Annotated in this window: 423 protein-coding genes, 3 pseudogenes and 3 riboswitches (1 of these 429 running past the window's edge); of the genes and pseudogenes, 201 read left to right on the top strand and 225 right to left on the bottom strand. The window is 62.8% G+C overall.

Annotation, left to right across the window (positions count from 1 at the left end; genetic code table 11):
- Window positions 1–108 precede the first annotated feature (108 nt).
- From QEN71_RS10615 to QEN71_RS10590, 6 genes are all read left to right on the top strand, one after another.
- Window positions 109–1392: a patatin-like phospholipase family protein gene (locus QEN71_RS10615; RefSeq protein ID WP_201649085.1), complete on the top strand. Its 1284-nt coding sequence runs from the start codon at window positions 109–111 to the stop codon at window positions 1390–1392.
- 169 nt (window positions 1393–1561) lie between these two features.
- Window positions 1562–2035 carry a nuclear transport factor 2 family protein gene (locus QEN71_RS10610; protein ID WP_201649086.1) on the top strand — a complete coding sequence of 158 codons (474 nt, stop codon included), beginning with the start codon at window positions 1562–1564 and terminating at the stop codon, window positions 2033–2035.
- Window positions 2036–2115: 80 nt separating this feature from the next.
- On the top strand, window positions 2116–3000 hold the full coding sequence (locus QEN71_RS10605; RefSeq protein ID WP_201649087.1) for a 2OG-Fe(II) oxygenase: 885 nt from the start codon (window positions 2116–2118) through the stop codon (window positions 2998–3000).
- Window positions 3001–3160: 160 nt separating this feature from the next.
- Window positions 3161–3370, top strand: coding sequence for a hypothetical protein (locus QEN71_RS10600; protein WP_201649088.1), 210 nt, complete (start codon window positions 3161–3163; stop codon window positions 3368–3370).
- A gap of 117 nt (window positions 3371–3487) precedes the next feature.
- Window positions 3488–3688 (top strand): CsbD family protein, encoded by a 201-nt coding sequence (locus tag QEN71_RS10595; RefSeq protein ID WP_201649089.1) that lies wholly within the window; start codon window positions 3488–3490, stop codon window positions 3686–3688.
- Between the two features lie 205 nt (window positions 3689–3893).
- Entirely contained in the window at window positions 3894–4553 is a 660-nt protein-coding gene (locus QEN71_RS10590; RefSeq protein ID WP_233471723.1) for a biliverdin-producing heme oxygenase, read from the top strand.
- Between the two features lie 15 nt (window positions 4554–4568).
- On the opposite strand, the gene QEN71_RS10585 is transcribed toward QEN71_RS10590, so the two are convergent.
- Window positions 4569–5000 carry a response regulator gene (locus QEN71_RS10585; protein WP_201649090.1) on the bottom strand — a complete coding sequence of 144 codons (432 nt, stop codon included), beginning with the start codon at window positions 4998–5000 and terminating at the stop codon, window positions 4569–4571.
- Window positions 5001–5133: 133 nt separating this feature from the next.
- Here QEN71_RS10585 and QEN71_RS10580 point away from each other — a divergent pair, with 133 nt between their 5' ends.
- Together QEN71_RS10580 and QEN71_RS10575 are read left to right on the top strand one after the other, a co-directional pair.
- Window positions 5134–5307, top strand: coding sequence for a hypothetical protein (locus QEN71_RS10580; RefSeq protein ID WP_201649091.1), 174 nt, complete (start codon window positions 5134–5136; stop codon window positions 5305–5307).
- A 101-nt stretch (window positions 5308–5408) separates the two neighbouring features.
- Window positions 5409–7043 (top strand): sensor histidine kinase, encoded by a 1635-nt coding sequence (locus tag QEN71_RS10575; protein ID WP_201649092.1) that lies wholly within the window; start codon window positions 5409–5411, stop codon window positions 7041–7043.
- 597 nt (window positions 7044–7640) lie between these two features.
- Here QEN71_RS10575 and QEN71_RS10570 read toward each other — a convergent pair.
- Complete coding sequence (locus tag QEN71_RS10570; RefSeq protein WP_201649093.1) at window positions 7641–8075, bottom strand: response regulator; 435 nt, start codon at window positions 8073–8075, stop codon at window positions 7641–7643.
- Window positions 8076–8102: 27 nt separating this feature from the next.
- Window positions 8103–10550 (bottom strand): ATP-binding protein, encoded by a 2448-nt coding sequence (locus QEN71_RS10565; RefSeq protein ID WP_201649094.1) that lies wholly within the window; start codon window positions 10548–10550, stop codon window positions 8103–8105.
- 205 nt (window positions 10551–10755) lie between these two features.
- Here QEN71_RS10565 and glgX point away from each other — a divergent pair, with 205 nt between their 5' ends.
- The gene (glgX, locus tag QEN71_RS10560) at window positions 10756–12927 is read left to right on the top strand and encodes a glycogen debranching protein GlgX (protein WP_201649095.1); all 2172 of its coding nucleotides are present in this window, start codon (window positions 10756–10758) and stop codon (window positions 12925–12927) included.
- A gap of 121 nt (window positions 12928–13048) precedes the next feature.
- On the opposite strand, the gene glgA is transcribed toward glgX, so the two are convergent.
- From glgA to QEN71_RS10545, 3 genes are all read right to left on the bottom strand, one after another.
- Window positions 13049–14671: a glycogen synthase GlgA gene (glgA, locus tag QEN71_RS10555; protein ID WP_201649096.1), complete on the bottom strand. Its 1623-nt coding sequence runs from the start codon at window positions 14669–14671 to the stop codon at window positions 13049–13051.
- Between the two features lie 436 nt (window positions 14672–15107).
- The gene (locus QEN71_RS10550; protein ID WP_201649351.1) at window positions 15108–15695 is read right to left on the bottom strand and encodes a BPSL1445 family SYLF domain-containing lipoprotein; all 588 of its coding nucleotides are present in this window, start codon (window positions 15693–15695) and stop codon (window positions 15108–15110) included.
- A gap of 247 nt (window positions 15696–15942) precedes the next feature.
- Window positions 15943–16386 (bottom strand): response regulator, encoded by a 444-nt coding sequence (locus QEN71_RS10545; protein WP_201649097.1) that lies wholly within the window; start codon window positions 16384–16386, stop codon window positions 15943–15945.
- A 373-nt stretch (window positions 16387–16759) separates the two neighbouring features.
- On the opposite strand from QEN71_RS10545, the gene cuyB reads away from it, so the two are divergent.
- From cuyB to QEN71_RS10530, 3 genes are all read left to right on the top strand, one after another.
- Window positions 16760–18265, top strand: coding sequence for a cysteate racemase (gene cuyB / locus QEN71_RS10540; protein ID WP_201649098.1), 1506 nt, complete (start codon window positions 16760–16762; stop codon window positions 18263–18265).
- 193 nt (window positions 18266–18458) lie between these two features.
- Window positions 18459–18836, top strand: a complete 378-nt coding sequence (locus QEN71_RS10535) for a hypothetical protein (protein ID WP_201649099.1) — start codon at window positions 18459–18461, stop codon at window positions 18834–18836.
- Window positions 18837–18938: 102 nt separating this feature from the next.
- Window positions 18939–21095, top strand: coding sequence for a phosphocholine-specific phospholipase C (locus QEN71_RS10530; protein ID WP_201649100.1), 2157 nt, complete (start codon window positions 18939–18941; stop codon window positions 21093–21095).
- A gap of 69 nt (window positions 21096–21164) precedes the next feature.
- Here the strand turns inward: QEN71_RS10530 and QEN71_RS10525 are convergent, their stop codons facing one another.
- The 5 genes from QEN71_RS10525 to QEN71_RS10505 form a co-directional block, all read right to left on the bottom strand.
- Complete coding sequence (locus tag QEN71_RS10525) at window positions 21165–22361, bottom strand: amidohydrolase family protein (RefSeq protein ID WP_201649101.1); 1197 nt, start codon at window positions 22359–22361, stop codon at window positions 21165–21167.
- Window positions 22358–22993: a VC0807 family protein gene (locus QEN71_RS10520; protein WP_201649102.1), complete on the bottom strand. Its 636-nt coding sequence runs from the start codon at window positions 22991–22993 to the stop codon at window positions 22358–22360. Before QEN71_RS10520 ends, QEN71_RS10525 begins: the two co-directional genes overlap by 4 nt.
- Window positions 22994–23139: 146 nt before the next feature.
- A complete protein-coding gene (locus QEN71_RS10515) occupies window positions 23140–24108 on the bottom strand; it encodes a hypothetical protein (RefSeq protein ID WP_201649103.1) in 969 nt (322 codons plus the stop codon).
- 305 nt (window positions 24109–24413) lie between these two features.
- Complete coding sequence (locus QEN71_RS10510) at window positions 24414–25499, bottom strand: alpha/beta fold hydrolase (RefSeq protein WP_201649104.1); 1086 nt, start codon at window positions 25497–25499, stop codon at window positions 24414–24416.
- Between the two features lie 198 nt (window positions 25500–25697).
- Window positions 25698–27599 (bottom strand): AI-2E family transporter, encoded by a 1902-nt coding sequence (locus tag QEN71_RS10505; RefSeq protein WP_201649105.1) that lies wholly within the window; start codon window positions 27597–27599, stop codon window positions 25698–25700.
- A 229-nt stretch (window positions 27600–27828) separates the two neighbouring features.
- Between QEN71_RS10505 and pdxR the strand changes: the two genes are divergently transcribed.
- A complete protein-coding gene (gene pdxR, locus QEN71_RS10500) occupies window positions 27829–29367 on the top strand; it encodes a MocR-like pyridoxine biosynthesis transcription factor PdxR (RefSeq protein ID WP_201649106.1) in 1539 nt (512 codons plus the stop codon).
- A 30-nt stretch (window positions 29368–29397) separates the two neighbouring features.
- Here the strand turns inward: pdxR and QEN71_RS10495 are convergent, their stop codons facing one another.
- From QEN71_RS10495 to QEN71_RS10485, 3 genes are all read right to left on the bottom strand, one after another.
- Window positions 29398–29916 carry a cupin domain-containing protein gene (locus QEN71_RS10495; RefSeq protein ID WP_201649107.1) on the bottom strand — a complete coding sequence of 173 codons (519 nt, stop codon included), beginning with the start codon at window positions 29914–29916 and terminating at the stop codon, window positions 29398–29400.
- Complete coding sequence (locus tag QEN71_RS10490; RefSeq protein WP_201649108.1) at window positions 29913–30665, bottom strand: NAD-dependent epimerase/dehydratase family protein; 753 nt, start codon at window positions 30663–30665, stop codon at window positions 29913–29915. The genes QEN71_RS10495 and QEN71_RS10490 overlap by 4 nt, the downstream gene beginning before the upstream one ends.
- 221 nt (window positions 30666–30886) lie before the next feature.
- Window positions 30887–32053 carry a porin gene (locus QEN71_RS10485; RefSeq protein WP_201649109.1) on the bottom strand — a complete coding sequence of 389 codons (1167 nt, stop codon included), beginning with the start codon at window positions 32051–32053 and terminating at the stop codon, window positions 30887–30889.
- Window positions 32054–32085: 32 nt separating this feature from the next.
- On the opposite strand from QEN71_RS10485, the gene QEN71_RS10480 reads away from it, so the two are divergent.
- On the top strand, window positions 32086–32475 hold the full coding sequence (locus QEN71_RS10480; protein WP_201649110.1) for a hypothetical protein: 390 nt from the start codon (window positions 32086–32088) through the stop codon (window positions 32473–32475).
- A gap of 24 nt (window positions 32476–32499) precedes the next feature.
- On the opposite strand, the gene QEN71_RS10475 is transcribed toward QEN71_RS10480, so the two are convergent.
- Genes QEN71_RS10475 through benA form a run of 4 tightly spaced genes read right to left on the bottom strand, consistent with a single transcriptional unit; the run spans window position 32500 to window position 36203 of the window.
- Window positions 32500–33279: a 1,6-dihydroxycyclohexa-2,4-diene-1-carboxylate dehydrogenase gene (locus QEN71_RS10475; RefSeq protein WP_201649111.1), complete on the bottom strand. Its 780-nt coding sequence runs from the start codon at window positions 33277–33279 to the stop codon at window positions 32500–32502.
- A gap of 5 nt (window positions 33280–33284) precedes the next feature.
- Entirely contained in the window at window positions 33285–34307 is a 1023-nt protein-coding gene (benC, locus tag QEN71_RS10470; protein WP_201649112.1) for a benzoate 1,2-dioxygenase electron transfer component BenC, read from the bottom strand.
- A 28-nt stretch (window positions 34308–34335) separates the two neighbouring features.
- Window positions 34336–34839 (bottom strand): benzoate 1,2-dioxygenase small subunit, encoded by a 504-nt coding sequence (gene benB / locus QEN71_RS10465; protein WP_201649113.1) that lies wholly within the window; start codon window positions 34837–34839, stop codon window positions 34336–34338.
- Window positions 34836–36203 (bottom strand): benzoate 1,2-dioxygenase large subunit, encoded by a 1368-nt coding sequence (benA, locus tag QEN71_RS10460; RefSeq protein WP_201649114.1) that lies wholly within the window; start codon window positions 36201–36203, stop codon window positions 34836–34838. Before benA ends, benB begins: the two co-directional genes overlap by 4 nt.
- A gap of 158 nt (window positions 36204–36361) precedes the next feature.
- Between benA and QEN71_RS10455 the strand changes: the two genes are divergently transcribed.
- Window positions 36362–37285: a LysR family transcriptional regulator gene (locus QEN71_RS10455; RefSeq protein ID WP_201649115.1), complete on the top strand. Its 924-nt coding sequence runs from the start codon at window positions 36362–36364 to the stop codon at window positions 37283–37285.
- Window positions 37286–37315: 30 nt separating this feature from the next.
- Here QEN71_RS10455 and QEN71_RS10450 read toward each other — a convergent pair whose 3' ends face one another.
- The 7 genes from QEN71_RS10450 to QEN71_RS10420 form a co-directional block, all read right to left on the bottom strand.
- Window positions 37316–38578, bottom strand: coding sequence for an MFS transporter (locus QEN71_RS10450; RefSeq protein WP_201649116.1), 1263 nt, complete (start codon window positions 38576–38578; stop codon window positions 37316–37318).
- Between the two features lie 14 nt (window positions 38579–38592).
- Complete coding sequence (locus tag QEN71_RS10445; protein WP_201649117.1) at window positions 38593–39372, bottom strand: peptidylprolyl isomerase; 780 nt, start codon at window positions 39370–39372, stop codon at window positions 38593–38595.
- A 4-nt stretch (window positions 39373–39376) separates the two neighbouring features.
- The gene (gene narI, locus QEN71_RS10440; protein WP_201649118.1) at window positions 39377–40060 is read right to left on the bottom strand and encodes a respiratory nitrate reductase subunit gamma; all 684 of its coding nucleotides are present in this window, start codon (window positions 40058–40060) and stop codon (window positions 39377–39379) included.
- Window positions 40057–40785, bottom strand: coding sequence for a nitrate reductase molybdenum cofactor assembly chaperone (narJ, locus tag QEN71_RS10435; protein ID WP_201649119.1), 729 nt, complete (start codon window positions 40783–40785; stop codon window positions 40057–40059). Before narJ ends, narI begins: the two co-directional genes overlap by 4 nt.
- 1 nt (window position 40786) lies before the next feature.
- Window positions 40787–42313, bottom strand: coding sequence for a nitrate reductase subunit beta (gene narH / locus QEN71_RS10430; protein WP_201649120.1), 1527 nt, complete (start codon window positions 42311–42313; stop codon window positions 40787–40789).
- Window positions 42310–46107 (bottom strand): nitrate reductase subunit alpha, encoded by a 3798-nt coding sequence (locus QEN71_RS10425; protein WP_201649121.1) that lies wholly within the window; start codon window positions 46105–46107, stop codon window positions 42310–42312. The genes narH and QEN71_RS10425 overlap by 4 nt, the downstream gene beginning before the upstream one ends.
- Before the next feature lie 405 nt (window positions 46108–46512).
- The gene (locus QEN71_RS10420; RefSeq protein ID WP_201649122.1) at window positions 46513–47919 is read right to left on the bottom strand and encodes a dihydrolipoyl dehydrogenase; all 1407 of its coding nucleotides are present in this window, start codon (window positions 47917–47919) and stop codon (window positions 46513–46515) included.
- A 165-nt stretch (window positions 47920–48084) separates the two neighbouring features.
- Between QEN71_RS10420 and QEN71_RS10415 the strand changes: the two genes are divergently transcribed.
- From QEN71_RS10415 to grxC, 3 genes are all read left to right on the top strand, one after another.
- Entirely contained in the window at window positions 48085–49134 is a 1050-nt protein-coding gene (locus QEN71_RS10415) for an AraC family transcriptional regulator (RefSeq protein ID WP_201649123.1), read from the top strand.
- Between the two features lie 253 nt (window positions 49135–49387).
- On the top strand, window positions 49388–49726 hold the full coding sequence (locus QEN71_RS10410) for a DUF4148 domain-containing protein (protein WP_201649124.1): 339 nt from the start codon (window positions 49388–49390) through the stop codon (window positions 49724–49726).
- Between the two features lie 32 nt (window positions 49727–49758).
- The gene (grxC, locus tag QEN71_RS10405) at window positions 49759–50031 is read left to right on the top strand and encodes a glutaredoxin 3 (RefSeq protein WP_201649125.1); all 273 of its coding nucleotides are present in this window, start codon (window positions 49759–49761) and stop codon (window positions 50029–50031) included.
- A 73-nt stretch (window positions 50032–50104) separates the two neighbouring features.
- On the opposite strand, the gene QEN71_RS10400 is transcribed toward grxC, so the two are convergent.
- The 5 genes from QEN71_RS10400 to QEN71_RS10380 form a co-directional block, all read right to left on the bottom strand.
- Window positions 50105–50932 carry a M23 family metallopeptidase gene (locus QEN71_RS10400; protein WP_201649126.1) on the bottom strand — a complete coding sequence of 276 codons (828 nt, stop codon included), beginning with the start codon at window positions 50930–50932 and terminating at the stop codon, window positions 50105–50107.
- Window positions 50933–51118: 186 nt separating this feature from the next.
- Window positions 51119–51358, bottom strand: coding sequence for a hypothetical protein (locus QEN71_RS10395; protein WP_201649127.1), 240 nt, complete (start codon window positions 51356–51358; stop codon window positions 51119–51121).
- 32 nt (window positions 51359–51390) lie between these two features.
- Window positions 51391–53088: an acid phosphatase gene (locus QEN71_RS10390; protein ID WP_201649128.1), complete on the bottom strand. Its 1698-nt coding sequence runs from the start codon at window positions 53086–53088 to the stop codon at window positions 51391–51393.
- 150 nt (window positions 53089–53238) lie between these two features.
- Complete coding sequence (locus tag QEN71_RS10385) at window positions 53239–53943, bottom strand: YceH family protein (RefSeq protein WP_201649129.1); 705 nt, start codon at window positions 53941–53943, stop codon at window positions 53239–53241.
- 130 nt (window positions 53944–54073) lie between these two features.
- Window positions 54074–54463 carry a DUF3022 domain-containing protein gene (locus tag QEN71_RS10380; RefSeq protein WP_201649130.1) on the bottom strand — a complete coding sequence of 130 codons (390 nt, stop codon included), beginning with the start codon at window positions 54461–54463 and terminating at the stop codon, window positions 54074–54076.
- 216 nt (window positions 54464–54679) lie between these two features.
- Between QEN71_RS10380 and QEN71_RS10375 the strand changes: the two genes are divergently transcribed.
- Window positions 54680–55105, top strand: a complete 426-nt coding sequence (locus QEN71_RS10375) for a TOBE domain-containing protein (protein ID WP_201649131.1) — start codon at window positions 54680–54682, stop codon at window positions 55103–55105.
- Window positions 55106–55381: 276 nt separating this feature from the next.
- Complete coding sequence (locus tag QEN71_RS10370) at window positions 55382–55957, top strand: hypothetical protein (protein WP_201649132.1); 576 nt, start codon at window positions 55382–55384, stop codon at window positions 55955–55957.
- Window positions 55958–56010: 53 nt separating this feature from the next.
- Here QEN71_RS10370 and QEN71_RS10365 read toward each other — a convergent pair whose 3' ends face one another.
- Complete coding sequence (locus QEN71_RS10365; protein WP_201649133.1) at window positions 56011–56190, bottom strand: hypothetical protein; 180 nt, start codon at window positions 56188–56190, stop codon at window positions 56011–56013.
- A 301-nt stretch (window positions 56191–56491) separates the two neighbouring features.
- Between QEN71_RS10365 and QEN71_RS10360 the strand changes: the two genes are divergently transcribed.
- The 19 genes from QEN71_RS10360 to QEN71_RS10270 all read left to right on the top strand — a co-directional run bounded on the left by QEN71_RS10360 (window position 56492) and on the right by QEN71_RS10270 (window position 69115).
- On the top strand, window positions 56492–56668 hold the full coding sequence (locus tag QEN71_RS10360; protein ID WP_201649134.1) for a hypothetical protein: 177 nt from the start codon (window positions 56492–56494) through the stop codon (window positions 56666–56668).
- 146 nt (window positions 56669–56814) lie between these two features.
- On the top strand, window positions 56815–57930 hold the full coding sequence (locus QEN71_RS10355; RefSeq protein ID WP_201649135.1) for a hypothetical protein: 1116 nt from the start codon (window positions 56815–56817) through the stop codon (window positions 57928–57930).
- Window positions 57931–58197: 267 nt separating this feature from the next.
- Window positions 58198–58431 (top strand): terminase small subunit-like protein, encoded by a 234-nt coding sequence (locus QEN71_RS10350; protein ID WP_201649136.1) that lies wholly within the window; start codon window positions 58198–58200, stop codon window positions 58429–58431.
- A gap of 239 nt (window positions 58432–58670) precedes the next feature.
- Complete coding sequence (locus tag QEN71_RS10345) at window positions 58671–58949, top strand: hypothetical protein (protein WP_201649137.1); 279 nt, start codon at window positions 58671–58673, stop codon at window positions 58947–58949.
- Entirely contained in the window at window positions 58946–59317 is a 372-nt protein-coding gene (locus QEN71_RS10340) for a hypothetical protein (RefSeq protein WP_201649138.1), read from the top strand. The genes QEN71_RS10345 and QEN71_RS10340 overlap by 4 nt, the downstream gene beginning before the upstream one ends.
- Window positions 59314–59892 (top strand): hypothetical protein, encoded by a 579-nt coding sequence (locus QEN71_RS10335; RefSeq protein ID WP_201649139.1) that lies wholly within the window; start codon window positions 59314–59316, stop codon window positions 59890–59892. The genes QEN71_RS10340 and QEN71_RS10335 overlap by 4 nt, the downstream gene beginning before the upstream one ends.
- 10 nt (window positions 59893–59902) lie before the next feature.
- Entirely contained in the window at window positions 59903–60073 is a 171-nt protein-coding gene (locus QEN71_RS10330) for a hypothetical protein (protein WP_201649140.1), read from the top strand.
- Window positions 60070–60597: a hypothetical protein gene (locus QEN71_RS10325; protein WP_201649141.1), complete on the top strand. Its 528-nt coding sequence runs from the start codon at window positions 60070–60072 to the stop codon at window positions 60595–60597. The genes QEN71_RS10330 and QEN71_RS10325 overlap by 4 nt, the downstream gene beginning before the upstream one ends.
- Window positions 60598–60600: 3 nt before the next feature.
- Entirely contained in the window at window positions 60601–60897 is a 297-nt protein-coding gene (locus QEN71_RS10320) for a hypothetical protein (RefSeq protein ID WP_201649142.1), read from the top strand.
- Window positions 60898–60958: 61 nt separating this feature from the next.
- Complete coding sequence (locus tag QEN71_RS10315; RefSeq protein ID WP_201649143.1) at window positions 60959–62971, top strand: transglycosylase SLT domain-containing protein; 2013 nt, start codon at window positions 60959–60961, stop codon at window positions 62969–62971.
- Between the two features lie 4 nt (window positions 62972–62975).
- The gene (locus tag QEN71_RS10310; protein WP_201649144.1) at window positions 62976–64202 is read left to right on the top strand and encodes a hypothetical protein; all 1227 of its coding nucleotides are present in this window, start codon (window positions 62976–62978) and stop codon (window positions 64200–64202) included.
- A 39-nt stretch (window positions 64203–64241) separates the two neighbouring features.
- A complete protein-coding gene (locus tag QEN71_RS10305; protein ID WP_201649145.1) occupies window positions 64242–64529 on the top strand; it encodes a hypothetical protein in 288 nt (95 codons plus the stop codon).
- A gap of 80 nt (window positions 64530–64609) precedes the next feature.
- Window positions 64610–65116, top strand: a complete 507-nt coding sequence (locus tag QEN71_RS10300) for a terminase small subunit-like protein (protein ID WP_201649146.1) — start codon at window positions 64610–64612, stop codon at window positions 65114–65116.
- Window positions 65109–66389: a hypothetical protein gene (locus tag QEN71_RS10295; RefSeq protein ID WP_201649147.1), complete on the top strand. Its 1281-nt coding sequence runs from the start codon at window positions 65109–65111 to the stop codon at window positions 66387–66389. Before QEN71_RS10300 ends, QEN71_RS10295 begins: the two co-directional genes overlap by 8 nt.
- Before the next feature lie 39 nt (window positions 66390–66428).
- Window positions 66429–66578, top strand: a complete 150-nt coding sequence (locus QEN71_RS10290) for a hypothetical protein (protein ID WP_201649148.1) — start codon at window positions 66429–66431, stop codon at window positions 66576–66578.
- Window positions 66579–66809: 231 nt separating this feature from the next.
- Window positions 66810–66989: a hypothetical protein gene (locus QEN71_RS10285; protein WP_201649149.1), complete on the top strand. Its 180-nt coding sequence runs from the start codon at window positions 66810–66812 to the stop codon at window positions 66987–66989.
- A gap of 131 nt (window positions 66990–67120) precedes the next feature.
- Window positions 67121–67669 carry a hypothetical protein gene (locus QEN71_RS10280; RefSeq protein ID WP_201649150.1) on the top strand — a complete coding sequence of 183 codons (549 nt, stop codon included), beginning with the start codon at window positions 67121–67123 and terminating at the stop codon, window positions 67667–67669.
- A 977-nt stretch (window positions 67670–68646) separates the two neighbouring features.
- Window positions 68647–68844 carry a hypothetical protein gene (locus QEN71_RS10275; RefSeq protein WP_201649151.1) on the top strand — a complete coding sequence of 66 codons (198 nt, stop codon included), beginning with the start codon at window positions 68647–68649 and terminating at the stop codon, window positions 68842–68844.
- Between the two features lie 34 nt (window positions 68845–68878).
- Window positions 68879–69115 carry a hypothetical protein gene (locus QEN71_RS10270; protein WP_201649152.1) on the top strand — a complete coding sequence of 79 codons (237 nt, stop codon included), beginning with the start codon at window positions 68879–68881 and terminating at the stop codon, window positions 69113–69115.
- 498 nt (window positions 69116–69613) lie between these two features.
- Here the strand turns inward: QEN71_RS10270 and QEN71_RS10265 are convergent, their stop codons facing one another.
- The 6 genes from QEN71_RS10265 to QEN71_RS10240 form a co-directional block, all read right to left on the bottom strand.
- Complete coding sequence (locus tag QEN71_RS10265; protein WP_201649153.1) at window positions 69614–69970, bottom strand: hypothetical protein; 357 nt, start codon at window positions 69968–69970, stop codon at window positions 69614–69616.
- 260 nt (window positions 69971–70230) lie between these two features.
- Window positions 70231–70599, bottom strand: a complete 369-nt coding sequence (locus QEN71_RS10260) for a hypothetical protein (protein ID WP_201649154.1) — start codon at window positions 70597–70599, stop codon at window positions 70231–70233.
- 108 nt (window positions 70600–70707) lie between these two features.
- A complete protein-coding gene (locus tag QEN71_RS10255; protein WP_201649155.1) occupies window positions 70708–70971 on the bottom strand; it encodes a hypothetical protein in 264 nt (87 codons plus the stop codon).
- Window positions 70972–71049: 78 nt separating this feature from the next.
- Window positions 71050–71244, bottom strand: coding sequence for a hypothetical protein (locus tag QEN71_RS10250; RefSeq protein ID WP_201649156.1), 195 nt, complete (start codon window positions 71242–71244; stop codon window positions 71050–71052).
- An 11-nt stretch (window positions 71245–71255) separates the two neighbouring features.
- Entirely contained in the window at window positions 71256–71747 is a 492-nt protein-coding gene (locus tag QEN71_RS10245; RefSeq protein ID WP_201649157.1) for a hypothetical protein, read from the bottom strand.
- 217 nt (window positions 71748–71964) lie between these two features.
- On the bottom strand, window positions 71965–73206 hold the full coding sequence (locus QEN71_RS10240; RefSeq protein ID WP_201649158.1) for a tyrosine-type recombinase/integrase: 1242 nt from the start codon (window positions 73204–73206) through the stop codon (window positions 71965–71967).
- A gap of 402 nt (window positions 73207–73608) precedes the next feature.
- Here QEN71_RS10240 and QEN71_RS10235 point away from each other — a divergent pair, with 402 nt between their 5' ends.
- Together QEN71_RS10235 and QEN71_RS10230 are read left to right on the top strand one after the other, a co-directional pair.
- Window positions 73609–74100 carry a molybdopterin-dependent oxidoreductase gene (locus QEN71_RS10235; RefSeq protein WP_201649159.1) on the top strand — a complete coding sequence of 164 codons (492 nt, stop codon included), beginning with the start codon at window positions 73609–73611 and terminating at the stop codon, window positions 74098–74100.
- 167 nt (window positions 74101–74267) lie between these two features.
- Complete coding sequence (locus QEN71_RS10230; RefSeq protein ID WP_201649352.1) at window positions 74268–74591, top strand: winged helix-turn-helix domain-containing protein; 324 nt, start codon at window positions 74268–74270, stop codon at window positions 74589–74591.
- A gap of 30 nt (window positions 74592–74621) precedes the next feature.
- Here the strand turns inward: QEN71_RS10230 and QEN71_RS10225 are convergent, their stop codons facing one another.
- The 4 genes from QEN71_RS10225 to QEN71_RS10210 all read right to left on the bottom strand — a co-directional run bounded on the left by QEN71_RS10225 (window position 74622) and on the right by QEN71_RS10210 (window position 79011).
- Window positions 74622–75962, bottom strand: coding sequence for a DUF2325 domain-containing protein (locus QEN71_RS10225; protein WP_201649160.1), 1341 nt, complete (start codon window positions 75960–75962; stop codon window positions 74622–74624).
- Window positions 75963–76058: 96 nt separating this feature from the next.
- Window positions 76059–76583, bottom strand: a complete 525-nt coding sequence (locus tag QEN71_RS10220) for a hypothetical protein (protein ID WP_201649161.1) — start codon at window positions 76581–76583, stop codon at window positions 76059–76061.
- 90 nt (window positions 76584–76673) lie between these two features.
- On the bottom strand, window positions 76674–77507 hold the full coding sequence (locus tag QEN71_RS10215; RefSeq protein ID WP_201649353.1) for a DMT family transporter: 834 nt from the start codon (window positions 77505–77507) through the stop codon (window positions 76674–76676).
- A 109-nt stretch (window positions 77508–77616) separates the two neighbouring features.
- Window positions 77617–79011 carry an FAD-binding oxidoreductase gene (locus QEN71_RS10210; RefSeq protein WP_201649162.1) on the bottom strand — a complete coding sequence of 465 codons (1395 nt, stop codon included), beginning with the start codon at window positions 79009–79011 and terminating at the stop codon, window positions 77617–77619.
- Window positions 79012–79887: 876 nt separating this feature from the next.
- Here QEN71_RS10210 and QEN71_RS10205 point away from each other — a divergent pair.
- The 8 genes from QEN71_RS10205 to QEN71_RS10170 all read left to right on the top strand — a co-directional run bounded on the left by QEN71_RS10205 (window position 79888) and on the right by QEN71_RS10170 (window position 89264).
- Complete coding sequence (locus QEN71_RS10205) at window positions 79888–81000, top strand: ABC transporter ATP-binding protein (RefSeq protein ID WP_201649163.1); 1113 nt, start codon at window positions 79888–79890, stop codon at window positions 80998–81000.
- Window positions 80987–82096, top strand: a complete 1110-nt coding sequence (locus tag QEN71_RS10200) for an ABC transporter ATP-binding protein (protein ID WP_201649164.1) — start codon at window positions 80987–80989, stop codon at window positions 82094–82096. Before QEN71_RS10205 ends, QEN71_RS10200 begins: the two co-directional genes overlap by 14 nt.
- Window positions 82096–82989 carry a carbohydrate ABC transporter permease gene (locus QEN71_RS10195; protein WP_201649165.1) on the top strand — a complete coding sequence of 298 codons (894 nt, stop codon included), beginning with the start codon at window positions 82096–82098 and terminating at the stop codon, window positions 82987–82989. The genes QEN71_RS10200 and QEN71_RS10195 overlap by 1 nt, the downstream gene beginning before the upstream one ends.
- Window positions 82982–83794 carry a carbohydrate ABC transporter permease gene (locus tag QEN71_RS10190; protein WP_028365391.1) on the top strand — a complete coding sequence of 271 codons (813 nt, stop codon included), beginning with the start codon at window positions 82982–82984 and terminating at the stop codon, window positions 83792–83794. Before QEN71_RS10195 ends, QEN71_RS10190 begins: the two co-directional genes overlap by 8 nt.
- Window positions 83794–84075, top strand: a complete 282-nt coding sequence (locus QEN71_RS10185; protein WP_201649166.1) for a DUF2160 domain-containing protein — start codon at window positions 83794–83796, stop codon at window positions 84073–84075. The genes QEN71_RS10190 and QEN71_RS10185 overlap by 1 nt, the downstream gene beginning before the upstream one ends.
- Before the next feature lie 85 nt (window positions 84076–84160).
- A complete protein-coding gene (locus QEN71_RS10180) occupies window positions 84161–85903 on the top strand; it encodes an ABC transporter substrate-binding protein (protein ID WP_201649167.1) in 1743 nt (580 codons plus the stop codon).
- 339 nt (window positions 85904–86242) lie between these two features.
- Entirely contained in the window at window positions 86243–88480 is a 2238-nt protein-coding gene (locus tag QEN71_RS10175) for a TonB-dependent receptor (RefSeq protein ID WP_201649168.1), read from the top strand.
- A 100-nt stretch (window positions 88481–88580) separates the two neighbouring features.
- The gene (locus tag QEN71_RS10170) at window positions 88581–89264 is read left to right on the top strand and encodes a Fe2+-dependent dioxygenase (protein ID WP_201649169.1); all 684 of its coding nucleotides are present in this window, start codon (window positions 88581–88583) and stop codon (window positions 89262–89264) included.
- Window positions 89265–89268: 4 nt separating this feature from the next.
- Here QEN71_RS10170 and QEN71_RS10165 read toward each other — a convergent pair whose 3' ends face one another.
- Window positions 89269–90189 (bottom strand): DMT family transporter, encoded by a 921-nt coding sequence (locus QEN71_RS10165; RefSeq protein ID WP_201649170.1) that lies wholly within the window; start codon window positions 90187–90189, stop codon window positions 89269–89271.
- 101 nt (window positions 90190–90290) lie between these two features.
- On the opposite strand from QEN71_RS10165, the gene QEN71_RS10160 reads away from it, so the two are divergent.
- Window positions 90291–91169 carry a LysR substrate-binding domain-containing protein gene (locus QEN71_RS10160; RefSeq protein ID WP_201649171.1) on the top strand — a complete coding sequence of 293 codons (879 nt, stop codon included), beginning with the start codon at window positions 90291–90293 and terminating at the stop codon, window positions 91167–91169.
- A 50-nt stretch (window positions 91170–91219) separates the two neighbouring features.
- Here QEN71_RS10160 and QEN71_RS10155 read toward each other — a convergent pair whose 3' ends face one another.
- The 4 genes from QEN71_RS10155 to QEN71_RS10140 all read right to left on the bottom strand — a co-directional run bounded on the left by QEN71_RS10155 (window position 91220) and on the right by QEN71_RS10140 (window position 96012).
- Window positions 91220–92947 (bottom strand): lactate permease LctP family transporter, encoded by a 1728-nt coding sequence (locus tag QEN71_RS10155; RefSeq protein WP_201649172.1) that lies wholly within the window; start codon window positions 92945–92947, stop codon window positions 91220–91222.
- A gap of 115 nt (window positions 92948–93062) precedes the next feature.
- A complete protein-coding gene (locus QEN71_RS10150; RefSeq protein WP_201649173.1) occupies window positions 93063–94508 on the bottom strand; it encodes a LutB/LldF family L-lactate oxidation iron-sulfur protein in 1446 nt (481 codons plus the stop codon).
- A complete protein-coding gene (locus QEN71_RS10145) occupies window positions 94505–95221 on the bottom strand; it encodes a LutC/YkgG family protein (RefSeq protein WP_201649174.1) in 717 nt (238 codons plus the stop codon). Before QEN71_RS10145 ends, QEN71_RS10150 begins: the two co-directional genes overlap by 4 nt.
- On the bottom strand, window positions 95218–96012 hold the full coding sequence (locus QEN71_RS10140; protein WP_201649175.1) for a (Fe-S)-binding protein: 795 nt from the start codon (window positions 96010–96012) through the stop codon (window positions 95218–95220). The genes QEN71_RS10145 and QEN71_RS10140 overlap by 4 nt, the downstream gene beginning before the upstream one ends.
- A gap of 134 nt (window positions 96013–96146) precedes the next feature.
- Here QEN71_RS10140 and QEN71_RS10135 point away from each other — a divergent pair, with 134 nt between their 5' ends.
- Window positions 96147–96851 carry a FadR/GntR family transcriptional regulator gene (locus QEN71_RS10135; protein WP_201649176.1) on the top strand — a complete coding sequence of 235 codons (705 nt, stop codon included), beginning with the start codon at window positions 96147–96149 and terminating at the stop codon, window positions 96849–96851.
- Between the two features lie 36 nt (window positions 96852–96887).
- Here the strand turns inward: QEN71_RS10135 and QEN71_RS10130 are convergent, their stop codons facing one another.
- Together QEN71_RS10130 and QEN71_RS10125 are read right to left on the bottom strand one after the other, a co-directional pair.
- Entirely contained in the window at window positions 96888–98462 is a 1575-nt protein-coding gene (locus QEN71_RS10130; protein ID WP_201649177.1) for a methyl-accepting chemotaxis protein, read from the bottom strand.
- A 169-nt stretch (window positions 98463–98631) separates the two neighbouring features.
- A complete protein-coding gene (locus QEN71_RS10125) occupies window positions 98632–99555 on the bottom strand; it encodes a LysR family transcriptional regulator (protein WP_201649178.1) in 924 nt (307 codons plus the stop codon).
- A 124-nt stretch (window positions 99556–99679) separates the two neighbouring features.
- On the opposite strand from QEN71_RS10125, the gene QEN71_RS10120 reads away from it, so the two are divergent.
- The 9 genes from QEN71_RS10120 (at window position 99680) to QEN71_RS10080 (ending at window position 109294) form a co-directional block, all read left to right on the top strand.
- A complete protein-coding gene (locus QEN71_RS10120; protein ID WP_201649179.1) occupies window positions 99680–100429 on the top strand; it encodes an SDR family oxidoreductase in 750 nt (249 codons plus the stop codon).
- Window positions 100430–100592: 163 nt separating this feature from the next.
- A complete protein-coding gene (locus QEN71_RS10115; protein ID WP_377790688.1) occupies window positions 100593–101678 on the top strand; it encodes a transporter in 1086 nt (361 codons plus the stop codon).
- A 166-nt stretch (window positions 101679–101844) separates the two neighbouring features.
- Window positions 101845–102153: an EthD family reductase gene (locus QEN71_RS10110; protein ID WP_201649181.1), complete on the top strand. Its 309-nt coding sequence runs from the start codon at window positions 101845–101847 to the stop codon at window positions 102151–102153.
- Between the two features lie 209 nt (window positions 102154–102362).
- Window positions 102363–104111: an L-arabinonate dehydratase gene (araD, locus tag QEN71_RS10105; RefSeq protein ID WP_201649182.1), complete on the top strand. Its 1749-nt coding sequence runs from the start codon at window positions 102363–102365 to the stop codon at window positions 104109–104111.
- Between the two features lie 27 nt (window positions 104112–104138).
- Window positions 104139–104885 (top strand): ribonuclease activity regulator RraA, encoded by a 747-nt coding sequence (locus QEN71_RS10100; RefSeq protein ID WP_201649183.1) that lies wholly within the window; start codon window positions 104139–104141, stop codon window positions 104883–104885.
- A gap of 84 nt (window positions 104886–104969) precedes the next feature.
- Window positions 104970–106295 carry an MFS transporter gene (locus tag QEN71_RS10095; protein ID WP_201649184.1) on the top strand — a complete coding sequence of 442 codons (1326 nt, stop codon included), beginning with the start codon at window positions 104970–104972 and terminating at the stop codon, window positions 106293–106295.
- A 69-nt stretch (window positions 106296–106364) separates the two neighbouring features.
- Entirely contained in the window at window positions 106365–107432 is a 1068-nt protein-coding gene (locus QEN71_RS10090; protein ID WP_201649185.1) for a LacI family DNA-binding transcriptional regulator, read from the top strand.
- Between the two features lie 194 nt (window positions 107433–107626).
- Window positions 107627–108013, top strand: a complete 387-nt coding sequence (locus QEN71_RS10085; protein WP_233471726.1) for a hemerythrin domain-containing protein — start codon at window positions 107627–107629, stop codon at window positions 108011–108013.
- Between the two features lie 63 nt (window positions 108014–108076).
- Window positions 108077–109294: an NnrS family protein gene (locus QEN71_RS10080; RefSeq protein ID WP_201649187.1), complete on the top strand. Its 1218-nt coding sequence runs from the start codon at window positions 108077–108079 to the stop codon at window positions 109292–109294.
- Window positions 109295–109337: 43 nt separating this feature from the next.
- Here QEN71_RS10080 and QEN71_RS10075 read toward each other — a convergent pair whose 3' ends face one another.
- From QEN71_RS10075 to QEN71_RS10045, 7 genes are all read right to left on the bottom strand, one after another.
- A complete protein-coding gene (locus QEN71_RS10075) occupies window positions 109338–110456 on the bottom strand; it encodes a GGDEF domain-containing response regulator (protein ID WP_290468243.1) in 1119 nt (372 codons plus the stop codon).
- Between the two features lie 116 nt (window positions 110457–110572).
- The gene (gene cheB / locus QEN71_RS10070; protein WP_201649188.1) at window positions 110573–111577 is read right to left on the bottom strand and encodes a chemotaxis response regulator protein-glutamate methylesterase; all 1005 of its coding nucleotides are present in this window, start codon (window positions 111575–111577) and stop codon (window positions 110573–110575) included.
- Entirely contained in the window at window positions 111574–113844 is a 2271-nt protein-coding gene (locus QEN71_RS10065) for a hybrid sensor histidine kinase/response regulator (protein ID WP_201649189.1), read from the bottom strand. The genes cheB and QEN71_RS10065 overlap by 4 nt, the downstream gene beginning before the upstream one ends.
- Window positions 113841–114530: a chemotaxis protein CheW gene (locus QEN71_RS10060; protein WP_201649190.1), complete on the bottom strand. Its 690-nt coding sequence runs from the start codon at window positions 114528–114530 to the stop codon at window positions 113841–113843. The genes QEN71_RS10065 and QEN71_RS10060 overlap by 4 nt, the downstream gene beginning before the upstream one ends.
- Window positions 114511–115935 carry a CheR family methyltransferase gene (locus tag QEN71_RS10055; protein WP_201649191.1) on the bottom strand — a complete coding sequence of 475 codons (1425 nt, stop codon included), beginning with the start codon at window positions 115933–115935 and terminating at the stop codon, window positions 114511–114513. The genes QEN71_RS10060 and QEN71_RS10055 overlap by 20 nt, the downstream gene beginning before the upstream one ends.
- Window positions 115932–116411 (bottom strand): chemotaxis protein CheW, encoded by a 480-nt coding sequence (locus QEN71_RS10050; protein ID WP_201649192.1) that lies wholly within the window; start codon window positions 116409–116411, stop codon window positions 115932–115934. The genes QEN71_RS10055 and QEN71_RS10050 overlap by 4 nt, the downstream gene beginning before the upstream one ends.
- Window positions 116412–116459: 48 nt before the next feature.
- Window positions 116460–118136 carry a methyl-accepting chemotaxis protein gene (locus QEN71_RS10045; protein WP_201649193.1) on the bottom strand — a complete coding sequence of 559 codons (1677 nt, stop codon included), beginning with the start codon at window positions 118134–118136 and terminating at the stop codon, window positions 116460–116462.
- 365 nt (window positions 118137–118501) lie between these two features.
- Here QEN71_RS10045 and QEN71_RS10040 point away from each other — a divergent pair, with 365 nt between their 5' ends.
- Entirely contained in the window at window positions 118502–119800 is a 1299-nt protein-coding gene (locus QEN71_RS10040; RefSeq protein ID WP_201649194.1) for an MFS transporter, read from the top strand.
- A gap of 54 nt (window positions 119801–119854) precedes the next feature.
- Window positions 119855–121615, top strand: a complete 1761-nt coding sequence (locus QEN71_RS10035) for a winged helix-turn-helix domain-containing protein (protein WP_201649195.1) — start codon at window positions 119855–119857, stop codon at window positions 121613–121615.
- A 35-nt stretch (window positions 121616–121650) separates the two neighbouring features.
- Here QEN71_RS10035 and QEN71_RS10030 read toward each other — a convergent pair whose 3' ends face one another.
- Both QEN71_RS10030 and QEN71_RS10025 read right to left on the bottom strand, forming a co-directional pair.
- On the bottom strand, window positions 121651–121917 hold the full coding sequence (locus QEN71_RS10030) for a hypothetical protein (RefSeq protein ID WP_201649196.1): 267 nt from the start codon (window positions 121915–121917) through the stop codon (window positions 121651–121653).
- Between the two features lie 178 nt (window positions 121918–122095).
- A complete protein-coding gene (locus QEN71_RS10025; protein WP_201649197.1) occupies window positions 122096–123010 on the bottom strand; it encodes a LysR family transcriptional regulator in 915 nt (304 codons plus the stop codon).
- Between the two features lie 109 nt (window positions 123011–123119).
- On the opposite strand from QEN71_RS10025, the gene QEN71_RS10020 reads away from it, so the two are divergent.
- Window positions 123120–123695, top strand: coding sequence for an ester cyclase (locus QEN71_RS10020; protein WP_201649198.1), 576 nt, complete (start codon window positions 123120–123122; stop codon window positions 123693–123695).
- A 36-nt stretch (window positions 123696–123731) separates the two neighbouring features.
- Window positions 123732–124445 (top strand): SDR family oxidoreductase, encoded by a 714-nt coding sequence (locus QEN71_RS10015; RefSeq protein WP_201649199.1) that lies wholly within the window; start codon window positions 123732–123734, stop codon window positions 124443–124445.
- 18 nt (window positions 124446–124463) lie between these two features.
- Here QEN71_RS10015 and QEN71_RS10010 read toward each other — a convergent pair whose 3' ends face one another.
- Together QEN71_RS10010 and QEN71_RS10005 are read right to left on the bottom strand one after the other, a co-directional pair.
- Window positions 124464–124850 (bottom strand): DUF488 domain-containing protein, encoded by a 387-nt coding sequence (locus QEN71_RS10010; protein ID WP_201649200.1) that lies wholly within the window; start codon window positions 124848–124850, stop codon window positions 124464–124466.
- A gap of 43 nt (window positions 124851–124893) precedes the next feature.
- Window positions 124894–125199 carry a putative quinol monooxygenase gene (locus QEN71_RS10005; protein WP_201649355.1) on the bottom strand — a complete coding sequence of 102 codons (306 nt, stop codon included), beginning with the start codon at window positions 125197–125199 and terminating at the stop codon, window positions 124894–124896.
- Window positions 125200–125404: 205 nt separating this feature from the next.
- On the opposite strand from QEN71_RS10005, the gene QEN71_RS10000 reads away from it, so the two are divergent.
- The 4 genes from QEN71_RS10000 to QEN71_RS09985 all read left to right on the top strand — a co-directional run bounded on the left by QEN71_RS10000 (window position 125405) and on the right by QEN71_RS09985 (window position 128734).
- The gene (locus tag QEN71_RS10000) at window positions 125405–126340 is read left to right on the top strand and encodes a dihydrodipicolinate synthase family protein (RefSeq protein WP_201649201.1); all 936 of its coding nucleotides are present in this window, start codon (window positions 125405–125407) and stop codon (window positions 126338–126340) included.
- A gap of 133 nt (window positions 126341–126473) precedes the next feature.
- Entirely contained in the window at window positions 126474–127709 is a 1236-nt protein-coding gene (locus tag QEN71_RS09995; protein WP_201649202.1) for a porin, read from the top strand.
- Between the two features lie 153 nt (window positions 127710–127862).
- A complete protein-coding gene (locus QEN71_RS09990; protein ID WP_233471727.1) occupies window positions 127863–128231 on the top strand; it encodes a type II toxin-antitoxin system PrlF family antitoxin in 369 nt (122 codons plus the stop codon).
- Window positions 128228–128734 (top strand): type II toxin-antitoxin system YhaV family toxin, encoded by a 507-nt coding sequence (locus QEN71_RS09985; protein WP_201649203.1) that lies wholly within the window; start codon window positions 128228–128230, stop codon window positions 128732–128734. The genes QEN71_RS09990 and QEN71_RS09985 overlap by 4 nt, the downstream gene beginning before the upstream one ends.
- 69 nt (window positions 128735–128803) lie before the next feature.
- Here QEN71_RS09985 and QEN71_RS09980 read toward each other — a convergent pair whose 3' ends face one another.
- On the bottom strand, window positions 128804–129619 hold the full coding sequence (locus tag QEN71_RS09980; RefSeq protein ID WP_201649204.1) for an NAD-dependent epimerase/dehydratase family protein: 816 nt from the start codon (window positions 129617–129619) through the stop codon (window positions 128804–128806).
- Window positions 129620–130013: 394 nt separating this feature from the next.
- Here QEN71_RS09980 and QEN71_RS09975 point away from each other — a divergent pair, with 394 nt between their 5' ends.
- On the top strand, window positions 130014–135602 hold the full coding sequence (locus tag QEN71_RS09975; protein ID WP_233471728.1) for a trifunctional serine/threonine-protein kinase/ATP-binding protein/sensor histidine kinase: 5589 nt from the start codon (window positions 130014–130016) through the stop codon (window positions 135600–135602).
- A 22-nt stretch (window positions 135603–135624) separates the two neighbouring features.
- Here the strand turns inward: QEN71_RS09975 and QEN71_RS09970 are convergent, their stop codons facing one another.
- Together QEN71_RS09970 and QEN71_RS09965 are read right to left on the bottom strand one after the other, a co-directional pair.
- Window positions 135625–136773, bottom strand: a complete 1149-nt coding sequence (locus QEN71_RS09970) for a branched-chain amino acid ABC transporter substrate-binding protein (protein ID WP_201649206.1) — start codon at window positions 136771–136773, stop codon at window positions 135625–135627.
- Window positions 136774–136915: 142 nt separating this feature from the next.
- Window positions 136916–137245 carry a hypothetical protein gene (locus tag QEN71_RS09965; protein ID WP_201649207.1) on the bottom strand — a complete coding sequence of 110 codons (330 nt, stop codon included), beginning with the start codon at window positions 137243–137245 and terminating at the stop codon, window positions 136916–136918.
- A 140-nt stretch (window positions 137246–137385) separates the two neighbouring features.
- On the opposite strand from QEN71_RS09965, the gene QEN71_RS09960 reads away from it, so the two are divergent.
- Window positions 137386–138153: a DUF4410 domain-containing protein gene (locus QEN71_RS09960; protein ID WP_201649208.1), complete on the top strand. Its 768-nt coding sequence runs from the start codon at window positions 137386–137388 to the stop codon at window positions 138151–138153.
- Between the two features lie 109 nt (window positions 138154–138262).
- Here QEN71_RS09960 and QEN71_RS09955 read toward each other — a convergent pair whose 3' ends face one another.
- Entirely contained in the window at window positions 138263–139279 is a 1017-nt protein-coding gene (locus tag QEN71_RS09955) for a 1-aminocyclopropane-1-carboxylate deaminase (RefSeq protein ID WP_201649209.1), read from the bottom strand.
- A 194-nt stretch (window positions 139280–139473) separates the two neighbouring features.
- Between QEN71_RS09955 and QEN71_RS09950 the strand changes: the two genes are divergently transcribed.
- Both QEN71_RS09950 and QEN71_RS09945 read left to right on the top strand, forming a co-directional pair.
- Window positions 139474–139983: an Lrp/AsnC family transcriptional regulator gene (locus QEN71_RS09950; RefSeq protein ID WP_201649210.1), complete on the top strand. Its 510-nt coding sequence runs from the start codon at window positions 139474–139476 to the stop codon at window positions 139981–139983.
- Window positions 139984–140078: 95 nt separating this feature from the next.
- Complete coding sequence (locus tag QEN71_RS09945; RefSeq protein ID WP_201649211.1) at window positions 140079–142523, top strand: hybrid sensor histidine kinase/response regulator; 2445 nt, start codon at window positions 140079–140081, stop codon at window positions 142521–142523.
- Between the two features lie 18 nt (window positions 142524–142541).
- Here the strand turns inward: QEN71_RS09945 and QEN71_RS09940 are convergent, their stop codons facing one another.
- Window positions 142542–143231, bottom strand: a complete 690-nt coding sequence (locus QEN71_RS09940) for a UdgX family uracil-DNA binding protein (protein WP_201649212.1) — start codon at window positions 143229–143231, stop codon at window positions 142542–142544.
- 156 nt (window positions 143232–143387) lie between these two features.
- Between QEN71_RS09940 and QEN71_RS09935 the strand changes: the two genes are divergently transcribed.
- Window positions 143388–143798, top strand: coding sequence for a chemotaxis protein (locus tag QEN71_RS09935; protein WP_233471729.1), 411 nt, complete (start codon window positions 143388–143390; stop codon window positions 143796–143798).
- Between the two features lie 129 nt (window positions 143799–143927).
- Window positions 143928–144530, top strand: coding sequence for a hypothetical protein (locus QEN71_RS09930; protein WP_201649213.1), 603 nt, complete (start codon window positions 143928–143930; stop codon window positions 144528–144530).
- Between the two features lie 103 nt (window positions 144531–144633).
- Here the strand turns inward: QEN71_RS09930 and QEN71_RS09925 are convergent, their stop codons facing one another.
- The 3 genes from QEN71_RS09925 to QEN71_RS09915 all read right to left on the bottom strand — a co-directional run bounded on the left by QEN71_RS09925 (window position 144634) and on the right by QEN71_RS09915 (window position 147826).
- Window positions 144634–144795, bottom strand: a complete 162-nt coding sequence (locus QEN71_RS09925; protein ID WP_155995741.1) for a hypothetical protein — start codon at window positions 144793–144795, stop codon at window positions 144634–144636.
- Between the two features lie 74 nt (window positions 144796–144869).
- Window positions 144870–145622, bottom strand: a complete 753-nt coding sequence (locus QEN71_RS09920; protein WP_201649214.1) for an endonuclease/exonuclease/phosphatase family protein — start codon at window positions 145620–145622, stop codon at window positions 144870–144872.
- Window positions 145619–147826, bottom strand: coding sequence for a VTT domain-containing protein (locus tag QEN71_RS09915; RefSeq protein ID WP_201649215.1), 2208 nt, complete (start codon window positions 147824–147826; stop codon window positions 145619–145621). The genes QEN71_RS09920 and QEN71_RS09915 overlap by 4 nt, the downstream gene beginning before the upstream one ends.
- Before the next feature lie 202 nt (window positions 147827–148028).
- Here QEN71_RS09915 and QEN71_RS09910 point away from each other — a divergent pair, with 202 nt between their 5' ends.
- From QEN71_RS09910 to QEN71_RS09900, 3 genes are all read left to right on the top strand, one after another.
- Entirely contained in the window at window positions 148029–148175 is a 147-nt protein-coding gene (locus QEN71_RS09910) for a hypothetical protein (RefSeq protein WP_201649216.1), read from the top strand.
- 145 nt (window positions 148176–148320) lie between these two features.
- Window positions 148321–148632, top strand: coding sequence for a hypothetical protein (locus tag QEN71_RS09905; RefSeq protein ID WP_201649217.1), 312 nt, complete (start codon window positions 148321–148323; stop codon window positions 148630–148632).
- 36 nt (window positions 148633–148668) lie between these two features.
- Window positions 148669–148875 carry a hypothetical protein gene (locus QEN71_RS09900; RefSeq protein ID WP_201649218.1) on the top strand — a complete coding sequence of 69 codons (207 nt, stop codon included), beginning with the start codon at window positions 148669–148671 and terminating at the stop codon, window positions 148873–148875.
- 64 nt (window positions 148876–148939) lie between these two features.
- Here QEN71_RS09900 and QEN71_RS09895 read toward each other — a convergent pair whose 3' ends face one another.
- The gene (locus QEN71_RS09895) at window positions 148940–150523 is read right to left on the bottom strand and encodes an FAD-dependent oxidoreductase (RefSeq protein WP_201649219.1); all 1584 of its coding nucleotides are present in this window, start codon (window positions 150521–150523) and stop codon (window positions 148940–148942) included.
- A gap of 231 nt (window positions 150524–150754) precedes the next feature.
- On the opposite strand from QEN71_RS09895, the gene QEN71_RS09890 reads away from it, so the two are divergent.
- From QEN71_RS09890 to QEN71_RS09880, 3 genes are read left to right on the top strand one after another with little or no spacing between them, the layout of a single operon-like run.
- Complete coding sequence (locus QEN71_RS09890) at window positions 150755–151903, top strand: acyl-CoA dehydrogenase family protein (protein WP_201649220.1); 1149 nt, start codon at window positions 150755–150757, stop codon at window positions 151901–151903.
- Window positions 151904–151915: 12 nt separating this feature from the next.
- On the top strand, window positions 151916–152524 hold the full coding sequence (locus QEN71_RS09885) for a class I SAM-dependent methyltransferase (RefSeq protein WP_233471730.1): 609 nt from the start codon (window positions 151916–151918) through the stop codon (window positions 152522–152524).
- The gene (locus tag QEN71_RS09880; protein WP_201649221.1) at window positions 152521–153183 is read left to right on the top strand and encodes a glycosyltransferase; all 663 of its coding nucleotides are present in this window, start codon (window positions 152521–152523) and stop codon (window positions 153181–153183) included. The genes QEN71_RS09885 and QEN71_RS09880 overlap by 4 nt, the downstream gene beginning before the upstream one ends.
- Before the next feature lie 15 nt (window positions 153184–153198).
- Here the strand turns inward: QEN71_RS09880 and QEN71_RS09875 are convergent, their stop codons facing one another.
- Entirely contained in the window at window positions 153199–153834 is a 636-nt protein-coding gene (locus tag QEN71_RS09875; RefSeq protein WP_201649222.1) for a TetR/AcrR family transcriptional regulator, read from the bottom strand.
- A gap of 95 nt (window positions 153835–153929) precedes the next feature.
- On the opposite strand from QEN71_RS09875, the gene QEN71_RS09870 reads away from it, so the two are divergent.
- From QEN71_RS09870 to QEN71_RS09860, 3 genes are all read left to right on the top strand, one after another.
- Window positions 153930–155057 carry an MBL fold metallo-hydrolase gene (locus QEN71_RS09870; RefSeq protein WP_201649223.1) on the top strand — a complete coding sequence of 376 codons (1128 nt, stop codon included), beginning with the start codon at window positions 153930–153932 and terminating at the stop codon, window positions 155055–155057.
- Between the two features lie 232 nt (window positions 155058–155289).
- Window positions 155290–155691, top strand: a complete 402-nt coding sequence (locus QEN71_RS09865; protein ID WP_201649224.1) for a RidA family protein — start codon at window positions 155290–155292, stop codon at window positions 155689–155691.
- A 68-nt stretch (window positions 155692–155759) separates the two neighbouring features.
- Window positions 155760–156644, top strand: a complete 885-nt coding sequence (locus QEN71_RS09860) for an aldo/keto reductase (protein ID WP_377790663.1) — start codon at window positions 155760–155762, stop codon at window positions 156642–156644.
- Between the two features lie 9 nt (window positions 156645–156653).
- Here the strand turns inward: QEN71_RS09860 and msrA are convergent, their stop codons facing one another.
- Genes msrA through msrB form a run of 3 tightly spaced genes read right to left on the bottom strand, consistent with a single transcriptional unit; the run spans window position 156654 to window position 159820 of the window.
- Window positions 156654–157391 (bottom strand): peptide-methionine (S)-S-oxide reductase MsrA, encoded by a 738-nt coding sequence (gene msrA, locus QEN71_RS09855; RefSeq protein WP_201649226.1) that lies wholly within the window; start codon window positions 157389–157391, stop codon window positions 156654–156656.
- Between the two features lie 32 nt (window positions 157392–157423).
- A complete protein-coding gene (locus QEN71_RS09850) occupies window positions 157424–159241 on the bottom strand; it encodes a cytochrome c biogenesis protein DipZ (RefSeq protein WP_201649227.1) in 1818 nt (605 codons plus the stop codon).
- Window positions 159242–159277: 36 nt separating this feature from the next.
- Window positions 159278–159820: a peptide-methionine (R)-S-oxide reductase MsrB gene (gene msrB / locus QEN71_RS09845; RefSeq protein ID WP_201649228.1), complete on the bottom strand. Its 543-nt coding sequence runs from the start codon at window positions 159818–159820 to the stop codon at window positions 159278–159280.
- A gap of 191 nt (window positions 159821–160011) precedes the next feature.
- Here msrB and QEN71_RS09840 point away from each other — a divergent pair, with 191 nt between their 5' ends.
- A complete protein-coding gene (locus tag QEN71_RS09840; RefSeq protein WP_201649229.1) occupies window positions 160012–160743 on the top strand; it encodes a response regulator transcription factor in 732 nt (243 codons plus the stop codon).
- Window positions 160740–162251 carry a sensor histidine kinase gene (locus tag QEN71_RS09835; RefSeq protein ID WP_201649230.1) on the top strand — a complete coding sequence of 504 codons (1512 nt, stop codon included), beginning with the start codon at window positions 160740–160742 and terminating at the stop codon, window positions 162249–162251. The genes QEN71_RS09840 and QEN71_RS09835 overlap by 4 nt, the downstream gene beginning before the upstream one ends.
- Window positions 162252–162313: 62 nt before the next feature.
- Here the strand turns inward: QEN71_RS09835 and QEN71_RS09830 are convergent, their stop codons facing one another.
- Window positions 162314–162547 (bottom strand): hypothetical protein, encoded by a 234-nt coding sequence (locus QEN71_RS09830; protein WP_201649231.1) that lies wholly within the window; start codon window positions 162545–162547, stop codon window positions 162314–162316.
- Between the two features lie 106 nt (window positions 162548–162653).
- On the opposite strand from QEN71_RS09830, the gene QEN71_RS09825 reads away from it, so the two are divergent.
- The 4 genes from QEN71_RS09825 (at window position 162654) to QEN71_RS09810 (ending at window position 167088) form a co-directional block, all read left to right on the top strand.
- On the top strand, window positions 162654–163766 hold the full coding sequence (locus QEN71_RS09825; RefSeq protein WP_201649232.1) for an extracellular solute-binding protein: 1113 nt from the start codon (window positions 162654–162656) through the stop codon (window positions 163764–163766).
- Window positions 163766–165595, top strand: a complete 1830-nt coding sequence (locus QEN71_RS09820) for a diguanylate cyclase domain-containing protein (RefSeq protein ID WP_201649233.1) — start codon at window positions 163766–163768, stop codon at window positions 165593–165595. The genes QEN71_RS09825 and QEN71_RS09820 overlap by 1 nt, the downstream gene beginning before the upstream one ends.
- Window positions 165596–165687: 92 nt before the next feature.
- Window positions 165688–165861: a hypothetical protein gene (locus QEN71_RS09815; protein ID WP_012404672.1), complete on the top strand. Its 174-nt coding sequence runs from the start codon at window positions 165688–165690 to the stop codon at window positions 165859–165861.
- Window positions 165862–166023: 162 nt separating this feature from the next.
- Entirely contained in the window at window positions 166024–167088 is a 1065-nt protein-coding gene (locus QEN71_RS09810) for a hypothetical protein (RefSeq protein ID WP_201649234.1), read from the top strand.
- Window positions 167089–167160: 72 nt separating this feature from the next.
- Here the strand turns inward: QEN71_RS09810 and QEN71_RS09805 are convergent, their stop codons facing one another.
- Complete coding sequence (locus tag QEN71_RS09805) at window positions 167161–168348, bottom strand: acyltransferase family protein (protein ID WP_201649235.1); 1188 nt, start codon at window positions 168346–168348, stop codon at window positions 167161–167163.
- A 385-nt stretch (window positions 168349–168733) separates the two neighbouring features.
- Between QEN71_RS09805 and QEN71_RS09800 the strand changes: the two genes are divergently transcribed.
- From QEN71_RS09800 to QEN71_RS09750, 11 genes are all read left to right on the top strand, one after another.
- Window positions 168734–170125, top strand: a complete 1392-nt coding sequence (locus QEN71_RS09800) for a GH1 family beta-glucosidase (protein WP_201649236.1) — start codon at window positions 168734–168736, stop codon at window positions 170123–170125.
- Between the two features lie 68 nt (window positions 170126–170193).
- Window positions 170194–171438, top strand: a complete 1245-nt coding sequence (locus tag QEN71_RS09795) for an ABC transporter substrate-binding protein (protein ID WP_201649237.1) — start codon at window positions 170194–170196, stop codon at window positions 171436–171438.
- A 6-nt stretch (window positions 171439–171444) separates the two neighbouring features.
- Window positions 171445–172401 (top strand): carbohydrate ABC transporter permease, encoded by a 957-nt coding sequence (locus tag QEN71_RS09790; protein ID WP_201649238.1) that lies wholly within the window; start codon window positions 171445–171447, stop codon window positions 172399–172401.
- Window positions 172401–173315, top strand: coding sequence for a carbohydrate ABC transporter permease (locus tag QEN71_RS09785; RefSeq protein ID WP_201649239.1), 915 nt, complete (start codon window positions 172401–172403; stop codon window positions 173313–173315). The genes QEN71_RS09790 and QEN71_RS09785 overlap by 1 nt, the downstream gene beginning before the upstream one ends.
- Before the next feature lie 9 nt (window positions 173316–173324).
- Window positions 173325–174416 carry an ABC transporter ATP-binding protein gene (locus QEN71_RS09780; RefSeq protein WP_201649240.1) on the top strand — a complete coding sequence of 364 codons (1092 nt, stop codon included), beginning with the start codon at window positions 173325–173327 and terminating at the stop codon, window positions 174414–174416.
- Between the two features lie 36 nt (window positions 174417–174452).
- The gene (locus QEN71_RS09775) at window positions 174453–175466 is read left to right on the top strand and encodes a LacI family DNA-binding transcriptional regulator (RefSeq protein WP_201649241.1); all 1014 of its coding nucleotides are present in this window, start codon (window positions 174453–174455) and stop codon (window positions 175464–175466) included.
- A 12-nt stretch (window positions 175467–175478) separates the two neighbouring features.
- Window positions 175479–175859 carry a PaaI family thioesterase gene (locus QEN71_RS09770; RefSeq protein WP_201649242.1) on the top strand — a complete coding sequence of 127 codons (381 nt, stop codon included), beginning with the start codon at window positions 175479–175481 and terminating at the stop codon, window positions 175857–175859.
- 245 nt (window positions 175860–176104) lie between these two features.
- Window positions 176105–177553, top strand: coding sequence for an NAD-dependent succinate-semialdehyde dehydrogenase (locus QEN71_RS09765; protein WP_201649243.1), 1449 nt, complete (start codon window positions 176105–176107; stop codon window positions 177551–177553).
- A 378-nt stretch (window positions 177554–177931) separates the two neighbouring features.
- Complete coding sequence (locus QEN71_RS09760) at window positions 177932–178423, top strand: hypothetical protein (protein WP_201649244.1); 492 nt, start codon at window positions 177932–177934, stop codon at window positions 178421–178423.
- Window positions 178424–178458: 35 nt separating this feature from the next.
- Window positions 178459–178875: a DUF302 domain-containing protein gene (locus tag QEN71_RS09755; protein WP_201649245.1), complete on the top strand. Its 417-nt coding sequence runs from the start codon at window positions 178459–178461 to the stop codon at window positions 178873–178875.
- 88 nt (window positions 178876–178963) lie between these two features.
- Entirely contained in the window at window positions 178964–179920 is a 957-nt protein-coding gene (locus tag QEN71_RS09750) for a glycerophosphodiester phosphodiesterase family protein (RefSeq protein ID WP_201649246.1), read from the top strand.
- Between the two features lie 10 nt (window positions 179921–179930).
- Here QEN71_RS09750 and QEN71_RS09745 read toward each other — a convergent pair whose 3' ends face one another.
- The gene (locus QEN71_RS09745) at window positions 179931–180464 is read right to left on the bottom strand and encodes a TlpA family protein disulfide reductase (RefSeq protein ID WP_201649247.1); all 534 of its coding nucleotides are present in this window, start codon (window positions 180462–180464) and stop codon (window positions 179931–179933) included.
- Between QEN71_RS09745 and QEN71_RS09740 the strand changes: the two genes are divergently transcribed.
- Together QEN71_RS09740 and tehA are read left to right on the top strand one after the other, a co-directional pair.
- Entirely contained in the window at window positions 180463–180648 is a 186-nt protein-coding gene (locus QEN71_RS09740; protein WP_201649248.1) for a hypothetical protein, read from the top strand. The genes QEN71_RS09745 and QEN71_RS09740 overlap by 2 nt on opposite strands.
- 77 nt (window positions 180649–180725) lie before the next feature.
- Window positions 180726–181808, top strand: coding sequence for a dicarboxylate transporter/tellurite-resistance protein TehA (gene tehA, locus QEN71_RS09735; RefSeq protein WP_201649249.1), 1083 nt, complete (start codon window positions 180726–180728; stop codon window positions 181806–181808).
- A gap of 52 nt (window positions 181809–181860) precedes the next feature.
- Here the strand turns inward: tehA and QEN71_RS09730 are convergent, their stop codons facing one another.
- Entirely contained in the window at window positions 181861–182796 is a 936-nt protein-coding gene (locus QEN71_RS09730) for a LysR family transcriptional regulator (protein ID WP_201649250.1), read from the bottom strand.
- A 154-nt stretch (window positions 182797–182950) separates the two neighbouring features.
- Here QEN71_RS09730 and QEN71_RS09725 point away from each other — a divergent pair, with 154 nt between their 5' ends.
- The 4 genes from QEN71_RS09725 to QEN71_RS09710 are packed head-to-tail and all read left to right on the top strand — an operon-like array spanning window position 182951 to window position 187206.
- Window positions 182951–184159, top strand: a complete 1209-nt coding sequence (locus QEN71_RS09725) for an amino acid aminotransferase (RefSeq protein ID WP_201649251.1) — start codon at window positions 182951–182953, stop codon at window positions 184157–184159.
- 22 nt (window positions 184160–184181) lie between these two features.
- Complete coding sequence (locus tag QEN71_RS09720; protein WP_201649252.1) at window positions 184182–184985, top strand: class II aldolase/adducin family protein; 804 nt, start codon at window positions 184182–184184, stop codon at window positions 184983–184985.
- Window positions 184982–185965: a 2-dehydropantoate 2-reductase gene (locus QEN71_RS09715; protein ID WP_201649253.1), complete on the top strand. Its 984-nt coding sequence runs from the start codon at window positions 184982–184984 to the stop codon at window positions 185963–185965. The genes QEN71_RS09720 and QEN71_RS09715 overlap by 4 nt, the downstream gene beginning before the upstream one ends.
- A 41-nt stretch (window positions 185966–186006) precedes the next feature.
- Entirely contained in the window at window positions 186007–187206 is a 1200-nt protein-coding gene (locus QEN71_RS09710) for a cytochrome P450 (protein ID WP_201649254.1), read from the top strand.
- 38 nt (window positions 187207–187244) lie between these two features.
- On the opposite strand, the gene QEN71_RS09705 is transcribed toward QEN71_RS09710, so the two are convergent.
- Window positions 187245–188165: a serine/threonine dehydratase family protein gene (locus tag QEN71_RS09705; RefSeq protein ID WP_201649255.1), complete on the bottom strand. Its 921-nt coding sequence runs from the start codon at window positions 188163–188165 to the stop codon at window positions 187245–187247.
- A gap of 139 nt (window positions 188166–188304) precedes the next feature.
- Complete coding sequence (locus QEN71_RS09700) at window positions 188305–190173, bottom strand: ABC transporter ATP-binding protein (RefSeq protein ID WP_201649256.1); 1869 nt, start codon at window positions 190171–190173, stop codon at window positions 188305–188307.
- Window positions 190174–190677: 504 nt separating this feature from the next.
- Between QEN71_RS09700 and QEN71_RS09695 the strand changes: the two genes are divergently transcribed.
- From QEN71_RS09695 to QEN71_RS09675, 5 genes are all read left to right on the top strand, one after another.
- A complete protein-coding gene (locus QEN71_RS09695) occupies window positions 190678–191733 on the top strand; it encodes a phytoene/squalene synthase family protein (protein WP_201649257.1) in 1056 nt (351 codons plus the stop codon).
- Window positions 191734–191823: 90 nt separating this feature from the next.
- Entirely contained in the window at window positions 191824–192162 is a 339-nt protein-coding gene (locus tag QEN71_RS09690) for a DOPA 4,5-dioxygenase family protein (protein ID WP_201649258.1), read from the top strand.
- A gap of 54 nt (window positions 192163–192216) precedes the next feature.
- A complete protein-coding gene (locus tag QEN71_RS09685) occupies window positions 192217–192948 on the top strand; it encodes an FprA family A-type flavoprotein (protein WP_201649259.1) in 732 nt (243 codons plus the stop codon).
- Window positions 192949–193072: 124 nt separating this feature from the next.
- On the top strand, window positions 193073–193726 hold the full coding sequence (locus QEN71_RS09680; RefSeq protein ID WP_201649260.1) for a glutathione S-transferase family protein: 654 nt from the start codon (window positions 193073–193075) through the stop codon (window positions 193724–193726).
- Between the two features lie 31 nt (window positions 193727–193757).
- Complete coding sequence (locus QEN71_RS09675) at window positions 193758–194468, top strand: DUF899 domain-containing protein (protein WP_201649261.1); 711 nt, start codon at window positions 193758–193760, stop codon at window positions 194466–194468.
- Window positions 194469–194500: 32 nt separating this feature from the next.
- Here the strand turns inward: QEN71_RS09675 and QEN71_RS09670 are convergent, their stop codons facing one another.
- Window positions 194501–194866, bottom strand: coding sequence for a hypothetical protein (locus QEN71_RS09670; RefSeq protein ID WP_012404696.1), 366 nt, complete (start codon window positions 194864–194866; stop codon window positions 194501–194503).
- A 221-nt stretch (window positions 194867–195087) separates the two neighbouring features.
- Window positions 195088–196224, bottom strand: a complete 1137-nt coding sequence (locus QEN71_RS09665) for an MBL fold metallo-hydrolase (RefSeq protein WP_201649262.1) — start codon at window positions 196222–196224, stop codon at window positions 195088–195090.
- A 400-nt stretch (window positions 196225–196624) separates the two neighbouring features.
- On the opposite strand from QEN71_RS09665, the gene QEN71_RS09660 reads away from it, so the two are divergent.
- Entirely contained in the window at window positions 196625–198868 is a 2244-nt protein-coding gene (locus tag QEN71_RS09660; RefSeq protein ID WP_201649263.1) for an NADP-dependent isocitrate dehydrogenase, read from the top strand.
- A 462-nt stretch (window positions 198869–199330) separates the two neighbouring features.
- Here QEN71_RS09660 and QEN71_RS09655 read toward each other — a convergent pair whose 3' ends face one another.
- Window positions 199331–199570: a hypothetical protein gene (locus tag QEN71_RS09655; RefSeq protein WP_201649264.1), complete on the bottom strand. Its 240-nt coding sequence runs from the start codon at window positions 199568–199570 to the stop codon at window positions 199331–199333.
- Here QEN71_RS09655 and QEN71_RS09650 point away from each other — a divergent pair.
- Both QEN71_RS09650 and QEN71_RS09645 read left to right on the top strand, forming a co-directional pair.
- Window positions 199549–200790 (top strand): MFS transporter, encoded by a 1242-nt coding sequence (locus tag QEN71_RS09650; RefSeq protein WP_201649265.1) that lies wholly within the window; start codon window positions 199549–199551, stop codon window positions 200788–200790. The two genes, QEN71_RS09655 and QEN71_RS09650, sit on opposite strands and share 22 nt — an antisense overlap.
- Before the next feature lie 60 nt (window positions 200791–200850).
- A complete protein-coding gene (locus tag QEN71_RS09645; protein ID WP_201649266.1) occupies window positions 200851–201663 on the top strand; it encodes an alpha/beta fold hydrolase in 813 nt (270 codons plus the stop codon).
- A gap of 6 nt (window positions 201664–201669) precedes the next feature.
- Here QEN71_RS09645 and QEN71_RS09640 read toward each other — a convergent pair whose 3' ends face one another.
- The 10 genes from QEN71_RS09640 to QEN71_RS09595 form a co-directional block, all read right to left on the bottom strand.
- Window positions 201670–203130 (bottom strand): efflux transporter outer membrane subunit, encoded by a 1461-nt coding sequence (locus QEN71_RS09640; protein WP_201649267.1) that lies wholly within the window; start codon window positions 203128–203130, stop codon window positions 201670–201672.
- Entirely contained in the window at window positions 203127–204134 is a 1008-nt protein-coding gene (locus tag QEN71_RS09635) for an efflux RND transporter periplasmic adaptor subunit (RefSeq protein WP_201649268.1), read from the bottom strand. Before QEN71_RS09635 ends, QEN71_RS09640 begins: the two co-directional genes overlap by 4 nt.
- Entirely contained in the window at window positions 204131–204340 is a 210-nt protein-coding gene (locus QEN71_RS09630; protein ID WP_201649269.1) for a DUF1656 domain-containing protein, read from the bottom strand. Before QEN71_RS09630 ends, QEN71_RS09635 begins: the two co-directional genes overlap by 4 nt.
- 34 nt (window positions 204341–204374) lie before the next feature.
- Window positions 204375–206519 carry an FUSC family protein gene (locus QEN71_RS09625; protein WP_201649270.1) on the bottom strand — a complete coding sequence of 715 codons (2145 nt, stop codon included), beginning with the start codon at window positions 206517–206519 and terminating at the stop codon, window positions 204375–204377.
- A gap of 5 nt (window positions 206520–206524) precedes the next feature.
- The gene (locus QEN71_RS09620; RefSeq protein WP_201649271.1) at window positions 206525–207046 is read right to left on the bottom strand and encodes a MarR family winged helix-turn-helix transcriptional regulator; all 522 of its coding nucleotides are present in this window, start codon (window positions 207044–207046) and stop codon (window positions 206525–206527) included.
- A gap of 123 nt (window positions 207047–207169) precedes the next feature.
- Window positions 207170–207751, bottom strand: a complete 582-nt coding sequence (locus QEN71_RS09615) for a YdeI/OmpD-associated family protein (RefSeq protein WP_201649272.1) — start codon at window positions 207749–207751, stop codon at window positions 207170–207172.
- 63 nt (window positions 207752–207814) lie between these two features.
- Window positions 207815–209047 carry an NAD(P)/FAD-dependent oxidoreductase gene (locus QEN71_RS09610; RefSeq protein ID WP_201649273.1) on the bottom strand — a complete coding sequence of 411 codons (1233 nt, stop codon included), beginning with the start codon at window positions 209045–209047 and terminating at the stop codon, window positions 207815–207817.
- A gap of 25 nt (window positions 209048–209072) precedes the next feature.
- A complete protein-coding gene (locus tag QEN71_RS09605) occupies window positions 209073–209426 on the bottom strand; it encodes a RidA family protein (protein WP_201649274.1) in 354 nt (117 codons plus the stop codon).
- Window positions 209427–209444: 18 nt separating this feature from the next.
- On the bottom strand, window positions 209445–210971 hold the full coding sequence (locus QEN71_RS09600; RefSeq protein WP_201649275.1) for an amidase: 1527 nt from the start codon (window positions 210969–210971) through the stop codon (window positions 209445–209447).
- A gap of 28 nt (window positions 210972–210999) precedes the next feature.
- On the bottom strand, window positions 211000–212286 hold the full coding sequence (locus QEN71_RS09595; protein WP_201649276.1) for an MFS transporter: 1287 nt from the start codon (window positions 212284–212286) through the stop codon (window positions 211000–211002).
- A gap of 122 nt (window positions 212287–212408) precedes the next feature.
- Here QEN71_RS09595 and QEN71_RS09590 point away from each other — a divergent pair, with 122 nt between their 5' ends.
- The 4 genes from QEN71_RS09590 to QEN71_RS09575 all read left to right on the top strand — a co-directional run bounded on the left by QEN71_RS09590 (window position 212409) and on the right by QEN71_RS09575 (window position 215190).
- Window positions 212409–213053: a helix-turn-helix domain-containing protein gene (locus QEN71_RS09590; protein WP_201649277.1), complete on the top strand. Its 645-nt coding sequence runs from the start codon at window positions 212409–212411 to the stop codon at window positions 213051–213053.
- Between the two features lie 60 nt (window positions 213054–213113).
- Window positions 213114–213509 carry an ester cyclase gene (locus tag QEN71_RS09585; RefSeq protein WP_201649278.1) on the top strand — a complete coding sequence of 132 codons (396 nt, stop codon included), beginning with the start codon at window positions 213114–213116 and terminating at the stop codon, window positions 213507–213509.
- A 100-nt stretch (window positions 213510–213609) separates the two neighbouring features.
- Window positions 213610–214269 (top strand): M24 family metallopeptidase, encoded by a 660-nt coding sequence (locus QEN71_RS09580; RefSeq protein ID WP_201649279.1) that lies wholly within the window; start codon window positions 213610–213612, stop codon window positions 214267–214269.
- A gap of 6 nt (window positions 214270–214275) precedes the next feature.
- Window positions 214276–215190, top strand: a complete 915-nt coding sequence (locus QEN71_RS09575) for a LysR family transcriptional regulator (protein ID WP_201649280.1) — start codon at window positions 214276–214278, stop codon at window positions 215188–215190.
- Window positions 215191–215279: 89 nt separating this feature from the next.
- Here QEN71_RS09575 and QEN71_RS09570 read toward each other — a convergent pair whose 3' ends face one another.
- The 3 genes from QEN71_RS09570 to QEN71_RS09560 form a co-directional block, all read right to left on the bottom strand.
- The gene (locus QEN71_RS09570; protein WP_201649281.1) at window positions 215280–215777 is read right to left on the bottom strand and encodes a VOC family protein; all 498 of its coding nucleotides are present in this window, start codon (window positions 215775–215777) and stop codon (window positions 215280–215282) included.
- Window positions 215774–216637, bottom strand: a complete 864-nt coding sequence (locus tag QEN71_RS09565) for an alpha/beta fold hydrolase (protein WP_201649282.1) — start codon at window positions 216635–216637, stop codon at window positions 215774–215776. Before QEN71_RS09565 ends, QEN71_RS09570 begins: the two co-directional genes overlap by 4 nt.
- Before the next feature lie 291 nt (window positions 216638–216928).
- Complete coding sequence (locus tag QEN71_RS09560; RefSeq protein WP_201649283.1) at window positions 216929–217279, bottom strand: putative quinol monooxygenase; 351 nt, start codon at window positions 217277–217279, stop codon at window positions 216929–216931.
- Window positions 217280–217531: 252 nt separating this feature from the next.
- On the opposite strand from QEN71_RS09560, the gene QEN71_RS09555 reads away from it, so the two are divergent.
- Complete coding sequence (locus tag QEN71_RS09555; protein ID WP_201649284.1) at window positions 217532–218113, top strand: TetR/AcrR family transcriptional regulator; 582 nt, start codon at window positions 217532–217534, stop codon at window positions 218111–218113.
- Window positions 218114–218139: 26 nt separating this feature from the next.
- On the opposite strand, the gene QEN71_RS09550 is transcribed toward QEN71_RS09555, so the two are convergent.
- The 5 genes from QEN71_RS09550 to QEN71_RS09530 all read right to left on the bottom strand — a co-directional run bounded on the left by QEN71_RS09550 (window position 218140) and on the right by QEN71_RS09530 (window position 223154).
- On the bottom strand, window positions 218140–218943 hold the full coding sequence (locus QEN71_RS09550; protein WP_201649285.1) for a family 1 encapsulin nanocompartment shell protein: 804 nt from the start codon (window positions 218941–218943) through the stop codon (window positions 218140–218142).
- Entirely contained in the window at window positions 218936–220003 is a 1068-nt protein-coding gene (locus QEN71_RS09545) for a Dyp-type peroxidase (RefSeq protein WP_201649286.1), read from the bottom strand. The genes QEN71_RS09550 and QEN71_RS09545 overlap by 8 nt, the downstream gene beginning before the upstream one ends.
- Window positions 220004–220285: 282 nt before the next feature.
- On the bottom strand, window positions 220286–220819 hold the full coding sequence (fae, locus tag QEN71_RS09540; protein WP_201649287.1) for a formaldehyde-activating enzyme: 534 nt from the start codon (window positions 220817–220819) through the stop codon (window positions 220286–220288).
- A gap of 270 nt (window positions 220820–221089) precedes the next feature.
- The gene (locus QEN71_RS09535; protein WP_201649288.1) at window positions 221090–222220 is read right to left on the bottom strand and encodes a porin; all 1131 of its coding nucleotides are present in this window, start codon (window positions 222218–222220) and stop codon (window positions 221090–221092) included.
- Window positions 222221–222545: 325 nt separating this feature from the next.
- Window positions 222546–223154 (bottom strand): methyltransferase family protein, encoded by a 609-nt coding sequence (locus QEN71_RS09530; RefSeq protein ID WP_201649289.1) that lies wholly within the window; start codon window positions 223152–223154, stop codon window positions 222546–222548.
- A 247-nt stretch (window positions 223155–223401) separates the two neighbouring features.
- On the opposite strand from QEN71_RS09530, the gene QEN71_RS09525 reads away from it, so the two are divergent.
- Entirely contained in the window at window positions 223402–223953 is a 552-nt protein-coding gene (locus QEN71_RS09525) for a 4-hydroxylaminobenzoate lyase (protein ID WP_201649290.1), read from the top strand.
- A 65-nt stretch (window positions 223954–224018) separates the two neighbouring features.
- Here QEN71_RS09525 and QEN71_RS09520 read toward each other — a convergent pair whose 3' ends face one another.
- The 7 genes from QEN71_RS09520 to QEN71_RS09490 form a co-directional block, all read right to left on the bottom strand.
- On the bottom strand, window positions 224019–225380 hold the full coding sequence (locus QEN71_RS09520; RefSeq protein ID WP_201649291.1) for an MFS transporter: 1362 nt from the start codon (window positions 225378–225380) through the stop codon (window positions 224019–224021).
- Window positions 225381–225668: 288 nt separating this feature from the next.
- On the bottom strand, window positions 225669–226643 hold the full coding sequence (locus tag QEN71_RS09515; RefSeq protein WP_201649292.1) for a LysR substrate-binding domain-containing protein: 975 nt from the start codon (window positions 226641–226643) through the stop codon (window positions 225669–225671).
- 4 nt (window positions 226644–226647) lie between these two features.
- A complete protein-coding gene (locus tag QEN71_RS09510) occupies window positions 226648–227415 on the bottom strand; it encodes a gamma-glutamyl-gamma-aminobutyrate hydrolase family protein (protein ID WP_233471731.1) in 768 nt (255 codons plus the stop codon).
- Window positions 227412–228668 carry an NAD(P)/FAD-dependent oxidoreductase gene (locus QEN71_RS09505; RefSeq protein ID WP_201649293.1) on the bottom strand — a complete coding sequence of 419 codons (1257 nt, stop codon included), beginning with the start codon at window positions 228666–228668 and terminating at the stop codon, window positions 227412–227414. The genes QEN71_RS09510 and QEN71_RS09505 overlap by 4 nt, the downstream gene beginning before the upstream one ends.
- A 13-nt stretch (window positions 228669–228681) precedes the next feature.
- Complete coding sequence (locus QEN71_RS09500) at window positions 228682–229005, bottom strand: 2Fe-2S iron-sulfur cluster-binding protein (protein WP_201649294.1); 324 nt, start codon at window positions 229003–229005, stop codon at window positions 228682–228684.
- Between the two features lie 25 nt (window positions 229006–229030).
- Complete coding sequence (locus QEN71_RS09495) at window positions 229031–230467, bottom strand: glutamine synthetase family protein (protein ID WP_201649295.1); 1437 nt, start codon at window positions 230465–230467, stop codon at window positions 229031–229033.
- Window positions 230468–230525: 58 nt separating this feature from the next.
- Entirely contained in the window at window positions 230526–231842 is a 1317-nt protein-coding gene (locus QEN71_RS09490; protein WP_201649296.1) for an aromatic ring-hydroxylating dioxygenase subunit alpha, read from the bottom strand.
- A 387-nt stretch (window positions 231843–232229) separates the two neighbouring features.
- On the opposite strand from QEN71_RS09490, the gene QEN71_RS09485 reads away from it, so the two are divergent.
- A complete protein-coding gene (locus QEN71_RS09485) occupies window positions 232230–232961 on the top strand; it encodes a GntR family transcriptional regulator (RefSeq protein ID WP_201649297.1) in 732 nt (243 codons plus the stop codon).
- Between the two features lie 127 nt (window positions 232962–233088).
- On the top strand, window positions 233089–233772 hold the full coding sequence (locus QEN71_RS09480) for a nitroreductase (protein WP_201649298.1): 684 nt from the start codon (window positions 233089–233091) through the stop codon (window positions 233770–233772).
- Between the two features lie 126 nt (window positions 233773–233898).
- On the opposite strand, the gene QEN71_RS09475 is transcribed toward QEN71_RS09480, so the two are convergent.
- From QEN71_RS09475 to QEN71_RS09450, 6 genes are all read right to left on the bottom strand, one after another.
- Window positions 233899–234219: a hypothetical protein gene (locus QEN71_RS09475; protein WP_201649299.1), complete on the bottom strand. Its 321-nt coding sequence runs from the start codon at window positions 234217–234219 to the stop codon at window positions 233899–233901.
- Between the two features lie 141 nt (window positions 234220–234360).
- Window positions 234361–234645 (bottom strand): hypothetical protein, encoded by a 285-nt coding sequence (locus tag QEN71_RS09470; protein WP_201649300.1) that lies wholly within the window; start codon window positions 234643–234645, stop codon window positions 234361–234363.
- Window positions 234646–234684: 39 nt separating this feature from the next.
- Window positions 234685–239397, bottom strand: a complete 4713-nt coding sequence (locus tag QEN71_RS09465; RefSeq protein WP_233471732.1) for an RHS repeat-associated core domain-containing protein — start codon at window positions 239395–239397, stop codon at window positions 234685–234687.
- A 31-nt stretch (window positions 239398–239428) separates the two neighbouring features.
- Window positions 239429–239983: a hypothetical protein gene (locus QEN71_RS09460; protein ID WP_201649302.1), complete on the bottom strand. Its 555-nt coding sequence runs from the start codon at window positions 239981–239983 to the stop codon at window positions 239429–239431.
- Window positions 239984–239987: 4 nt separating this feature from the next.
- Complete coding sequence (locus QEN71_RS09455) at window positions 239988–240362, bottom strand: hypothetical protein (protein ID WP_201649303.1); 375 nt, start codon at window positions 240360–240362, stop codon at window positions 239988–239990.
- A gap of 43 nt (window positions 240363–240405) precedes the next feature.
- Window positions 240406–243540: a type VI secretion system Vgr family protein gene (locus tag QEN71_RS09450; RefSeq protein WP_201649304.1), complete on the bottom strand. Its 3135-nt coding sequence runs from the start codon at window positions 243538–243540 to the stop codon at window positions 240406–240408.
- Between the two features lie 451 nt (window positions 243541–243991).
- Between QEN71_RS09450 and QEN71_RS09445 the strand changes: the two genes are divergently transcribed.
- The gene (locus QEN71_RS09445) at window positions 243992–244474 is read left to right on the top strand and encodes a ribonuclease (RefSeq protein ID WP_201649305.1); all 483 of its coding nucleotides are present in this window, start codon (window positions 243992–243994) and stop codon (window positions 244472–244474) included.
- A gap of 61 nt (window positions 244475–244535) precedes the next feature.
- On the opposite strand, the gene dhaK is transcribed toward QEN71_RS09445, so the two are convergent.
- The 14 genes from dhaK to QEN71_RS09375 form a co-directional block, all read right to left on the bottom strand.
- A complete protein-coding gene (gene dhaK / locus QEN71_RS09440) occupies window positions 244536–245525 on the bottom strand; it encodes a dihydroxyacetone kinase subunit DhaK (protein WP_201649306.1) in 990 nt (329 codons plus the stop codon).
- Between the two features lie 14 nt (window positions 245526–245539).
- Window positions 245540–246175, bottom strand: coding sequence for a dihydroxyacetone kinase subunit DhaL (gene dhaL, locus QEN71_RS09435; RefSeq protein ID WP_201649307.1), 636 nt, complete (start codon window positions 246173–246175; stop codon window positions 245540–245542).
- Complete coding sequence (locus QEN71_RS09430) at window positions 246172–247191, bottom strand: ABC transporter ATP-binding protein (protein WP_201649308.1); 1020 nt, start codon at window positions 247189–247191, stop codon at window positions 246172–246174. Before QEN71_RS09430 ends, dhaL begins: the two co-directional genes overlap by 4 nt.
- A complete protein-coding gene (locus tag QEN71_RS09425) occupies window positions 247184–248299 on the bottom strand; it encodes an ABC transporter ATP-binding protein (RefSeq protein ID WP_201649309.1) in 1116 nt (371 codons plus the stop codon). The genes QEN71_RS09430 and QEN71_RS09425 overlap by 8 nt, the downstream gene beginning before the upstream one ends.
- Window positions 248300–248302: 3 nt before the next feature.
- Window positions 248303–248497: a hypothetical protein gene (locus QEN71_RS09420; protein WP_201649310.1), complete on the bottom strand. Its 195-nt coding sequence runs from the start codon at window positions 248495–248497 to the stop codon at window positions 248303–248305.
- Entirely contained in the window at window positions 248494–249447 is a 954-nt protein-coding gene (locus QEN71_RS09415; protein ID WP_201649311.1) for a carbohydrate ABC transporter permease, read from the bottom strand. Before QEN71_RS09415 ends, QEN71_RS09420 begins: the two co-directional genes overlap by 4 nt.
- Window positions 249444–250400: a carbohydrate ABC transporter permease gene (locus QEN71_RS09410; protein ID WP_201649312.1), complete on the bottom strand. Its 957-nt coding sequence runs from the start codon at window positions 250398–250400 to the stop codon at window positions 249444–249446. The genes QEN71_RS09415 and QEN71_RS09410 overlap by 4 nt, the downstream gene beginning before the upstream one ends.
- A gap of 74 nt (window positions 250401–250474) precedes the next feature.
- Window positions 250475–251806, bottom strand: a complete 1332-nt coding sequence (locus QEN71_RS09405) for an ABC transporter substrate-binding protein (RefSeq protein WP_201649313.1) — start codon at window positions 251804–251806, stop codon at window positions 250475–250477.
- Between the two features lie 113 nt (window positions 251807–251919).
- Window positions 251920–252939 (bottom strand): LacI family DNA-binding transcriptional regulator, encoded by a 1020-nt coding sequence (locus tag QEN71_RS09400; protein ID WP_201649314.1) that lies wholly within the window; start codon window positions 252937–252939, stop codon window positions 251920–251922.
- A 246-nt stretch (window positions 252940–253185) separates the two neighbouring features.
- Window positions 253186–254274, bottom strand: coding sequence for an ABC transporter ATP-binding protein (locus QEN71_RS09395; RefSeq protein ID WP_201649315.1), 1089 nt, complete (start codon window positions 254272–254274; stop codon window positions 253186–253188).
- Between the two features lie 22 nt (window positions 254275–254296).
- Window positions 254297–255166, bottom strand: a complete 870-nt coding sequence (locus QEN71_RS09390; protein ID WP_233471733.1) for an ABC transporter permease — start codon at window positions 255164–255166, stop codon at window positions 254297–254299.
- Entirely contained in the window at window positions 255163–256095 is a 933-nt protein-coding gene (locus tag QEN71_RS09385; RefSeq protein WP_201649316.1) for an ABC transporter permease, read from the bottom strand. Before QEN71_RS09385 ends, QEN71_RS09390 begins: the two co-directional genes overlap by 4 nt.
- Window positions 256092–257189: an ABC transporter substrate-binding protein gene (locus QEN71_RS09380; RefSeq protein WP_201649317.1), complete on the bottom strand. Its 1098-nt coding sequence runs from the start codon at window positions 257187–257189 to the stop codon at window positions 256092–256094. The genes QEN71_RS09385 and QEN71_RS09380 overlap by 4 nt, the downstream gene beginning before the upstream one ends.
- A gap of 204 nt (window positions 257190–257393) precedes the next feature.
- Complete coding sequence (locus tag QEN71_RS09375; protein ID WP_201649318.1) at window positions 257394–258092, bottom strand: hypothetical protein; 699 nt, start codon at window positions 258090–258092, stop codon at window positions 257394–257396.
- A gap of 325 nt (window positions 258093–258417) precedes the next feature.
- On the opposite strand from QEN71_RS09375, the gene QEN71_RS09370 reads away from it, so the two are divergent.
- From QEN71_RS09370 to QEN71_RS09360, 3 genes are all read left to right on the top strand, one after another.
- A complete protein-coding gene (locus QEN71_RS09370; RefSeq protein ID WP_233471734.1) occupies window positions 258418–259263 on the top strand; it encodes a CAP domain-containing protein in 846 nt (281 codons plus the stop codon).
- Window positions 259264–259352: 89 nt separating this feature from the next.
- On the top strand, window positions 259353–260414 hold the full coding sequence (locus QEN71_RS09365; protein ID WP_201649319.1) for a catalase family peroxidase: 1062 nt from the start codon (window positions 259353–259355) through the stop codon (window positions 260412–260414).
- Entirely contained in the window at window positions 260411–260944 is a 534-nt protein-coding gene (locus QEN71_RS09360) for a cytochrome b (protein ID WP_201649320.1), read from the top strand. The genes QEN71_RS09365 and QEN71_RS09360 overlap by 4 nt, the downstream gene beginning before the upstream one ends.
- Here QEN71_RS09360 and QEN71_RS09355 read toward each other — a convergent pair.
- The 11 genes from QEN71_RS09355 to QEN71_RS44675 all read right to left on the bottom strand — a co-directional run bounded on the left by QEN71_RS09355 (window position 260920) and on the right by QEN71_RS44675 (window position 272482).
- Entirely contained in the window at window positions 260920–261477 is a 558-nt protein-coding gene (locus QEN71_RS09355; protein WP_290468242.1) for an acyltransferase, read from the bottom strand. The genes QEN71_RS09360 and QEN71_RS09355 overlap by 25 nt on opposite strands.
- Window positions 261478–261666: 189 nt before the next feature.
- Complete coding sequence (locus QEN71_RS09350; RefSeq protein WP_201649321.1) at window positions 261667–263022, bottom strand: c-type cytochrome; 1356 nt, start codon at window positions 263020–263022, stop codon at window positions 261667–261669.
- A gap of 5 nt (window positions 263023–263027) precedes the next feature.
- Window positions 263028–263462: a hypothetical protein gene (locus tag QEN71_RS09345; protein WP_201649322.1), complete on the bottom strand. Its 435-nt coding sequence runs from the start codon at window positions 263460–263462 to the stop codon at window positions 263028–263030.
- Entirely contained in the window at window positions 263459–264085 is a 627-nt protein-coding gene (locus QEN71_RS09340) for a cytochrome c oxidase subunit 3 (RefSeq protein ID WP_201649323.1), read from the bottom strand. The genes QEN71_RS09345 and QEN71_RS09340 overlap by 4 nt, the downstream gene beginning before the upstream one ends.
- A gap of 1 nt (window position 264086) precedes the next feature.
- A complete protein-coding gene (gene ctaD, locus QEN71_RS09335) occupies window positions 264087–266090 on the bottom strand; it encodes a cytochrome c oxidase subunit I (protein ID WP_201649324.1) in 2004 nt (667 codons plus the stop codon).
- Between the two features lie 10 nt (window positions 266091–266100).
- Window positions 266101–267117 (bottom strand): cytochrome c oxidase subunit II, encoded by a 1017-nt coding sequence (coxB, locus tag QEN71_RS09330; RefSeq protein ID WP_377790592.1) that lies wholly within the window; start codon window positions 267115–267117, stop codon window positions 266101–266103.
- A 232-nt stretch (window positions 267118–267349) separates the two neighbouring features.
- The gene (locus QEN71_RS09325) at window positions 267350–269143 is read right to left on the bottom strand and encodes a thiamine pyrophosphate-requiring protein (RefSeq protein ID WP_201649326.1); all 1794 of its coding nucleotides are present in this window, start codon (window positions 269141–269143) and stop codon (window positions 267350–267352) included.
- Between the two features lie 139 nt (window positions 269144–269282).
- The gene (locus QEN71_RS09320) at window positions 269283–270494 is read right to left on the bottom strand and encodes an MFS transporter (protein WP_201649327.1); all 1212 of its coding nucleotides are present in this window, start codon (window positions 270492–270494) and stop codon (window positions 269283–269285) included.
- Between the two features lie 80 nt (window positions 270495–270574).
- Entirely contained in the window at window positions 270575–271096 is a 522-nt protein-coding gene (gene phaP, locus QEN71_RS09315; protein WP_201649328.1) for a TIGR01841 family phasin, read from the bottom strand.
- A gap of 21 nt (window positions 271097–271117) precedes the next feature.
- Window positions 271118–271873, bottom strand: coding sequence for a sensor histidine kinase (locus QEN71_RS09310; RefSeq protein ID WP_201649329.1), 756 nt, complete (start codon window positions 271871–271873; stop codon window positions 271118–271120).
- A 63-nt stretch (window positions 271874–271936) separates the two neighbouring features.
- A complete protein-coding gene (locus QEN71_RS44675) occupies window positions 271937–272482 on the bottom strand; it encodes a hypothetical protein (RefSeq protein WP_307790961.1) in 546 nt (181 codons plus the stop codon).
- 111 nt (window positions 272483–272593) lie between these two features.
- Between QEN71_RS44675 and QEN71_RS09300 the strand changes: the two genes are divergently transcribed.
- Window positions 272594–273646: an AI-2E family transporter gene (locus QEN71_RS09300; RefSeq protein ID WP_201649330.1), complete on the top strand. Its 1053-nt coding sequence runs from the start codon at window positions 272594–272596 to the stop codon at window positions 273644–273646.
- Between the two features lie 8 nt (window positions 273647–273654).
- On the opposite strand, the gene QEN71_RS09295 is transcribed toward QEN71_RS09300, so the two are convergent.
- Window positions 273655–275673 (bottom strand): protein-L-isoaspartate(D-aspartate) O-methyltransferase, encoded by a 2019-nt coding sequence (locus QEN71_RS09295; protein WP_201649331.1) that lies wholly within the window; start codon window positions 275671–275673, stop codon window positions 273655–273657.
- A gap of 270 nt (window positions 275674–275943) precedes the next feature.
- On the opposite strand from QEN71_RS09295, the gene QEN71_RS09290 reads away from it, so the two are divergent.
- From QEN71_RS09290 to QEN71_RS09280, 3 genes are read left to right on the top strand one after another with little or no spacing between them, the layout of a single operon-like run.
- Window positions 275944–277116 (top strand): HlyD family secretion protein, encoded by a 1173-nt coding sequence (locus tag QEN71_RS09290; protein ID WP_201649332.1) that lies wholly within the window; start codon window positions 275944–275946, stop codon window positions 277114–277116.
- Window positions 277113–278708, top strand: coding sequence for a DHA2 family efflux MFS transporter permease subunit (locus tag QEN71_RS09285; RefSeq protein WP_201649333.1), 1596 nt, complete (start codon window positions 277113–277115; stop codon window positions 278706–278708). Before QEN71_RS09290 ends, QEN71_RS09285 begins: the two co-directional genes overlap by 4 nt.
- A gap of 1 nt (window position 278709) precedes the next feature.
- The gene (locus QEN71_RS09280; RefSeq protein WP_201649334.1) at window positions 278710–280293 is read left to right on the top strand and encodes an efflux transporter outer membrane subunit; all 1584 of its coding nucleotides are present in this window, start codon (window positions 278710–278712) and stop codon (window positions 280291–280293) included.
- A 15-nt stretch (window positions 280294–280308) separates the two neighbouring features.
- On the opposite strand, the gene QEN71_RS09275 is transcribed toward QEN71_RS09280, so the two are convergent.
- Window positions 280309–280479 (bottom strand): hypothetical protein, encoded by a 171-nt coding sequence (locus tag QEN71_RS09275; RefSeq protein ID WP_201649335.1) that lies wholly within the window; start codon window positions 280477–280479, stop codon window positions 280309–280311.
- A gap of 156 nt (window positions 280480–280635) precedes the next feature.
- Here QEN71_RS09275 and QEN71_RS09270 point away from each other — a divergent pair, with 156 nt between their 5' ends.
- Window positions 280636–280929, top strand: coding sequence for a hypothetical protein (locus QEN71_RS09270; RefSeq protein WP_201649336.1), 294 nt, complete (start codon window positions 280636–280638; stop codon window positions 280927–280929).
- A 24-nt stretch (window positions 280930–280953) separates the two neighbouring features.
- Here the strand turns inward: QEN71_RS09270 and QEN71_RS09265 are convergent, their stop codons facing one another.
- Both QEN71_RS09265 and QEN71_RS09260 read right to left on the bottom strand, forming a co-directional pair.
- Window positions 280954–283665, bottom strand: a complete 2712-nt coding sequence (locus tag QEN71_RS09265; protein WP_201649337.1) for an ATP-dependent Clp protease ATP-binding subunit — start codon at window positions 283663–283665, stop codon at window positions 280954–280956.
- A gap of 111 nt (window positions 283666–283776) precedes the next feature.
- The gene (locus QEN71_RS09260) at window positions 283777–284331 is read right to left on the bottom strand and encodes a hemerythrin domain-containing protein (RefSeq protein WP_201649338.1); all 555 of its coding nucleotides are present in this window, start codon (window positions 284329–284331) and stop codon (window positions 283777–283779) included.
- A 137-nt stretch (window positions 284332–284468) separates the two neighbouring features.
- Here QEN71_RS09260 and QEN71_RS09255 point away from each other — a divergent pair, with 137 nt between their 5' ends.
- Window positions 284469–284654 carry a hypothetical protein gene (locus QEN71_RS09255; RefSeq protein WP_201649339.1) on the top strand — a complete coding sequence of 62 codons (186 nt, stop codon included), beginning with the start codon at window positions 284469–284471 and terminating at the stop codon, window positions 284652–284654.
- A 3-nt stretch (window positions 284655–284657) separates the two neighbouring features.
- Window positions 284658–284780 carry a hypothetical protein gene (locus QEN71_RS09250; protein WP_267909478.1) on the top strand — a complete coding sequence of 41 codons (123 nt, stop codon included), beginning with the start codon at window positions 284658–284660 and terminating at the stop codon, window positions 284778–284780.
- Between the two features lie 23 nt (window positions 284781–284803).
- Here the strand turns inward: QEN71_RS09250 and QEN71_RS09245 are convergent, their stop codons facing one another.
- Window positions 284804–287188 carry a phosphoketolase family protein gene (locus tag QEN71_RS09245; RefSeq protein WP_201649340.1) on the bottom strand — a complete coding sequence of 795 codons (2385 nt, stop codon included), beginning with the start codon at window positions 287186–287188 and terminating at the stop codon, window positions 284804–284806.
- 205 nt (window positions 287189–287393) lie between these two features.
- Here QEN71_RS09245 and QEN71_RS09240 point away from each other — a divergent pair, with 205 nt between their 5' ends.
- Window positions 287394–287945, top strand: coding sequence for a DUF421 domain-containing protein (locus tag QEN71_RS09240; protein ID WP_201649341.1), 552 nt, complete (start codon window positions 287394–287396; stop codon window positions 287943–287945).
- Window positions 287946–288056: 111 nt separating this feature from the next.
- On the opposite strand, the gene argG is transcribed toward QEN71_RS09240, so the two are convergent.
- Together argG and QEN71_RS09230 are read right to left on the bottom strand one after the other, a co-directional pair.
- Entirely contained in the window at window positions 288057–289391 is a 1335-nt protein-coding gene (gene argG / locus QEN71_RS09235; protein ID WP_201649342.1) for an argininosuccinate synthase, read from the bottom strand.
- Window positions 289392–289501: 110 nt separating this feature from the next.
- Window positions 289502–289957: an ATPase gene (locus QEN71_RS09230; RefSeq protein WP_201649343.1), complete on the bottom strand. Its 456-nt coding sequence runs from the start codon at window positions 289955–289957 to the stop codon at window positions 289502–289504.
- A 230-nt stretch (window positions 289958–290187) separates the two neighbouring features.
- Here QEN71_RS09230 and QEN71_RS09225 point away from each other — a divergent pair, with 230 nt between their 5' ends.
- A complete protein-coding gene (locus QEN71_RS09225) occupies window positions 290188–291912 on the top strand; it encodes a SulP family inorganic anion transporter (RefSeq protein ID WP_201649344.1) in 1725 nt (574 codons plus the stop codon).
- 23 nt (window positions 291913–291935) lie between these two features.
- On the opposite strand, the gene QEN71_RS09220 is transcribed toward QEN71_RS09225, so the two are convergent.
- The gene (locus tag QEN71_RS09220; protein ID WP_201649345.1) at window positions 291936–293276 is read right to left on the bottom strand and encodes a TAXI family TRAP transporter solute-binding subunit; all 1341 of its coding nucleotides are present in this window, start codon (window positions 293274–293276) and stop codon (window positions 291936–291938) included.
- Window positions 293277–293460: 184 nt separating this feature from the next.
- Between QEN71_RS09220 and QEN71_RS09215 the strand changes: the two genes are divergently transcribed.
- The 6 genes from QEN71_RS09215 (at window position 293461) to QEN71_RS09190 (ending at window position 302337) form a co-directional block, all read left to right on the top strand.
- Window positions 293461–293847, top strand: coding sequence for a response regulator transcription factor (locus tag QEN71_RS09215; protein ID WP_201649346.1), 387 nt, complete (start codon window positions 293461–293463; stop codon window positions 293845–293847).
- 134 nt (window positions 293848–293981) lie between these two features.
- Entirely contained in the window at window positions 293982–295262 is a 1281-nt protein-coding gene (locus QEN71_RS09210) for an efflux RND transporter periplasmic adaptor subunit (RefSeq protein ID WP_290468241.1), read from the top strand.
- Between the two features lie 63 nt (window positions 295263–295325).
- Complete coding sequence (locus QEN71_RS09205) at window positions 295326–298586, top strand: efflux RND transporter permease subunit (protein ID WP_290468240.1); 3261 nt, start codon at window positions 295326–295328, stop codon at window positions 298584–298586.
- A 1-nt stretch (window position 298587) separates the two neighbouring features.
- The gene (locus QEN71_RS09200; protein WP_290468239.1) at window positions 298588–300060 is read left to right on the top strand and encodes an efflux transporter outer membrane subunit; all 1473 of its coding nucleotides are present in this window, start codon (window positions 298588–298590) and stop codon (window positions 300058–300060) included.
- 73 nt (window positions 300061–300133) lie between these two features.
- Window positions 300134–301735 (top strand): PqiB family protein, encoded by a 1602-nt coding sequence (locus tag QEN71_RS09195; RefSeq protein WP_201654353.1) that lies wholly within the window; start codon window positions 300134–300136, stop codon window positions 301733–301735.
- Window positions 301732–302337, top strand: a complete 606-nt coding sequence (locus tag QEN71_RS09190; RefSeq protein WP_201654356.1) for a PqiC family protein — start codon at window positions 301732–301734, stop codon at window positions 302335–302337. The genes QEN71_RS09195 and QEN71_RS09190 overlap by 4 nt, the downstream gene beginning before the upstream one ends.
- A gap of 41 nt (window positions 302338–302378) precedes the next feature.
- Here QEN71_RS09190 and ppk2 read toward each other — a convergent pair whose 3' ends face one another.
- The 5 genes from ppk2 to QEN71_RS09165 all read right to left on the bottom strand — a co-directional run bounded on the left by ppk2 (window position 302379) and on the right by QEN71_RS09165 (window position 305345).
- A complete protein-coding gene (gene ppk2 / locus QEN71_RS09185; protein WP_201654359.1) occupies window positions 302379–303230 on the bottom strand; it encodes a polyphosphate kinase 2 in 852 nt (283 codons plus the stop codon).
- Window positions 303231–303298: 68 nt separating this feature from the next.
- Window positions 303299–303556, bottom strand: coding sequence for an RNA-binding protein (locus QEN71_RS09180; protein WP_201654362.1), 258 nt, complete (start codon window positions 303554–303556; stop codon window positions 303299–303301).
- A 115-nt stretch (window positions 303557–303671) separates the two neighbouring features.
- A complete protein-coding gene (locus QEN71_RS09175; protein ID WP_201654365.1) occupies window positions 303672–303884 on the bottom strand; it encodes a hypothetical protein in 213 nt (70 codons plus the stop codon).
- A gap of 175 nt (window positions 303885–304059) precedes the next feature.
- Complete coding sequence (locus tag QEN71_RS09170; RefSeq protein WP_201654368.1) at window positions 304060–304287, bottom strand: hypothetical protein; 228 nt, start codon at window positions 304285–304287, stop codon at window positions 304060–304062.
- 44 nt (window positions 304288–304331) lie between these two features.
- Entirely contained in the window at window positions 304332–305345 is a 1014-nt protein-coding gene (locus QEN71_RS09165) for a nucleoside/nucleotide kinase family protein (RefSeq protein WP_201654371.1), read from the bottom strand.
- 306 nt (window positions 305346–305651) lie between these two features.
- Between QEN71_RS09165 and pstS (QEN71_RS09160) the strand changes: the two genes are divergently transcribed.
- From pstS (QEN71_RS09160) to QEN71_RS09150, 3 genes are all read left to right on the top strand, one after another.
- On the top strand, window positions 305652–306674 hold the full coding sequence (gene pstS / locus QEN71_RS09160) for a phosphate ABC transporter substrate-binding protein PstS (RefSeq protein ID WP_201654790.1): 1023 nt from the start codon (window positions 305652–305654) through the stop codon (window positions 306672–306674).
- A gap of 283 nt (window positions 306675–306957) precedes the next feature.
- Window positions 306958–308013, top strand: a complete 1056-nt coding sequence (locus QEN71_RS09155) for an extracellular catalytic domain type 2 short-chain-length polyhydroxyalkanoate depolymerase (protein ID WP_201654374.1) — start codon at window positions 306958–306960, stop codon at window positions 308011–308013.
- Between the two features lie 26 nt (window positions 308014–308039).
- Window positions 308040–308591, top strand: coding sequence for a hypothetical protein (locus QEN71_RS09150; protein WP_201654377.1), 552 nt, complete (start codon window positions 308040–308042; stop codon window positions 308589–308591).
- Here QEN71_RS09150 and QEN71_RS09145 read toward each other — a convergent pair.
- Window positions 308522–309373, bottom strand: a complete 852-nt coding sequence (locus tag QEN71_RS09145) for a Rossmann-fold NAD(P)-binding domain-containing protein (RefSeq protein WP_201654380.1) — start codon at window positions 309371–309373, stop codon at window positions 308522–308524. The genes QEN71_RS09150 and QEN71_RS09145 overlap by 70 nt on opposite strands.
- 165 nt (window positions 309374–309538) lie before the next feature.
- Here QEN71_RS09145 and QEN71_RS09140 point away from each other — a divergent pair, with 165 nt between their 5' ends.
- The gene (locus QEN71_RS09140; RefSeq protein ID WP_201654383.1) at window positions 309539–310519 is read left to right on the top strand and encodes an AraC family transcriptional regulator; all 981 of its coding nucleotides are present in this window, start codon (window positions 309539–309541) and stop codon (window positions 310517–310519) included.
- A gap of 5 nt (window positions 310520–310524) precedes the next feature.
- Here QEN71_RS09140 and yjfF read toward each other — a convergent pair whose 3' ends face one another.
- The 6 genes from yjfF to QEN71_RS09110 all read right to left on the bottom strand — a co-directional run bounded on the left by yjfF (window position 310525) and on the right by QEN71_RS09110 (window position 316916).
- Window positions 310525–311622 carry a galactofuranose ABC transporter, permease protein YjfF gene (gene yjfF, locus QEN71_RS09135; RefSeq protein ID WP_201654386.1) on the bottom strand — a complete coding sequence of 366 codons (1098 nt, stop codon included), beginning with the start codon at window positions 311620–311622 and terminating at the stop codon, window positions 310525–310527.
- Window positions 311619–312656 carry an ABC transporter permease gene (locus QEN71_RS09130; protein ID WP_201654793.1) on the bottom strand — a complete coding sequence of 346 codons (1038 nt, stop codon included), beginning with the start codon at window positions 312654–312656 and terminating at the stop codon, window positions 311619–311621. The genes yjfF and QEN71_RS09130 overlap by 4 nt, the downstream gene beginning before the upstream one ends.
- A gap of 8 nt (window positions 312657–312664) precedes the next feature.
- A complete protein-coding gene (locus QEN71_RS09125; RefSeq protein WP_201654796.1) occupies window positions 312665–314179 on the bottom strand; it encodes a sugar ABC transporter ATP-binding protein in 1515 nt (504 codons plus the stop codon).
- A gap of 93 nt (window positions 314180–314272) precedes the next feature.
- On the bottom strand, window positions 314273–315211 hold the full coding sequence (locus QEN71_RS09120; RefSeq protein ID WP_223961227.1) for an ABC transporter substrate-binding protein: 939 nt from the start codon (window positions 315209–315211) through the stop codon (window positions 314273–314275).
- 529 nt (window positions 315212–315740) lie between these two features.
- On the bottom strand, window positions 315741–316049 hold the full coding sequence (locus QEN71_RS09115) for a TFIIB-type zinc ribbon-containing protein (RefSeq protein WP_201654391.1): 309 nt from the start codon (window positions 316047–316049) through the stop codon (window positions 315741–315743).
- A gap of 66 nt (window positions 316050–316115) precedes the next feature.
- Window positions 316116–316916 (bottom strand): TerC family protein, encoded by an 801-nt coding sequence (locus QEN71_RS09110; RefSeq protein ID WP_201654394.1) that lies wholly within the window; start codon window positions 316914–316916, stop codon window positions 316116–316118.
- Between the two features lie 142 nt (window positions 316917–317058).
- On the opposite strand from QEN71_RS09110, the gene QEN71_RS09105 reads away from it, so the two are divergent.
- Both QEN71_RS09105 and QEN71_RS09100 read left to right on the top strand, forming a co-directional pair.
- On the top strand, window positions 317059–317943 hold the full coding sequence (locus tag QEN71_RS09105; protein WP_201654397.1) for a LysR substrate-binding domain-containing protein: 885 nt from the start codon (window positions 317059–317061) through the stop codon (window positions 317941–317943).
- A gap of 114 nt (window positions 317944–318057) precedes the next feature.
- The gene (locus QEN71_RS09100) at window positions 318058–318414 is read left to right on the top strand and encodes an HPF/RaiA family ribosome-associated protein (protein ID WP_201654400.1); all 357 of its coding nucleotides are present in this window, start codon (window positions 318058–318060) and stop codon (window positions 318412–318414) included.
- 45 nt (window positions 318415–318459) lie between these two features.
- Here the strand turns inward: QEN71_RS09100 and QEN71_RS09095 are convergent, their stop codons facing one another.
- The gene (locus tag QEN71_RS09095; RefSeq protein WP_201654403.1) at window positions 318460–319281 is read right to left on the bottom strand and encodes an SIR2 family NAD-dependent protein deacylase; all 822 of its coding nucleotides are present in this window, start codon (window positions 319279–319281) and stop codon (window positions 318460–318462) included.
- A 155-nt stretch (window positions 319282–319436) separates the two neighbouring features.
- Here QEN71_RS09095 and QEN71_RS09090 point away from each other — a divergent pair, with 155 nt between their 5' ends.
- Entirely contained in the window at window positions 319437–320216 is a 780-nt protein-coding gene (locus QEN71_RS09090; RefSeq protein WP_201654406.1) for a bestrophin-like domain, read from the top strand.
- 118 nt (window positions 320217–320334) lie between these two features.
- Window positions 320335–320973 carry a LysE family translocator gene (locus QEN71_RS09085; protein ID WP_201654409.1) on the top strand — a complete coding sequence of 213 codons (639 nt, stop codon included), beginning with the start codon at window positions 320335–320337 and terminating at the stop codon, window positions 320971–320973.
- Between the two features lie 80 nt (window positions 320974–321053).
- Here QEN71_RS09085 and QEN71_RS09080 read toward each other — a convergent pair whose 3' ends face one another.
- Entirely contained in the window at window positions 321054–321182 is a 129-nt protein-coding gene (locus QEN71_RS09080; protein WP_007749609.1) for a hypothetical protein, read from the bottom strand.
- 459 nt (window positions 321183–321641) lie between these two features.
- On the opposite strand from QEN71_RS09080, the gene QEN71_RS09075 reads away from it, so the two are divergent.
- From QEN71_RS09075 to QEN71_RS09065, 3 genes are read left to right on the top strand one after another with little or no spacing between them, the layout of a single operon-like run.
- Window positions 321642–322451 (top strand): acetoacetate decarboxylase, encoded by an 810-nt coding sequence (locus QEN71_RS09075; protein WP_201654412.1) that lies wholly within the window; start codon window positions 321642–321644, stop codon window positions 322449–322451.
- Between the two features lie 40 nt (window positions 322452–322491).
- Window positions 322492–323274 carry a 3-hydroxybutyrate dehydrogenase gene (locus QEN71_RS09070; RefSeq protein WP_201654415.1) on the top strand — a complete coding sequence of 261 codons (783 nt, stop codon included), beginning with the start codon at window positions 322492–322494 and terminating at the stop codon, window positions 323272–323274.
- 10 nt (window positions 323275–323284) lie between these two features.
- The gene (locus tag QEN71_RS09065) at window positions 323285–324538 is read left to right on the top strand and encodes a DUF3734 domain-containing protein (RefSeq protein ID WP_201654417.1); all 1254 of its coding nucleotides are present in this window, start codon (window positions 323285–323287) and stop codon (window positions 324536–324538) included.
- Window positions 324539–324643: 105 nt separating this feature from the next.
- On the opposite strand, the gene QEN71_RS09060 is transcribed toward QEN71_RS09065, so the two are convergent.
- On the bottom strand, window positions 324644–326101 hold the full coding sequence (locus QEN71_RS09060) for an alkaline phosphatase family protein (RefSeq protein ID WP_201654420.1): 1458 nt from the start codon (window positions 326099–326101) through the stop codon (window positions 324644–324646).
- A gap of 353 nt (window positions 326102–326454) precedes the next feature.
- On the opposite strand from QEN71_RS09060, the gene QEN71_RS09055 reads away from it, so the two are divergent.
- Together QEN71_RS09055 and QEN71_RS09050 are read left to right on the top strand one after the other, a co-directional pair.
- Entirely contained in the window at window positions 326455–326889 is a 435-nt protein-coding gene (locus tag QEN71_RS09055) for a helix-turn-helix domain-containing protein (RefSeq protein ID WP_201654422.1), read from the top strand.
- Between the two features lie 2 nt (window positions 326890–326891).
- Window positions 326892–328223 (top strand): type II toxin-antitoxin system HipA family toxin, encoded by a 1332-nt coding sequence (locus tag QEN71_RS09050; protein WP_201654426.1) that lies wholly within the window; start codon window positions 326892–326894, stop codon window positions 328221–328223.
- A 29-nt stretch (window positions 328224–328252) separates the two neighbouring features.
- On the opposite strand, the gene QEN71_RS09045 is transcribed toward QEN71_RS09050, so the two are convergent.
- On the bottom strand, window positions 328253–330559 hold the full coding sequence (locus QEN71_RS09045; protein WP_201654429.1) for a phospholipase C/P1 nuclease family protein: 2307 nt from the start codon (window positions 330557–330559) through the stop codon (window positions 328253–328255).
- A 307-nt stretch (window positions 330560–330866) separates the two neighbouring features.
- Here QEN71_RS09045 and QEN71_RS09040 point away from each other — a divergent pair, with 307 nt between their 5' ends.
- A complete protein-coding gene (locus QEN71_RS09040; RefSeq protein WP_233471984.1) occupies window positions 330867–331340 on the top strand; it encodes an NUDIX hydrolase in 474 nt (157 codons plus the stop codon).
- A gap of 124 nt (window positions 331341–331464) precedes the next feature.
- Here QEN71_RS09040 and QEN71_RS09035 read toward each other — a convergent pair whose 3' ends face one another.
- Both QEN71_RS09035 and QEN71_RS09030 read right to left on the bottom strand, forming a co-directional pair.
- Window positions 331465–331773, bottom strand: coding sequence for a superinfection immunity protein (locus QEN71_RS09035; protein WP_201654432.1), 309 nt, complete (start codon window positions 331771–331773; stop codon window positions 331465–331467).
- A gap of 60 nt (window positions 331774–331833) precedes the next feature.
- Window positions 331834–332115 (bottom strand): hypothetical protein, encoded by a 282-nt coding sequence (locus QEN71_RS09030; RefSeq protein ID WP_201654435.1) that lies wholly within the window; start codon window positions 332113–332115, stop codon window positions 331834–331836.
- 296 nt (window positions 332116–332411) lie between these two features.
- On the opposite strand from QEN71_RS09030, the gene QEN71_RS09025 reads away from it, so the two are divergent.
- Window positions 332412–333353, top strand: coding sequence for an LLM class oxidoreductase (locus QEN71_RS09025; protein ID WP_201654438.1), 942 nt, complete (start codon window positions 332412–332414; stop codon window positions 333351–333353).
- 31 nt (window positions 333354–333384) lie between these two features.
- Here QEN71_RS09025 and xth read toward each other — a convergent pair whose 3' ends face one another.
- Together xth and QEN71_RS09015 are read right to left on the bottom strand one after the other, a co-directional pair.
- Window positions 333385–334284, bottom strand: coding sequence for an exodeoxyribonuclease III (xth, locus tag QEN71_RS09020; RefSeq protein WP_201654441.1), 900 nt, complete (start codon window positions 334282–334284; stop codon window positions 333385–333387).
- Between the two features lie 70 nt (window positions 334285–334354).
- Window positions 334355–334762: a DUF3597 domain-containing protein gene (locus tag QEN71_RS09015; RefSeq protein ID WP_201654444.1), complete on the bottom strand. Its 408-nt coding sequence runs from the start codon at window positions 334760–334762 to the stop codon at window positions 334355–334357.
- Window positions 334763–335117: 355 nt separating this feature from the next.
- Between QEN71_RS09015 and QEN71_RS09010 the strand changes: the two genes are divergently transcribed.
- From QEN71_RS09010 to QEN71_RS09000, 3 genes are read left to right on the top strand one after another with little or no spacing between them, the layout of a single operon-like run.
- Entirely contained in the window at window positions 335118–335720 is a 603-nt protein-coding gene (locus QEN71_RS09010) for a DUF2760 domain-containing protein (RefSeq protein WP_201654447.1), read from the top strand.
- On the top strand, window positions 335717–337573 hold the full coding sequence (locus QEN71_RS09005; RefSeq protein WP_201654449.1) for an Hsp70 family protein: 1857 nt from the start codon (window positions 335717–335719) through the stop codon (window positions 337571–337573). Before QEN71_RS09010 ends, QEN71_RS09005 begins: the two co-directional genes overlap by 4 nt.
- 14 nt (window positions 337574–337587) lie before the next feature.
- Window positions 337588–340413, top strand: coding sequence for an Hsp70 family protein (locus QEN71_RS09000; RefSeq protein ID WP_201654452.1), 2826 nt, complete (start codon window positions 337588–337590; stop codon window positions 340411–340413).
- Between the two features lie 14 nt (window positions 340414–340427).
- Here QEN71_RS09000 and QEN71_RS08995 read toward each other — a convergent pair whose 3' ends face one another.
- From QEN71_RS08995 to QEN71_RS08985, 3 genes are all read right to left on the bottom strand, one after another.
- Complete coding sequence (locus tag QEN71_RS08995) at window positions 340428–340955, bottom strand: universal stress protein (protein WP_201654455.1); 528 nt, start codon at window positions 340953–340955, stop codon at window positions 340428–340430.
- Window positions 340956–341045: 90 nt separating this feature from the next.
- Window positions 341046–341636: a BPSL1445 family SYLF domain-containing lipoprotein gene (locus tag QEN71_RS08990; protein ID WP_201654803.1), complete on the bottom strand. Its 591-nt coding sequence runs from the start codon at window positions 341634–341636 to the stop codon at window positions 341046–341048.
- Window positions 341637–341800: 164 nt separating this feature from the next.
- Window positions 341801–342493 carry a glutathione S-transferase C-terminal domain-containing protein gene (locus tag QEN71_RS08985; protein WP_201654458.1) on the bottom strand — a complete coding sequence of 231 codons (693 nt, stop codon included), beginning with the start codon at window positions 342491–342493 and terminating at the stop codon, window positions 341801–341803.
- Between the two features lie 209 nt (window positions 342494–342702).
- Here QEN71_RS08985 and QEN71_RS08980 point away from each other — a divergent pair, with 209 nt between their 5' ends.
- Entirely contained in the window at window positions 342703–343653 is a 951-nt protein-coding gene (locus tag QEN71_RS08980; RefSeq protein WP_201654461.1) for a PTS sugar transporter subunit IIA, read from the top strand.
- Window positions 343654–343687: 34 nt separating this feature from the next.
- Here the strand turns inward: QEN71_RS08980 and QEN71_RS08975 are convergent, their stop codons facing one another.
- The gene (locus tag QEN71_RS08975) at window positions 343688–344257 is read right to left on the bottom strand and encodes an SLATT domain-containing protein (RefSeq protein ID WP_233471989.1); all 570 of its coding nucleotides are present in this window, start codon (window positions 344255–344257) and stop codon (window positions 343688–343690) included.
- Window positions 344258–344454: 197 nt separating this feature from the next.
- On the opposite strand from QEN71_RS08975, the gene QEN71_RS08970 reads away from it, so the two are divergent.
- From QEN71_RS08970 to QEN71_RS08955, 4 genes are all read left to right on the top strand, one after another.
- Window positions 344455–344775, top strand: coding sequence for an HNH endonuclease (locus QEN71_RS08970; RefSeq protein ID WP_201654467.1), 321 nt, complete (start codon window positions 344455–344457; stop codon window positions 344773–344775).
- 37 nt (window positions 344776–344812) lie between these two features.
- Window positions 344813–345049, top strand: coding sequence for an FmdB family zinc ribbon protein (locus QEN71_RS08965; protein WP_201654470.1), 237 nt, complete (start codon window positions 344813–344815; stop codon window positions 345047–345049).
- Window positions 345050–345095: 46 nt separating this feature from the next.
- Window positions 345096–346034: a LysR substrate-binding domain-containing protein gene (locus QEN71_RS08960; RefSeq protein ID WP_201654473.1), complete on the top strand. Its 939-nt coding sequence runs from the start codon at window positions 345096–345098 to the stop codon at window positions 346032–346034.
- Window positions 346035–346116: 82 nt separating this feature from the next.
- Window positions 346117–347361 (top strand): MFS transporter, encoded by a 1245-nt coding sequence (locus QEN71_RS08955; RefSeq protein ID WP_201654476.1) that lies wholly within the window; start codon window positions 346117–346119, stop codon window positions 347359–347361.
- A gap of 32 nt (window positions 347362–347393) precedes the next feature.
- On the opposite strand, the gene QEN71_RS08950 is transcribed toward QEN71_RS08955, so the two are convergent.
- From QEN71_RS08950 to QEN71_RS08925, 6 genes are all read right to left on the bottom strand, one after another.
- On the bottom strand, window positions 347394–348386 hold the full coding sequence (locus QEN71_RS08950; protein ID WP_201654480.1) for an alpha/beta hydrolase: 993 nt from the start codon (window positions 348384–348386) through the stop codon (window positions 347394–347396).
- Window positions 348387–348743: 357 nt separating this feature from the next.
- The gene (locus tag QEN71_RS08945) at window positions 348744–349418 is read right to left on the bottom strand and encodes a response regulator transcription factor (RefSeq protein WP_201654484.1); all 675 of its coding nucleotides are present in this window, start codon (window positions 349416–349418) and stop codon (window positions 348744–348746) included.
- A gap of 223 nt (window positions 349419–349641) precedes the next feature.
- Window positions 349642–350970 (bottom strand): sensor histidine kinase, encoded by a 1329-nt coding sequence (locus QEN71_RS08940; protein ID WP_201654487.1) that lies wholly within the window; start codon window positions 350968–350970, stop codon window positions 349642–349644.
- Between the two features lie 209 nt (window positions 350971–351179).
- Window positions 351180–351488, bottom strand: coding sequence for a DUF4148 domain-containing protein (locus QEN71_RS08935; RefSeq protein WP_201654490.1), 309 nt, complete (start codon window positions 351486–351488; stop codon window positions 351180–351182).
- A gap of 107 nt (window positions 351489–351595) precedes the next feature.
- On the bottom strand, window positions 351596–351865 hold the full coding sequence (locus tag QEN71_RS08930) for a hypothetical protein (protein ID WP_201654493.1): 270 nt from the start codon (window positions 351863–351865) through the stop codon (window positions 351596–351598).
- A 51-nt stretch (window positions 351866–351916) separates the two neighbouring features.
- Window positions 351917–352192: a hypothetical protein gene (locus tag QEN71_RS08925; protein ID WP_201654496.1), complete on the bottom strand. Its 276-nt coding sequence runs from the start codon at window positions 352190–352192 to the stop codon at window positions 351917–351919.
- 95 nt (window positions 352193–352287) lie between these two features.
- Between QEN71_RS08925 and QEN71_RS08920 the strand changes: the two genes are divergently transcribed.
- The 3 genes from QEN71_RS08920 (at window position 352288) to QEN71_RS08910 (ending at window position 354357) form a co-directional block, all read left to right on the top strand.
- On the top strand, window positions 352288–352665 hold the full coding sequence (locus tag QEN71_RS08920) for a DUF3563 family protein (RefSeq protein WP_233471985.1): 378 nt from the start codon (window positions 352288–352290) through the stop codon (window positions 352663–352665).
- Between the two features lie 54 nt (window positions 352666–352719).
- Window positions 352720–353175: a tellurite resistance TerB family protein gene (locus QEN71_RS08915; RefSeq protein ID WP_201654499.1), complete on the top strand. Its 456-nt coding sequence runs from the start codon at window positions 352720–352722 to the stop codon at window positions 353173–353175.
- Between the two features lie 219 nt (window positions 353176–353394).
- On the top strand, window positions 353395–354357 hold the full coding sequence (locus QEN71_RS08910; protein ID WP_201654502.1) for a TauD/TfdA dioxygenase family protein: 963 nt from the start codon (window positions 353395–353397) through the stop codon (window positions 354355–354357).
- Between the two features lie 39 nt (window positions 354358–354396).
- Here the strand turns inward: QEN71_RS08910 and QEN71_RS08905 are convergent, their stop codons facing one another.
- The 6 genes from QEN71_RS08905 to QEN71_RS08880 form a co-directional block, all read right to left on the bottom strand.
- Window positions 354397–355545, bottom strand: a complete 1149-nt coding sequence (locus tag QEN71_RS08905; RefSeq protein ID WP_201654505.1) for a J domain-containing protein — start codon at window positions 355543–355545, stop codon at window positions 354397–354399.
- A 190-nt stretch (window positions 355546–355735) separates the two neighbouring features.
- Window positions 355736–356734 carry an O-fucosyltransferase family protein gene (locus tag QEN71_RS08900; RefSeq protein ID WP_201654509.1) on the bottom strand — a complete coding sequence of 333 codons (999 nt, stop codon included), beginning with the start codon at window positions 356732–356734 and terminating at the stop codon, window positions 355736–355738.
- A gap of 309 nt (window positions 356735–357043) precedes the next feature.
- Window positions 357044–358594: a methyl-accepting chemotaxis protein gene (locus QEN71_RS08895; protein ID WP_201654511.1), complete on the bottom strand. Its 1551-nt coding sequence runs from the start codon at window positions 358592–358594 to the stop codon at window positions 357044–357046.
- A 228-nt stretch (window positions 358595–358822) separates the two neighbouring features.
- Window positions 358823–359023 carry a hypothetical protein gene (locus QEN71_RS08890; RefSeq protein WP_223961196.1) on the bottom strand — a complete coding sequence of 67 codons (201 nt, stop codon included), beginning with the start codon at window positions 359021–359023 and terminating at the stop codon, window positions 358823–358825.
- Window positions 359024–359246: 223 nt separating this feature from the next.
- Window positions 359247–360278 carry a phosphate ABC transporter substrate-binding protein PstS gene (pstS, locus tag QEN71_RS08885; protein ID WP_201654518.1) on the bottom strand — a complete coding sequence of 344 codons (1032 nt, stop codon included), beginning with the start codon at window positions 360276–360278 and terminating at the stop codon, window positions 359247–359249.
- Between the two features lie 176 nt (window positions 360279–360454).
- Window positions 360455–361951: an aminotransferase-like domain-containing protein gene (locus tag QEN71_RS08880; RefSeq protein WP_201654521.1), complete on the bottom strand. Its 1497-nt coding sequence runs from the start codon at window positions 361949–361951 to the stop codon at window positions 360455–360457.
- Between the two features lie 208 nt (window positions 361952–362159).
- Here QEN71_RS08880 and QEN71_RS08875 point away from each other — a divergent pair, with 208 nt between their 5' ends.
- Complete coding sequence (locus QEN71_RS08875) at window positions 362160–362501, top strand: hypothetical protein (protein WP_201654524.1); 342 nt, start codon at window positions 362160–362162, stop codon at window positions 362499–362501.
- A 28-nt stretch (window positions 362502–362529) separates the two neighbouring features.
- On the opposite strand, the gene dinB is transcribed toward QEN71_RS08875, so the two are convergent.
- From dinB to QEN71_RS08855, 4 genes and pseudogenes are all read right to left on the bottom strand, one after another.
- A complete protein-coding gene (gene dinB / locus QEN71_RS08870) occupies window positions 362530–363684 on the bottom strand; it encodes a DNA polymerase IV (RefSeq protein WP_201654536.1) in 1155 nt (384 codons plus the stop codon).
- A 140-nt stretch (window positions 363685–363824) separates the two neighbouring features.
- On the bottom strand, window positions 363825–364130 hold the full coding sequence (locus QEN71_RS08865; RefSeq protein WP_201654538.1) for a hypothetical protein: 306 nt from the start codon (window positions 364128–364130) through the stop codon (window positions 363825–363827).
- Window positions 364131–364150: 20 nt separating this feature from the next.
- Window positions 364151–364345, bottom strand: a pseudogene (locus QEN71_RS08860) (hypothetical protein); the annotation flags it as partial.
- Window positions 364346–364463: 118 nt separating this feature from the next.
- Window positions 364464–365390, bottom strand: a complete 927-nt coding sequence (locus tag QEN71_RS08855; RefSeq protein WP_201654543.1) for a LysR family transcriptional regulator — start codon at window positions 365388–365390, stop codon at window positions 364464–364466.
- Window positions 365391–365501: 111 nt separating this feature from the next.
- On the opposite strand from QEN71_RS08855, the gene QEN71_RS08850 reads away from it, so the two are divergent.
- Window positions 365502–366434, top strand: coding sequence for a DMT family transporter (locus QEN71_RS08850; protein ID WP_201654545.1), 933 nt, complete (start codon window positions 365502–365504; stop codon window positions 366432–366434).
- Window positions 366435–366515: 81 nt separating this feature from the next.
- Entirely contained in the window at window positions 366516–366908 is a 393-nt protein-coding gene (locus QEN71_RS08845) for a VOC family protein (protein ID WP_201654548.1), read from the top strand.
- 98 nt (window positions 366909–367006) lie between these two features.
- Here the strand turns inward: QEN71_RS08845 and QEN71_RS08840 are convergent, their stop codons facing one another.
- The 4 genes from QEN71_RS08840 to QEN71_RS08825 form a co-directional block, all read right to left on the bottom strand.
- Window positions 367007–368194 (bottom strand): porin, encoded by a 1188-nt coding sequence (locus QEN71_RS08840; RefSeq protein ID WP_201654551.1) that lies wholly within the window; start codon window positions 368192–368194, stop codon window positions 367007–367009.
- A gap of 67 nt (window positions 368195–368261) precedes the next feature.
- Window positions 368262–370703 (bottom strand): glycoside hydrolase family 31 protein, encoded by a 2442-nt coding sequence (locus tag QEN71_RS08835; protein WP_201654555.1) that lies wholly within the window; start codon window positions 370701–370703, stop codon window positions 368262–368264.
- A gap of 23 nt (window positions 370704–370726) precedes the next feature.
- Window positions 370727–372022, bottom strand: coding sequence for an MFS transporter (locus tag QEN71_RS08830; protein WP_201654558.1), 1296 nt, complete (start codon window positions 372020–372022; stop codon window positions 370727–370729).
- 794 nt (window positions 372023–372816) lie between these two features.
- Entirely contained in the window at window positions 372817–372987 is a 171-nt protein-coding gene (locus QEN71_RS08825; protein WP_201654561.1) for a hypothetical protein, read from the bottom strand.
- 255 nt (window positions 372988–373242) lie between these two features.
- Between QEN71_RS08825 and QEN71_RS08820 the strand changes: the two genes are divergently transcribed.
- The gene (locus QEN71_RS08820; protein WP_201654564.1) at window positions 373243–374001 is read left to right on the top strand and encodes a glutathione S-transferase family protein; all 759 of its coding nucleotides are present in this window, start codon (window positions 373243–373245) and stop codon (window positions 373999–374001) included.
- 127 nt (window positions 374002–374128) lie between these two features.
- Complete coding sequence (locus QEN71_RS08815; RefSeq protein WP_201654567.1) at window positions 374129–374767, top strand: LysE family translocator; 639 nt, start codon at window positions 374129–374131, stop codon at window positions 374765–374767.
- 22 nt (window positions 374768–374789) lie between these two features.
- Here QEN71_RS08815 and QEN71_RS08810 read toward each other — a convergent pair whose 3' ends face one another.
- From QEN71_RS08810 to QEN71_RS08795, 4 genes are all read right to left on the bottom strand, one after another.
- Window positions 374790–375728: an endo alpha-1,4 polygalactosaminidase gene (locus QEN71_RS08810; protein ID WP_201654570.1), complete on the bottom strand. Its 939-nt coding sequence runs from the start codon at window positions 375726–375728 to the stop codon at window positions 374790–374792.
- A 103-nt stretch (window positions 375729–375831) separates the two neighbouring features.
- Window positions 375832–378147 (bottom strand): putative bifunctional diguanylate cyclase/phosphodiesterase, encoded by a 2316-nt coding sequence (locus tag QEN71_RS08805; protein WP_201654573.1) that lies wholly within the window; start codon window positions 378145–378147, stop codon window positions 375832–375834.
- A gap of 91 nt (window positions 378148–378238) precedes the next feature.
- Entirely contained in the window at window positions 378239–379072 is an 834-nt protein-coding gene (locus QEN71_RS08800; RefSeq protein WP_201654576.1) for a class II glutamine amidotransferase, read from the bottom strand.
- A gap of 72 nt (window positions 379073–379144) precedes the next feature.
- Window positions 379145–379816: a MarC family protein gene (locus QEN71_RS08795; RefSeq protein ID WP_201654579.1), complete on the bottom strand. Its 672-nt coding sequence runs from the start codon at window positions 379814–379816 to the stop codon at window positions 379145–379147.
- A 315-nt stretch (window positions 379817–380131) separates the two neighbouring features.
- Between QEN71_RS08795 and QEN71_RS08790 the strand changes: the two genes are divergently transcribed.
- Both QEN71_RS08790 and QEN71_RS08785 read left to right on the top strand, forming a co-directional pair.
- On the top strand, window positions 380132–380344 hold the full coding sequence (locus QEN71_RS08790) for a DUF3311 domain-containing protein (protein WP_201654582.1): 213 nt from the start codon (window positions 380132–380134) through the stop codon (window positions 380342–380344).
- The gene (locus QEN71_RS08785; protein ID WP_201654585.1) at window positions 380341–381819 is read left to right on the top strand and encodes a sodium:solute symporter family protein; all 1479 of its coding nucleotides are present in this window, start codon (window positions 380341–380343) and stop codon (window positions 381817–381819) included. Before QEN71_RS08790 ends, QEN71_RS08785 begins: the two co-directional genes overlap by 4 nt.
- Before the next feature lie 240 nt (window positions 381820–382059).
- On the opposite strand, the gene cobM is transcribed toward QEN71_RS08785, so the two are convergent.
- From cobM to cbiE, 4 genes are read right to left on the bottom strand one after another with little or no spacing between them, the layout of a single operon-like run.
- The gene (cobM, locus tag QEN71_RS08780; RefSeq protein WP_201654588.1) at window positions 382060–382791 is read right to left on the bottom strand and encodes a precorrin-4 C(11)-methyltransferase; all 732 of its coding nucleotides are present in this window, start codon (window positions 382789–382791) and stop codon (window positions 382060–382062) included.
- 1 nt (window position 382792) lies between these two features.
- Window positions 382793–383524 (bottom strand): cobalt-precorrin-6A reductase, encoded by a 732-nt coding sequence (locus QEN71_RS08775; RefSeq protein WP_201654590.1) that lies wholly within the window; start codon window positions 383522–383524, stop codon window positions 382793–382795.
- The gene (locus QEN71_RS08770) at window positions 383521–384621 is read right to left on the bottom strand and encodes a cobalt-precorrin-5B (C(1))-methyltransferase (protein ID WP_201654593.1); all 1101 of its coding nucleotides are present in this window, start codon (window positions 384619–384621) and stop codon (window positions 383521–383523) included. The genes QEN71_RS08775 and QEN71_RS08770 overlap by 4 nt, the downstream gene beginning before the upstream one ends.
- Complete coding sequence (cbiE, locus tag QEN71_RS08765) at window positions 384621–385826, bottom strand: precorrin-6y C5,15-methyltransferase (decarboxylating) subunit CbiE (RefSeq protein ID WP_201654595.1); 1206 nt, start codon at window positions 385824–385826, stop codon at window positions 384621–384623. Before cbiE ends, QEN71_RS08770 begins: the two co-directional genes overlap by 1 nt.
- A gap of 88 nt (window positions 385827–385914) precedes the next feature.
- A riboswitch (cobalamin riboswitch) is annotated at window positions 385915–386101 on the top strand.
- Between the two features lie 122 nt (window positions 386102–386223).
- Between cbiE and cobG the strand changes: the two genes are divergently transcribed.
- The 5 genes from cobG to QEN71_RS08740 all read left to right on the top strand — a co-directional run bounded on the left by cobG (window position 386224) and on the right by QEN71_RS08740 (window position 391791).
- Window positions 386224–387585: a precorrin-3B synthase gene (gene cobG, locus QEN71_RS08760; protein WP_201654810.1), complete on the top strand. Its 1362-nt coding sequence runs from the start codon at window positions 386224–386226 to the stop codon at window positions 387583–387585.
- Entirely contained in the window at window positions 387578–388204 is a 627-nt protein-coding gene (locus QEN71_RS08755) for a precorrin-8X methylmutase (RefSeq protein WP_201654598.1), read from the top strand. Before cobG ends, QEN71_RS08755 begins: the two co-directional genes overlap by 8 nt.
- Complete coding sequence (locus tag QEN71_RS08750) at window positions 388205–388960, top strand: precorrin-2 C(20)-methyltransferase (RefSeq protein ID WP_201654601.1); 756 nt, start codon at window positions 388205–388207, stop codon at window positions 388958–388960.
- Window positions 388948–390675 (top strand): precorrin-3B C(17)-methyltransferase, encoded by a 1728-nt coding sequence (cobJ, locus tag QEN71_RS08745; protein ID WP_201654603.1) that lies wholly within the window; start codon window positions 388948–388950, stop codon window positions 390673–390675. The genes QEN71_RS08750 and cobJ overlap by 13 nt, the downstream gene beginning before the upstream one ends.
- A 165-nt stretch (window positions 390676–390840) precedes the next feature.
- On the top strand, window positions 390841–391791 hold the full coding sequence (locus QEN71_RS08740) for a flagellar brake protein (protein ID WP_201654606.1): 951 nt from the start codon (window positions 390841–390843) through the stop codon (window positions 391789–391791).
- Window positions 391792–391903: 112 nt separating this feature from the next.
- On the opposite strand, the gene QEN71_RS08735 is transcribed toward QEN71_RS08740, so the two are convergent.
- From QEN71_RS08735 to cobW, 7 genes and pseudogenes are all read right to left on the bottom strand, one after another.
- Window positions 391904–393043 carry an OmpA family protein gene (locus QEN71_RS08735; RefSeq protein WP_201654609.1) on the bottom strand — a complete coding sequence of 380 codons (1140 nt, stop codon included), beginning with the start codon at window positions 393041–393043 and terminating at the stop codon, window positions 391904–391906.
- A 51-nt stretch (window positions 393044–393094) separates the two neighbouring features.
- A pseudogene (locus QEN71_RS08730) lies at window positions 393095–400558 on the bottom strand (YadA-like family protein); the annotation flags it as partial.
- A gap of 375 nt (window positions 400559–400933) precedes the next feature.
- Window positions 400934–401005 (bottom strand): annotated as a pseudogene (locus tag QEN71_RS44975) (ESPR domain-containing protein); the annotation flags it as partial.
- 452 nt (window positions 401006–401457) lie between these two features.
- Window positions 401458–402102 carry a vWA domain-containing protein gene (locus QEN71_RS08725; protein WP_201654615.1) on the bottom strand — a complete coding sequence of 215 codons (645 nt, stop codon included), beginning with the start codon at window positions 402100–402102 and terminating at the stop codon, window positions 401458–401460.
- Between the two features lie 29 nt (window positions 402103–402131).
- The gene (locus tag QEN71_RS08720; protein ID WP_201654618.1) at window positions 402132–403163 is read right to left on the bottom strand and encodes an ATP-binding protein; all 1032 of its coding nucleotides are present in this window, start codon (window positions 403161–403163) and stop codon (window positions 402132–402134) included.
- Window positions 403160–406942, bottom strand: coding sequence for a cobaltochelatase subunit CobN (cobN, locus tag QEN71_RS08715; RefSeq protein WP_201654622.1), 3783 nt, complete (start codon window positions 406940–406942; stop codon window positions 403160–403162). The genes QEN71_RS08720 and cobN overlap by 4 nt, the downstream gene beginning before the upstream one ends.
- Before the next feature lie 9 nt (window positions 406943–406951).
- Window positions 406952–408049 carry a cobalamin biosynthesis protein CobW gene (gene cobW / locus QEN71_RS08710; RefSeq protein WP_201654625.1) on the bottom strand — a complete coding sequence of 366 codons (1098 nt, stop codon included), beginning with the start codon at window positions 408047–408049 and terminating at the stop codon, window positions 406952–406954.
- 161 nt (window positions 408050–408210) lie between these two features.
- Window positions 408211–408485: riboswitch (cobalamin riboswitch) on the bottom strand.
- 69 nt (window positions 408486–408554) lie between these two features.
- Window positions 408555–408812: riboswitch (cobalamin riboswitch) on the top strand.
- Between the two features lie 153 nt (window positions 408813–408965).
- Between cobW and cobA the strand changes: the two genes are divergently transcribed.
- Genes cobA through bluB form a run of 5 tightly spaced genes read left to right on the top strand, consistent with a single transcriptional unit; the run spans window position 408966 to window position 412693 of the window.
- Complete coding sequence (gene cobA, locus QEN71_RS08705; protein ID WP_201654628.1) at window positions 408966–409682, top strand: uroporphyrinogen-III C-methyltransferase; 717 nt, start codon at window positions 408966–408968, stop codon at window positions 409680–409682.
- Window positions 409679–410098 carry a cobalamin biosynthesis protein gene (locus QEN71_RS08700; RefSeq protein WP_201654631.1) on the top strand — a complete coding sequence of 140 codons (420 nt, stop codon included), beginning with the start codon at window positions 409679–409681 and terminating at the stop codon, window positions 410096–410098. Before cobA ends, QEN71_RS08700 begins: the two co-directional genes overlap by 4 nt.
- A complete protein-coding gene (gene cobO, locus QEN71_RS08695) occupies window positions 410095–410697 on the top strand; it encodes a cob(I)yrinic acid a,c-diamide adenosyltransferase (protein WP_201654634.1) in 603 nt (200 codons plus the stop codon). The genes QEN71_RS08700 and cobO overlap by 4 nt, the downstream gene beginning before the upstream one ends.
- A gap of 3 nt (window positions 410698–410700) precedes the next feature.
- Complete coding sequence (locus tag QEN71_RS08690; protein WP_201654637.1) at window positions 410701–412005, top strand: cobyrinate a,c-diamide synthase; 1305 nt, start codon at window positions 410701–410703, stop codon at window positions 412003–412005.
- Window positions 411989–412693 (top strand): 5,6-dimethylbenzimidazole synthase, encoded by a 705-nt coding sequence (gene bluB / locus QEN71_RS08685; protein ID WP_201654640.1) that lies wholly within the window; start codon window positions 411989–411991, stop codon window positions 412691–412693. Before QEN71_RS08690 ends, bluB begins: the two co-directional genes overlap by 17 nt.
- Before the next feature lie 20 nt (window positions 412694–412713).
- On the opposite strand, the gene QEN71_RS08680 is transcribed toward bluB, so the two are convergent.
- From QEN71_RS08680 to QEN71_RS08675, 3 genes are all read right to left on the bottom strand, one after another.
- Window positions 412714–413400, bottom strand: a complete 687-nt coding sequence (locus QEN71_RS08680) for a response regulator transcription factor (RefSeq protein ID WP_201654643.1) — start codon at window positions 413398–413400, stop codon at window positions 412714–412716.
- Between the two features lie 329 nt (window positions 413401–413729).
- Window positions 413730–413858, bottom strand: coding sequence for a hypothetical protein (locus QEN71_RS44770; protein ID WP_407675471.1), 129 nt, complete (start codon window positions 413856–413858; stop codon window positions 413730–413732).
- A gap of 397 nt (window positions 413859–414255) precedes the next feature.
- Window positions 414256–415050, bottom strand: coding sequence for a DeoR/GlpR family DNA-binding transcription regulator (locus QEN71_RS08675; RefSeq protein ID WP_201654649.1), 795 nt, complete (start codon window positions 415048–415050; stop codon window positions 414256–414258).
- A 222-nt stretch (window positions 415051–415272) separates the two neighbouring features.
- On the opposite strand from QEN71_RS08675, the gene QEN71_RS08670 reads away from it, so the two are divergent.
- A complete protein-coding gene (locus QEN71_RS08670) occupies window positions 415273–417756 on the top strand; it encodes a GcvT family protein (RefSeq protein ID WP_201654652.1) in 2484 nt (827 codons plus the stop codon).
- Between the two features lie 8 nt (window positions 417757–417764).
- Here QEN71_RS08670 and QEN71_RS08665 read toward each other — a convergent pair whose 3' ends face one another.
- The gene (locus tag QEN71_RS08665; RefSeq protein ID WP_201654655.1) at window positions 417765–418655 is read right to left on the bottom strand and encodes a helix-turn-helix domain-containing protein; all 891 of its coding nucleotides are present in this window, start codon (window positions 418653–418655) and stop codon (window positions 417765–417767) included.
- Between the two features lie 192 nt (window positions 418656–418847).
- Between QEN71_RS08665 and QEN71_RS08660 the strand changes: the two genes are divergently transcribed.
- From QEN71_RS08660 to QEN71_RS08650, 3 genes are all read left to right on the top strand, one after another.
- Window positions 418848–419729, top strand: coding sequence for an NmrA family NAD(P)-binding protein (locus QEN71_RS08660; protein WP_201654658.1), 882 nt, complete (start codon window positions 418848–418850; stop codon window positions 419727–419729).
- A 257-nt stretch (window positions 419730–419986) separates the two neighbouring features.
- On the top strand, window positions 419987–420274 hold the full coding sequence (locus QEN71_RS08655; protein ID WP_201654661.1) for a hypothetical protein: 288 nt from the start codon (window positions 419987–419989) through the stop codon (window positions 420272–420274).
- 151 nt (window positions 420275–420425) lie between these two features.
- A complete protein-coding gene (locus QEN71_RS08650) occupies window positions 420426–420971 on the top strand; it encodes a cysteine hydrolase family protein (RefSeq protein WP_201654664.1) in 546 nt (181 codons plus the stop codon).
- Window positions 420972–421071: 100 nt separating this feature from the next.
- Here QEN71_RS08650 and ribA read toward each other — a convergent pair whose 3' ends face one another.
- Window positions 421072–421719 (bottom strand): GTP cyclohydrolase II, encoded by a 648-nt coding sequence (gene ribA / locus QEN71_RS08645; RefSeq protein WP_377791430.1) that lies wholly within the window; start codon window positions 421717–421719, stop codon window positions 421072–421074.
- A gap of 340 nt (window positions 421720–422059) precedes the next feature.
- Between ribA and QEN71_RS08640 the strand changes: the two genes are divergently transcribed.
- Entirely contained in the window at window positions 422060–422494 is a 435-nt protein-coding gene (locus QEN71_RS08640) for a CBS domain-containing protein (RefSeq protein WP_201654671.1), read from the top strand.
- Window positions 422495–422757: 263 nt separating this feature from the next.
- Here the strand turns inward: QEN71_RS08640 and QEN71_RS08635 are convergent, their stop codons facing one another.
- Complete coding sequence (locus tag QEN71_RS08635; RefSeq protein WP_201654674.1) at window positions 422758–423084, bottom strand: DUF4148 domain-containing protein; 327 nt, start codon at window positions 423082–423084, stop codon at window positions 422758–422760.
- Between the two features lie 210 nt (window positions 423085–423294).
- Window positions 423295–423927, bottom strand: coding sequence for a DNA-3-methyladenine glycosylase (locus QEN71_RS08630; protein WP_201654677.1), 633 nt, complete (start codon window positions 423925–423927; stop codon window positions 423295–423297).
- Between the two features lie 366 nt (window positions 423928–424293).
- On the opposite strand from QEN71_RS08630, the gene QEN71_RS08625 reads away from it, so the two are divergent.
- The gene (locus tag QEN71_RS08625; RefSeq protein WP_201654706.1) at window positions 424294–424650 is read left to right on the top strand and encodes a BON domain-containing protein; all 357 of its coding nucleotides are present in this window, start codon (window positions 424294–424296) and stop codon (window positions 424648–424650) included.
- Window positions 424651–424825: 175 nt separating this feature from the next.
- Window positions 424826–425914 carry a calcium:proton antiporter gene (locus tag QEN71_RS08620; protein ID WP_201654709.1) on the top strand — a complete coding sequence of 363 codons (1089 nt, stop codon included), beginning with the start codon at window positions 424826–424828 and terminating at the stop codon, window positions 425912–425914.
- A gap of 19 nt (window positions 425915–425933) precedes the next feature.
- Here the strand turns inward: QEN71_RS08620 and QEN71_RS08615 are convergent, their stop codons facing one another.
- Window positions 425934–426809, bottom strand: coding sequence for a LysR substrate-binding domain-containing protein (locus tag QEN71_RS08615; protein WP_201654712.1), 876 nt, complete (start codon window positions 426807–426809; stop codon window positions 425934–425936).
- Window positions 426810–427078: 269 nt separating this feature from the next.
- On the opposite strand from QEN71_RS08615, the gene QEN71_RS08610 reads away from it, so the two are divergent.
- From QEN71_RS08610 to QEN71_RS08600, 3 genes are read left to right on the top strand one after another with little or no spacing between them, the layout of a single operon-like run.
- Entirely contained in the window at window positions 427079–427888 is an 810-nt protein-coding gene (locus QEN71_RS08610) for a transporter substrate-binding domain-containing protein (protein WP_201654715.1), read from the top strand.
- 42 nt (window positions 427889–427930) lie between these two features.
- Window positions 427931–428680 (top strand): amino acid ABC transporter permease, encoded by a 750-nt coding sequence (locus tag QEN71_RS08605; RefSeq protein ID WP_201654719.1) that lies wholly within the window; start codon window positions 427931–427933, stop codon window positions 428678–428680.
- Window positions 428677–429333 carry an amino acid ABC transporter permease gene (locus tag QEN71_RS08600; protein WP_201654722.1) on the top strand — a complete coding sequence of 219 codons (657 nt, stop codon included), beginning with the start codon at window positions 428677–428679 and terminating at the stop codon, window positions 429331–429333. Before QEN71_RS08605 ends, QEN71_RS08600 begins: the two co-directional genes overlap by 4 nt.
- A gap of 637 nt (window positions 429334–429970) precedes the next feature.
- Here QEN71_RS08600 and QEN71_RS08595 read toward each other — a convergent pair.
- From QEN71_RS08595 to bcsD, 10 genes are all read right to left on the bottom strand, one after another.
- Window positions 429971–431233 (bottom strand): c-type cytochrome, encoded by a 1263-nt coding sequence (locus QEN71_RS08595; protein WP_201654725.1) that lies wholly within the window; start codon window positions 431231–431233, stop codon window positions 429971–429973.
- Between the two features lie 11 nt (window positions 431234–431244).
- The gene (locus QEN71_RS08590) at window positions 431245–433482 is read right to left on the bottom strand and encodes a xanthine dehydrogenase family protein molybdopterin-binding subunit (protein WP_201654728.1); all 2238 of its coding nucleotides are present in this window, start codon (window positions 433480–433482) and stop codon (window positions 431245–431247) included.
- 1 nt (window position 433483) lies between these two features.
- Window positions 433484–433939 (bottom strand): (2Fe-2S)-binding protein, encoded by a 456-nt coding sequence (locus tag QEN71_RS08585; protein ID WP_201654731.1) that lies wholly within the window; start codon window positions 433937–433939, stop codon window positions 433484–433486.
- Window positions 433940–434217: 278 nt separating this feature from the next.
- The gene (locus QEN71_RS08580; protein WP_201654734.1) at window positions 434218–438912 is read right to left on the bottom strand and encodes a cellulose synthase subunit BcsC-related outer membrane protein; all 4695 of its coding nucleotides are present in this window, start codon (window positions 438910–438912) and stop codon (window positions 434218–434220) included.
- On the bottom strand, window positions 438885–440102 hold the full coding sequence (gene bcsZ / locus QEN71_RS08575) for a cellulose synthase complex periplasmic endoglucanase BcsZ (RefSeq protein WP_201654737.1): 1218 nt from the start codon (window positions 440100–440102) through the stop codon (window positions 438885–438887). The genes QEN71_RS08580 and bcsZ overlap by 28 nt, the downstream gene beginning before the upstream one ends.
- A gap of 1 nt (window position 440103) precedes the next feature.
- Window positions 440104–442668: a cellulose biosynthesis cyclic di-GMP-binding regulatory protein BcsB gene (gene bcsB, locus QEN71_RS08570; protein ID WP_201654740.1), complete on the bottom strand. Its 2565-nt coding sequence runs from the start codon at window positions 442666–442668 to the stop codon at window positions 440104–440106.
- Window positions 442669–442671: 3 nt separating this feature from the next.
- Window positions 442672–444903 carry a UDP-forming cellulose synthase catalytic subunit gene (gene bcsA, locus QEN71_RS08565; protein ID WP_201654743.1) on the bottom strand — a complete coding sequence of 744 codons (2232 nt, stop codon included), beginning with the start codon at window positions 444901–444903 and terminating at the stop codon, window positions 442672–442674.
- Window positions 444900–445688, bottom strand: a complete 789-nt coding sequence (gene bcsQ, locus QEN71_RS08560) for a cellulose biosynthesis protein BcsQ (protein WP_201654746.1) — start codon at window positions 445686–445688, stop codon at window positions 444900–444902. The genes bcsA and bcsQ overlap by 4 nt, the downstream gene beginning before the upstream one ends.
- On the bottom strand, window positions 445685–446497 hold the full coding sequence (bcsP, locus tag QEN71_RS08555) for a cellulose biosynthesis protein BcsP (protein WP_201654749.1): 813 nt from the start codon (window positions 446495–446497) through the stop codon (window positions 445685–445687). The genes bcsQ and bcsP overlap by 4 nt, the downstream gene beginning before the upstream one ends.
- A gap of 116 nt (window positions 446498–446613) precedes the next feature.
- Window positions 446614–447078 carry a cellulose biosynthesis protein BcsD gene (gene bcsD, locus QEN71_RS08550; protein WP_201654752.1) on the bottom strand — a complete coding sequence of 155 codons (465 nt, stop codon included), beginning with the start codon at window positions 447076–447078 and terminating at the stop codon, window positions 446614–446616.
- Between the two features lie 340 nt (window positions 447079–447418).
- Between bcsD and QEN71_RS08545 the strand changes: the two genes are divergently transcribed.
- Window positions 447419–447826 (top strand): hypothetical protein, encoded by a 408-nt coding sequence (locus QEN71_RS08545; protein ID WP_201654755.1) that lies wholly within the window; start codon window positions 447419–447421, stop codon window positions 447824–447826.
- 67 nt (window positions 447827–447893) lie between these two features.
- Complete coding sequence (locus QEN71_RS08540; protein ID WP_201654757.1) at window positions 447894–448724, top strand: alpha/beta fold hydrolase; 831 nt, start codon at window positions 447894–447896, stop codon at window positions 448722–448724.
- A gap of 73 nt (window positions 448725–448797) precedes the next feature.
- On the opposite strand, the gene QEN71_RS08535 is transcribed toward QEN71_RS08540, so the two are convergent.
- Window positions 448798–449784 (bottom strand): peptidoglycan DD-metalloendopeptidase family protein, encoded by a 987-nt coding sequence (locus QEN71_RS08535; protein WP_201654760.1) that lies wholly within the window; start codon window positions 449782–449784, stop codon window positions 448798–448800.
- Window positions 449785–450191: 407 nt separating this feature from the next.
- Between QEN71_RS08535 and QEN71_RS08530 the strand changes: the two genes are divergently transcribed.
- The gene (locus tag QEN71_RS08530; protein WP_201654763.1) at window positions 450192–450599 is read left to right on the top strand and encodes an SRPBCC family protein; all 408 of its coding nucleotides are present in this window, start codon (window positions 450192–450194) and stop codon (window positions 450597–450599) included.
- Window positions 450600–450616: 17 nt separating this feature from the next.
- On the opposite strand, the gene QEN71_RS08525 is transcribed toward QEN71_RS08530, so the two are convergent.
- The gene (locus QEN71_RS08525; protein ID WP_201654766.1) at window positions 450617–451372 is read right to left on the bottom strand and encodes a DeoR/GlpR family DNA-binding transcription regulator; all 756 of its coding nucleotides are present in this window, start codon (window positions 451370–451372) and stop codon (window positions 450617–450619) included.
- A gap of 160 nt (window positions 451373–451532) precedes the next feature.
- Here QEN71_RS08525 and QEN71_RS08520 point away from each other — a divergent pair, with 160 nt between their 5' ends.
- Window positions 451533–452120, top strand: coding sequence for an NUDIX domain-containing protein (locus QEN71_RS08520; RefSeq protein ID WP_201654769.1), 588 nt, complete (start codon window positions 451533–451535; stop codon window positions 452118–452120).
- A 108-nt stretch (window positions 452121–452228) separates the two neighbouring features.
- Here QEN71_RS08520 and QEN71_RS08515 read toward each other — a convergent pair whose 3' ends face one another.
- Window positions 452229–453380 (bottom strand): porin, encoded by a 1152-nt coding sequence (locus QEN71_RS08515; RefSeq protein WP_201654772.1) that lies wholly within the window; start codon window positions 453378–453380, stop codon window positions 452229–452231.
- Between the two features lie 480 nt (window positions 453381–453860).
- Between QEN71_RS08515 and QEN71_RS08510 the strand changes: the two genes are divergently transcribed.
- The 3 genes from QEN71_RS08510 to QEN71_RS08500 form a co-directional block, all read left to right on the top strand.
- Window positions 453861–454862 (top strand): helix-turn-helix domain-containing protein, encoded by a 1002-nt coding sequence (locus QEN71_RS08510; protein WP_201654775.1) that lies wholly within the window; start codon window positions 453861–453863, stop codon window positions 454860–454862.
- A 3-nt stretch (window positions 454863–454865) separates the two neighbouring features.
- Window positions 454866–456236, top strand: a complete 1371-nt coding sequence (locus QEN71_RS08505) for an undecaprenyl-phosphate glucose phosphotransferase (RefSeq protein ID WP_201654778.1) — start codon at window positions 454866–454868, stop codon at window positions 456234–456236.
- A gap of 869 nt (window positions 456237–457105) precedes the next feature.
- Window positions 457106–457825 (top strand): IS5 family transposase gene (locus QEN71_RS08500; protein WP_233471987.1). Its coding sequence is split into 2 segments (ribosomal slippage): window positions 457106–457454 and window positions 457454–457825, totalling 813 coding nucleotides; it runs 92 nt beyond the window's last position; the frame shifts between segments, so codons are not numbered across the junction.

Here is a 457825-nt window from a genome sequence, read left to right as displayed (position 1 = left end):
GTGCGCTATCGTGTGACTGCTTGCGGCCGTGGATTTGCCTGAGGTTTTGGCTCAGGCACGCGCCGCAAGTCTCCAGTCGAACGCTTCGTTGCTCAACGGAGAAGCACGATGGTCAAGAAAACTGCGGTCCATGCGGTTGCGCATTCCGCGCAGGCCTCGCGCGGATCCACGCGGCCTCGCAAGGCAGAAGACGCGCGCGCTGCCGCGCATCCTGATATCGATGCGCAGGTCGTCCTCGTGCTGCAAGGCGGCGGCGCGCTGGGCGCGTATCAGGCGGGCGTGTTCGAAGCGCTGCACGACGCCGGGATCGAGCCGGACTGGGTGATCGGCACGTCGATCGGCGCGATCAACGGTGCGATCATCGCGGGCAATCCGCCCGCCGATCGGATGGAGCGCCTGCGCATGTTCTGGGATCGCGTGACATGGACGGGCCATCAAACGCCGAACTGGCTCGCCGCCTGTGGGCCAGCCTGCGCTGCGCTCGGACTGCCCGCGCATCTGTCGACTGCGCTCGCGACGGCCTGGGCCGCATGGATTCCCGGCTACGAGCAATGGCTGCGCAACCTGTCGATCATGTCGCAAGGCTTGCCCGCGTTCTTCACGCCGCGCGCCGATGCATGGCTCGCGCTGCAAACGCCCGTCGGCATCGAGCAGGCCGCGTTCTATCACACCGAGCCGCTGCGCGAGACGCTTGCCGCGCTGATCGACTTCAACTATCTGAACGGCAAGGAAACGCGCCTCACGGTCGGCACGGTCGGCGTGGGCAGCGGACAGATGCGCTATTTCACCAATCGCGACGAGCCGCTCGACGTCGGCCATGTGATGGCGTCGGCGGCGTTTCCACCGGGCTTTCCGTCCGTGCGGATAGACGGCGAAGCGTACTGGGACGGCGGCATCTATTCGAATACGCCGCTCGAAGCCGTGCTCGACGACCGGCCGCGCCATAGCTCCGTGATCTTCACCGTGCAACTGTGGCCCGCGCATGGCGCCGAGCCGGCGTCGATCCACGAGGCGATGAGCCGTCAGCGCGACATCCAGTATTCGAGTCGCGCCGAGAGCCATCTCGAACGACAGCGGCAGATTCACCGGCTGCGACATGTGATCCGCGAACTCGGCAAACATCTGCCCGACGACGAGCGCGAGTCGGCGGCCGTCAAGGAACTGCTGAACTGGGGCTGCGGCACGACGATGCAGGTGATCGAACTCGATGCGCCGAGCTTCGGACGCGACGATCTTCACAAGGACATCGACTTTTCGACGGACGGCATCCGGCGTCGCTGGGACGCCGGTTACGCCGACGCGCAGCGGATGATCGAACGTGCGCCGTGGCACGCCGAGCCCGATCCGATGGAAGGCATCGCGATCCATCGCTCGGATCCCGATGCCGCGTAAGACGGCGACATAACTGAACGATTGCGCGATCGCGCGAGCGTGTTGTACCTTGCCTTCATGACTCTGACGTTGCGCCGACGCAATGGATCGCGCGGCGCGGTTGAACGTTTATCGGACGTTATTACGGCGGCGGTCGCGGGCAGGTAAAAACGGGGCATACAAGACCAACATGACTCATCCCAATGCAGCATTGATCGAGCGATTCTACGAAGCGTTCCAGCGGCGCGATGTCGAGACGATGGCCGCGTGCTACGCGCCCGACGTCACGTTCAGCGACCCCGTGTTCACGGAACTGCACGGCGACGAAGTGAGCGACATGTGGCGCATGCTGGTATCGCGCGCGCAGGAGTTCACGCTCGCGTTCAGCCATGTCACGGCCGACGACGACCACGGCAGCGCGCATTGGGTCGCAAGTTACGTGTTCAGCCAGACGGGCAGGACGGTCGTGAATCAGATCGACGCGCGCTTCGTGTTTCGCGACGGTTTGATCGTCGAGCATCGCGACCGTTTCGACCTGTGGCGGTGGGCGAGTCAGGCGTTGGGTGCGAAGGGCGCGCTGCTCGGCTGGACGCCGTTCGTGCAGGGCGCGATTCGCGAGCAGGCGAAACGCGGGCTCTCGGCGTGGCGTGCACGAACGGCATAAGCGCGACATAAGCGCGGCATAAGCGCGGCACGGGCGGGACGTAAGGGAAGCGGACACGACAACGAAGCAGCGAGGGTGTGATGCGCGAAGTGGATACGGCATGGCAGGAATGGCTCACGACGAACGTGGGCCGCGGGTGCACGCCCGAATCGATGGTCGAGGCGATGGTGCAGGCGGGTTTCGATGCCGACGCGGCGGGCGAGATCGTGCGCCGCGCGTCATCCGCTCAACTCGCGGAAAAACGCGCGGAAACAGGCACCGAAGCGGCCGTCATCGACAAGCCGACGGAAGAAGAAACGCGTGCCTATGACTACGATGCCTGTCCCGTCGCGGTGGGCAACACGGTGCGCGCGCACGACCGCGATATCGCGGTTCGCGTGCGCTTCGAGCGTCCGCAGGTCATCGCGTTCGACGACGTGCTCTCGCGCGACGAATGCGACGAACTCATCGAGCGCGCGCGGCATCGGCTGAAACGCTCCACGACGGTCAATCCCGAGAGCGGCCGCGAAGACGTGATCCAGCTGCGCACCAGCGAAGGCTTCTGGTTCCAGCGCTGCGAGGACGCGTTCATCGAGCGGCTGGACCGCCGCATCTCGGCGTTGATGAACTGGCCGCTCGAACATGGCGAAGGATTGCAGATCCTGCATTACACGAAGGGGGGCGAATACCGTCCGCACTTCGATTACTTCCCGCCCGGCCAGGGCGGCAGCCTGCTGCATACGTCGCGCGGCGGCCAGCGAGTGGCAACGCTGATCGTCTATCTGAGCGACGTCGACGGCGGCGGGGAAACGGTGTTTCCGGATGCGGGGCTCGCGGTGATGGCGCGGCAAGGCGGCGCGATCTACTTCCGCTACATGAACGGGCGCCGCCAGCTCGATCCGCTGACGCTGCACGGCGGCGCACCCGTCACGAGCGGCGAGAAATGGATCATGACGAAATGGATGCGCGAGCGTCCTTACGTCTAGCGTGACCCCGGACGGCGTGTCGGCCGTCGGGCGATGCAATCTGGATTGCAGGTATGGCAAGTGCTGCTAGACGGCCAGCGTATCGATGGCCTGTTTCAAACGCTGCCTGCGCCGATGCATCGACCTCCCGACGGGAACAAGACACAAAAGGGGACCAACAATGGACAACTATCAACTGGAAAGCGAACTCCAGCATCTGGAGCGCGTGCTCAAAAACATCTCCGCGGAACACCGCTTTCCGCTTTCATACTGGCGCACCCGGCTCAACGCGGTGATGGCGGCGCGGCTCGTGCCGTCGCAACAGGTGCGGGCGCGCAAGCTCGACGGGCAGCTGCGGGCGCTCGAAACGCGTGCGCCAGAGGTCGGCTGACAGTGTGATCCACCACGCGATTGATGGCGCGATCGACTCCATGAGCCAGGCACAACGGATGCTCAAATCTGATCGACTGACGCAACCGTGCGTCGGCGTAACCAGACGGAGTCAGCCATGAACAAGGATCAAGTGAAGGGCACCGCCGAGAAGATGAAAGGCAAGGTCAATGAGGCCGTCGGCAAGGCAACGGGCAACCGCAGCCAGGAGTTGAAGGGCGATGTGCAGCAGGGCGCCGGCGAAATGCAGAAGTCCTACGGTGACGCGAAGGAAGCCGCCAAGGACGTCGCTCGCGAAGACCGCAAGCATCATCACTGATCAGGCGGCGCACAGAGTAGAGCCGCCCGGCGGTTCGATCACAGGGAGCGTATAAGCTAGACGGGCAAAGCCCGCAGGGCCGCGTTGCGACGCGGCCCGTTTTACGTTGTATTTCATTTTGTTTCGATGTCTGCGCCCGATGTATGTGGTTGCACGCGCAGCCATTAGAATGACCGGTCCATTTATCTCGCACTGGAAACCTCGCGTGTCTTCTCCGCTTTCCACGTCTGAACCCGATGTGCTCGCCGCGCTGCGTGTCGCGACGGGCAGCCGTCACGCGCTGATCGATTCGACGATGCCGCTTTCGGCGGATATGCCGACGCTGCATGACTATCGCTTGCATCTGCAACTGATCGGGGCGTGGCTCGCGCCGCTCGAACGATGGCTCGCTCGCTTCGACGACGGCCCGCAGCGCGCCGTGCCGTTTATCGCGCGGATGCCGCTGATCGAACGGGATCTCGCTGATCCATCGCTGCGCGTTCCGAGCGATACGATCGACACGACTGGCGACGAAGCCGCGCCGCCCGATGCCGACGATGCCGCTTACCGGTGGGGCGTGTGTTACGTGATCGAAGGATCGCAACTGGGCGGGACCGTGCTCTACCGGCGCTTGCACGAAACGTTGGCGCCGCATCCGTTGCGCTATCTGAGCGGCGACGGCGTGCCGCCGGGGCCGCGCTGGAAAGACTTCCTCGACGCGATGCGCCGCGAAGTCCATACGCCGCACGATATCGCGCGTGCATGCGACGGCGCGCGCGACGCGTTCGATCGACTGCTGGAACGGATTCCGGGAACGCAGGCCGTCGACATCGACGCCCTCATCGACGTCGACACGCAGAAAGCGCTCGGCGAGTTGAGCAGCTAGCGCGCGGTTGCAGGCTCAGTTCAATGGCGCGTCACCCGCACCGTTGAGCGTGCTGGGGCCGGGATGCGGCCGGCGAAGCAGCAGATCGACTTGACCGAGCAGAGTCTCACGCGCAACAGGCTTGTGCAGCGTGCATTCGCAATCGAGATCGCTCGGAATGTCGGGTGAGGCGCTCCAAAGGATCACAGGCATGCCGTCGAGGCCGGGATCGCTCTTGAGTCTGCGGCACACTTCGGCGCCATCCATGCCGGGCATCATCAGGTCCGTGATGACGAGCGCGGGATGCACGCGATGCGCCAGTTCGACGCCCTTGCGGGGCTCGAAGGCAGTGAGCACGTGGAAGCCCTCAAGTTCGAGAAGGAGGGCCCACGCAATCAGAAGATCCGGCTCGTCGTCGATGAGCAGGATGGTGGGGAGGCGGCTGTCCGATAGAGCGTTCGAATCCATGTGTACAGGCGTTACTTCTGCTCGCGCAGCCGACTAACGGTGCAGAGTGTGCAGGCGGGTTACTGACGAATCGTCATCATGAAACAGTGTCCCCGCACGCATGACCCGTGCCAATCGCATCGGAAATGTGCAGATGATGCGTTCGTGCGAGCCTGCCGACGTGCCGCGACGCTCGGGCGCACGCGTTGACGCCGTGCGTGGCGGGGCTTCGCGCGAGATGGCGCGCGTCGTGCATTCGGGTTTGACGCTCATGGCCGGACTGCGTGGAATCGATCGAACGTCGCTGCGCACTGGCGAGCCGTTGTAAGTTTAGGCGCGCTGCGCTGTCGATTTTTCCAGTCGCGTGGCATGAGCGTGAGGGGCGGATTGTCCGATGGTTTGACTTCCTTTCGGGTAGACTGCAAGTCTATGGACAGACTAACCAGCCAACCGCGCGCCGCGTTGCCGGTCGACACCACGCAAGTGTTCGAACTGCTGCCGGACGCCTGGCTGATCCTCGACGAGCGATTCGAAGTCGTGCTCGCCAACGCGCGTTATCGTGAGATGACGGGCGTCATACTGGCCGACATTCAGGGCCGTTCCATCTACGACATCAACCAGTTCGGCTCGCAATCGCAACGTGAATTGCGGCGCAGCTGGCTCGACTCGATGCTGCCGGGACTCGTGCCCGGAGAAAACCGTCTGTCTCCGCTGATCCGTTATGACACACCTACGCCCAACGCGAGCGACGGTGCGCTGACGCCGCGATTCTGGCAGGTACGCACGTCGATGATCGACGGCGGCGCAGAGCGTGCGCCGATGATCGGCATGTGCGTGATGGACGTGAGCGATTCGATTGCCGTGACCGAGCGCGATCAGCGCGAACGCGCGAAGCTGCGTTCGCAGGCGCGTTTGCGTCAGGTGCTGGTCGATGAGGCGAATGCGGAACTGCGCGTGCATCGCGAGCAGTTGCGCCAGGCGCTCGAGTTCGCGCATATCGGCGCATGGGAACTGGATCCCGCGACGGGTGCGATCGAAGGCACCGAGCAGTGCAAGGTGAACCTCGGTCTCGCGCCGACTGATGTTTTGACGCAGACGCTGCTATTCGACGAACTCGTCGATGAAGCCGATCGCGTGCGTGTGAACGAGGCGATGAATCGCGCGCTCGCCGAGCGCGATCATTTCGAAGTCGAGTTTCGCGTCACCTGGCCCGACCGATCGGTGCACTGGATTCTGCTGCGTGGCCTTGGACGTTATCAACCGGGCGATACGCTGAAGGCGATCATCGGCTTTACGCTCGATATCACGTCGCGCAAGGAGGCCGAACTCGAGCAGCGCGCGATCGCCGAATCCGAGAAACGCGCGCGCGAGCATAGCGACGAAGTGGCGCGCGCGATGGATCATTTCGTCACGGCTGTGAGTCACGAGTTGCGTTCGCCGCTCGGCGCGATCCTGTCGTGGACGACGCTGTTGCAGCGTGCCGCAGACCCATCGCATGTCGCGCGCGCGGCGGGGGTGATCGAACGCAATGCGCATCAGTTGTCGCATATGGTCGATGATCTGCTCGATAGCGGTGCTATTGCGACGGGGAAGCTGTCGGTGAATCTGGCACCTGTCGATCTCGGTGCGCTGGCCGGCAATGTGGCCGAGGACATTCGCATGACGGCCGAGACCAAGGGATTACGGCTGGTGGTCGGTGAACTGGCGCCTTGCGTGGTGATGGCCGATCAGAGCCGGATGAAACAGGTTGCGTGGAATCTTTTATCGAATGCTGTGAAGTTCTGCGCGCAGGGCGAAGTCGAGGTTAGTGTGACCGTTAAAGGTCAGCAGGTTGAGTTGATGGTGCGGGATACCGGTTGTGGGATTGAGCCGGATGCTTTGGCTCGTATCTTCGAGCGGTTTCGGCAGATTAATCCTGAGAGTGGCGGGCGTGTTGCCGGGCTTGGGCTCGGGCTTTGGCTTGTTAAGCATCTTGTTGATTTGCATCAAGGGAGTGTGCGGGCTGAAAGCCCTGGGCGTGGGTGCGGTTCTCGGTTTGTTGTCACCTTGCCGGTTTATCGGTGATTTTTTTGGTTTTTGTTGCGCTGGCATCCGCGATTTCGTATCGGTACTTCATGCGTTGCCCCTGTGCGGGGCGGCACCTACTTTTCTTTGCAGCGGCAAAGAAAAGTAGGCAAAAGAAAGCCGCTTCAAACCTCCAGTGCCCGCCAGGATACCGCCACGGCACACGGTCTTTGAGCTGTCGCGCAGCGACGCAAACACTCCGTAGAAAGCCCGCAGTCAGGCGCGCGCAGCGCGAAAGATGACATCCCCCTGGGACACATTCGGTCGGCTGTTTTTGTGTGTTTGCCGTCGGTCTGATTGCGGCGGTATGTGCTCCAGACTGTGTGCGGGTTTCGCGCCGTGCGCGGTTGACTGCGGGCTTTCTACAGAGTGTGGACGTTGCTGCGCAATGGCTCAACTGCGGCATGCCGAAGCGGTATCCGGGCAGGCACCGGAGGTACAAAAGCGGCTTTCTTTTGCCTACTTTTCTTTGCCGCTGCAAAGAAAAGTAGGTGCCGCCCCGCACAGGGGCAACGCATGAAGTACCGATACGAAACCGCGGATGCCAGCGCAGCAAAAAAAACAAAAAATGGCGACTAGCGTCGCAGACAAAAAAACTCACCTATAAGGCGGCGGTTCATTCAAAACCGCCCAGAACATCCCGAGATCATTAATAGCCCCCATAAAATCATCAAACTCAACGGGCTTTACGACATAAGCATTAACCCCAAGATCATAACTCCGCAACAAATCCTTCTCCTCACGAGAAGAAGTGAGCATAACAACAGGAATGCGCTTGAGCTTATCGTCGGCCCGTACGGCCTTGAGTACCTCATGCCCATCGATCTTCGGCAACTTCTTGTCGAGCAGAATCACCGCAGGATTCTCATCCTTGCGCTCCGCATACTGACCTTCGCGCCGCAGATAATCGAGCGCCTCCGCGCCGTCGCGTATCGACACGACAGGGTTCGCAAGCCGTGTCTTCTCCAGCGCGATAAGCGTCAACTCGATATCGTTGACATTGTCTTCCACCAGCAAGATTGGTCTAAGCACGCGTAGTTCCTCGTTGGCATAAGCGCGTCATTCGCGCCTGGCGTCGTTCGCGCCATCTGATGTTCGGGTCTCCGCGCCCGAATCCGCACTGGATTCCTTCGGCACAGGCCTGAACGGCTGTCCCGGCGATAACGCGGCAAGCCGCGCCACAGCGGCCGTCGGGCTTTCGTCACGGGCGTTCGCGTCGGGCGTGAAAGTGAGCGGCAGCGAGAAGAAAATCGTCGCGCCTTTGCCCAGTTCGCCTTCGGCCCACGTCCTGCCGCCATGTCGTTCGACGATACGTCGCACGCTCGCAAGTCCGATACCCGTCCCCTCGAATTCTTCCGCACGATGCAGCCGCTGAAACACGCCGAACAGCTTGTCGACATAGCGCATGTCGAAACCGACGCCGTTGTCGCGCACGAACACCACGCGCTGTCCCGCAAGATCGTCTTCGCCGGGCCGGCTCGAAATCTCGATCACGGCAGGTGCATTCGGATCGTCATGAAGGCGGCTAAATTTTACTGCATTCTCAATCAGGTTCCGCAGCACGACATGGAGAAGCACAGGGTCGGCCGTGACCTGCGGCAGATCGCCGATGCGCCAGTCGATTGGCCGCTCGCCCGCGTTGCGTTGCTCGTCCGCGATCAGCGTCTGCGTGAGCGCGCGCAAGTCCACGCCCTGCGGACGCAATGCGGCGCGGCCCATCTGCGAGAACGCAAGCAGATCGTCGACGAGCTTGCCGCCGAAACGCGCCGCGCCCATGATCCGTTCGACGAAGTGCTGGCCGCGCTCGGAAAGCTTCGCGCTTTCCATTTCGCGAAGCAGATCCGCGAAGCCAACGATATGCCGCAACGGCGCGCGCAGATCGTGCGATACCGTGTACGAGAAGCCTTCGAGTTCTTCGTTCGCGCGCCCCAGTTCGAGCGCGAGTTGCGCGAGTTCTTCCGCGCGCCGCAGCACGATGCCGAGCAACGCGGTGCGAAACTCGACGGCGATTTCGAGTTCGGCCTGCCGCCACGGCGACGAACGTCCGCGCACGGTTTCCGTCCACGTGTCGAAGCTCTCGCGCGGCGACAGCGACGCCGATAGCGACGACAGCTTCGCGCGCGGATCGCCCGCCCATTTCAACGTGCGCACGACTTCCGCGCGAAACCAGATCACGTAGTTGCGGAACAGCTTCGAAATGGAAAGTGCGAGCATGCCGGCATGCTCGGGATTCGCCGCGCGTCCCCATGCTTGCGCGAGATCGTCGGTCGAATAGATGTCGTCGCTCTGCGTGTCGAGCCACGCGACAAGCTCCTCGATCGTGTCGCGATCGGGCGCGTTGCCGATCGGCACGATGCGTCCGTCGAACACGATCGCCGCGCCAGTCGAATTGGTCAGCGCGAGCAGTTCGCGCGGATCGTTCGCGAGTGCGTCGATGAAGTGATCGGTGTTCGCCATCGTCGCGAGCAGATGCGACTGTCGGCGGCGCAATTCGAGCCGGTGTTCGGCTTCCGCGTGATCTTCTTTTGCTTCGACCTGTAGCGACAGCACCTGCGCAATGTGCTCGCATGCGGTGCGCACTTCGAAAGGCGGCACGCGCGCGCTCGCGTGATGACACGAAATCAGCCCCCACAGCTTGCCGCGCACGACGATCGACATCGACATCGACGACCACGTTCCCATGTTCTTCATGTACTGCACGTGCACGGGCGACACGCTGCGCAACGACGCATACGTCAGATCGGTTGGCGCGTGCGTGACGGGATTCAGTGCGGGCACGAGCGGCGCGGGCGCGTAGTCCGCGTCGGCGATCAGGCGGATGCGGTTGCGCACATACAGCGCGCGTGCCTGAGGCGGAATGTCGGAACCAGGGAAGCGCTGGTCCATGTACGACTGATAACCTTCATCGAGTGCTTCCGCGATCACATGGCCATTGCCTTCGTCGTCGAAGTCGTAGACCAGCGTGCGTCCATAGCCGGTAATGCGCTGCACTTCCTGCGCGGCGAGCGCCGCGAGATCGGCGACGCTCTGCACTTCCTGCAAGCGGTTGATGAAGGTGCGCACGAGCGGATACATCGACGAGAACACATCGGCCGTACCACGCGCCGGTTCGAGTTCGACGAAAGCGATGCGCTGATAACGGTGCACGACGATCGCGAGCGGAGAAAGGCGCGTTTCGCGTTGCACGGCGCCGCGCGGGTCGTCGATCGAACCGACATAGAGCGGCACGCCTTCCGTATCGAGCGAAGCAAGCGCCGAAATGGCGGGTGCAGCCGCGTCGCCGAGAACACTCGACAACGGTTTGCCGAGTACTTCATCGAGCGGCTTTTGTGCGAGCAATGCGACGTTTTCGCTAGCCTGCATGACGATGCCGTCGTCCGTCACGCAGAAGAGAAAGCCATGTGGCTGGATGCCGCCGGGAATATGGATCGGTTCACGCGCGCAATCGACCATCGCACGCGCCATGTCTTCTGAGTGCTGTTCGCTAACGCTCGAAACGTTCGACATGCTTTCTCCATAGGGCGGTCACGCCATTCTCGCATACGCATTGCGGGTTCTGCGCAGCGGGGTTCAAATGTGCTTCATGACGATGGCGTGCGCATGGTATGCGCCTCTCAGGCACATGGATTGCTACTTCAACACGCCGATGCATCGCACATCCAGCAGCGCTGCGCTGCTGCGAGCCCTGTCTATTCGCTGAGGAACTTCAAACATGCCAACCGATTCCCGCATTTCCGAGGGCTTGCCGTTTCCGCTCGGTGCGACCTGGGACGGCCGAGGCGTCAACTTTGCGCTGTTTTCCGCGCATGCAACGAAGGTCGAATTGTGTCTGTTCGACGAGAAAGGCGAGAAGGAACTCGAGCGCATCGAGTTGCCCGAGTACACCGATGAAGTGTGGCACGTGCACATGGCGGGTCTGAAACCGGGCACCGTATACGGCTATCGCGTGCATGGTCCGTATGAACCCGAGGCGGGTCATCGCTTCAATCCGAACAAGCTGCTGCTCGATCCGTATGCGAAGGCGCATGTGGGATCGTTGCGCTGGGACCCGTCGCTGTTCGGCTACACGCTAGAGAAGGAAGACGATCTCACGTTCGACGAACGCGACAGTGCCGCTTTCATGCCGAAGTGTCAGGTGGTCGATCAGACTTTCAACTGGACGCATCCCACACGCATCCGCGTGCCATGGGATCGCACGATCGTCTACGAGACGCACGTGCGCGGTTATACGAAGCTGCATCCCGACGTGCCCGAAGAAATGCGCGGCACTTTTGATGGCCTCGCGCAAAAGGCGGTGATCGATCATATCCGCCGTATCGGCGTGACGACGATCGAACTGCTGCCCGTGCATTCGTTCGTCAATGATCAGACGCTGCTCGACAAGGGTCTGACGAACTACTGGGGGTACAACACGATTGGCTTCTTTGCCGCCGATCCGCGTTATTTCGCACGCGGCCCCGGTGCGATCGACGAGTTCAAGGAAATGATCGACCGGCTGCACGATGCCGGTCTCGAACTGATACTCGACGTCGTGTACAACCACACGGCGGAAGGCAATGAGCGTGGCCCGACGCTGTCGTTTCGCGGCATCGACAACGCGTCGTACTATCGCCTGATGCCCGACGAGCCGCGCTATTACATCAACGACACGGGCACGGGCAACACGCTGAACCTGTCGCATCCGCGCGTGCTGCAGATGGTCACGGACAGCCTGCGTTACTGGGTGACGGAGATGAACGTCGACGGCTTCCGCTTCGATCTCGCAACCATTCTTGGACGCGAGCCGTACGGCTTCGACGAAGGTGGCGGCTTTCTCGACAGTTGCCGGCAGGACCCCATCATTTCCAGCGTGAAGCTGATCGCGGAGCCGTGGGATTGCGGGCCGGGCGGTTATCAGGTGGGCGGCTTTCCGCCGGGCTGGGCCGAATGGAACGACCGCTTCCGCGACACTGTGCGCTCCTTCTGGAAAGGCGATGAAGCCTCAGCCGCCGATCTCGCGACGCGCCTCACGGCATCGGGCGACTTCTTCAACCGGCGCGGCAGACGGCCATGGGCGAGCGTCAATTTCATCACCGCGCACGACGGCTTCACGCTGAACGATCTCGTGTCGTACAACGAGCGTCACAACGAGGCAAACGGCGAAGACAACAACGACGGCCATAGCGATAACCGCTCGTGGAATTGCGACGTCGAAGGACCGACCGACGATGCCGACGTCATCGCGTTGCGCGAACGCCAGAAGCGCAATCTGCTCGCGACGCTGCTGTTTTCGCAAGGTACGCCGATGGTTCTCGCCGGCGACGAATTCGGCCGCACGCAGAAGGGCAACAACAACGCGTATTGCCAGGACAACGAGATCAGTTGGGTCGACTGGAAGGGCATCGACGACAACGGCCGCGCGCTGTCGGAGTTCGTACGGAAGCTGACAACGTTAAGACACGCGCTGCCTGTCTTGCGACGCAACCGCTTTCTCACGGGCGAAATGCGCGAGGACATCGGCGTGAAGGACGTGAAGTGGCTGAGTCCGGCGGGCGTCGAACTGAATGACGAGCAATGGGCCGATACCGCGATGCGCTGCTTCGGCCTCGTGATCGATGGACGCGCACAGGCGAGCGGCATCCGCCGTCCGGCTTCGGATGCGACGCTGCTGCTCGTCGTGAATGCGTATCACGATGTCGTCGATTTCACGCTGCCCGAGATTCCCGGCAGCGATCAATGGAGTTGCATGATCGACACGAATGCGCCCGAGCGTGACGAGTTGCCCGAGTTCGAATCGGGCGATGTGTATCAGGTGACGGGGCGTTCGATGTTGCTGTTCGCGCTGCACGCGAAGGGCGAGACGAAGCGGATCTTTCAACGGCTTGAAGAGCGTCTGACGGAGTGAGCTGGATGATGTTGAAGGCGTAGTGGCGGACCTGAGAGGAAGTAGCAGCAGTAAAAAGAACAACGGGCCTCTTCTGATGAAGAGGCCCGTTTCCATTTGGGTCGCAGTGCGTGCCTGTTCGCTATGCGCTACGCGCCACGGTCTCCTGCGATGCCGCAGCGCTGTCCCAGGCGACGTGCGCGCTCGCTGTGCCCGTCGCATTCGCGCGGCGCTGCGCCGAATTGGCCGCGACGCGTTCGACATCGACGCGCGGTTGCGTCGGACGTGCATCCGTCAATGCGCTATACAACTTGAGGTACGCCTGCACCGGCTTGCGCCAGCTGAAGTCGCACTGCATCGCGTTGCGCTGCAACGAGTGCCACGACGAAGGCCGCATGAAGGCATCGAGTGCGCGTTGCACGGCGGACGCGATGTCTTCGGCCGTTTCGCCGTCGAACAGAAAACCCGTTGCACCGTCTTCGGGCCGGCCGAGTTCGGGCGAACGCTCCGGCGTGTAGTCGACGATCGTATCGCGCAGTCCGCCGACCCGCGACGCGACGGGAATCGTGCCGTAACGCAGCGCATACAACTGCGTGAGACCGCACGGCTCGAAGCGGCTAGCATGCAGCAGCAGATCGGCGCCGGCATGCAGCATGTGTGCGCGCTGCTCGTCATAACCGATATGCACGCCGACACGCTGCGGCCAGGAAGCCGCGAGATCGCGCATTGCGGTTTCCAGATACGCGTCGCCCTTGCCGAGAATCGCCACCTGAAGCCGCGGATGACGCGCGAGCATCACGGGCAGCGCTTCGGCGACGACGTCGGCGAGTTTCTGCGACGTCAGGCGGCTGCCGATCGCAATGACTGGCGCGAACGGATCGACGGTCAGGCCGAAGGTCTGCTGCAGTTCGCGCTTGCAGGTCTGCTTGCCGCGCACGTCGTCGGCGGAATAGGCGCGCGCGATCAGCGGATCGGTAGCGGGATTCCACGTGTCGATGTCGATGCCGTTGGTGATGCCCGACAGCTTGTTCGCGGATGCCTGCAGCACACCTTCCATCAGATGCCCGAAATGCGGCGTGAGGATTTCGCGCGCGTAGTTTTCGCTGACCGTCACGACCTGATGCGCGTGGACGATGCCCGCCTTCATCATGCTCAGCGCACCGTAGAACTCGATGCTGCGCGCGTCCGTCAGCGCGGGCGCGAGCAGTTCAGGCGGCACGCCCATCCAGCTGCCGAGCGCGAGCGGATAGTTGCCCTGGAACGCGAGGTTGTGGACGGTGAACACGCTCTTCGCCGCGACGCCCGCGACCTTCATCAACAGCGGCGTGAGGCCCGTGTGCCAGTCGTGCGCATGGACGATGTCGGGCTTCTGCACGCCGCGCACGCCGCGTGCGATGCGCGTGGCCGCGGCCGACAGCGACGCGAAGCGGATCGCGTTGTCGAGATAGTCGCGGCCCTGTTCGTCCTGATAGAGATTGTCCCGCTTGAACAGATGATCCATTTGCAGCAGCAGAACGGGCACGCCCGTGTCGGGCATGTGCGCGCGCAACAGGCGCGCGTCGCCGCCCGGCAATCCGCTGATACGGCAAATGGGCGTCACGCCGACAGCGCGCTCCAGCGCCGAAGGGTACGCAGGCAACAGAATGGTCGAATCGACGCCAGCATCGCGCAACGCGGCGGCGTACGCACTCACCATATCGCCCAAACCGCCGGACTTCGCCAGCGGCATCGCCTCGGAGGCGACGAGAAGGACGTTCAGCGTCAAGGTTATGACTCCCGGTGAAAGAGTAGATCGAGAAAGACGCTTGAAAAGCCGCCGCAAATGGCTGGCGCGATCCGTGAAGTGGATCGTGTCGGCGAGAGGCGAGGGACGGACGGCTTCGATGAACAGCAAGCGGTGTGCCAAATGCACGCGTTACCGCCAGGCCGCTGTGATGCGGCATGCGGTTTTCTTCAGATCTTTACGCTGTGGCTTTGCTGCTGTGCATGAAGCACTGTAGAGGATGAAATGCGTCAACTTGGTGAATGCTTGCACGCCGAATGAGGTCTCGCACGCAAATGTAAAACGCGGCGGGAAAAACAGCGTGTTTTACATGGGCGCTTTCATTCGCACTTTAATTCCGAACATACGTTCGCGATGTCGTTGCGCGTTCAAGCTGTGAGGCGCGGCATGCGCGCCTCACGTTCGACTTCATTAAAGCTTAGATATCGAGCCGCGAAATCTTCGCGCCTTCCAGCGACACGCCCGCCATCAGCCCTGCGTTGGTCAGCACGAATGCCTGAACCGGCTTCGTGGCCGTCGTCGTATCGATGTTGCCGTTCGCGCCAACCTTCACGAGCGCAACGGTCGCATCGCCGCCCACCGACCAGCCCTTGCTGTTGCGGAACTGGTCGAGTGCGTCCTGCGTCATGAACAGGAAGACCACACCCTTCGACTGTGCACCGATCTGCAGGCCGAACGAGCCCGCTGCCGTGCTGTAGTAACCCACCGTTTGCCCGCCGACGCGCAGCGACCCCTGGCCATATTGCCCGCCGATCCAGAAACCCGCCTGCACGACCGACGGGAACACCAGCACGCCACGCGCTTTCGAGACCAGTTCGCGCGAACCGTGAGCGGTCGTATAGAGCCGCGAGAGCGTTTCGTCGACACTCGAATCGATGGCGCGGCGCTTGTCCGCGTTGCTGGCGCTGTTCGTCGAGTGCGAACCCGTCATCGTGCAACCCGAAAGGGCAAGGCCGCCCGCGGCGAGCGCGGCACTGGTGCTGAGTATGAATTTTCTTCTATGCATCATCGTTCTCCTGTCTGTCAACGCGAGGCCCTTCGGCGAGCCCCTCCCTTTGGCGCTTCGCCGTTGCCGCTCATACGGTTGAACCGGGGTTAAACCCTTGAGCGGCAAGGACTGACGATGTGACAGCAGTTCGCGTGCCTGCCCCTCTTTCGGACCTTCTCCACGACACGCAAAGCCACGCGTTCAGTCCTTCACGGTATGAACGGGCTCGCGCGGCGCGGCATCGTATGTACGAATTACACTCGCATCAGGCGTCGTCGGAGGTAGCGCGCTTCAGCAGTTCGAGCAGGCGTTGTGGCGTGAGCGGTTTCGCGCAGTGCGCGTCGAAGCCGGCTTCGCGCGCACGTTCCCGGTCGAGTTGCGACGCGTAGCCCGTACATGCGATCAGCAGCATGTGCGAGGTGGATTGGTTCGCGCGCAAACGGCGCGCGAGTTCGAGTCCGTCGACGCCCGGCATCGCAATGTCGAGCACGACGGCGAACGGTTGCCATTCGGACGCGAGTTCGCAGACGTCTTCGGCGCCATGCATCGCGCGGCATTCAAAGCCGTTCGCGAAGAGCAGCAATTGCAACGCGTCGGCAGCATCGGCGTAATCGTCGACGACCAGCACGCGCCGGTTATCGGTCATGTGCGTGCCGATGGACCGCCATTGCAACTCGTCTTCACTATCGTGCGGGTTTCTGGTTGCCATCGTTGCGGGTCTCCTTGTGGACTGGTCCCAGGCAGTCCCTGTTGTAATACGTGCGTTCCCAAGGCTGCGAGTCCAGCAAGGGGTGGACCCGAAACGGCCAGGCTGGACCCTGACGTGAATACTGTTCTCAATCGCATCGATCGTCGTTAATTAACAATTTATGCGTCTCTCAGGGTTAACCAGCGAAAGGGCGCATCGACAAAGCGGCAATTGGCGCGCTAAAGAATTTGAATAAACGCGACGCTGTTGTTTATCGGGCGACTCGCTGTTTTATTCACGTCACATAAATCGGCATTCGGATTTATATTCTGATCGGCGCCGCCGGTATCCGCGCTTTCCAATAAGACTCGAACACGACTGCAAGCGAGGGACTATGAATACATCGTCTGTGTTGGGACGGCGTGCGCTCGGCATGGTCGGCGGCACGGCGCGTCTCGCGTGCGTCGATGTGCTACGCAAAATGCATGACGCGAATGCCGCGGCCCGAACGTTTCAACCACTGGATATTGCCGTCGAGCGCGCTTTAACCGGCGAGCATCGTGAAGCGGATTTCATTTCTGCCGGTTCCGCAGAACACCAGCTGCGTATTTTCGATGCGATCCGCGAGTTCGAGCGGCGCGGTGTGCCGGCCGTCGCGTTACCGTGCTTCGAGAGTCATCTCTTCATCGAAGAATTGCAGCAGAACACGCATGTTGTAGTCGTCGATATGATCGCCGCGTTGTTCGCGCATATCCGGCAACGCTTTCCGCTTTCGCGTCGGGTTGGCGTGCTGACTTCGCCGGTCTTGTGCGAACGGCGTCTCTTCGAGCGTTATGGCGAGCGCGCGGGTATCGACGTCGTGAGCGTGGGTTTGAAGAACGTCGGCGCGCTGCGTGCCGCATGCGAATCGCTGATCGAACAAGGCGCGGATGTGCTGCTGCCGGGCAGTACGGATAGCTCGCTGTCGCTGCGGCGCATTGGCGAGCTTGCTGTGCCCGTTATCGATTCCTTTTCGGTGTACGCGCAGCGTCTGCTCGATACGCATGCACATAAGGCGTCGCAGCCGATCAAGCTAGGCGTGGTAGGCGGCGTCGGGCCTGCCGCGACTGTCGACTTCATGCACAAGGTCGTGCGCAATACGCCTGCTGTGCGCGATCAGGATCACATCAAGATCATCGTCGAACAGAATCCGCAGATTCCCGACCGCACCGACTGTCTGACGGGGAAGGGCGCGGACCCGACGCTCGCGTTGTACGCGACATGCAAGAAGCTCGAAGACAGCGGCGCCGATTTCATCGCGATTCCCTGCAACACCGCGCATGCGTTCATCGCGCCCATCGAAGCGCGCTTGCGCATTCCTGTCGTCAACATGATGAACGTGACGGCCGATTATCTGCGCGCGACGTTTCCCGCCGTGGATCGCATCGGCGTGCTGGCCACCGACGGCACGATTGCAAGCGGCGTGTATCGCAAGGCACTCGAAGCGCGCGGCATGACGGAGATCTTGCCGCCGCCAGCGATGCAGGCGCGTGTGACGAACGCGATCTACGGCGTATGCGGTGTGAAAGCAGGCTTCACGAATGGCGAATGCGTCGACGACATCATCGCGGCCGTCGAAAGTCTTCTATTCCAGCAAGTTGAAGTGATCCTGCTCGCCTGCACCGAGTTGCCGCTGCTGTTTCCGCAAGCGGCCACGGTGACGCGCAACGGGCGCACCGCGCATCTCGTCGATCCGACGGATGTGCTGGCGAAGCGTTGCGTCGAGTTCGTGCTCGGCAAGCCAATCGATACGGCTGCGCATTGCGAAGAGCCACCGGTCGAATATGCCGCCCTGGCGCAACATAGCGAGAGAAAGGCGGCACTTAATGCCGACATCCTTTTAAGCGCAATTGCACGATGACTTTCGTGTTTCTTTTCGCTTTCTGATGGCTTTCCGTTAAAGGATATTTCAAGGTATTTCTTTTCCTTTGCAAACGTTTCACAATAAGTTCTTCATTCGACTTCAGACTGCGTTTCCAGCGACGGCCAGGCTTCTTTAAGCGAACCGTTATCGATCGATAGATCATGTATGGCGCTGGAATCAGGATGCTCGAATGAACGGACTTCCTCTCTCTTCTTTGCGCGTGAGCGCAGTCGTTGCGCTCGCATCGTTCGCGCTCGCGGCCTGCGGGCCGGACGACGCCGCGACTGTCGGCAACCCGCCGCCGGCAGCGTCGCAGGCCAGTAACGGCGCGCCTTCCGCACTGAGTGCATCCGTTTCGATACCTGCATCGCCGCTGCCTTCACACATGACAGGCAGCACGGCCAACGCGTTCAACACGCAGGCAGCGAACGGCATGAACACGGCCCAAAACGCAAAGGACGACGCTCAGGATGGCGCCGCGATTCTCAGCGCGCAAGCAAGCCTTGCCGCCGATAACCAGCAGGTCGCGCCCGTTCTCCGCTATGCGCCGGGCGACGACGCTCATTGAATCGACGTTCACGCAATAACGAAAGAAACAAAGAACGCGCGTGAATGCGCGCGGTTATTCCGTTGTTAATTCCTTTCCCCCCGAGAAGAAGGCAATAACATCATGACATCCGATAGCCGTCGCCGTTTTCTGAAAACCGCTGCAACGTCCGCAGGCGCCGCCGCCGCTGTGACGATGCTGCCGGAATCGATCCGCAATGCGCTCGCCGTGCCCGCGAATTCGCGTACGGGTTCGATCCGTGACGTCGAACACATTGTCGTGTTCATGCAGGAGAACCGTTCTTTCGATCACTACTTCGGCCATATGCGCGGCGTGCGCGGCTACAACGACCGCTTCCCGATTCCGTTGCCGAACGGCAAGCCCGTCTGGTATCAGCCGTCGAAAGCGGACGCGACCAAGCCCGTCCTGCCGTTTCACCTCGACACGCAGACGACGAGCGCGCAGTGCGTCGGCGATCTGGATCACTCGTGGTACAAGACGCATGGCGCGATCGACGCCGGCCGCTACGATCAGTGGCCCGCGAACAAGACGGACATGACGATGGGCTATCACCTGCGTTCGGACATTCCGTTCCATTACGCACTGGCCGATGCGTTCACCGTTTGCGACGCATACTTCTGCTCGCTGCCGGGACCGACGCACCCGAACCGCTCGTATCTGATGACGGGCACGGTCGATCCCACGGGCACGAAGGGCGGCCCGCTGCTCGACAACAACGATTTCGTCGACGGCGATGTGCCGCCGAAGTATCAGCTGCTGTCGTGGACGACGTATCCGGAACGCCTCGAATCGGCCGGCATTTCGTGGCAGATCTATCAGCAGGGCACGGACGGCTCGGACCCGCTGAACGGCAACTACGGCACGAACATCCTGCAGAACTTCGAGAACTTCATCAACGCGCAGCCGGGTTCGTCGCTGTTCCAGCGCGCGCAGACTGTGCGCACGATCGACGATCTGAAGGCCGACGTGCAAGCCAACCGCTTGCCGCAAGTGTCGTGGCTGTGCCCGCCCGCCGCGTACTCGGAGCACCCGAAGTACACGCCCGCTTATGGCGCGGAATACACGTCGCAGATTCTCGATGCGTTGACGTCGAACCCCGAGATGTGGAGCAAGACCGTGCTCTTCATCATGTACGACGAGAACGACGGTTTCTTCGATCACATCGTGCCGCCGCAACCGGCTACGTCGCGCGCGCAGGGTTTGTCGACGGTGACGACGGACGGCGAGATTCATAACATCGTCAATCCGGCGCGCGGCGGCAGCTATACGGCCGACAACCTGCCGTACGGTCTCGGACCGCGCGTGCCGATGACGATCGTGTCGCCGTGGACGAAGGGCGGCTTCGTGTGCTCGCAGGTGTTCGATCACACGTCGGTGATCCGCTTCATCGAATCGCGCTTCGGCGTGCATGAGCCGAACATCACGGCATGGCGCCGTGCCGTGTGCGGCGATCTCACGACGGCCTTCGACTTCCGCACGCCCGACGCGAAAATGCCGTCGCTGCCGGACACGAGCAACTACAAGAGCATGGCCGACAACCAGTGCGCGACGCAGCCCGCGCCGACCGTGCCCGCCGTGCCGGGTCCGTTCGATCCGCAGGAATCGGGCATCCGTTTCGCGCGCGCGTTGCCGTATGAATTGCATGTGAACGGCAAGGTCGACCAGAAAGCGAATTCGCTGACGATCGAAATCGGCAATACGGGCGATCAGGGCGCGCACTTCTACGTGTACTCGACCAATCGCACGGACGGCCCGTGGCGCTATACGGTCGAAGCGGGCAAGACGCTGAAGGACGTGTTCAACCTGTCGTCGACGAATGGCGTGTATCAGTTCACCGTGTACGGTCCGAATGGTTTCGTGCGCAATTTCGCGGGCAACGCGCAGGGTCAATCGTCGGGCAATCAGGTCAACGCGGCTCAGTCAGGTCACAACCGCAAGCCCGCACTGCCCGAAGTGAAGACGCATTACGACGTGGGCAACGGCAACGTGTATCTGAAGTTCACGAATCATGGCGACAGCCTTGCGCGGCTGTCGGTGGTGGACAACGCGTATGGCGCGCATCCGCGTCCTGTGATCGTGCCGCCGGGCGCATCGATCGAGGAAGCGTGGGTGCTGTCGGCGAGCCATCACTGGTACGACCTGACGGTCAGCGACAACGACGATGCGTCGTTCCAGCGTCGCCTCGCTGGTCACGTTGAAACGGGCAAGACGAGCATCAGCGATCCCGCTGCCGTGACGCCTGTGATGGCGGCATCGTGAAGGGCTGATCGATAAGGGAAGTACCAGCGCAAACTTTGGCCCCGGCATGGTTCACGTGCCGGGGCTTTTTTATAGTTGTGCCGCGAGTACGCCGTCACGTGTAACGACGCGTCCATTGGCGACGACCAGCTTGCGTACGGGCCGCGCTGCAACGGCATGTGCGACGGTTTCCGCATCGACGAGCACGAGGTCCGCGCGTGCGCCCACCTGCAGCCCGTAATCCGCAAATGCGCAGCCGCGCGCGGCTGCATGGCTCACGCAATCGAAGGCCATTGCGATAGCGTCGTCGCGACGCAGGTCGTAGCGCATCGCGATCTGTGCGGCGCGCTCCAGCATGTCGGGCGAGCCGAACGGATTCCACGTATCGCGGATGCCATCGTTGCCGCCGAACAGCGTCACGCCTTTTTCGATGCACGCGGCAAGCGGCGGCACGGGCACGGAAGCGGGCGCTGTGGTGAGCAGTGAGACGTTCAGCAACGCGAGCCGTTCCAGCAGCGGATCGCGTTCGCGCGGTCCCAGCGCGCCGAGACAGAATGCATGGCTGATCACGACGCGCCCCTGCATGCCGAGCGCTTCGACACGATCGAGCAGCAGCTTCATCGTGAACGCGCCGATCTCCGCGGGTTCGTGCAGATGGATATCGATTGGTTTCTGATGGCGAGTCGCGAGATCGAAGGTTGCGTTCAGCGACGCAACGGGATCGCCGTCGATCAACGCGGGGTCGAGCGCGCCGAGCACGTCGGCGCCTGCGTGCAGCGCGTCGTCGAGCAAGCTGACGGTGCCTTCGCGTTTGAGCATCCCCGACTGCGGAAACGCAACGGTCTGCATGTCGAGCACGTCGCGCAACGTGTCGCGCGTTTTCAGCACGCCTTCGAGGTGCTTGAGTCCGGCAACCGTGTCGACATCGACGTGCGTGCGCAAACGCGTCGTGCCCATTTGCAGAAACGCGCGGCTCAGTGCGAGCGAGGCGGCAGCCGCATCGTGTCCGCTCTCCGCGCGAAAGCGCCGCTCGTTTTCGATGCGGTCCGTGAGCTTCGGTCCCACTTCGTTGCGATACCAGCGCATGCCCCACATCGTCTTGTCGAGATGCGTGTGGCCTTCGACGAAACCGGGCAGCAGCAACGCGCCATTGCCGTGTTCGCGCGCAACCTCGTTTTCGACCTGTAAATCAGGGCCGATCGCATCGATACGACCGTCGACGATCGACACGTCCACGCGCGTCCCGTCCGGCATCCGTACATCGGCGATCAACAGCGGTTCTTTCATGCAGACTCCATTTTTCTTGTAGCGTCGATGCGTTTCAATCGGCGGCGCGTCCAGATCGTCCACAGCGTGAGCGAGCCATAGACCAGCCAGCGCAATGCTGTCGATATATGCACAGCCAGTTCCGCATCGCTCAAGGTCGACACCACCCAGTAACGCGCGACATTTTCAGCCGTGAGGCCGATGCCCCAGACCACCGTCATCCGGCGAATCATCGTGACGAGTTCGGGGCGGTCGCGATAGTGAAGCTCGAACTGTTCGAGGCTTTCGTGCGATTCACGCGATGTCGTCGAGCGCGCGAGGTAGTAGACCATCGGCTTGCGCAACAGCAGCGACAACAGAAACGCGACGCCGATCACGCCCGACACCATGGGGTCTTCGAACGCACGCCGGTTCTCGCCGCGATCGATCAGCGCCCACGCGAGCAGCGGCAGAATGCCCGCGAGCACGATCGCGCTCAGCGCGTCGAAGTGCCGCGAGTGATACAGATCCCACATGATCCACGCAACGAGCGGTGCCGCCGATGCCGCGAGCGCGCCCGTCGTGCCCCAATGCGGCAGCGCGAGCCGGTATGCGAGCCACGGCAGCGCGAGATTGACGACCATTGCGGACAGGTATCGGTAGGGAACCTTCATATGCCCTTCGCGGCAGCGCTGCCATTGTCGTGCGTAGTGTCGCACATCGGCTGCGGCGGGCAAATCGCGGCGGTGCTTCTGGCGTCGTCGAATGAAAAACGGCGAGCGCGTAGTAGCGCCCGCCGTTTGCATGTCGCCAGGTATGTTCAGACGAGAGGCAGCGTCGGCTGGTCCAGCGTCGGCTTCATGATCGGCGTGAGCGCGGCGAAGATGCGCTCGCCTTGCTCGTCGTTGATCATGTCGGAGAGCAACGTGCGGAAGCGCGGCTCTTCGACGCCGGAAACAATGTACTGCCAGCGGTACGCGTCGAGCATCGCGGCCTGTACGTCGGCGATTTCAGAGTGCAGCAGCGTGCGCTCCATGTGCTCGCAGAAGTAAGCAGCGTCTTCCTTCGCCTGCATCTGCACCACGCCGTCGACGCCCGCCACCAGCGCGATCAGATCGTCGACAGCGGCATCGCGCTCGCGCTCGCCGAGCTTCGCGTCCTCGCGCATCCATTCGAGTTCATCGATGATCGCGTGCTGCGACTCTTCTTTCCAGTGGTACATAAACACGTCCTTGAAAAGCGGCGAGAGCGTGTCGTCCGCCTCGATGCTCTGACGGTAATGCACCTGCGAAAAGATCTCGATGAAACACGTCAGCGCGAGAATGCCCCACGTCGATTTGCCGAGCACGAACATCGCGATGTCGTCGGCGTCAGGCAGGAAGCGATAACCGGCCGGCATGTCCGCACCCGCAAGCAGTTCGATGCGGCGGAATAGCTCCTGATGCTTCAGTTCTTCGTCGGTGAGCCGCACGACGGCTTCGAGCGCGATCTGATCACCCAGTGCATGATCGCGGCCGAGTTCGAGCATCTTCGCACCGATGAAGCGTTCGACGAGCTTGAACATGTTCGCGTACGTGCGCCCCTGAACCTGCGAATAGAAGCGGCGTTCGGCATCGTTCAAGAACGGCAGGCGGTAGACCTGAGAAAGACCGTCGGGCAGGAACTTCTGTTTGATGTCGAAGGTGCGGCCGCGGATCACGTCGTTGTCGATATCCCAGCGGATCCGCTTGGACACTTCGACGCATTTGGCGTAGCGATGGGAAGGCAGTTGGTACTCTACAGCTTGCATCTCTGAACTCCTGTGAACTTCGTGGCCCCGGCGCTAGAAACTGAAACGGGCTGTGCTTGCGATGAGGCAATGGGGGATGGCAGTGGGGTAGCGCCGAAAAGAAGAACGAGCAGAGACGGCGCCGACTCAAAGCGCTGCGCCGTGACGTATTGCATGCCGAAGCGAAACGCTGATGCACAGTGTGCGTATCGGCACTTGCCAGAACATGAGACGCGAGTCCCGATCCACGCGAAGCGCGCTGCACAAAGTCGGGAAAAGCCGGGACATGTGCCCCGTCTCGAGCGAATGCTCTATATCAGACAGCGTCAGACAGCGGGCGCGTCGAAGCCCGCCTTGCGCGCCATCACGATCGCCTGCGCGCGGCTTTCCACTTCGAGCTTCGCGAAGATGTTGGTGATGTGATTGCGCACGGTCTTCTCCGACAAGCCGAGACGCGCGGCAATCTGCGCGTTGTCGCGGCCGCTCGCGATCAGCTCGACGATCTCGCGTTCGCGTCGAGTAAGCGCTGAAAACACAGGGTCGACGTGCCGTATCGGCGGAAGGAACGCGCGCACTTCATCGCGCCAGCGCTGCCATGCGCTCTCGCATTCGAGCGTCAGATGATTGTCGCTTTCGAGCGGCACGAAGCGCGCATTCGGAATCAGACTGGCAAGCAGGCGGCTTTCTTCGAACGGCACGCGTGCGTCGCGCACCGCGTGCATCACGAGCGTCGGACATTGCACGTGCGGCAGCAGATCGACCACGTCGATGCTGTTGAAAACACGCATGATGCGTGCAGCGTTGTGCGGCGTCGTCGAGATGCGTTCGAGTTCGTTGAACCAGTGATGCTGTTGCGGTGTGCCGCCCGGAATGAACTGCGTCGTGAAGAACTGACGGAACGCGGGATTGTGCTGGCCCCAGCCGATTTCGGCGAGCTTGGCGAGCGTCTCCGCTTCGTCGCGTGCCTGCTCGGTGCGTGAGCGCACCAGCCGTCCGCGCGCGTAGCCGCCGTGCAGGATCAGATGCGAGACGCGCTCCGGAAACGCGACGGCATACGTAATGGCAATCGACGCGCCCTGCGAAATGCCGAGCAGCGCAAAGCGGTCGACTCCGCTTGCATCGATCACGGCGATCAGATCGTGCTTCCACGCATCGAACGAAATGTCGGCGACGTCGTGATCCGACAGCCCGCAGCCGCGCTGATCGTAGCGGATCAACGTGTGTTCGCGGCACAACTCCGCGAGCATGTGGCTCCAGACGGGGCTGGCGAGATCGAACTCGAGATGACTCAGCCAGTTCGCGGCCTTGACGATGGGCGGCCCGCTTCCGTACGTTGCATACGCGATACGCGCGCCGTCGTGCGCGGTGCACAGCCGGATCTGCTGCCTGCACTTCGGGGCGATCGAGGACATGAGCCTCCCCGCAGCAATAGAAGGAAGCGGAACAAAGCGGAACGCGCGCGCGACCTTGCATGCGGCGTCGCACGCGCTTTCATTCAGCTTATCACTGCATGGGCGCTTTGCCGTGAGAAGGTGCAGACAAATCGTGCTTGACGAACGCCTCCGCGCAGAACGTATGAAGCGCGTGATGCATCCGCAGTGAAAGCGGGCTTACGCGTCGACGCCGCGCGGCGTCGGCTCGACAGCAGCTTGCGCCGACCGCGCGCTCGCCGCCTGCATGCACTGGCTGACGAGATCGCTGAAGCCGTTCGCGTTGTGCGTGCCGCTCAATGCGCCGACTTCGTCGACGCGCTCCGATTGTCCGCCAATCCCGACGATAAGATGCGCGCCCGGTGCACGTTCGCGGATACGGCGCAGCAGATTGCGCAGATACGGCGGCGCTTCAGGTGCATCGAGCGTGATCACGCAGACGATCGCCGCGCCATCCGCACCGAGCGCCTCGGCCTGACCGCGTCTGAACTGCGCGTAGTTCGCCGTGACGGGCGCGAAGCCGCGCCGCGTGAGCAATTGCACGGCAATGGCCGTGGTCACTTCGTCGAACGCGCCGCGGCCCGCGACGCACACGACGTGCTGCTGCGCGGCGTCTTCGGGCGACAGGGCGGGGAGTGCGTCGGGCGCGTGCGCGTCGGCCTTGTCCTCGGGCATGCCTTCGACCTGTTCGAGGTTTTCGACGATATCGAGCAGCGTCTCGTTCATGCGCGCCATCTGCTCGGGCGCGAACACGCCGCGCAGCGTGTCGTTGCGCGCAAGCCGCAAGCCTTCGCGCGCGACATCGTCGTAATAGCGGGTCAGCGGCATTTCCCTGAGAAAACGGTCGGCCTGCACGATGGCCTCGTGCGGATCGTCGGCGAGTAAGCGTTGATAGAAGTTTTGCGCGGGCGTGAGCGCGGGCTGATCGCCTAGCAGCACGGTCAGGAACTTCAGGCGCTCGCCGTATCGGCCCAGGGTGACGAGGCACAGCGTAAGCGGCGTCGACAGCACGAGGCCGATGGGCCCCCACAGCCAGCTCCAGAAAATCGCCGCGACGACGACGGCGAGCGGCGACAGCCCCGAACTATGTCCATACAACAGCGGCTCGACGACCTGGCCCGCGACGACGTCGATCGTCACGAACAGCACGATCGTCCACACGGCCATCGTCCATTGCGGCTGGATGGCGGCCGCGAGTATCACGGCGAGCAGCCCCGCGATCCATGTGCCGATGTACGGCACGAAGCGCAGCAGCGCGGTCAGCACGCCGAACAGCAGCGCGCCCGGCACGCCGATGATCGCGAGGCCGATCGCGATCGTCGCGCCCGCGCCGAGGTTCACGCCGAGTTGCGCGACGAAGTAGCGCGACAGACGGCTTGCGGCGTCGTTGATGGCGGTAGTCGTGCGATGCAGGTCGCGCGCGCCGAACAGACGGATCAGGCGGTCGCGCAGGTCCTCACGCTGCAGCAGGATGAAGATTGTCACGACGAGCACGATGAACATCGTTTCGAGCGGGCCGACGACGGGCGAGAAGACGCGCTGCGCGACCTCCAGCGGCGACGGAATCGGCTCGTGCACTTCGACGGGCAACGGCGCGGCGACCGTCGGCTTCTGCGAGCGGCCGGCTTCGTGCGGCGGCGTTTCGCGTTCGGGTGCGACGCGCGCGAGCGCGGCAGCGGCGCGCGACAGCAGCGCATCGGCGCGTCCGACCGTTTTCTCCTGCACGGTCTCGACCTTGCGCTCGATGGCCGCCTGGTACTGCGGCAGCGAACCGGCGAGTTGCGCGACCTGCGCGCCGATCAGCGTGCTGACGGCGAGCAGCGTGACGACGGCGGTGAGCACGGCGACGAAGATCGACGGCAACTGGCCGAAATGCAGACGCCGCAGCAGGCTGACGAGCGGCGCGAGCAGGAAGCTCAGCAGCACCGCGAGCGTGATCGGAATGAGTACTTCGCGCGCGAAGTACAGTCCGCAAACTACAACGACGAACGTGATCACCGACGTCAGGCCGTGCAGTCCCGGTGTCCCCGGCGGGTACACGCGGTTGGGCGAAGGGCGTTGCGGGGTGAGGGGCAGTTTCATGACGTCGTATGCCGCGGTGGGGCGTGCCATCGATAGAAGAGGCAGCCATTGTAAGCAAGACGCAGGCCCAACTGCATGAACGACAGGCTGCGCGCGTGGCGGCCACTTCAGTTTAGCAACTGCGGCGGGCAGCGTCGGCGCGGCGGGCGAGCGGGCATAATCGCGGGATTGGCCTGGTCGGGTGCGCAAGTTCTCTGCCCGGCACTGAGCCATTTACGGAGCGACAACCATGCGGCGTGCGACTGAAATCGACCTTCCACTGAACGAGCGCCCCGACGGCATGCCGCTGCAACGCTGGCTCTATGGCGAATTACGCGCGGCGATCCTGCAGGGACGGCTCGGTCCGGGCGCACGCCTGCCCGCGACGCGCGATCTCGCCGCGCGTCATGGCGTCTCGCGCGGCACGGTGCTGGGCGTGTTCGCGCAGCTCGCGGCGGAAGGTTATCTGTCGGGCGCGGTCGGACGCGGCAGCTTCGTCGCGAGCGAGTTGCCGGACGGGCGCTTCGAGGCGGCGCCCGCGTCCGCTGCGCTGCCGCACACGCGCAGGAAAGCGGGGACGCGCGCTGCTGCCGCTAACGCCAATGCAGCGAACCCAGGCATCGCGCTGTCCGCGCGCGGACGCTTGCTGGCGCGCAGTGCGTTTGCCATCGAAGGCCGTTCGTTTCCATCGCGCGCGTTCCGGCCGAGTCAGCCCGATCTCCAATCGTTTCCCTTCGCGCTGTGGGCGCGTGTCGCGGCGCGCCGTTCGCGGCTGTTGAACCGTTCGATGCTCGCCGACGGCGAGGCGCAAGGTTATCGTCCGTTGCGCGAGGTCATCGCGGAGCACGTGCGCGTGACGCGCGGCATCGCCTGCACAGCGGATCACATTGCCATCGTCGGCAGCGTGCAGCAGGTGATCGATCTCGCGGCGCGTCTGTGGCTCGATCCCGGCGACGCTGCGTGGATGGAAGATCCCGGCTATCACGGCGCGCGGCTCGTGCTCGAAGCGGCGGGCGCGCGCATCGCGGCCGTTCCCGTCGACATGTATGGCATCGACGTCGCCGAAGGCCGCCGGCTCGCGCCCCATGCGCGGCTCGCGTATGTGACGGCGGGGCGTCAGGCGCCACTGGGTCCGGCGCTTTCGCTGGAGCGGCGGCTCGCGCTGCTCGACTGGGCGCACGCGCAAGGCGCGCTCGTGATCGAGGACGACTACGACAGCGAGTATCGCTTCGAGGGACGGCCGCTCGCGGCGCTGAAAAGTCTCGACAAGGCAGACCACGTGATCTATTGCGGCACGTTCAGCAAGCTGCTGTTTCCGGCGCTGCGGATCGCGTATGCGGTGCTGCCCGAGCGACTCGTCGACCCGTTTGTCTCTGCGTGGTCGCTGACGGCCCGGCACGTGCCGCTCGATCAGCAGGCGACGCTGCACGCGTTCATCGCGGAAGGGCATGCGGGCCGTCACGTGCGGCGCATGCGCGAGCTGTATGGCGAGCGCGCCGAAGCGCTGCGTGAAGCGGCGCGACGGCACTGGACGGGACTGCTCGCGCTGCCGCCCATCGTCGCGGGGCTGGATGCGCCCGCGTTCCTGCCCGCAGGTGCCGACGATGCGCTTGCTGCGCGTCTTGCCGCCGAAGCGGGGATCGAGACGCGCCCGTTGTCGTCGTATGCGATCGAGCGTGCTGCGCCCGCGGGGCTGGTGCTGGGATTCGCCGGCGTCGGTGCGGACGAGATCGATGCGGGCGCGCGGACGTTGGCGCGCGTGTTGCAGAGGATGCTCTACAGGACGTGAACGATGTTCGCGGGCGGGTCAGGGCGACATTCAGGGCGGCAGCACGAGCGGCCCGCAGTTCGAATCGGTGACGAACACGGCGAGCAGTTTCGCTGGCCGCGCGGGGTCCGTGTTTTCGACGAAATCGTGCAGCGTGCCGGGCGGCTCGAACCACGTCTGACCGCTGCGATAGTCGACGGCGGGGCCGCTGTTCAATTGCGAGCGCAGCGTGCCCGAGATCACATACGCCGTGACCGCGCCCGGATGCCGATGCGCGCCCGTAAAACCGAGCGGCGGAAAATCGACGACGACGGTCGTCACAGATTTGCCGGGCACGTTTGCAAGCGGCTCGCACGAGAGCACGTGCGATGTCGTCACCGGGCGTTGCGCTGCTGCACCCGACGACGATGACGCGTCGCTGAACAACGGCGTGCTGCAGATCGCGTCGAGCCAATCGATGGCAGGGCGCGTCGGCAGCATTGCGAGCGGTGCGAGCGCGAGCACCGCGACGGTCGCGAAGGTGCGCGCATGCCGTGCATTGTGGCTCGCGAACAGAGGCGCCGTGTTCATCTCTCCATGCTCCTTTCGAGTGCCGCAGCATGCCGCCAGCCAGGCGACCAGCCTAGTTCGCGCTTCGCCTTGTCCGTCGATACGACGGGGTTGTCCTCGGCGATATTGAACGCGCCTGCTCGCGCATGCCTGAGTGCGAGCACGACGGCGTGCGCGGCCGCATCGACGTGAAGCGGGCTTGCGCCTTTTGCCTGATCCGAGCCCGTGCCGGGGCCATACAACTGTCCATAACGCAGCACCGTGCCGATCAGCGGCGCGGTGAGCACCTGCGTTTCGAGCGACGCGACACCGCGCACCGTGACCAACCGGTTGCCCTGCGCATCGGTGTCGAGCGGCCGGGTTTCGTCGTACGGTTGCGCGCCCTCGCGATAGGCCCACGCGATGCTTTGCGCGACGAAACGCTTGCTGCCCGCCGCAAGCGCCGCGGCGAGCAGATTGCGCGTGCCTTCGTCGCGAATCCGAGCATTGCCTGTGATGGCTTGCGCCATTTTCGCCGGATCGAGCGCGGGCGGGAGGTCGGTCAGCTGATGGATCACGGCGGCAGGCGAAATATGTAGCAGCGCGTTCTTGAGAGCCTGTGCGTCGAATACGTCGACGATGACGGGCGTCGCGCCCGCCCGTTCGATTTGTGCCGCGCGCTCGGCGCGCCGCGTGCTGCCGTAGACGGTGTAGCCCGCATCGACCAGCAGCGGGACGAGCGCGCTGCCGATCGCGCCCGTTGCGCCTGCCAGAAAGATTGAGGTGTTCATCGATGATCTCCGTAAATGCCGGGCATTTCAGCCCACACCCGAAGACTACGATCGAAAATGGCACGTAGAAAGATCCATTATCGACAGATTGATTGAGCCAATATCGAAACGGTCGCGCAAATAGAAACGGCGGATTCGAACCGTCACGCGTGCGCGCCGGACGAAACCGCCGTATAGATCGAAGCCCGGCGACGCATCGCACCGCCGAGGCACTTACGTTTTTAGAACTTGTGACGAATGCCCAGGTTGACCATCTCCTGATGGCTCGTGCCTGCATAGCCGTACGAGCCGATCGATGCCTGCGCGTCGGTGATCGTGTTGGTCGTTGCGTCGCGCGTCTGGCCGCTTGCGTGCTGGTAGGCGGCCGTCATGTACAGGTCGGTGCGCTTCGACAGCGTATAGTCCGCGCCGAGCGACACCTGATGGTACGTCGCCGACGTGTCGCCGTTCGAATGCGTATAGCTGTAGCCGACGCCGAGCAGGATCGAGGGCGCTGCCTGATAGTTCACGAAGCCCTGGCCCGTGTTGTAGCGTTCGTTCGAACCGAACACCGAGCTGTCGTCACGACGATACTGCGCGTTGCTGTAGCCGAGGCCGAAAGTGAACGGACCGGCCGTGTACTGGCCAGCGACGCGCGCGATGCCGATCGAGTGCGCCGTCTGATAGCCGAGGTTGACGGGGCCGTCGAACGTGCCGTCGGACGTGCTGTTCCACGTCGTGCGAATGCCTTCCGAGGCCGGGCTGTTGGTCGTGTAGTAGTAGCCTGCCGCGAGCCCGATGGGACCGTTGTTGTACGCGACGGCGCCCGAATACGACTGCTCGGAACCCGTGCTGCCCGCCACGCCGCCGAACGAATACATCGCTTCGAACTGCAGGCCCGCGAATACGGGCGACGTGTATTTGACCGCATTGTTCACACGGAAGCTGTTGTCGTAGTTGTCGACGTCGCCGGTTGTCGCGAATGCGCTGCCGAAGTAGTTGTCGGCCGTGATGCCTTGCACGAGATCGATCAGCGGATCGTATTGACGGCCGAGCGTCACGGAACCGTACTGATCTTGCGTCAGGCCGACGAATGCCTGACGGCCGAACAGCCGGCCGCCCTGATTCAATTTGCCATTGCTCGGATCAAAGCCGTTTTCGAGCTGGAAAATAGCCTTCAGTCCGCCGCCCAGATCTTCGCTGCCCTTGAGGCCCCAGCGCGTGCCTGACAGATTGCCTGCGCTTGTATTGCCGAGCGACCACAGGCTGTTGTTGCCCGAGGCGTTGTGAACGTAGGTGATCCCCGTGTCGATCGTGCCGTACAGCGTGACACTGTTTTGTGCATGTGCGGCACTGGTGGCCGTGGCCAGAGCGGCCAGTGACATCATCGAGAGGGCAGTGCGCTTCATTCTTCTCTTCTCCTGCGTGTGGTAATGCATGAATGAACGAGAGACTAAAGGTGCACGCAGGAAATGTAAAAAAGCCAAAATGCTGCATTAGTGAAATTCACAACACGCGATGTTGCGATTATTGCGGCTTCATACAAACAGTATTTCCATCGCGCTTATTCTGCTCGCTTAAGGCCGTCGATTGTCTTTGGTGCACGAACATTGAAGGGCTTTATCGCAATGATTCAACAGTATCGTCGTTCGATCGCGAATATTGCGGAAACAACGATAATGAATTGCATCTTGCAGGGTTTATCGTTTCGCGCAATGCTTTAGAATTTGTTCCGTTTCATCCTGTCTGCACGCAGCAGACGACACGCTTGAACGCGGCTCTTTCAGCCGCGTTTTTTTTCGTCTGCGCCTATATGAATGACCGCGTGTGAATGAAAGCGAAAGCGGCCAGACACTCAGCCCTGATCGCCGCCGCCCACGGGCAATACTGTGCCCGTGATGTACGAGGCTTCGTCCGAAGCGAGAAAGAGAATGGCGCTGACCTGTTCGTCGATCGTGCCGTAGCGATGCATCAGGCTCGTCGCTTTGGTCTGATCGACGATGCCCTGATACCAGAGCGCTTCCTGTTCGGTCTCCTGTTGTGCATTGCGCGGCACGCGCCGCGGCGGCGCTTCCGTGCCACCCGTTGCAACCGCATTCACGCGAATGCCGTCGGCGGCGTGTTCGAACGCGAGGCTCGCCGTCAATGCATTCACGCCGCCTTTCGACGCCGCATACGGCACGCGATAGATGCTGCGCGTCGCAATCGACGACACGTTGACGATCGCGCCCGCCTGACGTTCGATCATCGACGGCAGCACGGCGCGGCAGCACCAGAGCGTCGGAAAGAGCGAGCGGCGCACTTCGGCTTCGATCTGCGCTTCGTCGTATTCCTGATACGGTTTGGCCCAGATCGTGCCGCCCACGTTGTTGATCAGCACGTCGATGCGGCCGAATGCACCGAGCGCGGTTTCCGTCAGCTTGCACGCGCCCGCATAGGTTTCCAGATCGGCGATCACGGCGATGCAGCGCGCGCCCGGCGCGGAGATTTCAGCGGCGACTTCGTGCACGAAATCCGAACGGTCGCACAGCACGACGGTCGCGCCTTGACGTGCGGCCGCAATCGCGACACCGCGTCCAATCCCTTGCGCCGCGCCTGTGACGACGACTACTTTTCCTTCAAAACGTCGATTCATGATGGTCAGGCCGCGTTAGTGGCAGAGAACTTTTCGTAGTGAAAGCTGGCGGGCGTCACGCCGATATCGCCGAGCCAGCTGCGCACTGCATCGACCATCGCAACAGGGCCGCACAGATATACGTCGACATCGCCATCGTTCAGCCACGCGGGATCGACATGCGCCGTCACGTAGCCCTTGAGCGCATGTTCGCTCGCGGGATCGGCCACACAGGTGCGATATTCGAAGTCGGGCAGTTTGCCTTGCGCGGCATCGAGTTGCGGCAGCGCGACGAGATCGATGTCGTTCGTCACGCCGTACACCATGCGTACGGGCTGCTTTGCGCCTTCTTTTGCGCCGAGCACGTCGAGCATCGACAGGAACGGTGCGATGCCCGTGCCGCCTGCGAGAAAGAGCACAGGGCGCGCGGCGTCGCGCAGATAGAACGCACCGTATGGCCCGGAAAACGCCACACGTTGACCCGCTTGCGCGTGGTCGCTCAGATACGTGCTCATCTTGCCTTCGGGCACGTTGCGCACGACGAACGACACACGCGACTCGCCCGGCGCAGAGCTGAACGAATACGAGCGCGACAGTTCGCTGCCTGGGACTTCGACGTTCACGTACTGACCCGCAAGGAACGTGAGCTGATCGGGCGCGTCGACGTCGATCGAAAATTCGATTGTCGAGTCGGACAGCTTTTGCACATTGGCGAGCGTGCCTTCATGTCGCGCGACGCCCGTCTTGCATGCCGCCGACGAAGCAGGCACACGGATCACGCAATCCGAGCGCGGTCGCGTCTGGCAAGCGAGCACATAGCCTTGCGCGGCGTCTTCGGGCGTCAACGCGTCTTCGATATAGCTCTCTTCGGGCAAATCGTAGCTGCCCGATTCGCAGAAACCGCGACATGTACCGCATGCGCCGTCGCGGCAATCGAGCGGAATGTTGATCTTCTGACGGTACGCTGCGTCCGACAGCGTTTCGTTGTCACGGCACGTGATGAAGCGCGTGACGCCGTCTTCGAACTGAAGTGCGATGCGATGTTCCATGGACTGCTCCTGACTGCGGCTTGCGCGCTCAGATGTGATAGATGTCGATGACCTGATTGATGTAGTCGTTCTTCAACACGACATACTTGTTCAGGATGCGCGGCGACTCGCTGTTGAAATCGATCACGTAGCGCGACATGCCGAAGTAGCTGTAATTGGTCTTGTAGCGATGGCTGAGCGTGTGCCAGTTGAAGCGCACCGTGCAGACGCCATCGTCGTGGCTCTCAAGTTCTACGTTGCTGATGTTGTGGCACGTGCGCGTATCGGGAATCGTCGCGCTCGACCGCTCCGTCTTGATGCGGAAAATGCGGTCTTCGAGGCCCTGGCGGCTCGGGTAATAGATCAGCGAAATCTCGCGCTGAGGGTCCGTGATCAGCTTGTCCGTGTCGTCCCATGAGGGCATCCAGAAGACGGCGTCCGGGTGATACAGATCGAGCCATTCGTCCCATTGCTCGTCGTCGAGCAAGCGTGCTTCGCGGTAGAGATAGGCCTGAAGCTCCGCGAGCGTCGGCGTCGTCGCAATCGTGCTCATGCTGCGCTCCTTTCCTTCACGAGGGCATCGCGGATCGTTTCGACCCAGTAGCGGTGCTGGATCGTGTAAAGCCCTTCGTCTTCCGTTTTCACGCCGGAGAGCAGCGGCTTGAGACCGATCTTCTGCGCACCTTCGTCCGCACCTTCGATCCAGTGCGTCGAGCCGCGGCACATGTCGTTCCATTCGACCGAACGCGCCGCATAGCCTTGCTGGCACGCGCGGAATTCTTCGAGGTCGTCGGGCGTCGCCATGCCGCTCACGTTGAAGAAGTCTTCGTACTGGCGGATGCGGCGTGCGCGCGCTTCATCGGATTCGCCTTTGGGGGCGATGCAGTAGATCGTCACTTCCGTCTTGTTGACGGACAGCGGCTTGAGCACGCGAATCTGCGAGCCGAACTGATCCATCAGATACACGTTCGGATAGAGGCACAGATTGCGCGAGTTCTGGATCATCCAGTCAGCCGTTTCGCCACCGCAGCGTGCGGCGAATTCGTCGCGTCGATTGAAATTGGGGCGGTCTTCCGGGTTCGCCCAGCGCGACCACAGCAGCATGTGGCCGTGCTCGAACGCGTAGAAGCCGCCGCCCTGACGACCCCAGCCGCCTGCATCCATTGCGCGGATCTTGTCTTCGGCGGCGTTCTTTTCCTTGCGCTGATTCGTGGTCGCCGCGTAATTCCAGTGCACGGCCGACACGTGATAACCGTCCGCGCCGTTTTCCGCCGTCAGCTTCCAGTTGCCTTCATACGTGTACGTCGATGAACCGCGCAGTACTTCGAGGCCTTGTTCCGACTGGTCGACGATCATGTCGATGATGCGCGCGGCCTCGCCGAGATATTCGGTAAGCGGCTTCACATCGGGATTCAGGCTGCCGAACAGAAAGCCGCGATAGCTTTCGAAACGCGCCACTTTCTTCAGATCATGCGAGCCTTCGTGATTGAAGCACTCGGGATAACCCGCATCGGCAGGGTCTTTCACTTTCAGCAGCTTGCCGCTGTTATTGAAGGTCCAGCCGTGGAACGGGCAAGTGAAGGTCGCCTTGTTGCCGCTTTTGTGGCGGCACAGCATGGCGCCGCGATGCGTGCACGAATTGACGAGCGCGCTCAGTTCGCCCTGGCGATTCCGCGTGATGACGACGGGCTGACGGCCCATCGTCGTCGTGAAGTAATCGTTGTTCGAAGGAATCTGGCTTTCGTGCGCGAGATAGATCCAGTTGCCTTCGAAAATGTGCTGCATTTCCAGCTCGAACAGCGCTTCGTCGGTGAATGCACTGCGATGCAGGCGATAGTCGCCGCGTGCCGCGTCTTCCACCAGATAGTCGTCGATGTGCTTGAGCTTCGGACTGCGGTCCGGGTAGATGGGGATCATCGGATGTCTCCTTTCGATGTCTTCGCTCGCCCGTCGTCTGGTTGCTACCCGAAAGGTATAATTTTTGAGGGCGCTGCGTGTGAGTGAAGAGTAGTTGGCGCACATACGGTGCGTCCAACACTGATTTAGTATCAGTTCAATATCCAAGGGGTATCGTCATGGAGCTGCGCCATCTCCGCTATTTCGTCGCCGTCGCCGAAGAGCGCAACTTCACGCGCGCCGCGCAAAGGCTGCATATCGCGCAGCCGCCGCTTAGTCGCCAGATGCAACAACTCGAAGAACTGCTCGGCGTGCAACTGTTCGTGCGCAATTCGCGGCCTGTCGAATTGACGGACACGGGGCGCTTCTTTTATTCGCACGCAGTGCAATTGCTCGCGCAAACGGCCGAACTGGAGTCGATGACGCGACGCGTCGGCAAGATCGAGCGCAGTCTTTCGGTGGGATTCGTCGGTTCGACGCTGTATGGCATGCTGCCGAAAATCATCCGGCGCTTTCGCACCGAACATCACGCCGTCGAACTGACGTTGCTCGAAATGTCGACGATGGACCAGATCAAGGCGCTAAAAGAAGGCACGATCGACGTGGGCTTCGGGCGCATCCGTCACGAAGACCCGAGCATCAGACGTATCGTGCTGCGCGAGGAGCGGATGATCGTCGCGCTGCCGTTGGGGCATCCGTTAGCGGATCTGAAGCCGGTGTTGTCGCTGCACGATCTGATCAACGAAACGCTGATCATCTTTCCGAAGGCGCCGCGTCCGAGTTACGCGGATCAGGTGCTGGCCGCGTTCCGCGATCGCGGGCTCGAACCGTCGCATATCTACGAGACGCGTGAATTGCAGATTGCGCTGGGACTGGTGGCGGCGGGCGAGGGCATTTCCGTCGTGCCGAGCAGTGTGTATGGACTCAAGCGCGACGATGTCAGCTACAAGGAACTCGACGATTCGAACCTGGTGTCGCCCATCATCATGAGCATGCGCATGCTCGACGAATCGGAAGATCTCACGAAAATGCTCGAACTGATCTATCAGCTTTATGAAGAAGCGAACATGGAGTATCTGCCGCCGCATGCGGACGATGCTTGACGTGCACCGTCGTGCGGCGGCATTTGCAAACTACCCTGTCACAGGCGTGCGTTTCACTTCCGACAGATAGATCAGGATCAGCGAGACCCACACGATCCCGTAGAGAAACATGAAGCACGTCGAGCGGATCTTGAAGAAGTCGAGCAGGACGCCGAACAGGATCGGCAGCAGAAAACCGCCTAATCCGCCTGCCAGGCCGACGATGCCCGTTACGACGCCCATGTTGTTGGGGAAATCGTCGGCGACGTATTTGAATGTCGACGCCATGCCGAACGCGAACACCGCGCCGAGCAGGAACGTCAGCAGCACGAACACGATAAGCGTGATTTCGATGTGCAACGTACGCGTGCCGTCTATCGTGTGAATCACCAGATCCGTCGACGGATATGACAGCAGGAACAGGCAGATCCACGCGACCCACAATCCCCACCATGTGACGCTATGTGCGCCGAAGCGATCGGCGAGTCCGCCGCCCACCGCGCGCAGCACCGAGCCCGGCAACGAGAAACCCGCGGCGAACGCGGACGCCATCACGAGCGACATGCCGTATTCGGCCTTCAGATACTGCGGTATCCACAACGACAGTGCCGTAAAGCCGCCGAACGTGATCGAGTAGTACTGGCACAGACGCCACACATTCGGATTGCGCAGCACCTTGAACGAATCGAGCAACGAGCCTTGTGTCTTGCCTGCGCCCGGATCGCGTGCCGACGCGAACCAGAAGATCAGCGCGGTGACGAGCAATGCGACGGCATAGACGCGCGGCACGAAGCGCCATCCATACGCGGCCTGCAAGGACGGTGTGACGAACAGATTCACGGCCGCGCCCGCCGTGCCCGCGCCGAAGAAACCCATCGCGAAGCCGCGCCGTTCGGGCGGAAAGAAACGCGCCACGTAAGGCGTGCCGACTGCGAACGAAGCGCCAACACAACCCAGAAAGAGCCCGATCAGCAGAAACTGCCAGAAGGCCGTCGCATAGCTGACGATATACACAGGGATCGCGCAGACGACCAGCAGCACTGTCATCACGATGCGTCCGCCGAAGCGGTCGGTCCATGCGCCGAGCGGCAGACGCATCAGGGCACCCGTCAGCACGGGCGTCGACGTCAGCAGGCCGAATTGCGTGCTGTTGAGATGCAGGTCTTCTCGCAACTGCACGCCGAGCACGCCGAACATCATCCAGACGACGAAGCAGACCAGAAACGCCAGCGTGCTCGACAGCAATACGGACCACGCCTGCAAGCTGACGGCGGGAGTGCCGCCGATTTTGTTCGCACCGCTGTGTGTGCTCATAGGTGTTACCTCTCTTATTGAAGCAGCGGCCCATTGGCCTCGCCGAGTTGCGGGCCTTCGATCTGCGCGCGCGATGCGAGCACCGTCACGTATTGCTGAATCGCCTTGTGGCGCACGCGTTCGCCGAGAAAACGGGCGATATCGGCTTCGACGCTTTCGAACGCGAGGCGCTCGCCGTCGACTCGTCGCTCGATACGAACGATATGAAAGCCGAACCGCGTATTCACGAGCCTTGGCAGCACGCCCGTGTCCTGCGTATCGAACACGGCGCGCTCGAATTCAGGCACGCTGTCGCCGCGCAACAACTGGCCAAGACTGCCGCCGACGCCAGCAGAAGGGCAGTTCGATACTTCGTGCGCGGTGTTTTCGAAGGATTCGGGTGAAGTGAGAATGGCGTGCAACGTTGCTTCGGCCTTCTGCCGGATCAGCGCGAGAGGCGCATGCTCTGTGATGGCGAACAGAATATGGCTAGCGAAAACGATGTCGTTGCGACGGAAGCTCGCCGGGTGACTTGCGTAATAACGCTCGCAGTCCGCGCGCGTCGCTGTCGGCACGCTCAGTTCTTTTTCGAGCAATTGATCCAGCGATGCATCATCCAGCGAATCGCCTTCCGGAATCAGCTTCAATTCAACGGCACGCTGCCGCAGCAATTCACGGATCACCAAAGCACGGCGCGCGGCTTCGAGTGGATCCGGTGCATCCGTTTGATGTTCGAGTTCGGCGTCGATGGAAGCTGCATCGATGTCGATGCCGTTCACGCGCAGTGCAGACTGTTCGATCGTGCTCATCGTCATCTCCTCAGCGCTTGCGCACGAGCTGATACGGACGGATCAGATACGCAATCGATGCGAAGCCGCTCCAGATGTGCACCATCCGCGTAAATGGCGTGATCAGGAAGATCGTGAAGCCGAGCGCGATATGCACCTGATACGTGAGCGGCACGCCCACCAGCAGGCTCGCGATGTTCGGCTGGAACGTCACGACGCCTTTCACGTAGTCGGTAAGCTGCTCGAACATCGCGCCGTCCATATGACGCATCGACAGCAGGACAGTGCCGAGACCGAGCGCAAGCTGCACCCACAAAATCAGCACGATCACGATGTCGGAGATGCGGCTGTTGCGACGGATGCGCACATCGGAAAGCCGCCGATGTATCAGGATGCTCAGGCCGATGATCGCGACGACGCCCGCTGCGCCGCCCGCGACCATCGCGAGCAACTGGTGCATCGACGCCGACAGGAACGGCGAGACGAGCCAATGCGGCGCCAGGAAGCCGACGAAATGCCCGCCCACCACGACGAGAATGCCGAAGTGAAACAGATTGCTGCCGAGTCGCAGCGAGCCATGCCGCAGCATTTGCGACGAATCGCTCTTCCACGTGTATTGCTCGCGATCGAAACGCACGAGGCTGCCGAGCAGCAGCACGGCAAAACAGATGTACGGATAGATGCCGAACACGAACTGATGAAAATAGTCGCTCATGACCTGTTCTCCCGTTTGCCCGGATTGCGTGATGTGCGGCTGTCGTAGAAGTGAATGGGCGCTTGCGCAGGGATTTCCGCGCCGACGAAGCGCACGGGCTCGTCGGCCCAGGCGGCGTCGAGCGCGCGATAGTCGGCGGACGTCGGCGCCTGTTGCGCATCGTCGTCGTGTAGTGCGTCGGGCTTCTCGCCCTTGCCGACGCCCGCGAGCGACAGCAGCGCGCCCACCACGAAGCTGTACGGGCTGCCGCGCTTGGCAAGCTGCGCGGTGATCGATTGCAGGATCTCACCCGTTTCCGCGAGGAGCGAACGCGCTTCCGCAGCGGGAAGACGCGACAGATATTCGAGGAACACGGGCAGATAGTCAGGCAGTTCGCCCGCTGCGAGATGCAGTCCATGTGTCTCGTACATGCGCAGCAGATCGACCATCGCTTGCCCGCGATCGCGCGATTCGCCATGAACGTGCTCGAACAGATAGAGCGATGTCGAGCGGCCGCGATCGAACAGCGCGACGTAGTTCTCCTGCAGCGTGAAGAGATCGCGCTGTGCGCAATAGTCGATGAACTGATCGAGGCCTGCACGCGCGTCGCGGCTCAGGCCGCGTTCGGCACGCAGCAGTTCGCGTGCTTCGGGAAGCGCATCGAGCAGCGGCGCGTCCGGATAGCTCAGCAGTGCGCCCAGCACCGCATAGGCCGCGCCGGGCGAAATTGCATCACGTGAACCCATGTCAGAACTCCTGGCGAATCGGGATCTTGCGGTTGCTCTTTTTCGTCGTGAAGAGGCTCGCTTCGGAGCGGCCATCCGAGCAGCCGTTGCCGAACGAGAAGCCACACGACGAGCGCAGATCGAAGGCGTCTTCCGCATACTCGCGATGCGAGGTCGGAATCACGAAGCGATCTTCGAAGTTCGCGATAGCCAGATAGCGATACATGTCCTCGACTTGCGCGACGCTCAGCCCCGCCTGCTTGAGCACGCCGGGCGCTTCCACCTGATCGACGTGACGCGCACGCATGAATGCGCGCATCGCGAGCAGCCGTTCGAGCGCGAGCTTGACGGGCGCTTCCTTGCCCGCCGTCAGCAGGTTCGCGAGATAGCGCAGCGGAATGCGCAGCGAGTCGATGTCGGGCAAATAGCCGTTCATGCCGAGTTCGCCGCTGTTGGCGGCCGCGTTGATCGGCGAAAGGGGCGGCACGTACCAGACCATCGGCAGCGTGCGGTATTCCGGATGCAGCGGAAACGCGATCTTCCAGTCGATCGCCATCTTGTAGACGGGCGAACGCCGCGCGCCTTCGAGCCATGCAGCCGGCACGCCATCGCGTTCGGCTTGCGCGATCACTTCCGGATCGTTCGGATCGAGAAACACAGAGAGTTGCGCTTCGTACAGATCGGCTTCGTTCTCGACGCTCGCTGCTTCGCTGATGCGGTCCGCGTCGTACAGCATCACGCCGAGATAACGGATGCGACCCACGCAGGTTTCCGAACAGACAGTAGGTTGCCCCGCCTCGATACGCGGATAGCAGAAGATGCATTTCTCCGCCTTGCCGCTGTGCCAGTTGAAATAGATCTTCTTGTACGGGCAACCCGACACGCACATGCGCCAGCCACGGCACTTGTCCTGATCGATCAGCACGATGCCGTCTTCCTCGCGCTTGTAGATCGAGCCTGACGGACACGACGCGACGCACGCGGGGTTCAGGCAGTGTTCGCACAGCCGCGGCAGATACATCATGAAGGTGTTCTCGAACTGCCCATAGATGTCCTTCTGCACGTTCTCGAAGTTGTAGTCCTTCGAGCGCTTTTCGAATTCGCCGCCGAGTATCTCTTCCCAGTTCGGACCCCACTCGATCTTTTCGAGCCGTTCGCCGCTGATCAGCGAGCGTGGCCGTGCAACCGGCATTGCCTTCGTGTCACCCGCATCCTGCAGATGCGCGTAGTCGAACGTGAAGGGCTCGTAGTAGTCGTCGATCTCGGGCAGATGCGGATTCGCGAAGATCTGCGCGAGCAATCGCCACTTGCTGCCGAGACGCGGTTCGATCTTGCCGTCGGCCTTGCGTTTCCATCCGCCATGCCAGCGGTCCTGATTCTCCCAGTCCTTCGGATAGCCGATACCCGGCTTCGTCTCGACGTTGTTGAACCACGCGTACTCCATGCCTTCGCGGCTCGTCCACACGTTCTTGCACGTCACCGAGCACGTATGACAGCCGATGCATTTGTCGAGGTTAAGCACCATCGCAATCTGCGCGCGAACCTTCATGAGGTTTCTCCTTGACGCTGCTTGTGTTCGGTGGCGGGATTGACGGGATCGGCGGGGGCGTCGTCGAGCCAGTCGACATGCTTCATCTTGCGCACGATCAGGAATTCGTCGCGATTCGAGCCGACCGTGCCGTAGTAGTTGAAGCCATACGAGAGTTGCGCATAGCCGCCGATCATGTGCGTCGGTTTCAGCGCGACGCGCGTGACTGAGTTGTGAATGCCGCCGCGCGTGCCCGTGATTTCAGAGCCCGGCGTGTTCACGATCTTTTCCTGCGCGTGATACATCATCACCATGCCGTGCGGAATGCGCTGACTGACGACGGCGCGTGCGCACAGCGCGCCGTTCGCGTTGTAACACTCGATCCAGTCGTTGTCCGTCACGCCGATGCTCTGCGCGTCGTGTTCCGACAGCCACACGATCGGCCCGCCGCGCGACAGCGTGAGCATCAGCAGATTGTCGGTGTACGTGCTGTGAATGCCCCATTTCTGATGCGGCGTGATGAAGTTCAGCACGATCTCGGGGTTGCCGTTCGAGCGCGCGCCGAGCATCTTCTCGTAGTTGCCCGTTTCGATGGGCGGCTTGTACACGCACAGCGATTCGCCGAACGCGCGCATCCACACGTGGTCCTGATAGAGCTGCTGTCGACCGCTGAGCGTGCGCCAGGGAATCAGTTCGTGCACGTTGGTGTAGCCCGCGTTGTACGACACGTGTTCGGACTCGATGCCGCTCCACGTCGGCGATGAAATGATCTTGCGCGGCTGTGCCTGGATATCGCGAAAGCGGATCTTTTCATCGGCGCGTGCGTCGGCGAGATGCGCGTGTTCGATGCCCGTCAGCGACGACACCGCTTGCCATGCTTTCACCGCGACTGCACCGTTGGTTTCCGGCGCGAGCGACAGGATCACTTCGGCGGCATCGAGCGCGGTGTCGATGCGCGGGCGGCCTTCCGTGCCATTGGGCTTCGAATGATCGTGGCCATTCGCCACGCGATAGTTGAGATCGCCGAGCAGCGCGACTTCTTCTTTCGTATCCCACGCAATGCCTTTGCCGCCGTTGCCGAGCTTGTCCATCAACGGGCCCAGCGACGTGAAGCGGTCATACGTCGCCGGGTAATCGCGTTCGACGACGATCACGGAAGGCATCGTCTTGCCCGGAACAGGCTCGCATTCGCCCTGTTTCCAGTCGCGTACGTCGAACGGCTGCGCGAGTTCGGCGGGGCTGTCGTGCGCGATCGGCGCGAGCACGACGTCGCGTTCTACGCCCAGATGTCCGACGCTCAGTTCGGAAAAACGCTTCGCAATGCCCTTGAAGATTTCCCAGTCGCTCTTCGACTGCCACGCGGGATCGACGGCTGCCGACAGCGGATGAATGAACGGATGCATGTCCGACGTGTTCATGTCGTCCTTCTCGTACCATGTCGCCGTGGGCAGCACGACATCGGAGTACATGCAGGTAGTCGACATCCGGAAATCGAGCGTGACGAGCAGATCCAGCTTGCCGCGCGGCGCTTCGTCGTGCCACGTGATCTCCTCGGGACGCGGATGCCCCGACTTGACCACTTCTTCGCCTTGCACGCCGTTGGTCGTGCCGAGCAGATGCCTGAGAAAGTACTCGTGGCCTTTGCCCGACGAGCCGAGCAGATTGGAGCGCCACACGAACAGATTGCGCGGGAAGTTCGTCGGGCTGTCGGGGTCTTCGCAAGCCATGCGCAGCGTGCCTGCTTTCAGATCGCGTGCGATCGTTGCGCCCGCTTGCGAGGGATCGTTCAGCGCGCGGCCGATATCGAGCGGATTGGCGTGGAGTTGTGGCGCGGACGGCAGCCAGCCCATGCGTTCGGCGCGCACGTTGTAGTCGATGGGCGCGCCGTGGAATTGTGCCTTGTCTGCGAGCGGAGACAGCAGGGCGGTCGGATCCATCGGGTCGTAACGCCATTGGTCCGTATGCGCGTAGAAGAACGATGTCGAATTCATCTGGCGCGGCGGCCGGTTCCAGTCGAGTGCGAACGCAAGCGCGGTCCAGCCTGTCTGCGGGCGCAGTTTTTCCTGTCCCACGTAATGCGACCATCCGCCGCCCGACTTGCCGATGCAGCCGCACATGATCAGCATGTTGATGATCGCGCGGTACGACATGTCCATATGGAACCAGTGGTTGATGCCCGCGCCGATGATCACCATCGACTTGCCCTGCGTCTTGTGCGCGTTCTCCGCGAATTGCCGCGCGACGTTGATCACATCGGCGCGCTTGACGCCCGTGATCGCTTCCTGCCATGCAGGCGTGTAGGGCAGATCGTCGTCGTAGCTCGCGGCGATATGCTCGCCGCCAAGGCCCTGATCGAGCCCATAGTTCGCGACGTACAGGTCATAGACGGTGGCGACCAGCATGTCGCCGTTGCGTGTCGCGATCCGCCTCACGCCGATCTTGCGCGACAGTTCGGAAGCATGCGACGTGTGATTGAAATGCGGATGCTGGATGTTGCCGAAGTAGGGGAACAGCACATCGACGACGTCGTCGTGCGCATCGACGAGAGAAAGGCGAGGCTCGATGGGATCGCCCGAAGCCGCTTGCTGCTTCAGGTTCCATTTGCCCTTGTCCTCGCCTTCCTTTTGTCCCCAGCGGAAGCCCGCCGAACCCACGGGCACGGCGGCTGCGTTGCTGGCCGTGTCGATCACGACCGTCTTCCAGTCGGGGTTGTTGGCCTGGCCGAGCGCGTCGTCGAAATCCGATGCACGCACAAGACGCTCGGGCACGTAGCGGTCGCCGCGCGCAACAAGGCGCACGAGACAGGGCATGTCGGTGAAACGGCGGCAATAGTCGATGAAGTAATCGCTCTTGCCCGCGAGGTGAAACTCCTTGAGGATCACATGACCCATTGCCAGCGCGAGCGCTGCATCGGTGCCTTGCTTCGGATGCAACCAGATGTCGCCGAACTTCGCGCCTTCCGCATAGTCGGGAAAGATCGAGACGATCTTCGTGCCCTTGTAGCGCACCTCGGTCATGAAATGCGCGTCGGGCGTGCGGGTCTGCGGCACATTGGAGCCCCACATCATGATGAACGTGGAGTTGTACCAGTCGGCGGATTCGGGCACGTCGGTCTGCTCGCCCCACGTTTGCGGCGACGCGGGCGGAAGATCGCAGTACCAGTCATAGAAGCTCAGACACACGCCGCCGATCAGCGACAGATAACGCGAGCCCGCTGCATACGACACCATCGACATCGCGGGAATCGGCGAGAAACCTACTACGCGATCCGGACCATGACGCTTGACGGTATGAACGTTCGCAGCGGCGACGATCTCGTTGACCTCGTCCCATGTCGAGCGGATAAAGCCGCCGAGTCCACGCCGGCTCTGATAGCTGCGGCGTGCGTCGTCGTCTTCCACGATCGACTGCCAGGCCTGCACGGGTTCCATCGAGCGACGCCTGTCGCGCCACAGTTTGATGAGCGCGCTGCGCACGAGCGGGTACTTGAGGCGATTCGCGCTATACAAGTACCACGAATACGATGCGCCGCGCGAACAGCCGCGCGGCTCGTGATTGGGCATGTCGGGACGCGTGCGCGGATAGTCGGTCTGCTGCGTCTCCCACGTGACGATGCCGCCCTTGACGTAGATCTTCCACGAGCATGAGCCCGTGCAATTCACACCATGTGTCGAACGCACGATCTTGTCGTGCTGCCATCGTTGCCGGTATGCGTCTTCCCACTTTCTATCTTCGTCTGTGACGGCTCCGTGTCCATCGGAGAACTGCGGCCGGGCCGTTGTGAAATAGCGCAACCTGTCCAGAAAGTGGCTCATGGAAATCCTGTAATCGGGGGACGGTTTAAAGCATTAAAGTAGGTGCACCTGAAGAAGTAAAGTTGACATATCTTTGCGTTTCTTCGATTGATCCTGGTCAATCGTTGCCAAAGACGTGTTCGTTCCTTTGCGCGATTCGCAGCGCAAGGCAGAGAAAAGAAGACTATGTGGGATGAGTACTTCGGCAACCAATATCACATGTTGTGATATATCGGTGAAATGTTTGTGTCGCGTGTGCCGGGTGTACGGCGCGATGAACGTCTGGATAGTCGAAATAGAAAAGCGCTGCTCCCGGGTCGCGAATGCGTTGAAGTGTGCATTCCAGGAACAGCGCTTCAGTAACACCAACAATCAACAACAACAGCTTGAACAATCGATAACAGCATTCACTAAATCAATGCTTTATCAGGCCTTCGGCAATTGCGCTGCCGCATCGCGCAAAGCCGTCCGCAACCCTTCTTCGATGACGGGATGATAGAAGGGCATCGCGAGCATCGCATCGACGGTGAGGTTCATCTGCAGCGCCCATGCAAGCAGATGCGCGATATGCTCGGCGTCCGGCCCGATCCATTCGGCTCCCACGAAGCGGCGCGTGGCCTTGTCGACATACACGTGCATCAGTCCGCGATTGCGCAACATCACGCGGCTGCGGCCCTGGTTTTCGAAGCTCACTTCGCCTGTCGCGAACGAACCGGCTGCGAGATCCGCATGCCGCGCACCGACCATTGCGATGCCGGGTTCGGAGAACACGACCGAGATCGCCGCGCGACGGACCAGCGGCTTCACGTCGGGCTCACCCGTAGCCAACCGCGCTGCGTTGTCGCCGGCCGAACGACCTTCGTCGGCGGCTTCGTGCAACAGCGGCAGCACGTCGTTCGCATCGCCTGCGACGAACACGGGGTGCTTGCCTGCTTGCAGCGTCAACGGATCGAACACAGGCACACCGCGCGCGTCGACTTCGAGCGACGTGTTGTGCAGCGCGAGCTTGTCCATGTTCGGACGACGGCCTGCCGTGACGAGCACATAGTCGAACGTGTCTTCGCGCAGTTCGCCTGCACTGTCGCGATAGCGCAGATGCACGCTGTCGCCTTCGCGCGTCGCGGCTTCGACTTGCGCATGCGGCTCGAAGTGGAACACGTCGCTGAACACGTTGCGCGCATAGTCCTTGATCGCGGGATCGCTCAACGGACCAACACGGCCACGCGCGCCGAGCATCGTTACATCGACGCCGAGCCATGCGAGCGCCTGGCCCAGTTCCAGCCCGATCACGCCCGCGCCGACCACGGCGACCTTGCGCGGCAGATCGTCCCATGCGAACACGTCGTCGTTGACGATCGCGCGGTCACCGAGCGCCTGATACATCGCTGGCACATACGGCGACGAACCCGTCGCGATCACGACGCTCTTTGCATAGACGCGCGTATGGTCGCCGACCTGCAGCACGTTGTCGTCGATGAACTGCGCGTAGCCGATCAGCCGTTCTTCGTCGGGAATGCTCTCCGTCGATTCGACCACGAAGCCGACGAAGCGGTCGCGTTCGCCCTTGACGCGCGCCATCACTTCGCGTCCGTCGATCCGCACGTCACCGTCGACATGCACGCCGAAGGGCGCGGTGCTGCGTGCGGCGTGCGCGGCTTCGGCGGCGGCGATCAGCAGCTTCGACGGCATACAACCGACACGCGCACAGGTCGTCCCGTACGCGCCGCCTTCGATCAGCACCACACTCGCACCCGCAGCCTTTGCCGCGCGGAAGGCGGGCAGACCGGCGCTGCCCGCGCCAATCACTGCGACATCGATATGAAGCGTCTTCATGATGTTCCTCGCTCGGACGGTCGGGTGGCGGAATCAGGATCACCTGTGCCGCGCGCGCCGCTGCCGTCCAGTAGAATCGGTTTGCATTGCACGGTGTTCACTGTACGGTTTCAGGTCCGCCGTGCTAATCCTCGAACGATTCAAAAACATGCTTATTCGGCTCATATGGATTTGCTAAGCCGCTTCCTGTCGCTGATGCCCGTGAGCGGGCGCGTGGATGTCCGCTGCCATTTCGGCGCGCCTTGGGCGATCGAAGAAGGGCCGGCCGGCGTGCGCGAGATTCCGTATCACGTGCTGCTGGCGGGGCGCGCGGTGCTCGAAGACGGCAACGGGCCGCCCGAGCACCTCGTGGCGGGCGACATCATCGTGTTTCCGACGGGCAGCCCGCATCGCATTCACGACGGCAGCGGCGCGCAGCCCGGGCCTGTCGCGGAGCGGCGCAACATCCTGCTGACAGTTGCGGAGAACAGCGGCACGGGCGAAACGGCCGACATCCTGTGCGGTCGCTTTCTGCTCGGCGCGGTGCCCGACCGGCTGCTGCGCGACCATCTGCCGTCGCGGCTGGTGGTGCGAAGCGGCGCGCGGACGACGGCGAGCGACGAGGTGATCGTCGAAGTGAGCGGCTCGGCTGCGGCCAACGGCGAAGGCGACGTCACGCAGAAGAGCGTCGCGGGCTCGCGGCTCGCGCGGCTGATCCAGTTGATGCGCGAAGAGGCCGCAGACGAAGCGCCCGGCAGCGAGACGCTCGTCAATCATCTGTCGGCGGCGCTGTTCGCATTGACGCTGCGCTTTGCCAGCGAAGCCGCGCAGGCGCCGCACGGTTTGCTTGCGCTGGCGGGGCGTCCGCGTTTGCAGGCGGCCGTGTCGGCGATGTTCGAGTCGCCCGGCAAGCCGTGGACGCTCGACCAGTTCGCCGCGCTCTGCAACATGTCGCGCGCCACGTTCGTGCGGCAGTTCCAGGAGGCGATCGGCCGCTCGGCCACCGACGTGCTCACGGAAGTCCGCATGACCATCGCGGGCCGCATGCTGCTCGAATCGACGACGCCCGTCGGCGATATCGGCGAAACGGTTGGCTATCAGTCGGAAGCGGCGTTCCAGCGCGTGTTCAAGAAGCAGATCGGCGTGACGCCCGCACGCTGGCGTGCGTCGGGCGGCCATGTGCAGGCCGCGCAGGATGCCGCCGACGACGAGCCTTCGCCCGCCGAGGCGGAATAGACAATTTCAGAAATCGCGCAGCACGCGGGCGAGGCTTCCGGCCTGAACGCGTGCGTCGGCGCGAAACCCCCGCTGCGTAAGGCGCCCAGCGATCCCGCGCGCGCCGCACGCCATGCCTCGATGAGCCTTTTTCGGCGACCGGTGAGCCGATCGAGCATCTTCATGAGACGCGCCGACATTAACGGCGCCGCGATGCGCACCTAAAGTTAAGCCATCCCGTCGACGACGGCAACTCTTCCCGAAGGTGCTCATCATGAATCGCGTTTATCAAGCTCTCGTTCTCGCGGCTGCACTTGGTCTGCCGCTCGCCAGCCACGCGCAATCGCAATCGACGGCGACACGCGCACAAGTTCGCGCCGAACTGGTCGCCGCGCAACAATCCGGTCAGTACGCGTCGAGCGACACGAGCTATCCGGAGCCCGCGAACTATTCCGCCGCTGCGCCGCATGTGTTCCATCACTCGCGTGATGTGATCGCTGCGTCATATGGTCCTTCGACGAATGGCAGCGCCGACTCGGGCTTCCGCGCGACGCGTGCGCATTCGCTCGCCAACGCGCCCGCCGCTTTCGACGACATCTATCGCGGCCAATAAGCCGCGCCCTCGCTACACACACGGAGAACACCATGTCCGCAATCACGATCTATACGACACCGACCTGCCCGTATTGCCACGCGGCGAAAGCGCTGCTGACGAACAAAGGCGTGTCGTACAGGGAAATCAACGTGCAGAACGATCGCGCGACGGCCGTCGCGCTGATGGAACGCACGGGACGCCGCACGGTGCCGCAGATTTTCATCGGCGAAACGCATGTGGGCGGATTCGACGATCTGAATGCGCTCGAAACGGCGGGGCGTCTCGATCCGCTCATCGAAGCGAACGAGGCGCGCCAGGTCTGACGCGCGCCTGGCATGCAAGCATGAGCCGCGAACGGTGTGGGCCGTTCGCGGCTTTTTTGTTGCTGTTGATTTCCTATGAACCGATGCGCGGCAGATACGGCGCTGGATCGACGGGCTTGCCGTCCTTGCGGACTTCGAACTGCATCGAGCCTTCGTCGCGATCCGTGTTCGCCATTTCCGCGATCGTTTCGCCGCGCTTCACGTTCGTACCTTCTTTCACGAGCAGTTTACGGTTGTGGCCGTAAGCGGTGACGAGCGTGTCGTCGTGCTTGATGACGATCAGCTTGCCGTACGGCTTGCCGCCATCGCCCGCAAATACGACGCGGCCGGGAGCTGCCGCTCTTACCTGGTCGCCGGCTTTGGCGGCGATCACCATGCCCTTCGATTTGCCTTGTCCATATACCGCGCTCAAGGTGCCGCGCGCGGGCCAGCTGAAGCGCGACGGATTGTTGTCGAGCTTCTGACTGGCGTCAACGGTGTCGCGTTTCGTGGGCGCTTTGGCAGACGCTTGCGGCGCGGCGGCAGTACGTTCGACGGATGCATCGGGCGGCGGCGCGATACGCAGCACGCTGCCCGGTTCGATGTGGCCGGCGTCGGCGAGGTTGTTCCATTTGACGATGTCGTCGCTACGCTGGCCGTGATTCGCGGCGATGCGGTAGAGCGTGTCGCCCGGCTTCACGCGGTAATAGCCGCCCGACACCGGTTTGTCCGTGCCGGAAGGCGCGCGCTGCGCGGGGCGGTTGACGGCGGCAAGGGGCTGCGTCGGCGGCTGGATCGAGCGGTCTTCGGGCGTCATCTGCCAAGGCGCCGTCGTGCAGCCGCCGACGGCCAATAGCACGAGCACGCTGAGGCCCACGCGTTGCACTCCATGCGCGCGGCGAATCGGTTGCATCTGTGTCATGTCGGTCTTCCTCTTGTCGTTCGACGATGCAGCCGCATCGGTTCGTATCCGCCGGGCGGCGTAGAACGAGAATCTGACAGGGAGTGGCGACGAATGGTTATGGAATCCTGAATGTTTTACAGCGCTTCGCGTTTATGCATTTTTACCGTGCGCTTATGTTGCGAAGTGTCGTGCCGACGCGCCCCTCTACGGACGGCGCTTTTTCCACGCGTAATCGGAGGGCGGATCGGACGCGCCCGCCTTGCCGACGGAGCGCGGATTCTCGCTGCACAGCGTGACGAAGCTCACGTCTTCGCCAGCCGCCTGCTTCTTGCGCAGCGTTTCCGTGAACGCGAGCGCCTGGGTCATCTGATCGTCGGGGAACCGCTCGAAGCGAGCGGTTCCCGTCGGCGTGCTGCCTTCTTCCAGCCAGTACACGACGAACATGCGTCTCCTTTATTGCAGCGTCGGCAGCGGCATCACGCGAGATCGAGTGCGCCCGACAGATCGCCGATCAGCGGCAGTCCGTTCTGCGCCATGGCCCGGTCGCGCACGACGATGCCGTCGAGCGGCGCGAGCCCGTGCACGCGGCTGATCAGACGCAGGATCGAGTTGGTGTCGTACACGGAGTGATCGACATAACCCTTCTTCGCGAGCGGCGAGATGACGAGCGCGGGGATGCGCGAGCCCGGTCCCCAGCGGTCGCCCTTCGGCGGCGCGACGTGATCCCACCAGCCGCCGTTCTCGTCGTGCGTGACGACGATCACCGTGTTCTGCCATTGCGGCCCGCGCTGGATATGCTCGATCACGTTCGCGATGTGACGGTCGCCCGATTCGACATCCGCGTAACCCGCATGCATGTTCAGATTGCCCTGCGGCTTGTAGAAAGTGACGGCAGGCAGGCGGCCCGCGTCGATATCGGCGATGAAGCGGTTGGTCGACGCATCGTCGCCGACGCCGCCGTCCCGCAGATGCCGCGTGCGCGCCGACGTGCCCGGTGCGAAGTTGGCAAAGTAGTTGAACGGCTGATGGTGATACTGGAAGTCGGGCACGGCGCCCGTATCGCGATGATCGAGCGCGTACTGCCACGCGCCGCTATACCACGCCCAGTCGACGCCCTTGTCGGAGAGCCGGTCGCCGATCGTCGCGTAGCGCTGCGGCGGCAGCACCTTCGGGTCCGCCGGATTCGCGAGCGCGGGGTCGCCGCCCTCGGCTGGGCGCACCATGCTCGGCTGATACGGCGGAGCCATCGTGTTGACGGCGTAGCCGTCGGGCGTGAACAGTCCGTCGTTGACGAATACGGGCGGCCCTTCGAGCGCCGACTTCGGCGCGTTGGGCGCGAGTTTGAGACGCGTGCCGAGCGGATCGTCGCCCTCGACCACGGACACCAGCTTCTTGCCCGGCCCGTTGCCGATGTCCGGCACGAGCGGCGCCTGCGCCGAAATCAGGAAGATGTGATTGAGCCACGAGCCGCCGAAAGCGGCCATGAAGAAGTTGTCGCACAGCGTGTATTGCTGCGCGAGCGCCCATAGTTTCAGCGATTCGCCGGAACTGCGGTAATGCCCCATCACGAGGCCGCCCGAATCGCCCCATGCGGCGAACTGGTCGTTGCGGCCCGCGTTGATCTGCATCTGGTTCTGATAGAAGCGATGTACGAGATCGCGCGTGATCACGCTGTTCGGCAGCGGCGCGCCGTGCGCGTCGGTGAGATGGAACGGCTGGTTGCGCAGGCCGGCGATGTCGCGTTCGCCAATCATGTAGCGTTTGCCGTCGATTTCCTGCGCCTGCGGCACGAGACCGCCCCAGATTTTCGGCAGCGTGGCGAGCTGCGTCTTGCCGTCGCGGTCAAACTGCAGATAACGTTCCGGCGCGACTGCCGACAGCGGATATTGCACGCCGGGGAAATTGCCGTACAGGTTCGCGAAGCTGCGATTCTCCGCGTAAATCACGACGATCCGCTTGACCTGATCGTGCAGGGCGGCGTCGAGGCGCGCGTCTGCAGCGCTGCGCGGCGCGCCGTTCGCGGTGCTGTCCATCGACTGGCAGCCCGCCAGCGCCAGGCCGAGGCCGGCTGCCGCGATTCCCGTGAGGACGCGGCGGCGTTCGGGATCGTCGGGACGGTCGGTGTCGGGGAGCGGGGCGGCCGCGGGCGGTTTGGGATCGTCGTGCTCGTTCATCGGTCAGTCTCCTGGCACAGTGAAGCGCAGTTTTGAGGCACAGCAGGCGGGGCGGAAGTCGGCGCGCGATGGCCGGTGGCGCCGTGGCGCGCCACCCGCATCGTCGCACCGGTTGCGCGCGGTTCGCAACAACCGTGTTTGCAACAACCGTTATAGCCGTCCTTTCAGGTCGTCGAGCGATACGCCGAGTTCGCCGGCGAGATGCGCGACGAGCGCTTCGAGCCGCTCGACGCGCTCGCTCAGTTCGCGCTGCTGCGCGCGCAGGCCTTCGAGCTCGCCGGGCGGCAGCGGTTCGTCGGACAGCGCCGCGCCGCGCAGCAGTTCGGCGGACGGCTCGCCGCACAGCAGATGCGTCCAGCGGCTCTCGCGCTCGCCCGGCGTGCGCGCGAGCTTGACGACGCGCGGCGGATCGTTGTCCGCGAGTTCTTCGAGAAACGCTTCGACGGACGAGGTATCGGCGAAACTGTGCAGGCGCGACGTCGCGAGCCGAAGTTCGGCCGCCGTCTGCGGGCCGCGCAGCAGCAGCGCCGTCAGCAGCGCCGCCGACTGGCGCGGCAGCCCGAGCACGCGCTCCAGATTGTGTTCGTAGCGCGGCACGCGGCTGCTGCTGCCTTCCAGCACGAGGGAAAGACGCTTGAGACTGTTGATCGCGTCGAGAATCTCGGTTTCGCTGACGTTCATCACGGGCGAGCGCGAGGTCTTCTGGTTGCAGCCCGCCGCGAGCGAATTGAGCGACAGCGGGTAGGTATCGGGGACGGTGTGCTGCTTCTCGAACAGCACGCCCAGCACGCGGGCTTCGAGCGGCGTGAGCGCGCGCAGGGCGGGGCGCGGGGTATCGTCGGTGGTCGAATTCATGGCAATAGACTCAAATGGATGGCCGCGTCTGCGATAGCGCGAGCACACGGGCTCGCGCGATAGCATAGTCTATTGCCCCGGCGGCGGGACCGGAAGCGCCGCGGCGCGCGCGGCTTTTCGGCTTCAGGCGTTACAGCATGCTGTACGGCTCGTCGGGTACGTCGAACACGGCGTCGTCGACCTCGAGTTCGACCGAACAGTCGTCCGACGATGCCGGCTTCGCCCGCGATGCGTCGACATGCCGGCGCACGAGATCCTTCAGCCGATCCTGCACGATTCGCCGTTTGGCCGTTTCCAGCAACGCATAGCGGTCGATCTGGGCATCGACGAGCTTGAGCGTCGCGATGCAGCGCGCATCCAGCGTCGTGTCCCGACCCGTTTCGACGACCCACGAGAGCGTCAGATAAGTGGTCGATCCTTCCTGATACGCGCTCACGGTCGGCGCTTTCGGCGATTCGAACATGCCTGCGAGAGCCAGTTCGATTTCCTCGATGCGCTGCGACAATCCAATCGTGTTCATGGCAGCTCCTTTTCCTTCGGTTTTTCCTTTTGGGCGTCCCTCCTTGCGGAGTGGAGCAACCGGGATGCCACCATGGCGCACCGCATCGACGTGCATCGCGTCCGCCGCCGCACGCACGAGCGCCGATGGCGTGCTGTCACAGGCGCGGGGTACACTGTCCGATCGCTTTCGTCCACACTTCAACAACAAACAAGGGGCAACCCGAAGGAGAGTCACATGCGTACCAGCGCCCGTAATCATTTCGCCGGCCAGGTGTCGGCCGTCAAGAACGGCGCCGTCAACGACGAAGTCACGCTCCGCACGCAGGACGGACTCGAGATCGTCGCGGTCATCACGCACGGCAGCGCGACGTCGCTCGGACTCGCGGCTGGCAAGGACGCGTTCGCGCTCGTCAAGGCGTCGTCGGTGATCGTGATGGTCGATGCGGACAGCAGCAAGGTGTCGGCGCGCAATTGCGTCGCGGGCACGGTCGCGTCGGTCACGAAGGGCGCCGTTAACAGCGAGGTCATCATCTCGGCGGCAGGCGGCGCGCAGATCGCGGCCATCGTCACGAATGACAGCGTCGACCGTCTCGGCCTCGCGAGCGGCAAGGCGGCTGCGGCGATCTTCAAGGCGTCGAGTGTGATCGTCGGCGTTGAGTGAGTTTTGAACCCTCAAAGCCTTGCTGCATAAGGCTTTACAGCCTCTGAGTGGGTAACCTTACCTAACGGTTACCTTGTTTTTCGAAGGATGCAGGTAAGGCGTCGCGTTTCTGCAACTGATTTGTCCCGTACCCCGCCGTTGAATCACGCCCAAGCTACAGCCAGCTTTCCCGGCCCGCCACACAACAACTCAAGACCTCTGTTTTATTCGCAGAACCGGGGCGCGTCTCACGTTGTGGCAGACTTTCGTCCATCAAAACCACATGAGGGGCTACGCATGCACGGTACAGAGGGCATATCAGACAAGATCATTAGCGCGATCATCACGGGGATTGTGGGACTTGTCTTTTTGGGTATCCAGCGCCTGTTTTCACCGGGGGCGAAAGTGGCGTACTGGATACCTCACGACTTCACCTTTCGCGTGCCTTTGCCTAATCAGCCCCAACCGCTTCTAGTGCAAACGGCAACCTTGACCGTGCAGAACCTTGGGCGCAAGGCCGCCGAAGACGTTGAGATTACGCACCGAACCAAGCCAGATCATTTTCAATTGCATCCGCCGCGCACCTACGAGGAAACGACAGGCGCTGATGGAACCTACAAAATCAGTATTGGTTCGCTTGGGCCGAAAGAGTATTTCCAGATGCAGGTGTTCAGCCACATGACACCGCCTGTACTGGCGGGCGTGCGCTCGAAAGATGGTCCCGCCAAGTCCATCCGCTTTCAGGTCAACCGCCAGCTTTCCAAGCCAGCATTACATGCGGTGCGGGCTTGCATCATTGTGGGAGCCGCGACGATTGTCTACTGGATTGTGTGGCCCGCCATTCTACTGATGCGAGCTACGGGCGTACTGTAGGCGCTGCAACCAATTTCAAAAAAGGGCGCTACCTGACAAGCGCCCCTGTTGCGTTATAGCCAGCGCTCGACAATCGACGGCAGCACCCCTGCCTGAGTACCGAACGCCGCCCCCAGATCGATGCCAAGCTGGCGAGCCAGATCTACCGTCAGACCTATTCCAAGCATCGCGCACGCATCCACCAGCGCCCCGGCATCGGGCCGCGCCTCTACGCCTTTAAACCCCGTATCCATAGCCGACTCCATTCGAAAGAATTTGAAAAGCGAATAAACGCCACTTGCGGCTTTTCAGCGCAATTTCAGAGAAAAACAAGGGAACAGAAATGAGAGAGGGGATTGAGTAACCAAACCGAAAACCCAATCCCCTTTTACTACGCAGGTCCATCACTCCCCAAGGGGGCCAATCAAACCCCCTCAGTGATTCCAGTATAGGACAATGGCAAGCGTCCGAATTGTTTTCTTTTTATTTGACCATGTTGACTTTCAAATAAGACACGTTAAGGTGGGGAGTGACCATTAACGAACGGAGTTCATCATGCCCGCGACCGGCGACAACGTACAAACTACCCTTTTAATTCCGCGTGCGATGCGCGATGAAATCCAGCAATTGCGCAAGGATACGGGCATGCCCATGTCCTTTATTGCTCGCACTGCCCTTCGGGATTTTCTCGACAAGCAAAAGGCAAGCAAGCCAGCGGAAACAACGGTATGAAAGAAAAAGCCCGATTCTGGAAAAATCGGGCTTTTTAAGATTCGTTTGATTGGTGCTGGAGAGGCACAACGAATCACCGCTTGGAGTCGGTAATATGATTTTAATCGACTCCATGTGATTGTCAAATATTATTTGGAGTCTGAAAAATGGACCTTTCAGAACAGGCTAGTCTGGAAACTGTTGGCTTTGACAAACCGGATAATGGTGAGATGTTCGCGGCGGCGGTAATGGATGGCAACGCAGAATCCCGCCTTAAAACCGAACGCGGCAAAGTCCAGACGGTAGACGCCTATAAAAAAGAGGAAAAGACGGGCGTATTTATCGAACCCTCCCCGGAATACATCGCATTTTGCGGCGGCAATTACGCCCGCGCCAAGGTGTTGGCCTATGTCGTATTCCGGTATCAGACCAACAACGGAAAAGCGCGCCTCACGACCTACAAGCGGGATTCGTATTGGTGGGTAGAGAGCCGCAAGGACATAGCCAATACTCTGAATATCACAGAGGATCAGGTTAGATATGCGCTCGACAAACTGGACAACGTAATCGAGTCCAAGCGCATGCGCTATTTCGGCACGATCAGGGATTACAACAACACGACAACGCTACATATCCGCCTGTTGTGTGCGGAGGGGAAAGCATCGATTGATGCATGGCCGTCCGTTAATGCCTTAATGAGAATAATTCTTGATGGGGAAAATTCCCCACCACACTACGGGGAATATTCCCCGCAGCATTATTTAAAGACTAAGCAACAACCAAAGACTAAGGAACAACACATACAACAAGCGCCAGCTAACGCGGCGCAGGGCAAGCCTGAAACCCCAACGGCAACCCCAACCCCTGAAACCCCGGTTCCCCCTGTAGGGGAACAATCAAGCTCTCCCCCTGCTACGCAGGGAAGCGAGAAAAACCCCGGCAAGGTGAAAAAGCCGACACAAGGCAATCACTACATCGAACTGAGCATGCGGCACGACATGAGCGAACTATTGCGTGTCTGCATCGATGCCGGATTCGTCCCGGCCTCTGAAACGATGCTTTCCGATGAGGTGTGCCGGGTTCTCTATCCGTTGTCGTTGCAACTAGCCAAGTCACCGCTTGAGGATACGCTGGAAACGCTGATAGAGACGATGGGGCAACAGTGGCACGCGTACTGTGATTTTGTGGACTCGGAAGACTCCAAGGCATGCCACCCACCCGCACCTACGTTGCTGCATCTAAAAAAGCACTTCGCCAAGTTCATTAACTCGGCAAACGATTGACGGTGTGGTGCCGCCACGCCGCTGGCGACACCTTGCCAATGCCAACGGATGGACGAGAGGCGCGGCCCGCTGGCGGGGCTCTAAACGCGGCGGCGGCGGATGGATTTGACGAACGCGTTGCGTGCACTATAGGTAGGACTACTGGCAATTAATTGCAGTGGGCCAAAACGATTTGACAACGCAAAAAATAGTGCGATGCGCTATTCCAAGTTAGCGAGTCAAAATTCTATGCTGTCTGTAACACGTGTTCCAACGCACAGAGACAGGATGATGGATCAAATCGAATCGCCCACCCGCAAACATTGGCCCGCCGCAACGATTGACGACATTATCAATGCGGTAGCGGAGGGCGGGTATCTGGAGGTAATTCTGGCATCGCGGCCCGAGTATCCATCACGCACGACGTTCTATCGATGGCTTGGCAGCGACGATGAGCTAAAGGACCGATTCAATGCGGCGGTAGCAGAGGCAGTAGGCAAGAAAACATACCGGACGCGCTAGCCAGACTCCTAAAGCACCTGTATCCAAGGCCCATACACTGGAAACGATGATGAGCGATACGAGAATAGCTACTCACCGCGTTTTAGTAGAGACATATGAGGCGGTATATGAGCTAACCAAGCATCGGGAAGCAGTACAAGGGCATTTGAACCCCAAACACCCGGTAATGCTCGCGTATCAAAGTAGTATCGCCAAACTGGAATCCGCTGCAATGAAGTATCGCGATGAGGTAGCACACCGTGACCCTACCGCCTGATTTGGCCGAATTGCTGGCATCGCATCCCGAACTGATGGCGCGTGCAGATTCGTTGCTGGCGGCGCAAGAAAAGCCCCTAAGCGATGAAGTACAACGCTTTATTAACATGACCCGCACAGAACGCGCCGTGTGGCGTTTGCAGCACGCGGTGCGGGACCGGGTATCTGAAATTGCAATTGAACACGCTGACACCACGCCCCCGGTTGAAATCGTTGATGACGATGATTGGGTCAAGAGTCCGTGGGATGGGAGAAAAGCATGAGCGACTACCTAGACCGCCTTAACGCGATGAGTCCCGCAGAGGTGGAGCGCGAACGGTTGCGGGCGCGAATGGAAACAACCCGGCTTGAGATTCAGGTGTACGGCAAGGCAGTTACTTATCCCGAACTGGCAGTAACGGCGCGGGCCGATTCCGTAGAGAGGCCAACAATGAAAGCAATCGTGACGAAAGACCGCACCGGGCGCGAGATCATCACATACGAAGGCACGGACATGGGCGTATGGATGAATCAGTTCAAATCGGCCGCCTATCTGCAAACCGCCCTTGGTCCGGACCTCGCACTTAACCGCAAGCGCCATGATGAAGCCATGACGCGGATTGAGGCATCAATGCAAGGGGGCAAGCAATGAGCCGTGGATACGACCTCAAGCAGGATGAAGTAGAGGAAATCAGGAAGCGCCCCGTAGAACACCACAAGATCACACGTGACTACATGGGAAACAATCCTCAAGACTTCATGGGAAAAGATCGTAAACCCTTTGAACAGGTGCGCGACGAGTTGGACCGCGTGCTACAGGCAAATCGTGTCGTTGCGATCTATCCGCAAGCGGATGAAACACCGGCAACGTATGAACGCCGCCTATTGCAAAAGCTGATGCCGCACGGCACGACATGGCCCGTTATGGCGTCGCTCAAGAAAACGCCCGATGACGTCTATTTCGATCACATAGACGAGAAAACAAAAAAGCCGGTTGACGGCATGCGCACCACGGTTTTGCGTGAAGCCATGCAAGCCCCGGAACGGCGCGGCGAACTGGTTGAGATTCACCTTAAAGACCGTGCGGGCCGCGATATTGTCGAATTTGAAGGCGACATGAGCGCATGGATGAATCAGTTCAAAGGACCAATTCAGGTAGGTCCGTTTATTGACGAAAACAAACGGCGTATGCGAATCCCGACCATTGTGCCGGGGGCCGTTACCTAGTGAGGCAATCATGACCGAACGCGACGAAGAGAATCACGGCTATCGAAAGAGAGTCAAGCCGCGCACGTACAACCGGCAAACCCCGGTAGTAGCGGAGCCGTCGCGTTCGGTTGTCATGACAGGCGAGCAATACCGCGAACATATCCGCCGTCTTTTAAAAGACAGGGAAGGGAAGCGATGAGTAAGGAAACCCCCGCCGAAGTATTGGCGAATCTCAAACAGATGCAGGAATGCATTGCTTCGCTGACAGAGTGCAACGCATCGCTAAAGGATGCTGACGACAGCACGCCGCCGAATCTCCGCGAAACGTGGGAATTGCGTAAGGGGTCGTGCCTAACGCGCCTCAAAGAACTGGAGGGCGAAATGGTCGGGATTCTGATGGCGCACTTTTCGGATGATGATGAAGTCATGGCGAAGTATGACGCGTTCATTGCGGATGGTGGCAACGCCCAGCACGTTAGCGAGGGCATGAAGCTGGTAGCGAGAAATCAAAAGATGCGGGACAAGGCTACGGGTGAATGGGACCGCCAGATTCAGGAAAGCCAAGAGGCATGGGATGCACTATCTACCTCTGAGCAACGGGAACGACTCGACAACCAGCGCCGCATCCGTGAGGGAATGGGCGAATCGCAACACCACGGCGAAAAACGGGCGTTTGGTCCGATTGGTCAAAGACCGGGGAGCCGCGAACACAAAGCGGGGTAAATCATGGAAACAGGAACATATCCGGTTGACTACCGGGAGATCATTTTGGAAAACGCGGCGGAGTATTTGCAGGATGCGCGCGAGATTCTCAGTAATGAGGATGCAACATTGGAGAACGTGCGGAACATTGGCGCTTTGTTGCATAGCGTTGGTTGCGAATTGGCGAAGCTGGCAGTTCGCTTGCCTGATGACAAGGTGGTTGACGCGGTAGGGCAGTTGGTAGCAGAGGCACATATTGCTGCATTCGAGACCGCCCAGCGGATGGCGAAGGTGGTACAGGGTAACGAAACCCGGCACTAGCGCGGCCTCGTGAAAGAGATTGCAATTGCACTTGATTGCAAAGTCAGATATCAGTACTACTATGGGCGGCAAGATGGCAGAGAACACACACGGCGTGCTTTTAATCCCAGTGGACGATTCGCAGTTCGCCGAATTTTTGCGGAAGTTCGAGAAATACCGGGAGGAAGCAAAGGAAGGTGCAGACCCTTGGGCGGGTAGTGCACAGAATGCCCGCGAAGCCGCAGACAGCGCCGCCGCACTTGACGCCCATATGGCCCATACCGCGCAAATCGTCAACTCAAGCAAGATGACGGGCACGCAGAGCTACAGCTTTCTGTTCGCTCAAAACATTCACTTTGCGGCGCGGGACTCGGAAAAGATTCTCAAGAATACCGACAAGACAAACCGCAGTCTGGTTGCGACGATTCGAAGCTGGACCAACCTTAGCGGACTGCGCAAAGACTTTCTGAAAGTGGGCGGCACGGCGCTGGCGGCGGGCGGCGCAATCGTGAATGCTACCAATGACCTCTCGAAAAAGAACCTTGAGGCACGGCAGCTTAATCTACCGATTGGTACGGCGGATGCATTCGAATCCGACTATCAGCCTTTGGGCCTGAAACGTTCGGACATCTCAAACTTTGCCAATGCGAAAGAGGATTCAAGGCTTTGGAAACCTCTGATTGCAGCGGGCCTGAGTGTCGATCAAATCAAAGGCTTGGACCCCGATGAACTGGCAATTGCATTCGCGCGCGCAGCGGGGCAGCAATACAAGGGGTGGGAGAGCCAAGGATTACCCGCTGCACAGATTGCCAACGCAAGAGGCTTTAATGACCTGCTAGGCAATGAGACGTTGCGGGCGGCGGGGAGCTGGACCGACCAGCAATGGAACGACACCCACGCCAAGTATCTGACCGATCAGCAATCCATGCGCATCGATCAGAAAACGGCCGATCAATCGACCGCGTTTATGCAGAAGCTACGTGCGGACATGACGACATTCGGCAACGCGTTCAATAGCGAGCTTGCCAAAGCCGCGCCGCAACTCGGACACCTTGCGGATGCCGCCACGGTTGCAGGGCAGAGCCTGATTAAATGGCTTGCGCCAAAGCTGGCGACAGTAGCAGAGGGGGCCGCCGATGTTACCGATACTCTCAACAACGGCACGACCTACACAAGCCCTGAGAACGGCGGGCCGCAGTACAAGCCCAATGATGCGGTGTCGGGTTTTCGTATGGTCGGAGACACCATCCGCAAATGGTTTCCCGGCATCCCCGATGCCACGCAACCCGTAGTCAATGCACCGGGATTCAAGGCAGACCCCAAGCGGGATGAAATGCTAAAGCGTTGGGAATCCCTCTATCGCTTGCGTCCCGGCGTGCTGGATAACTTTGAGCGGCAGGAATCATCGCGCGGAAAGAACATCGGCCCCAACACGAACGATAGTTCCGGCCCCGCTGGTCCTTTCCAGCTAACCAAGGACACCGGTAACGCGTTCGGGGTTTCGAATCGCTTGGATGAAAACGAGAGTGCCGGGGGCGCGGCGCGGTATATCGCGTTTCTCTTGCGTAAGTACCGGGGGGACTATGCAAAGGTGGGGGCCGCATACGATGGTTTCAGCGGGCTTGATAAAGCCATTGCGAAGTATGGTGATGACTGGCGGCATCACCTTAGCGAGTTCGGCACCGGCAAGGCAGTTAATGAGACCCGCAAGTATCTGAGCGATTTGGAGGCCAATGGTTTGGACCTTTCGAAACGCGATGATGCATTCGCCAACGCACGCAACGATGCCAATTTGAAACTTGACCCGCGCACGCTTGGCGCTGGTGAGTCGTTCGATGTGTCGGCGGGGCCAAAGGCACTCACGCAGCAACAGACCAGCAACGCCGTTGAAATGGGCGTTGTGTCGGGTATGGACAAGTTTCTCACCCGCCTTGCTGATGTATTCCGGGAGGGCGGCGGGGCGCAATTCCGTGGACCGGATGCGCGGCGCGAAAAACCCTCAGACGGCGCACGCGCCCCTGTGCGAGTAGACGTACGTGTCAACACGCCACCGGGAGCCAGCACGAACGTAACGATGGGTTCATCGCCTCAATAAAGCCATGTCACGCTATTTCGCAATTAGGGTTACAGACCCGAAGACAAACCAGATTCTGGTACCGAATCTCAACGGTAAGCCGGGCTTTTCTCGTGTGCCGTTTAGCCCGCTGGTGTTCTCCTATTCGAGCCTCTATCAGGGCGGTAGCCCCACGCGTCTGGCGTCCAACAACGCGAACGCGTTGCGAGTCACGTTTGATATTCCAACGGGGTTTCTTGACGCACCATTGGCAAACGCCTATTTCCGCATCTATGGTGTGTCGTTGCAGGAGATCAGCCAAGGCGCGAATCTTAACGGAATGAACGTTGCAATCTATGGCGGCATGGCGAAGGGTCTGCCACTCGCTAACCCGGCACAGATTGGGCCGCTTTGCCAAGGGCAGATTTTGCAGTGCTTTGGTAACTGGGTCGGTACATCGCAAACGCTCGATATGTACATTCAGGCGGGGGGCAGTAGTCCGGCCTCGAATCAGGTAACGGGTAGTGTGGTGACGTCCAGCACGCTCCCCGCACCGACAACGAATCAGAACCCTGCCGGTATCGTTTTTCAATGGCAACCGGGACAGCACCTAACGGATGCGCTTGTGCCCTGTATACAGAATGTTTATCCGCAATATTCCGTCCTTGGAACCTTGCATCAGGGGCTGGTGTGGACGGGCACAGCGGTAACCGCCGTGTTTGGGAAGCTATCGCAACTCGCGGGTTACGTGCGAAGGGCAAGTATCAATCTCATTGGAGGCTACGCCCCTGATACCGCCGCGTATATGGGCGTGAGGATGAGCCTTTGGAATAACAGCATCGTTTTGCAGGATGGCACGACACCGACCACGGCTAAGACCATCTACGCCGTGGATTTGATCGGGCAACCGACCTATTCGGAACCCCTTGAGATTCAAGTTACGTGCACGCTTAGAGGCGATATCAAGGTAGGCGCCTATGTGACGATCCCGCAAGGGCAATTGACCATCGGGACGGGAGCGCAGGTTGGATATGTTCCACCGCCGCCGGTTGAATCGATCAACACGGCGAAGAACAACATAGCGTTTCAGGGTTCTTATCTGGTAACGGCGGTGCGCCACGTAGGCGATAGCCGCAACCCCAGCGGTTTGGCGTGGGTCACGACAATTGATGTTCTCACTACGCAACCCTATGACGCCAACGCAGCGGTATATGCACAGAAAGTACTGGCGGGGCAGAACAAGAGCGCCTATCAGTTTTTCATCCCGTCATGAAAGAGATTGCAATTGCATTTAATTGCAGGAGAACGAAGCATGTACACCCCGACGATTCACGACAAGTTAGCAATGCTGCACCGCTTGCTGGACGCCACAGAGAACAGTCTGGTAGTGCCCGAAAGCGCGGAGAACGACGCTATGCAGCTTTGGCGGCATCGGGTCGCGTTGATGAATCTCCAACAGCTTACCGACCTCTCGCGCGAGGTAGAGCGCGATTTGGCGGCAGCGCTGATTAACGATGCAACGGCATCCAGCATCGATATCCAGTTCGAAACGCCTATTGGTCTGGATGGCAATCCGAACACCGGTATCCACCGCGCCTAAGCGGGGAGCAAAACAAAGCACACTCACCTGAACACCAACCCCCTAACCGTCATGGAGGACGCCAACGCATAGAGGTAGCAATGGGTATCACTGTAAAGAAAGAGGGCGGCAAGGTAGTACAGCTTCCCAAGAAAAAGGCGAAAACCGGCCCAGCGCCGATGCCCGCCGACAAGTTCGCGGCGATGCTGGAATGGATCAAGCGGGGCGAATCCGTTGCGCAAGCGAGCAAGCGCCCCGGCATGCCCGCCGAATCGACATTCCACGCGTGGCGCAAAAAGAGCGATGCAAACGACCACGCCTATAGAGAGGCATTGTCCTTTCAGGTAGATGGCATGGTTGATAGCGTCTTTCCGATGCTCGATAACCTGTTCAACGGGCAAAAGACCGTCAGTGAGACCGCGAAGCTACGCCGTGCCGCCATGCGCATACAGCACACACAGTGGCTGGCATCGCGTCGTGACCCCGCACACTACGGCGGACAGATCGCGGGCGATGACAGCACGGTTAAATTCGTGTACTCACCGGACGATCATAAGCCCGATACACCGCCCCCAAGCCCCCCGAAAGAAGGCACGCACGATGCCTAAAACTATCAAGTTGGACCCTTTGCATCCCGGCCAGATCGGCATATATCACCAGCTTGGCCGGCGCAATGTCATTCGATGCGGGCGGCGCTGGGGCAAGTCCACCATGCTTGAGACGATGGCCTCGAACTGGACCATGCGGTATGGCTGGAGAGTAGGAATATTTGGGCCGGATTATGACAAGATTGATCCGATGTTTGACAATCTTGTTGAAAATCTAGACCCGGCAATCAAGAAATCGTCAAAGACTGACAGAAAGATTTTTTTACGGAATGATGCAGTTATTGATTTCTTCAGCCTTACTCAAGAAAACGCGGGGCGTTCGCGCAAGTTTCATCGTGTGCTGATCGATGAGGCATCTTTAGCGAAAGATGCGACGATGAAACGTCAATGGGAAACCGCGATTGAGCCGACCCTTACCGACTATGAAGGGTGCGCGATTGTCGCGGGTACGCCTCTAGGGGTGAATCCCGAAAACTGGTTTTGGCAAATCAATCATAATCAGAATGTCTCAGAACCTTGGCAAGTTTTTCATGCTCCCTCTAGCAGCAATCCCCATTTACCGGCCAGAGAGTTAGAGCGAAAAAAAGAAACAACGCACCCGCTGGTGTTTCGTCAAGAGTACCTAGCGGAGTTTGTAGACTTCACAGGGGTAACGTTCTTTGACCTCTCGTATCTCACGCAGGACGGCATAGGGGTGGCGTATCCCGCGCATTGCGATTATGTTGGTGCGTGCATCGATACAGCCGTTAAGGATGGAATAGAACACGATGGAACCGCCGTTGTTTACTTCGCGCGTTCGCAATTTGCTGGAACCCCGCTTGTGATTCTGGATTGGGATATCACGCAGGTTAAGGGCAACACGTTGACGGCGTGGTTACCCTCTGTCCTGAGTCATGTTAATGAATTGGCAGAGCAATGCGGGGCCAGGTATGGGGGGGCGGGGGTATGGGTAGAGGACAAGGCATCCGGCAGTATCTTGATTCAAGAGGGGCAAGACAGAGGATGGCCCGTCAATCCAATCCCCGGCGAACTAACAGCCTTGGGTAAGAACGATAGGGCAATCAAATGTAGTAGCCCTGTCTATAGCAATCTGGTGCGCCTCTCAGAGTACGCACGGCAGAAAGAACAAACGTACAAGAATGTAACGCTCAACCACCTGATATCGCAGTTTTGCGGATTCGTCATCAACGACCCCAAGGCATACAAGCGGGCCGATGATTTGGCGGATGCAATGATGTACAGCATTCTAGTAACACTCAACCCAGAAATTTGACCCGAAGATTTAGTAGTCCTATTCTCAACGGAGAAAACCATGAGCACGAAAGAGAACAACGTCCCGGCAGTTCGAGACAACCCGCCGCCCCGCACGACCGGCACGCAACCGCCGCAACACCGGAATATGAACACCATGCGTCACAACACGGCAACGCCCGCCAACCCGAACAGCGTTATCAAGCGCTAACGGATCACGCCCGCACATAAGCGGGCTATCGCCGCGCGCTAAGGGGTGAATGATGGTCAAGCACATTTGCAAGCAGTGTCGCGAACTACTCCCGCATAGTTTCTTTGGATCGGGGCGGGAAAAGTTCGTGTGTTACAGGTGTGCGATGGATGAGGCGGCGCGATGGCGCTGTGTTACGAGTGGATACTCAAGCCGGTATCAGATTGCAGCTTGCAAGGGAGTGAAACATCGATGAGCCTGTTAGATGAACTGGAGGCCCGCGCGATGGAGGCAGGGCAGACCGTTGGCATGGAGTTTCACGGCCATTTGCTCGCGTATGTCCTAACCGAGGTGGGCGCGTGTTGGGTTATTGATGGTGAGCTAATCGACCGTGAGACAGCACAGGCGATTCTGGAGGCCGCAACGACATGAACAGACAGCAGAGACGCGCGAACGAACGCGCGCAAGCCAAAGCCAAGGTAATCAATCCCTCTCCAATGCAGCTTTGTATAGCGGCGGCGCTGCATCCCACTCTATGGCGTCCACCATCGCGGCCCGCGTCAGTGAAAGAGATTGCAATTGCACATGATTGCAGTACTAACGAAGGACAACAACCCGATTCGTCAAATTCGGTGGCGGGGTTTGCCGGGGCAACAGAAACAAGGCAATGCACAAAATGCAAAGACACAAAGCCTATAGACGACTTCATAAGTAAGGCAGCAACCAACACCGCATCACCTTACTACAGCCGCCTATGTAAACCCTGTATCCAACAGGCGCGGGAGCAAGAGAAAGAGAACGAACGCAATAGGGAAGCGGACAGGCAGATGCGGCGGCGGCAAAGAGAAGCACAAAGCGAACAAATAAAGAAACACCTAGACCAGATAGACAAAGAGAGAAGGGCAAAGATAGAAAACATGCTCAGGGCAGAGGAAGTGCGGCGGGCAAAAGACAAGATAGAGGAACTAAGAGAGAACCCACCCCCACAACACCCACGACACCCCAGCGGATTCCCCTGTAACCCATTTACAGGCATACACAACGCCTCTAACCGCAGAGCAACCATAGAGCGCACGGCACAGACGGATGATGAAACAGAGCTAGCGGTTTAGGCCCACGTTTCCCACGTTAAACACCGCGTCCATACGGGACGCCGACATTCATTCCCCATGCTAGGCACCCGCGTGCGCGGAGAGGGCGCTGGAAACGCGAACCATTGTGCGCCAGACGAACGCGTGAAATAGAGTTGGGCGATATTTAATCGTTTGCGATGCATTAGTGGGCATCCGGCGCTGTTCGGTAGGCGAATTTTTCCATGGCGGGTCGGAGTAGTGAGCGATGCTCTATATCATGCGGGTATCGGCCCAAAACCCTGCATCTCTCTTTTCGTGTGCATTCCGCCTCCAGCGCCACCATTGGTGATAACGCGATGGAGGAGCGCGAAAAGTGCACAGTTTCCCTTATGTCAAATTGCGATGCGGCGCAATAAATGCGCAAAATCAATGGTTTATCGCATGACTGAAAGTTGGCCGTAGGTTATGGGGCGATGCTGCACCGCTCCTGCCTTTCAGTTGTGGCGGAATGTGGCAAAAACCGAAAGGGTGTAGCCTGAAGTTACAGTCACTAGGCGTGGCGATAAGCGTAGCGCTCATCGATAGGCGTAGCGCCTAGTCTCTGCCCCGCCCCGATAGTCGCCACGACTACTATACCCAGAAGGTTGCAATCAATTGCAGCGGCGGCGGGCCGGGTGAATCACCCCTATGTGTACCCGCTCCCGGAGAACCGTCCACCTGATGGGGATTCGGACTTGCGAAAACCCGAACGATTCACCGGGGAAAGGTTGCGAAAACCCGAAGTCCGCACCCAAGCCCATAGACGCCTCCATAGGCCCGCCATGCCAATGCCCCCTCCCCATATGCCCGCGCATGGATGAGAGAGCGGGAGGCCGATGGTAGCGCCCCCATGCAGCGCCAGACCCCTTGCCGGACCAAAAGCGAAACGCCTTGCGGGGGTCGCGGGCCGCCCCCTAACCATTGGCAGAAATTTTTATAGAATCTCAAACGTCTAGTGCAACGGGAGCGTTTGTCAAATGAAAACCTACATCAAGCCACATGAGCCAGACCCCGCGCGAGAGGGAGACATGGCAACGATACGGTTTGCGGTGGACTCAGTACTCAAGGCGATCCACGATGCTGAACTGTTGATAAAGGCAAGCACGGTTCCGTCAGATGACTACGCGGCAGCGCTCGACAGACTGGAGGCAGCGCGGCGTGCATTGTCCGGTTGAACACCTATACTGCCCTCACCGACATGGAGGGCGTATGGATGAACACCAGCACCTCGCGCTGGCGGATCGGCATATCCACGAAGGCATTCAACGTATCCGCGATCAACAGGCCCGCGTGCGTTCCGGCAAGGGCAACGTGGTGGTAGGCATGAGCCTGCTAAACACCATGTATGAGACCTTGCGGGCCGGACTGGCGCACCGCCGCATCATCCGCCGCAGGATCAGGGCGGAAGAAATCCCGCCGCCCGCTGAAGCCCCCCCGTCTGTCTAGCCCTTGTCCTGCAACGCTCCGGGTGACTTTGCTAATATCGATTGGTAAATGTGAAGACCGCATGTGAGGGACCATGCCTTACGATCATCAACCAATTTTCGTGCCGCATCGGCTTGGCGCATCCGCCTACTTCGTGCGGGTCACATGGCCGGACGGATTTGAAACCGAGGTACATGGGTTCGCTAGCGAAGCTGACGCCCGTACGTGGATTCTCGACCATGGGCCGCGTTGGCAGGAATGGGCACCGCACCGGGTGAAGGCCAGCTTGCAACTGACGCGTGCATCAATCGAGCCAGACGACCGGACGTGACCTATTGGCATGGCTACTTCATTGCCAGAATCGGTTTGCTATCTGTCCTGCAGCGTCTAGCCTTACAAGCCGGGGTTGCTGGCGAGTGGCCCCGAAGTACGGGCATATCTCGCGGACCCCGCCAATCGCTGAACAATGGCAGCCTTTTTGGATTGGCGGGGCTTTTGTCTCCATCGTCGCGCCGTCAGTCACTTGAGACGGTCCACCTGACTCTGTATCTTTCCTTCATCGTCCTTATAGACGTGTGCGTCTCCCCCGGCCCGCCCCCACGTGGCATTTGCATTGAGGCATTGGGGGCTATCCAGCAGGTGTTTTACAAAGGCTTCATCGCGGGGGGCGTTGTTGACATACCAGTCATAGGTAGCGTGTTCGGGCTTGCCGGATGCCGATGGCGTGTAGAGGCACATAACCGTTGCGTTGGCGTAGGGCAAATGAACCTCTGTACCTCTCGTCTGTTTGCCGATGTTGCCGCCGTACAGGATGCCGCCGCCACGAATGGTGATTGTGCCTTTGCTTGCCGCCGCCTTGATATCGTCTAGTGTCATCGCTCGCTCCCTGTGCCGTTCGCTGCCTTGCGTTTGCGCCACTCCCGCAAGTATTGATTGGCGCGTTCCCGGTTGTGGTCCCGCCATAGCTTGGAGGCGGCGCTGGCACTCTCGCGGTTGATTCCCTCCCGCATGCATTGCTTGCAGGTCTTCCGGTAGCCTGTCTTGCATCGGGCCGCTTTTGAGAATGCAGTCTCCAGCGGTTTGGATTCCCCGCACCGCTTGCACTTCTGCATCTTTGTGATTGCGATAGCCATAGGTCACCCCTTTTTGGCCCCGCCGCTTGGGCCGCCAGCATTTGACGAAGCGGATGATTGTGTGTCGTTAGGAGTGCAATCAAGTGCAATTGCAATCTCTTTCTTCACACGCGACCGCCGCTGATACTCGTTCAGCTTGCCGGGGTTCGCTGCGCTCCATTCCCGATGATAGTCGGGATTTTGCTTCCGCCATGCCTTTTGATACGCCTTGGTCTTTTCGGGGTTCGCTGCGCGGTTGCGGGCGTTGTTAGCGCTGTAACAGGTTTTGCAGATCGAACGGTAACGGCCTCCCTGCATATAGAAATCCTGTTCCGCTATCTTCACCAGCAAACACCGCTTGCACTTTTTTCGAGTCGTGAGCGTGATAGCCATAGCGCCCCCTAGATGCCATGCACGCCCAAGGCGATGGCGAGCAACAACACCAGCGCCGCCTGTGCTGCCAGCGTGCAGACAAACGCGATGATTGTGTTCTTCGTGTTGTCACTCATGATGGCCTCCAGCTAGGTAGTCGCGAATGGTGGCAGTGTTCCAGTAGGGGCGTGGATCACGGCCCGATGGCGCGGGGATGGCCCCGGCCTTGAGCTTGCGATAGAACGAATCATGGGAGACGGACAGCAGCGTTAGCAGATGCCCCACGCGCAAGCGCCCCGGTTGGTTAAGATCGATCGTTACCGGCTTTGGTCTGGCGGGCCGACCTTGCGGGAGCTTTTTTCCTAGCGTCTGGCCGTTTTGTTCGATGGTCATATACAGCACTCCTAAATCTCATGTCGCACTCCATTGCAGGTTTAAGGGAAGCGCCCCGGAGGGCGCGAGGTACTACGGCTACGATTCTTTCTTGTTCGCCAGCATCGCTGGTGCGATGGTTGAAAATCTCCAGTACGGCCTCCCGTCGTTTCCATCGCTAGGCGGGAAATTACGGTCCTTCATGAAGTCGATCAGTTCGGACATGGAGATACTCATTTCATAGGCGACATGTTCGGGGCGGATGCGTAGCTCGACCCCGAACGCCATTTCCATCGGGTCTAACTTCATTCGGTCGTGATCAATTGAAGTTTTGGTTTGCGCGCAGTCTTGCTAGGTTCTTCAGGTTGTGCGTGTTTGCCGTAGAGCCAAGTTTCTGGCAGCGGACGCAACGCGCATCCTTCTAATGCGGCGCTGAATTTTTCCGCCGACGAATAAAACTCTTTGTTCATGGCGTCTATCTGGTTGCTAATTCTGTGCGCGTGTTTTTGAAACATAGAGCGTTCTTCGTCAGTGAGCTTTTCCCCCTCGCAAACTGCAAGGAGATCGTCTCGATACTGACTCAGTGCGTTAAGTTCAATACAGTAGAGTCGATAGTCGAGCGAGGCGGCTGGTTCAGCTTGATAACGCTCCCTTTCGAAACTAGACAAATAGCCGTTCGACTTTTTCAGCACTGACAGTAATTTGGACTTGATACGGCTGACGCGAGCAATGCGCGCCTTCACTTCCTTTTCGTCGCGAGCAGGAAGTAGAGAGAGGACAGACAATTGTTTGGACATGAAAAACTCCAGTTACCTTGGTGTAAGTAATCGGAGCCGACCAAACCGCCATGCAGGGGAAGCGGAAATAAAAAAGAGTCCGCGCCCACAGCCTGCAAAGGCTGATTTGGCCGGACTCCATTCCGGGTACTTCGTCAAAGCAGCGACTCAAGTTCGCTCGACATACATAGTATAGGATATGACGCTATCAGACGCAATAAGACATTGATGAATTTTATCAATGTCCAATCGTCTGAAGAAAATCGGCCCACGTTTGCATCATTTTCTGGCGTTCGGGTAGTAGCTGCGCTTTGGAATAGGCGCGGCGCACCTGATTTTTCTCGACATGCGCCAAGGCTCTATCCACGGCTTTGACGGTAAAGTTATTTTCATCGGCCCATGTCGCAAACGTGCCCCGGAAACCGTGCGCGCGGAACCAGTTTTCTCCTTCCCCAAACCCGGCCCGGATAATCAGTTTATTGATTACTGCGTGACTGAGCGGACGGGAGGGGTCGCGTTCATTCGGAAACACAAAATCATCCGGTTTGTCCCGTTTGGTTAATTCCTTGACCTGTTTAAGTACGGTTATGGCCTGATGACTGAGCGGGACAATATGCGATTTTTTCATTTTCATGCGTCCACCGGGCACGGTCCATTGCGCGTGCTTGAAATCAAACTCTTGCCAGCGGGCCTCACGCACTTCTACCGTGCGGGTAGCCGTCAATAACAGAAGCCGCAATGCCAGCTTGGTAAGGGGCTTGGCGGGCGTCACGCCAATGGAGGCAATCAGGCGTTTCAGGTTGATATCGTCAAGCGCCGTGTTATTGCGGGTTTCAGGCAGCTTGGCAACGTCGGAGAAACGCAGGGCAGAGACGGGGTTATGCTCGACTATCTCTTGCGTAATGGCCCGCCTGAATCCGCCGTCTAAATAGCTGCGCACCCGCACTGCGACATGCGGCGCACCGGTTTTCTTTCTCTCGTCCCCGCTGGTCCCGTTTCTCACTGCGATTGATTGTAAAAACTTGGACACCTGAGCCGGTTTGACGTCGCGGGCGGGTAGATTGCCGAACGCGGTATCGTTCAGATAGCGTTCGATATAGCGGGAGGCCGAATCCCGGTAGCTGTCAGAAAAGCGGATTTTTTCTGCATCGAACCAGCTTTTGACAATCGAATAAACCGTGTTTTCTGCCGCTTTTATGTTGTCTTGCTTTAATTGCTCTTTTCGCAGAAGCGGATTTATCCCGTCCTTTACCAATTCGCGGGCCGCATCGCGTTTCGTGCGAGCCTCTTTCAACGTCATGGCGGGAAAATCCCCAAGCGTAATCGTTGAGGTTTTGCCGCCGATCCGGAAATCGAATTTCCATTTACGTTTGCCGGATACCGGCACGTACAGATACAGCGAATGGTCATCAACGACTTTGTAAGGCTTGTCCTTGGGCTTGGCGGCAAGCAGATGCGCGTGCGTGAGGGTGGCTGTCATGGCGTACTCCAGAGGTGGAACTACGCCACAATCTTACCTTGTTTTTACCTCGAAATTGCCTTGATGCAGACGGACGCAATCGGACGCAAGATGACACATTAGTCGATTGTGATTGGCTTGAAACGCTTACCAGATAAGGCTTTTAGCGTGATTGAGTCTTGTCTGGCAAGGATGGGCGGGAGAGTACGAAATTGTGGGCGTGATCGTCGGCGTCGATCAGTAAGGGTTTTACCTCGATGCCGGGCGCGCGCGGCAGCTGCGCGTCCGGCATGTCCGATATGTCATAAGCCGTCCAGTATGCCCTCTATGTCGCGTCTGCCTTGGGCAGTTGCCGCATGAGAAGCGTAATATAGCCATCGATACATCGCGGCCAAATGCGCCGCAACGGAACGGAGACGGACGATGGCACAGACGGGCACCGCGGCGCTGCCGCTGCAGGACACGACGACAGGCGTCGTCACGCTGGCGGGCGCGTTTCTGCGTCCGATGCGGGTGACGCTCGACGATCTGCGGCAGCACGCGAGCGTCACGGCCGATCCGTTCGATCTGCGCTGCTACACGACCAACCGCTTCATCCGCAAGGTCGATCAATATCGCGGCGTGCTGCTGAAAGATCTGATCGAGCTGGCCGGCCTGCGCAACGACAATCCCGGCGACTTCAAGCGCACCGTTTTCATTGCGCACGCTCACGACGGCTACGCGGTCACCTTCTCCTGGCATGAACTGTTCAATACGCCGATCGGCGAGCGCGTGCTGGTTGCGTTCGAACGCGGCGACGAGCCGCTTTCCGCCGACGACGGCGCGCCCATCCTCTTCTCAGCCGCCGATATCCTGCCTGCGCCGCGCCATGTGAAACGGCTGTCGGGTGTCGTCGCGCGCGTGCTCGAATTGTGATGCGTTGAGCTCCGCACCCGTTGCCGCGCGACGGCTGCGCGCGGCCGCACTGGTGCAAGTGCCGATTGATTGGCCGCATATGGCATCGTGTATGCTTGCGCGCATGAGGCAACCGGCAGACAAACATGAAAACATCGGCACATCCGAAGCCCGAGGTGCGCTTCAGAATGCGTATCCAGCAGGCGGGCACGATCGCGCTCGGACCGGGAAAAGTCGCGCTGCTCGAAGCGGTGCGCGAGCATGGTTCGATTTCGGCGGCCGCGCGCAGCCTCAGCATGTCGTATCGACGCGCGTGGCTGTTGATGGATGAGTTGAACCGGTCGCTGAAATCGCCCGCGACGGTGTCCGAGCATGGCGGGCAGAGCGGCGGCGGCAGCGTGCTGACGCCTGTCGGTGAGGAGATCATCCGGCTGTATCGCGGCATCGAGGCGCAAGCGTATGCCGCGTGCGCCGACAACATCGCCGCGCTCACGAAGATGGTGCGGCGCTAGTTCACTAGCGCCGACGCGGTGTGACGTTTTTTAGCCGTGCCGCAGACAAAAGCGCGGCGAGCCGCCTGGCTGCGTGTTGGTTCGCGCATCGGCATTGAGCCGGCCCATCAGTTCGACGAAACTCGCGACGCTCGCAGTTCGCAGCGGATACCACGCGACGTGGCTACGTTCGCACACGCGCTTGAGCATGTTCATCGAGTCGTGATCGATGCAGTCGACGGGAAACACGACCATGTCCGCGCCCGGCAGCGCAGCCGCCAGCAGCCCCTTGCGATCTTCGATGCCGCCGTCATGCACGGTAATCTCACCGCCCGCCGATTCGACGATCCGTCTGATGGCCGCATTCGATCCCGGCCGTCCGCCGACATACACGATACGCATGCGGTCCAGAATCGGCAGCGAAGCTGTCGAACCTTGTGACGCGTCGTCTTCGCTCGCCGCAATATGAAGCGTGCGTTCGAGCGCGCTCGCTTCGGCTTGCAGCGTCTTCACGAGCGCGTCCATTTCATCGAGCCTCTCACGCAATGCGCGTGCGCTTTCGTGTTCGGCGGCGGCGCGTTGTTCGGCTGCCTCGCGGCGGTTTGTATGAAGCGCGAGCCGTTCGTCGCGTGCCGTCAGCGCTTCGCGCAGCGTGAGGACTTCGGCGCGCAGCGCGTCGTCGCTATCGGCATCCTGCGCTTTGGCATGCGCGGCGCGCGCTTCGAGTTCGTGCGCGGCCGTGTCGCGCTGCAAGCTCATCTCCTGCAAGCGGCTCTGCTGCCGATCGATCTTCGCGCGCAACGACGCGTTCTCTTCCTCCAGCGCAACGAGCCGCCGGATGTCCGCGCGATTCGCGGCACCGACCAGATGCGACAGCATGTGCAGATCGCCGAAGGCCGTTTGCCGCACGCTCATCGTCGTTTGCGAATGCGTCATCAGCGCCCAGTAGGCGGGCGGGATGTCGCCGTTCTTCAGCGCTTCCTTCCATAGCGCGAGCACGGCATCGGGATCTTTCGCCTTGTCGAACAGCCGGATCGCGCCGGCATAGCGTTCGTCGAGCGCTTTCTGCAGCGCCTTGCCGCCTGCGCCGCCTTCGATCGCGAGTTCGACGGCTGTGTGATGAATTTCGAGGTCGCTCGCACGCTGACGGTCGAGGCTCGTGTACTTCGGCACGAGCTTGCGCAATTCATGCGTGCTCAGGCACGTGCCGATGATCGAACAATGCAGATGCGAGTCCAGTTCGGCGAGGCGAGTGCGTCGTTTCAGGTCCGCGAGCTGTGCTTTCGAAGGCGCGCAACAGGGATCGGCGCGCCCTTCAACAGTGCGATGGGCGGCATTTACAGGCGTATCGAGGCTGGTCGTACGGGCAAGACGAAAGGGCGGTGCGTGCATGGTGACCTCTATCCGGACAGTTGAGCGGACCGGGGTGGATGCGCGAGCAGATGACCGAAATATACCACTGAATATATCGAATGCGATTCCGCGCGATCAGTGCACGGGTTCCGGCTGGCGTCGGCGCGTGGGCAGCGGCGGGCGCTTGAGAGCGACCGTACGCGGCGGCGCCGGTTTGTGCCGTTCGAGCACGTGTTCGACGCACAGTCCCACGAGAATCGCATCGACGCGCTCCAGCGCCGTGACCGTCTCGCGCATCGCGGTTGGGTCCGTACTGAACGACTCGGAAAACACGGCGTCGCGCGTGCGTTCGAGCACACGTGCCTGACGGATTGCGATTTTCAGTTCACGCAGCCGCGCAAAGCGCGCCGCTTGTGCTTCGCTCGCGAGCATTCCCAGCAACTCGCGTAAGGACGCGGAAGACAGGCCGTCGGCGGCGAGCGCCGAGTTGCGCGTGGCGGCGAACATCTGCACGAAACGCGTGACGCTGCTGCGCAAACGCCTGAATCCATCGACGACGTCGCGGATCTGCTGCGCCCGCACATCGCCCGATAAAGGCTTGAGCGTGCTGATCTTCGTGGATAGCGCATCCGTTTGTGCCTTGCGACGAGTGCTGTCCACCCCGTTTCTCCCGAGCTTCGAACTATCGATGTATTCTACCGGATATATCGGTGCGCAGGATATTCCGCAGTTTTATCGGTCAATTCGAAGTCAGCGGCGCACGACGACGAGCGCGATGCCGCCCAGTATCGCGAGCGCGCTCAGCGCGAGGCGCGCCGTCAGCGGTTCGGCGAGCAGCGCGATGCCGCCTGCCGCGGCGATCAGCGGCACGCTCAGTTGCACGGTTGCAGCCGTAGCGGACGGGATGTGCTTGAGCGCGGCATACCAGATCACATAGCCGACGCCCGACGTCAACGCGCCCGAAATCGCCGCGAAAAGCAGGCCGGTTTTATCGATCGACGCATGGGTGAACATGGCGGCGCTGATCGCTATCGCGAAGGGGATTGCGCGAATGAAATTGCCGGCCGTGGTGACAGTGGGATCGGCGGCGCGTTTGCCGCGTAGCGAATAGATGCCCCATGCGATGCCCGCGCACAGCATCAGCAGCGACGCGAGCGGAGGCGGCGCGCTGACGCCCGGCAGCACGAGAGCGACGAGTCCCGCGAGCGCGCATATCAGGCCGATCCATTGCAACGCGCGCAGACGTTCACCGCGCGCAAGCGCGTAGCCGATCATCGTTGCCTGCACCGCGCCGAACAGCAGCAGCGCACCCGTGCCTGCCGCCAGCGAGACATACGCAAACGAAAACGCCGCTGCGTACGCAAACAGCGCGAACGCAGACAGCCAGTTGCCCCCGATGCGCTGCGATTCGCCGCGCGTGCGCAGAACGATCCACAACGCGATCGCCGCCGACACGATGCGCACCGACGTGAATGTTGCGGGATCGATCGACGTGCCTTTCAGTGCCACGCGGCATAGCAGCGAATTGCCCGCGAAGGCGAACATCGCGACGATCGTCAGCAAGACGATGCGCATGCGCGGCATGGAACGGTTTGCGGCAATCTGCATCGGTGAAAGAAGGGCGTTGAAAAAACGATGCCGGATGGCAAGCATGTCGCCATCCGGCACGTTGGATACATCGTGCGAAAGGCACTCAGGCCATTGCTGACGGCTTGATGTTCTGATTATGCCGGAACAGGTTCTGAGGATCGTAACGGTCTTTCACTGCAACGAGGCGTTCGTAGTTCGGACCATACGCAGCCCCCACGCGGCCCGATTCTTCTTCCGTCATGAAGTTCACGTAGACGCTGCCCAGCGCAAACGGCGCCGATGCATCGAAGAATGCACGCGACCACGCGATGCAGCGTTCGTCGTCGTCGGCCTCTGTCCAGCGGCCGTGCACGTTCATCACGTACTTCGCATCGCGATTCGAGTAAGCCGTCGCATCCGGTGCGACGCGCATCGTTTGTCCGCCGATCGCGCCAAAGAAGATCTCGCACTGCGGCGATGGCAGATTGCCGATTGCATCGACGAATGCGTCGATCAGGCCGTCGTCGAGCGTCGCCAGATTGTGTGACTTCCAGTAGTTGCGCGCGCCGGGCGTGAGCAGCGGATCGAATGCCTGCTGCCATGCGGTAAACGGCATCGGCCCGAGATGTTCGCCGTACGGCGTGCCGAACTTGCGCACTTCGTCGACCACGCTGGGACCGTTCGCGACGGGCCCCGTATAGCAGACGGCGAACGCGATGATCGGCTTGCCGTGCACGTCGGCGGGCAGGAAAGGCAGCGGCGGCGCGAAGCGCGCGACAGCCCAGACGGTCAATTCGTCGGGCCATGTTTCGAACGCCGCGCGGTATTTGACGAGCGCGTCGCGCGCCTGATCCATCGGCAACACGACGAGGCCGCCATACACTTCCGGACCGACTTCATGCAGCCGGAACTCGAACATCGTGACGACGCCGAAGTTGCCGCCGCCGCCGCGAATGGCCCAGAACAGATCTTCGTGCGAATCGGCGCTGCAGTGGATCATTTCGCCGTCGGCGGTGACGACGTCGGCTGAAATCAGGTTGTCGACGGTCATGCCGAAGCGCCGGCTGATCCAGCCGAAGCCGCCGCCGAGCGTCAGGCCGGCGACGCCCGTTGTCGAATTGATACCGAGCGGCGTGGCGAGGCCGAACGCTTGTGCTTCGTGATCGAAGTCGCGCAACAGGCAACCGGGCTCGACATACGCGCGCCGCGCAATGGGATCGATGCGAGCGGATTTCATCAGCGAAAGATCGAGCAGCATGCCGTCTTCGCACACGCCGCTGCCAGCAATGTTGTGGCCGCCGCCGCGCACGGCAAGCAGCAGCTTGTTGTCGCGCGTGAAATTGACAGCGCGACGCACGTCGGCTGTGCCCGCGCAGCGAACGATGATCGCGGGGCGACGATCGATCATGCCATTCCAGATGCTGCGCGCTTCGTCGAACGATGGATCGCCGGGCAATACGACCTGGCCTCGCGTGAGAGCTTTGAATTCGTCGATTGCACTGCTGGACAGATTCGCCATGCTACACCTCCGGTACGAACAAACAACGTCCGAACCCCTCGATCATGTCTGATCAAAGTAGTTCGGACGACCTGGCTTTCATTGCAGTAAACGGGGCTGACCGGCGTGTACAAATTAACGTATACCCGCATTCGTCATTTCGCTTCGCAAAACGCCTTTAGAGGTGGACCGGCAAGCAGGAAAACCCCTTGAAACAAGGCATTTTTTGCATTCCGTCACGGATGGAGTACTTCGTAAATAGCGTCTTTAGCGACGTGTGATGATTTCGATTGAATGCGTAATTGCTGCATGTATTGCGCGGCGGGTCTTGAGTCGCTGGACGCGTTCATTTCAGCGCCGCCGATGACGCCCGTGCCGCGAACCAGGCGCGTTGCCGGAGAGTGTGCATTCGCGCATGCAAACCGAACTCATCGTCAAACGATGGCGGCGTTTCTTCTGTTACGCTGACCGCCAACTTGCTCTCCGTAAGTAAACAGGCGTCAATGCGTAATAGATTGTTCTACTGTCCGTAAGTACAGTAGATGGTGGTTGTTCGTGTTTTGTATGGTTAACCCCGATTTAAACGTAAACGAACAAAAGAGAACATTGTTACTGTTGTTTTGATTTCCTTTTTGAACATCGGCCTTAGGGTCTGTTTTTGAAGTACCCGAATAAAAAAACCATCGGGACAATGGATCGACAACAGCTTCTCCGGCGCCTGTCTGGCGCTATCCCTTGCCCTGCCTCTCGTATGCAAACCGGGCCGCGCACTCGCGTCGCCCGGTGATTTCGAACGTCGTAAGCCAACGCCGTAAGCGAATCACTGTTGTAGCCGTACCCAAGAAAAAGCAGAAGAAAGCGAAGCTGCCTCAGAAGCATCGAACAAAGGAGAGCAATTTGGTTTTGGAACTGGAGCGGGTCACCGTCGTTTCGGGCGGGCTGACGCATCTGTATGGCGTCGATCTGCGGCTCGTCCCGGGGGCGATCAATGTACTGCTGGGGCCGACCCAGGCAGGCAAGACCACGCTGATGCGCGTGATGGCAGGACTCGATAAACCCGCGTCCGGTCGCGTCCTCGCTGACGGCCAGGATGTGACGGGGGTGAGCGTGCGTCAGCGCAACCTCGCGATGGTCTATCAGCAGTTCATCAACTATCCCGCGATGACGGTGTTCGACAACATCGCGTCGCCGCTCAAGCTGCAAAAGACGGATGCCGCCGACATTCGCCGCCGCGTGAACGAGGTTGCGTCGAAGCTGCATATCGAGCATCTGCTCGATCGACGTCCCGGCGAGCTGTCAGGCGGGCAGCAGCAGCGTTGCGCGCTGGCGCGCGCGCTCGTCAAGCGCACGTCGCTCGTGCTGCTCGACGAGCCGCTGGTGAACCTCGATTACAAGCTGCGCGAAGAACTTCGCGCGGAACTCACGACGCTCTTTGCCGACGGCAAGACGACTGTCGTCTATGCGACGACGGAGCCGCTTGAAGCGCTGTTGCTCGGCGGCTACACGGCCGTTGTCGACAAGGGACGCGTGCTGCAGTTCGGACCGACGCTCGACGTCTACAACGCGCCCGCGAACGTCGACGTGGCCGCCGTCTTTAACGATCCGCCCATGAACATGCTGACGAGCGAACTGCTCGAGAACGGCGACGCGCGACTGCCCATCGGCGTCGACGTGCCTGTGCGACGCGCAGCCGCGACGGCGGTCGGTACGGGCACCTGTCGCATCGGCATACGGCCAGGCCATCTGCGTCTCGCGCCGCGCAATGCGCATTCGATCGCGGTGCCGTGCCTGCTCGAACTCGCCGAACTGAGCGGCTCGGAAACCTATCTGCACCTGCACACGCGTCATGGCGGCATCGACCTCGTCGCGCAGCTGCAAGGCGTGCATCAGATCGAGATCGGCACGCAGCTGGACGTGTACATCGACCCCGACGAACTGTTCGTGTTCGGCGCGGACGCCAATCTCGTCGCGCGTCCCAAGGTGCAGGAGGTGGCATATGGCGCGCATTGAGTTTCAGAACTTGGGGCACGCATACCGCCCGAATCCCGCATCGCTCGACGACTACGCCTTGCAGCCGATGAGCATGGTCTGGGAAGACGGCGGCGCCTATGCGCTGCTCGGACCTTCGGGTTGCGGGAAATCGACCTTGCTGAACATTGTGTCGGGTCTCGTGAAGCCTTCGGAAGGCAAGGTGCTTTTCAATGGGCGCGACGTCACCACATTGGGCGCGCGCGAACGCAACATCGCGCAGGTGTTCCAGTTCCCAGTCATCTACGACACGATGACCGTGTTCGACAATCTGGCGTTTCCATTGCGCAATCGCGGGCTGCCCACGGCAGAAGTTCGCACGCGCGTGCACGAAGTGGCCGACATTCTTGATATGGCGCGCGAGTTGCCGCGCAAGGCGAGCAATCTGTCGGCGGACGCGAAGCAGAAGATTTCGCTTGGACGCGGACTCGTGCGCAAGGACGTCGCGGCGATTCTGTTCGACGAGCCGCTGACCGTCATCGATCCGCACATGAAGTGGATGCTGCGGCGTCAACTGAAGAAGATCCATCAGCAACTGAAGCTCACGCTGATCTACGTGACGCACGATCAGGTCGAGGCGCTGACTTTTGCCGATGAAGTGGTCGTCATGACCAATGGACGCGTCGTGCAAAAGGGCGGCCCAGAAGCGCTATTTCTGAGGCCCGATCATTCGTTTGTCGGCTATTTCATCGGCAGTCCGGGGATGAATCTGTGCCCCGTGAGTCTGGATGAAAGTGCGATCAAGCTCGGTTCGCAGCGCATTGCTGTCGACCCGAATACGCTTGCGACGCTCAAGAACACGAACGGCGATCTGAAGCTGGGCATTCGCCCTGAATTCGTGCGCCTTGCCAATGACGGCGAAAGCGGTGCCGTCAAGGCGCAAGTCACGCGTGCACAGCAGCTCGGTAATTATCAGCTCGTGACGGCGAATTGCGAAGGTCACGTTTTCAACGCCAAGATGGAGCCTAATTTGCGCGTCGTGGATGGCCCTGTGTGGTTGCGCGTCGCCGCACCCGAAACCGTTTATTTCAGCAACGACGAACGCATCGCGGTACGTGCCGCAGCAGGAGGCGCGTGATGAACAAGCCGCTCAATCAGAAAGCGTGGCTGCTTGTCGTGCCCGTATTCATTTGCGTCGCGTTCTCCGCGATATTGCCGTTGATGACGGTCGTCAACTATTCGGTGCAGGACATCATCAGCCCGACACAGCATGTGTTCGTCGGTACGGAATGGTTTCGCAACATCATGACCGATCCCGATCTGCGCGGCGCATTGGGGCGGCAGATCATTTTCTCGGCGTGCGTGCTGCTGTTCGAAATACCGCTTGGCGTCGCGCTCGCTCTTGCAATGCCGGCGTCGGGCTGGCGTGCATCGGCTGCTCTCGTCGTGCTCGCAATGCCGCTGCTGATTCCATGGAACGTAGTCGGCACGATCTGGCAGATCTTTGGGCGGCCCGACATCGGCCTGCTTGGTTATGCATTGAATCGCATCGGCGTCGAGTACAACTACACGGCAAGTCCGACCGATGCATGGGTAACCGTGCTCGTGATGGACATCTGGCACTGGACCCCGCTCGTCGCATTGCTCTGCTATGCAGGCTTGCGCGCAATTCCCGATGCCTTCTATCAGGCTGCGGAAATCGACGGCGCCAGCCGCTTTGCGGTGTTCCGCTATATCCAGTTGCCCAAGATGCGCGGCGTGCTCATGATCGCGGTGCTGTTGCGCTTCATGGACAGTTTCATGATCTACACGGAACCTTTCGTATTGACGGGCGGCGGCCCGGGTGACTCGACGACATTCCTTAGCCAGTACCTCACGCAAAAAGCCGTCGGCCAATTCGATCTTGGTCCTGCGGCAGCGTTTTCGCTGATCTACTTCCTGATCATTCTTTTGCTCTGCTTCATTCTTTATAACTGGATGGAGCGCGTAGGCAAGGGCGGTCCTGCAACGACGGGAGAAGACAATGCGTGACAATCGCCGCTGGATACGCGCGCTCGTATTGCTCGTCTATATTGCATTCGCGCTGATTCCTTTGTACTGGATGTTGTCGATTTCGCTACGCACGAACGAAGAAACGATGTCGGCGTTTTCGATCTGGCCGCATCACGTGACCTTCGACAACTTCAAGATCATTTTCACCGACCCGTCGTGGTACTGGGGCTACATCAACTCGATCGTCTATGTGTTGATGAATACGGTGATGTCGGTGCTCGTCGCATTGCCGGCTGCGTACGCGTTCTCGCGTTATCGCTTTCTCGGCGACAAGCACATGTTCTTCTGGCTGCTCACCAACCGGATGACGCCGCCCGCTGTGTTTCTTTTGCCGTTCTTTCAGCTCTATTCGAGCGTCGGTTTGATGGACACGTATGTCGCCGTTGCACTCGCGCATATGTTGTTCAACGTGCCGCTCGCCGTGTGGATTCTCGAAGGCTTCATGTCGGGTGTGTCGCGTGAAATCGACGAGACCGCATATATCGACGGTTATTCGTTTCCCGCTTTCTTCATCAAGATCTTCTTGCCGCTCATCAAGGCGGGTGTCGGCGTGACGGCGTTCTTCTGCTTCATGTTCAGCTGGGTCGAATTGCTGCTCGCGCGCACGCTGACTACGGTGAACGCGAAGCCGATCGCAGCCGTGATGACGCGCACGGTATCGGCAGCGGGTATGGATTGGGGCGTGCTGTCGGCCGCCGGCGTGCTGACGATCATTCCCGGCGCCCTCGTTATCTATTTCGTGCGCAACTACATCGCGAAGGGCTTTGCGATGGGGAGAGTGTGATGTTCAAGTGGATGTACTGGACACCGGAAGTCGCGATCTTCTTTGGCTGCGTCGTCGTGATGCTTGCGGGAATGACGCTTTGGGAACTGCGCGCACCGACTATCGAACGCAAAGGCTTTTTGCCGATTGCCACGACGCGCGGCGACCGGCTCTTTATCGGCCTGTTGACAGCGGCGTATGTGAATCTCGCATGGATCGCCATCAGCGGCGAGGGCGCAAGCGCATGGCCGGGCTTTGCGGCATCCGTTGTCGTGCTGCTCGCGATCATGTGGCGAGGATAGAAGAGTAAGAACAAACCGGTTCCGTTGATGCCCCGGGCGGCAATCGGCTGATGATCCATAAGGGGTGTGGAGACAGGAGAAGACCATGCAACACAGGAGACGGATCGTCGCGCTTGCAGTGGCAGGAGTGGTCGCGGGGGCATGTGCGAATCACGCTGCGCTTGCGGGCACGCCCGAAGCGCAGAAATGGGTCGACAGCGAATTCCAGCCGAGCACGCTGTCCAAGCAGCAGCAGATGGACGAAATGAAGTGGTTCATCGACACGGCTGCGAAACTCAAGGCGGCAGGCGTCAAGGAAGTACACGTGGTGTCGGAAACGATCGACACGCACATGTATGAATCGAAGACGCTTGCAAAGGCATTTACGGAAATCACCGGGATTCCCGTCAAGCACGACATCATTCAGGAAGGCGATGTCGTCGAAAAGTTGCAGACGTCGATGCAGTCGGGTCAAAGCATTTACGACGGCTGGATTTCGGACTCGGACCTGATTGGCACGCACTATCGCTATGGTGTGATCGTGCCGCTCTCCGATTACATGACAGGCGAGGGCAAGGAGTATACGAATCCGGGCCTCGATCTGAAGGACTTTATCGGCACGAGCTTTACGACTGCGCCGGACAAGAAGCTCTATCAATTGCCGGACCAGCAGTTCGCAAATCTCTACTGGTTCCGCGCGGACTGGTTCGCGCGCAAGGACTTGCAGGACAAGTTCAAGGCGAAGTATGGCTATGACCTCGGTGTGCCGGTTAACTGGTCGGCGTATGAAGATATCGCAGACTTCTTCACGAACGATGTGAAGACCATCGACGGCGAAAAGGTCTTTGGTCACATGGATTACGGCAAGAAAGATCCGTCGCTGGGATGGCGCTTCACCGACGCATGGCTTTCGATGGCCGGTGAAGCCGATAAAGGTATTCCGAACGGCATTCCCGTCGACGAATGGGGCATTCGCGTGACACCGGATGGATGTCACCCCGTCGGTGCATCCGTGTCGCGCGGCGGTGGTACGAATAGTCCCGCAGCCGTGTTCGCCACGACGAAATACGTCGATTGGCTGAAGAAGTATGCGCCGCCCGAAGCGTCGGGTATGACGTTCAGCGAGGCGGGCCCGGTGCCGGCGCAAGGCAAGATCGCCCAGCAGATCTTCTGGTACACGGCATTCACTGCCTCGATGCTGAAACCCGGTAACGTCACGAACGCGGACGGTACGCCGAAGTGGCGGATGGCGCCGTCGCCGCATGGCCCCTACTGGAAGGACGGCATGCAAAACGGCTATCAGGACGTTGGTTCGTGGACTTTCTTCAAGTCGACGCCTGCGAACCAGCGCGCGGCTGCGTGGCTCTACGCGCAGTTCGTCACGTCGAAGACGGTGTCGCTGAAGAAGTCGATCGTTGGTCTTACGTTCATTCGCGATTCCGACATTCATAGCGACTACTTCACCAAGAATGCGGACAAATACGGCGGCCTGATCGAGTTCTATCGCAGTCCGGCGCGCGTTGCATGGACGCCGACGGGCAATAACGTCCCCGACTATCCGAAGATGGCGCAATTGTGGTGGAAGAACGTCGCAACGGCTGCTGCCGGCGAGAAGACACCGCAAGCCGCAATGGACAACCTCGCGAAGGAAATGGACCAGGTGCTGGGCCGTTTGCAGCGCGCAGGGATGAAAGTCTGTGCGCCGGAGTTGAATGCGGAAAGCGATCCGTCGAAGTGGCTCTCCGATCAGCACGCGCCGTGGAAGAAGCTCGCGAATGAAAAGCCGAAGGGCGAAACGGTCAAGTACGACCAGTTGCTCGCAGCATGGAAGGCAGGCAAGGTGCGCTAAGCGTCTTAAGCAAATAAGCGAGAAGGTTTAAAGGCGGCGTCGAAAGACGCCGCTTTTTTTATTGGACCTTTAATCGCAATTAAAAGCAGTGGCAATTGAGCATGATTTGTGCGTTAGTCGAAAGCTAATCGTCATTTGAAAGAATGACGCGCAATGACCACACATGCCGTGTGCATGATTGCGAACCATTACCGTTCATGTAATGATACCGATTCTCATTTAAGAGGGGCCAGCCGAGGCTTTCGGCTCGGCGGGGCGGTTTGCGCGAACGCGCGAACCGGACGGGCAGGCAGCGCCCGTAGCACCAAAAAAAATCAGTGACAACGACAGGGAATCGCGATGCATCGAACTACGCCACTCGCAGCGGCCGTCATGGCCGTCTTTGCGACGCCGCTCTACGCACAAACGACGACGCCGGCCACACCGGCAGCACAGGTAGCCCAGGCCGCATCGTCCACTTCTCCCGCCAGCCAGCCCTCCGCCAGCCAGCCTTCCGACAACGCCACCCTGCCCACCGTCAAGGTGACGAGCCAGGCCGACAACGCCACCGATTTCCAGGCCGACACGTCGAGCGTCGGCGCCAAGGTGCCGACCGCGCTGCGTGACATTCCGCAAGCCGCGACCGTCGTGCCCAAGGCAGTGCTGCAATCGCAGGCCGTCAGCTCGTTCTCCGACGCGTTGCGCAACGTGCCCGGCATCACGATCGGCGCGGCGGAAGGCGGTCAGATCGGCAACAACATCAACCTGCGCGGCTTCTCGGCGCGCACCGACATTTACCTCGACGGCTTCCGCGATCGCGGCCAGTACTATCGCGACACGTTCAACCTCGAGTCGATCGACGTGCTGTATGGGCCGTCGTCGCTGTATTTCGGCCGCGGATCGACGGGCGGCGTGATCAACCAGGTCAGCAAGGAGCCGACGCTGAAGAAGCGCGCCGACGTCTCCGTGCAGGCCGGCACCCATGACCGTTACCGCACGACCGTCGACCTCGACACGCCGATTACTGACACGTCAGCGTTCCGCATCAACGCGTTCGGCCAGAGCCTCGGTTCGTCGCGCGATGTGATGAAGAACAAGGACTACGGCGTTGCGCCTGAAGTAAAGTTCGGCATCGGCACGCCGACGGAAATCACGTTGTCCGCGCTGATCCAGCACAATCGCGATCAGCCCGACTACGGCATTCCGCCGCTGAACGGTCACCCCGCGCCTGTGAATCGCGGCACGTTCTACGGCTACACCGACGACCGCACGATTCAGGACGTGCAGACGCTCAGCGCGCGCATCAAGCATCGCTTCAACGACGACCTGACCCTGCGCAACCAGACGCAGTTCAGCCACTACAGCACGGAAGCGCGCGCGACTAACGCGGCATCGGTGCTGACTGGGCCGCTCGGGACATCGACGGCGCTCACGAACGGCAACTTCACGACGATCGATCCGTCGAAACTGTTCGTGAAGCTGCAGGGCAAGGACCGCAACATTAACGACCACTCGGTCTATAACTCGACCGATCTCGAAGCGAAGTTCAACACGGGTCCGCTCAAGCACGACGTGATCACAGGTCTCGACCTGAGCCACGAAACGTATAGCAACCAGAGTTTCACGGCTACCTCGCCGGGTCTGCCGTCGAACACCATCGGCATCGTGCCGCTGATCGATCCCGCTTATACGCCGCGTCCGTCGAACGTGAAGGAAGTGGCGACCAATCTCGCTGAATCGAGCGCGAATGGCGTGGGCGCGTATGTGAACGACACGGTGTCGATCGGTCAGCACTGGAAGGTCGTGGGCGGCGTGCGCTGGGATCGCTACGAAGCGTCGATCCACAACTCGATCAACGTGCCCGGCTATGCAACGCAGACGAACTACTTCACCAGCGTGCGCGGCGGCATCATCTATCAGCCGGCCGACTGGCAGTCGTATTACGTGTCATATGGCACGTCGTTCGATCCTTCGCTCGAAGCGCTGACGTTGACCAATGGGCAGCAGAATCTGCCGCCCGAGCATAACAAGTCGTATGAAGTGGGCGCGAAGCTGGATCTGCTCGGCGGCGGGCTGTCCGTCACGCAATCGCTTTTCAACATCGAAAAGACGAATGCGCGCACGGCGAACCCGGACGGCAGCTACACGCTCGACGGCGATATCCGCGTGCGCGGCTATCAGATGGGTCTTGCCGGTCACATCACGAACAACTGGCAGGTGTTCGGCGGCTATACGTACATGGACGGCGAGATCCTGAAGGCCTTCGACGGCACGCAGGGCAAGGTGCCCGCCAACACGCCGAAACATACGCTGACGCTGTGGACGACGTATCTCTTCACGCCGCATTGGGAAATCGGCGGCGGTCCGACGTACATGTCGTCGCGTTATGCGGCCAACAACAACTTCGTGCAGGTTGGCGGCTACACGCGTTGGGACGCGATGGCGGCGTATCACGCGAAGCGTTACGACGTCCAGCTCAACGTGCTGAACCTGACCGACAAGAACTACTACGACGCGCTGATTCCGTCCGACGGCGGACGCGCAGTGCCGGGTTATGGGCGCACGTTCCTCGCGACGGTAAACTATCGCTTTTTCTGATCGCATGAAGCGATAGCCCACGACAGGCCGCGCGCTTTCCCGCATGAAGCGATTCATGCGGAAGGCGCGCGGCGCTGTCCGTTATGCAGGAAACTGAACGATGATTGTCACGATCCCGGACGTACTGAGTCCCGCCGAAGCCGCCGCGATGCGTGCGCAACTCGAAGCGAGCGATGCATGGGTCGATGGCCGCGCGACAGCCGGCTATCAGGGCGCGCCCGTCAAGCGTAACCAGCAGATCGAACAGACGGCGCCGATCGCGCTGGAAATGGGCGACCGGATCGTTGCATCGCTGGAACGTCATCCGCTTTTCATCAGCGCCGCGTTGCCGAACAAGGTGTACCCGCCGCTCTTCAACCGCTACGAAGGCGGCATGCACTTCGGCAGTCACGTCGACGGTGCAATCCGTCTCGTGCCGGGCAGCGGTGTGCGTGTGCGCACCGACATCTCGATCACGCTTTTTCTCACACCGCCCGACGAATACGATGGCGGCGAACTGCTAATCGAAGATACGTATGGCGTGCAGGAAGTGAAGCTGCCCGCCGGACACGCAATCGTCTATCCAGGCACGAGCCTGCATCAGGTGAGGCCCGTGACGCGCGGCGCGCGCGTGTCGAGTTTCTTTTGGGCGCAAAGCCTGGTGCGCGACGACACGCAGCGTGCGATGCTGTTCGATCTCGACGGCGCGATCCAGCGGCTCAATGCATCGAATGGCGATGAAGCGGCTCGCCGCACGCTGGTGGGCTGTTATCACAACCTGCTGCGCATGTGGAGCGAGACGTAAAGCACTACGCGGTGCGTCGCGCTGAAGATGAAGCGGCCGCATTCTTCTGCGGATTCCGCCCGCTTTGCAGCAGAAACACGCCGCCGAGAATGCAGACCATCGCGAGCAGATCGAGCGAGTGGATCGGCTCGTGTGCGAACAGCACGCCGATCGCCAGTGCGACGACAGGCGGAATATACGTGACGCTCGACGCCGCCAGCGCACCGAGCCGCTGCACGATGAAGTAATAGAGGATGTACGCGACGCCCGTGCCGAGCAGCCCAAGTCCGAGCACGATGCCGACGGCTGCGCGCGTGTCGTGCGCGATGTGCGTCATGCCGTCGAACGGCGTGACGCAGGCAATCGTCAGGAGCGCAAAGCCGATCTGCCATGTGGACAGCGCGACGGGCGACATGTCGAGCTTCGACAGAAAGCGCCGCGCATAGACGAACGAACAGCCCACGCTCAACGAACCCGCCGCCATATACGCGACGCCACTCAGATTCACGCTTGTGACGGCGCCGTTCCACGGGCGCGCGATCATCAGCACGCCAACGAAGCCGCACACCACGCCGACGATCATGCGCATGGTCGGCCGCTCGGCACGCAACAGCGCCCACGCACAGACGAACGAGAACAGCGGAATCGCGCCGCTCAACATGCCGGCGACGCTCGATAGCAACAGCGTCGCGCCTTTTGCAAACGCGTAGTAGTAGACGCTCGTTGCCAGCAGCGACATCACGATGAAGTGATGCGCATGGCGCAACTGCTTCCATGACAGCGCCTTCGTCGCAAGCGCATAGACGAGCAGCGGCAGAAAACCGAACAGCACGCGCAGAAAGACGATTTGAGCGGGCGTGATCAACACGCTGGCCCACTTCATAAAAAGAAAATTGCTGCCCCAGATGAAGCCGAGCAGCGCGAACGCGAGATAAGCGGGGTTCATGGCAAACACCATCGGATGCATGGACGATGGGCCGATTGTGCTGCGCGCACAGATGCGGTACAAACGATTTGTTCTCGTCGATAGCGCAGAAAAACTATCCTATGTCCGCCATGCCACCTTTAAAAGCGCTGGTTTCGTTCGAAGCGGCGATGCGCCTGACCAGTTTTTCTCTAGCTGCCGATGAGCTGAGCGTGACGCCCGGCGCAGTCGGCCAGCAGATCCAGAAACTCGAAGCGTGGCTCGGCGTCGCGTTGTTTGCGCGTCAGGTCAGACAGATCGTGCCGACGGACGAAGCGCGCGCCTACTACGCGCAGATTCAGCCCGCGCTCGCGCAGATCATGCACGCGAGCCGTCGCGTGCGAGAGAACCAGAACAAGGGAGTTCGCGTGTCGATGCCGCCGAGCTTCGCCGCCAAATGGTTTGCGCCCAGGATGACGGAGTTTCTGATCGCGCATCCGGGCATCGCCCTGGAACTGAATACGACGACCGCGATGGTCGATTTCGAACTGCAGTCGATCGATCTCGCTGTGCGCTATTTCGACGGCAATGCGCCTGAGTTGAACGTGCAATTGCTGCATTCCGACGAAGCCCGCGTCTATTGCAGTCCGTCGTACGCAAGAAAGCTGAAGCTGAAAACGCCCGACGATCTGCAACGCGCGACACTGCTACACAACACGCTGCATCCGCATTGGACTACGTGGTTGAAAAAATTCGGCAAATTGTCCGCGAGGCAGATCGACGGCATCGCGGGGATTCATTTCGACCAGTCACTGATGGCGATCGAAGCGGCCGTGCGCGGGCAGGGCGTCGTGCTGACGAGCGCGGTGTTGACGGAAGCGGAGCAGGCGGCGAAGTCGTTGATCGATCCGTTTGGTTTGAGCCTGCCGTTGAAGACCGCGTATTACCTCGTGTATCCCAAGTCAATTGAACTCAAGCCGGGTGCGGCGACATTGAAAGCGTGGTTCATCGGCGATCAATAAAAAACGCCCGCAAAATGCGAGCGTTTTTCAAACACGAAGCAAGCGGAAGATCAACCCGGCAGCATGCCAGGCAACACATAAGCCTGCAACAGCGTGATCAACCCGACGATCACTGCGAACAGCAGGCTATGCCGCACAGTGAAGCGGAACAGTTCCGACTCGCGTCCGACGAGACCCGTCGCCGCGCAAGCAACCGCGATCGACTGCGGCGAAATCATCTTGCCCGTTACACCGCCCGTCGTGTTGGCAGCCACGAGCAACGTGTCCGACACGCCGATCTGATGCGCCGTCGTATGTTGAAGCGAGCAGAAGAGCGCATTCGACGACGTATCCGAGCCTGTCAGGAACACGCCGAGCCAGCCGAGTATCGGCGAGAAAAACGGGAATGCGGCGCCCGTGCCCGCGAGCAGCAGTGCCAGCGTCGACGACATGCCCGAGTAGTTCGCGACGAACGCGAACGACAGCACGAGACCGATCGACAGCACAGGACGACGCAATTCCTTCAGCGTTTCGACGAACGTCGTGATCGCATCGCGCGGCTTCACGCGCAGCAAAACCATCGAGATCAGCGCAGTCAGCAGAATCGCCGTGCCGACTGCGGAGAGCAGGTCGATCTTGAGCACGGCTTCGTACGCTTTGGGCGTCGCGACGATAGGCGCGGTTTTCATCACGAGTTGATCGAGCGCGGGCACCTTGAACTTGATGATGCTCCAGGCCAGCGCGCCTTTCGCGCCGAACAGCGCCTTGAACGATTGCAGGCTCCACACAGTCACGACCGCGGTGAGAATGCCGAACGGCGCCCACGCGCGAATCGTCTGCGTGAGTGTGTACGGCGACGCGCGACGGCTCGTGCCAATCGATCCATCACCACCGAAGCCGCCGAAACCACCGACGCCCGACAGCGCCGCCGCGCCGCCGCTCATCGTGCTACTTCCCGTGCCGCGCGCCGTATCGTGTGCACGGCGCGGCTGCCACACCTTCAGGAACGAAGCGAGCGCGACGAGGCTCACGAGCGCCGACGTGATATCCGGCAGTTCGGGTCCGATGTGATTCGACGTGAAATACTGCGTGACGGCGAAGCTGCCGCCCGCGACGAGCGCGGCCGGCCACGTTTCCTTGATGCCGCGCTTGCCGTCCATCATGAACACGAGCCAGAACGGCACAGCCAGCGACAGCAGCGGCAACTGACGGCCCGCCGTCGCGCCGATCAGGAACGGATCGATGCCTGTCACCTGGCCCGCGACGATGATGGGAATGCCCATCGCGCCGAACGCGACGGGCGCCGTGTTCGCGATCAGGCACATGCCCGCCGCCTTCAGCGGATCGAAACCGAGACCGACGAGCAGCGCCGCCGTGATCGCAACGGGCGCGCCGAAGCCTGCCGCGCCTTCCAGAAACGCGCCAAACGAAAAGCCGATCAGCAGCAGTTGCAGGCGCTGATCGTCCGTCAACGCGAGCACGGATGCGCGGATGATGTCGAACTGGCCCGTCTTCACGACCAGTTTGTAGAGGAACACGGCCGTGATGATGATCCATGCGATCGGCCACAAGCCATATGCAAAGCCGAAGCCTGCGGCTGCGAACGCCTGCGGCGCGGGCATGTCGTACGCGAAGATCGCGACGGCCAGCGACAGGATCAGCGTGCCTGCTGCTGCAACATGTCCCTTCAGACGCAACGCCGCCAGCGCGACGAAGAAAAAGATGATCGGGATGCTGGCCGCGAGCGCGGAAAGCCAGAGGCTGCCGAGCGGCAAATAGGTCTGATACCACGGGTGCATGTCGGTCTCCTCCGAAGATGCGTTTAATGAATTCTTTTTTGCGGCACGCAGCCGCTCACCGTGCATCGCCTGATAAGCGATGCACGCGTGTCGAGGTTCGTGGAAAAAGAAAAAGCTATTCGGGCTGGCCGCGCTCGCGCAACAGATCGTGCAGACTGCGCGCAGCGGGCTTCAGCGGCTCGCGATGACGCGTCCAGCCCATCTGGTTCTTCGGCGCGAATCCGCGCAGCCGCGTCGCGGCCCAGCGCAGCATCCGGTAGGCGCGCGGATGCGCGAACGCACCGCTCCAGAAACGCCACACGAACTGTTCTTCGCGGCTGAACTTCGCGCCCTGGCCGCGCAGCGGATGCGCGACCACTTCGTTGGGATCGCGATTCGCTTCCGTGCGCAGACGCACCAGCAGTTCGGGAATCGGAATGCGCACGGGGCACACTTCGCCGCATGCGCCGCACAGGCTCGATGCCGTCGGCAGATCGGCGGTTTCTTCGAGTCCGAGCAGATGCGGCGAAATGATCTTGCCGATCGGACCCGGATACGTCGTGCCGTATGCGTGTCCGCCGATACGCGTGTACACGGGGCAATGATTCATACACGCACCGCAACGGATGCATTGCAGCGTCGCGCGCAACTGTTCGTCCGCATAAGCCTGCGTGCGGCCATTGTCGAGCAGCACGACGTGCATTTCACGCGGGCCATCGCGTTCACCTTCGCGTCGCGGGCCGGTGATCAGGTTGAAGTACGTCGTGATCGCCTGGCCCGTTGCGGAGCGCGTCAGAAGGCTCGAAAGCGGCACGACGTGCGACAGCTTCGCGACCACTTTCTCCATGCCCATGATCGCGATATGCACGTCGGGCACGGTGGTCGACAGGCGTCCGTTGCCTTCGTTTTCGACCAGCCAGAGCGTGCCCGTATCGGCGGCCGCGAAGTTGACGCCGGACAACCCGACGTCGGCATCGACGAATGCGCGGCGCAATGCGCGGCGACCCGTCTGGATCAACTCGTCGACATCTTCCGTATAGCGCGTATCGGGAATGTGCTGCTCGAACAGTTCGGCGATATCCGCTTTCGTCTTGTGAATCGCGGGCATCACGATATGCGAAGGCTTTTCGTGCGCGAGCTGCACGATGTACTCGCCCATATCCGATTCGATGCAGTCGATGCCGCGCGCTTCGAGATAATGGTTAAGCTCGATCTCCTCGCTCGCCATCGACTTGCCCTTGATCACGCGCTTCGCGTCGTGCGATTGCGCGATACCGTGAATGATCGCGGTGGCGTCGGCGGCTGTTTCGGCCCAGTGCACATGAACGCCGCGCGCCATGAGCTTTTCTTCGAGTTGCACGAGCAGATCGGGCAGGCGCGACAACGCGTGCTGGCGCAGGCTTTCGCCGAGATCGCGCAGATGCTGGAGTTCGTCGTCGTCGGGGAATTGCGTGCGGCGCTTGGTTTGCAGGAAGTCCATGGCGCCGCGAAAACTGCTGCGCAGTTTCGGGTCGTCGAGCGCGGCGCGGGCGCGTGCCTTGAAGTCTTGCGAGGGCACGAAGTGCATCGGTGTTGCGTTCATGCTGCGTCTCCGTGCTCAAGCGCTGCGTTATCGGCGTGATGTTCGACGATCACGACCCACAGTTCGCGCGGACCGTGTGCGCCATACGCGAGCGTTTGCTGAATGTCGGATGTCTTCGATGGTCCTGAGATCATCACGAGATTGGTCGGCATGCCCGCTTGCCATCGCTCGGCGCGCATCGCAGCGTGCAGGTCCGCGTGCAGCGTATGCGCGTAGACGAGCGCGATGTGCAGCGGCGGCACGAGCGACATCGTGCGTGGCGAACCCGAATCCGGTGCGACGATCAGCGTGCCCGTCGCTGCAAGACCCGAGCGCGCGACCGTGAAACCGGCGTCGATCGTGTCGAAGAGTTCTGCTTTCCAGTGTTCGATCGGCTGATCGTAGTTGCGTGTCGCGACATCGGGAGGCAGTGCCTGTTGCAACGCCGCGCCTTCCGCACGCGATGTATCGAGCAGCAGGCGCTTTATGTTTGCCTGCTGCAAGTGCTGCGCGATCAACGCGGGCCACGTGCGCTCTGTCGCGCGGAATACTTCGGCGTGTGAGGCAGTCAGCGCAGCCTGCATCGATTCAACGAGCGTCTGCGTGGGCAATGCAACGCGTCGATTGTCGTAGTGCAGATCGATACTGTCGTCGAGGCGTTTCAGATCGTCGTCCGAAACCCGAGCGGGCGCGGCGGCGCGCAGTCGACCGAGCATGCGTTCGCGCGCGTTCATGCTTTACGCCCCTTGTTTTGAGCATCGGCGCGTTGCGTGCGTCGCCACAGGAAGCTCGCGATATGTTCGACTTGAACGGGCGCGCCCTGATGCCGCGCCGCATGTCCGATGTTCAGCAGGCAACCGCAGTCCGCGGATACGATGCGCTCGCAGCCCGTCGCACACGCGGACGCTACCTTGTCGCGCACCATCGCGCCGGAAATGTCGGGATGCTTGAGCGAGAAAGTGCCGCCGAAACCGCAGCATTCCGATTCGCGCTCGTGCTCGATGCGAGTCACGCCCGGCAATGCATCGACGAGTTCGACGCCATGCACGCGCGTGCCCATTTCGCGGCGTGCCGCGCACGAGGTGTGCAGCACGACACGTTCGTCGGCGGCATCGCTCGTAGTGGGCAATTCGATGTGCAGCACGCGCAGCAGGAATTCGCTGAGTTCGTAGACGCGCTCGCTGAGTTCTTCTGCCTTTTGCGCCATCGCCGGATCGTCGGCGAACAGCTTCGGCCAGTGATGACGCATCATGCCCGCGCACGATCCCGACGGCACGATGACAGGCCAAGGCTTCGAGAAGAGATCGAACTGGGCGCGCGCAACGTCGCGTGCCTGTTCGGGATTGCCGCTGCTGTATGCGGGCTGGCCGCAGCAGCTTTGCTCCTGAGGAAAGTGCACGACGAGCCCTTCGCGTTCGAGCAGCTTCACGGCGTCGAGCCCGGCTTCGGGCACGAACAGGTCGACGAGGCAGGTGGCGAACAGATAGACATCGCGTGGGGCCGACGGGTATTGCCTTTCCTTCATATCTCGCTCCAGAATGCGTCCGCTTTTTGCGCCGCTTTAATCGCAAGTGGCTGCGCGGATCGCTTGAATCGTTGACGCATGATTCCCAAATGTGCGCGACAATACAAATTGGTTGGACCACTGGAGGCGCGGACATGGCGACGCAGACAAGAGAGCGGGGCAGGGTGGAGCGCATCATGCGCGAGATGGAAACCGCGCTGCTGGACGGCACATGGCCGCCGGGTTCGCGCTTGCCCGCCGAGCGCACGCTGGCGGAACAGTACGACGTGTCGCGCAATACGGTGCGCGAGGCGATCCAGCGGCTGGCGGCGCGCGGTCTGCTGCAAAGCCGGCGCGGCGCGGGTGTGTATGCAACGGATCAGTTGAGGGCGGGCATCGCGTCGCCGTGGGGACAACTGGTCGCCGATCACCCGGTATTGCGCAACGACATTCTGGAATTTCGCCGTGTGCTGGAAGGCGCGACCGCCTATTTCGCGGCGATGCGTGCGACGGCTGCGGACGTCAAGCGCATCCGTTCATTGATGCGCGAGCTGGAACGCTCGCACGATTGCGACGACAAGGAAAGCGAAGCCACGGCTGACACGCAGCTTCACGACGCGATTGCAAAAGCTTCGCACAATACGATGTTCCTGCATCTGCACACGAGCATTCTCGGCATGCTGCGCGAGCACATCACGATCAGCGGCACAGACTTGCGGCAGCTTGGTGCGAAGGAATCGGCGCAACTGCTGGTGCAGCATCGCGCCGTGTGCGACGCGATCTGCATGCGGCTTCCGGAAGAGGCGCGCACGGCGATGCACACGCATATCGACTACGTGCGCACCAACCTCAGCGAATGACGTGAAACTGGTCCAACCACTAGCGTCATCGAAACATCAGGCGGTTTCGGCAACCTGAAACGCGTCGACGGAAGTCTTCAGCCGCCCGGCCTGCTCGGTCAACGAATGCGCGGCGGCAGCAGCCTGTTCGACGAGCGCCGCGTTTTCCTGCGTGAGACTGTCCATCTGCGTGACGGCGAGATTCACCTGATCGATACCCGCGCTCTGTTCAGCAGCCGCCGCGGCGATTTCCTGCATGACGCCTGTCACGCTCGCAATCGCGTCGCGCGCCTGCTGGATCGTCGAGCCCGTGCGTTCGACAAGACCCGCGCCGTTGCCAACTTTATCGACGGCGCGGCTGATCAGTTGCCGCACTTCCTTCGCGGCGCCCGCGCTGCGATGCGCAAGCGTGCGCACTTCGCCCGCGACGACCGCGAAGCCGCGTCCCTGTTCGCCCGCGCGCGCCGCTTCGACGGCAGCGTTCAACGCAAGAATGTTGGTCTGGAACGCGATGCTCTCGATCACCGCGATCACCTCGACCATCTTCTGCGATTCCGTCGAGATATCGCGCATCGTCGAAACAGCCTCGCCGACCATCACGCTCCCCTGGTTCGCGATCTGCGCGGCGCTTTCGGCGAGTTCGCTGGCGGTGCGCGCGTTCTCTGCGGTCTGCCGGACCATCGACGTCATCTGTTCCATGCTCGCCGCCGTTTCCTGCAACGAAGCGGCCTGATTTTCAGTGCGCGACGAAAGATCGGCATTGCCGCTCGCGATTTCGCCCGCACCCGTCGCGACGTTATCGGCGGCGTGCTTGATCGCGCGGATCGTGTCCGTCAGCGTGTCGCGCATGCGGCGCATCTCGCGTAGAAGGCTGGCTTCATCGTTCTGGCGCGTATCGATCGACACAGTCAGATCGCCGATTGCAATCGCGTTCGCGACGTCCGCCGCGTAGCCGGGATCGCCGCCGATGGTGCGCTGGATGCTGCGGTTGGTCAGCGCGACGAGCGTGGCCAGCAGTACGGCGATGCCGATGAACACGCCGCCGATCAGATACAGCGAACGCATGAATGCCGCGTCGATATCGTCGACATACGCACCCGTCGCGATGATCCAGTCCCACGGCGCGTAGCGCACGACGTAGCCGATCTTGTCGACGGCTTCGGCGGGCTCCGACGCGGACGCGGGGCGCGAATGCGGAAACACGTAATCGACGAAGCCGCCTTCGGGCGACTGCGCGACCTTCGCGAACGATACGTAGTGGTGGCGGCCATCGGCGTCAGCTGCGCCCGCGAGATCCTTGCCATTGCTCGCGGGCTTGATCGGATGCATGACCATGCGCGGCGTCGAGTCGATCACGAGGAAATAACCGTCTTCGCCGTAGCGGATGTCGCGCAGGCGCGCGAGCGCTTCCTTGCGCGCGTCCGCATCGCTGAGCTTGCCGCTCTGCGCGAGCGCCGCGTACTCCTGAACCAGCGACAAGCCGACATGCGCGACATTGACGAGGTCGTTCTTGCGCTCCTCGATGCGCGTCTCGCGCGACAGATAGGCCGCCGACACCGAGACCAGCAACAACGCGAAAAGACTGATGACGAGCGGCAACCACAGCTTCTGGGTAAAACTCAGCTTCACCATTCGGACGCCTCGCAACGTGGGCGATATTTGAAATGTGGGCGCGCTGCGTCGAATGCGGCGCGCATGTCTCCACCTGATATATCGACCGATGTGGCGGCGCCTTGCGTACAGAGAAACCCTGTCATGGATTGTTCTTATAAGCGGTCCCGGCGTGCCTTGAATGGCGAGGTCAACGTGCATCGAAGCGCGCCGCGAGCCGCCGTTCGCGGAACGCCTCGACGACGAAGTCGATGAATACGCGCGTCTTGGCGGGCAGCAGCTTGCGGTTCGGGTAATAGAGCGTAAGGGGGCTGATTTCGGCATGCCAGCCGGGCAGGAGCCGCATCAACTGGCCGCTTTCGAGCCACGGCGCGGCGTGCGGCGTCGGCAGGAAGGCGATGCCGAGACCTTGCATCGCGGCGTGCGCCATCGCCTCGGGGTCGTCGAAGATCATCCGGATCCGGCATTCGGCGAGCGCTTCTTCGCCGACCTGGTTGCGCATGGTCCATGCGCGCAGACGGCCCGTGCTGCTGGAGCGGCGCGCGATGCCGTCCAGTTCTGCGAGATCGGACGGATGCGCGGGCAGCGGTCGATCCTTCATATAGGCAGGCGACGCCGCGACGATCGTGCAGGGCCGCGCGATCTCGCGCGCGACGATGCCCTGCGTCAACTCGATACCCGCACCGATAGCGACGTCGAAGCCGCCCGCGATCAGGTCGACGGCGTGATTGTCGAAGTGCCAGTCGGGCACGATGTCCGGATAGCGTTCGAGAAACTCGCCAAGCAGCGGCACCAGATACTCGCGCCCGAATGCGACAGCCATGCCGACCTTCAGCACGCCCGACGGCTTGCCGCCGTGCTGCGACGCGCGCGAAAAGGCGTCCTGAAGACTCGCGAACGGCACGCCCGCGTCGCCCCATAGCTGCTCGCCGCCGGGCGTCATCGTAAGCTTGCGGGTGCTGCGGTGAAAGAGCCGCACGCCCAGATGCGCCTCCAGCCGCGCAACGTTCTTGCTGACGGCGGCAGGCGTGAGGCCGAGTCTGCGCGCGGCGGCCGAGAAACTGCCCGTTTCGGCCGTCTGGATGAACGATTCGATCAGATTGAGGGCTTCCATCGCGTTATCGGCTTATACCTGTAGTTGAAACTGTTGATCGCAATTCGATACTACCGGCAACGTAATCGGCCGACCATACTTGCATCACCTGATCACCACTTCACCACTTCATCTGGAGCACGACATGAACTCGAATTCGAATCTGCAAGGCAAGGTTGCTTTCGTCACGGGCGGCGCGCGCGGCATCGGCGCTGCTGTGGTCCGCCGGCTCGCCAGCGAAGGCGCGACGGTCGCTTTCACGTACAACAGCTCGGCGGCCTCGGCGAACGATCTGATCGCGAGCATCGAAAAGGCGGGCGGCCGCGCCGTCGCCGTCAAGGCTGACGTCGCGGACCCGGCGGCGCTGACCAACGCGATCAACGAAACGGCGCGCGAATTCGGCAAGGTCGACATCCTCGTGAACAACGCGGGCGTGCTGCGTCTCGGCACACTCGACGTCTTCTCGCTCGAAGACTTCGACGCGACCGTGGATGTGAACGTGCGCGCCGTGTTCGTCGCGTCGAAGGCGGTGCTGGCGCACATGGGCGAGGGCGGCCGGATCATCAACATCGGCAGCACGAACGCGGACCGCATGCCGTTCGCGGGCGGCGCGGTCTACGCGATGAGCAAGTCGGCACTGCAAGGTTTCGTGCAAGGTCTCGCACGCGATCTCGGTCCGAAGGGCATCACCGTCAATAACGTGCAGCCCGGTCCCGTCAATACGGACATGAACCCGGAATCGAGCGATTTCGCGACGTCGCTGCACGGTCTGATGGCGATTCCGCGTCACGGCACGGCCGACGAAATCGCGGGCATGGTCGCGTATGTCGCAAGCCCCGAAGCGCGCTTCGTGACGGGCGCGAACCTGATGATCGACGGCGGTTTCGCGGCGTAAGCATCGAGTGCGGTCGCCTGCCTTCATGCGGGCGGCCGCGCTTTGCCGATGCAACCAGCGCGGCCTGATTCGACATTGCGGCCGCATAAGATTTCAAATGCCTGTCAACGTGTCGACAAATAAACGTCAAGTAGCTGACACGTAACGCTACTGCCGCGTGCTCATGTCAGAATGGCGCTTTCGTGGACCCCACCCCGAAACGCTTATGACTTTGAACCTGGCGCCCACCACTTACGGAGCCGACCGCTCCGGTCTCGTTTGCGGATTCCGTTTTGCACCCGACAAGCCCGGCCTCGCCGTCGATACCGACACGGCCGCCGAATGGCTTGCCGAATGCCGCAATGAGACGAAGGCGTCGAGCGCCCATCAGAGCGAATTTCTCTGGCTGCATTTCAACCTCGCGCATGTGTCGAGCGAACGCTGGATGCGTACGCATCTCGATCTGCCCGACACGTTCTTCGAGGCGCTGCGCGAAGGCTCGCATTCCACGCGCATCGAGCATCAGCACGGCGCGCTGCTCGCCGTCGTCAACGACGTGATGTACGACTTCGAGCAGACGCCTTCCGAAATCGCGACGCTGTGGGTCTACACGCACAAGCGGATCATGGTGACGGCGCGTCTCAAACAACTGCGCTCCGTCGACCGGTTGCGCGCGTCGGTACGCAACGGCGAGAGCTTCGACACGTCGTCGGAACTGCTGATTCATCTGCTGCGCGATCAGGCCGATCTGCTTGTCGAAATCGTGCGGCGCACGAGCATCGAAGTCGACCGTATCGAAGATCATTTTCTGTCGCAGCGCGTTTATCAGAGCCGCCGCGATCTCGGCGCGATGCGTCGCGTGCTGGTGCGTCTGCAGCGGCTGCTCGCGCCGGAACCCGGCTCGATCTTCCGGCTGCTGGTGCGTCCGCCCGCATGGCTCTTGCCCGCGGACGTGCAAAGCCTGCGCGATTCGACGGAAGAATTTTCGCTGGTGCTCGGCGACCTGTCGGGTCTCGCGGAACGCATCAAGCTGCTGCAGGAAGAGATCGCCGCGCGGCTGAACGAGCAGACCAACCGCACGCTGTACACGCTGACCATCGTGACGGTGCTCGCGCTGCCGATCAACATCATCGCGGGTCTGTTCGGGATGAACGTCGGCGGCGTGCCGCTCGCGGAGAACAAGCACGGCTTCTGGATGATGGTGCTGCTCGTCGTGAGTTTTACCGTGCTCGCGGGCTGGTGGGCGTTGCGCCGGCGTCCGTCCGGCTGACGCGCGTCGGCCTCGCCGTTTGCGGCGCTCTTGAAACGCGTCCCTTCACACGGCCATCGCATGCGTCGGGCGTAGAATCCATGAGCCGTTCGAGCGGCATCGATCCGTATCCGCCAGCTTCTAATCGCACAGCACTGCACTGAACGTCAGTTTCAGGAGGCATGACATGGCAAAGCTCGTCGCGCTCTACAAGACTCCCGCCGACCGCAACGCATTCGACGCCCATTACTTCGACAAACACGTGCCGCTCGCGAAATCGATCCCCGGTCTGAGCCGCTACGAAGTGAGCGTCGGGCCGGTGGCGAGCGCAAAGGGCGAGTCGCCGTATGCGCTTGCGGCCATTCTCAGCTTCGACAGCATCGAGTCGCTGCAACAGGCGATGGGCACGCCCGAAGCGGCCGCCACCACCGCCGACTTGCAGAATTTCGCGCAGGCGGGCGTCGAACTGCTCGTGTTCGACACGAAAGAAGTCTGACACGGGCGTACCGCTCGCCGCCGCGCCGCCCGGCGCGTTTCAGTCCGATTTGCCACGACGTCTCCGTACTATCCCTGGCGGACGATACGGAATGATAACGCTACCATCGCGTCATTCCATCATCCATTCGCTCACGCGAAAAGTCCATCCGCCGCGTCCCACCGCGCTCGTTTGCGGCCGGAAATGATAGCGTTACCAAGGAGACAGATTTGTCCTCGAATCGCAAGAAGCCCGAAGAACTGCGCAGCTACCGCTGGTATGGCGTCAACGATCTCCGTTCGTTCGGTCACCGCTCGCGCACCGCGCAGATGGGTTACCACTCGTCGGATTACATGGGCAAGCCGGTGATCGCCGTCGTCAATACGTGGAGCGAGATCAACTCGTGCCACACGCACTTCAAGCAGCGCGTCGAGGAAGTGAAGCGCGGCATCTGGCAGGCGGGCGGCTTTCCCGTCGAAATGCCCGTGATGACGCTCGCCGAGCCGTTCCAGAAGCCGACCACGATGCTCTACCGCAACTTCCTCGCGATGGAGACGGAGGAACTGCTGAAGTCCTATCCGTTCGACGGCTGCGTGCTGATGGGCGGCTGCGACAAGACCACGCCGGGTCTGCTGATGGGCGCGATCAGCATGGACCTTCCCGCGATCTATCTGCCCGCCGGCCCGATGCTGCGCGGCAACTGGAACGGCCGCACGCTCGGCAGCGGTTCGGACACCTGGAAATACTGGGCGGAACTGCGCGCGGGCAAGATCACGGAAGACGAGTGGAAGGGCATCGAGAGCGGCATCGCGCGTTCGCCGGGTCATTGCATGACGATGGGCACGGCGTCGACGATGACGAGCGCGACGGAAGCGCTCGGCCTCACGCTGCCCGGCTTCTCGTCGATTCCCGCCGCCGATTCGCGTCACGCGCAATACGCTTCGCTGACGGGTCAGCGGATCGTCGAGATGGTGTGGACCGATCAGAAGCCGTCGGACATTCTCACCGCGAAATCCTTCGACAACGCCGTCACGACGGTGCTCGCGATGTCGGGTTCGACGAATGCGATCGTGCATCTCGTGGCCGTCGCGCGTCGCGCGGGCATCGATCTGACGACGGCGCGCTTCGACGAACTGGCGCGCGTGACGCCCGTGCTCGGCAACATCCGTCCGGCGGGCCAGTATCTGATGGAGGACTTCTATTACGCGGGCGGTTTGCGCGCGCTGCTGGTCGAACTGGGCGATCTGGTCGACGGCACGCAGATGACCGTGAATGGTTCGACGCTCGGCGAGAACATCGCGGGCGCGGAGATTTTCAACGACGACGTGATCCGCAAGCGCGGCAATCCGCTCGTCGAACGCGACGGTCTCGCGGTGCTGACGGGCAATCTCGCACCGGACGGCGCCGTCATCAAGCCCGCCGCGATGGAATCGCATCTGCTCAAGCATCGCGGTCCCGCCGTCGTGTTCAAGGACTACAACGACATGGCCGCGCGCATCGACAGCGAAGACCTCGACGTGACGGCCGAATCCGTGATCGTGCTGCAACACGCCGGTCCTGTCGGCGCGCCGGGCATGCCCGAGTGGGGCCAACTGCCGATTCCGCAAAAGCTGCTGAAGCAGGGCGTGCGCGACATGCTGCGCATCTCCGACGCACGCATGAGCGGCACGAGCTACGGCGCGTGCGTGCTGCACGTCGCGCCCGAATCGTTCGTCGGCGGGCCGCTCGCGCTCGTGAAGGACGGCGACATCGTCGAACTGGACGTGGCCGCGCGTCGCCTTCATCTCGATGTCAGCGATCAGGAACTGGCTGCGCGCAAGGAAGCGTGGCAGCCGCCGAAGCGTCCGTTCGAACGCGGCTTCGGCGTGATGCATCAGCTGCACGTGACCCAGGCGAACAAGGGTTGCGATTTCGATTTCCTCGAAGAAAAACTGACCGTCTCGTCGGAAGCGAACCGCGATGAGCCGGAAATCCATTAACGCCTATAGAGCCACAGCAAACCGAACATGACTGCCAACGAAACGACCAGCGAAACGACCATCAGCGCCGAAACGCTCGAACAACTCCGCCACGTCAGTACCGCGACGCTCACGACGCAACTCTTCAAGCGCGGCCTGCGCAATGTGTTTCTGCAAGGTGTCGCGCCGCTCGTGAAGCCGGCGCCCGGCGCACCGAACCTCGTCGGTCCCGCGTTCACGCTGCGCAATATCCCGGCGCGCGAAGACCTCGATCACGTCGGCGTGTTCCAGAACCCGGATCATCCGCAACGCAAGGCCGTCGAAACCGCGCCGCCCGGCAGCGTGCTCGTGCAGGATTGCCGCGGCGATCGCACGGTCGCGTCGGTCGGCTCGATTCTCGCGCTGCGTCTCGCGAAGCGCGGCGTCGCGGGCATGGTGTCGGACGGCGCGGTGCGCGACAGCGGCACGATCTCCGAACTCGGTCTGCCGATCTGGTGCGCGGGCGCGAGCGCACCGCTCAATCTCGCGAAGCATCACGCCGTCGACATGAACGTGCCGATCGCGTGCGGCGGCGTGCCCGTCTATCCGGGCGATATCGTCGTCGCGGATGTGGACGGCGTCGTGATCGTGCCGCGCGAAATGGCCGCAGACGTCGCACGCGATGCGACCGAGCAGGAGCAGCTCGAAGTGTTCATCCAGCAGCGCGTCGCCGATGGCAGTCCGCTGCGCGGCACGTATCCGCCGAACGAGGAAACGCTGGCCGCTTACAAGGCGTGGCGCGAGCAGCAGAAGTAACGCCTGGCTTACGCAAACGCAGCGTCACGACGAGACAACCAGCACAACGAGGCCCGCGCCCACGCAGCGGGCCCAGGAGACACCGTGAACACCGTCACTTCCGCGATCGACGAATCGCGCCTCATCAATCGCCTGGGCTTGCGGCTCATGCCGCTGCTCGGCGTGCTGTATCTGGTCGCGTATATCGACCGCTCGAACATCAGCTTCGCGAAACTGCAGATGCTCGGCAGTCTCGGGTTGTCGGAAGTGGCGTATGGGCTGGGCGCGTCGCTGTTCTTTATCGGCTATCTGATTTTCGAGGTGCCGAGCAACGTGATGCTTCACAAGTACGGCGCGCCGAAGTGGATGGCGCGCATCATGTTGACGTGGGGCATCGTGACGATCCTGCTCGCGTTCACGCAGAACGCGACGATGTTCTACGTGCTGCGTTTCCTGCTCGGTGCGTCGGAAGCGGGCCTGTATCCGGGCGTGATCTACTACCTGACGCTGTGGTTTCCGCAGCGGCATCGCGTGCGGATGCTCGGCTACTTCACGGTCGGCAGCAGCCTCGGCAACATGATCGGCGCACCGATCTGCGGCTGGCTGCTCGACAAGGGCGGTTTTCTCGGCCTGCAAGGCTGGCAGCTCGTGTTCGTCGTGACGGGCATTCCTTCCGTGCTGCTGACGCTCGTCGTGCTGTTCTGCCTGCCCGCGTCGCCGCGCGAAGCGAAGTTCCTGTCGAACGAAGAGAAGGGCTGGCTCGCGCGCACGCTCGAAAGCGAAAGCGCGCAGGCCCGCAAGAACGCCGCGAGTCACACGACGCTGCTCTCCGTGCTCACGGAACCGCGCGTGATCGGCATGGCGCTCTACTACATGATGCTGTCGATCTCCGTGTACGGCGTTAGCTACTGGCTGCCGACGCTCGTCAAAGGCTTCGGCGTCAGCAATACGACCAACGGTTTCCTCAACATCATTCCGTGGCTGATGGCGACGATCGTGCTCGCGTGGCTGCCGTCGAAACTCCGCGCGGGCAATCGCGCGATCATCGCGATGCTCGCGTCGGCGCTGCTCGGCATGGTGTTCTTTCTGTCGTCGGTCTTCATGCCGACCAATACGCTGCGCTTTATCGCGCTGTGCTTCGGCGCGCCGTGCATGTATCTGCTGATCCCGTGCTTCTGGACGCTGCCGCCGAAGTTCCTGTTCGGCGCGCGCGCCGCGGCGGGCATCGCGGCGATCAACTCGCTCGGCAATATCGGCGGTTTTATCGCGCAGAACCTCGTGCCGTTCGTCAAGCAGACGACGGGCAGCAACCAGGCGCCGATGCTGATTCCCGCTGCGTGCATGCTGATCTTTGCGATCGTCACGAGCTTCGTTTTGCGACGCAGCGGTCGTGCGGCGCAGACGGTGAACGGCACACCCGTTACCGAATGAAGCCGCGCATGACGCATTGGCTACCGCGTTGGCTACAATAGCCGCGCAACTTTTCTCGATTCACTTTTTATGCCGACCGCCAAGCCAACCGACGACGCATCGATCGATCTCAAGGGCAGCGCCACGCCCGCGCGTCGCACGCGCGGCGGCCCGAAGGGCTTGCGCATCACGGACGTCGCGGCGCAGGCAGGCGTGTCGCCTATTACGGTGTCGCGCGTGTTCAACAGCCCGGAATCCGTCGCGCCCGAAACGCTCGAACGCGTGCGCCAGGTCGTGCAGAAACTCGGCTATGTACCGAATAGGCTCGCGGGCGGTTTGTCGTCGGCGCGTTCGCGGCTGATCGCGGCCATCGTGCCGACCATCGCGCACTCGCTGTTCTCCGAGACGATTCAGGTGTTCAGCGAGACCATGTCGCGCGCGGGCTACGAAGTGCTGCTCGCGTTGAGCGGCTACAGCGACACCAACGAAGAAAGCCTGCTCGATACCGTCCTGAGCCGACGTCCCGAAGGCGTGCTGCTGACGGGCGTCGCGCATACGGCGTCGTTGCGCGAGCGCTTGCGCAACGTCGGCATTCCCGTGGTCGAAACATGGGACATGACCGAGTCGCCGATCGACATGCTGGTCGGCTTCTCGCATTACCAGATCGGCGAGGCGGTGGCGGAGCGCTTTCTTGCTCGCGGCGCAAAGCGACCCGCGCTCATTTCGGCGAGCGACGTGCGCGCACTCGCGCGCCGCGCGGGTTTTCGTGATCGGCTCGCGAAGGCCGGCTTGAAGGAAGTGGCCGAACTGATCGTCGCGCCGCCCAGTTCGCTCGCAACCGGCAAGACCGCGTTGCCGCAACTGTTGCAAAGCGCGCCCGATGTCGATGCCGTGTTTTGCGGCTCGGATCTGCTGGCGATCGGCGCGCTCGGCGCGGCGCGAAACATGGGACTGGAAGTGCCATCGCGTCTCTCCATCTGCGGTTTCGGCGATCTCGACTTCGCGGCGGAAACGACGCCGCAACTGACGACGGTGCGCGTCGACGGCACGCGTATCGGCGTGAGCGCGGCGCGCGCGTTGCTCGACCGGCTGGAGGGCGCGACCGGGCGCGCGTTCGTCGATGTTGGCTTCAGCATCGTCGAACGCGAATCGGCTTGACGCGCCTTATGCGATAGCAGTCGATTGGACTCGATCACTAGTCGTAACGACTCGGGTGCCAGTGACTAGTGCTTTTCGCAAGTGACTGTTTTTCTGCACATTCCTGTTTGGCACGAAACGTGTGTAAGGGTTAACGCGGCCCACGAGGCCGCGCATCCAGTCAACACAACACAAGAATGTGCAGGCCTAACACCATGTCACTGATCACCACGCTCAAGCACGACCACGAAGAAATTTTCCGTTTGCTCGATGAATGCCGCGCGCTCGGCGTCGCCAGCGAAGAAGGCCGCCGCAAGCTCAAGCGGTTGCGCGGCGTCGTCGTCGCGCATCTCGCGCGCGAAGACCAGAAGCTTTATCCCGCGATGCAGAAGCACGACGCGACGCGCGCGCTCGGCGATATGTACGCGCAGGAGATGCGCGCGATGTCGGCGGAAATTCTCGGCTTCTTCGATTCGCTCGACACAGGACGCTCGGGACTCGAATCCGCGCGCGAAATCGGCCGCGTGATTTCGCATCTGCGGCAACGGATGACGCGCGACGAAGTGCGTCTCTATCCCGCGTTCGAAGCGCACTGCGCGTAACGCATCCGATCCCGGCCGAAGAGCGGCGTCGCCGCTTTTCCGCTGCAAGCAAGCGAGCGAATCATGCAACCCGTCGAACCCCGTGCCACCTTCGTGCCGCCGCCCGGACGCTATCGTCCCGCGCACCGTTTCGCGCTGCTCAACCTCGGCTTTCGACCGTTCTATCTCGCGGGCGCGGGCTTCGCCGCGCTGGCGCTGACCGTGTGGCTGCTGGTGCTCGCGGGCGTGCCGGCAATGGGCCACTATCTGCTGAAACTCGATCCCATCGGCTGGCATGCACACGAAATGGTGTTCGGCTTCGCGGCGTCGATCGTCGCGGGCTTTCTGCTGACTGCCGTGCGCGCCTGGACAGGCATGCAGACAACGAGCGCGCGCGTGCTCGCCGCGCTTGCGCTGCTGTGGCTCTGCGCACGCGTGCTCGTGTGGAGCGGCCCGGCCGTGCCTGCAGCGCTCGTCGACAGTGCGTTTCTGCCTTGCGTCGCGTTCGTGTTGCTGCGCGTGTTGATGAAGGCGGGCAACCGTCGCAACTATTTTCTCGTGCCCGTACTGCTGACGTTCGCCGCGCTGAACGTCGCGTTCCATGTGCTGACGCAAATGGGACACGCCGATCTCGCGCTGCGCTGCATTTACGCGTCGGCGGGCATCGTCGTGCTGCTGGTCAGCGTGATCGGCGCGCGCGTGATTCCGATGTTCACGTCGAATGCGATTCCCGGTTTCGTCACGCGACGCTGGACGTGGGTCGAACGGATTGCCGCGCCGTTGACGCTGATCGCATTGTTCTCGGATGCGGCTGCGTTGCCGTCAATGGCCATTGCGACGCTCGCGTTTGCCGCGTGTGTGGTTCACTGCGCGCGGATGATCGGCTGGCGCTCATACAAGGTGCGCGGCCCGGCGATTCTGCTGATCCTGCACGTCGCCTACGCGTGGATGCCGATCGGCTTCGCACTGCTGGGTCTGAGCGCGTTGGGATTCGTGGCGCATTCCGTTGCGCTGCATGCGTTCACGGCGGGTGTGATCGGCGGCGCGATCATCGCGATGATCACGCGCACGGCGCGCGGCCACACGGGCAGGCCGCTTGCCGCCGATACGCGCGATATCGCGAGCTATGCGCTCGTCACGCTCGGTTCGGCGTTGCGGATCGTTGGTCCGCTCGTTGCGCCGGCGCACTATCAGCTGTGGATCTGGAGCGCGGGCGTGTGCTGGATCGCGGCGTTCGCGATTTATGTCGGCGCATATGTGCGGCCGTTGATGCGTCCGCGCAAGGATGGGAAGCCGGGTTAGGGCGCGTGCCGTTCGTCGACGGCAACGCAATGAAAAAGCCGAGTCACTCCGCCGACGCGCGCGCATCGCTCCTGCCGCTGTCCATCGCCGCGACGCGGTTTTTCCCATCCCGTTTCGCACGATAAAGCGCGAGATCGGCGGCTTCGATCAGCGTCGTCATCGGCGCGTCGTGCGCGGGCACGAGCGTCGCGCAACCGACGCTCACCGTCACATACTGTCCCGACGACGAACCCGCGTGCGGAATGCGCAGCGCCTCGACTTCGAGGCGGATCTTCTCGGCGAGCAGGCGCGTGCCGCCCGCCGACGTGCCCGGCAGCACGACCGCGAACTCTTCGCCGCCGAAGCGCGCGGCGAGATCGCCGGGCCGCCCGAGGCAGCCTTCCACCGTCGACGCAATCTGCTTGAGCACTTCGTCGCCCGCGACATGTCCGTAGGTGTCGTTGTACGGCTTGAAGTTGTCGACGTCGAGCATCAGCATCGACACTTCCGATTGCGTGCGCATGCCGCGCCGCCATTCGGCGTTCAGATATTCGTCCAGATAGCGTCGGTTCGACAGCCCCGTCAATCCGTCCGATTGCGTGAGCTTGCGCAGTTCGAGATTCGCTTCGAGCAGTTGCTGCTGCGATTCGCGCAGCGCGCGATACGCCTCGTCGCGTTGCAGCAGATTCACGTACGAGCGCGAGTGATAGCGGATACGTGCGACGAGTTCGATGCGGTCGGGCAGCTTGACGAGGTAATCGTTCGCGCCCGCCGCAAAGGCCGCACTCTTGATGGTCGGCTCTTCCTTCGTCGACAGCACGATGATGGGCACGTCGCGCAGCTTCGTGTTCGCGCGGTACGCCTTGACGAGCGTGAGACCGTCGATGCCCGGCATCACCAGATCCTGAAGAATCACCGTGGGGCGCGTGTGCGTGGCCGCGCGGATCGCTTCGTCGGCGCTCGCGCAGTAGTGCAGGTCGATGCCGTCCTCGCTCGCGAGCGCGCGCTTCACGGCTTCCGCGACGATCGCCTGGTCATCGACGAGCAGCACCATGATCGGCATGTCCGACAGCGCCGCGGTTTCCAGCGCGGCGCGCGCGGCTTCGAGCGCGGCATTCGCGCGGTCGACCGACGTCGATGTGGAACCCCCCTGGTCCCGTGCCCCGATTTGATCGAAGTCCATTTGCGTACCCCTGTCGGAATTGCTGCTCATGCTCTGTGTTGTGCCTTGCTGCGCCTGCCGTTGAAGTCTGTTGCCGAACCCGTTTTGCCGCTTAGCCCGTTTTGCCCTGTCGGCGCTCAGCGGCGCGCAAAGGCCGCGAGCCGATCCGCGATCCCGCCGAGCGGCAAAATCCGGCTCGCCGCGCCGAGCGCCGCTGCCGCTTTCGGCATGCCGTAGACGGCGCTGGTCGCCTGGTCCTGCGCGATCGTCTCGTAGCCTTTCGCACGCATCGCCTTGAGGCCGATCGCGCCGTCGCGGCCCATGCCCGTCAACAGTACGCCGAGTGCGTCGCCGGGCCAATGCTCGACGACACTATGAAAGAACACGTCGACGGAAGGGCGGTACGGCATGTCGGCCGGTTCGCGAGTGTAGTGCAGTGCGCCGTTTTGTGTCATCAACAGGTGATCGTTGGTGGCGGCCAGCAGCGCGACGCCCGCGGATGGCAACTCGCCTTCGCGGACGGTGCGTACGGTGAGCGGCGTCTGCCCGTCGAGCCACTGCGCCATGCCGTCGGCGAACACCTTGTCGACGTGCTGCACGATCACGATGGGCGCCGCGAAGTTCGCGGGCAGGCCGCCCAGCACAGTCGCGAGCGCCGCCGGTCCGCCCGCCGATGCGCCGATCGCCACCAGCTTCTGCGCGTCGGGCCTGAGCGGCGCGACGGCCGTCTGCCGCAGCGTCGACGGCCGTTCCATCAGGCGGCCGATCTGGTCGATCTTCTGCAGCATCAGCTGCGCGGACTCGCCGATGCCGCGTCCGCCGAGCGTCGGCGTATCGACGGCGTCGAGCGCGCCCGCACCCATCGCCTCGTAGACGCGCCACGTGTTCGCGCCGACGCTGCTCGTCACGATCAGGATCGGGCAGGGCGTGCGCGCCATGATGCGGCGCGTCGCTTCGACGCCGTCGAGCTTCGGCATGATCAGATCCATCAGCACGACGTCGGGCGTCTGCGCCGCGCAGAAATCGACGGCCTCTTCGCCGTTCGCGGCGACCCACAGCACGCGATGCTCGGGGCGCAGCGCGATCACGCGGCGCAGCGCTTCGACGGCGAGGGGCAGGTCGTTGGCGATGCCGATGTTCATTCCGTCGCTTCTCCGATCAGATCGCGTACGGCATCGAGCAGCGCTTCGTCGTGGAAGCTGCCCTTCGCGAGATAGTAGTCTGCGCCCGCTTCGAGCCCGCGCCGGCGGTCCTCGTCGCGGTCCTTGTACGACACGATCATCACGGGCACCGGCTTGAACACCGGGTCGCGCTTGATCAGCGTGACCAGTTCGATGCCGTCCATGCGCGGCATGTCGATATCGGTGACGACGAGATCGAAGCGTCCGCTGCGCAGCGCGTTCCAGCCGTCCATGCCATCGACGGCAACCGTGACGGCGTAGCCGCGTTTCTCCAGCAGCTTGCGTTCGAGTTCGCGCACGGTCAGCGAATCTTCGACGACGAGCACATGCTTGCGCTGCCGCGCGGTCACATCGTGCGCGCGGCCGATCTTGTCGAGCTGGCCGCCGCGCACGAGCTTGTCGACGGAGCGCAGCAGGTCGTCCACGTCGACGATCAGCACGGCGTCGCCGTTTTCCATCAGCGCGCCCGCCGCGATGTCCTTGATCTTGCCGAGGCGCGCATCGAGCGGCTGCACGACGAGCATCCGCTCGCCGAGAAAGCGGTCGACGGCGATCCCGTACGTCTCGCGCTCGTCGCCGATCACGACGACGGACACCGATTCGCGCGCAGCCGCGCTCACCTGTTGGGCGCCGAGCAGTTGATGCGCGGAGACGAGACCGACGGGCTTGCCGTCGAACGAGAAATGCTGCTGGCCTTCGAGCATGTCGATATCGGCGCGCGCGAGTTCGAGCGTGCGACGCACGTGCGCGAGCGGAAACGCGTACGCCTCGCCGCCGACGTCGACGAGCAGGCTGCGAACCACGGACAGCGTCAGCGGCAACTGCATCACGAAGCGCGAGCCCTTGCCGGGATCGTTGAAGATGCGCACGGTGCCGCGCACGGCCTTGACCATCTCGTGCACGGCGTCGAGTCCCACGCCCCGGCCCGAGACGTCCGTCACCTGGTCGCGCATCGAAAAGCCCGGCAGCAGCAGGAAATCGAGCAGTTCCTGTTCGGACAGGCGCGCGGCCGTGTCGGCATCGGCGAGCTTGCGCCGGATCACCGACGCGCGCACGTTGTCGAGATCGATGCCCGCGCCGTCGTCGCTGACGCTGATCAGCAGCTTGCCCGCGCTATGACGCGCTTCGAGCGTCACGTGCGCGTCGGCGGGCTTGCCGCGTGAGATGCGCTGTTCCGGCGTCTCGATGCCGTGATCGATCGCGTTGCGCAGCAGATGGCCGAGCGGCGCGTCGAGCATGTCGAGAATGTCGCGATCCACCTGCGTCGACGTACCGACGATCTCGAACGTCACGCGCTTACCGAGCGAGCGCGCGAGATCGCGCACGACGCGCGGATACGCATGCGTCGCGTCGCCGAAAGGACGCATCCGGCATTGCAGCGCTTCGTCGTACAGCAGTTGCGCGAGATTGGCGCTGCTGCGCTCGTAGTGATCGAGTTCGTCGATGCGCGCGCCGAGCGTCTGCTGCATGCCGTTGAGCGCGGTGCGCACGTCGGCGAGCGCGGACAGCGCGACTTCGTCGAGATGCCCGGCGAGCGTGTCGTAGAGCGCGTCGAGTGCGAGCGAGGTCTCGCGCTGCGTGCGTTTCATGCGCAGCATCGACGTCGCGAAAGGCTTGAGCCAGCGCGATTCGACCAGCGCTTCGCCCGACAGACTCAGGACGCGGTCGAGATTCGCGGCGCGCACGCGCAGCATGCGGTCGGCGTGACGTGCCGTGTCCGCTTTTTCGGTTGCGTCGGTCGGTGCAGCTTCGTGACGTTGCGCGAGCGCTTCCGCCTGTAATTGCGCTTGCAGTTGCGCGTACACGTCGACGTCGTTGCCTACGGTTTGCTGAGCCGCCGGTTCGGGCGTCGACAGCCGCCGCACGAATTCATCGATATCCGCGCGCGTGACGGGCGCATCCGGCTTCGCTTCGCCCACGCGTAACAGCAGATCGACGCCGCGCAGCAGCACGTCGATATGCGCGGGCGTCAGCCGCAGTTCGCCACGTTGCGCGCCGACGAAACACTCTTCCATCAGATGCGCAATATCGACGCCGTCCTGCAAACCGATGATCCTCGCCGCGCCTTTGAGCGAGTGCGCGGCGCGCATGCACGCTTCGAGCGCGGCGGCATCGGCGGGGCGCTGTTCGAGCGAAAGCAGGCCGTCCGACAAGACGCGCGTTTGCGCGCTGGCTTCCTCGCGGAACAGTTCGAGCAGTGACTGGCGGCTCAGATCGTCATCGGTCATCGCAGGCTCCGGGCGATCGAGTCGAACAGACGCGCGGGATCGAGCAGGCCGATCGTGCCGTCGCGCCACGCGAGCACGCCGCGCGCGTGCGACGCGGTTGCATGCGCGAGCGTCGCGGGCACGGGCAACAGCGCGGTGTCGGCGTAACGGATCACGCCTTCCACTTCATCGACGGGAAACGCGACGGGCTCGCTGTCGTGCGCGGCGACCAGCATGCGCGGATAGCCGTTACGTGCCGATGGTGGTGTGTCGGCGGCACGCTCCATGTTCAGCAGTTCGCCGAGCGAGACCGCGATGGTCAGCGCGCCGCGCACGTTGACCACGCCGAGCACCGCACGCGAACGCTGATGCGGCAGCGAATGAATCGCGCGGATATCGTCGACTTCGCGCAGCACGCGGGTCGGCAGCGCGAGCCATTCGCCTGCGATGCGAAAGGCGAGGGCAGACTGGCTTTCTGCGTTTTCGCGCGCTGCGTCTGCGTCCGCGTTCCGTTGCGGCGTGAGGTCTTCGTCGCTCAAAGGTCGGTCGAGCAGCCGCGCAGCGCCTTGCGCGAACACAGGGCAATTCAGGCAGCGCGAGTAGTCGGCGAGACGCGGGCACGAGTTGTCGCCGCGCGTGCCGATGCGGTTCCAGCAGTCGTCGACGCGTACCGTCGCGGTCGCGAGATCAGGAGCGTCGTGAAGCATGGAATCCTCGTGATCGTTGTGCTTCGTCCGCTGATGTGCCCGGCGCTTGCGCCGCTCGCGCCGCCGAGCGTTGCGCGCGCTGCATCAGATTCTGCGCGCCCGCGCGGTCGCCGCCGATGTCGAGCAACGCGGCCAGATGCGTGAGCGCCTCGTAATGCGAAGGGTCGAGATACAGCGCCTTGCGATAGAAATCGGCGGCGTCCGCGCCACGGCCGCGCGCATCGGCGATCAGACCCAGCAGATAGAACGCATCGACGTTCGGGCCGTGCACGATCGCATGCTGATGCGCGAGTCGTTCGGCGGCGTCGAACTCGCCGGCATCGGCGAGACGGCGCGCGGCATCGAGCGATTGTTCGGCGGCGGGTTGCGGCGCTTCCTGTGCTTGCGGCGGCCTTGCTTTGGCCGTTTGCGGCGCGCGCCACGGCGTGCGCGTGAGGGCGACGCTGGCGGGCCTGGCCGTCTCGCGCGTGTTCTTTGTTGTGAATGGAGCCGCATGCGTCGTCGCCTTCGATTCAACAGGCTTCGCTACAGGCCGCGCCGCGCTCACTTCCTCCGGCGTGCTGCGACGGAACGCAAACGCGAGCGGAATGCGCGCCGACGTCATCGCGTGACGCATCATCAGGCCCGTTTCGGCGGGGCCGACGAAGATCGTGCCGCCGTCGACGAGATTCGCGTCGAGCATCCGGATCGCGCGATCCTGCGCTTCGCGATCGAAATAGATCAGCACGTTGCGGCAGAAAATGAAGTCATAGGGCGCCTGCGCGTTCGGCTGCAGATCGAACAGATTGGCCTGCGAAAAGCGCACGGTTTGCCGCACGCGTTCACTTAGTTGCCAGCTGTCCCTGACGTCCTCGATCGCCGCAAAATGCCGGTCGCGAAACGTAAGCGGATGGCCGCGAAACGAATTGCGCCCGTAGATGCCCGTTCGCGCATGCTCGATCACGCGTGCGCTGATATCGAAAGCATCGACAGTAAAGCGGTTTTCGCCGATGCCGTCGTCGAGCAGCGTCATCGCGATCGTGTACGGCTCCTCGCCTGTCGAGCACGGCAGGCTCAGCACGCGCAGCACGTGAGTTGGGTCGCGCACGAGCCGCTCGTTCGCGAGACGCGCCAGCGCCACGTACGCTTCGCGGTCGCGATAGAACCACGTTTCGGGCACGACGAGCGCTTCGATCAGCGCCTGACGTTCGTCGCGCGACATCGTGAGTTGCTGCCAGTACGCTTCGATGTCGGCGGCATCGACGGACACGTTCGTATCGTGCGCATCGGCACCGAGGCGAACGACGCGCACGCGTTCGAGCACCGCCCGCTCGAGCGCGTTGGTGCCGAGCGACGACGCATCGATCCCCGTCTCCCGCAGGAGCCAGGTTTCGAAGCGCGGCACGAAGGCGTTCGCGGCGTTCATGTCGTGTGAGATTCGGGTTGCGGGAAGAGCAGCGTTTTCACGTCGTCGTCGAGCATCTGCTGCACGTCGATCCACTGGATCATGCCGAACTCGTCGCTCACGACAGGTCCGAGCCAGCGCGCATGCGGCGTCGCGATGCCGCTGTCGGCGAAGCGCTCGCGTTCGATGCGGCGCGTCTGCGTCGCGCGTTCGACGATCAGGCCGATCACGCGTTCCGGCGCGTCGCGTCCATCGTGCGTATCGCCGTAACGGACGAACACGAGCCGCGTCGAACGCCACTGCTGCGACGGCCGGCCGAGCGCGAGTTGCGCGAGATCGATCACGGGCACGGGCTCGCCGTGCCGCTCCATCAAACCCGCGACCCACGCGGGCGCGCCCGGAATCGCCTTGGCAGCCGTCAGCGCCTGCACTTCGACGATGTCGGCGGCATCGAGCGCATAGCGGTCGCCGTCGAGTTCGAAGAGAAGAAAGAGCATCGCCATCACCGTGTCAGGCGTGCGATGTGCATGCGTACAAGATCGCGCTCAGGCATCGATCTTGAAGCGCGACACGCCCGTGCGCAGCTGGTTCGCGACGAGCGTCAGATCGTCGATAGCCTGCGACGACTGGCGCAGCGACTCCGCCGTCTGCTGCGCGGCCTCCGACAACTGCGACAGCGCCTGCGTGATCTGCTCGGCGCTCGTCGCCTGAGTCTGCATGCCTTCGTTGACGAGCAGGAAACGCGGCGCGAGCGTCTGCACTTCGTGAATGATCTCCGACAGTTGTCCGCCGACCTGCTGCACGTCACGCATGCCGCGCCGCACTTCTTCGGAGAACTTGTCCATGCCCATCACGCCCGCCGACACGGCCGACTGGATCTCCTTCACGGTCTGTTCGATGTCGTAAGTAGCCACGGCCGTCTGGTCCGCGAGACGGCGGATTTCCGTCGCGACGACGGCGAAGCCGCGGCCGTATTCGCCCGCCTTCTCGGCTTCGATCGCTGCGTTCAGCGACAGCAGATTGGTCTGGTCGGCGACCTTCGTGATCGTCGCGACGACCTGGTTGATGTTGACGGCCTTCTCGTTGAGGATCGCGAGCTTCGCGTTCACGGAGCCCGCCGCTTCCATCACACTGCGCATCGTGTCTTCCATGCGCGTGAGGCCGCTCTGGCTCGCGCCCGCGAGCGTCGCGGACTGTTCGGCGACGCTCGATACTTCGTTCATCGTGCGTAGCAGATCGCGCGAGGTCGCGAAAATTTCGCGCGACGTCGCGCCGATTTCCGTCGTGGTCGCAGCCGTTTCCGTCGCCGTTGCCTGCTGTTCCTTCGACGTCGCGGCGATCTCGGCCACCGACGTCGTCACCTGCAGCGACGACTTTTGCGCCTGTGCGACGAGGCTGTTGAGTTCTTCCGCCATCCGGTTGAAGCCGTCTTCGAGCGTGCCGAACTCGTCGCGCCGGCCGAGCTTCAGGCGCTGCGTCAGATTGCCCGTGCGCATCACGTTGTGCACGTCGACGAGATTCGCCATCGGCACCGTGATCGCGCGATACAGCGAAAAGCCCGTGAACAGCGCGACCAGCAGCGTGACGCCGAGCGCCGTCGCGAGCGTGATTTCGGTGCTGGTGACGGAATCGCGAATGGCTTTGGCCGATTCGTCGGCCTGCATGCGGTTTTCGGTGACGAGTTCGTTGGCCGCGCGGATCACGTTGTCCCAGGCGGGCGCGAGCTTGACGAAAATGGCCTGCGCGTCCGCCTTCGACGAAGGCGCGGCGCGGATCGCTTCGTTCAGTTGCGGCAGGTATTGATCCCACGCGGCGCGGAACGCGCGGAAATGCTCGCGGTCCGCATCGCGATACAGCGTGGCCTGGTATTGCGCCGACACCTGATCGAAATTACGCAGCAACTGCGGCATGCGGTCGAGATCCTGCTTCGTCGCGCCATCGCCGTTTTCGACGAACAGCGCGCGCTGCAGCGTTCCGTAGCCTTCGTTGGCCGTGGCGCGCAGCGTCGTCGCGAGATAGAGGCCGGGCACGGAATCGCGGCCCATGCTGAGCGCTTCGTCGTCCATCGCGCGCAGGCGTGTCCACGAAATCGCGGCCATCACCAGCATCAGCACGAACAGCGCGCCGAAGCTCAGCATGATCCGGTTGCCGAGCGTAAAGCGGCCCGCGTGCTTCGGATCGAGCAGGGTGGTGTCGCTGGTGCGGGGCGTCGCAGTGGCCATTGTCGATGACTCTTCCTGTGTTGATGAGGTGAGGCGGCGCTTGGGATGAGAAACATCCGGACGGTCCACGCCGACACTAACGAGAAACTACACGATCGTTAGACGAATCATTATCGCAAAAAGGCTGGCAAATTCACGCCAGATCGGCCGTTTGAAAGGTTGCAAAACGCGTGTTGCAAAACGCATCACAAAGGCTTTGCGGGCGCGCTTTTGTCGCCCAGAATATTCGATAAGAACAGCATGCGCTGTCGGAACGCACTCTGGCCGGGTGTCGACCGCGAAATGCCTTCCCGTCGACTTGCGCTTTCGCGTACGCGTTCACGAGACGGGCATGGCCGATGTGCCTGGCGATATCTGGAGTTGTCATGCTCGACGATACGCTTGCCCTGCCGTCGGCGTCGCTGGGCGCGCGTCAGCGCTGGACGATCTTCGTCGCCAGCACGGGCGGCGCGCTCGAAGTATTCGACTTCGTCATCTACGGATTCTTCGCGCAGCACATCGGGCGCGCGTTCTTCCCGCCCGGTCTCGGGCTCGCGCCCGCCACGCTGTCGTTCGCGGTGCTCGCGATCGGCCATCTGTCGCGGCCGCTCGGCGGGCTGTTCCTCGGGCGGCTCGGCGACAAGATCGGCCGGCGTGTCGTCTTCATGTCGTCGGCGCTCGTCGCCGCGCTCGCGACGCTCGCCATTGGAATGCTTCCTTCATATGCGACGCTCGGCATCGCTGCGTCGGTTGCACTGCTCTCGTTGCGGCTGGTGCAGGGCCTGTGCCTCGGCGGCGAACTGCCGGGCGCGCTCGTCTATGCAATCGAAACCGGTTCCGCGCATCCCGGCTTGCGCTGCGGCTTCGTGTTCGTTGCCGTGAATCTGTCGCTGCTGGTGGCGTCGTGCGTGAACCTCGGCGTGCATCTGCTGCTCGATGCGGCGCAGGCCGACGCATTCGGATGGCGGATTGCGTTTTTGCTAGGCGGAATCTGCGGCCTCGCAATCTTCGCGCTGCGCCGCACGCTCGACGAATCCGAAGAGTACGCACGTGCGCCGGGCAGGCGTCATCGCGAGCCGCTGGCCGTGCTGTTCCGCGATCATCTGAAGCCGCTCGCGACGGGAATCGGCGCGGGCATGCTGACGGGCGTCACGGGCGGGCTCTTCATCGCCTTCATGCCGAGCTGGCTGCAGACGCTCGGCTATAGCGCACGCTGCGTCGCGTGGGCGCAGACGCTGTATGTGATCGTGATCGCCGTGTGCATTCCGCTCACAGCGCAAGCGGGCGACCGGTTCTCGCGCCGCCGCGTGTATCGAACGGGCGCGGTGCTGTCCCTGCTGCTCGCGCCGGCGCTGTTCATGGCGATCGTTGATTTGCACGCGAATCTCGCGACGCTGCTCTTCATCGCAGGCGCAGTCGCCTCGTTTACCAATGGGACGTATGGCTGCGCGATCGCCGAATTGTTTCCCGTCGACGTGCGCTTCAGCGGCGTCGCGGCGGCGATGAATCTCGGTCTCGCGGTGACGATGGGCCTGACGCCGCTTGCCGCGAGCTTCCTGTCCGCCGATCTGCACTGGACGCCCGCGCCCGCGCTGGTGATGATGGCGGGCGCGCTGGTCGCGTTCGCGGCGTCGTTCGGAATGGCGCGCGGGAAGCCGCTCGATGAAATGGCTTCACAACGGTAGCGGAGGGTTTGCACGGCGCGGCGGCGCAGCAGGCCGCGCGTGGCAGGAACGGACATGGACCCGATACAGCCCGTATGGATCGCGGACGTCGAACTCGACATCCGGCGCTATGAACTGCGCCGCGATGGCGAACAGATCCGGCTCGAACGTCTGCCGATGGAACTGCTGATCCTGATGGCATCGCGCGACGGGCAACTGGTCACGCGCGCCGATATCGTGCGCGCGCTGTGGGGCGGCAATGCCTGGCGGCAAACGGACAACAGCATCAACACGGCCGTGCGCAAGATACGCGTCGCGCTCGGCGAAAACCCGGATGCGCCGCGTTATCTGCTGACCGTCAAGGGCAAGGGTTATCGGCTCGAAGGCGTGCGCACGGTTGCCGAGGAGACGCCGTCCGCGCCTTGCGCGGCGGCCCGTCTGCTGGTGCTGCCGTTCGAGAACCAGACGGACGACGCCATGCCCGACAGCTTCTGCGACGCGCTCGCCGACGAAACCTCGGCGAATCTCGGCATGCTCGACGCGCAACGGATACTCGTCGTCGCGCGCACGACGGCGGCGCGCTATCGCGGCGCGAAAAAGAGCATCGCGGAGATCGCGTTCGAGCTATCCGTCGATTACGTGCTCGAAGGCTCGCTTGCACGCGACGGCGGGCGTCTGCGCATTCTCGTGCAACTGATCCGCTGCTTCGATCAGGTGCAGGTCTGGCGCCGTGCCTACGAGCCCGTCGCGAAGGGTGCGCTCGATGTGCAGATGGAGGTGGGCGCGGCGCTCGCGCGCGAACTGGCGCCCGTGCTCGGCGAGCAGTTGCAGCTGCGGCTCGCGCGCCGCTTGCCCGTCGATCCGCGCGCACACGACGCGTATCTGCGTGGCCGCTATTACTGGACGCGGCGCGTCCACTTCGATGCGGGCTTTGCCGCGCATCATGCGCTGAGCGACGAAGACTTCATCCGCGCACGCAGCTATTTCGAAGAGGCCGTCGAGCACGATCCGAGCTATGCGCTCGGCTATGTCGGTTTGTCGAACGTGTTCGGCAGCACGGCGGCGCACGGCTTTTATCCGTCGTCGCAAGGCTATCCGCGCGCGAGAGAGACGGCGCTGCGCGCGCTCGAACTCGACAGCAGTCTGCCCGAAGCGCATCAGGCGCTCGCGGGCGTGCATTACTTCTACGACTGGGACTGGCGGCGCGCGGAAGAAGAGTTTCTCGAAGCGCTGCGCCTGAACCCCGAGCACGCGGAAACGAGCCGTCTGTATGCGCGGCTGTTGCTCGTGCTCGGACGCGAAGCGGAAGGGCGCGCGCAATTCGAACGCGCCGAGCGGGCCGATCCGCTCGCGTTCGAAGGCTCGCGCATTTTCGGGCTCGTGCAGTCGGGACGCTACGACGAAGTGATCCGCGATTATCTGAGCGCGGGACATGGCAACCGGTCGCCGCTCGTGTATCAGCTGCTCGCCATTGCGTTCGAGGTGCGCGGCGACTATGCGCGTGCCGTCGAAGCGACCGTCGATGCACTCACGCGCTGCAATGCGTTCACGCGTGCCGAAAGCGTGCGCGCCGCGTGGGATGCGGGCGGCTATGACCGCGTGCTGCAATGGTATCTGCAGGATCTGCACGCGCGCCGGCAGACGCGCTACACGTCGCCGTTCCTGTTCGCCGAACTGTACGCGCGGCTGGGTCAGCCCGACGAGATGTGCCGCTGGCTCGATGCGTCGCTGGCCGAGCGATCGCCGCGCCTTTGCGAACTGCGCACGAATCCGTGGTTCAACCGTTATCGGTCGCTTGGCAAATTCAGGAACGTGGAAAAGCGCATCGGCTATTGAAGGCGATGCGCTTCTCCTTGCCGCTTATTTGCGGCTTATTTGCCACGATACAGACCGCCGTTCAGCCGATGCTGTTCGCCCGACTGTTCGAAGCGCACCAGATCCTGATACACGTCGCCGCGCGACGTGCCCATCGCGTGGCCGGACTGACCGATCGACGCGTCCGGCATGCCGCCGACGTCCTGTGCCTGCGCGGCCTGCGCAGCTTGCGTCGGCGCTGGCTGATCCTGCGCCCATGCATGTCCGAGATAACCGGTTGACAGAGCGACCGCGCAGGTCGCCGCGATGCGAAGCGTCTTCATGATGTGACTCCTTCGAAACGGGCCGGTGACGGTCAGCGATGACTGGCCGGAACGCGAAGCCGGCTTGCGTCGAAGGACGCAGCGGGCTTCGCATGCACACATGGTGCGAGCGGCGCGCGCATTGCGCTATCGACGGATCATGAAGAAATCATCAAGCCGCGGGACGAACGGCGGCTCGTCAGAGCGTGTCCCAACGCCACGCCTGCGCGAGCCGTTCGCGCAGATAGTCGACGAACGCGCGTACGCGCGGCGCGAGATGCTGGCTGTGCGGATAGATCGCGTGCAGCGGCGCGGCGGACATCGAATGTTGCGGCAGCACGCGGCGCAGCTTGCCCGCGAGGATATCGTCGCCGACGTCCCAGATCGACTTCACCGCGATGCCCGCATCGGCGAGCGCGAACAGATGCGCGGCCTCGCCGTCGTTCGTGACGATCGCGGCATCGACGCGTACGGCAATGCTCTCGTCGCCTTCGAAGCGCCATTCCGCGCGCCGCTGGTCGCCGATCAGGATGCAGCGATGCGACATCAGATCGTGCAGATGCTTCGGCGTGCCGTGCTGCTTCAGATAAGCCGGCGACGCGCACAGCACGCGGAAATTCGGCGCGAGCGGGCGCGCGATCAGCGACGAATCCGCGAGACTGCCGAAGCGGATCGCGAGATCGAGCCCGCCTTCGACGAGATCGACGACGGCGTCCGTCAGTTCCAGTTGCACGGTGAGTTGCGGATGCAGCCGCTGGAAATCGGCGATCAGCGGCGCGATCTTCTGACGGCCGAGCTGGCCGGGCGCCGTCACGCGCAGCAGACCGCTGACTTCCTGGCGGCGCTGCGACAGCAGTTCTTCCGCCTGCTCGATTTCATCAAGGATGCGAACCACGCGCGCGTGAAACAGCGCGCCTTCCTCTGTCAGCGTCTGACGGCGCGTGGTGCGCTGGATCAGCCGCACGCCGACGCTTTTCTCCAGTTGCGCGAGCCGCTTGCTGATCACCGACAGCGGCAGATCCATGTCGCGCGCGGCCGCCGACAGACTGCCCGCCGCGACGACGCGGGAAAAGGCAATCAGTGCGGGCAGGCTATCGATCCGTGTGTCGCTCATTCTTCTCAAAAAAGAAAGGATTCATCAGTCGGAGAACGGTATTTCTTCCGTATCGCGAAGACTAGCATACGACTCAACGAATGCTTTGTTTTTCTTCAAGGAGCCCATCATGTCGATTCGTCTTGCTTCTTCGCTGCGTCGCGCGGTGTCTGCTGTGCTGGCTGTCGCGTCGCTGGGTGTTGCACCTGCGTTTGCACCTGCATATGCCGCTGCGCCGGCTGCTTCGCTCGTCGAACCGCAGCATCTGACCGTCGATCCGAGCTTGCCGAAGGCGCAGCGCGACGCGCAGATTCTCGCCGCGCGCCGCTACGACACGTTCTGGAGCACAGGCGACGAAGCGCTCGCCCGCGCCGCGCTCGCGCCTGGCTTCACCGATCGCACGCTGCCGCCGGGACGCGCGCAAGGCATCGAAGGGCCGCTCGCCGCGTCGAAGTTCGTGCGTGCTGCCGTGCCCGATCTGCAGGCGGAGATCGAGCAGATGGTCGTGGCAGGCGATCGCGTGGTCGTGCATCTGCGCTTTCATGGCCACTTCACCGGGCAGTTCAAGGGCGCGCAGGGCGAAGGACAGAACATCGATTTCATCGCGACGGACATCTACCGGATCGCCGATGGCCGTATCGCGGAAAACTGGCATCTCGAAGACAACCTCACCTTTTTGCAGCAACTTGGCGTCGTCGCGAAGTAACCGAACTTTTTCATTTACTGGCAAGGAGAAAACATCATGAATTCGCTTCAATCGAAACGTGTGCTGATCGTCGGCGGCAGTTCTGGAATTGGCGCGGCGGCGGCGAAAGCATTCGCGGCGCTCGGCGCGCAGGTGACGATCGCGTCGCGCAATGCGCAGAAGCTGTCGGCGGCGGCGCAGGAGATCGGGCAAGGCGTGCAGACGGCGGAACTCGACACGACGGATGCCGCTGCGATCGACGGCTTTTTCGCCGCGCAGCAGCCGTTCGATCACGTCGTCATTTCGGCTGCGCAGACGCCGTCCGGTCCCGCGCGCCAGTTGCCGCTCGACGACGCCTACCGGGCGATGGACAGCAAGTTCTGGGGCGCTTATCGCGTAGCGCGGGCCGCGAAGATCGCCGAAGGCGGCTCGCTCACGTTCGTGTCGGGCTTTCTTTCCGTGCGTCCGAGCAAAACCTCCGTGCTGCAAGGCGCGATCAACGCGGCGCTCGAAGCGCTCGCACGCGGGCTTGCGCTGGAGCTGTCGCCCGTGCGTGTGAACACGGTGTCGCCGGGACTGATCGCGACGCCGCTGTGGTCGAAGCTCTCCGACGAAGCCCGCGACAGCATGTTCGAAGGCGCCGCGAACCGTCTGCCCGCGCGGCGCGTCGGCCAGCCCGAAGACGTTGCGAATGCGATCGTCTATCTGGCGAGCACGCCTTACGCGACGGGCTCGACGGTGCTCGTCGACGGCGGCGGCGCGATTGCCTGAACGAGCACCGCGCAAGTCCTAAACAACTTGCGCGCCCCGCTCGGCGAGCAACTGACGCAGCACGCTTCGATGACAGCGGTTCTCGTCCTCGCAATAGCAGCCGACCGAAAAGTTGCTCGTGGCCGACAGCGCGGCGAGCGTGTCGAGCACCTTCGACGCGTCGCCGTGATTCATCTCCGCGCGAAACTTGCGCACGAAGGCTTTCCATTCGGCATCGGTGGTGGACGCCAGCGCCTCGCTGACGAGTTCCGGCGTCGGCGAGAGCGTCGGCAGCCAGACATCGTAGTAATTGCGGCGGCTGAACTCGGCCTTCGGCACGCCGCGCGGCGGGCGCCGCACGGTGCCGATGCGCACGCCTTCGTCGGCGGCGCGCTCCGAGCCGAGTCGAACGATGCGAATGGTCATGGGGCGAGGTCTCCTGTCATTGTGGTTTTGATGCAGCGGCCGTTCAGCCGAGCGTGTTCTTCATGCCCAGCACGTCGATGCGGCCGATCTGCGGCGGCCCCGTGAAGAGGTCGTTTGCGACGCCCATCAGCGCCTTCGCGATCGGCCCGTCGAGATGCGCCTGGCGACCGGCCTCGTCGGGGAACGCGTCGAACACGCCGTAGGTGTGCTCGGCGATCTTCAGGGCGAACCAGATCGGCGTGGTGGTCTCCTGATTCGCCAGTTCCAGTCCTTTCTGCAAAAACGCCTCGACCTCCGCTTCCTTGCCTGGCTTTGCCTCGAAACGCGCGAACAATGCGTACTTGATCATCATCAGTCTCCTGTCGAAGGGGCTTGCTGCGATCCTTCCAATGTAAACGCATGTCGCCGTTCATGGCGAACGCCTCCGCGTCCACTCAAACTGTTGTCAAACGATTACATGGAAAACACCTAGTCGTCCACTGGTTGTTTGACAACATTGCAACGCCGATGCTACTTTCTGGCTCGTCCGCTACCCAATCGAACCACGAGACCTTATGAACGAGTCCCAGATCGATGAGCGCGAGTTCGCGTCTACCGTGATGGCAGTTCCGCCGCTCGCGCGTCGCGCCGATCTGTCGGTCGACATCGACGCCAATGCGGCGCTGATCCGGCATATCGAGGCGGGTGGGGTGCGGACGCTGCTGTACGGCGGCAATGCGAATTTCTATCACGTGGCCGCCAGCGAATACCGCGAACTGCTCGACATGCTGGCCGACAACACGGCGCCCGCGACGCGCGTGATCCCGGCCATCGGTCCGGACTTCGGCAAGATGCTCGACCAGGCGCGCATCCTCTCGCAGACCTCGTACCGCACCGCGATGGTGTTGCCCCTGTCCGGCTTCACGACACCGGCGGGCGTCGAGGCGGGGCTCAAGCGCGTCGTCGATACGGCAGGCATCCCGCTCACGCTGTACATCAAAAGCGAAGACTACGTCGATGTCGACACGCTCGCGCGTCTCGTCGATAGCGGCACGTTGATCGCGGTCAAGTATGCGATCGTCCGTCCGAACCCGGCTCACGATCCTTATCTGCGGCGTCTGCTCGAAAGCGTGAATCCATCGCGCGTGATTTCCGGCATGGGCGAGCGTCCGGCGCTCACGCACGTGCGCGACTTCGGCCTCGCGGCGTGGACGACAGGCAGCGGCTGCATCGCGTCGCATGCCGTGATGGGTCTGCTCGCGGCCGCGAAGGAAGGGCGCGACGCGGAAGCGCAGCGCCTCTACGACGCCTTCATGCCGCTCGAAACACTGCGCGACGACATCTCGCTGATCCGCGTGCTGCACGACGCCGTCACGTTGTCGGGTATCGCCGATATGGGCTCGATACTGCCGCTGCTGAGCGCGACGCCCGCCGAACATCATGCCGCCGTCGCGCAGGCGGTGGGCGATCTGCTGGCGTTCGAACGCAAATACGCGGCGGGTGCGGATTAAATCGAGCTGGAAAGCCACTGAATTCGAAGAATAAAGCAGAGCAACAAGAACTCTCGCGCTGCGCGATTCATGACGACGCAGCACGACGACACAAGGCAACAACATCAATACCAAGCCCGAGGAGGGGATACGGATGGAGAAGAAGCAATTTTCAGGGGCCAAGGCGGCACTGGTGATCGGCGCGTCGCTGGCTACGGCAGCGCCCGCCTTCGCACAGAACAGCGTGACGCTGTACGGCATCGTCGATAACGGTATCGGTTATCAGTCGAGTTCGACGACGCTCGGTTCGACCGCGAACGGCCACTCGGCAGTCAAGATGGTCACGGGCGTATGGGCGGGCAGCCGCTTCGGCCTGAAGGGCGCGGAAGACCTCGGTGGCGGCACCAAGGCGATCTTCACGCTGGAAGAAGGCTTCAGCGCGAACAACGGCGCGATGTCGACGACCAACCTGATGTTCAGCCGCCAGGCGTTCGTCGGCGTGACGAACGATGCGTACGGCTCGCTGACGGCCGGCCGCCAGTATGCGTCGTACTACCAGCTGCTGTCGCCGTACAGCCCGACGACATGGCTCACGGGTTTCTACGGCGCGCACGCGGGTGACGTCGACGGTCTCGATACGATTTATCGCGCGAACAACACGCTGCTGTACATGTCGCCGAAACTCTACGGCTTCAAGTTCAGCGGCTCGTATTCGTTCGCGGGCGTGCCGGGCAGCGCGTACCAGGGTTCGACGTGGAGCACGGCTGTGCAATACGCGCAGGGCCCGATCGGCATCGCGGTCGGCTTCTCGAAGATCAACAACTCGAACGTCAACGGCGGCACCTTCGGCACCGACACGGCCACGTCGAACAACGGCTCGCAGGCAGGTATTTCGGCTGTGACCAACGGCTACCAGTCGGCACGTTCGCAGCAGCGTTTCGCGGTGGGCGCGGGCTACACGTTCAACAGCCAGTTCGACATCACGGCGACGTACTCGAACGTGCAGTACATTGCGGGCATCGGTTCGGGCTTCCGCGATCTGTCGATCTGGAACTCGGGCGGCATCGTGCTGCACTGGAAGCCGACGGCGGCCTGGGACTTCGCGACGGGCTACGCGTACACGCGCGCGACGAAGGCCAACGGCATCTCGAGCAGCGCGTCGTACTCGCAGGTCAACCTGTCCGAGTACTACTCGCTGTCGAAGCGCACTGGCATTTACGCGCTGCAGGCGTACCAGCGCGCGAATGGCCAGACGCTGGCGCCGAATGCGACGGGCGGCGGCACGCACATCATCAACGCAACGGCTACGATCGGCGATGGCTTCAACTCGACGCCTTCTTCGTCGCGCAGCATGGTCGGCGTCGGTGCGGGCATTATTCACCGCTTCTGATGCGGGTTTGATGGTTCGGAAGCAAGAAAAAAGCGCCGCGATTGCGGCGCTTTTTTTTGTAAGCGGCTCGGCCGTTCCAAGCGCCGTCAGGCAATGCGTTTGCATTGACATTACAATGCGAGTGCATTACCATATCCGCCGTAGTCTACCGGAATGGAGTCCGCGATGTCTTACTCTCTGTTTGCAGCCGAGGATGAGTTCGTCATTGAAGCCGAGTCGTCGCTGACGGATCGGTATCAAACGACGGTGCCTGAAACGGTTCGCCGTGCGCTCAAGCTGACCAAGCGCGACAGGATCCACTACAAGGTCAAGTCGACGGGCGAAGTGGTCATGGAGCGCGCGGTGCCCGATAGCGAAGAGGATCCGGCATTCGGCCCGTTTTTGGACTTCCTCGCTCGCGATATCGAACAGCATCCGCGGGACATCCGCTCGTTCTCACCCGATTTCTTGCAGCGCGTGCAGTCGCTGACCAAAGATGTCGAGATCGATCTCGATGCAGAACTTTCTCCGGATGACGAATGACCATCAGGGATGTGTTGAAAGTAAACGGGTGGACGATTTACGCCCACCCGTGTTTTCTTGATCAGTTCGAGTCACTCGTCAAGCAGGTCGAAGCATTGCGAAGGAAGCTTCCAAACGACTTCCACAAAAAGAACGACGCAAAACGGCTTGCTGCGATTGCAAAGCTTGCGTGGGAGGTCATTCCCGACAATCCTGAGAAAGAGGAGTACAGGCAAGGCGAGACGTTGGGCGATGACCGCAAGCACTGGTTTCGCGCGAAGTTTTTTCAGCAATACCGGTTGTTCTTCCGATATCACAAAGCGTCCCGAATCATCATCCTTGCGTGGGTCAATGACGAAACGACGCGACGCGCCTATGGCTGTACGACGGATGCCTACAAGGTTTTTGCCCGGATGCTGAACAAGGGACGGCCGCCGGATGACTGGAATACGCTACTTGCCGAGGCTTCGTCGTCCGACGCTCATGAGGTTTTGCTCAGCGTGCACAAAGCCACCGGCAACTAGCCAAAAGGCCGCCAACACGCGCCGCCGCTAACCAGTCACCTTAGCGGTCTGCGCCCGACGGCGCTCCCCTCAACTCCGCCCGTTCCGCTTCTCAGGCGGCGTGTAATCGATCGTCACGAACCCGCCGCCCTGAAACCGCTGCGCGACAGGATCGAGCGGATTGGTTTGCTTCAGGATTTCGTCGGCATAGTCTTCCGAATTCTGCTTCGGCTGATAACCGAGCGGCGCCGCCGCGGAATTGTCCCAGTAGCTGCGCGTGTTGTTCGACACGCCCCAGACCGCCTGAAAGCCCAGGTCGGGTACATTGATGCAGCGGTCGATCAGATGCAGGAAGTCGTCGTGACCGAGCCACGTGCTCAGATGGCGGAACTCGGTCGGCTTTTCGATGCAGCTTCCGATGCGGATGCACACGCTCTCGATGCCATGCTTGTCCCAGTACATGTGGGCCAGAGACTCGCCCCACGCCTTGCTGAGACCGTAGAAACCATCGGGCCGGAACGCGCAATCGAGCGTGAGCTTGTCTTCGACGGGATACATGCCGATCGCGTGATTCGAACTCGCGAAGATAATGCGGCGCACGCTATGCCGCCGCGCGCCTTCATATACCTCGACAAGACCGCGCAGATTGTTCTCGATGATTTCGGGCAGCGGCCGTTCGACGCTCGTCCCTGCCATATGGATCAGCACGTCGACGCCTTGCATCAGCCGATCGACCACGGCGGGATCGCGCAGGTCGCCGTGCATGACGTCTTCGCCATCGAACATCGGTTCCAGCGCGCGGGAGCCCGCCGCGGAACGCAAATTCACGCCGCGCCCGTTCAACGCGGCACGCAGGAAGCGGCCAAGCTGACCGCCCGCACCACTCAACGCTATCTTTTTTGTCATGGTCAAAACCTTGTCTGATCGACGCCAGTGTCCAGGTGAGACATCGTCGCGGCGGGTGCTGAACTTGTCAAGCAAATAGCCTGACGTCCTGGGGCGATCCCTGGTTTCATCGACAACGCGACGCCGCTTGTAATCTCAATGTCTGCGGGCGGGTCGCCCCGTTCGAGACGCACAAAGCCAGGCGATTCCCGCTCGACCGATAACAAGTTGTTTTACAACGCGTGCCCTGCCCAGCGGTGTCTCACATCTGTATGAGAAACTTAAGAACGTTTGACAACCGATAACAGCTTTTCGTGATCGCGCTATTTTCAGGAGCCCCTTTCTCTTCGTGGGAGAGCCGCGGCTTTTCTTCCTGACAACACGGGTCTTCTCAATGACGGAGAATTCCGAGTACATGTTGGAGCCGCTTCGCGAGGGAGCGGACTGCATGCTCTATCGCGGCATCGATCCCGTCAGCCAGTTGCCGATTCTGGCGCTGTCGGTCGCTGCCGAACAACTGTCTCCTCAGAGCCTCAGACGGCTCGAACACGAGTGCTCGCTGGCGGACGAACTCGATCCGGCGTGGGCCGCCCAGCCGCTCGCTCTCGTGCGTCAGCAGGCAAGGGTGCTGCTGATTCTCAGGGATCCTGGCGGCGAACCTCTCGACCAGGTCATCAAACGGCACAAGGGGCAGCCGCTCAATCTGCCGCGCTTTCTGCGAATCGCCATCGGCCTCACGTCGGCGCTCTGTTACGCACATCAGAAAGGGCTCATCCATAAGGACGTGAAGCCTGCCAATGCACTCGTCGACGACGACGGTCACGCGTGGCTCACCGGCTTCGGTATTGCGTCGCGGCTGCCGCGCGAGCGTCAGTCGCCCGAGGCGCCCGAGTTCATCGCGGGATCGCTGCCTTACATGGCGCCCGAACAGACGGGGCGCATGAACCGTTCGCTCGATTCTCGCAGCGATCTCTATTCGCTCGGTGTCACGCTGTACGAAATGTCGACGGGCGAACTGCCGTTCGCCGCTTCCGATCCGATGGAATGGGTGCACTGCCAGATCGCACGACAGCCGGCGTCGCCGCGCGAACGCACGCCGGAGCTTCCCGCTCCCGTCGCGTCGATCATCATGAAGCTGCTCGCGAAGACAGCGGAAGAGCGCTATCAGACGGCAGTGGGTCTGGAGCGCGATCTTCAGCGATGTCAGCGCGAATGGGAACAGCATGGACGCATCGATTCGTTCCCGCTCGGCGAGCACGACAGGCCGGACCGGCTGCTGATTCCCGAAAAGCTGTACGGACGCGCAGTCGAAATCGATACCTTGCTGGCGTCGTTCGATCGCGTCATGCACGGAGGCAGGCCCGAACTCGTGCTGGTTTCGGGTTACTCGGGAGTCGGCAAGTCGTCGCTGGTCTACGAGCTGCACAAGCCGCTCGTGCCGCCGCGCGGTTTTTTCGCGTCGGGCAAGTTCGACCAGTACAAGCGCGACATTCCCTATGCGACGCTGGCGCAAGCGTTCCAGAGTCTCATTCGTCCCATCCTCGCGAAGGATGAAGCAGAGCTGGCCCGCTGGCGCGACGCGATTCATGAGGCGCTGGGTCCGAACGGTCAGCTGATGATCGATCTCGTCCCTGAGTTGAAGCTCATCATCGGAGAACAGCCGCCCGTTCCCGAGCTTCCGCAACAGGATGCGCAAAGCCGCTTTCAACTGGTGTTTCGCCGGTTCATCGGCGTGTTCACGCGGGAGCATCCGCTTGCGCTGTTCCTCGACGACCTGCAGTGGCTCGATGCAGCCACGCTGGATCTGATGGCAGATCTGCTCACGCATCCGGATGTGAATCATCTGCTGCTGATCGGCGCCTATCGCGACAACGAAGTGGTGCCCACCCATCCGCTGACGCGCAAGCTCGAAGCGATTCGCGAGAGCGGTGCGGCCGTGCACGACATCGTGCTGGCGCCGCTGACCCGTCACGATCTCGAAGAATTGATCGAAGATTCGCTGCTCTGCGAGCGGGCACGCGCCGAACCGTTGGCGGAACTGATCGCGGAAAAAACGGCGGGCAATCCATTCTTCGCGATCCAGTTTTTTTCCGGGCTGGCAGAAGAGTCCTTGCTCGCCTTCGACTACGGCAAAGGGCAATGGTCGTGGGATCTCAATCGCATCCACGCAAGGCGCTATACCGACAACGTCGTCGATCTGATGGTCGGCAAGCTGCATCGCCTTCCCGTCGATACGCAGAACGCGCTGCAACAGCTTGCATGCCTCGGTAATAGCGCTGACTTCGCGATGCTGCGCATGGTCTATCAGGAATCGGCCGACGCGATGCATGGACAGCTTTGGGAAGCGGTCCGAAGCGGTCTCGTGTACCGGTCCGACGATGCGTACAGCTTCCTCCACGACCGTGTACAGGAAGCCGCGTACTCGCTGATTCCTCGTGAATTGCGGGCGCAAACGCATCTGCGGATCGGCATGTTGATGGCGGCGAATACCGCCGGCGACAAGCTCGATGAAGGAATCTTCGAGATCGTCAATCAGCTCAATCGCGGCGCGCATCTGATCGCGTCGGTCGAAGAACGCGAGCGGGTTGCCGGACTGAATCTGATCGCGGGTCGACGCGCGAAGGCTTCGACGGCCTACGCATCGGCGCTCAAGTACCTGCATGCCGGCCGCGAATTGCTGACGGACGAGACGTGGACTCGCCGCTGCGATCTGATCTTCGCGATCGAGCATCTGCAGGCCGCATGCGAGATGCTGACGGCCGACACAGCCGCCGCCGAAAGCCGGCTGTCGATGCTGGCCGAACGCGCGACGAGCGCCCACGATATCGCGCTCGTCACCTGTTTGCGTCTGATGCTCTACAACCTTCTGGGCCGCAGCGACCGCGGCGTGGACGTGTTCATCGAATACCGGCGAGGGCATGGCGAAGCCTGGTCGCCGCGTCCCACCGATGCGGACGTCTCGCGTGAATACGAGCGCATCTGGTCGTTGATGCAAGGCCGGACGATCGCGCAACTCGTCGACCTGCCGTTGATCGCCGATCCCGATGTGCTCGATGTTCTCGACGTGTTCACCGAGGCGGTGATCTCCGCGATGATCACCGACGAAAACCTGCTTGCCCTCGTGCTGTGCCGGATGGTCAGCATCAGCCTTGCGCATGGCAATAGCGATGCATCGTGCTTCGCCTACGTGTCGCTGGGCATGCTTGCGGGGCCGCATTTCGGCAACTACGAGGCGGGGTTTCAGCTTGGCAAACTGGGCTACGACCTGGTCGAAAAGCACGGCCTGCATCGCTATCAGGCGCGCGTCTATTTGCGTTTCGGCAACTGCATCACGCCATGGCGGCGGCACGTCAGGACAGGGCGCGAACTCGTGCAGCGCGCTTTCGATGCCGCCAACGATATCGGCGATCTCACGTTCGCTGCGTACAGCTGTCATCACCTGTACACGAATCGTCTTGCCACGGGCGACCCGTTGGCCGACGTGCAGCGCGGCGCCGAGATCGGCCTCGAGTTCGCGGAGAAAGCGCGCTTCGGCCGTGTCATCGATCTGATCGCGACGCAACTCGCGCTGGTCCGCACACTGCGCGGCCTCACGACGACATTCGGTTCGCTCAATGACGGGTTCATCGACGAACCGCAGTTCGAAGAGCAGTTGTCACGCGATCCTATTCTGGCGTTGCCGGAGTGCTGGTACTGGACCCGCAAGTTGCAGGCGCGCTATTTCGCGGGCGATTACGCTTGCGCAATCGACGCATCGCGGCATGCAGCGCGGCTGCTATGGACCTCGCATTCGTTCTTCGAAGTGGCGGAGTATCACTTCTATTGCGCGCTCGCCCGCGCTGCGGCCTACGATTCCGCGAAAGAAGACGAGCGACAGGAACACGTCGAAGCGCTGGCCCGTCATGAACGGCAGCTCGCGATATGGGCGGAAAGTTGCGCCGATAACTTCGAAAACCGTGCGGCGCTCGTCGGCGCGGAGATCGCGCGAATCGAAGGGCGCATTCTGGACGCCGAGCAGTTATACGAAAAGGCGATCCGCTCGGCGCACGCGAATGGCTTCGTCCACAATGAAGCGGTCGCGAACGAAGTCGCAGCGCGCTTCTATGCGGCGCGAGGCTTCGACAAGATTGCCCGTACCTATCTGCGCGATGCCAGATACGGCTACCTCAGTTGGGGCGCGGACGGAAAGGTCAGGCAGCTTGACCAGCTGTATCCGCATATCAAGGACGAACAGCCGGATCCGGGTTCCACGAGCACATTTGTCGCGCCGAACGAGTTGCTGGATCTGGCCACCGTCATCAAGATTTCGCAGGTGCTGTCGAGCGAGATCGTGCTTCCCAGACTGATCGAAACGCTGATACGGATCGCAGTGGAGAACGCCGGCGCCGAACGTGGGCTGCTGATTCTTCTTCGAGGCGGCGCGCGCGGCGGCGAACCGCGCATCGAAGCCGAGGCGACGAGCGGCGCGGGCAGGATCGACGTCGCGGTGTGGCAAGCGGCCGTCACGCCTTCCGATCTTCCGCTGTCGGCACTGCACTATGTGATGCGAACGCGCAAGCTCGTGCTTCTCGACGACGCACGCGCCGACGACGTCTACGCCGCCGACGAATACGTGCAGCGCAAACGGTCGCGGTCCGTGTTGTGTCTGCCCATCGTCAGGCAGGCGGAACTGGTCGGCGCACTCTATCTGGAGAACAATCTCGCGCCGTGCGTGTTCACCTCGGACCGCGTCTCGTTGCTGCAACTGCTGGCTTCGCAAGCCGCCATTTCACTCGATAACGCCGCGCTCTATACCGATCTTCAACGCAGCGAACATCGCTACCGGCAACTCTTCAGCGAAACGCCCGTGGGCCTGTGGCAAACGGAAGCGCAGGTACTGGTCGCGATGCTCGCGGATTTGCGTCAACAGGGCGTGCAGGATCTCTCGCAATACATCGACGCCCATCCCGACTGGCTCTCCGACGCGTACGATGGTCTCGTGCTGGAAGACGTCAACAATCACGCGATGCAGATGTTCGGCGCGCGCGATCGGCGCGATCTGCTCGGCCCGTTGTCGTGGGTGTGGCGAGCGAACCCCGGCACGTTCCGGCGCGCAGTGACGAGCCGGTACAACGGCGAAGAACTGTTCCAGGAAACGACGAAGCTGCCGACGCTCGACGGCCGCATCATCGACGTGCTGTTCACGGTGGCGCGTCCTCGCAAGAACGACGACCAGGGCATTGCCGTCATCAGTCTTGTCGATCTGACCGAGCGTGTTCGCGCGCAGGAAATGCTTCAGCGGGTGCAGGCGGACTTTGCGCATGCAGCGCGTATCTCGATGCTCGGCGAACTGGCCGCGTCGATCGCGCACGAACTGAAGCAGCCGCTTGCCGCGATCAATATGAGCGGCCAGGCGGTGCTGCGCTGGCTCAACCGGCCGGTGCCCAATCTCGACGAAGCGCGCGCGACGAGCGAGCGGATCATGATCGACGCGCAGCGCGCGGTCAACATCATTCAGCGTATTCGGGGGATGGCGGTTCGCGACGCGCCGGAACACACGCTGGTGTCGCTGGCAGAGTTGATCGATGAGGCGCTCGGCTTCCTCGGTCACGAACTTCAGTCGCAGAGCATTGCGGTGACGCGAGATTACGCGGCAGGTGCGCAGCACGTGTTCGCCGACCGCGTCCAGTTGCAGCAGGTGATCGTCAATCTCACCGTCAATGCGATGCAGGCGATGACGCAAGCGCGCTGCGAGCGGCGCGAGATCACGATACGCGTCGACATGCAGGACGCGGGCACGTTGTGCTGCGCGGTCGAGGATAGTGGTCCGGGTATCGCGCCCGAACATCTCGACAGCCTGTTCGAAAGCTTCTTCACGACCAAGGAAAACGGCATGGGCATGGGTTTGCCGATCTGCCGTTCGATCATCGAGGCGCACGGCGGGCGCATCTCGGCGGATAACCGGTCAGTGCATGGCGGCGCAAGGTTCGGCCTCACGCTGCCGATGGCCAGCGGTATCCGATGATCCGCTGGCCTGCGTCACCCGCTTAGAGTCCGCTCACCGTCTTGACGGTCACCCACTGGCCGTTCTTCACCTGATAGACCGTCGACGAGCCGTTCTTCAGCGAGCCGTTCGCGTTGAACTCGATATGGCCCGTGATGCCGTCGAAGCTGATGCTTTGCAGCTTCGCGCGGTAGTCGTCGGGTTTGGTCGAGTTGGCCGCCTGCATCGCCTTGATGGCCGTCCATGCCGCGTCATAGCCGAACGGCGCGTATGACAGCACGTCCTCGCCGAACTTCTGCTTGAAGCGTTCTGCGAATTTCGCGCCGACGGGCGTGCTGTCGAGCGGGCGGCCATATTCCCAGGCCATCGCGCCTTCGGACACGTCGCCTGCGAGCTTGATGAAGTCGATGTCCTTCACGCCGCCGCCGCCCACGTACTGCGCCTTGATGCCGAGCTGGTTCATCTGCTTCATGATGCCGGCCGCCTGCGGATTGAGCGCGCCCACGAAAATCAGATCGGGGTTCTTGGCCTTGAGATTGGTCAGCTGCGTCTTGAAGTCCGACGCCTGGTTGGTCGTGTATTCACGGTCGATGATGTCGCCGCCGTGCGCCTTGACGGCCTTCACGAACTCGTCGGCTTCGCCCTGGCCGAAGGCCGTCCGGTCGTCGATGACGGCGATGCGCTTGGCCTTCGTCGTCGTGACCGCGTAGGCGCCTGCCGTGCCCGCGTTTTGCGCGTCGGACGAGATCACCATGAACATGTTCTTGAAGCCGCGACTGCTGATGATCGGGTTCGTTGCGGCGGGATCGATGTCGGGCAGGCCTGCCTTTTCGTAGAGATCGGAAGCGGGGATCGTCGTGCCCGAGTTGAAGTGGCCGACGACGACCGACACGCCCTGGTCGATGAGCTTCTGCGCGACCTGCACGCCGACGCGCGGGTCGGCCTGATCGTCCTGCGAAAGAAGTTCGAACGAGACGGGCTGGCCGTTGATCTTGACGCCTTGCGCCTTCGCGTCTTCGAGCGCCAGCTTGACGCCGTTCTGGAGGTCTTTGCCGTAGTTGGCGTTAGGGCCCGTGAGCGGCGCGGCAAAACCGATTTTTACGACCGTATCCGCGCGAGAGGCGAACGGTGCAACAGCGAGGAGTGCTCCAACTGCAACCGCGACCGGGGTGAGAGTCTTTGCAAAACGCATGTTGTTTCCTTTGTCGGCAAGCATGAAATCGTTGTTATGGCGTATAGGCCGGCTTTGCTTCGCCTGCTTCCCGCGCGTCGCGTGGTGGAGCGGGCGGCCGGTGCACGGCTCTTGTCCGTATCGACTGCGTGTGAATACCTCCTCAATAGGCATTGACGTCGGCAAACCGCTGCGAATCCGATGCTTCGGGGCGATCGCTGGAAAGGACTATAGAAAGCCAATATCGCCCGGTCTTGATCTTTCGCGACGATTCCAATGCGCATTTCGGCACAACACGGCGGTTCCGGGCAATCAGGGAAACTACGCGCGCACGAACGTGCGGTAACCGCCCGACGGCGTGGTTTTTCACCGTGTCGAGGGCGACCGGCCGGCTTGCTTGAATCGCCCGGAAAGCCGCGCCGGACAAGGCGCTACGGGCTGTGACATGAGTCGACATAATTCGTCGATAGCCATCGTCAGGACGCGCGGCCATACTGCGTTCCGCGTGCTGAGCTTTAACAACAAAACGAACCGGCGATTCACGCAACCGTGACATCGCCGATGCCGCCTCAAGTGAAGCAAATCATCGGACGATCCGCTCAAATCAACTGATCGATGACAGGACTTCACATCATGTTTGCAGCTCTCAACTCCGTTCGTGGCAAGACCATCCGCAGCGCTTCCGCCGCTCTCGCATTCAGCGCGATGCTGCTCAGCGGTTGCGCCGCAGCCAGCGTCACGAACACGGCCCAATACTCGACGCTCACGCAGGCCAATCCGCAAAACGTCTACGTGTACACGTTCGCGAGCAACCCGGAGTCGGTGAAGCTCGACAACAGCGGCATCGTTCACAAGCTGAGCGCGAGCTTCTCGGGTTCGTCGCAGGCCACGCAACAGACGCAGGAAGCCGCCGAAGCGAGCAACGAGCTGACGGACGAGGTGGTGGCGAAACTGCAGTCGATGGGCATGCACGCGATCCGCACCGATGCGCCGCCGCCTGCCGATAAGAACGTGCTGATCGTCGAAGGCGCAGTGGCTTCGATCGACGCGGGCAACCATCGCCGCCGCACGCTGATCGGCCTCGGCGCAGGCAAGAGCGAAGTGACGGCGCACGTGCAGGTGCTGTACAAGCCGGCGGGCGGCATGCCGCAACTGGTGCAGACGTTCGACGCCGATGCGAACAGTGGTCATATGCCAGGCGTCGCGGAAACGGCGGGCGTCGGCGCGGCGGTCGGACATGTCGCGACATCGGCGGCTGTCGGCGGCGCGCTGCATGTCGGCTCGGAGCACAAGAACGACACCGTGACGAGCGACTCGAAGAAACTGGCGGACTCAGTGGCGAAACAGGTTGCGCAGATCGGTGTCGCGCAAGGATGGGTGTCGGGCGACCTGGTGAAGTAACTTAGAAAAAACGGGGGAAGGCGAGGCCGCAGATCGACGGCCGTGTGGCGGGGAGGCGAATGGCGATGCCGAAGGGCATCGCCATTTGTCTTTGTGGCGCCGGTAGTGTTTAGCCTTCGCGGAACAGGAAACTGTAGGCGTTCAGCGCAGGCACGCCGCCCAGGTGCGCATACAGCACTTTCGATCCCTCCGGAAATTCGCCGAGCCGCACCTTGTCGATCATGCCGTGCATCGACTTGCCTTCGTAGACGGGATCGGTCAACACGCCTTCGAAGCGCGCGCACAGGCGGATCGCTTCGAGCGTGCCTTCGTTCGGCAGGCCGTATTCGGGCCCGCCGTAACGCGTATCGAGCACGACGTCCTGCGCGGTGATGTCGCGACCCAGATCGACCAGTTCCGCCGTGTGTTTCGCGATGCGCGTAATCTGCTCGCGCGTCTGCTCCGGTTTCGCCGAAGCGTCGATGCCGATCACGCGATCCGCGCGTCCGTCCGCCGCGAAGCCGACGATCATGCCCGCCTGCGTGCTGCCCGTCACCGAGCACACGACGATGTAGTCGAACTTGAAGCCGAGTTCGGCTTCCTGCTGCCGCACTTCTTCCGCGAAGCCGACGAAGCCCAGCCCGCCGAGCGGGTGCTCGGAACAGCCGGCGGGAATCGGGAACGGCTTGCCGCCCGTCGCGCGCACGCTTTCCATCGCGTCTTCCCAGCTCTTGCGAATGCCGATATCGAAGCCGTCGGCCACGAGCCGCACGTCCGCCCCCATGATGCGCGACATCTGGATATTGCCGACGCGGTCATACACGGCGTCGTGATAGTTGACCCAGTTCTCCTGCACGAGCACGCACTTCATGCCGAGATGCGCGGCGACGGCCGCGACCTGGCGTGTCTGGTTCGACTGGATGCCGCCGATCGACACGAGCGTATCGCAGCCTTGCGCGAGCGCTTCGGGAATCAGGTACTCGAGCTTGCGCGTCTTGTTGCCGCCGAACGCGAGACCGCTGTTGCAGTCCTCGCGCTTCGCGTAAAGCTGAACCTTGCCGCCGAGGTGATCGGAGAGGCGCTTGAGCGGCTGGATCGGCGTCGGCCCGAAAGTGAGGGGATAACGGGGAAAGCGTTGCAGGTTCATGGTCGAGGTCCGTTGGTCTGGGAAGGGCTTGCATCGCGCGTCGGCCACTTGCGCCGGACGCCGCGCGAACGATGCCGCGCTGGGAAACATGATAGAAAAGTCCCGGCGAAATGAGCTTGCGAAATAAATGGCTTACGGCTACTTTGAAAGCGAAATTTTCATCCGTGACTTTCTTTCGTTTCTTCGGATAGACCATGTGCGCAACAAAATTACGCCGTCAGGCATCAACGGAAGCCGCGCCGCTCGCGCAACTCGACCGCATCGATCGCGCGATCCTCAAGCAGCTTCAGCAGGACGCGTCGATCTCGAACGTTGCGCTTGCAGCCAAAGTGAAGCTCAGCGCGCCCGCCTGCTTGCGGCGGGTCGAAAGGCTCAAGGAAATGGGCATGATCCGCGCGACGGTTGCGCTGCTCGATCCGAAAGCGGTCGGCGCGGGGATGCTGGTGGTGATCGGCGTGGTGCTCGACCGCTCGACACCCGACACCTTCGCCGCCTTCGAAAAGGCCGCGCAAAAAGTCTCGGGCTGCATGGAGTGTCACGTGGTCACGGGCGAATTCGATTACTTCATGCTCGTGCGCACGCGCGACAGCGAGAGCTTCAACCGGCTGCACGCGGAGCAATTGCTGTACCTGCCAGGCGTGCGGCAGATCCGCAGCTTCATGGTGCTAAAGGAAATCCTCTCGACGACGAAGTTTCCGCTGTGAAGCACAGCCAACCAGTTTGCTCAGGGTTAAATAGGCATTCCGGCGGCACGTTCATGCTTATACAATAGCCTTGCAGAGAGGCCATATTCAGGGCAATGAGCGACGACGATAAAGACATTGGCAGCGTAGTGAGGCGAGAAGCGGGACAGGATACGCAACCGCCTCATCCGCGCAAGGAACAGGATGCTGCTGCAAGCGGCATGGACACGCACGTCGGAGACTTCAGCAGCGAATGGCTGCGCCTGTGGGCCGAATCCACCACCGATTATTCAATCTACGCACTCGCGCCCGACGGCACGATCATCAGCTGGAACCGCGGCGGCGAGACCATCCAGGGCTATACGTCCGACGAGATTCTCGGCCAGCACGTGCGCGTGACGTATCCCGACGAAGACCAGCGTTCGGGTCACCCCGAGGCAGCGCTGCAACGCGCGCACGAAAGCGGGCGCGACGAAACGGAAGGCTGGCGCGTGCGCAAGGACGGCACGCTCTTCTGGGCCAACGTCATTGTCACGGCGCTCTATTCGCCGGGCGGGGAACTGCTCGGCTACGGGCGCGTCGAGCGTGACATCAGCGACAAGAAGAACGCCACGGACGCCGCGCTCGAAAGCGACCGGCGCTTCCGCTTGCTCGTCCAGGGCGTGAACGATTACGCGATCTTCATGCTGTCGCCGGAAGGCTGCGTGACGAACTGGAATCCGGGCGCCCGCCGCATCAAGGGCTATACGGACGAGCAGATCATCGGCTCGCATTTTTCGTGCTTCTATACGCCCGAAGACGCGGCGGCGGGCGTGCCGAAGCGCGGCCTCGAAACGGCTGCGCGCGAAGGCCGCTGGGAAGCCGAAGGCTGGCGCGTGCGGCGCGACGGCAGCCGGTTCTGGGCGCACGTCGTGATCGATGCGATCCGCGACGAAAGCGGCACGCTGATCGGCTTCGCGAAGATCACGCGCGACATCACCGAGCGCCGTCAGGCCGCCGAACTGCTCGACCAGACGCGCAACGCGCTGTTTCAATCCCAGAAAATGGAAGCGCTCGGCAAGCTGACGGGCGGCGTCGCACACGACTTCAACAACGTGCTGCAAGTGCTGCGCGGCAATCTGGAACTGCTGGGCGCGAGGCACGACGATGCCTGGAGCCGCTCGCGTATCGGCCGCGCGATCGAGGCCGTCGAGCGAGGCTCGAAGCTCGCGTCGCAACTGCTCGCGTTCGGACGCCGTCAGGCGCTGCAACCTGTCCCGAGCAGTCTCGGCGACGTGCTGCACAACATGGAAGACCTGTTGCGCCGCGCGCTCGGCGAGCGTGTGCGCGTGCGCATCCACGAGGCGCGCGGCGGCGAGCTGTGGAACGTGCTGGTCGATACGCATCAGCTGGAAAACGTGCTGCTCAATCTCGCCATCAATTCGCGCGACGCGATGCCGGAAGGCGGCATGCTGACGTTCGGTCTGTCGAATGCGGTGCTCGATGCGCAGACGGCCGTGACCGCGCAGATCGATCCTGGCGAATACGTGAAGATGACGGTCACCGACACGGGCACGGGCATGAGCGCCGATGTCGCCGAGCGCGCCTTCGATCCGTTCTTCACGACCAAGCCCGAGGGGCAGGGCACGGGGCTCGGCCTGAGCATGGCGTATGGCTTCGTGCTGCAAAGCGGCGGCCATATCGAACTGGCGAGCACACCGGGCGTCGGCACGACGGTGACGATCTATCTGCCGCGCTCGACAGATACGCCCGTCGCGCGAGCCGCCAGTCCCGCGGAACCGCAAACCGGCGACGACCTGCGCGGCGACGAAACCGTGCTCGTCGTCGAAGACGACCGGCGCGTGCAGCTGACGGTAGTCGATCTGCTCTCGCAGCTCGGCTACGGCGTGCTGACCGCGAACGACGCGACGGAAGCGCTGACCGTGCTGCGCAGCGGCGCGAAGGTCGATCTGCTGTTCAGCGACGTCGTGATGCCGGGCCCGTTGCTGAGCCCGGAAATGGCGCGCCAGGCGCTATTGATGCGGCCGTCGTTGAAAGTGCTGTTCACGTCGGGTCATACGCGCGACACGATGGGTCTCGACGCGCAGTTGCGGCGCGGCGCCGATCTGCTGCAAAAGCCGTATAGCCGCATGCAGCTCGCGCGCAAGATACGCGAAGTATTCGACGGCACGCGGCACGCGACGCAAAACGAAGCGCTGCGCGGCGCGTCGCCTGTTCTGCAGATTCTCATTGTGGAAGACGATCGCGATGCGCGCGACGCGCTGTGCGAACTGCTCGCGATGCTCGGTCATACGTTCGAAGCCGTGGGTAACGCAGAGGAAGCATTGCAGCGCCTGCAACTGCATCCGTTCGATGTGCTGCTCACCGATCTCACGTTGCCGGGCATGTCCGGCTTCGATCTCGCGCGTGCTGCAATCGCGTTGCGCGCGGCGCAACGTGTCGTGTTTTCATCGGGGCTGGATGCGCAGACGTCCGACACAACGCTGCCGTTCGAATGGACCGCGTTGCGCAAACCCTATTCGCTCGATCAACTGAAGGCTGCGCTCGACGCACAGGCCTGAGCTACATACCGCGCATCGTCACTTGTTGGTCTCGCGTGCCGCTTCGCGCTGCGCGAGCTTGCCCGCTTCCCGCAGCGCCGCGACGATCGCCGCATACGCGCGATCGCGCGTCGCTTCATCGGGCGCACGCAGCGCGAACGACGGATGATAAGTCGGCACGACATGCAGGCCGCCATGTTCGAGCACCTTGCCGACGACCGCCTGCAGCCGGGCGTCGCGATCTTCGAGTATCGCCTTGAGGGCAGTCGCGCCGAGCGCGACGAGCACGCGCGGACCCACGGAAGCCAGTTCGCGTTCCAGCCAGTAATGACATGCATCGATCTCGCGCTGTGCGGGCGTCTTGTGCATGCGCCGCTTGCCGCGCGGTTCCCACTTGAAATGCTTGACGGCGTTCGTCACGTACACGTCGCGACGGTCGACGCCCGCGTCCTTCAACGCGTCGTCGAGTAACTGGCCCGCGGGCCCGACGAACGGCATGCCTTGCAGGTCTTCCTTGTCGCCCGGCTGCTCGCCGACCATCATGATGGGCGCATGTTTCGGCCCGACACCGCCTACCGCCTGCGTCGCGCGCGACCAGAGCGCGCAGCGCCGGCAATCTTCGAGTCGTCTGGGTTGCTGGTCCGGTTCGACAGGTGACGCGGCCTGCGAGGCTTGCTTCGTCTCGCCGGTTTCATCCGTCGAAGGGGGCGCGGGTTTGCGGGTGCTCATGATGTCTGAATCGCCATGCATGTGCGGGCAGGTGAGCAATACGCGTTCCCTTCAGTTGCACGAAAGAATTCGGAAGCGGAATTGAGTGGAGCAGCGGAATGTTTTTTGCGCCCATGTAGCAAGGCAGTTTCCGAATCAACCACTCTGGAGGCCAGCATGAGCACACTCAATCCCGACGACGAACAACGCCCCGTGGTCAAGCAGACGGGACACGACAACGCATCGCTGGGTCCGAGCGATTCGTCGGATAGCGGCAGCGACATGGCGGGCGCGAAGCGTCATGAGTTCGACGTCGACGACGAACTCGACAACCACGCGCTCGAAACGGGCGAAGCCGAACTCGCCAGCGACAGCGATCGCGCCGGCACGGGCGAACGCGCGTCGGCCGATGGCGATTCGACGCTCGAACAGAACGAGGACATCGACGTCGACCGGGTGATCAGCGCGACGGGCGAAGAAACGTCCGAAGGCATCGCGGGCGAGATGATCGAAGGCTCGGATGAAGGCGCGGAAGACGAAGCCGCAGCCGCAGCGGAAGACGAAGCGCGGCAGAAACGCCGCAAATAGTTGTGCGCGAACGCAGCGCGGGCGCATGCCTTGCTCAAGTCATGACATTGGCGGGCGGCGTCCGCGAACGAGGATTTGCGACGCGCCGCCGCCCATTTATCGAACGAAGTCTGGAACAAGGGAGGCATCATGTCGCTCATCGTTGCCGCACGATTCACCACATTCCCCGCAGCCGAATCCGCCGCCGAACGTCTGTTCAGCGCGGGATTCGTCGAAGAAGATGTATCGCTGTTCTTCGTCAATCCGCGCGGCCAGCATGCGCGATTTCCGATTGGCGGCGATGAAAACAAGGACGCCGCCGCCATCGATACGCCGAAGGGCGCGGGCATGGGCGTGACGATCGGGGCCGTCGCGGGCGCCGTGATCGGCGTCGGCATTTTTACGGCGTTCTCCGCACCTGTACTGGTGTCGGCGATTGCCGCCGGGGTCGGCGCATACATTGGCTCACTGATCGGCGCGATGTACCGCACGCGCGGCGGCGGTAAGGGCGCGCATCGCGAAGCCGTGCATCATCATGAAGAGCGCGACTCGGGCGTGCTGCTCGCCGTGCATGTCACGCCGGAAACGCAGCATACGGCCACGCATGTGCTGCGCGAGGCGGGCGGCGCGTCGATCGAACGTGCGACGGGGCGCTGGCAGCAGGGTCGCTGGGCCGACTTCGATCCGCTGCGGCCGCCGCAGCCGGTGCAGGCCGAACGCGGCATGGAAGGGCGCACGGAACGGCACGCCTGATTTTCATCGACGTAAAACAAAAGCAGCGCACGGCATCGTGCCGCGCGCTGCGTTCTTTCATCACGCTTTCGCTAGTCTCAGTCACTAGCCATCAACGTAGCCATCAACGGGCGCCTTCTGCATCGTCCTCTTCTTCATCGTCCAGGTCGTCCTCGAGATCGTCATCGTCGTCGAGGGTGATCCGGCCCATGCCGACGCCCGCGTCCTTGTCCGCGTAGGGTTGGCGAGGGGCGTTTTCGTCCGGGGCGTAATTCTTTCTAACCATTGGCAGCTCCATGAAGAAAGTTGAACGAACCCGCAGAGCGCGCAAGCGTCGCACCTGCACTTCACTGCGAACTACTAATAATGCTCTCGTGCGATCCGCGCAACCAGTGGCAAATGATCCGATGCGACACGCGCGGCCATGCTGCGGTGCACCTGCACGTCGAGCAGGCGGTCGGCGGGGTGCATCCAGATGCGGTCGAGCGCGAAGACGGGCAGCCGCGACGGAAAGGTGCGCGGCGCCGGCGCCGCCCGAAAATGGGTGACGAGCATGCGCAGCGCGTGACCCCACACGAACCATTCGTTGATGTCGCCCATCAGCAGAACAGGCATGCGCGGTGTATCGAAAGCGGAAATCAGTGCGCGGATCTGCGCGCGCCGCTCGCGCGCCGACAGTCCCAGGTGCGTCGCAACCACGCGCAGTGCCGTGCCCGGACCATCCGTTTCCACGTCGACATCCAGCGCGCCGCGCGCTTCTCGTTTGCCGAACGAAAGATCGAGCGCGCGCGTCGCGCAGATCGGCAGACGGCTCAGGATCGCGTTGCCATAGCGGCGTTCGGGCGTATCGAGCGTCGGTCCCGCGACGGCATCCATGCCTGTCATCTCGCGCAAGACGGGCAGCGCGCCTGGCGCAAAACTGCCGCCCAATGGCACTTCCTGCAATGCAACGATATCGGCGTCGAGTTCGCGGATCACATGCGCGATCCGCTCGGGCGACGCGCGCCCGTCTGTGCCGATCGTGCCGTGAATGTTGTATGTCGCGATGCGCAATGCACGGACATCGACGGTCGCGGTCTGCTCTTGCAAGGTAGAGAAGTCGGTCTCGTTCATGAGCGGCGCGCAAAGAAGCGTTGCAACGCGACGGACAGCCCGACGAGCGTGGCGCCGATCAGCGCGACGAGCGCCAGCCCTGTCATCGACGGATGACGCACGGCGGCGACGAGCTGATGCGCGAACGTCGTCGCGAGCACGATGCCGGGCGTCATGCCGAGCACGGTGCCCGCCAGATAATCGCGCAGGCTGATATGTGACGCGCCCGCCGCGAGATTGATGATCGTGAACGGCGCTACGGGCACGACGCGCAGGATAACGACCGTCACGAAGCCCTTTTTGCCGAGCTTTTCGCTGATCCGGTTGATGCGGCTGCCCGCGAGTTTGCGCACGGCGTCGTGACCGAGCGCGGCGCCCGCATAGTACGTGATGCACGCCGAGATCATCGTGCCCGCAAACGCATACGCGCTGCCCCACAACGCGCCGAACACGAAACCGCTCGCGGCGATCAGCAGCGTGACGGGCACTGACACGCTCGCCGCAATCGCGTACAGCGCAACGATCGCGAATGGTCCGAGCGGCGATGCATGCACGCGCTGTGCGCCGTGCACGAGCGTCGCAAAGCTGACGGCGTCGCGCAACGGCGTGAAGCGCCACAGCACGGCGAGTGCGACGACGATCAGCGCGAGCGTGCCGAGCGCGAGCAGCTTGCCCGTCAGCGGGCGGCTGCGCTCTTCGGGCAGAAAGTGGCGCACGAGTTCGTGCGGCGCGACGGGCGCTTCGGCATCGAGCACCGACATGCGCGACGCCAGATCTTCGAGGTCGCCGGACACGACGGGATCGAGCGGCATCAGCGTGCGTTCGCCGTGACGCAGTTGCGCGATCGCTGCGTTCAGACGCTGCGTGCCGAGCGCGCTTTGCACGTCGGCGGGCGAGACGTCGAGATGTTCGGCGAGCAGCCGGTTGCGCACCGACGCGATCACTCGCTGCACGCGCGAATCGCCGCGCGCTTCGAGCGTGATATTGCATTCGGTGTCGAGCACCATCGAGCGATTGTTGAGATTCGCGCTGCCGACGATCAGCACGTCGTCGTCGACGGTCATCAGTTTGCTGTGCACGTTAATGAACTGGCCGCCCGTGGTCGGCGCATACATCGCGTAACGTCCGCGTTCGTCTGCCTGTTTCAGGAGGCCATGCAGCCGCGCGCGCAGCACGCCCATCGTCGCTTCCTGCAGCCAGCCGCTGGTCCGTTCGGGACCGACGACGGCGATATCGGGACTGTCGGCATCGGCGAGACGCGCGGCGAGCGCGGCACCCACACGGCTTGCCGTGAAGTACTGGTTTTCGATGTAGATCGTGCGCTTCGCGGAGGCGATCGCGTCGACATACAGTTGCTGGATCTGCTCGACGAGCGGCCGTCCTTCGAAGGCCGGCTGCGTCAGCGAAATGCCGAGTTCGACCTCTTCGATGTCGGCGGCGATATCGGCCGGCCAGATGCTGGCGGCATCGTACGCGAGCGAAGTGGAGTCGGGCGTGGCGTCGATTGCCTTGGTCGTCGCGCGCAGCCATCGTTCGCGCACGAGCAGACTCACGGCATGCGCGGCGGGGCCGTCGAACATCGCCTGCACGTCGTGCATCGGCTGATAGGGCGTGGCGCCTCCATTGCGTCGCAACGGCGCGTGCGGATGATGCTCGGGCGTGTCCCAGCGCGAACGTGTCAGATCGATGCCGCCGACGAACGCGAGCCCGTCGTCGATCACGACGATCTTCTGATGATGCGACGCGCCGAGGGGATGCCGTCCGTCCTGCCGGAAGCGGATGCGCCGATGCGTGCGCCAGCCGAGCTTGTACACGGGCAGCCATTCGCGTTCGAACGCGTACAGCATCGCGAAGTCCCACGCGAGCACGTAGATCCGCAGATGTCGGTTCGCTTCGGCCAGAGCGCAGAGAAAATCGGCAAGCGGTGCGGGCAGGCCGTCGGGCGCACCGCCCGGCACGAGTTCCAGACGGCTGTCGATATCCCAGCCGACGATGTAGATGCTATGGCGCGCGCGGATCATCGCTGCGCGCAGCGTCTCGAAGTATTCAGCGGCGTCGATCAGGACGCGGAAATGATGCGCGTGCTCCTTGCGCTCGCAGGTGTGACGCGGGCGCAGCAGGCTCGGCGCGATGCTCGTGTGACGGCTCGCTGTGCGGGTGTCGATCGTCGGTGGCTCGGTGGCGGTTTCGGTGGCTGTGCGGGTCAGGTTTTGCGTCATCGGCATGGTGTGCTTCTCGTTGCGGATGCAAGAAAGAAGCCATCGCGAACATACGATGAAACGGGCAGCAAACGATGTTCCTCGCCGATGTTCCTCGCGACAGGAACACCGCTTGCCGCAATCATCGGTGCAGGCGTGTCGCGCAATGCGCGGCGCGCGAACCCGTGTTCAACCCTGAAGCGTTCAACCCCAAAAGAGGACATTGATCATGAAGCAATCGATGAGCACGCAAATGGCGCAACCGAAGGCTCAACCGAATCATCCCGCCACCCCGCGTCAACCGAATCGCGACGGCGGACAGCAACAGCAAAACCAGAAGCCGCCGCCGCATCAGGGCGGACAACGCCAACCTTGACGCGATCCGGATCGAAACCGGCATGCCGATGCGCACAGCGTCACGATGCGAGCCTGCAAACCTTCCAGGCCCACATGTAGATGTTTCAGCGCGTGTCGCATGCAATGCACGGATGTTTTCAGCGATGTTTCCAGCAGGAATGCCCATGACGATCGCGGTGCTGCCCGGCGACCGGCGCGATATCGCCGAGACGCTCGGCCGCTATTTCGAGGCGCGGCATGTTCCGTTTCGCATCGAGGAACTGAGCAACGGCATGCTCTATATCGGCTTCGATGCGGAAGGACAACGCGCGTCGGTGACAGTGTCGTTCGACGACGAAGCGCTCGATGCATATACACAATGGGACATCGTGCAGAAGCGCCGGTCGCTGGCGCGCATCGCGGTGGAGTTCGAAAAGCTGATGCAGCGACGTCATGGCACGGCGCTCGCTGGCGACTTCAGGATCAACCGGTTCTGAACAGCACTGAACGAAGCACTGAACGGGAGCAACGAGATGGAACAGAAACAACCCGACAAGCAGGATGATCGAAAGAAAACAGGTACGACCACTGAGCCTGGCGAGCCGACGGAAACGATGAAGGCGACGAATCCGCCTCGTTCGAATCCGCATCCGAAGCAAACGGCCGAAGTGCCGCTAGGCAGCGGCGACCGGCCGGAGCCGCCGGGTGCAGGCGGGAGTCCGTCGCACAACAGCGAATAGCGAATCAGTACACCGCGCATCGCACGACATCGTGCGATGCGCGGTGCGCTTCAACCCAATGCTTTTAAGCCGACTCGGCGATCTTCGTCGCGTCGTCGAGAGTCAACGGCTTGCGCAGCGCTTCCACCAGCATCCCCGTCTGTTTCTCGCGATTGCATCCGACAGCCGCGACCAGCTTCCCTTTATCTCCCAGCAGCGCGATGAATTCGAACGTATCGGGCGTGCCCGTGAAGCGCGTTTCGTCCCAGTGCTTCGCGTGGCCGAGATATTCGAACGTCTTGCCGAAGTGATAGGTCCAGAAAAACGGCACCAGCGGTTCCTTCGGCGGCATGCCGAGCATCGCGTGCGCGGCGATGCGCGCTTGCTGCTGCGCGACGCGCCAGTGCTCGATCCGCACGCGCTCGCTAACGGGCGCCTGCAATTCGAAGCGCGCGATATCGCCCGCCGCGTAGAGGCCATCCGGGCCATCCTTCACGCGCATCGACGAATCGACGTTGAGGCTCTTGTCTTCGTTGCGCGTCACGCCGTCGAGAAAATCCGTCGCAGGCGTCACGCCGATACCCGCAACGATGAAGTCGCATGACACGGTGTCGCCGTTGTCGAGTGTCACGCGCAGCGCGCCGTCGCCATCGGCATCGCCAGGCTCGACGGAACGCGCTTGACGTCCCATACGCACCTTCACGCCATGCGCCTCGTGCAGCCGCATGAACAGTCTGCCGAGTTCGGGACCGAACTGCTTTTCGAACGGCACATTGCCCGGCGACACGACCGTTACACGCAGCTTGCGCTCACGCAGCGCCGACGCCACTTCCAGTCCGACGAAACTCGCGCCGAGCACGAGCGCGTGTTCGCCTTGCTGCGCGGTTTCAACGAGACGGCGCGCGTCGTCACGATTGCGCAGCAGACGGATGCGCGGCTTGACGCTGTCCGCCTCGCTGCCTTGCAGCGTTAGCCGCTTCGGAATGCCGCCCGTCGCGACCAGCGCGGCGTCGTAGCGGATCGACGGTGCGCTGCCGATATCGATGCGGCGCGCTTTCGCATCCAGCGTCGTGACTTCGGCCTGGATCCGGTCGACGCCGTGCTTCGCGAAAAAGTCGTCGGGCAGCAGGGGCGGAATGTCGTCGACGGGCATCTCGCCGGACGGCACGAATTTACTCAACACGGTGCGGTCGTACGGCGTGCGCGGCTCGCGATCGATCAGCGCGATACGGCCCGCGAAACCCGCTTCGCGCAGCGCGGCGCAAGCGGCCGCACCCGCCGCGCCTGCGCCGACGATCGCGAAGGTGCGCTGGTCTGCAGCCGTTGCCGGTTTCGTTTCCGACGGCTCCGGCGTGCTGCCGACGAGCACATCGTCGTGTTCGATCCGCACGGGATAACGCGTCAACGGCAGCAGCGCGGGCGGCTCGACGAGCGCGCCTGTGGCGATGTCGAACGTCCCCTTGTGCCACGGACAGATCAGCCGCCCATCGCAGAGCGCGCCCTGTTCGAGCGGCGCGCCCGCATGCGGACAATCCGCGCTGTAGGCATGCACCGTATGGCCGCGACGGATCAGCAGGATCGGCGTGCCGTCCGCCTCGATGCGCTTCATGCCGTTGTCAGCGAGATCGGAGAGCCGGGCAGCTTTTTGCATTGTCGTGTTGGTGGTCATCGTTGTCCTCGTCGGAATCGGCAGCGCAGCGAAGGTGGTGCGCCGTATGCGGGAGGCGCGTTCGCCGCATGTCTTTGCTGGTCCGCAATCGCCATGCCGTCTACGAGACACGCGGCGGATCATGGGCACGTCGCTTGCATAGTGGCTCGCAAGCGCCTGCGAAGCGACCGCACTGTCGGCGGCGCAGCAACGAATCCGATGCCTTCGCAGGCCTTCATCAAGGAGCAACGCATGAACGATATCGGCCACGATCCCCTGCGGCGCGCCGCGCCCGCTGCGTGGTACATCAACAGCGGACTGCGTCTGAACGACGAGGAGCCGGACGCCGACATCGAGCCGCGACGCTATGCGCTCGTTCCGGCACTCGAGCAATATCTGGCGAGCGTGCGTTATGGCGACGAGCAGTCGGCGAGCCGCGCGGCCACGCTCGATGCGCTGCGTGCGCGCGGCATGGACTGGCTGCCGCTGCCGGGCCGCGGCGAAACGGCGACGCGGTGGCGCGGCCTCGCGGCTGTCGCGGCGTGCGATCTGTCGCTGGTGAAGCTCTACGAAGCGCACACCGATGCGCTCGCGATTCTCGCGGAACTGGATCGCGCCGAACTCGCCGACGACGGCAACTGGGCCGTCTGGGCTGCCGAGCCGCCGAACGCGAAGCTGATCGCGCGCGCATCGGGAGGTGGCGACGCGTTGACGCTCGAAGGCGAGAAGCCGTGGTGTTCGGGCGCGCCGCACGTCTCGCATGCGTTGGTGACGGCGTGGCGCGACGACGAGCCAGTGTTGGCTGCCGTCGAACTGTCGCAGCCTTCCATCTCGATCGATTCCGCTGGCTGGCAGGCCGTCGGCATGCGCGCGACGGGCACGAGCAGCGTGCGCTTCGACGGCGCGCGCGCCGTGCAGATCGGCGACGTGGGCGCGTATCTGTCGCGTCCGGGCTTCTGGCATGGCGGCGCGGGTATCGCCGCGTGCTGGTACGGCTGCGCCGCCGCACTCGCGTCGATTCTGCGCGACAGCGTGAAGCGTCACGCGAACCCGCATGCGTGCGCGCATCTCGGTGCCGCCGATGCCGAACTGTCCGCTGTCGCTGCGCTACTGCGCGAATCGGCGGCATGGATCGACGCGCATCCACGCGACGATGCGCAGCAATGCGCGCTGCGCGTGCGCGTCGCCGTCGAACAGGCGGCCGGGCAGGTGATGGAGCATGTGTCGCGCGCGCTCGGCGCGGTGCCGTTCTGCACCGATGCGTGGTTCGCTCACGCGATCGCCGATCTACCCGTGTTCCTGCGTCAAAGCCATGCGGAACGCGACGAATGTGCGCTCGGACAGACTTTGCTCGAAGACAGCGACGGCGCGGATCACCCCTGGAATCTGGGCCAGCCTTGAGGTTCCGCGCACATGTCGAACATGCCATTCCCCGCCGCCTATTTCGACGATCTGTATCGCCAGGACGACGACCCCTGGGACTATCGCGAAAGCTGGTACGAACGCCGCAAGCGTCAGCTGACGGTGGCGGCGCTGCCGCGCGAGTGCTATCGCGCCGGCTTCGAACCGGCGTGCTCGAACGGCGAATTGTCGGCGCTGCTCGCACAGCGTTGCGATCGTCTGCACGTGTGCGATATCAGCGAGCACGCCGTGCATCTGGCGCGCGAACGTCTCGCCGACAGGCATAACGTCACCTTCGAGCAACGCGCGATTCCCGAGCAATGGCCCGACGCGAGCTTCGATCTGATCGTGATCGGCGAGTTGTGCTATTACCTGTCGCGCGAAGCGACGGCGGAGCTTGCGCAGCGCGCATGCGCGTCGTTAACCCAAGACGGCACGCTCGTCGCGTGTCACTGGCGGCATCCGTTCGAAGGCAAGCTGCAAACGGCCGACGATGTGCACGCGACCTTCGACGCGCTGCCCGCGCTGAACCGCATCGTCCAGCATGCGGAGCACGATCTGCTGCTCGACGTGTGGTCGAAGGATGGGCAATCGGTTGCGCAATGTGAGGGGCTCGCATGATCGGCATCGTGATCCCCGCGCACGACGAAGAAGAACTGCTCGCCGATTGCCTGCAGGCGGCACGCATCGCGGCTTCGCATCCGGAACTGCGCGGCGAATTCGTGAGAATCGTTGTGGCGCTCGATAGCTGCACGGACCGTTCGGCATCGATCGCGCGCTGTTTCGATGCGCACGCGCTGACGCTCGACGTGCGCAACGTTGGGATGGCGCGCGCGGCAGGCGCGGCGGCGTTACTGGAGCAGGGCGTGCGCTGGCTCGCGTTCACCGATGCCGACAGCCGCGTTGCGCCCGACTGGCTCGTCGCGCAACTCGCGCTCGATGCAGAAGCGGTGTGCGGCCCGGTGATCGTCGAAGACTGGCGCGAGCACGACGAACTGACCCGCGACGCGTTCTATCGCGCGTACATGAACGCCGATGGGCATCGGCATATTCACGGCGCGAATCTCGGCGTGTCGGCGCGCGCGTATTGCCGTGTCGGCGGATTTCCGCCGCTTGCGTGCAGTGAGGATGTCGCGCTGGTCGGGCTGCTGGTCGAGACGGGCGCGCGGATCGCGTGGAGCGCGGCGCCGCGCGTGGTGACGAGCGCGCGGATTACGTCGAGGGTGCGGGGCGGGTTCGGCGATACGCTGGCGGGGCTGGTTGCGGACGAGTGCGAATGACGCGCCGTGCGTCGCTCAGGCAGGGTTTTTCGTATCGACTTCGTAGCGCGCCAGAAACATATCCGCCGACGTTTCCGCGATCTTCGTCTGTTCATCCGCTGAGAGAGGCGGCTGGCCCATCGTCACCTGCGGCCAGAACGCAAATCCCTTCACCAGACCATGCAGCTGCTGCGCGGCGAAAGCCGGGTCGGGCCTGTTCAGCCGGCCATCGGCGGCTGCGGCACGGATCCACACAGTCAAACCTTCTTCGCGCTCGCCGATGCGCGCCACCATGTCGCGCGCGCGCTCGGGCGAATGAATGCCCGCCGCGATCGCCACGCGCGCGAGCGACATGAAGGCGTCGTCGTTCAGCAGGCGCAGCTTCTGCGCGAGCAGGTCGATCAACTGCGGACGCAGCGGCTTATCCGCGCGATAGCCGGGCGCATCGCCCGCCTTGCTCGCGTCCCATAGCTGCTCGAGGATCGCCGCGAACAGCGCTTCCTTGCTCGGAAAGTGGTTGTAGACCGTGCGCTTCGACACGCTCGCGCGCGCCGCGATGCGGTCCATGCTGGTGGCGTCGAAACCGGCCGCGCGAAATTCGTCGATGGCCGCTTCGATCACGGCCGCGCGCTTGCGATCGGTCAGACGGGAAAGTGTGGTGCTGTCGTCCATCTTTTAATTTTACACCGCCGGGTTTACTTTTTGAGATAATAAACTACACTGTGCAGTCTACCTTCTGTTCACTTTCCGTTCGGGCGACGCTTCGCATGAAATCGATCATCGGCAACATCAGTCAGATTCTGGGATTCGCCGCGGCGCAACGCGGTCGCGAACTGTCCAGCGCGTCGCCGCAGCATGACGGCGAGCGCTTTCGCAATGTGAAGCCGCGGCCAGTCGAGGGTTTCGGCAAGACACTGCGCATCGCGTGGAACGTGCTGTTCAACAAGCCCGACGGCACGATGCCGTCTGCCGCGCTGCCCGTCGAATCGCTGACACGCGCCGATCTCGACGCGGCGCCCGACGGCAGCCTGTTCCGGCTTGGTCATTCGACGATGCTGCTCAAGCTGCGCGGCCAGTTCTGGCTGACGGACCCGGTTTTCGCGGAGCGCGCGTCGCCGTTCAAACGGATGGGGCCGAAGCGCTTTCATGCGCCGCCCATCGCGCGTGAAGACTTGCCGCCGTTGCGCGGCGTGATCCTGTCGCACGATCACTACGATCACCTGGATCGCGAGACGGTGCTCGCGCTGGCCGCGACGACGGGCGTGTTCCTGACGCCGCTCGGCGTCGGCGACCGGCTGATCGAGTGGGGCGTCGATGCCGCGAAGGTGCGTCAGTTCGACTGGTGGCAGGGCGTCGAGGTCGAAGGCGTGCAGTTCACGGCGACGCCCGCACAGCATTTTTCGGGGCGTAGCCTGTTCGACGGTAACAGCACGCTGTGGGCGTCGTGGGTGATCGTCGACGGCGATCTGCGCGTATTCTTCAGCGGCGACACGGGCTACCACGACGGCTTCAAGACGATCGGCGAGCGGTTCGGTCCGTTCGACGTCACCTTGATGGAAACGGGCGCGTACGACGCGCAATGGCCGTACGTCCACATGCAGCCCGACCACACCGTGCAGGCGCATATCGATCTGCGCGGGCGCTGGCTCGTGCCGATCCATAACGGCACGTTCGATCTGGCGATGCATCGCTGGCAGGAGCCGTTCGAGCGTGTGGTCGGACTGGCCGCCGCGCACGGTATCGCGCTCGCGACGCCGCGCATGGGCGAGCGGCTCGATCTCAATGCGCCGCATCGCGGTGAGCGCTGGTGGCGCGAAGTGCTCGATGTCGTCGATGCACCCAAACCGGCGCGCCGTCGTGCGTCGTGCCGTCCGGCGGGACAGAGCAACGCCTGATAGCGTTTCGCACCGGCATTGCCGCGAATAAGCGCGCTTCGTGAAGGAGCGCGCTTTTTTTGCGCGTGTGATTTTGGCCTGCGACGATGGCGCGCTGTGACTTGCTGCTGACGCAGCAGGTTCATGCAAGGCTGCACGAAGCGCGCTAAGGTATGCCTTCACGTATGCCTTCACGCGTGCATTCGAAGCAAGTCTTCAACCGATCGATGCGAAGTCCACGGAGTTCCAACTGATGAGCGAAACCACGCAGTTCTGGATGGTCGAGGGCGCGCCGACCCCTGTCGGCCCGTTTTCACACGCGACGGAATCGGGCGGCTGGGTGTTCGTCACGGGCCAGATGCCGACGCTGCCCGACGACGACGCAGCGCCCTTGCCCGAAGGCGTCGCCGCGCAGACCAAGCGCGTGATGGACAACCTCGTGCTGGTGCTCAAGGGCATCGGTCTCGGGCTCGAACATGTCGTGTCGGCGCGTATTTTCCTGACCGAGTTCAAGCGCGACTACGCGACGATGAACGCCGTCTACGCCGCGCATTTCCCGCCGGGACGTTTGCCTGCGCGGACCTGCGTGGGCGTGACGGGGCTCGCCCGCGATGCGCTCGTCGAGATCGATTTCATCGTGCGGCGTCCGGGCTGACGTGGTTCCGGGCGATGCCTCGTTCCTTTGAATCTCCGTCACGCCGCGGCTTCTTGAGAAGCGCGCTGATGATGCCGCTCGCGTTGTCGGCTGCGTCGCTCGTGGAGGCACAGGACAAGGCTTCGCCACGCATGGAAACCCGCAAGATTCCGTCGACGGGCGAGCCGTTGCCTGTCGTCGGTTGCGGTACGTGGCGCACGTTCGATGTCGGCGACGATCCGCAAGGCCAGGCGAGGCTCGCGGAAGTGCTGAAGGTGCTGTTCGCGGCAGGCGGCTCGGCGATCGATTCGTCGCCGATGTACGGTTCGTCCGAAGCCGTCGCGGGCACGTTGCTCACGCGGCTCGACGCGCATGGCAAGGCGTTCGTCGCCACCAAGGTCTGGACGCAGGGACGCGAAGCGGGCATCGCGCAGATGGAGCAGTCGATGCGCCGCCTGCAACAGCCGCGCATCGATCTGATGCAGGTGCACAACCTCGTCGACTGGCGCACGCAACTCACCACGTTGCGCGACTGGAAAGCGCGCGGGCGCGTCCGCTATATCGGCATCACGCATTACACGTCGAGTGCGTTCGACGAGGTAGCGAGCGTGATGCGCAGCGAGAAGCCCGACTTCGTGCAGATCAACTACGCCGCTGACGATCGCGATGCTGAACAGCGTATCCTGCCGCTCGCGCACGAGCTGGGGATCGGCGTCGTGATCAACCAGCCGTTCGGCGGCGGCGGGCTGCTGTCGCGTGTCAGCAGGACGCCGCTGCCCGCGTGGGCCGCGGATATCGGCTGCACGACGTGGGCGCAGATCCTGCTGAAATTCGTGCTCGCGCAGCCCGCCGTGACCGTCGTGATTCCGGGCACCGGCCGCCCGGAATACATGGCCGACAACGTGCGCGCGGGCGTCGGCCCGTATCCGGACAAGGCGCTGTGCAAGCGCATCGTCGAGGCCGTCGGCGGTTGACGTCGTGCGTTACGAAGCCGACGTCTTCAGCAACACGGGATCGTTGCGATAGATCTCCGGGAACATCTGCTTCAGGTAGGTGATCTTCGGCAGATCGTTGATCGCGATGTACGGCGAATCGGGATGCAGCACCAGGTAGTTCTGGTGATACTGCTCGGCGGGATAGAAGCCCTTGAAGTCCTCGACCTTCGTCACGATCGGCGCATTGAACACCTTCGCCTTGCCCAACTGCGCGATGTACGCCTGCGCGATCGCGCGCTGCTCGGCGTTCTGCGGAAACACGGCCGAGCGATATTGCGTGCCGTGATCGGGGCCCTGGTAGTTCAGCTGCGTCGGATTGTGTGCGACCGAGAAGAAGATCTGCAGCAGACGGCCATAGGTGATCTGCGTCGGGTCATACGTGATTCGCACCGATTCCGCGTGGCCCGTTTCGCCATCGCTGACGGTCTCGTATTGCGCAGTGTTCGCTGCGCCGCCCGTGTAGCCGGAGGCAACCTGCTGCACGCCTTTCACGTGCTCGTACACGCCCTGAACGCCCCAGAAGCAGCCGCCCGCGAAGACGGCTGTTTCCGTATGCGTGGCGCCCACTTTTTCGTCCTGCGTGGGCGCGGGAATCCGCACCGCCTGTTCCGCCGACGCGACGTGTTGCCAGGCAATCGCGCCCGCGCCGATCGCGACGCACGCCGCGATGCGTCCCGCCGATGTGCGCGTCCAGCCGAATGCGTTTGCGATGAGTTTCTTGTTCATCTTGAGTCGTCCTCGAATAACTAAATCAACAATTAACCGAACGTGAATGCGTAAGCCTCGACACCCGGATCGAGAAACTCGATCGAAAAGGTGTGGTCGGTCACGTTGCCCGTTTGCCGCACGAGCTGATACAGACGCTGTTCCGTGACGACGCCCGTGCCGTCGGCATTCACATCCGTGCCGCGTGCATCGCCAGGTGCGTTGCCGTCGATCGTCACGCGGAAGTGCACCGGCTTGCCGTTTGCGCCCGGCCCGAGCACGAGATGCAGATCGCGCGCATGGAAGCGATAGACGATGCGTCCGTCCGGCGCGTCGAGCGTCGCGTGCTCGGCGCCCACTTTCCAAGTGCCCGCGAGTCCCCAGTCGTTGACGTCGAGGCTCGACGGCGCGGCGTAGGCGCGTGCGTGGTTCGGCGCTTCGCCGCCCGGCGACATGAAGTTCTCGGCGCGCGTGTAGCCGATGTACGTTTCCGGCGACATCATGTCGTTGCCGTCGGCGGCGGCTTCGACGCCTTTCGCGTGCTGTTCGAGTCCCGTCGCCACCTGAGCCGCTTCGGAATGACCCGCTTCCGCGAGCAGTTGCTGGATGATCTTTTCCGACTGCTCGTACTCGCCTTCGCCGAAGTGGTGATGGCGGATGCGGCCCTGCGCATCGACGAAATAGTGCGCCGGCCAATACTGGTTGCCGAACGCGCGCCAGATCGCGTAGTTGTTGTCGATCGCGATCGGATAATCGACGCCGAGATCGTGCGAAGCCTTCTTCACGTTGTCGATATTGCGCTCGAATGCGAACTCGGGTGCATGCACGCCGATCACGACGAGTCCCATGTCGCGATACTTCTGCGACCACGCTTTCACATACGGCAGCGTGCGCAGGCAGTTGATGCACGAGTACGTCCAGAAGTCGACGAGCACGACCTGGCCTTTCAACTGGTCAGCCGTGAGCGGCGGCGAATTGAGCCACTGGACGGCGCCCGTCAGCGGCGGCAGCGTGCCTTCCACAGGCAGCGGCGCAGCATCCGTCGACGCGCGCATCATCGTGCCCGCGGGCTGGGTCTGGGTATTGGCCGTCGCTTTCATCGCAGGCGCGTTCGCGGACATCATCGAATCGTTGCTAGTGGGCTTCGGCGGCGAGAACTTGTCGACGAGATGCTGTTCGATGCCGCCCGTCGCGACCGTCGAGATCTTCGTCAGCACGCCCGTATCGAAGCCGAGTGCGATTGCCACGACGCCGCACAGCATCGCCGCGCCGATCCCGCGCCGCACCCATTCGCCCGCGCCGAGCGAGCGCTTCATTGCCGCAAACACCCGGCCGCCGATCAGCAGCGCGATCGCCAGCGAGGTCGCCGCGCCCGCCGCATACGCGAGCAGCAACAACGTCGTGCCGACGCTCGCGCCGCGCAGCGCGGCGCCCGTCAGCACGAGGCCGAGGATCGGGCCCGCGCACGGCGCCCACAGCAAACCCGTCGCGATGCCGAGCAGGAACGACGAGCCGATGCGCGGCTTGTCGCCGTCCTTCTGTGCGAGCGCGGTGAGCCGGTTGCCCGCGCTGACGAGCGGGTGCATCAAACGATCGGCGAGACGCGGCAGCAGCAGCGTCAGGCCGAACACACCGAGCAGCACGATCGCGATCCAGCGGCCGTACTGGTTAGCCTGCGTGACCCAACCGCCACCGACGGCCGCCAGCGTCGCGACGAAGGCAAAGGTGAGCGCCATGCCGCCGAGCAACGGCAGGCCGGAGCGCACGAACGGCTGGTCAGCGCGCGCGAAGACGAAGGGCAGCACGGGCAGAATGCACGGACTCAGGATCGTGAGCGCGCCGCCGAGGTAAGCGAGGACGATGAGTAACATGATCGTTGGATGGTTGATCGTGCGAAGTTAGATAAGTCAGGCGGCGCGCGGCGTGAAAGTCATCGCGAGTCCGTTCATGCAGTAGCGCAGTCCCGTCGGTTTCGGGCCGTCGTCGAACACGTGACCCAGATGGCCGCCGCAGCGCCGGCAATGCACTTCCGTGCGCACCATGCCCCACGAGCCGTCCTCGCGCGTCGCAATGGCGTGATCGAGCGGCGCCCAGAAGCTCGGCCAGCCCGTGTGGCTGTCGAACTTCGTGCTCGACGCAAAGAGGTCGAGGCGGCATCCCGCGCAGGCGAACACGCCGCTGCGGTGCTCGTCGTTCAGCGGGCTGCTGAACGGGCGCTCGGTGCCTTCCTCGCGCAGCACGTGGTATTGCGCGGGCGTGAGCTGCTGGCGCCACTGCGAATCGGAATGCATGACTTCGAAGCGCGCGGCGGCACCGCCAGCCGCACCGCCAGCCGCACCGCTGCTGGATGCATCCGGCGCGCCCGCGGCGAGCGCGCGCCAGTTCGTAAGGGCTGCCAGCGCCGCCAGCGCGCTGCCACCCGTCAACAGGAACTGCCTGCGGCTTTTCATCGTGTGCTCCTTCGTGCGACTCGATTGAACGTGGCCGTAGCGTAAGTCCGCCGTGATCTCAGGGTCCTCACGGAAACTTAAATTAATTGTGATAACCCGGCGGCCGAATTTTCTGCACAATGTCAGGGCAGTAAACGTTGTATGACGACGTTTCATCCCACTTATCTGGTCAATTCTTTTCAAGCGAGCCGATGGACCACCCGAAGCGCGTACTGATCGTCGAAGACGACGTCGACATTGCGAATGTGCTGAGCCTGCATCTGCGGGACGAGCGCTACGAAGTCGTGCACAGCGCCGACGGCAACGAAGGGCTGCGGCTGCTGGAGCAGGGCAACTGGGACGCGCTGATCCTCGACCTGATGCTGCCGGGCGTCGACGGTCTGGAGATCTGCCGCCGCGCCCGCGCGATGGCGCGCTATACGCCCATCATCATCACCAGCGCGCGGTCGAGCGAAGTGCACCGGATACTCGGCCTCGAACTCGGTGCGGACGACTATCTCGCGAAGCCGTTTTCCGTACTCGAACTGGTCGCGCGCGTGAAGGCGCTGCTGCGGCGCGCCGACGCGATGGCGAAAGACGCGCGCATGGAAGCGGGCAGCCTGAATCTCGCGGGGCTGTTCATCGACCCGCTCACGCGCGAAGCGACCGTGAAAGGCAAACGGATCGAACTGACGCCGCGCGAATTCGATCTGCTGTACTTCTTCGCGAGCCGTCCGGGCAAGGTGTTTTCGCGGATGGATCTGCTCAACGCCGTGTGGGGCTATCAGCACGAAGGCTACGAGCACACCGTCAACACGCACATCAACCGGCTGCGCGCGAAGATCGAAGACGACCCCGCGCAGCCGACGCGCATCCTGACGGTCTGGGGACGCGGCTACAAGTTCGTCGCCGACCCGGCCGCGCACGAGGGAGAAGCGCCGTGAACCTGTCATTGACCCAGCGGCTGTCGCTGGTGTTTTCGGTGTTGCTGCTCGCGTGCTGCGGCGCGTCGGCGTGGCTGCAGATCCGTTCGAGCGATCTGCACGAGAAGGAAGTCATTCAGAGCCTGTCGCGCGATCTGGCGTCGCATATCGCGCGCAATCCGGCCTTGTCGGACGACAGCGGCGACGGCACGCGCAAGGCAGCCATGCGGGAGATTTTCGGGCAGTTGATGGTCGTCAATCCGAGCGTCGAGGTGTATCTGCTCGATCAGAACGGCCATATCGAAGGCGACGACGCGCCCGCCGGGCATCTGAAGCGGATGCAGGTCGATGTAAAGCCCGTGAGGCAGTTCATCGCCGGTGACGCGCTGCCGATTCTCGGCGACGACCCGCGCAGCATCGACGGCCGCAAGGTCTTCAGCGCTGCGCTGCTGCCGCACACAGGAAACCGTCCGCCCGAATACCTGTACGTCGTGCTCCAGGGCGAAGCGCACGACGAACTCGCGGCGCGCGTCGCGGCGAGTTCGGTGTTGCGCACCACGTTATGGTCGATGGCGCTTGTCGCGTTGCTGGGTCTGGTTGCCGGTCTGATGGCGTTCGGTCTGATCACGCGGCCGCTGCGCCGTCTCACCGACGCGATGCGCCAGTTCGACGCGAACGGCGAACCCGGCACGCCGCCCACGCTGCAGCATGCGGCACGCGTCGCGCCACCCAACTCACGAGACGAAATCGCGACGCTCGAATCGACCTTCGCGCAGATGGCCGAACGCATCGGCCAGCAATGGCGCGAACTGACGCGGCAGGACCAGGAGCGGCGCGAACTGGTGGCGAACATTTCACACGATCTGCGCACGCCGCTGACGTCGCTGCACGGCTACCTCGAAACGCTGTCGATGAAAGCGGATTCGCTGACGGACGCCGAGCGCAAGCGCTATCTCGCGATCGCGCTTGCACAGAGCGTGAAGGTTGGACGGCTCGCGCAGTCGCTGTTCGAACTCGCGCGACTCGAACACGGCAACGTGCAGCTCGCGCTCGAAGATTTCTCGCTCGTCGATCTGCTGCAGGACGTGTTCCAGAAATTCGAGTTGTCGGCGGAAGCGCGGCATATCCACTTGCGCGCGGGCATCGCACCGCGTCTGCCGAACGTGACGGCCGATCTCGGCATGATCGAGCGTGTGCTGACTAACCTGCTCGACAACGCAATCCGTCACACGCCCGACGACGGCGCCGTCGATGTCGATCTCGCCGTGCGCGACGGCAAGGTGTCGGTGACGGTCAGCGACACAGGGCCGGGCATGTCGGCCGAAGTGCGCGCGCGGCTGTTCCAGCGCGCGTTCACGTCGGGCGGCGCGCATCGCGGCGGGCTGGGGCTGCTGATCGTGCAGCGCATGCTGCAGTTGCACGACAGCCAGATACGGCTCGTCGAACGCGAAGGCACGACCTTCTGCTTCGAACTGCATCCCGTTGGCAGCGTGCAGAAGGGCGGCCGCGCGGTGGCATCCGTCCAGTAACGCGTTCACGCATCGGCCGTTTGAAAACACGCAGAAAAACACGGCCGTGCGAACGGCTGTCATCAACGGTCCCTAAGATAACGCTGCAAAAACAGGCGATAAAACAAACGCGGGTTTGAAACACGCGATGGTTTGTCGTGCCGGCCGTACATCTTATCGAGGCGTTTTTTCTGAAGCGCTGCTTGAAAAGATGTTGCCTTCCAATCGTTAAAGAAGCGGCCATCTAAGCCGTTATCAGCGTGAAGACCATACGAGATATATTTTGGCGCACGCGATTCGGCTAGACTGCTGTTCATTCTCCTGAAGAAAAACGCCGCGCGTATTTCGCAAGCGGCGAACATCGTTTTCCCTCGCGTGCGCGTTGAAGTGCATTGATGTCGGATCGCAACAAGGACAGACGAAATGCGGTGGTGCAACTCATATGCATGTGTCTGGCGGCGGGGCAATGTTGCCCGCATTGCGCGAGCGGTTGTTCGTCCGAAACGCTTACTTGACTCAGTCATCCTTTTTCTCGGCTGCTGCATGCTGGTTGCACATGCGACGGCGGCGGAGAACGTGCTGCGCGTGCTGGCATGGCCAGGCTATGCCGATGCCGATGTCGTGAAGGGATTCGAGAGCCGCTATCACGCGAAGGTCGAAGTCACGCTGATCGATTCCGACGAAGCGCTGTGGGACAAGATGCATCAGGGCTCGCAGCCGCAGTTCGACGTGCTCGCCGCGAACACTGCGGAAATCCAGCGCTACGCACACGACAATCTGCTCGCGCCGCTCGACCTCGCGAGTCTGCCGAACACGAAGCGCCAGTTGCCGCGCTTTCGCGCGCTGTCGTCGATCGACGGCCTCACGAAACACGGCACCGTCTACGCGATTCCGTTCACCTATTCGACGATGGGCCTGATCTACGACCGCAAGCAGGTCAGCGTCGCGCCGCATTCGATGAACGAACTGTGGAATCCGCGCTATCGCGGCAAGGTGCTCGACTACAACAGCGCGCAGCACAACTTCTCGTTCACGGCGCTCGCGCTCGGTTATCCCGATCCGTTCCAGCTGAACAACGCGCAGGTCCAGACGATCACGCGCAAGCTGATCGATCTGCGCCGCAATCTGCTGACCTACTACAACCTGCCCGAAGAAGCCGCCGCGTTTTTCGTGCAGCACAAGGTCGCGCTGATGTTCGGCAACTACGGCACGCAGCAACTCGAACTGCTGCGCCGCGCGGGTGCCGACGTCGGCTATGTGATTCCCGACGAAGGCGTGCTCGCGTGGCTCGACTGCTGGTCGATGACGAGCGCGGCGGCGAACCGTCCGCTCGCGCTCGCGTGGATCAACTACATGCTCGAGCCCGATGTGAGCCGTCTGCTGACGCAACGTCAGGGGCTCGCGAACACGCTGACGGAAGCGCCTGAAAACACCGGCAAGAGCCACATTCGCTGGCTCGAACCCGTCGAGAATATCCAAAAGCGCGAGGCGCTGTGGAGCCGTATCGTGTCGGGCGACCGTCCGGAGCGATTCTGATGATGCGTCCCGGACTCACGTTCAAGCTCTCTGTGCTGCTCGCGCTGATCGGCGTGCTGGCGTCGGGCACGACGGGCTTTTACGCGTATCGCGCGAACCGGACCATGCTCGTGCACGAAGCGGAGCGCAGCCTGCTCACGTCGACGGAACTGCTCGGGCAGCGCTTCACGGTCGCGATCAACGATATCGCCGCCGATGCGCTCGTGCTGTCGACGATGCCATCAGCGGCAAACATCGCGATGAGCGACGACGGCACGTCGCTCGAAAACCCGGCGCGCGACCGCCTTGCGCAGGTGTTCGCGAGCTTCATCGTGCAGCATCCCGAGTATCTGCAGGTGCGGCTCATCGCGCGTAATCACTACGGGCTGGAACTGATCCGTCTCGATCGCGAATCGGGCGGCGCGGTGCGTGTGCAGGAAAGCGCGCTGCAGGAGAAAGGCCAGTTCGCGTATGTGTTCGAGACGCTCGCACTGCAGCCGGGGCGCGTGTATATCTCGCCCATCGCCGTCAATCACGAACATGGCGCGCACGCGGCCGAAGGCAAGCCGACGCTGCGAGTCGGCACGCCCGTCGCGAACGCGCGCGGCGAAGTGGTCGGCGCAGTCGTGATCGACGTCGATCTGGCGAGCCTGCTGCGCCTTTCGCAAGCCGATCTGCCGACCGACTATCAGGTCTATCTCGCGAACGAGTGGGGCGATTTTCTCGTGCATCCCGATCCGTCGCAGACCTTCGGTTTCGACAAGGGCCGGCGCGTGTTCATGCAGGACAGTTTCGCGGCGACGAAGCATTTGTTCGAGCAGTCGACGCAGCCCGTGCTGCTCAACGGCCTGACGCAACCGAACGTGGCGCAGGGCCATGTGCTCGCCTTCGTGCGCCGGCCGTTCGGCGAATCGCAGGGCAACCGCTTTCTTGTGATCGGTCTCGCGAAACCGCTGCACGATGTGCTCGTCGGCGCAAACATGCTCGGCAACAGCATCGTGCGGATGGTGCTGATTTTCAGCGCATTCGCGATCCTGCTGGCCATCCTGTTTGCGCGCGCGTTGACGCGTCCGCTGCATACGCTCGCCGACGCCGCCACGCACTTTTTCTCCGAGCACACGATGGACGCGCTGCCCGTGCGGCGCACGGATGAAATCGGCGTGCTTGCGCGCGGCTTCGAGCGCATGCGCCGTGAGATCCGCGTGCAGATGGACGAGTTGCGCAGCAAGCAGCATGAACTGACGCATCTCGCGAGTCACGACGGCCTGACGGGGCTGCCGAACCGCATGCTGTTCATGCAGAAGCTGGAGGAAGCGATCGACCGCGCGCGCGTGAACGGATCGCGGCTCGCGGTGCTGTTCATCGACCTGAACCGCTTCAAGCAGATCAACGATCAATACGGCCACTCCGTCGGCGACGATGTGCTCGCGATCGTCGCGCGTCGCTTGCAACAGGTGTTGCATCCGGGCGATGTCGTCGCTCGGCTCGGCGGCGACGAATTCATCGTGCTCGTGAAGGGCGAGCGTTCCGCCGAAGCCGCGCCTGCGATCGCCGCGCGCATCGTGCGAACGATCGACGACGAACTGCTGATCGGCGATCAGCCGATGGCCGTCGGCGCGAGCATCGGCATCAGCCAGTTCCCCTCCGACGGCGATTCCGCTGAAGCGCTGCTGCTCAACGCGGATGCCGCGATGTATGCGGCGAAGTCGGGCGGCTCGGGCGCTTGGCTGTCGTATCGCGAACTGATCGACCTGCAGCGCACGCGGGCCACGCGCGAACCGCAGCGGCAGATCGAACGCGAAGCCGAAAAGGTCGAACCCGCCGGCGATGGCGCGGACGTGATCGTCTAGGCGCTGAACAAAACGGTCGTATAAGGCGAGGCTTTTCCGCGCGGCACGGTTCTTGCAAAAACCTTGCACGTCAAAGCGGAAAGGAGAATCCGATGACCTTGGCCATTTATCTGATCGGCTGGCTGATTTTCATTGGCGGCGTGTCGTGGGCCCTCGTCAGCATGCACGTCGCACAGCACTATGTCGCGATCGTCGCCGTCATCCTGCTTGGCATCGGCGTGGTCACGGGCGCGACCCGCGCACGCGGCCGCGACCGTTCTTCATAGCTTTCCCGGCACGTAATCCGATCGCGGCGGCAGGCAGTTTTTGCCTGCCGCCGTGACATTTTTCGACATAGTTTTTGAACTGACCTCGCGGGCCGTTTCTTCTACGATTCATTCCGTCGCCACGCTGCATCAGCAAGTGGCCCGAACCGTGAAGGAACTGCCGTGAAAACCCGCTCGCAACTCTTCTCTTCGATTTCTGGTCTGCTGAATCGTACGTCGGCGTCCGCCGCGCGCGGCGTCTCGCGTCGCCTCGCGCTGGCTGCGGCAGCCACGGTGATCGGCGCAAGCGCGTCGCTCGTCAGCGTGCCCGCATGGGCCGGCTGGTACGGCCACGGCACGGCGTACACGTCGCGCGGCGAATACAACGGCGCACACGGCGGCTACTGCAGCGGCGGCACCTGCAATCACGCGGGCGGCGTCGCCGGCCCCGACGGCCGCGTCGCGACCAACTCCGGCAGCGTCACGCGCACGTCGCCCGGCCAGTTCTCGAACTCGGGCACGGCGTACGGTCCGAACGGCCGCTCGGTCCAGCATTCGGGCGACACCAGCTGCGCAAGCGGCACCTGCTCGCACACGGGATCGATGACGGGCTCGGACGGCAAGACGGCGTCGACATCGGGCGAAGTGACGCGTAACGGCGCGGGCCAGTACTCGTCGTCGGGCACGGTGACGGGCGGCAACGGTACCACCTACAACCACTCGGCATCGACGAACTGCGGCGGCTATACGTGCTCGCGCTCGGGCACGGTGTCGGGCAGCAACGGCGGCACGGTCACGCATTCGGGCAGTGCGACGAGCGTCGCACCGGGCGTCGTCGTTACGTCGGGCAGTGCGACGGGCACGCACGGCAACACGGTCACGACGAGCGGCACGGTCGTCCACGGCGGCGCAGTGACGACGGGTGGAACGACCGTCGTGGCCGGCAGCACGACGACGGTCGGCGCGGCCGTCATCGTCCCGCCGCCGGTTGTGGTGCCGCCGCCGACGTCGACGGTGGTCGTCGCTGCACCCGCACCGGTTCCGGCTCCCGTTGTGGTTGCGCCGCCTCCGCCCGCCGCTGTCGTCGTCGCGCCGGCACCCGTCGTCGTGCCGCCGCCCCCGGCGCATGTCGTGGTCGTCGCTCCGCCGCCCCCGCATGTCGTGTATGTCGCGCCGAAGCCGCGTCCCCTGGTGCTGATTCCGGGACACTGGGTGGGCCGCGTGTGGATTCCGGCGCACTGGGTCTGAAACCGAAGGAGGATCGGGCAGCAAAAACAAACGGCGCGTGAAGCGCCGTTTGTTTTTTGGGGGATCGGAGATTCAACCCGGCTTCATACCGGGCCCGACGGTGACGGAAGGATCGACGGCATCCGCGACAACCGCTGCGGGTACGAGCGGCTTGCTGCGAAAACGCGAACGGATGCGGCGGCGCATCGGCTCTTCGAAGTAGGTGAAGACGACGACGCTGAACAGCAGCGTGAAGACGAGCGGAATCCATCCGTTGTTGACGCGAAAACCCGCGAGCCACGCGAGATACGCAAGCGGCACGTGAATCAGGAACAGCGCATAACTCGCTTCGCCGAAACGCACGAGCCAGCGCTGATTCAGCACGCCGAGCACGGGGCGTTCGAGCAGCGCGAGGCCGAGAATCAGCGTCGCGAAGAACGGGCTTTGCGGATAGAACACGGGCGACACCGGCTGCCACAGCGCGAGGATGATCAGCACGACGACGGAGCCCGACACGAGCGCGATGCCACGCTTGTGCATCGACACGCCGCGCGCACGCAACGCCTGAAACGCGAGCGCCGCGCCGATGCCCAGCATGAATTCGGCGATCCGGCACAACGGCAGCGCGCCCGCCAGAAAGTGACTGCGCGACGCCGGAAACACGACCATGAAGAACACGATCATCAGACCCTGCGCAATCCAGACGCCGACCAGCGTGGCGGCGAGCGTCGACGCGCGCATCTTCACGAAGCGCGCGAGGATCAACGGAAAGAGCGCGTAGAAAAACGCCTCGCACGATACGCTCGATGCCGGGCCGTTCCACGGCTGGTTGATGGCGGCGAACGGGAACCACGCGGTGATCAGCAGCACCTGCGCGATGAAGCTCACCACCAGCGACAGATTGATCGACGACTTCAGCGCGAACCACTTGAGCAGCAGCACGTCGTTGTGCGAGATCACGAGATACGCCGTGGTGATCGACGCAATGGCCAGCGCGAGCAGGATGTTCGGATAGATGCGCGCGACACGCGCCACGTAGAAGTTGTGCGGACTCTGCGTCGCGAGTTCGTCGCGATACGTGTAGGTGAGAATGAAGCCCGACAGCACGAAGAACAGCGACACGGCCGAGCGCCCGCCATCGACGAAATCGAAGAAGGGAAGGGGTGTGTTGAGCAGGTCGAGTTCGCGGTAATGCGAGAGAACAACTGTCAGCGCCGCGAGAAAACGGATGCTCGTCAGCGCGGGAACGATGCCGTTCGCCTGGGTGGTCGTCGCTCGCATTGGGCTCTCATTCTGAATGAAAAGGATGCGCCAAAGTTTCTGCATCGATGATGCAGTTTAGCGGTCCGACAACACCTTCTTTCCGGTCGAACCCTGACTCGTCGGAAAAAAACGAGACATTGGCCGAGCGGCCCCCGGTGCGCGTTGTGTCGCCGCACCGGTTGCATCGCGGGATGCTTCGCCGAGCCGGTTTCAAGCGCGTTTCATGCGCCTTGCATGGCCGCTTTCGACAGCCTTTGTCCGATCCAGACAAACCCTGATTGCTGCCGCAAAAGCGCCACTGCTATCGTGCGCAGGTCATGTGGAAGCGCTTCCACTCTGGACTTCGATTCCGTCCGACGAATGCGCTTCCATGCGTATCACAACAACATTGAGAGGAGGTTCCGTGGCATACGATGCAGTGGCACCCGGCAGCAGTCAGCAGAGCGATCCGTTCACGCCTTCCGCCGATTCGGTGCTGTGGCGCAAGGACTTCCTGCTCGGCGCGGCGACGGCTTCGTATCAGATCGAAGGCGCCGTGAATGAAGATGGCCGCCTGCCGTCGATCTGGGACACGTTCTCGGCGACACCGGGCAAAGTGCTCGCGGGCGATACGGGCGAAGTCGCCTGCGATCACTATCACCGCTGGGAAAGCGATCTCGATCTGCTGACGCGTCTGAATTTCGAGGCGTACCGTCTTTCCGTCGCATGGCCGCGCGTGATGGACGAAGCAGGGCGACCGAACCAGAAGGGCCTCGACTTCTACAAGCGGCTGCTCGGCCGGTTGAAAGAAAAAGGCTTGCAGACCTTCGTCACGCTGTATCACTGGGACATGCCGCAGCATCTGGAAGATCGCGGCGGCTGGCTGAATCGCGAGACGGTCTATCGCTTCGCCGATTACGCCGATCTGATGAGCCGCGAGCTGGCTGGTCACGTCGATGCATGGATGACGCTCAACGAGCCGTGGTGCTCGGCGTTCCTCGGCTACGGCAACGGGCATCACGCGCCGGGCCTCGCGAACGTGCGCTACGCGACGCAGGCGATGCATCATCTTCTGCTCGCGCACGGCGAGGCGACCAAGGTGTTGCGCGCTAACGATCCGGCGTCGATGAAAGGCATCGTCGCGAACGTGGGACGCGGCACATCGGCGTCGTCGAGCGAGGCGGATCAGCGCGCCGCGCATCTGTTCGAAGTGCAGCACAACGCATGGATTCTCGATCCGCTGCTCAAGGGCGAATATCCTGCCGATCTGTGGGAACTGTGGCCCGGTGCCGAGCCGCTCGTGCTCGAAGGCGACATGCAGACGATCGCCGCGCCGCTCGACTTCCTCGGCATCAATTATTATTTCCGCACCAATGTGAAGAGCGACGGCGCGCATGGTTTCGTCGACGTGCCGCTGCCCGATGTCGAACGCACGCAGATGGGCTGGGAAGTGCATCCGGACGGCTTGCGCGATCTGCTGACGGGTTTTCACGGCACGTATCCGAATTTGCCGCCGATCTACATTACGGAGAACGGCATGGCATCGGACGACAACGTGCAGGATGGCCACGTCGACGATCCGCAGCGCATTTCGTTTCTGAAGCGGCATCTGGCCGCCGTCGATCAGGCCGTCAAGCAGGGCGTCGATATTCGCGGGTACTTCGTGTGGTCGCTGCTCGATAACTTCGAGTGGGCGTTCGGGTATGAGCGGCGCTTCGGCGTCGTGCACGTCGATTACGGCACGCAGCAGCGCACGGTCAAGCGCAGCGGCGAGCTGATCGCGAAGTTCATCGAGGCGCGCAGCAAGAAGAACTGACACGCAGACAACATAAGCTGGAATGCAGTCGAGCCGATAAATCGGGCACCGAGCCCGAAGGAGACGGAATGAACAGCAGAAAACAGTGGGCGTTGAAAAGCGGTATCGCACTGGCATTGGCCATCACGGGCATCGTCGCGCATGCCGAGCCGTTGAAAGCCAATGTGATTCACTGGTGGACGTCGGGCGGGGAATCGGCGGCCATCCGGCAGTTCGCCGACGCGTACAACCAGGCGGGCGGCCAGTGGGTCGACAACGCCGTGGCGGGCGCGGACCAGGCGCGTGCGACCGCGATCAACCGCATTGTCGGCGGCGATCCGCCCACGGCTGCGCAGTTCAACACGTCGAAGCAGTTTCACGACCTGATCGATCAGGGCCTGCTCAACAACGTCGACACGGTCGCCACGAAAGAAAACTGGGCGGGCATCTTCCCGCAATCGATACTCGACAGCATCAAGGTCAACGGCCATTACTACGCGGCGCCCGTCGATATCCACATGCCTGCGTGGTTCTTCTATTCGAAGCCGGTGTTCGCGAAGGCGGGCATCGCGGGCGACCCGAAGAGCTTCGACGAATTTGTCGCCGATCTCGACAAGCTGAAGAAGGCGGGCGTGATCCCGCTCGCGCTCGGCGGGCAGCCGTGGCAGGAGAAGATCACGTTCGACGCCGTATTCGCCGACGTCGGCGGGCCCGATCTCTATCTGAAGGTGTATCGCGACCGCGATGCGAACGCAGTGAAATCCGATGCGTTCAAGAAGGTGCTCGCGTCGTTCAAGAAACTGCACGACTATGTCGATCCCGGCTCGCCTGGCCGCAACTGGAACGACGCGACGGCGCTCGTGATTTCCGGCAAGGCCGGCGTGCAGATCATGGGCGACTGGGCGAAGGGCGAGTTCTCGGCGGCGAAGCAGACGCCCGGCAAGGACTTCGGCTGCTTCCCCGGCTTCGGTCCGCATTCGCCGTATCTCGTCGCGGGCGACGTGTTCGTGTTCCCGAAGACCGACAACGCGAACGCGATCAAGGCGCAGAATCTGCTGGCCACTGTGATGACGTCGCCGCAGGCGCAGGTCGCGTTCAGCGCGAAGAAGGGCTCGATTCCGATCCGGCCGGACATCGACGCGAACCAGCTCGACATCTGCGCGAAGGAGGGCATCGCGATCATGAAGGACAAGTCGCGTCAGTTGCCGAACCCGGAAATGCTGTTGTCGCCCGACATGCAGGGTGCGTTGACGGACGTCATCACGAACTTCTGGAACAAGAACCAGTCGGTCGACGATGCACAGAAAGCCTTTGCCAGCGCGCTAAAAGGCTGACGCACGATGGGGACGCTCAAGTCGCACGCGTTGCCTGACATGACGACGAAATCGCGGCCGGCTGCGAAGGCGCACGGGCGGCCATTGCGCAAGCGCTGGTCGCTCGCCGCATGGATCGCGCTGATCCCGATGATACTGACGGTGATCTTCGCGTATCTCGGCACGATGCTGTGGACGGCGCGCGTGTCGCTCAGCAACTCGCGCACGTTTCCTTCGAACGATTTCGTCGGCTTCACGCAATACGTGCGGCTCTTTCATAACGACCGCTGGCTCGTGTCGTTGCAGCACATTGCAATCTACGGCGTGTGCTTCATCGTCGCGTGTCTCGCGATCGGCATGCTGCTCGCAATCTTCATCGATCAGCGCGTGATGGCGGAAGGCGTGCTGCGCACGGTGTTCCTGTATCCATACGCGATGTCGTTCGTCGCGACGGGACTGGTGTGGCAATGGATCCTCAATCCCGAACTCGGCGCGCAGTCGCTGCTGCACAAGATGGGCTTCACGCATGCGCGCTTCGACTGGATCGTCGATCAGGACTGGGTGATCTATACGATCGTGATCGCGACCGTGTGGCAGGCGTCGGGGCTCGTGATGGCGGTGATGCTCGCGGGCCTGCGCGGCATCGACGACGAGTTGTGGAAAGCCGCGCGCATCGACGGCATTCCGCGTTGGCGCGTGTATGCGAGCATCGTCATTCCGATGCTCGGGCCTTCGATCTCGACGGCCTTCGTGCTGCTGTTCGTCGCCGTGGTCAAACTATTCGACGCCGTCGTCGCGATGACGCAAGGCGGTCCCGGCACCGCGAGCGAAGTGCCCGCGAAGTTCATCATGGATTATCTGTTCGGGCGCGCGAATATCGGGCTGGCGTCGGCGGCTTCGATCGTGCTGCTCGCTACGGTTCTCGCGATACTCGCGCCGTTTCTCTATGCACGCAGCCGCAACGCGTCGCGCAAGGAGGTGTGATGAGCACGACGCTGCAACCTTCCGCTCATACGCCGAACCCGCGTCAACGTCACGTGCGCAGGAAGCGTTTTTCGCCGTCGCGTCTCGGCATTTACGGCTTTCTGATCATCGCCGCGCTGTTCTTCCTGTTGCCGCTTTACGTGATGCTCGTCACCTCCGTGAAGCCGATGAGCGAGATACGTCTGGGCAATCTGCTCGCACTGCCGATCCACTTCACGCTCGCGCCATGGGCCGATGCGTGGCAGTCGGCGTGCACGGGACTCGATTGCAACGGCATCCGCGTGGGCTTCTGGAACTCGGTGCGCATCGTCGTACCGAGCACGGTGTTCTCCATCGTGATCGGCGCGATCAACGGCTATGCGCTGTCGTTCTGGCGGCCGCGCGGTGCAGGCGTGTTCTTCGGCGTGCTGCTGCTCGGCGCGTTCATTCCGTATCAGGTGATGATCTATCCGATGGTGCGCGTGCTCGCGAGCGTGCATCTGTTCAGCTCGCTGCCCGGCATCGTGATCATTCATACGATATTCGGCATGCCCGTGATGACGCTGCTGTTCCGCAATTACTACGCGGGCATACCGCTCGAGCTGTTCAAGGCGGCACGTATCGACGGCGGCGGTTTCTGGCGCATCTTCTTTCAACTGATGCTGCCGATGTCGCTGCCTATCATCGTCGTCGCGATGATTTTGCAGGTGACGAACATCTGGAACGACTACCTGCTCGGCCTCGTGTTCGCAGGCACGCGCAATCTGCCGATGACGGTGCAACTCAACAACATCATCAACACGACGACGGGCGAGAAGATCTACAACGTCAACATGGCGGCGACGATACTGACGTCCGTCGTGCCGCTCGCCGTGTATTTCATTTCGGGCCGCTGGTTCGTGCGCGGCATCGCGTCGGGCGCGGTGAAGGGCTGAGGGAACGACATGGCAACGAACATGGCAAACGTCGCGGTCCGCGACCTGAAAATCCAGCTTGGCGCGAACACGGTGATCGACGCGCTCGATCTCGACGTGCGCGCAGGCGAATTCGTCGTGCTGCTCGGGCCGTCGGGTTGCGGCAAGTCGACATTGCTGCACAGCATCGCGGGCTTGATCGACGTGACGGAAGGCAGCATCGAGATCGGCGGCGAGGACATGACGTGGGCCGATCCGAAAGACCGGCGCATCGCGCTCGTGTTCCAGTCGTACGCGTTGTATCCGACGATGAGCGTCGAGCGGAATCTGTCTTTTGCGCTGCGCATCAGCGGCACGCCGAAGGCGGAGATCGAGCGGCGCGTCGCGCGTGCGTCCGACATGCTGCAACTCGGACCGCTGCTCAAGCGCAAGCCGGCACAACTGTCGGGCGGGCAGCGGCAGCGCGTGGCGATCGGACGCGCGATCGTGCGCGAAGCCGATGTGTTTCTGTTCGACGAGCCGCTATCGAATCTCGATGCGAAGCTGCGCACGGAACTGCGCCGCGAACTCAAGCAGTTGCATCAGCAACTCGGCGCGACGATGATCTACGTGACGCACGATCAGGTCGAAGCGATGACGCTTGCCACGCGGATGGCCGTGATGAAGAACGGCGTGATCCAGCAGTTCGGCACGCCCGCCGAAGTGTATGCGCGGCCCGCGAATCTGTTCGTCGCGACCTTCCTCGGCTCGCCGGCGATGAACCTGCTGAACGGCACGCTGCTTGCGCAGGACGATGGCGTGCGCTTTACGGGCGCAAAGCTCGATCTCGATGTTTCGTCGTATCCGTTTGCTGCGCCGCCGGAAAACGGCAAGCCGTGCGTGCTCGGCGTGCGGCCCGAAGACGTGCGCGTGCGCATCGGTGCGGACTCGAATCAGCGCGGGCAAGTGTCGCTTATCGAACCAATGGGCAACCACCGGGTTATCTGGCTCGATTATCATGGCACACAGATCGCGTCGATCGATCAGGAGAAGACGCCCGTCGCTGTCGGCGATTCAGTGGCGTTCGCGATCGACGGCGCACATGTATCGCTGTTCGACGAGGCGGGCGGGGCGCGCCTCTGAACGGCAGGCGCAACACTACAAGCGGACGGAGACACCGTGGCGACCCTCAAAGATGTGGCGGAGCTGGCGGGCGTGGGGCTCTCGACAGCCTCGCGCGCCATTTCGGGCAAAGGACCCGTATCGGCGGAAGCTGCTGCGCGCGTGAAGGCCGCGATCGCCGAACTCAACTTCCGGCCGTCGTCGATCGGCCGCGCGATGGCCACGCAGCAACTCGGCATCATCGGCCTGTTCGTGCCGACGTTCTTCGGCTCGTACTACGGCACGATACTCAAGCAGACGGACCTCGAACTGCGCTCGGTGCATCGGCATGTCGTCGTCGCGACCGGCTGCGGCGAGTCGACGCCGCGCGAGCAGGCGCTCGAAGCGGTGCGTTTTCTGATCGGACGGGACTGCGACGGCGTCGTCGTGATCAGCCACGATCTGCATGACGAGGATCTCGACGAGTTGCATCGGCTGCACCCGAAGATGGTGTTCCTCAACCGCGCGTTCGATGCGTTGCCGGATGCGTCGTTCTGCCCCGACCATCGGCGCGGCGGCGAACTGGCGGCGGCGACACTGCTCGAACATGGGCATCGGCGGGTGGCTGTGATTTCGGGGCCGTACACGGCGTCGGACAACGTGGAGCGTCTCGATGGCTTCTTCGAAGAACTCGCGCGCCACGGCATTGCACGCGAGACGGTGCCGTTGATCGAATCGGACTTCTCGCCTGAAGGCGGCTACGCGGCGACGTGCCGGCTGCTCGAATCGAAGGTGCCGTTTACGGGGCTCTTTTGTGCCAACGATACGATGGCTGTCAGTGCGTTGGCCCGTTTCCAGCAGCTTGGCATTTCGGTGCCGGGCGATGTGTCCGTGATCGGCTACGACGACGATTACTCGGCGGCGTACTCGGCGCCTGCGTTGACGTCGGTGCATATTCCGACTGCGGAGTTGACGCAGAACGCAGTGCGTTGGCTCATCAATCAGTGTTATGGAACGAAGTGGGAGATCTTTCGCGAGTTTCCGGTGACTGTGTCGATGCGGGCGTCCGTGGGGCGGCCCAAAGTGAATTAGGACGGAGTCCACATGCAACCGCCGCCGCTTGACAACCCCTTTCTCGAATCGCTCGCGGTTGAATTGACTGAGTGGCGCAGTGGCTATGCCGAGTTCACTATGCCTATCCGGCCGGAGACGTTGAATCGGCAGCGGGTTTTGCAAGGTGGTGCTATTGCTACTTTGCTTGACGCTGCCGCGGGCTATTCCGGGCTTTATAGCGAGGGCGATCCTGTTCATGCTTTTACCCTCTCGTTGACGATTAGTTATCTCGACAAAGGGCTTGGGGAGAAGGTCATCAGTAAAGGGTTTCTTGAGCGCAAAGGGCGGTCGGTGTTTTTTGCTCGTGCTGAGGCTTGGGTTGATGGGAGGGTTTTGATTGCTAGCGCGCAAGGCGTATTCAAATACGCGTGAAGTTTTTTTGTTGGCATCCGCGAATTCGTTTCTGTACTTCATGCGTTGCCCCTGTGGGGGCAACGCCTGAAGCACAGACAGCAAAACGCGGATGCCAGCGAAAACGACCCCAAGCCGCCCAGGCGCAAAAACCCGCTCTGCGGGAAAGAATCCCAGCAATCAGCTAAGATCAACGTCTCCCGGCCACCCCGGGGCGCGCGCAGCGGAAAACCGCAGAACAGAACCTTCCAGAGGAACGCATAGCAATGGTCACATCCAGCAGCTACACCGACACCCGTCTGTTGATCAACAACGAATGGTGCGACGCCGCCAGCGGCAAGACCCTCGACGTCGTGAATCCCGCGACGGGCAAGCCGATCGGCAAGGTCGCGCACGCGGGCAAGGCCGATCTGGACCGCGCGCTGGAAGCCGCGCAGAAGGGTTTCGAAGCATGGCGCAAGGTGCCGGCCAACGAACGCGCCACGACGATGCGCAAAGCCGCCGCCTTCGTGCGCGAACGCGCCGACAACATCGCGCGCCTGATGACGCAGGAGCAGGGCAAGCCGTTCGCCGAAGCGCGTATCGAAGTGCTGTCGGCCGCCGACATCATCGAATGGTTCGCCGACGAAGGCCGTCGCGTGTACGGTCGTGTCGTGCCGTCGCGTAACCTCAACGCGCAATCGACCGTGCTCAAGGAGCCGATCGGCCCCGTCGCCGCCTTCACGCCGTGGAATTTCCCGGTGAATCAGGTGGTCCGCAAGCTGAGCGCCGCGCTCGCGAGCGGTTGTTCGTTCCTCGTCAAGGCACCGGAAGAAACGCCCGCGTCGCCGGCACAACTGCTGCAGGCTTTCGTCGATGCAGGCGTGCCCGCCGGTACGGTCGGCCTCGTGTTCGGCGATCCCGCCGAGATCTCGAGCTACCTGATCCCGCATCCCGTCATCCGCAAAGTCACGTTCACCGGCTCGACGCCCGTCGGCAAGCAACTCGCCGCGCTCGCGGGCCAGCACATGAAGCGCGCGACGATGGAACTCGGCGGCCACGCGCCCGTGATCGTCGCGGAAGACGCCGACGTCGCGCTCGCCGTCAAGGCAGCAGGCGGCGCGAAGTTCCGTAACGCGGGCCAGGTGTGCATCTCGCCGACCCGCTTCCTCGTCCACAACAGCATCCGCGAAGAATTTGCCGCGGCGCTCGTCAAGCATGCGGAAGGCCTGAAAATCGGCGACGGTCTCGCCGAAGGCACGCAGCTCGGGCCGCTCGCGAACGCGCGCCGTCTGACGGCCATGGCGAGCATCATCGAGAACGCCCGCACGTCGGGCGCGAAGGTCGCGACGGGCGGCGAGCGCATCGGCTCGGAAGGCAACTTCTTCGCGCCGACCGTGCTGACGGACGTGCCGCTCGAAGCCGACGTGTTCAACAACGAGCCGTTCGGCCCGATCGCGGCAATCCGCGGCTTCGACAAGATCGAAGACGCGATCGCCGAAGCGAACCGTCTGCCGTTCGGCCTCGCGGGCTACGCGTTCACGAAGTCGTTCCGCAACGTGCACCTGCTGTCGCAGAACCTCGAAGTCGGCATGCTGTGGATCAACCAGCCCGCCACGCCGACGCCGGAAATGCCGTTCGGCGGCGTGAAGGATTCGGGCTACGGCTCGGAAGGCGGACCGGAAGCGATGGAAGCCTATCTCGTGACGAAGGCTGTTACGGTGATGGCGGTTTAACGCCCGCACACGCGTCTGCGATTTAATCTGTAGACAAACCGCCCGCCACAATGGCGAGCGGTTTTTTTTCATCTTGTTGCAAGCACGCGAAGAAGCGGTTCGTCGGACGAAACGAAAGCTGTCGGTAAAACTCCCGATTGGTAGCGCTGCTCAGCGCTCCTAGCATGGCGATCGATGCGTGAGCCGCGCATCCCTTTGCTCATATCGTTGCCGTGATTTCAAACACGGCGAATCGATCCCGTTCTACTACTCATTGTGCTGCTGCCGGCAGCTACCCCCGGCGTTCGCCATGCCGCGCGCGTGACAAGAACAACGAGAACGCACTGCGCCCGGGCATCGCGCATCGTCCGTCACGTCACACGTCACTGGAGAGTTTCGATGATTTTTCATGCGTCCATTCCCACGCAAAACCCCGAGCGCGTTGCGCGCGCTCTTGCCGAAGTGTGGGGCGGTTTCGCCGCGCCGTTTTCGCCATTCGAGGGCGCCTGGATGGCGGTAGCCGGCGACGATCGCGGCACGATCATCGAGACCTATCCGAGCAACCTGACGCTCACGCCCGGCGACACGCGCGAGCCGACCGGATCGATGGCGGCCTCGCGTGCGCAATACAGCGGCTTCCATATGGCCGTCGCGTCGCCGCTGTCGGCGGAACAGGTGATCGCGATCGGCGAACGCGAAGGCTGGCGCGCGGTACGCTGCACGCGCGGCAATCATTTCTTCGACGTGATCGAGCTGTGGATCGAAAACAGCACGCTGATCGAAGTGCTGACGCCCGAGATGCAGGCGCAGTATCTGGCTTTCGCGACGCCGGAAAATTTCCGCGCGCTTGCCGAACAGGCAGCTTCTGCTTCTGTTGTTGCGGCGCAATGACTACACTGCGGTGAATGCGTTCACCGGAGTTTGCGATGACTGTCGCTGCACAATTCCCCGCGTCGGTTGCGACGTTCAGAAGCGAGCATGGCTTTTCGATCACGGTGGCGCGCCTGCGCGGCCTGCTCGCCGACAAGGGCATGACGATCTTCGTCGATATCGATCAGGCCGACGCCGCCGCGCAGGTGGGCATGACGCTGCGTCCGATGCGTCTGATCGTGTTCGGCAACCCGAAGGGCGGCACGCCCGTGATGCAGGCGAATCCGTGCGCCGGGTTGCTGCTGCCGCTGAAGGCGCTCGTGTGGGAAGACGACGCGCACGTCACGTGGCTCGCGATTGAGGACGTGACGGGCGCGCTCGTCGACGGCTACGGGCTGGAGACATCGCTCGTCGAGCCGCTCGCGAAAGCGAAAGCCCTCGTGCAGATGGCGGCCGCGCGCGATCTTGCGTGAGTTGTCGTCGTTCCATCCGCAAGTGTCATGAAGCCTTGCACATAATGCGCAGGGCGCGACTCTTCACGACATGACACTGATGCACAGGATGCGGATATCCGGACTGGCCTTTGCGTTGTTCCTTCTTGCGGCGCTGCCCGCATCCACGACGGCGCCATTTGAAGCGGGGCGTGCTGCCACGCTGCCCGCGCTGATCGCGCATCGCGGCGGAACAGCCGACTATCCCGAGAACACGTTGATCGCCATCGAAGGCGCGCTCGCGCATCACGCCGACGTGATCTGGCTCACCGTGCAATTGAGCCGCGATGGCGTGCCCGTGCTGTATCGTCCGAAGGATCTGTCCGCGTTAACGGATGCGAGCGGTCCCGTCGCGAGCCGAACGGCGTCGGAACTCGCGCGTGTCGACGCGGGCTGGCAGTTTGAATCGTCTAAGGCGCCTGGCGTCAAACCGTATCGTTCGAAGCCGGTCGGCATTCCGACGCTCGAAGACGCGCTGCGGATCATTCCGAGCAACATGCCCGTCGTGCTCGACATGAAGGCATTGCCTGCCGCGCCGCAGGCGGCCGCCGTCGCGCGCGTACTCGATGCGCTGAACGCGTGGCCGCGCGTCACGCTCTATTCGACGGAAGCCGATTACCAGAGCGCGTTCGCGCAGTATCCGCAGGCACGCGTATTCGAATCGCGTGATGCGACGCGCCAACGGCTTTTCGGCGTCGCGTTGACGGGGCAGTGCGAGGCGCCGCAAGCAGGCACGCGCGCAGGCTTCGAACTGGGCCGCAAGGTCGAACTGATCGAGCGCTTCACGCTGGGCGAAGGCCGCTCGATCTTTACGGCGCGCACATGGACGCCTGCATCCGTGCAGTGCTTCCGCCGCGCAGCGGACACATGGCTCGTGGCATTCGCTGTCAACGACGAAGCCGCCTATCGCGAAGCCGCGTGTCTGCACATGGACGCCGTGCTCGTCGATTCGCCTGAAACGATGTCGCGTGTGCGCGCGAAGCTGCAATCGGCACCGCTCGACTGCTCCGCGGAGACGGGCGATTGAGCACGCGTTCTTAGTGGTCGGAGGACGTTGCCGCGATGGCCGCCGCGAGCAACGCTTCGAGTTTCGAAGGATCCGCGAGCCCTGTGATCGTCCCCACCTTGCGACCGTTGCCGTCGTAGACGACGGTGAACGGCACCGCGCCGCGCGTATCGCCTTCGCGCAACATCGTCGCAATGCCGCCCATCCCCGCGAGATAGAGCGGGTAATTCATCCCGTAGTCATGCGCAAACGCGCGCACGGCAGGCGCTTCATCGAGCGCGACGCCAACGAACTGCGCCTTGCCGCGATACGCATTCTGCAACGCGATGAACGCGGGCACTTCCGTGCGGCACGGTCCGCACCACGGCGCCCAGAAGTTGACGACGAGCGGACGTCCGCGATAACGCTCGAGCGATTCGAGCTTGCCGTCGAGCGGCTGCAATTGCGTCTGATAGATCGTGGACGGCGCAGAGGGGGCAGCGGCGAGGGCTGATGTGGTCGTGCAAGCAAGCGCGATGGCAAAGCACGCAGCGCTTTTGCCGAGCATCGCTGAAACGGGGTTCATGTCTGACGAAACCTTCATGGACGAAATCGAAAAGCGCCGAGCTTACGAATCGCAGCGCTCGCGGCAAATGCTCGCGCGGCTCGAATTCCTGCTCGAACGGCTCATCGCGTTTAGACCATTCGGCGAGAACGGCGCGATGATCCGTTCGAGCATCTTGTCGAGTCTTTGCGGCATTCGCGCGTAGAAACGTCTTCCTTAAAGTGCTCTTCATCGGCGCAGCGCAGGCAACACGGACCGCGATGCGCACCACAGGAGATTGAGATGCAAGCGAAGACAAACGAGACGGTGATGCCCGCTTCATTCTTCGGTATTGCCGTGGGTCCACTGGCGCTCGCGAACGCCTGGCGCGTCGCGGCGCGTATCTGGCACGTCCCGGCGGGCGTCGTCGACACGCTGACGTTCGTCGCACTGGCCGTCTGGGTCGTCGTGCTCGCGGCTTATGCGCGCAAGTGGTACGTGCAACGTTCGCACGCCCGGGCGGAATGGCAGCATCCGCTGCATTCGTCGTTCATCGCGCTCGGCCCGGTGTCGAGCCTGCTCGCCGCGCCCGCGCTGCTCAACTACTCGCATACGGCGGCGATCGTCGTGTTCGCGATTGCCGTCGTAGCGCAACTCGCGATCGGCATCCATCTGCAAGGGCGTCTCTGGCAAGGCGGTCGCAACCCCGAACTGACGACGCCCGCCATCTATCTGCCCGCCGTCGCGCCGAGTTTCGTCGCGGCGACGGCGTCGGCATCGTTCGGCTGGCATCAGGTTGGGATGCTGTTTCTCGGTGCGGGCATGCTGTCGTGGCTCGCGATCGAATCGCTGATCCTGCATCGGGCCGCCGTGCATAACCCGCTGCCCGAAGCGCAACGTCCGCTGCTCGGCATCCAGATCGCACCGCCCGTGGTGGGCGGCGTGGCCTACATGAGCGTCACGCATGGCGCGCCCGATGTGTTCGCCTTCGCGCTGCTCGGCTATGGCATCTATCAGGCGCTGTTGACGCTGCGTCTGCTGCCGTGGATCCGCCGTCAGCCGTTTGCGCCGTCGTACTGGGCCTTCACGTTCGGCGCCGCCGCGCTGCCGACGTTCGCGATGCGGATGGTCGAGCGCGGCGCGACGGGCGAGATCGAATGGCTTGCCGTGGCGCTGTTCGTTGCTGCGAATGTCGTGATCGGACTGATTGCGGTGAAGACAGTGCGGGCGTGGATCGGTGGGCGGTTGCTGCCGAAGGTTGAGGCGGCGCAAAGCGTGCCTGTTCAAGCGGTTCAAGCGCCTGCTCAAGCGCCGCGTATCGCTCGCGTCGTCCGGCTCGTGAAGCAGGCAGCGAGCGCGAACGAAGCAGGTCGCCGCATCGCCTGACACCGTTCACACGACGACGCGCTGCGCCTCCAAACAGGGGCGCAGCGCGTTTTCATTTCTGGCCCGCCGCCCCTTGCGTCTCACGATCCCACGCTTTCAGACTCACGCCGAGAAACTCCGCGAAGCCATCGGCGGGCGGCGACAGCGAGCGATCGACGGGCCGATAGATGCACACTTCGCGTATCGTTTCCGGCTCGACCACGCGCCGCATCGCGAGTCCGAAGGTCTGCGCGAGCGGCTTCACATACGCGGGCGCGAGCGTGACGGCGAGACCCTGCGCGGCGAGACCGAACGCCGTCGTCACGTTGTCGACGACTTCGACGGGCGCGATGCGCGCATCCGATGGCTGGTCGGTCAGCATCTGCGCGACGCTTGCTTCGTGATCGCGGCCCGTCGCGATGATGGGCGTGCCGCGCAAGTCCTGCCAGCGAAGGCGTCGACGGCGCGCGAGCGGATGATCTTCCGCGCACCACAACACCCACGGGCTTTTGAAAATCGCTGTGCGCTGCACGCGGTCGCCCGTCGCGCGATCGGGACCGACGGCGAGATCGACGTCGCCGCTCGCTACGCGCTCGACCAGTTGCTCGACATCCGTATCGACGACGCGTACGACGACTTTCGGCTTCTCCTGCGCATAGCCCGCGATCGCGTACGGAATGGCCGTGCTCGCGAGCACGAGCGGCGCGCCGACTCGCACGATGCCTGCCGCGCGGTTGCGGATGTCGCTGGCTGTCTGCTCGGCCGCGCGCAGGTGCCGCAGCACGGATTCCGCCGACGGGAGAAAATCGCGGCCTGCCGTGGACAGACTGACGCGCCGCGTCGTGCGATCGAACAGACGGAAGCCCAGTTCGCGCTCCAGTTCGGCGAGCAACTGGCTCACAGCGGACGACGTCAGACCCAGCCGTTCCGCCGCCGCGGCAATGCCGTTCTGATCGACAATCGCGAGAAACGCCTCGAATTGGCGTATGGTGATGCGTGTGAGAGCCATCGGCCGATTCTAAAGCTAAACTTACGAATCATCCAAAATCGATTGATTGTGACGACGCGCGCTTTTCGACACACTGTTTCGCACGCGCAGGCTCATGGCTTCACGACCTCTCGCAAAGTTCAGCAGCATCCAGCACACACTAGAGACAACCACCATGTTCGAACACATCCCCGCCTATCCCGGCGACCCGATCCTGAGCCTCAACGAAGACTTCCAGCGCGATCCGCGCACGAACAAGGTCAATCTGAGCATCGGCATTTACTTCGACGAAAACGGCACGCTGCCCGTGATGTCGTCGGTGCGCGAAGCCGAGGCCGCGATCGTCGCGCAGGGCACGCCGCGCTCGTATCTGCCGATGTCGGGCCTGCCTGCCTATCGCGACGCCGCGCAGGCGCTCGTGTTCGGCACGGACAGCGCAGCGCGCGCCGCGGGCCGTATCGCGACGGTGCAGACGGTGGGCGGCTCGGGCGCGTTGAAGGTCGGCGCGGATTTTCTCAAGCGTCACTTCGCGGGCTCGCAGGTGTGGCTCTCCGATCCGAGCTGGGAAAACCACCGCGTCGTGTTCGAAGCGGCGGGTCATACGGTCAACACGTATCCGTACTACGACGATGCAACGGGCGGCCTGCGCTTCGACGCGATGCGCGACACGATCGACGCGTTGCCCGAGCGCAGCATCGTGCTGCTGCATGCGTGCTGTCACAACCCGACAGGCGTCGATCTGACGGCGGAACAATGGCGTGAACTCGTGCCCGTGCTGCAACGTCGCAAGCTCATCGCATTCGTCGACATGGCGTATCAGGGCTTCGGCGACGGCCTCGAAGAAGATGCCGCATGCGTGCGCCTGCTCGCCGACGCCGACGTGCCGATGATCGTCGCGAACTCGTTCTCGAAGAACTTCTCGCTGTACGGCGAGCGCTGCGGCGCATTGAGCGTCGTGTGCAAGGACGCCGCGGAAGCGCAGCGCGTGCTCGGCCAGCTGACCTTCACGATCCGCGCGAACTACAGCAATCCGCCGATGCACGGCGCGCGGCTGGTGGCGGGCGTACTCGGCGACGCGAAGCTGCGCGCGTCGTGGGACGACGAACTGCGCGTGATGCGCGATCGCATTCATGAAATGCGCCATGCGATTCACGAAGGCCTCGCCGGACGCGTCGACGAAGTGATGCGCGCGCGTTACACGGCGCAGGTCGGCATGTTCACGTACACCGGTTTGTCGGCGGATCAGGTCGAAACGCTGCGCGTCGAGCACGGCATCTATCTGCTGCGTTCGGGCCGCATGTGCGTCGCGGGCCTGAATCGCACCAACGTCGCGTATGTCGCTTCGGCGATCGCGTCCGTTGCCGGAAACAGCGCGCGCGCATAACGACGCTCACAGGAGAATCGCCATGGAGATCATGGAGCGAGACACACAGAACGCGCCGTCGATGCATCCCGACGAATGGCAGGCGCGCGTTCAATTGGCCGCCTGCTATCGCGTCTTCGATATGCTGGGCTGGACGGAACTGATCTACAACCACATCACGGTGCGCTTGCCCGAAAGCGTGACGGGCGGAGCGAAGCAATTCCTGATCAACCCATTCGGCCTGCATTACAGTGAGGTCACGGCGCGCAATCTGGTGAAGATCGATGCGCAAGGGCGCATCCTCGACGGCTCGACGTATCCGGTGAATCCCGCCGGTTTCACCGTGCACGCGGCGCTGCACGAAGGCATCGCCGATGCGCATTGCGTGATGCATACGCATACGACGGCGGGCGTCGCCGTCGCGTGCTACGAAGGCGGGCTGGAGCAGACCAACTTCTACAGCGCGCAGTTGCACGAGCGCATTGCGTATCACGATTTCGAAGGCATCACGATCCACGCCGAAGAGGGGCCGCGACTCGTCGAGCATATCGGCGACCGGCAAGCGGTGATTCTGCGCAATCATGGTCTGCTCGCGTGGGGCACGACGCTGCCGCAAGCGTTCGCGTATCTGTGGACGCTGAATCGCGCGTGCGAGATCCAGGTCGCGACGTTCGCGATGGGCCGCGCGCGTCCGGTGACGGAAGCGATTGCCGCGCAGTGTTCGCGCGATGCGTTGCAATTCGACGTGCGCTACGGCGCGGGTCAGGACGTGTTCGCTGCGCTGGTGCGCAAGGTCGACCGGATCGACGCGAGCTATAAAGACCGAAGCGAGGAAGAACAACGATGAAGGTATGCATTTACGGCGCGGGTGCGATCGGCGGATGGATGGGCGTGAAGCTCGCGCAGGCGGGCTGCGACGTGAGCGTGGTCGCGCGCGGCGCGACGCTCGATGCGTTGCATGAACACGGTCTGCGTCTCGTCGAAAGCGGCGAAACGCACACGGTCGCGGTTAAGGCGAGCGACGATCCCGCGGCGCTCGGCGCGCAGGATCTCGTGATCGTCGCGGTGAAGGCGCCGGGCATGGCGAACGTCGCGCAACACATCGGACCGCTGCTGGGCGCAAACACTATCGTGCTGACGGCGATGAACGGCGTGCCCTGGTGGTTCTGCGCCGGCCTGCACGGCGAGTTCGCGGGCGCGCGCCTCGCTTCCGTCGATCCCGACGGTTCGATCGCCGCCGCGATTCCCGCTGAACGCACGCTCGGCTGCGTCGTGCATGCGAGTTGTCGTGTGGATGCGCCGGGTGTCATCGCGCATCATCAGGGGCGAGGGCTGATCGTCGGCGAAGCGACGGGGCAAGCGAGCGAGCGCGTGGCGTCGCTGGTCGAACTGCTGCGCAAGGCGGGTTTCGACGCGACGGCGTCCGCGCAGATTCAGCGCGACGTCTGGTACAAGCTGTGGGGCAACATGACGATGAACCCGATGAGCGCGATCACGGGTGCCACCACGGACAAGATCCTGAACGATCCGCTCGCGCGAGATTTCGTCACGCGCGTCATGCTGGAAGCGAAAGCGATCGGCGCGCGCTTCGGCATTCCGATCGAGCAGGCGCCCGAAGATCGCCACGCCGTCACGCTCAAGCTCGGCGCGATGCGCACGTCGATGCTGCAGGACGTCGAAGCGGGCAAGGCCGTCGAACTCGATGCGCTGGTCGGCGCGGTATGCGAGCTTGGCAAGCTGACGGGCGTCGACACGCCGTATGCGAACGCGCTGTTTGGGCTGGCTCGCCTGCACGCCCAGGTGCGTGGGTTGTATCCTCTCGGCTGACGCATCACGACCCACTATTTTTCAGCCCCACGCAACAAGCAATGAAATTCACCGATCTCTCGTCCCCGGCTTATTTCGACGATCCTTATCCGTTCTATGAAGGCATCCGCAGCGCGGGCGCCTTCGTTCCGCTCGCGCCCAGCATCCTGCTGACGGGCCGCCACGCCGTGATCGATGCGCTCTTGCCCGATCGACGTATGGGCAAGACGTACATGCCCAGCGTAGTCGCGCGTTATGGCGAGACGGCGCGCGAACAGCCGGTGTTTCAGGCGCTCGAACGCACGTTCCTGATGATGAATCCGCCCGCGCACACGCGTCTGCGCGCGTTGCTGATGAAGGCGTTCAATGTGCGGCAGATCGAAACGCTGCGCACGATCGCGGAAGAAACCACGGACAGCCTGATCGACGCAATGCAGGGCAAGCCCGAAGTCGATCTCGTCAGCGAGTTCGCGATGCCGCTGCCGTTGCAGATCATTTGCCGTCTGCTCGATGTGCCCGTCGAGGAAGGCGAGCGTTTCGGCGATGCGGCGAGCCTGCTGGTGTCGGCATTCGATCTCGCGCCGATGTCGCCCGAAGCGCTCGCTAAAGCGAATCAGGCGGCGCTCGATCTCGAACAGTATTTCCGCGCGGTGATCGCAGAGCGGCGCGCGGCGCCGGGTCACGACATCATTTCGTCGCTGATTCAGGCGGAAGAGGGCGGCGAGCGGCTGTCGGAAGACGAGATCGTGTCGAACGTGATTCTGCTGTTCGTCGCGGGACACGAGACCACGTCGAACATGCTCGGCAACGCGCTGATCGCGCTGCATCGGCATCCGGCGCAACTGGAACGATTGAAGAGCGATCCTGCGCTGGTATCGAAGGCGGTGGCCGAATGCGCGCGCTACGACACGGCTGTGCAAATGGTCGTGCGCACCGCATTCGACGATATCGACGTAGACGGGCAGACGCTGCCGCGCGGTTCGATCGTGTTCATGCTGCTCGGCTCGGCGAATCGCGATCCGGAGCGCTTCGAAGCTGCCGACAAGCTGGATATCGACCGCGAGCCGTCAGGGCATCTGCTGACGTTCGGCGCGGGCATTCACTATTGCCTCGGCGCGCGACTCGCGATGATGGAACTCGAAATCGCGCTGCACAAGCTGTTGACGCGCCTGCCGCAACTGCGGCTTACGAACCTCGATGCATTGCAGTGGCGCAGGCGGAATAATCTGCGCGGCGTCGAGAAGCTGACTGCCGCGATATGAGTGGATGCTTTCGCGAGATACGTGTGAGTTCGTAAAGCTCACACCATCTCGCGATGCCAGCGCTCCAGTTGCTCGATCGTCGTACCGGCGCCGCCGCACACGATCACGAGCACGCTGTCGAAACGCTGCAGCGCTTCCGTGCGCCGATACACGAGCGCGAGACTAGCGCCGCAAGCCGGTTCGACCAGCACGCGGTGATCGTCGACGAAACGGCGTGACGCGTTCACCGCTTCCGCATCCGACACCACCACACATTCGACGGGATGCGTCTGCGTCAGCGTGAACGCCTGCTCGCAGACCTGCTTCGCGCCGAGCGATGTCGCGACGCTCGTGATGCCCGGCAATTCGACGCGCTCGCCCGCACGCACCGACTGCGCCAGCGACGACGCGCCTTCCGTTTCGACGGCGATCACGGGAATGTTGCCGAGACCGTTGCGCCGCAAACCTTCGATCGCGCCCGCCATCAAGCCGCCGCCACCCACCGACAGCACGACGGCGTCGAACTTCGCGCCCGCGCGCGCAACCTCGTCGATCATCGACGCATGGCCGTGCCACAAGAGGGGATCGTCGAACGGATGGATGAACGCGTCGTCGGGACCGGCCGCTTCGAGCGCGAACGCGTTCGCTTCCTGCCAGGTCGCGCCGTGCACGATCACGTCCGCGCCTTGCAGACGGATCAGGTCTTTCGCTCGCTCGCCCGTGCTTTGCGGCACGACGACGGTGACGGGAATCGACAGCGCACGGCCCGCATACGCGACCGCAATGCCCGCATTGCCGCCCGACGACGACACGAAGCGCCGCTTGCCCTGATTCGCATGCTGTTCGCATGCGTAACCGATGCCGCGAATCTTGAACGAGCCGGGCGGCTGCAGCGCGTCCATTTTCAGCAGCACGCGGCGGCCGAGCGTATGACTGAGCGGTTGGGATTCGAGAAGCGGCGTGTCGATGTGCAATGTCATGGCGGTGTTGCCTCGATGCGGCGCGAGATGAGCTTCGCTGAGTCGTTGAATCGCTGATGATAGCAAGCGGCAGGCGCCTGAGTTTGCTTCATCTGCGCATGAAAAAAGAGCGGTTCGCGTGTACGAACCGCTCTTTGGTCTACTTCCCGGCGATCAGGCTCGGATCGCCAGTAAAACGCTCGCTGGTACGCACAGGGCCATCGTCGAGCAGACCCTTGGTCAACTCCAGCGCCTGACGCTCGAAAAGCCGCCGGTACACGCCGTTGTCGATTCGGATCAGTTGCTCGTGGCTGCCTTCTTCGACCACGCGACCCTTGTCGAGCACGAGCAGACGGTCGAGCGCGCGCACGGTCGACAGCCGGTGCGCGACGACCAGAGTAGTGCGTCCGACCATCAGCCGCTCCATCGCCTGCTGGATCAGCACCTCGCTTTCGCTGTCGAGGCTCGACGTGGCCTCGTCGAAGATCAGAATCGGCGCATCCGCAAGGAAGGCCCGCGCGATCGCAACCCGCTGGCGCTCGCCGCCCGACAGCTTGACGCCGCGCTCGCCGACGAGCGTGTCGTAACCGTGCGGCAGCGCAGTGATGAAGTCATGCGCGCTGGCGAGCTTCGCGGCCTGCACGATGTCGTCGAACGAGGCGCCCGGCCGCGCGTACGCGATGTTCTCCGCGAGCGAGCGGTGGAACAGCACGGGCTCCTGCTGCACGATCGCGATGCGGCGGCGCAGCGACGCCTGTTGCACATCGGCGATGTTCTGCCCGTCGATCGTGATGCTGCCCTCGTCGATGTCGTACAGACGCTGGATCAGCTTGATGAACGTCGTCTTGCCCGAACCCGAATGCCCGACCAGACCGATCCGCTCGCCCGGCGCGATGCGCAGCGAGAAGTCGTTGTACAGCGCCGTGCGCTGCGCGCCGTAGCGGAACGTTACGTGATCGAAGCGGATTTCGCCTTGACCGATCTCGATGGCGCGTGCGCCCGGCTTGTCTTCGATGCCGAGCGGTTCACGTTCCAGCGCGACGAGTTCTTCCATGTCGTTGACCGAGCGCTGCAGATTGCGCACGTGCATGCCGACATCGCGCAGATAGCCTTGCAGCACGAAGAACGTGGTCAGTGCATACGTGATGTCGCCGACGCTCGCTTCGTCGCGCAGCCACAGCAGCAGCGCCGCGCCGAGGATCGCCGCCTGCATCGCCGCGAGCATCGCGCCCTGCACGCCGCCGTTGGTCGTTCCACGCTGCCACGTGCGGCGCGTGCGCTGCCGCCATTTATCGATCACGCGTTCGAGCCGCGCTTCCTCGCGCTCTTCCGCGCCGAACGCCTTGACGACGGCGTTGCAGCTCACGGCATCCGCGAGCGAGCCGCCCATACGCGTGTCCCACAGGTTGCCGAGACGCGCGGCAGGCGCGACATAGCCGAGCGACAGCGCGACCGTTACGACCACATACAGCAGCGAGCCGACGCCGACCACGAGGCCCATCACGGGCCAGTGAATGCCGAGCAGCACGGTGGATCCGGCGAGCATCACCAGCGACGGCAGCAGCGCGATCAGCAGCGTGTCGTTGAGCAGATCGAGCGCCCAGATGCCGCGCGTGATCTTGCGCACCGTCGAGCCCGCGAAGCTGTTCGCGTGCCAGTCGGTCGAAAAGCGCTGCACGCGATGAAACGCGTTCGCGCAGATCGCGCTCATCATCTTCAGCGTCATCACGATGATGCTGCGATACACCAGCTGCCGCAGCAGCGTGCCGCCGATGCCGAGCGCGATCAGCACGCCGAACGCGCTCAGCGCCGGATGCGAGGCGACGTCCTTGCCGAGCGTGGTGCCCGAGGCGAGCGCATCGACGAGACGGCCCGCGAAGAGCGGTGTCAGCACGTCGGCGAATGCGGCCAGCAGCGCGAACGCCGCGATGCCCGCGACGCGCACCGGCTGCCTGCGCCAGTGGATAAAAGTGAAGCCGAGAACGCTTCTGAACGCTTGCGCGCCAAAGTCGAGTTTTTTGCTAGCCATGTGTCGCAGCGTGCGGCGCGAAGCGGCGCAGCGCTATCCAGTCAGGAGATTCGGAAACGGACGACCGATGCCCGCCAACGCGCGGCGGCGACAAAGAAAACCGGTAGTCTGATAAAGGCGCGGGCTGTTGTTGCTTGCCAGCGCGGACGGCAACCTAGCTCGGAGAGCTGACGAAGCGTCGTGGCATCCCGAGAGAGACTGCGATGTACGTTGCGTGCATTGAACGCCTCCCTAGGGTGAATGAGTGGATGAAGAACGACTGCTTGAGGCTTTGGATTGTAGCAGGAAAGCTTGCAAAACGTGGTCGCAATCTGCCCGCATTGTGCCTGGCCCCGCTGCGTATTGCTGGTTTTATGCGCGCTTCATCGAAGCATCGCAGTTCGCATTTGAGCGCCGTCCCGCCGGTGAAGCACGCATGCCGGATACAATGCGGCAGCGCTGAACAGTCCAGCTTCGCGTGCCGCGCACAAGCCGACATCGATCAACAATCTTCGACCTCATCTCATGTCCAGTTCCACTCGGGCCTTTCTGCTGGGCCCGTTGCTCAAAGGGGTGTCCCGTTCGTTTTACCTGACGCTGCGCATTCTGCCCGCCGGCATGCGCGATCCTATCGGGCTCGCGTATCTGCTCGCGCGCGCCGCCGACACGATCGCCGATACCGCACTGATTCCGCCCGAACAGCGGCTCAAGCTGCTGCTCGCGCTACGTGAACAAGTGAACGGCGCGACCGACGACGGCGAACTCGCGCGGCGTCTCGCAAGCGAAGTGGCGGGGCAGCAGACGCAGTCGGATGAAAAGGTGCTGCTCGAATCGATCGAACCCGCGCTCGGCGTGCTGCAGCAACTCGACGCCGACGATCGAGCCGCCGTGCGGGAGATCGTCACGACGCTGACGACGGGCATGGAATTCGACTTGCGCACCTTCCCCGACGAACGCTCGGGCCAGATCGTCGCGCTGCGCGAATGGGACGAACTGGACCGCTATACGTATCTGGTGGCCGGTTGTGTCGGCGAGTTCTGGACGAAGATGACGTATGCGCATCTGCCCGGCACGCTGAAAGCCGATTCCGCGACGATGCTCGATCGCGGCGTCCGCTTCGGCAAAGCGCTGCAGATGACCAACGTGTTACGCGACTGCGGCAAGGATCTGCGGATCGGACGCTGCTATCTGCCGTCCGTGATGCTCGATCGCTTCGGCCTCACGCCGCCGATGATGCTGCAGCCGCAGGCATCGGAGCGCGCGCAGCCGCTGATGCACGAACTCGTGCGCAAGTCGCTCGATCACTTTCGCGCGGCGCTCGACTACACGCTGGCCATTCCGCGTTTTTCGCTGCGTCTGCGGCTCGCCTGCGTGTGGCCGATCGTGATCGGGCTCGAAACGCTGCTGCTGCTCGTCGATAACGCGCATTGGCTGGAACCCGCGAAAGTGTCGAAGATCCAGCGCAAGCAGGTGTACGGAATCATCGCGCGCTCGCTGCCCGTGTCGATGTCGGATGCGCGGCTGCGCGGCTGGGTCGAAGGGCTGATCGGCGCGATCGAAGTGCGCATCAAAGCCCGATAAGCGCCCGATGATTTGTTCATACGTCGACTGACAGCCTATGATGAACGTCGCACAACCCGAAGCGAAGGGCGGCATCGGCCGCAACGAACCATGACGGCAGTGGTCAACTGGCACGCACACATCTATTTCGATCAGGCGACGCGCGACATCGCGTGGGCGCTGCGCGACACCATCGAGGCGCGCTTCGGCGAGCGGCTCGAAATCGGGCGCTTTCACGAGCGCCCCGTCGGTCCGCATCCGATGTGGTCGTATCAGCTCAAGTTCGACACCGCGCTTTTCGCCGAACTGTTCGAATGGCTCGCGCTGAATCACGGCACGCTCGATGTATTCCTGCATCCGAATACGGGCGACGCGCTGCGCGATCATCGCGATTGCGCGGCGTGGATCGGGCGTTCGTATCAACTGAAGCTCGCCGCGCTGGGCGGATAGCGCACGCACGGTCCGGCGCAGCGTCGTGCGCACTACGCGCATGGAGGTCTGGTCATGACGGTCACCAACGCGGTGTCGGGCACCAACGTCCATCAAGTCGCGGACGGGATCTACCGGATCAACACGCCCATCGTCTTCGAAGGCGGCCCGGGCGGCTTCTCGTTCAACCAGTATCTGATCGTCGACGACGAGCCGCTGCTCTTTCATACGGGCCCGCGCAAAATGTTCCCGCTCGTGCGCGAAGCGGTGGCGTCCGTGTTGCCGCCCGAACGGCTGCGGCACATAGCGTTCTCGCATGTCGAAGCGGACGAGTGCGGCTCGCTGAACGAGTGGCTCGCAGTCTCGCCCAATGCGCAGCCGCTGTGCAGTGCAATCGCGAAGATGGTGTCGATCGACGATCTCGCCGAGCGGCCCGCGCGGGGGCTCGACGATGGCGAAGCGGTCGATCTCGGCCGTCACCGGCTGCGCTGGCTCGCGACGCCGCATCTGCCGCACGCATGGGAATGCGGCATGCTGGTCGACGACACCACGCAGACGCTGTTTTGCGGCGACCTTTTCACGCAAGGCGGCGCGGATCTGCCCGTCATGACGAGCGCGGACATTCTCAGCTCGAGCGAGGCGTTCCGGCGCAGCATGGATTACTACTCGCACACGAAACACGGCGACGCGATGCTCGAGCGGCTTGCCGCGCTCGCGCCACGCACGCTCGCGTGCATGCACGGCAGTGCGTGGCAGGGCGACGGCGCGGCGCTGCTGCGCGCGCTGGCGGTATCGCTGCGTGAATAAAGGCGCATCGACGCCGCAGCGCAGCAAAAGTTTTTTCGCACCACCTGTCGATTTCAATCGAGGCCGTTCGTCGTCCCAGTAAGCGGACAATTTCGTCCGCACTCTGCCTGCAAGGACGACGACGATGACCTTGACGCTCTACGCCCATCCGTTTTCTTCGTATTGCCAGAAGGCGCTCACCGCGCTCTACGAGAACGGTACGCCGTTCGAATACCGCCGCCTCGACGAACCCGGCGCGATGGATGAACTCACCGCGCGCTGGCCGATCCGGCGCTTTCCGATGCTCGTCGACGAGGGCCGCACGATTGCCGAGGCGACCGTGATCATCGAGCATCTCGCGCTGTTTCATCCTGGTTCGGTCAAGCTGCTGCCCGACGATCCGCGCGCGGCGCTCGACGTGCGTTTCATGGACCGTTTCTTCGACAACTACATGGCGACGCCGCAGCAGAAGATCGTGTTCGACGGGATGCGCGATGAAAACGAGCGCGATCCACGCGGCGTCGCCGATGCGCGGGCGCTGCTCGACAGGGCGTACGCGTGGCTCGACGACGTGATGAAAGACCGCGAATGGGCGACGGGCGATCGCTTCAGTCTCGCGGACTGCGGCGCCGCGCCGTTTCTCTTCTATGCCGACTGGACGCATCGCATCGACCCGAAGTTCGAGCACGTGCTCGCGTATCGCAAGCGTCTGCTGAAACGGCCATCGTTCGCGCGCGCCGTCGATGAGGCGCGGCCTTACCGGCATCTGTTTCCGCTCGGCGCGCCGGATCGCGACTGAGCCTTCGCCGGACATATTCACTGGAGGCACCATGTCTGATGCATCTTCTCTCGTGCCCGCCGTCGAGCTTGCGAAGCGCAACGGCAGGCACTTCCCGAACGAAAGCGTCGAGTATCGTCGTGCGCGCGACGCGCTGCTCGCGGAAGAAATCAAATTGCGCCGGCATATCGAACGCGTCGCCGCACAACGTCGCGCGCTGCCGCAGGGCGGCGAAGTGACGGGCAATTATCGGTTCGTCGGCGAAGCGGGGCCTGTCGATATCGCGGGCCTGTTCGGCGACAAGGACACGCTCGTGATCTACAGCTTCATGTTCGGGCCGCAGCGCGAGCGGCCATGTCCGATGTGCACGTCGCTGCTCGGCGCGTGGGACGGCGAGGCGCGCGATATCACGCAGCGCATCGCGCTCGCCGTGGTCGCGCGTTCGCCGCTCGAGCGGCTGGCGGCGTTCAAAGAGGAGCGCGGCTGGCGCGATCTGAAGCTGTATTCCGATGCGAACGGCGTGTACAGCCGCGACTTCGGTGCGATCGACGATGACGGCGGCGACGCTCCCGCATTCCACGTTTTCACGCGCCGCGACGGCACGATCAGGCATTTTTACGCGTCGGAGATGGGTTTTCCGACGGCCGATCCCGGTCAGGATCCGCGTGGCGCGCCGGATTTGATGCCGATGTGGACGATCTTCGACATGACGCCCGAGGGGCGTGATCCGAACTGGTATCCGAAGCTCGATTACGCGCGCTGAATCAGGTCTGCTGAACCAGGCGCGCCGTGCCGTCAGTCCGCGACGCGCTTGTCGGCAAGCGCGCGTTCGCAGTCGCCAAGCACCGTCAGGACGAGGCGTGCCTGCGCGTCGAGTTCGTCGGTGTCGAGAATTTCTTCGACGGCGTCGCGCGCCCAGTCGGCTTCGACAAACGATGCATGCCGTTGCGCGATATCGAGCGCGATGGCCGACAACCGCGCGATGCACAGCCAGTCGGCCGTGCGCCCGTGCCGGTCGAGCCACTTGTGCGCGGCTTCTACGTGAAAGGACGGTGAGGGCCAGGTTTCGTTCAGATACCAGGCGCCGAGGCTTCCGCATGTGAGCCAGCACAGCAGCTCCACGCGGTCGCGTTGGCTCAGAAGATGGCGTACATCACTCATGGCGACGCTCGCGAAGGTAACGGATATGACGTGAGTTCCGCGTAGCAAAGCTCGAACCCGTGTGTGTACGACAATAACACGCACGTTGTGCCGTGCAGGACAGGGTTTAACCGGATGCCGGGTACCTCGCGTGATGCCGAATGTGGGCTGGCCGACAAAGGCGTGCCGCGCGACCGTCGACACTGCACATGTGCAGTGCAATCACGCCGTGGAATGCCCTGTCAGCGGGCACATGCGGCGCTTGTATCGTTTGGTTCGTCGAGCCGGATCATCTGTCCGTGATGGAGGACCGTGAATGCATCGTCGGGCAGACCGGCTTCGCGGGTCGCTTCGGCGAGCTTTTTGGGTGGCTCGTCGAGCGGCTCGTCGGTGAGTTCGAACGTGCCCCAGTGAATGCCGATGGCTTTTTTCGCGTGTATGTCCTGGAAAATCTGCACGGCCTGCTGTGGATCGACGTGTTGAGGGCCCATGAACCAGCGCGGCGCGTAGGCGCCGATCGGAATCAGCGCGAGATCGAAGCAGCCGAACGCCGCGCCGAGGCGTTCGGAATCGTTCGAATAGCCGGTGTCGCCCGCGAAGTACAGCGAATACGGATGCGCGGCGCCCGCCGGCGTTTTCACGACCCAGCCGCCCCACAGCGTTTCGTTGCGATCGGTGAGGGTGCGCGCGGACCAGTGCGTCGCGGGCACGAACCAGAAGTCGAGGCCCGCCGCGTTCACGTGATCGCTCCAGTCGAGTTCCTGTGCGTTCGTGATGCCTTTTTTCGCGAGCCAGTCCTTGATGCCGAGCGGCACCAGAAAGAGCGGCGGCCCGCCCGGCTGCGCGTTCAACGCCTCGACGCTCGCCGTGTCGAGATGATCGTAGTGGCTGTGCGAAATCAGCACGACGTCGATATGCGGCAGTTCGTCGAGCGCAAGACCGGGCGGCACGCGCCGCTTCGGTCCGGCGAACGACAGCGGCGACGCGCGCTCTGAAAACATCGGATCCGTCAGCACATTGACGCCGCCGATCTGCAGCAGGGCGGTCGCGTGGCCGATCCACGTCATCGTGTTGTCGCTGCGGTTCGCCTTGATCCATGCGACGTCCGGGTGATCGACGGGAAACGCGTAGCCGTTTTCGGGCGGTGGCGGCAAACCGTGCGTCCAGCGGTTCCAGCGCCATTTCCAGACTGAGCCGCGCGCGAGCGGCCCGTCGTTGTTCTCATAGCCGTCTTCGGTGCGTGGCGCGTGATGGATGCCGCTCGCGGCCAGTTTCTCAGGCGTCGGATCGGGCTGCTGCGCGCACGCGGAATAATTCGCCGCCGCCGCGACGAAAGCAAGGGCGGCGCAGACCGTGCGCAAGCGGAACGGGAATGGCATCGTATAGTGGAAGTCGCGGGCCGGCGATGAAATGGCGTCGTGCGACAGTGTAGACCGGTCGCCATTTGTCTATCGCTGGACGGATCGCAAGATGACCGGCGCGGCGGTCACGCCCACGCCACGCTCGACGCGCAATGTCGATCTGCACGCCGCGCACTCCAACGCGTCGCAGTCGGAACAATTGTGCTTGTGCAGAATCTGTAAAATGAATTGAAGTGCCGTTCGCGGCGTGGAAAACGCACCGCATCAGCGTAAATCGTGCATTTTTTTGCGTTGAAGGGCATTCAATCGGCCCGATTCAAACCGTCAAAATCCAAAATAAGGCAAAATTCGGGGCATTCGCGTCGGCCGTGGCGTCGCCGGCGGCATTTCCCAACCTTTCTCGACCAAGAGCAAAGCGATGAGTAACAAGCAACCTACGATCATCTACACCCTGACCGACGAAGCCCCGCTGCTCGCGACGAGTGCCTTTCTGCCGATCATCCGTACGTTTACCTCGCCGGCTGGCGTCAATGTCGAGACCAGCGACATTTCCGTGGCAGGCCGTATCCTCGGCGAATTCCCGGAATTCCTGACGGAAGAACAGCGCGTGCCGGACAACCTGGCCGAACTGGGCAAGCTCACGCAGAACCCGGACACGAACATCATCAAGCTGCCGAACATTTCGGCTTCGGTGTTCCAGCTGGTCAGCGCGATCAAGGAACTGCAGTCGAAGGGCTACAAGGTGCCGGATTATCCGGAAGACCCGAAGAACGACGAAGAAAAGTCGATCCAGAAGCGTTACTCGAAGTGCCTCGGCTCGGCTGTGAACCCGGTTCTGCGCGAAGGCAACTCGGACCGCCGCGCGCCCGCCGCCGTCAAGAACTACGCGAAGAAGCACCCGCACAGCATGGGCGAGTGGAGCATGGCGTCGCGCACGCACGTCGCGCACATGAAGCATGGCGACTTCTACCACGGCGAAAAGTCGATCACTTCCGACCGCGCGCGTGAAGTCCGCATGGAACTCGTCACGAAGCGCGGCGAGACGATCGTGCTGAAGCCGAAGGTTTCGCTGCAGGCAGGCGAGATCGTCGACAGCATGTTCATGAGCAAGAAGGCGCTGGTCGAGTTCTACGAAGACCAGATGGAAGACGCGCACAAGACGGGCGTGATGCTGTCGCTGCACGTCAAGGCGACGATGATGAAGGTCTCGCACCCGATCGTCTTCGGCCATGCTGTGAAGGTGTTCTACAAGGACGCGTTCGCGAAGCATCAGAAGCTGTTCGACGAACTCGGCGTGAACGTGAACAACGGTCTCGTCGACCTGTACACGAAGATCGAAGCGCTGCCGGAATCGCAGCGTGAAGAAGTGATCCGCGACATGCACGCATGCCACGAGCACCGTCCCGCGCTGGCGATGGTCGATTCGGCGAAGGGCATCTCGAACCTGCACGCACCGAACGACGTGATCGTCGACGCATCGATGCCCGCGATGATCCGCGCAGGCGGCAAGATGTGGGGCGCCGATGGCCGTCCCGCCGACACGAAGTGCCTGATCCCGGAAAGCACGTTCGCGCGCATCTACCAGGAAATCATCAACTTCTGCAAGACCAACGGCCGCTTCGACCCGAAGACGATGGGCACGGTGCCGAACGTCGGCCTGATGGCGCAGAAGGCGGAAGAGTACGGTTCGCACGACAAGACGTTCGAGATCAAGGAAGACGGCGAAGCGCGCATCGTCGACAACGCGACGGGCGAAGTGCTGACGGCGCTCACGCAGCAGGTCGAGCAGGGCGACATCTGGCGCATGTGCCTCGTGAAGGACGCGCCGATCCGCGACTGGGTCAAGCTCGCCGTCACGCGCGCGCGCAACTCGGGCATGCCGGCCGTGTTCTGGCTCGACCCGTACCGTCCGCATGAGAACGAGCTGATCAAGAAGGTCGAAACGTACCTGAAGGATTACGACACGAACGGCCTCGACATCCAGATCATGTCGCAGGTTCGCGCAATGCGTTACTCGCTGGAGCGCGTGATGCGCGGTCTGGACACGATCTCGGTGACGGGCAACATCCTGCGCGACTATCTGACCGACCTGTTCCCGATCATGGAACTGGGCACGTCGGCGAAGATGCTGTCGATCGTTCCGCTGATGGCGGGCGGCGGCATGTACGAAACGGGCGCGGGCGGTTCGGCGCCGAAGCACGTCAAGCAGCTGGTCGAAGAAAACCACCTGCGCTGGGATTCGCTGGGCGAGTTCCTCGCGCTGGCCGTGTCGCTCGAAGAGCTGGGCATCAAAACGGACAACGCGAAGGCGAAGGTGCTGGCGAAGACGCTCGACGCGGCAACTGGCAAGCTGCTCGACAACAACAAGAGCCCCTCGCCGAAGACGGGCGAACTCGACAACCGCGGCAGCCAGTTCTACCTCGCGATGTACTGGGCGCAGGAACTGGCCGCGCAGACGGACGACGCGGAACTCGCCGCGAAGTTCGGCCCGCTCGCCAAGGTGCTGACGGAGAACGAGAAGACGATCGTTGGTGAGCTGAGTGACGTGCAGGGCAAGGAAGTGGATATCGGCGGCTATTACAAGCCGGATTTTGCCAAGCTGGAAACGGCTATGCGGCCGAGTAAGACGCTGAACGCTGCGTTGGGTGCTGTCACTGCGTAAGCGTTTTTGGTTTTAGTGATGTAAGCGGGCCCGCACGTTTTTATTAATGTGCGGGCTTTCTTGTTTTTGGTTTTTTGCTGTTGTTTCGCTGGCATCCGCGAATTCGTATCGGTGCTTCAGGCGTTGCCCCTGTGCGGGGCGGCACCTACTTTTCTTTGCAGCGGCAAAGAAAAGTAGGCAAAAGAAAGCCGCTTCAAACCTCCGGTGCCCGCCAGAATACCGCTTCGGCATGCCGTAGTTGAGCTATCGCGCAGCGACGTCCGCACTCTGTAGAAAGCTCGCAGTCAATCGCGCACAGCGCGAAAACCCAGACACAGTCTGGAGCACATGCCGCCGTAATCAACCGACGGCAAACGCACAAAAACAAGCCGACCGAATGTGCCCCAAGTGGGTTTAATTTTTCACGGCGCGCGTGCCTGACTGCGGGCTTTCTACGGAGTGTTGGCGTCGCTGCGCGACAGTTCAAAGACCGTCTGCCGTGGCGTTATTCTGGCCGGCACCGGAGGTTTGAAGCGGCTTTCTTTTGCCTACTTTTCTTTGCCGCTGCAAAGAAAAGTAGGTGCCGCCCCGCACAGGGGCAACGCATGAAGAACAGATACGAATTCGCGGATGCCAGCGAAACAACAGCAAAAAACCAAAAGCAAAACCAAAACCAAAAGCGAAACCAAAAGCGAAACCACATGCGCACACAACATCAAGCATTCTTCGCATCGCTGTTCTTCTCACGGCTCGCAGACCAGATCCTGCTCTTTCTGGTACCGCTCGTCGTCTTCCAGACGACCCAACAACCGACATGGTCGGGCATCGCATTCTTCATCGAGGCGTTGCCGCGCTACATCGTCTTCCCCGTATGCGGCGCGTTGTGCGATCGCATGTCGCCCATCACGGTGCTGCGCGCGAGCCAGCGTTTTCGCGCGATTGCATGCGCGGCGGGCATCGCGGGCTTTGTCACCGTGGGCGGAATCGGATGGCTGATCGCGCTGTCAGCAGTGTGCGGCACGTTGACGAGCCAGGGCCTCGTCGCGCGCGAAGTGCTGCTGCCTCAAGTGTTCACGTCGGAACGCTTCGAGAAGGTGCTGTCGTATGCGCAGATTGCCGATCAGGTCGGCGTCGTGCTCGGCCCGATGCTCGCGGGTCTGCTGCTCGGCTGGTGGCGCTGGGAATATGTCGTGTGCGTAGCGGCCGTGCTGTTCGTCGCCGCCGATGGCGCGACGCTGCTCTGGCAGCGCATCAGCGCGTTCGAATGGACGGCGCATGAGCACGCCGTCGCAGTCGAATGGCTCGCGCCCGTGAAAACGGCGCTCGCGCATGTCGTGCGACTGCCGGGTCTTGCACGGCTCGTCGCGCTTGCCGCCGCCGAAAATCTCGTGATCGGCGTGACGCTCGCCACTTCTGCCGCGATGGTGACGGGTGCGCATCGGCGGCCGGATGCGTTCTATACCTTCGTGCAAACGGCAGGCGCGGTGGCGACGATCGTGATTCTGCTGCTGATCGCGCGCGTGCAGATTCCTCGCAAGGCGCTCGGGCTCGTCTCGTTTCTCGCTATTTTCGCGGGCGGATTGATGGCGGGCCTCAGTCCTTCCGCGTGGGGTTACGTCGCAGGCTTTCTGCTGATCGTCGGCTTCGACAAGATGTTCAGCATCTACATCCGCAGCGTGCGCCAGGCGATCATTCCCGCGAAGGATTACGGCAAGACGCTCGGCGTCGTCATCATGCTCAACAACCTCACGCAGCCGCTTGCGGGTTTGCTGGTCGGCACGTTCGCAGGGAATGGGCGCATGAGCGCGGTGGTCGTCGCGATCGCGCTGGCGATGGGCGCGATGGGGCTGGTGGTCACGCTCGTCAGCATGGGCGTCGGGCGTCGGCGGACGAGCGCGACAGTTGCATCTTCGCGTGAGCGGCCAATGGATCGAACCGATTGAACTCGCGTCAAGCAATGTCACAATGCCACGTTCGCCTTTACGCCTGAGGAGCGCCTCGCCATGCAAACGGACGACGAGCTGAAACACTTCGAAGCGCACGGCGCTGCGCCGCTGCCCGAAGCCGACGAACAAGGCTTCGTGGACAACGCGGGTGCGCGCATTGCATGGTCGACGTATGGGACAGGCCAGCCGGTCGTGCTGCTGCACGGCGGCCTTGGAAATCGCGGCAACTGGGGTTATCAGGTGCCCGCGCTCGTCGAGGCGGGTTATCGCGCGATTCTGATCGACAGCCGCGGACATGGCCGCAGCACACGCGACTCGCAACCGTACAGCTACGAACTGATGGCCTCCGACGTGCTCGCCGTGCTCGACGCGTTGCACATACAAAGCGCAGCGTTCGTCGGCTGGAGCGACGGCGCCTGCACGGCGCTGATTCTCGGACGCAAAGCGCCGCAGCGCGTCGCGGGCGTGTTCTTCTTTGCGTGCAACATGGACCCGTCAGGCGCGAAGGAATTCGTGCTGACGCCTGTGATCGAGCGCTGCTTCAACCGGCACCGCGCGGACTATCAGGCGCTGTCTGCGACTCCCGATGACTTCGACGCGTTCGTCGCCGCCGTCAGCGAGATGCAGCGCACGCAGCCCAACTACTGCGCCGACGATCTCGCGCAGATCGGCGTGCGCGTCACCGTCGCGATCGGCGAGCACGACGAGTTCATCCGTCAGGAACACGCCATCTATCTCGCGGAAAACATCCCCGAAGCCGAACTGATTGTGCTCCCGAACGTCAGTCATTTCGCGCCGCTGCAACGGCCGGCGCTGTTCAATGGCGTGATCGAGCGCTTTGCCGGAACCGTCTTCGAAAGCACGGACTAAACGCGCTTATTCGGACTTCGTGCCGACCTTCGCGTCCTGCTTGTCCTCTTCCCATCCGCCGCCGAGTGCGAGGAACAGATTCACCTGATCGAGCGCGACCTGGCCTTCGGCCGCCGACACCTGCGCGGCGACGCTCGTGAGCGTGCGCGTCGCGTCGAGATCGGAGAGGAACGATTCGCGCCCAGCCGCATACAGGCGATGTGTTTCGTCGGCGGACTGTACGGCCGATTTGTACGCGGTGCGCAACGCATCGGCGCGTGTCGTATCGGATGCGTAAGTCGAGAGACTCGTCTGCGTTTCGCGCAGCGCGTTCAGCACGACGCCGTCGAAGTGTGCGAGCGCGCCGCTCGATGCCGCCTCGGCTTCATGAACGCGCGCACGCTGACCGTTGATCGGAAACGTCCAGCTGATCAGCGGACCGAACGCCCAGCGGTTCGTCGTCGGGCCGAACAGGTCTTCGGCGATGCCGATCGAACCCGCCGACGCGCCGATGCTGACGGACGGATACAGCGCCGCCGTCGCAACGCCGATACGTGCCGTCGATGCCGCCAGCAGCCGTTCGGCCTGACGCACATCGGGACGCCGCTTGAGCAGCGCGGTCCCATCGCCAACGGGAATCGGCTGCTGCAGATGCGGCAGCTTGCTGCAGGCGAGGGCGGCGGGCGGCAACGACGACGGCGCGCGCGCGAGCAGCATCGCGAGCCGGTATTGTGCCGCGCGACGGCGTGCGACGAAGCGCGGGATATCGGCGGCGAGCGTGTCGGCCTGGGTCTGGCCGCGCGTGACGTCGGGCTGGTTGCCGCGGCCCGCATCGCGCAGCCGCTGCGTGAGCTTGACGCGCTGCCGCTGCAACGACAGCGACTGCTGCGCGATCTCCAGTTCTTCGGCCGCCGAGCACGACTCGACATAGGCGCGCACGACGTCCGCGACCACGGTGATGCGCGCGAGATCGAGCGCGGCTTCGACGGCTTCGTCGTCGGCTTTGGCGGCTTCGACGCCGCGGCGCAGCTTGCCGAACAGATCGACTTCGTAGGAAATGCTCAGATCGAGCGCACCTTCGTTGACGACGGGCAGCTTCTCGGTCAGCAGATATTGCTCCGCCGATTCCTGCGCGCGCTGGAAGGCCGCCGACGTCTTGCCGGAGAATCCGCCCTGTTCGTTCGCGAAGTCGAGTTGCGCGCGCGAACGGGCGAGATTCGACGCGGCGACGCGCAGATCGGTATTCGACGACAGCGCTTCCGTGACCAGCTGATCGAGCACCGGGTCATCGTAAAGGCGCCACCATTTCGAAGGCACAGCTTGTTGCGTGACGGGCGCCTTGTCCGCGCCGTCGATCGTCGTGTTCGCGTAGGGCGCGTTGACGGCGGCGTTGTCGGGCAGCTTGTAGTTCGGGCCGACGGTCGTGCAGGCGCTCAACGCGAGCGCGACAGGCAACAGCGCAGTCTTCAGTGCAGGAAAGCGTTTCATTGCGACGCGCCCGATGCAGGATGCGTCGCGCTCGACGGCGCCGTGCCGACGATCGAAGCACCCGTAACCGATGCAGCCGCAGCGCCCGACGCAGCAGGCGCCGATGCATCCGAAGCCGCGCGCCGTGCCTTCACCGGCTCGATGCCGCGCACCGACACCGTCGCCGTGCGGCCCGCGATCATGCGGAAGTCGGCGGGAATCTCGTCGAGCGCGACGCGCACGGGAATGCGCTGCGCGAGGCGCACCCAGCTGAACGCCGGGTTCACGTTCGGCAGCAGATTCGGGCTTTGCTGGCGGTCGCGGTCCTCGATCGCGGCGACGATGCTCTGCACGTGGCCGCGCAACGTGTTCGGCTCGCCCATCACCTTGATGTCGACCTGCTGGCCGATGTCGATGCCGTGCAGTTTGGTTTCCTCGAAGTAACCGTCGACGCGGAACGAATGCATGTCGACCACGGACAGCACCGCGCGTCCCGACGACACGAACTCACCGACGCGCGGCGCGCGATCGTTCAGATAGCCGTCGACGGGACTCACGATCACGGTGCGTTGCAGGTTCAGGCGTGCCGTATCGATTGCGACTTCGGCGTCGGCGAGCGCGGCGGCCGCCTGTTCGACGCGCGAGTGCGTTTCTTCGACGGCTTCGCGCGCGACGAGATTGCCGAGCGTGCGGTTGCGGGCGTCTTCGCGGCGCGCCTGGTCGAGCGTCGCGCGGCGCTGCTGCGCAGCCGCCTGCGCGTTGCGCAGCGCCAGCGTGTAGCGCGCCTGATCGATCACGAACAGCACGTCGCCGCGCTTGACCTGCTGGTTGTCGACGACCTTGACCTCGGTGATGAGACCCGACACGTCGGGCGCAACCTGGATGACGTCAGCGCGCACGTGGCCGTCGCGCGTCCAGGGCGCGAACATGTAGTAGTCGACCAGCTTCCACAGCACCACAGCTGCAATCACGACGACGACAAGAGTGAGCAGGATCTGCCCGATTGAGAACCAGGTTTTTTTCACGTTATGAACCGGTGCGAAACGATGACGACAAGCCCCAGCACCAGAACATAAATGCCGAGATCGAAAATGGAGCGGTGCCAGACGAGGCGATAGAAGCCCACGCGCGCGAGCACGGTGCGGATCGCCAGATTGATCAGATAGGCGATGAACATCAGCACCAGCACGGCGGGCACGAATACGCCGAGAACGTCGATTTCGCCGATCATGTGCGTCGACAGAATGAAAGAGTGAGGTTTCGCATCAGGCTGCGGTCTCCGGTTTGGGCGGCGCATTGCTGCCGGGTGCGGGATGCGGCGGGAACAGCGACAGGCGCATGCCGACCAGCGCGTTGAGCGTGTCGCGCAGCCAGCGTTCGCCCGATGGCGCGGCGGGCGCGGCGGCTTGCGGCGGCTGTCCCTCTTGCGGCTGTTCGGGGCCGGTCTGTCCTTGCGCGATGCTGCGCGTCGCCACGCGCGCGACGGCGGCATCGATGGCGTCGATCAGTTCGACGGGCACCGGCTGTCGTGCGCGGTGCGCGAGACATTGCTCGAAATATTGACGCACGCCGACCAGCACGTCATCGATGGCGGCTTGCAAGTCGTTCGTCAGCTTGCGGCGCGTGCGGCGCAGATCGAGCGCGTTCAGCGCGACGCGGAAGTCGCGGAAACTTTCGATGGACGGATGACGGTTCGAATCGCTCGCGGCATGGCGCGGCAGCAGTTGCATCAGCCGGTCGAGCATGCGCGAGTACAGATTGCGCTGATCTTCGATCGCGGCCGTCGATGCGCTCACCACGACGTCGGCCCACGCGGAACGCGTCAGGCGCTCGGCGGCGAGTTCCGCGCCGAACGGACGCGTGACGCGCGTCCAGAGGAACGCGAACAGCAAGCCGCCGACACCCGCCAGATTGCTGTTGAGGAACACGAAGAAGTCGGCTTCGTAAGCGCTCTGAATGCTGATGAACGTCGCCGTGTTGACGGCCGTCAGCAGCGTCACGAGCGTGAATTGCGGGCGCGGAATCAGCGTGCCGATGATCAGGAACGGCCCGGAGAAGATCAGGACCAGCATCGCAAAGTCATGCACCTTCGGCAGCACGACGAACACGTAGAGCCCGGCCAGCACGACGCTCGCACAGGTCGCGAGGAAGAACTTGAAGACGGCGGGTGCGGGCTCGTCGAGCGCGGCGAAGAAGCAGATCGACACGGCCGCGAGCGCCACGGCCGACGCGCCGTCGTTCCAGCCCGACGTGATCCACAGTCCGCACGCGACGACGATCGCGCAGACGGCCGACGCCGTCGAGAACAGCATCATCCCGTAGTCGAAATAGCGCTCGGTGCCGCCCAGCCGCCAGTGGCGAAAATGCGGCCGCCACATCACGGTTTCATGGACGATCGACGCGCGCAGGCAGCGGATGTCGCGCCAGACGTCGATCACCTGACCAAGACGCCACAACGCGTTCGACAGCAGTGCGCCTTCCCAGCTCGCGAGCGCCTGCGCGGACGGCTTCTGCGCATCGACGCGGGCGCGCAGCGCTTCCGCTTCGTGATCGGGCTCGTCGGCGTGCTTCGCTTCGAGAGCGGGCGACTTGATCCACTTCGCGACATCCGCCAGCAGCGTTTCCAGTTCGGGCGAATGCGCGCCGCGTTCGCGAACCAGTTCGATCAGAGGATCGGCCATCGACGAAATCAGCGGCAGGAAGATCTGCATGCGCCCTTGCAGTGCACGCGAGCGGCGCACGATGTCGGGACGCGTGTGGTCGTAGGTCAGCTGGCTCAGCAGGAATTCGAGCGCGTTGACGGTGGCCGCGAGCCGCTGGCGCGCGGCCGAAATCGTGGCGCCCGCGATGTGGCCCGACAGCGTCTCGCTCGCGTAGAACGCGGCGTCGCGGAACCAGGCGTCGGTGCGCTCGATCAGCGTCGGCGCAAGACGGCTCGGAAACACGACACTGCCGACGATGCTCGCCACCACGATGCCGAGCAGAATTTCTTCCGTACGCGTGATGGCGAGATCGAACACGGTCGTCGGATTGGTGACGGCGGGCAGGGCGATCAGCGGCAGCGTGTAGCCCGCGAGCAGGAACACATAGCTGCGCGCAGTGCGGTCGTTCAGCGACAGATACAGCAGCGTGCCCGTCCACAACGCGACGATCACGCTGAACAGAAACGGCGACTCGACGAACGGCGGCACGATCACCACAGCGCCCGCCGCGCCCAGCGCCGTGCCGAGCGCGCGATACAGCGCCTTCGAGCGCGTCGCGCCGACGAACGGATTCGAAACGATATAGACGGTCGCCATCGCCCAGTACGGGCGGGGCAGTTCGAGCGCAAGGCCGATATACAGCGCAATCATCGCCGCCGCGAACGTCTTGGCGGAAAACAGCCAGTCGCGGACTGAGGGATAGACCATGACGGTTATGCCTTGCCGGTTGTGCGTGGTTTGCTGCCGGATCGGACGGGAACGCCTGGCTCGCCGGATGTGTCTCTGTCGGCTATGACTGTAGCATCCAGCGACGCATTGAATGCATTGAGCACCCGCAACGTCGTCTCAAGGTCCTCGCGGCTCACGCCTTTCAGCACGCGCGCGCGCAAGTCCATCAGGCGCTCTTCCATGCGCGCGGTGACGGCGCGGCCTTCGTCGGTGAGGGAAATGGTCTTGGCGCGTTTGTCGTCGGGATCTTCGTCGCGGCGCACGAGGCCCGCAGCACATAACTGATCGAGCAGCCGGACCAGCGACGGACCTTCGATGCCCACATGTTCCGCCAGCGTCACCTGACGCACCGCCTCGCCGAGCCGGTTGGCCGTGAGCAGCGGACCCGCGCACGCTTCCGACACGTTGTAGGCCGACAACACGCTATGGCTCGTGCGCCGCCAGCGGCGCGCGGCGACGACCAGCGTGCTGCTGACGGAGCGGCGCAGAAGGTGGAGATTGATCATGGGCCGGGATTGTATGTCGATTTTTATTCGTTAGCATCCTATCGACCCATAATTTTTAAGGGAATGCTACAAAGTTCACTTACGGTATGTTTCGGCGGCGGTTTCAGCGGCGCCACGACGGCGTCATTCGTCGTTCAAACCCTTGCCTTCGAGAATCAGCGGCGTGCATCTGTCGATCCGCGCTTCGCGGGTTTTCGATTGTTTGGCTGAAGAAAAATGCAGCAGATAGGCACGTTGACGGCCCGGTGTCAGTGCTTCGAAAGCCTTTTTCAAGGACGGCTGCGCGTCGAGCCGGTTCTGGAATTCTTCGGCGACGTCGAATTCGGCGGTCGTCTTGCGTTCCACTTTCAGTCCGGCCTGTTCGACTTCGATCGCCTGGCGGATATACGTCTTCAGCGTCGCTTCGAGCTTGACGATGTCCTTGAGGCCAGTGAAGCGAATCTGGCGCGCGGACTGCACGTTTTCCGTCTGCTGGATCAGGATGCCTTTCGGGTCCTTCATCAGCGCGCCCTTGACGAACAGCAGCGCGCAATAGTCCTTGAAGCCGTGAATGATGACGACGTTGGCGTTATCGACCGTGTAACACGGCACGCCCCATTTCAGGTCTTCCGTCAGCGGACAGGCCAGCGCGATCGCTCTGAGCTTCTCCGTTTCTTCGCGCCACTTTTCGAGTTTGCCGATATAGGCGTCGACTTTTGGATTCATCGTTGTCCCTCGTGAACAAGGCGAGCCTATGGTACAGGCCGCCACATCACGCGGCAAACGCGGCTAGAAGCGGTCGGCGCGGAACGGATGCGGATCGGTGACGGTCGCCGTGCCCGTCATCATTTCCGCAAGCAGGCGTCCCGTGACGGGCCCGAGCGTCAGCCCATGATGCGCATGGCCGAACGCGAACCACAGATCCTTATGCCGCTTCGCCGGGCCGATGATGGGCATCATGTCCGGCGTGCACGGCCGTCGTCCGAGCCACGGACGCTCGTCGAGCCGCGCGCCGAGCGGAAAGGTCTCGCGCGCGATGGGTTCGATCGCATCGAGTTGCACGGGCGTCGGCGGCGCGTCGCAGGCGGCGAGTTCCGCGCCCGTCGTCAGGCGGATGCCGCGCGCCATCGGCGTGATCATGTAGCCGATCTCGGTATCGAGCACGGGTTGATTCAGTTGCGCGCCGTCCTGCGCCGCGTAATGCATGTGGTAGCCGCGCTTGACCGCGAGCGGCAGCCGGTAGCCGAAACGCGTGCTGACGATATCCGACCATGGCCCGAGTGAGATCACGGCGGATTGCGCGTCGATGCGGCCTGCATCGGTTTGAACGCTCCAGTGCGGTTCGAGCGTCGCCGCATCGCCGATAAAAATGCGTCCGCCCAGTTGCTCGAAGTAACGCGCGTAGGCCATCACGAGCGCGTTCGGATCGCTGGTGGAATCGGCGTCCGTATAGCGCAGCGCACCGAGCAATGCGTGACTCAGCGAAGGTTCGGCGCGTCTGAGTTGCGCGGCATCGAGCGCTTCGTACGCGACGCCGTACTCCGCGTTCCAGCGCTGCACGTTCCGTAGTTCCGCGTCCTGCTTGCGCGCGCTGCGGAACACTTTCAGCCAGCCGCCTTTGCGCAGCAGCGCCTGCGCGCCCGATGCGTCGATCAGCGCGCGATGTTCATCCACACAATGTTCGATCAACGTCGAGTACGCGCGCGCAATGGCCGCGTGACGGTCCGCGCGCGAGTTGTGCCAATAGCGGTAGAGAAACGGCAGCAGCTTCGGCATTGCATCGGCGTGATAGCGGACGTCGAGCGAGCGGTTGCGCGCGTAGCGCAGCAACGTGCCGGCATCGCGCGGAAACGCATACGGATACACGCCTTCGCGCTGGATCAAGCCCGCGTTGCCGAACGACGTCTCGTTGCCGGGCGCCTTGCGATCGACGAGCGCGACGGACAGCCCGCGCCGTTGCAGATGCACGGCGACCGACACGCCCACCATGCCCGCGCCCAGTACGACGGTATCGAACTTCATTGCTGCGTTTCCTTACCCTTGAAGATCACGCGAGCGCCGTCACGGCGATTTCGACGTCGAGGCCGGGCTTCATCAGCAGAGCCTGCACGCAGGCGCGCGTCGGCGCGTGACCCGACGGCACCCACGCGTCCCACACGGCGTTGAATTCGTCGAAATGCTTCGGGTCGCTCAGCCACACGTTCGCGGTGAGCACGCGCGTCTTGTCGATATTCGCCGATGCGAGCAGCGCGTCGATGCGATGCAGGATTTCCGTCGCCTGCACGGCGATCGGCGCGCTCGGCGTATCGGGCACTTGCCCTGACAGATAGACGATGCCGTTCGCGATGACCACCTGGCTCATGCGGGCGTTGGTTTGCAGTCGTTGGATGTCGTTGGACATGGTGATGTTCTCAGTGAGTTAGACGGATGACATGCCGGCCTGCGCTTCGCCCGTCGATTCGAAAATGGGCGGCGCGGTGACGATCGACTTCAATGCCGGGTTCGGTTGTGTGAGCTTCGACAGATCGGGACGCGGACGGCGCAACGCCGGGTCTTTATCGAAAGCCTGTTCCATCGCGCGCGCGACGGCCAGCGTTTTCAGATCGCCATGAAACGGCCCGACGATCTGCAAGCCGAACGGCATGCCTGCGTGATCGACACCACACGGCAACGACAATGCGGGATGCGTCGTCAGCGTGACCACGTAAGTCAGCGCGAGCCATCGATAGTAATTCTCCTGCGCGCGTCCGTTGATCTGCGCGGCATACAGTTCGCGCCACGGGAACGGAGAAACAGGCGTGGTCGGCGAAAGGATCACGTCGTAATTCTCGAACGCGGCCTGGAAGCGTCGGAAAATCCGCGTCTGCTCAGACTGCGCCCATGCGCTGTCGGCAAGCGACATCGCGGCGCCCATTTCGTAGTTCGTGCGCGTGTTCGGGCCGAGCGCGCCGGGGTCGCGCGCATAGGCATCGCGCAGACCCGCGACGAAGCTCTCCGCGCGGATCACATCGAAAGAGCGGTGCGCATCGCCGAGATCGAACGCGATGGGCTCGCACGTATGGACGAGCGGCGCGAGCGCGGCCATGCGCGAGCGGAAGAGGGCGCGGATATCGTCGTCGACGTCGCAGCAGCCGAAGTCTTCCGTGTAGCCGATGCGCAGCGTCGACAGATCGAACGCGGGCAAGGTCGCGAAGCTCAACGGGTCGACTTCATAGCTGAGCGGATCGCCCGTCGACAGACCTGCCGTTGCAGCAAGTTGCAGCGCGGTTTCGTCGACGTCGCGGCCCATCGGACCGACGACGGAAATCGGCGTCCAGCCGAGCAGCCGGCGCGAATTCGGCACGAGTCCCGCCGAAGGCCGGAAGCCGACCACACCGCATTTCGATGCCGGAATGCGCAGCGAGCCGCCCGTGTCCGAGCCGGTGCAGACGGGCAGCATGTCGCAAGCCAGCGCAGCCGCTGAGCCGCCCGACGAACCGCCCGCGTTCAGTTCGGTATCGAAGGGATTGCCCGTCGCGCCCCACACCGGGTTGCGCGTATTCGCGCCCGCGCCGAGTTCGGGCACATTGGTCTTGCCGACGAGAATTGCGCCCGCCGCGCGCAGCCGCTCGACCAGCACGACATCGCGCGACGGCACATGGCCTCGCGACATCGGCGAGCCGTACGTGGTGAGAAGGCCCGCCGTGTCCTCAAGATCCTTTACGCCAAGCGGCAGACCGTGCAGCAAACCGAGCGGCGCGCCGTCGAGCACCTTGCGCTCGGCCGCTTTCGCGGCCTCGCGCGCGGCGTCGTAGCAGGTGGCCGTGATCGCATTGACGGCGGGATTGATGGCTTCGATCCGCTCGATGCAGGCGTCGAGCAGTTCGACGGGCGAAATCTCTTTCGCGCCGATCATGCGGCGCAATTCGACGGCGTTTTTGCTGACGAGGTCGTCGTGACTAGACATGGTTGAAGTCCCTGAATCCGTTTGAAGGTCAGTTGAGCGCCTCGCCCGTGCGGTCGCGCAGCCAGATCACGGGCACGAGCGACACCGCGCAGGCCGCCGCGACATACCACGCGGGCGCAAGCGGGTTTCCCGTCAGCGCGACCAGCCAACTCGCGACGAACGGCGAAAAGCCGCCGAAGAACGACGCGCTCACCACATAGGTTAGCGCGATGCCCGTCGCGCGCACATGTTTCGGGAACAGCTCGGGGATCATCACGAGCACGGGCACGATCTGTCCGGCGACGAACACTGCGAGAAAAGCAGACACAGCGCACAGCATGAACGCAGACGGTTGCGCCGACAACCACGCGAACGCGGGATAGACCGTCAGCAGCAGAATGACACGCGACGTGACCAGCACGCGCTTGCGGCTGAAGCGGTCGGCGAGCTTGCCCGCGATCGGCGCCGCGACGAACAGCACGAGCGAACTGATCACGCCCGACGCGACAGATGCCGTCGACGACAGATGCAGTGTGCGCACCGCATGACTCGGCAGAAAGAACGCGGTGATGTAGACGGACACCGAGCCGCCGAGTTCGGCGAACGTGCCGAGAATCGTCAGCTTGAGGTGCGTGGTGAGCGCCGCTTTCAACGCGCCACGGCGATGCGTGCCGGCGGACGACGCATCGCTGAGCGTCTCTTCGAGGCGTCGGCGGATCAGCATGCCGACGGGCGCCGCGACGATGCCGAGCACGAACGGAATGCGCCAGCCCCACGCGAGCACGGCGTCTTTCGGCAGCGTCACGTTGACGAGCGTCGCGACAGCCGCGCCGAGCGCGAGGCCGAGTGCGGTGGCCGCGAAGTTCCAGCTGGCGAAGAACGCGCGCGTCGAGTTCGACGCATATTCGACGAGCAATGTCGTGCCGGGTCCGAACTCGCCACCCGCCGCAAAGCCCTGAATCAGCCGCGCCGTGAGCACAATGAACGGCGCGGCCATGCCCACCATCGCGTAGGTCGGCGCGCAGGCGATCAGCGCGCAACTCAGCGCCATCAACATGATGGTCAGCACCATCGCTTTCTTGCGGCCCGCGCGATCCGCATAAGCGCCGATCACGATGCCGCCCAAAGGCCGCACGACGAAGCCGACGCCGAACACCCCGATCGATAGCAGGAACTGGTTCACAGGCGACGCAGACGGAAAGAACAGTTGCCCGATCTGGATCGCGAAGAAGCTGTAGATCGTGAAGTCGTAGAACTCCAGCGCCGTGCCGAGCGTCGTCGCGGCGATCACCTGGGTCTTCGACAAACCGGCTTTTTCCAATGCAAGCGTTGACACGGCGACCGCTCCTTGATGAACAGACGGGAACTAACGAGAGACTGGCTTCGATGCGAGTTATCATATACGAGAAAAAATAAATTCTCGTATACGACAAAACCCTCGTTATCCAGAGTTCCGACATGGCCAGATCCGCAGCGCGCAACGAGCCCGCGTCCACCGAAGCGTCGTCCCAGATCGATCATCAGGCGGTCGGCGCGCGGCTGCGCGATGCGCGCAAGGCGCGCGGGCTGACGCTGATGCAGTTGTCGGAGCAGTCGGGGATTGCCGTATCGACGATCTCGAAGGCCGAGCGCGGCGATATCGCGCTGACCTACGACAAGTTCGCCGCGCTCGCGCATGCGCTGCAAGTCGAATTCGACGCGATCTTCGGGCGCACGAAGCGGGCGGCCGCGAGTCCCATCGTGCCGACCTTCACGGCGTCGGGCGAGCAGATGATCTACGACACGCCCAACTACGAATACGGGATGCTCGCCAACGACCTGACGGGCAAACGCATGGTGCCGATGCGCGCGCATGTGCGGGCGCGCAAGCTCAGCGATTTTCCCGACTATATCCGTCATAGCGGCGAGGAGTTCGTGTTTCTGTTGAATGGCTCGCTGGAACTGCGCTTCGAGACAGGCGCGGTGTTTCAGCTGAAACCGGGCGACAGCCTGTACTTCGACAGCGCCGTGGGTCACGTGTACCTGAGCACGAGCAAGAATCCCGCCGAAGTGCTCGTGTGCTGCGTGGATAGCGACGCGCAGCGGCCCGCCGACGCGATCTGAACGCGCCACGCGACGCAGGTAACATGGCGGCTTGTGCCATCACACGCGAGGGCGTTCGTCATGAGCGGGATCGACCTTGCGGAGACGTATCGAGGCTACATCGACTGTCTGAACCGGCAGGACTGGGCGAACCTCGCGCAGTTCGTCGATGACGACGTCGTCTACAACGGTGTGCGGATCGGCTTGTCCGGCTATCGCGCGATGCTGGAGCGTGACTTTCGCGAGATTCCCGATCTTCATTTCGACATCGCGCTGCTCGTTGCAGAGCCGTCGTTGATTGCGAGCCGGCTGCAATTTCATTGCTCGCCTAAAGGGACTTTTCTTGGGCTCGCTGTCGACGGAAAGAAGGTTTCGTTTGCCGAGAACGTGTTTTATCAGTTTCGCGGCGGGAAGATTGGCGAGGTGTGGTCGGTGATTGATAAAGCGGCAATCGAGGCACAGCTTTCGTCGGCATGACCCGGATGACTACGACATCCGCTTCAAACGCGATATATTCGCGTATGCATATCGACTGCAAATTTGACATTTGCATGCAACGACGACAAGGACATACACGTTGAACACGACACGCAAGGAAGCCGTCGGCGAGCATTACTCGCTGGACGCGATGCAGCACGCCAGAACCATGACGTGGAAAGCCGTCGACGCCATCGCGGCCGAGGTGCGGCCGGGCATGGCCGAGTCGGAGGCGAACGCGCTGGCGCTGCGCATCCTCAAGGATCTCGGCATGGACCGTATCTGGCATCCCGTGCTGGTCCGTTTCGGCGAGAACACGCTGCGCACCTTCAAGGAGCGATCGAACGGCGATCCCGTGCTCGCGGACAACGACATTTTCTTCATCGATCTGGGCGCCGTGTGGGCAAAGCACGAAGGCGACGCGGGCGCCACGTTTGTCTGCGGCGACGATGAAGACATGCATGCGTGCGCCGAGGCCGCGCGCACGATCTATGACGAAGTCGAACAGCACTGGCGCACCACAGGCTGTGCGGGCATCGCGTTGTACGACTACGCGGCGCAGCGGGCCAATGCGCACGGCGTTCGTCTGAACGTCGACATCAAGGGCCATCGCGTGAGCGATTTTCCTCACGCCATCTACAGAGCAGGCGATCTCGGTGACTTCGATGGCAAACCCGCCGGCGGTCTGTGGATTCTGGAGATCCAGATCGCGCATCCGACGCGGCCATTCGGCGCGTTCTACGAAGATCTTCTGGTCTGAGCGCCGATGTTCATCCGCCAGCTCGATTACCTCGTCACGTTGGCGCGAGAAAAGCATTTCGCGCGTGCCGCCGATGCATGCCATGTCTCGCAGCCGGCCTTGTCGTCAGCGATTCGCGCGCTCGAATCGGAACTCGGGCTGACGATCGTCAATCGCGGACGGCGCTTCGTCGGCTTCACGGAAGACGGCGAGCGCGTGCTCGGCTGGGCGCGGCAGACGCTCGCGACGTTGCAGAACATGCGCCAGGATGCGTTCGCAGCGCAGGATCGCCTCGTCGGCAAGCTGCGCGTCGGCGCGATACCGACGGTGATTCCCGTCGCTTCGCGCGTGCTCGCGCCGTGTCTGCACGAACATCCGCATATTCGCTATGACGTGCAGTCGCTGAGTTCGGAGGCGATTCACCGGCAACTCGATGAACTCGAACTCGATATCGGCCTCACGTATCTGGACTCGGGTGTGCAGGCGGGCTTCACGGTGTTGCCGCTGTATCGCGAGCGCTCGATTCTGCTGTCACCGCCCGGCGACCACGCCGATCTCGTCGAAGGCGCGTGCAGCTGGCGCGAACTTTCCGGCTTGCCACTCGGCTTGCTGCCGCTCACGATGCAGAACCGTCAGGTGATCAACGCCGCGTTTCGCCGCGAACAGGTACAGGCGGAAGTGCGTATCGAATGCGACTCGCTGCTCGCGTTGTATGGGCAGGTGTTGCACGCGGGTATGTCGAGCATCTTTCCGCATAGCCTGCTAAGCGTGCTGCCCGCTGGCGACAACGTGCGGCGCGCGTTGCTGATGCCTGAACTGACGCGCGAAATCGGCCTTGTCGCGCGCAACCGCGAAGCGATGTCGCCGCTCGTCGCCGCGTTCTGGCGCTGCGCCGAAGGACTGCGGCTGCAGGATGAATTCGATGCGCTGCTGCCCGTCTGATCTCGCAACCGCGCTTCAAGGTCGCACAAGCGCTTCGTCTCCACGCGATGAAAAAGGCCACCTTCGCAGGTGGCCTTTTGTCGTTTCCTTCAGATCTCGCCGATAAGAACAGGCGGTTGCAAAAACTCCAGCGTCACGCCGTCCGGTCCGCGGACGTACACGAGTCTCAGGCCATCGCGTTCACCGCCCTCGACGCGTTGCGGCGCACCGACAGGATGCCATCCCGCTTCGCCGATCCGTTCGAGCAGCGCGTCGAGGTCGTCCACATACATGGCGATGTGGATGAAACCTGCGTCGCTGGCGCGTGCCTCGATGGTCTTGCGGTCGTCGGGCGAATGATATTGCAGCAGTTCGATCTGATGCCCATAACCTTCGACCATCGCGAGGCTCAGCGACGCGCCTTTCACGTCGACCAGATTCTCGATGAATGCGTCGTTGCCGAACTCCCATGTATAGAGATGGCGAAAGCCGAGCACATCCACCCAGAAATCCAGCGACTTTTGAAGCGATGACACGGTGATACCCGTGTGATCCACGCGAGACAGCGTGAACGCGCGCTTACGGCCGACGTCTGTCTGCGCGTTCATGCCCGCTCCCGACCCGTGCGTTTCCAGAACGCGAGCAGTTCTTGCGAAATGAACTCCGTTTTCTCCTCGAATACCCAGTGGCCGCTTGCTTCGATGACGCCACCGCTCACGTCGTTGGCAATCGCCTTCGCGCTATCGAACACGTGTGAGCCGAACGAATGGCTGCCGCCCCACGCGAGCATCGGCACAGTCAGCTTTTGCTTTGCAAGTTCTGCCGTCTGTTCGGCCATTTGCGGAATGTAGCCGTAGTGATTCAGGCTTGCGCGCAGGTTGCCCGGCTGCTTCATCTGCGTCACATAACGCTGCACTTCTTCTTCGGGAATCGCATCGGGGTTGTAGGCGAAATCGCGGAAAAAGTGACGCAGATATTGCTCTTCGCGACCTTCAACGAGAAAGCGCGTGATGTCCATATTCATGTGCATGCCGAGATGCCAGTAGGGGACGCGCGGATCGACATAACCGGGGACGTCGAGCCCAAAGAAGGGCGTTTCAATCGTCGATAGCGAAATGGCGCGCTTACCCGCCATGTAGGCCAGCGCCACCGACGGCGGCCCGCCGAGGTCATGACTCAGGATATGGAAGCGGTCGACGCCTTCGACGGCAAGCAGATCGAGCATGTCCTGCGCAATCGTCTTCGGCTCGTAGCCGGTGAACGGCTTGTCGCTATCCGCATAGCCGCGCAGATCGGGCACGATGAAACGGTACGCGCTGCCCGCTGCTTCGATGATGGGGAAAAATTCGCGGTGATTCTGCGGCCATCCGTGCATCGCGAGTACGACAGGGCCGGTGGGGTTGCCCGCCGTGATGTAGTGGAGCGTGATGCCATTCACTTTTGCGCGCTTGCTGGTCACTTGTTCCATGATCGTTCCTGTTGAATCAAAGTATCGAAGGAAATGTCGTGTACAGGTGTGGCCACGTGAGGCCGCGCTCAACACGACTCGACCCGACGCGATACCTGCTGTGCTCTGCGATGCCTGCATCGCGTCGTGTTGAAAACATTGTGGACCAATCGGTATCGAATGACATGCGTGAGTATCGATGAAAACGTTCGGGATCATCGAACGACTTTTTGCGGGGAATATCCGGACGGCAAAAACGAAGCGCGGTGGCAAGCCAAGGCTTGCCACCGCGCTCGTAACCCGCGGCGCGCCTCATGCGCCGCCGCTATCGCTCATCCGCCAGGCCGCTTTTCGTTCGTAGCCTTTGACCGGTTCCAGCCACTCGAAACGCCGCTCCGACTTCAACAGGCTCTTGAGCTTGCCTTCATATTCGACGCGATACGCTTTCTTCAGGTGATAGTCCTGAAAGTACTGCGCGCTGCACGCCCAGGTTTCATAGAGAACGAGCGTATCGGGATCCTCCGTCGAACGATGAAGGTAGGTGTTCACGAAATCCGGTTCATGCGACATTTCGTCGAGCACCTTCACGAGGCTCGAAAAGAGTTCATCGCGTGCTTCGGGCTTGCCGGGCAGATGAACGATGAAAGAAATAGCTTGAGACATGATGACACTCCGGGATGAGGGCGGGAAGTTGCAAAAACGACCGCTTCGGCGGCGCTCAACGCGATGCGCGTACCGATGGAGTAATTGTGGACCGGTTGGTGTCGAATGTCGTTCGAAGTTGTTGGCGATGACATTCGACCGGATCGAACGAAGATGAAGGGCATTTCCGGCAAACTTGCAGAACTGGATCGACACGGACCCGTTTTAGAGACCGGTTGGTCTACAATATCCTTTACACAGAGGAATCCGGAAATGGCACGTCCACGGGAGTTTGACGAAGAAGTCGTTCTCGAGCAGGCCTTGCATGTCTTCTGGGACAAAGGCTATGACTCGACGTCGCTAGCCGATCTCCAGGAAGCGACGGGGCTGACGAAATCCAGCCTCTACAAGGCATTCGAAAGCAAGGAAGGGCTGTTTCGGCGGGTGGTCGAGCGATACCATCGCGACCATCTCGGCTTTCGCGTCCAGGCGTTGGCGCAGCCGACGCCGAAGCGGATCGCCGAAGCGCTGCTCGACGGTATCGTCGATCTGCATACGGGAAAGAACACGCCGTCGGGTTGTCTGGTGACGTTGGCCGCGCTTGCGTGCAGCGCGGATGCGCGCGTGCTGGGCGACGAACTGTCCGAGAGCCGCAATGCTTTCGAGCGTCGGTTGCGTGCCCGCTTCGAATCTGTCAGGCAGGCAGGGCCGCTGCCGCCCGGCATGACGAGCAACGACGCGGCCGCTTTCGTCTCGACGTTGATTCAAGGGCTCGCTGTTCAGGCGCGCGGTGGCGCGACGCGTCGCCAGTTGCGGCTGCTGGTCGCCGCCGTGCTCAAAACCTGGCCGGACTAGCCGCGTCGCCCCGCTCGACGTTGAGCTTATTCCGTCGGGACCACCGACACCGACGCTTCGCTCGTCAGCATCAGGAAGGTCAGCGTCTCGCGCAGATAGAGACGCACCGTCGAGTCGGTATGGCTCTGGTAGCCAATCGACACGTCCTGGCCGAGATGCAGTTCGTAGTCGCCGCCGCGCATCGACACCACGCTGCCGCCTTCGAGCGCCGGCGCCCAGATGATCTCGCCATTCACGATCCGCTTGATGTGCTCGATCACGGGATAGCCCTGATCGCTTGCTTCGCCGAGCGCCGTGTACGCATCGGCGCCGAGCAGCACGGAGTAGGGACCGTCGACGCCCGCCAGCCGCAACTGTTGCAGTGCGCCGCCGATCGCGTTCGGATAGTCGGCGACGTCGGCGGGCAATGAGAGCGACGTGTTCGACGAGCCCTCGCGAATGCCGACGATGCCCGCCGCCTTGTAGCCGTCGAAAATCGCGCGGTCTTCGGCATACGCGAGTTCTTTCGCGGCGTCTTTTGCGGGCTGCCAGTCGGAATCGTTGGCGCCGCGTTCGACGGCGTCGATCGCATCGCGCGACAGTTCGAACGGCACCGTCAGCTGCACGAGCGCTTTCACTTCCGACAATTTCGCGCTCACGCCGTGATGCGGCGCGGCAATGTTCGACAGGTGTCCCGTGCCGACGCCGGACAGATCGGCGCCGCCGGGGCCCTTGACGTCGACCACGCGGCGGCCCGCGACGGAGCGCTTGAACGTGCGCGCCACTTCTTCTTCGATTTGCGACCAGGCTTCGCTGGAAATGGGGGCGAGCTCGCGATGCAGGTTATTCATATTGGGCTGTTCCTTTCAAAGAGCCGATATTCAGCGAGCCGCCAGCACGCGGCTCGGATGTAAGGGTGTCGGAAGGCGCGGCCGCGTTGGCGCTCTCGATCGAACTGTCGGGCTGCGGATCGCGCTCCGCGAGCGCTTCCAGCAGCGCCGCCGAGGGCACGAAAAACAGTCCGCCCGTCGCCGCACGGCTGTAGTCGAGCAGCCGGTCGTAGTTGCCCGGCGGGCGCCCGACGAACATGTTCTCCAGCATCTTCTCGATGGGATCGGGCGAGCGCGCATAGCCGATGAAATACGTGCCGAACTCGCCGGCACCCGGGCGGCCGAACGGCATGTTGTCGCGCAGGATCTTCACTTCCTGTCCGTTCTCGACGAGCGTCGTCAGCGAACTGTGCGAGCAGGTCGGCTTGACGGCATCGTCGAGTTCGATGTCCGACAGCTTCGTGCGGCCGATGATGCGTTCCTGCGTCTCCACCGACAGCGCGTTCCAGCCGTTCATGTCGTGGATGTACTTCTGCACGAGCACGTAGCTGCCTGCCGCGAATTCGGGGTCTTCGGCGCCGATCATCGTGAAGTCGACAACCTCGCGGCCCGTCGGATTCTCCGTGCCGTCGACGAAACCCACCATGCTGCGCAGATCGAAATAGCGGAAGCCTTGCACTTCGTCGACAACTGTCACCGCTTCACCGAGCCGGCCGACAAGCTGTGTCGCAAGTTCGAAGCACAGGTCCATCTGGTCCGCGCGGATGTGCAGCAGCATGTCGCCGGGCGTCGCGATCGCGCGGCGCTCGCTCGGGCCGAACTCGCGAAACGGATGAAGCTGCGCAGGGCGGGGCGCGCCGAAGAGCCTGTCCCATGCGTCGGAGGCGAAGCCGACCACACATGACAGGTTGCCGGACGGAACGCGCTTGCCGACCGAGCGTACGAGCGCGGCGACGTCTGCGCACCATGCGCGCACCGTGTCGGCGTGCGCGTCGCCGTCGACGAGCGTTGCGACGATGAAGATCGCGCTGCGCGTGATCGGCGCATCGACGGCTTGGGGTTCTGGAATGTCGTTGGGCATCGGACCGAGTCCTGTCGAAACCATTGCGGATACGTGAGTGCGGAAAAAGTGCCGGATAGGAGAGTACCGCGAACAGAAGGGTTTTGTCGTAGGAGGGGATCGCGAGCGCTTTGCGAAAGCGGCCTCACATCGGGCTGACATGAGCTTATGGTGCGCAATGCCGAGTTTTTATGCTTTTGCGGCGTGTGCGAGATGTCGGAAACGCACGATGCGGTATCGACAGCAAGCGGTGGCTCGTGCGGCTTGCTGTCGTTGTTGTGGGCCTGGGCAGCTGTACGCGGACTAGCTCCAGTCGTCCATATCGTGTTTGATCGTATGCCGGTTGGCGATGAGCGTTTCGACGCTCGGCTCGTTGTTCATCGCGCGCTGGATGGCGAGTTTGGTCGCCTCGTAATTCGTGCGGTACATGTCCTTCTTGTCGAGATTCGTGTCCGTCGCGCAGCGCGGATCGATCCACACCAGACTGACGATGCAAAGCTCGTTCGCCTGGTCTTTCGGCAAGATGCCTTCGGCCAGGCAATCGACGATCGCATCCGCCGTGGCCGATTGCACGACGCCGCCGAACAGCTCGATCGTGGTCATGTCCCGGAGCGTCACCTTGGGCACGATCATCGTCGCGGGCCGAACCATCTGGTTGCAGGCGCGGATGGCGAACATGGCCGTGTGTCCCTTGCTCTGCGCCATCATGTTCGCGAACGCATGGCCGACCGGGCCGTCGATGCGGCCGATCAGAATCTCGGGCATGGCGTCGGTCACCTGGCCGGGCGCGGCGAATACGGTCGCTTCGCCGGCGCGGAACGTCAAATCGTTACTCATCGTGAACCTCCTTTGATTGGGCGCGATGCCGGAAGGTCGATGAATGCAAGGGCGATGCCATTGCGCTGCGGACGCGGGCGGCGGGTTGAGATGCCGTTGACGCGTACGCAATGTGTCTCGGAGGCGTGACAGGTTGGATGCGTTTATTTGCGGATCGTATTTGACATAACATAAATTAGCGAGGTTTTAGATCTGGCTATTTTCAAATGTCGCGTTCCGTTGGCGCGCCGCCAGCGCCCGCCAACGATCCCGCAGCCGTGCCGCCAACCCTCAAAACATATGCCGAACCCCGACAATCGCGCCAAGCTGCCCAACGCCCGCGGCGGGCGTCGTTCCGCCGCCGCCAGCGCTGACCGAATAGCGGGCGTGCGCGCTGTTCCACAGATACGCGACGTTGCCGTACACGGCGGTTCGCTTCGACAGGAAGTACGTGGCGCGCAGGCTTGCCATCGTCGCACGAGCGTCCTGCTGTTCGACGATCACGCGATACGCTTCGCCATCGATGGCAAGCGTCGGCGTCACGTAATATTGCGCGCCCAGATAGAACAGATTGGAGCGCACGTCGCCGCCCGGTCCATTCGATTCCACGCGACGCCCGACCCATCCGCCGCCCAGTTTGACGCCCGCGAAGTTCACGTAGCCGTTCGCCTGAAGGCGCGCGTCCTTGTCGCCGGTGCCGGAAATCGGAAACGGCGCGACGCCGTCGAAGAAGTTCGCCGCGGCGTTGGTGCCGCCGCGTTGTTCGTCGTAGGCCGTCGCCACGCCAAAGTACGTGCTGTCGTACTTGAGCATCGCGCTCCATTCGCGGCATTGATTCACGTCGCCCGGCACCTGTCCGGCGCACGTCCCTTGTCCCGGCGAATTGCCCGTGCCCGTGCTGTCGCGTCCGAACGACCATGTCGCGCCGACCGTGAAGCCATAGAACTTGCCCTTGTAGGCAACCGTGTTGTCGCTTCTTGCGTTGGGCAGGAACGCGTCCAGCGCGCCGATACCGTAGATGTCCGGGCCGAGAATATCGGCGTCCGCCAACGCCCAATATGACATCGTGTACTGGCGACCAAACGTCAGTGCGCCCCACGGTCCTTCCAGACCGACGAGCGCCTGTCGTCCGAAGAGCCTCCCGCCTTGTCCCGAGTCGCCGCCTTTGAGATTGAAGCCGCTTTCGAGGATGAATACGGCCTTGAGTCGGCCGCCCAGGTCTTCCGCGCCGCGTATTCCCCAGCGCGAAGGCAGCTCGCCCGTGATGCCGGGCATCCGGATCACGTGATCGCCCGCCGCGTTTGCGTGGGAAACATATTCGATGCCCGTGTCCAGCACGCCATAGAGCGTGACGCTGCTTTGCGCAAATACCGTCGTGCTGAATAGCCCTGCCGTCAGCGCTGCCAACCTGCTGTATTTCATGGAGTCTCCTTAGCTTCGAATAATTAATTCGGACGACGAACAGATCGTCTCCGGATGAATGCATGTCGGGAGATTAGGGTTGGACGATAAAAGCAACAACGGGGAAAACCTCGACGCTGCGAAACCGGTCGATGCGACGATGCGAAGGCAGAAGGATGTTGCTACTCGGATTCGAGTGACAGCGTTGGAGAATCTTCTTTCGACAACGTATTACGCGGGACGAATCTACTGCGATCGAGCCAATACGTTCGCGTGAATGCACGGCAAACTCGAACTTGAAATGTATTCAAGCCCATATTGAACGACTCGAATTGCACGCAGCCGATCAGAGCCAACGTCGTACTCGCGCGCAGTATTCGGCGTAACGTTGCGCGTGCAAACGGAACATATGCTCTTCTTCGAACCTGACCTGAACCTGCACGAGCAACTCCGACATCGCCCAGATCGCAAACACGGGCCAGCTTCCCACGATAAGGAGTTGCCCGAGTATCGTCGCGCGAATGCCGAGATAAATCGGGTTGCGCGACAACGCGAACGGTCCCTTCGTGATCAGTTCAGTCGGCGTGCGGCTATCTACACCCATGCGCCACGCGCTGCCCATCGCGGCCTGCGAGCACACGACCCAGATCAACGCGATGGCCATGCAGGCGACGCCAATCCATCGAATGAACTCGTTATCGAGCAGGTTCGCGATCACAGATCCACGCTCACCTGTGAGCCCATAAAACGCGAGAAACAATCCGTCGATAACGGGAAGCCAGAAGTAGAAGCATCGAGCGACGAAATCGCGTGCCGACTGCTCGCGCGAAAACGACACGGCGTCGTGCCGGTTCGTTCGCGCGATCCATATGCGGCCCAATACAGCCGTTGCGCCGAACACGCCCGCATGAACGAGAGGAAGAAGTCGCCAGAAGATGGAATCGCCGAAATGCATAGCCTTGTCTAACCGCGTGATCTTTTGTGGTGCGCATGTTCTCACAAGAGACACGTTTCCGTACGGCTCGTCTCACGGCGTTCAAGGTGCACGATCGTAATGTGCATGACGTGCAGTATGGTGTTGCAGGAGTTTCGCTTTTTCGCGTGTCCTTGCTATGGCATCTTGAGATCGCCATGACGCACACCGAAACGCGTGCATGACGCAAGAACGCTGTGCAAGGCCATCACATCAAGGAGAAAGTGAAATGTCCGAAGCCCCTGTTGCGAGCACCAAAGATCAGCTTGTCGCACGTTGCCTGCCCTTCCTCAAGGAAGTGAAAGACATGACGACGGGCACCGACGTCGAACAATGGCTGAACACGAAGTACGGCGTCGATAGCGATCTGTACAAGGATCTCGCGCGCCTCATTACGCTCGGCGTCGAAGAAGGCTGGGCCGCCGATGTCGAAATCGCCGGCCCGAAGTATCGCCGCGCGCGGCTCGTCGCGCCTACAGCCGAAACGTTCTATTTCAGCATCACGGCCGTGTTGATCGACAGCACCGGCAACACGCAGAGCAACCCGGAAGATGCGTTTCGCGGCGACTATCACTCGCATCCGTATGGCGAGTTCAATATGGTCGTGCCGCTCAACGAAGGCGCAGCGCTCGCGGGTCCGAACGGCTGGTGCTATGGCGGCTGGACCGCGCCTGCGCCTGGAAGCCATCACTTTCCGGAGGCAAAAGGCGGTGCAGTGATCGCCCTGTTCTTCCTGCCGTCGGGACGTATTGCATACGACGTCAAGCCGCCCGTTCAATGAAACAAAAAAGTACTGCGAGCCTCAAACGAGGCTCGCAGCAATCGACGTTACCGCAACTGTTTTTCTTAGTGCGCCAGCGATTCGCCGTCCGGCACATCCGATACCGCTTCCTTTGAAGCCGTCGCCTGTTTGATCAGCAGCGCCACGCACGATACCGCACCCGCAATCGCCACGACCGTGAAAATGCCCGGCAAACTGACCTGCTGCCGCGACAACTCCGCGACCAGAAACGAGCCCGCGATACCTCCGAACCGCCCCACTCCGAGCATCCACGCGACGCCCGTGCCGCGTCCCGCTGTCGGATAAAACGCCGCGGCCAGCGCAGGCATCGATGCCTGTGCAGTATTCACCAGCACACCGGCGATAAACACCGCACACATCAGCAGACCGATATTGCCCATCGCCTGTCCGATCGCATACACGGCGATTGCACCGGACGCATACGCAACAGCCACCACGCGATTCGGATTGAAGCGGTCCATCAGCATGCCGCACAACACCGTACCCGCGCCGCCGAGCGGAAACAGCGCGGAAACGAGCGCGGCGCGCTGCGGCGTCAGCCCTGCATCCTTGAGCAGCACCGGCATCCAGTTCACGAGCCCATAGAAAATGACGAGGCCCATGAAATAGCACAGCCACAGCATCACGGAACCGAGAAGGAGCGAACGTGACAACACGATGCGCATGCCGCCCTCGCCCGCTGCATGCTTGACGTTTTCCTGCATGACGAAAGCATGTGCCGAACGCACTTCCGGACTGATGCGCGCCAGTACCTTGCGAATCTTGTCGGTCGGTTTATGCTTCGCCACCATGTAGCGGATCGACTCGGGCAAACGCAGCGCGAGCACGACGGCAAGCAGCAACGGCACCACGCCGCCGAGCAGCAGCACACTGCGCCAGCCGAACTGCGGAATCATCCACGCGGCGAGAAATCCGCCGAACGCCGCACCTAATGGAAAGCCGCAGAACATCAGGTTGACGATGGTCGCGCGCTTCCCGTCAGGGCTGAACTCGCTCATCAGCGTGACGGCATTCGGCATGGCCGCGCCGAGTCCGACGCCCGTCACGAAGCGCAGCGTGGTCAACTCGGCGAGGTTCTGTGAGAACGCAGAAGCGAAACACGATGCGCCGAACAGCAGCACCGACACGGTCAGCACCATACGACGCCCGCATCGGTCGGACAAAGGCCCCGACAGCAACGCGCCGCACGCGAGTCCGAACAACGCCGCGCTGAGCACGGGCGCGAGCGCCGCCTTGCCAATATGCCACTCCGACAGCAACGACGGCGCGATAAAACCGATCGCGGCCGTATCGAAGCCATCCATCAACACGATGACGAAGCACATCGCAAACACGAGCCACTGAAAGCGGGAAAAACGGTGCGCGTTGATGAGCGCCTGTACATCGACAGTCCTTGTCTCTTCCATTGCATCCTCACTGATGGGATTGAACTGTCGGCATCGCCACGACAGCGCGGGCTGCGTGCTCGCCGATCTATCGGGCGCAGATTAAGAGCGCCAAATACGGGCAACAACCCGGCGAATCACGCAAGCGGCGCGCGGATGCCTGTCGCGCGATGCCGAAGACATCGCGCGATGCTCGTGGGTTGAATCAAAAAGCCCTGTTTTTCAGGGTTATTTCGACGAAATTCACGCGGGCTTCAGCGAAGCGGACACGCTGTGAATTGTTTGCATACCGATCTTGAACGGCGTCGATCAGCAGCTTCGAACCTGCCGCGCGACATCGGCGAGTTGATGGCGCAGCCATTGCAGCGCGGGGTCGGCGTCGTTGCGCTCATGCCATACGGCACGCACGGCGACGTCGGGACACGCATAGGGCGTCGCACACATTTTCAGTTCGCCGTAACGCTCCAGTTCGCGTCCAAGCGACGACGGCACCAGCGCCAGCATGTCGCTGTGACGAAGCAGCGCGGGAAGCGCGAGCGAGTGCGCGACGGACATGCGCATACGCGGCGTCTCCGCGGGATCGGCGAACGCGCGGTTGAGCGCATCGCGATTGAACATCTCCGATTGCCGCGCGAGCCCTCTCTCGACGATAAAGCCGCTCACGGCGCCCTCCTCTTCGCCGCCCTGCGAGATCGCAATAAGCGGATGGGCCAGCAGGTCGTCGCGCGTGACCGCGTGCTCTGCGATGGGATGATCGCGATGATGCAGCACGACGTCAGTCTGTTCCCAGAGTGTCGTCCCGCGAAAACGCGTCGGGACGTCCGCGAAAATGCCGATCGCCATGTCGATCCGGCCGACGTCGATCTGGCCCGCGAGATCGAGGCGCGTCGAGGGCCGCACCACGAGATCCACGAGCGGCGCTTCCGCGTGCAGCCGTTGACTGAGACGCCCGAGCACCAGCGACGTGATGTAGTCGTTCGCCGCGACGACGAACTTGCGTTGCGCGATGCGCGGATCGAATGCATCGACGCCCAGCGCGGCGCGGATCTGCTGAAGCGCGCCGCGCACCTGCGCCGCCATGCCGAGCGCGCGCACGGTCGGCTCCATGCCTTTGCCCGTGCGCACGAACAGATCGTCGCCGAGCGCATCGCGCATCCGCGCGAGCGCGTGACTGATTGCGGACTGGCTCAGATGCAGGCGCTTGCCCGCGAGCGCGAGATTGCGGTCTTCGAAAACAGCGTCGAACACGCGCAACAGGTTCAGGTCGATACGGTCTGCTGCCATGGTTCTACGCCTCTTGATGAGCGGCTCGTTGTGTCGAGTAACGATAGCCGCGGCAACTCGCGCCGAATGCCTCGAACAGCGCAAGCGACAACGCATCGTGTTCCAGCATCACTTCCGGATGCCACTGCACGCCGAGCGCGAACGTATGCCCGTCGACGCGACAGGCTTCGATCAAACCATCCGGAGCGCGCGCTTCCACCACGAGTCGCGGCGCTAGCGCTGCCACGCCCTGTCGATGAAGCGAATTCACGCGCACGCGTGGCGCATTGGCGAGCGTCGACAGAATGCCTGCGGGCGAGATGTCGATTTCGTGGCGGTAGCGATAGCGTGTGGGCAGATCTTCCGCGAGGTCTTCGAGGTGATCGGCGGAATGTCCGCACGCATGGATATCCGTGTGCAGCTTGCCGCCGAACGCGACATTCAGTTCCTGAAACCCGCGGCAGATCGCAAGCATCGGCATGTCGCGCGCGGCAGCCTCGCGCATCAGTGTCAGCGCGACGTGATCGCGGTCGGGATCGACGAGCATGTCGGCGCTTCCTTGCCCGCCATAACGGTGCGCTTCCACGTTGGACGCGCCGCCCGGAAACAGCAACCCGCTTAAGGCGTCGAGATAGCTGTCGAACGTTTCGATGTCGCGCGTCGCGGGAATCAATACGGGGCTCACGTTCGCGCCCGTCATCAGCGCGCGGACATAGCTGTGCTTCGCGCTGTGCAGATCGTGTTCGCCGAGGAAAAAGCGGTCGCACACCACGCCGACGAGAGGACGCATCATGCGGCGCCCCGTAAAGCGTGCGCGTCGCCGTTGACGAGTGACTTCAGATCGAACGCTGGATCGCGTACCTCTTCCGCGCGAACATGCGCGCCGCTTGCGAGCAGCTTGCGGGCGAGCATGTGATCCTGCGGCCGGTTGATGCTGTCGACGGCGATCAGCGTGTTGTCGCGGAAGTAGAACAGCGAACACTTCCTCTCTTCGACAGACCCACGCACGGCAAAGTCGGTGAAGCCCGAATTCACGCCCGCCATCTGCAGCTTCAGGTCATATTGATCGGACCAGAACCACGGCACCGCGCGATACGGCTCGCAGCGGCCGAGAATCGACGCCGCTGCCGTCTTAGCCAGGTCGTTGGCGTTCTGCACGGATTCGATGCGGCACACGCGCCCGCCCGGCGGCGCCCAGTGCGGGACCAACGATGCGCAATCGCCCGCCGCGACGATCCGCGGATCGCCCGTGCGCGCGCAGGCATCGACGGTAATGCCACCTTCCACGTGCAGTCCGCAGTCCGCTGCGAGTTCCGTGTTCGGAATCACGCCGATACCGACTACAACGAGATCGCACAGCACACGCGTGCCGTTGTCCAGTTCGACGGAGACGACGCCGTATGCGTCGTGCAGCGCCACGACCTTGCGGCCGAGTTCGAACGCGACGCCGCGCTGCACGTGAGCGCGCAGCATGAAGTCCGATATCCAGGGCGACGCGACGCGCGCGAGCAGACGCGATTCGGTTTCCACGACGGTCACGTCGAGTCCCTGCTGGCGCAGCGACGCAGCCGCTTCCAGCCCGATATAACCACCACCGATCACAACTGCGCGCTTCGTCGAACGCGCCGTCTCCGCGAGCCGCTTTGCATCGCGCAGATCGCGAAGATAGTGAACGGCATCGAGCGACGCGCCCGGACAATCGAGCTTGCGTACGCGCGCGCCCGTCGTCAGTGCGAGATGATCGTATGCGATCCGCGAGCCGTCGTGCAGTTCGATTTCGCGTCGCTCGCGGTCGATGAAGGTTGCGCGCGTCGACGGCATCCACTCGATGTTTTCTTCGTCGAAGAAAGCCTGCGAACGCAGCGGCAAACGCTCTTCCGCAAAGCTCCCAGTCAGAAAACCCTTCGACAGCGGCGGCCGTTGATACGGCGCATCGGGCTCGTCGCCGAGCAGCACGATACGGTCGTCGAAGCCGAGTTCCCGCACCGACGCAGCGAGCTGAACGCCCGCATACGACGCGCCGACAATCACCAGCGTGCGTTTCATGATGTCACCCTTATCATCCCTGTTTAGGCGGAATCTGCACGACGAGTCCATCCGTCGCGGACATCACGACGAGCTGGCAACTCAGGCGGCTTTCGGGGCGGCGCTCGGCGGCCACGCCGTCCAGCAGTTCCAGTTCGGATTCATCGGGCAGCGGCAATTCCGCCGTCGACGATCCGTCGATATACACATGGCACGTCGCGCACGACAAACAGCCGCCGCATTCGGCATCGATGCCGCGCACGTTGTTGTGAATCGCGGCCTCCATCACGCTGGTGCCGGCGCTCACGTCGATTGCGCGGCGCTCGCCGTCGCGCAGAATGTAGGTGACGATAGGCATGAATCTCTCCTCGATGGGAACGCCATCAGAACGTTTCGAAGTACTCCCGGTGTTCCCACTCGGTCACTTCCAGATTGAAGCGGTCGATCTCCGCCTGCTTGAGCTTGCAGAAGTAATCGACGAACGCGCTGCCGAAGCCTTCGCGCAGACATTCGTCGGTACGCATCGCGGCAATGGCGTCGCTCAACGTGCGCGGCAGTGCATCGGCCTGCGTTTCGTAGGGCGTATCCGCCGACGCCGGCAGTTCGAGCTTGCGCCGCAATCCGTCGAGCCCCGAAAGCACTTGAGAGCCGAAATACAGATACGGATTCGCGGTCGGTTCGCCGACACGATTTTCGACGCGCGTCGCTGAGTCGTTCGGTCCGCCGAGCACGCGCAGCATCACACCGCGGTTGTCGCATCCCCAGTTCGCGCGATCGGGCGCATTCGAATACGGCCGGTAGCGCCGATAGCCGTTGATGGTCGGCGTCGACAAGGCCGTGGCGCCCTGCGCATGCGCGAGCAATCCCGCGAGATAGCGCTGGCCGGTCACGGAAAGCGGCACGCCTGGATCGGTCGGCATGAATGCGTTGGTTCCGTCGGCGACATGCACGAGCGACTGATGCAGATGCCATCCGCTCGATACGACATTCGGAATGCGCGGACGGCACATGAAGGTCGCGTGATAGCCGTTGCGCTGGCAAATCTGCTTTACGGCGCTGCGAAACAGGATCATGTCGTCGGCGCTCTTGATGCCTTTGGTCGGTGCAAACGTGAATTCGAACTGGCTCGGGCCGTATTCGACTTCGAGCGAACGCACGGGCAACGCGAGTCCGTCGATACCGCGCCTGAGCATCTCCATCACGCTATCGACGGCGTCGTAGCGCAACTCCGTCAGATACTGATAACCATGCGACAGCAGTTCGACATCGGGCGGAATGCCGGGCTGCCCAGAATGCTCGGGCTTCATGTTCGGATCGGTGACCTTGAAGACATGAAACTCGACTTCGAGGCCGGACATGAATTCGTAGCCGTGATTGCCGAGTTGTTCGAGCGCGCGCCGGAACAGATGACGCGTGGCGAACGGCACGGGCCGGCCATTTGCGAAGTACACGTCGCACAGTACCCAGCCTGTATGCGGCGCCCACGGCAGCACGCGAAAGGTTTCGGGATCGGCGACCATCAGCGTGTCGCAGGCGCCCTGCATCTCGGGCATATCGAAGCCGCCGCCCGCCGTGAACACGGGGAACACCGTGCGATGCGACGTATCTTTGGCGAGCAGCGTGCTCGTCAGCGTGACGCCGCTCTTGAACGCGCGGATCGCTTCGTCGACGACGAGCGTCTTGCCGCGCAGCAGTCCGTGCTGATCGGGAAACGAAAAACGCACCACCTGCACGTCGCTTTCTTTCAGCCGTTCGAGCAGCGCGGCATAAGCCGTGTGCTGGTCGTCCGTCCACAAGCCGTGGGTTTCGACAAATGACATGTTGCTTCGCGCAGCCGCTCGACGGCCGCGCGCTCCGTTGTGGTTGCGGGATTCGTCGTCAGGCTTTCGGTGCGGGCCACGGCGCGGCTTCGCGACGCTTCACGTCCGAGGCCTTCCAGTAGTCGTCCCAGCCGTCGGCGGGGCCGATGCCGTCTATCGACGCCGGTCCTGTCAGATGCGCGGCCTGCTGGTCGTCGATCATCATCAGGGTCTTCTCGCCCGCCTGCGTTTTTTCGATTGCATCGACGAGCAGACGGCGGTACGCGATGATCCCCTTGTCGGTCGTACCGAGATGCTCGCGCGTGCGGTCCTGGATCGCGCCCTGCGATTCGACGGCCCACTGGTCGTGAACGTTGATGTCGAAGCCCATCCCCGTGTAGGTCTGGCTCTGCTGCTCGTCCGCGTTGAAGCCGTAGTGATTGCGTTTGTTCTTGCGCGATGTGTAGTCGGGCAGTTCGTACAGTTCAAGCCGCTGCTCGCGCATCTGCGCCTTGTCGGTCGGCGCGCCGAAGCTCGTGAAAATCGCGTACCAGTAGCAGTTTTCGTCGTCGACGGGCACGTGCCATTGCGTGATCGTCATTTCCGCGCTCATCGGAATCACGAACGCCTGCGGGAACACGACGTTGGTCACGCGCACGTGTGTCTGCGCGTCGTTCAGCGGGCGCTTTGCGATCAGGCGAAGCCCGTAATCGGCGGGGCTGACGAGAATTTCCGGCGATTCGAATTCGCGCAGCACCTTGGTGATCGGCATATCCGAATCCGCCGACGCACCGCGAAACTGCTTGCCGTAGCTCTCGCTCACGTCTTCGTCTTCGAAGAAGCGATGCAGAAACGACGCGTGCGCCGGATCGATGCCGACTTCGAGCGCCTGCAGCCAGTTGCATTCGAAGAGGCCTTTGAACGCGAACGTGTACTCGCCCGGCGCGGCGAAGCAGTCGAAGTTCGGAAACGCGGGTGGCTCGCCGCCGCCGATGTACGCGAACAGGATGCCGCTGCGTTCGACCACGGGATACGCGCTCTGCCGCACCTTCTTGCAGAGCGTGCTGCCGACGGGTTCGCCCGGCGTCGACAGGCACTGTCCTTCGACGTCGAAGAGCCACCCGTGAAAGGCGCAACGCAGACCGCCCGCTTCGAGACGGCCCGCTGCCAGATCCGCGCCACGATGCGGGCAATCGCGATCCAGCATGCCGTAGCGGCCCTGCTCGTCCTTGAACACGACGAAATCCTGGCCCATCAACCGCACCGCGCGAACGGGACGCTGCGCGGGCAGTTCCTCGACGAGCGCGACGGGCTGCCAGTAATTGCGCAGAAGCTGCCCGGCTGGCGTGCCCTTGCCTACGCGCGTGATCGTGTCGTTTTGCTGCGAACTCATCATGGCCTGTCTCCGGTTGCTGTGAATGCACGGGGTTTGTTGCTGTATGCAGAACGCCCCCTGATGAGCACGAAGAATAGACTCAAGAATTCATTAAGGCAATGTTTGTATGCAGATCGTCTCCCGCGCAAGTGGGTCATAGAGTCTCAAAAAGAGCTTACAAATCAGATTATCTAATTGATTTATATACATTTAATCCGAACTCATCAGGATCTTCCCTGGAGGGTTTCATCAGACTACAAACACGAGTGATCACGCCATGTTGCATACATAGACAAACATCTAAACCAAAAAGCGGGCGACGAAACGCCCTCCATCGCAGTTCATGCTCTACAATCAGCCGAACCAGCAGCGCAGGCATCGCGCCCGCCGAAGCCACCGGAGAATGAAATGGAATCCCAGCAAGAACGTGTGTTGGTGTATCTGCGCGACCTGATCCTCAAGGGCGAATTCGCTCCTGGAGAACGCCTCGGCGAAGTTGCGCTCGCGGAGCGGCTACAGGCGTCGCGCACGCCCGTCCGGCTCGCGCTCACGACGCTCGAACAGGAAGGTCTCGTCGAGCCGTCGCCGGCGGGAGGCTACGTGATGCGCCGTATCACGGCCGCTGAAATCGCCGATGCCATCGCCGTGCGCGGGCATCTCGAAGGCATGGCTGCGCGCCTCGTCGCCGAGCACGGCGTGCCGCGTCAGTTGTCGAACGGTCTGAACGAATGTCTGCGCGCCGGCGACCGCCTGCTCGCGAAGTCCGAACTCGATCTCGACGATTACGCTGCCTACACGGATATGAACAGCCGTTTTCACAAGCTGATCGTCGAAGGTTCGGGCAACGCGGCGCTGATCCGCGCGATCGACATGAACAACCGTCTGCCGTTTGCCGCAGCCAGCGCGATGCTGCCGATGCAATCCGCCATCGAGGAAGGCCGTCAGTGGCTTTTCATGGCGCATCAGCAGCATCACAGCCTCGTGCAGGCGATGGAACGCGGCGAAGGCGCGCGGGCGCAATCGCTTGCAACGGAACACGTGCAGATCGCGCAACGCAATCTGACTTACGCGCTCGAGCGGCCGGATGTGTATCTGAAGCTTGCGCCCGCGTTGCAACTGGTCGCCGAAGCGGTGTTGTAGACGCGCCTGCATTCGCGTATCCACATCCCGTTTGCTGCAAGATCATGATGCAGGTTTTTCACCGGGTATCCGGCGAGACGTGTGGCATCATCGGCCGCACATGTTGAAACCGTGGAGACCGGTGCAAATGAATTCGGATACCTACATTGTCGATTCCGTGATCCGCTCGCGAAAAGCCGTTCGGATGTTTCGTCCGGATGCCGTTTCGAAGCAGGACGTGATCGATATTCTCGATGTCGCGCGTACTGCGCCCAGCAACGGGAACACGCAGCCGTGGCGTGTGCATGTGCTGGCAGGCAGCGTCAAACAGCGACTCAGTGACGCGCTCGCGCGTGCTCACTCGGATGGAACGCATCCGCAACTGCAGTACATGCCGGATCCTTTGCCGGACTCGTATCGGCTAAGACAGGAGGATTTCGGCTCGCGCTATTACGGCGCACTCGGTATCGACAAGGCGGACGTCGACGGACGCAATCGGGCAACGGGCCGGAATTTCGATTTTTTCGGCGCACCGATCGGCATGATCTTCACTATCGATGCGCGACTGAGAAAGTACAGCTGGCTCGACTACGGGCTGTTCATCCAGAACATCATGATCGCAGCCCGCTCGCGCGGCCTGGATACGTGCCCGCAAGTATCGTTCGCGCGTTACCAGGAAGTCATTGCGCAGCAGCTCGAAGTCGAAGCGGGCCACGAAGTGGTTTGCGGAATGTCGCTCGGCTATGCGGATGAGGAAGCCGTCGTGAATCGGCTCGAGCTTCCGCGCGAGCCGCTCGTTCACTTCGCGCGATTTGCCGGGCTCGATGCGTAGATTGATGGGAAAACGGTCCGCCGCGGATCGCGGGACTTTGATCAGGACGCAAGCAATAGCGGACGCAGGGCGCAATCACATCTACGCCCTGCGCCACATACAGCCTTAAATAGCCTTAAATCAGCATCAGTTGCTGTCAGCCGGCGACTTGACGGAAGGCGTCGCCAACGTGTTGTTGGTCTTCGGCGCAGGCGTCGACGTATTGTTCGGGGTCTGTTGCATGTTCGGGTTCATCTGCCCGCTCATACCGGCACCCGAGTTGGTGCTGCCAGGTGTGCCATATCCGCCGTTCGTGTCGTTCATCTGGTTCGTTGCGGGGCTCGATGTGCTGCCGTGGCTCGACTGGCCGCCGCCTGCGGCCGTGCCGCCCGTCGACTGTGCAAAAGCGCCGCCCGACAGGGCGAGCGCGGCCAGTGCCGCGACGACTGCGCTGGTTGCCTTCTTCATGATCGGATCCTCCTTGATCGGATTGGATATCGACACAGACGATGGTCGTCTGCCCTGACCATGAATCGAGCAAGCGCCGTACCGCGCACCCTGCCCGCACCCTGCCCGTAGCGTTAGCAAGGAGCTTGCCTCGCGAACCCATCAAGGATGATGCGTTTCTCCCGCGACCAGCAGATGACGGTGAATCGTGCAATAACACTCGTCATGCCAGCCGTAATGCAGATCGCGGCAGATCGAGTGCCTTACGGACTCCGGAAAGCTCGACGGATCGCTACGCAGATCGAATTCGAGCGCCGCGAATATGGAGCCGGGTTCGGGCCAGTCGGCCTTGTTGGGCCCATCTTTCAGCCGGTTCCCCTGCGCGAGTTCGTTCGCGAGAATGGCCGCCAGTTCCGGGCACAAGGCCGCCGTGTTTTTCTTCGTCATCGTGTCGATCCCGTGTGTCTGCCCTAGCCGGCCTCTGCGTCAAATGTTCCTGATGATACCAGGCGTCAGATGCACTTTCTCGGATGGCGGAATGAAATACTGCAGGCCGCCGCCCGGATACACGTGATCGTCCTTGACGCCGTCGAACGTAGGATTGGCCATCGCGCGTCCCTTTGCGACGCAGATATCCTTCGTCACGAAGTACGCGCGAACCTGCGTGCGGCGTGCGCGCGGATTACCGTCGCCGTCGACACCCGGCGTCACCTGAACCAGATCGTGAAACTTCTCCGAGCTGCCCGCTGCCTGCCGCAACGATCCGATCGTCACCGCATAGCCCGGCGCACCGCCCGGATACAGCGAGTACAGCACGGTGCCGCGCTTGAGCACGGTGTTCTGATACGAGTCCACACCCTTGTACGGCGCCGTGCCCTGCCAGCCGCGTGCTTCCTTCGCGGGGTCCTTTCCTTCGCACGGGTTCGGGCTGCAACAGGCCTGTCCCGATGCCTGCGCCTTCTTGCCCTTGAGTCCGCGCGGATCGATCCAGTCGGTCGGGTTCGGCGCGTACTGATACGGATTGGTGTTGCCGAGCAAGCCGATCGGCTCTTGTGAAATGTACCGACCGGTGCGCGGATCGTAGTATCGATAGCGGTTGTAGGCGAGACCTGTTTCGTCGTCGAACTGCTGTCCCTGGAAACGGATCGGATTCTGCGGGGGCACGTGCGTGATATGCGACGCGCGCGCATCGACGGCGATCGTCTCGCCCCACGCCTTGTAGCGTGCTTCCCAGACGATATCGCCGCGCTCGTCCGTCATCATCAACGGCGTGCCGATCTGATCGCAGTGGTAAAACAGCGCGGACGCAGGCGCGTTGGCAGCAGGCGGTTGCATCAACGGATCGTCTTCGGGCGCGTAGCGATCGGTGGACTTCCATTGCGGCGTCTCGATGCCTTCGACGGCTGTTCCCGCATATTGTGCGAGCGGCGTGAACGACCCCGCTTCGTAGACGAAGTGAATGCTGTGCGCGCCGCTGCTTTCGAAGGCGAGCGTGTCGCCGTCCCAGCCGAAAATCGTTTGCACGCGATCGACCTGCCGCGCAATGCGCCGGCCGAACGGATCGTAGAAATAGCGCGCCTCGCGCGACGCAGCCGGTTCATCGACACGCGCGCCGATCAGCCGGTTGAAACCATCCCACTCATAACGCTGCGCGCTGCCGGGCGAACGCCGTCCGATCAGATTGCCGCGCGCATCGTAGTCGAAATGCGTGCCCGCGTAGTCCTGTAGCAGATTACCGAGCGTCTTCGGAATCTGCGTGGAAAGTGTGCTCGACGCGCTCGACGTTGTTGTACCCGCATGGGGATAGCCGATGTTGCTGGCGGGATCGAACGCGAACTGTTCTTTCGCCATCGGGCTCAGCGCTTCGAGCAGCCTGCCGACGGGATCGTAGCGATACGTCGTCGGCCCCTGACGGCTGTCGTCGATGTGCGTGAGTTGTCCTGCCGGATCGTAACCATAGCGGCGTTCGGCGACATGGCCCGGCGCGCTCGCGCGCGCAAGTCTTTGTTCGACGATGCGCCCCGCGGCATCGTATTTCGTGCGCTGTTCAAGCTGGCTCGCGAAATTGCGCTGAATCTCGCGATGCAGATCGTCGCGTTCGAACTGCACCAGTTCGCGGCCATCGAGCATCATGCCGTGCACGTGACCCGCGCCATACGTCAGCCAGTCGACGGTGTGGCCGTCGGGCCGCTGCGTGCGGACGCGCGCATCGATCTCGTCGTACTCGTGACGCCATACATAGCTGCGTTTCGCGCCGAACAGCTCATACGCGTGATGCTCGCGAATCAGATTGCCGACGGCATCGTAGAAGTGCTGCACGCGGCAGTGCGCGTTGCGCGCTTCGGCAAGCCGGCCGCCCGCGTCGTATGCAAACGACTCTTCATCGCCGCCCGCCACACGGCGCGCCAGGCGTCCCGCGCGATCGTATTCGAGGTGCGTCACTGCGCCCGCTTCATCAATTGCAATCAGCTTGCTGCTCGCCGCATCGTATTCGTAGCGCGTTTCCTTGCCGTCGAAACCGATCTCGGCCGTGAGTCGGCTCACGGGATCGTAGAACAGCCGATACGTCGCGTGATTCGCGTCTTCGAGTGTGCTCAGGCGACCGAGGCGATCGTAGCGATACGCGAGCGTCTGGCCGAGCGCGTCGGTGCGATACGCGATACGGCCAGCCGCATCGTATCCGTAACGCGTGGTCGCTCTCGACGGATCGGCGTGCTCCGTCAAACGGCCTTCGCCATCGTGCTCCATAAGCTCGATGCCGGACGGTTTGACCACGGCGCTCAACTGGCCGTTCGCGCCATAGCGGTAAACGGTGCTATGTCCCGCGGCATCGGTTGCTTCGAGCAGGCGGCCGTGCGCGTCGTACGTCCATTGCGTGGTTTTGCCCGAGCAATCCGTGTAGCTCGTCAGCTGACCATTCGCGTCGTAGGCCAGCGTCTTCGCGCCGCCTTTTGCGTCGGTGATCTGCGTCGGCAGACCTGCGCCGTTGTACGTGTACTTTGTCTCGCGTCCGAGCGGATCGATCTGCGCAACGACATTGCCCTTGTCGTCGTATTCGCGTTCCCAGCGAAAGCCTTGCGGATCGACGATCGTCGTCATCTGATCCTTCGCGTCGTACTCCATGCGTACGACGCTGCCGTCAGGACGAACCTGTTCGACGAGATTGCCGCGTGCGTCATACGCGAAGCGCGCGACCGTGCCATCGGGATAGATGCGTTGCGTCACATGATGATTCGCATCGCGATAGAACCACTCTTCGCGCGCATCGGGATGAACGATCCGATACGTGTAGCCGTCGATGTCGTAATAGTGGCGCGTCATGCTGCCAAGACCGTCCGTCACGTAGACGAGGCGAATCTCGGGATGCCACGCGAGGCGCGTTTCGTTCGTACCGTCGTCGGCATACTCGTGCACGCAGCGCGCTTTCGGCCCCGTGCCGTCCCATTCGAGATTCATGCCGCGACCGGTGCGATCGGTATAGCGCGTCACGAGATGATGCGCGTACGCATATTCGCGGCGATTGCCGTAACGATCGGCGGCCGCGACGAGATCGCCTTCGCGATCGTATGTGTACGTAGCGAGCGTGCCGACGCGCTCGCCTTCGTTATCGTAGTGCGCGGCCTCGACGATGCGCCCTGCGCTGTCGTGCGAAAACGCGATCACGCCTTGCGCCGCGATCAGGCGCGACAGGTGGTGATCCTTCGTATAGTCGAACGTGATCTGATTGCCGCTGCGGTCCTTGATGAAACCGAGCCGGAATGCGTCGCCGTGTTTCTCGTACGCTTCCATCAGCTCATGGCCGCGCGTGACGGTCAGCCATTGTTCGTCGAGTTGCGCGAGCGTCACGCCTTCGCCCAGGTCGTCGTGCGTATCGCCTGCCTTGAGCAACGGATAGTCGATGCTGCGGCCGCTCGGATCGTGATACACCAGTTTGGCCGCGTGAATATCGAAGCGCGTCGTGTACGGCGTGATCCAGCGCGCGCCGAGTTCGCCGTGATCGTAGGCATCGAGAAACGAGCGGTAGGTGCGCTGCCAGATAATGGGCATCGCGCCGGGCAACATGAAATCTTCATGCTCGAAGCGTTCGTCGCCAAGCGCATAGCCGATCGACCCTGCGCTGCGGCCCGCCGAACAACTCTTGCAGTTCGGTCCGGGATGCTTCGCCTTCGCCTGCTTGCCGATGGTCTCCAGTTCGCCTTCCGTCTTCTTCAGTTCCGCTTCGACCTTGCCCGCTTCCTTGATGCCGACCGTCTGCGCGCCCTTGCCGCCGTGCTTCTCGCGCCACTTCGCCACGGCTTGCAGCAGCGCGTCGATCAGCCACAGCATGCCGCCGACGTCCGAGCTGTTGAGCCCCTTGATCTTCTGCGTGACCATGGGAATCGCGTGACGCGCCTGCGTCGCCATGTGCATCAACTGCTGGTTCGTCGACGGCGAAATTTCGTTGACGGCGCGCGTGGCGAGATTCGCCGCGTCTTTCACGAACACTTTCGTGCCGTCCTTCAGATACGACCACACGCTGTCGGCGATCTTGCCCGCGTCGTGCGCGGCGAACGCTTCGCCGGCTTCGTGCAGATGCTTGTCGGCCGCGCGATAGTTGCCCGACGTGTCGAACAGACGCCCTGACGCCGCGCCCTCGAAAATCTGCGCGAGCCCTTCGAGCAGCTTCTGCGCGTGATTCGCGCAATCGTCGAGCAGTTGCGCGACGCGCGCCTTGATCTCCTTGACGAAGCTGTCGATCTCGCCCGCGAACTTCGCGCTGATGTGCGCGACGAGCACGGAGATGATCGTGTCGGCGATCATCTGCCCGCCCGCTTCGGCAACGGCCTTGCCGCTGCGGATCAGTTCTTCGCGCGCGAGCTTCAGCAGCGGCCGCGCACCCATGCGGAATTCGCCCATCACAGGCGGAATCGGAATGACGCCGATCAGGTCGATGCCGAGATTCAGGTAATCGAACAGATCGCGGACCTCGGCTTCGATCAGCCGCTTGATGTCCATCACGACATCGATCGCCGACAGAATGTTCGACACGACAGGCACCGCGTTCGCGAGATCCTTCACGCGTTCGAGCGTGATATAGCCGTCGCTGACGCTGCGCAGCCACGCGTCGAATTCTTCGAGCGCGGAGCCGACGTCTTCTTTGGTGAACGTGACGAGCGGCGCGATGGCCACTTCGGTTGCAATAGCGGATTGGGATGTCACGGCAGCGGCGCACATACGAAGTCAGTCCGGTTCAAAAATTGACGACAGAAGCGTCGTTGTACTTGCAGCCCAGCAGAATCCAGCCTGGCGTTTCCTTTTGATCGACGAGCAGGCGGATTTCCCGGCCGCCGCCCGCCTTGCGATAGTCGACGCCGCGCCAGTTCATGTGCTCCCGCATCGACACCGTCCCCGCACTTTCGTGCATGCCGCCGATGCGTTCTGCCCACTGCTTGCCCGCGTCGATTTCGCCGCCCTTCGGCGCGGGAATCGCGATCAGCATCTGGCGCGGCGACAGCAGCGCGACGACTTTCGACTGCACGCCCCACGCTTCGATCGGCTTCTGTGTTTGCCAGCCGAGATCGATTGCATCGGGTTGCCCGAGCTGGTTCGCGAGGCCAGGCACCGCGTTCGTATCGACGCGCGCGATGAAGCGCGGAATCTGTTGCGGGTCGAGCTTGCATTCGATGAAATCGGCCATCGTGCGCAGATCGGCAGCCGATTGCGCGTGGGCGGGCATCGGTGCCGTGATGGCCGTGATTGCGCCGAGCACGGCGGCGCCACGCATGGCGCGTCGGATAGAGATCATGGCGTCAGTCGGGCCTGCAGGCGGTGGCGGTCGCAAAGCCGGTCGAAAACGCGCCGACGCAATGCAGGGTCACGGTCTGTCCGACGCGCTTTCGTATCTTCGCGACGGCCGCCGGATTGGCGAACGCGACGCGCACCGCCTGGTCCGGATCGTCGCCGAGCTTGCCGACGACATCGCCCGTGAAGCCCTCGTCGAGCGAGAGCAGCGTGCCCGTCAGCGCGACGCGCCGATCCACGTAGTTCGATGCGATGTCCGAGGTCGACGACGCGCCGCTGCTGAACTGTTCGGCGAGTTGCGCGGCGTTGACCTTGATTTCGCTCGCGGCGTGGACGTCGAAGGCGACGACGGCTGTGACGAGCAGTGCAGCAGCATTTCTCATGGTTCTTGTCAGTGATGCGCAGAATGAAAAGGTCGATGCGAACTCAGACGATGCTCTTGATGGCGGGCGCTGCGCTGCGGCCCGCGTCGGCGATCGAGCTGACCTGCTTCGCCGCGCTGGCTACCTGGCTGGCTTGCGACAGCGCGGTGCTCGCGCTCGACGGCAACGCTTTCGCGATCGCGCCTTGTGCGAGGCCCGACGCCTGCGATGTCGCCAGTGAGGCGAGACCGCCGTCTTGTGTCGCGGTCTGCGCCATTTTTGCCATTTGTGCGGCCTGGCTTGCTGTGCTTGCCATGCCGGCGAGTTGCGATGCACCTGTGCTTGCGGCAGAACTTGCGGCACTGCTCGCGGCACCCGCACCACCCGCAGCCGGCAGGAACGACGCCATCTGAGACGCTGCCGCCGATCCATCGCCCGACGCCGTCGTATCAGCCGGCCATTTCAGGCTCTTGAAGTAGTTCGCCGGTTGCGACGGGTCGCGCGGATCGATGCCGAACTTCACCTGCGCGACGCCCGGCGGCAAACCGCTGACGGTCGTGCGCCCGCTCGCATCGAGTGCGCCCTGACGCAGCACGCCGCCGTTCGCGTCCAGCACGGAGAACTGCCCGCCCTTAACGGCTTCGCCGTTCGCATACTGATGCAGCAGTTCGAGCTGCCCCGGCTGATCCGGACGAGCCGACGGCAGCGGATAACCCTGGCTCGCGGGTCCGTTGAAGCTGTGCTGCGCGCCCTTGATATCGATCGCTCCGGGCGCATGGATTTCGATGTTGCCGCCCGAAATGCGGATATACGCGCCGCCGCTCGTGAGCAGGATCTGCTGATCGGCGGCGGCTTCGATCGTTTCGGTGGCGGAGAGCAGGCGCAGCGTCTTTTGCGCGGTGAGTTCGACGTTGTCGGACTGTGCCTTGATCTCGACCTTGCCCTTCGCGGCGAACAGCTTCATCCCCGCGTTCTGCACGAAGAGGCTGATCTTTTCGCTGACGCTCGCGAGCAGCGATTTGCCCGTGGCGATATGCGTGCTCTGGCCGCTCACCAGATTGATGTGCTCGTTGGCCGTCAGATGCGCGGTGTCTTGCGTCGACAGCGCGATGCCCGCAGGCGACGCCATCAACATGACGGGTTCCTTGAACGCGTTCGCGCTGCCTGTGCCGCCGCCCGCCGTGTTACCGCCCGCTGCACTGTCGCCGTTCGCTGCGGCGCCCGTTACGCTGTTTTGCGTGGCGTCGGTGAACGACTTCAGACTCGCGTGGCCATCCTGCAGATTCTCGGCCTGATGCGCGCTCGCGGCCTCCGACAGCGCGTCGATTACGCTTTGCGCGTTGTTGAGTTGCGTACTCGCGTCGCGCACGTCGAGCGGCTGGCTCGATACGCCTGTCGACGGATGCGTCGACAGGTACATGCCCTGCGCGGCGCGCACTGCGCCATACGCATCCGAACTGAGAGCAAAGCCGCTGCCGAGATACGCGCCGCGGCTGTTGCCGTTCTGCGCGATCAGATAGCCGAGATGCAACTGCGCGTTCGTGCTCGAGCTGTAGAGCTGGGCGCGGTTCTGGCCGGTCGCGTCGTCCATCACGAGCTGGTTGTAGCCGCTGCCCTGATACTCCTTCGACCGGTAGCCCGACAGGATGCCGTTCGAATGCCACTGCGGCGTTTTCGAGCCGTTGTAGACGCGGCCGGTGACGATCGGCCGATCGCAATCGCCATCGAGAAACGATACGATCACTTCTTCGCCGATACGCGGCACATGCACGGAGCCGTAACCGCCGCCCGTATCCGATTGCGCGACGCGCATCCAGCACGACGCGTTTTCGTCGCCGGGATTCAGCCGGTCCCAGTGCATGCGCACCTTGATGCGGTTCAGTTCGTCGGTGTAGACCTCTTCGTTTTCCGGGCCGACGACCGTCGCAGTCTGCAGATGCATGCGCGGCTTGTGATGTTCGGCCGGGCTGCGGAACTGGACGCTCTTGCGCTGCGCTTCGACACGCGTCAGGAAAAAGCCCTCGCTGCCGTCGCTGGCCTTCACGGCGATGGGCGCCTGCGCACCATGTTCGGCGCGCGCGGCCGCGAGCGTCGCGTTCAGGCTATGCGGAAAATCCGTCGTACCCGCCGACACGGGCAGATTGTTCTCGATCGCCCATTCGACTTCGATGACCGCGAACTGGCGCTCCTGCGCGCCGCCCGCGCTGTGCTCCGGATGATTCGTCAGTTCGAACCAGCGCCCCGTATCGACGCCGCGCACGGCGCCCGCACCATGAAAACGCTTCGCGCGCGATTCCCATTCCTCAACGCGTACGGTCGACTGATGGTCGCCGAGATCCTGCTTGCCGTACGTGTAGGCGCCCGTGTATTCGTACACTTCGGCCTGCACGGGCAGATCACCTTGCGTGGCCATGGTCGGGACGGACGTGCCCTTCGGATTCGCCGACGTTCCCGGAGACTTGTAGTCGAACGTGCGCGTGGTCAGCGACGTGCTTTGCAGCGTGCGCGTGCCGCTCCATTGCGTGAACGCGTTGGTCTCGCTGGCCGTGCCCGCGCGATAGAAACCGATTTGCTGCGGCGCCGCCGGTTGCAGCGTGGCGATGTCGTCGGTGATAACGAGGGTGTGCGACTTGCCGTCGGCCGCCTGCTCGAAATAGCTGAACAGGCCTTCGCGCTCCATGAGCCGCTGACAGAAATTCCAGTCGTCTTCGTATTGAACGCAGAATGAATGCGCCGACAACGGCTTACTCAACGCGAAGCGAAATGCGCCTTGCGCCTGGTTATGCGCATTAAATACGTCGGTGAGAATCTCATCGACGGTTTTATCCTGCCAGATCCTGGCATCTTTGCGGAAGCGCAGAAAATGCATCCACGAAGTAAAGCCGATCTGATAGCTGGTCAATGCGCTATCGGAACCGAGCCGGCGCGCAGTATGGATATAACCGTGATGCGGCGAATAGGACTGGTCGGCCTGCTGCATCCACAGCGTGACGGACTGCGCAATCAGCGATTTGAGTTCGATGCCGTCATTAACGGAAACGACATCGACGGTAAATGTGAAGTCGCGCCCGAGACGGCTATGTCCGACAAGCCTTTGCGGCACGAGCATGTCGGCGCCGAGCGGCGTATCCAGTTTTAGCAGCCGATTATCCTGCGCGAGTCCGCCTGTAATCGCCGCAATCGTATCTTGCGCCCCCATAATGCCTCTTTTTTACTCAATTGCGCCCCGCGCCACCGCGCGATAATACAGAAGTTCAGACGATTGCAGCAATCGTATTTTTAATAGGTTTTTGCAGGCGGGCGTAGTTACTTGTCGATTTAATGATTTAAAGGAAATCGGTAAGAAGCGCCGTTGCTTCTACTGACGATATTTAACATTCGCGTATGACGCCGAGCGTCACGGATTTGACTTATAGAATTAAAGCTATGCGGAATGGCTATTCGATCCGATAGCCGAAACGATGAGGGCTTAGAGAATTCAGGCAATGGTTTTAAAGCGGGTTTCGTCTGCAACGGTCCCGCTGCATGGCGGCGTGGCCGGCGTGTAAAAACTGCCGTCTCCGGCTCCACGTTGATTCGATCCGCCAATAGCGATACCTTTACAGCTATCCTGGTCGTCGAATGCTGGTCAACGAAGGGAGAACCGTTTCGTGAAGAGAGCGCTGGCTTTCTCCTGCGCCGTGGCCATGTCCGTGGCCTTCTGTGCAGCCCTCGTCGGATGCAACAAGGGAGGATCGGGAAACGTCACGGAGGCATCGGGCGCATCCGCGAGCTCGGCACCCGTTGCATCAGGCGTGGGCGCAAGCGACACCCTCGCCGCCTCGGGCGCGCAAACGCCGGGCACGCTTGGCACCATCACCAAAACCCAGTTGCCAGGAGAAGCCGCCGAAACGCTGCGCCTCATCAAGGCAGGCGGCCCTTACCCTTTCGGCGAGGACGGCGTGCTGTTCCGCAACAGCGCCGGATTGCTGCCGCAGCATCCGCGCGGCTACTACCACACGTACACGGTGCGCACGCCTGGCGCGACGGATCGTGGGCTGCGCCGCGTCGTCTGCGGTGGACCGCGCAAGCAGACGGGCGACTGCTATTACACCGACAATTACTACGTCAGTTTCAAGCGCATTGCTGAGTAAAGCCTCGGAACGGACCGCGAACGCATGAGTCGCACACGCAACCCAACAGTCCGTCCAGCCGCTACACGCCCCACCTCAGCGACGGCGTATGCACCGGGCTATCCCAATGCCGTGTCATGTCGTCGTCGAGCACACACAAGGTGATCGACGCACCCGCCATTTCCAGCGAAGTCGTTAGCGAGCCGACCTGCACGCGCGCGATCTTCAGATCGCGCTGCTGCAACCATGAGCGGGCGGAATTGAACAACAGGTACAGTTCGCCGAGCGGCGTACCACCCAGCCCGTTGATCAGGACCAGCAGGTTCGAATCGCTTGCCGGTTTCAGGTCGGCGACGATCGCCGTCAGCAGTTCGCCAGCGATCGCGTCGGCCGCGGCAAAACTCGCGCGTCGCCGTCCAGGCTCGCCGTGGATGCCGACGCCGACTTCGATTTCATCGTCGCCGATCTTGAACGTCAGCGTGCCCGCCGCGGGCACCGTGCAACTCGAAAAAGCAACGCCCATCGACGCCGTATGCTTGTTGATCCGGTCGCCGAACGCTTTGCATTGTTCGAGATTGGCGCCGCTTTCCGCGAGGCTGCCGACCATCTTCTCGACGATCACGGCACCCGCTACGCCGCGTCGTCCCGTCGTGTAGCTGGAATTCTCGACGGCGACGTCGTCGTTGATCAGCACCATCGCATTCGGCAGTTCCGACATCTCGGACGCCATTTCAAAGTTCATCAGATCGCCGGAATAGTTCTTCACGATGAAGAGCGTGCCCGCGCCCGTATCGACGGCTTTGGCGGCCGCCATCATCTGATCGGGCGTCGGCGACGTGAACACCTGCCCCGGGCAGGCCGCATCCAGCATCCCGTAGCCCACGAAGCCGCTGTGCAAAGGCTCGTGTCCCGAGCCGCCGCCCGAAATCAGCGCAACCTTGCCGGCCTTCAGCGTCTTGCGCCGCACGAATACGGGTTCGTGATTGAGTACGACGAGGTCACTGTGCGCGGCGGCGAATCCGGCGAGACTCTCAGTCAGGAAGTCGTCGACATTGTTGATGAATTTTTTCATGGCCTGCGCTCCTTTCATTCCCTGTCCTGCGCGAGCCGCGCGCACACCGCACCGATCATCAACTGGCTCGAGCGCGCGCCGGGATCGATGTGGCCACGCGAGCGCTCGCCGAGAAACGATGCGCGTCCTTTGGTCGCCAGCATGTCGCGCGTGGCGAGCATGCCGGTTTCGGCGACCTGCGGCAATGCATCGAGTACCGTTTCAGGCGCCGCGTCTTCGTCGGCCAGTTCCGCAAAACGCGACGCGACAGGAATCAGCACGTCCATCATCGTCTTGCTGCCGATACCTGCCTTACCGCGCTGCGTGACGGCATCGACGCCGGCCGCGAACATCCGCGCCGCCGCCTCGACGTTCGCCGGGCCCACGTCGTCCGAGGCCTTCGCCATGCCGTGCAGCAGCGAGAAGAACAGCGGCCCCGACGAACCTCCGACCGTCGACAGCAGTTTGGATGCGGCGAGATCCAGTGCGGGCGCAAACGCCTCGGCCTCGATCTCGGCGCGCATGGCGTGGAGCGCATCGGCGCCCCGTAGCAGGTTGAAGATATGATCGCCGTCGCCGATCTGCTGGTCGAGCGCCGCGATTTCGTCGGTATGTTCTTTCAGCGCCGCATGCGCGGCCTCGATGCACGCCATGACCGTTTTCCCGTTCATGCCGGAATCCTCCTGCCGTCGGAGCGGAAATAGAGAAGGCTGCGCGGGGGCAGCGACACGCCGACCATTTGCCCCGGCACGAAATTGCGTTCGGTCATCGTCGTTGCGGCAATCGCGGTGCCGTCGCGATCCAGAATCAGCAGATGCCGAAGCGGTGAATATTCGAGCACGCGAAGGTTGAGCGCGTCGCAGGTGTCGGGAGCGTGCAGCACGATATCCTCAGGACGGATCGCGACCGTGGACGTGCCCTCGGGCATCGCAGCCGGATCGAACAGAACAGCGGGCAGCAGGTTGATCGGCGGCGAGCCGAGCCGTTGCGCCGCGCTCAGCGAAGCCGGGTCGCCGTACACTTCGCGCGGCGCACCCATCTGCACGATGCGGCCATGTTCGAGTATCCCGATGCGATCCGCGAGCGTCGTGGCCTCAACCTGATCGTGCGTCACGTAGATGATCGTCGCGCCGATCGTGCGATGCAGCCGCTTCAGTTCGATCCGCAATTCCTCGCGCAGCTTCGCATCGAGCGACGACAGCGGCTCGTCCATCAGGAAGACTTTCGGCTGCCGCACGAGCGCCCGCCCGATGGCGACGCGCTGCATCTCGCCGCCCGACAGATGCGTCGCCAGGTTGCCGAGCTTCGACTCGATATGCAGCATTTGCGCGACGGCCTGCACGCGCGCCGTGACTTCCGCCTCGCTCACGCGTCGACGTGGAGAACGCAGTGGAAAAGCCAGGTTGCCGAACACCGTCAGATGCGGATACAGCGAATACTGCTGAAAGACGAAAGCAACGTCGCGGTCGGCAGGATGCATTGTCGTGGCGGCTTCTCCATCAATGAATATGTCGCCATCGTCGGGACGTTCGAGACCGGCGATGAGCCGCAACGTGGTGGTCTTGCCCGCGCCGCTCGGTCCGAGCAGCACGACGAACTCGCCCTCTTTCACGTCGATCGACACATCGTTCACCGCGACGATATCGCCGAATCGCTTCGTCACGCCGTGCAAGCGAATCTCAGACATAAGCGCCTCCATTGCCGCTCCCATTGATGGCCGTCTGCCGCGCCGCACAGGGCAGCAGCTTGCCGCTCGATGCGTCGTACAGCAGCGTGCGCTCCTTGCGAAACGACAGACCGACCTGCGATCCCGCGGCCCGACCTGCGTCCTTGCCGACTCTGACGCGCACGACGCCAAGCGCAGTCTCGACGACCAGAATCTGATGCGAGCCGAGATACTCGTCGGCGATCACACGACCACGCAATGCGCCTTGCTCGTCGATCACGACATGCTCGGGACGCACGCCGAGCAGCGCGTGCGCAGCAGACGCGTCGGTGCGCGGCACGGCGACGGCCACGCCACCGAGCATGACCGATTCCGTTCCCGCATCGACGTCGCCGTCGACGGCCAGAAAGTTCATCGGCGGGCTGCCGATGAAGCTGCCGACGAACACAGTCGCGGGGAAGTGATAGATCTCATGCGGCGACGCGGATTGCAGCACTTCGCCACCATTCATCACGACGATGTCGTCGGCCATCGCCATCGCTTCCCGCTGATCGTGCGTGACGTACACCGTCGTCGCATTGAGCGTGTTGTGCAGCTTGCGCAGCTCCAGACACATCAGTTCGCGGAAGTCCGCGTCCAGCGTGCCGAGCGGTTCGTCCATCAGAAAGGCCTTGGGATGTCGTACGATCGCGCGCCCCAATGCCACGCGCTGCCGGTCGCCGCCCGACAATCCACCCGTCTTGCGATCCAGCAGCGTGTCGATGCGCAGCATGCGCGCGGCCGCATCGACGCGCTCCGCGATTTCGCGGCGCGTAATGCCCTCGTTCTTCAGCGGAAATGCGATGTTGTTGCGCACCGTCATATGCGGATAAAGCGCGAACATCTGGAACACGAACGCGATGTCGCGTTGACGCGCCCGCAACGCCGTCACGTCTTCGCCATCGATCAGAATCTGGCCCGACGTCGGCAGTTCAAGCCCGGCGATCATGCGCAACGTCGTGGTTTTGCCGCAGCCGGAAGGTCCTAGCAGCACCACGAAACGGCCGTTGCCGACGGTGAGATTCGTATCGCGCACGGCGGTGAAATCGCCGAAGCGTTTATGCAGCCGGGAAAGTACGATCGTCGACATGGCTCACTCCGGAAAGTGGCTGGTCACGACGAAGGCCAGCGCACCCACCAGAATCACAGGAAACGACCAGGTGTAGAGATCGACGGTGAACGGCTGGACCAGCATCGCGATGCCGACGCCGATGAGCACCGTCGATGCGCCCTCGCAATAGCGCCGGCGGAAAAGACGGCGGCGCGGCATGGTGGATTGGACTTTCATTTGCGCACCGCTCCGAAGGTGATGCCGCGCAACAGGTGCTTGCGCAGCACGACGGTGAAGATCAGGATGGGCAGCACGAACAGCGTCGTGGCGGCCGCGACGGCCGGCCAGTCCTGCCCGCCTTCGCCGATGATGAACGGAATGAACGGCGGCATGGTTTGCGCGTCGCCGCTCGTCAGCAGCAACGCGAATGCGTACTCGTTCCACGCGAAGATCAGGCAGAAAATGGCCGTCGCCGCGATGCCGGTAATCGCCTGCGGCAGCACGACCTTGACGAATGCCTGCAGGCGCGTGTATCCGTCGACGAGCGCGGCTTCTTCATACTCGCGCGGAATTTCGTCGATGAAGCCCTTGAGCAGCCATACCGCCAACGACACATTCACGGCCGTGTAGAGCACGATCATGCCCAGATAGCTGTCCGAGAGACCGAGCGCTCGATACATCAGATAGATGGGTATCGCGACGGCAATGGGCGGCATCATCCGCGTGGACAGAATGAAGAACAGCAGATCGTCGGCAAGCGGAACCTTGAAACGCGAGAAGGCATACGCTGCGAGCGTGCCGAGAAAGACGGCGAGAAACGTCGAACCGAAGCCGATCACGAGTGAGTTGACGAAGCGCGGCAATACTTTCGACGGTCCCGCAATCACCATATTGCGCTTTCGCACGTCGCGGTCGTACCACGTCTGCGCGGGCGGCAAGCTCGCGATGAACTCCGGCGTCTGCCGCGAGCGGATCGTGAAGAGATTGACGTAACCTTCCATCGACGGATGAAACACCACGACGGGCGGATACGCAATCGCGTCCTCCTGCGTCTTGAAGCTCGTCAGGATGATCCACAGGATCGGCAGCGTTGCAATCAGCGCATAGGCGATCACGACGACGGCAGCAAATCTCTTGCTGCGCGGCGACGCGGCCACCACTGACTGCTGAAGCGCGAGGTCTGTCATCGCTGTTTCACCCGGTTGAGTGCTTTCACATAGATGTTCGCGGCGCCGAACACGACCACGAACAGAATGATCGCGAGCGCGGACGAATAGCCCGTCTGCCACTTTTCGAAGGCGGCGCGCTTGAGCGTGATGGAGACGGTTTCCGTGACCGAGCCGGGACCACCCGAAGTCAGCAGGTTCACCATGTCGAACATCTTGAAGTTCTCGATACCGCGAAACAGGATCGCGAGCATCAGGAACGGCAACGTCATCGGCAGCGTAATCGACCAGAACTGGCGCCACGGCGAAGCACGGTCTACTTCGGCGGCCTCGTAGATGTAGTCCGGGATCGAACGCAAACCCGCGAGACAGATCAGCATCACGTACGGCGTCCACATCCATGTATCGACCATGACGATGGTCCACGGCGCAAGCGGCACGTCGCCGATCATCTGAAACGAGTTCGGCGGAATGCCCGTGAAGAAACTGACGATGTCGTTGAACAGACCCGTCTGCGGCTGCAACAGAAAGGTCCAGAAGTTGCCGACCACGGCGGGCGACAGCATCATCGGCAGCAGGATCAGCGTGGTCCAGAAACTATGGCCGCGAAACTGCCGGTTGATCAGCAGCGCCAGCCCGAAGCCGAGCAGCACTTCCAGCCCGACGGACCAGAACACGAAGCGTGCCGTCACCTGCATCGCGTACCAGATGTCTTCGTCGGTGAGGATGTCCGTGTAGTTGTCGATGCCAACCGGACGCGCGGGCACGCTCGGCATGTTCGACTTGAAATTCGTGAACGACAGCCGCAATGCCCAGATCAACGGAAAGATGTTGATGGCGAGCAGCAGCACGATGGTCGGAAGAATGAACAGCCACGCGATAGTCCGGTCGGACAGTCCGCGCAGGCGCGTGCTCGCGCGCGTCTGCACTTTCGTCTGCAATCCTTCCGGTGGAAAAGGCTTGTTCGCCAACATGCCCGACTCCTTTCCATCGCGGACGGTCGGGTTCGGTCGCCCCGCCCGTCCGCGCGTTCATGGACCCTGATCTTCTAGTTCTTTCCTTCTGCCTTGAAGACCTTGTTCCAGTCCTTCACCAGCAGATCGAGCGCTTCTTTCGCGGTACCTTTGTCGGCGACCACGTAGTCATGCACGCGCTTTTGCATGTCGAGCAGCAGTTCGGCGTACGCGGGCTCGGCCCAGAAGTCCTTGACGATCGACATCGACTTCAGGAACGCGGGCGCGAACGGCGCGCTTTTCGGAAAATCGGGCGCGTCCACGACCGACTTCGCCGCCGAATAGCCGCCGAGTTGCCACCACTTCTTCTGGACATCCGGCTGCGCAAACCACTTGATATATTCGAGTGCGTCCGCCTTGTGATCCGAGTACGACACGACGGAAATGCCTTGTCCGCCGAGTTGCGTGAACTGCTTCGTTTCCTTCGGATTGACGAAGAAGCCGATCTTGTCGCCGCCGACATTCGGATCCTTGTACAGACCCGGGAAGAAGGCAAACCAGTTCATCTGCATCGCGACCTGCCCCGACTTGAACGCATCGAGTCCTTCCTGCATGTAGGCGTTCGTCATGCCGGGCGCAGTGCAGCATTTGTAAAGCGCCTTATAGAACTCCAGTCCTTTTATCGCACCGGGCGAATTCACGTAGCCGTCGAGGTGATACGGTTTCTTCGGATCCTGATATTCGAAGCCGAAGTTGTAAAGCATGTTGGTCACGCCCATCGTGATCCCTTCCGAACCGCGCTCCGTGAAGATATACACGCCATACACGGTCTTTCCGTCGATCTTGCGGCCCTGGAAGAACTCCGCTGTCTGCTTGAGTTCGTCCATCGTGGTCGGCGGTTCGAGTTCGCGCTTGTACTTCTGCTTGAACTCCGCGCGCAGTTCGGGCCTTGCAAACCAGTCTTTGCGGTAGGTCCACCCGACGGCATCCGCCATCGCGGGCAGCGCCCAGTAGTTCGGCGTGTTCTTCGGCCATTCTGCGTAGCCCACCACGGTTGCAGGCACGAAGTCGTTCATCGATATCTTGTTCTTGTCGAAGAAGTCGTTCAGCTTCACGTAGTGTCCGTTCACAGCCGCCCCGCCGATCCACTGACTGTCGCCGATGATGAGATCGCACAGCTTTCCATGCGAATTCAGTTCGTTGAGGAAGCGATCCGCGTAACTCGTCCACGGCACGAATTCGAACTTCATCGCGATTCCCGTTTTCGCCGTAAAGTCTTTCGACAATTCGACGAGCGCATTGGCGGGATCCCACGCAGCCCAACACAGCGTCAACTGCTTGCCTTGCGCATGCGCCGCCGATCCGAAGCCTATTCCCAGCGACGCCAGGACGGCCGCGATTACCCTTGCTGACGTAAGACGTAACATATGCCTTCTCCTTGTCTCTGTCGGGTCTCCAACCTGATCACAGACAGCGTCCATGCGCCGGACGCTGCATTCGGCTCTGGCGGACCTGGCAGATCGTCCGCGTGTCGCGAGCTTCAGGCATGCGCATTCTCACGAAGATAAATACGGGTTTCGGGCGTCGGGATCGCGGGCACGCCGCGCACGTCGTTCAGAAAATTGAGGGCGGCGAGTCCCGCCAGATGGACGATGCCGCGCACGTCCTGATCGAGGATCACGTCGATCGCCCGCTCCGACAGTTGGGCGCGCGTGTCGGCCGTGCATTCGTGGCCGATCAGTACGACGCGCGCCTTGTCGCCCGATTCCTGCAACGTTGCCGCGATGCCCGAAATACCGCCGCCCGTCACGTAGACGCCGACCAGATCCGGGTGTCCGGCCAATAAGCCCTGCACGGCGAGACCCGCGCTGCCGTCGTCCTCGGCGAAATCGGGCTCGGTCAGCCAGCGCAGGTTGCGAAAATCCTCTTCGAGAACCTGAGCGAAACCGATGCGGCGTTCGAGCTGATCGTGCAGACGCGACGACGCCGACAGCACGGCGACCGTGCCGATGCGGGAGCCGACGAAGCGCCCCATCAGCAGCCCCGCCGTTCGTCCCGCGATGCGGTTATCGACGCCGACATATGCGGCGCGCGCGCTCGACGGCAAATCGGAAAAGACCGTGACGACAGGCACGTTCGCATCGGTCATGTCCTGAATCATCCGTTCGATCCACGGGTAATCGAGCGGCACGAGCACGAGCGCGTCGTAATCGATCAGCTGCTGCGCGAGCGATGTTGCGTCGCGCTGACTGGACAGGTCGCAACGATAGAACGACGAGACGAGACGATGCTCGCGAAAATAACTCGCCGACAGCGCGATGTCGCGCTCGACCTGATCGAGAAAGCGGGAATTGATCTGCGGTAAGACGAACGCGACTCTGAACGACGTGGTCTTCGACGGACGTCCACGGCTCGCGCGCTCGTCGCGCAGTGTCGCGAGCGCGAGATGGACGCGTTCAGCCGTTTCGGGACGAACACCCTGATCATCGCGAAGCACACGATCGACCGTGGCGACACTGACGCCCGCACGACGCGCGATCATCATCCGTGTAGCCGGCATGGGTCTCCTCCGGTGCCAGGCGAAGAGTCGTTTTGTTAACTCAAGATAGTTTTCCGCACGTGGAATGCAAGCTTTTTTATCGCTTTAAATGCATCATCTTTGAGAGCAGTGCGTCATACGCTTTCTCTGTATGCGCTTACTGACGCGACTGGATTCGAGTCGCAGGAGTTGCGGATGTGGGTTTTGCTTTATTAGCAATCCGATCCAATAGAAAATGTATGGAACGGCTAAGAATAAACAACCGCCTCAATGCACGGCAGTCCGTGCAGCAATGAGCTTGCACGCATGCGCCGGCAATTCCGCCATGACAGGCATGCCCAGTTCGAGTCCGGGCGTCTCGCGCGGCGTAGTTGCAGCTGTGAGCGTGAACCCGGCGCAATCGATGGTCGCTTCCAGCGACGCGCCCACATCGCGAATGAACGTCACGGTTCCCGGCAGACAGTTCGCACGCGGCGTCTGCGGGACGGCGTCGTTGGCCGTACGGACGTGCACGTCTTCCGGACGGATCAGCAGACGGAGATCGCCACGCGCATCGAGACCCCGCGCCGGACTCGCGACGGTAATCTGCGTGCCGCCGGGCAGACTCGCACCGCCTCGCCCGTCGAAGGTCACGGGAAGGATGTTGCCCAGACCGATGAAATCCGCCACGAACTCGCTGACGGGATCGCGGTAGATATCGAGCGGCTTGCCGACCTGCGCAATACGCCCTTTTTCCATCACGACGATCAGGTCGGCCATCGTCATCGCTTCGCGCTGATCATGCGTGACCATGATCGTCGTGATGCCCAGCCGCTGCTGCAGCAAACGAATCTCGACCTGCATCGCTTCGCGCAGCTTCGCATCGAGGGCGGAGAGCGGCTCGTCGAGCAACAGCAGTTTCGGCGACGACGCGATCGCGCGCGCAATGGCAACCCGCTGCCGCTGACCGCCGGACAACTGTGTGACGGGGCGTGCCGCCATATGCGGCAACTGGATCAGATCGAGCAGTTCGGCGACGCGTCGCGTCTGTTCCGTCTTCCCCGTCTTGCGCAGCTTCAGCGGATACGCAATGTTCTCCGCGACCGTCATATGCGGGAACAGCGCGAGCGACTGAAACACCATGCCGAAGTCCCGCTGGTTCGCGGGCACGCGTGTGATGTCGTTTCCGGCGAACGTGATGCTGCCCGCGCTCGGCATTTCCAGCCCGGCGATCATCCGCAACAACGTCGTCTTGCCGCAGCCCGAAGGACCGAGAAAGCACACGAGCTTGCCGTCGGGGACGGTCAGGTCGACGCTGTCGACTGCACGTGCTGCGCCGAATTGTTTCGTGACGGCTTGCAAAGTCAGATGAGTCATGGCGAGTCCAGGTGAGCGGACATCAGAGCGCGACGCCGTTGTCGCCGATCAGCTTTTCCAGCAGCCAGATCAGCGCGAAGTCGATCGCGACGATGAACACGGCAAACGAAAACACAGTCGGATCGAGCGACGAAACCGTGCGGCTATACAGCCATACGGGCAACGTCATCGTGTCGATGTTGTAGAGAAAGAACGTGACCGTGAATTCGTTGAACGAGATGATGAACGCGAACAGCATGCCGGCGAGAATGCCCGGGCGCATCAACGGCAACACCACGTCGATCATCGCGCGTTGCGGGCTTGCGCCCATCACGCAGGCGGCTTCCTCGAACTCGGGGCCGATCGACGCGACGGACGCCGCGCAGTTCTTCACCGTGAACGGCAGCGCAAGAATCACATGCGCGATGATCAGCCGGAACATGCCGAGTTCGACGGGCAGCACGTTGAATACGAGCAGCAGGGAAAGCCCCAGCATCACGAGCGGATAAACGAGCGGCAGCGCGACCAACTGCTCGACGGCAGGCTTGCCTCGAAAGCGATAGCGGCTCAATGCATACGTAGCGGGCACGGACACGAGCGTCGCAATGATCATCGTCGATGCCGCGACGATGAGACTCGTGGCCAGCGCCGTGCCCATCGAGAGCGCGCTGTTGGCATCCGGCGAAACAAAGGTGTGCCAGGCCGCCCGATACCACTGCAGGCTGTACGCATGCGGCGGAAATTCGAGCGTATCCGATGCGCTGAACGACATTGCGATCATCGTGAGAATCGGCAACGCTGCGAGAAACAGCACCACCGCGGCGAGCAATGTCGTGACCTTGCCGAGACGTCCGGGCAAAGTCGACGGCAGGCGCATCGGCAACATCGAGACGGATCCGCCTTGCGTACTCATGAGTCTGCATCCTCCAGACGTTGTGTGCGGCGCACCAGCCGTTGCGAGAGCGCCATCACCGACAGCGTCGCGACCATCAGCACGACGCCCGATGCCGACGCGGCAGGCCAGTTCAACAGCGGCGCAACCTGGTCGTGCACCAGCACCGCGAGCATCGGCACGCGGCGTCCACCCAGCAGCAGCGGTACGGCGAACGCGCTCGCGTTGTACGCGAACACCAGCAGCGCACCCGACACCACACCGGGCAGCGCGAGCGGCAGCATCACATCGCGCATCGTTTGCCAGCGCGTCGCGCCGAGCGTCGCGGCGGCTTCCTCATACGAAATCGACACCGCGCGCATGGCGCTGGACATCGGCAGCACGGCGAGCGGGAACGCGGTCTGGATCAGACCGAGCAGCACGCCATGCTCGCGATACAGCCACATCACCGGCCGGCTGACGAGACCGCTGCCGAGCAACGCGTGATTGAGCAGCCCCGCCGGTCCGAGAATTACGAGCCAGCCGTAGCCTTGCAACAGCAGATTGACGAGCAGCGGCAGCAGCACACCTGCGAGCAGCAGGCGGCGCATGAGCCGCGATTCCGTACGCGCCATGGCGAGCGCGACGGGAATCGCCAGCAGCACGGCGCAGATCATGCTCTGGAACGCGAGCCGCAATGTGAGCCAGAGCGACTTCAGGAAATAGCCGTCGGCGAGTTCGACGTAGTTTTGCAGCGTGAACGCATGCCACTCGTTTCCCTGCACGCCGAAGCTCATGCGCAGCACGACGAGCGCAGCCGCCGCGAGCACCGCCAGAAACACGAGGATCGGTGCGAGCAGCAGCCACGGATGCGCGCGCCGCAACGACGCATCGGGCGACGCGTCGACGGGCTGTGCGGCCGGCGCGGGTGCATTCCCGCGCCGCGAGAAGAGCGCGGGCATTCCGCTCATGCCGAGAAAATCTCGGTGTAGCGCTTGATCCACGCGGGCTGCACGGCGGCGAGCGCCTTGTCGTCGTGCAGCACGGCCTTCTCCGCGATCTGCTGCGGACTCGGCACGAACGCGCGGCTTTCGGCCGGAATCGCCGCTTTCGAATTGACGGGACCGTTCAGCACGTCGGCTGCCATCTGCCCTTGCACGCCGGCATCGAGCGAATGATTGATGAACGCGTGAATCAGATCGCTGTCCGCCACATGCGCTTTCGGAATCACCGTGAACATGAGTTGCGTGGCGAAGCCCTCTTTCATGCCATACGTCACGCCCATCTTGTAGTCGGGCTTGCGAATCTGGGTGGGGAAAAACGCCGGCGAATAAATGCCGCCGAGATCGAGCGAACCGGTACGGAACAGATCGGCGACCTGGTTCGGGTTTTCGCCGAGCGTCATGACGTGCTCTTTCAGTTGCGCGAGTTTCTTGAAGCCGGGATCGATGTTCTGCTGCGAACCGCCCGCGAGCTTCGCCGCGATGATCGCGAGGTCAACGGCTTCCGCCCATTCCGGCGGCGGCAGAAAGATGCGGCCGGCGTACTTCGGATCCCACAGCGCTTCATAGGTCGTGGGCGGCGTTTTCACGGTGGACGTGTTGTAGATCAGGCCGTCCGACCACAGCAGATAGCCGACGCCGAAGCCGTTCGCGCCCGTGCGGTATGGTGGCGCGACTTCCTTGAGATTGGGGAGCTTGTCGAGATCCGGCTTCATCAGAAGACCCGCGTCGCCGAGACCTGCCGCGCCGACACCTGCGAGCGTGATCACGTCGTACGTCGGACGATCGCCCGATGCCTTGAGCTTCGCGACCATGCCCGACGTGCCGTCCGCGCGATCCGCGATCACCTTGGCGCCCGTCTTCGCGGTGAACGTCTGGGCGATGTTGCGCAACGCGGCTGTTCCCGTATCGTCGGACCAGGTCAGAAGACGCAGCGTCTTGCCCGCGAAATTCTGCGACTGCTGTGCGCGGACGTTGATGAACGGCATCGGCAACGCAGACGCCGCGAGCGCCGCGCCAAGCGTCTTGATGGCCTGCCTTCTACCCCGTTTGATCTCTTGCATGCCCGTCTCCTGATGAACACAATCCGGTTTGCGCTGGCTGCCTCACGTCGACACGGCGGCGTGGCGTGAGGGGTGCGCGCAAACTGAATGTAGGTTCGTCAAAATCGGCCAACAAGCGAAATCTGCGCATGCGTTCTATGACTAAACGTCATGCGGGTCGGGAAAACGCGGAGTCCGGGATGACAGTCGATCGGACCACCCGCTTCACGCCTGCACGTCGATCAACGCGCCGAGCGGCCGCCACTTGATGCTCTTCGTCTCTTTCGACAACCCGTCGAGCACCGCGGCAAGCGACACGCTCGCTCCCGCATCCTGAGCGAGCGTTGCTACGTGATTCTGTAATGCCTGATTTAACTGGGCGATGGCCGATGTCATCGGATCGCTGTCGTCGGTTGAAGGAGCGGTGTTGGACTTATCGACGGAATCGGCGAATCCCCAGTCCCATTCGTCCGGTTCGGCAACGTGCTGCGTGAACTGACCGGCGATGTCGGCCAGATCGGCGATCTGCGCACTGAGATCGCGATAGCCGCTGTCGTTCGAGGTCGAATTCTGCGCACTCGTCGCGCCGGACAGCGCGCTCTCGTCGCCCTCGGGCGCAGGGCCGTTCGCCGACGCAATCGCCTGATGCAACTTGAGCGCCTGATACAGCGCCGCGATCAGCGATGTGCTCGACGCGCTCACGCGCTTGTGAAACAGCGCGCCTTCGTGCGTGCCGTCGCTGATCGCGAGGCCCGTCGACGCATCGATGCCGAGCTGGGTCAGCGTGCGCTTGAGCGCCACCATGAGTTCGTGATTGCCGCGCTCTGCGGCACTCGCCGCCTGCGAGCTTCCGTTCGATGAAGGCGGTTCAGGCGACGGCGATGAAGTGAGCGACAGGGACGTATTGATTGGATCGGGCGACATAGGCGGATGCTTCCTTCGTTCGGCGCTTCGATAAACGGTCGAAAGTGATTGCACAGTCGTGCGGTGCAGTCGGGTTATCGGGCCGCGGAATCGAGACTTGATGTTTTGTAATTGCGTGAAAGGCGAGCAGGCCTTCATGTAACATCGGCGAGATACCGAACCTCAATCCTCTTTTTCTTCTGTGTCCCTGCGCCTCCCAGCCCTCGCCGCATGCATTCTCGCGATCGCCGTCCTGAGCGGTTGTGCACACAAGGCCGCCACGATCGGCCAGTCGAATGAGCCCTATTACGGTCCGCTCGTCCGCTTGCGGCACGCGCCAGGACCTTTGCACACGATTCCGACCGGTCACGCAACGGCGCTCGACTATGTGAACGCGCGTCGCAAGGAAGCCGGTTTGCCGTTGATCGCCGTCGACGGCAAGCTGGCGGCCGCCGCAGCCGATCACGCGAAGTATCTCGATCTCAATCGCGTCGCGACGCATGACGAAGTGCCGGGCAAGCCGGGCTTCACGGGCAGCGGCATCGAGACGCGCGTGCGGCGTCATACATCGGCGGAAGGCGTCAGCGAGATTCTGGCGGTGTCGGGCGAACCTCGCCCTGTGGTGGCGTCGATCGAAGCGATTTTCGCGTCGCCCTATCATCGCGGCGCGATTCTGTTCGACTGGGCGCGTGCGGGGGAAGCATCGATTGTCGGATCACACGCGGTGACCGTCGTCGATTTCGCGGACATCGCGCCCGCGCTTGCCGATACGGAGTTAGTGGCCTGGCCATACGACGGCCAGCATCAGGTGCCCACGGCGTGGGTGAACAACGAACAGCCCGATCCGATGGGCGCCGGTTCGCGTTATCGCGGTCAGGTGCTCGGTTTTCCGCTCACGCTGTCGGGCGGACCGAATGCACATATCGAACTGGAGAGTGTCGATCTGCGCGATCAGCGGGGCAAGAAAGTCGCTTGCAGGATCGCGCCGCTCACGCCTGCCGATGCCGCGCGCAACACCGCCGTCTGTACGCCCTATGAACCGCTGCGCGCGGCCACGCGCTACACCGTGCATGCACTCGGCACGCTGTCGCAACTGGGCAAGGTCATGCCCGTCGATCTTGCGTGGTCATTCACGACGCGCGACGACGAGCGCATTGCGCCGCCCGTCGTCGCGAAATCCGAAGGTGAGTAGCCGTCTGGCTGGGCGGACGCGTCCCTTCCCGGCACGATTTTTCTGACGCTGCTAGATTCCGGCCAGCAGAACTCTGAAACGAGACTCTTATGGCCGACAGACCTGGTTCTCAACCGTCCGCAGTCCGCTCGCTGATCCTGATCGCGATCATCGTCGGTGTCGTGGCGATCGCGTTCGTCTACACGGCAGGCTGGCTGACGCCGTCGCGGCTGACGCCCGCCAAAGTCGTCAATGCACTGGCGCCGCCCGGCGGCCCCGCGCTGGGATTCCGGCGCAATCATGCAAAAGGCATCTGCTTCACGGGCACCTTCGAATCGAGCGGTGCGGCTGCCGCGCTGTCGAAAGCGCCGATGTTCGCGCAAGGTTCGTCTCGCGTGACGGGACGCTTCAATCTCGCCACGCCCGATCCGAAAGCGACCGATCCGTCGGTGCGCGTGCGTGGCCTGAGCCTGCGCGTCGTCGCGCCTGACGGCACCGAGTGGCGTTCGGCGATGATCGACGCGCCCTTCTTCCCCGTCGCGACTCCGCAGGCCTTTTATGCGCTGCTCGAAGCGTCGGCGCAAAAGGACGACCCGGACGCGATGAAGAAATTCATCGCCGCGCATCCCGAGTTCGCCGCGTTCGGCGCATGGGCGACTACCGCGCCGTGGACGGCCTCGTACGCGCAGGATCAGTACAACAGCCTCAACAGCTTCATCTTCACGAATGCGCAAGGCCAGGACCAGGCCGTGCGCTGGTCGTTCGTGCCCGCTGCGAAGCCCGAACCCGTCTCCGCCGACGAACTCAAACAGCGTCCCGCCGATTTCCTCGAAACCGACATCACGAAGCGCGTACAGAGCGCGCCGCAGCGCTGGACGATGGTCGTCACCGTCGCCAACCCTGGCGACCCGACAGCCGATCCGAGCAAAGCCTGGCCCGACGATCGCCGCAAGGTGGAAGCGGGCACGCTGGTCGTGAGCGCGATCGAGCCGGAACCCGACGGCCCGTGCCGCGACCTCAATTTCGATCCGACCGTGCTGCCGGCAGGCATCCACGTTTCCGACGATCCGTTCCCCGCTGCGCGCTCGGCCGCGTATTCGGTGTCGTTCAACCGCCGCACGGCCGAGGACAAAGACTATCCGCACACGCCTGCCGAAGGAGCGAAGCAATGATCCCGAACCGCGACCGCTTTACGCCGCTGCAGCGCGCATTGCACTGGATCATGGCGATATGCATTCTGTCGATGCTCTTCATTGGCGCCGGCATGGTGTCGACCATCCGTCCCGACTATCTGACGCTGGTATCGATCCACAAGCCGCTCGGCATCACGATACTCGTGCTCGCGCTAATCAGACTTGTGGTGAGGCTCGTACGCGGCGCACCGTCGCTGCCCGCCGACATGCCCGCGCCGATGAAGCTCGCGGCCTATCTGTCGCACCTCGCGTTCTATGCGCTGATGATCGCGCTGCCGCTGATCGGCTGGGGCATGCTGTCGGCGGCGAGATATCCCGTCGTGGTCGCGGGCATGCAATTGCCGTGGATCCTGCCGCATAGCAACGCGTTGCACTCGCTGCTCTGGAACGCGCACCGCTTTCTCGCGCTGTGCTTCTTTGCGTTGATCCTCGTGCATCTGGCCGCCGCGCTCTTTCACGCGCTCGTCAGACGCGACGGCGTCTTTCACGCCATGGCGCCCTGGCGCTGAGGCGTCGACACGATGTCCTTGATCTTGCGCGCGGGTACGCCGCCTACGAGCGTATAGGCGGGCACGTCCTTCACGACGACGGCGCCCGCGGCGACCACGGCGGCTTCGTGGATCGTCACGCCAGGCAGGATCGTCGCGCCCGCGCCGATCCACACCTTGTTGCCGACGCGAATCTCCTGATGGTCGATGCCCCGGCCGAGATCGGGTTCATAGACGATGCCGTGCGTCGCCGTTTCGAACGACACGCGCGGTCCGATCTGCACGTCGTCGCCGATCGAGATGCGGCTGTTGCGGCACGCGAGCCGCGTGCCCGCGTTCAGATACGCGTTATCGCCGATCGTGATGCCGCGGATCGTTTCCTCGTTCAGGCTCAGTTCGAGGTTCAGCGGCCCGATGATCGTCACGCCCGAGCCGACCGTCATGCCCGCCTTGCGGAACATCGACGCGCGTATGCGGTTGAACGGGCCGTACATCGGCAGCGTGTTGCCGAGGGTGATGAAAAGATGTCGTTTGAGTGCCGTCAATAGCTTCATTGTCCGCGTATCGGGAGACCGTTTGCGGTGCTCGCTACGCTATCGCCCGATCCGTCTATAAAGCGCCGATTCTAACGGCGTGAGACTTTCGTATGGTGATTGAGGCACCAATGTGGCGCGTTGTGCGGAAGTTTTGTCGCACATCCCGGCGCGCGTTGTACATGCATTCGCGTCGCTCATTTGCCTGGCTCATTTGCCGAGACTCTTTCGCACGCCCTCGACTTCCCTGCCCGTCACAGGCGATGCCTGATTGCCCCACGTATTGCGCACGAAGGTCAATACGCGCGCCATTTCCGTGTCCGTCAGCTTGCCCGCGAACGAAGGCATTTTCTTGGCCTCGATGCCCGTCTGCGTATGCGGCGCCTCGCCGCCTTCGATCATCAGCCGCACGAGCGAATCCACCTTCGCGCCGAGCACGGCGGGATTGCCCGCCAGTCGCGGATACTTGAGCGCTTCGCCCATGCCGTCCGCCTTGTGACAGCGCGCGCAAAAGCTCTGATAGATGCCCGCGCCCGGCAGTTCGACATCGCCCGTATTCATCGCGCGCACGGTCTGCACTGCGGCATGCGAGCGGTCGTCGAAATGTCCGTACGGCTCGCGCGCGGGCAAGCTCTTCAGATAATGCGCGATCGCATGCAGGTCATCGTCGCTCAGATACTGCGTGCTGTCTTCGACCACCTGAACCATGCTGCCGAACGTCACGAGTCCAGCGCCGTGTCCGCTTCTCAGGAACGAAGCGATTTCATCTTCCGATACGCGGCCGAGGCCCGAACCCTTGTCGCCCGTCAGGTTCGGCGCGAACCAGTGATCGTTCGTGCCGCCTGTCAGATAGCGTCCCGAGTGCTCGTCGTAGCCGCGCTCCTCATATGCCGGTCCGCGCGGCGTATGGCATGCGCCGCAGTGCCCGAGCGATTGCACCAGATACGCGCCACGGTTCCATTGCGGACTGCGCTTCGATTGCGGCACGAATACGTCGTCGGGTGCGAATGCGAAGCTCCAGAACATCAGCGCCCAGCGCTGGTTGAACGGAAACGGCAGTTTGGTGCGCGGCGCGGGCGTCGAGACGGGCGCGACGCCGCGCATGAAATACGCGTACAGCGCGTGCATGTCGTCATCGTTGATCTTCGCGAACGACGGATACGGCATCGCGGGATACAGCCGCCGGTCGTCGGGCGCCACGCCATCGCGCACAGCGCGCTCGAAATCCTCGTAGCTGTAGCGCCCGATTCCCGCCACAGGGTCCGGCGTGATGTTCGAAGAATAGATGGTGCCGAACGGCGAACCCATTGGCAGTCCGCCCGCGAACGGCGCGGATTTGTGCAGCGGCTCCTTGCCGGATGGACCGCCCGGCGGTGCCGTGTGACAGCCTGCGCAGTCGGCGGCTTTGGCGAGGTATTCGCCCTTCTCGATCAGTTTCGCGTCGGGCGTGCCGACAGGCGGCGGCTGCATTTGCGCGTGCGCACGATGCAGCATCGCGCCGCTCGCAACGAGCATCGCGCACGCGATGGCCGCAACGCCGATGAGGGAGAGTGTGCGCGTCTTCATCGTCGTCACCAGCGTCCGCAAGGCGACACGACGAGCACGGCAAGGTCCGTCGACACCAGTCCGAACATGAACATCGCGCTCGACAGCATGCTCACTCGCGCGAGGAACCATTCGAGTTCCGTGACTCTGCGGGCCCGCTCGCCGAGCGCCTGCGCGCGTCGCGAGCGCGTGAAGATCATCGTTCGCCATGCGACCACGACGCCCACCACGCCGAGCACGAAGCACGCGACGCTCAGCGCCATCATTGCCGGAATTACCCACGGCGGCGGCGCGGCGGGATGGCGCACATCGGACAGCGAACACGCCTGCGCCGTGAGCACTTCGCCGATCAACATCTGCGCGAACCAGGCAAGCGGCGTCGCGAGCGTGGCGACCAGCAAGCGCCACGAATGGAAGCGTGCGAGGTCTGCGTTCAGCGTGTGCGTCGAATGATCGCTCATGTACGCGCCCTCAACACATACGGCGACAGATAGATCGTCGTGAAGATGAAGAGCCACACGAGATCGACGAAGTGCCAGTACAGCCCGCCGATCGTCAGCGCGAGGCAGCGTTTGTCGTCGAAGAAACCGAGCGCCGTCCACAGCAGCAGCAACGACAGCACCACCAGCCCGACGGCCACGTGCGCGAGGTGAAAGCCCGTAATCGTGAAGTACAGCGAGCCGTACAGATGCGCGGTCAAACCATACGGATGATTGCCCCACTCCTTCAGCTGAATGCCGACGAAGATCACGCCGAGCGTGAGCGCCACGCTCATCGACGCCACCGCCCAATGCAGCCGCCGCCGCTTCACGAAGCGCTCGCATAGCCACACGAACACGCTGCTCGACAGCAGGATCGCCGTGTTCGCGAGTCCGAGCCCGAGCTTCGGCAGACCTTCGGGCGGCCACATGCTTCCGCTTTGCGACGCGAGATACAGATACGAAAAGATCAGATAGCCGAACAGCGAGCCTTCCGTGACGATCAGCGCGAGACATCCGAACCAGCCGCCCGAGCGCTCGCCCGCGCTGCCGACGGGCAACCGCACGGGGCTGTCGTAGGTGTTGTCGTGCAAGGTCTCGCTCATGTCAGTTCCCCGCGTCCTGCACGCGCTGCGGCTCGCGCTGGATCAGGCTGCGTTCCGGCCACAGCCACACGACGAGCGACGCTGCGCAGCCGATCAGCATCGCCGCCGCGAACCACCACGCGAGCAAGGCAAGCGCCGCGAAGAAGAGCGTCGCGAACACGCTCAACACGAACGGCGTGTACGAATCTTCCGGCATCTTGAGGATCACATCGGGCCGCGCTTCGAGCGCCGTCGTGCCGAGCGCCTCGCGTCCCTGATCGAGAATGAAGCCTTCTTTCAGCGACGAACGCATGCCGTCCTCGTCCTCCTCTTCCATGCGTCCTTCCCACAACGGATGACGGCTCGCCACCGTCGGCGCGACGGCAAAGTTGTACGGTGGCGGCGGCGATGTCGTCGACCATTCGAGCGTCCCCGCATCCCACGGGTTGTCGCCCGCTGGCGCGCCGCGCCGCAAGCTATAGAGCAGGTCGCACAGAAAGATCAGGATGCCGAGCGCGAGCACGAACGAACCCACCGACGTCACGAGATTCACCGTGCTCCAGCCCATTTCCGGCGCATACGTGTAGATGCGGCGCGGCATGCCGAGCAGCCCCGCGATGTGCATCGGAAAGAACGCGACGTTGAAGCCGATGAACATGACCCAGAACGCGAGCTTGCCGATGCGCTCGCTCATCATGCGGCCCGTGAACTTCGGAAACCAGAAGTACACGCCGCCGATCACCGGAAACACGTTGATGCCCAGCAGCACGTAATGCAGATGCGCGACGACGAAATACGTGTCGGTGAGTTGCCAGTCGAACGGCACGGCGGCCGTCATCACGCCCGACACGCCGCCGATCACGAACAGCAGTACGAAGCCCGCGAAGTAATAGAACGGCACGCGAAACACGGGACGTCCCGTCCAGATCGTCGCGATCCACGCGAAGGTGGCGATTGCGCTCGGCACCGCGATCGCCATGCTCGCCGCGCCGAACAGCGACAGCGCGAGCGCGGGAATGCCCGTCGCGAACATATGGTGGATCCACACGACGAAGCCGATCAGCATCGTCGCGATCGTCGATAACGCTACGGGCCCGTAACCGACCAGGGGACGGCGGCAAAACACGGGCAACGCATCGGAGACGATGCCCATCGCCGGTAGCACGACCACATACACCCACGGATGCGCGAAAACCCAGAACAGGTGCTGCCACAGCAGCGCGCGTCCGCCGTTCAACACGTCGAAGAAATGCGTCCCGATGCGCCGGTCCATCCACAGCATCAGAAACGCGAGGCTCACGGACGGCACCGCGACGAGGTTGCCGCACGACGCCGTCATCGTGCCCCACACCAGCACAGGAATACGATCGAGCGACATGCCCGACGCACGCATGCGCAGCAGCGTGACGACGAAATTCACCGCACCGACTGTCGTCGAAATGCCGAGCAGCACCATGCCGAGCGCGTACACGTCGATATTCGGTCCGGTGTTGTATTCGAGTCCCGACAGCGGCACGTAGTTGAACCAGCCCGCATCCGGCGCCTGACCGAGCGGAAAGCTCGCATAGAGAAAGATCGCGGCGAACAGGAAGATCCAGTACGAGAACGCGTTGAGGCGCGGAAACGCCATGTCGCGTGCGCCGAGTATCAGCGGCCACAGGTAGTTCGAGAAACCCGACAGCACGGGCAGCGCGTACAGAAAGATCATCGTCACGCCGTGCATCGTGAAGAGCTGGTTGTATTGCTCCGGCGTGAGCACGGTGCCGTTCGGTTGCGCGAGCTGCACGCGCATGATCAGCGCCTCGACGCCGCCCAGAATCAGGAAGATGAACGCGGTGACGAGATAACGGATGCCGATGCGCTTGTGATCGACGGTCGAGAGCCAGCCGCGCCAGCCCGGCGGCGTTTCCCACAGTTCGCGCAGGTGCGCTTCGGCGGCGCTGCCGCGCGCAACCACGCCGCGCGGCATGAGGCGCTCGAGCGGCTGCCGCGTGGTGGTCGAAGAAGAGGACGTCGTGTCGGCCATACGTGTCCTGTCAATGCAAGGTCGCGAGATACGCGGACAACGCGCTTGCCTCGCTCGATGTCAGCACGATGCTGGGCATCAGCGAATCCGGCTTGATCCGCTGCGCGTGGCGAATCCAGTCGAGCTGATGCTCGGGCGTGTTGGTCAACGCGCCGGCTGCGATCAGTCCGCGCGAATTCAGATGCGTGAGATCGGGGGCCTGTGCGCCGTTCGCGTCGGTGCCACGTACTGCATGACAACCGGCGCAGCGCGCGTGAAAAAGCTGCTCGCCGTGCGCCGCAAGCGCATCGGCGGCGACGCGCGTGGCCGGTTGCGCTTGCGCGCGGCGCCATGCGTCGAAACCCGCGCGGTCTTGCGCGACGACTTCGAACGCCATGTGCGCGTGCTGCGCGCCGCAAAACTGCGAGCATTGCCCGCGATACACGCCGGGCGCGTCGGCCTGAATCCATTGTTCGTTGGTCTGGCCGGGAATCGTCTGCGTCTTGCCTGCGAGTTGCGGCACCCAGAACGCGTGAATTACGTCTGCACTCTGCAACACGATCTTCACTGGCTCGCCCACGGGAATGTGAATCTCATTCGCAGTCACGAACGCGGGCGCATCGCCCGCCGCGCCGTATTCGACTTTCCACCACCAGTCGTAGGCCGTCACGGTGAGCGTTAGCGCGGGGTCGCGTGACGGCGCGGCGACGGAATCGAGCGTGACGAGCGTATAGGCGAGCGCCGCGATCAAAGCGACCGACGAAATGCCCGTGCCCGCATAAATCCAGCGCAGCGCGGTAGTTTCGCCTTGCGCAAGGCGCGCGTCCGCTGGCACGCGACGGCGGCGCGCAATCGCGATCACCAGCAACAGCGCGATGATCACAACCACCGACATCGACAGCGCGGTGAGCGCCCAGCCGAGATGCATCGACGGCTCGGCGGCCGGGCCGCCTGCGTGAAGAAAGTAATCGAGGGGCGCGCCGAACGCTTCGCGATGCGCAGCCATCAGCCCGGCCGCCAACGCGATAGAAACGGCGGAATCGGCCATCGAGCCTACGGCTCTACTTGCTACGCCACCGCGATCCGCGCTTTCCGGCCTCCCATGCATCCGCTTGCACTCCCCCAGTTCGATGCCCGCTTATCGCCACACGCGACGCGCCCGCCATGCTCCCAGCAAGAAACGGGCACGGTCGGGACGAACGCTTCGTGTCACGTGATCGACAGGCTCTCGTACGATTTACATCACAACATGCGCCATTTACATGGCATCACACGATGCTTTAATCCTTGCCGCCAGGAATCACGGAACCGAGCACCTGTCGCGCCGTATTCGCGATCACGCTGCCCTCCTTCGGATCGCCTTCCATCAACGTTCGGGCGAACGCGCGCGCCTGCGCGAGCGTCACATGCGGCGGCAGCGGCGGCACTTCCGGATCGGATTTCACTTCGAGCACGACGGGACGCTTTGCCGCCAACGCCGTTTCCCACGCATCGGCAAGCTGTTCGGCATCGTCGACATAAATACCCGTCAGTCCGAGCATTTCGGCGAAACGGTGATACGGCACGTTCGGCACCTTCTGCGATGCGTCGAACTTCGGATCGCCTTCCATCACGCGCTGTTCCCACGTCACCTGGTTCAGGTCTTCGTTGTTGAGCACCATGCAGATCCAGCGCGGATCAGCCCATTGTTTCCAGTACTTCGAGACGGTAATCAGCTCGGCCATGTTGTTCATCTGCATCGCGCCGTCGCCGACCATCGCGATCACGGGACGGCCAGGATGCGCGAACTTCGCGGCGATCGCATACGGGACGGCGGCACCCATCGATGCCAGTCCGCCCGACAGCGACGCCATCATGCCGCGCCGGATTTTCAGGTCGCGCGCAAACCAGTTCGCGCACGAGCCGGAATCGCTCGTGAGGATTACGTTGTCGGGCAAACGCGGCGACAGTTCGGTGAATGCGCGCTGCGGATTCACGCCATTGGTCGAGGGCTGATGCGCGCGCTCGTCGAGCGTTTCCCACCAGCGCGAAGTCCAGCGTTCGATCCGCGAGCGCCACGTTTGACTTTCCTTCTCATGCAGCAGCGGCAGCAGCGCGCGCAAGGTCGCCGCGCTATCGCCGACGAGATTCACTTCCATCGGATAACGCAGACTCAGCATGTCGGCCTTGATGTCGATCTGCACGCCGCGTGCGTCGCCTTCTTTCGGCAAGAACTCCGAATAGGGGAAGCCCGAGCCGATCATCAGCAGCGTGTCGCACGACGTCATCAATTCGTAACTCGGCTTCGTGCCGAGCAGACCGATCGAGCCCGTTACCCACGGCAGATCGTCGGGCAACACAGCCTTGCCGAGCAGCGCTTTCGCCACGCCCGCGCCGAGGCGGTTCGCTACGGCGATCACTTCGTCCGTCGCGTTCAATGCGCCTGCGCCAACGAGAATCGCGACCTTGTGTCCGGCGTTGAGCACGTCGGCGGCGCGTTGCAGATCGTCCTGTGCGGGCACGACGACCGGCCGCGAATAGCCGACGCCCGAATGCGCGGTGCCATGCTTGCGCGACGGCGGTTCGTATTCGAGGTCTTGCAGATCGTTCGGCAGGATCAGCGCCGTTACGCGCCGCTCGGACAGTGCAATGCGTATCGCGCGATCGACGAGATGGCGTACCTGCGCGGGCACGCTCGCCTGCTGCGCAAACGCGCCCGCGACGTCCTTGAACATCGCGGCGAGATCGAGTTCCTGCTGATAATGCGCGCCGAGCGCCGCGCGCGCCTGCTGGCCGACGATCGCCAGCACGGGCATGTGATCCATTCTCGCGTCGTATAGCCCCGTGATCAGATGCGACGCGCCCGGCCCTGAGGTCGCGATGCACACGCCGAGTTCGCCCGTGAACTTCGCGTGCGCGCTCGCCATGAACGCCGCCATTTCCTCATGCCGCGCCTGCACGAATTCGATCTTGCCTTCCGCGCGCTGCAGCGCGCCGAACACGCCGTTGATGCCGTCGCCGGGATAGCCGTACATCCGTTTGACGCCCCAGTGATGCAGCCTGTCGACGATGAAGTCGCCCACTGTCTTTGCCATGAGTAGCCCCTTTGCTTGAGAAGTCGTGCAATGCGGTCGGTCGTTGGCAAAGGGTTCAGCAAGCGTCGCGCCGCGGCCTTACGGCCGAAAGTTAAGGACGAATGCAATGTGTGAGCGTGCTCGCGCTTGTTGCTCGAACTCAAGCCGCGCGCTGCATATGCCGGCCGCTGACCGTAAGCGCGATCAGCGCGAGCACGACGGACACCGCCGCGAACGTCACGTTGGCCCAAAGATGACCGACACTGCGCGACAGCAGCGCCACGCCGACGGCGGGAAGCGAGTTGCCCGTGTAGCAGCACAGCAGATACGCCGACAGCAGTTCGGCGCGCTGTCCGGCGGGTGCCATTCCGTTGACCTCTTGCAGGCTGCCGCGAAAGCCGAGCGCCGTTGCGATGCCGCACAACGCCGTGGCCGCGACGAGCCATGTCATCGATTGATCGATCTGCGCCCACAGCAGCAGTGCGAGACTCGGCGGCAACAGCCAGAGTCCCGTGGACATCGCGGCGCGCGCAGCAAGTGCACCTGTGACGAGCACCGTCACCGTGCTCACCGCAAACAGTTCGGCGACGACGGCCCCGCTCAGCGCGGGACTGTGCTGATGCATGCTGTTAGCGAGCAGATTGGGCAGCAGCGCTGCATAGAAGCCGAGCAGCGCGAAGGTCGCGAACGCGGTGACAGCGGGCGCGATGAAGGGAAACCAGAGGCGCGACGGCACGCCGATACGCGGCTCGATCGACAGATCGGCGAGTCGATGTTTCGGTTGATCGACGGTTTCACGCGCGAACACCGTCAGCGCCGCCGTGCCGACGATAACGAGCCCGTAGACGACGAACACGGTCCGCAACGGCCACGGCGCGAACTGCGCCAGCAGACCCGCCACCAATGCGCCCGCTGCGAGGCCAACAAGATTGACGGCTGCGGCGAGTCGGCTGGGCGCGGCCTTGTCGTTCGAGGGATGCAGCTCGGCGATCCATGCCGTCGCCGTCGCCGCGCCGACGCCGATCGCGAGACCGCTCGCCGCGCGCGCGACATACAGCCATGCAGGATGCGTGGCGAACAGAAACAGCAGCGTGCTGACGATCGCCACGGCCAGCACGAAAAGACTCACGAAGCGGCGCCCCGCCCGGTCGGACGCGCGGCCGAACGCGAACAGCGCGCCAAGATTGCCGATCACGTACGCGGCATAGATCAGCGTGACCGTGAGTTCGGACAGGCCGAATGCGCGCTGATAAAGCGGATAGAGCGGCGTAACGAGCGGGCTGCCCGCGTACAGCACGCCAAGCACGAGCGCCGACGTGACGAGCGATGCGCGCCCGCCGAGCCGCGCGCGCTGGCGCGAAGGCGGATGCATGCGTGTCTCCGTGGATTTCCTTCGGATTTCCTTCCAGAGGAGACAGCAAGCGTTATTCCGCGCGGTGCGCCGTCAGGATGTCACGATGAGCGCTTGGGCGTGGGCATCACGTCGAGCGCACGTCGCACGGATTTCGACGCGGCTGCATCGACGGACTCGTCGCCCGTTGCCCTCACGCGTTCCTGCAACGAGCCGAGCGTGGCGTCTGAAGGCATGCCCGCCAACTGCATCGGCAGCGGGAAGCGGAAGAAATTCCCGGCCATCGACTGGAACGCGCCGCCTGGCATTTCGCTCTGGTTTTGCAGCGCCGCCGTGAATTGCGACTGAAGTGCAGCCATCAGTTCCATCAATGCGCTGTTGTAGTTCTGCGCACCCTTCACGACCTGCTCGTTCAGATCGCGGCCTAGATCGACCAGCTGCTGCGGCTCCTTTTTCACGCATGCGTCGAGCGTGTGCTGCTGCAGCGTGTCGAAGGTCGACTTCGACAGTTCGAGGTTCAGCGACACGATCCTTTCCATGCTGTTCATCGTCAGATTCAGCATTCCGCATAGCGTGTCGAAACCGGACTGCCGCGCTGCCGTCAATTGATCGTCCTGCAACATGTTCGACTCTCCGTGAATGGTTCAGGCGCCAGATAGGGATGAAGGGGTTGATGTCCGTATCGGGGACGGCGCGACGGGCAGCCGCACGACGAACTCGGCGCCGCAACCGCGTCCTGCTGAAAACGCCGTGACGGAGCCGCCATATGCCGTCACGATTTCCCGGACGACCGCGAGTCCTACACCCATGCCCTGCTGTGCTTTCGATCTCGCATCGTCGGCTCGGGCGTAGCGCGTGAAAATCGCGCCGAGGTCTTCGGGCGCGATGCCGATGCCGTCGTCGCTCACACGCACGTAACAGTGGCGGCCCGCGCGGGCCGCGCAAATCCGCACGCTGCCTTGCGACGACGTGTACCTGAGCGCATTGATCAGCAAATTCACGAACACCTGACTGAGACGGCCGAATTCGCCGTGTATCCACAGCGCCTGGATCGGCACGTCGATGTGAACGGCGCGATGCTGCTGCACGTTCGCCTGAGCGACCTGCACGCTATGTTCGACGAGTTCGCAGATATCGACCATGCCATCCGTTTCGACGCGCTGCGCCGCGTTCGCACAGGCTACTTGCGGCGCGGACCATGCAAGGCGCGTCGCGAGCGCGGCGAGCAGATCGGCCTGGCGGGACAGCATGCGTCCATAACTCACGAGTTGCGGATCGTCGCCATACAACGAACCGAGCAGCCGCGCGACGACGGCCACCGGTGTAGCTGCATTGCGGATCTCGTGACCAATGGTCGCAAGATCGTCGCTTGCATCGATATGTTCTTTGACAGGGTTCACGGGCCGCCTTGCAGCAGTCGGATTCGTAACCGGGACGACTGTCCCGCCGGTTCGTCCGTTTCTTTATGACGGCAACTGTGTCTGCAGCGACAGTTCTGCATCGCTGGCATCGACCTTTAAGGTTGCGCTTGCCGTGCGTTTCAGGGAAACCGTTTTCCCCGCACGTGCAGGTGATTTTCCGCACGGCGGTTTCGGCATGGGCGCTTCGTCGACGAAGGCCGCGCCGCAGCGTATCGCGAACGCGACCGCCGACTGGCGATTCGCGAAATGCCCCAGATTGCCTAGCGATGTTGCTTCGCCGTCTTCTTCGATGATGGAAACATGCGCTACGAAAGTATTGCCGCTCTTTTCAACCGACGGCTCGATAGGTACGCCACGATGGTAAATGAGCACAACGCCTCCTGAATATGCTCGTGAATCCCTGAAGAGTGCCCTTAAAAACGACGCTGCGTCGCCGTCGATACGGGTGCGGCCATCGATGTATTCATGTACGGAAGTACGAAAGATGGCGCGTTGTGGCGATTGGATCTGTTGTGCGGCCCATTGTAGTCGACCGTAATTTGCATGGCATTGGCATGTTTGCGTCCGAAATGTGTGCTTTATGGACATCGCCGGTATACGGGACGCACAGCGGCGCGACGTGCAGGTTCGCACGCCCGCGCTTATTAATCACGCAAGGCAATAGAAGACCGGGCACGCGCTTCGCGCGGCATGTCCGTCATGAATCGCCCCTACCTTCACCAGAGCCCGCTGCTGGTTCTCCTGATCGTCGTCACGATCGCCTTCGGGTGGATCCTGCAGCCTCTCTTCGGAGCGTTGCTGTGGGGCACGACGTTGGCGCTGCTCGTGTATCCGCTGCATTACCGGCTGGCGGAGCGCATGGGCAAGCGCCGCAATGTGGCTGCGCTCATTACGCTTGTCGCGATCGTGCTGCTCGTGATCGTGCCGCTCGCGGCCCTTTCCGTCAGCGTCGTCAGTGAAATCAGCGCGGCGTATAGCCGGATGCGCAGCGGTGAAATCGATATCGGTCAGTATTTCCAGCACCTCGTTCACGCGCTGCCGCAGAGCGTGCGTCCCTTGCTCGAACACTACGGCTTGACGGATATCGCGTCCGCGCAGCAGCGTCTGCTCGATGCAGCCGGCGCACTGAGCCGTTATGCGGGCGAACAGGCGTTGTCCATCGGACAAAACACGCTGCAGTTCTTCGTCGAACTCGGCGTGATGCTGTATCTGATGTTCTTCCTGTTGCGCGACGGTCAGCAGATCGGCCGAAAGATCTGCAACGCGCTGCCGTTGCCCGACGAACAGAAGTCGCGCCTCGTGCACGAATTCATGATGACGTCACGCGCGACCGTCGTCACCAACGTCGTGGTCGCGGCGTTGCAAGGCGCATTGGGCGGCTTGATCTTCGCGTTGCTCGGCATCGAAGGCGCGCTGGTTTCGGGCGTGCTGATGGCGTTCTTCTCGCTGCTGCCGGCGCTCGGCGCAGCCATCGTGTGGATTCCCGTGGCGATCTATCTGCTGGCGACGGGCTCCATCTGGCGCGCCGCCGCGCTGGTCGTCTTCGGGCTCGTCGTTATCGGACTCATCGACAATCTGTTGCGGCCCATGCTGGTCGGCAAGGACACCCGCCTGCCCGACTGGCTCGTGCTCATTTCGACGCTGGGCGGCATGGCCGTGCTGGGTATCAGCGGCTTTGTCGTGGGGCCGATCATCGCGGCGATGTTCATTGCCGCATGGGACCTCCACTCGACGAACGACGACGCGCCCTAGCGCGCATCTCAGACGCCGAACGGATACAGATCGGGCGCACGCTCGGTGGCGCGCGTCGCGAGCGCTTCGACGGCACGCGTCGTATCGAACCACACGAATGCGTCGAACTGTTCGGACAGGGACGCCTCGGCATAGTGACTGTGCAACTCCGTCTCAGGCCGGTAGATCACGCCGATGAAACGTTCGAGCCGCGCTTCGCGCAGCCGCTCGTGCAGTTGCGGATGAGCGCGCTGCGTCAGATCGAGCACGCAGCGCGTCTGGCCGGATGCATGGAACTGATGCTCGACGCTGTCGGGGCGGGACGGCCTGACGACCTTGATCTGCATCGGGCCATCCCAGTCGGACGCAGCCGCCACCGTGCCCGCATGCGTGCCGAAACCGACGAGCGCGGCCTCGTCGCCGAAGTGCTCGCGACACAGGCGGCCGACGTTCAGTTCGTCGCGCACGCGGCCCATTTCGGTTGCGGCGGCATCGCCGATATGCGAGTTGTGCGCCCACACGACGGCCTTGCTGTCCGCGCCACGGCAGTCGAGCAGATGCTCGAGCGTTTCGAACATATGCGTGTCGCGCAGATTCCAGCTGTCGGCCGAACTGCGGTACATCAAGCGGTAATAGCGTTCCGCCGATGCGACGAGCCGCGCGTTCTGCGTCGCGTCGAACCACATCTCGGCATCGTCGTGCGCATCGTCCAGACGCGTGCGCAACATCGCCTGCAATTGCTCGATGACCGCGCTTTCGCAGGTCTCGAATGCTTCCGCGTAGGCCGCTCGCCCATACATCTGCGGATCTTTCTGCCACGGCGTCAGGCACGCGTAACGCTCGCGCGCGACGCTCGCGGCATCGGGATCGGTGCGATCGAGATAATCGAGCACAGCCGCCACGGATGCGGAAAGACTGTACATATCGAGGCCATAAAACCCGCAGCGTTGCGACGTGTCGAGCGTTTCATTATGGCTGTGCAACCAGCCGATGAACGACGCGAATTCTTCGTTGCGCCACATCCACGCGGGAAAGCGCTGAAACGGAAACTGATCGCCGCGCGCGGGACGCAGCCGCGCGTAACGATCGACGACAGCGGCGTCCGGCCAGTCGGCTTCCGCCGCGACGATACGGAAGCCATGCCGTTCGACCAGACGCCGCGTGATCGCGGCGCGCGCATCGTAGAACTCGGACGTGCCGTGACTGCTTTCGCCCAGCAGGACCACACGTTTGTCGGCGAGAAAGTCGAATGCTTCGCCGAACTCGGGGTCGTCGATGGCCGGTAATGGCCGTGCGGCCGCCGCGATCAGACCGGCGAGCGGCTCGATACGCATGGCCGCCTTCACCGCATCGCGCGCAGCGCGCGGCATCGGCTTGTGGGCGTTCGCATCATCGTCCAGTTCGGGCCAGCCCTGCTCGCCGATCAACGGCACGAAATGGACGTCGCCGAGGTCTTCTTCGTCGAACTGCGTTGCGCTGACGCGTGTGACCTTGACGAGCCGCTGACGCTCGCGCTGCATGCCGATCGGCATCACCAGCCTGCCGCCTATCGCCAGCTGTTCGCGCCACGCGAGCGGCACGTCGGGCCCGCCCGCCGCCGCGACGATCGCATCGAAAGGCGCATGCGACGGCCAGCCGAGCGTGCCGTCGGCATCGTGCACCTCGACGTTCACGAAACCGTGCGCGGACAGCGTCGCCCGCGCCGATTCCGCCAGCAGCCCGACGCGCTCGATGCTGTCGACCTGCGCAGCCAGCCTCGCCGCGACGGCCGCCGCGTAACCGGAGCCCGTGCCGATATCGAGCACGCGGTCGTCGGGCGACAGCTCCAGCGCTTCCAGCATGCGAGCGACGATATAAGGCTGCGAAATCGTCTGACCGCCTTCGAGCGGCAATGGTGCGTCGGTGTAGGCGAATTCGGTGAGATCGTCCGGCACGAACACATGTCGCGGCACCGTGCGCATCGCTTCGATCACACGCGGATCGAGAATGCCGCGCGACGCAATCTGCGCGTCGACCATCTGCTCGCGCTCGATATCGTAGGTTTCCATATGAGGGAATGCGGTTGATGGAGTCGCCTATGTGGCGAGCATCGGCCATTCCTCGCTGGCAGCGACTCCGGCACGCCGCATGCTATCGATGAGAAGACGTTGCAGCCAGGCGTGCATGCATTTTCTTGTCGCGTCCCGCATGTCTCTCACGCGGCAAGTCCAGAAGTTGCTAACGCGAATCTAGACGACGGCACGATGCAGATCGTGCCGTTGCGTTGACTTTGTCCGATTCACCGTTCCGATTCATCGTTCCCTTTCGACGCGCATCTCATGTCCGCTCAATCCGGCTCCGCTGACCATCAATCCGAACAGCATCGATCCAACAGCGAAGCCGAAGGGCCGCAGAAGGACGGCAATGGCAAAAAAGATGACGGCAACGGCAACGGCGACAACACCGAACGCAAACGCCCCGGCAAGCTGCCGCTGATCATTCTCGCGGCTGTCGTGGTCGTGCTGCTGATCGTGGCCGCCGTGTGGTGGTTCGCGACGCGCAACCAGGTCAGCACCGACGACGCCTACACCGACGGCAACGCGATCACACTCGCGCCGAAGGTCTCGGGCTACGTAGTGAATCTCGCGATCGACGACAACGTATATGTTCACGCGGGCCAACTGCTGCTCGTGATCGACAAGCGCGATTACCAGGCGCAGGTCGATGCCGCACAGGCTCAGCTGGGGCTCGCGAAAGCACAGTTCGATGCCGCGCAGGTGCAGCTCGATATCGCGCGCGTGCGCTATCCCGCCGAGTACAAGCAGGCGAAAGCGCAGGTGTCGTCGGCGATGGCGAGCTTCAAACAGGCGCAGGCCGCATACGATCGCCAGCATGCCGTCGACCAGCGCGCCACGTCGCAGCAGAACGTCGATACCGCCGATGCGCAATGGCGCAGCGCGAGCGCCAACGTCACGCAGGCACAAGCACAGGCGCAGACAGCGAGCCTCGCGCCGCAGCAGATCCGGCAGGCACAGGCGGAACTCGAAGAGCGCCGCCGACAGGTCGAGCAGGCGCAGGCGCAACTGGAACAGGCGCAGCTGAATCTGTCCTACTGCGAAGTACGCGCGCCTTCCGACGGCTGGATCACGAAGCGCAATGTGCAGCTCGGCACGTTTCTGCAGGCAGGCGTGTCGCTCTTTTCGATCGTGACGCCGCGCGTCTGGGTCACCGCCAACTTCAAGGAATCGCAGCTGGAACGCATGCGTCCCGGCGACAAGGTGAAGATCGAAGTCGATGCGTATCCGAAGCTCGATCTGCAAGGTCACATCGACAGTTTTCAGCTGGGTTCGGGTTCGCGCTTCTCGGCCTTTCCCGCCGAAAACGCGACAGGTAATTTCGTCAAGATCGTGCAGCGCGTGCCCGTGAAGATCCTGATCGACAGTCCGATGCCGCAAGGCCAGCCGCCGCTCGGTCTCGGGCTTTCCGTTACGCCGAAGGTGTATCTGCAATGACGGACAACGCCTCGGCCAATAGCGGCGGCTCGCAAGCGAACTGGAAGCCCGCGGGCAATCCGTGGCTGATCGCGATCTGCGTCACGCTCGCGGCCTTCATGGAAGTGCTCGACACGACCATCGTCAACGTCGCGCTGCCGCACATCGCGGGCACGATGTCGGCGAGCTATGACGAAGCGACCTGGACGCTCACGTCGTATCTCGTCGCGAACGGCATCGTGCTGCCTATATCGGGCTTCTTCGGCCGTGTGCTCGGCCGCAAGCGCTATTTCCTGGTGTGCATCGTCGCGTTCACGGTGTTCTCGTTTCTGTGCGGCATCGCGACCAATCTCGGGCAACTGATCGTGTTCCGCGTGCTGCAAGGCTTTTTCGGCGGCGGGCTGCAGCCGAACCAGCAGTCGATCATTCTCGATACCTTTCCGCCCGAACAGCGCGGCCGCGCGTTCTCGATTTCGGCGGTGGCGATCGTCGTCGCGCCTGTGCTCGGGCCGACGCTCGGCGGCTGGATCACCGATAACTTCTCGTGGCGCTGGGTGTTTCTGCTCAACGTGCCCGTTGGCGTGCTGACGTCGCTCGCCGTGATGCAACTGGTCGAAGATCCGCCGTGGCGCGACAAGCCGGGCGAGAAAATTTCGGTCGACTACATCGGCATTACGCTGATCGCGATCGGCCTCGGCTGTCTGCAAGTGATGCTCGATCGCGGCGAAGACGACGACTGGTTCTCGTCGCCGCTCATCTGCACGTTCGCGGTGCTGGCCGTGGCGGGCATCGTCGGCGCGACGTTCTGGCTGCTCTATACAAAGAAGCCCGTCGTCGATCTCGCCTGTCTGAAGGACCGCAACTTCGCGCTGGGCTGCGTCTGCATCGCCGCGTTCGCGACCATTCTCTACGGCAGCGCCGTGCTCGTGCCGCAACTCGCGCAACAGCAGCTTGGTTATACGGCGATGCTCGCGGGCCTCGTGCTGTCGCCTGGCGCGCTGCTGATCACGATGGAGATTCCCATCATCAGCAAGCTGATGCCGCATATACAGACGCGCTTTCTCGTGATGACGGGCTTTATTCTGCTCGGCTGCGCGCTGGTCTATTCGCATACGCTCACGCCGGACGTCGACTACACGACGCTCGTCAAAATGCGCAGCTCGCAGTCGCTGGCCATTGGCTTCCTGTTCGTGCCGATCACGACGCTCGCCTATCTGACCGTGCCGCAGCGCCTGAACGACGACGCGTCCGCGCTCTTCACGATGTTCCGCAACGTGGCGGGATCGATCGGCATATCGCTTTCTACCGCGATGATCCGCGAGCGCGTGCAGGCGCGCATGGCGCATCTCAGCGAGCACATGACGCCGCTCTCGCAGAACTATAACGACGCGCTTCAGCAGAACGCGCACGCGATCACCGCATTGAACGGCGCGCCGATGGCGCAGGCGCTGCAATCCGCGACGGGCCGTTTGTACGAGACGTTCGTCTCGCAGTCGACGATCCTCGCGTACGTCGACGTGTTCGCGTTTCTCGCGATCTTCTGCTTTGCGTGCGCGCCGATAACGTTGCTCTTCTCGCCCGTGAAAGCGTCGGGCGGCGCGGGAGGACATTGAGATGCGTCCGCTACTTCGACGTTTGACGATGACATGCATGGCGGCGCTGGCGAGCGGATGCAGCGTCGGTCCGAATTTCAAGGCGCCCGATGCGAACGCGCCTGCCGCGTGGCACGACATCCAGCAAACGGCGTCACAACCCGACACCGCGCATCCGCCCACGTCCGTGCCGACCGTCGATTCCGATCCCGATCCGCGCTGGTGGCGCAGCTTTAACGACGCGACGCTCGAAAGCCTGATCGCGCGCGCCGTGCAAGGCAATCTGGAGTTGCAGCAGGCCGTGTGGCGCATCGTCGAAGCGCGCACGCAGGTTCAGGGCGCAGCCGCGCAAGGTCTGCCGAACGTCAGCGCAACGGCGAGCTACACGCGCGAGCAGCTCGGTGCGAAAGGCTTCCTCGAATCGCAAGGTGTGTACGACGACGTGAACCGGCTCGGCGCACCCGATTCGCCCGTCAACGGCATCGCGCCGGGCGCGGGGCCGCGCGTGCAGCAGGCGGCGACGAATGCGCTGAACAGCATCACCGAGCCGATCAGCTTGTGGCAAGTCGGATTCGACGCGTCATGGGAACTGGATCTGTTCGGCCGCGTGCGGCGCTCCGTCGAATCGGCGAATGCACAGGTGCAAGGCGCCGAAGAAAGCCGCAACGACGCCCTCGTGTCGCTCGAAGCGGAAGTCGCGCAGACCTATATCCAGTTGCGCGGCGCGCAGGCGCTGCGTGCCGTCACGACGAGTCTGATCGACGAACAGACGACGATCGTCACGTTGACGCAGAGCCAGGCGCGCGTGGGGCTCGCGAGCGAACTCGATGTGAAGAGCGCGAGCGCGCAACTCGCGCAGACGCGCGCGCTGTTGCCGCAATACGATCAGCAGGCGGAGCAGGCGATGAACGGGCTCGCGTATCTGGTCGGCGAAACGCCGGGCGCGCTCGATGCCGAACTCACGGCGCCGTCCGCGATTCCGCCCGGCCCTGCCGCGATTCCCGTCGGCCTGCCGTCGACGCTCGCGCGCCGTCGGCCCGACATTCGCCGCGCGGAAGCGGCGCTGCATTCGGCCACGGCGAATGTCGGCGTGGCCGTCGCGCAGTTCTTCCCCGACGTATCGCTGACCGGGCAGATCGGCACGCGCGCGAGCAATGCGCACGATCTGGCGCGCTGGTCGCATCTGTTCTGGTCGTTCGGCCCGTCCGTGTCGCTGCCTGTGTTCGAGGGCGGCGCGCTCGTGTCGAATCTGCATCTGTCGAAAGCGGAGCAACAGGTCGCCGCGCTCGATTACCGCAAGACCGTGCTCGGCGCGTTGCGCGATGTCGACAATGCGCTCGCCGTGTATCGCACCGATCAGGCGCATCGCGATGCACTCGCCGACGAGGTCGCCGCGCAACAGTCCGCGTTCGACCTCGCGCGCGACAGTTATCGCAAGGGCCTCGTGAGCTTCATCAATGTGCTCGACTCCGAGCGCCAGCTGTCACAGGCGCGGCAGCAGCACGAGCAGGCGACGATGCAGGTGTCGACCGATCTCGTCGCGCTGTACAAGGCGCTCGGCGGCGGCTGGCAGGAAGAAGCGGTCGGGAGTCTGCGACAACCTTGACGCTAGCGTTGAACGTTATTCTTCCTCGTCAGCGAGGTCGTCGGCGGGTTCGAGATCCTGCAGTTCGACCAGTTCGCCATCGACGACCATCTCGGCACCCGGCTCGATCGTTTCGCCCTGCACGGGATCGCCGTCGACAATCAGGCGAACGGGCGTATCGCCCTCATTGGCTACTCTCACTTTCATCGTCGTACTCCTTCAGGGTGTGTATGTCGGATTCGGCGTTCAGCACGCGATTTCCATCAGAGCCCGCAAAATTCCGGCCAGCCCTGTGCGCTATTTGCATAGGTAGAAGGAATGGACGTTGCTGACACGTTCATGTCGTTCAACGGAGCTTCGACAATGAAAACAGTCACACGTTACGTCTCTGCGGCATTGACGGCGGCAGCGCTCATCTGTGGCGTAGTCGCCTGCAAGAAGGTGGACGACAGCAGCAGCAACAGCATGGGATCGGGCAGCAGCGGCGTGATGAGCAACACGGCGGGCATGAGCGGCACGCCGGGTAAAAGCGCGGCCGCGCAGAGCGCCAGCGACAACGCATCCGGCTCGGTCGCGCCGTCGCCTTCGAGCGAAGCGCCCGTCGCGAACACGCCGGGATCGACGACGAGCGCCGCGTCTTCCGGCGCAAGCCAGTAAGAACTGACGCCGAAACGCAGCCGCCTACTTCACCGTATGCGGCTCGACGACGGGCTCCGGCTGCTTGCCGCCCGCGGCAGGCTCGAACGTGACGTGCCGCTGGTCGGCGTCGTATCGGCAAACGACGTGCATGCCTTCCTTCACGTCGCCGTTCAGCATCGCCTTGGCAAGCTGGTTTTCGATCTGCTGCTGGATCTGCCGACGCAATTCGCGCGCGCCGAACTCGGGACGATAGCCTTCCGTCGCGAGATGATCGACGATCGAATCGTCGAACGCGAGCACGATGTCCTGGCTGCTCGCAAGACGGCTCACGTGTTCGAGTTGCAGCCGCACGATATGCCGCGTCTCGTCGCGTCCGAGCGACTTGAAGAGAATGATGTCGTCGATCCGGTTGAGGAACTCGGGCCGGAAGTGCTGCCGCAGCACATTCATCACGCTGCCCTGCAAGCTCGCCGAACCTGCGTCGCTGAGAAAGCCCGGACCGGAACGGCTTTGCCCGGCGATCACATCGGCGCCTAGATTGCTCGTCGCGATGATCAGCGTATTGCTGAAATCGACCACGCGTCCCTTGCCGTCCGTCAGGCGGCCATCGTCGAAGACTTGCAGCAGCACGTTGTACACGTCGGGGTGCGCCTTCTCGATCTCGTCGAGCAGAATCACGCTATACGGTTTGCGTCGCACGCGCTCGGTCAGCTGGCCGCCCTCGTCGTAGCCGACATAGCCGGGCGGCGCGCCGATCAGCCGCGCCACCGTATGCCGCTCCATGTATTCGCTCATGTCGAAACGCAGCATCGCGTCTTCGTCGCCGAACACGACTTCGGCGAGCGCCTTCGCGAGTTCCGTCTTGCCGACGCCCGTCGGCCCGAGGAACAGAAACACGGCCGTCGGCCGATGACGCGCCTGCAAGCCCGCACGCGAACGACGCACGGCATCACTGACGGCGACAACAGCTTCGTCCTGGCCGATCACGCGGCGATGCAGCCGCTCTTCCATGTTGAGTAGCCGCTGCTTTTCTTCAGCCGTCAGTTGCGCGACAGGAATGCCCGTGAGCCGCGCGACGATCTCCGCAACATGCGTGACGGAAACGTGCGACGTGTTGGTGCCGACGCTCTTTTGCCACGCGGCCGTTTCGTCGTGCAGCGCCTGTTCCTTCGTCGCGATTTCTCCGTCGAGCGCATGCGCGCGGTCGAACTGCTTGCGCGACGCCGCATAGTCCTGCTCACGGCGCAGCTGTGTGATTTCCGCTTCGAGTTCGAGCACGGCGGCAGGCCGCGACGTCGACGAAAGATTCACGCGCGCGGCCGCCTGATCGATCAGATCGATGGCCTTGTCGGGCAGAAAACGCCCTGAAATATAGCGGTCCGACAATTCCGCCGCGCCGACGATCGCGTCGTCCTGAATCGTCACCTTGTGATGCGCTTCGAGCCTGTCGCGCAAGCCACGCAGAATGTTGATGGTCTGCACGACGCTCGGCTCGGCGATCAGAACCGGTTGAAAGCGCCGTTCGAGCGCGGCGTCTTTCTCGATGTACTTCTGGTATTCGTTGAGCGTCGTCGCGCCGATCAGGTTCAGTTCCCCGCGCGCCATCGCCGGCTTGAACACGTTTGCGATATCGAGCCCGCCTTCGTTGCCGCCCTGCCCCGCGCCGACGATCGTATGCACTTCGTCGACGAACAGCACCAGCGAGTCCTGATTCGCCAGCACTTCGTCGACCACCTGCTTGACGCGCTCTTCGAACTCGCCGCGATACTTCGCGCCCGCGACGATCGAGTTCACGTTCAGTTCGACGAGCCGCTTGTTACGCAGCGATTCGGGCACGTCGCCGTTCACCATCCGCTGCGCGAGACCTTCGACGACAGCCGTCTTGCCGACACCCGGCTCGCCGATCAGCACCGGGTTGTTCTTGCGCCGCCGCGCGAGCACTTCGACCATCGTTTCGATTTCGCTCGAACGGCCGATCACGGGATCGAGCCGGCCTTCGCGCGCGAGCGCCGTCAGATCGCGGCTGTGCTTGTCGAGATTCGGCGTGCGCGACGGCGGCGCGGGCACGGCGGCTTTTTCTTCCGTTCCCGCGGCGAGCAGCGTCTGACGCCGCAGCGCCTGCGACTGCACGCCGAGACGCGCGAGCAGTTGACCCGCGAAGCTCTCGGGCACTTCGGCGAGTCCGATCAGCAGATGCTCTGCGCCGACATAGCTATGTCCCAGTTGCCGCGACGCAATGAACGCGCGTTCGAGCGCGCTCTTCAGACGCGGCGACACGCCGATGCGGTCCTGTCCCGGCGGCGCCGCGCCTTCGCGTTTGACGGCGTTCGCGTCGATATACGCGCGCACGTCGGCCGCTTTCACGCCGAGCGATTCGAGGATCGCGGCGACATTGGCGTTATCGGCGAGCACGTAAAGCAGATGTTCCGTATCGACTTCGCGACGGCCCCACTGAATCGCGGCTTCGGCGGCGCGCTGCAGCATCTCGCGGGCAAGCTCGCTGAAATGCTGCTCGATGCTGACGGCTTCCGTGCCTTCGACGGGCTGCTGCTGCGATCCTTCGGGCAGTGGCGGCTCGCCGGATGCCTGCGCGCGAAACAGCGCCTCCAGCGGGGAAATCGACCGTTGATGCCGCGTGATCTGCGCGTAGTGAAAATCGCATACGTCCAGCACCTGGCGCTGGCCGTTCTGGAGGACCGCGAGCCGCACTGTCGCGGGCCTTACACCACAGATATCGCAAAGTAAGCGTGCCATTGTCGCGAGTCTCCACACATCTTCGAGGCAAGGGAAATCAGGCTAGCACGCGGCACGCCTGCGTGCAGTCGAGCGGCCGCCCGCTGCTTATTGACAAAACTAACGACGAAACTATCGGCGAAACGTGAGGCTACTGTCGCCCACGGGTCGACTGCCTGCTGCGGCGAGCTGCTTCAGCAAACGCTCTTTCTCCGCGACGATCTCTTCGCCTAGCCGCACGAGATCGACGCCGCTTTCGCGCAGTTCGGGAAAGAGGCTCGATTCCTCTTCGTCGATGTGATGGCGCACCATCTCCGACAACACCTTGAACGTCGCGTCGAAACCATGATCGCCGGGCTTCAACGTGTCGAACTTCTCGATCAGCATCTTCGCGATGTAGTGCTCGACGTACGCTTCGTCGACGTCGAGTTCATCGCTGGCACTTAATGCCTTGTGCGCGGCGGGATACAGAATCGCCTCTTCGATCATCGTGTGCACGGTCAGTACCTCGCATGCTTGGCGCACCAGCGTGCCTTTGGCTTCGAGATCGGAAGCGTTCGTTTTTTCGAAGTCGTCGAACAGCTGTTTCGCCACGCGATGGTCCGACTCGAGCACTTCGATCGCATCGAGCGCGGTGTTTTCGGTTGCGGCTTCGGCGGCCAGCGCCCTGTTTGCGTCTTCCGTCATGATCGCCTCCCGGAAAGTGTCAGCAGATCAAACAGCAAGCGGTATTCCGGGCGGATGTGCATATTGCATTCGTACGCGGGTATGGTGATTGCGCGAAAAAGATGCTGCAAAACCATTGCACGCATCGGAGGACGATCATGAAACAGAACCCTGCCCACGGCGACGAAAAACAGCACGAAAAGCAGCACGCCGGCGCATCCGCCGATACGCTGCAGCAAAGAAAGGACGAACTGGAAAAGCGCAAGCATCCGGCGTCGGAGAATGCGCTCGATTCGACGCAGGACAAGAACCCGGTGCCGGAAGGCACACGCCGCAAGGAGTAACGGATGCCGCTCAGTGACGAAGAACTCGCGCGGCTCGATTCGATCGCGCCGTTCCTGCAGAGCGAAGCGGGCACGCTTGCCGTGATGCTCGAAAGCGACGACGGCAGCGTCGCCGCGCGACGCTGACCGCTGCGCTCAACGACAACCGCTCAGCCCGTCCACGTCCACTCGCGGATCTGCTCGGAGTCGATGCCCTCGGTGTGCGCGTAGTCGAGGTGCTCGATGCGCTTGTCGCGCAGCCGTTCCTTCGCATGATCGCCGACGCCGCGTAGCGCCGGCACGCGATCGATTACATCGATCGCCAGCGAGAAGCGGTCGATGCCATTGATGATCGCCAGTTCGAGCGGCGTATTGATGTTGCCCTTCTCCGCATAGCCGTGCACGTGAATGTTCTCGTGATTCGTGCGGCGATATGTGAGCTTGTGGACCAGCGACGCATACGAGTGGAAGTTGAAGATCACCGGCTTGTCGGTCGTGAAAAGCGAATCGAAATCGCGCTTCGACAGGCCATGCGGATGATCGGAATCGGGCATCAGCCGGAACAGATCGACGACGTTCACGAAGCGGATCTTCAGATCGGGGAACAGCCCTTTGAGGATTTCGACGGCGGCGAGCGCTTCCATCGTCGGGATGTCGCCGGCGCTCGCCATCACGACGTCGGGCTCATGATCCTGATCCGTCGATGCCCAATCCCAGATGCCGATGCCCTTCGTGCAATGCGTAATCGCCGATTGCATGTCGAGATACTGCAGATGCGGCTGCTTGTCGGCGACGATCACGTTCACATAGTCGCGCGAACGCAGGCAATGATCGGCGACACTCAGCAGACAGTTCGCGTCGGGCGGCAAATAGATGCGCACGACATCGGGGCTCTTGTTCGTCACGACATCGAGAAAACCGGGGTCCTGATGCGTGAAGCCGTTGTGATCCTGCCGCCACACCAGCGACGTAATCAGCAGATTCAACGAAGGCACGGGCTGACGCCAGCGCAATTCGCGCTTCGCTTTCTCCAGCCATTTCGCGTGCTGGTTGAACATCGAATCGATCACATGCACGAACGCTTCGTAAGTCGCGAACAGGCCGTGGCGGCCCGTCAGCGTATAACCTTCGAGCCAGCCTTCCAGCGTGTGCTCGCTGAGCATTTCCATCACGCGGCCATCGGCGGAGAGATCGCCGCCGTCGCTGTCCGATTCCAGTATCTCGGCAAGCCACGTCTTCTGCGACGCTTCGTAGATCGCCGTGAGCTTGTTGCTGGACGTTTCGTCCGGACCGAACACGCGGAAGCTCGTCATGTTGCGACGCATGACGTCGCGCAGAAACTGGCCGAGCACGTCCGTGGGCGACACATAGCGCGTCGCGGGCGCTTCGACTTCCACCGCGTAATCGCCGAAGTCCGGAAGATCCAGCGCCTTGCACAATGCGCCGCCGTTCGCATGCGGATTCGCGCTGATACGCCGCGCGCCTTCGGGCGCGAGCGCGCGCAGCTCGGCGACGAGCCGTCCCGATTCGTCGAACAGTTCTTCCGGGCGATAGCTGCGCAGCCATTCCTCGACGAGCTTCAGACTCTTGTCGTTGCTCGCCGGGTCCGCGATCGGCACCTGATGCGCGCGCCACGATCCTTCCACCTTATGTCCGCCGAATTCGCGCGGGCCCGTCCAGCCCTTCGGCGTTCTCAGTACGATCATCGGCCAGCGCGGACGCTGCAAGTTGCCTTCGTCGCGTGCGCGTCGCTGTATCGCCTGAATTTCGTCGACGCATTGATCGAGCGTCGCCGCCATCTGCTGATGCATCGTGTCGGGATCGTCGCCTTCGACGAACCACGGCTGGTAGCCATAGCCCGTCATCAACGCTTCGAGCTCTTCATGCGGAATGCGCGCGAGGATCGTCGGATTCGCGATCTTGTAGCCGTTCAGATGCAGCACGGGCAGCACGGCGCCGTCGCGCGCAGGATTCAGGAATTTGTTCGAGTGCCACGATGTGGCGAGCGGCCCCGTTTCGGCCTCGCCATCGCCGATCATTGCGGCGACGATCAGATCGGGGTTGTCGAACGCCGCGCCATACGCATGCGACAGGCTGTAGCCGAGTTCGCCGCCTTCGTGAATCGAGCCCGGCGTTTCGGGCGTGCAATGCGAACCGATGCCGCCCGGAAACGAAAAGAGCCTGAAAAGACGCGCCATGCCCTCTTCCGTCTCGCCGCGATCGGGATAGATCTCCGAATAGCGCCCTTCCAGATAGCTATGCGCGAGCGTAGCGGGCGCGCCGTGTCCGGGCCCCGAGATGAAGATCACGTTCAGATCGCGCTGTTTGATGACGCGGTTCAGATGCACGAGCGTGAAGCTCTGCCCAGGATCCGAGCCCCAGTGTCCCAGCAGACGCCGCTTGATGTGATCGGCCACGAGCGGCTCGCGCAGCAGCGGATTCTCGCGCAGGTAAATCATGCCGGCGGACAGGTAATTGCAGGCCCGCCAGTAGCGGTCCATGTTGCGCAGTTCATCGGCTTGCAACGGCGTCCGTTGCTGGCGGGTGTCGTCCATTGAGCGTCTCCATGCAGGTGGTTTCGCGTCGCGCAGTGCCTCACTAATCATAGGAAATGCGCTGAGTATGTCCATTGCGAATGCACGCGTTTTTGTCGCAGGCGGCACAACGATTGCAGGGCTGTCATCTGCATGTCACGTGTGGGCACGTGCGCAGCAGTTCTGTCGCGTTCTGTCGCATGGACCCACGGCAAGGAGGCACATCATGGACCTGATCACGACCGTTTTCGGCGAAGGCAAGGATCTCACCGCCTTGCAGGCCGTCATGCGCGCGATCGTCGTATTCGTCGTGACGCTCGTTTGCATCCGCATTTCGGGGCGTCGGTCGTTCGGTCAGCGCTCGCCGTTCGACTATGTGGTCGCGATCCTGCTCGGCGCGACGCTGAGCCGCGTGATCGTCGGTGCGTCGCCCGTCGTGCCGACGCTCGCGGCTTCGCTCGTGATCGTGCTGATCCATCGCGCACTGGCGTGGTGCTGCGTGCGCTCGCCGTGGCTGGAATCGCTCGTGGTGGGCGTGGAACGGGAGGTGTATCGCGACGGACGGTTCGATAGCCGTCAGATGTCGGCCGCGCTGATCACGCGCACGGATATTGTCGAGGCGGCGCGACGCGAGTTCCATACGCGCGATCTGCACGACGTGCATGCGGCCATTCTCGAACGCAATGGACAGATGAGCCTGATTCGCAAGCGTCCGCGAAGGGATGAACGTGCATCGGCTGAAAGCGATGCCGATGGATACGCTCGCAAGGCAAGATGAAGCGCTGCCCGCGTCGGATGGAAGAGGAGAAGCGATAAGGCACGCAGAATGCAAAACGGAGCGCCTGAGCGCTCCGTTCCGACGACAACCTGTCTGGTGAGACGGGCTACGTTATTCCTTGTCGCCCTTGATCTGAGGCAGCGCCGACGCTTCGCCCGGTGCGAGCAGACCGACCTGCGAGTAGACGCGCAGCTTGTCGCGCGTGTCGGTGATGTCGAGGTTGCGCATCGTCAGCTGGCCGATACGGTCGCGCGGCGAGAACGTCGAAGCGACCTTCTCCATCGACAGACGCTCCGGCTGATACGTCAGGTTCGGCGACTTCGTGCTGAGGATCGAATAGTCGTTGCCGCGACGCAGCTCGACGGTCACTTCGCCCGTGATCGCGCGTGCGACCCAGCGTTGCGCCGTTTCGCGCAGCATGATGGCCTGCGGATCGAACCAGCGGCCCTGATACAGCAGACGGCCGAGGCGGCGGCCATTTTCGCGGTATTGCTCGATCGTGTCTTCGTTGTGAATGCCCGTGACGAGACGCTCATACGCGATATGCAGCAGCGCGAGACCCGGGGCTTCGTAGATGCCGCGGCTCTTCGCTTCGATGATGCGGTTTTCGATCTGGTCGCTCATGCCGAGGCCATGACGGCCGCCGATACGATTCGCTTCCAGCAGCAGTTCGACGGCGTTCGGGAAGGTCTTGCCGTTGAGAGCGACGGGCTGGCCTTCTTCGAAGCGGATCGTCACTTCTTCCTTCGCGACCTGCACGTCGTCGCGCCAGAACGCGACGCCCATGATCGGGTTAACGATCTTGATGCCGCTTTCGAGGCTTTCGAGATCCTTCGCTTCGTGCGTCGCGCCGAGCAGGTTCGAATCCGTCGAATAGGCCTTTTCCGCCGACATCTTGTAGCCGAAGCCCGCCTTCTGCATGAACTCCGACATTTCCGCGCGGCCGCCGAGTTCGTCGATGAACGTCTGGTCGAGCCACGGCTTGTAGATCTTCAGATCCGGATTCACGAGCAGACCGTAGCGGTAGAAGCGCTCGATGTCGTTGCCCTTGTACGTACTGCCGTCGCCCCAGATGTTGACGCCGTCTTCCTTCATCGCAGCGACGAGCATCGTGCCCGTCACGGCGCGGCCGATCGGCGTCGTATTGAAGTACGTGACACCTGCCGTCGAAATGTGGAACGCGCCGCATTGCAGCGCCGCGATGCCTTCCGCGACCAGCTGCGCGCGGCAGTCGATCAGGCGCGCACCTTCGGCGCCGTATTGCGTGGCGCGGCGCGGAATCGAGTCATAGTCGTCTTCGTCCGGCTGACCGAGGTTCGCCGTGTAGGCATACGGCACGGCGCCCTTCAGACGCATCCAGTGCAGCGCCGCGCTCGTGTCGAGGCCGCCAGAGAACGCAATACCGACCTTCTGGCCGGTCGGAAGACTTTCGAGGATTGTGCTCATAATCAGAACCGTTGAATCGACGTATGAAGGGAATAGGCGAAACTTTAACAGACCTGCCCGTCCGCGCCGCGGATTCCGGGGTCGCCGGGCGGGCGCGGCGGCGCGGCGCGTCAGGGTTCGGGGTGCAGCGGATCGTCCAGAATGGACTGCGGCACGGCATCGAGATCGGTGTCTTTCGCGTCCTCGAAACACTGCTCCGCGAGATCGATCATGCCCACGGCGGCGTCGATCAGCTCGTCGAGCCGCTCCAGCAGCGCGGCGCGGCTCTCGCCGCTGCCTGACGGTGCCGCCGCCCCGTCCAGCTCGGCGATCACCGATTCGGCCGTCTGCAGGTACGGAATCACCTCGTGATAGTTTTCGATCGACACCAGCGCATTGCTGCGCGCGCCGACCAGCAGGCTCCGGTAGTGATCCGCCAGCTCGGAGTCGCCGCCGATCCGGTGCAGCTTGTCCGCAATGCGTTGCAGGCAGGCCGGCACCTGCTCTTCGAGCGCGGCTGCGCGCTGCCGCAGGTCGGCGTATTCGGCGAGCAGCTGTGCCGGGTCGAACGAAGGTACGCTGTCCATCCTGAGAAGTGGGTTGTCTGCTGAACCCAGCATATTACTGCACGGCGCGGTGACGTCCGTGATTCGCGCGTCCCGTTCGCGATGGCCTAAACTACCCACAAGCGCACAAACACCGCAAATTGCACCATCCGTATCGCAGCGGACGACGCTTGCATCAGGCGTCCATCCACGCTGTCACACAGTCGAAAGCCGCTCCCCGTAGCCGGCTGACATACGGAGGCCTCGCGATAATGGGAAACGATGCACGGGCACACGCTGCCCCCCGCCAGTTCCGCATTCCCGTACTCGACTGGACGCACGGCTACCGCAAGGAATGGCTCAAGCCCGACGTCGTCGCCGGCGTGACGGCGGCCGCCGTCGTGCTGCCGAAAGCGCTCGCCTATGCGTCCGTGGCCGGACTTCCCGTCGAGGTCGGGCTCTATACGGCCTTCGTGCCGATGGTGATTTACGCCCTCTTCGGCACGTCGCGGCCGCTGAGCGTCAGCACCAGCGCGACGCTCGCGATCCTCACGGCCGCAGCGCTCGCGCAGGCCGCGCCGGGCGGCGACACGGCCACGCTGATGCGGGCGACGGCGATGCTCACGCTGCTGGTAGGCGGGATTCTCGCGCTCGCCGCGCTGCTGCGCCTCGGCTTCGTCGCAAACTTCATTTCCGATCCCGTACTGACAGGCTTCAAGGCGGGGATCGCCGTCGTCATCGTGCTCGATCAGTTGCCGAAGCTGCTCGGCATTCATCCCGAGAAGGGTTCGTTTTTTCATAACGTGGCGGCTGTGGCGATGGGCGTGCCGCATGCGTCGGGGTGGACGGTCGGAGTCGGCGTGACGACGATCGTCGTTCTCGTCGCGCTCGAACGTCTTTATCCGCGCGCGCCTGCGCCTCTCGTCGCCGTCGCGTGCGGCATCGGCGCTGTCGTGCTGCTCGGCCTGCCTGAGCGCGGCGTCGGCGTGGTCGGGCATATTCCGACGGGTCTGCCGTCTGTCGTGATGCCCGATTTATCGCTGGCCGGCGTGCTGTGGAAGGACGCCGTCGGCATCGCGCTGATGAGCTTCACGGAGACAATCGCGGCGGGACGCGCGTTCGCCGTCAGCGGCGAACCGACGCCGCAGCCGAACCGCGAACTGTTCGCGACGGGCCTCGGCAACGCGGCGGGCGCGCTGCTGGGTTCGATGCCCGCGGGCGGCGGCACCAGCCAGACGGCTGTCAACCGGCTTGCGGGTGCGCGTTCGCAAGGCGCGGAACTCGTCACGGCGACCGTCACGCTCGGCACGATGCTGCTGCTCGCGCCGCTGATCGGCCTGATGCCGCACGCGACGCTCGCAGCCGTCGTGATCGTGTATTCGATCGGCCTGTTCAGCCCCGCCGATTTCCGCGCGATCCTGCGCATTCGCCGCACGGAATTCGTGTGGGCGATCGTCGCGCTGGCGGGCGTCGTGCTGCTCGGGACGTTGCAGGGCATTCTCGTCGCGATCGTGGTGTCGCTGGTCGCGCTCGCGCATCAGGTCGCCGATCCGCCCGTCTATCTGCTGCGCCGCAAGCCCGGCACCAACGTGTTCCGGCCCGTCTCCGCCGAGCATCCCGACGACGAGTCGTTTCCCGGCCTGCTCGTGCTGCGCATCGAAGGGCGCGTGTTCTTTGCGAACGCCGGGCATATCGGCGAAAAGCTGCGTCCGCTGATCGACGACGCGCAGCCGCAGGTCGTCGTGCTGGATATGAGCGCCGTGTTCGATATCGAGTACACCGCACTCAAGATGCTGATCGAAGCCGAAAAGAAGCAGCGCGAACGCGGTGTCTTCATCTGGCTCGCGCATCTGAATCCGGGCGTGCTCGCCGCCGTGCAGCTGTCACCGCTTGGCGCGACGCTGGGCCGCGAGCGCATGTACTTCAATCTGGAGGAAGCGCTGGCCGCGTGGCAAGCGCTGCGTTCGCGCGATACGGCGAATCGCGCGCCGCGTTGAACCCGCGCTTCAGGATCCCTCACTCACTCACTCACGCCCGCCGCCGCCGTCGAGATGCGATGCCTCACCACGCTGATGGCCTGCTTCAGCGCGTAGACGTCGTGCAGATAACGCGTCGGCACGCGTATCTGGCTCGCCTGCGCGTCGATGTGTTCGATCTCGTCGCGCCAGCGCGAAACCTGTTCCGCCGATGGCCGTGTCGTCTTCCAGATCTCGTCTTCCAGCCTTTTCAGCGCGCGATATCCAGCGACGAAGCGCTTCTTGATGCGCGACTCCAGCATGCGCGGCAGCGCCTGCACCACACCGATCAGCACGGCCATGAACGGCAACAGGATCAACAGCCTCCGTTCGATGAAGCTCGCGAGCCAGAACGGCAAATAGCGCTGCAAAAAAGGACGTCCCGACTTGAAATAGCGCTCGCTCTCGCTGGCAACGGGAAATTCGTCGGTATTCAGATTCGGAAACGCGCCGAGCGGCGTGAAGTAGTCTTCGCCCGCATGCACGGTTTTCGCGGCGTCGAGCAGCAGATAGACGAGCGCCGGATGCAGCGTGTCCTTCGCGACGAGCAGCGCCGTCGCGGCCAGCAACGTGACATCCGTTTGCGGACTGTCGTTGACGATGCTCGTCGACGCGCGCGGAAACGTCACCTTTTTCAGCGACGGAAACTTCTGCACGAGCGCGTCGGCCTGCGCGAAGCTCATCAGTTTCAGGTCGCTGTTCAGGAGCATCTGCTGCATCGGCGCATCCGGTCTGCCGATGAAAAACGCCGCGTCGAGACAACCGTCTTCGAGGCAGCGCCACGCCTTCGGCGCGTCCATTTCGACGATTTGCGTGTTGTCGCCCGTAATGCCGCTGTAGTCCAGCAAGACACGCGACACTTCCCCCAACCCGCTGCCCGGTACGCCGACGCCGATCCGCTTGCCGCGCAGTTGCGCGAGCCGGTTGACGGTCGCCGTGTCGCGATAGAACACCCAGATCGGTTCATACGATACGGCGGCGATCGTCTGCAACTGATCGGTTTCCTGCGGCACGGTGGTGCCCGATTGAATGAAGCCGACCTGGTATTCGCTGGCGGGATCTTTCAGACGCTGATAGTTCTCGACCGAACCCGACGAACTGCGGATGTCGAGCGTCACGCCATCACGCTTGAGCAACGGCGCGTAGCGTTCGGCGAAGCCGCGATAGATGCCCTTGTCTGCGCCCGTCGTGATGACGATGCGGGTCTGGAAGGCCGGTTCGATCACCGTGTATAGCCCCCATCCGAGCACGATCAGCAGGACGACCGCGCCCACGCCGATCAGCCAGCGGCGGCCCGGCGTCATCGGTGTCTTCCGGCTGCGTTCGAGCTTGTGGTCCCTGGGCATCGCGTGGCCCTCTCTTCTGCGCGTATGAGACCAAAGTCCAATACCGCGCGTGCAAACGATTTCATATCCTAGGGTCTGCTTACCTGTGAAACGTAGTACATCGAGCGGCGCTGCGCATCGTGACCTGCGGTATGTCGCTGCCGTGCCTGGATCGGATGAATGAACGGGTTGCCGGAAGACATCGATGGATGCGGACAAACGCTTTGTTGCCGTAGTCGACGACGACACCTCCGTCTGTCGGGCAATCCAGCGGCTGCTGCGTTCCGTCGGCATCACGGCCGATGTCTTTCCGAGCGGCGACGAGTTTCTGTATGCGCTCGGCGCGACTCCTCACTACGATCCTGGCTGCGTGATCCTGGACATCCAGATGCCCGGAACCGACGGCGTCGAAGTGCAGCGCAGACTTCGCGGACGCAAGCTGCCCGCGATCTTCATCACCGCCTACGACGACGATGAGATGCGCGAGCAGGTCATGGCAGCGGGCGCGCAGGCGTACTTCAGCAAGCCGTTCGACGATGCCGTATTCATTCAGAGCGTATGTGTCGCATTAGGCGTTCAGCGTTCTGGTTAGCGTAATGCACGAATCTGGTGATTCCTATTGGACCAAAGTCCAATGGTGCGGACGCCCGTGATTGCCAGATACTCGTTGCGTGACGCAGACGACGCGGCTCACGCGCACGCAATCGCTTCAATGGGGAGGCGCTGATGGCGTCTTTGTCGAATCGCATATCGAACTTCAGCGGGTTGGCCACGGTAGAAGGACCGGCCCGGAATCGGCCGCAGAGAGCGCTCGCGCTGTGGCCATGCCTGTTGGCATTCGCCGCGCTCACCGCCTGCAAGAAAGCCCCCACCGAACCGCCACGCCCGACTGTCGAAGTGACCGTCGTCACCGTCGCGCAGAAAGAAACCCCCGTTGACTTCGAATTCACTGCGCAGACGCAGAGTTCGCGTGAGGTGGAGATTCGTGCGCGCGTCGACGGTTTTCTTGAGCGGCGGCTCTATGACGAAGGCGCGCTGGTCAAGGAAGGCCAGGTGCTGTTCGTGATGGACCGCAAGCCTTTCGAAGCCGCGCTTCAATCCGCCAAGGGCGCGCTCGCACAGCAGCAGGCACGCCTGCTCGTCACCAAGCAGAACCTCGCACGCGTGATTCCCCTTGCTGCGCAAAACGCATTGAGCAAGAAGGATCTCGACGACGCAACGGGCAACGAGAAACAGGCCGAAGCCGCTGTGATCGCCGCACAGGGTGAAGTGCGCACGGCCGAACTGAACCTGAGCTACTGCACGATCCGCTCGCCGCTCAAGGGTCTCTCCAGCTTCGCGCGTGTGCAGGACGGCAGCTATGTGACGCCGACACAATCCGGCCTGCTCACGTACGTCTACCAGCTCGATCCGATGTGGGTGAACTTCAGCATCTCCGAGAACGAACTGCTGCGCTACCGCGAACAGATCACCAAGGGCCTGCTGCGTTTCCCGCCTGATAACAAGTTCGACGTGACAGTGATCCAGGCCGACGGTTCCATCTATCCCGAGAAAGGCCGCATCGATTTCACGAACCCCGCGTTCAGCCAGCAGACGGGCACGTTCCTCGTGCGCGCGACGTTCTCCAATCCGAACGGCACGTTGCGCCCGGGGCAGTTCGTGCGTGCGAAGGTGTCGGGCGCGGTGCGGCCGAATGCGATTCTCGTGCCGCAGCGCGCGGTGCTGCAAGGCGCGAAGAGCCACTTCGTGTGGGTGCTCGACCAGGATTCGAAACCGCATCAGCGCGTGATCGATGTCGGCGACTGGCACGGCGACGACTGGTTTGTGAACGAAGGCCTGAAGGCGGGCGAACGCGTGGTGGTCGACGGCGCGATCCGCGTGTCGTCGGATGCGCAGATCAAGGTGGTCAGTGCGCCACCGGGTGGGACGCCTGCCGCACCCGCTTCGGCACCCGCGGCTTCGGCATCAGCGCCCGCCGCGACGCTCGCGCAGCGCGCCAGCCCATGACGATGCGAAGCCCCGACGAACGATGACCGATGACGACCGACGCCATCCGGCGCCCCCGATCCGATGAACATCTCCCACTTCTGCATCGACCGCCCGATCTTCGCCTCGGTCATCTCGATCGTCATCACGCTCGGCGGCGCGCTGACGATGCTCGCGCTGCCCACCGCGCAATACCCCGACATCACGCCGCCGCAGATCACGATCTCCGCGACCTATCCGGGCGCGAGCGCCGACGTGGTCGCCAACAACGTCGCCGCACCGATCGAGCAGCAGGTCAACGGCGCTGACAACATGATCTACATGAGCTCGTCGAGCTCATCGACGGGCAACCTGACGATCAACGCGTACTTCCAGATCGGCACGAACCCGGAACTCGCCCAGGTCGACGTGCAGAACCGCGTGAATCTCGCGCTGCCGCAACTGCCGCAATCGGTGACGGCGCAGGGCGTGCAGGTGCAGAAGAAATCGCAGGCGTTCATGATGGTGATCGCGATCTACTCGCCCACCGAGCGCTACGACGCGACCTACATCGCCAACTACGCGAACGTCTACGTGCTCGATGCCTTGAAGCGCATTCCGGGCGCGAACCAGTCGAGCATCTTCGGCACGCCCGACTACGCGATGCGCATCTGGCTGCGCCCCGACCGCATGGCGCAACTCGGCATCACAGCCGCCGACGTGCAGCGGGCGGTGGCGAACCAGAACCAGCAGTTCGCCGTCGGCCGATTGGGGCAATCGCCAACCGGCAACCCCGTCGAGCAGTCGTTCGCCGTCACGACGACGGGACGCCTCACCGAACCCGCCCAGTTCGAGAACATCATCATTCGTGCGCAAAGCGGCGGCGCGGCGATCGTGCGACTCAAGGACATCGGCCGTGCCGAACTGGGGCAAAAGGACTATTCGATCCGCAGCCGCTTCCAGGGCAAGCCCGCGACCGTGCTCGCCGTCTACCAGCAGCCGGGCGCGAACGCGCTCGATGTGTCGAAACAGGTGCGCGCGACACTCGCCGAGATGAAGAAGACGTTCCCCGAAGGGATCGACTACGAGATCGCGATGGACACCACCGAGTTCACGCGCGCGTCGATCACGGATGTCGTGCACACGTTCTTCGAAGCCGTCGTGCTGGTGGTGATCGTCGTGTTCGTGTTCCTGCAGAGCCTGCGCGCGACGCTGATTCCCGTGCTGGCCGTGCCGGTGTCGATTGTCGGCACGTTCATGGGGATGGAGGCGCTCGGTTTCTCGATCAACATGCTCACGCTGTTCGGCATGGTGCTCGCGATCGGCATCGTCGTGGACGATGCGATCGTCGTGATCGAGAACGTCGAGCGCAACATGACCGTTCACAAGCTCGATCCGAAATCGGCCGCGAAACAGGCGATGGATGAGGTCGCCGGGCCGGTCGTCGCGATCGTGCTGGTGCTGTGCGCGGTGTTCGTGCCGGTGGCGTTTCTCGGCGGCATTACCGGGCAGATGTACAAGCAGTTCGCGATCACGATTGCGATCTCGGTGGTGATTTCCGGTGTGGTCGCATTGACGCTCTCGCCCGCGCTTGCCGCATTGCTGCTGAAACCCGGACATCACGAGAAAAAAGGCTTCTTCCGCTGGTTCGACAACCAGTTCGCGCGGATGACGGCGGGTTATACGCGCGCGGTGCGGCTCATCATCAAGCGTTTCGTGATCGCGCTGCTGGTTTTTGTCGGCATGATCGGGCTCGCGGTGCTGATGATGCGTGACATCCCGACCGCCTTCCTGCCGCCCGAAGATCAGGGCTATCTGCTCGGCGCCGTGATCATGCCCGATGCCGCATCGCTCGATCGAACGGGGAAAGTTTCCGATCGCATTTCAGAGTACTTTATGAAGCAGCCCGCCGTCGGCAGCATCACGACCGTCGACGGCTTCAGCATTCTCGATAGCCAGAACAAGAACAATTCGTCGACGTTCTTCGTCGGCTTCAAGAGTTTCGAGGAACGTTACAAGTCGGCCAATATCCGCACGCAGAACGCGCGCGCGGTGCTGATCGATGCATACAAGGCGCTCTCGCAGATTCGCGAAGGCATCGTCGTGCCGCTCAATCCGCCGTCGATTCCGGGCCTCGGCACGACGGGCGGCACGGAGATGTGGATCCAGAGCAAGGGCGATGCGACCATCGCGCAGTTCGCGGCGGTGGTGAACGATTTCGTCGCGCGTGCGAAGCAGCGGCCGGAACTCACCGGCGTGACCAACACCTTTAATGCGGATTCGCAGCAGCTGCTGGTTGACGTCGATCGCGACAAGGCGGAGACACTCGGCGTGCCGGTGGAGGACGTCTATAGCGCGATGCAGACGATGTTCGGTTCGCTCTATGTGTCGCAGTTCAACCGTTCGAGCCGTTTGTGGCAGGTCATTCTGCAGGCCGAGCCGTCGTATCGCCTGAAGCCCGACGATCTCGAACAGATCTTCGTGCGCAGTTCGAATGGCAGCATGGTGCCGCTCAAATCGGTGGTGACGTCGCGCTACGTGACGGGGCCGGACCTGATCACGCGCTTCAACAACTTCCCGGCCGTGAAGATCACGGCGAACGCCGCGCCTGGCTACGCGTCGGGCCAGGTGATCAGCACGCTCGAAGAACTCGCGACGCAGATGCCGTCCGAGTACGGCATCGCATGGAGCGGCGAGGCGTTCGAGGCGAAGCAGTCGGGCGGCACGTCCGGCCTCGTGTTCGTGTTCGGCCTGATCATGGTGTTCCTGATTCTCGCGGCGCAGTACGAGAAGTGGAGCCTGCCGTTCGGCGTGCTGATGGCGGTGCCGTTCGCGCTGTTCGGCGCGCTGCTCGCGATCCTGCTGCGCGGGTTGAACAACGACGTGTACTTCCAGATCGGGCTGACGATGCTCGTCGCGCTTGCGGCGAAGAACGCGATTCTCATCTTCGAGTTCGCGGTGCTCAACCGCGAGGCGGGCAAGTCGGTGTTCGACGCGACGATGACGGCGGCCGAAGAACGGTTGCGGCCGATCGTGATGACATCGCTGGCGTTCATTCTCGGCTGCGTGCCGCTCGCGATTGCGACGGGGGCGTCGGCGAACAGCCGGCATTCGATCGGCACGGGCGTCATCGGCGGGATGCTGGGCGCGACGGCGATTGCCGTGTTCTTCATTCCGATGTTCTTCTATGTGCTGGAGACGATGTCGGAGAAGAGTGCGAAGAAGAAGGACAAGAAGACGGGCGATGTGCCGCCTTCCGGGCCTGGCGCAACGCCCAGTGAGCCGAAGGTGCCACCGTCTGCAGGCGGTCCGTCTGTCGGTGGTGGGCCGACGACGAGCCTGTCTGCACCGCGCGAGGGTGACTGACATGCGCCTCGCGACATCCTTTGTATGCGTGTTCGGCGTCTTTGCGCTAAGCGGCTGTCTCCTCGGCCCGAACTACTCGCGTCCGCAGGTAGAAGTACCCGCGACCTACCGCTTCCCCGACAACTACGCCTCGGACGTCGCGAACACCGAATGGTGGAAACAGTTCGACGATCCCGTACTCAACGACCTGATCACCACCGCGCTCGCGAACAACAACGACGTGAAGGTCGCCGCCGCACGCGTCGACCAGTTCCTCGGCCAGTTCGTGACGACGCGCGCAGCACTGCTGCCGCACGTCGATGCGGGCTTCGATGCCGAACGCCAGCGCATCTCCACAACGTCGCCACTGTTCTCGAACATCACCAGTCCGGTGTTCAACTCGTATCAGCTGGCGCTGTCGGCGTCGTGGGAAATCGATCTGTTCGGTCACAACCGGCGTCTGACGGAAGCGGCGCGCGCGAGCCTGCTGTCGACGGAAGAGGCGAAGCGCGGCACGATCCTCACGCTCGTGTCGTCGGTGGCGTCGTCGTATATCAACCTGCGCAGTCTTGACCGGCAGCTGGAAATCGCCAAGGCGACCACATCGAGTCGCGCGGAATCGGTGCATGTGTTCGAACTGCGCTTCAAGGGCGGCGAAGTCTCGCAGATGGAACTCGCGCAGAGCCAGTCCGAATACGAGGACTCGCGCTCCCGCATTCCGCAGATCGAATCGCAGATCGCGCAGCAGGAAGATGCGCTGTCGGTGCTGCTCGGGCGCAATCCGGGCGATATCCTGCGCGGCCGTGCGCTCGGCGAACTGGCGGCGCCTGCGGTACCTGCCGGTTTGCCGTCGGATCTGCTCGAACGTCGGCCCGATCTGCGTCAGGCCGAACAGGATCTCGTTTCCGCCAATGCGCAGATCGGCGCGGCAAAAGCGCTGTATTTCCCGCAGATTTCGATTACGGGTCTGCTCGGTACGCAAAGCGGCCAGTTCTCGAAACTCTTCACGGGGCCGGCGCGCGTGTGGTCGTTTGCCGGATCGGTGACGCAGCCGATCTTCGAAGGTGGCGCGATTGCCGGTCAGGTGAAGCAGGCCGAAGCCGTGCAGCAGCAGGCACTGTATTCGTATCGCAAGGCGATCCAGGTGGCATTCCAGGAAGTCGACGATGCGCTGATCTCGTCGCAGAAACTGCGCGAACAGTTCGACATCCAGGGGCGGCAGGTGGAAGCGCTGGCCACATACGCGCATATGGCGAGGCTCCGATATGAAGGCGGCTACACGAGCTATATCGAAGTGCTCGATGCCGAACGCAGTCTCTTCAACGCTCAACTAAGCCAGACGCAGACGCAGGCCGGTGTGCTCGTGTCGTATGTGAGTCTGTACAAGGCGATGGGCGGCGGCTGGATCATTACGGCTGAGGGGATGACGACCACGCAGGCACATGCGGGCGACACCCAGCAAACGCCGGATGCTGCGAAACAGGACGTGAAATGAGCGCCCTCCTCGCTATCGCACGCATCTCATCGCCAGCCGCGCGACGGCTCATCCGGAGCATGAGGCAACCCGAATGAGCCGCCCGCCCGAGCTACCCGAGGCCGTCGCCGTGCCGCGCAAGCGCTGGCGCATCCAGTGGATCTGGATCGTGCCCGTCGTCGCCGTGCTGGTCGGTATCTGGCTTGCCGTGCAGGCCGTTCTCTCGCAAGGTCCGACGATCACGATCAGCTTCAAGACGGGCGAAGGACTCGAAGCCGGAAAGACGAAGATCAAGTTCAAGGACGTCGATATCGGCGTCGTGAAGAAAGTCGCGCTGTCGGACGATTACAAGCGCGTGATCGCGACCGCCGAACTCACGCGCGATGCCACCGACATGCTCGTCGGCGACACGCGCTTCTGGGTCGTCAGACCGCGCATTGCGGGCGGCACGGTGTCGGGCATCAGCACGCTGCTGTCGGGTGCGTTCATCGGCATGGACATCGGCAAGGCGAAAGACGAACGGCGCGACTACACGGGGCTCGAAGTTCCGCCCGTGTTCGCGAGCGACGTGCCGGGTCGCGAGTTCGTGCTGAAAGCGACCGATCTCGGCTCCGTCGATGTCGGCACGCCCGTCTATTTCCGCCGCTTGCAGGTCGGCCAGGTGACGTCGTTCGATCTCGACAAGGACGGCGGCGGCGTCACGCTGCACGTGTTCATCAACGCGCCCTACGACCGCTACGTGAACACCGATTCGCGCTTCTGGCAGGCAGGCGGCATCGACGTCACGCTGGGCACGGAAGGCGTGCAGATCAACACGCAGTCGGTGGTGTCGATTCTCGTCGGCGGCCTCGCATTCGAGACGCCCGCGAAATCGCTCAATCAACCCGAAGCCGAGTCCAAAGCAACCTTTACGCTGTTCGCCACGCGCGACGATGCAATGAAGCTGCACGAGAGCATCGTCGAGAAGTTTGCCTTCGACTTTCAGGGGTCCGTGCGCGGCCTCGTGGTTGGCGCGCCCGTCGATTTCCGCGGCATCACGGTCGGCGAAGTCGCCGCGATCTATACGCGCTTCGATCCCGTCACAAAGCGCATCAGCATCCCCGTCGAGGTCAACCTCTTCCCCGAGCGCTTCACGTCGCGCTACGCGACCGAACCGAAAGGCGGACGCCTTGGCGACAACCCGCACGCACTTGCCGATTTTCTCGTCGAGCGCGGCTTGCGCGGGCAACTCAAGACGGGCAGTCTGATTACGGGTCAACTGTATATCGCGCTCGACTTTTTCCCCGATGCGCCAAAGGCTCACGTCGACTGGAACCGTACGCCGCCTGAAATTCCCACCACGCCGAGCGGCCTGCAATCGCTGCAGGAATCGCTGAACCGGATCATTGCGCGCATCGACGGCTTGCCGCTCGAACAGATCGGCAAGAACGCGCAACAGACGCTGGCGAGCACCAGCCTGCTGATGCGCAACCTCAACACGCAGGTGGTGCCGCAGGCGAAGAACGCGCTGACTGCCGCGCAGGCCACGCTCAATTCCGCGAACACCGCGCTTCAACCCGACTCGGCGCTGCAGCAGGATACGAGCGATGCGGTGCGCGAACTCGCGCGCACGGCTGCGTCGTTCCGCGCACTCTCCGATTATCTGCAGCGGCATCCCGAAGCGCTGCTGCGCGGGAAAACGGAGGACGCGAAATGAAGCCGCTAACGCGAGCCGCATGCAAAGCCGCCACGCTGCTTTCGATGTGCGCGAGCGTCGCGTTCGTGAACGGCTGCAAATCGCCGCCGACGAGCTTCTATACGCTGCGCGCCGATCCGTCGATTGAACGAAGCAGCGACATGGTGCATGGCGCCGTCGTCGTGGGCCCCGTCACGGTGCCCGAACTCGTCGACCGTCCACAGCTCGTTACGCGCGTGTCGGGCAACGAAGTAGCGCTCGACGAATTCGCGCGCTGGGGCGAACCGCTGAGGAGCGGCGTCGCCGCCGCCATTGCAGGCGACCTGACGCGTCTGCTCGGTTCGGAACGCGTGTCGGTGTCGTCGCAGACGGTCGCGGGCACCGAGTCGTGGCGCGTGCGCGTCGACATCGTGCAGTTCGATTCGATGCCCGGCGAGGCCGTCGCCATCGACGCGCTGTGGACCGTGCGCGTCGCGGGACGCACGACGCTGCTGACGGGACGCTCGGCCGTGCGCGAGCCTGTGTCGGGCTCGGGCTATGACGCGCTGGTCGCCGCGCACAGCCGCGCGCTCGCGACCGTGAGCCGCGATATTGCAGCGGCGATCCGGCAAGCTTCGTCGTGACCGCCCTGCTGCCCACCAGCTCTTCAACTCTTCAATACAGCCTAGAACTTCTCCGGTACATAACGCGCCGGCCGGTCGGGCTGCCGGTAGCCTTCCGTCTTCTGCCGCTTCGGCAGCTTGATCTTCTGACGCGGCATCGTCTTGTACGGAATGCTGTCGAGAAGATGCGTGATCAGATTCAGACGCGCGCGCTTCTTGTCGTCCGATCTCACCACGTACCACGGCGCCTGATCGGTGTCGGTGGCCGCGAACATTTCGTCCCGCGCACGCGAATAGTCGTACCAGCGGCTATACGAGCGCAAATCCATCGGCGAGAGTTTCCATATCTTGCGCTCGTCGGTGATGCGCGCTTCGAGCCGGCGCGTTTGCTCGTCCTCGCTGACTTCGAGCCAGTACTTCAGAAGAATGATGCCTGACTGGATGATCGCGTGTTCGATCAGCGGCACGGCCTTGAAGAAGTTTTCCACCTGCTCTTCCGTGCAAAAACCCATCACGCGCTCGACGCCCGCGCGGTTGTACCAGCTTCGGTCGAACAGCACGATCTCGCCGGCAGCCGGCAAATGCGGCAGATAGCGCTGGATGTACATCTGCGTCTTCTCGCGATCGGTCGGCGCCGGCAATGCAATGACGCGAAACACGCGTGGACTGACGCGTTCCGTGATCGCCTTGATCGTGCCGCCCTTGCCCGCGCCGTCGCGTCCCTCGAAAACCACGCAGACTTTGGCGCCCGTTTGCACGACCCATTCCTGGAGCTTCACCAGTTCGATATGCAGCGCCTTGAGTTCTTTTTCATACTGCTTGTTGTCCAGACGCCCCGACGCTTTCGCGCTACCGTGCATGCCTGCCGGAGGCTTGCCGTTGCCCCGGCTCTTTTCGATCCTCAATTCAGCCATTGCTCGTCTCCCGTCACCGCCGTATGGGTTCCGTCAAAGATCCATGCAATGCATGGTCGGCATACGCATCAGGTTTCATCGCGCTCGGGCACGACCTGAACCGTCAGCGTGCGGTTCTTCCAGAACATGTTATGAACGCGGGGCTGCAGATTGTGCAGCACGTGCGCGCCCACGTCGTTGAAAGCGAGCACGACGGCAGGACGTTCGCCCGTACCTTCGACGCGCTGAATCGAATCGAAAGGCGGAAACCCGTAGCGGCAAAGAAACGACTTGATTTCCTCGTCGCTCGTTTCGTCTTCGATATTGCCTACCCAAAGCTCAGCCATAACGACATTCTCCTCATGGAAAGTCCGCTCGCCGGGCGCGAGCGCGCAACACGGTTGAAGAATCCGGCGATTACCTGTTTCGGTGCATACATTGAAGATCTGGATCGCTGACGCGTCAGGCTTCGCAGCCGCCCGCCTTGACGCATTCGATGTACCGGTTATGTGCATCGGCACGGCAGATGCCCGATCGTCTGTCGCCCGATGGCCCACATGCCTGAATATTGCGCGCGTAGCCCGCCGCGCAACTGCTCTTGATCTCTTCGCAATTCTGCACGGCGATGGCAGCGCACGAAAAACCCAGTAACGTACCCAGCAGAATGCGTTTCATGGTCGCCCCGCGATGGCCATGCAGCGTGTTTGTCGTCGCGCAAAAAACGTCATGCTTCTGCAAACAGTCTATGACTTTCCACGCGTGTTGGCGCATTTCCACCAACACAGCTTCGATGCGAATTACGCAACGCCGATAGCGATCGATTCCATAACTGAAATAACGCGCAAAGTACTCACGGCGACGACGCGGGTTTCGCGCTGTCCTGCTTTGGCGCCTTGTCTTGCGATGCGGCCTGTTCGTCGTCTTTCTTTTGCGCGTTGCGCGCTTTCTGTTCGGCTTTGCGCTGCGCATCCTGCATCGGCTTCATTGCAGAAGGTTGCGCGAACGCGTGCGGTCCCGCCATCAATGAAACGACGAGGCCAGCCGCCACGGACAACACAATCGGAGCGAACCTGATCATCCCGAACCTCCGCATTTTCAATGGGCGCGACATCTTCTTCGATCTTATAGAGCGCGCATTGCGGCGTCGATATGTAATCCCCCTGGCGGCAGATCGGAGCGGCGAAAACGCACCATCGCGAACGCGCGCATCTGCGGCGTGACGCCCGGAACGCGCACGAAGTGAAACTCGATGTCGTTGCCGCCTTGCGCTTCGCCTTCCTGCACGACGTTCATCATATCGATGCGGATATGCCGGTTCCGTATGTAGACGTAATCGGCGGGCTTGCCGAACACTTCGCAAATGCCTTCGAGTTCATGCTCGACGACATCCGTCGGCACTCTGAGCGCGGCCATGCTGTCGGCGTTCTTCGCGATCTGCGTCTGCACATGCAGCAGTTCGTCGGCTTCGACGGTTGCACCGCCGCCCGCGATAGACGAGATGCCAGTACCGCTTCGATGCAGCAGTGCGACCCGCTCCTGCATCAGCTCGCGCCCGCGCGCGAGCCGTGCGGCGCGCGTGGCGGCGAGCATCGAAAGCCCTTCGAGCGCGAGCTGATCGATCAGCCTGCGTTCGATCTCTTCGCGCAATGCCGCTTCATTGCGTCCGCACATCCGCACGCGGTGATCGCTGAAACTCAAAGTGGTTTGCGCGACGTCGTGATGCAGCGTGTCGCCGTCGAGCGCGACGCCCAGCACGTGTCGCTCGGTCAACGCCATCCCCAACGTGCCGTGCATATCGACGGCACCGGGATTCTGGTCGAAGAATGCGCGCACGTCTTCCGAGCGGCCGAAGGTATCGGCGATATCGTCGGGCGTGGCGAAGAACGCGCGCAGGCTCGGATTGCCTGCCCATGCTTCCGCGTTCGCATCGAGCGTCGCGGGCAGCGACGCCATCAGGTCGTCAGCGTATTGAAGCGCGACCGATATCGGGTCTTTCAGCCGCTGCCGGTAGCGGCTCACCACGCCGATGCGCGGGTGAATAGCGAGAATGCGCGCAATCGCTTCGTCGATACGCGCGGCATCGATCGCAGGCGCACCCGCTTCATCGCGATGGAACAGCTGGCGCAAGAAGTCCATTACCGGTTTCTCCCGTAGCAGTCACGCGTAACGCTCGTTGCAAATCAGCATACAGCATGAAAAATCCGCTGCGTCATCTGTCACGCGCGGACTCATCCGAAGAAATCACACCCCGCAGAACAAGGCTGCATGCGGGTTTCCGATAGGCCGATTCAATTTGCATCGCGCACACGGCCGACCTGTAATCACTGTCATGGCATTGCCATCTTTCGACGCATCGTCAGATATCGCGTCGACAACGAGCGGCTGGACCGGCCATCACCGAACAACGCTAACAGCAACATTAGTGAGGGTATCGTGAGAACCATGCCGATCGCGCTTGCCGCGCTTGCTTTCCTTGTGACGACCGCCGCTCATGCCGCCGACATCACCGGCGCAGGCAGCACGTTTGCCGCGCCGATCTATTCGGCCTGGGCGGACGCTTACAAGAAATCAGGCGGCGGCAATGTGCATTATCTGAGCGTCGGATCGACGGAAGGCGTCAAGCAGATCATCGCGAAACAGGTGGACTTCGCCGGGTCCGACGCACCGCTGACTGAAAGCCAGTTGAGCAAGAGCGGGCTCGTCCAGTTCCCCATTGTGATCGGCGGCGTCGTGCCCGTCGTCAATCTTCCGGGCGTCAAGGCCGGCGAGTTGACGTTGTCGGGCGAAGTGCTCAGCGCGATCTATCTCGGCAAGATCATGAACTGGAAAGACCCGGCCATCGCCGCGTTGAACCCGAAGGTGAAGTTGCCCGATCTTGCGATTGCCGTGATACGCCGCGCCGATGGTTCGGGTACGACGCTGATCTGGACGCACTATCTGTCGCAGGTCAGTTCCGAATGGAAAACGAAAGTCGGCGAAGGCACGTCCGTTCGCTGGCCGCGCGGCATCGGCGGCAAAGGCAACGAAGGCGTGGCGACTTATGTGCGCTATCTGCCCGGCTCGATCGGTTACGTCGCGTGGGACTTTACGAAGCAGAACCACATCGCCTACACGGCGATGAAAAACGCGTCGGGCGTGTCGGTTCAGCCGGGACCGGAAGCGTTCAACGCCGCCGCGATGGGCGCCGACTGGTCGACCACGCTCTACGGCATCCTCACCAACGAGCCTGGAAAAGACGCGTGGCCCGTGATGGGCGCTACCTTCGTGCTGATACCCGCGACGCAGGACAGCCTTGATCGCGGCAAAGAAGCGCTCAGCTTTTTCGAGTGGGCTTTTGCGAACGGACATCGCGCCGCGGAAGACCTCGACTATATTCCGCTCCCTGAGACCGTCATCACCGAAATTCGCACGCAGCTGCATGCGCGCTTCAAGGACGCGCCGACCAAGCCAGTTGCCTCGCAATAGCAACACCTGGTTCAAGCGAATATGCATTGCATGCGTGATGCAGTGCGCGTGATTGCCATGCACGCAGCATCGCCTCGAATACCTCAACACACGAACGCGAATCGCTCGTGTCAATCCTCAGAATAAAGCGCTTGCTGCACCGCGCAAGCTCACCTATACCAATAGAGCTTCGACTTCGAAGCGCCGCGAATAGCGGCTCGACAAGCGACCTTCACGTGTCGCACATCTGACCGGCTGCGATGAATATCATCGCGGCCGCGTTACTCGTACGGGGGATCATTCGATGGCGAACGAGATCGTTCAACTGCGCGATTACAACGTCAGGAAAGGCGAAAGCTCCATTTCCGGTTTGTCGTCTGGCGCGTTCATGACAGTGCAATTTCACCTCGCGTATTCCGCCAGCTTTGCGGGCGTCGGCGTGATTGCGGGCGGACCGTTCCGCTGCTCCGAATCGTTTCGCGGCGCCGCGCCGCTCGCTGCGGATGCCTATGTTCAAAGCGCCGAATACATCTGCATGAGCCCGTTGACGCCGCAAACGGGACCGAGCGCGCCGCGTCTCGCGCAACTCGCGCATGACACCGCACAGGCCGGCGCGATCGATCCGCTGTCGAACCTCAAAGGCGATCGCATCTATCTGTTCACGGGTTCGCGCGACAGCGTCGTGTATTCGGATGTCGTGAAGTGCACGCATCGCTTCTACGAACTGCTCGGCGTGAAATCGGCCGATATCCTGTTCGACGACACGGTGCCCGCCGGTCACTCCATCGTCACCGACAACCCCGAAGATTCACTGCTCGCCACCAACCAGCCGCCGTATATCAACCAGGGCGGCTTCATGCAGTCGCACCGGATTCTGCATCACATCTACGAAGATCTCAAACCCGCCGCGCAGCAGACGGGCGGCCGCCTGCTGCGCTTCGACCAGACGGAATTCTTCGGCGGCGAAGCGCGCGCCAGCATGGGCGAATTCGGCTACGCGTACGTGCCGCGGTCCGTCGAAGAAGGTGCGCCTGCCCGCGTGCATGTCGTGCTGCACGGTTGCAAGCAGGGCTACAGCTACGTGAACTACGTGTACGGACGCGCCGACATTTCGAATCAGGCGCCCTACGGCAACCGCTACATCACGACGACGGGCTACAACGAACTCGCCGACAGCAACGACATCATCGTGCTGTATCCCCAGGCGACGGGCGCGGACGGTGGCGGCCTGCAAAATCCCGATGGCTGCTGGGACTGGTGGGGCTATACGAGCGACGATCCCGAGCAGCCCGACTACTATTCGCGCGACGCGATTCAGATCAAGGCGCTGTACGGCATGCTGAGCCGGCTGGGCGGCTGACCTTCCTCTTACCTGACGAGCACGCTATGAATGAAATGACGCTTACACAACCCGCGCTTGCGGACGAAGCGGCCCCATCGCACGCGACGGCCGTTGTATCGGCTGCCGCCGCCGTGCAGAAGACGGCCCCTGCCGCGCGCGCCGCCGCCGTTCAGGACACGCTGAAAATGCCCGTGCTGTTGAGCGGCTGGGCGGCGCGTTCGGCGACCAACGGCATCGATACGGCGCGTCTGTTTGCATTCGGCATGGACATGCAGACCTGGAGGGAACTGGCCCAGATGCAGCAGGCCATCGTCGAGCGAATGACGCTGCAGCAGCAGTCGTGGCTGCAAGGCTGGGCCGCGTGGAATCGCGAACGTGCCGAAATCCGCGGCGCGAACACGATGACGAAGCTGGTCGAGCAGGAGTTCAATCTCATCGCGCAGATCGGGCAACTGCTGATCGACCAGACCACGAACCTCGTCGCGCTTCAGGAGAACATCGAGGTGTCGTACGCGTACTGGCTCAATCAGAAGCTTGGCGCGCTGTCGTCGACAGCGGGTGTCCAGACGCCTGTCGCAGCCGTTGCCCGCGCGTAAGCGCTGAAGTCTCGCGGTTGTCGTCCGAGCGCGCGAAACACGCCGTCCTGCACGGACGCATTGCGTCCATCGAGCACTTCCGTGAACAGATAGCGGATCAGGCAGATCACGTCGGGCGGCAGTTGCGCTGCTTCGAGTGCAGCGACGTATTCCGGCATCGTCACGCACGTGAAGCGGAGCTGGCGTTCGGTGGCTTTCGCGATCTCGGCGACGGCATCCGCGAAATGCAACAAGCGCGGTCCCGTCAATTCGTAGAGCTGGCCCACGTGACCGTCTTCCGTTAGCGCGGCGACGGCGACATCGGCGATATCGTCCGCATCGACGAAAGGCTCGCCGATGTCGCCGACCGGCAACGCCAGTTCGCCCGCGAGAATGGGTTCGAGAAAATGCGCCTCGCTGAAGTTCTGCGCGAACCAGCTTGCACGCAGCAACGTCCATTCGACGCCCGCATTGCGCACGATATCTTCGCAACGCTGCGCTTCCGCTTCGCCGCGTCCCGACAACAGCACGAGGCGTCGCACACCACTTTGTACGGCCTGCTGCGTGAACGCATGAATGTCGTCAGCCGCACCTTCGACGGCAAGGTCGGGAAAGTACGTGATGTACACGGCTTTCACGTCGTTCAACGCGGACGCCCATGTCGCGCGCTCGGCCCAGTCGAACGGCGGCGTGCCGGAACGTGAGCCGTGTCTCACGTTCACGCCCTGCTTCTCGAGCCGCTCCACCACGCGGCGGCCTGTCTTGCCCGTGCTGCCCAGTACGAGAATCGTGTCTGCTTTCATGGATCATTTCTCCTTCTACACGCCGCGTCGTGCGGCGACCGTGAATCCAGAATAGCCACGTGCTTGTGGACGGACAATGATCCGAAATCCTCCATTCATGCTCATTCGTCCATTCGATTGGACGATCCGCTGGACGATGCGCTTATCGCTGCCTACACTGAGTTCATGAACGAACTGCCCGCATCCGGCGATCCCCTCGGCGAAGCGCTGCACTTTCTGCGCATGAGCGGCACCTTCTATTGCCGCTCGGAGTTCAGCGCGCCGTGGGCGCTCGAACTGCCGCCGTTCGAGCGCTCGATGATGTTTCATGTCGTCACGTCCGGCGAATGTCTGCTCGAAGTGGAAGGCGCCGAGCGCTGCACGCTGCGCGCCGGCGATCTCGCACTCGTGCCGCACGGCGCAGGACATCGGCTGATGAGCGCGCCGGACGTGCCCGCCGGAAAGCTGTTCGAGTTGCCGCGCGAAGCCGTCAGCAACCGCTACGAGATCCTTCGTCATGGCGAAGGCGGCGCGCCGACCACGATGATCTGCGCGCTCGTGCGTTTCGATCATCCGGCAGCACAACGGCTGATCGGTCTGCTGCCGAAGCTGATTCGCGTCGATATGTGGCAGTCGCCGGAAATGGAGTGGATTCAGAGCACGCTGCGCTTCATCGCGGCCGAAGCGCAGCAATTGAATGCGGGCGGCGAAACGGTGATCACGCGGCTCGCGGATATTCTCGTGATTCAGGCTATCCGCGCATGGATCGCGCATGCACCCGCTGCGCAAACGGGCTGGCTCGGCGCGTTGCGCGACAGGCAGATTGGACGCGCAATCGCAATGATTCATCGCGATCCGTCGAGCAACTGGACGGTAGCAACGCTCGCCGATAGCGTCGGCATGTCGCGCTCGGCGTTCTCCGCGCGATTCACGCAACTGGTCGGCGAACCGGCGATGCGCTATGCCGTGCGCTGGAAAATGCAGGCCGCGCTCACGCATTTGCAGGAAACGGACGCGTCGCTGACGGAACTCGCGACGCGCCTCGGTTACGACTCGGATGCTGCGTTTAGCCGTGCGTTCAAGCGGATCGTCGGTGTATCGCCGGGTGCGGCGCGGCGTAACGGGCGAGTCCCGACCGACGATACAGCGGTGCCACTAAGCGACTGAAACACTCACGACTGCTTCAACGTCGTCGGGCTCATCTTCGCTAGATCGATGGTGCTCGTGCCGTGCGTCGGCGCGGGCTTGTCGGCGGGCTTCGTCACGTTCGCGCCGAGCCCCGTGCCGTTCGATTTGCGCCGCGCCGCGTGCCGCTCGATGATCCGTTGCAGCAGACAAAACGCGCACAGCAGCGTGCCGATCACGATGCGCGTCCACCACGAGCTGAGCGTGCCGTCGAAGGTAATCAGCGTCTGGATCGTGCCGAGAATGCCGACGCCGAACACCGAGCCGATCACATACCCGACGCCGCCCGTCAGCAGCGTGCCGCCGATCACGGTCGCGGCGATCGCATCGAGTTCCATGCCCTGCGCCTGCAAGCCATAGCCCGACAGCACGTACAGCGTGAACACGAAGCCGCCGAGCGCCGAGCAAAAGCCGCTCAACGCATACACGCCGATCCGCGTACGCGCCACAGGCAAGCCCATCAGCAGCGCGGAGCGCTCGTTGCCGCCGAGTGCGTACACGTTGCGCCCGAACCGCGTGAAGTGCGCGACATAGATCGCCACGGCCAGCGTCAGCAGCGCGATCAGCGCGCCCGACGTCAGCGAGCCGCCGCCGATCGGCACACTGAAGCCCGCCATCGCGTGAAAGGTCGATTCGTTGATCGTGATCGACTGCGTGGTGATCAGGAAGCACGCGCCGCGCGCGAGGAACATGCCCGCGAGCGTGACGATGAACGGCTGCAAACGGAAGAAGTGAATCAGCGCGCCCATCGCTGCACCGTACAGCGTGCCGAACGCGAGCACCAGCGGCGCGATCACCCACACGGGCCAGTGCAGACGCTCGGCGCAGATCGCGCAGAGAATCGTCGTCAGCGCGACGACGGAGCCGACGGACAGATCGATGCCACCCGACACGATCACGAACGTCATGCCGATCGCGACGATCAGCAGGAACGCGTTGTCGACGAGCAGGCCCAGCAAAACCTGTAGCGAGAAAAAGCCCGTGTACATCACCGAGCCGAAGCCGAACAGCACGGCAAACAGCACGACAGTGACGACGATAGGCAGCGTGCGCGGATCGAGCAGCCGGCCGAGCATATTGTTCATTGTGGAGTCCCGGTAAGCGGTTTCGTCTTCGCGAATGCAAACGCGCGCAGCAGGTGACGCATCAGCATCGCGCGCGCGGTGGCCGACTGGATCACGCTGACGACGAGCACGACGATCGCCTTGACGACGAGCGTCGCTTCGGGCGGCACGCCGATCGAATACGTCGTGTACGTCAGCGTCTGGATGATCAGCGCGCCGAGCACGGTGCCCGCGAGACTGAAACGTCCACCGAGCAGCGACGTGCCGCCGAGCGTCACGGCGAGGATCGCGTCGAGTTCGAGCAGCAGGCCCGCGTTGTTGCCGTCGGCGCTGCGCACATTGGAACTCGCCAGAATGCCTGCGATGGCGGCCGTCAAACCCGAAAACACGTAGACGCTGAACACGATCGCGCTCGCGCGCAAGCCGACCAGGCGCGTCGCAACGGGATTCACGCCGATCGCGCGAATGAACAGACCTAGCGCCGTGCGATTGACGAGCAGCGCCGTCGCGGCCGTCACGCCGAGCGCGATCCACACGGAACACGGCACTGTGGCGAGATAGCCGCCGCCGAACACGAGATAGCCCGGTGCGCCGATGGGAATGATCTGCCCGCCCGTCAGCAGTTGCGCGACACCGCGTCCCGCGACCATCAGGATCAGCGTCGCGATGATCGGCTGCATGCCGACGAACGCGACCAGCATGCCGTTCCAGATGCCCGCCAGCACGCCCACAGCGAGCGCTGCGCCGAGCGCTACGCCGATGCGGGAAGGATCGTCTGCAAGCACGACGGCGGCCGCCGCGCCCGCAATCGCGACGATGGCGCCGACGGAAATGTCGATGCCGCGCGTCGCGATCACGAGCGTCATGCCGAGCGACACGATCACGAGCGGCGCGGCGCGATTGAGAATGTCGATGGGCGCGCCGAACAGGTGTCCGTCGAGCAAGGTGATCGAGAGAAAATTCGCGCGATGCACGACGTCGATGACGAACAGCGCGATCAGTGTCAACGCAGGCCACACCAGCTGATGCCTGAATACCGCCTGAATCTGCTTCATTCCCGCTTTCATTCATTAGCTCCCGCAATCAGCCGGTACACCTGATCTTCCGATACCGCACTGCCCGTCACGTCCGCGACCTTGCGCCGGTCGCGCAGCACCGCGATGCGATGGCTCACGCGCACCACCTCGCTCACTTCCGACGAAATGAACAGAATAGCGAGGCCTTTCGAGCACAGCGCGAGCACGCGGTCCATGATTTCGAACTTCGCGGCGACGTCGATGCCGCGCGTCGGTTCGTCGAGTATCAGCATCTTCGGCTCGGTGGCGAGCCAGCGCGCGAGCACCACTTTCTGCTGGTTGCCGCCCGACAGCAGGCCGATCGGCTGCTCGGCGTCGTGCGCCTTGATGCCGAGGCGCTCGATATACGTATCGGCGATTTCACGCTGTTTTTTGCGGCTGATCATGCGCAGCCAGCCGCGCCGCGCCTGCAGCGCGAGGATGATGTTCTCGCGGATCGACAGCGCGGCGACGATGCCCTCTTTCTTGCGATCTTCCGGGCAATAGCCGATGCCATGCCGCACGGCATCGTGCGGCGAACTGAGCTTCGTGCTCTTGCCGTCGACGCTGATCGTGCCCGTATCCGCCTTGTCGACGCCGAACACGAGGCGCGCCGTCTCCGTGCGTCCCGAGCCGAGCAAACCGGCGAGACCGAGTATCTGGCCGGGCTGCACGTCGAGATCGATGGGATTCATCACGCCGCGCCGCGCGACGCCCTGCATCGACAGGAATGGCGCGGCGCCCGCGTGCTGCTGCGGCGTATCCGGCGCGCCGCCTTTGAGGCGCTCCGACATCCGGTTATGGCCGACCATCTTCGCAACGAGTTCTTCGACGGGCAGATCTTTCGCGAGATATTCGCCTTCGCGCACGCCGTTGCGCATCACCGTGATGCGGTCGGAAATCGCGTACGTCTGTTCGAGAAAGTGCGTGACGAACAGGATCGCGATGCCCGCCTGCTTGAGATTGCGCAGCACGTCGAAGAGCCGCGCGACTTCGCCGTCGTCGAGGCTCGACGTCGGTTCGTCGAGAATCAGCACGCGCGCTTTCACCGACATCGCGCGCGCGATCGCAACCATCTGCTGCACGGCGATCGGATACGCATCGAGCGACTTGGTGACGTCGAGCGACACGTTCAGTTCGGCGAGCGCATCCTGCGAGCGTGCGTGGATCGCTTTCCAGTCGATCGCACCGCGCCGCTTCGGCTGACGGCCCGCGAAAATGTTCTCCGCCACCGACAGATTCGGGCAGAGATTGATTTCCTGGTAAAGCGTCTGGATGCCCGCGGCTTCCGCTTCGAGTGGCGTGGCGAAACGCACGGGCTCGCCGGCGAGACGGATCTCGCCCGCGTCCTGTTCGTGCACGCCTGTGAGTACATTGATGAGCGTCGATTTACCCGCGCCGTTCTGGCCCATCAACGAATGGATTTCTCCGGGAAATAGCCGGAAATCGACGCCCGACAGCGCCTTCACGCCCGGAAACGTCTTGCTGATACCGATGGTTTCGAGTAACGGTTGTTCGGCCATATGCATGACACAAGCAGCGTGACGATCACGTGATGGAAAATCCGGCGCGCCCTTTTAACAAGGCGCGCCGGACGGTCGCTACGACTCAGCGGCTTAGTACTTGCGCTGCGGCAGAATCTGCGCGGCAACGTTCATCGGGAACACGGTTTCATTCGTCACGATGCGCTTCGGCAGTTGCTTGCCTGCCACGACATCCTTGACGGCCGTCATCAGTTGCGGGCCGAGCAGCGGGCTGCATTCGACGTCGACGTTAATCTTGCCGGCGATCATCGCTTCGAAGCCGCCCTTGGTCGCGTCGAACGATACGACGCTCACGTCCTTGCCGGGCTTGATGCCTGCTTCTTCCATTGCCTGGATCGCGCCGAGCGCCATGTCGTCGTTATGCGCGTAGACCACGTTGATCTGCTTGCCGTAGGTCTTCGCAAACGCCTCCATCACCTGCTTGCCGCCCGCGAGCGTGAAGTCGCCGCTCTGCGATGCGATGATCTTGAACTTCGGATCGTTCTTGATCACTTCCATCAAACCGGCATGACGGTCGTTCGCGGGTGCGCTGCCGACCGTGCCCTGCAGTTCGGCGATATTGATCGGGCCTGCTTCGTTCTTGTAGCGCTCTTCGAGCCAGCGACCTGCGCGGCGGCCTTCTTCAAGGAAGTCCGAGCCGATCATCGTCACGTACAGCGAGTTGTCTTTCACGTCGATCGAACGGTCCGTGAGAATCACGGGGATTTTCGCGTTCTTCGCTTCCGTCAGCACGGGTTCCCAGCCGGACTCGACGACGGGCGAAAACGCAATCACGTCGACCTTCTGCGCGATGAAGGAGCGGATCGCCTTGATCTGGTTTTCCTGCTTCTGCTGCGCGTCCGAGAACTTCAGGTTGATGCCGGCATCTTTCGCCGACGATTTCACCGACACGGTATTCGCAGTGCGCCAGGCGCTTTCTGCGCCGACCTGCGAAAAGCCCAAGGTGATCTGCTTATCCCCCGCAAAACTATTGACGCTGGCTGCGACGGTGAGCGCCGCTCCAACAAGCATTCCGGCGATCAGACGCGTGGCGACTTTCATGTGTGTCTCCGATGTGGTTGTTTTCTCAGACGCTGCTTTCCTGCGTGCGCGACAACGGCCTGGACGCGACGAACGAACGCATGCGCCAACTCTTGCTGCAAAACAGGCAACTGACAATCCATTGGAAAACGCAGTCCGGAGAGTCTCCGGCATAGGCGTGCACGCTCGTGGCGGACACCTTGCGCGCCGCACACGCCCCGACCTTTGCCGAGGAGTTTCTGGCGCGTCTGATTTTTACTTATAGCCAAACTATATGTTTGGCTTCGCGCGCTTTCGATTAGCGTTTTCCCCACGTTCGCGTCATCAAACGTAAGGCTATAGGGAAGGAAGAGGCGGCGCGGACGCCGCCTTTTCCCACGTTTTAGGCAGATATGAAAAACTAATAGGCGCTTCGGGCGCTCCGGGACCATCTGATCCGATGTTTCGGTGCGGCCATCGATCTTTTGATTATAGTATTACTATAAAGCCGCGGATTGGTGTCATTCATGCCGCATACGACTCAATCGAAATCGAACATGTCGAACAGCGATTTCTTCTTGCGGCGCGGGTCGCGCCGTGGGTCATAGTGCTTGCGGCGATCGTCGTCGTACGAATCGTGTTGACGTCCCCACGACTGATCGCGCCGCGCTTCGTGCTCGGGCTGGTCGCCCCGGTATGCGGGCTCCGCGTCGTTCTGCATCTGGTTCAGCAGCTTGTCGAGTTCGCCGCGATCGAGCCACACGCCACGGCAGGTCGGACAGTAGTCGATCTCGATGCCTTGACGCTCGGTCATCAACAGATCCGGGGTCTTGCAGACGGGGCATTTCATTGCATCACTCCTTTCGTGTTCAAGTACGGAGCGGCGGTTTGGGTCGCCGCTCCCGAAACGCTTCCTTTAGTTCGAGAAAGCCGAACCTTCTTTTTCGGTGCCGACGGCAGACGCACCCGCCGCCTTCAGCTCGCGCCTGACCTTCCGGCGGCGCGCCAGCATGTTCATACCTTCGACGAAGCCCGCGAAAGCCATCGCCGCGTAGATGTAGCCCTTCGGCACGTGCGAGCCGAAACCCTCCGCAATCAGCGTCATCGCGATCACCAGCAGGAAGCTCAGCGCCAGCGTGACGATGGTCGGATTGCGTTCGATGAACTTCGACAGCGGACGCGCTGCGAACAGCATCGCCGTGACAGCCGCGATCACCGCAATGAACATGATGGGCAGGTGATCCGTCATGCCGACCGCGGTGATGATGCTGTCGACGGAAAACACCAGGTCGAGCACGAGAATCTGGCCGATCGCCGCCGTCACCGTCAGACCGCCGACGCCCATCGCGGAGTTCGACACCCCATCGGCGTCGCGGCTCACGTGGTGGTGCATTTCACGCGTCGCCTTCCACACGAGGAACAGACCGCCCGCGAGCAGAATCAGGTCGCGCCACGAAAACGCATGGTCGAACACCGAAAATACGGGCTCCGTCAGACGCGCAATCCACGCGACCGTGCTGAGCAGACCGAGCCGCATCACCAGCGCCAGCATGATGCCGATGCGCTGGGTCCGCGCGCGCTGCGCTTCGGGCAGCCTGTTGCTCAGAATGGAAATGAAGATCAGGTTGTCGATGCCGAGCACCACTTCCATCACGACGAGCGTGACGAGTGCAGCCCATGCGGCGGGATCGGCGACGAGTGTCAGTAGGGAATCCATGTGCGCGCGTTCTTGTCCGGTTGAAATTGAGCGGCCGATTACTGGGTCACAGCCTGTAGAACGGATGATCGCCTGACTACGCATTCGGAAAAACCAGTGCTAATCTGATGGTTGGTTCGGTTTTTACGAAGTGAGACCACGCATGCTCAATTACCGGCACTTGCACTATTTCTGGGTTGTCGTGAAGGAAGGCGGCTTTGCGCGCGCCGCCGAACGGCTCGACATGGCGGTGCAGACCATCAGTGCGCAGGTGCGCGAACTGGAAAAATCGCTGGGACATCAGCTGCTGAAACCGTCAGGACGCGGCGTCGCGATGACGGAAGCGGGACAGGCCGCCTATGCACGCGCAGAGGAAATTTTTCAGCTGGGCCGCGCACTGCACGACGACGTCCGTGAAGCGGCGGGCGGAAAAGTCGCGCGTTTTGCAGTCGGTTTGACGGACGGCATTTCGAAGCTGGCCGTTCACGCGATTCTCGCGAACATTCTGGACACGCCCTCGTTACGGCTGCTCTGTCACGAAGGCGAAGCGGAAGATCTGCTCGCGGAACTCGCGCATCACCATCTGGATCTCGTGCTGTCCAGCCAGCCCGCGCCGCACAATTCGAACTTGCGGCTGTCGAGCGAACGGCTGATCGCGTCGCCGATCGACTGGTACGGGCCGGCCACGCTCGTGCGCAAGACGCATATCGATCATTTCCCGCAGAGCCTTGCCTCGTTGCCTGTGCTGCTGCCGACGGGCCATTCGTCGCTGCGCTCGCGGCTCGATCGCTGGTTCGAAGCGGAAGGCATCCGGCCGCGCATTGCGGGCGAGTTCGAAGACAGTGCGTTGATGGCGCTATTCGCTTCACGCGGTATGGGCGTATTTCCGCTCGCTGCGTTCGGCGCGGAACGTAACGATCCAATGCATCGCGGTTTGCGCTGGCTCGGCCGTTCGCCGGACGTGAAGGAGGAAATTCACGCGATCGTGTCGCGGCGCGGGCGGCATCATCCTTTGACGCAGAAGGTATTGGGCGCGGCGCCCGGGTGATCTTTGTTGAAACAGACGGTTCGGTTTTTCCGAAGTTGAACTTCCATTATTTCTGCTTTTTCCGGCATACCTCCTCACCGTAATCTTGAGCCGTACCCACGAAGGAGGTGTCTCATGCAAGTCCTGTTCAAGTCCCGCGACCGCGAAGCCGTCCGCATGCGCAGCTTCGCGCGCCAACGCATCCGCTTCGTGTTTCGCCGCATGGACTGGCTGATTTCGAAGGCAACCGTGAGTCTGTCCGACATCAACGGTCCGCGTGGCGGACTCGACAAACGCTGTCAGGTGCAGGTGCAGACGCCGGATGCGACGCCCGTCGTCGTGACGTCGATTGCAAGAGACTGGCGCGGTGCACTCGATCTGGCGCTCACGCGTGCCGCGCGTTCGATCGTACGCAGGCAGCAGACACGCGTCGCCCTGCGGCGTATCAGTCAGCGCGAGCCTGCATGGAATGCGCAGCCGGATGCTGTTTAAGCAGCCGTGGGGCTTCGGGCGGCACTGTGCATGCCGTGCCGTCCGCTATCCCCGCATCGCCTGATCGAGCAGCCGGAGACCCTCGACCCCGCCGCGCGCGAGCCCGATGCCATGATGCGGCGCAATGCCGAAGTCGCGTGGATTGATGCGGATCACGCGCGGTCCGTTTTGCTCGCTGAAATACCGCACGGTCGGAATTGCCTTGCCCGCGCCGATTTCGATCACGACGAGTTGCTCGACGGTCCGCAGCCATGCGTGCAGACGCGCTTCCTGCTGTTCCGTGCGCAATGCGATCCAGTCGTAGTCGCCGAACATCAGGATGTTGGGCCGCGCGACGGCACCGCATTCGGGGCAGCGCGGCAGCTCGCTCACGAGTTCGCAGGTCGATTCGTCGACGACGGGTTGCACGTCGTCCGCACGCCACAGGCCGTCGTGGCAGACTTCCGAGCATTGCAGCATGTGGATCGAACCGTGGCATTCGGCTACCGATGCATCGTCGAAACCCGCTGCCTGGAACTGTCCATCGACGTTGCTGGTGAACGCAGCGATGCCACGCGGCATGTCTTGGGCCCATCGGCGCAGCATGTCGAATCCCGCGTGCGGCACGGTGCGCCGGTACAGATCGAGCCGATGTCCATAGAAGCCCCAGCACAGCCGCGGATGCAGCGCCATCACGCGCGGATTCGCCATGTCCTGAAAGGTCAGGCGATGCTGCTTCAACGCGGGATACGCGCGCCAGAATCCCTCCGCGCCGCGATAATCAGGCAAGCCTGAATCGACGCCCATCCCCGCGCCCGCCGTCACCAGCAAGCCATCCGCTTCGCGCAGCCATGACACGGCGCGCCTGATTCGTTCGTTTTCGTCCATCGCGCTACTTTATCAATCGGTCCCGTGGCCGTCTTGCAAGCGACCCATTGCCTATTGGAGAATGGCGTCGCAGTGGCGCGTTCATGCCGCGCTCGTTCAGGCCGTTCCCGTTCTCTTTCCTGTTGCCCCACCGCAATCGAACCGGAGACGTGCAGATGCCCTCGCCGCTCAGACACCCGCTGTTCCTGTTCATCGTGGCGTTCGTCGCGATGTCGATTGGCGCCTACGCCGGCGCGGCGCTGATGCGCAGGCACCGGCAAATTTCAGACGAAGCCCACGACGAAGCACGCGACGAATTCAACGTCGTGCAGGCCGCGACGCTCACGCTGCTCGCGCTGATGATCGGCTTTACGTTTTCGATGGCGGTCAGCCGGTACGACCAGCGCAAGAACTACGAGGAAGAAGAAGCCAACGCGATCGGCACGGAGTATCTGCGCGCCGGACTGCTGCCCGATACCGATGCGCAACGCGTGCAGACCTTGCTGCGCCGTTATCTCGATCAGCGCATCCACTACTATCAGGCTCTGGACGACGACAGCATCGCGCGGGTCAATGCGGCGACGAACCAGCTCGAAACGGAACTCTGGACGGCCGTGCGCAACGTCGCCGTCGAGCGGCAGACGCCCGTGATCGCGCTTGCCGTGTCGGGCATGAACGACGTGATCAATACGCAGGGCTATACGCAGGCCTCGTGGTGGAATCACATTCCCGTCGCGGCGTGGTCGCTGATGCTGGCGATCGGCCTGTTCTGCAACGTGATGATTGGCTACGGCACGCGCGGGCAAATCAAACGCAATGCCGTGCTGCTGGTCCTGCCGATCGTGATCGGGCTGTCGTTCGCGCTGATCGCGGATATCGACAGTCCGCGCGGCGGGTTGATCCGCCTTGTGCCTGTCAATCTGATCGCGCTGTCGCAGTCGCTCGCACCAGGCTGATACGCGAGTTCGACGGCGCGCGCGTTGCAGGGCTTTTCTGTTGCCTCTATTCTTGCGGCAGACGCGCGTCCGTTCCGACGCACTTTGCGTCGAAAGTTGTCATCAAGGAGACCGTTCGATGTCCGCATCCGCCGCTGTATTCGCCATTCTCGTCGCGTTGTTGCTCGGCGCGATGATTCCCGGCCCGAGCTTCGTGCTCGTCGCGCGAAACTCGATCAGCCTGTCTCGCGGCGATGGATTGTCGACGGCGCTGGGTATGGGTATCGGCGGGATTTTCTTCGGCGGCATTGCGCTCGCCGGGCTTTATACGCTGCTGGTGGCCGTCGAATGGCTGTATATCGGCCTGAAAGTGGCGGGCGGCCTGTATCTGATCTATATGGCGTCGAAGATCTGGCGCGGCGCCGCGCACCCGATCGCGATGGACAATTCGGGCGACGCACACGGCCGCAGCGCGAAGAAGTCATTCCTGGTCGGCCTGACAACGCAGCTCAGCAATCCGAAGACGGCGATCTGGTACGGCAGTATCTTTGCGGCACTGTTGCCACAGCATCCGCCCGTGTGGTGCTACTTCGTGCTGCCGCCGCTGGTTTTCGCGGTCGAGTTCGGCTGGTACACGATCGTTGCGCTGTGTTTCTCGAGCCGTCGGCCGCGCGAAGTCTATCTGCGCGCGAAGACGTGGATCGACAGGATTGCGGCGGGCGCGATCGCGGCGCTTGGGCTGCGGCTGATCTTCGCGGCGAACAAGGCGGGTATCTGACAACCGCGCGATGATGAGGCGCAACGAGCGTCGATAAAAAAAGGGAGTACGAATCCGTACTCCCTTTTTATGCGAAATGCTTAGCGGCGATACGCTTCAGCCAGAACGGCGCAGTGCTGCAGATGCAGGTCGACGGCGCGGATGGCGAGCTCGCGCAGACGCGAAAGCCAGCTCGTGGACGGGACGGCGGCGGTCGTAGCTTGTTGCATGGCGGACTCCTTGTGCGGGTTACACCCTAGGTAATAACCCTAGTATATACCCTGGCGATGTCGCGCTGCAACAAATCAATAACACTTTTTGCTCGCGAGTCCGTCCGGTGCGCCGCGATGCGCACCCAACCATCCGCCACGCGCGAGCGAATTGATTAGCTCACCAATCAATCTCATCCGATCGACGATCGCGCAAATCGTCTGACGTCGTTAAACATGGCGGCGGAAACATCGATTGCATGTCACCCGTATTTCATTCCGCGTCTTCGACATGTCGCTCACAGAAATGCGTCATGCCGATTTTCACAATGATTCACTGTTTGTTGAATCAGACTGAAAGCCCTGATCACTGTTGCGCGCAGACCAACGGTGTATTGGAAAAATTAATGTGATCGGGAAAAAAATTTTGCTCTAAGATTCGCCGTGCTCCAACAACGCCCAATGCCTAAGAGGAAGTTCATGGACATCAAATCGATCCGGCAATCCGCCTTTGCGATGCCCGTTCACAATCCCGCCTACCCTCGCCCGCCGTTCCGTTTTCTCAATCGCGAGTACTTCATCATTTCGTATGAAACGGATCTGGATGCGCTGCGCGCCATCGTGCCGGAGCCGTTGAAGCCGGAAATCGCGCTCGTGCATTACGAGTTCATTCGCATGCCGGACTCGTCGGGCTTCGGCGATTACACGGAAAGCGGCCAGGTGATCTCGGTGCGCGACATGGAAGGACGTCTCGCGAACTACACGCACTCGATGTACCTCGACGACGAAGGTCCGATTGCGGGCGGCCGCGAAATCTGGGGCTTTCCGAAGAAGCTCGCGCGTCCGAAGCTCGGCGTCGACGGCAATGACACGCTGCTCGGCACGCTCGATTACGGCACGCAACGCATTGCCACGGGCACGATGGGCTACAAGCATCGCGCACTCGATATCGAAGCCGAACGCGCGAAACTCGCCGACACGCCGAACTATCTGCTCAAGGTGATTCCGCACGTCGACGGCTCGGCGCGCATCTGCGAACTCGTGCGTTTCTATTTGCGCGACGTGTCGGTGCTCGGCGCATGGAGTGGCCCTGCTGCACTCGAACTGCATCCGCACGCACTCGCACCGATCGCCGATTTGCCTGTGAAGCGCGTCGTCGGCGCACGTCACGTGATCGCGAATCTCACGCTGGATATCGGCGAAGTCGCATTCGACTATCTCGCGCCTGCGCATGCCGAACCGCAAACGGCGAAGAAGTCGAACGACGACGCACTCGAACTCGCGGTCTAAGCGCCTCGCTAAGACTCTCCAACTATCAAAGGGAACAGACATGTCATTGCAAAACAAGGTCGCGCTCGTGACGGGCGCAGCAAGCGGTATCGGCGAACAATGTGCTCGCAAGCTGGCAAGCCTCGGCGCGGCCGTCGTCATTGCCGACCTGAATCTGGACAACGCGCAGAAAGTCGCGTCGAGCATCGTCGAAGCAGGCGGCAAGGCGATCGCCGTTTCGATGGACGTCACGAATGAAGAAGCCGTCAATGCAGGCGTCGAACGCGCCGTGAAAGAACTCGGCAGCATCGACGTGCTCGTGTCGAACGCGGGCATTCAGATCGTCGCGCCGATCGAAGAGTACGCATTCGCCGACTGGAAGAAGATGCTCGCCATTCACCTCGACGGCGCGTTTCTCACGACCAAGGCAGCCATCAAGCACATGTACGACAGCCAGCGCGGCGGTTCGATCGTGTACATGGGCTCGGTGCATTCGCATGAAGCGTCGAAGCTGAAATCCGCTTACGTCACCGCGAAGCACGGCCTGCTCGGTTTGGCTCGCGTGGTGGCGAAGGAAGGCGGTCCGCGCGGCGTGCGCGCGAACGTTGTGTGCCCGGGTTTCGTGCGCACGCCGCTCGTCGACAAACAGATTCCCGAACAGGCCAAGGCGCTCGGGATCAGCGAAGAAGAAGTCGTGAAGAACGTGATGCTGAAGGAAACCGTCGACGGCGAATTCACGACGGTCGAAGACGTCGCCAACACGGTCGCCTTCCTCGCGGGGTTCGAATCGTCGGCACTGACGGGTCAATCGGTGATCGTCAGCCACGGCTGGTCGATGAAATAAGGAGCGACGCATGCGCAGCGACACAAAGAAAATCAGCGCCCAACCCGAGCCTTTTGTGTTGCCGCGCTATGACGAGATCGCTCTCGTGCTGCAAGGCGGCGGCGCGCTCGGCTCTTATCAGGCGGGCGTCGTCGAAGGCCTTGCGGAAGCGAAGGTCGAACCCGACTGGATCGCGGGCGTGTCGATCGGCGCGCTGAATACGGCGATCATCGCGGGCAATGCGCCGGAAAACCGCGTGAAGGCACTGCGCGGTTTCTGGAACGCAATCTGTCATCCGCTCGACTGGGTCGGCAGCGTGAGCGCGTGGACGCTGCCCGGCCTCGGCATGCAAGATCTCTCGCGCAAGTGGGCGAGCATGTGGGCCGCGGGCCGCGCGTTGACGGAAGGCCAGCCCGGCTTTTTCGCGCCGCGTTTTCCGCTGCCGATGGCAGGACTCGGCAAGCTCGACCCGAGTCGCGTCAGCTACTACGACACGGCCGCGCTCAAGGCAACGCTGCTGCAATACGCCGATTTCGACCGCATCAATGACGGCGCGATTCGCGTGTCCGTGGGCGCGGTAAACGTGAGCACGGGCAATCTCACGTACTTCGACAATCGCAAGATGCGCCTCGTGCCGGAGCATTTCATGGCGTCGGGTGCGTTGCCGCCGGGCTTTCCCGCAGTCGAAATCGAAGGCGAGTACTACTGGGACGGCGGCCTCGTGTCGAATACGCCGCTCACAGAAGTACTGCGCGATTCCGATCACAAAGACACCCTCGTTTTTCAGGTGGATTTGTGGAGCGCGCGCGGCAATGCGCCGGGCGACTTCCTCGACATTTCGGAGCGCGCGAAAGACATCCAGTATTCGAGCCGCACGCGCGCGATCACGAACATGCTTGCCGAGCGGCAAAAGCATGCACGCTTCATCAAGGAGCTGCTCGAGCATGTGCCGACGTCGGTGTTGAAAGCGGACCCGCTGTTCCGGCTCGCCGAAGAGGCCGCGGACGGCAGCGCGATCAACGTCGTGCATCTGATCTACAAGAACAAGCCGTACGAAGGGCATTACAAGGACTACGAGTTCAGCATGGACACGATGCTCGAACACTGGCAAAGCGGCCTCGACGATATCCGCGATTCGTTCTCGCATCGCGACTGGTTCGATGTGCCGAGCCGCGAACTGGGCTTCGTCACGCACGACGTGCACCGCCCTGCCGGTACTGTGCCGCAGTCCGACAAGATGCCTGTCGAAACGGAAATCGGCAAGCGTCGGAAGGAAGCTGCCTGATCGGACTTCTGGTTCGAAGCAACTGTCTGCTGTAAGCGATTGCGGCTCCGCGACACGCGTCGCGGAGCCGCTTTTTCATCAAGACGTGCGCAGGTCGCGCAGAAATTACATCCCGCCTGGGAAGCCCAGTGCCGTTGCTTTCGCGCGAAGATCGGCAAAGCGTCCGCCGGGAGCATTGACCGTCGGTTCCGAAGCTGCCGTAGATGGAACCTGCTGACTGTGATCGACGCCGCCGAGTCCAGGAATCACACCCGCCGTCGAACAAGCCACGCCGAACGTGCCTTGCGTCACCGCAATAGCGGGCGCGTCGGTTCGTGCGGCATCGCTGAAGTCGAGCGCGTAGGCCATGTTGAAAGTACTCGCGTCGCTCGCACGCACGCCGAGCGGATCGAGACCGAAGCGCCACGCAAGCAGCTGATGAATCGAGCTGGGATCGAACGGATAGCGCGACACGTTGTTCGCGCGCACGCGCGGCCCGATCAGCATGCACGGCACGCGGAAGCCCAGGCGGCCATCGTTGCCGACCGTATGCTCCGCCGTCGACACCGGCTTGACGGGCGGCACCGCGTGCTCCATGAAGCCGCCCCATTCGTCATACACGAGAATCATCAGCGTCGTGCTCCATTTCGGACCGGTGCGCAGCGCGTCGTAGATCTTGCCGAGCAGCACCTGGCCGTTGCGCACGTCGGCGTGCGGGTGATCGTCGTTCGACGTGCCCTGCGCTTCTCCCGCGAAGCTCGGATCGACCATGCAGAACGAGGGCAGATTGCCGCCGGCGGCATCGGAGAGAAAGTCGGCAAACAGCTTCGAGCGGCCGACGTAGCGCGTGCCGTAGAGCGCCGTGAACGGCACGTCGTGGAAGTAGTACGTCGACGAGATGTTCTTGTCGTCGAGCCGGTCCCAGATGGTCGGCAGCGACGACGTATCGACGCTGTCGTCGAGGCGGTCGGTTTCGCCGCTGTGCAGATACAGGCGGTTCGGAAACGTGGCCGAGAGAATGCCGCTCATGTAGTAGTCGCAAACCGTGTATTGCGTAACGGCCTCGCGATAGAAGTCGAGATCGGGTGCGCCGAAATAGCCGATGGGCAGCACGTCGCCGCGCATGACGCTCGTGCCCGGCGTCAGCAGAAAACCGTTCATCGCGCCGTTCGCGAGATGGACGCGCCCTGCGTCATACGCATGGTTCGGATCGGAGAACGAGCAAGCCTGAAAGCCGTACGCGGCATTCGACGTCAACCCGAACGACGTTTGCGCCTGACCGAAGGCATCGGTGAACTGGCGGTTCTGCTGATGCTCGGCATTCGGCACCCAGCCGAACATATGATCGAACGAACGGTTCTCCATCGTGACGAGCACGATGTGATCGATGCCCGACGTAGCGGGATTCGGCAACGCAGGCCGTGGGAGATTCGCGCGATCGGGCGGAAGGCCGCTCGTCGCCCCCGTGCTGCCCGACGATCCGCCTCCTCCGCCACAAGCCGACAACGCGACACTCCCCGCAAGCGCCGCCAGGATCTTGCGGCGTGTGGGATCGGGTGCATTCGAAGATTGATGATCGCTCATGGCCTTGCCTCCCTTGTTGTGAATATTGTTCGGATCGCCGTCGCCTGATCGTGCGGCCGAATGAGCGTTCGGTAGCACTTCACGTACCCGTGTTGACGGAAGGCGCCGCGCTGCAGCGCAACGCAGCGCGCGACGCGCGGGCAGTTTGCGAATCGTTCGCAAAACTTGTGCGATCCGATGCGTCGCCGCAAGCTCACGTACAGCCTTTACCCTGTATTTTCTTTTTACAGCCTAAAGACTGTATATTGCCAATACAGCCTTTGAACTGTATCCTGTTCCGACGGACGGCAGCGCAAACGCTGCCCTGCAAGACCAGCCCTGTCCCGCGTTCAACCCGTCTCTCGAGGCCCGCCGTGGATTATTCCGTCAAGACGCTTGGCCAGTTGCGGCCCGTTCTGCGCGGCTTTCGCAAAGCCGCTGGACTCACGCAGGCGATGCTCGCCGAGCGGCTCGGCATCACGCAGCAAAGCTATGCGCAGTTCGAGGCCAACCCGGCCGCCGCGGGCGTCGAGCGGCTCTTCACGGTCTTGCGGCTGCTGAACGCCGGCATCACGCTAAGCCAGGATGAGCCGACGAATGCGGCGCCCGCTGCGAAGATCGCGCCATCGAATCGCGCCACCGCACCAGCCGCCAATGCGCGCAAAGCGTCCGCCATCAAGACGACGAGGCGCGCGCAACCCGTTGCTGCCGCGAAGAGCACGCGTAGATCCGCGCCGAAGACAGACGGACGTGCCGCAACGGCGCGCAAGCGCGCGGCCAGCGCGCCCAGAAAGCGGGAGCAATGGTAGGCATGGGGCGCCGCTCACAGACTCAACGTCTCGACCTGTGGATGAACGGTATCGCCGTCGGCTACTGGGAAAAGTCCAGCGGCGGCGAGCTTCTCGTTTACTTCGACGGCTGGATCGGCGACGAACAGGGGCGTCCGCTGTCGCTGTCGCTGCCCTTCACGCCGGGCAACCAGCCGTACCGTGGAGCCGTCGTGTCCGCGTTCTTCGACAATCTGCTGCCGGACAGCGAGCCGATTCGCCGCAGAATGGCGCAGCGCTACAAGACGGGCGGCACGGCGCCGTTCGACCTGCTCGCCGCGCTCGGACGCGACTGCGTCGGCGCGATCCAGCTGCTGCCGCCGGGCGAGGCGCCGACCGACCTGTACCGCATCGGCGGCGACACGCTGACGGCGAGCGACATCGGGCGCCTGCTGCGCGACACGACATCGGCGGCCCCGCTCGGCCAGCGCGATCAGGCCGCCGATCTGCGGCTGTCCATCGCGGGCGCGCAGGAGAAAACCGCGCTGCTGCGGCACAAGGGCCGCTGGGTGCTGCCCGCGGGCAGCACGCCGACCACGCATATCCTCAAGCTTCCGCTCGGCCTCGTCGGCAATATGCAGGCCGACATGCGCACGTCGGTGGAAAACGAATGGCTCTGTTCGCGGATCGTCGCGGCGTACGGACTGCCCATCGCCGCGTGCGAGATCGGGCATTTCGGCGATCAAAAAGCGCTCGTCGTCGAACGCTTCGATCGCAGGCTGTCGAGCGACGCGATGTGGATCGTGCGTCTGCCGCAAGAGGACATGTGTCAGGCCACAGGCACGCCGCCCATTGCGAAATATCAGGCCGACGGCGGGCCCGGAATCGATGCCGTGATGCACGTTCTGGCCGGTTCCGTCGATGCCGCCGAAGACAGCGCGCGCTTCTTCAGAGCGCAACTGATCTTCTGGCTCCTCGCTGCAACGGATGGCCACGCGAAGAACTTCAGCATCGCGCATTTACCCGGCAACCGCTATCGCGCGACGCCGCTTTACGATGTGCTGTCCGCGCATCCCATCATCGGGCGCGGCGCGAACCGCGTGCCGATGCAGAAAGCGAAGATGGCGATGGCCGTGCGCGGCACGAGCAATCATTATCTGATCGGTCAGATACTGCGACGGCATTGGCTCGCACAAGGTCAACAGGTCGGCTTGCCACGCGATACCGTCGACGAACTGATCGCCTCCGTGACGGGCGCCACGCAGCACGTCATCGACACCGTGGCCGCGCAGCTACCCGGAGACTTTCCGCAAGATCTCGCATCGGCGATTTTCGAAGGCATGACGAGGCAAAGCAAAAAGCTCGCGTCGGCCTAGCCTTCTACGATCGCTTTATCAGCCGCTCATTAACCGATCACCGGCCCGATCTTGTCGAGCGTCAGTGAAGGCAGAAACGTCTTGTCCTGATACACCTTCGCGAGCGCGTGTTCGCTGATTTCGCGCTCGCCTGCGGGCAGCGACGTATCGGCGACGGCGTACGCGGCTTCCCACATCGCCGCGAGATAACGCGCGCCAGCGCCCATCAGCTTCGCCGTGTCTTCGCCGAACGCAGCCCACAGACCGTCGACGACGCGCGCCGAACTGCCGCCGCCCAGACGGATGTACTCGTCGATCAGCGTAGACGGCGGCAGAATCTTCGCAGCTTCGGCCATCAGCGTGACCGTCGCGAACGCGGCGTCGCGGCCATCGCCGATCTTCGGAATCTCGCCGTCGAACGCTTTCGCCTGCGGTCCGATCTGCGGCAACAGTTCATCCGAGTGACGGTCGACCATCTTGTCTTCGTAGGTCGAATGCACGCCCTTGCCCGGCCATTTCTTCGGCGTCGCGTCGGGCGCATCCTTGTAGCCGTCCGCATGATACGAACCATGCAAGGGCTGACACGCGTCGCCGACGTAATGCGCGAGCACGCCTGCTGCACAGAGGAATTTCGTGTCGTTGCGCTTTTTCAGCTGCGTGACCATCTCGTCGAAAATCTGCCACACGCGGAACGGCAACAGCCCTTCGGAGCGCGCATCCGTCACGCCTTCGTCCGCGTACCACTTCGACCATACGGCGACGCTCATATTGGCGATGTTGTCGAGCGTCACGTCGCGCAGCGTCTTGCCGTCGCCGTCGGGCTGATCGATATCCGCGTAGTGATTCGGATGCTCGGGCCCGGCGTTCTGCGCATAGTCGCGGCCGCCCGGCACGCGGCTCGGCGTCTTTTTCCACACGAGATCGGGCACGTCGGCGAGTTCGACGAAATCGCCGCGCGCGAGCTTCTCGCGAATCTGCTCCGGCGTCAGTTCGTTCGGACGGAAGCTGATGCGCTCGACGTTCGCTTCGAGGAAATCGCGCAAAGGGCCTTGTTTGACGGACTCGATCGCCGCTGTCGCGATGCTGTAGTGCCCCGTTTGTCCCCAGTACGGATTCGCGCCGACGTTCTGTGCACGCACGAGGTCCACGTCGAGCAGCTGGCAGGCCGTGCTCAGACCCGTTGCGAGCGCATAGTTCAGACGTTGGCCGTCGTCGCTCGCGAGCGCCTGGCCGCCCCATTCGACTGCGAGCGGATAGAGACGGCGCTCGCCAGTCTGTTTATCGGTCTTTTTGCCGTTACGTGACGACGTTGCGTGATTCTCTTCGTCATCGCTTTGTGCATTCGCGGGCGCCACGAGATACCACAGCGTGCCCGAATCGCCGGGCTGCGTCTGCGCAGAGCCATTCGCGGGCGCGATCAGAAACTGCGAAATATAGTCGTAGCCCGCCTGCGACTTGTGCCGGTAGAAGAGCGCTTTAATCATGCCGTCGAGCGCACCCGATGCACTGCCGAACGCTGTAACGGGCTGATCGATCAGTTGCAGGCTGAGGCTCAGTTCGTTGATGTCGGCGACAGGCTCGATGCTGCCTTCGATGCCGAACGGCTGGCTCGACCAGTCGTTCGCGTCGTGCACTTCGACGAGCCCGACATCGAGCGTGAGATAGCTGCGGCTGCCTGCGAACTCGGGGAACACCGACGTGAACGGCTCGCGCGTCAGTTGCCGATCCGACGCGATGCCGACTTCCTCGACTGCGCCGCGCAACAGCGCCTTCACGGGCGAACCGGGTTCACCGCAGACATGCCGGTTCGTGAGCGCGTAAGTCGTATGGCCGTCCGTCACGAGACAGCCGACGCTCGCCGTCCGCTCGATGCCCTGCGTATCCGCGATCAACGGACAGCCGCCGCCGATATACGTTGAAGGCCAGCGTGCATCCGCGGGCGCGTGCGTGGCCGCTTCCGTCGGTTCGACAGCGACCACGCAGACGGGCACGGCGCGCCCATCGGGCATATAAAGCGTGCGCGGCACCATGTGATCGGGATCGACCTTGCCATGACCGAACTCGGTTGCGTCGACCCAGTCGCGCACCAGCACGATCACGGCGGGCCATGAATACGGACGCACTTCCGAGTTACCGAACGTGCGAATGCCCTTGCCTTCCGCGCTTGTCCGTGCGCGACCGTTCGCGCGCGGCTTCTGATCGGGCCACGGTTCGTCGCTGCGAATCAGATACAGGCCGACAGCCGTGCCGACGACATTCGCCTTGTTCGTCAGATGCCAGTGATACAGATCGCGTGCTTCGAGCAGATCCTTCAACGACAGGCTCTGAAAATTGTGCTGCGTGGACAGTGGATTCATCGATTCACCTCGACGCTCGCCGGTCGCTTCGACCGGCCGTTGCAGGCACGCCGCCGTATTCGCATTCACGACGCATGAAACACATCCAATGCATGACGTGATGCGTGGCGGCGCGTGGTCGCGTTCAAGGTTCTCCGATGCAGATGACAACGTTGGGTCAATTTTCGTGTGCGCTGTCATCAAGATGTCACGCCGCGTACCCAACATCGGCGGACAATATGGGTGTATGGCGACTGAGAGCGCTACTGGATCGTGCGGCATGCGGCGTGCTCACCCTGCCTTCGCGTCCCTACATGGAAGAGACACTGTGAAGCAACGTGCGACTGTCGTGTGCCGGATGGGCACGCGCATTCTGCTGGTCGGCAAGGCGAATTCGCGCTGGTCGTTGCCGGGCGGCAAACCCGACGCCGGCGAGACCTTCGAAGCCGCCGCCGTGCGCGAGCTGATGGAAGAAACGCGTCTTCAGGCGATCGGCATGCAGTATCTGTTCGAATTCGCGGGCACGCGGACCTGCCATCACGTGTTCGCGGCTCACGTCGACGAACAGCAAACGCCCATCGCCAGCAACGAAATCACGCGCTGCACGTGGGCCAAAGTCACCGATATTTCCGATCTCGACACGAGCGTATCGACGCGAGGTATCGTCGATGTGCTCGCATTGACGCGCACCTACGATCCGCGTGTGCAGAGCCGTTATCAGCGCGCCGATGCGTTCGTGCAGAATCTGCGCGAAGCGTTGCACGACGTGCGCCTTCGAGGATGGACGACGGCGTTGTGGTAATCCGGTTTCAGACCTCGCCGCACTTTCGCCTTGATTGCTTCGTCGTCCGTATAAACCGAAATCCAGAACAAAACCGCCGGCCTTTTACAGACCGGCGGCTTCATCGAAACGAATCAACCCTTTCTTACGCGGATAGTGTCGACTGACGCCGCGCCGCGCGCACCCGGCGCGAGCGTGCAACGATCTTCGCAATCGTCACGCGTCCCAGCGATCGACGCGTGTTCGTCGCCAGATTCGCAAGGCGCTTGTCGCTCACGCGATGCCGCGCCCACACGAACGCCGCAATCCAGCCGATCACCGTCCAGCCGAACAGCACGTTGAAGATGGTCAGTGCGAACGCGTCTTCGCGCTCACGTGCGTCGGCGACGATGGCGGGCAGAAAGTACACGACTACTGCCACCAGCAACACCAGTCCTTCGAAAAATGCTCTCATGGGTTCAACTCCTGCCACATTCATTCGCGCGGCAAAAAATCGGCCTGCCGCGCGCAGGGATCAATGACCCTTGAACACGTTGACGTCGCGAGCGTCTTGCGCCGGTTGACGGCCGCCCGACTCCGACGATGCTCCGATCACGCCACCGACGGCATCGTTTGCATTAGCAGTCGCAGCGTTGTGCTCGGCGGCAACCGTCTGCGCGCTGACGCCGCGTTGCGATGCGGGGGCGCCGACGGACGGACGATAGAAAGGTGCCGGGCCATAACCCGAAGCGAAGGCGGGAGCGGCAACAGCGGCGGACACGGCGACGAGCAAGGCTGCGATAAGACGGGTCTTCATGATGAAACTCCAGAGAATGTCGAATCAGGGAAGCGTCGCAACCGATGTTTTGGTGCGGCGTCGATTGAGAGTCAGTGTAGACGAGACCTATCGAATTTCTATGCTCATAGACTGAAATCACAGTTCCCAAATTTCGAACAATGGGAAAATCCTGCTGGCACGCGCGCAAGCCTTTGTCCATGCGGGTTTCAGGGTTACTTCGCCCACTCGTCGGTGGGATTCGCCGTGCGATGCTAGGATCGGTTTCCTCCCAATTGCCGCCTGCGCATGGCATCGCGTAACGCGGCGCACCGCCGATGACCACTGCCGACTTCACCATCCGTCGCCGGGTATTTTCTGAAGGGCGTCTGTCGATCGGGCTGACACTGCCGCTGCTGCGTGCGGGCACGATCGTCGCGGACTTTCGCGAGCAGGTCGCGCTCGCCGCACTCGCCGATACGCTCGGCTTTCGCGCGCTGTGGGTGCGCGACGTGCCGCTGAATAGTGCCGACTATCCGGACCCCGTCGGGCATCTCGACCCCTGGGTGCTGCTCGGTGCGCTTGCATCGCATACGCACCAGATTGCACTCGCGAGCGGCGCGATCGTGCTGACGCTGCGACATCCAATGCATATTGCGAAGGGTGCGGGTTCTGTGCAGACGCTGTCGAATGGCCGCTTCATCCTGGGCCTCGGTTCGGGCGACCGGCCACCCGAGTACGCCGCGTTCGGACGCGATGCAGAAGAGCGGCGCGAACTGTATCGCATGCATTGGGAGACGGTTGCGGCTGCACTGGGTGAAGTGCCGCAAGTGATACCGGACCGGCGGCCCGAAGGTGCACCGGAATTCATGCTGCTGCCACAGCCACCCTCGCCTGTGCCGATGCTCGCTGTCGGGTCGGGCGGTCAGAGCGTCGACTGGATCGCACGGCATTCGATCGGCTGGATGACCTATCACCGCGAACCGGAAACGCAACGCTCGCGACACAGCATGTGGCGCGCAGCCGTCGATCGTCTGCCGACGCCTGCGTTTCGCGCGTTCGGCGTCGCGATGCGGCTCGATCTGAGCGACGATCCGCACGAGCCGGCGACGCCGCTATCGCTCGGTTATCGCGCGGGACGGCATGCGTTGCTCGCGCTGTTCGACGAGATGCGCGAAACGGGCACGCATCATGTGACGCTGAATCTGGGTTCGGAGCGGCCCGTGCGCGAGGTGATGGAAGAACTGGCCTCCGACGTGTTGCCGATGTTTCACGAATGAGCGTTGCTGAGGCGTTGGACCGGACGTGAAGTTATTTTCCGGTTTTCTTCTTTGAAGGCGTGGCCTGCGTCGATCGCGCAGTGCTCTTTTTTGCAGCCGCCGTGCTCCCCAACGCAGTTTTCTTCACTGCAGTTTTCTTCGTGCTATCCGCGGCGCCTTCGAGATCGAGCACGACCCAGGCCGGCGCATGATCGCTTGCATGCGGCTCGCCTCTCACCCATCGGTCGACGCCCGCGTCGCGCATCATGGCCGCGACGGGCTTGTTCAACAGCAGATGGTCGATACGCAAACCCGAATTGCGCTCCCAGTGCTGCCGGAAATAATCCCAGAACGTGTAGACCTGCTCGTCGGGAAAGCGCGTGCGCAACGCATCCGTCCAGCCTTGTTCGAGCAGCCGCGCATAGCACGCACGGCTTTCTGGTTGCAGCAACGCGTCCTTGAGCCACGAGCGCGGATTGTAGATATCGAAATCGGTAGGCACGACGTTGTAATCGCCCGCCAGCACGACGGGATGACCGCTGTCGAGCAGTTGTTTCGCATAGGCGATCAGCCGCTCGAACCACGCGAGCTTGTAGTCGAACTTCGGACCCGGCTGCGGATTGCCGTTCGGCAGATACAGGCAGCCGACCAGCACGCCATTGACGGCGGCCTCGATGTAACGGCTATGCGTATCGTCGGGATCGCCGGGCAGACCGCGCCGGGTTTCGACCGGCTGCGCGTCTTTGGCGAGAATCGCGACGCCGTTCCACGACACCTGTCCATGCCGGATCGCGCCATAGCCGGCGCGGTTGATGTCGGCTTCCGGGAAGCCCGAGTCGGGCGCCTTCAACTCCTGAAGGCACACGACATCGGGCGCTTCCCGCTCGAGCCAGGCAAGCAAGGCGGGCAGACGCGAGCGGATGCCGTTGATATTGAACGTGGCGAGTTTCATGGTGCTCGCGCCGTCGCAAGTCGCATACCCACGGCTCTACGCGTGCTGCCGCAAGGAAAGAACCGACGCCTCAGTTCTTCAGATCGTCCGGCACCTTGCCGCCGTTCTCGGCCAGTTTCGTCATCACCTGCTTGTGCAGCCAGATGTTCATCGACGCGGAATCGCTGGTGTCGCCGCTGTAGTGCAGTTCCTCCGCGAGCTGCTTGCGCGCGGCGAGGCTGCTGTCGAGCCCCAGCAGTTTCATCAGATCGACGATCGACGTGCGCCAGTTCAGCTTCTCGGAATTCTGGTCGGCAAGCGACGTCAGAATCGCCTCGACATCGACGGGCTCCGCCGATGCAGCGGCAGGCGCGGCGTCAGCCGGCGCTTCCGCCGGCGCGGCATCCGCGGCTGGCGCCGCATCGGGCTGCGCCGCGGCCTGCACGGCAGGATGGCTCGACGGGAAGATCTTGCTGAGGATGGTGCTGAAAATGCTCATGGCTTTCCTCCGGACAATCGGTTGAAGGTGCAGCGTGGCAAACCCGGCGCGCATCGTTCGCACGCGGGAGAACCATTATCCTCGCCGAAAAAAATGACAGCGCCATGCCGCTGATTCTTACTTGAGGACGTAAAATCCGGCCGCCAATCTTGCGCAGGAATCAGACTCAGAACCAGACTCTGAACCGGCGATGGCTCACAACAAGGCAAAATACGGGTTTTGACGGATGACGGCAGCCCCGCTGGCAACCCCATTTGGGAGCGCCAGGCGCATCCGTCCCGAACGGCAGAATCCCACGCGGCCGCGCGATACACGCGCGGCGCGGCAGTATCCAAAGAATCAGGAGCGATCTTTCATGACCGAACCGAACGTTTCGTTGCTGGGCAGGCTGTCGCTTGCCTTCGGCACGTTTTTCAGCATTCTGGGCGATCGCGACTTCGCCGCGAGCGTGCTGCGCCTGCGCAGCGGGGCCGCGCCCTCTCCGGCGCCTTCGCCGGCACCCGCTCCAGCACCGGCGCCCGCCGCCGCACCTGTAGCTAAGCCCGCGCCGGCACCCGCGCCCGTCGTCATCAAGGAAGCCACGCCCGAAGCCGCGCTGCAACTGCTCGGCCTGCTTCAGCGCGATGCACGTTTCATCGATTTCGTCGAAGAAGACATCGCGAAGTATTCGGACGCCGACATCGGCGCGGCCGCGCGCCTCGTCCATGAAGGCTGCCGTACAACGCTGCGCGAGCACTTCACGATCAAGCCGGTGCGCGACGAAGCCGAAGGCAGCCGCGTCACGATCAACGAAGGTTTCGACGCGACGGCCATCCGTCTGACGGGCAACGTCGTCGGCAAGGCGCCGTTTTCGGGCAGCATCAGCCATCGCGGCTGGCGCGTCGCCGAGGTGCGTCTGCCGAAGCTCACGCCGAGCCACGACGCCACCGTGCTCGCGCCTGCGGAGGTGGAGCTATGAGCGACGCGCGCTATTCGATCGGCATCGATCTGGGCACGACGCACTGCGCGCTGTCCTACGTCGACCTCACTGCGAGCGACGGCGAGAAAACCGAGCAGCAGGTGATGCCCGTTACGCAACTGACAGCGCCCGGCGCGCTCGAAGACCTCGATCTGCTGCCGTCGTTTCTCTATCTGCCGCACGAAAGCGAGCTGACGGCAGGCGATCTCGCGCTGCCGTGGACGGGCGAACGCACGTTCGTCGTCGGCGAAATGGCGCGCACGCGGGGCGCGGGCACGCCGATCCGGCTTGTGTCGAGCGCGAAAAGCTGGCTGTGCCATCCCGGCGTCGACCGTCGCGCGGCCATTCTGCCGAGCGACGCGCCGCCCGAAGTCACGCGCGTGTCGCCGCTCGAAAGCTCGGTGCGCTATCTGACGCACCTGCGCGAAGCGTGGAACCACGCGCATCCCGACGCGCCGTTCGATCAGCAGGAAATCACGGTGACGATTCCCGCGTCGTTCGATCCCGCCGCGCGCGAACTCACGGCGGAAGCCGCGAACGCCGCCGGCTACGGTCAGATGACGCTGCTCGAAGAACCGCAGGCCGCGCTGTATAGCTGGATCCAGAAGAGCACGGGCGGCTGGCGCAAGCAGGTCAAGCTCGGCGACATCATTCTCGTCGTCGACGTGGGCGGCGGCACGACCGACCTCTCGCTGATCGCGGTGATCGAGCGCGAAGGCAATCTCGAACTGCATCGCGTCGCGGTCGGCGAACACATTCTGCTCGGCGGCGACAACATGGACCTCGCGCTCGCGCACGTCGTCGCGCGCAAGCTGGCGTCGCAAGGCACGCAGGCCGATCCGTGGCAGTTGCGCGCCCTCACCTACGCCTGCCGCGGCGCGAAGGAAACGCTGCTGTCCGATCCGTCGACGGATACCGTGCCGCTCGTCGTGCCGAGCCGTGGCTCGAAGCTGATCGGCGGCTCGATCCGCACTGAACTGACGCGCGCCGAACTTACGCAGACCATTCTCGAAGGTTTTTTCCCGCAAGTCGACGCAGCCGCGCGCCCCGTCGTCCGCACGCGCGCCGGTCTCACGCAACTCGGTCTGCCGTATGCGCAGGACGCGGGCATCACGCGCCATCTGGCCGCGTTTCTCGGCCGTCAGGTCGCGGCGCTCGCCGAACTGCAAGGCATGCAGGGGTCCGGCCAGCCGCTCCAGGCGAACACGACGTTCCTGCATCCGACAGCCGTGCTGTTCAACGGAGGCGTGTTCAAGTCGCCGCTGCTCGTCGAGCGCATCATGTCGACGCTCAATAGCTGGCTCGCAACCGATGGCGGCGAACCGGCGCGTCTGCTCGAAGGCGCGGACCTCGACCTCGCGGTCGCGCGCGGCGCCGCTTACTACGGCTACGTGAAGCGCGGCCGCGGCGTGCGGATTCGCGGCGGCACGGCGCGCGCGTACTACGTGGCGATCGAATCGGCGATGCCCGCCGTGCCCGGCATGGAGCCGCCCATTTCCGCGCTGTGCGTCGCGCCGTTCGGCATGGAAGAAGGCACCGATGCGCCGCTGCCGGAACAGGAGTTCGGCCTTGTCGTCGGTGAGCCGGTGCATTTCCGTTTCTTCGGTTCGTCGGTGCGACGGCTCGATCAGGTCGGCACGATGCTCGATTACTGGTCGCCCGACGAACTGCAGGAACTCGAAGAAATCCAGGCGACGCTGCCCGCCGAAGGCCGCACCGTCGGCGAAGTCGTGCCCGTCAAGCTGCACGCGCGCGTGACGGAAGCGGGCACGCTCGAACTCGAAGCGATTCCGCGCGGCACGAACGAGCGCTGGAAAGTCGAGTTCGACGTGCGCGGCAGCGCGCAAGGCTGACCCGCAAGGCTTCGATGAAGGGCAAGCTGAAAGGCGAACCACGGCGGCCAGCGAGCCGCTACACGGTCGGCATCGACCTCGGCACGAGCAATACGGTCGTCGCGTATGTCGAAAACGGCTCGGACGATATCCGCGTGTTCGATGTCGAACAGCTGGTCGCGCCCGGCGAAATCGGCGCGCGGCCGCTGCTGCCGTCCGTGCGCTACCACCCGGCTGCGGGCGAGCTGAATCCGGGCGATCTTTTGTTGCCCTGGTCGCACGCCGACCAGAAATCCCCCGAAGCAACGCCCGTGATCGGCCAGCTTGCGCGCACGCTCGGCGCGCAGGTGCCGGGACGCCTCGTGACGAGCGCGAAAAGCTGGCTGTCGCATTCGTCCGTCGACCGGCTTGCGCCGATCCTGCCGTGGGGTGCGCCCGACGACGTTGCCAAAGTCTCGCCCGTCGCCGCGAGCGCGAGCTACCTCGCGCACGTGCGCGCCGCCTGGAACGCGCGCTTTCCCGATGCGCCGCTCGAACAGCAGAACGTCGTGCTCACGGTGCCCGCGTCGTTCGACGAAGGCGCGCGCGCGTTGACGCTCGAAGCCGCGCGGCTCGCGAAGCTGACCGAATTGCGGCTGCTCGAAGAGCCGCAGGCCGCGTTCTACGACTGGCTGTTCCATCATCGCGCGAGCCTCGGCGCGGAACTCGCCGACACGAAGCTCGTGCTGATCTGCGACGTCGGCGGCGGCACGACCGATCTCACGCTGATCAAGGTTCAACTCGATACAAGCGGCGAGCCGCAGTTGACGCGTATCGGCGTCGGCAATCATCTGATGCTCGGCGGCGACAACATGGACCTCGCGCTCGCGCGCCTCGCCGAGACTCGGCTGGCTGCATCGCAGGACGGCCAGGCGCGGCTGTCGGCGGCGAGCCTGTCGCAACTCGTCGAACGTTGCCGCGTCGCGAAGGAACAGTTGCTCGACGCGAACGCGCCCGAGTCCGTGGCGATCACGTTGCTCGGCGCGGGTTCGCGCTTGATCGGCGGCGCGCGCACCACGCATCTGACGCGCAACGAGATCGAACAGGTCGTCGTCGATGGCTTCTTTCCGCAGGTTTCCGCCGACGATCTGCCGCGCCGCTCGCGCGCAGCGATCGTCGAATTCGGCCTGCCGTATGCGAGCGATGCCGCCGTCACGCGGCACGTCGCGGCGTTTCTGAAGCGGCTCGCTGCGCAGTCGCGCGAAGCGCTCGGCACGACGGAAGCAAGCGGCAGCGAAGAAATTCTGCCCGTGCCCGACACGCTGCTGCTCAACGGCGGCGTGTTCCGCGCGCAGGCGCTAACGCAACGGCTCGCCGATACGCTCGGCGGCTGGCGCGGCAAGCCGCTGCATGTGCTGCAGAACGATCATCCCGATGTCGCCGTCGCGCGCGGCGCCGTCGCGTATGGTCTTGCGCGCGCGGGCAACGCGCCGCGTATCGGCGGCGGTTCGGCGCGCAGCTATTTCCTCGTGCTCGACGGCGATCAGGGCATCTGCCTGCTGCCGCGCGGCACGGAAGAAGCGCATGAAGTCCATCTCGACGAGCGCGTGTTTGCGCTGCGGCTCGGACAGCCGGTGCGTTTTCACCTGATGTCGACGGTCGCCGATACGCGCTTCGCGCCCGGCGAACTCACCGATCTGTCGCAAGGCGATTTCGTGCGTCTGCCGCCCATCGCGACCGTCGTGCAGCGTCAGCACGCGTCAGATGCCGACGAGCGCGCCGTTCGGCTCACCACGTCGATCACGGAAGTCGGCACGCTCGAAGTGAACTGCATCGCGACCGACGATCCTTCGCAACGCTGGCTGCTGCAATTCGAACTGCGCCGCGACGAAGCGTCGGCTTCGGACGCTGACGACACTCAGGCGAAACGCCACCCGCAACTCGATCACGCGATCGAACTGATCGAGCGCTCGTTCGGCGCGCGTTCGTCGAATGTCGGGCCGAACGAAGTGAAGCGGCTGCGCGCGCAACTCGAACACACGCTCGGGCAGCGCGACAATTGGGACGTCGCGCTGCTGCGCGAACTGTTCGGCGCGTTGTGGGACCGCGCGAAACGCCGTCGCCGTTCGGCCGATCACGAACGCCTGTGGCTCAATCTGACGGGCTATTGCCTGCGGCCGGGTTTCGGTTATCCGCTCGACGAATGGCGCGTCGAGCAGATGTGGTCGATCTTCGACGACGGCATCCAGTACATTCACGAAAGCCAGGTGTGGTCCGAATGGTGGACGCTGTGGCGTCGCGCGGCGGGCGGGCTGAACGAGGACGCGCAGTTGCAGTTGCTCGACGCGATGGAGTTTCTGCAGGCGGCGAGCATCAAGAAGCAGAAGCTGCCGTTCGATCCCGCGAAGGTCGGTTACGCGGACATGATTCGCGTGCAGGCGTCGCTGGAGCGCATTTCTGTTGAGCGCAAAATCGCGCTCGCTCAGCAGTTGCTGGAGCGCTTGCGCAAGCCTTCTGAGAATCATCAGACGTGGTGGGCGATCGGGCGGATCGGCGCGCGTCTGCCATTCTATGGCAGCGCCCATGGCGTCGTGCCGCCCGAAGTCGCGGTGGAATGGCTCGACGCCGTGCTCGCGCTCGACTGGAAAAAAGTCGAGCCCGCCGCGTTCGCCGCCGTGCAGTTGTCGCGCATGACGGGCGACCGTTCGCGCGACCTGCCCGACGACGCTCGCGACACCGTGATTCGCCGGCTCGAAACGCTCGGCGCAGCGCCCGCGTGGATTCAGATGGTCCGCGAAACCGTCGCGCTCGATGACGCCGACAGCGGTCGCGTGTTCGGCGAGTCGTTGCCGGCGGGGCTGAAGCTGATCGGCGGCGTGTAAGGTTTGGAGCGGGTTTAAAGCGTCGGCGCGTGAACCGACGCGCCCGTGCGGCCTTGCGCGTGGCGATGCGCGTCGCCGCTTGCCGCCTTGTCTTCACGTGCAACCGTCGACGTCGCGATCAGCACCGAGCGCCGCGTGCAACGCGCGATCACATCGCTCATCCGCTCTTCCCAGAAGCGCCACTTCGGACCGCGTCCCGCGCCGACGACGACCAGATCCGCGTCGAGTTCGTCGGCGATGCGCGCGATCGTGCGGCCCACGCCGCCTTTCAGCGCAACCGTCATCGCACGCGTATCGATGTCCCACGCGTCGAGTTCGAAGGTCTCGTTGCAGCGGCGCTCCACCGTGCGTTCGAGTTCCTCGACCATCTGCAGCGTGTCGAGACAGCCGTATTCGACGCCTGCCAGCGCCCACCAGGGCATCGTGTCGACGACATACACGGCAGTGAGCCGTGCGCCCGTTTGGCGCGCCTTGTCGATGGCCGTCTTGAGTACCGAGTCGTCCCTGTGTGCGCCAACCGCGACCAGAATGTGCTTGATCATTTCGAGTGCCTCCGTCGTTGCGTCATGTCATGCAGTGCATGATGCGACGCGAGACTTAGCGGCAAATGAGCAAGCTTTATTGCGCTGGAATCAGATGATCAGACGGGAAATCTTCGAGCCTTCCAGCGACACGCCCGCCATCAGCCCGCCGTTCGTCAGCACGAACGCTTCGACGGGACTCATTGCCGTCGACGTGTCGACGTTGCCGTTCGCGCCGACCTTCACGAGCGCCACCGTCGCATCGACGCCCGCCGACCAGCCCTGGCTGCGCGTGAAGCTGCTGAGCGCTTCGTCCGTCATGAACAGCATGATGATCGCCTTCGACTGCGCGCCGATCTGCAAGCCGAACGACGCCGCCGTGATGCTGTAATAGCCCGACGTCTGCCCGCCGACGCGCAATGCGCCCTGCCCGTACTGTCCGCCGAACCAGAAGCCCGCCGAGATCACCGACGGAAACACGAGAATGCCGCGCGCCTTGTCGGCGAGTTCGCGCGAACCGCCGATCGCGTTGAAGAGGCGCGTGAGCGTCGCGTTGACGTCGGCGTCGATCGACTGGCGCTTGCCCGCGTTCGCTTCGGGCGACGCATCCGACGACGGCCCCGTCGTCGTGCAGCCTGCAAGCGCCAGCCCGCCCGAGGCGAGCGTGGCCGTGGTCATCGCGATGAATCGGCGGCGGTACATTGTCATTGTTTCTCCCTTGCTTGATTCGTTATCGAGTTCGCTGGTGATGCCCGCGTTTTTTCCGCAGGTGATGTCGAAAGCGGTGCGTCAATCGCCTTACGTGCGAAAGGCGATCCTATCCGATGACAGCCAATGCCGCGCGGGAGTTCCTTGCACCGTCTTTCTCAAGCCGCGATCCGCTCGTGCACCGCGAGGCAATGGCGGACCAGTTCGGGCCGCGACAACACGAACGCCTTCAGCGGCGTGTCGATCTCGTAGAAGTAAATGTTCGCGACAAAGCCGTAGATGGCGGCATCGATGGTCGCCGGTTCCGGGCCGAACACGAAGCCGCTGTCGCCGAGCAGATCGGCAACGACGCGCAGATCGCCGATCCCGCGCGCGTACACCTGGTCCGGCTCGTAACGTCCGATGCCCTGATAGTGATAGCGCTGCCGGTTGTACTCGCGCGCGCCTTCGAGATCGCTCGTGGTGACGTCCGTGTGCTCGCGCAGCACGGCATCGCGAAACGCCGGCCAATAGCGTTCGTCGCGCCAGCGCGAATAGCTCATCGGCCAGTAGAGATCGTCGAGTGTGCGGCGCACCAGAAAGTCGAGATTCAGTTGCCCTTGCGACAGCGCGCCGTCGATCCGCAGATCGTACTTGTTCTTCAGATACGCGATGATCGCGTCGCTGTCGCCGACCGTTTCGCCGTCGTCGGACAGATACGGCAACTGGCCGCGCGGCGCGTGCGACGTGTCGAGAATATGCCGGTGCTCGAAATCGAGCCCGCACAGCCGCATGAACGCGTAGACCTTCAGACCGAACGCGTTGTTGTCGGCGACGCCGAACAGATCGGGGTACGAGTAGAGCGTCAGCATGAACGGAGTCTCCTGCGATGAGCGAATCGTGTCGATGTCCTTCAACGGGTGTCCTTCAGCGCGCGAACGCGGCGCTGCAGCATGCGTTCTTTAACACCTTTCCCGCGTCGTGCCGCGTGCGACAGCCCACATTCGGCGAAAGTGCTTTTTTATTCGGTTTTAATGCGAATCGCGCTACGCTAGTCCTAATGTCAGTCTGGAGAAAGGGCATGACGAAGACTCGAGCGATTCTGCGCGCCATTTTCGGCATCCATCAACATCACGCACCGGCCACGCGGGCTCACGCGGCGAGCCGCAGCGTGATGATGCGCGTGACGCTCGACGCGCAGCACGTCACGCCATTGCGCCGCGCGCTCACCCGCGATTGCGCGGGCCAGCCGTGGACCATCCGCATCGCGACGCTGCCGCATACCGATCGCGTGCAGCTGTCGCTGTATCTGCCGAAAGACGCCGTGAACGGCGCGATCCAGCAGGTGACGCGTATCGCGCCTGCCGCGCAGTTCGGTCATCTGTTCGAGATTCCCGATACACCGACGGACGGCTGGCGCGATCTGCTGCGCGCCACGTCGTGGGCGCAGGCCGCGAGCGCGTTGCGGCCCGCGAAAACTTCCGTCAAGACCAGCGACGACGAGACAGACACGCTCGACCGTCTGCTGAGCGCCGACAACGTGCTGCTCGACGCGGACATCGTGGATCGCGATGCACTCTTCGCGCAGCTCGGCACGTTTTGCGAACGTCGCTATGGCGTGCCGGCTGCTCAGGTGATCGAAGGGCTGAACACGCGCGAGGCGCTCGGCTCGACGGGTCTGGGACAAGGCGTCGCCGTTCCGCATAGCCAGATTGCGGGCCTGTTCAACGCGGTGGTTCTCTATGTGCGCCCGCGCGTCCCGCTCGATTTCGACGCGCCCGACGCGAAGCCTGTCACCGACGTCATTGCGCTCTTCGTGCCCGAAGGCGCGAACACGATGCACCTGAATCTGCTCGCCGATGTCGCGCAGCGGTTTTGCGACCAGCATTTCCGCGAGCGGCTGCACGCGTGCGGCAGTGCCGCAGAGGTCTGTCGCCAGTTCGCCAATGCAGCCGAACCGTCCGGGCTTCCGTCGCCGATGCCGCACGTCGCCGCACGCGGCGACGCGTCCGGCGCACAGCTTAGAGCCTGAGCATCGGCAGCACTGTCACGCCATCAAACGTGCTTCATTCCCAGCGGTTTCCGTCGCGGCCTTGCAGCGCCGCGACGCGCAACGTCTCCTGCGTGCGCTGGAACATGCGCGGCGGCACGCTCGGCGAATCTTCCGCGAGACGGTCGAGAATCTCGCGCACTTCGCTGATATAGCGTCCGTCGCGAGCGCCCGGATCGCCCGCATAGATCGCTTCCAGCCGACGCCGCACCGCGCCATAGCGTGCCCCAGCCGCGCGATGCGCTTCGGCGCGCTCCGCATAGCGCAGAAACGTCTGCAACGCCGCCGACACAGCCGCCGCAATGCTCACCAGGCCGACCACGAGCCGCCCCAAAGCCGAATCCGCCGATACTACCAGCGACAGAAACACCGTCGTGCCGACCACCGCGGACAGCGCCGTCACGCCGATGCCGAACCCGCGGTTGCGCGCGGCGAGCAGATCGGCCATGTCGTAATGGCTCTTCTGCGATTCGCGCGCGCGGCGGATCCACTTCAGCAGCAGCTCGTTTTCAGTGACGGGCGGCCTGTATTCGCTGTGTGCTTCCGGAGTGTCATCGGCGCGCGCCTGCGCATGCGGATCGACCATCGTCATGCCATTGCCTTTCGTCGACGGGAAGTGGCCAGCATAGCATCGCGGCGTGACGCTAACGGGCAGCGTAAGTAATAGGCCAAAGGGCATCGGGAACGGCCGATGCGCAAAGTCCTGGCCGATTGGCTAACGTGGCGAACCGCGCCGGAATCCGCGGCGAAAATTGGTAGGATGATGGAATCGCAGGAGCATCGATGGCAAAGCGCGAAGTGGAATCGTGGTATCGGCCGCCGCAGGATGAAGTCTGTCCGCTGTGCGGCCGCGCGATTCCACCCGACCAGCGCGACGAGCATCACCTGATTCCGAAAGCGGAAGGCGGCCGTGAAACGGTCGCGCTGCACCGGATCTGTCATCGGCAGTTGCACGCGCTGTTTTCCGAGCGCGAGCTGGCGACGACGTATGCCTCGGTCGATCGTCTCCTCGACAATGAGCAAGTCAGAGCTTTCGTGAACTGGGTACGCACGAAGCCGGTCGGGTTTCATGAACGCACGCGCAGCAGCCGGCGCAAGCGCTGACACCCGATCGCATCGTGCGATAACGACGGAACAAGTTATGCCTGTGTACGACTACGAGTGCGCCGACTGCGGCGCGTTTGAAACCGTGCGGCGCATCGCCGAACGCGACGAGCCCGCCGCCTGTCCTCGCTGCGGCACGTCCGCGGAACGCGTGCGGGTCGGCGCGCCTGCGTTGCTCGGCGGCGCTTCAGCTTCAGGTAGTGGATCCAGTGGCGCTTCCGACAGCGAAGGCGGATACGGCATGCGGCATCGTGGCTGTTCGTGCTGTCCATGAGCGCGCGCACCACTTCCATCGCTTACTCACGCCCGAAGTCCGCACCATGCCCGCTCGCCTGCCTCCGCTGAACTCGCTGCGTTTCTTCGAGGCAGCCGCGCGGCTCGGCAGTTTCAAGCTCGCCGCCGCCGAACTCAACGTCACGCCGAGCGCGGTGAGTCACGGCATCGTCGCGCTCGAAGAGACGCTCGGTGTCGCGCTGTTCACACGCGAGCCGCGCAAGCTGTCGCTGACGCCCGCGGGCGAACTGTATTTCCCGTACATCGCCGAAGCGTTCTCGCTGATTCTGCTCGGCACGCAGCGGCTGCCCGATGGCCGCACGCATCGGACGATCTCCGTGAGCTGCGCACCGACGCTCGCCGTGCGCTGGCTCGTGCCGCGCCTGCACGACTTTCGCGCGCGCTGGCCGAACATCGACGTATCCGTCGATACGTCGCGCCGCCAGGTCGGCTTTCCCATCGACGGCTTCGATTTCGGCATCCGTCTGAGTCGCGGCCCCGTGCCCGGCAGCGACTGGAACCGGCTGTTCGGCGAGAAGCTCGTACCCGTGTGCAGCCCCGCGTATCGCGAGACCTTGCTCGACGCGCATGGCAACGTCGACTTGCGGCGCGCGGCGCTGATTCACGTCGATACCGCCAGCGACGACTGGCAGGCGTGGCTCGACGGCGCGGGCATCGGCGATCTCGACGCAACGGGCGGCCTGCGCTTCGACACGATCCAGCTCGCGCTCGAAGCGGCGACGACGGGCATGGGCGTCGCCATCGGCAGACGACCGCTCGTCGACCGCGAACTCGATGCGGGCACACTCGTCGAAGCGAGCGCGCTGAGCGTCGATGCGAAAACCTCGTACTGGCTCGTCGGCGCAGAAGGCACGGATGGCGCAGACGAGCGGCCCGAGTTGCAGGCGTTCAGACGCTGGCTGCTGCACGAAGCGCTCGCGTTCGAAGACGTCACACGGCACGAAGCCCTTCCCGCTCACGAGTGAATTTTCTTCACCTGTCGCCGAAATCTTTTCGTTTGTCCGGCCGCCCCGCTATTGCGACGATTCGGCAAGGAGGAAACGAAACATGTCGACGACCCGATCCGCTTACGCAGCACCCCTGAAGAACCCGACGCTCTACGTGATCGTCGCCGCCGCGCTGATCCTGAGCGCGGCCATGGGCATCCGTCAGACCTTCGGCCTGTTCATCGGACCGTTTTCATACGATCGCGGCCTGCCCGTCACGCTGGTCGCGTTTGCCATCGCGCTGCACAATCTCGTGTGGGGCTTCGCGCAGCCGTTCGCGGGCGCGGCCGCCGACCGCTACGGCGCCGCGCCCGTCGTCGCGTTCGGCGCGACCACATTCGCGGCAGGCCTCGCGCTCGCGGCAAGCGCGCCGTCCGGTATCGCGCTGATCGCCGGCCTCGGGCTGCTGGTCGGCATCGGCGTGAGCTGCACGACCTTCGGCGTCGTGCTGACAGCCGTTGGACGCGTCGCGACGCCCGCGCAGCGCAGCATGGCGATGGGCATCGCGAGCGCGGGCGGCTCGCTCGGACAGGTGCTTCTGGTACCGTTCGCGCAAGTGGTGCGCGAAACGTCGGGCGTTTCGACTTCGCTGTTCGCGCTCGCGTTCCTGATGCTCGTCGCAGCGCCGTTCGGCATCCTGCTCGACCGCCGTCACGACACGTCCGCACCGCAAGCAGCCGCATCGCCCGTGACTGCATCGCTGCGCGAAACGCTCGCGTACGCGACGCAGCATCGCGGCTACCGGCTGCTGACGCTCGGCTTCTTCACCTGCGGCTTCCAGCTTGCGTTCATCGCGACGCACCTGCCCGGCTATCTGACGCTGTGCCACATGCCGATGGGACTCGGCGCCACCGCGCTCGCGCTGATCGGCCTCTTCAACATGGCGGGCAGCTGGGCGTGCGGCTGGCTCGGCGGGCGCTTCCGTCAGCAGCATGTGCTCGGCTGGCTGTATCTGATACGCGGCGCGACGATTGCCGCCTTCTTCCTGCTGCCGAAGTCGACGGAGTCGGTCGTGCTGTTCGCCGCCGTGATGGGCCTGACGTGGCTCGGCACCGTGCCGCTCACGAGCGGCCTGATCGCCAAGGTGTTCGGCACGCGGCATCTCGGCACGCTGTTCGGCGTGGTGTTTCTCAGCCATCAGCTGGGCTCGTTTCTGGGCGCATGGCTCGGCGGCTATGTGTTCGACGCGACGGGCTCGTACACGCCGATCTGGGCGGCGACGGCGCTCGCCGGACTGTTCGCCGCTCTGCTGCACTTCCCGATCGACGACACCGTTCACGCGAGCGCCGAACCTGCGCGTGCATGACACGTTCCCAGAGGTCGGCCGTCAGCGCTGGGTCATGCAATTGCAACCGCCGCCGCGTGACGCTTGCGTGTCGCATAACAGCGCCGCACGAACATCGCCGCCTGCCGCAGCGTCTGATTCGCTTCGGGCAGAAACGGCGCGAAGCACGCCAGCGCGTGCGGCATCGCGTGCCATTGCGCGACTTGCACCGTCACGCGCGCGCGATCGAGACGCGCCGCCAGCGCGCGAACGTCCTCGTACATCGGCTCGCTGTCGCTGATCTGGATGTGGATGGGCGGCAGATCGTGCAACTCGCCGCGCGCAGGCGACACGTACGGATCCCACGCACTCGCATCGTCGATGTACATGCGCGCGGCGCGCTGCATCGCGAGCCGTGTCGCCGGTCCGGTGCCGCGCGCGGCGCGCCAGGTCGTCGTCAGATCGGCCCACGGCGAGAACAGCACCGCGCCCGCAGGCAGCGTTTCACCCGCATCGCGCAGCGCGAGCAGCATCGCAAGCGCAAGCCCGCCGCCCGCCGAATCGCCCGCGACGACGATCGAATCCGCCGCGATGCCGCGCGCGATCATCGTCCGGTAGGCGTGCAACGCGTCTTCGAGCGCGGCGGGAAACGGATGCTCGGGCGCGAGCCGGTAATCCGGCGCGAACACGGGTGCGCCGCTATGACAGGCGAGCGCCGTCGTCACCGCGCGATGCGTCGACGACGAGCCGAAGTAATAGCCGCCGCCATGCAGATACAGAATTGCGTTCGCGATCGGACCGTTTCGCGGCGAAGGCCAGGTCCACAGGCCGTCGAGATCGGCGTCGCGCGTTCGGCGCGAGCGCGGATTGAGCAGCGCGGCGAGCCACGCACCCGGCAGCGACAGCCGCTCCGCGCGTGCACGCACTTGCGCGACATCGGGCACCGCGGCAACGCACGCGGACCGGCGATGCCCGGCGAAGAATGGCAGCGCGCCGACGGCGATGCGCGCCTGCCAGCTTGCCGACATGCGATCGTTCGCGCCTTCGATAGTGGAATGGTTCGACATGGCCGCGCCTCACTGTTGCGTCGAACCGAAGCCATCGCTCCAGCCGGCACAGCGCGGATAACGCACGCATAACCCGATGCCGCACGTCGACGGCCGCATGCGATAAGCACGCTTGGAGTACACCGGCGCACGTGAGCCCGCGCTTTGCATTCTGCCGTCGATATGCAAGGTAATCCGAGTGCGCGTGCACGGATCGAACATATCGAAAGCCGCTTGTGCGTCGTTGCGTTCGACAACGACACGAACGTCTGGAATCCCTCTCATCGCGTTCTCCTCGCTCTGCGCGCACAGCGTGATTGCTGTGCGGACGAGAAGATTGTGTCGACAGAGAGTGAGCGGACAATGAGCGCGATGCGCTCAGGTTTTGGGCGTATCGCCGAGCATCACAGTCCAGCCGAGACCGCGCACGTTGCGGATCACGGCTTGCCCGAATTTCTTGCGTACGGAATGAATGAGCACGTCGACGGCATTGCTCTCGACTTCCTTGCCCCAGCCGTACAGTTTGTCTTCGAGCTGATCGCGCGACAGGATCGTGCCGGGCCGCTCGAGAAACGCGAGCATCAGCGCGAACTCGCGCGCCGACAGCACCGACGACACGCCGTTGCAGCACAGCGTGCGCTTGTCGAGATCAAGGTTCAGCGCATCGTCGCCGAGACGCGACGACGCGTACCCCGCCTTGCGGCGCAGCACGGCGCGCATGCGCGCCATCAGTTCGGGGACGTCGAAGGGTTTGAGCACGTAATCGTCGGCGCCGACGTCGAGGCCTTGCACGCGGGCTTCGAGATCGTCGCGTGCCGTGAGGATCAGCACGGGCACCGTATTGCCCGCGCCGCGCGCCGTCTTCAGCAATTCGATGCCGCCCATGCCGGGCAAGCCGAGATCGAGCAGCACGACCGTGTATTCGGCGGCAGCGATGGCCGCGCTGCCTGCGTTGCCGTCGCGTACCCAGTCGACGCTGTAGTCCGCGTCCTGCAGCGCGCGCATCAGACTTTGGCCAATCTGCAGATCGTCTTCAACCAGTAGCACTCGCATGATGTCGTTTCCTCGCGCACCAGCCAGATCGCATGATAACCGAGTGGGCGAAGCTCACGACGCGCAACATGAAGACGAAAAAAAGGCCGACCGCTTGCGCAGTCGGCCGAAGGATTCTGGCGTGCACCGATCGCCGTGCCAGAACCAGAGGGGCCTGCTCCAACAGTTCTTATGCTAGGCGCGCAGACTTAGCGAAGAATGAGCGTTCTGGCCTGCTCCCGTTTTAAGGCACTGCCGGAAAACCGATCGCTGCGACGATGCCCGACTGTCCGTCCGTGCGATTGCGCAGATGCGCCGCGCCGCCGTACTTGTTCACGATGGCCTGCACGATCGACAGCCCCAGCCCGCTGCCTTCGATCTGCGTATTCGCCCGGAAGAAGCGGTCGAACACGCGTGGCAGTTGCGCTTCGTCGATGCCGGGCCCCGTATCGACGACTTCCATCCACACCATGCCGTCGCGCACGTTGACGCTCAGATCGACCTTGCCGCCGTCGGGCGAGTAGCGGATCGCGTTGCTCACGAGGTTGCGCAGCGCAATGCCGATATCGGCTTCGTTCGCGCGCACATGGGCGCTCGTCATTTCGTTGGCGCCGATATCGATGCCGCGCTGCATCGCAATAGGCAGCACTTCCGCGACGGCATCGACGACAACGGTCGATACGTCGACGCGCGTCAGCGTGTCCGCCTTCAAGGCTGCATCGGCGCGCGCGAGCTTCAGCAACTGCGCGATCATCCGGCCGCTGCGCCGGATGCCGCTCTGCAGCTCGCGAAAGCGCTCCTGATTGCCGGGCGCGATATGCGGCTGCAGATTGTCCGCCTGCAATTGCAGCGCGGTGAGCGGCGTGCGCAGTTCATGCGCGGCGTCGGAAATGAACTTGCGTTCGCTCTCGATCGACTGTTCGAGACGCTGGATCATCGTGTTGATCGACGTGATGAACGGACGGATCTCCGTCGGCACACCCGAGGTGGACAACTGCTCGAAATGCGTCATGTCGATCGCCTTGACCTGCGCGCCGAGGCGCGTCAGACGGCGCAGCGCGCGCCGCACGACGAGCAGCACGGCGATCCAGACCATCGGCACCAGCACGATCATCGGCCACAACGTGTTCAGCGAGCGCGCTTGCGCGAGTTCGTGCCGCACGGACGAGCGCTGCGCGACCTGAATCGTCATCGATTGCTCGCGCAGCGTGTAGATGCGCCAGTTCTCGCCGCCGACCTTCTCCGTCGTGAAGCCAGAATCGGCGTCGCGCGGCAGCGCGAGCGAAGGATCGGTCGAGCGGTACGGCGTATCGATGCCATCCTTCCAGACCGTGAGGTAGATGTCGCGTTCCGGCTGCGAGCCGCGCGCGGGAATCGCGGGCAACGACTCGGCGAGCCCGCTCTTGTAGAGCCGCGACGCCGCCTGTTCGAGACGCAGATCGAGCAGCGCGCTCATGCCCGCCTTGGCCAGTTGCCAGGAGCTGATGCCCTGCACTACGCCGACGACGCTCACCAGCACACACAAGGCGAGCACGAGTTGATTTCTGAGCGAGCGGATCTTGGGCATGGACATGGTTGCGATGTGTGCCGTCCGTGGAGGGTTTTGTGCGGCCTGCGAGCCTGTTTCTGGGCCTTTCGGCGAGCCATATGGCGAGCCTTTCGGCGAGCCGATTCTACACCGCACGGCAAGCTCTCCTGGTGGTGAAAACAACCATACGGACGCGCAGATTGCTCTGCGCGCCCGAGGTTTCGATGGTGCGGATAACGGTGTTCCGCCAGCCTTCAATGTCCGACATAAATCGACTTCATCCCGACGTCATATTGCGGATGAAAAGCCCCGCCCGCTTGCGACGTGCCGTCCGCCACGCCGCCGTATTCGTCCGCGTGTTGTGCGTTGATGCGTGCCTGCGCGGCTTCGATGCCCGCCGGATAGTGGGCCTTGTCGCCCGCCGGGTTATAGCCCGCGCTTTCGAGTTGCCTGAGCTGCGCCTGAACCTCGGCGCGTGTGACAGGTGCGTCCGATTGCGCGAAAGCAGCAACAGGCAATGCGAGTGCCATGGCGATGGCAGCGGTTTGAATCAGCGTTTTCATGATGTTTCCCTCCAGAAGTTCATCAGGTGAGCCTGCGATGAAGCTCATCGTAGAGCCCGACAATTAGCAATAAATTAGCGGCCGTTCCGGCACGCTCCTGCTGTACATCAATGGGTCGCCGCCGTGGCGGCGGCCTGCATTTCATAGCGCGCGTCCTGCAGCAACTGGATCGCGCGTCCCGCATGTCCGCCCATGTCGTAGCCGTTGGCGCGCTGCGCGGCGCGCATCTGTTCGATCGCCTGCTGCGCGTCGAAGTCGGCTGCGGCGATGATCGGATGACGGCTCAGGAAGTAGCCCTCCTGAGCGACCGCGCAGCCTGAAACGAAAGAAAGTACGCAGGCTGCGGCGGCGATCGTTGCAAGGTGTTTCGAGTTCATGATGGGTGCTCCCGTCGATGATGTTCGTGGGCAATCAGGCGCATGTCGCGCTCAGCGCCAGTAGCCGTAATAGCCGCGATAGCCCCAATGCGGATGGCCCCAGTAACCCACCACGACGGGCGGCGCATACACAGGCGGCGCGTAGTAGACAGGCGGCGGTGGCGCATACACGGGCACGACAGGGCCCAGAGGCACCCCAGGCACCAGCGGCACCACAGGTGCGACGACGGGCGCAATGCCGACGCCGACGAACACATGCGCCTGCGCGGCACTCACGAGTCCCATGCCGAGCACAGCGGCAACTGCAACGTGGCGAATCCCTTTCATGTTGTTCTCCTTGACATCCGATGCCGTGTCATTGACGCATCGGTTGATTCGCATTCTGTGCGTCGACAGTGAGCAAAGAATTAGCGCCTGGCGCGATGTATCGCGTCGACATACAGCAAGAAAAACAGCACGAAAAACAGCGCACGCATCGCTCTCATTTCCCGCTAATTCAGCCCGCCTACGATGCATTCCGTCGATGCAGCGTTCCTGATCTCAGGCGACTCAAGGCACTTCAAACCGAGCCCGCGCATCGCAACCCTCTCATCGCACTACTGAAGGAGAACATCATGTTTAGCGAAATCGCACGTCGTTTTGGCACGCTGCTCACCCACTCCCGCGAAAGCGAACGCGAAGCCTGGCTCGCGTCGTCGACGGATCTGGCCGATCTCGAACGCCGCATGCGCATGACCGACGAGCCCGACTATCCGTTCCACGTGCATTCGAGCGTGATGCCGCGCGACTGGATCGCGTAACGCGCGCCGTCGAACGAAAGCAAGCGAACCGATGCAAAGGAAAGGAGATCTGCAATGCGTCACTATCGAAGCGACAGTCCCGAAGCGGCAGCGCGGCTCGTGGCCGCCTGCCTGCTGTCGGACGGACACGTGGGTATCGACGAACTGGAAGCACTCGAGCGTTACGGCATGGAAGAACGCCTCAACATCAGCCGCGCACAGTTGCTCGCCGTCATGCAGCAGATGTGCGAAGACCTCACGACGACGGCCTATCTGAACTGGGGCGATACCTGCAGGCTGGACCCTGCCGTGATCTTCAGTCTCGCGCAGGACATCAAGGACTGGCGCCTGCGCCGCGAGATCATCGCGCTGTGCGAGGAAGGCGCGCAGGCGGATGGACATATGGCGGAAAGCGAAGCGCTGTTCATCCGCACGCTGCATTCGGCCTGGTACATGCCCGGCGCGCGCACGATCTACGAAAGCCCGCGTTCACGCGAGCGATTGAAGCTCGCGCAGATGGCGCCGCAGTAATGCACCCGTGTGCTTCTTCAACTCACGCGCTTTCCCGTCGAAGGCTCAATCGCCGAGACGGGAAAGCGCTTTGCGCATGTGCGTCCGCGATGCGCAGGCCATAGCACGAATCCCGCTATCGATAGCGCGACGCGCGTGAACACGTTCGCACGAATCGTCAGTTCTCTTTGCGCGGGCGGGCTGCTTGAATGGACGCTCCCCTATACATGGAGACGTCAGATGTCGAATACGCAAACGGCCCTCGCCTCATCGAACGCAAACGCGAACGCAAACGCCATCGCCGCGCATGCAGCGCCTGCTTCGCTCGACGTGCGCCGCGTCGCCGGACGCATCGGCGCGGAGATTCGCGGCGTCAAGCTGTCCGGTTCGATCGACACGCCGACGTTCGATGCGATCCACGCCGCGCTGCTCGAACACAAGGTGCTGTTCTTTCGTGGCCAGCAGCATCTCGACGACGACGCACAGGAAGCCTTCGCGCGGCGCTTCGGCGAGACGGTCGCGCATCCCACCGTGCCGTCCGTCGACGGCAGCCGTCATCTGCTCGAACTCGATTCGCAGCACGGCGCGCGCGCGAACTCGTGGCATACGGACGTCACGTTCGTCGATGCCTATCCGAAGATTTCGATCCTGCGCGCCGTGGTGATTCCGCCGTATGGCGGCGACACGGTCTGGGCCAACACGGCCGCCGCCTACGCGCATCTTCCCGAGCCGTTGCGGCGTCTGGCCGACACGCTGTGGGCGCTGCACACGAATGCGTACGACTACGCGTCGTCACACGTCAATGCCGACGGCGAGCAGTTGAAGCGCTATCGCGAGGTGTTCACGTCGACGGTTTACGAGACCGAGCATCCCGTCGTGCGCGTGCATCCCGAAACGGGCGAACGCTCGCTCGTGCTCGGTCATTTCGTGCAGCGTCTGAAGGGATTGTCGACGACCGAATCGGCGCATCTGCTGCAGGTTTTCCACGATCACGTCACGCGGCTCGAAAACACCGTGCGCTGGAACTGGACGCAAGGCGACGTCGCGATCTGGGACAACCGCGCGACGCAGCACTACGCGATCAACGACTACGGCGACGCGCATCGCGTCGTGCGGCGCGCGACGGTGCACGGCGACGTGCCCGTCAGCATCGACGGAAAGCAGAGCGTGGTGCTGCGAGGTGCGGGCGAAACGCTGCAGTGAACTCACACCGCACGGCGGCGTGCGGATGACGGGAAGTGACTAGAAGTCGCCGCGGCTGATCGTGGTCGGCTGCACGGTGCCGGGCACCGCGTACAACGTGATGCTCACGTTCGTCGCGTCGACGCCGTTGCCGCTGTCCTGCTCCGTGACGGCGAAATTCTGCGACTTGTACAGGCCGCCGTCGTCGAGGTTCTGATAGCGGACGTCGTAGCTGCCCGGCGCGACGCCCGCCAGCGTGAAGCTCTTGCCCGCCGGAATGAAAAAGTGCCGCACCGGCTGGTCGAACACGGACGCATTGAAGACGAGCTTCGCGAACACGTCGAAACGGTTGGACGAGTTGTCGATCGTGACGGACGAATGCCCGCCATCCGCGCCGACGGGCATGCCTTCGAGGTACGCCGCCGTCGACGGCCACGGCTGGCCGTTCGGCCCGAGCGCGGGTCGTGCGAACGTCGGCCGGGCAGACGACGCATCGCTGCCGGCGACGGAAACATCGCTCGTCCACGGCGACGTCGCCGCCTGTGCCGACGACATCGCCGCGAGCGAGCGCCGCTTGCCTTCCGCCGATGTCGCACTGTCGGCGTCCCCGTGCTCGCGCGCGTAGGGCGAACCGTACGGCGAGCCGTACGACGTCGACGTATTGCGCGTGAACGGCCACGGCGTCATCGACTCCGAGATCGCGACATAACCGAAGAACGCGCAGACACCGATCGCGATCCAGCTGCGCAGCGACACCTTGCGCAGCGAAAATCCCGACGCCGCGCGCGGCTTGTTCTGTGCGGCGCGCGGATCGACGCGCGCCTGTGAGGTCCACGCGCTCGAACGCGGCTGCGGACGCGGCGGAGCCTCGCGCTTCGTCTGCGTGGCCGCCTGGCGCGTGGTCTGTTGACTATGCTGCTGGTTCCTTTGCTGCGACGATGTCGCAGGACGCGGCCGAGGCGGCGCAGCCGCTGCTGCCGCTTCACGCTCCTTGCGCGCGAGCCAGTCGTCATGCTCCTTGCGTTGCACGGGATCGCTCAGCACCGCATAGGACGCATTGATGATCTTCATCACCCGCTCGGCATCGGGATCGTCGATCCGCCGGTCAGGATGATATTTCTGACTCAAGGTCTTGTAGGCCGCGCGGATCACCTCTTGAGGAGCGTCCCGCGAGACTTTCAGATTGTCGTAGTGGCTGTGAATCTTCACGCCCTTCCCCGATTGCCGTGCTGGTATTTTGTGATGATTCTACGCGAGCGCGGGCACACCGACCGCTCACGGATGCAGCCAAAGGCCAGCTTTTAAGCGCCGTTGTGGGCCAGACCGCATTTCGCGCCGTGCCGTGCGGTGCAGCGAAGCGGCTTGCGCCGCTTGTCAGGGCCACTTATGAGAGCCGGTTTCAGGCGGTTTTCTGGTCGGGCATCCGCAGGCCCGGTTCGACTGCATCGTGACGACGCTGTTGCTGCTCGGTCCAGATCTGGCTGTCCGGGAACCAGAACGCGCCTTCGCGCGGCGGCACGGCCAGTTTGACGGGCAGCGACGGATTGAATATTTTCGACCACGCGGACAGATACGACGGCGTCTTCAGAAGATACCCACAGTTCGCGAGCAGCAGACTGGCGACGAGCGCCTCGCGGCCGATCGCCAGCCCCGGATGTCCGCTGAAATGCACGGGCGTGCCGCCCGTCGCCAGCAGCCTGGCGGGCGCGACGCTGACGGGCACGGGGAAGTCCCACTTCACGAAGTAATCGAGAAACGCCTGTTCGTCGCTCGACACGAAGATGTTCGTCAGTTGCGGTTCTTCGGCGAGCGTGCGCTCGACAAGCCGGCAGAAATCTTCCCAACCGATCGTATGCGCTTCGAGCTTCTTGTCGGTGCCGCGAAAATGCACGCCGAGCGTCGCCGCACCAATGCCGATCCGTCGGCGGATCGTCTCGACTTCCGAGCGGATCGGCGCAGTCGGCTGATAGTGCGCGCGGAACAGCGCGCTCGCGTGGCGCAGTTCGAGCCTCGGCTCATAACGGCGGCGAAATCCGAGTCCGCCGAGATCGTGGACAACCGACGTACGCAGCCGCATGTTCGACGCCGGCGAGGCGGGCACGCCGACGGTATCGAAGTATTCGCCGAACCAGTCGACCCGGCCTTCCGGATCGCCGTAAATTCCGCCGCGTGCGGAGATGAGCGGCGTGAGGCGCTTCTCCTCGCAATACATGAGGATGAACAGCACCATCTGCATGACCGAGAAGAAACCCGAGTGCGCGCGAATTTCGATCGCGAAATAGCCGCGATTCAGACGTTGCTGTGCGTGCAGCGTGATGCGGCCCGGTGTGCTGATCGAATGTTTGAAGCGCTCGCTGCGTCGGATGTGTCTCGCGATGTCGATCAACTTGTTCAACATGCCACGTCCCTCTCATGCGCCGGGCAGCCCTTCCCGGCTAAGCCGTCTGTGTATTCGAAGAAACCGGGCGCGCGGCGGCGGGGTGCGTAAAGGTAGCGAGGCGTCCATCATGCAGGTCTGTCCTGCGCGCCTCGTTCGTCATACGTATCGGACCGCCGGCCCGATGCAAAATCGGCCAGCAAATAGACGTGTTGCGTCACGCGTCATCTTAAAGGGCATAAACGCAATGGTCGAGTGTCGCAAAATTGACTGTGTGCGACGCCTCACATTCGGCAATTATTAGCGCTTCGTCCTGCTAATCGTATGAACTTATCGCGCGTGCGAATGATCGGCGTCGGCCGTGGTGAACACGGCGACGGCTTCGCGCAGCGAGCGCGCCTGTTCCGCCATCGATTGCGCCGCCGCCGATGCTTCTTCGACGAGCGCAGCGTTTTGCTGGGTGACTTCGTCCATCTGCGTGACGGCGAGATTGACCTGCTCAATGCCCGTGCTCTGCTCGTTCGACGCCGCCGAAATCTCGGCGATGATCGCCGTCACCTGTTGCACCGAGCCGACAATCTCGCCGATGATCCCGCCCGCGTCGCGCACGAGATCCGAGCCCGCGGCCACGCGCGTCGACGATTGCTCGATCAGCGCCTTCACTTCCTTCGCTGCCGTCGCGCTTCGCTGCGCGAGCGCACGCACTTCGCCGGCGACGACAGCGAAGCCGCGTCCCTCTTCGCCCGCGCGCGCTGCCTCGACGGCCGCGTTCAGCGCGAGGATGTTGGTCTGGAACGCGATGCCTTCGATCACCGCGATGATCTCGCCGACTTTCGACGAGCTTTCCGAAATGCCCGCCATCGTGTCGACCACGCGCCGCATCACGTCGCCGCCATGCACGGCCGTGTCCGATGCTTTTTCGGCGAGCGTCGTCGCGTGGCTCGCGTTGCCCGCGTTCTGCCGCACGGTGCCCGTCAGCTCTTCCATGCTCGCGGCCGTTTCTTCGAGCGACGCCGCCTGTTCCTCGGTGCGCGCCGACAGGCTCATATTCCCCGCCGCGATCTGCGAACTGGCCGTCGCGACGCCGTCCGCGTTGCGGCGCACGTGGCTCACCACGTTCGAGAGACTCGTCTGCATCTCGGCGAGCGCGTTGAGCAACGCACCGATTTCGTCGTTGCCGTGTTCCTCGATGCGCGTCGTCAGATCGCCCTGCGCGACGCTGCGCGCGACATCGACGGCGCGCGTCAGCGGCGACGTGATCGAGCGGCTGAACAGGAACGCGCCGCCCAGACCGGCGACGAACGCGACCATCATCAGCACGACGCTGATTGCGCCCGCGCGGCGCGCGTCGTCGGCGGCTTGCGCGGACATCGCCGCCGTTTTCGTCGCGATCTGGTCGACGGCCTCGCCGAGCAGGCGCGCGGGTTCACGGTCGACGCCGGCTACCGCCTTGTCGCCCGCAGTCGGCTCGAAACCGGCCTCCTTGAACGCTTCGAGCCCCTTGCGATAGCCGCCGCCCATCTGCACATGCGCCGTCGCGAACTGCTCGACGAGCCCGCGCGTGCCGCCTTCTTCGAGCGACGCGAGCAGCGCCTTCGTCTGCGTATCGACGAGGCTTTCCTGCTTCTCGAACGCGGCCCAGCCCTTGTCGAACTTCGCGGGATCCTTGCCGCGCAGCAGGATGTCCTTCCACTCCTGAACCTGAAGCTTGAAGTTGACGAGGATGTTCGACGCCATGCGCTCGTTCGCGACGTGGACGCGCACGAGGTCGTTGTATTCGTCGATCGAACGATGCATCGCGTACAGGCCGTACATCGCACCTGCGAACATCAGAAAGAGGGCTGCGGCAAAAGCGAGGGGAAGCTTGAATGTGAGTTTCATGAACGGAGCAAGGAAGAGTGCGCGGGCCTCGCGCGGCGCAGTGATTCGAGCGCGCGCGATGCCCGTTGGAGCCGACGTCTGCCTTCGCCTCTTACGGCTCAGTTCGTGGTCTGCTGAACCCGCCCCCAATATTTGGGAAGAAATTTCCCGCTGTAAACGATTTCAGGAGTCGAGGGTTTACCCGGTCGCACTGCGTCGGGCGCGAGATGCTCCGAGCCGCGTCGCGGCTCAACCCTTCATGTCGACCCAGATGCGGCCCCAGGCGGTCGCGTACTTGAGCGCCTGTTCGCCGTCGTAGAAGAAATCGAGTTCGTTGAAAGTGCGAGGTGGGAGACCCGGCTTTTCGATGATCAGGTCGGCCGCGTGCATGCCGTCGTCGCGAACAGCAGCGCTGGCTTGCAGGCGATAGCCTCGGTGTGTGGTCAGCATGGGAATGGTCATTGATACGTCTCTGGCTTCAACCGGAATGGCTGGCGGTAGCGCTTCGCCGCAGATAGCCGACGCCGCGCTTCACGCCCGTCCCGATTGCTCTCAGGCCAGGATTCGCATTATCGCGATGCCCCGTTACTGTTCAATGACGGCCGGCGTTCTGGCGCGCCGGCCGATTTTTATCCGTTTTATCTGATCAATCCGATCGATGGGCTCAGTCGGCTCAGTCGGCGATCGGCTTGCCCGATGCGTCCTTGACCTTGGCCTTCCACTGCGTGCGAATCTCCGACACCACGGCATCCGGCAGCGTGATGTAGTCGAGTTCCTGCGCCGTCTGGTTGCCGTTCTTGAACGCCCAGTCGAAGAACTTGAGGGTTTCCTTGCCGCGATCCGGCTTCTCCTGCGCCGAATGCACCAGCACGAAGGTCGCGCCCACGACGGGCCACGCGTCCTTGCCCGGCTCGTTGGTGAGGATCTGATAGAACGACTTCGACCATTCGGCGCCCGCGGCGGCCGCCTTGAAGGTTTCCGTCTTCGGTTCGACGACGGCGCCTGCCGAGTTCTTCAGCGACGTGTACGTCATCTTGTTCTGCTTCGCGTACGCCCACTCGACATAGCCGATTGCGCCCGGCAACCGCTGCACGAAGGCCGCGACGCCGTCGTTGCCCTTGCCGCCCGTGCCCGTCGGCCAGCTGACGGTCGTGCCTTCGCCCACCTTGCTCTTCCACTCCGGATTCACCTGCGCGAGATAGTGCGTCCAGATGAAGCTCGTGCCCGAGCCGTCGGCGCGACGCACGACGGCGATATCCGTGTCGGGCAGCTTCGCGCCCGAATTGAGCGCGGCAATCGCCGGGTCGTTCCACTTCTTGATCTTGCCGAGGTAGATATCGCCGAGCACGGGGCCCGACAGCACCAGCGAACCCGGCTTCATGCCGGGCAGATTGACCACCGGTACCACGCCGCCGACCACAGTCGGGAACTGGAACAGGCCGTCTTTCGCGAGTTCGTCGTCTTTCAGTGGCGCGTCGGAGCCGGCGAAATCGACGGTTTTCGCGAGCACCTGCTTGATGCCGCCCGACGAGCCGATGCCCTGATAGTTGATGCGGCCGCCGCCTGTCTTCTGATAGGCGGCGGCCCATTTCGTGTAGATCGGCGCCGCGAAGGTGCTGCCTGCGCCCGTGATGTCGGCCGCGTGCGCGAAGGAAAGCGACAGCGCGCCGATCAGGCCGGCCGCCGCGAACGATGCGAGTTTCATGGTTCACCTCCTTTTGTCGGGCAAAGCGGCTCCGTGGGAGCCTGGCTCTGTTCCCATGCAAGATCGCTGCTGAAAGTTTTGTATGGGGTGCGTTTCGAAATTAGACGCGCTTCGTGACAACGCAGTGACGAATGAAGCGATGCGCGCCGACTGCCTGGACAGACGAAATCTCGCGTTCAGATGTCGGCGGTCAGACGGCCGAGTTGACGCAGGGCGGCGTCCATCCGCTCGTCGAATGGAGCCGGGCAACTGAGCCGGATGTATGAGCGAAACCGCTCCGAATTCGAGAAGATCGAACCCGGCGCAATGCGGATGCCGTGCGGCAAGGCCGCTTCGAACAGCGCTTCCGACGATTTGCCGTCCGGCAGCGCGACCCATAACAGCAAGCCGCCCGGAGGCAGATTCAGGCGCGTGCCCGCCGGAAAATAGCGGCCGATGGCATCGGCGCTCGCTTCGCGCTGCACCCGCAACTTCTCGCGCAGGCGATGCAGATGCCGGTCGTACGCACCCGAGCCGATGAATTCGGCGGCCACGAATTGCGCCAGCGATTCGTTGTGACGCGTCTGCGCGAACTTCAGCAGCCGCACGCGCGCGTGCCAGCGCCCCGACGACATCCACCCCAGCCGCATACCCGGCGCGAGCACCTTGTTCAGCGACGCGCAGTAGATCACGCCGCCGTCGCGATCCCACGACTTCAGCGGCCGCGCGGGTTGCGCCGATTCGATCAGCTCGCGATACGGCTCGTCCTCGATCAATGCGATGCCACGACGCGCACACAGTTCGACGAGTTCTGCCTTGCGGGCGTCCGGCATCACGCAGCCGAGCGGATTCTGCAGATTCGGCACGACGACGAGCGCCTTGAGGTCCGGGCAAGCGGTCAATGCGATATCGAGCGCTTCGAGCGACAGGCCCGTCGTCGGGCTGGTCGGAATTTCGAGCGCGCGCAAACCGAGGCTTTCGAGTATCTGCAACAGCCCGAAAAATGCCGGCGACTCGACGGCGATCGTGTCGCCCGGCTGCGCGACCGCGCGCAACGCGAGGTTCACGGCTTCGACACCGCCGCTCGTCACGAGCACGTCGTCGGGGGCGACGGTCACGCCCGCCGACAGCGCGCGCTTCGCGACGGCCTGCCGCAATTCCGCCGCGCCGCCGTCTTCACCGACTTCCGTCAGCAACGTCGGCTTGTGACGCAGGATGCGCGACGCGAGCGCCTGCAGCCGCTCCGTCGGATACAGCACGGCGTCGGCCGTCGCGCCGCCGAGATTGAGCGCATCCGGAAACGCCTGCGCCCGCTCGATCACGCGCGAGATGCGTTCGTGCAAGCCGACATAGCGCGCGGGCTCGGGAAGCGCCGGAATGTCGGGCTCGGCGACGGTCGCCAGCTTCGACGCGCTCGGACGTCGCACGAAGTAGCCGGCGCGCGGCCGCGCCTGCAGCCAGCCGCCGTCTTCGAGACGCCGGAACACCTGAATCGCCGTCGACAGACTCACACGATGCTGGCTCATCAGCGCGCGGACCGATGGCATCCGGTCGCCGGGCGCGAGCGTCCCCGACGCGATCACGCGGCGATAGTGTTCCGCGAGGCGTTCGTAAAGCGGCGCGCCGGATTGAGGATTCGCCCGGCAATCCGTGTCGTCGTGCGTAAGAAGAGGTTCGTCGTTCAACAGAGTCATCCGATGGATCGTGCCTGCTGCCACGACAGATCGCCAGATACAGACAGCGGTAATTCAGACCGGAACAGGACGCAAAAAGATGTTCCTGTATCGGTACAGATTCTAAAGCCGTGAGTCTGTTGTGTTCCGCAAGCCGTCTTTACGCTGTTGACTCATGGCCCGTCGATTTTTTCGGGCCGCGTTTAGACACTTGAACTGCGAGCTTGCGATGAAACCCCTCGACCAACGATACGCCCCCGGACAGATCCGCGCGAACTGGTTCAAGCGCGGCAGCGCGATTACCGTGCTGAACGGCGCGCTGCGAGTGAGCTACCGCGACGGCTCGCTCGACTGGCTGCTCGGCGACGCGCCCATGGTGTCGATCGTGCTCCGCGAAGGCGACTGTCATGTGCTGCCGTACGAGGCGTACGTCGAAGTCATCGTGACGGGCGAACGCGCGGCGATTGCGCGGATCGATGCGGGTCCGCTCAAAGGTTCGATCGCGGCGCGTATCGTGCGGTGGTGTGTTTCGATGGGTCGGCTGAACGGCGTGCGGGTTCGGCGCAGTTGAGGTCGCGGACGTCCATCGTCCGCCGGGCTCACGCCGTGAACGGCAGTTCAGCCTGGACAGGCAGCGGCGGCGCCTGCTCGCTTGCCAGCGACAACCCGCTCACACGCACGCCCAACAGCCGCAGCTTGCGGCTCAGCGCGACGCGTTTCAGACATTCGGTTGCTGCACGCCGGATCGCGGCGCCATCGGATGTCGCGACGGGCAAGGTCAGATCGCGCGTCACAGTGGAAAAATCGTCGAAACGCAGCTTGATGCCGATCGTGTGCCCGACGTAGCCCTTGCGCTGCAAATCTTCCGCGACGCGCACGCACAGCCGCGTGAACGATTCCGATAACGCCGGCCGGTCATGTCGCGGATGCAGATCGCGTTCGAATGTGGTCTCGCGGCTCATCGACTTCGGCTCCGATTCGACCACCACAGGACGCTCGTCGACGCCCTGCGCAACGTGCGTCAGCCACGTCGCGTACTTGAGCCCGAAATTGGACTGCAGCAGATCCGGCGCGGCATGCGCCAGATCGCCGACCGTGTTGATGCCGAGCGTCGCCAACCGCTCGCTGGCCTTCGGCCCGATGCCGTTGATCGTGCGTGCGGCCAGCGGCCAGATGCGCGATGGAATGTCGTCGGGCGTCAGAATGGTCAGGCCGTCGGGCTTGTCCAGCTCCGAGCCGATTTTCGCGAGCAGCTTGTTCGGCGCGACGCAGATCGAACACGTCAGGCCCGTCGCCGCGCGCACCGCCTGCTTGATGCGCGCACCGATGTCGGCGGCACCGCCGGGCAAGTCGGTGAGATCGATATAGATTTCGTCGATGCCGCGATCTTCGATACGCGTCGTGAACTTCGCGACTTCGGCCTTGAAGAGCCGCGAGTAGTGGCGGTATGAATCGAAGTCGGTGGGCAGCAGGATCGCGTCCGGCGCGAGTTGCGCGGCCTTCATCATGCCCATTGCGGAGAACACGCCGAATGCGCGCGCCTCGTAAGTCGAAGTGGTAACGACGCCTCGTCCCGCGTAGTCCTTCAGCCGGGCAAAACGGCGCGTGCCGTCAGCCAGTGTTTCGGGCGCCGCATTGCGTCCGCCGCCGATCACCACCGCCTTGCCGCGCAGTTCCGGATAGCGCAGGAGTTCGACGGATGCGTAGAACGCGTCCATGTCGAGATGCGCGATTCGGCGGACGGTGACACTCATGATGCGCGATGCGGTTTGCGATGGAGGATTGCGCTGCAAGCGCGCCAAACGTGGCATGTACGCTTGGGCAAGCGAGAACAAGCAGTTTAACAAGTTGCCCGTGCAACCCGGATCAAGCGACAGCCGCCTGCCCGCCTCCGTCAGACGCGAAACACATTGCCGTCAGGACCGATCTTGCGCGGAATACTCCGGTTGCCCGGCCGCTTCGTCGATACCACCGACGACGCGCCCTGCACCGCCGGCGCATTGCCCGGTTCCGTCACTTTCCTCGCGAGCCGTGGCGCCGAAGGCTTTTGTGCATGCGGACGCACCGGTTTCTGGGCCGGCGAGCCCGCCGCGTGACCGCGTGCTTCAGGCGGATTCCAGATTTCCACGTATTTCTCCGCGTGCGCCGCAGAAGTCATAGCGAGCAAGACGAGCCCGACCCACAGACGACCTGCCTTCATTGCCCATTCTCCTGTGCTTCGTTTGCTGCCACGGGCGAACCTGCCGTGCCCACCGACCGGCCGTTCTCGTATGCATAGAACGTCGGCTCGCCCGCCTTGCCACGCCGGATGGCCTCGTCGATTTCCCGTTCGCCGAACGCCGACTTCAGGTTCGCGACAAACGCCGCGATCTCCGGCATCGGATGACCCACGGGTTGATGCACACGCATATCCATGACGCACGTTCCTCTTCAATCGCACATCGATACTGTATATTCATACAGGGTTTTGTGCAATTCCTGCGGAGGATGATTTGCCACTCATTGGCCACTCATTGGCCACTCGGCCAGGACGTCACTCGTCCGTGCCGTCGCGCAGGCGACTCGCGAGGTAATCGATCAGCGCCCGCACTCTGGAAGGCAGAAAGCGATTAGGCGGATACAGCAGCCACACGGGGCCCATATAGGAACGCGCCTCGAACTCCCAGTCCGCGAGAACCTGCACCAGATCGCCTTGCGCCAGCGTCTGGGCTGCGGCGAAGTCGGGCAAGCTGGCTATCCCGAAGCCCAGCAACGCGGCATCGAGACGGGCACTCACATCGTTGGCGGTATAACGTCCCCGCACTTCCAGCGATTGAGTCTGCGTGCCGCGCCGGAAATGCCATCGGTTGTCGTCGACCGTTTCGCCCAGATACAGACATTCGTGCCGGGCGAGATCGCGCGGTTCGACGGGCGTTCCGTGTGCGTCGAGATAAGCGCGTGACGCGCAAAGCAGCCATTTCGCGGTGCCCAGCCGCCGCGCAGCCAGGCCCAGCGGAGGCGAACGGGTCAGCCGGATCACGATATCGACGTCATCGCGCAACGGATCGACTTCGCGGTCCGCGAAAACCAGTTGCACGTCCACGTCGGGCCAGCTGCGCAGAAATTCCGGGATCAGCGGATGGATTACGGATCGGGCGAAGGCGATCGGCGCACTGACGCTGACCTTGCCGCGCGGCTCGCCGACCACTTGCCCGGCGACGTCCACCGCACCCGACGCCGCGCCGACGATGTCGCGGCAATAGCCGTAGACCTGCGCGCCCGAATCCGTCACGCGGATGCTCCGCGTCGAGCGCTCCAGCAAGCGCGTGCCGAGCGCTTCTTCGAGGCGCTTGATCTGGCGGCTGACCGTCGACGGCGTACTGCCCAGCTGGCGCGCGGCTTCGGAGAAATTGCCCGAGTCGACGACGCGCGCAAAGGTCGCCATGTCGGGCAGCAGCGCGAAAAGCTCAGTGGGATTCATGGCGCTTCATTTGTGCATTCACGACATAAAAGATGTTCCGCGAGACCGGATTATAGTTTTCAGCGCAATACTCGACAATCGGGACCGTTCTAAGAGAAACCGAGGTCCGCTGTGTCGAAACAAAGAAACCTGCTCTGGATATCCGACCTGATGCTGCTCGCAGTCGCGATGGTCTGGGGCACGAGCTATGGGGTCGTGAAAGTCGCGCTCGCGTTCTATCCCGTGCTGGGGCTGCTCGCGCTGCGCTTCGGCCTGACGTTCATCGTGCTGTCGCCGGCCTTGCGATCGCTGCGGCATGTCAAGGCGTCCTCGTTACTCGGCGCGTTGGGCGCGAGCGTCTTGTTGCTCGGCATTTTTCTGGCCGAGACGTTCGGGATCTCGATGACCCGAGCATCGAATGCCGCGTTTCTCATCAGCTTGTGTGTCGTGCTGACGCCGCTCGTCGAATGGGCGCTGCTGCGCAGAGCACCGTTGCCCGTCGAGTGGCTCGCTGTCGGCATGTCGCTGGCGGGCGCTGCGCTGGTGAGCGGTGGCGTTTCCGTTCCGACGACCGGCGACGCGCTGATCCTGCTCGCAGCGCTGCTCCGCGCGTTGATGGTATGCGTGACCAAACGTGTGATGCGCGATCCGGCGCTCGCGCCGCTGTCGGTGACGGCGATTCAGGCGGGCACGGTGACGTTCGGCAGCGTCGTCGTTGCGCTGATTGCGGCGCCCGACCAATGGCGCGCGCTGCCGACGCTCGTCGGACATGGCGTTTTCTGGATGAGCATCGGCTACCTCGTGATCGCGTGCACGCTGTTCGCGTTCTTCGCGCAAAACTTCGCCGTGAAGCGCAGCAGCCCGACGCGCGTCGCGCTGTTGATGGGAAGCGAACCGGCCTTCGGCGCGCTCTTCGCGTACGCATGGCTCGGGGAACATCTGGCGATGTCCGCCTGGATCGGCGGCGGTCTGATGGTGCTCGCCTCCCTGCTCGCGACCGCGCCTTGGCAGAAGCACGCCGGCGCCAAGCTCGAAGTGCATGCAGCCGTCACGAACGACGCCTGACAGCGCGCAATTGCGACGAGCCGGCTGTCGCGCTTATGCTTGTGGCCCGCATGATCAAGTCAACGAAGGAAGAAGCACGCAATGTTCAATCACGTAGTAGTCGGTTCCAACGACCTCGAAAAAGCGAAGCAGTTCTATGACGCCGTGCTGGGCGTACTCGGCGCGGGCGAAGGTCGCAACGACGACAACGAACGCCGTCGTCGTTATGTCTATCGGACGGGCACCGGCGCATTTTTCGTCACGCAACCGATCGACGGTCAGGACGCGTCGGTTGCCAATGGCGGGACAATCGGGTTTTCCTGCCAGTCGGCGGAACAGGTCGATCGCTGGCACACAGCCGGCATCGCGAATGGCGGGCAATCGGTGGAAGATCCGCCCGGCGTGCGCGGCCCGGCTTCCAGCGGCGTGTATCTCGCCTACTTGCGCGACCCGGACGGCAACAAGCTTTGCGCTGTGTATCGGATGCCGGGCTGATTTCGCTTATTCTCATTCCAGCGCAGCAGATAAAAAACGCCGGCCATCGCCGTCACGCGACGCCCGGCGTCACCGCTAAAGATCTAACCGCGTTCAGATCAGAACGCGTGACGGATGCCCACCATCCCGACGAACTGCGACGGCCCCGACGACGGCGTCGTGTTCTGCGAATCGCCGACGACAGCCACCGCATCCGCGATCGTCGTGCCCGAACCCGACGCAATCAGCGACTTGCCGCGCGCCAGTTGATACGCCTCGAGCGCATAGAACGTCGTGCGCTTCGACAGGCTGTAGGTTTGTTCGAGCGAAATCTGGTGATACTGCGCCGGATCGTCGATACCGTTCGCCTTGCTTGCACGCGTGTAGCTATAGCCGATGCCGGCAATCACTGACGGCGTGAAGCGATACGTGGCGATCGCGCCGTACGTGTTGAAGACCGCCTCGCTCGCGAACAGCGAATGCGAACCCGGCGCGTACTGCACGTTCGAGTAGTTCACGCCGACCATCAGATCGGGGGTGAAGTTATAGCGGGCGGCGGCCGCGATCATCTGCGTGCTGCTCGCGCTCGCGTAGCCGTTGTTCACGGGCGAATTGATCGCGAAGCTGCCGAGCGACTGGCTCGTCGTGATGTCCTTCAGCTTCACGTAGCCCGCCGCCGCCGAGAACGCCTGGTAATCGTAGCGAAGCGCCGCGCTGAACGTGCTGCCGCTCGTCACGCTGCCCGGCACACCGCCGAGGCCATACTGCGCGGCGAACGACAAGCCCGCGATAGTCGGCGACGCGTAGGTGATCGAGTTGTTGAAGCGCAGCGTCGTATCCAGCGCATCGAGATCGCCCGGATGCGCGCCCGTTGCACCCGTCAACACGCCCGTCGGCCCGAGCGCGCCGACCATGTTGAAGTACGGCGTGTACTGGCGGCCGAGCGTCACCGTGCCGTACTTGTCGTTGCTCAAGCCGACGTAAGCTTGCCGGTTGAAGATCAAACCCGCGCTGCTCTGCGCACCCGTCAGCGAATTGAAGCCGCTTTCCAGCCGGAAAATCGCCTTCGTGCCGCCGCCGAGTTCCTCCGCGCCCAGCAGGCCGAACTTGCTCGCCTGCAGGTTGCCCTGGCTCATGTAGAAGTTCGAATGTCCGCGCTGATTGCTCGAGTAGGCGAACGCGTTATCGACGACGCCGTACAGCGTGACGCTGCTTTGCGCCATTGCGCCCGTCGAGAGAACCGCGCCTGCAAACGGCAGGCATGAGAGGGCCACTGCACGCATGCGCGTGCATGTCGAAGTCTTCATTTTTGTGAGTCTCCTGCTTGTGATGCGGCCTGTCGGCCGCCCTTGTGGTGTGTGTCGATGTCCTGGATCAGTTCGCGAGGCGCAGCGTGAGACGGCGCCAGCCGTCCACCACCGTATCGCCCGTCACTGCGCCGTTCGTGCACGTCGCCGCGCGCGTGTCGGACGCGGGCACGCTCAGCTGCACCTCGTTCTGCTCAAACGGCATCTGCCCTTCGCGTTCGATCGAAATGCGCAGCGTGTTCGCGTCGCTGGCAATGACGACGTTCCAGCGTCCCTGCGCGCCGTCGCGCCAGGCTTCCGTTTCGCCGTCGTCTTCGATGCAACCGCCTTGCGCCGTGCCTTCACCCTTGCACGGCACGGCCATGAACGCACGCTCGTCGGCGCGTTGCGCGAAGTGCTGCTCGGCGATGTTCAACGGAATCACGCTGCCCTCGCGCAGCAACATCACCGGCTGTTCGAACGGCACGGGTTGCGTGATGCCTTGTCCGCCGTCGAACACTTCGCCGCTCCAGTACGACGCCCAGCGCGCGCCCGCCGGCAGCCACACTTCGCGCTCGCTCTGCCCTTGCTCGACGACGGGCGCGACCAGCAGCGACGAACCGAGCATCATGTCGTCGCCATCGACGAGGCAACGCGGATCGTTCGGAAACTCGGCAAACATTGGGCGCAGCACCGGCTCGTACGAGCGATGCGATTGCCACAGCAGTTCATACAGATACGGAATCAGCCTGTAACGCAGCTTGATGAGGCCAGCGATCGTGCTGGTCGCTTCGGGATACATCCACGGTTCGTTGACGGTGCCGTCGTCGTTCCACGAATGAATGCTGAAACGCGGCAGGAAAATGCCGAACGCGACCCAACGCAACAGCAATTCCGGCTCGGGCGCCGGCCCTGAAAATCCGCCGATGTCGTGGCCGCTGTTCGACACGCCCGACATCGCGAGCCCGAGGCCCATTTTCAGGTTGTAGCGCAGCGTTTCCCACGACGTGTAGTTGTCGCCCGACCACGTCTGCACGTAGCGATGCATGCCGACGCCGCCCGAACGCGACACGAGGAACGGCCGGGTTTGCGGCGCATATTCGCGTTGTGCGTCGCGTGAGGCGCGCATCATCAGCTGCGTTTGCAGCACCTTCGCCTGCTGCGCGGGGAACGGCTCGCCGAAGCCTTGCGCGATCGCGTCGGGCGTCCAGATTTCGAACTCGTTGTTGTCGTTCCACGTCGACGCCATGCCATAGCGCAGCAGACTGTCCTTCACGCGCGCTTTCCACCAGTCGATCGTCTTCGGGTTCGTGAAGTCGAGATACGCGCCGACTTCGTCCCAGAACTGCACCCACGTCGCCTCGCCGTCGCGCGACTGGATCAGCAGACCGGCTTTCGCGGCTTCATCGAACGCGGGGTGATCCTGCAAAAGACACGGCTTGATGTTCGGGCACAAGCGCACGCCCTCGCGCAAATAACCGTGCACGAAACCTTCGATGTCCGGGAATTTCTCGTGATTCCAGTTGAACACGTAGCGCTTCGGTCCGATCGACGTATAGCCCGACGACAGATGGAACGAATCGCACAGAACGTCGTGCTCACGGCAACGTTCGATGAATTCGCCCATGCGGCGCTGCGCGTCGGGCGCGTCGGTATAGCTCATCGTCGAGCCGGAATAGCCGAGGCCCCACTTCGGCATCAGCGCGGGCCGGCCCGTGAGCCACGTGAAGCGGCGCACCGCATGCAGCGGCGTATCCGCCGACGCGATGAAGTAGTAATCGAGATCGCCATGCTCGGCGACGAAATGCCGGTAGTGGCCGTGATAGTTGTCCAGCTCGCGGCCCATGTCGAAACGGCAATCGGCGAGCGTGTCGTAGAACAGGCCGAAACCCAGCGACGTCTGCGGCTGCCACGTCACGTAGAACGGAATGTGTTTGTAGAGCGGGTCCGTGTGGCGCGCGCTGTAGCCCATCGCGTCGATGTTGCGCATCTCGTAGCTCTGGTTCGCGCGATCCAGCGTGCCCGCACGCTCGCCGAGACCCACGTACATTTCGCCGCGCCGCCGCTCGACGTAGTGATAGACGCGCTCGTCCCACCAGCCGAAGTTATACGCCTGCGTCTTGCGGTCGCTCATCACGTGATGCCACGCGCCGTCGCGCGCGATGTCCCACGAACAGAAGCCGCCATCGAGCGTGACCGTCAGACGCACTTTCGACGTTTCGACGACGAGCCGGTCCGCGTCGCTCGTCGCGCTGTACACGACGGGCTCGAATCCTTGCAGGTCGCGCCGGTCACGACCTTCGAGCGGCACGTCGTCCAGACCGGGCGCAATCGCCCAGGTGCGCGGGCCGCGCAGTTCGCCGTTCGGCAGCACCAGCACGCGGATGATGTCGTCGGCGAGCACGAACAGTTCGATGCGTGCGCCGTCGTCGGCGGACAGTACGACGGGATTACCCGCTTGCCCCGCGCCCGCTTGCACGGCGCCAGCGTCGGAGACGGAAAACTGCGGTCGATTCTTCAACGTAGCCATGATGTGTTTCCAGGTCAGTCAGTTCAGGCCGCGCTGCCCGCGCCGCTTCCGGCGCGTTGCAGACGGGCGTCGCGCGTCACGCCACGCATGAGGATCACGAGCAGCGTCGCACCGATCAGGTCGAAGGCGCCGAGCGCGCCGAACAGCGGCGTGTAGCCAATCTTGTCCGCGAGCGCGCCGACCATCAGCGAAAATCCAAGACCGCCGATCCACGCCGCCATACCCGCAAAGCCGGCCGCCGTGCCGACTTCGCCGGGTTCGAAGACATCGGCGGCGAGCGTGTTGACGAGCGCGGAAATCATCTGGTGCGCGAAGCCACCGACGCAGAAGAGCGCGATCGCTTCGTACGGCGACGCGACGAGCCCGATGCACGCCGGGCCGATCATCATGACTGCGCCCAGCACGACGCCCACGATGCGCGACCAGATCAGCGGCACGCGCAGCCGCTTCATCAGGAACGGCGACAGATAACCGCCGAACAGGCCGCCGAGGTCCGCCGCGAGGAACGGCAGCCACGCGAACAGCGCGATCTGCTTGAGGTCCATGTGACGCTCGGTGGCGAGATAGAGAGGAATCCAGAAGCTGAAGGTCTGCCAGGCCGGCTCCGCGAAAAAGCGCGCCTGTGCGATCGCCCAGAAACGGCGCGTGCCGAGCACTTCACGGATGCGGCGCTTGTCCTGGGCGTGAGCGGCGGGCGGCGTCTGCCCTTCCATGATGGTCGCGCGCTCTTTCTCGCCGATGCGCTTGTGGTCGCCGGGCGCGCGATAGAACACGTACCAGAGTGCGGCCCACACGAAACCCAGCGCGCCCGTCACGGCGAATGCGCTCTGCCAGCCGTAGCGCAGCGACAGGAACACGACGAGCGGCGGCGCAAACAGCGAGCCGAGCGACGTGCCCGCATTGAAATAGCCCACGGCGACCGATTTCTCGCGATTCGGAAACCATTCGGCGACCACTTTCATGCCCGCCGGAATCGCGACCGCTTCGGACAGCCCCATCAGCCCGCGCAGCGCAGCCAGCGACAGCCAGCCGCTCGCCAGGCCGTGCAGCATGCCCGTCGCCGACCACAGACACGCGAACAGCGCGAAGCCGAGACGCAGACCGATCAGGTCGATCACCAGCCCGCACACCGGCTGCATGATCGTGTAGCCGATCTGGAACGCGCCGACGACGTACGAATACTGCTGCGTGTTCATATGCAGCAGCGTTTTCAGCTCCGGCGCCATGACGCCGAGCGCGTTGCGCGACAGGTAGTTCACGATCGTCCCGAGACACACGAGCGCGATGATCCACCAGCGCAGGCCAATGATTGTTTTCAACTCTGTCTCCATTCCTTTTACGGACCGGGGCTGAGGCCGCCCGGCGTCCAACCGATCAATGAGCGAATTCGAACATCGGATCGGCATTTATCGTCGGTCATCGTATCACTGAAACGTCTGTCGGATACCAGGGAAAACCATGTAATACCTACATTCGATCCGGCGAAAAGCCTGTCAGACTGAGCGCCTATGTAATTCTTAGGCAATTACGCCGATAAACGGCAACGACTCGCACAGTCTTTCAGCATGTTCGTTCGAACATAAGATTGTTCTCTTGTGCGCCAAATGGAATATCGGTATCGGGCAGAGTTCATAGAAGATCGGCTCTTTATGATGGTCTTCGATACGCGCGGCGTCGAGCGCCCGCTCTCGGCCTGAAGTCAGCCTTTCTGGAGCGACGGGGACGCCATGAAGATCAAAGCGGAAGGATGTATAAAACGCGTCCAGCGAAGAACAGCCGGAGGTCAGAAGAGGATCCGAGTGACGCAAACGAGTTGAGATACGTCATCGTACAAGTCGAATTCAACAAAAACCGGCAAGAACTCCACCTATACTTTCTTTTACCTTTCTTATTTCTTTCGAATTAGACTAGCGCCACACCCAGAACATCACGGAGCGCTATATGGGGAATCTAGGAGGTTTCATGCAAGGCGCAGTCGCATTGGGCGGCTGCATCGGACTGTTCACGACGATCGTCTGTCTCGTCGAACTGTTCAGCGGCTGATCGTCAGATCGAGCGCCGGAGACCACGTAGCACGAAGAGCCGTCGCGAGTCGACGGCTCTTTTTTATTGCTCAATCCTGCTCGACGGCTTGCAGTTCTTCCGCCGTCGACGCGCGCACCCGCTCCGCGAAGCTCTCCAGCGCCGCGATTGAGCCATGCACGCTGTGATATTCCTGCCGCCCGATCCGCGCTTCGAGCACGACCGTCATCCCTGCTTGCCGCGCTATATCGAGGATGTCCATTTCTACCTCCACAATCCGTCCGATTCCTGAATCGCCTGGCGTCCACCGAATCCGACGCCCCTTGATGACCATTCTATAAATCTCTCGTCCAGCATCAATGGCCTACGCGGGGAATCTATGTTCACGTGGATACAACAATCGATGCGCAGTGCTGGCACGGAAGTTACGCGCGCCGCCGCATGCCTGTAGGATTCCCGATGCCGCGCCCGCGCGACGGGCGCATCGCCATCACAACCACCGGGCCGAGGGGACGCCATGATCGTGTACAAGTTCGGAGACGGCGCGGGCGCCATGCCACCCGATCTCAGTCCGTTCGTCGTCAAGCTCGAAACGTGGCTAAGACTCTCGAACATTCCGTACGAAGGACGCATCGGCAATCTCAATGCGATGCCGAAAAAGAAGCTGCCCGTGGCAGACATCGACGGCGTGACCGTGTGCGATTCGTCTGCAATCATCGCTTATCTGCAAGACCGCTACCCGCAGGCGTTGAACGACGCGCGGCTCGACCCGAAGCAACGTGCGCAATCCGCCGCGATCAAGGCGTTGCTCGAAACGCACCTCTATTTCGTGACCGTGTATTTTCGCTGGGCCGTCGACGGCAACATGGCGATCTACAAGCCAATTCTGACCGACTACGCGCAACACACCGCGCCTGCGCCCGCGCGGCCGCTGGTCGGCGCGTTCACGCCGCTGCTGTTGCCCGTGATCCGACGCAAGGTGTTGCGCCAGGCGTGGGAGCAAGGCACGGGACGGCATAGCTACGACGACGTCGCGCGCATGGGCATCGACGGATGGCAGGCCGTCGCGGATCTGCTCGGCGACCAGCCCTTTCTGCTCGGCGACGAACCGACCACCATCGACGCAACCTGTTTCGCGTGGATTCACACGACGGCCGTGCACCCGTTCGACAGCCCCGTGCGCGATTTCGTCTCGCAGCATCCCGCGCTGATGGCGTATCACGCGCGCATCGCCGCGCGCTGCTGGCCAAACCTCCCGCACGCAGCACGGCGCTGACTATCCAGGCCTGTCCAACAGCTTGCTTACTGCTGGCCTGGCTGGCGAACGGCCAATTGTCTATTCCGCTTCGCGCATCCAGCAGCCACAATCTTTGCTCACTTCGTCACCCGAACGCGCGCACTCCATGACCAACCTGCCAATGCTTTCCGCCGACGTCCTGTTCGCCTACTCCGCGTATTTCGTCGGCACGGCGAGTCCCGGGCCGAGCAATCTCGCCATCATGTCGATCGCGAGCACGGATGGGCGCAAAGCCGCGTTCTCGTTCGCCGCGGGCGTCGTGTGCGGCTCGTGCTTCTGGGCGATGCTGGCGGCGCTCGGTCTGTCGGCGGCGCTGCTCGCGTATTCGGGCTTGATGGCCGGGCTGAAGATTTTCGGCGGATGCTATCTGCTGTACCTGGCGTTCAAGTCGGGCCGCTCGGCGTTGCGGCCGCGCGCCGCGCAAACGCAGACGTCGGGTGAACCACTGTCGTTGCGCCGTATCTACACGCGCGGTCTGCTAATGCATCTGACGAACCCGAAGGCGATTCTCGTGTGGATTTCGGTGGTAGCGCTGGCGTCGCCTGCCAATGGTGGCGCGCCGCATATGCTGACGACCGTCGCCGGCTGTCTCGCGATCGGCATGCTGGTGTTCGGCAGCTACGCCGCGCTTTTCTCGACGCCGCTCGCGCGGCGCGTGTATCTGTCGATTCGCCGCTGGCTCGACGGCGGGCTGGCTGTCGTGTTCGGCCTCGCGGGTTTGAAGATACTGACGTCGCGCGCCTGATCTTCAGGACCGCGCCTCGCGTTCACTTCTCCCAATAGCACACGACGCCCTGCCGCGCGCTCGCATCCGACGCATACGGCACGAAACCCTTCGCGCGGCTGCGCGCGTACACGCGGCGTGCTTTCGCCGCCGCCTCGCAGCCGCCCACATAATCGAGCGTTGCGATCCAGAACGCGTGTCCATTCGGCCTGAGCGCCATCGCTTTCCAAGCAGCCAGTTCCGCTTCGACTGACGGGTCGTACTTCGGCGCATACACCTCTTCGTGCGCGATGCCGTCGAGCAGCGACGCAAACGCGACGCCGCCCGTCGAGCCCTCGCGCGTCGTGCGGCCGGTGGCGTTCTGCATCACCAGGATCAGTTCGGGATATTTCTCGCGCAGCTTGCGCACGAGATCGAGACCGCCTTGTGCGCATGTTGCATCGCACGGACCGTTGCGTGTCGCCGTGCCGTGTTCGACGATTTCGAGGTTGTCGAGATAGAAGCCGTCCGCACCCTGCGCGACGAGACGCGGCGCGACGTAATCGACGATGAGCCGCTGATAATCCGCGTTCGACAGGTTCATCCACATTTCCTGCCGATAACCGCGATACGTGCCAGCGTGCGCCGCCTTGTTCGCCTCACACGATACGAAGCCGTCAGGCACGTCGCGCCAGTACGAGCGATACGTCTCGCACGATCCGAGGTTCAGGTAGCTCAGCACGACGTTGCGGCCGCCGTTCTTCAGCGCGGCGACTTCGGCGGGGGTGAAGTTGCCCGCGTCGGGATCGAGATCGACGTCGATCACGCGAAACGTCGACGCAACGCGAGCGAGACTGCCGAGCGACGCAGCGTCGCCGTAGTACGACATCCACGGCGATGCTTCGAATACGCGCGTCTGTACGACGGCGGCTTGCTCCGCAGCATGCGCGCCTGAAAGCGACAACACGAACGCAGCGAGCACGCCGACGCCACCCCGTCGCATGCCATCAAATGCGCACTTCAACTTTCCGTTCACTTGTCGCTCGCAGGAAAAAAACGAGCGCCAGTGTACCTGCGCCGCGTGAAACTACGCGACGGCTCCAGAATCAAACGCCTGCCTGTAGCCGCTGCGCTTCGCGCGCGAACTCGCCGGGCACGACGGGCCTGCCGAACAGATAGCCCTGCTGCCGCTCGCAGCCGATCGAGCGCAGAAAATCCGATTGCTCACTCGTTTCGACACCTTCGGCCGTCACGTTCATGCCGAGCGAGTGCGCCATCGCGACGACGGCATGCGTGATCGCCACGGCATCGCGATGCGCGGGCAAGCCCGCGACAAACGAGCGGTCCACCTTCAGGCTATGCAGCGGAAAGCGCTTCAGATACGACAGCGACGAATAGCCGGTGCCGAAATCGTCGACGGAAATGCGCACGCCCATACGCGCGAGCGTCGTCAGAAGCGGCATCACGGCGTCGCTGTCGCTCATCAGCACGCCTTCCGTGATTTCCAGTTCGAGCGCCGACGGCTCCAGCCCTGCCTGCTCGAGACTCGACGCGACATGTCCGATCAGCTCGCCGTTGATCTGCCGCGGCGACAGGTTCACCGCGATCATCAGATGCGGCGTGATCGTGCGGCGCCATTCGACCGCCTGCCGGCACGCGTTTTCCAGCACCCAGCGGCCGATATCGATGATCAGGCCCGTGTCCTCGGCAACGGGAATGAACTCGACGGGCGACACTTGGCCCAGCTCGGCGTTGTACCAGCGCAGCAGCGCCTCTGCGCCGACGATGCGCCCCGTCTCGCCCTCGACGATCGGCTGATACGCAAGGCTCAGCTCATCGGCGACGAGCGCGCGCCGCAACGACTGCTCGATCGCGAAGCGCCGTTGCAGCCGCTGGCTCAGTTCGGCCGTGAAAAACTGGAAGTTGTTGCGGCCGCGCTGCTTCGCGTCGTACATCGCGGAGTCGGCGTTGCGCATCAGTGTCTGCGCGTCGCGTCCGTCGTCGGGATAGAGACTGATGCCGATCGACGCGCCCAGGTAATACTCGTTGCCGCCGACCGCGAACGGCTGCGCGATCGTGTCGAGCACCTGTTGCGCAAGCGATGTCAGGAACGACGCGTCGCCGTAATCGCCCGTCGCGATCACGAACTCATCGCCGCCGACGCGCGCCAGCGTATCCTCGCCGCGCACACAGGCGGCAAGCCGCGCGGCGACGCTGCATAGCAGTGCGTCACCTGCTTCGTGGCCGGCGATGTCGTTGACCTTCTTGAAGCCGTCGAGATCGACGAACAGCACGGCGAGCTTGCGCACGGCGGCCGGTGGCTTTCCTCGTTCGTACGCGGGGCCCGCATGCGGCGCGAGCAACTCGCTCATCCGGTCGGCGAGATAGGCCCGATTGTAGAGCCCCGTCAGCGAATCGCGCGTGGCGAGATGCTGTAACTGGGCGCGTGCCGCCTGCACCGCGCTGATGTCGTTGAACGAGATGAGCACGGCACCCGGTTCGATTTCACCCGGCTTGAAGATAGGCACGACGTTCTCGGTGATCCAGATCGAGCCGCCGCCCATCAGTTCGAGCCGCAGCGTCATGCCGACCACGGGCCGGCCCGTGCGCAACACGCGCCGCGTCGGCTGATCGCTGGTCTCGACCCGCGTGCCGTCGTCCCAGTAAGCCGCGCGAATCACCTTGTAGATGTCCTGGCCGATCACCTCGCCCGTCGCGCGCAGCATGCGCCGCGCACTCGGATTACAGGCGAGCACGATGCCTTCGCGCGACTGCACGACGATGCCTTCATTCAGATGATCGACGACGAGCCGATGATGCTCCTCGCTCTCCGCGAGCCGCTTGCGCATCAGATCCTGATGGACGGCCAGCCCGACGCTCTGGCCGATCTCGCGCAGGAGCGCCTGTTCGTCGTCGTTGGGACGGCGCTGTCTGTCGTAATAGACGCCGAACGCGCCGAGCACCTGGCCGGCGTCGTCCTCGAACGGCACCGACCAGCACGCGCGAAGCCCAAGCGGAAGCGCGAGATGCTGATAATCGGCCCACAGCGGATCGTTGCCGATGTCCTCGACGATCACCAGCCGCCGCTCGTACATCGCCGTGCCGCACGAACCGGCGCACGGACCGATGCGCATGCCGTCGATCGACGCGCTGTATTGCCGCGGCAGCGACGGCGCCGCGCCGACGCGCACGGTAACGCTGTCCGTGTCGAGCACGAGGATCGAGCATTGCGCGCCTTCGCCCAGCAGCGTTTCGGCACGGCGGCACACCTCGGCCAGCAGTTCGGGCAGCGGCGTGCTGCGCGTGAGCAGGCGCAATACGCTCTGTTCCGATGCCAGCACCTCGGCGGCCAGATCGGTTCCGCGGCGAGTGCGCCCGGCTGGCTTGTCAGTCGCGATGTCTGCAGTCACTTGACGACTCATGGTTGCACTCCCTTCATGCAACAACGGCAGTCGGACGCGCGCTGCGTATCAGGGTTTACGCGAATCACGCGCGCCCGAATGTGCAAAAGCACTAGGTTCCATGCGGATCGAATACGCGCGACTCGATTACGCCGCGCCGCGCGACGATCGCCGTCGACTCCGGAATTTCTTCCCACCAGCCTTCCAGGTCGACGAGCGGCTCCGACAGCACGAGAAACGCGTCTTCGCCGACGGCGGCAAGACGCGGATCCTCAGGATACAACTCCATCAGATGACGGATCGACGTGCTATGAAAAAGCGAGCGCGACTGCCGCTCGCTCGAATAGCGCGCCGACACGATCTGCTCGCCGTCCGTCGCGCAGACGGTCATGTTCAGCGGCGCCTCGATGCCATGCCGCCGCCCCGTTTCCTCGACGAAACCCGCCATGCGTTCGAGCGCCAGCACGGGATCGATCTCCAGCCCGAACGTCAGCGCGAGATAGAACATGACCTCGGAATCCGTCGAGCCTTCGATCGAGGCGAACAGCTCCGGGTCGATGCCGAGCATCAGGTCGCGCCGCACTTTCGGATAGTCGCGTATGAGGCCGTTGTGCATGAAGAGCCAGCGGCCGTAGCGGAACGGATGGCAGTTGGTTTCCTGCGACGGCGTATCCGTCGCCGCGCGGATATGCGCGACGAACAGCGGCGCACGCACGGCCCGCGCAGCATCGCGCAGGTTGCGGTCGCTCCACGCAGGATGCGCGCAGCGGTAGCGGAACGGGATGTCGGTTGGATGGCCGTACCAGCCGACGCCGAAGCCGTCGCCATTCGTCGTGGTGGCGCCGAGCCGCGAATGCAGGCTCTGGTCGATCAGCGAATGCTTCGCCCGGAACAGCACGGCTTCGAGCTGAATCGGGTTCCCTGTGTAAGCCAGCCAGCGGCACATGATCGCTCTCCTCGATGAAAAACGTCTGCGTGCGCGCCCGTTTGAAAGGGACGGCTGCGGCGCACCGCCCGTTCAGCCGCCCGCCCGTCCGCTGGCGATCGGCGCAAGAAACTCGGCCAGCCCCGTCAGGATGATCTGCACGCCGATGCACAACAGCAGGAACGCGGAGACGCGCAACGCGACCTTCGTCCCTTCCTTGCCGAGCAGGCGCCCGAACGTGGCTGCATGGTTATACGTGAACCAGATCGCGAGCATGACGAGAAACGAAATCGTCACGGATGCAATCGACGACATCAGAAACTCCGACAGCTTGTGACTGCGGTTCGCATTCAGCGCGATCGCGGTGGCCATCGTGCCGGGGCCGGTGGTGAGCGGCACCGTCAGCGGAAAGAACGCCTTCGACATCGCGTTGTCGGGATCGACGGGCTTCACGGCCGCTTCGTTCGGCTGCCGTTCGGGCGCGTTGAGCATGTTCCAGGCGCTGACGGCGACAGCCAGCCCGCCGCCGATGCGCAACGCCTCCATCGAAATGCCGAAGAAATGCAGGATCGGCGTGCCGACAAAGAATACGACCAGCAGCACGAAGAACGCATTGATGGAGACGCGCTTGGCGAGCGCGGCACGTTCGGCGTCCGTTAGCGAGTCCGTGCGGTCGAGAAACACGAAGGCGATCGCGATCGGATTGATGATGCTGATCAATCCCGTGAAGCCGAACAGAATCTCCGAAATCAGGCTCGCAATCATCGATGGAATCGCTCTTTGACGGTTTTGTTTTTTGCGCCGCGCAACGCGAGCATGAAGGCCGATCAGTGTATATGCAACGAAATTTACCCGCTACGCACAGACACGATATTCATGCATTGCAGCACACATTCGAACCATGCCGATGCTGACAGGCACTGCGTTTGCGGTTATTGCTTTCATTATGCCTGCACATTTTTGGCGACCTTTACCGAAATGTGGCAAGAGGCATAAAGTCGGTGCGCGGCATCCCAGTCATTGCTTCATGAATTGACGTTCATCGAGACCGACTCAATCACAATCGAGAGGAGTTGTCCCATGTCATTTCGTCTGCTCGCCGTGCTGCCGTTCATCGGCATTCTGCTCGGCGTCCCGTTCGCCAACCACGTCGAGCCGCTCGTGCTCGGCATGCCGTTCGTGCTTGCCTGGATTGTCATGTGGGTCGTGCTGAGTTCCATCATCATGGGCCTCATTTACTGGTTCGATCCCGTCAACCGGCATGATGGATCCGGCGAGGAGGTGCGTTCATGAGCAGCGCTCTCGCAATCATCGCCGCCGTCACGCTGTTCGCGCTGTACCTCGGCATACGCGCCCGCCACGGGCACGACATGAGCCTCGAACAATGGACGGTCGGTGGCCGCAGCTTCGGCACGGCTTTCGTGTTCCTGCTGATGGCAGGTGAAATTTACACGACGTTCACGTTTCTGGGCGGCAGCGGCTTCGCGTACGGCAAGGGCGCGCCCGTCTACTACATCCTGGCGTACGGCACGCTCGCGTATGTGCTGTCGTACTGGATGCTGCCGCCCGTCTGGCGTTTCGCGAAGGCGCATCGGCTCGTGTCGCAGCCGCATTTCTTTGCGCGCAAGTACGACAGCCCGTCGCTCGGCGTGCTGGTCGCGATCGTCGACGTCGTCGCGCTGATTCCCTATCTCGTGCTGCAATTGAAGGGGCTCGGCATCATCGTGTCGACGGCTTCGTACGGCGCCGTTCCGTCGACGGCCGCCATCTGGATCGGCGCGGCCGTGGTCACCATCTATGTGACGGTCTCGGGCGTGCGCGGCTCGGCGTGGAATTCGGTCGTGAAGGATCTGCTGATTCTCGCCATCGTGCTGTTTCTCGGGATCTATCTGCCGATTCACTACTACGGCGGGCTCGGCCAGATGTTCCATGCGATCGATGCGGCGCGTCCCGGCTTCCTGACCTTCCCCGAGAAGGGATCGAGCGTGACATGGTTCCAGTCGACGGTGCTGCTCACCGCGCTCGGCTTTTTCATGTGGCCGCATACGTTCGGTTCGGTGTTCACCGCGAAGGATGAGCGGATCTTTCGGCGCAATGCGATTGTGTTGCCTTTGTATCAGCTGATCTTGCTGTTCGTGTTTTTTGTGGGTTTTGCTGCGGCTTTGAAAGTACCTGGGCTCAAGGGCGGAGATATCGATCTGTCTTTGTTCAAGCTGTCGCTGGCTACGTTCGATCCGTGGTTCGTCGGGGTGATCGGCGCTGCCGGTGTGCTGACTGCTCTAGTTCCTGGCTCCATGATTCTCACGACTGCGTCGACGTTGCTCGCCAATGACGTCTATCGCGGGCTCGTGGCGCGGAATGCTAGTGATGAGGCTGTTGCCAAACTGGCGCGGTTTTTTGTGCCCGTTGTGGCTCTCGTTGCTGTGCTGTTTACGCTGCATGGCGGGGAAACCATCGTTGCGCTGCTTTTGATGGGTTATAGCTTCGTTACGCAGCTCTTCCCTGCTGTGATCTGTAGTCTCGCTCCTCGGAATCGGGCTACCAGGCAAGGGGCTTTTTGCGGGATCGTGGTGGGGGTGGCTGTTGTCGCTGTTACCACGTTGTTCAAGATGAGCGTTGCGCAGCTCATGCCGTTTTTGCCTGACGCGCTTAAGGATGTGAATATCGGGTTTGTTGCGCTTGCTTTGAATGTGGTCGTGTTTGTTGTTGTTAGTGCTTTGACGCAGCCGCATGCGAGGGAAGAGCGGTCGCATGTGCATACGCATTGATTGTTCTCGCGACGCGCCTTTTTTTAGGTTCGTTCTGGCGCGTCGCTGGCATCCGCGTTTTCATGCCTCCCTTCACGCGTCGCCCCTGTGCGGGGCGGCACCTACTTTTCTTTGCAGCGGCAAAGAAAAGTAGGCAAAAGAAAGCCGCTCACACCGCTAGCACTTGTTTTTTGCCCACGGGCTCTCAACGTCCCTCTTCTTCCCGTAGCGCGCTAGCTTCTGTTCGTTGCTAGCGCTTTTTTACTCCGCTTCCTTCGAATACAACGTCGAATCCGCAAAGTGCTCTGCGTCGAGCACCCGCCCAACCAGAATTAGCGCCGTTCTCTCGATGTCCGTCGCCTGTACTTTTTCAACGATGTCCTTGAGCGTGCCCGTCACTTTCTCTTCATCCGGCCAGCTCGCGCGGTAAATCACTGCGACGGGACAATCGCTGCCGTAGTGCGGCGTCAATTCCTCGACAATTCGCGCGATGTGTCTCACTCCAAGATGTATCGCCATCGTCGCTCGATGTCGTGCAAGATCCCCAAGCTGCTCTCCCTCCGGCATCGACGTCTTGCGTGCATAGCGCGTCAGAATCAACGTCTGCGATACATCCGGCAAGGTCAACTCGACGCCCAGTGTCGCCGCGCATGCGGCCGTCGCTGTTACGCCCGGCACGATTTCATATGCAATTCCCAGTGCCTTCAACCGGCGAATCTGTTCGCCGATTGCGCCATACAACGACGGGTCGCCCGAATGCACGCGCGCTACGTCCTGTCCTTTCGCGTGTGCGTCGGCGAGTAGCGCGACGATTGCGTCCAGATCGAGTTCGGCCGTGTTCACCACTTTTTCAGCAACGTTGCCGTTCAAGACGGCTTCCGGCACCAGCGAGCCCGCATACAGAATCACCGGACACGTACGCACCAGACGCTGTCCCTTCACCGAGATCAGTTCTGGATCGCCCGGTCCCGCGCCGATAAAAAACACCGTCATTTCACACCACTCCCATTTCTTCGTTCAACGCGCGCAGCAATTGCGCCGGGCTGTCGAACTCGCGATCGACTTCAGGCAACGCCGGCCGACGCATCATCACGACCGGCATCTTCCGCTCGCGCGCGACTTCGAGTTTCGCTTCCGTCGCCGATCCGCCGCTGTTCTTCGTCACCAGCACATCGATGCCGTTCAGCGCGAACAATGCCCGCTCGCCGTCGATATCGAACGGCCCCCGCGCGTCGATGATGCGCGCTCGCTCATTGCCCGGATGCGCGTCGAGACATCGGACGATCCAGTACTGATGCGCAGGTATCTCGTCGAGATGCGCGAGCGGCTCGCGGCCCGATGTAAAGAGCACGCGCCTGAACGGTCGGACCGCATCGACGAGTTCATCCCAGCCGTCGACCATCCGCCAGTCGTCGCCCGCTTGCGGTGTCCAGCCCGCGCGGCGCAACGCCCAGCACGGAACGTTCGTCGCGCGGCACGCGGTGGCCGCGTTCGCGCTCATTTGCGCGGCATACGGGTGCGTCGCGTCGATCACGAGCGCAATGCCCTCGCTTTCGATGTAGCGCGCAAGCCCCTCGCTGCCGCCGAATCCGCCGACGCGCACGCTGCACGCCAACCCTTCCGGCACGCGTCCGAGGCCCGCGAGGCTATACACATGTTGTGCCCCGAGTTGCCGCGCGATCTGCAACGCGTCGCCCGTGCCGCCGAGCAAAAGCACGCGCTTCACCGCGCTTCTCCGACAATATTGCCCTGCCGGTCGATTGCAAACATCTCCACTTCGACCGATGCCGGCACGATCTCGCGCGCCACGTCCCGCGCGCGCGAACAGACGATATCGCCGAGCGGGACGCCACGCTTCAACGCCATCGCGAGCGCTTCCTGGCTCGTGTTCGCGCCGACGATCGCGGCCTGCAACGCGGCATCGTTGGCTGGATGATCGGCGCACCATTGCGCAAGGAGCGGCAAGTCGATGCTCGAATTGCGGCTATGCAGATCGAGATGTCCCGCTGCCAGCTTGCTCAGTTTGCCGAAGCCGCCGCACATGCTGAGCCTCTCGACAGGCGCGCGCTTCAGATGCTTCAGCACCGCGCCCGCGAAGTCGCCCATTTCGATCAGCGCGATATCGGGCAACTGGTAATACGCGCGCATCGTGTCTTCGCTCGCGTTGCCCGTGCACGCCGCGATATGCCGATAACCATTCGCGCGCGCCACATCGATGCCCTGATGAATCGACGCGATATACGCCGAGCACGAAAACGGCCGCACGATGCCCGTCGTGCCGAGTATCGACAATCCGCCGACGATGCCGAGTCGCGGGTTCATCGTCTTCTGCGCGAGCGCCTCGCCGTTCTCCACGCCGATCATGACTTCGAAGCCGCCTGCGTAGCCGTGCTCGGCGGCCAGATCGGTGAGATGGGTGGTCATCATCTGGCGCGGCACCGGGTTGATGGCGGGCTCGCCGACAGGCAGCGTAAGGCCCGCGCGCGTCACCGTGCCGACGCCCGGTCCCGCATGAAAACGCACGCCGGGCGTGTCGGCGAGCCGCACGCGCGCGAACACGATGGCGCCATGCGTGACATCGGGATCGTCGCCCGCGTCCTTCACGGTGCCCGCTTCCGCGCCGTCCTTTCCGTCGTTCAGCAGACGGCAGAACACGAGCTTCATCGGCACATGCTGGCCTTTCGGCAACACGATTTCAGCGACGTCGCTGGCGATGCCCGACAGCAGCAGACGCGCCGCCGCCAGCGACGTCGCCGTCGCGCAGCTTCCCGTCGTATAGCCGCTGCGCAGCGGCGCGGGTTGTTCGGGCGTTTCGTCGCGCATCACGGTTTGCGGGTGTCGAGTAGCGTGATCGGCAGCGCGGAGCGCCACGTTTCGAAGCCGCCGAGCGCCTGTGCTTCGGCGAGCGCGATGCGCGTCAGCGTGCCGCCATGCTGCGCGCGCCACGCGATCAGCGCCGCTTCGCCTTCGAGCGTGACGGCATTCGCGACCAGCCGCCCGCCGCTTTTGAGCGCCTGCCAGCAGGCGTCGAGCACGCCATCCACGGTTACGCCGCCGCCGATAAAAACAGCGTCAGGCGCGGGCAAATCCCGCAATGCATCGGGCGCCTTGCCTGCGACGAGTTGCAGCGAAGGCACGCCGAGCGCGTCGCGATTGTGTTCGATGAAACGTTGACGCTCGCCGTTCGCTTCGATTGCAATCGCGCGACACGTGGCATGCGCGCGCATCCATTCGATGCCGATCGATCCACAGCCCGCGCCCACGTCCCACAGCAGTTCGCCGGGCGCGGGTGCAAGACGGCCGAGCGTCAGCGCGCGCACGTCGCGCTTCGTCAACTGGCCGTCGTGGCGGAAAGCGTCGTCGGGCAGGCCGGGCGTCAATGCGAGTCGCGGCGCATCGGACGCATCGCGTCGGCATTCGAGCGCGATCAGGTTCAGCGCCGCTGTCTCGCCGATCGACCAGTCCTGCGCGCGAGCGTCGATCACGCGTTCGGTCTCGCTGCCCAGATGTTCCATCACGATCATCCGCGTCGCGCCGAAGCCACGTTCGCCGAGCCACGCGGCGACGGCGGCAGGCGTCTTGCCGTCCGCGCTCAGCACGAACACGCGCGCGCCCTCGTGCAGATGCGTCTGCAAGGCCGCGAGTGGCCGTCCGACGAGCGACACCGTCGGCACGTCCTGCAATGCCCAGCCGAGCCGCGCCGCCGCGAGCGACACCGACGACGGCGCAGGCAGCACGCGCAGTTCGTCGGCGGCAACGTGGCGCGCGAGCGTCGCGCCGACGCCATAGAACATCGGGTCGCCGCTCGCCAGCACGCACACGGGCGTGTTGCGCCGCGCGAGCACGGGCGCGATGTCGAAGGGTTGCGGCCACGGTTCGCGCGCGGCGTTCAGGCACACGGGCAGCATCGACAGATGCCGCTCGCCGCCGTAGATCACCGACGCGTCGATCAGCGCGCGCCGCGCCGCCTTCCCAAGTCCGGCAAACCCGTCGTCGCCCATTCCTACCACGGTCAGCCAGGCCGGCATGCGTCGATCCTCATCTGCTTGATGTACTGAAAATGCTGCTGCGGCCCGTATTCAAAGGCCGCGGCATCGTTGTGCTGTTCGAAAAAAGGCATAATACCCGTTCGCCGGTGCCTTTCGGGGCCTAAGAGGGAACACACATCACTGCGATGACCGTGACTGCCCCCGCAACTGTATGCAGCGAGTTCATGCCAATTTGTGCCACTGGTGTTACCGGGAAGGCCGGACGTGAACGAAGACCTGTGAGTCAGGACACCTGCCGGCCAAAAGTTCGTGCCAGCCAACATCGGGCGGGGTGTACCGATGCCGAGCCGCTCTCCGTCGAGATGCCCGGGCCGTCGCGCGACGTTAACCCGGTGATGTCTTGAGCCACGCTTTTCATTCGTCCGATCCTTCCGCCATGCGCCCTTCCGCCTGTCCCGGGCTGTTGCGCATCGTGCCTGCGCTCGACGGCGGCATCTGCCGCGTGAAGCTCGCGGGCGGCGTCTTGAGCGCGAGCCAGGCACTCGCCATCGCCGATGCAATCGATGAACACGCGTCCGGCATCGTCGATATAACGAATCGCGCGAACCTGCAACTACGCGGCGTCAAGCGTGGACATGAAGAGGCACTGATCGCCGCACTGCTCGACGCGGGACTCGGTCCGCAAGACGCGACACACGCACACGCCGACGACGTGCGAAACGTGATGGTCAGCCCGGCAGCGGGCCGTGATGCCCACGCGTTATCCGACACAACAGCCCTCGCCGCCGATCTGCTGACCTTGCTGCAAAGCGATCCCCGTTGCGCGGCGCTGTCGCCGAAATTTGCGCTGCTGCTCGACGGCGGCGAGCGTTTGATGATGCTCGATCATCCGCACGACATCTGGTTTTCGGCGATGCAACCAAGCGATCATGCGGAGCCGCTATACGCCCTCGGTCTTGCAGGCTGCCCGCCCGTCGCTGCGGAACACGCGAACGCGCTCGCAGCCGTCGCAGCGTCCGACGTTCCGGCGCTAACGCGCGCTCTGCTGCACACGTTCCTCGATCTCGCCGCGCCAGAACACACACGCATGCGTGATGTGATCGCTGCGCATTCAGTCGATAACGTGCTCGCGCATGCCGAACCTCAAAGCGGCATAAGTCTGCTGCGCGGTGAGCCCGTAGAACGCTGGCGCCGCGAGCCCGCCGATGCGTCGCGCAGACTCGGCGCTCGCCAGCAACGCGACGGCCAGCGTTGGCACATCGGCGCTCAGCCCGCGCTAGGCCGCATGAACAGCACAACGTTACGCGGCCTCGCCGTTCTTGCACAACAGCAGAACCACGAAGGCGCAATGCTGCACATGACACCATGGCAAACCGTGCTGCTCACCGACATCGACACATCCAACGTCGCGGCAACGTTGCAAACGCTCGAAACACTCGGCCTCGCAACAACGCCGCACAACCCGCTGACACGCGTAATCGCGTGCGCCGGATCGACCGGCTGCGCGAAAAGCCTCGCCGATACGAAAGCCGACGCGCTAAAGCTCGCCGCACGCGGCGTCCCCGCGCAAACTCAGGTGCACCTCAGCGGCTGCCCGCGATCATGCGCCGCCGCGCATTGCGCGCCGTACACGCTGCTGGCGACGTCGCAAAACCGCTACGACCTCTACACCACACAAGACCCGCGCGAATCGACAGGCTTCGGCCGCCTGCTCGCGCGCGGCGTCACGATCGACGAAGCGGCGGACATCCTGAACGCGTCCGCCGCGCCCCCTTTTGATGAGCCATTCGATGCCTGACTACATTCGCGACGGACAAGAAATCTATCGCCAGTCGTTCGCGACCATCCGTGCGGAAGCTGACCTCTCGCGCATTCCCGCCGACCTCGAAAAGCTCGCCGTGCGCGTGATCCACGCGTGCGGAATGGTCGATATCGTCAGCGAGTTGCGCTTTTCCGACGGCGCGGGCCGCGCGGGACGCACCGCGCTCGCGAACGGCGCGCCGATCCTCTGCGACGCGCGCATGGTCGCCGAAGGCATCACGCGCGCGCGGCTGCCCGCAAACAACGACGTGATCTGCACGCTCGGCGATCCGTCCGTTCCCGATCTCGCCCGAGAACTGGGCAACACGCGCTCAGCTGTCGCGCTCGAACTGTGGCGGCCGCATCTTGAAGGCAGCATTGTCGTGATCGGCAATGCGCCGACGTCGCTGTTTTACCTGCTCGACATGCTCGACGCCGGCGCGCCGCGCCCCGCGCTGATTCTCGGCTTCCCGGTCGGCTTCGTCGGCGCGGCGGAATCGAAGGCGATGCTCGCCGCCGACAGCCGTGGCGTGCCGTTCGTCGCCGTCCAGGGACGGCGCGGCGGCAGCGCGATGGCGGCCGCTGCCGTGAACGCGCTCGCAACGGAGAACGAATAAATGGCCGAACAGAACATCACGCGCGGACGGCTTTACGGACTCGGCGTCGGCCCCGGCGATCCCGAACTGATCACCGTGAAGGCGCTGCGCCTGCTGAAATCGGCGCACGTGGTCGCGTACTTCGTCGCGAAGGGCAAGAAAGGCAACGCGTTCTCGATCATCGAAGCGCATCTGTCGGCGGAACAGGAACAGTTGCCGCTCGTCTATCCCGTGACGACGGAAGCGCTCGAGCCGCCGCTCTCGTATGAAGCGATCATCGCCGACTTCTACGACACAGCCGCCGAAGTGGTCGCGCAGCATCTCGACGCGGGCCGCGACGTCGCCGTGATCTGCGAAGGCGATCCGTTCTTCTACGGCTCGTACATGTATCTGCACGACCGGCTCGCGAACCGGCTGTCGCCGCGTTTCGACGCCGAAGTCGTGCCCGGCGTGTGCTCGATGCTCGGCGGCGTCGCCGTGCTCGGCCAGCCGCTCGTGTATCGCAACCAGACCCTGTCGGTGTTGTCGGGCGTGCTGCCCGAAGACGAACTCAAGCGCCGTCTCGCCGCCGCCGACGCCGCCGTCGTGATGAAGCTCGGGCGCAACTTCGACAAGGTGCGCCGCGTGCTCGACGAACTCGGTCTCGCGGAACGCGCGCTGTATGTCGAACGCGCAACGATGGCGAACCAGCGCATCGTGCCGCTCGCCGACGTCGATCCGATGGCCTCGCCCTACTTCTCGCTGCTCGTCGTGCCGGGGGAAAAATGGCAAGGATGACGACGCCGCCCGCGATCGTGATACTCGGCGTCGGCGCAGTCGAAACCGCGCGGCGCGTGCAGAAGGTTTTCGAAGGCGCGAAGGTTCACGGTCTGCAAGGACGCATCGCGGATGCGGATGCCGACGTCGTGTACAACGAACTCAGCGCGCATCTGCGCGAACTGTACGCGAGCGGCACGCCGATCATCGCGTTGTGCGCGGCGGGCATCGTGATCCGCTGCGTCGCGCCGCTGCTGTCGAACAAGGGCGTCGAGCCGCCCGTGCTCGCCGTCGCGGAAGACGGCAGCGCCGTCGTGCCGCTGCTCGGCGGGCTGTCGGGCGTGAACGCGATGGCGCGCGAGATCGGTGCCGCACTCGACGTGCCGCCCGCGATCACCACGAGCGGCGAACTGCGCTTCGGCGCGTGCGTGCTGAATCCGCCCGAAGGCTACGCGCTCGCGAGCATCGATCAGGGCAAGCGCTTCGTGTCGGATCTGCTCGCGGGCGAAGCGACGCGCATCGAAGGCGACGCGCCGTGGCTCGACGACGTGCAACTGCCGCGTGCCGACGACGCCCGTCGCACGATCCGCGTGACGCCGCTGGCATGGAACGGCGCCACCAATGAACTCGTGATCCACCCGCGCAGCTTAGTCGCCGCGATCGACGCGACGGCGACGGGCGACGGCGTGCAAGAACGTCTGCTAGATGCGCTGCGCGCGCGAGGGCTGGCGACGCAATCGCTGGCCGTGTTGCTCGCGCCTGCCTCACGAATCGGCGACGCAACGCTTCGCGACGCTGCGCAAGCGCTTCAAATCGCGTTGCGCTTCACGGCAGACGGCAATGCCGCGCAAATGCTTCGCGAAACCTTGCGCGTGCCGCACACCGCATTCGATGCCGAAGCCAACGCGCCCATCGCATTCGCCGCCGCCCACGCACCGCTCGATCCTGCCACCGTGGGCCGCGCGCGCGGCAAGCTGAGCGTGATCGGCCTTGGGCCTGGCGATGCCTCGCTGATGGCGCCCGCCGCGCGCGCGGCGCTTGCACTGGCCACCGACATCCTCGGCTACGAGACCTACGTGAAAATGGCGGGCCCGTTCCGCGCGGACCAGCGCGTGCACGGCACCGACAATCGCGAGGAAATGCAGCGCGCGCGTCATGCGTTCGAACTGGCGAGCGCGGGACGTCATGTCGCGATGGTGTCGTCGGGCGATCCCGGCGTGTTCGCGATGGCGGCCGCCGTGCTCGAAGCGCTCGACGAAGCGCAGACGCAGCCGCACTACGCGGCGTGGTCCGGCGTCGAACTGGAGATCGTGCCGGGCGTGTCGGCGGCGTTCGCGACAGCTGCGCAGGCAGGCGCGCCGCTCGGTCACGACTTCTGCGTGCTGTCGCTGTCGGACAACCTGAAACCGTGGAGCGTCATCGAAACGCGGCTGCGGCACGCGGCGGAAGCCGATCTCGTGATGGCCTTCTATAACCCGATTTCGCGCGCGCGGCCGTGGCAACTCGACAAGGCGCTCGATATCGTGCGCGATTTTCGGGCGCCGTCGACCGTCGTCGTATTGGGCCGCGATATTGGCCGTCCCGGCGCGACTTTGAAAACGACGACGCTGGCCGATCTGAAATCCGCCGATGTCGATATGCGCACGATGGTGATAATCGGCTCGTCGGCCACACGCGCGTTCTGCGCCGCCGGGACGGGCCGCGAGTGGATTTATACGCCGCGCTGGTACGAATAGGAACGAATAAGCCGGTTTAAACGTTTGCTATCGGCTTTTAAACCATCCGATTATCGATCTTGCATAAAAAGAAATCGGCAGTTTCAAGTCGCGTAAAAGAAATGTTAAAGTTTTCCGATACTTCGACGTATACAGTAATTATTGCCTGAACTTTTCTCGCCCATCATGCAAACCAGTGAAGACACAGTCGACACCGGCGCGGGTGCGCCGACCGGCTCGCGTCAGCTGTCGCCCGACGCCGTGCCCGTCGGCACGCCGCTCGAGTTCCCGCTCGTCGATAGCGATGGCACGCTGCTGTTCGACCGCGGCGCGATCGTGATCGGCGCGGAAGAGCACCGCTTTCTGTTCCAGCACTTCAAGCCGCAGCGCGGCGACCTGAGCGCGACCGGCGAAGATGGCTCGGCCACGCCGCAGTCCGCTGCCAAACCGGCGGACCTCGACTCGCTCACGCTCAAGGAGATGCATCTGACGATCGGCGCGCTGATCGGCGTGCGCTCACAGGTCGGCATGGGCGCGCCGATGCATCCGTCGCGCATCATCGGCTTTGCGCCGAACGAATCGCTGTTCGTCACGCCGCCGCTCGTCGACGGCAAGGCGATGCAGCTGGCCGTCGGCGAAAACGTCGAGATCGTCGCGATCGCGAGCCAGGCGGTGTTCCGCTTCGTTTGCACGGTCGATTCCGTCTGTCAGGTGCCGTTCCACTATCTCGTGCTGTCGAAGCCGGGCGTGGTTCGCCGGCTGCGCGAGCGCAAGTCGGTGCGCGTGCGCGCGAGCCTGCCGCTGCGCTTCAGCATCGATGCCGAAGGCACGGGCTACGAAAGCCTCGGTCTCGTGCAGAGTGTGAGCGCGATGGGCATGTCGTTCGCCGCGCCGTGGACGGTCGGTGAAGTCGGCAAGCGTATCCGGGTGGCGTTCACGCTGCGCTCGAAGGATCTGGAAACGTCGATCGAAACGACGGCGATCATCCGCAACGTGCAGCCCGGCTCGACGCCCGGCGATCTCACGACGCACGGCATCGAGTTCGAGAAGCTGAATCAGGTCGAGCAGATGGCGCTGAAGGTCTACGTGTTCGACCGGATCGACGATGTGATCTTCTGGACGAGCGGGCCGAAGTAAAGCGCGCTGCTGTCGAACGCTTCCATCGAATGAAAAAACGGCCCGGTCAATTCACATGACCGGGCCGTTCTGCTTGTGAGCCATCTGGACAACCACGGCTCAAGCGGTTTTGTTACGGCTGCTTCGGCGCGGGCTGCTGCATCTGCCCCTGCATCTGCCACTGCTTGCGCAAATTCAGTTGCTGCTGCGTGAGCGGCAGCGGCTGCTGCTGTTGCAACTGAGCACGCGACGGCGCTTGCACCGGCTGCACCGGTTGCGCCACGCGCTGCATGCCCACATCGGACGCGGAAGCGGCGGCCTGCCCGCTGACGCGGATCTCCACGCGCCGGTTCGGCGCGAGACAGGCGATCACGGCAGCCTTCTTCGGACCCGGACACATGACGACAGGCGCCGTCGAACCCGCGCCGCGCACGTCGAAGTGCACGGGGTCGACACCGCGCTGCTTCAACGCATCGGCAACGGCCTGTGCACGGCGCCGCGACAGATCGCGGTTGTGCGCGACGGAGCCGAAGCGGTCCGTGTAGCCGATCACGGTGATGACGTCGATGGCCTTCACGCGCTTCAGGTTCGTTGCAAGCTGGTCGACGGCCTCGACACCTTCAGGCTTTAGCTTCGCCTTGTCGAAATCGAACAACGCATCCGCGGACAGCGAGATCGGCTTGTCGGGCAACGGCATATCCACAGCCGGCGGCGGAGGTGGCGGCGGCGGCGCGCAATGGTCGAGCTCGTCGTTGACCTGCACGCTCAGCTTCTTCGCGCGCTCGATCGCCTCCCAGCCGTGCACCCAGTGGGTGCCGTGCGTTTCGTCCTGCTCCTTCCAGACTTCGTCGGTCAGGGCAAGCAGACGCCCCGCCGATTCGCCCTTGCACGACGATGCCGTTGCACGCGCATTGGTCGCTTCGATCGAACGGATTGCCTGCACCCATTTGTCGCGCGTCGGCCAGTTTTTGGCCGTGTACAACGACTGCCATTGCGCGCTGTTGTCGATCAGAAAGCGCGCATTGCCGAGCGCGCGGTTCGCCGCGTCGTTGTAGACGTGCGAAACGAGCACGTGGCTATCCTGCCGCTCCGCGATTTCGAGGAAGCCTTCGGCCACCCCGCGCCGATAGGGATCGGCGATGCGCTGCGCCAGCGGCGTCAGCGCCTGGACCTGCTTCGGGATGCTGTCCGCGAACGCCGGCGTCGCACAAGCCGCCGCCAGCGTCGCGGCGAGCGTCATGAAGACCGGGCCGCGTAGTTTTGGTGTTTTCATCGTTTTTCTCCCTGCCCGCCGCGGTTGTCGCGCGGCGGGCTGGTCACGCGTTTAGAACCCGATCGTCGCGCCGACCGATGCGCCCGTGTTTGCGCCGTAACCCGTCGAGCGTGTTACGTGCGCGTTCACCAGCACGCGGTCGTTGACCCAGTAGTTCGCACCGATAGCGATGGCAGCGGCGCCGCCATACGTACCCGCAGCCGCCGACATCTGGAAGTTGCCCTCGGCCCGTGCATTCGGGATCAGCGACGTTGCCGCCATCGCCGCCGCGCCGAGCGAGTCCATCTTCCTGCTGAGGTTGTTGACCTGCTGGTTCGTGTACGAGTTAGCCGACTGGACACCCTGGTTGACCTTGTCGTCGACCGATGCGTTTGCCTGCGCAATCGCGTCGTTCAACTGGCCGACGTTGACGGCGTCTGTCGTTGCCGTACCCGTGGCGACGTTCGTGATCCGGCGTTGCTGCGTAGCCGAACCCACCGACACGGTGTTGTCCTGATCCGCGACGGAGCCCGCGCCGAGCGCCACCGAGTTGTTGCCGCTGGCCTTGGCGTTTGCACCCATTGCGACGGCGTTCTGGCCCGACGCGTTCGATGCATAGCCCGTTGCGACCGACTGTGCGCCGTTCGCGACCGACAGCGCGCCCATCGCCGTAGCGTGGGAGCCGCCTGCCTGTGCAGCCTCGGTGTTGCGATCGCCGTCGCCGACGAACAGCGTGTCGACACCCGTACCCACGTTGCTGATGTTGTTGACCTTCGCCACCAGATCCGCGTACTGCGAGTAGTTGACGGCATCCGTCGCGTGCGAGCCCGCTGCGACGTTCTGGAGCAAAACAGGCGCTGCGTTTGGCGTACCGTCACCCAGCGTGACGCTGCTGTAGTTGGTTTTGCCGTTCGCGTCCGTGTCGTACGTCACGGCAGTCTTCACGTTGCCAGTCGGGCTGATGATGCCCGCAGCCTGCAACTGACCGACGTTGACGGCATCGTTTGCCTCTACGCCGTCTGCGACACCCTTCAGAACGCGTACACCCGCCGAGCCCGTGAAGTCGACAACCGAACCATCCGTCTTCGATGCGACGAGGATGTTCTTGCTCTTCGAATCCTGCGTCACGAGACCGATGCCGCCCTCGTTGATCTGCGTTTGCAGGTTCGTGATGGCCGTGGTGTTCTGCGCGACACGGACGTCGAGGTTGGTGATCGCGCCGCCGATCGTCGTCACGGTCGTACCGCCCACGTTATACGTCGGGTTGGTAATCGTGCCGTCGTACTTCACCGTCGAACCGCCGCCGATCGCGTTCGACACCGATGACGCCACGTTATACAGCTGCGTGCCGTTCACCGCGTCGAGGCTCGATCCGTTCACCTTGCCTGCGCTTACGCCTGTGAGAACGCGTGCGCCCGCCGTGCCCGTGAAGTCGACGAGCGAACCGCCCGTCTTCGAGGCGACGAGGATGTTGCTGGTCGTCGCATCCTGCGTCACGAGACCGATGCCGCCTTCGTTGATCTGCGTTTGCAGGTTCGTGATGTCCGTGCTGTTCGCAAAGACACGGTTGTCGAGGTTGCTGATCGCGCCGCCGATAGTCGTCACGGACGTGCCGCCGTTCATGACATAGGTCGGGTTGCTGATCGTACCGTCGGTGTTCACCGTCGAACCGCCGCCGACTGCATTCGACACCGATGCCGCCACGTTGTACAGCTGCGTGCCGTTCACCGCATCCGTGCTGGATGCGTTCACGCCACCCGCTGCCAGCTTCGTGATGGTCGTGCCGTTGGCGCCTGCCAGCGTGATCTTGCTCTTGTCCTGGCCGTCATAGACGACGCCCAGTGCGTTGCCCGAGCCCGCTGCGTTGTTCAGCGCCGTCAGCGCATCGCCGACGTTGGTGTACGTGCCGCCGCCGAACGTGTACTGCGGAGCCGTGATCGCGCCCGTCGTCGGGTTGACCGATGCGCCGCCGCCCAGTGCTGCCGCCGTCGATGCACCCTGTGCGTACAGTTGCGAACCGTTGATGGCATCCGCGCTCGATGCATTCACCCCACCTGCCGACAGACCGGTGATCTTCGTGCCGCTTGCGCCCTTCAGCGTGATCTGATCCTTCGCCGAGGTATCGTAGTCGACCGCCAGTGCGTCGCCGCCCGATGCAATACGCGTATCCAGCGAGCTCAGCGCTGCGCCGACGTTGACGTAGGTGGTGCCTGCCAGCGAGTAGGCCGGTGCCACGACTGCGCCCGTCGTCGGGTTGATCGTCGCGCCGCCGCCGAGTGCGTTGACCGCGCCCGTCAGCTGCGAAACGTTGACGGCGTCGGTTGCCGAATAGCCGGCTGCCACGTTGATGATCTGGCGTTGCAGCTTGCTGCTGCCGACCGACAGAACGTTAGTGCGGTTGCCGTCGGAACTGGCGTAGCCGAGCGTGATGCTGTTCGTGCCGCCCGCCACGATGTCCTTACCGATGGCCATCGTATTGGCGCCGCCGACCTGCACATTGTTACCAATTGCGATGGCGTCGTCGGCATCGGCCTCCGTGCCATTGTTACCGAACACGATGCCGTTGTTGGCATTGGCCGACACCATCGTCCCCATCACGACGGTGTTGGTGCCATTGATGGCAATGTTCTGTCCAATGCCCACGGAAGCCGCAGAACCAACGCGCACGGAGCCGCCGATGGCCACTGCGTTGTCGGCCATTGCCTGCGAGTTCAGACCGATTGCCATTGCATCCGAACCTTGGGCATCGATCTGGCCGGCCTTGTCCGTCACGCCCGACATGATCATCTGATCCGGCGTGAGGCTCGAACTTGCGCCCAACAATTGTGTTGAACGCACTGCCGTTGCCAGCAGTTTCGGCTGAGCTTGAGTCGAACTCAGATTCAGGTTGGCGATAGCAGCCTGAATGTCCGACGTCACCTGACCGACTGTGGCGGCATCCGTGGCGGCCTGACCGTCCGCTACGTTGACGATGCGGCGAGTCGAAAGCGCGCTACCTACGGCAAAGGTATTCGCGATGCTCGTCGCCGATCCATAGCCGACTGCCACGGAGTTCTGAGCCATCGCGCGAGCACCTGCGCCGATCGCCAGTGCGCCAGCCGCGTTGGCAAACGAGTTGCCGCCAATCGCCACGGAATCGGTGCCTGCGGCCTGTGCAGCCGCGCTGGTACTGGAGCCAAAGCGGATGTACTTCAGATTCTGAACAATATTCGCCGTGTTGTTATTGATGCTGGCCAGTGCATCGCCCACGTTCGAAAAGGTCTGGCCGTACATGTTGTACGCCGGAGGTGCAATGGAACCGTCCGCTTTGACCGATGCGCCGCCACCCAGTGCCGCCGTCACGCCGCTCAGCTGCGACACGTTGACCGCATCGGTCTGATTCGTGCCTGCGCCGACGTTCACGATCTGGCGTTGTGCGGTCGACGAACCGACGGACACCGTGTTCGCACGATCAGCCACCGAGTTCGCACCCAATGCCACCGCACCGCTTGCCGTCGCCACCGCGTTCGGACCTGCCGCGACGCTATCCGTACCCGTGGCCGACGCCGCTGCCAGCGACGAGGACACGTTGAAGTACTTCATGTTCGCGCCGCCGTTGGCGATGTTGTTGACGTAGTTATTCAGGTTCGACAGGTTGTTGCCAACGTTGTTGACCTTTGCGTCTTCGGCCATCAGCTGGCTGACGTTGACGGCATCCGTCGGCGCTGCGCCCGCTGCGAGGTTCGTGATACGGCGGTTGACGCTTGCACTGCCCACCGAGACTTCGCCTGCCGCCGTCGTGCCCGACAGCGTGCCGCCCGGGTTGAATGCGGCTGCCGACAAGTTGGCCGTCGTGGTCGAATTCGCGCCAAGCGCAACCGAGTTCGAAGCCGTTGCGATCGCTGCGCCGCCGATTGCAACCGAGTTCGCGCCCGATGCCGTCGAGTCCGCCAGCGTCGAGTTCGCGTGGAAGTACTTGATGCCGCCGCCGTTGATGACGGTGTTGTTGATCACGTTGTTCATGTACGTGATCGTGTTGCCGAGATTGTTCATCCGGCCGTCGACACCCGTCAGCGCACCCGCGACGTTGTTATAGGTCGTGCCTGCAACGTTGTACGTCGGGTTCGTGATCGCGCCCGTCGACGAGTTGTAAGACGAACCGCCGCCCAGTGCTGCCGCCGTCGCTGCGCCTTCCGCGTTGACCTTCGAATCTTCCGACATCAACTGGCTGACGTTCACGGCATCCGTTGCCGCCGAGCCTGCTGCCAGGTTCGTCATGCGACGCTCTGCGCCTGCGTAGCCCACCGAGACTTCGCCTGCTGCCGTCGTGCCCGACAGCGTGGCGCTACCCGGGTTATACGCGGCTGCCGACAGATTGGCCGTCGTCGTCGAATTCGCGCCAAGCGCAACCGAGTTCGAAGCCGTTGCGATTGCGCCACCGCCGATGGCAACCGAGTTCGTACCCGATGCCGTCGAGTCCGCCAGCGTCGAGTTCGCGTGGAAGTACTTGATGCCGCCGCCGTTGATGACGGTGTTGTTGATCACGTTGTTCATGTACGTGATCGTGTTGCCGAGATTGTTCATCCGGCCGTCGACACCCGTCAGCGCGCCCGCGACGTTGTTATAGGTCGCGCCCGCAACGTTGTACGTCGGGTTGGTGATCGCGCCCGTCGACGAGTTGTACGACGAACCGCCGCCCAGCGCTGCTGCCGTCGCTGCGCCTTCCGCGTTGACCTTCGAGTCTTCCGCCATCAACTGGCTGACGTTCACGGCATCTGTTGCCGCCGAGCCTGCTGCCAGGTTCGTCACGCGACGTTCTGCGCCTGCGTAGCCGACGGACACTTCGCCTGCCGCGGTTGCGCCCGACAGCGTGGCGCTGCTCGGGTTATATGCTGCTGCCGACAGGTTGGCCGTCGTCGTCGAGTTCGAGCCGAGTGCGACCGAGTTCGCCGCCGTCGCGCTGGCGTTGTAGCCAATCGCGATTGCGTTCGTGCCTGCCGCCGTTGCTTGCGGACCCACGCCGATGGCGTTCAAGCCCGATGCCGTCGAGTCGGCCAGCGACGAGTTGGCGTGGAAGTACTTCATGCTTCCGCCGCCAGCCGCCATGTTGTTGACGGTGTTGCTCAGGTTGCTCAGGTTGTTGCTGACGCCGTTGACCTTCTGGTCTTCCGCCATCAACTGGCTGACGTTCACGGCATCCGTTGCCGAGTAGCCTGCTGCAACGTTCGTGATGCGACGCTCGGCACCTTGCGCGCCAATCGACACTTCACCCGCTGCCGTAGCAGCCGAGATCGAGAAGCCGCCCGGCGCGAATGCTGCCGACGACAGCGTCGCTGCGCTCGCCACCGAATTCGCACCCAGTGCAACCGAGTTCGACGTGTTCGCGACGGCATTGCCGCCGATTGCGACGGAGTCCGTACCCTTCGCCGACGAATCGGCCAGCGACGAGTTCGCGTGGAAGTACTTGATGCCGCCGCCGACCGTGATGTTGTTCACCACGTTCGTGACGTTCATCACGTTGTTGTTGATGGCTTTTTCGCCTGCGTCGAGCGCCGTCAGTGCAGCGCCGACGTTGTTGAACGTATTGCCCGCGACGTTGTACGCCGGTGCCACGATCGCGCCCGTCGTCGGGCTCACCGTCGCGCCGCCGCCGAGTGCCGTCGTCACGCCCGTGAGCTGCGAGACGTTGACAGCGTCGGTCTGCTTCGTGCCCGCAGCGACGTTGATGATCTGGCGTTGCAGCGTGCCGTTGCCCACGGACAGAACATTGGCGCGGCCACCGTCTGCACTCGCATAGCCGAGCGACACGCTGTTCGAACCCGATGCGATGATGTCTTTACCGATACCAATCGTATTCGAGCCACCTACCTGCACGTTGTTACCGATAGCGATCGCGTTGTCGGCATCAGCCTCCGTGCCGTTGTTACCAAAAACGATTGCGTTGTCGCCAGATGCCGACACCATCGACCCCATCACGACGGTGTTGACGCCGTTGACGGCGATGTTCTGGCCAATGCCCACTGCAGCCGCCGACCCGACACGCACAGTGCCGCCGATAGCCACCGCGTTGTCCGCCATGGCCTGCGAATTCAGGCCGATCGCCAGTGCGTCTGAGCCCTCTGCGTCGATCTGGCCGGCCTTGTCGGTGACACCCGACATGATCAGCTGCGCCGGCGTCAGACTCGACGTTGCGCCTAGCAGCTGCGCCGAATGCACTGCCGAGGTCAGCAGCTTTGGTTGCGCTTGCGTCGAACTCAGATTCAGGTTGGCGATAGCGGCCTGGATATCCGAGTTAACCTGACCGACCGTGGCCGCATCGGTGTCGACCTGACCGTCCGCTACATTGACAATGCGGCGGGTCGATGTCGCGCTGCCGACTGCAAACGCGTTGGCAATACTCGTTGCCGAGCCATAACCGATCGCCACCGAGTTCTGCGCCAAAGCGCGTGCGCCTGCGCCGATGGCCACCGAACCGTTCGCATTCGCAAACGAGTTGCCCCCGATCGCCAACGAGTCGGTTCCGCCGGCCTGCGCCGCTGCCGCCGTGCTAACCCCAAACTTGATGTACTTCAGATTCTGGACAATATTGCCCGTCGCCGCCGAAATGTTCGACAGTGCGTCGCCGACATTCGAATAGGTGTTGCCGTACACGTTGAAGGTCGGCTGCGCGATGGAGCCGTCTGCCTTCACCGATGCACCGCCACCGATGGCCGCCGCCACGCCGCTCAGTTGCGCCACGTCGACTGCATCCGTTGCCGCCGTACCGGCTGCCAGGTTCGTGATCTGGCGTTGCGCCGTCGACGAACCGACGGAGACGCTGTTCGCGCGATCAGCAACGGAGTTCGAGCCGAGTGCGACCGCGTTGCTTGCGCTAGCATTTGCCGCGCCGCCGATCGCGACCGATTCCGAGCCGCCTGCCGACGAGTCTGCCAGCGCCGACGTGGCATTGAAGTACTTGAGGCTGGTGGCGCTACCGCTGCCGTTGCTCAGGTTGTTGACACGCGCGTCGAGGTTCGTCAGCGCACCGGCAACGTTGTTATACGTTGCGCCGCCGATGTTGTACGTCGGGTTGGTGATGGCACCCGTCGTCGGATTGTACGATGCGCCGCCGCCGAATGCCGCTGCCGTCGATGCGCCTTCTGCGTTGACCTTCGCGTCTTCCGACATCAGTTGGCTGACGTTCACGGCGTCCGTTGCGGCATAGCCCGATGCAACGTTCGTGATGCGGCGCTCGGAGCCTGCCTTGCCGACAGAGACTTCGCCTGCTGCCGACAATGCCGAGATCGCTGCGCCGCCCGGGTTGTAGCCTGCCGTCGTCAGCGTCGTCGAGCTTGCGACCGAGTTCGAGCCGAGCGCGACGGAGTTCGACGTAGCGGCGGTTGCGGCGCCGCCGATCGCGACCGATTCAGCACCACCTGCCGTCGAGTCCGCCAGCGCAGAAGTGGCGTGGAAGTACTTGAGGTTGCCGCCGCTGCTGCCGTTGTTGTTCAGGTTGTTGACGACGTTCGCGAGGTTTGAGACGTTTTGGTTGGTTGCGTAAAGCTGCGAGCCGTTCACACCGTCACTGCTACCGCTGCTAATCGTGCCCGCAGCCAACGTTGTGATCTTGTTCCCCTGCAAATATTCCGTACCGCTTATCAGGACACCGTTTGGTCCCTGTAATATCAACTGATTGGATTGGTTATCGGAAACACTCGCCACACCCCCTGTCCCACCTGCCCCATATGCGTTGGCATTTGACCCGAGATAGAAGTTATAGCCTGATCCGCATCCGTTCAGGTTATAGGTTTCGCCAGCCCATCCGTGCGACCACCCGCTACTACCGCACAAAGTGATAGTGCCATTACTGGCCAGTGCCACTCCACTGTAGGATCCCGCACTCAATGCCATTAGCACTAGAGCACTCTTCCCCGCTTTCGACTTACCTCTACCTTTAGAGTTCTCCTGCGCAGCAACCCACGTCCCGGTCGACTCATTCCAAATTGATCGATATGTCTTATTCATTCGTTATCCTATTTACTCTAACGACAACACCACACAAAACGAATCAAGTGATCCACAGTGTTATGCCTTGCCCACGCAGCAAGGCACGTGTGCGCACGTTCCCGGCATCCTGGCCAGTGCTACCCCGTCGATTAGCCGAAGACATAATGGAGAACTCGCGCGTTAGCTTGCGCGCGATGAACAATAGGAGAACGTGTAATACCGAGTAATCGGACAATTCCTAAGACCAGCGGAACCTCTAATGTTTTCGAAAGATTCCTACATCAACCGACATCTTCATAATTAGTATTTCTATACGATTACCTTACCTGCCCCACCCCGAACAAACAGACCACCGGAAAGTATAAAAATACCTACAGAAGACTTCGCATCAAGTCACTCGTTACCGGCATTAAATTCGCAGTACAAATTATCAAAGACAAACGCAAACCGACACCTCGACGGCCAAATCTCTACGAAGCCGCGGCAGCAACCTCATGCGCACCAAGGCAATGCGCACCCCATTCACGCGCCCAGGCAGCACAACGCCCAACGCTAAGCTGCCCCTGTTCGAAGTCGACGAACACCACCTCGTCCGCTGTCGCAGGCCTTAATGGCGCTTCGGAACTGCGGCCATCCGACAGCACCCACAACCAGCGTTGCTGTGCAGGCTGACGGCGCGCTGCCATCAGCAGCAAATCGCTGGCTGTATCGATACCTGACTGAAAAGGCGTCCCGCCTCCGCCACCCACAGGCGCGATCCAACGCTCGTTCAACCATCGCGGCACAGCCGGTCCAAACCGCACATCCGCGCGATTGCCGCCGAAACAGACCAGCGCGACTTCGCAGCGAGCCGCACGCGCCCGCTCGAATAGCGCAAGGAGAATTCCCTTCGCCAGCGCCAGCCGCTCACCCGCCATCATCGATGCCGAGCAATCGAGCACAAAGCAATGCAGCACACCGCTACGCGGTTCTTGATGAATGAAGCGCAGATGTTCGCTACGCAAAGGCTCACCACGCTTGGCAACGAGCGTGCGCGGCCACGCAATGCGCTTTCCCGGCACGCCTTGAGCGGAAGCGAAACCCGCGCCTTGCCGCCATCGAAAACCGCTGCGCATTGCACGCGCGGTTGCGCCCTTTCGATGGCTCAGTGTTTTTTTGCCGGAAGCGGGATGACCTGCTTGACGCGCGTGATGCCCGTGGGTTCGGGCGGAAGATAGCCATAGTCGCTATCGGTTGAATGACTAGCCTGATCGACCGAAGCATTCCGCGCATCACCGGAACCCGGCGCTTCCTGCGGCCTTTCCGCATCCTCGTGCAAACGCCGCCGATGCAGCAACACCGATTCCGCCACCCGATCGACATGCCCGAGCGTCACTGCATCGGCCTGTTCGAACGCCGCCAACGCGCGAGCCGCGCGCAGCATCACGAGATCCGCACGCAAACCGTCGACGCCCGCTGCAATGCACAGCGCGCTGACATGCGCATGCACGGCGTCGTCGAACGACAGACGCGCCAACGCCACACGTGCCTCCCGAATCCGCACGACATAACCTGCTTGCTCTGCAGAGTGCAAAGTACGAAACCCGGCAGCATCGAGATCGAACGCGAGCCGCGCCTTGACGATCGCTTGCCGCGTCTGCGGCTCATAGCAATTCGCAAGTTCGACCATCAAGCCGAAACGATCGGCCAACTGAGGCCGCAATTCGCCCTCTTCGGGATTCATCGTGCCGATCAGCACGAAGCGCGCATCGTGCGAGTGCGACACACCATCGCGTTCAATCGTATTCACACCGCTCGCGGCTGCATCGAGCAGCACATCGACGAGCGCATCGGGCAGCAGATTCACTTCATCGACATACAGCACGCCGCCATGCGCCTTCGCGAGCAGCCCCGGCGCAAAGCGCACCGATGCATCGCGCAGCGCGGATTCGATATCGAGCGTGCCGATCAGCCGGTCTTCGCTCGCACCGAGCGGCAGCGTCACGAACTGGCCGTCGGGCAAAAGCTCGGCGAGCGCGCGCGCCGCCGTCGATTTTGCGGTGCCGCGTGGACCGCTCACCAGCACCCCGCCGATACCCGGATCGACGGCAGCAAGCAGCAGCGCCTGTTGCAACGGCGCCTGACCGATCAACGCAGAAAACGGAAACACCGCGCGCGGCGCATTGACTTCGCTCATGAGCGTGATCCTTCGATGTGCTGTTCGCTATCCAGCAGATGCTGTTCGACTTGCGCGCGATAGTCGCCGGGTTGTTGCCACAAGCCGCGCTGCATCGCTTCGAGCAGCCGTTCGCAGACGGCATGCAACGCATGCGGATTGTGCCGCTGCATGAACTCGCGCGTATCGGCGTCGTTCAGATAGGCATCGGCGACGAGCGCATATTGATGATCGGCGACCACGCGCGCCGTCGCATCGTAGCCGTAAAGATAATCGACCGTCGCGGCGATTTCGGCCGCTCCTTTGTAGCCGTGACGCTTCACACCATCGAGCCACTTCGGATTCACGACACGCGAACGGATCACGCGCGCGATCTCTTCATTCAACGCACGCACGCGCGGCGCGTCGGGGTTACTGTGATCGGCGTGATACACATGCGGCTGATTGCCCGCGAGATGCCGCACGGCCGCCGTCATGCCGCCTTGAAACTGGTAGTAATCGTTCGAATCGAGAATGTCGTGCTCGCGGTTGTCCTGATTCTGCAACACGACATCCATCGCGGCGAGCCGCGTGCCGAACGCGTGACGCGCTTCTTCGCCCGAGCTTTTCTGCGTATATGCATAGCCGCCCCACGACAGATACGCGTTCGCGAGATCGGCATCCGTCTGCCATTGCCGCGTGTCGATCATCTGTTGCAAACCTGCGCCGTAGGCGCCCGGTCGCGCGCTGAACACACGAAAGCCTGCACGCCGACGCGCTTCTTCAGGCGCGACGCCGCGCTCGATCCACGCGTCGCGCTCGCGCATTACTCGTGCGCGAATGGGATTCACGTCTTCGGGTTCGTCGAGTTCGGCGACGGCCTGCACAGCGGCATCGAACAGATGCATCACATTCGCAAACGCATCGCGGAAGAAGCCGGACACACGCAACGTAACGTCGATACGCGGACGATCGAAAGCGGCAATCGGCATGATCTCGAAGTCCGTCACGCGATGGCTGCCGGGCGCCCACTTCGGCCGCACGCCGAGCAGCGCGAGCGCTTGCGCGATATCGTCGCCGCCCGTGCGCATCGTCGCCGTACCCCACACCGACAGCCCGATCGCGCGCGGATAGTCGCCATGTTCCTGCAAGTGACGCTCGATCAGCGTCTGCGCCGACTTCAATCCAAGCGACCACGCCGCTTGCGTCGGAATCGCGCGCGTATCGACAGAATAGAAGTTGCGGCCCGTAGGCAGCACGTCAGGACGTCCGCGCGATGGCGAACCGCTCGGGCCCGGCGGAACGAAACGCCCTTCGAGTCCGCGCTTCAAATGCATCAGTTCGTGCGGGCCGCATGCGTCTAAACGCGGCAGGATGTCGTCGCGCACACGTTCGAGTACACGCGATGTTTGCGGCAGTTCAGCTGCGACCGCGATCTCGCACTTGTCATCGAGCAAAGACGCTGCGAGCAGTTCAAGCCTTTCGCGCGTGTCGCCGTTATGACGCCACGGCGCATCGCTGATCTGCTGCAAGATCGCGGGACGCGGACCGTTCCACTCGGCCGACCAATCTGCCGACAACGGATCGAACAGACGATCGACGTCCAGATCGCGCGCCAACGCATCGATCAATCCAGCCTTCGCACCTTGACCGTCGCCCACTGGAAAGCGCGCAAGCGCGAGCAGCGTATCGCGCCGCTGCACGCCTTCAGGCGATTGCCCGAACGTATGCAGGCCGTCGCGTATTTGCGCTTCCTTCAACTCGCACAGCCACGCATCGACGCGTGTCAGCAGCACGTCTTCCGCATCCACATCGGCAGGTGCCGTGAGGCTCAGTTCTTCATGCAAGCGATGCTTGACGATCGTGTCGAGTATCGTCTTGCGCAGCAGCTTCGCGCGACGTGGATCGACCATCAACGCGTCGTAGTACTCGTCGACCTGTCGTTCGAGATCCTGCAACGGCCCGTAGTTTTCTGCGCGCGTGAGCGGCGGCATCAGATGATCGACGATGACAGCCTGCGTACGCCGCTTCGCCTGACTGCCTTCGCCGGGATCGTTGACGATGAACGGATACAGATGCGGCAGCGGCCCGAGAATCGCATCGGGCCAGCATGCATCGCTCAATGCGACGCTCTTGCCCGGCAACCATTCGAGATTGCCATGCTTGCCCACATGCACGACGGCATCGATATTGAACTGATGTCGCAGCCAGAAATAGAACGCGAGATACGCGTGCGGCGGCACGAGTTCGGCATCGTGATAGCTCGCATAGTCGTTCTGTTCGCGCGAGCGCGGCGGCTGGATACCGACGAACACATGCCCGCATCGCCAGCCCGCGATCATGAAGCGCCCGCGACGTAGCGTAGGATCCAGCTCCGGCGTGCCCCACTTCGCATTCAACGCATCGCGCAATGCTTGCGGCAGTTGCGCGAAATAGGCGTTGTAATCGCTCAAAGCCAGGCTCTGCAATGCAGGCCGCAGATCGCGCACGACGGGATCGTTCGTCACGCCTTGCGTCAACGCAGCCATCAACGCGTCACCATTCGAAGGCACATCTTCGACGCGATATCCTTCGTCACGCAGCATTCGAAGAATGTTCACGACGGATGCAGGCGTATCGAGTCCGACGCCGTTGCCGATGCGCCCTTCGCTCATCGGATAGTTCGCGAGAATCAGCGCGAGCTTCTTGTCGGTATTCGGCGTGCGCCGTAGCTTGCACCAGCGCTCGCTCAACTCCGCGATGAAAGCGACCCGCTCGTGATCCGGCTGATAGCGAACCACATCCACTTCCGTATGCGGACAACGATATGCAAGGCCCTTGAAGCTGATCGCGCGCGTGATGATGCGGCCATCCACTTCGGGCAGCGCAACGTGCATCGCGATATCGCGCGAATTGAGGCCGTGATTGTCCTTGAGCCAATCCTCGCGATTGCCGCCGCTCAGAATCACCTGCATCACGGGCGCGTCGCCCGCCACTTCGAGCGGCTCGGGATCGTCGATTGCGGAAGCCGCGAACGCCGTCGTATTCAGCACGAGCGCAATCCCATGCTGCGCAGCGAGTTGCTGCACGACATCGCGGCTGATCGCATCCTTCAGCGACGTGATCGCGACAGGTAGCGGATTCATGCCGCGCGCTTCGAGCGCGTCGATCAGCGCATCGAACACGGCCGTGTTGGCCGCCTGCAAATGCGCCTTGTAGAACAGAATCGCGACGACGGGTGCTTCAGGCTTCCAGCGCGCCTGCCAGTCTTCGATGGTCGCGACATCATGCGCGGGATGATAAAGCGCCGCCGCCGGCAGCGGACTCGGCGGCGCAGGTTCCCTGCCCCAGCCGAGCGCGCGCCACGCGATACAACGCATGAACGATTCCGCGTTATGTGGACCGCCCTCGCGCAGATAACGCCACAACTGATGGCACAGGTCCGCATCGGCCGTGCTGCGAGCGAGCAGATTCGGATCTTCCTGCAAGTCGCCGGAGAACATCGCGAGCGTCTGCTGCTTGCGCTGCGCGAGTGCGACGACCTGTTCGATTCCATACGGCCAGTACGCTTCGCCGCCCAGATGATCGACGACGACGACGCGCGCATGCTGCAACACGTCGTCGACGTAGAAATCGACGGAAGCGGGTTGCCGCAGATACGTGACATTCGCAAGCCGCACGCTCGGAAAACCGTCGCCCAGCCGCGTGACGACGCTCGCGAGCAGCGACAGCGTCGTGTCGGCGGAACTGAGAATCACGATGTCCGCAGGCTTCTGATCGATACGGATCACGCCTTGCGTATCGTCGACGAAACCGCCCGGGACGGTGCGCAGCAAATGCATCGCGGTGCCTTAAGCCTGCTGCGCTTGCGTGCTGAGCGCTTCGTCGAGCGCGCGTTGCAGCGTCGGCTGATCGAGGTCTTCGCCGATCAGCACGAAGCGGCTCAGCGACGATGCATCGATTTCGCCTGCCTGCCAGCGCCGGTCGAAGTAACTATCGAAACGGCGGCCCACGCCTTGAATCACGAGCCGCATCGCTGCGCCGGGCAGCGCCGCAAAGCCTTTCACGCGATAAATCGTGTGCCCTTCGACCACGCGCTGCAATGCCGCGATCATCGCTTCGCGCGACGTCGCCTTCGCCGTGACGACGACGGAATCGAACTCGTCGTGATGATGATCGGCGTGCTCGGGATCGTCGGCGGAACCGTGGTGATCGTGGCGCAAATGAATCGTTTCTTCCGATGCCGATTCGAGCCCGAGCAGCGCATGCAGATCGAGTTGCCCCATGTGCGCGCGCACTACCTTCACCTGCGGCGGAATCTCTTCGCGAATCACGGCTTCCACGCTGGCCTGTCGCGCTTCATCGAGCAGATCGATCTTGTTCAGAATGACGAGATCGGCTGCCGACAACTGGTCTTCGAACAGTTCATGCAGCGGCGATTCGTGATCGAGATTCGGATCGGCCTTGCGCAGTTGATCGACGGCAACGGGGTCTTCCGCGAACTGGCCGCTTGCGACAGCGGGACCATCCACCACCGTCACGACGGCATCGACAGTGAAGCTGTTCTTGATCGACGGCCAGTTGAACGCCTGCACGAGCGGCTTCGGCAGCGCGAGGCCCGACGTTTCGATCAACACGTGATCGATCTGTTCGCGCCGCTCGACGAGTTGCTCCATCACAGGGAAAAACTCTTCCTGCACGGTGCAGCACAGGCAACCGTTGGCCAGCTCATACAACTGGCCTTCCGTTTCGTTGCCGTTTTCGTCGCACCCGATACCGCAGCCCTTCAGAATCTCGCCGTCGATGCCCAGTTCGCCGAACTCGTTGACGATCACGGCGATGCGCAGCCCGCCCGCGTGTTGAAGGATGTGACGCATCAACGTCGTTTTGCCGCTGCCGAGAAAGCCGGTGACGATCGTCACGGGAATCTTGCGCATCTGTGTCTGCATGATGGCTCCGTTGCTCGAAGGTCGTTCGAGTGACCCTGAAGGCGCGCTATGAATTAGCTGCGCTGTCATATGTGATGCACGGGGACGAAAACGGCGCCGCATCGGTATCAAACCGCTGCAGCGCATGAGGAATCGTGAACGCTGTGCCGCATCCCCGCAGCATGGCGTCGTTCACTCGGGCCGGTATCCGGGCTGATGAAAGCGCCGCCTCTCCTTCCCGCGCGAGCGTTTTCGCGCAGTGGATGTATCTGCATGGGCCGCTATTGGACGCACATGCAGCGAGGCCGGCTCTGCATCGTCTGCGCGATGCCTTCACCTACCGTTGCGGGGAGCAGCATAGTTTGGCCCGCCGATATGAACCGTGCGAAGCCCGCTATTTCCCGTTTAACTGCGCGCGCAGAAAGCGCGCGCGAGCACCAGAGTGCGTGCGAGTTTAGGCCCGGCGGCAGGCAGCGTCAAGGAAGCATCCGCGAAACTACGCAGCGACTCGCACAGCCCCGTGTGCTATCGTATGCGCGCATCTGGTGCCGCGCGGAACGCTCGAAGGTCTGCGCGGTTAAACGGGAAACAGGGAAGCGCCCGCTCGTCGCAACATGAAAGCGACGACCTCGCGCTCAGCCTGTGCTGTCCCCGCAACGGTCACGCGGCGAGCGGAAAACATCTTCCGCGCAGTGCGTTCAGAGCCACTGTCTGCCACTCGCAGATGGGAAGGCGAACGCGATGAGCCGCCAGCCCGGATACCGGCCCGATGCAAGGGGGCGAACGTAGATTCGCCATTCGCCGGCACCGCGGGAAACGGAGGCCAGCGCCCACGCGCGATGCAGACTCACACTATGGCAGCCGTCGCGCGTCACACGCAACATTGCATGACCTGTCACACACAAGCGCCCGCGCACATCGCGGCGCTCTCCTCGCGATGAGCCGCGCCTGGCTGATCGGCGCCGGTCCCGGCGACGTCGAATTGTTGACGCTCAAGGCCGCGCGCACGCTCGCGCTGGCTGACGTCGTGCTCGTCGACGATCTCGTCAATCCCGAAGTGCTCCAGTTCGCGCGCGACGACGCGCAGATCGTCTACGTCGGCAAACGCGGCGGCCACGCATCGACGCCGCAACACGAGATCATTGCCACGATGCTCGATCATCTGCGCGCGGGCCGCAGCGTCGCGCGTCTGAAAGGCGGCGATCCGTTCGTGTTCGGACGCGGCGGAGAAGAACAGCAAGCGCTGCAAGCTGCAGGCGTGCACGTCGAAATCATCAGCGGAATCACGGCGGGCATTGCTGCGCCTGCGGCGATCGGCGTTCCCGTCACGCATCGCGACTACGCGCAGGGCGTGATCTTCGTCACGGGGCACGGCGCGGGCGAGCACGAAGCGGACTGGCAAGCGCTCGCCGCCACACGCATGACGCTCGTCATCTATATGGGCATGCGTCGGCTCGGCGATATCGTCGATGCGCTCCTGAGCGCAGGAATGCCACCCGATACGCCGTGCGCCGCGATCGAATCGGCGACACGTCCCGAGCAGCGCCATGTCGCCGCGACGTTGCGCGAGTTCGTGCAGTGCGTCGCCGATGCTGGACTCGGATCGCCGTCGATCGTCGTAATCGGCGGCGTCGCGTCGCTGGCCGCGCCATGACAACGCTGATCGCGGGCATCGGATGCCGGCGCGGCGTGTCGGCGGAACAGATCGAAGCAGCCGTGCGTGAAGCGCTCGGCGACGCGCTTCCGTTCGCCGCACTGCGCGCCGTCGCATCGATCGAAACGAAGGCCGACGAAGCCGGACTCGTCGAGTTCTGCACACGCAACGCGCTGCCGCTGCATACGTTCACGCGCGAACAGATCGCCGCGCTCGATGCACCCATCAACGCATCTTCCGCCGCGCGAGAGCATCTCGGCGTCGACGGCGTCTGTGAACCGTGCGCGCGGCTCGCCGCGAACGGCGGAGAACTGCTCGTCACGAAACTTGCGCACGACGGCGTGACTGTCGCCATCGCGTGCGCTGCCGCACACCCTCATTCCAACGACACATCCAGAATCAAGGAACATCGATGAAGACCGATCCCGAATCGCATGCACGCATGACGCAGCGCCGCCGCGAAGGCCACGAGAAAAAGCAGGCTCAGGCGACCGTCGAGAAAGGCCTGCTGATCGTCAACACGGGCACGGGCAAGGGCAAGTCGACGGCGGCGTTCGGCATGGCCGTGCGCGTGCTCGGCCACCGCATGAAGCTCGGCGTCGTGCAGTTCATCAAGGGCGCGCTGCACACGTCGGAGCGCGATTTTCTGGGCGCGCAGGGCAATTGCGAGTTCATCACGATGGGCGACGGCTACACCTGGAACACGCAGGACCGCGAGGCCGACATCGCGACGGCACGCAAGGGCTGGAACGAAGCACGCCGCATGATCGAAAGCGGCGAGTATCAGATGGTGATTCTCGACGAGTTGAATACCGTGCTGAAGTACGAATATCTTCCGCTCGATGAAGTGCTCAAAGTCGTGAATGCGCGACCCGAGATGGTCCATGTCGTCATAACAGGCCGCCACGCGCCCGATGCGCTCGTCGAAGCCGCCGATCTCGTCACCGAAATGCGCCTCGTCAAGCATCCGTACCGCGAGCAGCACGTGAAGGCACAACGCGGCGTGGAGTTCTGAACGATGCCCGCGTGCCCCGCTCTCTTCATCAGCGCGCCGGCGTCGGGCCAGGGCAAGACGACGATCACGGCCGCGCTCGCGCGGCATCATCGGCGGATGGGGCGAGACGTGCGCGTGTTCAAGACGGGCCCGGATTTTCTGGACCCGATGATCCTCGCGCGCGCGAGCGGCGCGCCTGTACTCTCGCTCGACCTGTGGATGGTCGGCGAACGCGCATGCCGCGCGCTACTCGCGCAAGCGGCGCGCGAAGCGGATCTGATTTTGATCGAAGGCGTGATGGGTTTGTTCGACGGCACGCCGAGCAGCGCCGATCTCGCCGCGAAATTCAACGTGCCCGTCGCCGCCGTAATCTCGGCGAAAGCGATGGCGCAGACATTCGGCGCCGTCGCGTTCGGCCTCGCGCGCTTTCGCGATGATGTGCCGTTTCACGGCGTATTCGCGAACCGCGTCGGCTCGGCGCGTCACGCGCAGATGCTCGAAGAAGCGTTGCCGCGCGATCTGAAGATGCTCGGCTATCTGTCGGGCGATGCCGCGATCGAATTGCCCGACCGTCATCTGGGCTTGTTGCAGGCAGCGGAAATCGACGATCTCGATGCACGTCTCGATCGTGCCGCCGATGCGCTCGCATCGACAGCACTCGCGCAACTGCCGCCCGCCGTCACGTTCGACGACGCTGCAGACAACGAGTCTTTGCCGCAGTTGCTCGACGGCATGCACATCGCGATCGCGCGCGACGCCGCCTTCTCGTTCATCTATCCGGCGAACGTGCAACTGCTCGAAGCGCTCGGCGCGCATCTCACGTATTTCTCGCCGCTCGCCGACGAAGCCGTTCCCGCCGACGCCGACGCGCTCTATCTGCCCGGCGGCTATCCCGAACTGCATGCACCGAAGCTCGCGGCCAACGCGCGCAGCGCGGCATCGATCCGCGCGCATGCGAACGCGGATCGCACCATCGTCGCCGAATGCGGCGGCATGCTGTATCTGCTCGACAGCGTCACCGACACGCACGGCGTCACGACACCGATGCTCGCCCTGTTACCGGGCAACGCAGCCATGCAGACGCGCTTCACCGCGCTCGGCATGATGCAGATGAGCGACGGCGTGCACGGCACGCTGACGGGCCACACGTTCCACTACTCGCGCGTGAGCACGCCGCTCGCACCCGTGCGCCACGCGACGCGCGCCCAGTCCGACGCGCCCGGCGAAGCCGTCTATCGTCAGGGAAGCGTCGTCGCCACTTACATGCACGGCTACTGGCCGTCGAACCCAGCCTTCGCGGCTGCCCTCTTCCATGGCCGAGCCTTTTAACGACGCCGAGCGCGCCGCCGTCTACCGCGCGATCTACGAGCGGCGCGACATGCGCCACTTCGTGCCCACGCCCGTCGATCCCGCCGTGCTCGCGCGATTGATCGACGCCGCGCATCACGCGCCGAGCGTCGGCTACATGCAGCCGTGGCGCATCGGACGCATCACCGATCCCGCGTTGCGGCAGAAGCTGCACGGCGCCGTCGAACGCGAACGCGTGCTGACGGCCGACGCGCTCGGCAAGCGGCGCGACGAGTTCATGAAGCTCAAGGTGGAAGGCATGCTCGAATGCGGCGAGCTGCTGGTGATGGCGCTGATGGACGGCCGCGAGAAACACGTATTCGGACGGCGCACGTTGCCGGAGATGGATCTTGCGTCGGTGGCCTGCGCGATCCAGAACATGTGGCTCGCGGCGCGTGCGGAAGGTCTGGGGATGGGCTGGGTGTCGCTGTTCGATGCCGACGAAGTGCGCACGATGCTCGGCATACCCGAAGGCGCGCGGCCTGTCGCGCTGCTATGTCTCGGCCATGTGGAGCACTTCTATCGCGAGCCGATGCTCGAATCGGAAGGCTGGGCCACGCGCATGCCGCTCGCTGCGTGTCTCTTCGAAAACACGTGGCCGGAAGCACCACCCGAGCACGAAGGCGACGCGGACCAGACTACTGTCCAGAACGCTTTAAACGGGCGTTAGAACCGCTCGCGCGTCGCCGCTCAGGCGTCGCCCTTCTCGATCCGTTCGAGCCGGTATCCGTAGCCGTAAATCGGCATCAGCCGATAGCCGTTCTCGGGACGCAGACCGAGCTTCGTACGCAGCATCGACACATGCGTGTCCATCGTACGCGACGGAATGCCCGCCGCCTGCTTCCAGATCGCGTCGAGAATATGCGAGCGCGACAGCGGCCGGCTCAGATGCTTGAACAGCAGCAGCGCCAGTTCGAATTCCTTGTGCGTCAGCGTGACGGCGCTGCCGCGCACATGCACGCGCTTCGAACCCGGCTCGAACTCGTACTCGCCGAACACTTCTTTCTCGCCGAGCGGCTCGCGCTGAAACGCGCCGCGCAGCAGCACGCCCACACGCGCGAGCAGCGCTGCCGCGCTCACCGGCTTGACGAGATAATCGTCGGCGTCGACGTCCTGATGCGCGACATCGCTCGCACGGGTCATGAACAGCACGGGCAGACGCTCAGTGAGATTCTGACGGACCCAGCGCAACACCTCATCGCCCGACAGCGCGGGCGCATGACGATCCAGCACGAGCAGATCGAACGGCTGGCTGCGCAACTGTCGGACGAGTGCCGGGCCGTCCTCGAATGCATGACACGTATGCCCCGCAGCCGACAAAGTCCTGCACACGAAGTCGGCCTGCGCCTGCGTCTCCTCCAGAACTGCAATTCTCATAAAACCCCGCAACGCTAATTCATTGTTTCCGTCCGACCGGGAAATGCCCGATGAAGGATGACGACTCGCAAATAGGAAATTTCAAATCCACATTCGCTTTGTTCTTCAAGCCTTGCATCGAATGTCGGCAAATTGCTTCACATTGCCAGACAATGCCTCGATAGCCCGATATTGCTTTTAGGGTCCGCGCGTCTGATCCGCCATTGCAACGACGGGAATTAAACAGGCGCACAACCCACTTCTTTTGACCGCGCAGTACAAGCGGAATCTTTTTCTTGCGTTTTCCTGCCTGCGCGTATGCCCGCATTGAGCGCCCGAGTTGCCGGACGTCACGCGCAAACGCATGACGCTACGCGCTTTCCGGCCAGGCGCAGCACTTCTTGTGCGGCTCGAAATGACGGGTGTGCTACCGAATGCCAGTCGACGGACGAATCCGCCGATGCATGGCGGCACTGCATCACGAACATCTCTTTTGCGTGTTCTATTCCACGCATTGGAATAAAAGTTCGTGCCAGTTACCCGGGAGATTTAACAATTCGAGCGTCGCCGCTGACGCATTCGATTTAAATCGGGGTGAAGATTATTAGAACGAATTGAATCAGTCAATTAATCTCGCGATTTTTATGTGGCAAGGCGGCCAATTCGTTAAATCGGTCCGATGATACCGATAACCGTCTTATCGGTGCCATATGATCCATTCACGTCAAACGACACGGCCGCCCAACCCTGTTAGCGGCTTTTGCGGCACTGCACTTTAGGGCTGCACGCCCACGCGTTCCGCGCGGCAGGTGCGCGCACCGTCGAGATATCGTGCCGCGTCTTGCGGGGCGGACAACGCAAGTCCTTTACGGACGATTAGACGACTTCCTCATTTGTATCGTCGGCAGCAGGCGAAGCGCAGATCACTTCGACGCCGGCATGCGCCAGCACTTTCGACAGTCCCGCTGCCGGCTCGACATCCGTGACCAGCGTATCGAGACCGTCCGCGCCGAACACATGCACAAGCGCGCTATGGCCGAACTTCGTGTGATCCGCGGCAACGATGCGGCGCTCGGCTTGCGCGAACGCCGCATGCGCCAGCGCTGCGTCGGCGGGCTGCGCGTCCATGAAGCGCCCTTTCGCGTCGATCGCCGTCACCGACACGATCGCGTGCCGCACATGAAACTGCCGGAAAAACGCGAGCGCGCTTTCGCCGACAGCGGATGCATCGTCCGCGCGCAGTTCGCCGCCTGCCATCAGCACGCGGTTGTCGTTGCGCGGTGCGAGCAGGCGCGCGACTTCGGCGGAATTGGTAACGACCGTGAGGCGCGCGTGCGCTTCGAGCGCCTGCGCGATATGCACGCAGGTCGTGCCGCCGTCGAGCATCAGCGAATCGCCGTCGTCGATCAGTTGCGCGATGCGCGCCGCGATCGCGCGCTTCGCCTCGCGCTGTTCGACCATGCGGCGCCGGAACGGCGGTTCGTCGAGTTGCGCGGGCAGCATGATGCCGCCATGCACCTTCACCAGCAGACCTTCTGCGACGAGCGGCTTGAGATCGCGGCGAATCGTCTCGTCGGACACGTCGAACGTGGTGGCCAGATCCGTGATCGTGCAGGTCTGCTGAGCGCGGACGAGCCGCAGGATCTCGTTCTGTCGGTGAGTGGCGAACATGGGCGCGGGGTCGGGAAATTCGCGCCAGTCTAGCAAACGTGTCTGCGCGGCTTCAATATAAATCCAAGCAAATCCACATCCGCCTCCACGTAGCAGGAGCGTGAATTTGTTCGATCCGATTGCATCCGCCGGATTTTTACGGCAAAGTACGCAGCAACACACTTCCACATATTTCCACGCAATTCCACGAAACAATTCCACATTTCTAGCGAGATGCCAGACATGTCCACTCCTCTTCCTACCCAGGCGCGCGTCGTCATCGTTGGCGGCGGCATCATCGGATGCTCGGTCGCCTATCACCTCACGAAGCTCGGCTGGACGGACGTCGTGCTGCTCGAACAGGGGCAACTGTCGTGCGGGACGACGTGGCACGCAGCCGGTCTCGTCGGCCAGTTGCGCGCGCAGGAAAGCATGACGAAGCTGATCCGCTACTCGACGGCGCTCTATGCCGAACTCGAGGCCGATACGGGGCTGGCGACGGGCTGGAAGCAATGCGGCTCGCTGTCGGTGGCGAGGACGGCCGAACGCATGACGCAGCTGCGGCGCACGGCCGCTGTCGCACGCGCCTATGGCGTGACGTGCGACGTGATCGGCCCGAAGGAAGCCGGCGAACTGTGGCCGCCGATGCGCACCGACGACCTGCTCGGCGCCGTCTGGCTGCCCGGCGACGGCAAGGCAAATCCGACCGATCTGACGCAAGCATTGGCGCGCGGCGCACGACGGCGCGGCGCGCGCATCGTCGAAAACACGCGCGTCACCGCGATCCACACGCGGCCCGCCGCGAAAGGCCGCGAGGCAAGCGGCGTCGCGTGGCGCGACAAGCAGGGCAACGAAGGCACGATCGCCGCGGAGATCGTCGTCAACTGCGCGGGGCAATGGGCAAAGAATGTCGGGCGTCTGTGCGGCGTAACCGTGCCGCTGCATTCCGCTGAGCACTACTACATCGTCACGGAGCGCATTGCGGGCGTGCATCCCGACCTGCCCGTGATGCGCGACCCGGACGGGTACATCTACTTCAAGGAAGAAGTGGGCGGACTCGTGATGGGCGGCTTCGAGCCCGACGCGAAACCGTGGGGCATGAACGGCATCCCCGAGAACTTCGAGTTTCAGCTGCTGCCCGACGACTGGGATCAATTCCAGATCCTGATGGAGAACGCGCTGCAACGCGTGCCCGCGCTGGAAACGGCGCAGGTGCGCCAGTTCTACAACGGCCCCGAGTCATTCACGCCCGACAACAACTTCATGCTCAGCGAAGCGCCCGAGTTGCGCAATTTCTATATCGGCGCGGGGTTCAATTCGATGGGCATCGCGTCGGCGGGCGGCGCGGGCATGGCGCTCGCCGAGTGGATCGTCGCAGGCGAACCGACGATGGATCTGTGGCCCGTCGACATCCGCCGCTTCGCGCGCTTCAATGGCAACGACACGTGGCTGCACGACCGCGTGAAAGAAACGCTCGGGCTGCACTATGCGATGCCCTGGCCGAATCGCGAACTCGACAGCGCGCGGCCGTTCCGCCGCTCGCCACTGTATGCGCAGTTGCGCGACGACGGCGCATGCTTCGGCAGCAAGATGGGCTGGGAACGTGCGAACTTCTTTGCGCCGACGCGCGCCGACGCGCGCATCGACTACTCGTTCGGCCAGCAGAACTGGCTGCCGTGGAGCGGCGCAGAACATCGCGCATGCCGCGAAGGCGTCGCGCTGTTCGATCTGACGTCGTTCTCCAAGTTTCTCGTCAAGGGACGCGATGCGGAAGCGCTATTGCAGCGGATCGTCGCGAACGATGTCGCCGTGCCGCCGGGCACGGCCGTCTACACGGGCATGCTGAACGAGCGCGGCGGCTACGAATCGGACTTCACGCTCACTCGTTTGAGCGACGATCAGTACCTGCTCGTCACAGGCTCCGCGCAAACCACGCGCGACTTCGACACGATCGACAAACGCATTCCGCCCGACAGTCACTGCATGCTCGTCGACGTGACGAGCCAGTACGCGGTGCTCGCGGTGATGGGGCCGCGTGCGCGCGATCTGCTCGCGAGCGTGTCGAAGGCCGACTGGAGCAACGAGGCATTCGCATTCGGACAGAGCCGCGAAGTCGATATCGGCTACGCAACGGCGCGCGCGACGCGGATCACGTATGTCGGCGAACTCGGTTGGGAACTGTATGTGCCCGTCGAATTCGCAGTCGGCGTGTACGAGACGCTGCATGCGGCCGGAAAGCAATTCGGCCTGAAAAACGCGGGCTATTACGCGCTCGACTCGTTGCGAATCGAGAAAGGCTACCGTGCGTGGGGACGCGAGCTGTCGCCGGATACGAACCCGTTCGAAGCGGGCCTCGCGTTCGCGTGCAAGCTCGACAAAGACACGCCGTTCGTTGGACGCGATGCGCTCTTGAGACTACGCGATGAACCGCTGCGTCGACGCCTTATCGTGTTGACCGCCGATGGCGCGAGCGATCACATGCTTTGGGGCGGCGAAGCGATCTTGCGCGACGGCGTTGCCGTTGGCTTCGTCTCGTCGGCGGCGTTCGGGCATACGCTTGGCTGTCCCGTCGCGATGGGCTACGTCAAACGCGAAGACGGCGCCGCGCTCGACGATGCGTGGCTCAAGAGCGGCCGCTATCAGATCGACGTAGCAGGCGAACTGCTGAACGCGACGCTACATCTGAAAGCCCCGTACGATCCCGCTTCGACGCGCGTCAAAAGCTGAAGCCCACGCTAGCGCGCAACGATCAGCCGCATAGGCTCGTTGCGCGCGATGTCGCGCGGCGTCACGCCGAGCAGGCGCTTCATCCAGTGCGACATGTGGCTCTGATGTGCAAAGCCCACTTCGAGCGCGACCTGGCTCGCGCTCAAACGTCCCTGCTGCAGCAGCGCCCTCGCCCGCTCGACGCGCCGCTGCACCACATGCCGATGCACGGGCACGCCCATCGTCTCGCGAAACAGCACCTTGAAATGCGGCACGCTCAGTTCGACGAGCGAGGCGAGTTCGGTCAGCGTCAGACGTTCGTCGAGATGCGCTTCGATATAGTCGATCACGCGCGCGGCAGCGCGCGGCGACAACGTACGCCGCTTGCCGTCGTCGGGCATCGCGGCGCCGCCGGCAAGGCGCACGATCATCGCGGTGCACAGGCTCTCGGCGTAGAGCGGATCGGAGGCATCGTCGGCTTCGATTTCCGCTCGCATCGCCCACGCCAGATGCTGCAAGCGCGCGTCGCGTAGCTGGAATTGCGGGCGAATCTGCGCACGCGCGGCACGCAGGCCCAGCTGATCCAGCGTGGTGAGCGCGAAGTCGTTCGCGAACCAGATGCGCAGCACCGTGCAGTTGGCATCGTCGGACCATTCTCCATCGAGGCCCGCGGGCACTACGTCGGCATCGCCGTGCGCCTGGATGCGTGCCGAGCGCTTGCCATTGCATCGACAAACCGCGCGAACTGGTGCGCCGACATGCACGCCGACGCGATGTTCCGCGATCGCCGGAAGACGATGCGTGCCCGCCGAAATCCCGATCATTTCCGCGCCGAAACCCGACCAGCCGAGCGACGCGCTCGACAGCAGGCTCTGTCGCGCGCCGGAGTGCGGCATTAACGCAGGGAGAACCGCATTCATCGCTAGCACCTCGTTCCGTCATCCGATTGCCGCATTGTGCTGCGTTTTGCGCGTACGTGCTGGCCGTTTTTCGATTGCACGAATGCGGCGCGCAGATCGTCATCCGGATCTGTTGCGGATCATCCTTTCATGCGCGCTTTATGCCGTGCCGCCGCGTACGCTCTATCCGCATGCCATTCAAGGAGACGGACGATGTACGTGATATTCGGCGCATCAGGCAACGTGGGACGGGCGACGGCGACGGCATTGAGACATGCGGGACATGATGTGCGCGCCGTCGTGCGCAATCAGGCACAACAAGACATGTTCACGCGCATCGGCTGCGAAACCGTGCACGCCGATCTCGACGATGAAGCCTCGTTGCATCGCGCGCTCGACGGCGCGCATGCGGTACAGATGCTGTGTCCGCTGCCGCATCGCGACCCCGATCCGGGCAGCGCGATGCATCGCATGATCGTGACGGCCGCGCGCGCGTTGCGTGAGCATCCGCATCTGCATGTCGTCGCGCTGTCCGACTATGGCGCCGAACTGGACGAAGACACGGGCATCACGATGCTGTTCCATGAGCTCGAAGCAGCGTTCAAGCAAAACGTGCCGCGCCTCACGCTGCTGCGCTCGGCGGAACATATGCACAACTGGATGCGCGTGCTGCCCGCCGCGCTCGCGACGGGACGGCTGCCGAGTCTGCATCATTCCCTCGACAGGCAATTTCCGACTGTGGCCGCGCAGGACGTCGGCGTGCTCGCCGCGCACTTGCTCAGCGAAGCGCGCGATGAAGATGGCGTGCGTATCGTGAGTATCGAAGGTCCGAGCCGTTACGATGCGAATGATGTCGCGCGAGCCTTCAGCGAAGCCACGGGCCGCGATATCGCCGCACTCGCGTTGCCGCGCGACGAATGGACGGCGACGCTGCTGCGCGCGGGACTCAGCACGAATCACGCGAAGCTCATCACGGATCTCTACGATGCGCAGAACGCCGGACGTATCGACGTGGATCCGCGCACCGAGCGGCGCTTCGGCACGACATCGCTGCGCGATGCGCTTGCCGCGTTGACGCAAACCGTCAATGCGTGACACGGGTGCGGGAGCTTGCACATGCAGTGCTGCACTTTGACACATAGCGTTCACACGCAGCCTGATCTGCGCAGAACGCTATACGTATTCATGACTGCGATCGCCGCGCGACTCGGCTGGTATCGGCTGGAACGACTGTTGAACTCAATACCCGACAGCAACGACGACTTCATGATCTTCTGACGCTATTAAAAGCGACTATGCTTCTAATGACGTCACAGTCGGAACGAATTGATGAACCGACAGGAATTCACATCATGAAGTACGCAACCTCGTTACTCGCAATCGCTGTTGCTGCCTGTCTACCCGCGTCGGCTTTGGCTCAAGCCAATGCAGGCGGCTACTACACGCCGATTCCTCCGCCGCCACCGCCGGCAACCTACCAGTCCCACTTTGCGCCGCCGGGCGCTTATGGGGCGCCGGGTACTTACGTGTACCGGACCAATCCGCCGCCCGTCGTTTATTCCGCGCCGCCTGTCGGCTACGGCTATGGTTATAGCAACGGAAAGGGCAACGGTTGGCAGAGAGGCTACCGTCGCTGGTGAAGTGTGATTCACTCTTCTCGCTACGAGAATGCTGTTTTCTTGCAGGCAGGCATTCTCTGCATTCCGTTCCTCCGTCAGCATGTCTCCAGTGCGTCACGTTCCGTTGCATCGAACGGACATGACGCGTCTTCTGACTTAAGGTGGAGGCTTCATGACGAACCAGGCAGTTATTGCGGTCGATATCCAGAACGACTATTTCGCTGGCGGCAAGTGGACATTGGCGGAAGTCGATTCCGCTTCAGATAATGCGAGTGCTGTCATCGAGGCAGCGAGAAAGAATGGCGACCTCGTCGTTCATATCCAGCACGTAACACTGGCGGAAAATGCGCCCTTTTTTGTGCCGGATTCCGAAGGCGTACAGCTACATCCGAAGACCAGAAATCTTCCCGGTGAACGCGTTATCGTCAAGCATCACATGAATCCGTTTCGCGAAACGGACCTGCAGCAAGTGCTGGAAAAGAGCGGTATCGAGAAGGTTGTCGTGGTCGGAAACATGAGCCACATGTGCATCGATGCCGTCACCCGTCATGCCGTCGACCTCGGCTATCAGACGACCGTCATTCACGACGCCTGCGCCACACACGACCTTGAATTCAATGGAGTCCGCGTCCCTGCGATGCATGTGCATGCCGCGTTCATGGCGGCACTGCGCTTCGGCTACGCGAAGCTGGTGTCTGCAGCGGAATTCGTGGGTTGATTTGCCCGGCGCGGTATCGCGAAGACTTCGCGGTTGCCGGGCAATGTTTTGATGCGTGAGAGCCTTGCTGTAGCCGCTCTCACGTCAAGACGTTCTTCTATTATTCGTTCTCTTCGAAGTAGTGCCCAAACTTCACCTGCTTGGTGCGGATATAGCGCTCGTTCTCTTCGCGCATCGGAATGGCGAGCGCCACACGTTCGCAAACAGGAATGCCGTGCTTCGACAGCGAGTCGAACTTCTTCGGGTTGTTGCTCATCAGGCGCACGGACGTGACCTTCAGCAGACGCAGAATGGCCGCGGCCGAGTCGTACTCGCGTGAATCGTCGGGCAGGCCGAGATCGAGGTTGGCTTCGACGGTATCGCGGCCCTGCTCCTGCAGCGCATACGCGCGAATCTTGTTCGACAGGCCGATACCGCGCCCTTCGTGGCCGCGCAGATACAGCAGCACGCCGCAGCCTTCCGCAGCGATATAGCGCAGCGCGAGATCGAGCTGCTCGCCGCAGTCGCAACGATACGAGCCGAGCACGTCGCCCGTCAGACACTCGGAATGCAGGCGCGTGAGCACCGACTGTTTGCTCTCGACATCGCCCATGACGAGCGCGAAATGCTCGGCACCCGAGTCGTTCACGCGAAACACGTAGGATTTGAAGGTGCCGTAGCGGGTGGGAAGCATGGCGGTCGCGTCGAGCGTGACGCATTCGCCGGTGATTGCGCCGTCAGCTAGCGACGGATCGTGAGACATGGGCATGGCATTAGCGGAATTGCGGACATGAACCCGTGAACGACCGGGGATAAAGTACAGAAGCGGAGTTTACCGCTAAACGGCGAATTGTACCTGGCAGCCGCTTCGCGTTGGTGCGCGTGGTGCAATCCGGTGCATCCGCCGATGCATCGCCCGACGGCTGCGACAGTAAACCGTCAATTCGCATGACATGCGTGCCAGTCCCCACGAAACCAGGCGAACCGAGCGTCGCCGCAGCCGTCGTCGACGCCTATACTTGACTTGCGCTTGATCTGCGCTTGACGTGCCTCTCCTTCACCCCAGCGCGCCGCGGCCAGGCGTGCTGCACTGCAAACGGAGCCGCTCCATGACTAGCGTTGCACAAGTCCTCAAATCGAAGCCGAATCAAGACGTCTACACGATCGAAGCAGCCGATTCCGTCTACAACGCCATCAAGCTGATGGCCGAGAAACAGATCGGTGCGCTGATCGTCAAGGAAAACGGGGCGATCGCGGGGATCGTCACCGAACGCGACTATGCGCGCAAGATCGTGCTGATGGACCGTTCGTCGAAGACAACGCCCGTACGCGACATCATGAGCAGCGCTGTGCGCTTCGTGCGCCCGGAGCAGACCACGGACGAGTGCATGGCGCTGATGACGGAACGTCGTATGCGTCACCTGCCCGTCCTGGAGGCCGACCAGCTGATCGGCATGGTGTCGATTGGCGACCTCGTGAAGAACATCATCGCCGAGCAGCAGTTCACGATCCAGCAGCTCGAGCATTACATACACGGCGCATGACGGCCTGAGCGCAAAGCGTGGCGGCAACCGTGTGCCGCAACGTCTCCTCCGCAAGCCAGCAAAAAAAGCCCAATCCGCGAGGTTGGGCTAAGCCACCTTGCGGCGGCGGAGGTTCATGCTTTCGTGGACGGCGGCACGGGGAACGTTTTCCGTCCCTTTCCGCGCTGGCGCCGCCGTCTGGATGTCTGTCACACGCGCTTCACGTTCGAGCCGAAGCCGCGCATGCCGGGCCGTGAACACTGCGGCCCGTTTGCGATCATCGATTAATGACCGAAGTACACGTCTTGCGCCGGGTTCAGCGTCTTCGCACCCGATTGCGACGAGCCGTTGGTCGACGCACCGTAGCCCGTATCGGCGACGGGGGCTTGCGCCACTGCACCGTTTTGAGCCGAGACGCGCGCTTCGGCAGCCTGGATGTCGGCCGGATAGGTCGAGTCGACAGCCGTCGCCGGGTTGTAGCCTGCTTTTTCCAGCTGGACCAGTTGCGCGCGGACTTCAGCGCGGGTCACGGGCTGGTTCGACTGGGCGAACGACACAGCGGGAACGGCGAGAACAGCAGCGAGGGCAACAGCTTTGAGCAGCGATTTCATGGTAACTACCTCCAGAAAGTTGTTTTGTCAGGCGCTTCAGCCATCTGTTTGTGAAGCGAGTGAAGCCAGTTTAGCCACCAGCCGACTAAGGGGAAACCCCTATTCCGGAGATACTTAATTGCGCTCATTGCAAAAGTCAGGCGACGCTGCAAGCGTCTGTCAATACTCCCGATAGCGTGGCGTAATAGTGTCGGTACGCCGCTGCGCCTGTTACGACGATGGCGGCATCTCGCCCGTCAACAGCTTGCGCGGCCCGCTGACGAACGAACTGCCGGGCACATAGAAGCGCAGCAGCCGGTGCGTCTCGCGTGCGATGCCGATCCGCGTCGTAACGGCGAACGGCGTCTGTGCCTGATCGGTTGCGCCGAGCCACAGGCCGTGTCCCGTGCAAAGATCGGCGCCGTCGAAGCCAAGGCCGATGCCCAAAGCAAGTGCGAGCCGTCCAGGTCCGCGCGTCAGGTCGCGCGGCTTCGTGCCGGGCCGGCGCGCCTGCATCGACTCGATACCCTCGACGGGTTCGAGCGCCCGGATCAGCACGGCAGCGCCCGTCCCTGCGTGCTCGCTGACCACGTTGATCACGTTGTAGATGCCGTACGTGAGGCGTACATAGGCGTGCCCGCGCTCGAGAAACATCGAGCCGTTGTACGCGCGCCGCCCCGGATACGCATGATTGGTCGAATCGCCGACGGGATACGCCTCCGTCTCGACGATCCGCCCCGCGGCCCGCCCTTCGGGCAGATCGTGGACCAGGTATTTACCCAGTAAGAAGCGTGCAAGGTCAACCGTATCGACGGGTAGATCGTTGCGATGTAGAGGAACGAGGGAATGCGTCGTTTTCGTCATGCGAAGATGTGCCGGGGGCGCAGCGCCGGGACCGTGTACAGCATGATGACGCGACGCTCGGATCCATGCACGGCGCACGTCGAATGGTGAAACTGGCATCGATCCGTTGTAGCAATGCCGCATCCCCGCGACCCTTCTTCTTCATTGTGGAACCAATTGAGGTATCGTTACTGTCCAGCCAGCCGCATCGGTGACTCTGGCATGCCAGTTCTAACGGCAAGCCGCCCGGTGCGTGAACAACCCGCAGCCGTTTTCATCCCAGAAGTAAAGAAGTGGTAGTGCAGTGGTATCGCGCGTGAAGAACCCGTTCGCCGGGCGCGTTTCAGGCGCGACACCGTCGCAAATCATGACAACAGGAGAAAGTGAATGAAGGCGATCCAGGCAATCAAGATGGTAAGTGCAGCACTCGTGGTTCTCGCATCGGTCAATGCTTACGCTCAGGCCAGCGATGCCGACATGACGGCTCAACCGAGCGCCAAGCAAACGTCGAAGGCAGCCAAGTCGGCTGACCGCGCACTCGCGAAGAAGGTCCGCGGCGCGCTGGCGAAGGCCAAGGATCTCAGCGTTGCCAACATCACGGTTCGTGCGCGCAGCGGTGCAGTGACGCTGCAGGGCTCGGTGCCGGAGCAGCCGCAAGTCGACAAGGCAACGCAGGTTGCTCAAGGCGTTCAGGGCGTGACGTCCGTCAAGAACGCACTGACGATCCGCCCGGTCGGCCAGTAAATTCGCCGCAGTGCCTGCTCGCGTCCACATGTGGGCGCGATAGCCGGACAACGCACCGCTCTTCGTCGCGAGGAGCGGTGTTTTTCTTTGTAGCGTGCATTTTTTGCGTGCCAGTCACACCGCCCGCCTCTGCGGCTGGTTTAATCTCAAGAACAACAACAAACGGACTGAACCCATGGCATCGACATCGCCCGTATTGCCCCGCTGGACGATCGCAGCGCCCATCATCGCGTGGATCGTGCTCGGCGCCGCTTATGCGCTGCCCGGCAACGGCCTGCTGACGGCGCTCGCCGCGATTGCGCTGGCGGGCTCGGTGTTCGCGGGCGTGCATCACGCGGAAGTGGTCGCGCATCGGGTCGGCGAACCGTTCGGCACGCTCGTGCTGGCCGTCGCCGTGACGGTGATCGAAGTCGCGCTGATCGTTTCCGTAATGCTGTCGGCGGGACCGGAGAAAGCGGGCCTCGCGCGCGACACCGTGTTCGCCGCGGTGATGATCGTGTGCAACGGGATCGTCGGGATCTGTCTTCTGGTGGGCGGCTTGCACCATCGCGAGCAGGGCTTCCAGATTCGCGGCGCCAGCGCGGCGCTGGCCGTGCTCGCCTCGCTTTCCGTATTGACGATGGTGATGCCCAACTACACGAGCGTCGCGCTCGGCCCCGCGCTCAGCGACTCGCAGCTCGCGTTCGCGGGCGTGTCGTCGCTGGTGCTGTATGGCGTGTTCGTGTTCGTGCAGACCGTGCGCCACCGCGATTACTTTCTCGCCGACGCCCGTGCCGGCGATGAAAGCGTGCACGCCGAGCCGCCCAGCGCACGCGTCGCGCTGACGAGCAGCGCCTTGCTGGTGGTGAGCCTCGTCGCGGTCGTACTGCTCGCGAAGGTGCTCTCGCCCGTCGTCGAGCGCGCGGTGCTCGAAGCGGGCGCGCCTGCCGCCGTGGTCGGTATCGTGATCGCCGCGCTCGTGCTGCTGCCCGAAGGACTCGCTGCCGTGCGTGCTGCGCGCGCCGACCGTCTGCAGACCAGTCTCAATCTCGCGCTCGGCTCGGCGCTCGCGAGTATCGGTTTGACGATTCCGACCGTCGCGCTGGTCTTCATCTGGACGGGCCGTCCGCTCGTGCTCGGCATCGACGGCAAGGACACCGTGCTGCTCACGCTGACGCTGCTGATCAGCACACTCACGCTCGGCACCGGCCGCACGACGATTCTGCAAGGCGCCGTGCATCTGTCGCTGTTCGCTGCGTATCTGTTTCTTTCTTTCGCGCCCTGATCGATACAAACGCCAATACTCACGTCGCCCAGTTGCGGTCGATCCAGTCGCGAAACAGATTGACCTTCTGCTGATGCGCGACGCTGTCGGGATACACGAAGTAGTAGCGCGCGCCCGTCGTGAGCACGGTATCGAACGGACGCACGAGCCGTTGCGCCGCCACGTCCTCTTCGATCAGCGCGAGATCGCTGATCGCCACGCCGAAGCCCTGTAACGCGGCGTTCGTCGCGAGGTCGAGCGTATCGAAGCTCGGGCCGAGATTCGCATCGACGTCGCGCGCGTCCACGTGATCGAGCCACATCTTCCAGTCGCGGTGATCGCGCGTCGGATGCAACAGCGTGTGCCGCGACAGATCGGCGGCCTTTACAAGCGGCTTGTCCTGCAACAGCTGCGGCGCGCACACGGGCGTGAGCCGTTCCTCGAAAAGCGGCACGGCCTGCACGTCCGCGCCCGCCGACGTGCCATAGACGATCGCGGCATCGAATGGCTCGACCTGGAAGTCGACGTCGTGCTGCCATGTCGTCGTGATCTGCACGTGCAGATCGGGATAGTCGGCCTGGAACTGCATGATTTTCGGCAGCATCCAGCGCATCACGCAGGTCGGCACCTTCAACGCGAGATCGGTGCGTTGCCGCGTGAGACGCAGCGAAATCTCTTCGATGCGCGCAAAGCTCTCCTTGACGGCGGGCAGCAGCAGTTCACCTTCCGCCGTCAACGTCAGGCCCTTTGCGTGCCGTTTGAAGAGCGGGAACTGATAGTAGTCTTCGAGCGCGAGAATCTGCCGGCTCACGGCGCCTTGCGTGAGACACAGATGCTCGGCTGCGCGCGTGAAGCTGCGATGGCGCGCGACGGTCTCGAAGATCTGCAGGGCATTCAGTGGCGGAAGTCGTCGCATGAGGATTCGCGGAGTCGTAGCATCAGGAAAATTCATCGCGTGTGCATGCTTTGTTTTCGTGCATGCGCGGGATAAGACCCAAGCATACGCGATCCAAAATTCGCCGCACTCGCTCCTCATGCGTAAAGCTCATACATGAATTGCCTCGGGAGAACCCCTACGGCATGAGCGCCGTGCATGGCTTCCATGCGCAGATTTCGATTGTTCGAGGTTTTTGGCAAACCTAGAGTGGCTTCACCGCAGTTCCAACATTCATAAAGGATGCACCGATGACCACCGCCGCTTTCTCTCGCCGCCGCTTCACCCGCGCATTCGCCGCGCTCGCTTTCGCAGGCGCCGCGCTTACCGCCTTCGCGCCGGCCGCGCATGCGGACGCGCTCGATACGATCGCGAAGTCGGGCGTGGTGCGCGTCGGCGTGTTCATGGACTATCCGCCGTTCGGCTCGATCGGTCCGGACATGAAGCCGCAAGGCTATGACATCGACGTCGCGAACCTGATCGGCAAGTCGCTCGGCGCGAAGGTCGAACTCGTGGCCGTGACGGGCGACAACCGCATGGCCTATCTCGCCGACCACAAGGCGGACATGCTGCTGAGCGTCGGCCAGACGCCCGAGCGCGAAAAGGTGATCGATTTCTCGCAGCCTTATGCGCCCTACTACCTCGCCGTGTTCGGGCCGAAGTCGCTGAAAGTGAAGGACGCGAACGATCTGGCGGGCAAGAGCATTTCTGTCGCGCGCGGCACGCTGGAGGACCTGAGCGTGACGAAGATCGCGCCGCCGTCGGCGAACATCAAACGTTTCGACGATCCGAACGGTGCTATTTCGGCGTTTCTTTCTGGTCAGGTACAGTTGATGGTCGTCGGTAACGATGTGGGCGCGACGATCCTCGCGCGCCATCCTGCCAACGATCCCGAGCAGAAGTTCTCGCTGTTCAGTTCGCCCGATCACGTCGGCCTGAACAAGAACGAGCCGCGTCTGCTGAAGAAAGTCGACGAGACCATCGCGCGCGCCCGCAAGGACGGCACGATGAACGCGATTTCGCAGAAGTGGCTGCGCGCGCCGCTGCCCGAAAATCTCTAAGCCTTTCCTTCAATCAGCCGATGTCACGATGAGCCGCATGCGATGAGTTACACGTTCGATTTCAGCAGTTTCGACATGTATGCGGGGATGCTCGTGCGTGGCGTTGGTGTGACGCTCGGGCTGACGGCGGTATCGACCGTGCTCGGCGGACTGGTGGGCATTGCGGGCGCGGTGGTGGCCGCGTCCGGGCCGAAGTGGGCGCGCTGGCTGACCGCTTCCTATGTCGAGGTGATCCGCAACACGCCGTTCCTGGTGCAGCTGTTCTTCGTGTTTTTCGGGCTGCCGAGTCTCGGCATACACATCGACGAAATACAGGCCGCGATTCTCGCGATGACGGTAAACCTTGGCGCGTACGCAATTGAAATCGTGCGTGCGGGGATCGACTCGATACCGCGCGGCCAGGTTCAGGCAGCGCAAGCGCTCGGCTTGCAGGGACGTCAGGTGTTCCGTCATGTCGTGTTGCCGCAGGCGATTGCCAATGTGTTTCCTGCGCTGTTGAGTCAGGTGTTGATCGTGATGCTCGGCTCGGCTGTCGTGTCGCAGATCTCGGTGCCCGATCTGACTTACGCGGCGAACTATATCCAGTCGCGCAACTTCCGATCGTTCGAGGCGTACGTGATCATCACGACGACGTATCTGGTGTTGTCGATCGTATTGCGGCAGGTGTTGAACCGGCTTGGCAAGGGCCTTTTTGCAGGACGCGCCGCACGTTCCGCCGATACGTCGAAGCGTGGCTTTTTCTCATTGCGCGGCGCGCGTGCTGCTGCATCGACGACGGAGCGCTCGTCATGATCGAATTCACGCTCTGGGACATTGCGCGTAATTTGCTGCTTGCGGCGCGCTGGACGGTGTTGCTGTCGTTGATTGCGTTTGTCGGCGGCGGTGTTGTCGGCTTGTTGTTGCTCGCGATGCGGGTGTCGCCGTTGCCCTGGCTGCGCCGCGTTGTCGTGCTGTATGTCGAGCTGTTTCAGGGTACGCCTTTGCTGATGCAACTGTTTCTGGCGTTCTTTGGTTTGCCGTTGATGGGCATCGATGTGTCGCCCTGGGTGGCGGCTACCGTCACTTTGACGCTTTATACCAGTGCTTATCTCGCCGATATCTGGCGGGGATGTGTCGAAGCTGTTCCGCGGGGGCAGTGGGCCGCTGGGGCTAGTCTTGGGATGACGTTTGCGCAGCAATTGCGGTTTATTGTCTGGCCGCAGGCCTTGAAGATTGCTGTTGCTCCTACCGTTGGTTTTCTTGTGCAGGTCGTGAAGAGTACTGCTCTCACTTCTATCATTGGGTTCACCGAGCTTACCAAGACCGGCAACATGATTACTAATGCTGCGTTTCGGCCGTTTCCTATCTATGGGATGGTTGCTGTTTTGTATTTTTTAATGTGTTTTCCTTTGACCTGGTGGGCTCGGGTTTTGGAGCGGAAGCATAAGGTTACGCAGCATCGTTGACGGTTTTTTGTCTGCGACGCTAGTCGCCATTATTTGTTTTTTTCTTTTGGGTGGCATCCGCGATTTCTTACTGGTACTTCGCGCGTCGCCCCTGTGCGGGGCAGCACCTACTTTTCTTTGCAGCGGCAAAGAAAAGTAGGCAAAAGAAAGCCGCTTTTGTACCTCCGGTGCCTGCCAGGTTCGCACTACGGCATGCCGCAGTTGAGCCGTCGCGCAGCGACGTCCGCACTCCGTAGAAAGCCCGTAGTCAACCGCGCACTGCGCGAAAACCCCACACACAGTCTGGAGCACATACCGCCGCAATTGGGCCGACGGCAAACGGACAAGACCGCCGACCGAATGTGCCCCAGGTGGATGTCATCTTTCGCGCCGCGCGCGCCTGACTGCGGGCTTTCTACGGAGTGTTTGCGTCGCTGCGCGACAGCTTAAAGAACATGTATTGTGGCGTTATCCTGGCAGGCACCGGAGGTTTGAAGCGGCTTTCTTTTGCCTACTTTTCTTTGCCGCTGCAAAGAAAAGTAGGTGCCGCCCCGCACAGGGGCAACGCCTGAAGCACAGACATGAACTCGCGGATGCCACCCAAAAGCCAAAAACAAAAAAGCAAAAAGAATGGCGACTAGCGTCGCAGACAAAAAACCTACTTAACAGTAGCCTTCCTGATCTTGGCAACTTCACCAGCGCCAACAGCAGGCGCGCCATTATTCCATCCAGCACGAACAAACGAAACCACATCAGCGACCTGCTGATCACTCAGCACAGAAGCATACTTAGGCATAGGATAAGCCGCAGGAATCCCACCAATCACAAGATCCTCGGTCCCATTCAACGTAACGTTAATCAACGAACTAGGATCTTTTTCAAGCACATTAGGATTCCCAGCAAGCGGCGCAAGCATAGGCGCGAACCCGCGCCCATCGACCCCATGACAGTGCATGCAATACGCCGTATAAACCCGAGCCCCCGCATCGTTAGCCGGCCGCGTCAACGACACCTTCGTCGCCTTCGCGTCATACGCATAAGCAGCGCCACCCGAACCACCCGCCGCCGGTAGCGACTTCAGATACCGCGACATCGCCGCAACATCGGCATCCGTCATCGCCTGCGTACTGTTGTTGATCACGCTCGTCATCGCGCCGAACGCCGACGCATGCTGGTTCGCACCCGTCTTCAGAAACTGCGCGACATCGGCTTCCGACCAACGGCCCAAACCGACGTTATGCTCGCCCGTCAAATTAGAGGCGAACCAGTTATCGAGCAAACCGCCCGTCAAAAACGCACTGCCGCTTTCGTCGAGCGCCTTCTCCTGGAAGGCGACGCCGCGAGGCGTATGACATGAGCCGCAGTGCCCGAGTCCCTGAATCAGATACGCGCCGCGATTCCATGCGACGTCCTTGCCAGCCTTGTCGCGATACACGTCCTTGTCGAGAAAGACCATGTTCCAGAACTTCAGCGGCCAGCGCATATTCATCGGCCACTTGATGTCCGACTCTCGGTTCGCCTGCTTCACAGGCGTCACGCCGTTCATGAAGTACGCGTAAAGCGCATGCATGTCGTCGTCGTTGACCTTCGCGTACGACGGATAGGGCATCGCCGGATACAGATTGTGGCCGTCCTTCGCGACGCCTTCGCGCATCGCCCGCCTGAAGTCGTCCTCGCTGTACTGGCCGATCCCCGTATCCTTGTCCGGCGTGATGTTGGTCGAGTAGATCGCGCCCATCGGCGTCATCATCGGCAGGCCGCCCGCGAACGGCTTGCCGTGCGGCGCGGAGTGACACGCGATGCAGTCGCCCGCCTTCGCCAGATATTCGCCACGCTTGACGAGCGCATCGTCGGCGGCGTTTGCAAACAGCGGCAGCGCAAGCGCGGCGCACAGAGCCAAAGCCTTGAATGTCGTTTTCATCGCCGGCCCCCTTATGCGCTCATCAATTGATTGCCGACGGGCAATTGCCGCAGGCGCTTGCCCGTCGCCGCGTAGATCGCGTTGGCGACGGCGGGAATGGCAGCCGCCGTCCCCGGCTCGCCGATGCCGCCCGGCGCCTCGCTGCTCTTCACGATATGCACGTCGATAGGCGGCGTCTCGTGGATGCGCAATATCCGGTAGTCGGTGAAATTGGTCTGCTGCACACGGCCGCGATCGATCGTGATCTCGCCGTACAGCGCCGCCGTGATCGCGAAGATGATGCCGCCCGAAATCTGCGCTTCGACGGTGTTCGGATTGACCACCATGCCGCAATCGACGGCGCACACGACGCGCGTCACGCGCACTTCGCCCTGATCGATGGCGACGTCCGCCACCATCGAAAAGAAGCTGCCGAACGCATGCATCACCGACACGCCGCGCCCCTGCCCCTTCGGCACCGCGTTGCCCCAGCCTGCTGCCTGCGTCGCGACGTTCAACACATTCAACGCGCGCGGCGTCTTGCCGAGCAGATCGCGCCGATACTTCACGGGATCGACCTTGGCCTGCACCGCGAGTTCGTCGATGAAACTCTCGACGACCCATGTGCCACGCGTCGGCCCGACGCCGCGCCAGAACGCCGTCGGTATGTCGCGCGGTTCCTGGCGCACGTAATCGATCAGCTGGTTCGGCAGGTCGTACGGCAGATCGGCGGCCACTTCGACGGCATCGGGATCGACGCCGTTCTTGACGGCGGGCGGCGCGAATCGCGAGAGAATCGACGAACCGACGATGCGATGCTGCCACGCAATCGGCTTGCCGTTCGCATCGAGCCCCGCGGAAATCCTGTCGTAGTAGGCCGGCCGGAACATGTCGTGCTGGATGTCTTCCTCGCGCGTCCACACCACTTTGACGGGCACGTTCAGCTGTTTCGCTACCTTCGTCGCCTGCGTGACCATGTCGAACTCGAGCCGTCGCCCAAAGCCGCCGCCGAGCAGGAAGTTGTGCACGATGATCTTGTCGGCGGGTAGACCCGTGACCTTCGCGCCCGCATCGCGCGCCCGCGTCGGCACCTGCGTGCCGACCCAGATCTCGCAGCTGTCGGGCTTCACGTGCACCGTGCAGTTGATCGGCTCCATCGTCGCGTGCGCGAGAAACGGCTGCTGATACACGGCATCGATGCGCGTCTTCGCCTGCGAAAACGCGTTGTTCACGTCGCCTTCCTTGCGCGCGACGGCACCGTTGCCTTGCGACGCCTTCGCCAGATCGTCGAAGATCGTCTTCGTCGACACCGTCGCGCCCGCGCCTTCGTTCCACGTGATCGTCAACGCCGACGCGCCGCGTTTCGCGGCCCACGTGTGATCGCCGATCACGGCCACGCCGTTGTCGAACTTCACGATCTGCCGCACGCCGGGAATCTTCTTCGCCGCCGTATCGTCGACGCTCGCGAGCGTGCCGCCGAACACCGGGCAATTGACGATGGCCGCGTACACCATGTCGGGCAGACGCACGTCGAGGCCGAAGATCGCGCTGCCGTCCACCTTCTCCGGCGAATCGAGGCGCTTCGCCTGCGTGCCGATCAGCTTGAAATCCTTCGGGTCCTTGAGCGGCACGTTCTCGGGAACGGGCAGCTTCGCCGCCGCTTCGACGAGTTGTCCATACGCGATGCTGCGTTTCGTGTCGGCATGAATCACCTGGCCGTTCTCCGCATGACACGACGCGGGTTCGACCTGCCACTGCTGCGCGGCCGCGTTGATCAGCAGCGTGCGTGCGGTCGCGCCCGCTCGGCGCATCGGTTCCCACGCGTAGCGGATCGACGTCGAGCCGCCCGTCAGCTGGCCGCCGAGCAACGGATCCGTGAAGAGCTTTTCGTTGGGCGGCGCGTGATCGACGGTGACGCTGTCGAGCGGCACTTCGAGTTCTTCCGCGATCAGCATCGGAATCGACGTGTACACGCCCTGGCCCATTTCGACCTTCGGAATGATCAGCGAGACCTTGCCTGCCGTGTCGATCTGCACGAACGCGTTGGGCGCGAACACGCCGTTTTGCGGCGTCTCCACGCCGTCGCCGCCGATCACCGTCTTGCGTACGTCGCCCTGGCCGCGTGCGGTGACGCTGAAACCGAGCATGAGTCCACCGCCCGCCATGGCAGCGACGCTCGCGCTGAACTTGAGAAACGTGCGGCGCGAGAGAGCGGCATGATCGTCATCGCGCGGCTTGCCGTTTTGTGCATCGAGCAGTCCTTGCGACATGTCACGCCTCCTTCGCGGCCTGCTTCACGGCAGCGCGGATGCGGTTGTACGTGCCGCAGCGGCAGATGTTGCCCGCCATGGCTGCGTCGATGTCGGCGTCGCTCGGGTTCGGGTTCTGCGCGAGCAGCGACGCCGCCTGCATCACCTGACCGGACTGACAGTAGCCGCATTGCACGACGTCGATATGCCGCCACGCGGCCTGTACTTTCTTGCCGGCAGGCGTATCGCCGACGGCTTCGATCGTCGTGATCTTCTTGTCGCCGACTGCCGCGATGGGCAGCACGCACGAGCGAACGGCGACGCCGTCGAGATGCACGGTGCACGCGCCGCATTGCGCAATGCCGCAACCGAACTTCGTTCCTGTGAGACCGACGATATCGCGCAGCACCCAGAGCACGGGCATGTCGGGCGGCGCGTCGACCGTGTGAGACTGACCGTTGATGTTCAGCGTTGTCATGAGCGTTTCCGTAAGTGGGATGTTTTTATCCGCCGACGTCGAACAAAAGCCGGTCGATGACCGTTCTTTGTTAGACGTGACGCGCTAATCATGCGATGCCGACGAGTGCATACGCACCGCTTGCATACGTTGCGCATGCATCGGGAAATCGTTCAGTCGATTGTAGAGGCACGTTAAAAAACGTGCGTGCGAAGTGTCGGAAGCGTGGGACGCGAAGGTGCGGGAAGTGCGGGAAGAAGCAACGTGGCAATGCGCTGCTTCTTCCGCGAGAGAACGCGCTACTCGTTCACGGGCAGATACTGCGAGCGGAGCGCTGTAGGCGGGAAGATCGCGAGGCCCGTCTGTTTCGTGAACGCGTAACGCACGTACACCGCTGCGACGAACTCGCGGTATTCGTACGCGTTGCCGAACGACGCCGCCGCGCCCACCGCCAGTTGCGGCGCCAGCTGATATTCGCCGACGGCATCGATCGAATAAGACACGCCCGTCTTGCTCTGGCCAGGATAGACGGCATTGGTGTCAGGCACGGGCTGTTTCGCGCTGGCAAAGCGCGAGGCGGCAGAGCTTTGCAGACCCGGATCGATCGGGAAATACGGCGAATCGTCCTGCCGGTAATGCTGCACGCCGATCGATGCCTTCAGGTCGTAGGTGAACGGCCCGTTGCGCCCTGTCCATTCGATCGGCAGATTCAGGATCGCGTACTGCTGCGGACTGAAGTAGCCGCCCTGCCCATACGTAAAGTACGAGAGGTTCTTGTTGTAGTGCATCAGCGTCGTATTCACGCCGACCGTGAAGGTCTGGTCGGCATCCTTGTACAGCCGCGTGTACACGCCGCCGCCGCCCTTGACCGAATTGTTCGATGCGACGTGATGGCCATCGTAGTAGTCCCACGCCGCGTTCGCGTACAGGCCGCTGGTGCCGTCGTCCCAGCCGACGTCGGCCCGAATGCCGTTCGACGTCACGCCACCCCATTCGAGGTTAGCCAGTTGGTCCCGCGCGCCTGCGTAGGACAACAGGCTGTCCGTCACGGCCCGGCGTCCCGCCGTCAGCCTGTAGGACACCTTGTCGGTCAGCCCGCCCTTGTACTGCACGCCGCCGACAAGATTCTGCTCGCGAAAACCGAACGGCGTCGCGCCGACATCCGCCTTCAGCCCTCGATAGTCATAACCGACGCCCACGCCGACACCCGTCGCCGTTTGCGAGCCGTACGGATTGCTCGTCTGGTCCGTCTGCGCCGAACCGAAGCGCGCGATCGTGTTCGAGTTGTTACTCGCCGTGCCCGCATCGAGCGTGACGGGCGTGACCTGGACGGTCACATGTCCATCGCCCGCACGGATGCGGCCTTGCAGCGGCGCTTCGATGTCGGTCAGATTCGACAGGCCGTTTTCGCCGTCGCGATTGCGAAACTGGATGCCGCCGCTCACCGTGCTCGTCTGCTCGCGGTTGATCTGTGCGAGTTCTTCTTCGACGGTGAGAGGCTGGGTCTGCGCCGGCTGCGGATACTGGCGGTTCTGTTCGTCCTGCAGCTGCGCATTGCGCGTCGGATACGGCGCGGGCGGCTGCGGAACGTACGGCACGAGGCCGTAGCCCTGGTTCGTGTAGTTCTGCGGATAGGCCTGTTGAGGATACGGCTGCTGCGGATACGGTTGCTGTTGATAGTTCTGCTGCGGATACGGCTGTTGCGCATACGCGCGCTGTTGCGGGTATGGCTGCTGCGGATAAGCGGGCTGCTGTTGCGGATACTGCTGCGGGTAAGCCTGCTGCTGCGGATACGGATAACCGCCCTGCTGCTGCGCATACGCAGCGTTGTTATTCGACGTCCGCGCATTCTTCGACGTGCGTTTCTTCGACGCCGGCTGTGCGTTCATCGGCTGCTGCGTCGCCTGCGCCTGCGCGGCGGCTTGCGCCTGAGGTGACATCGGCCAGGGCGTGCTCACATCGTTCGGTTGCGCGTACACCGGTTGCGGATACGGATGCGCGGGCATCTGCTGCGCATACGGCTGTTGATACGGCTGCTGATAAGGCTGAGGCTGCGCATAAGCTTGCGCCGGATACGCCTGCCCCGGCGCGAGCCCGCCGCCCGACTGCGACGAACCGTATTGATCGGGACCGTAACCGTCCGCATCGGGCGACGTATCGCGCTCGTCCGATTTCGCTTGCGGCGCGAGAACGCCGAGCGAATTGATCTGCATGGCCGGTTGCATTTGCGGCTGCGGCGCGACATAAGGCGCATATGGCGCGGTTGCCGGCTGCGTCGGCGGAGTATAGGCAGGCATGGCGGGCATCGGATACGGTTGAGTGTTCTGCGCAGGGAACGGCACACTGTTCGACGCATCCGCCGACGTCCGGTTCGCAAACGGATTCGTGCCGGGCAGCGGAATCGGACCTCGCGAGCGCAGCGGCACGTCCCAGCCGCTCGGCACAGGCTGTCCGTTCGCGCCCGCCGTTTGCGCGCCGGGACGCGCGAGCGGCGCATTCTGCGCAATCAGTGCACGCTGGAAATACTGCGCGGCCAGACTGTTCCGGCCTTGCGCGCGATACATGCGGCCCATCGCGGCGAGCGCGTCGGCATTGTTCGGCGCGATGCGCAACGCCTGCTTCAGCGTCGATTCGGCGAAATCGAACTTGCGGATCTGCGTTGCCGCGCCCGCCGCGTTCAGCAGCAGGCCGAGATCGTTCGGATTCTGCGCGAGCGCGAGGCGATACGTTGCCAGCGCGTTCGCGTTGTCGTTGTTCGCGGTGTACAGGCGCGCGAGCGCAGCCAGAATGTCGGGATCGTTCGGCCGCGCGGCGAGCCACGGCGACAGCACGTCGAAGGCGCTTGCCAGGTCGTTCGCCTGACGCAGCGCGTCCGTTCGGCGCACGACGATCGCCACGTTGATCTTCTCGAAGTCGCTGCGCTGCTGGCCCGTCAGTTGCATCGATGCCAGGCGGCGCATCACTTCGCCCAGCTCGACGTCCTGGCCCGCGTTCAGCAGAATGCCCGCATCGGTGAGCAGCAAGCCCGCGTCGTTCGGTGATCGCGCGACGGCGCTGCGCACCATCATCAACGCACGCGCCGTATCGCCCGTATTCACATACGCCGACGCAATCGCGCCGATCAGCTCGGCATTCGTGCCCGCGACCGGCTCCGCGTTCTGCAGCAGCGCGCGCGCTTGCGCGACACGGCCGCTTTTCGCGAGCGCCACGGCTTCGTCGCACTGCTGATGTACCCACAGCCGATGCTGCAGCATCGCCATCTGGTCGGTGCGTTTATTCGCGGGAATGTGTTCGAGTTGCGACAGGCCGTAGCGCCAGTCCTGCATGTCGGCGGCGAGCAAGGCGCTCGCGTAGTACGCGTCGGGCATGTCCGGATGCAGCGCGATCAGGCCATCCATGATGCTCTTCGCATTCGCATACGCGCCCTGCTTCGCGTAGATGCGCGCGAGGTCGAGACGCAGCCACGGATCGTCGGGATTGCTCAGCAGCGCGTCTTCGAACAGGCTGCGCGCATTGCCGAGATCGCCGCGCGCTTCAGCCGCGCGCGCCTGCGCCGCCTGCGCCTCGCCGCGCAGACGATCTGCGCCGCCCACTTTCTTGCGCTGCTCGTCCGTCAACTGGTTCGCGAAACTGAGCGCCTCGTCGCCGCGTCCTTGCGCGGCGAGCGCGCCGACCAGCCCGCGAATCGCATCGGGGTTGTCGGCCTGACGACGCAGCGCCATCCGGAACGCCGCTTCCGCGCCGCGCGGATCGCCGCCTTGCATCAGCAGATCGCCGAGCGCGGTTTGCGCCGTCACGTCGCCGGGACTCACGGCGATCGCCTTTTCGAACGATGCCTTCGCCTGCGTCAGATTGCCGTTGCTCTGCTCGCCGAGGCCTTCGCTCGTGTACATCCAGTACGTCGCGCTGTTGAGCGCCTCGCGCCAGCGCGCCGCGCCGCCCTGCTGCGACGCGCGCAGCAGATACTCGCGCGCCTGCGCGAACTGCTCCTGCTTGAGCAGCGCGACGCCCATGCCGCCGAGCGCGTCGCCGTCGTTCGGTGCACTCGCGAGCACCGACGAAAAGCGCGCCTTTGCCGTGACGAGATCGCCACGATCGAGCGCCGCGAAACCTTCGGCCACGGCGCGGCCGCGCGCGTCCGAGCCGGCATTCTGCTGCGCACGCTCGCTCGCGCGACGGTCCTGTTCCGCGATCGAATCGGCGCGCGCCTTGACGGCGGCATCGTCGGGCGCGACGGACAGATACGCCTGAAACAGCGGCGCATCCGACGCGCGTACGCCGAGCCACAGCAGCGCCTGACGCCAGGCTGCCTTCGCCTGCGCGCCGACGATCGAATCCTTCGACAACTGCGCAAGCTGTTCGATGCCCTCGCGCCGGTTCGCCTCGCGATACGTCAGATGCTGCGCATACGCGAGCGCAAAATGCGGATCGTCGCGATGTTCGCGCGCCAGCTGTTCGAGTCCGCGACGCGCCTCTTCCCAGCCTTGTGGCGACGAACCGAGCGCCTGGTAATACTCGAGCGCAAGCTGCGGATTGTTCGGCTTCGCGCCGAGCGCCTGACGGTAAGCCTGCGCCGCCGATGCCTGCTGACCTGACTGCGCCAGCCGCCGCGCATCGTTGACGGCCTGATCGGTCGGACTCGACTGGCCGAGACGGCGCGCGAGTTCGTCGATGTTCGGATAGTTCGGCGCGGCCTGGCGCAGCCGCGCGAGATATTGCTGCGCGCCCGCGCCGTCCTTGCGGTCGGACATCACGATGCCCATGCCGTACAGCGCGTCGGGCTGCTTAGGATCGATGCGCAACACTTTCAGCCACGCCTGTTCGGCGAGGTCGCCGCGCTTGTGCGCCTGCCAGTACTTGCCCTGATCGATCAGCACGTTCATCGGGTCGTTCGGCTGCGCCTGCGTCTGTGCCTGGGCGAATGCCGACGCCGCCGCGCCCGCACCGAGCGTGAGCGCGACACCGATTACGAGCGCGCGTTGGCGGATTGGCATGTGTTCTCCCAACGCGGCACGAGACGGCCGTTTTCATCGAAGCGGTAGCGGCCGTCTGCGGACCCTGTACCGAAGAGCATCAACACCTCGTCGTAATAGACAGGCTGGTTTTGAGTGGTTTGCGCGGCGCCTGGCGCGGGCGTCGCGAGCGAGGCCAGATGCGTCTGCGCGAGGCCCGCGGCGCGCGTGTCGCCGAGCGCGCGGAAATACGGCAGCAGCGCGCCCCAGAAGCCGATCGGGCCTTCGCCCGTCGCGTTGCCCGTGGTCGTCGCGACTTTTTCCGGCGGCACGCCCGTCTGCGCGATCCGGTCGCGCATGCCGTGCAGCGCGGCGAGCCAGGGCTTCGCGAGAGGATCGGTGGAAGCCGTCAGGCCTGCCCACAGATACACACGAATCGCGTCGTAGCTGCCGACATCGCCCTTTTGCGGATCGACGATGAACTGCCCATCACGATACGCCGCCCAGTCCGGCGCATAGCCGAGCGGCGCGGTCGTCTTGACGAGCTTGTACGCATTGTCCGCGACGCGCGACCACGGCCCGTTCGGCGACTGTGCGGCAAGCGCACGAATCAATGGCAACGGCAGATAGCTCGGATTCAGACGCGTCGTCGAGCCGTTGCGGAAACCTTGCGGACCGGGCAAGAGCATCGGACCGAGACCGCGCAGATCGGCGACTTCCTGCTTTTCGATCTGCGTGACGAGCGCGTACGCGAGCTTCGTGTACGCGGGCTCATGCCACAGACGCCCTGCCTCGAACAGATCGTAGGCGATCCACACATCGGAATCGGCAGCCGAATTCGGATCGATCACGCCATACGAGCCGTCCGGTTTCTTGCCCCATTGCCACGACGGCAGCTTCACATCGTCGCCGTCGAAACGGCCCGCCGACAGATTGGCGCGCGTCCAGCGCAACAGGCGCTCGAAGGTCGCGCGGTCGTTGGCGACGAGCGCGAAGAACAGGCCGTACGACTGGCCTTCCGACGTGGTCTGCTGCGTGGGCGTCGAAAAATCGACGACGCGTCCGTCCTGCTGCACGAAGCGCGACACGAACGCGCGATACGCGGACCAGTCGTCACAAGTTGCGGCTTGCGCGGAGCCCGTCATGCCCACGACGAAACTCGCGCACGCAAGCGCGCGAACGAGCGGCGCGCGCAATGGGCGCAATGGGCGAAGGGAAAACGCCGCCCGCATGTCAATCCTTCAGCCGGCGCGCGGCGACGGCACGCAACAGCCGGTAGAACACGGCCGCGATGATCAGCGCCGCCAGCAGGCCGCCGAACATCAGCAGCAGCGGATGCACGGACAGCGCCCAGCGCATGTACTCGACGGGCGACAGATGGCCGACGTAGTACACATCGCCGTTCGACACCACTTCGAGCGTCCGGCCGCGCACGACCGTCAGTCCGCCCTGAATCCCCTGCACGAGATCGGGGTCGAGCATCGCGTTGGTCAGATCGGTTTCGGACTGGCCCGGCGCCGAAATCAGCGCAACCACGCTGCGGCCTTTTTCGAGCGGCGACTGGAAGCCGGTGATGATCGCGTCGCCGGATGCATTCACCAGCGACAGGTCCGCGCGCCCCGCCGTGCGCACGCCCCCGCGATTGCCGTGCCACCAGTTGGCGATGCGGAACGACACGTTCGAGAACTGCATGCGCCGCGCGTCGTCGGCGGCGGCGAACGGCATGTCTTTTTCCCATGTGGTCAATAACGGCTGCTGGCCGGGCGCGCCGATCACGAGCAGATCCTTGTCGGCGAGACGCTGCACGTCGGCGGCCGTCGCGACGGTGACGCCCGTCACGGGATACACCGTCGATGCGCCCATGCGGCCCATCACCATCAGATAAAGGCTGTAGTCGCTCGGGTTCGCGTTGACGGGCAGGACCACGGCCGTCTGCGACAGGTCGGCGAGCTTCGTGAACGGCCAACCGCTGTTCGCGAACGCGGCAAGATCGGGCAGCGCCATGTAATGCGGGAACGACGACAGATCGATCGTCGAATCGGGATCGATCTCGCCGCGCACGTTGTCGAGCACCTGCCCCTGGCATTCGCCCGTCTTCGGCATGTCGTAGTAGAAGTGGAAACGCAACTGCGCCTGCGACGCGAGCAGATGCGGCGGAATGTAGATCTCTTTCGACGCGGGCGCTGTGTGATCCGGCAGCATCCGGTTCAGATAGCGGCCGAGATCGAGCATCGACGACGACTCGGCCGGAATGCGCAGCGCCTGCACGAAGTTGTTGTTGACGCTGACGTTCAAAGTCGAACGATCGGGGGCGGGACGCACCGTGTAGCGGTAACGCAGATCGACGGGCACGCCCTTCGTGCGCCACGTGAAGAGATCGGGCGCGATGCGCAGATCGACGCGCACCACGTCGGGGTTGTAGCCGCGCACGGACAGATCCTTCGGCACGGTCAGTTCACCGAAACGCACAGCGCGGTCGGTCGGCAGCCAGCCCGGTGCATCGTACGGCTGACGCGCGCGCGGCGCATCGACGTGCGTGATCGTCTGCACGGTGCCCGACAGCGCCGCCTCGCCGAGCGACAGCGCGTTCGCCGCGATCTTCAGCTCGCGCGCGTCACGGCCCATCACGAGCAGCAGCTTGCCGCGCGCGGGCGCCTCGCGATCGACGATCGCGAGCATCGGACCGTTGATGGTCGGCAGCGTGACGCCCGCGGGACGTTCGTCGTTGGTCGCGAACACCACGGCGTTGCCCGACAGCGGCGCGTTGTCGAGTTGCGCGGGGAACAGCGCGCCGCGATAGCCGGCCAGCGAGCCGAACCACGACGCGACGGCGCCCGCCGCTTCGAGTGCTTGCGACGAGGGCTTCGCGGCGAACACGAACGGTAATTCGAGCCGGCGGATATCGCGCCGGTCGAAGAACGGCAGCGGCAACGCGCCGAGATCCGGTTTCGTCGCCAGCGACGCGAACGTCAGATCGAGCGAACTCGCGTTGCTCACTGTCGCCCACAGCGCGCTGCTCGCGGGATCTTCACAGCCTTGCGTGTAATGACCAATCAACTGCACGTTGAGGTGATTGAACTCGGTGATGAGGCGCGGTTCGAGCGGAATGTCGCGCGCGAGCAGCGTGCCCGCCTGCTCGCGCGGCAGCGGCAGCGTCGCGGCCACTTCGCCGTTCACGAGCACTTTCAGATGCGACAGGTTCGACAGCAGCGACGGCGAATAGCTGTAGATCAGATGCAGATTTGCACCCGTCACCACTTCGTCGGCGCGCACCGAGAACGGCACGCCGTTCTGTCCGTCGACACCGCGCAGTTGCAACGGATCGAGCGCGCCGAGTTGCGCGAACGTGAAGGTCTGACGGCGACCGCCCGAGACGGCCGTGCCGTTGTCCGCTGTGGTCGGCATCGTGTCGCGGCCGCTGCGCACGGCGGCGAAGGTCTGCGGCGTCGGCTCGGCGAACGACGGCTGCTGCGCCGCGCGCGGATCGACGGGCTTGGCCGACGGCAGCGGCGGCAAGGCGTTATCGGCGGATGCGGGCGCGGTTGATTGGGCGACGAGCGGCTTGTTTGCCGGAGTCGTGCCCGGCGTCACTGCGAGTTGCGCGTTCGTCGCCGGGATCGCACCCGGCGCGGTATCGGATGCTGCCTGCACGGCGGGCAACGTGGCCGCGAACAGCAGCGCCGCAACCGTCGCGCGCAGCGGCAACCTGCACATGCGGCGCGCCAGCATGCTCACGCCAGCGCGCACACCCGCCCTCATCGCCGCTGATACAGCGTCGTCGTTTCGCAAGATCCCCATCGTTTATTTTCCGTTCTTCGCGTCGTTTGCTGCGGCCTTGCGTCGACTGCGCAGCGTGCGCAGGTCGGCGTACAGATGTTCGAACAGCCCGCCGATCCCGCCCAGGCCGACGCGCATCACATGCGAGAGACTCTTGAGCGGCGTGTCCACTTCGCGCCCTTCCGCCCAGCCGGTCCAGGCGTCGGCGCGCGCGAACGTGCTCTGCACAAAGTCGAGTTCCTGTTCGCGCGTCATGGCAGCAAATTTCAGGCCGACGCGGCCCGGCACTGCATAGGTGACATCGGCGGGAAACACGAACTCGTCGTGGCCGCGAAACAGCGACACGACGACCTTCTCATGCAGCGGCACCTGGATCGCGGCGGGCAGTTGCAGCGCGAGGCCGCCTTCCGCGTAGTCGACCGTTTCGCAAGTCAGCGTGCGGCCCGTCGAAAAGCGCAGCGACGCCGGAATGCGCATCGCGACGCGGTGCGTGGAGCGCACCTGGCGCTGCTCGCGCGCCGCCGCGACGCTCGCGCCGAGAATCAACATGTTGTAGCCCGTCCATGCGAGGTTCAGCACGGTCGTCTGCACTTCGCTGTGCGAACTGGCATGCAGCGCGATATGCACGCACCCGACAACAAAGCCGATCAGGTTCAGCGCCAGCAGGATCAGATACGGACGCGAAATGGCCCAGTCGAAATACTGCTCTTCGATCCGGCCGCCCTTCGCTGTCACGTTGAACTTGCCGAGCTTCGGGTTGATCAGCGCGAGCAGCGTCGGCGCCGTGATGTACGACGCGAGCACCGACTCGTAGACCTCGGACCAGAACGAGTGGCGGAACTTCTGCTGCATCCGCGAGTTCGTGATGTTCGCGTGGAACATGTGCGGCAGCGCGAAGATTGCGATCGTGCCCGCCGCCGCCTGGATGATGTGCGCGTTGAAGAACAGGAACGACAGCGGCGCCGTCAGGAACACGAGACGCGGGATGCCGTAGAAGAAATGCATCATCGCGTTCAGATAGCAAAGCCGCTGGCCGAACGAGAGCCCGCCGCCCGTCAGCGGATTGTCGATCCGGAAAATCTGCGTCATGCCGCGCGCCCAGCGGATGCGCTGGCCGATGTGTCCGCCGAGACTTTCCGTCGCGAGACCCGCGGCTTGCGGAATCGCGAGATACGCTGTTGTGTAGCCTTTGCGGTGCAGCTTGAGCGCGGTGTGCGCGTCTTCCGTCACGGTCTCGACGGCGATGCCGCCGATTTCTTCGACCATCGTACGGCGCAGCAGCGCACATGAGCCGCAGAAGAACGTTGCGTTCCACAGGTCGTTGCCGTCCTGCACAAGGCCGTAGAACAGCTCGCCCTCGTTCGGCACCTTGCGGAACGTGCCGAGATTCTTTTCGAACGGATCGGCGGAAAAGAAATGGTGCGGCGTCTGCAGCATCGACAGCTTCTTGTCGCGCAGGAACCAGCCGAGTCCCACTTGCAGAAACGAGCGCGTCGGAATGTGATCGCAGTCGAAGATCGCGAAGTATTCGCCGTCGGTGATCTTCAGCGCTTCGTTGATGTTGCCCGCCTTCGCGTGACGGTTGTGCGAGCGGATCGTCCACGCGACGCCGACTTCCTCGCAGAACGCCTTGAACTCGGGACGGCGCCCGTCGTCGAGCACGTGAATGGACAGCTTGTCTTTCGGATAGTCGAGCGCGATCGCCGCGTAGACGGTCGGCTTCACGACGGAGAGCGGCTCGTTGTAGGTCGGAATGAAGATGTCGACGGTCGGCCAGTCGTTGCGGTCGACAGGCAGCGGCAACGGCTTGCGCCGCAGCGGCCAGGCCGTCTGGAAGTAGCCGAGCATCAGCACGAGCGCCGCATAGACTTCCGCCGACACCAGCAGCAGACCCCACGCGGCGTCGAGCGGACGCTCCCAGTAAGTGGTCTCCGTCAGACGCCAGTACATATAGCGGCCCGTCGCGATCACCGACAGCATGATCATCACGAGCGTCGCGTAATGGCCTTTCGCGCGCCGGAACAGCAGCGCACAGACGAAGCAGCAGATCGCGAACGTCAGTTGCTCGCCGAACGCGAGCGGCACCGTGAACACGAAGAACAGCGCCGCCAGCGCGAACAGCACCAGCACGATTGTGACGGGCGTGCTGCCGATAATGCGTCCGTCGATCAGATGCGACGCGAGCCGGTCGAAGCGCGAGCGACGTGGCGGCTCGGCGTCGACGGCTTCGAGGATGTCTTCGGGCGCGGTGCTCATGCGACGTTCCTCGGCAACCTGGCCTGACCGTTCAGGCATGCGCCCAGCCATTCGCCGCACGCGCGCAGATCGGCGGCGGCCTGGCTGTGCGTGTCGTAGTGAATCACGGTCGTGTCGTACGCGAGCGATTCGCTGACGCCCTGATCGAGATGGATGACGCCCGGGAACAGATGACCGGCGAGCGCATCGCGCAGAACCTTCACGACGTCTTTCGTGAGACTGCGGCTCTGGTCGACCTGATTGATCACGTAGCCGTAACCGATGAAATCTTGGCGCGGCAACGCGTACGTCTGGATCAACCGCTCCATCTGCGGAATCGCCGCGTACGACGCGGCATCGGCGATCACGACGTTCAGCACGAAGTCGGCGGCCAGCAAGGCAGCGCGCGTGTAGACGGTCGCGCCAGGCGGCGTGTCGATCAGCACGATGTCGTTGGCGTCGAGCGCCAGCGATTCGAGCGATTCGCGGATCAGATACGGATCGCTGTCGAGCCGCGCCTCGAACACGCGCCGGTCGTCTTCGTTCAGCGCGCCGTGCGGCAAGGCCGTGATGCTGTCGATACCGTCGAACATCACCGTGCGCCACGATGCGCCCGACAATGTCGCGCGTGCGACGCCGTCGTAGTTGTCGATAGGAATGCCGAAGTGCAGACGCAGCGCGTTCTGCGGATCGAAGTCGACGGCGATCACACGGCGACCGTTCGAGCCGAGCACGGACGCGAGATTCGCGGCGAGCGTCGTCTTACCGACGCCACCTTTTGCAGAGACAACCGAGACGACTCTCATGCGTCACCATCCGCCTTGTAGCGCGAACGGAAGGTGTCGCGCAGTGAACGGGCAGGCGCTGCCGGGGCGCCCGACAGACGCGCGAACAGCGCCGACAGATCTTTCGACGGCGCGGCGGCGGATGCCGTGGATTGTGCGGCGGGCTTGCTTCCGAACAGACCCGAAAGTATCGAGCCGCCCTGCTGCTGTGCGGGCGTCGAAGGCGCTGCGCGCGGGCTCTCCGGAACCGGATTGTTAAATGGGGAAGAAGCAAACGTTTGGCGTTTACTTAAAAAAGGGGGCGCCGGGATGGCTTGTGCGTCATGTTGTGGCACGACCGGCGTCGGAGCCGCAACCGCCGTAGCAGTAGACGAAGCCGCCGTCGCAGCAGACGAAGCCGCCGTCGCAGCCGACATGCTCGGCGCGTTGGCGGCAGCACTGTTGCGCTCCGGCGAAGGCGCAACGGTCGGCGGCGGGCTGAAGCGGTTTGCGCCCGGCTGTGCGGACGCGACGGGCGGCGGCATCGTCGCATGTCGATGACCGCGGGCGAACAGCGGCAAACGCGTCGGCGCGGCGGGCTCGGCGGCGGACGCTTCACTTTGTGCCGCCGACGACGAAGCGGCCGACTCCGCACGATGGACCGGCGCTGCCGCCGTCACGGGGCGCCCCGCATCCGGCACCGGCCCGGCATGCGCGATATCGAGCGCGTTCAGCAAAGGCCAGCGCAATGCTGCCTGCTTCGCTTCGTCATCGCGCGCGACTTCCTGATATTGCCCGGCGTCGCCACCGAAGCGCCGGAACAGATTACCGACGTCGTCTGAAACGCTCATGATGTTTCCTCTACTTGTCCTGCGCATCCCTGCACTACAACAGCGTGTTCCGTCAGAGCCCGCTGTTTCACTATATGGTTAACGTCGCCGCCGACGCCAGGTTTAGTGCGCGTCAGTCAAGGCGACTTCAACAGTCTGAACTCGTACGAATGAGCGTTCGCGCTTTGATATTCCTGCAACGCCAGCGAGCCCGCGCCCAGTTCATTCAGCCAGTGCTGATACGCGCCTTCGAGAAAAGCCGACGCCCACGCCGCCGCCCGTTCGCCGAATACGGCAAGCGGTGCGCAGGCATGCTCGATGGAAAGATAATCGTCCCGTTCGACAAGACGCACGAAGCCCCAGTCGAGTTCCGACCAGACGGCGTTGAGAAAGGAAGCGAGGTCGTCGAGCGTCGTGCAATCGCCGGCAGGATACCTTGCGGCAAAACGTGCGCCGATGCGCGCCATCAGTATGCGTAGTTGCGACGGATCAAGCTGTGTCTCGAACTCTTCGGCGAGCGCGCTGAGAAAGCCGCGCCATTGCACGGACGTCTGATGTCGCGTGTAATAGTCGAGCAGGGTTGCCGTGTGTTCGTCTTGCATGTCCGAGAGGTTGATTACGTGCGCGTATGGTTGACCGGCATGGCACTGGTAAACCAGTATCGAACACCGTTACTTCGACAGACTGATTTGTTGAGCGAACCGTCACAATGGGCGTCGCCAGCATAGCATCGTTCAGGTGGCGATAAAAAGGCAACCGGCATTGTTGCGGATGTGGAAAGCGGACGACGAGCGATTTTTTTGCGCTTGCTCTTTCGCATGGGCTCTGGGCGGTTGATCGAATGCTTCATTCGCCTACGCATTCTTCCATTGCCTTACGTCAAAATGCGGTTCAAATACCGGTTTCGCCCTGCTTCAATTGAAATGCTTCGGGAGTCAAACGATGAACATCACCGACGAACGCGCCGTTCAGTTTCTCAGCGCCATTCGCAAGCCCCTACTTGTGCTGCATAAGGCCATACTCGATCACGAGCGCGCATTGTATGAGAAGGAGTTCGGCCCCGTCACCCCGGCCGCCTTCCTGCAGGTGCTGATCAACGGCACGGGGTTTCGCTGGCTGAATCCGTTGTCGACGGTAATCGCAAATGTCGATGAGATTCTCGACGATAAAGAAGTGACGAGTGCTGATCGCGTGGCGGCGGTTGAATCCGTCGCGGGACTTTTCTCCGAGAATTTACCAGGCAATATTTTCCTGCCGCATTACCGGCAAATTTTGCAGCACAGTCCCGCGATATTGCACGCGCACGGACAAGTCGCGCCGATTTTGAAGTCGATCGAATCCGGCGATTAATCGGCTTCTTTGTTTCGCATTTGAGTCGTTATTCAAGGTGCAAATCTGCATCGGGAGTTGAATACGCATGACGCACTGGACGCTCGATCAGCAGTTCACGTATCGCGATCAGACGGTTCGTTATCGGACCTTCGGCGATGGACCGCCCGTCGTGCTGATTCACGGCACGCCGTTTTCGTCGTGGGTCTGGCATCGCATCGCGCCGCATCTCGCGCGCGACCGCAAGGTCCATGTCTACGACCTGCTCGGCTATGGCCAATCGGAACGGCGCGATGGCCAGGATGTGTCGCTCGGTGTGCAGAACGGCTTGCTCGCCGCCCTGCTCGAACACTGGAAGCTGAATACGCCCGCGAATTTGCCCGATGTCGTGGCGCATGACTTCGGCGGCGCGACGGCGTTGCGCGCGCATCTGATCGACGGTTGCGATTATGCGAGCCTCACGCTGATCGATCCCGTCGCCGTCGCTCCGTGGGGATCGCCGTTCGTGCGGCATGTGCGCGAGCATGCAGCGGCTTTTGCGGGTCTGCCCGCTTATATTCATGAGGCCGTCGTCAACGCATACATTCGCGGTTCGATTGCAAGGGCGATTGCCGACGACGAACTCGCGCCTTACGTCGCGCCATGGCTCGGCGAGGTCGGTCAGCCCGCGTTCTACCGTCAGATCGCGCAGATGGATCAGCGCTATACGGATGAAGTCGAAGCGCGCTATCCGCACATGCGTTGCCGCACGCAGATTCTGTGGGGCGAGGACGACGAGTGGATTCCCATCGAACGCGGCAGGCAACTGGCGAGCGTCATTCCGGACGCGCGTTTCCAGCCGGTGCCGAACGCCGGGCATCTGATGCAGGAAGACGCGCCCGAGGCCATCGTCGCCGCGGTGTTGCGCTGGCTCGGGTAAGCATCAAACAGAAAGGCTCCGGCGAAGTGAATTTGCCAGAGCCTTTCCGTGAAGCGTCGAGGTGAAGCGCGCGTTATCCGCGCTGATGCGGCAGATACGGCATCGGATCGATCGGCTTGCCGTCGTGACGCAGTTCGAACAGCACCGACACGCGCGAGTTGTTCTCGTTACCCATCTCGGCGATCTGCTGCCCCTTGCGCACGATGTCGCCCGTCTTCACCAGCAGCTTGCGGTTGTGCGCGTAGGCCGTCAGAAAGTCCTTGTTGTGCTGGACGATGATCAGGCTGCCGTACTCGTTCAGACCGGTGCCGGCGTACATGACCTTGCCGTCGGCGGCCGCGCGGATCGGATCGCCCGCCTTGCCGCCGATTTCGATGCCGCGCGTTTCGCCAGGCTGAAACCCGCCGACGACATTGCCCTGCGCCGGCCAGATCAGCGCCACGCCTTTCGCGTGACGCGCCACTTCGGCGTTCACTTCGCGCGCTTCGGCGGCGCTCGGCGCGGGCGCGCCTGTTGCGGGCGCAGTGGCGGTCATCGTGTTCGGCGTGGCATTCTGGGCGTTCGTAGCGCTCGTGGCGCTCGTGGCGTTCGTAGCGTTACCCGCCCCACTGCTCACCGCCGGATTCGACGCACCGCTGGCTACCGCCGCGACACCATTCGACGCCTTACCGGTCGCCTGGCCCGCAGATGGAGCAGCAGGCACGGCGACCATCTTCACTGCATCCGGCGACGACACCTTCAGCGGCTGTCCGATATGCAGCCGCGCGGACGGCTTCAGATGATTCCACGCGACGATCTGCTTGACCGTCACGTTATGACTGCGCGCGATGCGAACCAGCGAATCGCCGCGGCGCACCTTGTAGATCACGGGCGGCACCGGCTGCGCGACCATCTGCGGCGCGGGCGCTGCTGACGCCGCGTCCGTTGCCGTCTGCGCGGTCGATGCCGCGTCGTTGTTCTTCGCTTCCTGCTCGCCGACATGCGCGCAGGCGCCCAACATCAAGGCGAGTGTGAAGCTCGCGAAACTGGCCCAGGTTCTGTCGAAACCATTCTTCGACATATGCTCTCCCGCGTTATTCGTTCAAAGAGCGGATGCGCGCTTTGCCCGATCAGCCGATGTCTCAGACACCCGCCGACAGCGCGCAGCATGCCGCCTCGTTGCGGCCTCAACCGTCCGGCCAGCAGCCGGAATGCCCTTGCAAAGTGGAGCCGCGTCAAACGCGATGCGATCTTCCACCAAAAGGGTCGGATTAGCCTTTTAAATCCAAGCCGCATTGTAAAGTGCCGTCATCGCAAAAGCCGACGCGCGAACACTTCGATACAAATGTTTATTAGCGGTATTGTTGGCGTGCTTCCGCGCCGCCGAAAACCCCGGCCGCGCTTCGCCCATACCGCTCTATTTCATATCGGCATGTAGCGCGCGAAACTTGAGAAGCGTTCGCGGCGCTTACCTGGATGGAGACAACGATGGCTCTCGTAGCGGAATCGAAAACGATCAGCGTGACGATCGCGCGCGACTGGCGCGAGGTCTACGCGTTCATGGAACACCCGCTGTCGTTCGCGCAATGGGCGTCGGGGCTCGGCAAGCCGTTGCGCGGCGAAGGCGTCGAGTGGACCTTCGAAAGCGCGGACGGCAGCCCTGTCACCGTGCGCTTCACGCCGCGCAATCCGCATGGCGTGCTCGATCATCGCGTGATCACCGGCAAGGGCGATGAGATCGCGATACCGATGCGCGTCATTCCGAACGGCGACGGCGCCGACGTGCTGTTCACGCTGCTCCGGACGCCCAACATGAGCGACGCGCAGTTCGCCGCCGACGCCCAATGGGTCGAACGCGATCTCGCCGAACTGAAACGCTTCCTCGAGCAACGATAAAGCGCAGGCCCGCTCGCTCAGGCGCGCACGATCGACACGCCTGGCGCTTCGAACGGCGCGGTGGTCGACTCGGGCGTGCCCTTCTCGACGATGATCGTGCTCGCCGCCTCGATGCCCGCAATCATGTACGCCGACGCCGCGTTCAGTTTTTCCGACGATGCCAGCACGATCGTCTCGGCGGCCCGCGCCATGAGCGCGCGCTTCACGTAAGCCTCCTCCAGATCGCCCGTGCTCAGCCCCGCTTCGGGGTGGACGCCCGTCACGCCCATGAAGTAGAGATCGGCGCGCACGTGGCCGAGCGCTTCGATAGCGGCCGCGCCGACCGTCACCATCGAATGACGGAACAGCCGCCCGCCGATCACGACGACTTCCAGCGCCTCATGCTCCGCGAGTTCGACCGCGACGCTCGGACTGTGCGTGACGATTGTCGCGTGCAGATCGACGGGCAGATGTCGCGCTAACTGGATCGCCGTCGTCCCGCCATCGACGAACGCAATCTGGCCCGGCGCGATCATCTGCGCGGCCGCCCGGCCGATCGCCGCCTTCGCCTCCGAGCCGATCGCCCGCCGGCCCGCGAGATTCGCCACCGCCGGCGACGCAGCGAGTGCGCCGCCATGCACGCGCTGCAATTTGCCCTCGGCGGCAAGCTCGCGCAGATCACGGCGCACCGTATCTTCCGACACGCCGAATGTGTCGCTCAGCGCCTTGGCGAGCACCTGGCCGTCGCGCCTGAGCGCGTCGAGAATCAGCTTCTTGCGTTGGGAGGTCAGCATTCTGTTTGTCTGATCAAAGGCTTACGCAAAATTGCACGAATTTTCTTGATATTGCACGAATCTGCACGATACCATCATTCGACGACGCGGCCAATCGGGCTACGTCCTTGCCCGATCGTGATCGCTCGATCGGCTTGTGAAACCGAAACAGGGAACGCTCATGAGCGAAACGGCTGACCGCGTGCGTATCGTCGATGTGCAGGTGCTGTCCGACGACTGGTACGTGCTGAAGAAGACCACCTTCGATTACCGGCGCGGCGACGGCAGCTGGCAGCGGCAAAGCCGCGAAACGTACGATCGCGGCAACGGCGCGACGCTGTTGCTCTACGATCCGCGACGGCGCACCGTGGTGTTGACGCGGCAGTTTCGCTTGCCCGCGTTCGTCAACGGACACGAAGGGATGTTGATCGAAGCGCCTGCCGGACTGCTCGAAATGGCATCGCCGGAAGCGCGGATCCGCGCGGAAGTCGAAGAGGAAACGGGCTATCGCGTGGAGTCGGTGCGCAAGGTCTTCGAGGCGTTCATGAGTCCCGGCTCGGTGACCGAGAAGCTGTATTTCTTCGTCGCCGAATATGATGCGGCGGCGCGTGTGAGCCGCGGCGGCGGCGTCGCCGACGAAGGCGAGGATATCGAGGTGCTCGAACTGCCGATCGACCAGGCGCTAACGATGATCGCGCATGGCGAAATCATGGACGGCAAGACCATCATGCTGCTGCAATACGCGGCGCTTCATCTGTTTGCGCAGTGATGTGTTGAGGCGATGGCAGAATAAAAAAACCCGTCGGGCTTCGCATGAAGCGCGACGGGAAATGCGTGGAAATCTGACGACACAAATGTCGCTTGCTGCCTGCCTCGATCAGAACTTGTGGCGAATCGCGGCGCGGAATGCGAGCTGGTTCGACGTCGACGACGGCGCTTGCGTGCCGAGGATGAACGCATTGTCCATGATCGAGTTCGTTTTGTCGCCCGCGACCTTCTGATACATGCCCTGCACGTAGAAGTCGGTGCGCTTCGAGATGTTGTAGTCCGCCATCAGACCGACGGAATGCACCTTCGGCTTCACGCCGCCCGTCGATGCATCGTAGTTCTCCAGCGTGTACACGTATTCGCCGCCGACATAGAACGCGGGCGTCAGCTGGTACTTTGCATTCAGCTCGAAGTTCTGGAAGCGCAGGCGGTTCAGCGTCGAGCCAGCCGCGACGATCGCGCCCGGGGTGCCGAGGTAGCCGTTGCCCGTCGGGTTGTTGTAGGTGGAGTTCGTGTACGTGAAGCCGACCGTCGCCGAACCGAACGCGTAGTTGATGCCGCCACCGAACACACGCATGCGCTGCGCGAAGAAGCTGGCGTCGTTGGTCGCGATCGCGCCCGCCGATGTCGCGCCCGTGTTGTTCGCCTGCAGGTACGCCGCTGCGAGCAGCAGGCCGCCCGTCGCATACTGCGCGCCGAAGCTGTATTGACGGTTGTTGGCGAAATTCGTGTCGTTGCTGAAGCTGTACGTGCCGCCGAACTGGAAGCCGGCGATGTCCGGGCTCGCGTACTTGACCGTGTTGTTGACGCGGAACGAGTTGTCCGTGTTGTCGTTGTCGAACGGATGCGAGAACAGATAGCCCGACCAGTTGCCGTTCGACGTCGTCTGCGCGAGGTAATCGACGAGAGAATCGTATTGACGGCCCAACGTGACGGTACCGAAGCGATCGTTCGAAATACCGACATACGCCTGACGACCGAACATGCGGCCGCCCTGACCTGCACGGCCGCTATTCAGATCGAAGCCGCTCTCGAGCGTGAAGATCGCCTTGTTGCCGCCACCCAGGTCTTCCGCGCCCTTCATGCCCCAACGGCTGCCTTGCGCATAACCGCTTTGCAGCTCGACGACACTGTGGCCGCCGACACTGTTCGTGTAGTTGACGCCTTCGTCGATCACGCCGTACAGCGTGACGCTGCTTTGTGCGAACACGGGAGCGCCAAACGCGGCCGAGGCGGCCAGCGCGATGACCTGTTTCTTCATTGGATGATCTCCGATCTTGGTAGAGGTGTTGATTGGCGTGCTGAATGAATTTAACTTTTTATTCGGCATGCTTACTATTTGTTCAGCTTCTTGCCGTTTTGTTTGCACGCAGTTCCGGCGCAACTACAACGCCGCTGCTACTCAGGATGCATGCAACGGACGAGATGCTGCCCGAGCGCCATCGCCCAGTCCAGTTGAAGTCGGGACGGCTTCGAAAATCGTTGTGAAATGCCCACGAATGGTGCATCAATTCGTGCAATTGAATCTGCCTGACAGATCAATTCGAAGAAATGTCACCGTGTTGTCGATGCAGAGAGCTCTGCGCGGCGAATCGGAATTATCCGATTGGTCATGTTGAAACGTCTTCGTATCCTCTGCGCCTCTATGCGGTGCGCGCTTAAAAGAACTACAGAGCTTTCGATCGGGATCGCTGCTCAATTGTGCGCACCAGGTACGTCGATACGCAGCAGGGAGGCATTGATGAAAACGACTGATCGCACGATTTCAAGCGATACGCGCCGCGCCATTCCAGCTCACGGTGAAGCGCACGAAGCACACTTCATCGGGATCGCCGTATTCGACGGTTTCTCGATGTTGCCCGCGGCCGAAGTCGTCAACGTATTCGACAAGGCGAATCAGGTGCTGGCGGCTGGGCCTGGCGGGCTGCCTTGTTATCGGACAGCTTTCGTCTCCAGTCATGGAGGAAGCGTATCCAGTTCCGCGAAGATCGATGTGCTGACGCAGAGTGTCGAGCGGCTTTTTGCTATGCGCGCGCTCTTTGTTGCGAGCGGAGAACCGACTGTGGGCTTCGAAACCGATCTCCGATTCGTCGAATGGCTTCGCGAGACTGCACGTCGCGCCGATGACCTTTTCGCGATCGGGAATGGCGATGCGCTGATGTCCGCGATTGGCGAGTCGCGCGGACGTTTCGATATTCGATTCCCGCTTGCTGGGTCTATGGGTGTCATCGCGCGCTCGGCCGTGCGACTGGCCCTCGAACTGGTTCGACAGGACTTTGGCGTGGCCGTTTTGCGTCGCGTGCTCGAGTTGATTCCGGATACAGGATTGCCCGAGTTCACAGCCATTGCCGGCGATAACGCAAAGTCGATCAAGGACAAGATTCACGAGAGCGCACAGTGGATCTCACGTAATTGCAATAAGGCTATTTCCGTTACGGTCGCTGCGCAGACGGCTGGGATGAGCGAGCGCTCTTACTTGCGACACTTTCGCGCGGAAATGGGCATCAAGCCCTCGGAACACCTGCGACGCTCGCGCGTCGAGCTGGCTGCTGCGATGCTTGAGTCGAGTGATTTGCCCGTCGACAAAATCGCACGGCGATGCGGGCTGACGAGCGGGGAATGTCTGGCGAGGTTGTTTCGGCAGGTTTGGCAGATATCGCCGACGGAGTATCGGGGGCGGGTTCGCTCTATTTCTACTGATGCATCAAGAAGCGCGCAATTTGAACGTCATCGGCCTACTTAAACGATGCTGACACCTATTTCCAAAGCCGCGGACTTTCTGTGTATTTCGGTGTCTGCTTATATTTCGAAATGCATTGTCTTCCATGACGAGAGTGCGTTCTCACATATAGACGGATTACTCGGCCTTCTCGGATTTGCGCTACCGTTCATCACCTTTCGACTAACGCGGGTTTATCAGCCGTTTCGCTATGAATCGGCGATTAACAATGTGATGCGTGCGCTGGCTGCATGGCTTGTTGCCCAACTGGTTTTGGCGGCGATATCGCACGGCTATCCCGGCAGCGAACTGCGAGGCCACTGGCTGCTCTGGTGGACAGTTATTGCCGCATGCGCGCTCATCGTTGGACGGTGCGCAATTCATGTTTTGCCGTCGCTGATTCGCTCGTGGCGTTTTGCACCAATGCGAGTAGCTATCGTGGCGGCGTGTTCTGCAAACGATGATTTGCTTGGCCGAATCGCGCCGCAGGTCAGAAGGGTGTTCATCCCAGAAGTGATCTACGATCCATATCTTTCCTTTAATACGACGATCGGCATTATTCCTGCAGTGAAATCGTTGGCAAAGCTTAAAGAGATCGTACGAGCAGAAAAGCTCCGTGAAATATGGATTGTCAACTCGCTATTTCAGCCCATCTCCGTCGAAGATCTCTTGCAAGCGTTTTGTGACGACTTCGTCAATATACGCGTACTGCCGATATTGGAGGTAGGCGCGTCTACCACATCCGTTGTTGATGACTTTCGTGGGATTCCCATACTGAACGTCATGGCAACGCCGGAACGCAATTGGGAAACCGTGCCGAAGGAAATCTTTGATCGCGTATTCGCATTCTTTGTTTTGGTCAGCATTTCCCCGATTCTTATCGCGATTGCAATCGCAATCAAATTATCGTCGCCGGGTTCCATCCTCTTCCGGCAGCACCGTAAAGGCGTGAACGGCGATGTTTTTTCCATTTATAAGTTTCGCACGATGTACCAAGGTGCAGATAAGCCGGGCACTGTTGTCCAAGCGCGAAAGGGGGACGCCCGCGTTACCAAGGTCGGACGTTTCTTGCGTAGCACCAGTCTCGACGAGTTGCCGCAGTTTCTCAATGTTCTTAAAGGAGAGATGTCTGTTGTCGGACCTCGGCCTCACGCCGTGGAGCACGACGAGTACTACAAGAACGTCGTGCAGCACTATATGTTTCGGTATCGGATCAAACCGGGCATCACGGGGTGGGCACAGGTCAATGGATTTCGCGGCGAGACGGCCGAGATTCGGATGATGGAAGCGCGGGTCAAGTTCGACCTGTATTACATCCAGCATTGGTCGTTCTGGATGGATATGAGGATCATTTTCCTTACCCTTGCGAATGGGTTTGTAGGACGGAGTGCTTACTAGTCCATTAAGACAGTTAAATCCCCTGATCAAATACTTTATTGGAAATAGACTATGAGTGATCCGGATCGACTCGAACAACTTGACGCCTTGCGGGGTATCGCCGCGCTAACGGTCGATTCATGAAATTCGATGTGACGTCGAACGAGATATTGAAGCAACATCGGCCGATTTGCGGAGGTCAGTTGAAGGGTGAGTGCAAAGCCACTCACAACGAAAAAAAACATTACAGCCTCATGTCCACCGGCTATCAGGCGAACAGGGGTATGTCGTAACCAACTCAGTGGTTGAAGGGTGATCGTGCTCGCCGCCGCCCTGACCGTACCGATCAGCTATCTGATGTACCAACTCGTTGAAAGACCTTCAATCCGAACTGGTACGCTGCTCGCAAGGTCGCTGGCGTTCGGCCGATAACGGTCACGACTCTGGCTAGAGTGCATCACTCAAACAGAAGTTTGTAATCATCACTCGGATTCCGACGCTTGCCGTAGTCGCAGTTGCAATCGACTTCTTTGATAAAAGACAATCCGATCGACAATTTATGGAATGTCATTTTGGTGATTTCGACTTTATGTTCTCTCATCCAATATTTAGTTTTCCTATTTGCTTTTCAATATTTTAAATTTAATCAGATTGTGAATTGAAAATCAATGATGATAGATACGCAACCCTTGACGGCGTGAGAGGCGTCGCCGCGCTCTGCGTGGTGGCACTTCACTTACGCGTGATGTTCTCGTGGCATGAATTTTCCCATGCCTATCTCGCCGTCGACCTATTTTTTGCTATAAGAACCCTTAACAAAATGAACAAAGGGGCTGTTTACTCTCGATGATTCCTGTTAACCTTTTCCTTGTTTCGACGACGAAAAGGCCATGGCTAAACCCATACTCGACGACGAACTTTGGGCACTCATCGAACCATTGCTGCCCCCACCAAAACCGAGGCGAAGCCGTTATCCAGGGCGCAAGCCACTCGATGATCGTGCGCTGCTTACAGGCATCCTGTTCATCCTGCAGACGGGCCTGCGCTGGGACCTACTGCCACGCGAGATGGGCTGCGTCAGCGGCATGAGTTGCTGGCGCCGTCTGCGTGACTGGCAGGCCGCCGGTGTCTGGGACCGACTGCACGAGGTCCTGCTCGCAAAGCTACGCGAAGCCGACCGGATTGACTGGTCGCGTGTCGTTGTCGACTCCTCTTCGATCCGTGCGGTGGGTGCAGGTCAAAAACGGGACCGAATCCCACCGACCGCGCGCGACCAGGTTCAAAGCACCACCTCATTACCGAGGCGCAGGGCATCCCGCTCGCGGTAATTCTCACCGGCGCCAACCGCCACGATGTCACCCAGCTTCACGCGCTGGTTGACGCCATCCCGCCCATTGCCGGCAAGCGAGGTCGGCCACTTTCGAAGCCCCGCATCGTTCAGGGCGACCGGGGCTACGATCACGACAAATACCGCCGTCCGCTACACGCAGTCGGCATCGCCACTGAAATCGCCCGACGCGGCGAGCCGCACGGCAGCGGACTGGGCAAAACCCGCTGGGTTGTCGAGCGCACCATCTCATGGCTTCACAACTTTCGACGACTGCGCATCC

Origin of the sequence: Paraburkholderia sabiae (genome assembly GCF_030412785.1) — a bacterium.
Classification (GTDB): domain Bacteria; phylum Pseudomonadota; class Gammaproteobacteria; order Burkholderiales; family Burkholderiaceae; genus Paraburkholderia; species Paraburkholderia sabiae.
This window is presented reverse-complemented; position numbering and strand designations above follow the sequence as displayed.

Excerpts from the sequence above, each read along its gene's own strand:
- QEN71_RS09065 (WP_201654417.1), top strand. The coding sequence starts at position 323,285 with ATGCGCAGCGACACAAAGAAAATCAGCGCCCAACCCGAGCCTTTTGTG.
- QEN71_RS09605 (WP_201649274.1), bottom strand. The coding sequence starts at position 209,426 with ATGTCCAACGACATCCAACGACTGCAAACCAACGCCCGCATGAGCCAG.
- glgX (WP_201649095.1), top strand. The coding sequence starts at position 10,756 with ATGCCAACCGATTCCCGCATTTCCGAGGGCTTGCCGTTTCCGCTCGGT.
- QEN71_RS10615 (WP_201649085.1), top strand. The coding sequence starts at position 109 with ATGGTCAAGAAAACTGCGGTCCATGCGGTTGCGCATTCCGCGCAGGCC.
- QEN71_RS09145 (WP_201654380.1), bottom strand. The coding sequence starts at position 309,373 with ATGAAAGCAGACACGATTCTCGTACTGGGCAGCACGGGCAAGACAGGC.
- QEN71_RS09280 (WP_201649334.1), top strand. The coding sequence starts at position 278,710 with ATGCGTCCGCTACTTCGACGTTTGACGATGACATGCATGGCGGCGCTG.
- QEN71_RS10225 (WP_201649160.1), bottom strand. The coding sequence starts at position 75,962 with ATGCACGCACCGCCCTTTCGTCTTGCCCGTACGACCAGCCTCGATACG.
- QEN71_RS10215 (WP_201649353.1), bottom strand. The coding sequence starts at position 77,507 with ATGCCGCGCATGCGCATCGTCTTGCTGACGATCGTCGCGATGTTCGCC.
- QEN71_RS08890 (WP_223961196.1), bottom strand. The coding sequence starts at position 359,023 with ATGCTGACCACACACCGAGGCTATCGCCTGCAAGCCAGCGCTGCTGTT.
- QEN71_RS09290 (WP_201649332.1), top strand. The coding sequence starts at position 275,944 with ATGTCCGCTCAATCCGGCTCCGCTGACCATCAATCCGAACAGCATCGA.
- QEN71_RS10060 (WP_201649190.1), bottom strand. The coding sequence starts at position 114,530 with ATGCTTCACGACGCTCCTGATCTCGCGACCGCGACGGTACGCGTCGAC.
- QEN71_RS10365 (WP_201649133.1), bottom strand. The coding sequence starts at position 56,190 with ATGGATACGGGGTTTAAAGGCGTAGAGGCGCGGCCCGATGCCGGGGCG.
- QEN71_RS10375 (WP_201649131.1), top strand. The coding sequence starts at position 54,680 with ATGCGTACCAGCGCCCGTAATCATTTCGCCGGCCAGGTGTCGGCCGTC.
- QEN71_RS10565 (WP_201649094.1), bottom strand. The coding sequence starts at position 10,550 with ATGTCGAACGTTTCGAGCGTTAGCGAACAGCACTCAGAAGACATGGCG.
- QEN71_RS09980 (WP_201649204.1), bottom strand. The coding sequence starts at position 129,619 with ATGACAAAAAAGATAGCGTTGAGTGGTGCGGGCGGTCAGCTTGGCCGC.
- QEN71_RS09725 (WP_201649251.1), top strand. The coding sequence starts at position 182,951 with ATGTTCGAACACATCCCCGCCTATCCCGGCGACCCGATCCTGAGCCTC.
- QEN71_RS09425 (WP_201649309.1), bottom strand. The coding sequence starts at position 248,299 with ATGTCGACGATCGTACTTTCCCGGCTGCATAAACGCTTCGGCGATTTC.
- QEN71_RS09555 (WP_201649284.1), top strand. The coding sequence starts at position 217,532 with ATGGCACGTCCACGGGAGTTTGACGAAGAAGTCGTTCTCGAGCAGGCC.
- QEN71_RS09570 (WP_201649281.1), bottom strand. The coding sequence starts at position 215,777 with ATGAACGCGCAGACAGACGTCGGCCGTAAGCGCGCGTTCACGCTGTCT.
- QEN71_RS09200 (WP_290468239.1), top strand. The coding sequence starts at position 298,588 with ATGCGCCTCGCGACATCCTTTGTATGCGTGTTCGGCGTCTTTGCGCTA.
- QEN71_RS09385 (WP_201649316.1), bottom strand. The coding sequence starts at position 256,095 with ATGAGCGGAATGCCCGCGCTCTTCTCGCGGCGCGGGAATGCACCCGCG.
- QEN71_RS09885 (WP_233471730.1), top strand. The coding sequence starts at position 151,916 with ATGTCGAACATGCCATTCCCCGCCGCCTATTTCGACGATCTGTATCGC.
- QEN71_RS08920 (WP_233471985.1), top strand. The coding sequence starts at position 352,288 with ATGTATCGCGTCGACATACAGCAAGAAAAACAGCACGAAAAACAGCGC.
- QEN71_RS10475 (WP_201649111.1), bottom strand. The coding sequence starts at position 33,279 with ATGAATCGACGTTTTGAAGGAAAAGTAGTCGTCGTCACAGGCGCGGCG.
- QEN71_RS09100 (WP_201654400.1), top strand. The coding sequence starts at position 318,058 with ATGCAAGTCCTGTTCAAGTCCCGCGACCGCGAAGCCGTCCGCATGCGC.
- QEN71_RS10525 (WP_201649101.1), bottom strand. The coding sequence starts at position 22,361 with ATGAAAGAACCGCTGTTGATCGCCGATGTACGGATGCCGGACGGGACG.
- QEN71_RS09195 (WP_201654353.1), top strand. The coding sequence starts at position 300,134 with ATGAGCCGCCCGCCCGAGCTACCCGAGGCCGTCGCCGTGCCGCGCAAG.
- QEN71_RS09430 (WP_201649308.1), bottom strand. The coding sequence starts at position 247,191 with ATGTCTGAGATTCGCTTGCACGGCGTGACGAAGCGATTCGGCGATATC.
- QEN71_RS10270 (WP_201649152.1), top strand. The coding sequence starts at position 68,879 with ATGGATGAACACCAGCACCTCGCGCTGGCGGATCGGCATATCCACGAA.
- QEN71_RS10380 (WP_201649130.1), bottom strand. The coding sequence starts at position 54,463 with ATGAACACGATTGGATTGTCGCAGCGCATCGAGGAAATCGAACTGGCT.
- QEN71_RS08985 (WP_201654458.1), bottom strand. The coding sequence starts at position 342,493 with ATGCTGACGCTCTACTCGTACCCCGATCTGTTCGGCGTCGCCGACAAC.
- QEN71_RS09325 (WP_201649326.1), bottom strand. The coding sequence starts at position 269,143 with ATGGCAAAGACAGTGGGCGACTTCATCGTCGACAGGCTGCATCACTGG.
- QEN71_RS08650 (WP_201654664.1), top strand. The coding sequence starts at position 420,426 with ATGACGAACCAGGCAGTTATTGCGGTCGATATCCAGAACGACTATTTC.
- narJ (WP_201649119.1), bottom strand. The coding sequence starts at position 40,785 with ATGGGTTCACGTGATGCAATTTCGCCCGGCGCGGCCTATGCGGTGCTG.
- QEN71_RS10305 (WP_201649145.1), top strand. The coding sequence starts at position 64,242 with ATGTACACCCCGACGATTCACGACAAGTTAGCAATGCTGCACCGCTTG.
- QEN71_RS10550 (WP_201649351.1), bottom strand. The coding sequence starts at position 15,695 with ATGCATAGAAGAAAATTCATACTCAGCACCAGTGCCGCGCTCGCCGCG.
- QEN71_RS09880 (WP_201649221.1), top strand. The coding sequence starts at position 152,521 with ATGATCGGCATCGTGATCCCCGCGCACGACGAAGAAGAACTGCTCGCC.
- QEN71_RS09105 (WP_201654397.1), top strand. The coding sequence starts at position 317,059 with ATGCTCAATTACCGGCACTTGCACTATTTCTGGGTTGTCGTGAAGGAA.
- QEN71_RS09765 (WP_201649243.1), top strand. The coding sequence starts at position 176,105 with ATGGTCACATCCAGCAGCTACACCGACACCCGTCTGTTGATCAACAAC.
- QEN71_RS09675 (WP_201649261.1), top strand. The coding sequence starts at position 193,758 with ATGTCTGATGCATCTTCTCTCGTGCCCGCCGTCGAGCTTGCGAAGCGC.
- QEN71_RS09285 (WP_201649333.1), top strand. The coding sequence starts at position 277,113 with ATGACGGACAACGCCTCGGCCAATAGCGGCGGCTCGCAAGCGAACTGG.
- QEN71_RS09630 (WP_201649269.1), bottom strand. The coding sequence starts at position 204,340 with ATGATCGGCGAAATCGACGTTCTCGGCGTATTCGTGCCCGCCGTGCTG.
- QEN71_RS09340 (WP_201649323.1), bottom strand. The coding sequence starts at position 264,085 with ATGAGCGAGACCTTGCACGACAACACCTACGACAGCCCCGTGCGGTTG.
- QEN71_RS09355 (WP_290468242.1), bottom strand. The coding sequence starts at position 261,477 with ATGAAGCTATTGACGGCACTCAAACGACATCTTTTCATCACCCTCGGC.
- QEN71_RS10200 (WP_201649164.1), top strand. The coding sequence starts at position 80,987 with ATGGCGCGCATTGAGTTTCAGAACTTGGGGCACGCATACCGCCCGAAT.
- QEN71_RS09400 (WP_201649314.1), bottom strand. The coding sequence starts at position 252,939 with ATGCCGGCTACACGGATGATGATCGCGCGTCGTGCGGGCGTCAGTGTC.
- QEN71_RS10125 (WP_201649178.1), bottom strand. The coding sequence starts at position 99,555 with ATGGAAGCCCTCAATCTGATCGAATCGTTCATCCAGACGGCCGAAACG.
- narI (WP_201649118.1), bottom strand. The coding sequence starts at position 40,060 with ATGAGCGACTATTTTCATCAGTTCGTGTTCGGCATCTATCCGTACATC.
- QEN71_RS10190 (WP_028365391.1), top strand. The coding sequence starts at position 82,982 with ATGCGTGACAATCGCCGCTGGATACGCGCGCTCGTATTGCTCGTCTAT.
- QEN71_RS09875 (WP_201649222.1), bottom strand. The coding sequence starts at position 153,834 with ATGGACGACAGCACCACACTTTCCCGTCTGACCGATCGCAAGCGCGCG.
- QEN71_RS09750 (WP_201649246.1), top strand. The coding sequence starts at position 178,964 with ATGCGGATATCCGGACTGGCCTTTGCGTTGTTCCTTCTTGCGGCGCTG.
- QEN71_RS09730 (WP_201649250.1), bottom strand. The coding sequence starts at position 182,796 with ATGGCTCTCACACGCATCACCATACGCCAATTCGAGGCGTTTCTCGCG.
- QEN71_RS09035 (WP_201654432.1), bottom strand. The coding sequence starts at position 331,773 with ATGAGAGCATTTTTCGAAGGACTGGTGTTGCTGGTGGCAGTAGTCGTG.
- QEN71_RS10290 (WP_201649148.1), top strand. The coding sequence starts at position 66,429 with ATGAGCACGAAAGAGAACAACGTCCCGGCAGTTCGAGACAACCCGCCG.
- QEN71_RS09665 (WP_201649262.1), bottom strand. The coding sequence starts at position 196,224 with ATGCCATTCCCGTTCCGCTTGCGCACGGTCTGCGCCGCCCTTGCTTTC.
- QEN71_RS08935 (WP_201654490.1), bottom strand. The coding sequence starts at position 351,488 with ATGAAAACGCTGATTCAAACCGCTGCCATCGCCATGGCACTCGCATTG.
- QEN71_RS09205 (WP_290468240.1), top strand. The coding sequence starts at position 295,326 with ATGAACATCTCCCACTTCTGCATCGACCGCCCGATCTTCGCCTCGGTC.
- QEN71_RS08505 (WP_201654778.1), top strand. The coding sequence starts at position 454,866 with ATGCTGACACCTATTTCCAAAGCCGCGGACTTTCTGTGTATTTCGGTG.
- QEN71_RS09395 (WP_201649315.1), bottom strand. The coding sequence starts at position 254,274 with ATGACTCATCTGACTTTGCAAGCCGTCACGAAACAATTCGGCGCAGCA.
- QEN71_RS09915 (WP_201649215.1), bottom strand. The coding sequence starts at position 147,826 with ATGCCGATGACGCAAAACCTGACCCGCACAGCCACCGAAACCGCCACC.
- QEN71_RS10140 (WP_201649175.1), bottom strand. The coding sequence starts at position 96,012 with ATGAAGGAAAGGCAATACCCGTCGGCCCCACGCGATGTCTATCTGTTC.
- QEN71_RS09005 (WP_201654449.1), top strand. The coding sequence starts at position 335,717 with ATGAGCGACGCGCGCTATTCGATCGGCATCGATCTGGGCACGACGCAC.
- QEN71_RS08805 (WP_201654573.1), bottom strand. The coding sequence starts at position 378,147 with ATGAGTCGTCAAGTGACTGCAGACATCGCGACTGACAAGCCAGCCGGG.
- QEN71_RS08945 (WP_201654484.1), bottom strand. The coding sequence starts at position 349,418 with ATGCGAGTGCTACTGGTTGAAGACGATCTGCAGATTGGCCAAAGTCTG.
- QEN71_RS09760 (WP_201649244.1), top strand. The coding sequence starts at position 177,932 with ATGATTTTTCATGCGTCCATTCCCACGCAAAACCCCGAGCGCGTTGCG.
- QEN71_RS10245 (WP_201649157.1), bottom strand. The coding sequence starts at position 71,747 with ATGTCCAAACAATTGTCTGTCCTCTCTCTACTTCCTGCTCGCGACGAA.
- QEN71_RS09170 (WP_201654368.1), bottom strand. The coding sequence starts at position 304,287 with ATGATCAGGTTCGCTCCGATTGTGTTGTCCGTGGCGGCTGGCCTCGTC.
- msrA (WP_201649226.1), bottom strand. The coding sequence starts at position 157,391 with ATGAACAAGAAACTCATCGCAAACGCATTCGGCTGGACGCGCACATCG.
- QEN71_RS10510 (WP_201649104.1), bottom strand. The coding sequence starts at position 25,499 with ATGTCCTCGATCGCCCCGAAGTGCAGGCAGCAGATCCGGCTGTGCACC.
- QEN71_RS09995 (WP_201649202.1), top strand. The coding sequence starts at position 126,474 with ATGGAGAAGAAGCAATTTTCAGGGGCCAAGGCGGCACTGGTGATCGGC.
- QEN71_RS09720 (WP_201649252.1), top strand. The coding sequence starts at position 184,182 with ATGGAGATCATGGAGCGAGACACACAGAACGCGCCGTCGATGCATCCC.
- QEN71_RS08655 (WP_201654661.1), top strand. The coding sequence starts at position 419,987 with ATGAAGTACGCAACCTCGTTACTCGCAATCGCTGTTGCTGCCTGTCTA.
- cuyB (WP_201649098.1), top strand. The coding sequence starts at position 16,760 with ATGAATACATCGTCTGTGTTGGGACGGCGTGCGCTCGGCATGGTCGGC.
- QEN71_RS10360 (WP_201649134.1), top strand. The coding sequence starts at position 56,492 with ATGCCCGCGACCGGCGACAACGTACAAACTACCCTTTTAATTCCGCGT.
- QEN71_RS09805 (WP_201649235.1), bottom strand. The coding sequence starts at position 168,348 with ATGCGAGCGACGACCACCCAGGCGAACGGCATCGTTCCCGCGCTGACG.
- benC (WP_201649112.1), bottom strand. The coding sequence starts at position 34,307 with ATGGAACATCGCATCGCACTTCAGTTCGAAGACGGCGTCACGCGCTTC.
- QEN71_RS10145 (WP_201649174.1), bottom strand. The coding sequence starts at position 95,221 with ATGAACGCGCGCGAACGCATGCTCGGTCGACTGCGCGCCGCCGCGCCC.
- QEN71_RS10035 (WP_201649195.1), top strand. The coding sequence starts at position 119,855 with ATGGACCCGATACAGCCCGTATGGATCGCGGACGTCGAACTCGACATC.
- QEN71_RS10170 (WP_201649169.1), top strand. The coding sequence starts at position 88,581 with ATGATTGTCACGATCCCGGACGTACTGAGTCCCGCCGAAGCCGCCGCG.
- QEN71_RS10045 (WP_201649193.1), bottom strand. The coding sequence starts at position 118,136 with ATGGCCACTGCGACGCCCCGCACCAGCGACACCACCCTGCTCGATCCG.
- QEN71_RS10100 (WP_201649183.1), top strand. The coding sequence starts at position 104,139 with ATGACTGCCAACGAAACGACCAGCGAAACGACCATCAGCGCCGAAACG.
- QEN71_RS09415 (WP_201649311.1), bottom strand. The coding sequence starts at position 249,447 with ATGACAGACCTCGCGCTTCAGCAGTCAGTGGTGGCCGCGTCGCCGCGC.
- QEN71_RS10160 (WP_201649171.1), top strand. The coding sequence starts at position 90,291 with ATGTCCGCCATGCCACCTTTAAAAGCGCTGGTTTCGTTCGAAGCGGCG.
- QEN71_RS10010 (WP_201649200.1), bottom strand. The coding sequence starts at position 124,850 with ATGACCATTCGCATCGTTCGACTCGGCTCGGAGCGCGCCGCCGACGAA.
- QEN71_RS08725 (WP_201654615.1), bottom strand. The coding sequence starts at position 402,102 with ATGCGCAGCGGTTTTCGATGGCGGCAAGGCGCGGGTTTCGCTTCCGCT.
- QEN71_RS09075 (WP_201654412.1), top strand. The coding sequence starts at position 321,642 with ATGGACATCAAATCGATCCGGCAATCCGCCTTTGCGATGCCCGTTCAC.
- QEN71_RS09640 (WP_201649267.1), bottom strand. The coding sequence starts at position 203,130 with ATGAAACGCTTTCCTGCACTGAAGACTGCGCTGTTGCCTGTCGCGCTC.
- QEN71_RS10275 (WP_201649151.1), top strand. The coding sequence starts at position 68,647 with ATGAAAACCTACATCAAGCCACATGAGCCAGACCCCGCGCGAGAGGGA.
- QEN71_RS08800 (WP_201654576.1), bottom strand. The coding sequence starts at position 379,072 with ATGTGCCGCTGGCTGGCTTACACAGGGAACCCGATTCAGCTCGAAGCC.
- QEN71_RS09130 (WP_201654793.1), bottom strand. The coding sequence starts at position 312,656 with ATGAAGCAGATTCAGGCGGTATTCAGGCATCAGCTGGTGTGGCCTGCG.
- QEN71_RS09500 (WP_201649294.1), bottom strand. The coding sequence starts at position 229,005 with ATGCCTATCGTCACCTACATTCTGCGCGACGGCGAGCGCCGCGCAATC.
- QEN71_RS08530 (WP_201654763.1), top strand. The coding sequence starts at position 450,192 with ATGGCTCTCGTAGCGGAATCGAAAACGATCAGCGTGACGATCGCGCGC.
- cobG (WP_201654810.1), top strand. The coding sequence starts at position 386,224 with ATGCGCCCTTCCGCCTGTCCCGGGCTGTTGCGCATCGTGCCTGCGCTC.
- QEN71_RS10090 (WP_201649185.1), top strand. The coding sequence starts at position 106,365 with ATGCCGACCGCCAAGCCAACCGACGACGCATCGATCGATCTCAAGGGC.
- QEN71_RS08620 (WP_201654709.1), top strand. The coding sequence starts at position 424,826 with ATGGCATCGACATCGCCCGTATTGCCCCGCTGGACGATCGCAGCGCCC.
- QEN71_RS09650 (WP_201649265.1), top strand. The coding sequence starts at position 199,549 with ATGCGCACACAACATCAAGCATTCTTCGCATCGCTGTTCTTCTCACGG.
- QEN71_RS10255 (WP_201649155.1), bottom strand. The coding sequence starts at position 70,971 with ATGACCATCGAACAAAACGGCCAGACGCTAGGAAAAAAGCTCCCGCAA.
- QEN71_RS09520 (WP_201649291.1), bottom strand. The coding sequence starts at position 225,380 with ATGGAAGAGACAAGGACTGTCGATGTACAGGCGCTCATCAACGCGCAC.
- QEN71_RS09745 (WP_201649247.1), bottom strand. The coding sequence starts at position 180,464 with ATGAACCCCGTTTCAGCGATGCTCGGCAAAAGCGCTGCGTGCTTTGCC.
- QEN71_RS08855 (WP_201654543.1), bottom strand. The coding sequence starts at position 365,390 with ATGAATCCCACTGAGCTTTTCGCGCTGCTGCCCGACATGGCGACCTTT.
- QEN71_RS08680 (WP_201654643.1), bottom strand. The coding sequence starts at position 413,400 with ATGAGAATTGCAGTTCTGGAGGAGACGCAGGCGCAGGCCGACTTCGTG.
- QEN71_RS09620 (WP_201649271.1), bottom strand. The coding sequence starts at position 207,046 with ATGATCAATCTCCACCTTCTGCGCCGCTCCGTCAGCAGCACGCTGGTC.
- ppk2 (WP_201654359.1), bottom strand. The coding sequence starts at position 303,230 with ATGGCTGAATTGAGGATCGAAAAGAGCCGGGGCAACGGCAAGCCTCCG.
- QEN71_RS09250 (WP_267909478.1), top strand. The coding sequence starts at position 284,658 with ATGCCGCTCAGTGACGAAGAACTCGCGCGGCTCGATTCGATCGCGCCG.
- QEN71_RS09685 (WP_201649259.1), top strand. The coding sequence starts at position 192,217 with ATGACGGTCACCAACGCGGTGTCGGGCACCAACGTCCATCAAGTCGCG.
- QEN71_RS09930 (WP_201649213.1), top strand. The coding sequence starts at position 143,928 with ATGTCGCTCATCGTTGCCGCACGATTCACCACATTCCCCGCAGCCGAA.
- QEN71_RS10005 (WP_201649355.1), bottom strand. The coding sequence starts at position 125,199 with ATGATCAAGTACGCATTGTTCGCGCGTTTCGAGGCAAAGCCAGGCAAG.
- QEN71_RS09825 (WP_201649232.1), top strand. The coding sequence starts at position 162,654 with ATGCGGTGGTGCAACTCATATGCATGTGTCTGGCGGCGGGGCAATGTT.
- QEN71_RS10235 (WP_201649159.1), top strand. The coding sequence starts at position 73,609 with ATGGCACAGACGGGCACCGCGGCGCTGCCGCTGCAGGACACGACGACA.
- bcsQ (WP_201654746.1), bottom strand. The coding sequence starts at position 445,688 with ATGAGAGTCGTCTCGGTTGTCTCTGCAAAAGGTGGCGTCGGTAAGACG.
- QEN71_RS09585 (WP_201649278.1), top strand. The coding sequence starts at position 213,114 with ATGAGCGGGATCGACCTTGCGGAGACGTATCGAGGCTACATCGACTGT.
- coxB (WP_377790592.1), bottom strand. The coding sequence starts at position 267,117 with ATGGCCGATTCCGCCGTTTCTATCGCGTTGGCGGCCGGGCTGATGGCT.
- QEN71_RS10585 (WP_201649090.1), bottom strand. The coding sequence starts at position 5,000 with ATGGATTCGAACGCTCTATCGGACAGCCGCCTCCCCACCATCCTGCTC.
- QEN71_RS09705 (WP_201649255.1), bottom strand. The coding sequence starts at position 188,165 with ATGACATTGCACATCGACACGCCGCTTCTCGAATCCCAACCGCTCAGT.
- ribA (WP_377791430.1), bottom strand. The coding sequence starts at position 421,719 with ATGCCCATGTCTCACGATCCGTCGCTAGCTGACGGCGCAATCACCGGC.
- argG (WP_201649342.1), bottom strand. The coding sequence starts at position 289,391 with ATGAGCACAATCCTCGAAAGTCTTCCGACCGGCCAGAAGGTCGGTATT.
- QEN71_RS08915 (WP_201654499.1), top strand. The coding sequence starts at position 352,720 with ATGCGTCACTATCGAAGCGACAGTCCCGAAGCGGCAGCGCGGCTCGTG.
- bcsP (WP_201654749.1), bottom strand. The coding sequence starts at position 446,497 with ATGAGCGTTTCAGACGACGTCGGTAATCTGTTCCGGCGCTTCGGTGGC.
- QEN71_RS08605 (WP_201654719.1), top strand. The coding sequence starts at position 427,931 with ATGAGTTACACGTTCGATTTCAGCAGTTTCGACATGTATGCGGGGATG.
- QEN71_RS09320 (WP_201649327.1), bottom strand. The coding sequence starts at position 270,494 with ATGCATCCGCCTTCGCGCCAGCGCGCGCGGCTCGGCGGGCGCGCATCG.
- cheB (WP_201649188.1), bottom strand. The coding sequence starts at position 111,577 with ATGAACATCGGCATCGCCAACGACCTGCCCCTCGCCGTCGAAGCGCTG.
- QEN71_RS08990 (WP_201654803.1), bottom strand. The coding sequence starts at position 341,636 with ATGTACCGCCGCCGATTCATCGCGATGACCACGGCCACGCTCGCCTCG.
- QEN71_RS08635 (WP_201654674.1), bottom strand. The coding sequence starts at position 423,084 with ATGAAATCGCTGCTCAAAGCTGTTGCCCTCGCTGCTGTTCTCGCCGTT.
- QEN71_RS09955 (WP_201649209.1), bottom strand. The coding sequence starts at position 139,279 with ATGAACCTGCAACGCTTTCCCCGTTATCCCCTCACTTTCGGGCCGACG.
- QEN71_RS10455 (WP_201649115.1), top strand. The coding sequence starts at position 36,362 with ATGGAGCTGCGCCATCTCCGCTATTTCGTCGCCGTCGCCGAAGAGCGC.
- QEN71_RS08755 (WP_201654598.1), top strand. The coding sequence starts at position 387,578 with ATGCCTGACTACATTCGCGACGGACAAGAAATCTATCGCCAGTCGTTC.
- QEN71_RS08615 (WP_201654712.1), bottom strand. The coding sequence starts at position 426,809 with ATGCGACGACTTCCGCCACTGAATGCCCTGCAGATCTTCGAGACCGTC.
- QEN71_RS09450 (WP_201649304.1), bottom strand. The coding sequence starts at position 243,540 with ATGGGGGCGCAAGATACGATTGCGGCGATTACAGGCGGACTCGCGCAG.
- QEN71_RS09610 (WP_201649273.1), bottom strand. The coding sequence starts at position 209,047 with ATGAAGTTCGATACCGTCGTACTGGGCGCGGGCATGGTGGGCGTGTCG.
- QEN71_RS08625 (WP_201654706.1), top strand. The coding sequence starts at position 424,294 with ATGAAGGCGATCCAGGCAATCAAGATGGTAAGTGCAGCACTCGTGGTT.
- QEN71_RS09255 (WP_201649339.1), top strand. The coding sequence starts at position 284,469 with ATGAAACAGAACCCTGCCCACGGCGACGAAAAACAGCACGAAAAGCAG.
- QEN71_RS09495 (WP_201649295.1), bottom strand. The coding sequence starts at position 230,467 with ATGTCATTTGTCGAAACCCACGGCTTGTGGACGGACGACCAGCACACG.
- QEN71_RS08865 (WP_201654538.1), bottom strand. The coding sequence starts at position 364,130 with ATGAAGGCAGGTCGTCTGTGGGTCGGGCTCGTCTTGCTCGCTATGACT.
- QEN71_RS09175 (WP_201654365.1), bottom strand. The coding sequence starts at position 303,884 with ATGAAACGCATTCTGCTGGGTACGTTACTGGGTTTTTCGTGCGCTGCC.
- QEN71_RS10390 (WP_201649128.1), bottom strand. The coding sequence starts at position 53,088 with ATGAACGAGCACGACGATCCCAAACCGCCCGCGGCCGCCCCGCTCCCC.
- QEN71_RS10370 (WP_201649132.1), top strand. The coding sequence starts at position 55,382 with ATGCACGGTACAGAGGGCATATCAGACAAGATCATTAGCGCGATCATC.
- QEN71_RS08610 (WP_201654715.1), top strand. The coding sequence starts at position 427,079 with ATGACCACCGCCGCTTTCTCTCGCCGCCGCTTCACCCGCGCATTCGCC.
- QEN71_RS10025 (WP_201649197.1), bottom strand. The coding sequence starts at position 123,010 with ATGAGCGACACACGGATCGATAGCCTGCCCGCACTGATTGCCTTTTCC.
- QEN71_RS09670 (WP_012404696.1), bottom strand. The coding sequence starts at position 194,866 with ATGAGTGATGTACGCCATCTTCTGAGCCAACGCGACCGCGTGGAGCTG.
- QEN71_RS10325 (WP_201649141.1), top strand. The coding sequence starts at position 60,070 with ATGAGTAAGGAAACCCCCGCCGAAGTATTGGCGAATCTCAAACAGATG.
- QEN71_RS08580 (WP_201654734.1), bottom strand. The coding sequence starts at position 438,912 with ATGCCAATCCGCCAACGCGCGCTCGTAATCGGTGTCGCGCTCACGCTC.
- QEN71_RS09475 (WP_201649299.1), bottom strand. The coding sequence starts at position 234,219 with ATGAAGAAGGCAACCAGCGCAGTCGTCGCGGCACTGGCCGCGCTCGCC.
- QEN71_RS09215 (WP_201649346.1), top strand. The coding sequence starts at position 293,461 with ATGGATGCGGACAAACGCTTTGTTGCCGTAGTCGACGACGACACCTCC.
- QEN71_RS08995 (WP_201654455.1), bottom strand. The coding sequence starts at position 340,955 with ATGATCAAGCACATTCTGGTCGCGGTTGGCGCACACAGGGACGACTCG.
- QEN71_RS09300 (WP_201649330.1), top strand. The coding sequence starts at position 272,594 with ATGAATCGCCCCTACCTTCACCAGAGCCCGCTGCTGGTTCTCCTGATC.
- QEN71_RS08940 (WP_201654487.1), bottom strand. The coding sequence starts at position 350,970 with ATGTCCATGCCCAAGATCCGCTCGCTCAGAAATCAACTCGTGCTCGCC.
- phaP (WP_201649328.1), bottom strand. The coding sequence starts at position 271,096 with ATGTTGCAGGACGATCAATTGACGGCAGCGCGGCAGTCCGGTTTCGAC.
- QEN71_RS08845 (WP_201654548.1), top strand. The coding sequence starts at position 366,516 with ATGTTCAATCACGTAGTAGTCGGTTCCAACGACCTCGAAAAAGCGAAG.
- QEN71_RS10085 (WP_233471726.1), top strand. The coding sequence starts at position 107,627 with ATGTCACTGATCACCACGCTCAAGCACGACCACGAAGAAATTTTCCGT.
- QEN71_RS09505 (WP_201649293.1), bottom strand. The coding sequence starts at position 228,668 with ATGAAACGCACGCTGGTGATTGTCGGCGCGTCGTATGCGGGCGTTCAG.
- QEN71_RS08770 (WP_201654593.1), bottom strand. The coding sequence starts at position 384,621 with ATGCGCGACGAAACGCCCGAACAACCCGCGCCGCTGCGCAGCGGCTAT.
- QEN71_RS10320 (WP_201649142.1), top strand. The coding sequence starts at position 60,601 with ATGGAAACAGGAACATATCCGGTTGACTACCGGGAGATCATTTTGGAA.
- QEN71_RS09490 (WP_201649296.1), bottom strand. The coding sequence starts at position 231,842 with ATGATGAGTTCGCAGCAAAACGACACGATCACGCGCGTAGGCAAGGGC.
- QEN71_RS08665 (WP_201654655.1), bottom strand. The coding sequence starts at position 418,655 with ATGAATGCGGTTCTCCCTGCGTTAATGCCGCACTCCGGCGCGCGACAG.
- QEN71_RS09190 (WP_201654356.1), top strand. The coding sequence starts at position 301,732 with ATGAAGCCGCTAACGCGAGCCGCATGCAAAGCCGCCACGCTGCTTTCG.
- QEN71_RS08790 (WP_201654582.1), top strand. The coding sequence starts at position 380,132 with ATGTCATTTCGTCTGCTCGCCGTGCTGCCGTTCATCGGCATTCTGCTC.
- QEN71_RS09575 (WP_201649280.1), top strand. The coding sequence starts at position 214,276 with ATGTTCATCCGCCAGCTCGATTACCTCGTCACGTTGGCGCGAGAAAAG.
- QEN71_RS09515 (WP_201649292.1), bottom strand. The coding sequence starts at position 226,643 with ATGGCAGCAGACCGTATCGACCTGAACCTGTTGCGCGTGTTCGACGCT.
- QEN71_RS10535 (WP_201649099.1), top strand. The coding sequence starts at position 18,459 with ATGAACGGACTTCCTCTCTCTTCTTTGCGCGTGAGCGCAGTCGTTGCG.
- QEN71_RS09140 (WP_201654383.1), top strand. The coding sequence starts at position 309,539 with ATGAACGAACTGCCCGCATCCGGCGATCCCCTCGGCGAAGCGCTGCAC.
- QEN71_RS10150 (WP_201649173.1), bottom strand. The coding sequence starts at position 94,508 with ATGAACGCAACACCGATGCACTTCGTGCCCTCGCAAGACTTCAAGGCA.
- QEN71_RS10195 (WP_201649165.1), top strand. The coding sequence starts at position 82,096 with ATGAACAAGCCGCTCAATCAGAAAGCGTGGCTGCTTGTCGTGCCCGTA.
- QEN71_RS09110 (WP_201654394.1), bottom strand. The coding sequence starts at position 316,916 with ATGGATTCCCTACTGACACTCGTCGCCGATCCCGCCGCATGGGCTGCA.
- QEN71_RS09095 (WP_201654403.1), bottom strand. The coding sequence starts at position 319,281 with ATGGACGAAAACGAACGAATCAGGCGCGCCGTGTCATGGCTGCGCGAA.
- QEN71_RS09470 (WP_201649300.1), bottom strand. The coding sequence starts at position 234,645 with ATGACGAAGAAAAACACGGCGGCCTTGTGCCCGGAACTGGCGGCCATT.
- QEN71_RS09120 (WP_223961227.1), bottom strand. The coding sequence starts at position 315,211 with ATGCTTGTTGGAGCGGCGCTCACCGTCGCAGCCAGCGTCAATAGTTTT.
- QEN71_RS10340 (WP_201649138.1), top strand. The coding sequence starts at position 58,946 with ATGAGCGACTACCTAGACCGCCTTAACGCGATGAGTCCCGCAGAGGTG.
- QEN71_RS44675 (WP_307790961.1), bottom strand. The coding sequence starts at position 272,482 with ATGTCCATAAAGCACACATTTCGGACGCAAACATGCCAATGCCATGCA.
- QEN71_RS08810 (WP_201654570.1), bottom strand. The coding sequence starts at position 375,728 with ATGCGACGGGGTGGCGTCGGCGTGCTCGCTGCGTTCGTGTTGTCGCTT.
- QEN71_RS09220 (WP_201649345.1), bottom strand. The coding sequence starts at position 293,276 with ATGCCCAGGGACCACAAGCTCGAACGCAGCCGGAAGACACCGATGACG.
- cobO (WP_201654634.1), top strand. The coding sequence starts at position 410,095 with ATGAAGACCGATCCCGAATCGCATGCACGCATGACGCAGCGCCGCCGC.
- QEN71_RS09615 (WP_201649272.1), bottom strand. The coding sequence starts at position 207,751 with ATGAATCCAAAAGTCGACGCCTATATCGGCAAACTCGAAAAGTGGCGC.
- QEN71_RS08750 (WP_201654601.1), top strand. The coding sequence starts at position 388,205 with ATGGCCGAACAGAACATCACGCGCGGACGGCTTTACGGACTCGGCGTC.
- QEN71_RS09850 (WP_201649227.1), bottom strand. The coding sequence starts at position 159,241 with ATGTTACTCATCGTCCTCGCTTACCTCGGCGGCGCGCTCACGATCCTG.
- QEN71_RS09645 (WP_201649266.1), top strand. The coding sequence starts at position 200,851 with ATGCAAACGGACGACGAGCTGAAACACTTCGAAGCGCACGGCGCTGCG.
- QEN71_RS10080 (WP_201649187.1), top strand. The coding sequence starts at position 108,077 with ATGCAACCCGTCGAACCCCGTGCCACCTTCGTGCCGCCGCCCGGACGC.
- QEN71_RS10230 (WP_201649352.1), top strand. The coding sequence starts at position 74,268 with ATGCGTATCCAGCAGGCGGGCACGATCGCGCTCGGACCGGGAAAAGTC.
- QEN71_RS09155 (WP_201654374.1), top strand. The coding sequence starts at position 306,958 with ATGGCGAACGAGATCGTTCAACTGCGCGATTACAACGTCAGGAAAGGC.
- QEN71_RS10355 (WP_201649135.1), top strand. The coding sequence starts at position 56,815 with ATGGACCTTTCAGAACAGGCTAGTCTGGAAACTGTTGGCTTTGACAAA.
- QEN71_RS09590 (WP_201649277.1), top strand. The coding sequence starts at position 212,409 with ATGGCCAGATCCGCAGCGCGCAACGAGCCCGCGTCCACCGAAGCGTCG.
- QEN71_RS10115 (WP_377790688.1), top strand. The coding sequence starts at position 100,593 with ATGTCAGAATGGCGCTTTCGTGGACCCCACCCCGAAACGCTTATGACT.
- QEN71_RS09945 (WP_201649211.1), top strand. The coding sequence starts at position 140,079 with ATGAGCGACGACGATAAAGACATTGGCAGCGTAGTGAGGCGAGAAGCG.
- QEN71_RS09740 (WP_201649248.1), top strand. The coding sequence starts at position 180,463 with ATGTCTGACGAAACCTTCATGGACGAAATCGAAAAGCGCCGAGCTTAC.
- cobN (WP_201654622.1), bottom strand. The coding sequence starts at position 406,942 with ATGCATTTGCTGCGCACCGTCCCGGGCGGTTTCGTCGACGATACGCAA.
- QEN71_RS09830 (WP_201649231.1), bottom strand. The coding sequence starts at position 162,547 with ATGAACAGCAGTCTAGCCGAATCGCGTGCGCCAAAATATATCTCGTAT.
- QEN71_RS09030 (WP_201654435.1), bottom strand. The coding sequence starts at position 332,115 with ATGAAGACCCGTCTTATCGCAGCCTTGCTCGTCGCCGTGTCCGCCGCT.
- pstS (WP_201654518.1), bottom strand. The coding sequence starts at position 360,278 with ATGAAACTCGCATCGTTCGCGGCGGCCGGCCTGATCGGCGCGCTGTCG.
- QEN71_RS10575 (WP_201649092.1), top strand. The coding sequence starts at position 5,409 with ATGGACAGACTAACCAGCCAACCGCGCGCCGCGTTGCCGGTCGACACC.
- QEN71_RS08675 (WP_201654649.1), bottom strand. The coding sequence starts at position 415,050 with ATGTTCGCCACTCACCGACAGAACGAGATCCTGCGGCTCGTCCGCGCT.
- cobM (WP_201654588.1), bottom strand. The coding sequence starts at position 382,791 with ATGACGGTGTTTTTTATCGGCGCGGGACCGGGCGATCCAGAACTGATC.
- QEN71_RS09420 (WP_201649310.1), bottom strand. The coding sequence starts at position 248,497 with ATGAAAGTCCAATCCACCATGCCGCGCCGCCGTCTTTTCCGCCGGCGC.
- QEN71_RS10020 (WP_201649198.1), top strand. The coding sequence starts at position 123,120 with ATGTCGATTCGTCTTGCTTCTTCGCTGCGTCGCGCGGTGTCTGCTGTG.
- QEN71_RS09560 (WP_201649283.1), bottom strand. The coding sequence starts at position 217,279 with ATGTCTCAAGCTATTTCTTTCATCGTTCATCTGCCCGGCAAGCCCGAA.
- QEN71_RS10520 (WP_201649102.1), bottom strand. The coding sequence starts at position 22,993 with ATGAAGGTTCCCTACCGATACCTGTCCGCAATGGTCGTCAATCTCGCG.
- QEN71_RS09455 (WP_201649303.1), bottom strand. The coding sequence starts at position 240,362 with ATGAGAAATGCTGCTGCACTGCTCGTCACAGCCGTCGTCGCCTTCGAC.
- QEN71_RS09360 (WP_201649320.1), top strand. The coding sequence starts at position 260,411 with ATGATCCCGAACCGCGACCGCTTTACGCCGCTGCAGCGCGCATTGCAC.
- pdxR (WP_201649106.1), top strand. The coding sequence starts at position 27,829 with ATGCGGCGTGCGACTGAAATCGACCTTCCACTGAACGAGCGCCCCGAC.
- QEN71_RS10450 (WP_201649116.1), bottom strand. The coding sequence starts at position 38,578 with ATGAGCACACACAGCGGTGCGAACAAAATCGGCGGCACTCCCGCCGTC.
- bluB (WP_201654640.1), top strand. The coding sequence starts at position 411,989 with ATGGCCGAGCCTTTTAACGACGCCGAGCGCGCCGCCGTCTACCGCGCG.
- benA (WP_201649114.1), bottom strand. The coding sequence starts at position 36,203 with ATGATCCCCATCTACCCGGACCGCAGTCCGAAGCTCAAGCACATCGAC.
- QEN71_RS08840 (WP_201654551.1), bottom strand. The coding sequence starts at position 368,194 with ATGAAGACTTCGACATGCACGCGCATGCGTGCAGTGGCCCTCTCATGC.
- QEN71_RS08590 (WP_201654728.1), bottom strand. The coding sequence starts at position 433,482 with ATGTCGCAAGGACTGCTCGATGCACAAAACGGCAAGCCGCGCGATGAC.
- QEN71_RS09010 (WP_201654447.1), top strand. The coding sequence starts at position 335,118 with ATGACCGAACCGAACGTTTCGTTGCTGGGCAGGCTGTCGCTTGCCTTC.
- QEN71_RS08795 (WP_201654579.1), bottom strand. The coding sequence starts at position 379,816 with ATGATTGCGAGCCTGATTTCGGAGATTCTGTTCGGCTTCACGGGATTG.
- QEN71_RS09050 (WP_201654426.1), top strand. The coding sequence starts at position 326,892 with ATGGGGCGCCGCTCACAGACTCAACGTCTCGACCTGTGGATGAACGGT.
- QEN71_RS10065 (WP_201649189.1), bottom strand. The coding sequence starts at position 113,844 with ATGACCGATGACGATCTGAGCCGCCAGTCACTGCTCGAACTGTTCCGC.
- tehA (WP_201649249.1), top strand. The coding sequence starts at position 180,726 with ATGCAAGCGAAGACAAACGAGACGGTGATGCCCGCTTCATTCTTCGGT.
- QEN71_RS09405 (WP_201649313.1), bottom strand. The coding sequence starts at position 251,806 with ATGTTACGTCTTACGTCAGCAAGGGTAATCGCGGCCGTCCTGGCGTCG.
- QEN71_RS08820 (WP_201654564.1), top strand. The coding sequence starts at position 373,243 with ATGATCGTGTACAAGTTCGGAGACGGCGCGGGCGCCATGCCACCCGAT.
- QEN71_RS10350 (WP_201649136.1), top strand. The coding sequence starts at position 58,198 with ATGATGGATCAAATCGAATCGCCCACCCGCAAACATTGGCCCGCCGCA.
- QEN71_RS10030 (WP_201649196.1), bottom strand. The coding sequence starts at position 121,917 with ATGAAGACGCTTCGCATCGCGGCGACCTGCGCGGTCGCTCTGTCAACC.
- QEN71_RS08975 (WP_233471989.1), bottom strand. The coding sequence starts at position 344,257 with ATGGTCGATCCGCATGCGCAGGCGCGCGCCGATGACACTCCGGAAGCA.
- QEN71_RS10385 (WP_201649129.1), bottom strand. The coding sequence starts at position 53,943 with ATGAATTCGACCACCGACGATACCCCGCGCCCCGCCCTGCGCGCGCTC.
- QEN71_RS09820 (WP_201649233.1), top strand. The coding sequence starts at position 163,766 with ATGATGCGTCCCGGACTCACGTTCAAGCTCTCTGTGCTGCTCGCGCTG.
- ctaD (WP_201649324.1), bottom strand. The coding sequence starts at position 266,090 with ATGGCCGACACGACGTCCTCTTCTTCGACCACCACGCGGCAGCCGCTC.
- QEN71_RS09690 (WP_201649258.1), top strand. The coding sequence starts at position 191,824 with ATGACGGCAGTGGTCAACTGGCACGCACACATCTATTTCGATCAGGCG.
- QEN71_RS09600 (WP_201649275.1), bottom strand. The coding sequence starts at position 210,971 with ATGTCTAGTCACGACGACCTCGTCAGCAAAAACGCCGTCGAATTGCGC.
- QEN71_RS10580 (WP_201649091.1), top strand. The coding sequence starts at position 5,134 with ATGATGCGTTCGTGCGAGCCTGCCGACGTGCCGCGACGCTCGGGCGCA.
- QEN71_RS09625 (WP_201649270.1), bottom strand. The coding sequence starts at position 206,519 with ATGGTCTATCCCTCAGTCCGCGACTGGCTGTTTTCCGCCAAGACGTTC.
- QEN71_RS09960 (WP_201649208.1), top strand. The coding sequence starts at position 137,386 with ATGTTTGCAGCTCTCAACTCCGTTCGTGGCAAGACCATCCGCAGCGCT.
- QEN71_RS09380 (WP_201649317.1), bottom strand. The coding sequence starts at position 257,189 with ATGCAAGAGATCAAACGGGGTAGAAGGCAGGCCATCAAGACGCTTGGC.
- QEN71_RS10175 (WP_201649168.1), top strand. The coding sequence starts at position 86,243 with ATGCATCGAACTACGCCACTCGCAGCGGCCGTCATGGCCGTCTTTGCG.
- QEN71_RS10410 (WP_201649124.1), top strand. The coding sequence starts at position 49,388 with ATGAATCGCGTTTATCAAGCTCTCGTTCTCGCGGCTGCACTTGGTCTG.
- QEN71_RS08815 (WP_201654567.1), top strand. The coding sequence starts at position 374,129 with ATGACCAACCTGCCAATGCTTTCCGCCGACGTCCTGTTCGCCTACTCC.
- QEN71_RS09485 (WP_201649297.1), top strand. The coding sequence starts at position 232,230 with ATGGAATCCCAGCAAGAACGTGTGTTGGTGTATCTGCGCGACCTGATC.
- QEN71_RS09375 (WP_201649318.1), bottom strand. The coding sequence starts at position 258,092 with ATGTCGCCCGATCCAATCAATACGTCCCTGTCGCTCACTTCATCGCCG.
- QEN71_RS10425 (WP_201649121.1), bottom strand. The coding sequence starts at position 46,107 with ATGAGCCACTTTCTGGACAGGTTGCGCTATTTCACAACGGCCCGGCCG.
- QEN71_RS09060 (WP_201654420.1), bottom strand. The coding sequence starts at position 326,101 with ATGAGCGATCATCAATCTTCGAATGCACCCGATCCCACACGCCGCAAG.
- QEN71_RS08640 (WP_201654671.1), top strand. The coding sequence starts at position 422,060 with ATGACTAGCGTTGCACAAGTCCTCAAATCGAAGCCGAATCAAGACGTC.
- QEN71_RS10310 (WP_201649144.1), top strand. The coding sequence starts at position 62,976 with ATGTCACGCTATTTCGCAATTAGGGTTACAGACCCGAAGACAAACCAG.
- QEN71_RS09935 (WP_233471729.1), top strand. The coding sequence starts at position 143,388 with ATGAGCACACTCAATCCCGACGACGAACAACGCCCCGTGGTCAAGCAG.
- QEN71_RS09115 (WP_201654391.1), bottom strand. The coding sequence starts at position 316,049 with ATGAAATGCCCCGTCTGCAAGACCCCGGATCTGTTGATGACCGAGCGT.
- QEN71_RS08950 (WP_201654480.1), bottom strand. The coding sequence starts at position 348,386 with ATGTCGAACCATTCCACTATCGAAGGCGCGAACGATCGCATGTCGGCA.
- QEN71_RS08900 (WP_201654509.1), bottom strand. The coding sequence starts at position 356,734 with ATGTTGAACAAGTTGATCGACATCGCGAGACACATCCGACGCAGCGAG.
- QEN71_RS09695 (WP_201649257.1), top strand. The coding sequence starts at position 190,678 with ATGTCCAGTTCCACTCGGGCCTTTCTGCTGGGCCCGTTGCTCAAAGGG.
- xth (WP_201654441.1), bottom strand. The coding sequence starts at position 334,284 with ATGAAACTCGCCACGTTCAATATCAACGGCATCCGCTCGCGTCTGCCC.
- QEN71_RS09260 (WP_201649338.1), bottom strand. The coding sequence starts at position 284,331 with ATGACGGAAGACGCAAACAGGGCGCTGGCCGCCGAAGCCGCAACCGAA.
- QEN71_RS08910 (WP_201654502.1), top strand. The coding sequence starts at position 353,395 with ATGTCGAATACGCAAACGGCCCTCGCCTCATCGAACGCAAACGCGAAC.
- QEN71_RS09270 (WP_201649336.1), top strand. The coding sequence starts at position 280,636 with ATGAAAACAGTCACACGTTACGTCTCTGCGGCATTGACGGCGGCAGCG.
- QEN71_RS09565 (WP_201649282.1), bottom strand. The coding sequence starts at position 216,637 with ATGGAACAAGTGACCAGCAAGCGCGCAAAAGTGAATGGCATCACGCTC.
- QEN71_RS10505 (WP_201649105.1), bottom strand. The coding sequence starts at position 27,599 with ATGAAACTGCCCCTCACCCCGCAACGCCCTTCGCCCAACCGCGTGTAC.
- QEN71_RS08880 (WP_201654521.1), bottom strand. The coding sequence starts at position 361,951 with ATGACTCTGTTGAACGACGAACCTCTTCTTACGCACGACGACACGGAT.
- cbiE (WP_201654595.1), bottom strand. The coding sequence starts at position 385,826 with ATGCCGGCCTGGCTGACCGTGGTAGGAATGGGCGACGACGGGTTTGCC.
- QEN71_RS09365 (WP_201649319.1), top strand. The coding sequence starts at position 259,353 with ATGGCCGACAGACCTGGTTCTCAACCGTCCGCAGTCCGCTCGCTGATC.
- QEN71_RS09240 (WP_201649341.1), top strand. The coding sequence starts at position 287,394 with ATGGACCTGATCACGACCGTTTTCGGCGAAGGCAAGGATCTCACCGCC.
- QEN71_RS08965 (WP_201654470.1), top strand. The coding sequence starts at position 344,813 with ATGCCTGTGTACGACTACGAGTGCGCCGACTGCGGCGCGTTTGAAACC.
- QEN71_RS08785 (WP_201654585.1), top strand. The coding sequence starts at position 380,341 with ATGAGCAGCGCTCTCGCAATCATCGCCGCCGTCACGCTGTTCGCGCTG.
- dhaL (WP_201649307.1), bottom strand. The coding sequence starts at position 246,175 with ATGAACGGGAAAACGGTCATGGCGTGCATCGAGGCCGCGCATGCGGCG.
- QEN71_RS09965 (WP_201649207.1), bottom strand. The coding sequence starts at position 137,245 with ATGGCCGCGCGTCCTGACGATGGCTATCGACGAATTATGTCGACTCAT.
- QEN71_RS09870 (WP_201649223.1), top strand. The coding sequence starts at position 153,930 with ATGAAATCGATCATCGGCAACATCAGTCAGATTCTGGGATTCGCCGCG.
- QEN71_RS09070 (WP_201654415.1), top strand. The coding sequence starts at position 322,492 with ATGTCATTGCAAAACAAGGTCGCGCTCGTGACGGGCGCAGCAAGCGGT.
- QEN71_RS09080 (WP_007749609.1), bottom strand. The coding sequence starts at position 321,182 with ATGCAACAAGCTACGACCGCCGCCGTCCCGTCCACGAGCTGGCTTTCG.
- QEN71_RS09015 (WP_201654444.1), bottom strand. The coding sequence starts at position 334,762 with ATGAGCATTTTCAGCACCATCCTCAGCAAGATCTTCCCGTCGAGCCAT.
- QEN71_RS10600 (WP_201649088.1), top strand. The coding sequence starts at position 3,161 with ATGGACAACTATCAACTGGAAAGCGAACTCCAGCATCTGGAGCGCGTG.
- QEN71_RS08735 (WP_201654609.1), bottom strand. The coding sequence starts at position 393,043 with ATGAAAACACCAAAACTACGCGGCCCGGTCTTCATGACGCTCGCCGCG.
- QEN71_RS10445 (WP_201649117.1), bottom strand. The coding sequence starts at position 39,372 with ATGACGATGAGCACGATCGAACAGTCTGCACTGCGCGTGAACGGCATC.
- QEN71_RS10165 (WP_201649170.1), bottom strand. The coding sequence starts at position 90,189 with ATGAACCCCGCTTATCTCGCGTTCGCGCTGCTCGGCTTCATCTGGGGC.
- QEN71_RS09000 (WP_201654452.1), top strand. The coding sequence starts at position 337,588 with ATGAAGGGCAAGCTGAAAGGCGAACCACGGCGGCCAGCGAGCCGCTAC.
- benB (WP_201649113.1), bottom strand. The coding sequence starts at position 34,839 with ATGAGCACGATTGCGACGACGCCGACGCTCGCGGAGCTTCAGGCCTAT.
- QEN71_RS10185 (WP_201649166.1), top strand. The coding sequence starts at position 83,794 with ATGTTCAAGTGGATGTACTGGACACCGGAAGTCGCGATCTTCTTTGGC.
- QEN71_RS10315 (WP_201649143.1), top strand. The coding sequence starts at position 60,959 with ATGGGCGGCAAGATGGCAGAGAACACACACGGCGTGCTTTTAATCCCA.
- bcsB (WP_201654740.1), bottom strand. The coding sequence starts at position 442,668 with ATGGGGATCTTGCGAAACGACGACGCTGTATCAGCGGCGATGAGGGCG.
- QEN71_RS09225 (WP_201649344.1), top strand. The coding sequence starts at position 290,188 with ATGGGAAACGATGCACGGGCACACGCTGCCCCCCGCCAGTTCCGCATT.
- QEN71_RS10130 (WP_201649177.1), bottom strand. The coding sequence starts at position 98,462 with ATGGTGAAGCTGAGTTTTACCCAGAAGCTGTGGTTGCCGCTCGTCATC.
- QEN71_RS09990 (WP_233471727.1), top strand. The coding sequence starts at position 127,863 with ATGGAGTCCGCGATGTCTTACTCTCTGTTTGCAGCCGAGGATGAGTTC.
- QEN71_RS08740 (WP_201654606.1), top strand. The coding sequence starts at position 390,841 with ATGCAAACCAGTGAAGACACAGTCGACACCGGCGCGGGTGCGCCGACC.
- QEN71_RS09680 (WP_201649260.1), top strand. The coding sequence starts at position 193,073 with ATGACCTTGACGCTCTACGCCCATCCGTTTTCTTCGTATTGCCAGAAG.
- QEN71_RS09090 (WP_201654406.1), top strand. The coding sequence starts at position 319,437 with ATGCCCTCGCCGCTCAGACACCCGCTGTTCCTGTTCATCGTGGCGTTC.
- QEN71_RS10015 (WP_201649199.1), top strand. The coding sequence starts at position 123,732 with ATGAATTCGCTTCAATCGAAACGTGTGCTGATCGTCGGCGGCAGTTCT.
- QEN71_RS08525 (WP_201654766.1), bottom strand. The coding sequence starts at position 451,372 with ATGCTGACCTCCCAACGCAAGAAGCTGATTCTCGACGCGCTCAGGCGC.
- QEN71_RS09865 (WP_201649224.1), top strand. The coding sequence starts at position 155,290 with ATGAGCGAAACCACGCAGTTCTGGATGGTCGAGGGCGCGCCGACCCCT.
- QEN71_RS10330 (WP_201649140.1), top strand. The coding sequence starts at position 59,903 with ATGACCGAACGCGACGAAGAGAATCACGGCTATCGAAAGAGAGTCAAG.
- msrB (WP_201649228.1), bottom strand. The coding sequence starts at position 159,820 with ATGAAAAGCCGCAGGCAGTTCCTGTTGACGGGTGGCAGCGCGCTGGCG.
- QEN71_RS10530 (WP_201649100.1), top strand. The coding sequence starts at position 18,939 with ATGACATCCGATAGCCGTCGCCGTTTTCTGAAAACCGCTGCAACGTCC.
- QEN71_RS09045 (WP_201654429.1), bottom strand. The coding sequence starts at position 330,559 with ATGAATCCACTGTCCACGCAGCACAATTTTCAGAGCCTGTCGTTGAAG.
- QEN71_RS09550 (WP_201649285.1), bottom strand. The coding sequence starts at position 218,943 with ATGAATAACCTGCATCGCGAGCTCGCCCCCATTTCCAGCGAAGCCTGG.
- QEN71_RS09655 (WP_201649264.1), bottom strand. The coding sequence starts at position 199,570 with ATGCTTGATGTTGTGTGCGCATGTGGTTTCGCTTTTGGTTTCGCTTTT.
- QEN71_RS09905 (WP_201649217.1), top strand. The coding sequence starts at position 148,321 with ATGACGATCGCGGTGCTGCCCGGCGACCGGCGCGATATCGCCGAGACG.
- QEN71_RS09900 (WP_201649218.1), top strand. The coding sequence starts at position 148,669 with ATGGAACAGAAACAACCCGACAAGCAGGATGATCGAAAGAAAACAGGT.
- grxC (WP_201649125.1), top strand. The coding sequence starts at position 49,759 with ATGTCCGCAATCACGATCTATACGACACCGACCTGCCCGTATTGCCAC.
- QEN71_RS08690 (WP_201654637.1), top strand. The coding sequence starts at position 410,701 with ATGCCCGCGTGCCCCGCTCTCTTCATCAGCGCGCCGGCGTCGGGCCAG.
- QEN71_RS08825 (WP_201654561.1), bottom strand. The coding sequence starts at position 372,987 with ATGGACATCCTCGATATAGCGCGGCAAGCAGGGATGACGGTCGTGCTC.
- QEN71_RS08510 (WP_201654775.1), top strand. The coding sequence starts at position 453,861 with ATGAAAACGACTGATCGCACGATTTCAAGCGATACGCGCCGCGCCATT.
- QEN71_RS09840 (WP_201649229.1), top strand. The coding sequence starts at position 160,012 with ATGGACCACCCGAAGCGCGTACTGATCGTCGAAGACGACGTCGACATT.
- QEN71_RS09920 (WP_201649214.1), bottom strand. The coding sequence starts at position 145,622 with ATGAACGAGACCGACTTCTCTACCTTGCAAGAGCAGACCGCGACCGTC.
- QEN71_RS08960 (WP_201654473.1), top strand. The coding sequence starts at position 345,096 with ATGCCCGCTCGCCTGCCTCCGCTGAACTCGCTGCGTTTCTTCGAGGCA.
- QEN71_RS10260 (WP_201649154.1), bottom strand. The coding sequence starts at position 70,599 with ATGGCTATCACGCTCACGACTCGAAAAAAGTGCAAGCGGTGTTTGCTG.
- QEN71_RS09460 (WP_201649302.1), bottom strand. The coding sequence starts at position 239,983 with ATGATCTCTATCCGACGCGCCATGCGTGGCGCCGCCGTGCTCGGCGCA.
- QEN71_RS09295 (WP_201649331.1), bottom strand. The coding sequence starts at position 275,673 with ATGGAAACCTACGATATCGAGCGCGAGCAGATGGTCGACGCGCAGATT.
- fae (WP_201649287.1), bottom strand. The coding sequence starts at position 220,819 with ATGAGTAACGATTTGACGTTCCGCGCCGGCGAAGCGACCGTATTCGCC.
- cobJ (WP_201654603.1), top strand. The coding sequence starts at position 388,948 with ATGGCAAGGATGACGACGCCGCCCGCGATCGTGATACTCGGCGTCGGC.
- QEN71_RS10040 (WP_201649194.1), top strand. The coding sequence starts at position 118,502 with ATGCTCGACGATACGCTTGCCCTGCCGTCGGCGTCGCTGGGCGCGCGT.
- dinB (WP_201654536.1), bottom strand. The coding sequence starts at position 363,684 with ATGAGTGTCACCGTCCGCCGAATCGCGCATCTCGACATGGACGCGTTC.
- QEN71_RS09275 (WP_201649335.1), bottom strand. The coding sequence starts at position 280,479 with ATGAAAGTGAGAGTAGCCAATGAGGGCGATACGCCCGTTCGCCTGATT.
- narH (WP_201649120.1), bottom strand. The coding sequence starts at position 42,313 with ATGAAGGTTCGCGCGCAGATTGCGATGGTGCTTAACCTCGACAAATGC.
- QEN71_RS08895 (WP_201654511.1), bottom strand. The coding sequence starts at position 358,594 with ATGAAACTCACATTCAAGCTTCCCCTCGCTTTTGCCGCAGCCCTCTTT.
- QEN71_RS08520 (WP_201654769.1), top strand. The coding sequence starts at position 451,533 with ATGAGCGAAACGGCTGACCGCGTGCGTATCGTCGATGTGCAGGTGCTG.
- QEN71_RS10210 (WP_201649162.1), bottom strand. The coding sequence starts at position 79,011 with ATGGCGAATCTGTCCAGCAGTGCAATCGACGAATTCAAAGCTCTCACG.
- QEN71_RS09770 (WP_201649242.1), top strand. The coding sequence starts at position 175,479 with ATGCAACCGCCGCCGCTTGACAACCCCTTTCTCGAATCGCTCGCGGTT.
- QEN71_RS09350 (WP_201649321.1), bottom strand. The coding sequence starts at position 263,022 with ATGAAGACGCGCACACTCTCCCTCATCGGCGTTGCGGCCATCGCGTGC.
- QEN71_RS10265 (WP_201649153.1), bottom strand. The coding sequence starts at position 69,970 with ATGACACTAGACGATATCAAGGCGGCGGCAAGCAAAGGCACAATCACC.
- QEN71_RS10180 (WP_201649167.1), top strand. The coding sequence starts at position 84,161 with ATGCAACACAGGAGACGGATCGTCGCGCTTGCAGTGGCAGGAGTGGTC.
- QEN71_RS09755 (WP_201649245.1), top strand. The coding sequence starts at position 178,459 with ATGACTGTCGCTGCACAATTCCCCGCGTCGGTTGCGACGTTCAGAAGC.
- QEN71_RS10135 (WP_201649176.1), top strand. The coding sequence starts at position 96,147 with ATGGCGACGCAGACAAGAGAGCGGGGCAGGGTGGAGCGCATCATGCGC.
- QEN71_RS10420 (WP_201649122.1), bottom strand. The coding sequence starts at position 47,919 with ATGAAGACGCTTCATATCGATGTCGCAGTGATTGGCGCGGGCAGCGCC.
- cobA (WP_201654628.1), top strand. The coding sequence starts at position 408,966 with ATGAGCCGCGCCTGGCTGATCGGCGCCGGTCCCGGCGACGTCGAATTG.
- bcsA (WP_201654743.1), bottom strand. The coding sequence starts at position 444,903 with ATGAGCACCGCGCCCGAAGACATCCTCGAAGCCGTCGACGCCGAGCCG.
- QEN71_RS09700 (WP_201649256.1), bottom strand. The coding sequence starts at position 190,173 with ATGGCTAGCAAAAAACTCGACTTTGGCGCGCAAGCGTTCAGAAGCGTT.
- QEN71_RS08700 (WP_201654631.1), top strand. The coding sequence starts at position 409,679 with ATGACAACGCTGATCGCGGGCATCGGATGCCGGCGCGGCGTGTCGGCG.
- QEN71_RS09210 (WP_290468241.1), top strand. The coding sequence starts at position 293,982 with ATGGCGTCTTTGTCGAATCGCATATCGAACTTCAGCGGGTTGGCCACG.
- QEN71_RS08600 (WP_201654722.1), top strand. The coding sequence starts at position 428,677 with ATGATCGAATTCACGCTCTGGGACATTGCGCGTAATTTGCTGCTTGCG.
- QEN71_RS09925 (WP_155995741.1), bottom strand. The coding sequence starts at position 144,795 with ATGGTTAGAAAGAATTACGCCCCGGACGAAAACGCCCCTCGCCAACCC.
- cobW (WP_201654625.1), bottom strand. The coding sequence starts at position 408,049 with ATGCAGACACAGATGCGCAAGATTCCCGTGACGATCGTCACCGGCTTT.
- QEN71_RS09790 (WP_201649238.1), top strand. The coding sequence starts at position 171,445 with ATGGGGACGCTCAAGTCGCACGCGTTGCCTGACATGACGACGAAATCG.
- QEN71_RS09025 (WP_201654438.1), top strand. The coding sequence starts at position 332,412 with ATGACCACTGCCGACTTCACCATCCGTCGCCGGGTATTTTCTGAAGGG.
- QEN71_RS10605 (WP_201649087.1), top strand. The coding sequence starts at position 2,116 with ATGCGCGAAGTGGATACGGCATGGCAGGAATGGCTCACGACGAACGTG.
- QEN71_RS10110 (WP_201649181.1), top strand. The coding sequence starts at position 101,845 with ATGGCAAAGCTCGTCGCGCTCTACAAGACTCCCGCCGACCGCAACGCA.
- QEN71_RS09815 (WP_012404672.1), top strand. The coding sequence starts at position 165,688 with ATGACCTTGGCCATTTATCTGATCGGCTGGCTGATTTTCATTGGCGGC.
- QEN71_RS10240 (WP_201649158.1), bottom strand. The coding sequence starts at position 73,206 with ATGACAGCCACCCTCACGCACGCGCATCTGCTTGCCGCCAAGCCCAAG.
- QEN71_RS09180 (WP_201654362.1), bottom strand. The coding sequence starts at position 303,556 with ATGGCTGAGCTTTGGGTAGGCAATATCGAAGACGAAACGAGCGACGAG.
- QEN71_RS09345 (WP_201649322.1), bottom strand. The coding sequence starts at position 263,462 with ATGAGCGATCATTCGACGCACACGCTGAACGCAGACCTCGCACGCTTC.
- QEN71_RS10250 (WP_201649156.1), bottom strand. The coding sequence starts at position 71,244 with ATGGAAATGGCGTTCGGGGTCGAGCTACGCATCCGCCCCGAACATGTC.
- QEN71_RS10285 (WP_201649149.1), top strand. The coding sequence starts at position 66,810 with ATGAGCCTGTTAGATGAACTGGAGGCCCGCGCGATGGAGGCAGGGCAG.
- QEN71_RS10295 (WP_201649147.1), top strand. The coding sequence starts at position 65,109 with ATGCCTAAAACTATCAAGTTGGACCCTTTGCATCCCGGCCAGATCGGC.
- QEN71_RS09780 (WP_201649240.1), top strand. The coding sequence starts at position 173,325 with ATGGCAACGAACATGGCAAACGTCGCGGTCCGCGACCTGAAAATCCAG.
- QEN71_RS09480 (WP_201649298.1), top strand. The coding sequence starts at position 233,089 with ATGAATTCGGATACCTACATTGTCGATTCCGTGATCCGCTCGCGAAAA.
- QEN71_RS08630 (WP_201654677.1), bottom strand. The coding sequence starts at position 423,927 with ATGACGAAAACGACGCATTCCCTCGTTCCTCTACATCGCAACGATCTA.
- QEN71_RS10075 (WP_290468243.1), bottom strand. The coding sequence starts at position 110,456 with ATGGACTTCGATCAAATCGGGGCACGGGACCAGGGGGGTTCCACATCG.
- QEN71_RS09530 (WP_201649289.1), bottom strand. The coding sequence starts at position 223,154 with ATGCATTTCGGCGATTCCATCTTCTGGCGACTTCTTCCTCTCGTTCAT.
- QEN71_RS09660 (WP_201649263.1), top strand. The coding sequence starts at position 196,625 with ATGAGTAACAAGCAACCTACGATCATCTACACCCTGACCGACGAAGCC.
- QEN71_RS10480 (WP_201649110.1), top strand. The coding sequence starts at position 32,086 with ATGAACGAGAGACTAAAGGTGCACGCAGGAAATGTAAAAAAGCCAAAA.
- QEN71_RS10485 (WP_201649109.1), bottom strand. The coding sequence starts at position 32,053 with ATGAAGCGCACTGCCCTCTCGATGATGTCACTGGCCGCTCTGGCCACG.
- QEN71_RS08980 (WP_201654461.1), top strand. The coding sequence starts at position 342,703 with ATGACGAAGACTCGAGCGATTCTGCGCGCCATTTTCGGCATCCATCAA.
- pstS (WP_201654790.1), top strand. The coding sequence starts at position 305,652 with ATGCCGATCGCGCTTGCCGCGCTTGCTTTCCTTGTGACGACCGCCGCT.
- QEN71_RS09895 (WP_201649219.1), bottom strand. The coding sequence starts at position 150,523 with ATGACCACCAACACGACAATGCAAAAAGCTGCCCGGCTCTCCGATCTC.
- QEN71_RS09410 (WP_201649312.1), bottom strand. The coding sequence starts at position 250,400 with ATGTTGGCGAACAAGCCTTTTCCACCGGAAGGATTGCAGACGAAAGTG.
- yjfF (WP_201654386.1), bottom strand. The coding sequence starts at position 311,622 with ATGAACAATATGCTCGGCCGGCTGCTCGATCCGCGCACGCTGCCTATC.
- QEN71_RS08930 (WP_201654493.1), bottom strand. The coding sequence starts at position 351,865 with ATGAACTCGAAACACCTTGCAACGATCGCCGCCGCAGCCTGCGTACTT.
- QEN71_RS09985 (WP_201649203.1), top strand. The coding sequence starts at position 128,228 with ATGACCATCAGGGATGTGTTGAAAGTAAACGGGTGGACGATTTACGCC.
- QEN71_RS09890 (WP_201649220.1), top strand. The coding sequence starts at position 150,755 with ATGAACGATATCGGCCACGATCCCCTGCGGCGCGCCGCGCCCGCTGCG.
- QEN71_RS09265 (WP_201649337.1), bottom strand. The coding sequence starts at position 283,665 with ATGGCACGCTTACTTTGCGATATCTGTGGTGTAAGGCCCGCGACAGTG.
- QEN71_RS09950 (WP_201649210.1), top strand. The coding sequence starts at position 139,474 with ATGTGCGCAACAAAATTACGCCGTCAGGCATCAACGGAAGCCGCGCCG.
- QEN71_RS09510 (WP_233471731.1), bottom strand. The coding sequence starts at position 227,415 with ATGATGCGTCCTCTCGTCGGCGTGGTGTGCGACCGCTTTTTCCTCGGC.
- QEN71_RS09975 (WP_233471728.1), top strand. The coding sequence starts at position 130,014 with ATGTTGGAGCCGCTTCGCGAGGGAGCGGACTGCATGCTCTATCGCGGC.
- QEN71_RS09940 (WP_201649212.1), bottom strand. The coding sequence starts at position 143,231 with ATGAGCACCCGCAAACCCGCGCCCCCTTCGACGGATGAAACCGGCGAG.
- QEN71_RS09545 (WP_201649286.1), bottom strand. The coding sequence starts at position 220,003 with ATGCCCAACGACATTCCAGAACCCCAAGCCGTCGATGCGCCGATCACG.
- QEN71_RS09785 (WP_201649239.1), top strand. The coding sequence starts at position 172,401 with ATGAGCACGACGCTGCAACCTTCCGCTCATACGCCGAACCCGCGTCAA.
- QEN71_RS10300 (WP_201649146.1), top strand. The coding sequence starts at position 64,610 with ATGGGTATCACTGTAAAGAAAGAGGGCGGCAAGGTAGTACAGCTTCCC.
- QEN71_RS09910 (WP_201649216.1), top strand. The coding sequence starts at position 148,029 with ATGAAGCAATCGATGAGCACGCAAATGGCGCAACCGAAGGCTCAACCG.
- QEN71_RS09715 (WP_201649253.1), top strand. The coding sequence starts at position 184,982 with ATGAAGGTATGCATTTACGGCGCGGGTGCGATCGGCGGATGGATGGGC.
- QEN71_RS09165 (WP_201654371.1), bottom strand. The coding sequence starts at position 305,345 with ATGGACTTCTTGCGCCAGCTGTTCCATCGCGATGAAGCGGGTGCGCCT.
- QEN71_RS09535 (WP_201649288.1), bottom strand. The coding sequence starts at position 222,220 with ATGAAATACAGCAGGTTGGCAGCGCTGACGGCAGGGCTATTCAGCACG.
- QEN71_RS08660 (WP_201654658.1), top strand. The coding sequence starts at position 418,848 with ATGTACGTGATATTCGGCGCATCAGGCAACGTGGGACGGGCGACGGCG.
- QEN71_RS10155 (WP_201649172.1), bottom strand. The coding sequence starts at position 92,947 with ATGCACCCGTGGTATCAGACCTATTTGCCGCTCGGCAGCCTCTGGCTT.
- QEN71_RS10335 (WP_201649139.1), top strand. The coding sequence starts at position 59,314 with ATGAGCCGTGGATACGACCTCAAGCAGGATGAAGTAGAGGAAATCAGG.
- QEN71_RS09860 (WP_377790663.1), top strand. The coding sequence starts at position 155,760 with ATGATGCCGCTCGCGTTGTCGGCTGCGTCGCTCGTGGAGGCACAGGAC.
- QEN71_RS10400 (WP_201649126.1), bottom strand. The coding sequence starts at position 50,932 with ATGACACAGATGCAACCGATTCGCCGCGCGCATGGAGTGCAACGCGTG.
- QEN71_RS09230 (WP_201649343.1), bottom strand. The coding sequence starts at position 289,957 with ATGGACAGCGTACCTTCGTTCGACCCGGCACAGCTGCTCGCCGAATAC.
- QEN71_RS09970 (WP_201649206.1), bottom strand. The coding sequence starts at position 136,773 with ATGCGTTTTGCAAAGACTCTCACCCCGGTCGCGGTTGCAGTTGGAGCA.
- QEN71_RS10490 (WP_201649108.1), bottom strand. The coding sequence starts at position 30,665 with ATGAACACCTCAATCTTTCTGGCAGGCGCAACGGGCGCGATCGGCAGC.
- QEN71_RS08720 (WP_201654618.1), bottom strand. The coding sequence starts at position 403,163 with ATGAGCGAAGTCAATGCGCCGCGCGCGGTGTTTCCGTTTTCTGCGTTG.
- QEN71_RS10055 (WP_201649191.1), bottom strand. The coding sequence starts at position 115,935 with ATGAACGCCGCGAACGCCTTCGTGCCGCGCTTCGAAACCTGGCTCCTG.
- QEN71_RS09525 (WP_201649290.1), top strand. The coding sequence starts at position 223,402 with ATGTCCGAAGCCCCTGTTGCGAGCACCAAAGATCAGCTTGTCGCACGT.
- QEN71_RS10595 (WP_201649089.1), top strand. The coding sequence starts at position 3,488 with ATGAACAAGGATCAAGTGAAGGGCACCGCCGAGAAGATGAAAGGCAAG.
- QEN71_RS08540 (WP_201654757.1), top strand. The coding sequence starts at position 447,894 with ATGACGCACTGGACGCTCGATCAGCAGTTCACGTATCGCGATCAGACG.
- QEN71_RS09390 (WP_233471733.1), bottom strand. The coding sequence starts at position 255,166 with ATGAGTACGCAAGGCGGATCCGTCTCGATGTTGCCGATGCGCCTGCCG.
- QEN71_RS09085 (WP_201654409.1), top strand. The coding sequence starts at position 320,335 with ATGTCCGCATCCGCCGCTGTATTCGCCATTCTCGTCGCGTTGTTGCTC.
- QEN71_RS08835 (WP_201654555.1), bottom strand. The coding sequence starts at position 370,703 with ATGGCTACGTTGAAGAATCGACCGCAGTTTTCCGTCTCCGACGCTGGC.
- QEN71_RS08670 (WP_201654652.1), top strand. The coding sequence starts at position 415,273 with ATGTCCACTCCTCTTCCTACCCAGGCGCGCGTCGTCATCGTTGGCGGC.
- QEN71_RS10515 (WP_201649103.1), bottom strand. The coding sequence starts at position 24,108 with ATGCAAGCTGTAGAGTACCAACTGCCTTCCCATCGCTACGCCAAATGC.
- QEN71_RS10545 (WP_201649097.1), bottom strand. The coding sequence starts at position 16,386 with ATGGCAACCAGAAACCCGCACGATAGTGAAGACGAGTTGCAATGGCGG.
- QEN71_RS10050 (WP_201649192.1), bottom strand. The coding sequence starts at position 116,411 with ATGCTCTTTCTTCTCTTCGAACTCGACGGCGACCGCTATGCGCTCGAT.
- dhaK (WP_201649306.1), bottom strand. The coding sequence starts at position 245,525 with ATGAAAAAATTCATCAACAATGTCGACGACTTCCTGACTGAGAGTCTC.
- QEN71_RS44770 (WP_407675471.1), bottom strand. The coding sequence starts at position 413,858 with ATGCAGTGCCGCCATGCATCGGCGGATTCGTCCGTCGACTGGCATTCG.
- QEN71_RS08595 (WP_201654725.1), bottom strand. The coding sequence starts at position 431,233 with ATGAAAACGACATTCAAGGCTTTGGCTCTGTGCGCCGCGCTTGCGCTG.
- QEN71_RS10415 (WP_201649123.1), top strand. The coding sequence starts at position 48,085 with ATGGATTTGCTAAGCCGCTTCCTGTCGCTGATGCCCGTGAGCGGGCGC.
- QEN71_RS09125 (WP_201654796.1), bottom strand. The coding sequence starts at position 314,179 with ATGGCCGAACAACCGTTACTCGAAACCATCGGTATCAGCAAGACGTTT.
- QEN71_RS08955 (WP_201654476.1), top strand. The coding sequence starts at position 346,117 with ATGTCGACGACCCGATCCGCTTACGCAGCACCCCTGAAGAACCCGACG.
- QEN71_RS09795 (WP_201649237.1), top strand. The coding sequence starts at position 170,194 with ATGAACAGCAGAAAACAGTGGGCGTTGAAAAGCGGTATCGCACTGGCA.
- QEN71_RS09150 (WP_201654377.1), top strand. The coding sequence starts at position 308,040 with ATGAATGAAATGACGCTTACACAACCCGCGCTTGCGGACGAAGCGGCC.
- bcsD (WP_201654752.1), bottom strand. The coding sequence starts at position 447,078 with ATGCAAGACGAACACACGGCAACCCTGCTCGACTATTACACGCGACAT.
- QEN71_RS10495 (WP_201649107.1), bottom strand. The coding sequence starts at position 29,916 with ATGAACACGGCGCCTCTGTTCGCGAGCCACAATGCACGGCATGCGCGC.
- QEN71_RS08970 (WP_201654467.1), top strand. The coding sequence starts at position 344,455 with ATGGCAAAGCGCGAAGTGGAATCGTGGTATCGGCCGCCGCAGGATGAA.
- QEN71_RS08585 (WP_201654731.1), bottom strand. The coding sequence starts at position 433,939 with ATGACAACGCTGAACATCAACGGTCAGTCTCACACGGTCGACGCGCCG.
- QEN71_RS08515 (WP_201654772.1), bottom strand. The coding sequence starts at position 453,380 with ATGAAGAAACAGGTCATCGCGCTGGCCGCCTCGGCCGCGTTTGGCGCT.
- QEN71_RS10000 (WP_201649201.1), top strand. The coding sequence starts at position 125,405 with ATGAACGAGTCCCAGATCGATGAGCGCGAGTTCGCGTCTACCGTGATG.
- QEN71_RS10120 (WP_201649179.1), top strand. The coding sequence starts at position 99,680 with ATGAACTCGAATTCGAATCTGCAAGGCAAGGTTGCTTTCGTCACGGGC.
- QEN71_RS09710 (WP_201649254.1), top strand. The coding sequence starts at position 186,007 with ATGAAATTCACCGATCTCTCGTCCCCGGCTTATTTCGACGATCCTTAT.
- QEN71_RS08875 (WP_201654524.1), top strand. The coding sequence starts at position 362,160 with ATGAAACCCCTCGACCAACGATACGCCCCCGGACAGATCCGCGCGAAC.
- bcsZ (WP_201654737.1), bottom strand. The coding sequence starts at position 440,102 with ATGCGGGCGGCGTTTTCCCTTCGCCCATTGCGCCCATTGCGCGCGCCG.
- QEN71_RS09245 (WP_201649340.1), bottom strand. The coding sequence starts at position 287,188 with ATGGACGACACCCGCCAGCAACGGACGCCGTTGCAAGCCGATGAACTG.
- QEN71_RS08545 (WP_201654755.1), top strand. The coding sequence starts at position 447,419 with ATGAACATCACCGACGAACGCGCCGTTCAGTTTCTCAGCGCCATTCGC.
- QEN71_RS10610 (WP_201649086.1), top strand. The coding sequence starts at position 1,562 with ATGACTCATCCCAATGCAGCATTGATCGAGCGATTCTACGAAGCGTTC.
- QEN71_RS08535 (WP_201654760.1), bottom strand. The coding sequence starts at position 449,784 with ATGTCGAAGAATGGTTTCGACAGAACCTGGGCCAGTTTCGCGAGCTTC.
- QEN71_RS10395 (WP_201649127.1), bottom strand. The coding sequence starts at position 51,358 with ATGTTCGTCGTGTACTGGCTGGAAGAAGGCAGCACGCCGACGGGAACC.
- QEN71_RS08925 (WP_201654496.1), bottom strand. The coding sequence starts at position 352,192 with ATGAAAGGGATTCGCCACGTTGCAGTTGCCGCTGTGCTCGGCATGGGA.